We start from the raw sequence: 461373 nt of genomic DNA, 5'->3' as shown, positions 1-461373 counted from the left end.
GCTCTGGTTCCATCAACCTATGGCCAAAAGCAGGTTGCTCAGGCGTCGCACGTTTTAGTGATCTGTATCGAAACCAGAATAGATAAGGAATACATCACCCAGTATTTTGAAAGGGTCAAAACCATTCGGGGAACCAGTGAGCAGATCCTTTCTCCCTTTAAAAATGAATTGCTGGAGAATTTTGAAGAAAAACACACAGAAGAAATCCAGCAGTGGGCTACTAATCAGGCCTATCTGGCCTTAGGTAATCTGCTGACTGTCTGTGCAATGGAAAAGATCGATGCCTGCCCTATGGAAGGCTTTGTGCCTGCTGCGTACGATGAACTATTAGACCTGAAATCTCGTGACCTTTCCTCCGTCCTGGTATTGCCGGTGGGGATAAGGGCAAAAGATGATATCTTCTCCTCAATGAAAAAGGTACGCCGGGATCTTCGAGAATCTGTCATTCAAATAAAATAATAACGTTTACTATGCCGGGATTTGAAATGTTTGGTGCCCTGGAAAGGGCTGAAGTGCAGGAGGTCCTGGATACAGGGGTTCTTATGCGATACGGATTTGACGGAATGCGCAACAATATCTGGAAAGCCAGGGAACTCGAAGAGGCCCTCGCTGCCAGGATGCAGACCAGATTTGCACATACCGTCAGTAGCGGTACTGCTGCCCTGACAGTGGCCATGGCCAGTGCCGGAATCGGCGCGGGGCATGAAGTGATCATTCCTACTTTCACCTTTGTTGCCAGTTTTGAGGCAGTTCTTGCCCTAGGGGCAATCCCCATTCTGGCTGATATCGATGATACACTTTGCCTCAATCCCGAGGCAGTTGAAAAAGCGATCACAGACAAGACAAAAGCCGTTATGCCCGTGCATATGTGCGGCTCCATGGCCGATCTCAATCCCTTAAAAGCTCTTTGTGACAAACACCAACTTCTCCTTATAGAAGATGCCTGCCAGGCTATAGGAGGGAGTTACGAAGGTAAACCCCTGGGGAGTTATGGCGATATGGGCTGTTTTTCTTTTGATTATGTAAAGACCATCACATGTGGAGAAGGAGGGGGGATCATTACAAATAATGAAACCTATTATAAAAATGCTGATCACTATTCCGATCACGGCCACGATCATGTTGGCAAAGACAGGGGTGCCGAATCTCATCCCTTCCTCGGATATAATTACCGAATCTCTGAATTAAACGCGGCTGTTGGAGTCGCACAGATTAAGCGCCTGGATGACTTTTTAAATATTCAACAAAAGCACTACCGTATTCTGGAAGATTCAATAGCGCAACTGGAGGGCATTACGCTGAGGAAGGTCCCTGAAACAGGAGTTCAGAATTATTCTTTTCTCAACTTCTTTCTCCCTACGACAGAAATAGCGAGAAATGCACACAAAGCACTCCTGGCTGCAGGGGTAGATGCTTGTTTTTACTGGTTTGATAATAACTGGCATTATTACAGAGAATGGGAACACCTCACCCAACAAAAGAGTCTGGGTGCTTTGGATGAAGCAGTAACTCAGCGAATAGCTGAGTCGACTCAAAAAGGATTCCCCGATTCGGATCAATGGATGGGTAGGACGATCTCCTGCCTTGTTAAATTAAGCTGGAGCAGAGAAGAAGTAGACCGGCGGGCAGCCTTGATACAGAAAGTCCTTAAAAATGAATTAAAGGGGTCTTAGTAGGGAACATATTCCAGGATCTCCAGACCATAACCAACGATCCCGACACGCTTCGTCTTTCCGCTATTGGTAAGCACTCGCATTTTACTGATGTTCAGGTCGTGTAGAATTTGGGCCCCGATACCAAAATCTTTGGTGTCCATATCGATATCCGGTGCTTTCATTATGCCTTTTTCCTGATTCTCTTTCAGTCCTTTTAATCGATTCAGCAAATTCAGGGATTCACTGGTCTGATTGATAAACACGATGGCCCCTGTCCCTTCATTGTTAATTGCCTGAAACATATCATCGAGTTTCTTTTCGGCATTGTTAGTGAGTGTCCCAAGAATGTCATTGTTAACCAAGGTAGAATTGATTCGGGTTAAGACAGCATCGTTTCGCTTCCAGAAACCTTTGGTTAATGCTATATGTACCTGTTCATTGGTAGTTTGCTGGTAGGCATGTAGGGTAAACTGCCCAAATCGGGTTTCCACATCAAAACACTCTTTCTTTACAATCAGGCTGTCGTGCTGCATCCTGTATGCGACCAGATCCTCTATGGAGATCAATTTGAGGTCGAACTTTTTAGCAACTTCCGCCAAATGAGGCAGACGCGCCATAGTCCCATCCTCATTGAGGATTTCCACAAGTATTCCGGCAGGTTGAAATCCGGCCAGTCGGGCCAGGTCTACGGCTGCTTCGGTATGACCGGTTCTCCTGAGCACACCACCATTCTTGGCCCGTAAAGGGAAAATATGACCAGGTCTTCCCAGATGGTGGGGCTTGGTTTCGGAATCAACCAGGGCTTTTATGGTCTTGGCTCTGTCGTGTACTGAAATCCCCGTTGTGCATCCGTGACCAATCAGATCCACAGACACTGTAAACTGAGTATGATGAAGTACTGTGTTGTTCTGAACCATCATGCTCAGATCGAGTTCTTCACATCTCGACTCGGTTAATGGGGTACAGATAAGTCCGCGTCCGTGCTTAGCCATGAAGTTGATCATTTCGGGGCTCACCTTTTCCGCCGCTGCGATAAAATCGCCTTCGTTCTCCCTGTTCTCATCATCAACTACAATCACCACTTTGCCATTGCGAATATCTTCAATGGCTTCTTCTATAGTATTCAGGCGTATTTCTTTCTCTTTGCTCACCATCATGGTGTCTTCTTTTTAAACCTCTTTCGTATTCCCTCCGTAAGTACGTCCCACACATGACCAAAACTCATCAATCCACGATCTGCCGTGGCCCTTCGGGTGAGAAATATCCCCAAAGGTAACATTATTAAGGTAGAAAGCCACGCCCCCAGTACAGGGTGTATGTTCCCTTCCTTTGCATAATTCCCGGCAAATACCCCGATAAAGTAGTAGGCAAGGAATAAAACTATGGCAATAACCATTGGGAGCCCCAGACCCCCTTTTCGGATAATAGCGCCCAGAGGGGCTCCTACAAAAAACAGGATGATACAAGACAATGCCAGGGCGTATTTCTTGTGCAGGGAAAGTATATGCATATTGTAGATCTTGTATTTGTTCTGTATATCCTGTTTCTTCCCTGTTACAGAATTAAGAATATTGGAAACCGCATTCGAAGCCGCACTTATGATCTGTCCCTGCTGCCATTCCTGATAGAGACCTAGTATGTCTGAAGTATTTTGCACACTGTCACCTCCTATCTCTTCCAGAGGTCTTGTATCTGTTCTTGTAAACTGATTTTCCGGAATTTGCTCAACAGTATCTCTTTGGGAAATAGGGGTAAAAGCCCCCATCCTGGTTACGATGTTCTTGGAAAAAGCGCCAATGACCGTAAGGTTATTTTCCCGGATAGAATCAATATCCTTTTTCAGTCGGGAAATATTCTTCATCTTATCCGTTCTTACATTCCGTTCCTCCTCCAGATCCTGAGTATTCTCGGGGATTTCGATATTGATAATATAGGTCTCAAAATTTGCTTTGGCGAAGGGATGACGCTTGCGTTCATCCGCCGCTTTTGGCACTAATTCTTCATAGTAGTATCCGTCAGATAAGACCAGTTGAATTATATCCGATTCCTCGCTACTAATCAGTTCCCCGGAATTTGCTTTGATTACCGTATTGTTCTTTTGTAGATTCGATTTCTTATGGATGATGACATTTTGCAGGTATTTGTCATTATTCCCGAATTTGTTGTCAACCTTTATATTCATCCCTTCGAAGTCGCTGAACACCCCTTCCTCGATAACAGCAGCCGGTTTCACCTTGGCTATGTTCCTCCTGAGATTATAAATTTTTTGTTCTGCGGCTGGGATCACCGTATTTGCAAAGTAAAAGGTTACTCCGCCCAGGAAGACGACCAGAATGATAATGCTGAGCATTGATCGCTGCAAAGATATCCCTGAGGCTTTCATAGCGGCGAACTCGTAATTCTCCGCAAGGGCCCCGAAGGTAAGGATGGAAGAAAGTAAAACGGTAAGTGGCAATACTTTCTCTGTGAGGTTGGGCATCAGGTAGAAAAGAAACTTCCCGATGATAATGATATCAAGGCCTTTCCCTGCAATATCATCAATAAAAAGCCAGATCGTCTGAAAGATGAAAATAAACATCAAAATCACAAACGAACTCAGAAAATTGTACAGGAACCTGCTTAGGATATACTGGTCTAATATGCGCAAGTTGCTAGTTTCTTATTATATAGTAACCATCATTTTCATACCTGGCTTCATCAAATGTAAATAAGGTTTTTGACAACGGCTGATTGGTTTTAAAAGAATTAACAGTAATCGTTGTTTTAGTGCCGTTTTTGCCTGTTTCGATGAGTTTGTAGATATGTTTGGTCTGTGCATCGATTCCCAGCAGGATGGACGCGATTTCCGAATTGGTATCAATGGGCGTAAGTTTTACGTACTGTATCTTCCTGCCCTGAACATTCTGCAAAATATCCCAGGCATAATTGTGTCCCGATTTGTAAAAAGTGAGCATTTTAGATGGGGTAATGGTGTTTTCATCTTCCGTGCGATCTTCAATAGTCACTTCTTCATTTTCAGGAACGATGGTATACACTTTCTTTCCGTCATAAAGTTGTTGAGAACCCAAATAATTAAACAGGTATTTATCACCCTGCAGGGTTACATCACCCCGGGTTTCCTGATTGATATTTGCCTCCTTGTTTTCAAGGGTATATTTAAATTCTACCTCAATATTTTCATAACTCTGAACCTTGTTGTATACCTCATCGAGCAGGGCCTTGGCCTTAGCAGAATCCTGAGCAAACACAACGATACTCAAGAGGAGGGTAAGTACTAGGGGGACTATTTTTTTCATGACTTATTTGGTTTCTTCATTTAACATTTTTTCCAGGGCATAAATATCCGGCACTAATACGGCCCTCGCTTTACTTCCTTCAAAAGGACCTACGATGCCGGCAGCTTCCAGTTGATCTATAATTCTCCCGGCCCTGTTGTAGCCCAATTTCAGCTTTCGCTGGATCAGGGAAGCAGATCCCTGCTGGGCCGTAACAATGACTTCAGCAGCATCCCTGAACATGGCATCCCTGTCTGCGATATCCATAGCAATACCTGTGCCAGAATCTTCACCTGAATACTCAGGTAATAGGTGTGCACTTGCGTATCCTCTTTGTGATCCGATATATTCGGTGATTTTTGCTACTTCGGGGGTATCTACAAATGCGCACTGTATCCTTGTAATATCATTTCCCTGGGTAAACAGCATATCACCGCGGCCAATCAACTGATCGGCGCCCTGAAAGTCGAGAATTGTCCTTGAATCAATTTTGGAAGTTACTCTGAATGCCAGCCTGGCAGGAAAATTTGCCTTGATGATTCCGGTGATCACATTAACTGAAGGTCGCTGGGTCGCGATTATCAGGTGTATACCTATGGCCCTGGCCAACTGCGCGAGTCGGGCTATTGGTGTCTCCACTTCCTTCCCGGCTGTCATGATCAGATCAGCAAACTCATCGATCACCAGGACGATATAGGGCAGGAAGGTATGCCCGTCATTCGGATTTAGTTTCCTGGCCTTAAATTTCACGTTGTATTCTTTGATGTTCCGCACCATGGCCGATTTCAGGAGCTCATACCGGTTGTCCATCTCAATACAAAGGGAGTTAAGGGTGTGTATGACTTTGGTATTGTCTGTGATAATCGCCTCTTCAGAATCGGGGAGTTTTGCAAGATAATGGCGTTCAATCTTGTTGTAGAGAGTTAATTCTACTTTTTTAGGGTCGACCAGGATAAACTTAACTTCAGCCGGGTGTTTTTTGTAGAGCAGGGAGGTGAGTACGGCATTTAGTCCGACCGACTTACCCTGTCCTGTTGCGCCGGCCATCAATAAGTGGGGCATTTTGGCCAGGTCAACTACAAAAGTTTCATTGCTGATGGTCTTACCAAAGGCGATAGGCAACTGCATTTCTGCTTTCTGGAATTTGCTAGACGCGATCACCGAACGCATTGAGACCGTAGTGGCCTTTTTGTTGGGAACTTCGATTCCTATTGTGCCCTTTCCGGGGATCGGGGCGATAATCCGTATTCCCAGAGCCGCCAAGGACAGGGCGATATCATCTTCCAGGTTCTTGATTCTGGAGATCCTTACACCGGCTTCCGGTACAATTTCATAGAGAGTAACTGTCGGACCAATAGTAGCTTTGATCTGGGCAATTCCAATTTTGTAGTTTTTAAGAGTATCGACAATCTTGTTCTTGTTTTCTTCCAGCTCTTCCTGGTTGATGGTAATTCCTCCTGTGAACCCGTGCTGGTCGAGAAGGTCGAGATGCGGAAACTTATAATTACTCAGCTCCAGGGTGGGGTCAAATTCACCAAAGTCCTCTACCAGTTTGTCTGAAAGCAGGTCGCTTTCCTCTTTCTCTTCAGCAACCGTACTCACTTCCATGGCAATTTCCTCTTCCTTCTTTTCCTCTTTGGCTGTTGAATCGGCTCCACTATCTGAGGGAGAATCTTCCAGATGTGGAATGTCCTTTTTGTGTGTATAGGTATCGAGGACTACCTCGGTTTCTTTTTCTTCCGGCATGAGGGTGGGTGAGGAATCTGTTTTTTTCCTTTTAAAATCGGAAGCAAGGGAGGCCGATTTTGATTTAAAGAAGGATGCGATTCCTTCCGGGGTAATTTTAAAAAGCCGAACCAGTATGACGGTAAGCATAAAAAGAAGAATAAGAAATACTCCGATCTTCCCTGTGTAATCCTGGAGGAAATCATTCATTTCATAGCCAACTAAACCACCAAGTAATGGTTGTTTTAAGGCAAAGAATCCCAGGGCAACAGAAGTCCATATCAAGAGGAGAAGTCCCCAGACCCATTTGTTCCAAAGGGCTTTCCCGGGTATACTTAGGAAGAGGTAGAGTCCTGTAAGGCACAACAAAAAGGGAAGGATAAAAGAAGCGAGGCCAAAGCCACGGTACATTATATAATAACTTACACTGGCTCCAAATTTATTCAACAGATTTTTGGCCTGTTCATTTCTATTTGCGAATTCAGTAAGCAGACTTTGATCTTCCTGCCAGGTGAAATAAAAAGAAATAAAAGAAAAAAACAGGGCAATACTCAGTAATATCAAAAGGCTTCCGAGAATAATCTTATTCTGCCTGGAAAACCTGAAAGATGTTCTTTTTTTGGAAGCCGTAGGTCTGGACTTTTTTTTCTTGGTCGCCATTAATGCATAAAGTTCATGGTGTAAAAATACAAATTTAGCAAGGAAGCAGAAGTGGTCAGGCCTTTAAAATATTCTGGGGATATAGATGATAAGGCCAACTATAGTAGCTGCGATAGCAGCCAGCATAACAGCCCCGGCCGAGATGTCCTTAATAAAACCGATTTTGGGGTCAAGATTGGGCTGTATGTAGTCTGAGAGTTTTTCTATAGCAGTATTTACCCCTTCAACCCCCATAACCAGCCCTATGGCCAGAGTTTGAAGTATCCATTCAGTAGTCGAAATCTGGTAGTAAAACCCGGCTGCGGTAATTAAAACTGCAATAACAAACTGTATCTGAATACTGCTTTCTGTCCTCAAGAGCAGGAAGGCTCCCTTAACCGCATAAATAAAACCCTTAACCCTGTTCATTACAAAAGATTCTTTATTCATTCTCAAGGGCCTCGAGGGCTGCTTTATAATTTGGTTCATTACCAATGGAAGAAACGAGTTCGGTATAGACTACTTCCCCATCTGAATTGATTACTACCACTGCCCTCGCCAGAAGTCCTTCGAAAGGGCCATCGACAAAGGTTACCCCATAAGATTCACCAAATTCGTTGCTTTTGTAATCACTTAGCATCAGTACTTGATCAATGCCTTCGGCTCCACAGAATCGACTAAGGGCAAAGGGCAGGTCTTTGGAGATGCAGAGAACCACAGAATCTTTAATCTCTGCCGCCTCCCTATTAAAAGTTCTTACAGACTGGGCACATGTACTGGTGTCAACCGATGGGAATATGTTGAGGACAACATTCTTCCTTCTGAATTGTTCCAGACTAACCGAAGTAAGATCACGCTTTGTAAGTATAAAATCAGGTGCCGGAATTCCGGGGGCTGGAAGTTTCCCTATTGTATTTGAGGATGTACCGGTAAATTTCACTAAAGCCATTAAAATCAGATCATTGTTTGGGTCCGAAAATTAGGAAATAAATGAGGAACTCTCCAAGCGAGAATAAGCTTATTTTAAAGGGACCTTTGCGAGTTGCTTAATCTTGATCTGTAAGGCCGCAAACGTAAGGGTCATCATTGGGCTTAACCAGTTAAAGATGGCATAGACAAAATATTCTGCTACGCTTACTCCCAGAACACCGCTGTGGTAGGCACCACAAGTATTCCATGGAATCAGAACAGAGGTGACGGTACCGGAATCTTCCAGTGTTCTGCTCAGGTTTTCGGGTGCGAGGCCACGGTCTTCATACGCTTTGGCAAACATCTTCCCTGGAACAACGATAGCCAGGTATTGATCTGAAGCTGTGACGTTCAGGGCTATACAGCTTCCAACTGTACTGGCAAAGAGTCCAAAGGTGGTTTTCGCCATACCCAAAAGGGCGGTCGTAATTCTCGATAATGCTCCTATTCCGTCCATGATCCCTCCGAATACCATTGCGCAGACGATAAGCCATATGGTGCCCAGCATACCTGCCATCCCTTTGGCAGAAAACAGGTCGTTCAGGGCAGGGTTATCAGTTGCTATGGAAGTATTGATAGTAATTGCATTGAGAATGCCTTTATAACCAGTTTCAAAGGTGAGCTCTTTGGCTCCGGTAAGACCTGCTACGATTTCAGGCTGAAAGAAAAGGGCAAAGGCACCCCCCAAAAGAGTACCGATCAGCAGCGCCATCAGCGGGGGCGCTTTTTTCACGATCAGCAGGATAACTGCCAGCGGTACGATAAACAACCAGCCGTTGATATTAAAGGTGGCTTTTATTGAGGTAAGTATACTTTCCGTATCGGCAACACCTGTTGTTTCCAGATTCAAACCAATAATTATAAATACGATGAGTGTAACTGTTATAGTAGGTACGGTGGTATACGTCATATATCTGATGTGCCCGAATAATTCTCCTCCTGCCATTGCGGGGGCCAGATTCGTTGTATCTGAAAGGGGAGACATTTTATCTCCGAAATAAGCTCCCGAAAGTACGGCTCCGGCTGTCATCCCAAGGGATATACCCAGGGCGTCACCAATTCCTATTAACGCAATTCCAACGGTTGCTGCGGTTGTCCAGCTGCTACCGGTAGCGATGGAAATGATGGCACAAATAATGACACAGGCTGCAAGAAAAATTGTAGGATTCAGGATCTGAAGTCCGTAATAGATCATGGCCGGAATTATTCCGCTTACCAGCCAGGTACCGGCAAGGGCTCCTACCATTAGGAGGATGAGGAGAGCGCCTGTGGTCGATTTCACATTTTCGGCTACTTCGGCCAGCATTTGTTTGTAGGACACTTTGTTAAAAAATCCTACGATGGCGGCAACTGCCCCTCCCATAAGTAAAATAAACTGGTTTGATCCGCTGATAGCGTTGTCACCAAAAACGTAGACATTGTATGCCAGCATACCCACAAGGGCAAAAACAGGGATAAGCGCCTCCCAGATATTTAACTCCGTATTATCAACGATATGTTCGTTCTCCCTGTGCGCATTCGATTTTTTGGCCGTCATTTACCGTAGTTTAGTTTGCCGGTAATATTACAATTTTAGCCACGGTTGTGCAAACAAGACAGAAAGTGAGGGTGTCAGACCGTGACAGTATCCGAGTCGAGGATACCCAACTCAACCATAGAGGATTTCATCAGGGTATAGGTGCGGTGAATATCATTATCCAGGCCAATAGAAAATCGGATTAACCCATCAGAGAGACCCATTTCAATTTGTTCTTCCTCCGGTATTTCGGAAGAAGTAGACGTGCCAGGAGCACTAAAGAGGGTTTTATAGAATCCAAGACTTACAGCCAGATATCCGAGATTTTTCTTTTGCATGAGTTCCATAAGCTGGTTGGCTTTCTCTAAGCTTCCCACGTCAATGGTAAGAATGCCTCCGAATCCGTATTCATTGGTCATTTGTTTTTTCATCAATGTGTGTCCGGAATGAGATGAAAGGCCGGGATAAACTACACGCAGTCCATCTTTTTCAAAATGCTGTGCAAGATAGAGTGCATTTTCACTGTGTTTTTTCATTCGGATGTGCAGCGTTCTCATGTTTTTCAGGATGGAAGCTGCCCTTAGACTGTCGAGTGTACTGCCCAGTAGCATTCCTGCTCCGTTATTTACATCTTTTAAGGCAAGACAGAACTCCTTGGTGCCACAAACCACTCCCGCAACACAATCGCTGGTTCCGTTGATAAATTTGGTAAGACTATGAATAACCACATCAGCTCCAAGCTTCCCGGGAGCAATAGATAGAGGAGAAAATGTATTGTCCACTACTAATGGTATATTGTGCTTTTTAGAGAGATCTGACAGCGCTTTGATATCCGCAACCTCGAGTAGCGGATTGCTCACAGATTCACAGTAGATCATCTTTGTTTTGGGCGTAATGGCCTCTTCCACTGCCTTAAGTGAGGTAATATCGACAAAGGAGGTATTGATTCTGAACTTTTTCAGGAAATTTTTCATAAAGGCATAGGTGCCTCCGTAGATAGTTCTGCTACTTACTATGTGCTCATCCGCATCACAGAGTTGCAGGATTACGGCTGTTATCGCACCCATTCCACTGGCGGTAACATTGGCGGTTTCCGTACCCTCTAAAGCGGCAAGGGCTTCACCTAGATACAGGTTGGAAGGGGAGGAGTGCCTGCTGTACAAATAGCAGCCCTCTGTATTGCCCTCAAAAGTATCGAACATTGTCTTTGCAGAAAGAAAGGTATAGGTAGACGAGTCGGAGATTGATGGATTGACGCCACCGAATTCCCCGAAGTTATGTAATTCCTGAATTTTGTCTGATGCATCGTGAGCCATAGAAATGAATATTTTAGATACTAAAATTAGTTATTATAGGAATCAAATACAATATATTTAGTAATTTATAGAATTTAATTCTATAAATATTTATTATATTAGAATAATATATCATTTAATATGAGTATAAGCAGAATAATCAGAATTTAAATCATATGAAACTAGACCATTTGGATAAGCAGTTGTTGGGGCTTTTACAGGACGATTGTAAGAAAACGACCAAGGCCTATGCAACCGAGCTGGGGCTTTCTACCACAGCCGTTTATGAACGGATAAAAAGACTGGAACGTGATGGGGTCATTAAAAAATATGTTGCCCTTTTAGACAAGCAACTTGTGGCGATGGACTTTACCGTTCTCTGTCACGTAAAATTAAGTCGGCATATCAAGGAATACGTCCTGCAATTTGAGCGAGAAGTTTTGCAGTTGGAAGAGGTCTCAGAGTGTTTCCACGTTAGTGGGGATTATGATTATATTCTAAAGGTCCACGTATCCAATATGGCGGCATATCGCGAATTTATGGTGACAAAACTCACTGCACTCAATAATATTGGAAGCACTCAAAGTTCATTTGTAATTAGCGAGGTAAAGGCGTCCACAGCGATTTCCCTCGGATAAAATCTGTTATCTAAAAGCTAATCGTCAATCGCACATTTGAGCAATTTTTATTTTTCCAAAACAAAGCCCATAGCTTCAAAACAGTGTATTTAAGCATTTGCTTAAATAATAAATTATCCTAACTTTATATTATGGAAAATAATTCTTGTATAAGACAACAAGCCGATATTGAACAAATAAACCGTTGCAAAGACGTAGTTGCGGAATTAAACCAATCGTTCGACTATTTAGCGAATGGACTTTCATTAGTCGGAAATAGTGTACGATTGAAAATACTCCACTTACTCTTTGTGGAAAAAAAACTTTGTGTTTGTGATTTAAGTGATATTCTCGGAATGAATATTTCCGCCATCTCTCAACATTTGAGAAAAATGAAAGACCGAAACCTATTAGAGACGGAAAGAAATGCTCAAACGATTTATTATTCACTTACGACTGAATATGAAAAATTACTAAATCCATTCTTTGAGATACTTGATGAGAATAAAATTTTAGAAGCCTTATGATTTCATTTGATTTAACCAGAAACATTAAAATTTCAGTTAAAACTGCCATTGGTCAGTTAAAATATATTCTGAAACAAGTGGACAATGAACAAGAATCAGAAAACATTTTACTCCAATTTAAAGCGGTGCAGGCTATACTGAACAAAAGTACATTTGAACTTTTAGACGAAACATACCGTAAAGCTATAGCAGAAAAAATATCATCAGCTTCACAAAAGTGTCCTGGAAATTGTGGAAATGAACATAACATAGAACGGTTAAGAAGACTGTTTCCAAACTTTTCCATGGATGAAATTCCACAGAAGCTAAAAGAAGCTCAACAATTAGAAAATGAATTAATAAAATATTTGTCCATTAATAATTTGGACACCCCCCTCCCTAATGACTGATATTTGGGTTATTGTTTAACTTAAAATAGAAAATTATGAAAAACAAAATAATGATAATTGCAGCCGCTGGCATATTGACTGTTGCGGGTCTTACATATGGGTTTACGAAACCAGACAATAGTAGTTGTCCACTTGAAGGCACTTCTGATTGCCCAAAGACTAACTGTCCTTTGGCAGGAACTCCTGAATGTCCATACGATAATGCAATAACAATGGAACTTCCTTCTTGCTGCAAGAAAAAGTAACGCTAAGAGAGGATCTAATCCTCCCTTTATTAATTAGGTACATCTTATGAAGAATACATTATTGATAATAGCAACTGCCTTGTTAAGTTCATTATGCTGTATCACACCCGTTTTGGCTCTTATTGCAGGGACAAGCGGAATTGCTTCAACATTTTCCGGGATAGAACCTTTCAGACCTTATTTAATAGGACTGACAATTTTAGTTCTCGGTTTTGCCTGGTATCAAAAATTAAAACCTCAAAAAGAAATTGACTGCGAATGTGAGACGGACGAAAAAGCCAAATTCATACAATCAAAAAAGTTTCTAGGAATTGTAACTGTATTCGCAATTGTAATGTTAGCTTTCCCATACTATTCCGGAATTTTTTACTCAAACACGGAAAAGCAAATAGTCATAGTTGACAAATCGGATATTAAAACAACTGAATTTAAAATCAGCGGAATGACCTGTGTAAGTTGTGAAAAATACTTAAATCACGAAGTAAATAAACTCAACGGAATTGTAAACTCAAAAGCGTCCTACGAAAATGGAAACGCAATTATTGAATTTGATAAGACCAAAACGAATGAAACGGAAATTGAGAAAGCAATTAACTCAACAGATTATGAGGTAACTGACAAGAAAGTAAAATAATGGCGTCTATATTAAAATCTGAAATTACTTGTCCAAACTGCGGACATAAAAAAATAGAAGATATGCCAACAAACGCTTGTCAATTTTTTTACGAGTGTGAGAATTGTAAGACGGTTTTAAAACCAAACGAGGGACATTGTTGTGTTTTTTGCTCATACGGAACTGTACCTTGCCCACCTATTCAAGAAAATAAAAGTTGCTGTTAAAAACTAAACTCAAAGCCATAGACATTTGCATTTCATGCCAGCCAGAACAAAAGCCAAAAATTACAAAAGAGCATGACTTTACCAGCACTTAAAAACGAGCTGATTAAAAAATTTAGCGCTTAACAGCTCAAACAAGAAAAGTCGAGCAAATACTATAACGAAATCAATTTTGTAAACTTACAGGAGGCACCTAACCGAAAAGTTCGTGTATGAAATCCACTACTTTTCAAAAACAAGACCGATAAAAGGATGTTAAACCAGTCCTCTTTAATATTAGTTCTCCGTACCTTATCTGAAAATCGAAACGTATGGAACGCAAACATTTTATCAGGACTGCCGGGGTCATGGGACTCCTCTTTACGGCCGGGGCAGGGATGAGTTTTAAAAGGCAGGAGGAAGAACAACTGAGTAAGCAAATGGTCCAGGAGTTTGTGGGCGCCTCACACCGCGATATGGACAAGGTAAAGGATATGCTCGAAGCTTACCCCACCTTGCTGAATGCTGCTCACGATTGGAAACACGGGGATTTTGAAACGGGACTGGGTGCCGCAAGTCATGTTGGCTACAAGGAGCTTGCAAAGTATTTCCTCGATAAAGGGGCTCAGGCCAATATTTTTACCGCCTGCTTATTCGGGGAGCTCACGGTTGTTAAATCCATGCTGGAGGCTTTTCCACAGGCACTACATGCCAAAGGTCCACACGGCTTTACTTTATTGCACCATGCAGAAAAAGGAGGGGAGGATGCGACAGAGGTTAAGGAGTATCTGGTTTCTCTCGGGGCCGTGGATAAAAAAATAGCCTTGTATTAAACGAACTAAAAGCTGGTAGGTTCTTCAATTCTTCTTAGCCCATAATTTAAAAACATTCGTATTTTTGTCTGCCGGGAGGACAAGTACTCCCGCAAAAACCTTCTCTAATTTAAAATTACCTTATGACTCAGTTTGATGTGGCTGTAATTGGCTCCGGACCCGGCGGGTATGTGGCGGCCATACGTTGTGCGCAGCTTGGAATGAAAACAGCAATAATAGAAAAGTATTCAACCCTGGGAGGCACTTGCCTGAACGTAGGCTGCATCCCATCCAAAGCAATGCTCGATTCAAGTCACCACTATGAGGATGCCGTAAAACATTTTGAGGATCACGGGATTGAAATCCCTGGAGAAGTAAAGGTGAATCTGGAAAAAATGATCGGCAGGAAACAATCTGTAGTCGATCAAACCACCAAGGGGATTCAGTTCCTGATGGACAAAAATAAAATTGAGGTATTTCAGGGAGTTGGAAGTTTTAAAGATCCCACTCACATTGAAATCAAACCTTCCAAAGGTAAGTCGACTGAAATTGAGGTAAAAAATATCATCATTGCTACAGGCTCCAAACCGGCCAGCCTGCCATTTATCAAATTAGATAAGGAGCGGATTATTACATCAACGGAAGCCCTTGAACTGAAAGAGATCCCAAAGCACATGATCATCATTGGGGGTGGAGTAATAGGCCTGGAGCTGGGTCAGGTTTACAAGCGATTGGGGGCTGATGTCAGCGTTATTGAATTTATGGATCGCATTATTCCCGGGATGGATGCCTCACTTTCAAAAGAGCTTATGAAAGTTCTAAAGAAGCAAAAGGTTAAATTTTACCTGTCTCATAAAGTAAAATCCGTAAAACGCAAAGGAAAAGAGGTGACAGTTGTTGCTGACGACCCCAAGGGAGGTGAACTCACCCTGCAGGGAGACTATTGCCTGGTATCCGTAGGAAGGAGACCGTATACTGACGGACTGAATGCTGATGCGGCTGGAGTAAAAGTGGACGACAAAGGGAGAATAGAGGTCAACACAAAATTACAAACCAATGTGCCTAATATCTATGCCATAGGTGACGTGGTTCGCGGTGCGATGCTCGCTCACAAAGCAGAAGAAGAGGGAACGATGGTTGCAGAAATTATCGCCGGGCAGAAACCACATATCGATTATAATCTTATCCCAAACGTTGTTTATACCTGGCCGGAAGTAGCTTCCGTTGGAAAAACCGAAGAACAACTCAAGGAAAGCGGATCGGCCTATAAAACGGGTCAGTTCCCTATGCGCGCCCTAGGCCGGGCTCGTGCGAGTTCAGACATTGATGGTTTTGTCAAAATACTGGCAGACAAAAATACTGATGAAGTGCTGGGGGTTCATATGATCGGAGCCAGATGCGCCGATTTAATTACCGAAGCGGTAACGGCCATGGAATTCAGAGCCTCGGCAGAGGATATCTCGAGAATGAGTCATGCTCATCCTACCTATGCCGAAGCCGTAAAAGAGGCTGCACTTGCAGCTACAGATGACAGGGCGCTACATGTATAAGTCCGAAAAGGATATTTTAACCTTTAGTTATATTAAATAGCCTTAAAAGTCTGTCCTGTAATATTATAAGAATTTCAGATAGGGAGTAATAAGCACGTAAAGCAAGGGGTTTTCCACTCTTGATAGTTGAACGGATATGTCCTTTGATCATGACCTCGTGCTTGTCGTATTTAAGAGCAGCATAGGAACATACTACCATAAAGGCAAGTGCTCCTCCGATTGCGACTGTCGGACTAAGACTGTGATGGAAAAAGCGGTACAATCCCAAGCCTGTAAAACTGCCGTACAGGATAACAAAATGAATCACATAAATAGAAAGCGTATTTTGCCCAATACGTAACAAGGTAGGCTGGATCAGGTATTTACGAATCAGCATAAATAATGCAAATACAATCAGTACATCGCCCAAACGAATAAAGAGGTAATTATTGGCGACTATATCCCGGAAAAGGGTAATTCCGCTCAATTCGTATAGCGAATAGAAGAGTGGAGAAGAAAAATATACCAGGCTAAAACCGCTTATTAGTGCAAGCCAGATGGCAGATGAATACAGATTCTTATTGGAAAGATATCTTCTGAATAAAACCGCCAGGAACCCGCCAAAGGCTGTATACCCAACCCAGGGTATCACTGTAAAAACAGAACCATTACTTCTGGTAAAATAATTGGCAATTCCCTCAGGCAGGGCCGAATAGGTCCAGGAAGCATACAATGGTTCAAACAGGAAAAGCACCAGGGAAATGCCTGAAAGCGCCAGAGGAAGGGCCCATTTCCTGAGTTTTGCGGTAAGCAGGTATACTGCTATGATCGCCATTATTGAAATCCCTATACAATGAAGTACATCCACCAGGAAAAAAGCATCATATAGTTTGCCTTGCAACAGGCCGAATAAGTTTAATCTCAGGAGGTAGCCAATAAGCAGGAGTTGTAAGCCGCGTTTCAAGCCCTTTTTAATCCTGGGATTCTCAAAACCTGTTTGAGGTACCCTGATAAGAAGGTAGGTAAAAATAAATCCTGAAACAGTAAAAAACACAGGGGCGGTAATTCCCCGGAAATAAAGCCATAAGGAATAAGCTCCATTTTGCGGATCCCTGAAAGCGGGATCGAGCAAACCATCCACAAAATGCCCCTGGAGCATCATCAGGATAGCCCAGGCCCTTATGGCATCTATAAAATGAAGTCGGTTTGTCTTTTGTTCCATACTATTCAACAACCTATATACTTAATTCACAGGGTGTTTGGATGTTTTCAGGTGCAAAATTAATACAATACTTTACATTTAATTCGATTTTACGGTATTTTCGTACCTCTTTGTCATTAATCTTAGATTCAGATCATGAGTAAAATTCTGGCCTTTGCCGGAAGTAATTCTTCCACATCCATCAATTTTCAACTTGTAAAACACACCATTTCATTGATCGAAGGGCATAATATTCAGGTGATGAATATGGCATTATATGACCTACCCATGTTTAGTGAAGACCATGAAAAAGAGTTTGGCTACACCAATTCCCTGGCTGAATTGAGGGATGATATCCGCAATTGTGATGGCCTTTTACTCTCCGTAAACGAACACAACAACAATCCTTCCGCCTATTTTAAGAATCTGATCGACTGGCTGTCGCGACTGGAGCGCAATTTCCTGGAGAACACAAAGATCTTCCTTATGAGTACTTCTCCCGGTAGGAGAGGGGCAAGCAGTTCCCTTGCAAAGACAGAGGATATGCTGCCGAGATTCGGCGGAGAAATAATAGCCACTTTTTCACTTCCCTCATTTAACCATACGTTCAGTTCAGGTGATGGAATAACCGATTCCGAAAAGGCAAAGGAACATAAGCAGGCCCTGGAGAAATGGCTCAACAGCCTCGAGGAATAAAGCTTCCGAAAAAAACGTTGCCGGGATTTGAGATAAGTACCAAGCCTTTCTTTCTTACCTTTGCAGGGTGTTAGACGCATTCAGACAACATATTGCAAAAACTCATTCACAACTATCAGATCGCGCCGGTATAGTAGCCTGTAGCGCAGGAATTGACAGTGTAGTACTGGCACATTTATGTGCTGCCATAGGGTTGAACTTTTCCCTGGCACATTGTAATTTCTTACTCCGAGGTGAGGAAAGTGAAGAGGATGAGCGTTTTGTAAAGGATTTAGCGAAGGAATTGAATGTAAAGCTGTATTCAACCCGGTTCGAAACCAAGGCGTATGCAAGTGAGCACCGACTTTCCATTCAGATGGCGGCGCGGAATCTGCGGTATCAATGGTTCGACGAACTATTGAAAAAAAATGAGTTGTCCTGGGTGCTTACCGCACACCATCTTGATGATACCCTTGAAACATTCCTGATCAATCTTTCAAGAGGAACCGGCCTAGAGGGATTGAGTGGAATCCCGGAGAAGAACAATAAGGTCATTAGACCCCTACTTCCCTTTACACGCGAACAGATTGAGGAATATGCAGGGCTACACAATATTTCCTGGCGGGAAGATCTTAGTAACGAAGACACCAAATACCTGCGAAATAAAATCAGACATGAAGTAGTTCCCGCACTAAAGGAACTTCACCCGACCTTTCTCAGTAATTTTTCAAATTCTTTGCAGTACCTCTCAGGATCTGCCGATATGCTCTCTGATTATGTAAAAGGTTTAAGAGAGGATCTTTTTGTTCCCTATCACAAAGGATATAAAATTTCCCTGGAAGAGCTAAATAAACTACAGCCTGTAGAAAGTTATATGTATGAAATTTTTAAGCCCTATGGATTTACTTCATGGGCTGATGTCACAGCATTACTCTCTGCAATGAGTGGGAAAGAAGTGCATTCCAAAACCCACCGTCTAATCAAGGATAGAAAACATCTTATTTTGCAGGAATTCCCTAAACAGGGGCCTGTAGGTGAAGCTGATGAAATTCCTGAAGTTACCGGTGATCTGCCCCTTGAGATCAGGATTGAGGAGGTTGAAGAGATCAAAGAAAAAAACAATACCATACTATACATAGATAAAGAAACGTTAAACCATAAACTCACTGTCAGGAAATGGAAAAAAGGCGACTATTTTTATCCCCTGGGAATGGAAGGGAGAAAAAAAGTATCTAAATTTTTTAAAGATGAAAAAATGGATGCCGTTGCCAAACAAAATCAATGGCTCCTTTGTTGTGGGGATGACATCGTCTGGGTTATTGGCAGAAGAGCTGATGATCGGTTTAAAATCACAGAAAAAACAAGGAATATCCTCAAGGTTACCTTAGCAGAATGAAAAAACTGATTTCGAATACTGTTTTGTTTTTATTTGCCCTGATGTCTTTTGCTCAGGATGGCGAAGATCCTGTAATTTGGAGTCAGGACCTTATCCCCCTGGGGGATTCTCAATACGAATTGATCATGAAAGCCGCCATAGATGAGGGTTGGCATCTGTATTCACAATTTACGGCTGAAGGCGGCTCGCTCCCCAGTGAATTCACTTATATAAATGAAGGAGCAGAATACGAATTAATAGGCGGCACTACCGAAAGTGCGACCTTAAAAGAGTACAGTGAGATTTTTGAAGTAGAGGAAACGCTTTTTAAGAAAGAAGCTGTTTTTAAGCAGAAAATCCGGATGCTGAAACCGGATATAACTCAGGTGAAAGTAGAGCTTTTCTATCAAGTCTGTAAGGAGGTATGTATACCACAGGATAAAGTATTTTATTTTTCTCTTGACGGATCTGAAATAGCCCCGGCAGAAGAAAGCCTGGATACCAGGAGTATTGCAATGGCCAATGCCCTTAAACTCGATCTAAAAAATAAGGATGTCTTAAGAGGAATAGGTGGAAGTTCTTCAGAAGGGGAGACGGGCCTTCTTGTCATTTTTGGCCTGGGATTTCTGGGGGGATTAATAGCCTTGCTGACCCCTTGTGTTTTTCCGATGATCCCACTAACAGTGTCCTTTTTCACCAAAAAATCACAGTCCAGGTCGAAGGGAATTTTTGATGCCTCACTCTATGGTTTCTTTATCGTGATCATTTATTTTCTTCTGAGTTTGCCTTTTCATCTCTTCGATTCCGTTGACTCTCAGATATTAAATACCATTGCCACAAATATCTGGCTCAACCTCTTCTTCTTCCTGATTTTCGTCTTTTTTGCCTTTTCCTTTTTTGGATATTATGAACTCACCCTGCCCAGTAGCTGGGCAAACAAAATGGATAGTGCTTCCAATCGCGTCGGGGGAGGTATGGGAATATTTTTTATGGCGGTAACCCTGGCTATTGTCTCCTTTTCCTGTACAGGACCTATATTAGGTGGACTACTGGGCAGTACAGCGCTGGCAGAAGGCGATGTAGCGACCAATTTATCTGCGGGGATGCTTGGATTTGGTGTGGCTCTGGCCTTACCCTTTGCCCTTTTTGCCATGTTCCCGGCCTGGTTGCAAAGCCTGCCGAAATCCGGGGGTTGGATGACGACGGTAAAAGTGGTGCTGGGATTCCTGGAACTGGCCCTTGCCTTTAAGTTTTTATCCAATGCCGACCTTGTGGGTAACTGGGGGTTGTTTAAACGAGAAATATTCCTTGGAATCTGGATACTTATCTTTCTCCTTTTGAGCTTATACTTGTTTGGGATTTTCAGGTTCCCTCATGACGGTCCGAAAACAAAACTCTCTTCCCTGAGAAAGATCACAGGTTTTGTCTCAGTAGTGTTCTGTGTATACCTTCTTTCAGGTGCGCTACAAATTACCAATTTGAAGCTTCTAAGTGGCTTTCCGCCACCGGATTTTTATACGCTTGCAGAACAGGATAGTGAATGCCCTCTGGGAATCGACTGTTTTAAGGATTTTGAAACGGGTCGGGCGTATGCCGAAAAGGAAAATAAACCAATCCTCCTCGATTTTACAGGCTGGGCTTGTGTGAATTGTCGTAAAATGGAAGAACATGTCTGGAGTGACCCCGAAGTATTTCAATTGCTCAATGAGGAGTTTGTACTTATATCACTGTACGTAGATGATCGAAAATCACTTCCGGAAAATGAGCAGTTTAAATTCAGGTATGATTCAGGCAGGGTAAAATCGATCGATGAAATAGGGGAGAAGTGGGGCACCTTCCAGACGATTAATTTCAATGCTGCTTCACAGCCCTATTATGTGATGCTTTCACCGGATCTCTACATACTGAATTCCTCCATTCAGAATACAGACACAGCTACTTACGAGAAATGGCTGAAAGAAGGCTTACAAGCGTTTCAGACCTATCAACGAAATATTTTAGTAAGTAGTCGATAGGAACTTCTCAGCGCTATAAAAACACTATCTTTATAGTAAGATTTAAACCAACGTGAAAGCTGTCAGGAAAATAGGATGGGTTCTGTTAGGAATCCTGGGAGTTTTACTCCTTGCAGGTCTGATAATTGTGCAGACCCTGAAACCGGATTATTCGGGTGAGAAGCCTATGGATAATTTAAATTCAGAGGTGACCGTAACCTATGATCCGTATGGTATACCTCATATTGAAGCCACTGAGGAAACAGATGCATTCAGAGCGCTTGGTTATGTTCATGCCCAGGACAGGCTCTGGCAAATGGAACTATTGCGGAGAGTAGCTACAGGTGGACTGTCTGAAGTTTTTGGGAAAGACATGTTACCAACAGATAAGTTCTTTCTTTCCCTGGGTATTGACGATGCCTCCGCAAAGGCAGCAGCCAGGCTCGATCCGGAAAGTCAAACCGCCATACTATCACAAGCTTATCTCGACGGGATAAATCAGTTTATTGAGGAAGGACCGACTCCCGTGGAATTTCTCCTGACCGGTCTGGAGAAAAAACCTTATTCCATTGAAGATATATATAATACGGTTGGCTATATGGCCTTTAGCTTTGCCATGGCCCATAAAACCGATCCCCTCTTAACCGTCATCAAGGATTCTCTGGGTCCCGAATACCTGTCGGATTTGGAAATCAGCAGCAGCCCGAATACAGTTTGGATCCGTAATTACAAAGGTGAGGAAGTAAGTAGTGAAGCGGCTGTGATCTCTGTTACCACAGAGGCCTTGTCCAAATTGCCTGTACCGCAGTTCATCGGGAGTAATAGTTGGGTGATTGGACCTCAGAAAACAAAATCCGGAAAGGTCATTTTTGCCAATGATCCCCATATTGGCTTTGCACAACCTTCCGTATGGTACGAAGCACATGTAAAAACACCATCCTACGAGAAATACGGCTATCATCTGGCCGGGGTTCCATTTCCTTTGCTCGGACATGACCGAAAAATGGCTTATGGATTTACCATGTTTGAAAACGATGATGTGGATTTTTTCTATGAAGTACTTAATTCGGAGGACAGTACAAAGTATAAAACTCCAACCGGCTGGAAATCTCTTGAGGTGGTAACCAAGACGATCAGGGTAAAAGAAGAGGTTGATGAGAACTTCAGCTATACTAAAACTGAAAGGGGGCCTATCCTTAATGGAATTGCCAATCAGATCAATGGCAGACGTCCCATCAGCATGGACTGGATTTACACAAAGGGCGAGAATGAGGTGTTGGAATCCCTCTACGGGATCAGTCATGCCGCAAATATGGATGAATTTAAAGAGGCGCTGCCCAAAATACATGCGCCCGGACTCAACACTATGTATGGGGATGCTGAGGGAAATGTGGCCTGGTGGGCTTCGGCGAAATTATATCAGCTGGGCGACAGCACCCACACAAAGCTGGTGATGGACGGAAGTAAAGATCGGGATAAAAAAGTACGATTTTTAGATTTTACAGAGAATCCACAGTCGGTCAATCCTCCATGGCATTATGTCTATTCAGCAAACAATCAACCAGATTCTATTGCTGGTATGTTATATCCCGGCTATTACCTGCCAGAGAACAGGGCAAAAAGGATCGTCAGCCTGCTCGATGAAAAATCAGACTGGGATGCTGAATCGGTAAGAGCAATGATTACCGACAATATATCATCGGTAAACCCTTCAATCGTCACAGAACTGGCTAAGCTGATTACCGTGGGAGATTTGAACAATGAGCAAACACTCGCTTTAGACCATCTGAATAAGTGGGATGGGAATTATGACACTGAGAATGCTGAAGCTGCAATCTTCCACCGTTGGATCTACTTTTTCTTAAAGAATACGTTTGAGGATGAGTTAGGGGAGGAGCGATTTAAGCAATTTACAAGCACGCATTTTCTCAAAAGACTGATTGCACCCATGGCTGCCAGAGCAAATTCGGTATGGTGGGATAATGTCAAAACCACGGACACTGTAGAGACCAAAAAAGACATCGTACAATCTTCCTATCTCCATGCATTTCAATCCCTTGAAGATGACCTTGGGAAAGATATTACCGACTGGACATGGGGGCGGTTACACACTCTTGAACACGAACACCCTATAGGCCAGATTGCAGCCCTTCGGTTTTTCTTCAATGTTGGCCCTTTCCCGGTTTCTGGTACAAGGGAGGTTATTAATAATATGGCCTTTCAATACAACGGATCGTCTGCTTTTTCAGTTACTGCCGGACCATCCACGCGCAGAGTTATCGATTTCTCAGACGTGGAGAACAGCATGAGTATACTGCCTACTGGGCAATCGGGAAATCCATTTAGCAAGTATTATGAAGATCAGGCAAAAATGTTTGTCAATGGTGAATTTCGTAAAATGCTGATGAATCAGGAAGAAATCAGAGAAACGGCTTCCTCTGTCCTGGTATTACGTCCAAAATCCAAATAATATTTACTTCTAAGGTGAAGCTTAGTTGCAAGATCAGGATTTATCTTATCCTGCTCAATAAGATTACATGCTCACAAAAGTCTATGGCAGTGCTGTATTTGGCATAGAGGCCACTACCGTAGTGGTTGAAGTCAATATAGATAAGGGAATAGGCTATCATCTGGTAGGCCTGCCCGACAATGCAATCAAAGAAAGTAACTTCAGAATAGCAGCTGCCTTACTAAACAATGGATATAAGGTTCCGGGAAAGAAAATAACTATCAATATGGCGCCAGCCGATCTCAGGAAAGAGGGATCGGCCTACGACTTGCCAATCGCCCTGGGGATTCTTGCAGCATCGGGTCAGATAAAATCGGAATTACTATCACAATACCTGATTATGGGTGAACTTTCCCTCGATGGTGGCCTGCAAGCTGTAAAAGGGGCGCTTCCTATTGCCATTAATGCCAGGGAAGAAGGGTTTAAGGGATTGATCATGCCCAGGGAGAATGCCAGGGAAGCGGCAATAGTAAAAGATTTGGAGGTCTACGGGGTAGATGGATTGGATAAAGTGATTCAGTTCTTTAATGAAGGCCGTTCCCTGGAGCAATTTGAGGTGGATACCTGTGCAATATTCAATGAAAATCCAATCAGCAGCGATATCGATTTTTCTGATGTGAAAGGACAGGAAAGTATTAAGCGATGTATGGAGATTGCCGCTGCGGGAGGGCATAATATTATTATGATAGGTCCGCCGGGAGCAGGAAAAACAATGCTAGCCAAGCGTCTGCCTACCATCCTGCCACCCATGACATTGAATGAAGCCCTGGAAACGACCAAAATCCATTCAGTAGTAGGGAAGGTAAACAGTGCCGGTCTAATCTACCACAGGCCCTTTCGAAGCCCCCACCATACAATAAGCGATGTGGCTTTAGTAGGAGGTGGGAGCTATCCACAACCGGGGGAGATCTCCCTTTCGCATAATGGGGTGCTGTTTCTGGACGAATTACCCGAGTTTAAAAGAAGTGTTCTTGAAGTGCTGAGACAGCCATTGGAAGACCGGGAAGTGACTATCTCCAGGGCACGATTTACCATTACCTATCCCAGTAGTTTTATGTTGGTAGCCAGCATGAATCCGAGTCCGTCAGGATATTTCCACGATCCGGATAACCTGATGAATTCCTCTGCTGCGGAGATTCAGAGGTATTTAAGTAGAATTTCAGGTCCCTTGTTGGACAGGATAGACATACATATTGAAGTAACTCCGGTACCCTTTGAAAAACTCTCAGAAGAGCGAAAAGGAGAAGGAAGTGCGGCGATTCGTAGAAGAGTTGTGGCAGCAAGGGCGATCCAGACTGAGAGATTTTGTGAGGAATCCACTATCCACTACAATGCACAAATGAATACTAAGCAGATCAGGCAATACTGTGAATTGGAATCACACGCTTTGAAAATGCTCCAACAGGCTATGGAACGGTTAAAGCTGTCTGCCCGGGCTTATGATCGGATTTTGAAAGTAGGTCGTACAATTGCAGACCTCGCACATGAAGAAAATATTAGTTCTTCACATATTCTTGAAGCCATACAATACAGGAGTTTGGATAGGGAGGGATGGCTCGGGTAGCAAATTGATAACTATTACTAGTAGCCGAGGTTGGCATATCTTTCCAAGTACTTTTTTTTGATTTGTTACTTTTGATATGAAAGAAGGATAGTCTACCTCAGGTCAAATCAATCCTAACGACACTGATACCGACTTTCTCAATTTCTTCAAGTAAGGCGTTAAGAATCCCAATCAGTCTTTTATATTCAAAAATCAGTTTTTCATTATTTTTGAAATCAATTTTTAAAAGATTTCTGGATTTGGGCGATTTTAGAAGAGCCATGAATTCGTTTCTTGCGGCCAGATCGCTTTGATAACAGTCCAAATCTTGAGTATACCTAAACTCGTATGAGTTTTGTTCCTGCCAGAACTTTAACAAGATTCGTAGATCGTCATCCATATCTTTTTCAATAGATTTTATCCGAGGTATTCCGGTGCTATAAAACCAATCAATTTCTTTCATTATATCCCGGTATATTCCGTACTCGGTAATTCCAGAATTTTTAATGTTAGTGTAACTATTTGTATGATAGCGGCTCCCTATAAAGCCTCTTTCAATACTTTTTTCCAAACTGTCACGAGTAAAATTTGTGTAATCGTGGAGGTTTAAAAATGATTTTGCAAATTCATTTGTTACCAATAACTCCTCGCAAGCCCTGTTCAATTGAAAAATATCAATGTCAATATCCTCTACAATATCGTGTAGAATTTTCGTTAACTTCAAATGGTCTTTTCGTTTTTCATTCCAATTATCTACCTGCAGTGCAATCAATATTCCCAAAACCACTAGTAAAATTTCTCCAATAGCATATAAAAGGTATCTGGAGAATTTATTTTGCAAAAGGAGTTGTTTGCGGATTTTGCGGAAGAAGTTGATCATAAGACGCGATTGGTTGGCAGTTACTTGAACAAGGTACTGAATTATCCTTCATGCCTAAGATTAGGATAAATATTGTAAGATTAAACAGACCACCTCATTAGATAGAGTTACAGACGTGGCTTTAGTCGGAGGTGGGAGCTATCCACAATCCGGTGAAATCTCCCTTTCCCATAACGGTGTGTTATTTCTGGATGAATTGCCGGAATTTAAACGCAGTGTGCTCGAGGAACTGAGACAACCCCTGGAAGACAGGGAGGTGACTATCTCCAGGGCGTGATTTACCATTACGTATCCAAGTAGTTTTATGCTGGTAGCGAGCATGAATCCTAGTCCTTCGGGCTATTTCTATGATCCCGACAATACAATGAATTCCTCTCCAGCCGAAATACAAAGGTATCTAAGCAGGATTTCCGGTCCCTTGCTCGACAGAATTGACATCCATATAGAAGTGACTCCTGTGCCAATTGAAAAACTCTCTGAAGAGCGAAAAGGAGAGGGGAGTGCAGCAATTCGTAAAAGGGTAGAGGCTGCACGGGAGATTCAGACAATCAGATTTGTCAATGATACGGCCGTTCACTACAATGCTCAGATGAATTCCAAACAAATCAGGAAATATTGTGAACTGGAGGAACAGGCTATGAAAATACTGAAACAGGCCATGGAGAGATTAAAACTCTCAGCAAGGGCATATGACCGGATCCTGAAAGTATCCAGGACAATTGCAGACCTCGGAAAGGAAGAAAACATCAACTCAACACATATTCTGGAAGCCATTCAGTACAGGAGTCTGGATAGGGAGGGATGGCTGGGATAAGTTAGGTAAAGTTAGAGGTTAGAGGTTCGAGGTACGAAGTTAGAGGTTAGAAGTACTAGGTACGAAGTAGGAAGTGGAATTTTCTTGGATAATTTTTGGAAATGGGATTAAAATAAAGAAATGCAAGATCTGAAATTTAGAACTAAAAGATTTGCAATTGACTGTTGGAAGTTATGCAAAAAGATCCCTAAATCACGGGAATATGATGCATGGGCAAGACAGCTAATAAGATGTTCAAGTTCAGTAGGAGCAAATTATAGAGCCTCCCAACGGGCTAAGTCGGCAGCAGATTTTATAAACAAACTAAAAATTGTAGAAGAGGAAGCAGACGAATCAATTTATTGGTTAGAATTGTTTCAAGAGGTATTGGGCAAGAGGACTAAAGAAATCATATTGGTGAAAAAAGAGGCGAATGAACTTTTAGCGATAATAGTGGCGTCGATCAATACTGCACGTAAAAACAATAACAAATTGAGACAACGAACATAGTATCTGACTTCAAACTTCATACCTCGTCCTACGTACCTCGCATTTCAAACTTCATACCTCGTCCTTCGTACCTCGCATTTCAAACTTCGTACCTCCTCCTTCGTATTTCCTCATGTCACGAGGGTGACGATTGAATAAGCGAGAGAGTTAATTACAGGGCTTCTCAGGTCTTAATTGACAACAGCTTATATCAAGTGCTTAAAGTGTTCTTCCATATATGCTTTCACTGCTTCAATCTCTTTTCTTAATCCTTCGCATAGCCCTATATTGACAACGGCTGATAATGTTACAGCACTAACAAGTCCGGGAACGTCCATGTTAGACAAAATGCATTCGCGGAACCGTGGGGAAGAAGCTCCATAATAATCAATTCCCTTTTCAAATATAATTTGCACTCCTTCAGAATCATTACAATACGCGGTAAGCAGTCGCAGTTCTTCCCTAACTTTTTTCGGCAATTGATTAAATCTATTTATCTGAGTGTCATAATTGGCATAAAAACCATTTAGCAACTGAGTTAATGAATCTTTTATAATATAGGTTTCTATACCCTTAACTTTTAAATCATCCCAGGTATTTTTCTCGCGTACCATAGGAATAATCAACGTTAACTCCCAGCCTGCTTTATTAGTTATATCTACAGAATCCATGGCTTTGCTTTCCTTTTGTTCTAATGCCCTGAGTACTTCAATACCGTAGTTGTATTGCCTGGTTAGCATTTCACTGCTGATATTTATTCTATTAAGGTCTTTCTGCAAGTCTTTATATATAGAGCGGATATAACCTTTTTCTTTGTTTACGGTTTTTCGCCGCTCATTCCAATTATTAATTTGTAGTGCGATTAAAATTCCAATTACCACAAGTAGAATTTCCCCAATAGCGTATCTGGAATATTTGAAGAATTGGTTATCATCGGCGAGTTGTTTGCGGATTTTTCGAAAGAAGTTGATCATTTGGTGTTGTGGTTGGTGGTTGGTTCTTCAAGTTAATGAATAATCTTGTACAGCTTAAGAATATATGAATAAGGACAATTTTAATGACCACCAAGTTGTATAGAGCAACAGATGATGCCCTGATGGGCGAAGTTGATGACAAGAATCAATAAGACTCGGTATTTCTTTTTTATGGAATTATATTAGATTTATATAATATTCGGGACAAAATGCGGTTATTTAAACATTATTAACCTACTTTTTAAGTCTATAATAGCATTGCCAATAAGTAAGCCCTCTACATATCGATTCAATATCACATTAGGCACCTCTTTGGTGTTGCTGGTTCTGTTGGGTCTCATTCTGAGTTCAAAAAAACCTGTTTCCAACAAAGATTCATTCCGACAGGTTGTGATGACCGAGCCTCAGGAAAAAGGTCTTAGTCCGTTAAAAGCTTCTCAATATGCCTGGCAAAAACAGGAATTAAAGAAAGCGGTTCAGGCCTATTTTGAAAATGCGCTGGCTTCAGGAAGCATTATAGGAGCGGGAGTGAGTATTGTAAAGGGTGATTCCATTGTTTTTTCGGATGGGTTTGGTAAGAGAAATGCAAATACCTGGGATGAAGTAGACTCACATACAATCTTCAGGCTTGGGTCCCTTTCCAAGGGATTTACAGGAGTGCTCGCCGTTAAATTATCAGAAGAAGGAGAATTACATTGGAATGATAAGGTAAAAGACTATATACCCTCCTTTAATTTTGGTAATCAGAAGCATTCCGATCAACTTACTCTTGGCAATTTATTGTCCCATACCTCCGGGGCACCCTACCATAGTTTTACCAATCTGGTAGAAGCAGGTTTACCCCTTACTAAAATTGCTGAACGATTTAAAGAAGTACAACCCATAAGTGCTCCCGGAGAACTTTACAGCTACCAGAACGCCCTATTTGCCCTTTCCGGAGAAATCATACACCAGGCTACCGGTAAGGACCTCAGGGAAGCCCTGCAAGGCAAATTCTTTAATTCCTTGCAGATGTGTTCCACCAATATGGACTACAAAAGCCTGCAAGAGGTTGAAAACGTGGCACTCCCACATAACAGATGGAGAAGGAACTGGAGACCTAAAAAACTCAACGATCACTATTACAATGCAGTGGCAGCTGGTGGCATCAATGCCAGCAGTCTTGATATGGCAAAATGGATGAGATTTCTCCTCGGATACCATCCTGAGATCATGACTAAGAAGTCCATTGAGAAGGCATTTAAACCCGTAGTAGAAATAAAAGGAAGAAGTAAGTACTATCAACGCTGGCCGGGTCATATATCCTCGCATTACGGCTTTGGCTGGAGGATTCACCAATTTTCTGAAGGATTCGGAGATCGAAAAAAAACGATGTGGCACCACGGGGGCAGCGTCAACGGCTACAGGAATGAAATTGCTGTACTTCCCGAAGAAGAGCTGGGCATATGTGTATTGCTCAATAGCCATTCCAGACTGGCAAGTACGGTAGTGCCGGACCTGTATCAAATCATAGAACAAGTCTACCGGCAGACTCCGGTGGAGATGGCCTCCAATTACCTTCCTGAGTAATTTCGATACAACTAATTTAATTACATCATCTTATAAAGAGCCTTCCAGGCCTTTGATCAATTGCACTATCTCATCCCTATGCGTATAGTGCAGAAAAGAGATCCTTATCACTCCGGGAGGTCTGTTAATTTCCATATCCATTAGGGGACGAACTGCATAGAAATCACCTTTCCCCAGCATTAACTTGTGTTTGGTAAGCGAGGAATAAACTTCGTTCAGTTTTTTATTTAATGGCAGAATTGAAACTGTAGGGGCACGGTCTTTTAGCTTATCGGGTCCTATGATCTTAACATCCTTTCTAGACCTAAGAAAGTCTAAAAGAGGACTCAGGAGTTGTTCTTCATAGTTTCTGAATAGCGTATTGAGCCTTGAATTTCTTTGAAAAGGCAGGGCGTCATCCTTGAAGTGGTGCTTATAGACCGCATCAAAGTATTCAAGTATACCACTTACCGAACCAATCTGGGCGTGGTCAGGTCCAGCCGGGGTGATTGTATTACGAGTGATTCCTTCTTTGAAAAAATGCGACTGATTTTCCATATTTTCAATCAAATCCTGCTTTACGTACATCAGTCCTAAATGCGGTCCAAAGGTTTTATAAAGGGAGAACATGTAGATGTCGGCGCCAAGTTGCTTCAGATCAGGAAAACCATGAGGAGCGGCCGCAACACCATCGACTACGCATATCGCGCCTACATCCTTTACCATTTTACTGATCTCCTTCACCGGGTTGAAGTAGCCAATGACATTGGAGCAATGCGGAAAGGCCACCATCTTTGTTTTTTCTGATAATAATTTTTCCAGTTTGGTAAGGCTGAGCATACCTGTCTCCCGGTCTACATGCCATTCTTTTACGACAATTCCACTCTTTATAAGTCTTCTCCACGCCCCCGCATTTGCCTCATGATCCTGGCAGGAGACTACAATCTCGTCTCCTTCCTGCCACATGGGACGCATCGCATTAGCCAACACATAGACATTCTGTGTCGTTGATGGGCCAAAATGGATCTCGGCCGGACTTACATTCAGATAGGCAGCCATTCGTTCATAGGAGCTATCCATCATTTCTCCCGCTTTTATTGAGGCGGGATATGGATAATAGGGTTGCACCTTGTTTTTATAATAGAATTCAGTCAGTTTATCCAAAAACTGCTTGCAGGGGTAGGAGCCCCCGGCATTTTCAAAAAAAGCCCAGCCTTCTAATTCAGGTTCTGAAAATGCTGGAAACTGTTCGCGTATAAAAGAGATATCAAGTTCCATATTCTTATATGTGGTTCTTATCCCAAGGTACAGAATTCTGACATTACTTCTACCTAAACAGGATATACCTGTTACACGCAATACCAATTCTAACATGAGTCATGCGACCAAGACAAATTCTCGGGAATCGAAAGGTTGAAAACCCTATTTTTGCGCAACAAAGCAGTAATATGTAATCTCAATGGAACAGCTAACACTCACCACCCCTGCACTTTTATTTTCCGCTATTTCACTTATTATGCTGGCCTACACCAACAGGTTCCTTGCCTATGCAGCTGTTATCAGGAATTTACATGATATCTACCTGGAGAAAAAAGATGATACCTTAATCGACCAGATCCGAAATATCAAATTGAGACTAAACCTCACACGCTGGATGCAGATCTTCGGAATTACAAGCTTACTACTGTGTGTTCTTACTATGTTTCTTATCTATATCGAACAACATATTGCGGCCATTTGGATTTTCGGTATTGCGCTGATCCTTCTTATTATCTCCCTGGGATTACTCATCCGGGAGATACAGATTTCCACTCACGCTCTGGGCCTCCACCTGAAAGACATTGAGAATCATCTGAACAAATAGCTAAAAACTGGTAGCCATCATTCTTCACTACCATCAAGCTGACTTTTTTCTGTACAGGAAATAATAATACCAGGCCGCCACTGCACCTATCAATGAGAAAACAGCAAGCATCCAGAACACCTGCTGATGCCCGGTTACCCCTGGCGACTCGTCGAGCAGGTATCCTATTGCAGGCCCGGCAAAGATATCCGGAGTGTATCCTATAAGAGAAATGAGTCCGACAGCCGTTCCTGTCAATACCAGCGGGATTCTACCCCGTTCCATCACCGCAAAATACAAAGAACGGGCGGCATATACCCCTGTGGCGACGACCAGGATTGAAATAAAAAAAAGCGCCGTTTCTGAAGAATCTAAAAATCCGCTGGCAAACAACAGTGCTCCAAAGAAGGATATTAGAAAACTAATCAGCAGCCAGTAGGTTGTCTGTGAGCGATCGGCTACAAAACCAATCACGACGCCTACCACTGGCCTTATATACAAGAGAAAAGTGCCAACCTGAGCCGACTCAACCTGGTTGTAAAACATTACATCCCTGGCATAAAGTGAAAAGACGTCCGTAATTTTATATCCCACATAAGCACATAAAATGATGATCATCAAGAGCCAGACCGAGGGAAGTTTCAGTACTTCCTTTACCTGTGAATAAGAAATACGTTCCAAAATGATGGACCTTTCAATTCTTGTGTCGAGTTTCATAAAAAACCAAACCAGAAGTCCAATCAACATTACAATTCCCGAAGAGGCAAGGATTACAATCCTGAAAGAGGCCCTGCTATTTTCCAAAGAGGCCTCACCAAGTCCGGAAGTCATTGTAAGAGAAAAAATAAGTACCCCAAGCGAACTAAAAAGAGCGCCCACAAGACCTCGACCGCCATCGAGAAATCCGAATGCCTTCCCCTGAGAAGTAGAACCTCCCCAGACACGGGTCGCTTTGATCATGGGTGCCCAGAAGAGGAAAATAGTTGTAAAACCCCAGTATCCGTAGAGGACATTTAATACGGTAAATGAAGGGAATGAGGCATAGATCAATCCTCCAAGGGCAGTCATCCAGAGCGCAAGCGCAATGAGTTTTCGAGGTGGATACTTGTCTGCCAGAGGTCCGCCAAAAAGGTATGACAACAGGGCTACGATTCCGTAAACCGAAAAACACAGGCCTAATTCAACATTGGTGAGTTCAAAAGTGTCTAGAACTGTAGGCCTGAAAACCCTTGCCAGGACAAAAGGAAGAATAAAAACAGCTTCTCCTGCGAGGATAAGTAAAGCCAGGAAATACCATGAAGGCCTGTGCGCTTGCATATGGCCTGGAAGATACTATTATTCAGAGAAATGAAGGGAATGATATAAGAGTGCGAAACTATTCTCTTATAAACACATCCCGTGTTTTGTGATATTCATCATAAAGCACCATTTTCTCTGTGGTGAGTTCCATTATAGGGAAAATAAGGGGTTTACTGGATAGGGAACCATCGTTCTCAAAGTTGAGAAAATCTCCCGGGATTTGTCTTTCTTCGGGATTAATCTGATCGTCAATGAGAGTTATTCGCTTTCTGTTAGGACTAAGGAACCATTTCCCGGTTCTTTTAGCCTCCTTTAAAGAGACGTCCAGAGATACTACATCATAGGAAAAAGTACCGTTGGCATTTAGTGTGAAATAGTATTTCATAGGGTTATTAACATCAGTCTTAAGGGCATTTAAAACCTGTTTTCCATTGCGAAAACTACCCGTATTCACCCATTTTCCGTAAAGGTCACTTACAGCAATCTGCTGAACCTGAGCATGCACAAATCCTGTACTAAAGGCAATAGACATTAGTCCAAAGCATAGGGTAATTGTAATTTTTTTATATGTATGAACAAAATTCAAAAACGTATCAAGATTATAAGGTATTACTATTTTATAACGTATTCTTTAGTAGTTTTATTCCAATGAGTTGTAGTTATAAAGCAGTATGATCAAAGGCAAGTGGTGCAGGATCAGGAAGATTGAGTTCGTGAATCAACTGAAGAAAACGAGGGTCTTTTTTTAGTTCATTATTATCTGTCATGACCCTTATCCATGGATACCAGGCATGTCCTTTGGCATGCTCAATCCATTTAAAATAGCTATCAAAATCATTTAATTCTGCATATAAAATTGCCAGGCAAAGCGAACCGAAAGGCGTTATTAGCAGCGATTCTATTTCTGCAATAATCTCTTCCGCCTCCTCGATATTTCCTGTTCTGATTAATACAGGTCCATACCCTATATATTTCCAGCCCGCATTAATTTCTCCGGCCCGTCTTAGGGCATCGAGCGCCTGTTCGGTTTTACCCTGGTCAAATAGGATCCTTCCCTCAATAAATAGCGACAATGCATAATCCCTTTCAGTCTGGGCTGCCTTAGCGGTTTCTGCCAGCCCTTCTTCGTAAAGACCAACCCAGCGATACAATTCGCCCAGCCAGGCCGAATGTAATGGGGTGAAGGGATCAAGCTCCTCAGCGAGCTTGTGCTCTTCAATGGCTTCATTCATTTTACCGAAAAGGGCCAGATACCAGGCTCTGTGATAGTGGTTATAGGCCATGTTGGGATTGAGTTCATTCGCTCTCTTAAAGGCATAATCAGCCAATTGCCAGTCCCAGCCAAAATAGGTGTGATAATGTGCCAATGCGGCCCATCCTTCTGCATTTGTTGAGTCGAGTTGTATGGCGCGTTTAGCAGCAGCTTCAGCCTTTGGCAGGACATCCGGAGGTGGCATCAGGCTGTGGCCCAGCATGATATATGCTTCAGCCAAACCGGAATGGGCGTACGGGTCTGCAGGATTTCGTTCAAGAGCTTCCTGAAAGTAGACCAAACCCTTGTTCCAATCTTGAAAGGTCGACTTGCTCAAATAGTGTTTCCCTTTCAGATATAATTCATAGGTCTCCGGATTTACGGGCCTTATCCCTGCACTTACGGGAATATCTCTAATTTGAAAATTAACTCCCATTTGGGCAGAGAGGTCCGCTGCCATCTCCGCCAACAGATGTCTCACTTTGCTTACATCATCTTTGTAATGTTTTTGCCAGACAGCTTCTTCCTGAAGCTCAGTTTTCATATCTACGGTAATCCTCAATGTATTCCCTTTGCGCTCAATTGAACCATGGATAAAATAATCTATAGTGCTAAGTTCCCTTACGATCAACAAATTTGACGGGTTAAAACCAGCAGAAAGTACACTGGACGAAGCCAATTCAATGACACGAAGGGTTTCTATTTTGGACAATTCATCTATCAGGGCATCTGCGAGCCCATTGTTGAAGTAATCTTCCTCAATTGTATCGGACTGCATAGAAAAGGGGAGGACGGCAATTTTATGGACTACAGGTGCTCCACCTTGATTATTCCAGGAAGAACCAGCCCAAAAACTAATACTGATCAATAGTAGCACGGCTACTACGGTGGCCGTAACAATGACCTTATTTAGCCTTCGGTTATTGAGTTCGGCCGTCTCCAGGTCCTGAGGATTCTCATCTGTTTTTTGGATCCCGGTAGGAGTGAGGTCGTAGATCCATGAAAAGGCGATCCAGATTACCAGGCCTATTCCCAGAAGGTAAATCAGGATTTGCATGAAATAATCCGGGGCATTGAAGGCAGGAAAAACTACCGAAGCAATTTGCGCCACTACCCAGGCAACTGCGAGATAGGCCAGGGTTGCTTTAAAAACATTCCTGCGTTGAAGCTCAGAAAGGAATTTTCCAAATTTCATAGGAGTAGTTGGTTATAAGATTTTATCGGGGACAAAAGCCGATAAAATCACCTAAAAAGATAGTGAATTATTTCTCATTATAAAAATAACTCCTTCATAATTAGTGAGTTGAGTATAGAATTCGGATAGCAGGTTCTAAAGTAAATACACTACCATAAAACCCAGGTAGGTGCCCACAGCATTGCCCAGTGTACCCACAAGAATTGCTGGAAGAATAAGTTCATTTCTCCCGAAGGATTCGGCGAGGGCAATGGCAGTGGTGCCTCCTCCAATGTTAGCCTGACTTACAATAGCGATCATATCCCAATCCCGGTATATCAATCCTCCAATGAATATCAATAGTGCTCCGTGGATAAAGACTGCAAGGGCTGCAAAAAGGAGTAGGCTTACCCCTACTTCTTGTAATTCCATTACGGAACTGATCTCACAATAAGCGCCTATTACAGCCAGGAATAAAAAAACCAGGTATAGACCCAGTGTATGACTCCCGTGTAATTTGTTCACAAAGGGAAACTGTGCCAGAATAATACCGATTGTTGAGATTGTCAGGATGGAAGGAATCCCGGGGAAGATCTCAGAAACACCTTCAGAAATGAAATAAGCCGCAATTCCAAGGAAGATAAGCCACATCAGAGAATGCATGGAAAGTTTGTCTTTTTCTTCTGATTCCAGGTTTGTTTTTGAAATCTCAACTTTTTTGTCTTTCCAAAAGCCCCTGCATGCCACGGGAATGGAAAGAGTGACTACAATCCACAAAGTCGTTATCACATTGTCAACAGCAATTGTACCAGCGTAGAGGATTCCCCTCTCCTGAAAGTTGTATTCAAGGGCAATGGCATTGAAGTTTACACTACCTCCGGTATAGGTACCTGTGAGCATGCCTGCGATGGTTACCCCGTCCTCACACAGGATACTCTGTGGATCGAGCAGATACCATGCAGCCAGAACACCCATAGTGGTTGTAAGGGAGCCCAGCAAAAAAAGTATAATCATCGGCGCACCCGCTTTTTTAATGGAGGTAAGGTTTACACCTAGTAAAAGATAAAAAATAGATATAGGAGCCAGGTAGGTAAAAATCGCATCGTAAAGGGGTATAGAGTTGGAGGCACTTGGGATAACACCAAGGTTAGCCAGCACTGCGGTAAACACAATCACGATCAGAGCAGTTCCTAGTTTTTTTCCGAATCTGGTTTTTGCCACATTAGCAGAGGCGATCACCAGTAAGCACAATATTCCCAGGACGTAGACGGGATCATGAAGTATACTCATGCCCTAAAGATATCAAAAAGCTCAGGTTGAACTTAGAATTTAATGGAAAGCGTTTCGATTTAAAAAAGTTTATAAGCTGGTGGGGTTATCCCTTGCAGTCTCAAATAGATAGCGCATTGCCCCCGGTGATGGCCTACGTGTTCATTTGCCTTTTGGATCCAGCCGAGTCGGGTTACATTATAAGGTCCGCGCACTACAACTTCGTCAAATTTTGCCGGATCCATATTTTGAATCCCGTTTATGGCAAAATCAAAACTTTCTTCTACGATCCTCCTCACTTCAGATTTAGTGTGAAAGGCCTCTTGTTCTTCGATGTTGATATCGCTGTATATCCGAGCTTCCCCTGTGCCATTAGCAGCGAGACCAATGGTTCCCTGAGCACCATGAAGCATTTGTGCTGCAAATGAACGCACACTTTCTGTGGGCTTAAACCCGAATTTATCTTCGGGCATGGCGTCGATGTATTCCAGAGACATCGCCTTACTCCGTTCAAAGTCGGCCACCAAACCTTCAATAGTTGTGTTTTGGGCAGTGATGGACATTGCTGTCATGCAGGTAAACAGGAAGAGGAATTTTTTCATGATCGTTGATTTTTTTATAACGTTTTAATATACAAATTAATAGTAAGTCCTTAGCAGCTAAACTGTTAAGTTTTTTCAGAAAAGAAATTATTGATCATCTATTTCTCGATCAATATCCTGAAGGAGAGATGTAGCCAGATCCAGAGTATTTTGAGCATATCTGGATTGTACCAGGGAAGAAATCAGGATAGACTTGGTCAGGTCGAAGAGTTGAGGGTCCGATCTGATAGCAGTATAAATGAATTGCCTCGGAATCTGTTCCTGATTCCAGTCCTCAAAAAATTCGATATGTTCTTCAGAATTAAAGAGGGCATGCTGTATTTTGCGGTAAGCATAGCGCTGATCCATGGGAAATTTATTGAAGTCTGCAGCAAATTGATCGAGAATAGTATAGTATTCAAACAGTTGCTTCACCAGTCTTTTGTTCCGTATAAGGGATAGTCGGCCAGTTGATTGCAATTCTTTCCAGGTGACCTGTGGTCGAATGAGATTTTCCCCATCTGAGCAGTTCCTAAAATCATTGATGAATGAAATAGAGTCTTTAATCTTTGCCATCGGATTTTCAAAGAAATACAGGATATTTTGTGCGTAAGTTTTTTGATTGAGAAGCGAATCTTTGACGCCTGTATAAAATTTGATGTCGTCTGAAAGCTCAAATCGCAAGGCTTCCAGATAAGATTTTTCGAGTTTTAGATTATCCTGATGAACCGCCCAACTGTTAATCTGAAGAGCTATGAGGATACCGAATACTACTAGAATAATTTCGCCCACGGCATACATCAGGTATTTCCTGGCCTGACTCTGTTCCAAAAAAGATCTGCGTAGTCGCCTGAGGATTGAGATCATCAGAAGTGTTCTTTAGTTATTAAGCGGTACTATCCTGTTTTTCCATCACCGTCTATATCCCTCTGGAGATGACTCTCCAGGGCAACGAGTGTTTTCTTTAGCAGTGTCCGGGTTTTGTCAAGTTCCATTTCAAGACTGGCCACCCGGTCTTCCACGCTCTCTGCCTTTTTCTTTTGAGCATCGAGCTCATCCTGTTGCAATAAGTCCCAAAATATTCCCATAATTTGTGTATTATTTTTCTTTGTTATCCGATTCGTTATTGTCTTTTTTCATCCTGATGTAGCGGGAAACGAGACGGACGCCCAACCTCGCAAAAAGGATGATGGCAATCACCATAACAATATCGAATCCACTCACTTTATTCTACTATACGATTTGTAATCATCTTCAATGCTGTGCAAGTTCCTTGTCAATTAAATCAAGCACATTTTTTGTTCTGTCTATAGCTTTTCGCTTATGAAACGTAGAACTTTTTCGAAGGCTTCCCCTAAAACTCAACATATTTTTAAATTCATTGTCTTCCAATAGAGCGTTGTAATCATTTATATAGGCATGTTCCTGATCAGATCTTCTAAAATGTTTTTGATACATCGGAACTACTACTGCCGGCCATAACTGATCTTCCAGACGTCTGGTTTCCTGCATTAGTGTTGGATAGTCAACTTCAAAAAGATTGATAATCTGACTGCGTAAACTATCCGTTTGTATGAGTTCAAGGCCAGTTGATTTAAGGGTTTCAAAAGCGGAAGCACTCAGGACCACATCAGGAGCATAGTTTGCTTTTGCGAAATAACCAGGCAGAGAATCGTAATAAGGTCGTTTTTTCTCCAAATGTTCTAATAACTGATCTATAATAGCAGCACTTTTAATCTGACTTTCAATATCGCTCTCTAAATTCTCTATGTTGATCAGAAGGTTAGTTCTGAGCTCGCTAAGTAATTTTATTTCACGCTTATGGTTTTTCCGTTCCTCATTCCATGTATTAATCTGCAGAGCAATAAGGATACCTATAACTACAAGCAGAATTTCACCTATAGCGTATTTAAAATATTTGGCTGTTTTCCCTTGATTAAGCAAGTTCATACGTAATCTTCGAAAGAATTTAAACACTAAAAGCAGTTATTAAAGTCCTTGATAGTAACCATATACTTCAGGCTTAAATGCCTCGACAGCCCCTACGAGAACATCTGAGGCGTCACCGTAAATCTCAGGGGTAAATTCCGATAATTCCAGAAATTGTCCAAATAGCGGCCCTAAATTAGCCACATGGGCAAGGACAGCATCAGAGCTGGAATACGTTTCCCTTACCCTGAATTCGCTTCCGTCTTCACTAAAATACCAGTCGTATTGAAGCGTTCCGGTGTCTTTTTCCTTTACACAGGCCATACACGCCCGGGCAAGCTCTTTAAATGCTTCTTCCTTGCCGGGATGAACTTTAAATTTTGCGGTAACCTGGATGTTCGTCATATCTTTTTGGCTTAATAGGTTGATTAGCTCAAAAGATACGTATAATCCACGATGAAATCCGTAATGGAATTGGAAAAGATTTAAAGAAGGGAATACCTTTTAGCAGGATGAAATTTATATTAAATTAAAAGGTTAAGTAAATTAATGTAACTTATTCTTTTACATTAATTAATACTGCTTCACATCTGGAAAGATCTGAATTCAGGATAATGTTCTCCGAATCACTACCGTCGATAATTTCTATGGAGACAGTGTTGGGAGGGAATCTACCGAGGTTGTGTGCATAGAGAAATAGATCGTTAGGCTGAGAGGGGTCGAGTTTAAGTTCGAATCCTTTCTTCTGGTAGGTAAGATGGTATTCTGAAACAATGGGGTAGCCGTTGAGGTAGATTGAGACGATATCCCCATCTTTCCGCCCGTGGTCCCACAAGTTGATCTGTACAATTTTATTGTCCACCTCCAGTTCTTTTACGTAGGTGATAGACCGGCCATCAAAATCGGTCCTTTTCTCCACCTTCTTTTCTTCAACAACTTCTTCAATGACCTGAGGTACGGGATCAGCGCTTTCTTCTACTTCATTTTCCTCCTCGATAATAGCAACTTCCTCCTTTACCACTACTTCCATTTTTTGAGGTTCAGCTTCCACAGGGGGAGTAATAGCTACAACAGGCTCTTCAGACGCCACAACTTCTTCTACTATTTCCGGCGTGGAAACTTCGTCAGCTAAAACAATTTCCTCAGCTGGGGGTGGGGTATTCGGATCTCTTTTGTCAATTGTGAAAAAAGGCGTCGCGAACTTGGCCGTATGAAACTTGTCTGCCGGGAATAGTTCAATACCCATCACCCGGTAATTGTCTCCCGGGGGTAGCGTCTTATTGAGTTTGATTCCTTCTGCCAGTGAATTGTTTTTAAAAATACCCAGATCTTCAATCACTGTGTTATTCCTCAGCAAATAAAATTTTATAGTTTTTTCAGGAGGAAGGTTTTCGGTGGTCCACTGGAGATACACTTCGTCGGGTATGGTCCAGACGCTACCTTTGGCAGGATGGGTAATCTCAAGCCCTGAGTGCCAATGCTTCCTTTCTCTCAGCTGTACTTCGTTTAGCTCGGTGATTGTCTGCGTAAACCTGGTATAGGGCTCTACCAGAGCCAATCCGCTAACAACTTCCTCCAGGAGGGTATAAAAGGCCTTGACTTCGTTCAGCGCGTTGGTAAGAGGGATCTGGTCGGTATATTTTTTCCGGATACTTTTAAATCGGTCAGCAATCTTTTTACTGGTTTTCTTATCGATGACGGCCTTGTCGGCCTTATTGCTCTCATCGAGTAAATTTTGAGCCGTCTTAATCTTCAAATAGCCAAATCGGCTTTGAAGGAAGCCAACGGCCTCTCCATACGCTACCAAACTTTCTCCTTTGAGGGATTCGGCAACTTTAAAAGCCTTATCGTATTCCAACATTGCCTGCCTTAAGCTAACCTCAGCTAATTTCCTGCTGGTTTGCTGAGGAGAGGTTGTGGCCATGTTTAACAAGTCGAGTAGCTGCTCAACAGGAATACTGGTAACTCCTTCATCATAAATACCCTGTAGGTATTCTGCGCCCAGCCACGGGGATTGCAATAATAAATAGTTCTTGTCTAGTTGTTCCAGGGCCACAACAGGGCCCAGCTGGTCTAAAATTGTCTGATACTCATCGGCTGTCCAGGGGAGGGGGTCGTCAGAAATAATCTTTTTACCTACCTCAATGGGATTATCCGTCAGTATAACATCCAAAGATGCTTTCACAGACTGGGAAAAGCTTGTGAAGACTAACAACATTACCAGGAAGTAATTCTTTAGATTCATATCAGAATGACCTTATTCCTATGTTTGAAATATCCACTAGTAAAACTATTACAAGCAGAAAAAATTGTAATACCGGTAATGAATTTGTTTTCAGGAAGTTATAAAAGACAGAATATTCTTACAAATAACTGATATTTATTGAGAATATCTGACTTTTAAGTTAAAAATTGTCGGAAGAAACAGGACAAAACCAGAGTAGGATTCGTATTTCAGAACCTTGTTTCTCAGAGTTTTATCATCAGAATGTAAAACGCCCAAATAAAGCAGAAGGTAAAAAAGCCGTAGACTAAATAGGAAATAGTAGTGCGTTTATTCATGTGATCTGGTATTCCTCCCAAGTAAAGATTTTTCCTTTAAACGATAAATTCTATCCCTTAAACAGGGCAATAATCTCGTTGTAAGGACTTTATATCGACGAACAGCATTGTCGGGGCTCATTCACACAAAACAAAAATCCGGGATAAAAAAGGGTCAGGAAAGGATTAACGGTTCATTTTAAATCCGTCCAATTTGATATCATCAAGACCGTAATCGTCAAAGGGATATTCCAGTTGATCTTGAATATTATAGAGAGAAATAAGGATAAATTCAGTTAGAACCACTACGAAGTAGGTAACTGACGGAGTATTTTCTGTTGCCAGATCCCTGATAATTGTAGGCGCATAAATCAGAGGAAAGATATAGATAAAGACCAGGCAATAAGCTTTGAGGCTAATAGGTGTTCGGTGCGTATTGATGGCATGCAGGTTTTCAAGTGATTCATGAAGGTCATTCATAAATCGGAATATTCTATCCTTAAGGCGTCCGCCCATAACCTCAGATTTACTGATGACAAAAGCCTGTACCTTGTCAGTAATCATATCCAGTGTCTCAGTGGATTCTTTATTATTCTTTAAGTGTTCCATAGACATATCGCTGATCTCAACCAGTATATCGGAGATCTCCTTTTTTTCTTCTTCCGTAAGGTTGTTAGACGAATTGGCAAAGTAATACATGGTTTTAAGGGCCGCCCGGAACTGACTAAGATGTTCTAATGCCTTTTCTCTCCTTCTGAAAGAACCCCTGATGGTAAATACCAGGGGGAAAACGATCGCTATACTCAACAGGGTAAGGTCGAGGTGAAATCTTATGTTAAAAGTAAAACAAAGGAAGACTGTGAGCACCGAAATTATCAGGGCAATCAAAGTTCTTCGATTAATTGATGACAGGTATAGTTTAATTGTTGGAAATTTAGTAATTTATAATGCTAAAGCTAACCACAAAGTTGTGAAAAACCAAACAATACTTCTATTCCTTGCATTGTGCATGCTAGGACCCGTAACCTTCTATTCTCAGTCCGCTGAACCTGCGGAAGAAAAAAAGAAGACCACAAAGTTATTTCGTACACAGGAAGTGCTTCCTCTTAAACTCCGTTTCTCCAATAAACAGATGAAGAAAGAGACGAATGATAGCACCTATCTCTTTTCCAAACTTTTATTTCAGGATAATGACCAATGGGATTCCATTGATGTCAAGATCCGGGCAAGAGGGAATTACCGCAGGGCACACTGTTACTTTCCTCCCTTGAAAGTGAAGATCAAAAAGGCAATAGCCAAGGAGACTATCTTTAAAGGGAACAAAGAACTGAAACTGGTAATGCCCTGTGTACAGTCGACTAAATCACTCGACAATATTGTTAAGGAGTATATGGCCTATAAAATATATGAGGTTATTTCCCCCTTTCATTTTAAAACCAGGATGGTTTCCATTGACTATACGGAGTTAAAGGGTAAAAAGGACAAAGTTCATAAAGTAAAAGGCTTTCTTATAGAGGACATTGATAAGGTTGCCAAACGGGAAAATGCCAAAAAAATGAAACGGATTGTCCATCCTATGGAACAGGACGATATAGCCTCGGCACAGAATGATTTCTTCCAGTTTATGATAGGCAATACAGATTATTCTACGGCCTACCAGCACAATCAAAAACTAATTTTTACCGCTGATTACAAAACTATTCCTTTGCCCTACGATTTTGACATGTCAGGATTGGTGGATGCCAGCTATGCGGTGGTGTCTCAGGTGCAGGGGGAGGTGCTGAGCATAGAGAGCGTGACCGACCGCCTGTATCGGGGATTTAAACGAGATGATGCCGTATTCCAGGAAGTGAGAAAACAGTACCTCGACAAGAAGTCGGAAATATTTCAGGTCATGGACGAAGTTAAACCTCAATTTGATAACGAAAAGGAATTTATGATTGCACGTAACTTCATTGAAGACTTTTATGAAATCCTCGAAAACGACAATCAATTTGAGATGCAGATTATTAGAAAAGCCAGATTAAAATAATAGAGTAACAGTTTAATTGAGTTATCATAATACATTACTAATAAGGCTATTATCTATTTCAATATAGGCTTTAAAATTTCCCAGACATTTTCAGCAACAATTTGCTGGCCTTCTATGGTAGGATGTATCCCGTCGGCCTGGTTAAGCTCGGGGATACCAGCTACATCTTCCAACAAAAAAGGAATAAGATAGGCATCATTTTTTTCAGCGAGATCGGGAAATAGCTGCCTGAATTCTGAAGTGTACTCAGGACCCATATTCGGCGGAATTTGCATTCCGGCAAGCACTATTTTTACATTTGGATTGTTCTCTTTTACCGTATCAATTATAGACTGCAGGTTCTCCCGGGTCTCTGACAACGGTATTCCCCTCAGCCCATCATTTGCACCTAATTCAAGTAAAAAAACATCGATTTTGTCCCTCATCAACCATCCTATCCGGCTTTCTCCGCTGGCAGTTGTTTCCCCACTGATTCCCGCATTGATAACATAATACTCCAGATTCAGGGAATCTAGTTTTTTTTGGATGAGAGCGGGAAACGCCTGTTCGGGTTCAAGGCCCATCCCCGCCGTTAGGCTGTTGCCAAAGAAAACAATTGATTTCCCGGAACTGGGAACACCCTCTTCGGTTGAATTATTTGAAGACTGTTCCGTTTCTATGCCCTCTTTGTTATTTTTCCTATCGGTTTCCCCACAGCCAAGAAAAAACAGAAGGGGGAGAAGATAACAAAACTTTAACGTCGTTCGAATAACCGATTGATTCATAATAGAAATCATTTTTATAATTTCCCGCCCAGTTCCGAAAATCGAAAAATCCTGGGAAATGCCAAAGATATTAAACGTTAGTCAACTCAAAAAGTCTTATGAAAGTGGTTCGGGGGTACTTACTGTCCTTGACGACATTACATTTTCCTTGGAAAGTGGAGAAACTTTTGCGATCGTAGGGCCATCAGGAAGCGGTAAAACTACCTTGCTGGGCTTGTGCGCAGGTTTAGATCAACCCGATACAGGCAGTATTGAACTGTGCGGAGTTGAGATCAATACACTGAATGAAGATGAACGAGCGAGACTTAGGAATCAGAAAGTGGGATTTATATTTCAGGATTTTCAACTTCTTCCAACACTCACAGCCCTTGAAAATGTCGCAGTACCTTTAGAACTACAAGGAAAAAAGAATGCAGGAGCAAAAGCTCGAGTATTGTTGGAGAAAGTGGGACTTTCAGAACGCATCCATCATTTTCCATCACAGTTGTCAGGGGGAGAACAACAGCGTGTGGCTCTGGCCCGGGCCTTTTCCAATACACCTGACATTCTCTTTGCTGATGAGCCTACCGGGGAGTTAGATGAAGAAACGGGCAGGAAAATCATTCAATTGTTGTTTGAACTCAATAAAGAAGCAGGCACAACTTTAGTGATAATAACACATGATATGGACCTGGCACGAATGACACAGCGAATTCTCCGACTCAAAGGCGGAAAGATTAGTACAGACCAAAAGGTAATAGCATAGTGAACCTTCAAAAACAACCATCCGGTAATCCAGGTGTTTCATGGCTTTTTCTTATGGCCTGGCGTGATCTGCGTTCCAATGCGGGGAAGCTTTTTCTTTTTATGTCATCAATTGTGATAGGGATTGCAGCCCTTGTCGCAATTCAATCGTTCGGGAATAATCTTACGGATAGTATTAATAGTCAGTCAAAAGCCCTTATGGGTGCAGACTATGTTATCGACAGTAATCAGAAACCCAATGAGGTTGTTGTACAAATCATGGATTCATTGGGCGGTGCGGATAGTCGTGAGATCAATTTTGCCTCCATGGCCGTCTTTCCTTCAAAAAATTCAAATAAACTGGTGCAAATACTCGGTGTGGAAGGAGGATTCCCATTTTACGGAGAACTGGAAACAGATCCCCCTTCGGCAGCAACTTCTTTTCAGCAAAGAGGTGGCGCCCTGGTCGACGCCACTGTCATGCTGCAATATGGCCTGGTCCCTGGTGATAGTATTAAAGTTGGAAATATAATTTTGCCAATAGAAGGTGCACTTAATGCCGTTCCGGGCCGATCTGCTCTCAGCAGCAGTGTTGCCCCGGCCGTTTATATACCCTATGAAAAAATCATGGAAACTGGTTTGCTGCAGCGAGGAAGCAGGGTGGAGTATAAATATTATTTCATCGCTGAAAAGAATCAGGATTTGGAAGTTCTGTATGAAGCCATTGATCCCCGACTAGACGCTGAGGGGGCCGATATGGATACTCATCTGGATGAAAGCAGGAGGCTTGGAAGACGGTACAATAATTTTGGTAAATTCCTCAATATTGTTGCTTTTATCGCACTTCTTCTGGGTTGTGTTGGTATAGCAAGCGCCATCCACGTATATATCAGGGGAAAGCTCCGTTCCATTGCAGTATTGAAGTGTATGGGAGCCACCCGAAAGCAAACCTTTAAGATTTTTCTTATTCAGGTTGCAGGATTAGGGGCATTAGGGGGTATTCTGGGTACAGCAAGCGGTGTTGCTTTACAGATGTCGGCTCCCTTTCTGTTGCAGGATTACCTGCCGGTAGATGTAGAAATTACCCTTTCCTATCCTGCTGTTTTTCTCGGACTCCTTCTTGGCGTTCTGATGTCAGTAGCCTTTGCCCTTCTCCCATTGTTAAAAACATGGTATGTTTCCCCTTTATCGGTCTTGAGGATTCAGGAAGGTGAAGATATTAGGACAGGGAAGGCGCAACTCCTCGTGCTTGGAATCATATTCTTCTTTTTAGTGGTATTTGCCCTGAATATCCTAGATAATTGGCGTTATGCAATATTTTTTATTGTAGGCCTTCTGATCTCGTTCGCCCTCCTTTACGGCATGGCTCACCTACTGATCTGGGCCGTGAAACGATATTTTCCTGATCATCTTGGATTTTGTTTTCGCCAGAGTCTCCTCAATCTTTTCAGGCCGCAAAACCAAACATCCATTTTGTTATTGTCAATCGGGGTAGGGGCCTTTTTAATAAGCACCTTGTTTTTTTCAAAAGATATCCTCCTCTCCAAAGTTGCCCTGGGAGATAATGATGAAAGTCCGAATATTATCCTTCTTGATGTACAAAGCGATCAGGTTGAGGAAGTCAATAATACTATTGAAAAAAAAGGTATTCCGGTCCTTAACAATATTCCCATCATCACTATGCGTGTTGAAGGCATTAATGGTAGACCGGTCAATGAGATCAGGAATGACACCACTTCTAATATTGGAAGATGGGTCCTTAATCATGAATTCAGGGTGACATACAGGGACTCTCTGATTGCATCTGAAACCATCAGATCAGGCACCTGGATAGGAGAGGCGGGTGATTCTGAGGTGATCCCTATTTCTATAGCTGAAAATTTTGCTAATGATGCCAGGGTTGAAGTAGGAGACAGGGTAAGCTTTAATGTACAAGGGGTACTACTTGAAACGGAAATTGCCAGTATAAGGGAGGTCGACTGGGGGCGAATTCAGCTAAATTTTTCTGTGCTTTTTCCCAGCGGCGTTTTAGAAGATGCTCCAAAGTTCCATGTGGTTTCCACGCGGACCTCAGACGATTCACAATCGGCAGAGCTTCAGCGTAGCCTGGTAAATCTATATCCGAATATATCGATAATCGACCTGCGTCAGATCCTTTCGCTCCTGGAGGGTATCCTTGAAAAGATCGGTCTTGTCATTAATTTTATGGCATTCCTCAGTATCCTAACAGGAATTATTGTTCTGATCGGGGCGGTACGTACCAGCAAGTACCAGCGGATTAAGGAAAGTGTTTTGCTCAGAACACTGGGAGCTCAGAACCTGCAATTGCTTAAAATCTCCTTTTACGAATATGCTTTTTTAGGGATACTAGGAAGTTTAACAGGGATTTTATTATCCCTTGTGGGAAGCTTCTTTTTGGCCCAGCTTGTTTTTGAGGAACCCTTTATCCCTTCCGGGGAACCCTTTTACATCTTGCTACCCCTACTGACCATCCTGGTCATAGTCATAGGTTTACTTAATAGTCGTGCTGTTCTTAATACACCACCATTAGAGGTGCTTCGATCAGAAAGTAGATAGAGATACTTTGTCAGACCATCACCTTTCGCAGGGCTGTTCCAAACGCCTTTACTTCATCGATCGTTCCCGTGCTTATGCGGGCCCATTCTGTAAGCGGAGGGAATGGCCGGCCAATTTGTATATCGTGTTGGCCCATTTTTCCGATTAACTCCTGAATAGGAATTCCTGTTTTAAAAAATACAAAGTTCGTATGGGAGGGGATATAGCTAAGGCCGAGGTCGTCCAGCGTAGAATAGATATGCGCTTTTGCCTCTGTGTTCATTTTCAAACTGAATTTATAGAATTCATCATCCCGAAGGGCTTCGCGCGCTGCTTCAATGGCGAGGACATTGGTGTTGGCCATAACCGTCTTTTTTAATCTGTCGGCTATATCTGGTCGAGCAACCAGATATCCTATACGCATACCTGCGAGCCCGTAGACTTTGGAAAAGGTTTTGGATACGATCACATTCCGGTCTTGTTTTACAAGTTCAACCATCGAAGGGTAATCGGGCTCCATAATAAAGTCGTAATAAGCCTCATCACTGAAGATCACCGCCTTGTCATCATTTGAAAGACAGAAGTCGCGAAGCTTATTTTTTTCGATCAGGGTGCCTGTAGGATTGTTGGGGTTGCAGAGGAATATTAGTCGCGTCTTACTAGTTATCCGCTTCGCCATCGCTTCCAGGTCGTGTTCTAATTTGTCATTAAGTGGTACCCGGTGTACGTACGCTCCAAAATATTCAGCATACCTTAAAAGAGATTGAAAAGTAGGATCGGCTGCGATTACTTCTCCATTGTGCAAACCATATAGGAGTCCGGTTGCTTTAAGCCCCTCTGTAGAACCACCCGTAACTACAATACAGTCTTTGGATACCCCTTCTTTGTCTGCTATTTCCTGTACCAGCTTTCTGAGATATTCAAAAGGGTATCGGCAGGCAATGTCAAAGCTGTTCTTTATGACCGTCCTAACATTTTCCGAAGGCCCGTAAGGATTTTCATTCGAACTAAGTTTAATAGGAAAGGCCAGCGGTCTTGATGGAAATGTCGATTCGAAGGCCGCAACACTAAGCCCTCCCATCAACGTAAAGCCAGAGGTTAGTCCCATAGTTTTTAACCACTGTCGTCTGTCTATATTTTTCATATCCGGGAATTTGCAGAAGAAGATACAAATTTTCCCAGCAGATTGATTCGCTTACATCAAAAAATGATGTGCGACAAAACCCAGGAGAAGAAGACCAAATTGTCTTCAGTAAAAAATCTTTAGGTGGAAATTCGGGCCGTATGCCCGGAGGCATTAATAAAGTGTATTAGATATAAAGATGGCAATAATCAGCAAGACCATTGCAGTGTTGACGATAAAGGCAATGATCTTCTTTTCATCTATAGGCTCATTACGCCCTTTATAGAGGATAATAACACCAACAATTCCCAATAAGCCGGACAGTACTACTGGCAATCCAAACAGAAAACGCGAAATAACCGGATTTGTGTTAATCATAACCGCCAATGCAGCCACGGTTAATAAAACCAGGATGAGTTTACTTAGGTTATACGACTTTGAGGTGTACTTGCTTTCGTGTTGCATAGTCTTTGTTTTCAGTTTGCCCCTGAATGATTAAATGACTTTTACATTGACCTTGAGGCCTTCTATGATTCCCACAATACTCTCAACGGTTTCCTGCAAATAATGCTTGATTACCACATGGGGAATTCGAATAGTGGTAAAACCATTTTTAAAGGAGTGCATGGTTTCTTCAAGATTGTTCATAGCCTGTTCATGAGTAAGCATCTGATACTCAGTGTCAATTTGAATATTGAGTTTCACTCTGGAAATTGCGATATCGACGGACTTCTTTCCATCCCACCATTCGAGCATAGGATAGACGCCAACTTCTTTTAAAGCATAGTAAAGTTGTATGGCAGCAAGGGGGGTATTGTTCGACTTAATAAGTCTGTCTATCCTGGTTTTATGCTTTCCACATAATTCCACACCGTAAATTTCCATGGAGCTTTTATGGTCGAGATAGCTCAATTCTTTGTTACATTCTAAACAGTTCATGCAGGGTAGGTCAAAATTGATTTGGGTTTATTATAACCTGAAGAATTGAGGTTTATTTTGAGTTATCGATAAACGGCATCCGGATTTTAGACGAACTGCATTATTTTAGACGAACTACACTTTTTTTAACATTTAATTTTCTTTTTAGAGGGGTGATTCTCTTTGAAATTCGGTTAAGTTTTAACTTTGATGTACATTTCACTCTAATTACTTTTTTGTGTTTAAGAAAATTGGTCCCGGATTTCTCATTGCGGCAGCTTTTGTGGGCCCGGGAACTATAGCGGCCTGTACCCTAGCCGGGGTAGGGTTTGGTTTTACCCTTTTATGGGCTATGCTCCTTTCCATTGCCACGACTATGATGTTTCAGGAAATGGCAGCGAGGGTGGGTATCCTTACAAAAAAAGGTCTGACAGCCAGTATCAGGGAAGAATTAACACGTCCGTGGATACGTGTCTCAGTTCTTGGAATAATTTTAGCGGCCATTGTTGTAGGGAATGCGGCCTATGAAGCGGGAAATATAGGAGGCGCCGTTCTTGGGTTGGAGGCACTGCTGGGTAGCGAACCCTCGCCCTGGTATTCCTGGCTTATCGGCGGCTGTGCCTTTGTATTGCTGTTTGCCGGTTCATATAAAATGCTGGAAAAGATATTTGTAGGTCTTGTCATGATGATGAGCATTTCATTTATTCTGGCCGCCATCCTCACCAAACCTGAAGTATCCTCCATTCTGTCCGGACTCTTTTCTCCTTCCTTACCAGAAGGTAGTCTGCTGACGGTAGTGGCGTTGATTGGAACCACCGTCGTACCTTATAATTTATTTTTACACGCATCTCTGGTGAGTGAAAAGTGGAATTCAATAGATGATTTAAAAGCCATCAGGTGGGATACCATCCTTTCCATAGGTCTTGGCGGATTGATTTCAATCGCGATTGTAATCGCGGCTGCATCTAGTCAGCTCACCGAAGTAAGTAGTGGACTCGATCTGGCCAAAGGGCTGGAGCCTCTCTATGGTACATCCTCAAAATACTTTTTGGGGGTAGGTTTGTTCGCTGCAGGTATTACCTCGGCAATTACTGCCCCTCTGGCAGCGGCTTATGTTACAGCAAGTTGCTTTAACTGGGATAGCAGCTTTAAATCCTGGCGCTTTCGTGCTGTATGGGCATCTGTATTGTTGGCTGGGGTTTCTTTCCAGTCTCTCAATCTGAAGCCTATCGAGATCATTAAATTTGCCCAGGTGGCAAATGGATTATTGCTACCTGTTATATGTATCTTCCTGTTATGGATAGTCAATAAAAGATCACTTATGGGCATTTACAAGAATAAAATCTGGCAGAATATTCTTGGGCTGATCTTTCTGTTGCTAATAATTTCCTTAGGTGTAAAGAGTATCTGGTCTGTAATAAGTTCATGATGGAGAAATTGGAAATCGACATCAACTGTGATGTAGGGGAGGGGCTTGGGAACGAAGCAAAACTTTTTCCATATATATCTTCCTGCAACCTGGCCTGCGGGGCTCATGCGGGAAATGATAAGACCATGCGGGATGTAATCACACTGGCTCTGGCCCATCATGTCAGTATAGGAGCACACCCATCGTACCCTGACAGGGAAAATTTTGGCCGTAAAAGCATTGAAATGAGCCCGGAGGATTTTAGTGAAAGTATCCTTTCTCAGATCGCAAAACTGGATGCAATCCTCGCTGAACACAAGGTAGCCCTGAGTCACATCAAAGCGCATGGAGCTCTCTACAATGACCTGGCAAAAAATCGTTCTTTAGCAAAACAGTATCTCAAGATTCTCCAACCATACAAAAGTCGTACGTCCCTATTCGTGCCTTATGGTTCTGTTATTGCTGAAGAAGCTGAAAGATCAGATTTTCACTGCATCTATGAGGCTTTTGGAGATCGAAACTATAATGAGGACCTCAGCCTTGTTTCTCGAACTTCCGAAATTGCCTTGCTGACAGATCCATCAGAAGTATTAAAACACCTCTTACTAATGATTAGAAAGTCAAGCGTTAAAACTATAACAGGGCGTCTTATTCCTATTGTAGCAAATACCTATTGTATTCATGGAGACACTAGCAGTGCGTATGAAATATTAATGTATCTTTCCGAGGAATTTCCTAAGCACAATATTCATTTAAAGAAATGAATTCTTACCCCATCCATATTAAACCTTTTGGCGAACGGGCGATCCTGATTGAATGGCCAAAAGAGATCGAAAGAAGTATCCTCGATGACATTCTGACTTTTAAAGATTTTCTTCGTAGTGAAGGTTATGGTCCGGGTCAATGGGAACTCGTTGCTGCATACAATTCGCTGGCCCTAATAAATAATAAGAGTAAAATCGATTTTAAAGAATTGTCTGCTGATCTTCAAAAGTTGTACCCTTTGAGAAAAGAAGGGGTAAAGCAAGAATCAAGGCTATGGAGGTTACCTGTTTGCTATGACGAGGAATTCGGGATAGATCTTGAGGAGGTAAGTGAGCAGACGGGGAAAACAATCGAAGAAGTCATCAGTTTGCATACTTCGGCTACCTATACGGTTTATGGAATTGGTTTTTTACCAGGATTTCTTTATCTGGGGGGAGTTCCGGCAGAATTGGTATTACCCAGAAGGGCGGCACCCAGACTTCATGTAAAAAAGGGCTCGGTAGGCCTTGCCAGGAAACAGACCGGCGTGTACCCGCAGGATTGCCCGGGAGGATGGAATCTCATAGGGAATTGTCCTGTTCCAATTTTTAACGCAGAAAAGGAAAATCCTTGTCTAATCAGAGTAGGTGATAGGGTACAATTTTATTCAATACCGAGAGCTCAATTCGATTTGCATACTATTCAGGCTGAGGTAGGACTCGACTTACTAACTAAAGAATCAAATAGTGCTTAAGATTAAAAAAAGCGGATTTTTCACTACCATTCAGGACAATGGGAGGTATGGATTGCGGCATTTGGGGGTTCCCGTTTCCGGGGCCATGGATCAGGCCGCTGCTAAACTGGCTAATGCCATGCTTGAGAATAAAGAAGATGCAGCAGTGCTTGAAATTACCATGTCCGGCCCCGTATTAGAATTTACAAAAGACACATGGGCTTCCATAACCGGGGCCAATTTTTCTCCCCAGTTGAATGAAGTAGATATAGACAATCACAGCGTTTTTAAGGTAACTGCTGGAGATAAGCTCGCATTTGGAAGGCATATAAACGGACTGCGTGCCTATGTGGCTGTGAAAGGTGGATTTAGTACAGCGGAAGTACTAAACAGCAGGTCATTTTATATTCCCCTTACCGAAAAAGATCATCTCCTGGCTGGAATGGAAATCCCTTACGAGGAGACCACGAGTTTTGAACCTAAGATCACAAATGTGATCCCTGAGGAAATAGATAGGGTCCTTACCCTGGAGGTCAGTAGAGCTCCTGAATTTGATCTGTTGTCAGCTGAGCAACGAGAAATTCTTTTTAGTCGGCCCTTTACCATCGCAAAAGAGAACAACAGAATGGCGTATCAGCTCCAGGAAGCAATTGGAGAACATCAATATGCCATGCTAACTTCGGCTACCTTACCCGGCACAGTGCAGTTAACTCCCGGGGGTAAATTGATTATCCTCATGCGCGATGGCCAGACAACAGGTGGATATCCACGTATCCTGCAACTCTCAGAAAAATCGTCCAATTATCTCGCTCAAAGGACTTTTGGAGATACTGTACATTTTAAACTCACCTCCTAAACAGCCTTATAGACCTCTTCAAAGGGCACTCTGAATCTGGGGCCGTAGATTCCTTTTTCATCCCGTATCCCGCAGCCTATAGTCATAGTAATTTCAGCTCCCATCGGTAAGTTCAGGATCTTTTTAATTCTGGCCGTATCACTGCCTTCCATAGGACAGGTATCGTAGCCTATGGCAGCCATGGAAATCATAAAATTCTGAGCAGCAAGACCGGCACTCTTGTGTGCGACAATTCTTAAATCTGATCTCCTTACTTGCCGGTAAACGGGCCTGAAAAGGCCTATTACCCAAAAAAACACATATCGAATCCATCCTAATAATCCCAGAAACTCTGCATACATCGATGGAATTAGTTTTGTGTAGTAGCCCAGGGCAAACTTCTCCCTTTTGCTGTACTCTTCTCTGGGTTTGTCGCCTATATTTTTCAAAAGAAAGTCCCTGTTTGATCGAGCCCGTTTTCTCCATAAATCTCTTCTGGCTACCACTATCACCATTTGCTTGGCCGTTTTGGCTGCATTCTGTCCAAGACAAGCCTCTACCAGTTCCTTGAGGACTTCGGAATCTGTTACGTGATAGAATTCCCAGAGTTGCAAGTTGCTGCTTGTAGGGGCGAGAACAGCATTTTGGATACACTTTCTTACTTTCTCGGGGTCGATGTCTTTATCTTTGTCATACACCCTTACGGACCTTCGGTATTGAATAGCCTCGGTTACATTCTTTTCTGTATTCATTAAAATATATGTTTCATTTTTTTAATCAGATTCAGAGGTACGTTGTAAGGAGGATATTTGAAACGGAAATCGAGCCATGTAGCCCTTTTTACTACGGCTTTTTGATGCGAAAAAGTATTGAACGACCTTTTCCCGTGATAGGATCCTAATCCGCTTTTTCCGACCCCTCCAAAAGGAAGGTTTTTATTTGATATTTGCAATAAGGTGTCATTGATAGTGCCTCCACCAAAACTAAAGTCCCTCACAAACTTTTTTTGAAATGATTTACGCCTCGAGAAAAGATAGGCCGCCAATGGTTTCCCACCGTCATGAATCCATGCTTCCAATTCGTTTTCATTATTATAGGAGATTATTGGCAGTATAGGCCCAAAGATTTCCTCCTGCATGATTTTACTTTCCTTGGATGGCTCATCAACCAGGGTAGGGGAAATAAATCGGTCTGCGCTATTATGTGCTCCCCCAAAAAGGATTTTTTCATTGCTCAATAAGCCTATAAGTCGTTCGAAGTGAGCTGGTGAAATAATCCTGGCCAGGTCTTTTGATTCTTCAGGATTTTCTCCAAAGAATGCCCTGATACTTTTAATGAGTTCTTCCAGCAGTTGCTCTTTTATCTGTGTGTGAACCAGGATATAATCCGGTGCGATGCAGGTCTGGCCGGCGTTTAGAAACTTTCCCCAGACAATTCGCCTGGCTGCCTGGGCCGGAACTGCGGTCTCATCAACAACGCAGGGACTTTTTCCTCCCAACTCAAGGGTAACCGGAGTAAGTTGGCTGGCAGCACTTTCATATATTATTTTTCCCACCCTTGTACTACCGGTAAAGAAGATATAATCCCATTTTTCTTTGAGCAAACTCTTAGCCACTTCAGCATCCCCCTGACAAACCAATACGTGTTCCGGTTTAAAAACAGCACTTACGAGCTTTTGAATAACTGAACTCGTTTTAGGAGTGAGTTCGGAAGGCTTCAGGACAGCGGTATTTCCGGCTGCAACTGCCGAAATTAAGGGCAGCAAGGTTAATTGGAAAGGATAGTTCCAGGGGGAAATGATAAGGACATTCCCATAGGGTTCTTTGTATATCCAGTCGGAAGAAGGGAAGTTGAGGATGGAGGAGGGTACTCTCTCCGGTTTTGCCCATAACTCCAGATGTTTAATGATCATCTTTAGTTCGGCAAGAACAAACTGGGTCTCCGCGATTAAGGTCTCAAATTTTGGCTTTTTAAAATCTGCGTAGAGGGCTTCACAAATAGCATCCTCCTGGCGCACTATTTCGGTTTGTAATTTTTTAAGGAGCTCCTTTCGAAATCGTACATCCTTGGTCTGCCCTATATTAAAATACCTTTGCTGTGCCTCAACTTGTTGAGAAATTGAATTTTGCATGCCCAAAAATAGGTAATTTTTTAGCCTAAAGAGTATCAATTCTCACTCTTTTCCCCTTGCTGAATACATAGTGAATATGATAATTAAAACCGTATTAAAATATTGATATACAACATGTTAACGCTAATCAATGGACATTGAATTTATCGTAGCATACAATGTAAATTCAGACGTGGTTTTTAAACAAGTATCTTTGAAACCTATAGGATTTATTAAGAAAACCGGCACATTTGGGAAAGACTAGCACAGAATTAAATAAATACAGTAAGAATGTCACACAAGATCCTACTCAGCCCGGAGCGCAAGCGATGCTATATGCAATCGGACTCAGCGAGGAGGATTTAAAAAAACCCCTTATCGGGATAGGAAGTACAGGATACGAAGGAAACCCCTGTAATATGCACCTTAATGACCTGGCCCAACATGTAAAGAAAGGTCTTGACGAAAAGGGGTTGGTAGGTCTGGTGTTTAATTCCATCGGCGTCAGTGATGGGATATCCATGGGAACCTATGGGATGCGTTATTCCCTGCCATCCAGGGATATTATTGCCGATTCGATGGAGACTGTTGTGCAGGCGATGAATTACGATGGCCTGGTGACGGTTGTCGGTTGTGACAAAAACATGCCTGGAGCTCTAATGGCAATGATCAGACTAAACAGGCCATCAATCCTGGTTTATGGAGGTACCATTGCGTCAGGATGCCTGAATAATAAAAAACTAGACATTGTAAGTGCTTTTGAAGCATGGGGGGAGAAAGTGGCCGGCACCATGAAGGAAGATGAGTTCAAGCAGGTCATTCAGAATGCCTGTCCTGGAGCGGGTGCTTGTGGAGGAATGTATACGGCAAACACCATGGCATCGGCTATCGAGGCTCTGGGGATGGCTATGCCCTATAACTCTTCTAATCCGGCAATAGGTTCAGAAAAAGAAGTAGACTGCCTGAATTCGGGCCGAGCCTTGAGAAATCTTATTGAGAAGGATATAAAGCCAAGTGATATCATCAGCAGAAAATCCCTTGAAAATGCAGTCAGGCTCATCACAGTATTGGGAGGCTCTACTAATGCGGTGTTGCATTTCCTCGCAATTGCCAGAGCTGCTGAGATTGATTTTACCCTCGATGATTTTCAAAGGATAAGTGATACAACACCATTTCTCGCCGATCTAAAACCTAGTGGAAAATACCTGATGGAAGATGTCCATAGGGTAGGCGGAATTCCTGCTGTTATGAAATTCATGCTTGAAAATGGCATGTTAAACGGGGATTGCTTAACCGTAACGGGTAAGACCATAGCAGAAAACCTAAGTGAGGTCCCGGCACTAAAGGAGGGGCAAAAGGTTGTACATTCCTTACAGGATCCTATTAAAGAAACGGGACACCTGCGCATTCTATATGGAAACCTGGCAGAAGAAGGTGCTGTAGCAAAAATCACAGGGAAAGAAGGCTATCATTTTACAGGTCCGGCCAAAGTTTTCGACGATGAATTCAAGGCCAATGAAGGAATTGGTAAAGGCCAGGTAAAAAAAGGCGATGTGGTAGTGATCAGGTATGAAGGCCCGAAAGGAGGACCCGGAATGCCGGAAATGCTCAAACCTACTGCCGCCATAATGGGAGCGGGATTGGGAAAAGATGTTGCTTTGATTACAGACGGTCGGTTTTCAGGTGGAACGCATGGATTTGTTGTAGGACATGTTTCCCCTGAGGCCCAGGAAGGAGGAGCGATCGGATTATTGAAAGACGGCGACATGATTACAATTAATGCTGTGGAAAACAGTATTAGTGTGGCATTATCTGAAAAGGAGCTGGAGAAACGAAGGAGCCAATGGAAACAACCCCCATTGAAAGTGCGAAAAGGGAGTCTGTACAAATACGCAAAAATCGTATCGTCAGCCTCTAAGGGGTGTGTAACCGACCAGTTTGAGTAGAAAAAGAAATATAAATATCGGTTTGAAAGGCAGTATTTATGGATACAATAACAAAAAAGAAAGCATCAGAAAAGAATCCTAAAACGATGAGAGTGAGCGGGGCAGAAGCAATTATACACTGTCTGCTGGCAGAAGGTGTCGATTTAATCTATGGCTATCCGGGAGGGGCTATAATGCCCGTTTATGATGAACTTTATAAGTTTCAGGATAAACTAACACATATTCTTACACGTCATGAGCAGGGTGCCACACATGCTGCACAGGGATACGCCAGAGTTAGTGGTAAAGTAGGTGTTGCCATGGCAACCTCAGGACCAGGGGCAACCAATCTGGTCACCGGACTTGCAGATGCCCAGATCGATTCTACCCCCATGGTTTGCATCACCGGACAGGTACCCAGGCATCTTTTGGGCTCAGATGCGTTTCAGGAAACCGATATTATCGGGATATCCACCCCTGTAACCAAATGGAATTATCAGATCACCAGGGCTGAAGAAATTCCGGGAATCATGGCCAAGGCATTTTTTATTGCCAGATCGGGGAGACCCGGACCTGTCCTGATCGACATCACAAAAAATGCACAATTTGACGAGCTTGATTTTCACTACGAAGCCTGCACAGGGGTTCGAAGTTATAAGCCTACGCCAAAAGTAACAGAAGCCAATCTGGAGCAGGCCGCCGAGCTGATCAATACAGCTGCGAAACCTTTTATCGTTTTTGGGCAGGGAGTTATTCTAGGGCAAGCTGAAAATGAACTAAAGGAATTTGTAGAGAAGTCGGGCATACCCGCTGCCTGGACCATCCTTGGTTTATCAGCGTTAAATACAGATCACCCGCTAAACGTAGGTATGGTAGGAATGCATGGAAACTATGGCCCTAATGTACTTACCAATGAATGTGATGTCCTTATTGCCATCGGAATGCGTTTTGACGACCGGGTTACGGGAAATCTTGAAACATACGCCAAGCAGGCCAAAATTATCCATATGGAAATTGACCCTGCTGAGATCAATAAAAATGTAAAAGTAGATGTGGCATTGCTGGGTAATGCAAAAGAAACATTGGGATTATTACTTCCCAGGATCAAAAAGAACAGTCATGAATCCTGGCGTAACGAATTCAGCTTGCGGTATGAGGAAGAGTTCAAAACAGTTATAGAAAAAGATCTGCACCCCACAAAGGAAGGATTAACCATGGGGGAAGTCGTGGAGGAAATAAATAAAGCATCAAAGAATAAAGCGGTTATTGTTACGGATGTAGGACAACATCAGATGGTGGCCTGCCGATATGCCAAGTTCAACCAGTCGAAAAGCAACATAACTTCCGGAGGTTTGGGAACCATGGGGTTTGCCTTACCGGCAGCCATAGGAGCTAAGATGGGAGCTGAAGATCGCGAAGTAGTTGCAATTATAGGAGATGGAGGATACCAAATGACCATTCAGGAGCTGGCGACCATTTATCAGAATAAAACGGCAGTAAAGATTGTCGTATTGAATAATGATCACCTTGGGATGGTAAGACAATGGCAGGAACTCTTCTTTGAGCGTCGATATGCTTCAACCGTCATGACCAATCCTGATTTTGTAAAAATTGCGGAAGGGTATCACATTAAAGCTCAACGGGTGACGGAACGAAAAAATTTAAAAGCCGCCGTTCAGGAAATGATCACTTCTGCAGAACCCTATTTTTTAGAGGTGAAAGTGGAAAAGGAAGACAATGTCTTTCCAATGATCCCTTCAGGTGCTTCCGTATCAGATATAAGATTAAAGTAAAAGTGATGGAGAAAAAATGGTTTACCATCTCAGTATATTCGGAAAACAATGTCGGATTGCTGAATAGAATATCGGGGATATTTTTAAAGCGACACATTAATATAGAAGGCCTAAATGTCTCTAAATCAGAAATAGAGCATGTGTCAAAATTTACAATTGTTGTAAATACCACCGAAGATTGGACAAGAAAAATTGTGGCGCAAATAGAAAAGCAAATTGAAGTAATCAAGGCTTTCTATCATACCGATGATGAGATTATATATCAGGAATCTGCCCTGTTTAAAATCGATTCACATTTACTATTTGACGAACGACAAATACAAAATATTATCAAGGAGAGCAATTCACAGATTGTAACTGTTTCCAGGGAATTCTTTGTCCTTGCTAAAACGGGCAGAAGGCATGAAATTGACGAAATGCACGATGAACTCGAGCCGTACGGGATTATGCAGTTTGTCCGTTCCGGTCGAATTGCAGTCACCAAAGCGACTATGCCCATTTCTGCTTTACTAAATGAATACGAAAACGAAAAATAACGAGATACAAACAACAACACGCATGACAAATTATTTTAATACACTTTCTCTGAGGGACAAACTGAAACAACTTGGACAGTGTCGTTTTATGGACACAACTGAGTTTACGGATGGTGTATCGGCACTAAAAGGAAAAAAGATTGTGATTATTGGCTGCGGAGCCCAGGGCCTTAATCAAGGCTTGAATATGAGGGATTCAGGGCTTGATATCGCCTATACGCTGCGCGAAGCTGCCATTTCAGAAAAAAGGACATCCTATGTCAATGCTACGGAAAACGGTTTTACGGTGGGCACCTATCAGGAACTGGTGCCTACGGCTGATCTGCTGATTAACCTGACTCCTGACAAGCAACACACCAATGTGATCAAAAACGTTATGCCGTTGATGAAAAAGGGGGCAACTCTTTCATATTCGCACGGTTTCAATATAGTTGAAGAAGGTATGCAGATCAGAAAAGACCTTACGGTCATCATGGTGGCACCTAAAAGTCCAGGTTCTGAGGTGAGAGAAGAGTACAAAAGAGGCTTCGGAGTTCCAACCCTTATTGCTGTGCATCCCGAGAATGACCCTGAAGGGAAGGGGCTTGCGCAGGCTAAAGCTTATGCTGCCGCCACTGGTGGGCATAAGGCAGGTGTGCTGGAATCTTCCTTTGTCGCAGAGGTTAAATCCGATTTAATGGGAGAACAGACCATCCTTTGTGGCTTACTCCAGACAGGGTCCATTCTGTGTTTTGACAAAATGATCGAAAAAGGAATAGATCCCGGATATGCCTCTAAACTTATTCAGTATGGATGGGAAACCATCACGGAAGGTTTAAAATACGGAGGAATTACCAATATGATGGATCGACTATCCAATCCCGCCAAAATTAAGGCATTTGATCTTTCGGAGGAGTTGAAAAATATTATGCGACCGCTCTTTCAAAAGCATATGGATGATATTATGAGTGGTCATTTTTCCAAAACGATGATGGAGGATTGGGCAAATGATGATAAAAACTTACTTAGCTGGAGGGCAGCGACAGGAGAAACTGCTTTTGAAAAAACACCAGCCGGGGACGATAAGATATCTGAACAGGAATACTACGATAACGGTGTCCTTATGGTTGCCATGGTCAGAGCAGGTGTAGAACTGGCTTACGAAGCCATGACTGATTCGGGTATTATCGGTGAGTCGGCTTATTACGAATCTTTGCACGAAACCCCCCTGATTGCAAATACCATTGCCAGGAAGAAGCTCTTTGAAATGAATCGGGTAATATCGGATACTGCAGAGTACGGCTGTTATTTATTCGATCATGCCTGTAAGCCTCTTTTAAAGGACTTTATGGAAAAGGTCGATGTGGATGTGATTGGGAAATCTTATGGCTCATCAAGAGATAATGGTGTGCCTAATGCGAGGCTTATTGAGGTAAATAAAGCTTTGCGGGAGCATCAGGTTGAACAGGTGGGTGCCCGACTTCGAGCATCGATGACAGCGATGAAACCTATCGTTTAAGGTTTTAAGTAAGATGAATCTTTAGAGAAAAAATAGCATATGAACACAGAAGTATCATTAATTCCGGATCCCTATAAGATCGACAAACAGATTCATCAGAAAACCTATTTGGTGAATGGAGAACTCAAAGCCTGGGACGGAGCCGTAACAGAAGTATTTTCAACAATCTCATCTACAGAAAAATACGAACGTACCATTCTTGGCAGTATTCCTGATTTGGGTGAAAAAGAAGCCATAGACGCCCTGGAAGGAGCCCTCGGAGCCTATGATCAGGGAAAAGGAGTATGGCCCACAATGAAAGTAAGTGACCGGATTGAATGCATGGAAAAATTTGTGGAGCAGATGAAAACCAAGCGCGATCAGGTGGTAAAACTACTGATGTGGGAGATTGGGAAATCATTACCTGACTCAATCAAGGAATTTGATCGAACTGTAGATTACATTTACGATACCATTGAAGATTACAAAGAACTCGATAGAAACTCGGCCAAATTTCACAAACATGAAGGTGTTTATGCTCATATCAGACGAGGCCCTTTGGGAGTCGTTCTTTGTTTGGGCCCGTATAACTACCCTTTAAATGAAACATTTGCGCTCCTTATCCCGGCCCTAATCATGGGAAATACCACCATTTTTAAGCCGGCTAAGCACGGGGTATTGCTGATCACTCCTTTACTGGAAGCTTTTAAAAACAGTTTTCCCAAGGGGGTTGTAAATATTCTATTCGGAAGGGGAAGAACAGTTGCCGCCCCAATAATGAAAACAGGAAAAGTGGATGTGCTGGCCTTAATCGGAAACAGTAAATCGGCGAATGCCCTGCAGGATCAACACCCAAAAAGTAACCGACTAAGGCTGGTGTTGGGTCTGGAGGCCAAAAATCCTGCTATTATTCTTCCCGATGCCAATATGGAGCTTACCATTGAGGAATGCATCACCGGGACCCTGTCTTTTAATGGTCAGCGTTGTACTGCCCTTAAAATTGTTTATGTTCACGAAGAAGTCAGGGAAACCTTTTTAAAACAGTTTGCCGCGAGGGTGGATGAGCTTAAATTTGGCAACCCCTGGGATGAAGGGGTAAAGCTTACGCCTCTGCCAGAACCCGGTAAGCCGGAGTACATACAGGAACTAATAGATGATGCCCTTGCCAAAGGAGCGAAAATCATCAATAAAAAAGGCGGAAAGCATTTTGATAACTATATCTGGCCGGCTGTTCTGTACCCTGTGACAAAAGACATGAGGGTTTACCAGGAAGAACAATTCGGACCTGTCATCCCGGTACTTTCTTTCCAGGATATCGAAGAGCCTCTGGATGATATGGCAGCCAGTAATTACGGCCAGCAGGTGAGCTTGTTTGGGAAGGATGTCTATACCCTGGCACCCCTTATCGATACCTTAGCCAATCTGGTTTGCCGGGTGAATTTGAATAGCTCCTGCCAGCGTGGACCCGATGTCTATCCCTTTACAGGGCGTAAGGATTCCGCCCAGTCAACCCTTAGCGTTCACGATGCCCTGAGGTCTTTTTCAATACGAACCTTTCTGGCATTTAAGGATAATGAGATCAATAAGGAAACTGTAAATCAGTTGTTGGAAACCAAACTGTCTAACTTCACCAGTACGGAGTATATCCTCTAAAGCCGGGTAACTAAAAATTATATATTTTTTGCAAGCCAGTCGCCCACTTCACTGGTCTTGTGTCCCTGGCCTTTATCGGCGAGGTCTTCGGTGACAATTCCTTTTGAAAGGGATTTGTTTACCACTTCCCTTATGGCTTCCGCTTCCTTAGACAAGCCCAGGTCGTCAAACATCATGGCTGCAGACAAAACCGTTGCCAGGGGATTTGCGATGTCTTTTCCGGCTGCCTGAGGGTAGGAACCATGGATGGGCTCATAGAGGCCTATAGATTCTCCCAGCGAGGCCGAGGGCATCAGTCCCATGGATCCGGAAATAACCGAAGCCTCATCTGTAAGGATATCACCAAAAAGATTTTCTGTAATAAGCACATCGTAGGAATTAGGCCATTGTACCAGGCGCATAGCCACGGCATCCACAAACTCGTAGGACACTTCAACTTCAGGATAGTCCTTTTCCATTGCCTGCACGGTTTCCCTCCACAAACGCGAAGATTCAAGCACATTAGCTTTATCCACACAACAAAGTTTTTTGGATCGCTTCATGGCCATTTCAAATCCCTTTTTAGCCAGTCGTTCTACCTCCATTCGCGTATATGTACAAGTGTCAAATGCGGTATTTCCATTATCTTCCCTCCCTCTTTTTCCAAAGTAAATACCTCCGGTGAGTTCCCGTAGAAAAACCAGGTCGGTGCCTTCAATTCTCTCCCTTTTCAGGGGGGAACGGTCAATCAGAGAAGGAAAAGTAAACGTAGGCCTTACATTGGCAAACAGTCCAAGTTTCTGCCTCATCTTTAACAACCCCTGTTCAGGCCTTACTTTTGCCGAAGGATCATTGTCGAATCTGGGATGTCCTATAGCACCGAATAACACGGCATCCGAATTTACGCAGATGTTATGAGTGTCGTCGGGGTAGGGGTCTCCCACAGCATCTATGGCCGCCGCACCGGTCAATGCGGGTTTCCAGTGAATCTTGTGATTAAATTTACTTGCTACGGCATCGCAAACCTTTACGGCTTGTTCCACAACTTCAGGACCGATACCATCTCCGGCCAATAGGGCAATAGTTAATTCCATAAAAAAAGCTTTGTTTCTGGAGGTTAAATAATGTTGAGCATTTTTTCTGTCGCCTTGATGGCGGATACGGTCTGATCTGAATCAAGTCCTCTGGTTGTGAATTCTTTATCTTCCCATTGCCATGTGATTATTGTTTCGCATAAGGCATCCGAATTACTGCCAGGGGGTATTCTAACCGCATAATCCACAAGGTTGGGCAAACTTTTTTTCTTTGCCCTGTATACTTTCCTCAAGGCGTTCATAAAGGCATCAAATTGCCCATCTCCCTGTGCGTGTTCTTCAATGCTCTCGCCCTCAAACTCCACGCAAATAGTTGTGGAAGGCTGGAGGCCTTTGGCATGGGTAAGGACATATGATTTCACAAACACCTTCTGCTGGTAACCATCACTGTCCAGAACATCGGAAATAATATAGGGCAGATCATCTTTGGTAACCCTTTCCTTCTTGTCTCCCAATTCGATAATCCTGGCGGTAACCTTTTTAATTTCTTCATCGTTTAGTGTAAGTCCCAACTCCTGAAGATTCTTCTGGATATTGGCCTTTCCCGATGTTTTCCCCAGGGCATATTTGCGTTTTCTACCGAATCTTTCAGGCAAAAGATCATTAAAGTATAAGTTCTTTTTATTGTCTCCATCTGCATGTATACCAGCGGTTTGAGTAAATACGTTGTCTCCAACTATTGGTTTGTTGGCAGGGATGACAAAGCCAGTAAATGCCGAAACCAATTTACTCACTTTAAAGAGAGAAGATTCCTGTACATTGATCCTGTATTCAGGTAAAAAATCATTTAATACGGCCACTACACTGGCAAGTGGAGCATTCCCTGCTCGTTCTCCCATCCCGTTCACGGTAAGGTGGAGTCCCTGGCACCCCGCTTTTACCGCTTCCATTACATTGGCAACACTGAGATCGTAATCGTTGTGTCCGTGAAAATCGAAATGTATCCCGGGGTAACGTTGTACAATCTTTCCTATGAATTCACCTGTTTCCCCCGGTGTTAGAACTCCCAATGTATCCGGCAATAGGACGCGCTTTACGGGTTGGGTAGCAAGAAAATCCAGGAAACTAAAGACGTATTCAGGAGAATTACGCATTCCGTTACTCCAGTCCTCTAGATAGACGTTGGTTGAAATTCCCAGGATCTGGGCTTGTCTTATTACCTCTTCAATTTCTTTAAAATGCTCTTCGGGTTTTTTCTTTAGTTGATGGGTAAGGTGATTAAGCGATCCTTTAGTCAGCAGGTTTTGTACTTTGGCACCTGCCTCTTGCATCCATTCTAATGATAGTCCTCCGTCTACAAAGGTGAGTACTTCTACACGCTCTTCAAATCCCTGATCTATTGCCCATTCCAGGATGTTTTTTACCGACTGAAATTCTCCTTCTGACACCCTTGCTGAAGCAATTTCAATACGATCAACCTTTAATTCTTCCAGCAACAGCTTCGCCATTGTCAGTTTCTCAGAAGCCGAAAAGGATACACCGGATGTCTGCTCCCCGTCTCTCAACGTAGTATCCATAATTTCTATGGTTCGCTGTGTTACAATACCTTTTTCCGGAGTTTTTTTCCGTGGTTTTTGTGAGGGGGATAATGCGGCTTCAGGCATGACGTAACAATATTTTATAAAGGCAGACCGCCGGCAAAGTCTTCGATCTCGTCTTTCATACTTAGAAGATAATCTATGTCGTCATATCCGTTAAGCATGTTTTCTTTTTTGTAAGGGTTGATGTCGAACTCTTCCTGTTCTGAACTCCCACCAATAGTAATGGTTTGAGAAGGAAGATCAATGGTAAATTCAGCCTTGGGGTCCTTTTCAATGGCTTCAAAGATCTTTTGGAGGAAGGCCGGACTCACCTGAACGGGTAAAACACCAATGTTAAGGCAGTTATTCCTGAAAATATCAGCAAAAAAGCTGGAAACCACACAGCGAAAACCGTAATCGTAAATGGCCCATGCGGCGTGCTCCCTCGAGGATCCGGAACCAAAATTTTTACCACCAACCAGGATCTTGCCCTGGTAAATAGGATTATTCAATACAAAATGTTCTTTAGGACTATTGTCCGGGTGGTAACGCCAATCCCGGAACAGGTTGCCCCCGAATCCTTTACGCTCCGTAGCTTTTAAAAACCGGGCAGGGATAATCTGATCTGTATCCACATTCTCGATAGGAAGGGGAACAGCGCTGCTTTTAAGTACGTTAAACTTATCGTAAGCCATAATTTAATGGGGTTTTAAGCGGTTTCTAATTCCATTAATTCCCTGGGATCGGTAACCCTTCCGGTAACAGCAGCTGCTGCTGCCACCAACGGACTCGCCAGTAAGGTACGAGCTCCGGGCCCCTGCCTTCCCTCAAAATTTCGATTTGAAGTACTCACGGCGTATTTCCCTGCCGGTATTTTATCATCATTCATAGCCAGACAGGCCGAACAACCAGGCTCTCTTAACTGAAAACCGGCTTCTTCCAAAATAGCCAGGATTCCTTCTTTTTCTATAGCTTCTTCAACCCGATGCGAACCTGGAACCAACCAGGCTGTAACATGATCTGCCTTTTTCCGACCTTTAACCACCTCTGCAAAGGCTCTGAAATCCTCTATTCGGCCATTGGTACAACTTCCAAGGAAAACAAAATCAATCTTTTTACCCAGCATGGCATCTCCTTCTTTGAAATCCATGTATTCTAGTGATTTCCTGTAAGTGGATACGCCTCCATCCATAGATTCCGCCGTGGGAATCCCTGAAGAGATTCCTATGCCCATTCCCGGATTGGTCCCGTATGTAATCATAGGCTCAATTATAGATCCATCAAATACGATCTCTTTATCAAATTCCGCATCTGCATCGGAATACAAAGTTTTCCAATAGGCCATTGCCTTATCCCATTCTTCGCCTTTTGGTGTGAATTCTCTTCCTTTGATATAGGTGAAGGTCTTTTCATCCGGAGCGATCATTCCGCCCCTTGCACCCATTTCAATACTCAGATTGCAGACAGTCATCCTGCCTTCCATAGACATATTCCTGAAGACTTCCCCAGCGTATTCCACAAAATATCCGGTAGCCCCGGAGGTAGAAAGTTGGGAAATTATATAGAGGGCTACATCCTTGGGAGTTACTGCCTTGTTCAAACTTCCATCTATGGTAATCCTCATTTTCCTGGGTTTGGGCTGCATGATACACTGGGTAGACAATACCATTTCTACTTCTGACGTACCTATTCCAAAGGCTATAGCACCAAAGGCCCCGTGCGTAGAGGTATGCGAATCACCACAGACTACAGTAACCCCGGGGAGGGTAATGCCATTTTCAGGCCCAATAACATGAACGATTCCATTTTTCTGATGCCCAAGTCCCCAATAAGGTATTCCATGCTCCTTGGCATTCTCTTCCAGTGCCTTCAGCTGATTCGCTGAAAGAGGATCTTTTACCGGAAGGTGCTGATTAATTGTAGGGGTGTTGTGATCGGCAGTAGCAAATGTACGTTCAGGGTAGAGGACCTTGCTATTGCGATTTTTCAACCCCAGAAATGCAACCGGACTGGTAACTTCATGTACCAGGTGCCTGTCTATAAATAAAACGTCGGGACCTTTCTCAATTTTTCTTACTACATGAGAATCCCATACTTTGTCAAATAGTGTTCTCCGTTCACTCATTGTCAATGTTTTCTAAGCCCACAAAACTAAATCATAGGGAATTGAATTGAAATTTTACCAATTGAAAATTACGATGTTCAAACTTCGGATATTGCCACCTTACCATCCTGGTAAGCACTAGCTGATGTAATTCCAGATGTTCTTATTCTTGATTAGTTCAAGATATGTGATCCTGAGCGGGAGGTTTTTTTCGAGGATCAGATCAGGATCTTCCTGCAAGACACGCATGGCGTAGAATCGCGCCGTTTTAAGGATGTCATTGTCTTTTACAATATCGGCAATTTTGAGGTTCAGAAGTCCGCTTTGCTGCGTTCCCATCAGATCTCCCGGACCACGTAGTTTCAGATCCACTTCGGCAATTTCGAAGCCATCATTGGTCCTTGTCATTGTTTCCAGGCGGGTTTTGGCCTCTGAGGATAGTTTCTGCCCTGTCATCAGAATACAATAACTCTGTTCGCCCCCACGCCCAACTCGGCCGCGTAACTGGTGCAACTGTGAGAGGCCAAATCGTTCTGCACTTTCAATAATCATGACGGTCGCATTTGGGACGTTAACACCAACTTCGATGACCGTAGTTGCCACCATGATCTGGGTTTCCCCTTTCACAAAGCGGATCATTTCGTAATCCTTATCATCAGATTTCATTTTCCCGTGGACGATGGAAATCTGATAATCCGGAAGGGGAAAATCCCTTACCATGCTCTCATATCCATCCATAAGATCTTTATAATCCAGGGCCTGGGATTCTTTGATAAGAGGATACACTACGTAAACCTGCCTGCCTTTCTTTATTTCCTCTTTGATAAATCTGAAGACTTTTAATCTGTTTGTATCATAGCGGTGGACTGTCTTCACAGGTTTTCTCCCGGGGGGTAATTCATCTATCACCGATATGTCGAGGTCACCATACAGGCTCATGGCAAGGGTACGGGGGATGGGGGTTGCCGTCATAACCAGAATATGTGGGGGAATCTCATTTTTATGCCATAATTTTGAACGCTGTGCCACTCCAAATCGGTGTTGTTCGTCAATGATGGCTAGTCCCAGGTTATTAAATTGTACCTTGTGTTCAAGCACGGCATGTGTACCCACCAGAATATGAAGACTGCCATTTTCCAGGGCCTCATGTATCTCCTTCCGATTTGATTTCCTGACAGAACCCGTTAGAAGGGCTATGGAAACATCCATTTCCCCTAGGAGTTCTTTAAGACTGTTGAAATGCTGATTGGCGAGGATTTCAGTGGGAGCCATCAGGCAGGACTGGTAACCGTTGTCAAGTGCTAGTAACATACACATCAGCGCTACAATCGTCTTTCCTGAGCCCACATCACCCTGCAAGAGTCGGTTCATCTGGGCATTACTCCCTAAATCGGCCCTGATCTCCTTGATCACCTTTTGCTGCGCCCCGGTCAGTTGAAACGGAAGATACTCTTTGTAAAAGGTGTTGAATTTTTTCCCTACGTGCTGAAATGGAAAGCCCTTTATCTTTTTTTTTCGCAACAGATTCTTTGAGATAAGCTGTACCTGTATAAAAAAGAGCTCCTCAAATTTCAACCTGAATTGGGCCCTTGCCAATTTATATTGATCCCTGGGAAAATGTATATTCAGCAATGCCTCCCTTCGGGATATGAGCTTGAGATCCTCCAGGAGGGTTGTCGTGAGTGTCTCGGGAAAGGCGCCCCTGGTTTCAAGAAAGAGTTGTTGTACAAGTTGACTTAGCACTTTATTAGTGATCCCTTTATTGCTGAGTTTTTCGGTAGAAGGATAAATAGGTTGCATCTTGATGCGCAATCCTTTTTCATGATCAGACAACAATTCCATGTCCGGGTGCGGCATAGAAAAAACACCATTGAACCACTGCGTTCTGCCAAAAATGACATAGGGTACATTGAGCTTCAGCTGTTCTTTGAGCCATTTGTGCCCTCTGAACCACACTAATTCCATTTCGCCGGTTTCATCCACAAATCGGGCGACGAGTCGTTTCCCCTTTTTTTGTTCTACCGTTTTTATGTGAACAATCCTGCCAGTAAGTTGAAGTTCTGCAGAATTACGCTCCAGCTCATTTATTTTGTAGTATCGCGTCTTGTCAATATAGCGGTTGGGAAAGTGGTGGAGAAGGTCGCTGTAGGTTTCAATTCCCAGTTCTGATTGCAATACCTGCGCCCGGTTTGGGCCTACCCCTTTGAGATACGTAATCGGGGTTTGCAAAAGATTGGGTTTCATTTGTCTAAATTAATGGTTACAAGCTTGAACTGCAACAGATCAAAATACTAATTTTGGGAAGTATGAGTAGATTCTTAAAGCCGGGCCTGATTCTTTTCTTTTTCTTATTCCGACTTTGTCATGTTGCAGGGCAGGAAGGAAGTGCATCCGACTTTCTGCGCGGGGAGATTATGATTAAGGTCGATCCATTTAATGAGTCAGTTCAGGGGCAGGTACAGTATCATTTTAGCGTTGATAACACTGTTGATTCTGTTTATCTCGATGCCAGAGCGATGAACATTAGTAAAGTAAACCTCAATGGAAGAAAGGTTCGATACACCTATGATGGGAGATATCTGGTTCTATCCAGAAAATACCGGGAAAACAAGGAATATTCTATAGACATCCATTATTCCTGCAAGCCTGATCAGGCGATGTATTTCCTTGGCTGGAATGATACAATTCCAGGCAACGAGCAGGTGTGGACCCAGGGACAGGGCAAATACAACAGTCATTGGGTTCCAAGTTTTGACGAGATGTCAGAGAAGGTCAGCTTTAGTATCAGCATTGATTTTCCTAAAGGCTATGAAGTGATATCCAATGGCAAATTAGCAAAAACAACCGATCATAATCAAACCAGCTCCTGGCATTACGAGATGATTAAACCCATGAGTAGTTACCTCCTTGCCTTTGCCGGAGGACGATACAGTTCTGAAAAGCAAATTTCGGCTTCGGGAAAACCCCTTTATCTTCATTATTACCCACATGATTCGTTAAAGGCAGAACCTACATATCGGTACACTAAAGAAATATTCGATTTACTTGAAAAAGAAATTGGGGTGCCGTATCCCTGGCAGAACTACAAGCAGGTGCCGGTACGTGATTTCCTCTATGCCGGGATGGAGAACACTGGGGTGACGTTATTTTCAGATAGCTTTATGACAGACTCGACGGCCTTCAAGGATCGGAATTATGTTAATGTCAATGCCCACGAACTGGCACATCAATGGTTTGGCAATCTTGTTACCGAACAGGATGCCTCCAGCCATTGGCTGCATGAAGGATTTGCAACCTATTATTCATGGCTGGCCCAAAAGGAATTCCTTGGGGAAGACCATTTCTACTGGATGCTGCTTGAAAAGGCAAACGAACTGGCAAATGCCGACAGGGAAGGGGAGGGGACATCCCTTCTTGATCCCACAGCTAACAGCCTTACGTTTTACGAAAAAGGAGCCTTTGCATTGCTTATGCTTCGGGAGTATTTAGGAGATGAGAACTTCAGGCGAGGAGTACAGGAATTTCTAACGGCCTTTTCATTTAAAAATGCCACAGTGGACGATTTTCTTGCACAATTAGAATCAACATCCGCCACTTCGCTTAAAAGCTTCCGGCAGCGTTGGCTTGAAAGTAAAACATTCCATGAAAAAGAGGTTAATCAGTATTTACGTAATTCATACCCTCCAATAGATCAGTTTTTTAAGGCGCGGTTAGAACTTATCTCCAGCACAGAGGATAATGAAGTAATAATTAAAAAGTTTTGGGGAAATACAACTTCCTCCGAATTCAGAAAACGTCTGATACTTCAGTACCACAGGTCACTCTCCACTGAATTCCTGAAAAAGGCCTTTAATAGTGCCGACTTCAAGGTAAGACAGGCCCTTTCCTTTCTCCCAGGCCCTATACCCGAAGAGCTGATTGAGGATTACGAGTCTTTATTGAATGACAAGAGCTATATTACCCTTGAGAATGCATTGTTCAAACTCTGGATACTCAGACCCGGACAACGGAAGACATACCTAGACAAGTGCAGGGGAATTACCGGCTTTTCCAATAAAAACATCAGGCAATTATGGTTGCTTTTGGCTATCTTGACCAGGGATTACCTTCCCGTTGAAGAGCTGGAGGAGTATACAAAAGAGCTGTTTTCTTATACGGCGGAACCGTATCCAATGGAAGTAAGGCAGCTGGCTTTTCAACTCATTGGTGAAGTTTTTCCTTATGAAGATAAAAATCTTAAGGATCTGGTCAACGCTGCCGTTCATCCGGCATGGCAATTTCGCCAATTTGCTAGGACCATCCTTAAAGACCTGATTAGTGATGAAGTACAGGAGGAAAGATTGAGATCCCTGCTGAATGAACTTAAAGGCGAGGAATATAAATATTTGTCAAACGAATTAAACGAGGAATGAGAGCATTGGTAATATCAGGAGGTGGTAGCAAAGGCGCATTTGCCGGGGGTGTAGCTCAGTTCCTTATGGAACAGCAGAAGCACCAATACGATCTGTTTTTGGGGACGTCTACGGGCAGCCTTTTGATTTCCCATCTGGCACTGCAGAAAATTCAGAAAATCAAGGAAGTGTACACCTCAGTTACCCAAAATAGTATTTTTAGTAACTGCCCATTTACAATTCAAAAGAAACACGGGGTATCCAATATTGGGATAGCCCACTGGAATGTGCTGAAAAACTTTTATAACGGCAGTAAAACTTTCGGCGAAAGCCACAATCTACTGAAGCTTATTAAGAAAACTATTACTCCGGAAGAATTTGAAATCCTGAAACACGGACCCAAGGATATAGTGGTAACCGTATCGAATTTATCCCTGAACCAGATCGAGTACAAATCCATTAACGACTTTGAATACGATGATTTTTGTGAATGGATTTGGATTTCCTGTAATTACACCCCATTTATGAGCCTGGTCAGGAAGGAAGGCTGTGAATATGCAGATGGGGGTCTGGGCAGTATGGTGCCGATCGAGGAAGCTGTAAAACGAGGGGCTAAGATTGTAGACGCCATAATCCTGCATACAGAAACCACCCATTTTAACCGTATGCCTTCAAGAAATGCATTTTCCCTTCTTACGAATATGTTTGCTTTTATGCTCGATCGTATCGAACGGCAAAATATCCGTATCGGAAAGTTTGTAGCCAACAACAATGACGCGATTATCAACTTTTACTACACGCCTATAGTTTTAACTACCAATTCTCTCATCTTTGAGAAAGAGAAGATGACTGCCTGGTGGGAGAGTGGATTTCAATATGCCGAAGCAAAAAGCCACCAGCAAAGTCAGTTACAGATAGAACTTGAATAGAGGGGCTACCAGAGATCACTAATTTCTTTTTTGACGAATGCAAGCGCAGTAGCCGACGGAGATTGCTTGTCCATTGTTTCATTCAGGATATCTTCCCTAAGCTTGTCTGCAGAATCTGATTCGCTCATCCCTGCACGACGTATTGCTTGTATTGTAGCACTTTTAGCGGCCTTAATTACATTCCAGCATTCATCACTCATATAGATCTGCTGTGATAAATTGTGATCAAATTCATTTTCTATATTCCTGATGAGCAGGTTTTCATAGGCTGCTTTATCCGCCGAAACAGGAGCTACCCGAACTACTAAATTTGGAATGGAAATTCTTTCGAGGAAAAGTGCCAGACGCTCATAAGCCTGTAAACGTATTGGAAGCGCACTCTTCTGAGAATCTTTGTGCAGAAGATAACGCCTTCTGCCTTCTTCATTTTTGGTATGTAATCTAAAAAAATAAAAAGCAACAGCCCCTGTGACTACTGCCGGTAATAAATAGCCGAATAGTTGTAAAATTCCGTCTCCGGTCATAATTTTTTGGTGTTTGATTTGATTTCTGAAACTACAACGCAGGGATCAAATAAAAAGTATACCAGATCCGGGTTTGTCCGGAAGCCAGTTTAACTCATTTTGATCTATTTCATCATATCCTTTACGGTCCTGTAAAAGGTGTCATAAGGGGGTTGTACTTTAATCCGGGTACTGGTTTCTATCCCGCTAAAGCCGTATTCACTTTTACCTGTTGCCTCTAAGCGCAAGGGTGCAATTCCGAAATTTTCAGTTAATACTGTGACTACACCTGCAGCCTGCAATGAACTGAGGGCCCAGTTGTTTTTTAATTTCAACTCTTTAAAATCGAGAGCATTGCTGTTGGTTTCTACTGTAATCTTAAGCTCGGGATATTTTTTGAGAACCGCTGCTATTTTTTCCAATACCGGCAAGGCTTCGGCAACTACCTCAAAGTTTCGGTCTACTTCCTTAAATAGAAATACGTTATTAAGAACCAGCGTTACAGCTCCGTTGCTCAGGCCTGTTTTTACCTCTGTTCCCAGGTCATTTTTAAAATTGGTCAGCAAAGCAAGGGTGAGGGAATCAGTCTGAGTAAGCGCAGCACTTATATTCTTTAACTGATTTTCCTTTGATCTGAGTGTCTCCAGCGACTTACTGATATTTTCGGTTTTCTTGTTTGAGAGTTCAGTGAAATTGGTCAGATTCTGCAATAAGGAGGCATTAGTGGCTCTTAACTCTTCCATTTGAAAATTAACCGCCTCCATCTCAGCTTTGTATTTGGCTGATTCCCGCTTTACCGAGGATAATTCAGTCTGCAGTTGTTGAATTTCAGCTTCTTTTTCCTCCAACTGAAATTGAAGCTCTTTTTTACTCTGACTTATACCAATACTGCATATTAATATCATCAGCAATATTGTTATCCCTTTCTTTTTCATTTCTCTTTTGTGATTGTTAATTAGGACTTATTTAAATAGTCGAGGCTTAATTCAGTAAGGGCTTTAACACCTAAAATCAACCCGCTGTCATCTATAATAAAATCCGGGGTATGGTGTCCAAAGGACTCTGTATTACCCGGTGTCATCCCGCCGAGAAAGAAGAAAAAACCGGGAACTTCTCTTTGAAAATAAGAAAAGTCCTCAGCTCCAGTGATAGCCTTTTGTTCTACCACATTGCTTTCTCCTGCGACCCGTATTAAGGTGGGAAGCATGGCAGACACCAGCTTAGGCTCGTTGTAGGTAATATCCGTAGCGTCTTTTATTTCAATGGTAGCTTCACCTCCATACGCCTTGGCAATAGCGGGCACCATTTCCATCATTCTTTTGTTGAGCTTGTCTTTCATGTCGTAATCCAGTGTTCTGATAGTACCGAGCATTTCTGCACTTTCAGGGATTATATTGAACCTGACACCACTTTTGATCTTTCCAACAGTAATGACTGCTGCCTCGTTGGTCAATTCTGTTTCCCTGCTGATAATCGTTTGAAGTCCATCTATAATTTTCGCACTGATCAGAATAGGATCAACACCGGCCCAGGGTCTTGAGCCGTGAGCTTGTTTTCCTTTTACATTAATGGTAAAGCTCTGAGCAGCTGCCATGGCGCCTCCCGACTTATACCTGATCATGCCCACGGGGGTTTGAGAATTGATGTGTAAACCAAAAATGGCATCTACATCGGGGTTTTTAAGAACCCCTTCCTTCACCATAAGTTTGGCACCACCCTCTTCTCCGGGTGGAGGACCTTCTTCAGCAGGCTGAAAAATAAACTTAATCGTACCATTAATCTTATCCTTGTTGTTAGCCATTACCTCTGCAACACCCATCAGGATGGCAGTATGTGTGTCGTGACCACAAGCGTGCATCACCCCAACCTTCTCTCCCAGAAATTCGGAAGTGACAGTAGATTTAAAAGGTAATTCATTTCGCTCGTAAACAGGAAGGGCATCGATATCGGCTCTAAGGGCCACAGTTTTTCCAGGACTATCGCCTTTTAAAATACCCACAACCCCGGTATGTGCCACTCCCGTCTGTACTTCAATCCCTAGCGAGGCTAAATGAGCAGCAATTTTAGCGGCAGTTTTAAATTCTCTGTTAGACAGTTCGGGATTCTGATGTATGTCTCTTCGCCATTCGATCACTTTAGACTCAACATTCTGGTATGCCTCCCCCAAATTGTGGGATTGGGAATGCATATTAATGACAAACAGACAACAAAGGCCTGCAATGAAAGTAGTTCTCATATTTAGAAATTAAAATTTAACAAGTTGATACCCCTGATTCTGGAGTTGAATTAATGCGGTCATAGCCGATAATCCGAATTGTACGCCCTCTATAGTTTCTGATCTGGGAAAATCACGGGAGAAGGAAGACTGGCCGCAAAAAATAATTTGTACTCCCGCATCGAGCAGGGCTTTAACCATTTCTTCATTCGGATTCTCAATACCGTATTTTTTTTGATATTCCTCACTGTTCATGATGTCTTTAGAAGCCTTGTTATGTACTACAAGCGCTACGCTCAGGTTCTCCAGTGGTACTCCCGCCTGTGCGTGCATATTGAGAAACCTGGCAGCGGTTTCAATACTGGCATTGAGAGCGGACTTAGATTCCGGGCTGTTCATGATATCAAATACTACCTTAAGGGGTTCTTCCAGCGAAGTCTGATAATCAGGATTATCAACAGGCCATACTGCACCGAACTTGGCAATGACCGGCCCTTGCTGACGCGTCTGGGCAGCTAGCATATTTGGAAAAATAATGAGCCCCAAAAATGTAAGTAACAACGGTTTAGATATCATAGAGAGGAATAAAAGCTAAAGATATTCAAATTGAATAAAATTGTGATGTAATGTTTATAATAATTAAATCGGGCGTTTTAGCAACCGGGCAATAATGGCTAACTTCACGTTTTTAAATCGGGACATTTTTGAAACACTTTCTAGACGATCTCAATGAGGCCCAAAAAGCGCCTGTTCTGCACAAAGACGGACCACTGATGGTCATTGCCGGTGCGGGCTCGGGCAAAACCCGTGTTCTTACCTATCGTATCGCACATCTCATGGAACAGGATGTGGATGCCTTTAATATTCTCGCCCTGACCTTTACCAATAAAGCGGCCAGGGAGATGAAGAAGCGAATAGCTGATTTGGTGGGTACTACTGAGACAAAGAATTTATGGATGGGAACCTTCCATTCGGTTTTTGCGAGGTTGCTCAGGTATGATGGCGATAAACTGGGCTACCCCAGTAATTTTACCATTTATGATACCCAGGATTCCCAACGATTGATAGCTTCGATTATCAAAGAAATGGGGCTCGATAAGGATATTTACAAATACAAACAGATCCAGAACAGAATCTCATCGTATAAGAACAGCCTGATTACGGTCAAGGCCTATTTTCAGAACCCCGAATTGCTGGAGGCAGATGCCATGGCCAAAAGACCCAGACTGGGGGATATTTACCAGCAATATGTAGACCGATGCTTTAAGGCCGGGGCCATGGATTTTGATGATTTGCTCCTGAGAACAAATGAATTACTCACCCGTTTTCCCGAAGTGTTGCTTAAGTACCAGGACAGATTCCGTTATATTCTCGTGGATGAGTATCAGGATACCAACCATTCCCAATACCTGATCGTTAAGGCGCTCTCCGACCGCTATCAGAATATATGTGTAGTGGGAGATGATGCCCAGAGTATTTATTCCTTTAGAGGAGCTAATATCACCAACATCCTGAATTTTCAAAGGGACTATGACGATGTGGCTGTGTATCGCCTGGAACAGAATTACCGTTCGACAAAAAACATTGTCAATGCGGCCAATGCCATCATCGCAAAGAATAAGAATCAGTTAGAAAAAGTGGTATGGACCGCCAATGACGAAGGTTCAAAAATAAAACTGCACCGTTCTGTGACAGATGCAGAAGAAGGCCGGTTTGTAGCGAGTTCCATTTTTGAGAACAAAATGCAGCAGCAACTGCCGAATAGTCATTTTGCCGTTCTCTACAGGACTAACTCCCAATCGAGGGCCATTGAAGACGCCTTGCGTAAAAGGGATATCCCTTACAGGATCTACGGCGGACTTTCATTTTATCAGCGGAAGGAAATAAAGGATTTGCTTTCCTATCTCAGACTGGTGATCAATCCCAAGGACGAGGAAGCCCTGAAGCGGGTAATTAATTTTCCTGCCAGGGGAATCGGGCAAACTACCTTGGACCGCTTAACCGTTGCTGCCAATCACTACAACAAATCGATTTTCGAAATCATTGAAAATCTGGATAAAATCGATCTGAAAATAAATTCAGGAACCAGGCGAAAGCTGGAGGACTTTGTGAATATGATCAAGAGCTTCCAGATCTTGAACAAGGAGGCAGACGCTTTTACTTTGGCAGAGCATGTAGCGAAAAAATCGGGTCTTCTGCTTGAATTCAAAAAAGATGGAACACCCGAAGGAATCGCCCGGATGGAAAACATTGAAGAGTTGCTCAACGGAGTTAAAGATTTTGTAGAAGGACAGAAAGAGTTGGCCGATGCCAAGGGAGACCTCACCGAATTCCTCGAGGATGTAGCGCTGGCAACCGATATGGATAAGGACACCAGTGATGAAGACAGGGTAGCCCTGATGACTGTGCACATGGCCAAAGGCCTTGAATTTCCCTATGTCTATATTGTAGGAATGGAAGAAGATCTTTTTCCATCTGCGATGAGCATGAATACGAGAAGTGAGCTGGAGGAAGAACGACGCCTCTTTTACGTGGCCTTAACAAGGGCCGAAAACGAGGCGTATCTCACCTACACCCAGAATCGATACCGATGGGGGAAATTGATTGATGCTGAACCGAGTAGATTCCTCGAAGAAATTGACGAGAAATACATTGACAACCTTACACCCGTAGATAATTACCGATTTAAACCGCTGATCAATACCGACATTTTCGGGGATGTTGACAAGAGTAAACTCAGGCAAAACAAGCCAACAAATGGGACACCGCCCGCAGTAGGCAGACCAACGCAGGATCAGCTGAGGAAATTAAGAAAGATAAGGCCTAACCTGGGGGATCCTGCTCCCGGAAAACCTATGGCTATGCCCGACTTGTCTGTTGGGACTCTGGTGAATCACACCCGTTTTGGTAAGGGAAAGGTTATCAGGCTCGAAGGTGCCGGAAATGACAAAAAGGCCGAAATCTTGTTTGATAAGGGAGACGTAAAAAAACTCTTACTCCGATTCGCAAAACTGGAAGTTTTATCTTAGGACATATGCAGGCTGAATTCATAAAATTATACAACGACAATCCCAATCCCAATGAGATCAGGAAGATAGTGCGGGTACTTCAAAAAGGAGGTCTGATAATCTACCCCACGGATACAGTTTACGGACTTGGATGCGATATCACCAAGACAAAAGCCCTGGAAAGGATCGCGAGGATTAAGGGTGTAAAATTAGCGAAGGCTAACTGGTCTTTTGTTTGTGCTGACCTAAGTAATTTGTCGGATTATGTCAGGCAGATAGACACCCCTACCTTTAAGATACTAAAACGGGCCCTGCCAGGACCCTATACTTTTATTTTACCAGGGAACAATAGTCTACCCAAAGCCTTTAAAAACAAGAAAACTGTAGGAATCCGGGTGCCGGATAACAATATTGCCAAGGCCATTGTTGAAGCCCTGGGAAATCCAATTGTTTCAACTTCCATCAGGGATGAAGACGATGTAATAGAATACACCACGGATCCGGAATTGATCTATGAAAAGTGGCAGAATTTGGTAGACATCGTAATTGATGGGGGATATGGGGATAATGTACCTTCAACAGTGATCGACCTATCTGCTGATGAGCCCGCCGTGATCAGGGAAGGCAAAGGAAAGCTCAACATACTGTAATAAAAAACCGCGATACCATAGGTACCGCGGTTAGTATTTTTATCAAACTTCCAACTTATTTTATAGCCGGATCTTTCATTCCTTCTTCGATCATGCTGTAGAACTGATCCAATTTAGGTAATACCACAATTCTGGTTCTTCTGTTCTTTGCACGGTTTGTAGCGGTATCATTGCTCATCAATGGTACGTAATAACTTCTGGCAGCAGCCGTCATACGGGCAGGATCAACTCCGAAATCATTTTGCAGAATACGTACAATTGAGGTCGCTCTTTTTGCACTAAGATCCCAGTTGTCTAGTAAAACTCCGGAACGGTAAGGTACATTGTCTGTATGTCCTTCCACCATAAACTCAAAATCGGGTTTATTGTTAACTACTTTAGCAACTTTCCCTAAGACTTCCTTAGCAGCGGAGGTAACATTGTAACTACCTGAGCTAAACAACAATTTGTCAGAGATAGAAACGAAGACTACTCCTTTTTCAACGCTGATTTCGATGTCTTCATCATCAAGATTTCCTAGTACTCCTTTTAAACTTTGTACAAGAGAAAGGTTTACAGAATCCCTTCGCGTAATTGCATCTTGCAATTTGCGGATGGTAAGATCTTTTTCCTGCAGACTCTCCAGGGATTTTTCAAGGTTTTCCGCACCTTTGGTTGTCAGGGTGGTAAGGTTCCCCATGTTGTTAATCAATTCCTGGTTATTGGCCTTTAAAAAGGCATTCTGATCTTCAAGGGTGTTAAGACGAGCGGTGGCAGTGGCCTTTTCTTCCAGACAAGTGTTCAGCTTTACTGTAGCTGAATTCAACAGGTCCTGAGTTTCCTTTTGTTTAGCCTCCAGTTCGGCATATTTCTTTTGTGAGACACAAGAAGACAAGAGAACCATAATTCCCAAGCTACCTAAGAGTAATTTTTTCATATCATTAAATGGTTTAATTTTTATAATTGTTGTTATTGCTAAGCTATGCCGCAATTTGACCCCAAAATTATACAATAGCCCATACGCTTATTTATGAACATTGTTAATCTTTTACTAAATTGTTAAAACTGCGCACTCTATATACGTAGTGAGACCACACTATGGATTTTGTTCGGTAGTACTTTTCAACAAAATCAGCTTTTTCTCTTTTTCTGTACATTTTCCGAAACTGTCTGTAGTAACTCAGGTGAGCTCTTAAAACGGCGAGGCAGTGGTTCATTTTTCCCTGCAGGATAAAACGAAGCGCCGCTATTCCGTCCAGTAGAAGTCGCGTCACAATAATAAGTAATGCCTTTCTTCGCGGGAGATTCTTGGTAATGGAGAAAAGGGAATTCCTGAAATTCAAATAGGTCTTTTTAGGATTCATATTACTAAGGGTAGATCCTCCAAGGTGTAGTATTTGTGAAGTACCCACATAGTACACTTTATACCCTTTGTTCTGAGCCCTCCAGCAAAGATCAACTTCCTCCTGATGCGCAAAATAATCCTCGTCAAATCCTCCAAGATCATCAAAGACCTTCTTCCTGATAAACATGCAGGCTCCGGTAGCCCAGAAGATCTCGGTTGTGTCATTGTACTGACCCTTATCTTTTTCCAGGGCCTGAAAAATCCTTCCACGGCAGAAGGGATAACCAAGTGAATCAAGGAATCCCCCTGCGGCACCGGCATATTCAAAATATTCTGGTCTCAGGAGATCGAGGATTTTTGGCTGGATGATAGAAACTTCCGGCTTTAGCTGAAACAATTCCATTATCGGCAATAGCCAGTCTGGTGTAACTTCCACATCGGAATTCAACAGACAGTATACTTCGGCATCAATGTGTTTCAGGGCCTCGTTATAGCCTCCTGCAAATCCCGCATTGGTTTTATTTTGAATAACCCCTACATCTGGATAATTATTTTTTAAGAACGCCACAGATCCGTCTGTAGATGCATTATCTGCTACGTAGATCCTTGCTCCCTGGGAGTATTCAATGACCGAAGGGAGATAACGCTCAAGCAGCGCTTCACCATTCCAATTAAGTATGACAATGGCTAAATCTAACATGCTGAGAGTTCCTGTTTATCTGGCATAGTCCGAGGTGCATTTTGCAAGGCCACAAAGTAAAGAAATAAATTGCATATGTATTTATTTGGCGGAAGGGGAGGACTACTTGCTATTTGGTGTATACGAAGGAAGTTCCTCCAGAAAGATATAGGTCGATCGGGCGTAATCCATCTGGCAGAAATAATGACTGTATCCGTTGGTGACCATAAGATACCGTGCCCTAAGATCCATATTGTAACGGGCTATCTGATCGAATGTATCTTTTGATATCTTCACTTCCGGGGCTTTGCATTCAACGAGTATTTCTATTTCGCCCTGCGGTGTATACACAACGACATCAACACGTTTGGGCAAGGAATTAATCCGTATCTGCTTTTCAACATTAATGAGGCTTGCCGGATATTTTTTATCTGAAATCAGGTAATGTAATACATGTTGTCGAACCCATTCTTCAGGCTGATAAACAACGAATTTTTTACGGATGATGTCAAAGATCAGGGATTTATTTTCCCTATTTTTGAATCGAAACTGATAGCCCGGAAAATTCAGGTTTTCCATGGTGCAAATTTGATGATTTTTTTTCGATGGAAGAAGTAAAGCGGCTTATTGATGAGATTCGAAAAGGCGAGATCAAACCGATCTATTTCCTGATGGGGGAGGAGGCATACTACATTGATAGAATCGCTGAATACATCAGTAAAAATGTACTGTCTGAAGAAGAAAAAGGGTTTAACCAGATGGTGCTTTACGGGAAAGAAGTAACCGTAGACGATATAGTTTCCAATGCCAAACGCTTCCCCATGATGTCTGAACGACAGGTGATTATTGTAAAGGAAGCCCAGCATCTGTCGCGAACCATTGAACAATTGGCATCCTACGCAGAGAATCCACAACCTTCTACTGTGCTTGTCATTTGTTATAAATACAAAAAACTGGACAAGCGTAAAAAATTGCATAAGCTTCTTAAAGCTCCGAATGGACATGTTTTTGAAAGCAAGAAATTATATGAAAACCAGGTATCTGAGTGGATTCGGAAAATACTGAAGACGAAAGGGTATCCCATTTCGTATAAGGCTTCCATTCTTTTGGTGGAATTTTTAGGAACCGATCTGAGTCGAATCAATAACGAACTAGATAAATTGTCTGTTGTTCTCCCGCAAAATACAGAGATAACACCTGAAATCATTGAGAAGCATATCGGGATCAGTAAGGATTATAATAATTTCGAACTTAAAAAGGCTATTGGGGAAAAGGATATTCTCAAAGCCACAAAAATCATAACGTATTTCGCACAAAATCCAAAGGACAATCCCTTTGTGGTAACCATATCCCTGCTTCATACCTTTTTTACCCAACTGCTGCAGTATCATGGCCTGAATGACCATTCGGCCAGGAATGTAGCAAGTGCACTGAGGATCAATCCTTATTTTGTGGACGAATTCCAAACCGCAGCACGGAATTATTCCATGAAAAAATCGAGTAAAGTGGTTTCTTACCTCAGAGAACTGGATATGAAAGGCAAGGGGGTAGGCGCGTACAATATCAGTCAGGCCGACCTGCTGAAAGAACTCCTGGTAAAAATTATGTAGGCCTTATTTCTTATCGATACTGTATTTACCCGGTCCTAATAGGATAATTGTAATAAATACCGTAAGAAAAAGAAGTGCTTTTTCCTTAGTGCCAAACGGGTCCTGTGCGTGCGCAACAAATGCAGCAACCGCCATAGTAATAGCCGTTGGTAAGGCAGCCCATCGGGTCTTAAATCCGATCATCACCAGGATAGGACAAATGAATTCGCCTATTATTGCTAAAAAAAGAGTAGGAGTCGCACCCAGGCCAAGGGGATCTCCAAATTCGAAATCTCCGGAGAGTAATTTTTGAAATTTAGGGTATCCGTGGGTGAGCATCATGGCAGAAGCCGATATTCTCAAAAATGCCAGACCGATATTAACTTGCAGGTTATTTTTCATGATTCTGTTGGGGATATGTTAACTAAATGTAAAATAATTTTAGAAAAAAACAATAATCTAGGAAAGAATAGTATCAATTTGTGCGACTAGTTCATCAACATCGGACGTATTAAACGCCAGGGGAGGTTTTATTTTCATGACATTATCATAAGGGCCATCAGTACCTACTAATATGAATTGCTCCCTTAATCTGTTCTTTAAAAACCCGGCTAATTTTGTATTGGGTTGCCCTTTTTCATCAATCATTTCCATCCCCAGGAATAATCCATGACCTCTGACATCACCGATGGTCTTATGTTTTATTTGCAAGGCCTGTAATTTCTTTTTTAGGTATTCTCCGGTCTGTAGGGCGTGTTCCTGTTTCTTTTCATTCTCGATGACCTCCAGAACTGCAAGTCCGATTGCACATGAAACGGGATTCCCACCAAAAGAGCTAAAAAATTCCGGTCCCTTTTCAAAGGAAGAGGCGATCTTGCTGGTGGTTATTACAGCTCCCATAGGATGTCCATTCCCCATGGGTTTCCCAATCACAACGATATCAGGGATGACGTCGTATAGTTCAAAACCCCAGAAAACTTCTCCAAGCCTCCCAAAACCAACCTGCACTTCGTCGCTTATACAGATTCCACCCTGCTCCCTGATCGCAGGATAAATCGCATTGAGATAGCCCTTGGCTAAAGGAACCTGCCCGCCACACCCCACTATTGGTTCAGCAATGAAGGCAGCAATGCTGCCCGAATGCTTTTCTATCAGTTCCAGTGCATTTTGTGCATAGGCGGCACCGGCACTCCCATCGTTTTCCCATGAACTTCCATACACCTTGGGTATTGGGGTTTGAAGTGTGTCCTCTGGCTTCCCATTTCCGGTGTCAGCACTGTATTTATAAGAACTAATCTCCATTCCCGCCTGTGTATGTCCATGGTAGCCGTGTTCAAGGACCATAATCTTTTTCTTCAGTGTATGGGCTCTGGCCATTCTGATGGCCAGATCGGTTGCTTCACTTCCTGAATTAACGAAGTAGACTTTATTCAGGGGTTCCGGAAATCTTCTGAGCAAGGCATCGCTGTAGTTACGCAAGGCATTGTAGATATATCGGGTATTGGTATTTAATGTTGCCATAGCTTTTTGCCCGGCTTCCACTACATGTGGATGGCAATGGCCCACCAACATAATATTGTTATAGGCATCAAGAAAGGTGTTTCCTTCCGCATCATACATATACTGAAACGCCGCACCCACCATATGAATGGGATTTTTATAGCTGAGGGAAAGATTTTTACCAAAGTGTTTTTGTCGATGTTCCAGCAAGGCTGTCCCGGTAACTGGTGTGGTATTTGGAAAACCACATACTCCTCTAATTTTTCTTTTCGCATGAATTGGACTAATCCTCAACCACTGATAAAGCAATTTCCAGGCTCCCTTCTCACTGATTGTTATATATTCCGATTGGGGATTTTCCCGACTATTGAATGCCGACTGGCAAACGCTGATGCAGAGCCTTGCGGCAATGAGGTAGTAAAGACTGTCGCATTCCGATTCGGTCAGTGGGAGTTGCCGGTGATATCCTTTGAGAACCTTGAGCCCTGAAACCATAGGAAGGTCTTTTTGCATCATGGCGTAGGTCATCCCAATGGCCACCTCATTGACCAACCAGGTATGACACATATCCCCAAAATCGATAATCCCTGTTACTTTATTACGGTCTGTAAGTACATTCCAGTCGTTTCCGTCATTGTGAATAAGACTTTTGCGAAACTGATCTGCAAATGGGACAAGGTGTTCCCTAAATTGTAACATGAAATATGAAACGAGGTTTCGATCAGAGGGATTTGGGATAAATTGAAGCAAGGGCTTTGATAAATGGAGATGTCTGAGGTCCCAGGGAATTTCTCTGGCCTCAAATACTTCTTCCTGATGGGTAATTAATTTGAGGTCCATTTTACCTAAAAAACTGCCGAATGATTCCATCAGGGCAGGGGTGTGGGGTACTTCTCCTAAAAATGACCCTTCCACAAAAGTTAACAACCTGTAAATATTTCCGCTTTCTTCAACAAATACTTCTCCCGAGGTGGTTGTTATCCCTTTTGGGAAACTATTAATCTTTAAGGTATTTAATTGTAGTAGTACCCGTTCTTCGGCAAGGAGTTCCTTTTTTATACGGATGGAATTCTGGTATATTTTCAGAATAAAATTACCTTCTTTGGCCTCAACCTTATAATTCGTACTTCCATAGCCTTCCAGCCTGGAAACCGAGTTAAGTTGTAGCTTGTAATGTTCTTTCAGGATGTTATTTATCCCCATAGGAGTTTCTTAAGCTCTCTAAACATATAATATTTATCAGAGACAGAAAAAGAAACAACAACTTAACGAAGGCTTGGATAGTCTGTAGGATTTACCTCGTGCATAATTTGGTAAATTTTTTCAAAAATATCTTCGGCATTGGGTTTTGAAAAATAATCTCCATCGGATGCATAGGCGGGGCGGTGTGAATTAGCACTCAGCGTCTGCGGCGGACTGTCAAGGTATTGAAAAGCTCCCTGTTTTTCAATGATCTCCTGCATAAGATAGGCCGCACATCCTCCGGGTACATCCTCATCAACTATCAAGAGACGATTCGTTTTCTGTATGCTTCTAAGGACATCTTTTTCAAGATCAAAAGGCAGTAGGGACTGGGCATCAATAATCTCTGCATCAATACCTACCTCCTTCAGCTCACTGGCTACTTCCATTACTATTCTCAGAGTAGACCCATAAGACAATACTGTGATATCGCTACCTTCTTTAACCGTTTCAACACGGCCTATGGGAGTACATAATTCTCCCAGGTTAGAAGGTTTGGGTTCCTTAAGACGATAACCGTTGAGGCTTTCGATAACCAGGGCGGGTTCGTCACTTTTAAGAAGGGTGTTGTAAAACCCGGCAGCCTTTGTCATGTTCCGGGGCACAAGGATATACATCCCCCTGAGCAGATGTATTATTCCTCCCATCTGCGAACCAGAGTGCCATATGCCTTCCAGCCTGTGCCCACGTGTGCGCACTATTAAAGGGGCTTTTTGTTTTCCAACGGTTCTGTAGAGTAAAGTCGCCAGGTCATCACTCAGGGTTTGCAGACAATACATCAGATAATCGAGATACTGGATTTCAGCAATAGGCCTCAGCCCTCGGAGTGCCATGCCTATTCCTTGTCCGATGATGGTAGTTTCGCGTATCCCTGTATCGGAAACCCTTAATTTTCCGTATTTCTTCTGCAGACCTTCCAGTCCTTGATTCACATCTCCTATAGCCCCGCTATCTTCTCCAAAAATGAGTACCTGAGGGTATTTGGAGAACAAGGCGTCAAAATTATCCCTGAGTATAATTCGGCCATCAACCGATTCCGGATTTTCCGCGTAAGTGGCTTTAATTTCAGAAATGTTAGTAGCATTTGTAGGGAGTTCGCTGTACAAATGTGAACTGAAATGATGTTGATTTCTCCCGAGGTAATCAGAAATCCATTGTTGAAGAGACGTTTTCTGAGTTGTTTCTTCTCCGAGAACATACCTGAGTGCCTTTCGGGCATGGGAAGCCAGATCCTTTTTCAGGGGTTCTTCAATAGCGATCAGGTCATTTTTAACCTTATTTATAAAGACTTTATTGGGACTGCTTTGCTCTAACGCACCGAGGAGACTAACCAGTTGTTTCTTGTCTTCTTTGTGCGGATTGAGAAATTCATTCCAGGCGTCCTTTCTGGCCATTCTGATTTCCGTCTTTATCCTTTTCTCCAGTGCCGCTAATTCCTCTTCTGTGGCAATTTTATTGGATAGAATCCATTCTTTGAACCGTTTGTTGCAATCATTTTCCTTCTCCCAGGCCAGCCTTTCATCCGACTTGTATCTTTCATGCGATCCCGACGTACTGTGGCCCTGTGGTTGCGTAAGTTCAGTAACATGGATCAAAACGGGGACATGTTCTTCCCTGGCTATATCAGAGGCATTTTCATAAGCGTGGATAAGTGCGGTGTAATCCCAGCCTTTTACCCTGAGAATTTCATAGCCTGCTTCCTCTTCGGTTCTTTGAAACCCTTTTAGGATCTCGGAAATATTTTCTTTGGTGGTCTGATACTTTGCAGGAACAGAAATGCCATAGGCATCATCCCAGACACTTATTACCATAGGTACCTGAAGTACACCTGCAGCATTGAAGGTTTCAAAAAAATGTCCTTCACTAGTACTGGCATTCCCTATGGTTCCCCAGGCGACTTCATTCCCGTTATTTGAAAAATTATCCCCTTTGATTGATTTTTCATTTCGATAAATCTTGGAGGCAAGTGCGAGTCCGAGTAAACGGGGCATCTGGCCGGCAGTCGGGCTAATATCAGGGCTGCTATTCTTTTGAGCAGTAAGGTCTTTCCAACTTCCATCTTCCTGAAGGCTGAACGTACCAAAATGTCCCCCCATTTGCCGGCCGGCGCTCATGGGCTCTTTCTCAATATCAGTAGTGGCATAAAGGCCGTGGAAAAATTCTTTGGGAGAAAGCAGTCCAAGTGCCATCATAAAAGTCTGATCCCGGTAATAGCCACTGCGGAAATCACCATCCTTAAAAGATCGTGCCATCGCGAGTTGAGGCAATTCTTTCCCGTCTCCGAAGATTCCAAATTTAGCTTTGCCGGTAAGAACCTCCCGCCTTCCGAGAAGACTGCATTCCCGACTCATGACTGCGATTTCATAATCGTAGAAGATCTGCTTGCGAAATTCATCAAAGGAAATATCCTCGCTGGTTTGAAGATCAGGGTTCATAGTCGGAAAATTTCTACGAAAATATCAAAAACTGAGGATTTTTACAATAGAAAAGAAGGGATAATCATTAACAATTTGTCAATAAAAAGCTATGAATTGCCCAATTAATTAAAAGAAGAAAAGTTTTTGGAGAAAAAAATAAGAATAATTTAATATCTAAAACCACTTTCGAGTAAACAGTCCGATAAGTGTTCTGGGACTGAGCGTCACTACAAAACGAATCTTTTCATCATAATCAGGTTGCGCAATTTCCCAACCGTTATTCGAATAAAGCGGGAAATACAGCTCGAAATAATCTGTAACCAGATTTAATCGAACCCCGGAATCGTATACAAACCTCGGATCCATCCCCCGGTTTCTTACATACCCAAGATCTCCGTATAACTCTATCCAGCGCCAGAGGTTAAAACTGGCATTGACCGTAGTTATCCAATCATTAGCAAAGGGATTTTCGAGTTGGGATTTAAATCCGCCCTCGGCAATGATAATTTGCTGACTGGTGATACCTGATTCTTCAGATCGTCCCAGATAATTGTAATCAAACAAATAATCTGTAGGTCTGTCCAGGGCAAAACTGAAGAAATCAGAATTGGTCTCATTCCTGAGAAACTTACCGGCAAAAAATCTCAGGTTGAGTTGCCTGTTATTATCAAACAATTTCCTGTATTCAAAATTAAGCGCCAACTTGGCAAAATCGGCCGAATACTGGGCGTCCATAAACCAGGAGAAGAAGTTGATAATCCCATTGTTATAATGGTTGTATCGCATATTGAATACACTGTAATCAGGATCGGTCTCTATGGTCAGGGAGGGGTCTATATCCCGCAGAACATTCACGTATCGGAAAACGAGGGACTTTCGTTCGTTGGAAATTAAATCATCAGGACGCCAACCGAGTCCCACGGCAGGGGTGATCGTACTGTATCGCGAATTGGTCTGGAAGTGAAAACTAGAGGCGTTAAGACTAAAGTTCATTACATACAACCCGCTTTTCTTTAAATATTTGCGATAGTTCAGGCCTGCGTTCCCAACAAGGGATCTTTCCTTGAGTGCAAAAGAAGGGGCCGCAGTAAATATAAAAGGCCTTTCCAACAAGGTTTTATTTGAGAATCTCAAGCCCGGAGAAATTCCGTCATAGACATTAAAGCCGGCCACAGGCATATAAAAGATCTGATTGTAGTAGGGGTTTTCTGCATCTTTGAGGAACTGCAGCTTAAATTTTTTATTACTTGAAAAGAAGCCACTTAGGGACTTCCAGTTATCCCGTTGGTTAAATTCCGGAATTTTCTGGTCGTAATTCAACACTAATCGGTCTTCCTGTAAATTGGGGATAGAAACTGTATCCAGTTCTGTGATATCAGAAAACCAATAATTCGAAACCACAGTGTCGTTCCGTAAACCAAAGAGAGAAATAGGAACATTGGTGCCGCTTTTGTTTTTCAGGAGTACTTCAAGGGTGTCATCCGACTTATTAACTTTTTTAATTTTAAAATCGATTCGTTTATCGGTATTCACGTAGGTGTCAAAAAACCAATCCACATCCTTAGTAGCATTAGAAAGGATACTTCTTTTAAAATCTTCAGGGGTAACAGGCTGTAGTTTATGGCTATTGTAGAATTCTTTAATGCTTTTGTTTATTTCCTCCCTGCTAGTATACGCTGCGAGATATGCCAATCCCAGTCCGGCTTTGTAATTATTAGCAATTTTCTGATTGAACTTAATCAGGGAATCATTAGGTGTAGTAAGACCTTGGTCAAGGTTCTTCCTGGCTGTGAGCATGTACAGGAAGGGATACTGATCATTAAAAGACATCTTTGCAAGATTGAAGGAACTAATAGGCCAGATTGTTGACAATTTCCCAAGGAGTTTTTGATCCGGATAATAGGTGTCTACAAAATTGATCATCAGATAATTGACGATGGCATCGGAAACCCATTGCTCTTTTCGTGGATTCATAAAAAGGGTTTCACGCAGATAACTGAGAACAGCCGTCTTAAGAAATTTCATTTCAAACTGAAACTGTTCCTGGTAGGGCCTGATAAAGGAAGGGAGCTGATTGAGGCCATAAAGAGGATTTTTATTAAAGTCGATTTCACTCACCAGCAGTTGTTCGTAGGGAAACTCCCCCAGATTTTCATGAATAAACCTTGTGATCCGGTTGATGGAAATCCCCTGGGAAATTTCATCGTATTTGGGTGATCTAATATCCGTTACTACAATGAGGTAGGGGGTAACGTGCTTGATAAACTTATTGGAGAAATTCAGAATAATATCACAGCTTTTGCGATTTTCTCCCTTTAAACTGGCAACCTGTTTATTGGGGTAGGTGGTGATATTGACCTCATTAAAATTAGTCCCCAAAAAGAGTCCGGCCGGATAAGTAAAATTGATGTTCGTATTAGTGATTCCGGTATAAAGATCTTCGAGATTCTTATTGGAATACAATTGCCAGGAACCGTCGTAAACCGCGGGAGTGAGATACCAGTCTTTCAGATAAAAACCGCCCCTGGAATTATAGCCATAAGGCGTATAGCGATTGGGGGGGAGTTTTACCGTATACGTGAAATAAATTTTTAGGGATGCGTCAGGGGGAAGCGGACTGTTAAGGGAAATTTCAATCAGATCCTTTTGTTTTGTTCGCTTAAATGAAAGGTTCCTGAATTCGAAATCGGCCATTCCTAAAATTTGGGTAGAGCCCCGTTCCTCTTCCTTGGCCAGGTGCAGGCTTTTTTTAAAGTCTTCAGCAAATCTTTTTGCCAATGCCGTTTTCTTATCTGAATACGCATGTGCCCAATCATTAAAAAACAGGGTTCTAAGGGTGTCGGGAGAACTATTCAGGTAAGTGAATTCCTGCTGTATTTGTATAGTCTGGGTCTCCTGGTCTAGTTCTGCTTTGATAATATTGGTATGCTGGGCAGAAACCAGAGAGGTCCCCGAAACTATGATCAGGCAAAAAATATTGAGTAATACAACATTGAGTTTAACCTCCATAGATTGTCTAAAAATTAGGACTCAGTGTATGTCCTTTGTAGAAAGCGTCGATAATTTCGACCACTTCTTCAGGGGTATCCGCAATTTTGACCAGATCAAGATCTTCCGGACTAATATTTTTGGCTCCAAGCATGACATTTTTTATCCAGTCCATTAAGCCCGACCAGAAATCGGAACCAACAAGAATGATAGGGAATCTGCCAATTTTATTCGTTTGAATTAATGTAATGGCTTCAAATAGCTCATCCAATGTTCCAAATCCACCTGGCATCACAACAAACCCCTGGGAATATTTAACAAACATAACTTTACGGACAAAGAAATAATCAAAATCCAGGCTTTTGTCCATGTCGATGTAAGGATTATCGTGTTGTTCAAAAGGCAGATCAATATTTAATCCCACTGAGGTTCCCCCAGCCAGGTGAGCTCCTTTGTTTCCAGCTTCCATGATGCCAGGGCCTCCCCCGGTTATAATCCCGTAACCTGCTTCGGAAACACTTTTGGCGATAGAAACTGCCATTTCGTAATAAGCATCCCCTGGCTTGGTCCGCGCCGATCCAAAAATAGTGACACAGGGGCCTATAGCACTCATTTTTTCAAAACCATTGACAAACTCGCCCATGATCTTAAAGATCGCCCAGGAATCATTGGTTTTGATTTCATTCCAGCCTTTGTGATGTTGCTCTTTTCTCATAATCTATTCCTTAAAACGCATAATTACTCAGCACATTATAAATGTCGTAAAACTATTGTGAATGACTTACGGCAAGGTCCAATTCTTTTTTTAAATACTGGGCCGTAAAACTTTTATCGTGAAGTGCCACTTCCTCGGGAGTGCCTTCTGCAACAATAGATCCGCCACCTCGCCCACCTTCATGACCGATGTCGATAATATGATCTACCATTTTTATCACATCCATATTGTGTTCGATGATAAGAATAGTGTTCCCTTTATCTACGAGACGGTTGAGCACCTCCATTAAGACACGGATATCTTCAAAATGAAGTCCGGTCGTAGGTTCATCCAAAATATAAAAGGTATTACCTGTATCGCGCTTGGAAAGTTCTGTTGCCAGTTTCACCCTTTGCGCTTCACCTCCGGAGAGGGTGGTTGATTGTTGTCCGAGGGAAATATAGCCTAGTCCAACATCCTGTATCGTCTTTAACTTTCTGTGAATCTTAGGTATATTTTCAAAAAAACTGACGGCTTCGTCAATGGTCATCTCCAGTACATCAGCTATCGATTTCCCCTTGTAGCGTATTTCAAGGGTTTCTCTGTTAAATCGTTTCCCGTTGCAGGTTTCACATTCCACATATACATCAGGCAGGAAATTCATTTCGATCACCCGAAGTCCGCCTCCCTGGCAGGTTTCACATCGTCCGCCTTTTACATTGAAGCTAAATCTACCCGGTTTATAGCCCCTTATAGCGGCTTCTGGTGTTTTGGTAAACAATGCTCTGATCTCACTAAAGACACCCGTGTAGGTAGCAGGATTTGACCTTGGGGTTCTTCCAATAGGAGACTGATTAATATCGATGACCTTGTCTATATGCTCCAGTCCACTAATCTTTTTATAAGGCATCGGTTTTTTCACCCCATTGAAGTAATGCGCATTCATAATAGGGTAGAGGGTCTCATTGACAAGGGTTGATTTTCCGCTACCCGAGACGCCGGTTACGCCAATCATTTTACCCAGGGGAAAGCGAGCTGTAATGTTTTTTAGGTTATTCCCTGTACATCCTTCAAGGATAATATCATTCCCATTTCCTTTCCTGCGTTTTTGAGGAATAGGGATCTCCTTTTTCCCGGTGAGATAGTCTGCAGTCAGAGTCTGATGCTGTTTCAATTCAGTCGGTGTTCCTTCTGAGATAATTTCACCCCCGTGTTTTCCGGCCAGGGGGCCGATGTCGATGACGTGGTCTGCACTTTCAATCATATCCTTGTCATGTTCCACCACAATAATCGAATTTCCAATATCCCTCAGGGCTTCCAGGGATTTTATAAGGCGTCCGTTATCCCGCTGATGTAATCCTATACTAGGTTCATCGAGGATATACAATACCCCTACCAGCTGGGAGCCTATTTGGGTTGCCAATCTGATTCGCTGAGCCTCACCACCCGAAAGTGATTTGGAACTTCTGTTCAACGAAAGGTAGTCCAGGCCAACATCGAGCAAAAACTGAATCCGGCTGCTGATTTCTTTGATAATTTCTTCAGCAATAATCTTTTGATTTCCCTCCAGCGTATTCTCAAGACCCTTAAAAAATGTAGCCAATTCAGCTATATCGAGGGCGGCAAGTTCAGCGATGTTTTTATCTCCTATTTTGAAATTAAGGGAAGCTTTTTTTAACCGGGACCCCTTACACTCAGGACATTGAATTTTGTCCATGTACTCTTTTGCCCACCGCTTTATCGAAGTGGAATCGGAGCTGCTGAACTGACTTCGGATAAAATTGGCAATACCTTCATAGTCGATGCTGTATTCCCGTTTTACGCCAAGGGATTTCGAATCTAAGGTAAACCGTTCTTCTCCTCCGCGAAGAATAATTTCCATCGCTTCATCGGGAATATTTTCTATGGGATCGGTGAGTTCAAAGTTGAAACGCCTGGCTATTGTTTCCAGTTGTTTAAAGGCCCATGATTTCTTGTATTCACCGAGGGGAGCAATTCCCCCTCCGGAAATAGAGAGTTTTCTATTGGGGAAAATCTTATTCTCGTTGATCTCATATGTGTGTCCTAGGCCATTGCATTCATCACACATTCCTTTCGGGGAATTAAATGAAAAGGTGTTGGGCTCTGGACTGGGGTAGGAGATTCCGGTTGTGGGGCACATCAGATCTCTACTGAAATATCGTGGTTCGGTTTCCCCTTCAGCCAGAACCATCAGAGTATCATTTCCGCTGTACATGGCGGTATTTATCGATTCAGCCAATCGCTTTTCCAGATCTGCATCTGCACTTATGGCGAGTCGATCCACAACAATCTCTATATCATGGGTTTTATATCGATCGACCTTCATGCCTTTCTGCAGATCCAGGAGTTCCCCATCGACCCGCACCTTGATAAAACCCTGTTTGGCAATTTGCTCAAATAATTCCCTGTAATGTCCCTTTCTTGATTTAACCACCGGTGCCAGGATGTTGATACGCTGACCGGCAAAGGAAGAGAGGATTAGCTCCCTGATTTGCTCATCTGAATAGCTTACCATTTTCTCCCCGGTATTAAAACTATAGGCATCCGCTGCCCTGGCGTAAAGTAATCTCAGGAAGTCGTAAATCTCAGTAATAGTTCCTACGGTTGATCTTGGGGATTTGGAAGTCGTTTTTTGCTCAATGGCAATCACCGGTGATAAGCCATCAATTTTATCTACATCAGGCCGTTCGAGTCCGCCCAAAAATTGCCTGGCATAGGCAGAAAAGGTTTCAATATAACGCCTTTGTCCTTCAGCATAAATGGTGTCAAATGCCAAGGAGGATTTACCACTCCCCGACAAGCCTGTTATCACAACAAGTTTTTCCCTGGGAATACATACATCGATATCCTTGAGATTGTGAACTCGAGCCCCTTTAACTTCAATAAATTCTTCGAAATCGGTCATGCAATAAGGCAAAGTTGCAAAGGTACTCTTTTGAAGATTAAAAACGAAGCGACCTATATCTCACCTCTGTTAAAACTATTTAAAGATATTTTATAAACTTCATAAGACCCGAAGGATCTGCCACAAGCGTATAAAAAGCATATATGCTATGAGCAATCGTTAAAAATCATGCCAGTACTTCGAGGCTTCTTTTTCTTCTTTTCTTTTTATAAACAGGGGAGGAGGTAAGCGTATTATCATCAGTATTATTCCTGAGTTGTTCAGGATTGATAGATACAAAAGCGAGGCTCCCGCTTTGATGCTGCAGGCCGTAGCTTCGGTTTATATCACAGATCAGCCATTCATCATTCCTGTATCTGGTTCTAAAATACCTGGAAATCAAAGGAAGTATATTGAATTTTGGTTTTATAAATCTAACATATGTAGTTCCCGGAAAGTCCCCGGCTACGAGAAATCGTTCCACAGCTCTTTTTTCTTTTTCCACCAAACTTGCCAGTTGATATATCCTGGCAGTAGCTGTTGCGATATCCGGTATTTTTTCTTCCCCTCTCTGTTTTTGCCACGATATATAGAAATTGTACAATTGAATTTCAATCTCTTCCTCCTCACTTAAAAAAGCAAAATACAAGGTCTTTAAAGCACTGTAATTCTGGGATCTTAATCCATTCCATATTTGTTTCGCATCTTCCAGTCGGGTAGCAACATAATTAGGTTCTGGAAACAGTGCCGCCTGCTGATCTTTCAATTTAACGATGGCCGTAGGATGAACTCCTGTATATTTTACTTCATCTAATAGGGTAAGAAAGCCGTTAAAACTCCCGTCGTAATAATAAGTGCCAGTTTTCTCTTTCATTTTTGTAGCGTATTAAATTAGAACAACTCAACTGTATTTGTATATAATCCAAATATATGGATATATTCCATATTATGGAAATAATCCTAATTTTATTTTGGATATATTCCAATTTCTGTATCTTTGAGAACATCAATATATTTTTTTAGCCTGTAAAACAATTGCGAAATGGAAAATGAACTTACCATCAAAAGGTTTACTGATTTAAGACGTGAATTAGGATATACACAGGCAGAATTTGCCTCTTTACTCGGTGTGTCAAATACAACAGCCGACATTGAAAGGGGTCGCACAAAACTATCGGGAAAGGTAGTGGCAACCTTGTTGAAACAGTTTAAAATAAATCCTCTGTGGCTCTACGGAGAGAGTGATCAACAATATATTGAAGCCTCCAATACTAGTGTTATTCCCAAGGTAGTTACCGTTGACAGCGCTGATAAGGAGAATATGGTTCTGGTCAATGCCAAGGCTGCGGCCGGCTACCCACAGAATATACACGACACCAGCTGGTATCGCCAATTACCCGCTTTTGACCTGCCTATTCCCGAGTTTCGAAATGCCACATACCGTGGCTTTCAGGTAGAAGGGGATAGTATGCTCCCCAACCTTAAACCCGGGGAATGGGTACTCGCCAAAGCCGTTGAGGACCTGAGTGACGTGAGTAGCAATAAAATTTATGTTGTTGTACTTCAGGATTCTGTGATGGTAAAAAAGATTGAACGCCCGCCCAATACCAACAAGGTCATCTTAATTTCCCTTAACGAAACCTATCCGCCATACGAAATTGAACCCTATCAGATTCAGGAATTATGGCAGGTGAGTAGTAAAATCACCTTCGGTGTGGACGCCACTACAGAGAACGGCCTCCTCCGCCAGCTTCAGCAATCCATGGAAGATTTAAAGAAGCAACTAAAAGCTTAGTCTCTTCTTCCCTTTACTGTGCCCAAATCGAGTGTTAAAGGTCCCACCTTGTGATACTGGGGAAGCAAAACACCGCTTTCAGCAGTCTGCCAGCCTTCCCAAGTAGCTTCCAGCCCTTTTAGGGGTAAAATCTGAACCCACATACTAAACTTTACAGGTATGTAATCCTTGTTGAGCTCCCAGAGATAAGTGTCTCCTGGGGTATCCCCTCCGCTGGTATAGGTGACCCGTAATCCGGTTTGTCCATCTTCCATATCAACAAGGGCACGCTCGGTTCCTTTATCAAATATCTTAAATGGGGCCACAAGCCAGAAAGAATCATTGTTGAAATTGGATATCGCCTGTCTGACCAAATTTTGTTTTATATCTCCTTCCACAGGCTTCCCCTGGTCCTTGATGATGCTGTTTTGTGGATTTACCAGGTCGATTTTACCCCAGTATTCGTCCCAGGACATTTCTACTACTCCGTTTTTCTTATCCCAGAGGTATTTGTTGCTTCCTCTTCTGTATGACCATTCCAGATATCGGGTTTCGCGATAGGCTTCATTATTGAGGGCCTGGAGCATTTTCATCGCGAGTTCATCTGCTTGTTGTGCGGAATGCCCCACAGGCACGGCTTGGTTGAAGAAGGCCAGATAGATCCCCGTTAACAGGAGTACAAGCAATAATATAATTCCCAAAGTTCGTTTAATCCAGCGGGGCATAACTAAGACTTAAATTCGTTTAACTTTATTAATACCCTACGGCAGTATCATCTCCTCTGGGATCGGCACCTCCTTCCATCCTGCCATCAGGGAGTATCCTTATCGCATCTACCTTCCCTATAACCGGAGTGCGTTCTTCATTGATTTTGTAACCCTTTGTTCTAAGGAATTCCTTGGTGCTTTCAGGGAAGCCATCGGGTTCAAATATGATATAATCGGGCAGCCACTGATGATGAAATCTTGGGGCCTCAACAGCTTGCTGCATACTGAGGTTGAACTCATAAGTGTTTATAATGGTCTGTGCCACCGCAGTAATAATAGTTGATCCTCCGGGGGTTCCCACAACCAGCCAAAGTTTACCGTCCTTTTCCACAATAGTGGGGGTCATACTGCTCAGCATTCTTTTTTCTGACTTAATACTGTTGGCTTCCGCCCCGATGAGACCGAACATATTTGGCACCCCCGGTTTTGAACTGAAATCGTCCATCTCGTTATTCAGGAAAAAGCCGAGTTCGTCACAATATAATTTAGAACCATAGGCGCCATTGAGGGTTGTGGTAACGGATACTGCGTTTCCCATTTCATCGACGATTGAATAATGTGTGGTTTCATCACTCTCAAGGATCTCAACTGTTCCGTGGGAGACTGCTTCAGACTTGGTTGCTTTTTCGAAAGTAAAATCCTCCATACGCTGTTGCAGGTAATCTTCTTTCAACAAAAAATCTAATGGAATTTCAACAAAATCGGGATCCCCCAAATAGTAGTTCCGATCGGCATAGGCCCGCCTAAAAGCTTCGGTTAGCAACTGTATGGCTTCTCCTGAGTTGTGCCCTAATTCTCCGATGTCATAAGGTTCGATCATTTTAAATATCTGATTGATGGTAACACCCCCGCTGCTGGGCGGACTCATACTGATAATGCGAAGGTCTTTGTAATTAAAAATGACCGGTTGTCTCCAGACGGCCTCGTATTTTGCAAGATCCTCTTCGGTAATATATCCACCTCTCTCCTGAATAAATGCAGCTAGTTTTTTTGCAGTTTCCCCTTTGTAAAATTCATCTCTGCCATTTTTCATAATTCTCCTCAGCGTATTTGCCAGACTTGGGTATTTCAAGGTGTCTCCAACCCGGCATTTGGTGTAGAAAAATGTTTCTTCTCCACTTATTTCAATAATCTGCTCCCTGTATCTCTCCAGGCGATTTTCCTGGTTTTCGGTTACAATAACTCCCTTTTCCGCCAGAGCTATCACGGGTTGGAGTATCTTTTCTAGTGGCAGACTGCCCATTTTTTCATGAACCTCAAAGACACCCGCTATAGTACCTGGTACTCCTACCGCTGTTGCCCCTTTTGTACTCTTCCCGGGAATCACATTTCCAAGTGAATCGAGGTACATATCCGCTGTAGCAGAGAGTGGGGCCTTTTCCCTGTAATCAAGGGCCCCTACATCGCCATTCGATTTTCGATAAACCATAAATCCTCCGCCACCCAGATTGCCGGCATAGGGATAAGTGACAGCCAGGGCGAGTTCTGTGGCGACCATGGCGTCAAATGCATTGCCTCCTTCTTGTAATATAGATATTCCGATTTCAGAGGCCTCTTCTCGCGCAGAAACCACCATCGCCTTTTCTGTAACTAAGCCGGTTGGCGATGCCGGAGCTCGCCTGCATTGTACACCCGTGATTAGTAGTAAGAATAAAACAGCAATAAAAAGAGGCCTTCTCAAAAGGTTGTGGCCAGACAATGATGTATTTATCATATAGTTCAAGGATTATTGAGGGAATTAAATTTCTCCCGGGAAAAGATAATTAAATCTTCAAAGAAGAGGGAGAATTCTGCTTCAAAAAGATCATAGTGCAATTGAAGATCGAGAACAGCTTTGTTCATATTGCTCTTACTCCCCGTCCTTCTGTACAGTCCGTTCAACACCTTGTCAATTCCATCCACTGTAGCATAATTATAAAGCCAGTTATCCCGAATCATGTATGGCATCAAATGTCTTGTAGGTTCAGGTAAAATAGGATATCGACTTTTTAGAAGGCTGTAGAATTCTGCCGCAAAATGTTCTAATTCCACTTCAGAGTACCTGTTCCAGTTTTTAGCCAGAAAATGATCGTAAAACACATCGACAACCACCCTGCTGTAATGACCCTGATTTGGGTGGAGTCGTTTACTGCTCTGTTTGTGGGTGGGGTGTGCATCGGTGAAGGTATCTATGGCCCTGTGCAGAACAATGCCCTGCTGAATACGTTCAGGAAAATGCCCATAGCGATTACCCCTAATACTGTCAGCGATGAAATTCCCAATACTGATCTCTTCATCGTTAAAGGACAAAAATATATGAGCGAGAAAGTTCATCAGTCGAATTTACAAAGAAGGAGGCTGGAAACTAACCTATACCTTTATATTTGCAAAAACTTTTCAAGAATTATGACACTAATCAAATCCATTTCTGGGATTCGCGGAACCATTGGGGGAGAACCCGGCACCAACTTAACACCCATTGATGCCGTAAAGTTTGCCGCGGCCTACGGGGCTTTTTTGAAGAAGCAAAACGACAACAAGCATCTTAAAATTGTCATTGGCCGAGATGCCCGTATTTCGGGTGAAATGATCCAGTCCCTCGTGGTATATACCTTGCTCGGAATGGGGATTGACGTTATTGATCTTGGACTTTCCACCACACCCACTGTTGAGATCGCAGTGCCTCTTGAAAAAGCAGACGGAGGCATCATACTTACGGCCAGCCATAATCCCAAACAATGGAATGCCCTTAAGTTGCTCAATGCGCGTGGAGAATTCCTCAATGCCGCAGAAGGGGAGCTCATTTTAACCCTGGCCGAAGCAGAAGATTTCAATTTTGCTGAAGTAGATGAATTGGGGAAGCTAACCGCTAATGATTCCTATCTGGATATCCATATCGATGAAGTACTCAATTTATCCCTGATAGACAGGGATACCATTGCCAAAGCCGGATTTAAAGTAGTAGTAGATGGGGTGAATTCTTCAGGAGGGATAGTGATGCCCAAGTTATTAAAAGAGCTTGGGGTGGAAGTTGTAGAACTTTATTGCGATCCCACAGGCCATTTTCCTCATAATCCCGAGCCTTTGAAAGAACACCTGAAAGATATTTGTGATTTGGTTGTAAAGGAAAAAGCCGATTTCGGCCTTGTTGTCGATCCTGATGTAGACCGTCTGGCTTTTATTTCTGAGGATGGGGAAATGTTCGGAGAAGAATATACGCTGGTGGCTTGTGCAGATTACGTGCTCAGCAAAACACCAGGAAATACCGTTTCCAATCTTTCGTCCACACGTGCTCTCAGGGATATCACCGAAAAGCACGGTGGAAATTATACTGCCGCAGCAGTGGGGGAAGTAAATGTAGTTGCCCAGATGAAGTCGTCAAATGCCATTATTGGAGGAGAAGGAAACGGGGGGATTATCTACCCTGAGAGTCATTACGGTCGCGATGCCCTCGTAGGAACTGCTTTATTCTTAATGCTGATGGCTGAACGAGGGGGGAAGGTAAGTGAGTTAAAAGCGAGTTATCCCTCATATTTTATGAGTAAGAAAAAAATAGAACTCACTCCCGGGATTGATGTGGATAAGATCCTTGAGGTAATGGCAGACAAGTACAAAAAGGAAGACGTAAATACCATCGACGGAGTCAAGATCGATTTTAGTGATTCATGGGTACATCTGCGCAAATCGAATACGGAACCGATCATCAGGGTCTATACAGAGGCACCATCACAGAAAAGTGCAGATTCCCTGGCTAAACGAATCATGGACGAAATTGACTCAATTTCTCGTTAAGCTAGTCTTAAGCTTGCGGGGCTTTGTCTTTGTGCTTCCACCTCCTGTGCGTCCATAGATAATATTCGGGCTGCTCCCTTATCTGTTGTTCTGACAGGCGAAGAAATTTCTCAGTGATTTCATGTTCCCCGGCCGTACTACCCTTGTCATTGATCGGAATGAATTCTGCCTGATAATAGCCTCGTTTTACTTTGGTAACCTTGAGAAATACGGTAGCTAAATCTAATTTTTTTGCAAGGGATTCAGCTCCTACAAAAATAGGCACGGTAATCCCCATAAACGGACTCCAGTACTGAGCCCTGCTCATCATAGGCGACTGATCATTGACTATACCGTAAATACCTCGTACCCCGTTGCGCTCATTTTCATACATCCGCTTTACTGTATTTTTCTGTTCGATGGGATCGGTATTCCATTTAGCTCGGATTTTCTTGATCAGTCGGTCGAAATACTTATTCCCTATCTTCTGATAGATGGCAAATCCTCTGGAAGTGACAACATTATTTATGCTGGTATTCCATTCCCAGTTAGCATAGTGGGTACACAATACCAGAACACTCCTTTCCTTCTCGAGATTTTGAATGAGTTCGGGATTTATAATGTGGTATCTCTCAGCGACCTCTTTTTTTGAAAGATCCATAGTCTTTACCATTTCCAGGAACAAGTCGCAGAGATGACGGTAAAACTTCTTTTCAACCTGCCTTCTCTCTTCCTCTGAAAGTTCAGGCAGGGCAAGGCGTAAATTTTCCTGAACTACCTTCCTCCGGTACCTGGCAAGATAAAAGATCAAAACAAAGGCAATGTCAGAAAAGCCGTAGAAAAGGGGTTTCGGGAGAATTGATATCAGCCTTAAAACAGGGTAGGCCAGGAGAAATACAACTAATTGCATGCATATAAACTATGTGCAAATATAGCTATATTTGGACCTCTTAAAACAGTCGCTTCTATATGAATCTACATTGGGCAACTTTAGCCATAATCGCAGCAAATGTTGTGGTTTCCCTCAGAGGATTTAAGGATATTAACTTTTTTGAACGTTATAAGTTCGGGATTGGAGCCATTCAGGCCGGGCAGAAAGACAGGATGGTCACATCGGGGTTTTTACATGTTGATCTTTCCCACCTCTTTCTCAATATGTTTACACTCTACTTCTTTGCAGACGTAGTAATTCGATGGTTCGGTCCCGCAAAGTTCCTCCTCATTTATTTTGTGAGTTTACTAGCCGGGAGCCTCCTTGCCCTGTTTTTTCATAAGAAAGAACCTTACTACAGTGCCGTTGGTGCAAGTGGAGCCGTAACAGGCATTCTGTATGCTGCCATCCTCCTTCAACCCGATATGCAGCTTGCCCTTATGTTTATTCCAATTCCTTTGCCAGCTTATATTCTGGGTATACTCTATATGTTGTATTCCATTTATGGTATGAAAAAGAGGCTTGGAAATATAGGCCATACTGCCCATTTCGGAGGAGCTATTGGAGGCTATTTCACCACCCTTCTTTTTATGCCTTCGCTGTTTGCAACTGACACATTAATGGTCATTTTATTGGCTTTACCTATCCTCATGCTCTTCGCTCTTGAGAAGTTAGGAAAAATCTGACTTTAACAGCCTGCTGAAGCCCTTGTATGATTGGTCTTGCCGTTAAATGATGTAGCTTGTCTAATTTTTTAGATTTCACCATACTTTTTTCGTTATTTCGCCGTTTATGTAGTGCCCAAACTGCAAACAAAATTACCTACTTATGAGAAAAGAAATATATCTGATATTTCTATCTACCGTCTTGTTTATGGTTTCCTGTAGTGACGAAACCACTATTTTTATTGACGAACAACAATCCAGTATCTTAGAAGAAAACGACGCCGTTACACTGGCAGGCAGTGTATCATTTGAAAATGCGGGGGTTCTCGATATTACAATTGATGAGAATTACTCAGGAAAACGCACCTCAAAAGCCGCGGAAGATCCAGCCGGAAATTATCCCATGGTTTTAATTGGACAGGTGAATCCGCCGACTTACGGTTCAATTACCTCCCTCACAGCGGCACATGTATTTGTTGAGGATGATTTTGCCTATGTAGCCTATAATACGGCAGGAGAAGATTATGCCGGAGCAATCGACATCGTGGATGTTACCGATCCAAATGACCCACAGCTCACTTCAAGAGTGGTTTATACTAATGCCGATATCAATTCGCTCCAATTCAAAGATGGATTTTTATATGCAGTGGGTGGTCTGGATGCAACTGCATCATTTACAGCAGCATCTAATTCGTTCATTACAAAAATCCCGGTTTTTGGAGGTGTAATGGATGTCGATGCCGGGATTCTCTACGGATTCCAACCCGGAGACAATGCGACTGATATTGTCATAGATAAAAACGAGGCTTTTGTAACCAGTGGTCAAGATGGAAGTGTAACCGTATACGACACCAAAGATCTGGAAGTCAAAAAAGAAGAGAGTTATTTAGATCTCCGGTCACTGGCATTCTTTGACAATAGGATTGCCTTGCTTGATGCAAGCATGGGAATCCGTGTGCTGGATGATAATCTTAAATTGAAAGATGAGATAGCAATAGATTCTGATTTTGGTATAAATACAAAAAGGACGATTGATTTTGACGGTGACAAGATCATCGTTGCAGAAGGTGCCAAAGGTGCCGGAGTGTACTCCTATGACACTGGATCATTATTGCAATATATTCCTATTATCATCGATCCATTGAACCCGCCCACCGGAGATGTAGTCAATAACGCCGTGGCTTTTAATGAGGAAATGGTCCTGATGGCCAATGGTGGAGCTGGTCTGTCTGTTTCAGATGATACAGGAGATTTAACTAAACCTTATGGTGTGATACAGTTAGATGGCTCTATTAATTTCGTGCAAACACGAGGTGATTATGCTTTTGCCGCCTCCGGACAGGAGGGTCTGCAGATTATCAAACTCAACCGTTTGTCTTTAGGTCTTGCAGCTCAGTGTTCATCACTTATAGAATACGAAGGGTCTGCCAAGTTGGTTATCAATGAAGGTGATGACATAGCTTTTAGCGGGGCCAAGAGCTTTAATTCTATAAAGGTGGAAGGACAACTTCTGATGTGTGGAACGTGGACTGTAAGTAACGATGTTGATATTAAGGAAGGTGCATTGTTGGAAATGAGTGGTTCCCTCACCGTCGGGAAGAACAGAAGACGAAAGAAAATCCAGGTTGAACCCGGGGCAACGCTCAGGATTGAAGGCAACCTTACTATCTATGGAGATTTGGAGCTTAAGGAAGGAGCAACAATTGAATTCCTGGGTAATGACTCTGTTGTAAACATCTTTGGAGAAGTTGATATTGAAGATAACGTGACCATAGTTGGAGAATTTGTGGATGTACAGAGTAAATTTTAACTAGAAAACACCTCATAAAAAAACCCTGATGTTTTAAAGCATCAGGGTTTTTCTTTTGTTTAATTTCTTTACTGCAGCAATTCTCCAATTTTTTGTCCCAGGGCAGGACCTCTTAAATTTTTTGCTACAATTACACCATTCTCATCGAGGATAAAAGATGCAGGGATAGCATCAACATTATACAATTTAGCAATCTCATCAAAAAATTGCACGTTAGACACATGATGCCAGTCGAGCCCGTCAGCCTCAATAGCCTTTTTCCAGTCCTCGGCATTCCTGTCTAGTGAAACACCCAGAATACTAAGGCCTTTATCCTTATAGGTATTGTATACATTGACGATATTTGGATTTTCTGCTCTACAGGGCTTACACCAGGCCGCCCAAAAATCAACAATGGTTACTTTTCCAAGAACATCATTTAGGGCGAGCTCTTCTCCTTCCGGGGAGGGGGCTGAAAAATTAGGCGCTTTTGCTCCGATGGAGGTATTGGCCTCTTTTTCCAGGGATTCCTTGATTTTCAGTCCGGCATTGCTGGCTTTTATTTCAGGAGTAAGCGAATCGTATAGCTCCTGAACCTCGGCATTGGTTTTAGCTTTGGTAGAAAGTATCCTGTAAATGATGAGGGCTGAAACAATAGCATTTGGATTGTCCTTCACATAATCCAGTTCATATCCTTTCGCCTCGTCCATCAGTTCAAAATACTCTTCTCTCAGGGAATTCATGGTAACCGTGTCCCGGTTACCCTGAGCAACTCTCATGTCCTGGTTCATGGAAGAAGCTTTCCTGCTCAGTACTCTTGACCCCTTGAGAAAATCATAGAATAACTCATTTTGCAAAGTTCCACCGATCCTGGCATAGCTAAGACTATCCCTTTGAGCACTAACTTCAATCTCTCCATTTTCCACGATTACCGGAATGTTTTCCTGTCCACGGCCGAAGAATATATAATGGAGTTCCGGACTTTCAGCAGGCCCTCCTTTAAACATAAATGTCCCCTCCTTTACTTCAGCACTATCAACGGTGATCAATTGGTTATTTTCTCCGTACTTTCTCAGCGTAAGTTCTGTTCCTTCTGTATTTTCTCCTTCAATAGACCCCTCAATGACATAACCATCGTTCACTGAATCGCAGGCCACAACAGCCAGGGAGAGACTTAAAAGAATTAATAATTTCTTCATGTTTACTAAATTTTTGGCAAAGGTAGAGATAAGCATTCCAATAAAAAAGCCCTTAACACATGCTTGTGATTAAGGGCTTCTTCAAATATTTAATTCTGCTTAGAACTGATATCTAAGTCCAAGCGCAATATCAAAATCAAAATTATCAGAGAAATCATCGTACCCCACCAACCCAATTTCAGGTCTGAAGTCGAGTGAAATCAACAATGGGATATCGAAATTGTATTCGATACCTATATCGCCGGCTCCAAATAGGAACAGGCCTCCATCGGGAACTGAACCATTAGATCCTGCAGAAAAATCTACACTTCCCAATCCGCCACCAACACCGTAGTACCAGTTAAAATTGCCATCCAGGGGCTGCACCCATTGGTAAATACCGGTAAGTTTAAAGGCGTCAAAGTTTCTGCTATCTCGCCATCCCAGATCAATTTCGACCCGGTTTGCCCTTGCGACCGACTTCTGATATGATATCTCAGCCCCGAAACCATCGCTATCACCCAGACGTAGACCAAGCGCATGATCGGAAATAGATTGGGCACTTAAAGCCAGAGTTGCTGTAAAAAATAAGAATAGAGTTAATTTAAAAATTTTCATAGTTTGAATATTTAATTGTTAAAATTAGGGAATGCAGGATGTTCTGGTGTTAATAATAACTTAATTTTAGAGTCATTAAATATGACTTCATTGCCTGACATCCCCTTTCACGAAATAGAACACATCTTAGAAGGCTCATTCCATACAGACATACTTACGAGGAGTTTGTACGCTACGGATGCTTCGGTATATAGAAAAATTCCCTCAGCCGTAGCTTTTCCAAAAAGCAATGAAGACATCAAGAAGCTAATCAGATTTGCCTCAAAGCATCAACTGGGCATTATACCCAGGACAGCCGGCACTTCTCTGGCCGGACAATGTGTGGGAGAAGGTATTGTCATTGACGTTTCACGGCATTTTACAAAAATCCTTAACCTCGACCTTAAAAAAAAGCAGGTCACTGTTCAGCCGGGCGTCATCCGGGATGAACTCAATACATATTTGCAGCCTCACGGATTATTTTTCGGGCCTAATACTTCTACTTCCAACCGCTGTATGATAGGAGGGATGGTAGGTAATAATTCCAGTGGCACAACTTCCATACAATACGGGGTCACTCGTGATAAGGTTATTTCCCTTAAAACAATACTCTCAGACAGCAGTGAAGCAGAGTTCAGGGGCCTTACTACCGAAGAATACAGAGGTAAAACAAGGCAGAATTCACTTGAAGGAAATATTTATAAAGAATTATATAAAATACTATCAGACAAAAGAGTACAAAAAAATATAAAATCTGAATTTCCTAAAGAAAGTATCCATAGGCGCAACACGGGGTACGCGGTAGATGCCTTACTCACAAGTGGGCTATTTTCAGGGAATCAGCCTGAAATAAACCTATGTCAGTTACTCAGTGGAAGTGAGGGTACGCTCGCCTTTTCTACCGAAATCACCCTGCAATTAGATTCGTTGCCTCCTTCAAAATCCGCTATGGTGGTCACGCATTATTTAAGCCTGGAGGCTTGTCTTGCCGATGTTGCCCCTGTGATGACCCATCAGTTGCACACCTGCGAAATGATGGATAAAGTGATACTCGACTGTACGAAAAACAATAAAACGCATCAGGCAAATCGTTTTTTTGTAAATGGAGATCCTGCCGCTTTACTAATGCTTGAGGTTCGATCTGAGACTGAAGAAGAACTTGAAAATTTGCTCAAAGAATTACAGGTAACCATAAAGAAGACAGGGAACAGCTATGCAAACCCGGTCTTAATGGGGGAGCAAATTAATAGTGCGCTCGAACTACGTAAAGCTGGTTTGGGCTTACTGGGGAATATGGTTGGAGACAGGAAGGCCGTTGCCTGCATCGAAGACACAGCTGTTGCCCTCGAAGATCTAAAAGACTTTATAGGAGAATTTAGTGAGATCATGCGCCATTATGAGCAGGAGGCGGTGTATTACGCACATGCGGGGGCAGGGGAGTTGCACCTTAGGCCCATCCTCGATCTGAAAAAAAAGGAGGATGTGGAACTCTTTCGGAAAATAACCACGGAAGTAGCGCATCTTACAAAAAAATACAAAGGTTCATTTAGCGGAGAGCACGGAGATGGGATCGTAAGAGCAGAATTTATTCCTTTGATGATCGGCGAGCAGAATTACGAAGTGCTGCGAAAAGTAAAGAGCGTTTTTGACCCAGGAAATATTTTTAATCCCGGGAAGATCGTCGATCCCTATCCTATGGATGCGTCCTTGCGATATGAGATAGACAGGGAGGAACCGGAGATTAAGACCTTATTCGACTTTAGTGACAGTGAAGGGATTCTCAAGGCTGCCGAGAAGTGCAATGGCAGCGGAGACTGTCGTAAAACGGCCAGGGCCAATGGAGGAATGTGTCCGAGTTACCATGCTACCAGAAAGGAGAAAGACACCACAAGGGGCAGGGCTAATGCACTCAGGGAGTTTCTGACCCACAACGAAAAGAAGAACAAATTTGATGCTGAAGAATTAAAAGAAGTGTTCGACCTGTGTCTTAGCTGTAAAGCCTGCGGGAGTGAATGCCCCAGCAATGTGGATGTAGCCACCTTGAAATCTGAATTTCTCTACCAGTATCAGGAAACACACGGCTATTCCCTGCGGAATAAACTTTTTGCGCATAACACAAAAGCCAATAGGTTGGCCGCAAAATTTCCACGCCTCAGTTCATCGGTGTTAAACAGTGATCTCTTTGGCCGACTTATAAAGAAGGTGACAGGAGTTGCAGAAAAGCGAAGCATTCCCACAGCAAAAAGATTTAATTTCACCTCATATCTTCAGGGGAAGGCTCCATCGAACAGAGCACCTAAGGGAAAACTGGTGTTGTATATTGATGAATTCACAAGGTACCTGGATGTTGAAGTTGGGAAAGATGCCATCGACCTCTTGCAGGCCCTGGGCTATGAGATAATTTTATATTTTGGAGAAAGCGGCCGCACATTTATTTCAAAAGGGTTTTTGAGACAGGCCCGGGTTCTGGCAAAAAAGAACCTGGAAGCCTTATCCGAATACACTAAAAAAGACATTCCCATTGTGGGGCTTGAACCTTCAGCTATTCTTAGTTTTCGGGATGAATACCATCGATTCCATCTGGATGAAACTGCAGTCAGGGCTTTATCAAATAACAGTATGTTGATCGAGGAGTTTATTTCCCGGGAAATAGAAAATGGGAAAATTACCCATGAAGATTTTACTTCCGATCCTCAGACAATCAAAATTCACGGGCATTGTCATCAGAAGTCACTCTCTAATCAAAAAGTGACCTTTGATATGCTGAATCTCCCCGAGAATTACAGGGTAACCATCATCAATAGTGGCTGTTGTGGAATGGCAGGATCCTTTGGGTACGAAAAAGAGCACTATGATATCAGTATGCAAATCGGTGGCCTAAAGCTTTTTCCCGCTGTAAAGAGGGCTGATACTGACACCCTAATAGTTGCCAACGGAACCAGTTGCAGGCATCAGATTTGGGATGGCACGCAACGCAGGTCGTTTCATCCGGTAACTATTCTGAACAGAGCTCTGATAACTAAATAATCAGGAGGCAGTTCTTGGATTTTCCTTATTTCCCACCTGGTCCCAGTAATTCGGAGAAATTTGGGATTGGTTAAGTGATTTTAGGTCTTCATCCCCATAGAACGCAGTGAGCTTATCGAGTTTATAGCTGTACAACTTCCACCTTTTAAAAGAGTATTCCAGGGCCGTGAGATGCTTTACCCAATCCCCTGAATTAAGATATTTGCATTGCCCTTTCCTGTTTTCATGAATTGATTTAACTGGCTGGTGATTATGGCCGCAGATGATAGTATCAACTCCCTTTTTAATTGCTTTTTTCACGGCTTTAAACTCCATCAGATCCATATTTTCTGAGACATCCTGATTCTCTGTGGAAAGCTTATGAATTTGCGACACAACCATCCTGCTGTTGCCTTTCGCCCTTTGTTTTTCTGCAAATACTTTCGGATGCCGCAAATCAGAATTTTTATCCCTGAATGGATTCATCCATTTAGGCGGATTTAAGCTTGTTTTGAATACGTCACCATGAAGGATCCAGGTTTTCTTCCCATCGAGATCTAAAACCAATTCCCTGGCAATAGTGAAATCTCCAAAGGTCTGACTATTTGATTTCCTGAAGAGTTTATCCTTGTCCCCTTTGAGATAGAAGATCTGTGTCCCGTCTGAATACATGGACAGCAATTTTTTAATCACTTTTATATGGTTGGAAGGAAATTTTGTTGAAGCATTTCCCGAGTCGCCATAAACATCTCCATTGAGCACCAGGATTTTAGGTTTTATACTGCTGAGATATACCAGTAGCTCATCTGCCCTAGACTCTAAGGTTCCTAAATTAATATCCGAAATAACAACCACCTCAGGTTTACGTTTTTTCAAACCAATTGCTTTTACAATGCAAAATTATACCTAATGGAATAATTGAATGCAAAGAAATAGTGAAGCATTGTGCTCCAATGGGTTAAATTAGAATTAAGAATGTTTCTCGTAGGTTAAGTGAAGATTAAGGGCGACTCTGTTTTGGCTACAAAACCGAATACACCTATCTTTGAACCCCAAGGGATGGCTGTAGCCATCGAGTAGCAGGAATTAAAATGTCCTTTCATGGCCGGCAATTCATTTGGAACTCTTTTTAAGCTTACTACTTTCGGTGAATCCCATGGAGAAGCCATAGGCGGAATACTCGAAGGTTGCCCTCCCAATTTGCATCTCGAACTCAATGCGATCCAATATGAAATGGAAAGGAGAAAGCCGGGTCAGTCGGCTATCGTTACCCAGCGCAAAGAGGCCGATCAGGTAAAATTTCTTTCAGGTATTTTTGAAGGAAAAACAACGGGTACCCCCATCGGCTTTGTAATCTTTAACAGCAACCAGAAATCAGGAGATTACGATCATATCAAGGATTCTTACCGACCTTCCCATGCAGATTACGTCTATGACAAGAAATACGGCATTCGCGATTATCGCGGAGGAGGCCGAAGTTCTGCCAGGGAAACTGCCTGCAGGGTAGTGGCGGGTGCTATAGCAAAGCAATTTTTAAAAGACTTGAAATTCAACGCATTTGTTTCTCAGGTTGGAAGTATTACTTTAAATAAAACCTATCAGGAACTCGACCTGAATCAAACCGATTCTAATCCGGTTCGCTGCCCGGATACCGCAACTGCGGCCGAGATGGAAGCCCATATCAGGGAGGTCCGAAAAGAAGGGGACACCATTGGAGGAATAATCACAGGAGTCATACAAAATGTACCTCTCGGTCTTGGCGAACCCGTCTTCGATAAATTACACGCCCAGCTTGGCAAGGCCATGCTTTCTATTAATGCGGTTAAGGGATTTGAATACGGAAGCGGATTTGAAGGTGTAAAAATGAAAGGGAGCGAACACAATGATGCGTATAAAACCGACGGTAGTACTAAGACAAATTACAGCGGGGGAGTACAGGGTGGAATAAGTAACGGGATGGACATCTATTTTAATGTGGCCTTTAAACCTGTGGCCACCTTAATCCAGCCCTATGAGACCATCGATAAAAAAGGTGAACTGGTCCAAACCAAAGGCAAAGGCAGGCATGACCCCTGTGTTGTGCCTAGGGCGGTTCCCATTGTTGAGGCCATGGCTGCCCTCGTAATGGCAGATTTTGTTTTGCTCAATCGCACGATTAAAAGTTAGCGGACGAATTGGAGACGTTTACACTTCAATACCGTATATTACCCTTCTAAACAATGACTATGAGAAAACTGGAATTGCACTGGCAGATCTTAATCGGGATGGTCCTGGGGATTATCTTCGGATTTGTGATGACATATCCTGATTGGGGTAGCAAATTTGTTCAGGACTGGATAAACCCTTTCGGAACCATTTTCGTAAAGTTGTTAAAGCTGATTGCCATTCCTCTTATCCTGGCGTCTTTAATCAAAGGGATATCAGACCTCAAGGACATTTCTCAGTTTAAAAATATTGGTGTAAGGACTATTATAATTTACATGTGTACTACGGTAGTCGCTATAACCATTGGTTTGGCATTGGTAAACGTATTACAACCAGGGGACGGTATTTCGGATGATACTATTGCCAAACTCACGGAAACCTATGCATCAAATACGGAAGTGACTTCAAAAATAGAAGAAGCAACCAGGCAGAAAGAAGGGGGACCACTTCAATTTCTTGAAGATATGGTGCCCGACAATGCCTTTGGTGCTCTGAGTGATAACAGCCTGATGTTGCAGGTGATTTTCTTTACCATCTTCTTAGGTATCTGTATGTTGCTGGTGGGCGAGGAAAAATCAAAACCTCTGAAGGACTTTTTCGATACGCTGAATGAAGTAGTTCTGAAAATGGTAGACCTTATCATGCTTACGGCCCCTGTCGCCGTTTTTGCTCTTCTGGCAAACGTTGTGGTTACTTCCGGAGACCCCGATCTGCTAATAGCCTTATTAAAATACGCCGGGGTAGTGGTTCTCGGACTTGTATTGATGATAGTATTTTACAGTTTGATAGTTAGTATCTTTACTAAATACAACCCACTGACTTTTCTGAGCAAGATAAGTCCGGCTCAGCTCCTGGCATTCTCCACCAGTTCCAGTGCTGCTACTCTGCCGGTTACCATGGAGAGGGTAGAGGAACACATTGGCGTGAATAAAGATATTTCCAGTTTTGTACTTCCCGTAGGGGCCACTATCAACATGGATGGTACCAGTTTATATCAGGGGGTGGCAGCTGTTTTTATCTCTCAGGCCCTTGGGTTCGACTTAAGCCTGACAGCTCAGTTAATGATCGTACTAACGGCGCTACTGGCTTCTATTGGCTCTGCTGCCGTTCCAGGAGCTGGAATGGTAATGCTTGTGATTGTCCTTGAGGCGATTGAATTTCCTGCCGATAAACTGGCTATTGGCCTTGCTCTGATTTTCGCAGTCGACCGGCCCCTGGATATGCTCAGGACGGTAGTTAATGTCACAGGCGACGCCACAGTTTCTATGATGGTGTCCAAATCTCTGGGACGTAAATTAGTGCCCAAGGTTAAAGAATGGGATGACCATTTGGATGAAGTTCTTCCGAAAAAGAAAAAATAACAGAACAGGCTTACGTATTGCTATCTGCGGAAAAGGCAAGGAATTTATCCTTTAATTCCGGGCTTGGGATCATACATTCTTCCCGCCTTCCAAACCATCGGTATCTGTTCTTTGCCACCCAATCATATATCCAGTCGCGAAGCCCGGAAGGCAGTCCCAGAAAAACAGACATCACAGGCCATAATCCGGAAAGCGATTTAGATATCCGTAGGGCGGCCTCTGATCTGGTGTAATACGCAATCTGTGGCTCTATAAGTATAATGGAGTCGATCCTGGCCGTATCTATCCTTCTTTCCACCACCAGCTTTTTACCTACCTCACTCTGCAGGGGGGCAAAGCGGAAAATGTCTTTTTTATCTCGTTTTATTATAAATTGAACTGAGTTGTTACACAGGTTGCAAACCCCGTCAAAAAGAATAATCTTTTTCTCCTTTTCCATATCGATTTATTTCCTTGCTTCCACCAGTTCAAGCTGCTCCACACTTACGTTGGTAGTAAACATCCCATAATTGACCACAGCTTTGTCCTTTTCCAGGCTATCAATGCTTCCAACGGCTTTTCCATCAAACAACCGCACCCTGTCACCAATTCTAAACACGGGTCTGGGTTTGGATTTTTGAATGTCTTTCTCTTTCTTTTCCTTTTGCTTTTTCTTGTTTCTGATGGTTTTAACTTCCTGCTGCACTTCCTGCTTCACGGCCTTCTTTTTAACTTCCTGTTGCTGTATCTCCCTGGCCGATTTCTTTTTGCGTTTACTGTTCTCGGTCTCTACGAGGCGAAGCAGCTCGGAGATTAAAGGGCGTTTCTTTTTATCCTGGAAATACTTTTCGGCTACCTTGTTTACTTTTTCTCCGAGATAAATCATCTTTTGATTAAAATCGTATAACTCCTGATAGTTCTCTAGTTTGGTCTTTACTTTGGCATTGAGTTTTTCAAGTTTTTCGGCTTCTTCACGGGCTTTGATTTCCTCTTCCTGCAGTTTATTCCCGGTTTTAGCCATCTTGTGTCGCTCTTTCTGCAATTTGGCGATGGTGGCATCAAACCGAATTTTACCCCGTTCTACTTTCTTTTTTGCCTTGTTGATCAGGTTAAATGGGATCCCATTCTTCTGGGCCACTTCAAACGTAAAGGAACTTCCGGGTTGCCCCAATTCTAACTGGAAGGTAGGTTGAAGGGTGGTACCGTCAAAAAGCATATTTGCATTTGTGGCAAAGGGCAGCTCATTAGCCAGCGCCTTCAGGTTGGCGTAGTGGGTGGTGATCACTCCAAAAGAGCCCCTCTCGTAAAAGACCTCCAGGAAAGCTTCGGCCAAAGCTCCTCCTAATTCCGGATCGCTTCCAGTCCCGAATTCGTCAATTAGAAAAAGGGTGTCCTTGTCACACTTTTTCAGGAATTTCTTCATATTCTTCAGACGATAACTATAGGTGCTAAGGTGATTCTCAATAGACTGGTTGTCGCCAATATCGGTAAGAATGGTTTTAAACAAACACACTGAGCTGCCCTCGTGAACAGGGATGAGCATCCCGCTTTGTAACATTAGCTGCAGCAGTCCTATTGTTTTCAGGGTAATACTCTTTCCTCCGGCATTTGGACCTGAAATAACTATAATCCGGTTTTCCGGATGAAGTTCAATAGTCTGTGGAAAAGTGGGAAGTTTATCTCTTTTATTGGAGAGATAGAGCAACGGATGATAGGCATCGCGTAAAAATAATTTCTTCTCCTGATTGATTTCCGGTTTAATGGCATTGATCTCTGATGCGTATTTCGCTTTGGCTGCAGTGACATCCATATGTGCCAGAAAGTCCTGGAATTGTCTTAATTCAGGCCTGAAAGGGCGTATTTCCCTGGTAAGCGTATTGAGAATCTTCTGAATTTCTTCTTTTTCATCGAATTCCAGGTTGGTGAATTCCCTGCTATATCTCGAAACAGCATCCGGCTCAATGTAAACAATGCTGCCAGTTTTGGAGGTTCCCATCACCGTTCCCTTTACTTTCTTGCGATACATCGACTTTACGGCCAGGACTCTTCTGTTATCGACAATCGACTCTCTGATCTCATCTAAGAACTCTGAGGCCTGATAGGTGTTTAATGCGCTGCCGAAACTCTGATTGATCTTTCCCTTAACCACTGTCATCTCCTGTCTGATTCTCCTTAAGTCTGTAGAAGCAGAATCTTTTATGTGGCCGAACTTATCAATAACACCGTCAATTAAGTCAGGTATTTCACTGATTAGCGGTACGGTATCGGAAAGTTCTTTTAACAGGGGATAGTATTCGACAAACTTTTTAAAAAATTTCTTGTGTTCTGATACGGTAACACACAGGTGTTTGATCCTTCTGAATCCCGACAATTCCAGGGTGGTATTTTCAATTTCCAACAATTCGAGCTCTGCGCCGATTGCGTCAAAGCCATGATTGGGAATGCGGTTGTTATTGGTATAGGATGATAAATACTCGGAAGACTCACCAAGTAATCTGAGTATTTCCTTTTCCTCGGTAAGAGGCTCTAGGGACAAGGCAAGCTTCTTCCCGATCTCGGTATGACATCGGGCGTTTAGTTGTTTTCTTACCGTGGCAAATTCCAGGTCCTGTACACTTTTTTTCAGATAGGTGTCCATATTCAAGCTCAAGCTACAAAGGTAGCCAATAAGCCGCATTTTAGTAAAGAATTGAAATGACCACTTTATATCACAGATTTCATCGGAAATTGAATTCACATCATGAAATAGTGTTTTCACCACTAGAAGCGATGTCGAAGGCAATAAATATGGGAATTAAGGTGTTCTTGTAAGGAGAATTATTCAAATGAAAGTATCATTCCATAAATATATGCGTTGCATCCTTCCAATTGCGGTGGTCTTTTTACTGTTATCTGCCTGTAAAACAACCCATGCGGTGACGGTATACAACCTGGAACCAGCTCCTGTGACACTTGCAAAAGACATCAAACGCATCGGAATTATTAATGAGGTTGGCTTATCGGATACAAAAGATCAGGTTTCTTCCCTGGAGGCTTTGGTTAAGGCCACAGATCAGAAACTGGCTAATGAAGGGACAGAGGCCGCCATTGAAGGCCTGTTGGCTGAACTTCAGGCTGACAAAAGGTTTGATACCGTTATGATCCTAAAAAGCTCCAATTCAATTTGGGATTCCAAAAGAAGTGAACAGCAGGCGATTCCATGGCCTGAACTCGAAAAACTTTGCCTTGAAAACGAGCTTGATGCCGTTTTTTCTCTGGCTTCCTATCAAACAGATACTCGAATTACAGAAAGGAAAACCTCCATGGAAGAATTAGACCTGATGCGGATGGCGGTAGTGGTCCCGGCCCGGGAACTCACCCTGGAAACCTTGATTGAGAATGGTTGGCGTATATATGACCCGTTTGAGAAAAAAGTCCTGGATGAAATTGAAGTCAACGAAGAGATCGTTCTGCAGGCAAAGGCAGAAAGCGCGGTGAGTGCACTGAGATCTATGACTAATAGGGCCGACTCGCTAGTTTCCATCAGTCGGGGCAGTGGAAGTTCCTATGGTATGAGGCTGAAGCCGGTTAATAAGGCAATTGAAAGGCAGGTCTATATAAAAGGATCTGATCGAATCGAAAATGCTAAAGAGGCGGTTATAAAAGAAGACTGGTTAGAAGCTGCCCGTCTCTGGCAACTTGAACTCAATCATCAAAAACCGGCTGTCAGGGCCATGGCATGTCATAATATGGCTGTGCTTTACGAAATAAAAAATGACCTGGAGAAGGCTATTGAATGGGCTGTTTTAGCGCAAAATCACGAAGAAAATAAAGCGCATATCGGTTATTTGGAAACACTTAAAGAGTGTGCCAAACAAAAGCATTTGGCAGAACAACAACTCAAAGCCCTGGCTGTTTTGAGCCTTAAAAATTAATTTTCTGTTGTTTACTGTCTTGAGGAAGAGACAACTGTTCGTATTTTTATTCGAAAGTAACTACAGTTCGAATGAAGGTAAAAATCCACAGCAGCTGGGAACCACATTTAGAAACAGAATTAAATAAACCCTATTTTTCAGAGCTGGTTAGCTTTGTCAAAACAGAATATAGCACATACACCTGTTATCCTCCGGGAAACAGAATTTTCGCCGCATTTGACCACAGTACTTTTGACGCTACCAAAGTCGTAATCATAGGACAAGACCCCTACCATGGAGCAGGGCAGGCAAACGGACTCTGTTTTTCGGTTAAGGATGATGTGCGGCATCCTCCATCCCTGATCAATATTTTAAAAGAAGTAGAGAAAGACAGAGGTATTCCATATCCCAAGAGCGGAAATCTGGAACGTTGGGCCGATCAGGGCATACTACTACTCAATGCGATTTTAACCGTAAGGGCAGGGGAGGCCGGCAGCCATCAGAAAAAGGGGTGGGAACAATTCACCGATGCGGTGATACGAGTCTTATCAGAAAAAAAATCGGGCCTGATCTTTTTGTTATGGGGTGGCTATGCTAAAAAGAAAATCCCGCTTATCGACAGTCAAAAGCACAATATTCTTACTTCAGGACATCCGTCACCCCTTAGCGCCAACCGCGGATTATGGTTTGGTAACGGGCATTTTGGGAAAGTGAATGAAATATTACAAACTCAGGGCGTTTCGCCTATAAAGTGGTAAGGATTCGACCGGGCTCTATACTCTTATATATTAGATTTAAATAAAGTAGTGTATTCTGCACATTTTCAATTACTTGAATACTAATTTGTTTCTGAGACCACCTTGTCATACCCAGCCACTTTTGTACGTCTCCCAGTTCCAGTTGATACCTGTTAGCAAGGGTACGATCAATACTGGGAATTCTCTTAAACTCCTCTGTATACATATTAATGACCTCTAGAATATGCCGAATGAGGCCACTGTTCTTATCAATCATTTCCTGATGTGCCGTAATCGCAAAACAAGGCCAGGGCGTAGGGCAGTCGGCAAGTCGGCGAAACACCCCCTGTGTCACCAGAGGTTTGGTTGTAAAATGTTCCCACATAAAATAATCAGCTTTACCATTCTTTAAAGCTTCTACTGCGCCTTCCAGGGTGTTGACCACCTCAAATGAAAGCTTCTCGGTATCCCAGCCTTCGTTTTTAGCCAGGACATATGCCATTAGGTGGCTGCCGCTGCCAAACCGACTAATAGCGGCTCGGGTGTTCTCCAGATCGGATAGTTTTTGAAATTTGCTTTCTGCGGCCACGTGAATTCCCCACTGCAACGGAGAATCTACATATCCCTGTACTATCCTGAGGGGATTGCCATCAGAAATACTTTTTACAAGGCCATCAGTAAGGACAACTGCCAGGTCGACTTCCCTTGCCTGCATCATTTTGCACATTCTTCCGCTGCCTTCAGGTACATCGATCCATTCCACTTCAATTCCGCGATTAGCGAAAGCGCCCTCCTCTATAGCCATATGCCATGGAAGATTAAAGTGTTCCGGAACACCGGCTATTTTTATTCGTTTCAATATTCAATCAGTTTATTCAGTGTCCATTTGATAAGGCGATCGATCGTTCTACGGGGATCTTCGGAAAATGTCAGATTAGCCCGGTTCGCAATGATAGCATTCAGAGAGATTGCCTGATGCCCCATTAATGCAGACAAGCCATAAAGGGCTGAAGTTTCCATTTCGAAATTGGTTATCCTATGTCCGTCAAATGAAAATGAATTCAACTTCTCTTGCAGCTCTGGATACCTGGCCGGAAGTCGCAGGTGACGACCCTGAGGTCCGTAAAAACCAACATTACTGCCAGTAAACCCAAAGATTATCTCCTGTGTGGAAAAGTGCTCGAGTAGCTCCTTATTACATTTTACAACATAGGGAGCAGACATATAGGATTCCCAATTACTTTGTGCCAGAAAGGCTTTTTCTATATCATGGGATCTCACAGCTTCAGACTGGTAGTATTGCAATACATTATCGAAGCCAATGACATACTCGCTAAGCAGAAAGGAGTCGACAGGAATTTCTGGCTGTAAGGCTCCGGAGGTACCTATCCTTATTAACTTTAGGGTAGTTTTATCTTTTCTTATTTCCCGTTTATTCAGATCGATGTTTACCAGGGCATCGAGTTCGTTAAGGACAATATCAATATTATCAGTACCGATACCCGTTGATAGTACACTGATTCGTTTCCCTTTGTACACCCCCGTATGAGTGATAAATTCTCTCTTTTCTTTTTTTAGTTCGATAGAATCGAAATAAGAAGAGACCCGGGCTACCCTTTGAGGATCCCCCACCAAAATGACGGTATCGGCAATGTCCTCAGCTAACAGGTTTAAATGATAGATGCTTCCATCCTCGTTGAGGATGAGTTCTGAGGGGCCTAATTGCATATTGTAATTATAATTTTAGAATACGACCTGATTCGTCGTTAAAGAGGAAGTTGTACTTTAAAGCTCCTCCCAAATAGGATTCACTGTCACGGATTTGGGAATAAAAACTGGTTTTTCCTTCGTAGATCGCTTTGCCTTTTTTCGATAGTCGTACCGGATTAAAGGAGGTAAACAAAGGTTTTATGTTGGTGATGATCCTATCGAACTGAGTGTCGCCGTAACCGTAAAAACCCTGATTGTCCAATATCGTTTTCATAAAGGCTTTTTTGGTCCTGGGTTTGTGTTCCAAGCCAAGAGCAAGGATGCGGTTTTCCAATTCGTTGAGGCCGTTTTTTACTGAAGGAAAACGTTTGAGGTGAACTTTGATGGCATCAGAAAGGTAGTCAAAATGATAGTGTTCAAAATCCGACATATTTTCCAGTCTGATCGGGTTGTCACTACAGTACAATTGCCAGATATAATCGGCAAATTCAATATCATCCTGCGTAAGGTGGATACGTTTGTTGTACAATGTCTGGAGTTTAGTATCATCCACATCGCACAAGCCGTACATTTTTTTGGTCCCATCTTCATCTCCGCTACAGACCAGGGAAATATCGGCATCCCGTCTGTGGGTCTTTAACCAGCTTAGCACGGCAATCATGTTGATCTGACAAAACAAATCGTATTCAAACCACAGAATAATTTCATCCTGTTGCTTGTGATTACAAAGTGAACGGTATTCTTTAAGTGTTTTTTCTACAAACCAGGATTTACTTACGTTGTAGTTTTTATGAAGATATTCAAACCGTGTTTTCCAAAAGGACTCGCTACCCACATTGGTCTCGGTCTTGCCTTCACATAACATTTCCCTCCAGGTAATAATGGCACCTTTGAATGGGAGAGATTTCAGGCGTTGAGTAAAACTATCTCCATTGGTAATATGTAGTTGAGTACTCATACTGAAGATGTTGTTGATTAGGTTTCGACTATTAAAAGTAACATTTAATCGATAAAGTTGGTAATAATTAACAAATTACTTAATAACAAAATCTCAATAAAAGGTCTTAATAACTGTAAAATTCGGAGTTTAATTATCCTCCGACTCGTTTTGTCTTAAATCCGTTTTCTTTGAGAAAGTCCATTATTTTATCCCGATAATCCCCCTGAATAATAATAAGGTCGTTTTTAGTTGTTCCTCCCACACCCAATAGAGTCTTAATTTCCTTTGCCATGGCCTTCAGGTCGCTATCAGCTCCCTGATATCCCTCAAGTATGGTTATGGGTTTCCCTTTTCGTTTTTCATATTTGCAAAGGATAGGTTCGTCCTGCAGCCAGAATTTGGGTTTCTCTTCAGGGATGTTTTCATCTTTTTCCGGTTGATGCTCCGGAAATAAATTTCGCAATTGATCTTGAAGGTCCATCTGCTATCGGTATTCTTCTCTAATTAAAGTCTGATTATTTTTTGATTAGCCCCAGGTCGACCAGTCTTTCGTGCAGGAATTCGCCTGCAGTGATATCTTCATATAATTTCGGATGATCCTCGTCTGTACAATTCTCCAGGCAGTTCAGCGGCATTTCACTAATGGGGTGCATAAAAAACGGGATGGAGTACCTTGAACTTCCCCATAATTCCCTGGGTGGATTTACTACTTGGTGAATAGTCGATTTTAATTTGTTATTGGAAAGGCGAGACAACATATCCCCAACGTTGATCATTAATTGATCGGTTCGCGCAATGGCATCAATCCATTCTCCCTGATGGTTTTTTACCTGCAGCCCTTTGCCGTGTGCCCCCATCAGCAAGGTAATAAGATTGATGTCTCCATGAGCAGCGGCCCTGATTGCATTTTTAGGTTCTTCGGTGATAGGAGGGTAATGGATAGGTCGTAAGATAGAATTCCCATTTTTTATGTATTCATCAAAATAGTTTTCCTCCAGCTTTAAATGTAAAGCGAGGGCCCGCAGTACATACTGGGCAGTCTTCTCAAGCATTTTATATGTTTCTTTCCCTACTGTATTAAATTCGGGTAGTTCCGTTACTATTACATTGGAAGGGTATTCCTTTAAAAGTTTTGGATCATCTTCAACGTATTGCCCGAAATGCCAGAACTCCTTCAGGTCTCCTTCTTTCCTGCCCTTGGCGTGCTCTTTCCCAAAAGAGGTATAACCACGCTGTCCGCCAATCCCTTCTATTTCGTACTTGTCTTTAACCTCCTGGGGTAAGGCAAAAAACTTTTTAATTTCAGAGTAAAGCGATTCTATAAGGGGCTCTGAGAGAAAATGCCCGCTTAAGGCCACAAAACCAATTTCTTCAAATGCTCCACCCAGATCATTTACAAATTGTTCTTTTTTAACCGGGTCGGATGATAAGTAATCTCTTAGGTCTACACTTGGAATAGTATTCATATTTCTCATGTTTATCAACTACCCAAAGGTACTAAATTCTGACTCGAAATATGAGCTTCATTAGCAGGAGATCTTCAGATCAATTTTGTTACATTTACGCCAGTTAATTTACTTTTAGTAATATTTAGATTCTATGCAGTTCCAGCATCATGGCCTTTCACACGAAGAACTACTCGATCTCTACAAGGCCATGCTCAAGCCCCGGATGATCGAGGAAAAAATGCTTATTCTGCTCCGGCAGGGAAAGATCTCCAAATGGTTTAGTGGTATTGGTCAGGAAGCTATTGCGGCTGGAGTAACCCTTGCCCTGCACCCTGAAGAATATATTTTACCCATGCATAGAAACCTGGGCGTTTTCACCAACAGAAATGTGCCCTTAAACCGATTGTTTTCTCAGTGGCAGGGGAAGAAAAGTGGTTTTACAAAAGGGAGGGACCGCAGTTTTCACTTTGGTACTCAGGAATACCGGATTGTTGGGATGATTTCACATCTGGGGCCACAATTAGGTGTGGCTGATGGTATTGCACTTGCCGATCGACTCAGGGGAAACAAAAGGGTTACCGCCGTTTTTACAGGAGAGGGCGCCACAAGTGAAGGAGATTTTCACGAAGCCCTGAATATTGCTGCTGTATGGGATTTGCCGGTACTTTTCTGTGTGGAGAATAACGGTTACGGACTTTCCACACCAACCAGTGAGCAATTTCGCTGTAAACATATTGCGGATAAAGGCAAGGGCTATGGGATGGAATCCTACATCATCGACGGAAACAATATCCTTGAAGTCTACTCCCGTTTAAAGGCATTGACCAAAAGTGTAAGACAGAGGCCCAGACCTTTACTCCTCGAGTTTAAGACTTTTAGAATGCGCGGGCATGAAGAGGCAAGTGGAACAAAATATGTCCCACAGCACCTTCTCGATGAGTGGGCTGCCAGGGATCCTATCGAAAACTATGTTGCTTATCTTAAGGAGGAAAAAGTACTTTCAGAAGAAGCAGAAGTTGCGATTAAAAAGGAGTTTATTCACGAAATTGATGAAAACCTGCAGCTTGCGTTTGCCGAAGAGCCTATTCAATCTAATGAAAGTATTGAATTAAATGATGTTTACAAAGAATTTGTATATCAATACATTAAAGAAAAAGAAGGGAAATCCAATATACGATTAGTAGATGCTATTTCAGCCGGCCTGAGGCAGTCCATGGAAAAACACGATAACCTGGTAATTCTTGGGCAGGATATCGCTGATTACGGGGGCGTTTTTAAGGTAACAGAAGGATTTACTGAAGCCTTTGGGAAAGATAGGGTGCGTAATACACCAATTTGCGAATCGGCTGTTGTATCAGCAGCTATGGGCTTGTCTATTAATGGGATGAAGACTGTTATGGAGATGCAGTTTGCCGACTTTGTCAGTAGTGGTTTTAATCCCATAGTAAATTACCTGGCGAAGGTTCACTATCGCTGGAATGAACCTGCGGATGTAGTCATCAGAATGCCCTGTGGGGCCGGAGTAGGGGCAGGCCCCTTTCATTCCCAGACCAATGAAGCCTGGTTTACTAAAACGCCCGGACTCAAAGTGGTTTATCCGGCCTTTCCCTATGATGCAAAAGGATTGCTTGCCACGGCTATCAATGATCCGAACCCCGTGCTTTTCTTTGAACACAAGGCCCTTTATCGAAGTATTTACCAGGATGTCCCCGATTCCTATTATACGTTGCCTTTAGGACAAGCCAGCCTTCTCAAAGAAGGAGGTGATATCACCGTAGTGACTTACGGCGCAGGAGTGCATTGGATGCTTGAAATTCTTGATAACAATACTCATTTTAAGGTTGACCTTATAGACTTAAGGTCCCTTCAACCCCTGGATTGGGAGACGATATACTCCTCCGTCAGAAAAACAGGGAAATGCCTGATTGTCCAGGAAGACACTTTGTTTGGAGGTATAGCCAGTGATATATCCGCTACCCTGATGGAAAAATGTTTCGAATTTCTGGATGCTCCGGTAAAACGAATTGGAAGCATGGAGACACCCGTTCCTTTCGCCAGAACCCTGGAAGATATCTACCTCCCAAAAGGACGAATAGTCGAAGTCCTGAATGAACTAGTCAATTACTAGTCATCTTTTTGAGGTATTTAATTTATCGAATTACCTATTCTTCATAAAAAGAAACCTGCTTTACAACCAAGACGTCGATTTGCGCGTATATACTATCGAAATTTAAATCTTATAAATATGTTTAAAAGGAGTTTAATACTATTTGCTACAGCAATCTTCCTGATTTCCTGTGGTGTTTCTAAGGAAATTCGCGATCAGAGGAACCTCCTCAGTGGAACCTGGAATCTGGATGACGTTCGTTACGAAAACAATGAAGGGATGTTCAAAGCGGTTGTTTTTAACGATGCAGACGCAATATGTTTTGAGGGGAGTAATTGGTTTTTCAGAGACAATAACAGCACGGGGCGTTATACCATTAAAGAAGGGAGCCTTTGCCAGGGCGGAGATCGATTTATTCGCTGGTCAGTGATTAAAAATCCTGCCGATTACAACTCCCAATTACAATTTAAATTTATCGATGAGAAACGCAAGGATGTTTCAGGTGGTCTTGGGTACCGACTTACAATCGCCGAACTTACCGATACAGAAATGACATTAAAATCCAATGTTACTGTAGATGCCAAGCCGATTACAGTTGTATATGAATTTTCAAAACAATAAAATATGAGAACGATGATAAAAAAGATAAGTGCACTAATATTGATTCTCAGCCTGGGGCTGGGTTGCAATGCCGTTAAGAATGCGAATAACACCCAAAAAGGCGCCGTTATTGGGGCTTCAGGTGGAGCTGTTATTGGCGGGGTAATTGGAAATAATGTAGGTAAAGGCAACACCGTGCTGGGAGCGATCATCGGTGGTGTTGTTGGTGGAGCTGCCGGAGGTTATATCGGCAACCGAATGGACAGACAGGCAGAGCGTATTGAAGAGGAGATTCCCGGAGCTGAAGTGACACGGGTAGGAGAAGGGATCAATGTAACTTTTAACGAAGGAGCCGGAGTCTATTTCGATACAAACAAGTCGAATATCAAAGGAACTTCTGTCGAAACACTAAATAAACTGGCAGGGATCTTAAAGGAATACCCCAAGACTGTGATTCTTGTAGAAGGGCATACCGATAGTGCCGGATCTGAGGAATACAATATGGGCCTTTCCAAGTTAAGGGCTGAATCCGTAACTAACTACCTGATCGGACAAGGCATTGCTACAAACAGATTCACTACAAAATGGTATGGCGAACTACAACCGGTTGCAGACAACTCAACAGCCGAGGGTAAATCGAAAAACAGAAGAGTGGAACTCGGTATTGTAGCCAGTGAAGAGCTGAAACAAGAGGCTATGGAAAAAACCAAAGGATAAGCTCAAAACACCTTATTTGTTAAACCCGACTCGATAGTCGGGTTTTTTATTGGCGGTTTCTGTATCTTTCCCTCGTTGCTATGTACGATGTTATCTGTATCGGGGGAGGATTAGCCGGCCTCACGGCTGCCATTCATTTAAAAAAGGAAGGGCATAATGTATTGGTACTCGAAAAAGAACAGTACCCTCATCATAAGGTTTGCGGGGAATACCTGTCAAAAGAAGTACTGCCTTATCTTTCATTTCTCGGGGTACAACTTCAAACAGACATCGAGATTGATACCCTGAGATTCAGCACCCGAAAAGGACGGTCCTTACAAACAGATCTTCCCCTGGGGGCTATAGGAATAAGTCGGTATGCTCTCGACTTCACCCTGTATCAACACGCCGTTAAGCTCGGCGTAGAATTTCATTTCTGCACGGTTTCTTCTGTAATTTTCAGAGAGGATCAATTTACTGTTTACTCAAACCCGGGCGGCGATTTTCAGGCAACGTATGTCATTGGTTCTTATGGGAAAAGATCCATTATAGACAAAGACCTGAATCGGGAGTTTATCAAAAGAAAATCGCCATGGCTGGGCATAAAAGCTCATTATCACTGGCCTGATTTCCCTGCTGAACAGGTGGGATTACACAGTTTTAGTGGCGGTTATGCCGGACTTTCAAAAACAGAGACAGGGGCTGTCAATTTCTGCTACCTGGTGAGCTATAAAAGTTTTCAGAAATATCAGGACATTGAACTTTTCAATAAAGAGGTTGTTGCTCAAAATCCTGTCCTGGCAAAGTTTTTTGAAAGATCAACTCCCATTTTTGACAAACCGATGAGCATAGCCCAGATCTCTTTTGAACCAAAGCCCTCAGTGGATAATCATCTGCTGATGTGCGGGGATACGGCCGGACTTATACACCCCTTGTGTGGGAACGGAATGGCAATGGCCATCCACAGTGCCAAGCTCGCCTCAGAACTAATTCACAAGGCATTTATTAAGGGCTCTTCAGAAAGAACACAGCTCGAGAAAGAATACAGCGATGTCTGGAAGAAAACCTTTGGAAAAAGAATTCGGATGGGGAGATTGCTGCAGCGATTGTTGTTGTCTGAAGGTGTTACAAATTTGCTCTTCTCCCTTGTTTCCCGCTCTCCACTTCTAGTGAAACGCATGGTCAGGCTAACCCATGGCAAACCCATCGCACTATGATTAGGTTTAAAGAACGTAGTGACGAAGTAGAGCTTATGGATGATCTCACCCTGGATCAAAGTCGAATAAAACCTGTGCTAGCTGATATCAACAAGGCCAACAAGCTGCTGGGAGGAAACCGGATCACCTTAATGGCCGTCGAACGCTTAACGCAAAAATTTCCACGTAAACTATACCGGATTGTGGATATGGGGTGCGGTGACGGGTCAATGCTAAGGGAAGTGGCTGCGTTCTGCGACGGTTTGGGAATTAAGGTTGAATTGACTGGTATCGACCTGAATGAGAAATCCCTTCAAATTGCAAGGCATAAAAGCAAATCCTATAGTAACATTTCTTATTTGCAAGGTGATATACTCGACTTGAATGCGCAAGACCTGCATTGTGATATCCTTTTATGTACCCTTACCCTTCACCATTTCCACGAGAAAGAAATAGAAATATTTATCACCAAGTTTGCTGAATTGGCTCGAATTGGAGTTGTTGTCAATGATTTGGAACGAAACAAAATTGCATATCAATTGTTCAAAATATTTGCGGCAGTATTTATGAAAACCGAAATTGCCAGAAAGGACGGACTCACTTCTATTCGAAGTGGGTTTTTAAAAAAAGATCTGATAGCTTATTCTGAATTATTACCCGATATGAAACATCATATTAGCAGCCGGTGGGCCTTCCGATACGAATGGTCTTTCTGGCATCCCCAAAATATAGAAAATGAAAGATGTTAAGATAGTAACTGTCACCAAGGAATTACCGCCGTATCGCAGGGCCACAAAAGAAATATTGCCTTTTGTAGAACTCTGGCTATCCGGCCAGGAAGACCGGTTCAGAAGGAAAGTATTAAAGATTTTTGAGGCTGCCGGGGTAGATTACCGCTATGGAATCATGAATGTTGAAGAAGTATTTACAGCCACCTCTTTTGAACAGAAAAATAAAATTTACTGTCGCGAAGCAAAAAAACTGGGGGTAGCTGTCCTTGATAAGGCCCTGAAAAAAAGTGGCTGGGATCCGGAAAGCCTGGATTATATCATTACCGTGAGTTGCACCGGAATCATGATTCCTTCCCTGGATGCCTATATCATTAATGCTCTTGGCCTTAAGACTGATGTTATGCGACTGCCGGTTACGGAAATGGGATGTGCTGCAGGTGTTTCGGGCATGATCTACGCTTCCAATTTCCTTAAGGCTGCACCGGGGAAAAGAGCCGCTGTGGTGGCAGTTGAGAGTCCGACAGCCACTTTCCAGCTCAATGACTTTAGCATGGCTAATATGGTGAGTGCTGCCATTTTTGGGGATGGAGCTGCCTGCGTCCTGCTTTCTTCCGAGGAGGAAGCCTCTGGTCCACAAGTTGTAGGTGAGGAGATGTACCATTTTAAAGATGCAACCCATCTTATGGGATTTGATGTAGTGAATACGGGATTGAAAATGATTCTGGATCCCGATGTACCATCGACTATCTCTGAACACTTTCCTGAGATCATACACCCCTTCCTGAAGAAGCACAATAGTAACATTGAAAAGGTCGACCATCTTATTTTTCACCCCGGAGGCCGCAAAATTGTAGAAACGGTTGAATCTCTTTTTGGAAAGCTTGGAAAAAATATAGATGATACCCGTGAGACGCTTAAACTGTACGGGAATATGAGTAGTGCAACAGTCCTCTATGTCCTGGAACGATTTATGGAAAAAGATATTACCGAAGGGGAGCAGGGATTAATATTGAGTTTTGGCCCTGGTTTTTCTGCTCAGAGAGTTTTACTGGAATGGTAGCGTCATGGGATCAGAACAATTTGATGTACTTTTAATCTAAATCCCTTTTAAATCGCATACTATGAGTGATTCTTCCGGAAAAAAATGGGCCATTATCCTCGGTGGAAGCAGGGGGCTCGGACTTGCCACGGCAAAAAAACTGGCAAAGCACGGCTATGCTATTTGTGTAATACACCGTGACCGGAGAAGCGAAATGGAAGCCATTGAAGAACAGTTTTCGGAAATTAAAAAAGATGCGGTAGACTTTTTCTCTTTTAATGCGGATGCTGTCAACCAGGAAAAACGGGCTGAGATTGTCTCCCAACTGCGAAATTCCTTCAGGGAAAATGATACCGTCAAATTATTAATTCACAGCATCGCCAAAGGGAGTTTAAAACCTATGGGGGCAGCCAGGGGCGAGTCGCTCAGCACAGAGGATTTTGAAATTACCTTCCGGGCGATGGCCCTGAGTTTATACGATTGGGTTCAAAGCCTGATTTCGGCAGAGTTCACCGATCCCGACATGCGTGTTATCTCCTTTACCAGTGAAGGGAATACCAGGGCCATGCCGGGTTACGCCGCAGTATCTGTCGCCAAGGTAGCCCTGGAGGCAATTACGAGAAGTATGGCCGTAGAATTTGCTCCTTTAGGAATTAAGGCCAATTGTATTCAGGCCGGTGTAACCCAAACCAGTTCTTTTGCAATGATACCTAACAGTGATAAGATCAGGGAGAATGCTATAAAACGCAATCCTTCAGGCCGAATCACCAGTCCGGAAGATGTGGCAAATACAGTTTTTATGCTGTCGCTGGATGAGGCAAAATGGATCACTGGTAGTATAATTAAAGCTGATGGAGGTGAAAGTTTAAGATGATTACAACTAAAGAAATCCTCGACCTGCTCCCTTATTCTGATCCATTTCTATTTGTGGATGAGATAAAGGAAGTCAATGAGCAGGGGTGTGAAGGCGTTTACCGTTTTCGGGAAAACCTTCCTTTTTACAGGGGACATTTTAAAGAGGAAGCTGTTACTCCTGGAGTTATTCTCACCGAGTGCTGTGCGCAGATAGGCCTTGTTTGCCTGGGAGTCTACCTTCTTTTTAGTGAAGAACAGACATTTTCCGGCAAATTACAGATAGCGATGAGTAGTGCAGAAATGGAATTTCTAAAAGCGATCTATCCCAATGAAGAAGTAAGGGTAGTATCTGAAAAAGAGTATTTCAGGTTCTCCAAATTAAAGTGCAAAGTAAAAATGTATAATTCCCATAACGAAATGGTATGTAAAGGAACCATTGCCGGTATGATAAAACCAGGGCATCATGCGTAAGCGGGTAGTCATTACAGGAATGGGGGTTTGTGCGCCCAATGGAATCGACCTCCAAGCCTTCGCCGGTGCCTTAGAGACAGGAAGAAGTGGAATTCAGTTTTATCCGGAACTGGAAAAATTAAATTTTAGATGTCAGGTTGCTGGAAAACCAAATATTAACAAGAATTATATAAACAAATACTTTACCTCCCTTGAACAACGCGGATTAATGGCAAGCGGCTTGATTTACGGAGTGATAGCCGGGGTAGATGCCTGGAGGGATGCCGGACTGACGCCTACAGAGGATGAGACAACCGACTGGGAAAGTGGGGTTGTTTTTGGCACCGGAATTCTTGGGATAGACAAGTTGCGTGAGGCGATACACCTGATTGATGAGCGTAAAGTCAAAAGGCTGGGGAGTACTTCGGTAACCCAAACCATGGCCAGCGGAATAAGTGCCTACTTAGGGGGAATTATCGGAGCGGGAAACCAGGTGACTACAAATTCATCAGCCTGTACGACCGGAACAGAAGGATTAATCATGGCCTATGAACGCATTTCTTCGGGAAAGGCAACACGAATGCTGGCAGGAAGTTGTAGCGATAGTGGCCCATACGTATGGGGAGGATTTGATGCTATGCGTATCCTCCCAAGGAATTTCAATGACAAACCCGAACAGGCTAGTCGACCCATGAGTGCTTCCGCATCCGGATTTGTGCCGGGAAGTGGGGCAGGGGCATTGGTCCTTGAATCCCTGGAGAGTGCGATTGAAAGAAATGCAAAAATATACGCAGAAGTTCTGGGAGGCGCAGTCAATTGTGGAGGACAGCGCAGCGGTGGGAGCATGACGGCACCAAATAAAACAGCCGTACAGAAGTGTATCAGGGAGGCACTCCTGGATAGTGAAATAGGTGCTGATGAGATTGATAGTATCAATGGCCATCTCACTGCCACAGCAAAGGATACTGTTGAGATTGAAAACTGGTGTAAAGCCCTGGGCAGGGAAAGGGAAGATTTTCCCCTGATCAATTCCTTTAAGAGCATGGTGGGCCATTGTCTTGCTGCAGCAGGTTCTATTGAATCGGTTGGGGCGGTTCTACAGCTCAGCAACGGCCTTGTATACGGGAATGTAAATTGTGAAGATCCACATCCTGAGATCCTCAAATGGATACACCCTTCCAGAATTCCACAAGTCAGTGTGCGAAAAGCTCCGAAAATTGTCGCTAAAGCGAGTTTTGGTTTTGGGGATGTAAATGCATGTGTTATTTTTAAACAATATAATTCCTGATCCATGTCAAAAGAAGATCGATATCAAACGCTAATAGGTATCATCAAACCGTATTTACCAGATGATATTTCAGCGGATTCCATCAACAGGGATAGTCATCTTATCAATGAGTTGAATATTAATTCGGCTAATCTGGTAGATATCGTCCTCGATGTGGAAGATGCTTTCGACATTACTCTGGAGAATGAAGAAATGGATGATATGCAGACAGTGGGGGATGCCCTGAATATTATCGACTCAAAGGTAAACTGAAACAGGGTTTATAAGTTCAATAAAAAATTACAGATCCATTCGATCTTATTTAACAGAAAAATCACACAGGCTTAATAAGTGGTATAGACAAAATTTTGTAAATTAAGGGTGGAATTGACTCCTCCATTAGGATAAATTTTTCACCATGAATACCCTGGATCCTCAAAACAAAGCGAGAAGCAAGCAAACCGCTGCCAAGCCCATCCATTTCCCGGAGCGGCAGCAGACATACCTTGTGAATCTTTCCAGGCAATTAAACTCCTACCATTGTGTACCCAAGACGGTTCAACTTCACGAACAAATGGACCAGTTAAAAAGGAGTTTGAAGAAGCTCATGAATGAAAATGAAGACCTGATCTTAGCTATAAGAAAATCAGGGAAGAGTGAATTACACTACTTTGATGAATGTGAAGCACAATTCGCAAAAATGATGCAGCTAGAGCGGGATATCCTTGCTTATATTGGAAAAGCAAAAATTCAGGGTTAATCCGGTAAAGGCGTTTCCGCTTCTTCTTTTTCAGGTATTAACAGGGAAGTAATGATCCCTGAGGCCAGAGATACTGTGATTAGTGTCAGGGAAACCCATTCAGGAACATGGATAAATTCTGCGGTAAGCATTTTCAATCCCACAAACCCAAGTATCACCACTAGGCTGTAATTGATAAACCTGAATTTAGCAAGCATCCTCGAAATAAGAAAATACATAGATCTCAGGCCTAATATTGCCATGATATTAGAACTGAATACTATAAATGGATCTGCGGTGATGGCCAGAATGGCCGGGATGCTGTCCAGGGCAAAAAGGATGTCCGTTAATTCGATTACAATTAAGGCAACAAAAAGTGGAGTCGCTGCTTTTATTCCCATTCTCCTGAGAAAAAAATGCCTCCCGTTCATATGTTTTGTAAGCGGATAGATCTTTCTGAGGTATTTAAACACCAGAGAGCGTTTAGGATCGAACTTAATAGAATCTGATTTCAGCATTTTAAATGCCGTATAAAGAAGAAATACCCCAAAAACATAGATCGCCCATTCGAACCTGGTGATCAGGGCTACACCGAAAATAATCATAAGAGCGCGGAAAACAATAGCGCCAAGAATCCCCCAGAACAAAACCCTGTGCTGATATTTTGGAGGTATGGCAAAGGCCGAGAAGATTACTGCGATAACAAATACGTTATCAATACTGAGGGAAAGTTCTATAAGATAACCAGTAATATAATTTAATACGGCCGTATCGGGAGTCATCCCGGTAGGATTTTCTACCAGACCCTTGGAAAAAAGCCAGTAGATGACTGCACTAAAACTAAAGGCAACAGTTACCCAGAGCGCTGTCCAGAGACTGGCTTCCTTACTTTTAATAACATGATCCCTTTTATTGAATAAGCCGAGATCAAGGGCGAGGAATACAACGATAAGAGAGATGAAAGAAACCCAGATCAGCATGGGAGAAAAAATTTAAAGCTAAATATACACATCCTGCTGTACAATTTCATCAAATGGATTATTCGATTTGTCAGATTTCACCTTCTTATTGAGCAAACCGTCTGGATAAATAAAAATAGGCAAGTAAAAAGTAAGCGATAAGTCCGCAAGTTAAAAACCCGAGAAAGATGGGGAAAATAGAATCGCGAACAAAACTGCCGATATAGGCACTGATGGGAACGGCCATTAGTGTAGCCAGACAACCCGTGATTGCCGAGCCTATCCCGGCGATATGACCAACGGGTTCCATGGCCAGTGCCCGCAAGTTACCGAAGACAAAACCTACAGCGAAGAACTGCATCCCAAAGAAGCCAAGGGCGACCCAATAGGGAGGATTTACCTGCCCGTAAAACAAGATCACATACACCAGTGGAACCAGGATATAAAAAGCCAGGGCAACAGTTACCAGGCGGAGCATCCCAAACCGCAGCACCAGGGTCCCGTTCAGTAAGGTAGCAGTACCAATGGTGATGGCCAGGCAGGCGAAGATATATGGAAAAGATTCCTTCATCAGGTACTGGTCTTCAAAAACCTGCTGTGCTGTGCTGAGGTAAACCAGAAAAGAACCGGTGATAAATCCCCAGATAAAGGTAAAGACCATCGTTTGTTTGTAATTCAACAGTTCTTTGTAGCCATTGATAAATACATTAAGCCTGAAGGAGTTTCGTTTTTCAGGCACCAGGGTTTCGGGTTGTCTTTTCCAAAACCAAATGGCAACCAGGATTGCAAAAACGACTTGAAAATGAAAGATAGCTTCCCACCCCATAGCGTCGAGAATCCATTTCCCGAGGGTAGGGGCTACAATGGGTACAAGGATAAATACAACTACAACAAATGACAGAATCCTGGCCATCTGATCCCCGCTATACCGATCCCTGATCATAGCCACACTGATGGTTCTGGGGGCTGAAAGGGCTATACCCTGTAAAATCCTCCCGGCAATCATCGTTTCAAATTGAGGGGCGTACACGCAGAGCAAACTGGCCCCGATGAACAAGGCAAATCCAACGTAGACCACAGGCTTCCTTCCAACGCTGTCCGAAACAGGACCAAACAATAAGGGTCCAACCCCTAGGCCCAGGAAGAAAAGGGTAATCAGGAGTTGATTCTCAGCCAGACTGGTGGTCCCTACATCCCTTCCAATCAGGTCAAGGGCCGGCAAAAGCGCATCGAGAGCGAGGGCAGCTATCGACATCAGAGCTGCCATAAGGCCCACAAATTCGAGTTGAGAACGCCGCTGAATTTTCATCCGGCAAAAGTAGGGTATTCTGCAGGATTAACCCTAGAAGACTTTAAAGACGTATCCCAAAAGCCAGTACAGAACCAGAAAAACGAAAACCGTGCCTATACATCCACATCGGCCACCACCAATTTTTTTGGCTCCATATCCCGCAATAATAGCCCTGATCAAATTTTTCATTTACTCACTTATGGTTTTGGATTATTTTTTATCAGATTAAAACGATATACCATCTCTAATTTAAACTGAAAGCTATCATTGAGGTCCCGATTCAGGATTTCCCGGTCGTTCCCAAAAAAGATACCTACGAGTGACAGATCGATTTTATCCTCATTGTCATACACTTTGAAATTACGAAAAAATGAATAACCAAACTTACCACGGACTAAAAGGGAAGGCGTTATTTTATATTGTCCGTAGAGATAAAGCTCATTAGAAGCCCTGGTGACATAATGGTTATTAAATCCGGCCGTTTGTATAGAAAAAGAAGATCCCAGACCATCAAAACGAAGCCCTGCAGATACTGTATTACCTAGGCTGTAATTGAGATCTACCCTCACCGGCAAAAAGACATCGGCCTCAAATAAATTATCTGCACTCTTGTAGTAAACCCCCAATATTGGCACGAGCAATAGTCCAAATTCTTCTTTATTTCCATAAATCCCATAAAGGTATTTTAGACGCTCTGTTCTGGTCTGAGTAAACAAGACCACAGCCCCGATCTGTTTCCCCCTTCTAAAACCACTACTGAAATCAGAAGCCACTTTTGGCATTACTAAGAAGGTTCCCGACCAGCGTTCATTGAAAGTGGTATTCCATCCAAGCCTCAGGATAGTAGCGTATAAATCCGTTTCCGGATTGGGCGAAGGACTTAAATCTACATTTATGGTATTGGCGCTTAGTCCAAAAATCAGAGCATTCTCATTATTAAGGACCAGGGGAAGATCCATGTTAAAGTTCCATTCCTGGATTGCCGCTTCAATGTTGGTGTTTTCCAGCGTTCGTTCAAAGGAGGAAGTATAGGAAAAAGAGGCCAGATCGATATGATCCTGTGCAAGAATGAGACTAATGCTGCATAGGTAGATACAGCTAAAAACTGCAAATCGGGGAAAGTGCAATGATCTCATTGCCCCGAAAGATACTTCTTTTAGGAAAGTCTTTACCAAATATTGAAAAAATCCTGTGATCAAATAGATGGAAAATCAAATGAAATAATGAATTAATTGTAACTTTAGGAAAGAAAGAAATATTGTTATGAAGATCAGAATAAAGGGCAATTCAGTGCGTTTCCGCCTCACCAGATCGGAGGTAGAAGAATTGTGCTCAGTGGGTTATATTAAGGAGACAACACATTTCCCGGGAAGTACTTTTAGCTATGCAGTAAAAAAAAGCACCGGTAAAAAAATCCACGCCTCTTTTGAAGAAGAAATAATAACCCTGCACATAAATGCTGATCAGCTAAAGGGTTGGGATAGCAATGAAGAAGTGGGCTTTGAAGCCCTGCAACAAATCGATCCGGAAACCAGTTTACACCTGTTGCTTGAGAAGGACTTTGTATGTCTCGATGAGCGACTGGAAGACCAAAGCGATAATTATCCGAATCCCAAAATGGATACCGAAAATCAGCTTTAATAATTATCAATCGAGCATGAAAGAAGAACCTAATGCCTTTACCCGAAATGTCTCCCACAGGGGTCCTGATGAATTTTCAAAACTCAGAATCAAGGAACCAATGCGGATTGCCGCAGGCACCGAAGGTATTTATTATGCCTTAAAGCACAGCTTTAAAGAAATGGGCGTAACCCGTTCTATTCCTGCTCTTTTTAAAATGAATCAAAAAGATGGATTCGACTGTCCCTCCTGTGCCTGGCCCGATCCTGAACACCCTTCCCCAATTGCCGAATACTGTGAAAATGGAGCAAAGGCACTGGCAGATGAGGCCACTACCTCCCATATCGGGAAGGAGTTTTTTGCAAAATATTCTGTAGAAGAACTATCGCGTTTGTCTGATTTTCAGATCAATGCTTTTGGCCGACTCACCGAACCCCTCATCCTCAGAGCGGATAGTCTTCACTACGAACCCATTAGCTGGGAAGAGTCATATCAACTTATAGCAGAGCATCTTCATAAGTTAGATAATCCCGACGAGGCCATTTTTTACACCTCAGGACGATCAAGTAATGAAGCCGCCTTTCTATACGGTATGTTTGCAAGGGCAATGGGCACCAATAATCTGCCTGATTGTTCCAATATGTGCCACGAATCGAGTGGGGTAGCCCTCTCTGAAACCCTGGGGATAGGGAAAGGCTCTGTAAAACTGGAAGATTTTTATGAGGCCGAAGTAATTCTGATCGCAGGGCAAAACCCCGGGACCAATCACCCCAGGATGCTCAGTGCCCTGGAAAAATGCAAGAAAAACGGGGGCAGGATCGTCAGCATCAACCCTTTGTTAGAAAGTGGCCTGGTGAATTTTAAAAACCCCCAATCGGTAAAGGGAATGCTTGGTGGGGGCACTCAGTTGGCAGACATCCATCTACCGGTAAAAATCAACCAGGATATCGCCCTTGTAAAAGCCATCCTTGTAAAACTGAAGGAACTCGACAGGGAAAAAGGGGATGTTTTCGACCACAGTTTTATAAGGGAATTTACCGAGGGATACGATGCATTGATGGCCGATCTGGATACGTATGAACTGAATAGTCTTATTGAACAATCCGGAGTAGGGGAGGCCGCCATCGACCAGGTGGTGGATTACCTGGCAAATTCTGAAAAAATTATCATTTGCTGGGCCATGGGCCTCACACAGCATAAAAACTCCGTGGCCACCATCAAAGAATATGTCAACCTCCTCTTCCTTAAAGGCGCTATCGGCAAACCCAACAGCGGAACCTGCCCGGTAAGGGGGCATAGTAATGTGCAGGGCGACCGTTCTGTGGGGATTATGCATTATGTAAACCCGGCACTCAATCAACGCATAGAAAAACACCTTGGCTTTAAAGCCCCGGAGCACGAAGGAGTGGATGTCGTAGGTGCCATGAAAGCTATGCATGAAGGGAAAGCAAAGGTCTTTATGTGCCTGGGCGGGAATTTCCTGATGGCTGCTTCAGACACGGATTATACAGCCAAAGCGATTCAGAAATGTGATCTGACCGTACAGGTGAGCACCAAATTAAACCGCACCCACCTGGTGACTGGGAAAACAGCCCTTATTTTGCCTACCCTGGGCAGGTCAGAAAAAGACATACAACACGGAAAAGAACGAGAAGTAACCACCGAAAACAGTATGGGGCGGGTGAGGGCTTCCAAAGGCGTCCTAAAACCGGCATCAGAAGACCTTAAGAGTGAGATTGAGATTGTAACCGGTATCGCCGATGCCTATTTTAAAGGAGATCACCCGGTTAACTGGAAGGAGATGGGGGAGGACTACGACCTGATACGGGAAAAGATCGACCTGGTGGCCAAAGGTTTTAAAAAGACTGCTGAACGAGCTAAAGGAGTGGGGTATTACCTCCCGAACAATTCGCGGGAACGGGACTTCAGTAAATTACCCAACGGCCGGGCAAAGATTACCCTAAACCCCCTGCCAGACCACCAGTTGGCAGAAGACGAGTTTATTCTGATGACCATCCGGTCTCATGACCAGTTTAACACCACTATCTATGGGATGGATGACAGGTACAGGGGTATTTATAACGAACGAAGGGTACTCTTTATGAACATAAAGGACATGAAGGCTTTGCATTTAAACAAAGAAGATATCGTTAACCTAAATAGCACTTACGACGGTATCAAAAGAGAAGCATTTAACTTTAAGGTCGTACCCTACGACATTCCACAGGGTAACCTGGCGGCTTATTTTCCCGAGACTAACCCCTTGGTGCCTTTTAACCATTTTGCAGATCATAGCAGGACCCCCATCAGTAAATCGGTAAGGGTACGGATTTCGCAAGCAGAAGGTCGGGCCTGAAAGTGTAACATTCGGGTTGACACGTAGTCTTATTAATATCATTCAACTCAAAACGATCGTTATGACCTCTATCCAATCGCTTGTAAGAAATTCATTAACCACTGTATTCCTTTTCTTTTTAAGTTTTGGCATCTATGCCCAGGACAGCTTTAGTGCGGAGCAATACCGGGAAGACCTCAGATTCTTACAGGATAAAGTCCACACAGATTTCCCTTTCCTCTTTAAAAAAACCACGGCAGCGGAATTTGACGCCGAAGTAGAGGAGTTCTATACTGCTATCCCGGAAATGGAACCGCATGAAGTGTTGGTAGGCTTTACTAAATTAGTTGCCGGCTTTGAATACGGGCATACTATTTTTGGATGGTGGGATGGGATAATCCCATTTCATCAGATTCCTGTATTTCTATATCAGTTTGATGACGGCATCTACCTGCACGGGGTTCACAAGGACTATCCGGACGTTTTGGGAGCCAAACTCCTGGCCATTGGAAATACACCCATCGAAGAGGCCCTGAAAAAAATGAGACCAGTAGTCTCAGCTGAAAATGAGCAGTTTGTAAAGGCATACGGTCTGCACTTTCTCACCTTCCCCGAATTTTTGCACGCCCAAGGGGTGATAGATAACCTCAGTGGGGAACTCGAATTAACCCTGGAGAAAGATGGTAGAACTTTTAAGAAAAATATTAAAGCCCTGCCGAACCAGCGGTTTCCCTCCCGCTATGGAATGGTAGAACCGGGGACCGACTGGCTGGATGCGCGCGACCTGAGGGAAACGCCCCTCTATTTAAAAAACCTCGAAAAGATCTATTTTTACGAATACCTCCCTGAACATAAAACGGTTTATATACGCCATAGCCAGATTCAGGACGATTCTATACAGCCCATCCCGGAATTCTACAAAGAGGTTTTTAATTTTATCGAGGAGAATGATGTAGAAAAACTGATCCTTGACGTCCGCCTGAATGGGGGAGGAAATAATTACAAAAACAAACCCATAGTCACAGGAGTTATCGCCAATAAGAAGATCAACCAAAGCGGAAAATTCTTTGTGATCATTGGGAGACGTACGTTTTCAGCCTGCCAGAACCTGGTGAACGAGCTTCATACCTATACCAATGCTATTTTTGTTGGGGAGCCCACCTCTGAGAATATCAATTTCTATGGGGATAATCACGCCGTAGTTCTTCCCAATACCAAGATGAAGGCCTTGCTGTCCTTTGCCTGGTGGCAAGACAAGCCACAATGGGAAAACAAACCTGCTTTGTATCCCCAATTGGCAACCGGACTCACCTTTGAGCAGTATATCACTAATCAGGACCCCGCCTTGGAAACCGCTCTGGAATACTCAGAAACAGGTTTTATTTCAGATCCCATGCGATATTTTACTGAATTATTTACCAGTGGACAGGCCGATAAAATCCAGCCCGAGGCAGAACGTATGCTGGAGGATCCGCATTACGCTTTCTTCGAGTTTGAAGAGGAATTCAATAAGGCAGGGTATAATTTGTTGGGACAACAGTCCTTTGAAGAGGCTATTTATGTTTTTCAGCTGAATACCTCTCTTTTTCCCGAATCGGCCAATGCCTGGGACAGCCTGGCCGAGGCCTATTGGAAAGCAGGTGACATTACTAAGGCTAAAGAACTCTATAATAAGGCCATCGAACTGGATCCAAAGGGAGACATCGGAAAACACGCCAGGGAAATGCTCCTTGAAATGGAAAAAGGTGCCTACAGGGACTAATCGAGCTTTGTAAATTCATAGGTAAATTCGCTTAGATTGAGTACAATATGGTAATTACCTTCTTCTTCTATGACGATGTTATTTCCATCGGGAACTGCCGGGCCTGAGAGATAAATATCCCGTCCAAAATCCAATCCCCAATTGCGAAGCCAGCTGTCATTACACCTGAATTTTACCGAACCTTCTTTTAAATAGAGTTCGGTCTCCCATATTCCTTCTTCTGCATCAGTACGCAGCATAGGGGTAGATTTCCCCCCAACATCATCGTAACCGTCTAGTGACGTCCCAATAATGCCTACGTTTTCATAGATCACCCTTACATCAGGGTTATAGGCCTTTATAAGGTTGAGGACGGATGTACCGTGATTGAATTTGGCCTGTGCTCCTCTTCTGTAGGCGATTTTCTGACTCCTATACGTCTTGAGGGTAGCCTGATATTTCTCCGTTCTGAGGTCGTTTTGCAATTTTATTAGTCGGCCCCGACTATAATACAGGGAATCCCCAGTATTCCATCCCTCATTCAAATCTTCGCGATTAAGCTCAGGATAGGCCAGATGCTCAGACAAAAGGAAGTCGGTTAGAATATCCCTGTTGATTTCAAATGGATTTGCTTCTGCCGTTCGGATCAGATTTAAATAGCCGGTGATCTGTTTTATCAATTCATTCCGGGATGTGTTGTCGTAATCGGAGCGCAGGTCATTGGCATAGAAATGAGCATCCGACTGGTACGATTTAAAGTTATCAAAAGCGGCATTGTAAAGATTGTATGGCAGGTACTGCATCGGAATAGAATCAGGATGGTTGAGAATTTGATCCAGGAGGCTTATTTGGAAAGTCATATACTCCAGCTGGTTATTGAATTTATCCACATCATAGATGATGGCGTTGTACAATTGCTCTAAAATGACATTAAATTCGTTCTCTTCCTTCCGTTGTTCATTCCAGTTCTGGAGTTGGAGGGCCATAAAAATACCGATCATAATCAGGGCTACTTCTCCGAAAGCATAGCGGAAATACCTTTTAAACTGGTTGTCTTCGGCGAGTCGTTTGCGTATTCTCCTGAAAAAGTTAAGCATAACAACAAGGGTTTGGTTGGTTCCCTTAAAGCTAGGATATTTTTGGTGATTTATCACAATACATGACTCCCGGGAATCAGATTGGGATGGAGAGAACTTGGAAATGTTGTAAATTCACATTTATATATAAAGGCTATGAAAATGAATGAATTTAGATTTATAGGAATGCTGCTGATGGTGCTGATCACAAGCTGCCAGACAGCTAAAAAAGAAAAAAATGAGGACAAGGCCCTTGCTATGGACGTACCCAAGGTAGTCACTGCCGATATTGAAGAAGGCATCAAGGCGAATATAGCCAAAAGGGTAGAAGAGGGGGGAGGCTACTTTAATATGGAGACAGATGAAGGAGAGCTAAAACTGCAATTGGTGAGGGTACATACTGAGTATCTGTCAAATCTCGGACCCCGACGGCATTTTGCCTGTGTAGACCTGGCGGATGTAAGCGGGGATGTCTACGATGTGGACTTTTTCCTTGAAGGAGATCCCGGCAGCATGACGGTGACAGAAACCACGCTCCACAAACTCAATGGCAAGCCCTTTTACACCTGGAAACAACGGGAAGACAAGACCTGGTACAGAAGGCCTATTGAGAATGCCTCAAACGACTTATTGGGGATTAAAGAAGGGGAGGACCGCTTTACCTTTCGTTATGAGGTTACCCTGCCCGAGATAACAAAACCCGCTAAAATCTGGATCCCGCTAGCCCAGAGTGACCGGTTTCAGAAGATTGACGTAAAGGAAATGAATACACCTGTGGATCATAAGATTTTAAAAGAAACAAAGTATGGAAATTCCATCCTCTATATGGAACTCGCCCCGGAAGAAAGTGGGGAGAAGATAGCACTGGTCTACGATGTGATAAGGCAGGAAAAAGATCCCTATGAAGATGATTCTTTTATAGCCGATTATCTCAATCCCAGCCTGCTGATGCCGGTAGGGGATCGGTTTAAGGTGCTGGCCGACTCCATAATTGGGGTGAAAGGGGGAGATGGGGACCTTATGAAGGCCCGGGCCCTGTACGACTATATTATTGACAATATGAAATACATCAAGGCGGGAACCTATGGCACAGGAGATGCTGTTTATGCCTGTGATGCCCTTACGGGAAACTGCACGGAATTTCATTCCCTCTTTATATCCCTGGCCAGATCGGCCGACATTCCTGCTCGTTTTGCGGTAGGGGCTGGGATACCTTCAGACCGGGACGATGGGGGTGTAGACGGATACCACTGCTGGGCTGAGTTTTATGCCGAAGGGAAGTGGTGGCCTGTGGATATCAGTGAAGCCAATAAATATACAGCCCTGGCCACTTATTATTTTGGGCGCCACCCGGCAAACCGGATTGAATTTACCAGGGGCAGGGATCTGGTTTTAGACCCCGGACCTCAGGGCGGACCCATAAACTTCCTGGCCTATCCGGTGATGGAAATAGGAAATACGCCTGCTTTTCCGAAAACCTTCTTTTCATTTCAAAGGCAATCGGAGCAGGGGAGTTAAGGAAAGAGAAAATTACTCTCCGCTTACAGAATCTTTTTTGGTAGGATGCTCCTCACCGGCGGGATGTTCGTCACCTTCCTTGCTGGGGTGTTCTTCCCCTTCAGGATGCTCTTCACCTTCTTTGGAAGGGTGTTCTTCTCCTTCAGGGTGTTCGCCTGCCTCAGCAGCTGCTTCGGTTTTTTCAGCCTCTTCTTTTTTCTTGGTATCCCGGCAGGAAGTCAGTGCACCGGCAGTTAAGAAGGCAAACAATAGTGCCACCAGGCTCAGGGATTTAAATAGCTTTACTCGTTTCATAGTACTATGGGTTTAAGATCAGTAAGTATAGATCGAATTCGATACCTATAAAGATACCAAATTTTAAAGGAAACATTTAGAGGTGGTAGAAATATCATTGGAAGAAACATCACGGAGGTTGCAAAATGAATTTTTCTCTAGCCTGTTTAAAATATGTCCATTAAAAAAGGGGCCGAAGCCCCTTTTAGTAAGCAATATCGATAAAAACTTAATTCACTCCGATGGGATCTGCATTCCCGTCAGGATCTCCGGAAACTGAACCACTCGTGGCAATATTTCCGAGGAGTAGTATTCCACAGGCATGTGGCGATGCCATGGAAGTTCCGCTGATGGTGTTGTATCCTCCGCCTTTCCATGTCGATTTAATAGCAACGCCCGGCTCGCAGTAGTCTACCGGAGGGTTGCCAAAATTGGAGAAAGAGGCCCAGTTGTCTCCCTGAGACATGGCTGAAATGGTATAGATATTTTGTCCGTTTGCAGAAGCAGGAGATTTGGTAGCAGCATTTGTGCTTTCATTTCCGGCTGCCAGGGCAAATTTCACCCCTGTCCCTGCAGCTGCTTCCACAGCATCATTGATGGCTTGCGAAAAGCCGCCTCCCAGACTCATATTGGCCACATCGTTGTTAGAACCATTGGCTGCCACGTGATCTATCCCTGCAATTACACCGGAGTAGGATCCGCTTCCCCGTCTGTCTAATACTTTAACAGGTATTACGGTAGCTCCTGCGGCAACGCCAATAACACCAATACTGTTATCGATAGCAGCCACAGTACCGGCTACGTGGGTTCCATGCCCGTTTCCGTCAGAAGATAGGTCGGAATCGGGACCTTTGGTAAAGGCATTAAAGCCCCTGCTAACATCTACGTTCAGGTCATCATGGCCGGCGTCTATCCCACTATCGATAATCCAGGCCACACCGGGACCGGTGTAGGTTACCCCGCCATTAACGCGACTAATACCCCAGGGTACATCCTGTGGGTCGGTGCCGCCTCCGCCACCACCGCCACCGGGACCTTTTCCGGGAGGAGGGGCCAGGGTAAACATCTGGTCTTTTTCCACATAGGCCACACGGGCATCTGTGGTAAGCTCAGAAGCCTGTTCGGCAGTTAAGCTGGCAGAAACTCCTGTAAGGATTTTGCTATATACATGGGTAATAAAATCACCTTTCATTTGATGACTACCAAGAACTTCAGTAGCCAACTCCCGAACGGCATTTTTGGCAGCCCTGTAATCCTTGCCGAATTTAGCCCCCACATCTCCGGTAACTTTTCGATTAAAGACTACAATGTAGGACCCTTCAATCTCGTAGCTTCCCTGGTTAAAAGTAACCACTTCTGCATCCAGGGGATTGGAATTCTGGAGTTCAAAATTGTTTTCGAAAGTTTGGGTGTCATCGGTACATGCAACCATAGCAACACCAGCGCCGGCAAGAATCGCCATGCGCTTAAAAAAAGAGTTTCTCATAATGTTTAGGATTTTTATTTGTGGGAAGATAGGCATACAATGTTAAAAATATTAACATATAAACCATAAAATTTATAAGTTTTTATGACTTTTTCGATGAACGGTATGGCTCAGGTAGTTAAGGTTTGTGAAATTATGGATCAGCAGGTATAGGTCAGATTTAATACCTTTAACAAGCTACAATCTCAATACAAACAAAATGAATCGCAGATCTATACTTGGTTTACTGGGCCTTGCGCCCCTGGCGTTAATATCTTCAAAAGTACCGACCGACAACCCCTTAACTGCCAACCTTATCAGAAGGTGGAAGCGGTCGAAGGAATACACCCTGGCTGTACTGGAGGCAATGCCTGCAGAAGCCCTGGAATATTCGCCGACGGAGCAGCAAATGAGCTTTGCCCAGCATTTTTTACATCTGGGATTTACCAACAATATGTTTTTGGGGATATTGTTAGATAAAAATACCTATCCGGATTTTGAAGCCATGATGGAAGCGGATTTTTTTCTGGATCGACCGGATCCTGTTAACCTAATGCAACCCGACCGTCTGGAGAAAAGGGAGGCCACTGTCAACAAAGCCCTGGTGGCAAAGTATGTGGCGGATACTTTTGATTATGTGATCTCGGGCATAGGTGCCTTAACCGATGAAATGCTGGCTGGAGGAGGGGAGCGGGAAAAACCCTGGTTTTTAGAAGGGCACAGTCGTTTAGACCTGATTTTAAGAGGGGAAGGGCATACTACCCATCACAGGGCCCAGGCCATTGTCTATTTACGGTTAAAGGGGATTCAACCTCCCGGTTATTCGAAGTATAACACCCTGTAATTATCAACAAAGCGTCTCTATCTTCCTGTTTCTAAGTTGTAGGTAGCTTCGGTTTTATTCCCTGCGCTGTCCCAATATTCCCAGGTGATTTGTGAAAAGCTAAAGGTCATTTCATCGACCGGCTTGGCTTGCGCATCATCACCGGAAGTGGTGCGTACACTTTTTACACGTACATTTCTTAAGGTTATTTTGTAATACAAGCGGCCATTGGCCGTGACCATATCCATTTCCAGATCGGGAAACACCTGGCCTTTTGCACAGGCTTCCATCAGCTTGGGCGTAGCTTTGTCTATTTTTTTGGTGACCATCAGATCTTCAAATAGGGCGGCACTTCGCTGTCTGGTAGCACCTGTACTTGTTGGGGCCGTGGCAATACCCTGACTAAAACTTTCAATAATTATCCAGTCTTTATGAGCTCTTTCAGTGGATTCCCCTTTAATATCCCCAATTTTTAAATAGCCGCTTTGTGCAAAAGAAAGACTAACACAAAACAAGAGGGCTAAGCCGGTCAATACAATAGAATTTGTTTTCATGGTATCGATGTTTAAAATTAGTTGGTGACAATAAGATACAAAAAATGGTAAAGCAGGAAGTAACTATTGAGAAGTAAGGTTTGGGTGTATAAAACTTTTGAACACCAGAACACTATAAGAGGGCAGGTCCTGAAATAATCTATTTGACATAATATAAATTATAGAACAAATGTTCATTTTGTTGATTAAGCCTTTGTTTCCATTTGATAGCTATAATGTAGTATTATGTAAAATATCCCAGAAGCATTCGTTTACAGAAGAATAATTGGAACTTGGGTCATTAAACTAATAAGCGGTTTGCATTGCAGAGTTTTTTAAAACATTATGTATCTATAATTAGCCGTTATGTAAAATAGCCGCTACCAAGCGCTCGATTGTTTTATAAAATCAAATTGCTCTGGCAATTTATTTTACACACAATTATCCAACGCTTGCCAACGCCAAAATAAAAGCTAACCTTTTTGCTCTTATTAAAAATCGCGTATTCGATAAAAAATGTACGTAATAAAAAATTCTAGACGATTCTCGTAAGCTTGCCACAAGAGCATAAATTTTAAGAAAAATAAAATTCTATGCACTTGTTATATTTAGAACTTCAATTAATCCTTTTTTTAATGATTCATTATCTTTTGTCTTGAAACAAAAGAAACAAAAATTCAAGGCTGCATATAATTTTGGAAACAATTAACGGCTCATTCGCTATATTTTAGGAAACATTGTAACTAATCAAGATTCCTTTGAAATCCATAGTGTAATTGAAACTCTTAATAAACTGTATTACTAGACCCCTAAAATATGGACGCTCATTTCTCCTATTGTTTTGACCAATATTTTATGAGGCCAAGGTTAACAACGAGATTCTATTTTTCATAATATATTGATATTAACTAACCAAAACATTTTGATTCGAATCTTCAGTTTTACTTTGTTTCAAAGAGATTACTTCTATATCAATATCTTGTTTTTTAGTTGTCTTCTTTATTCTTCGGTTGACTAATTTATTCCTAATTTCTTCAAGCTTAATTGCATCTAGATGTGGAATTAAAATAGAATTTGTGAACGATAATATATCTTTAATTTCTATATTATCTCGTAACATTTTATCCAAAATATTGAATTGTTTATCTGTAATATTTGCACAGTAAGGAATAGATAATCCCTTAAACTCATTTGGAGTTAATTCTAGAACTCCACCACCATAAAATCTTCCTTCTAATTCTGCCAAGACAAATGTCAACGAATTATAGAACGAAAAGACAAGTTTTTTAATACAGTATTGCTCTTTAGTATTAATTCTATAGAACGAATCTGTTGCTAAAACATCGGCATGATTAACAAAAATTCTCGGATATAAATGGCTTCTTTTAACAAACATACCTTCTGATGACCAAACTGATGGAACGTGATACCAATTCTTTCTCTTTAACATTTTATATCTTTTATGAAGCTCTCCTTTTTTATCCTCTTTCCATTCCTCTCCTATTTCAAAGTATTTATTAGCAATTTTGCCAAATTGGTCTTTTGGTTTGTCTGGGAACAACAAAAAATTTACATTTTTATTGTTATTTTTTAAAATCTCATAATCATCTTCATTAAAAAAAGCAACATTTGGAGTTACATCACCTTTTGGTAAAATTGGATGGATTATGTTTTTCAACCTATTTAGTCGATTATCTTTTAAATCATTATCGTTAAGTATAAAATAATCGTTTGCGGCAGATACAATTCCTACTTGGGCATTTTCACAATAATTTTGTATACTTTGGTATTCATCACGATGTGTATCAATAAAATCTAATTCTTCGTCTGTAAGTATATAGTTTGTCCATTTATCTAATGTAGTTCTATGTATATTACTATGTTTTTCAATAAATTTTGGTTCTTTTAAATCTTTTAATTCATCGACTTGATAAAAAGAAAAACCATGTTCATTAATATCATCAATCCCTTTAACACCGATTAATACCACAACATCTTGCTGGATTCCTTCAAAGATTAATTCATTAAATGCAAAAACTTCTACTCTATCAAATTCATTAATAATTAAAGCTCTTAATTCTTTCGCATATTTAACCTGTAAAATTTCAGAAGGGATAACAAAACAGAGAATACCATTATGTTTTAAACTCATTATTGCAGCTTCTACAAATGCAATCCAAATGTTGTTAATTTTTCCCTTCGAAGTTATTAGCTCATCGTAATTTCTAAATTTTTCATGGACTTCATCACAACTTTTAACTTGCGCTTTTTGAAGATTCTTTCTTTTTATATAAGGTGGATTTCCTATAATTAGTGAATATTCATTTTGGTTCTCCAAATAATGCTTTAAATAATCCTGATGATATATACCTTTTTTAATTTTATTCGATGAGGGTATTATAGCTACAGCCTTATCTAATTCTTTTTTATTAATATCAAATAAATTAATAGAAATGTTTTCTACACTATTTAAATCTAAACAATCAAAAAATGATGATATAAATTCACCGTCCCCACAACTTGGCTCTAAAATAGAAATGTAAGATTCTTTCAAATATTTTTGAATAATATATTTAGTCAAAAAATCCGAAAGAGTTTTAGGAGTATAATATGAACCGGTATTTTTTTGATTAGTCATTAATGCTTAAATAATTGTTGGATGTAGTCATCATACGTATTGTATAGTTTGATTAATCTTTTCATTAAATCAATATCGTCATCTGGACTTTTAGCCACTAACTCTCTAATTTCTACTATTAGTATATAAAGTTGCTCAATGTTCCAAAGAATTTCATGCTGTGGTTTATACAGTTTCATAGCTTTATACATCCAATCTCCTAAATCAGTATTTGGTGTAATCCTACCAGAATTCAATCTGTTAAACTGATTGTTATATTCATCCTTACATGGGTCGATAAAACCTTCATTATTAACATTAGGTACATTTTCATCGTTTGATGGCCATTTATTTCTTTTTGCATTATTACATGACCGACATGAGTAAACTAAATTACTGTAATCAGTTTCCGTTTTAATTGTTAAAAACGGTTTTTTATTCCTCGTTTTTGGAATAAAGTGGTCAATCTCAAACCAAATAAATCTCCAATTATCGATATCATTACAATATCCACATCTATCTTTAAAATCTAGTTTTAAATCTTCACGATGGTCACCATATGATTTAACTTCTCCATTAATATTTCGCCGTTTTGGAGTGTGATTTCTAAAAATACTCATTACTTTTTACTACGTTTTCTTAATTCTTCAAGTATCTCTTTGGTTTCATGTACAAAATCATTCAATTTTGTAATTGACTCTGATTTAATAAGATTAGCCCTAATCTCTTTTCCATCAGGTTCTAATTCATCCATTAAGATAAATAGCTTAGTTAAATCTTCCTCTTCCTGCGGCTCTAATTCAGATTCATTTTTCTTTTTAACCAAATCTTCAATTTGACTCTGAGTATTTGAAAGTTTTCTATAAAAATTATCTATATCATGTTTTATCTTTGATTTTAGAATTTGTAAAGCTTCTTCACTTTCTCCATCTAAATCACTTTTACCATTTATTATATGTACTTCATCCATATGATTAATAGCTTGTGGCTCATATGACGTTAACATAGTTATTGGCAAATGAGGCTTAACTTTCCTAATAGCATCAACAATTTGGTTTCCATTAAAGTCAACTTGTCCTTCTTCATCAAGTAAATAATCGGTAACAACACCATCAGGTTCATTTTTAAATATTTCTTCAATAAGTGAATCAATGGTAGATTCTTCATTTACTTTAATTCTAATTATTTCAAAATCAGCTTTAAACGTTTGATAAAAGGTATTAAGCCATGCATCACTTTCATCTATATATACTATTCTATATTTCATTATCTTGTTTTGAACGTTATTTTGTGCTTCAAGCCTTCCTTTACTCCTATAATTGCAATAGAAGAATTATTATACTCCTCAATAATTGATTTAACTATATAAAGACCTAAACCTGTTCCAATCGTATCTCCTTTTTTATCTTTCTTAGATGACTCTAATAGTTTAAAAATTTCCTCTGGATTATCTAAATATTGCTCATCTAACCCTTTACCATTATCAGAAAATTTAATTTCAATATTATCACCAATTTTTTTCCATTCTATTTCAATCAATTTCTGTTTTCCTTTAACACCTTTTAAGTAGTTCATGGAATTGGATAGTAGATTATTAAAAATTGAATCCATATCAACCTCAAATGCTCTTATAATATTTGAAGCATCATTATTTCCTTTTAGATTTATTTTAATATTCCGCTGTTCTAAAGCTTTACTCCATGTCGATTTAAACTTATCGAAATAATCACCAAAATTAAGATTGCTTCGTTCTCTTTTGTCGCGTTTTAAGGTGTTTAAAGAATATTCTAACCAATGCTTCAATTTGGTATCTTCGTCTTGAATTAGTTTAATCATATAGAAAGGATTATCATCCTTATCCAATGTTTTGCTTAGTTCTTTCTCGTTTAAGTGATTTTTCAATTCTTTTAAAAGAAATGATGTTCGTGGTATGAGTCTTGACCTGAGACTTTTAACTTCGTGAGCAAAAGAAGAAATAATCAATCCAACACTTGCTAGATTCCTTAAAAGTCTAATTTCTTCATCCTTTTCATCAAGTTCTCTGGTAAGTATTTGGACACCTTCTGCTAATGTTTCCTCAGTATTTGTGGAACCAGTATCATCTTTTGGTTCATCTCCCTCTTGATTATTATCTTTCTCTTCCTTTTCTTTTTTTATTCTATCAGCTTCTTCTTGAGCCTTTCTCTTTGCTTCTGCTTCCTTATTTTTCTTTTTGTTTAATTCTGAAAAGTGAAACATTATTGTATTTCTATCCTTTTCAAAAAATGAAATTATTTCTTTTATAATATTTTCAAAGAGCAGAAAAACGTCATTTTCTATTATACCTTCTCGACCAGATTTATCTTGAAAGCTCAGGTTGTCAATTCGTGAAATTTTGATAGTTCCGGCAATTTGATTAGGTCGTATTCGATATCCTCCTAACCTTTGTCCTGCACCTCCAGGACTTTGAGACTGGCGTTCACCTAATTTTAACCAATCTTGTCCATTCTCTCCATATGGCCTTATTCTGAAATCATCCCTAAAAATTTTTACTCCTCCAAATCTTTTTAACCATGCTTTTCTACTTGCACTACTAAAATTTTTATAAGGATATTTTTTAAGGTCACCATCTTGTTTGTCATCAGAAATAGTGTTTTTAAGAAAGTAAAAACTAAAATCAAATTTTCCAACTTTCGAAATCAAATCAGAATCAACATCATCTGACAAAATTGAACTTAACGATTTAATAAACGTAATTGACTTTTTTTGAAAATCTTCCAGTCGATATGGATGTTTTTTCATTGCATCAAAATCAAAAACTTCAGCATATCTATTTTCAATAGAATCAATATCTAATTCATTTCTTGTAATTATAATTTCAACATCACCATTCTCATTACCTTTGTATTTAGCTTCTAATTTATAATCGTAATCATCATAATATGCAGTTTTTACTCTTCCAAAATTTTCATTATCCGAATTAGAAAATAAAAGAATTTCAAAATCGGACTGCTCTTTCGGAGGAAGGAGCATTTCTAAATTACTAAACAGGTTATTCAATTGACCGGGTTCCCAATTATCATTCAAATTAGAAATCTCAATTATTGTTCCTGTATCAAAAGCCATTTCATTTAGAAGTTTTTTAAGCCTCTCATTATCAGTAAATTTATTAAGTATTTCCGTTTTAAGATTTAGATTACTTCTATCTTCTAAATCAGCTTTGATTTGTGAAACCGTTGTTCCAGTTTGGTCAAAATCAGTCCATTTAACTTTCCAAAAAAGACCTTCATTAGTTTTTTTAGAAATCGTAAGTAATTCAGTAACTGACCCAAGTCTATTTAAAGCAAATCTTCCTATTCCTTTTGCTCCAGTTTTTACTCTTCCATTTTCGGATAAATGTTGATAAAGTTTATCATCAGTTCCAATCGTCATCCATTGATTAGAAATGATATCTTTTGTCATTCCTATTCCATTATCTATTATATATATTTTGCTGTTTTGTTTATCTGTTTGATAAAGTATTCCACCTTCTTTATCCTCAGTTTCTGTATAAACTAAATCAAATAATAAAATACAATTAGCGCTATCTGCGTCATAAGTATTTTTAACTAATTCAATTATTGCTCCTTCTTCATTAGAAAAATTCTCTAAACCAATAAGTTTAGCTGTTCTTGCTGATACTTTGAAAGATATTTTGGACATACTATATCTTGCTTTTATTTGATACAACTAAATCCTTCACATCTACATCTAAAATTTCAGCAATTTCATTCAATATCTCAAGGCTAGGTTGTGACCTATTTTGAACATAGGAATTAACCATATTATAGCTTTTACCTAGCTTTTCAGATAGCCAAACTTGTTTAATTCCTTTAGCATCTAATATTTCTTTAATGCAATTCATTTAATTAATTTTATGATTTTAAATATATAATATTATCTTGAAATATGAGATATTATTGTATGCTTATATTGTTTAATTATCAACAGTCAGAAAATAAGCCATTCCACACACATTATGCTTCCCTCCTACGTCGTCGCATAAAAAGTGTTCCATTAACATTGTAGAAGAAGCTTTTAAGAATAAATTTTTTAAAGAAATTGTAGTAACAACTTTCGCTTTTAGCCAAAGCTCAAGTTACATAACGCAAAACATTATAGTACAAATATGCTAATTGTGTAAAACGGCGCATCCCGTGTATTTGATATAATATCAGATATAACTTCGTGAATGCGAATTATATCGCTGCAGCCGCATCAGCTCGCCGTCAAAATCAATTAGCCACTGGCTAATTTCTTTTGCCACGTGTCAAAGCCGTTTTACTGAAAGGCTTTTTTATATTAGTAATCTATATTACTTAAAGGTGATTTACCACTTCCCCAATCACCATAAACACCTATGGTTGAAGGTACCAAATTATCATTATTGATAATGAGATTGACAGAGTCGGTTAAATATTTAAAGTCAATTAAATCTTGTTGAGTTTCGTTATCGTTCCACATTTAATGTTTTTTTATAATAGAAATATTGCCGCACGTTAATGCTACTGATTAATATTTAATAGTCGAGTATTAATTAAAGCGGAGAGTTTAAACATAATGTTTTTTGTAGGAATCGTTTTGTGGGAAAACCGTATAGTAAAATAAAGTTTTTAACATATATTTCCATTCCACACACATTACCCTCCCCTCCTATCCACCTTCGCAGAACAAGCTTCGGCGGACGCGACGTCGGCTTGCCTATTAAGTGATTATTCAAAGGTTTTTATAAGGATTAATGAGCCTCACTACATAGCTTGGGTTCATTAACTTATAATCCATTTTAATTCTCTGAACTTTTATCATCAAGTTTAATGCTAAAACCTCCTACAAATCTTATTGAGAATAAGAATTGTGTATCAGTTAGCCCTTCGATATCATTTCTTCCCGCCCCTCCAATCATAGGCATTGAAAACTCTGCAATAATATTGTTTAGTCTAAAACCAAAAGAAGGTTCAATTCCACTAAAACTGGTATCGGTTGTTCCTATAAATTGATTTCTAATTAGGTCATTTGTTTGAGATGAAATATCACCGGTTAATTCTCTGAATGTATAGTTTAGACCCAGTCTTACACTATATTTTCTTCGATTGTTACTATCACGAATCTTATCATTAGGCAAAAATTCATGAAACAAACCAAATCTTAAATTTAATGCCCCTGCGTATCTACTTTTATTCTCTCCTTCATCAACAAGGTTCCAAAGTACATTTGATGCATTAATTCTGAAATTGACACCGCTTATCCATTTTGTAATCCAATTACCACGAACCCATAAAAGTTCAGGATTAAAATAGACATCGGAGTTTATGAATACTGATTGTTTAGAACTTATGGGATTCAAAACATAATTGCCGAATAATCGGGAATTTGTGACAGCGCTACCTTCTAATTCAGCTTCAAGCGAATCAACACTCGATGCAACATTTATATAAGCTTCCATATCTAAGCTCTCAAAGAATCTTTTAAATCTTCTATCAATCTTGATATTTGTAGTTTCCTCACTTAATTTAATTTTCTTTTCACTTTTTTCTGAATTTGTTTTTAAAAGTTCATCTCTTTCTTTATTAAGTATCTTTAGTTCATTAGTCAAATCTGTAGAGTTATTCGATTCTTCTATTTTAATTTTTATAGATTCAATTTTTGAATTTACTCCATCTATTTTTCTATCTAAACGCCTTATTACACGCGCAAGACGATTTTCTTCTTTTAGCATTGATAGATTCTTCATGTTTTCTTCAAACAATTTTGTCTGATTATCATCTTTATGCAGAAAGTATCTTTCAAAAATTACACCCAGGCCTGCAGCACCTTGAACTTCGTCGCTAGCTTCACTTAGATTGGCTTGCAAATTTGCAGTACCAACGAAGTCTATATAGAATTGATTTGGTCCAGTTGTTGGAGGACTCATTTCTTTACTTTCCTTAATTGAAGCTTCTTTATATGGTTTTAGAAGAATTTCCAATTTTTGATTTACTGCTTCATCTGACTTAGTCAATAATGCATCATTTTTGAGCACTTCGATTTCTAGAATAAGTTTTCTAACCCTATCTGGTAAAGTATCCTTAGATACCTCTATAAAGAAGCTTTCCTCCTTTTCTAACTGAGGAAACATCAAAGGTTTAGAGTAAATTTTATAGTATTGATTTGTAATATCCGTTTCTTTTTGGTTCACCTTCAGTTTTAGCTCGTATAGATTCAAACTGTCCTTAGGAATATTCTTTGAGTTAAACGATAAATTAATTGGCAAAAAGATTTTCTTCTTTCCTCTTTGAATCTCAATCTTTGAGCTGTCAAAACTTATCTCAGGTTTTAAATCTTGCCCTTTCAGATTAGTAGTAAAAAAAACAAAATGAATTAATGCAACAGTTAGTAAACGTTTTTTCATAATCAGGTTTTTTGGTTAGAGTAACTTAGAATTAGATTGAAATATGTCAATACCCTGCTAAAGGGTATTTTTAAATTGAATTGGGAAAAACAAAAGGAAGTAAGCAAATGCTTTGGAGTTCTTAAATATAAAAACCAAATGTTAAAACCCACTATAGGAAAACCGTAGAATTTGTATGGTTTTGCGGATGTTGAGGCGTTGTATAGGTGATTGTTCTCGTTCTCGACACCGCTCGAACTGACAGTGGTTAGAGACAGGCAAGTATTAGTTCTCGACTCCCGTGCCTGGGGCAGGCAGGCGCTCGAACTGACAGTGGTGAGAGGCAGGCGTTCGTTCTCGACTCCCGTGCCAGAGGCAGGCGGTCGTTCTCGACTCCGCTCGAACTGACAAGTGTGAGTGGCAGAAGCTCGAACTGACAAGGGTGAGAGGCAGGAAGGGTATTAGTTCTCGACTCCCGTGCCAAAGGCAGGCGCGCGCTCGAACTGACAGTGGTTAGAGGCAGGCGGGCATTCGTTCTCGACTCCCGTGCCCAAGGCAGGTTTACGTACCGAAGGAATGCAGGCGCTCGAGTTCTCGACTCCCATGCCAAAGGCAGGCAGGCGCTCGAACTGACAAGAGTTAGTGGATGCCCCGGCAATTCCTGGCCAGGTTTACCTGGATTCTGTCGATTTGCTGTGCGCCTGATGGTAGTTCTTCAGGCTGTAAACCTACATAATCGTCCTCAGCCTTCCAGCGGGCGATGGTCTCGCTAAAAAACTGTGATGCTGTAGCATCGGTTTCGTATACATACAAATCATAGGCTTCGCCCTGGTCCCCGCCAAAACGGGTCACCACCTGCCATTTGCCGTTTTCCTTATATGAAGTGTTGGTGTAATCAGACTGGGGGTAGAATTTGTTGTCTGATGGCTTTAACAAGACCCAGATATCCTTATTATGTTCTTCTGGATAGACCCCCATAGTCAGTATCCTGCAGCTCACTGAATCGCCCTCTACAGGAGAAATTACCTGCACCCTGGTTACCGGGTATTCCACCTTTACTTTATTTCCGGTGTCGTACGTTTCAATCACTGCCAACGGATTCATGGAACCATAGCCGTAACCTCCGTAAAACAGCAATACGATCCCAATGATCCCAAGAGTGATCCTTAGGCTTGAATTTTTTGAATACAGGACCGCTACTAACAAACAAAGGGCCCCGGCAATTACCGATATGATGACACTTGTGAACATAACTGACCAATATTAAATTCCAGTGACCTTAAGTTAAAAAATTCTTAGCTCAAATAAAAAACCCCCACAGGAAAAACAGCAGGAACATCTTCCTTACTTAATTGATTTTACATGTGCATAAATAGCGACTCCATTGATAATGGTTTCTACAGGGTTGTCGAGCATTTTTATGCCCTTTACGTGGTTGAATTCCCCATCAGGAGACATGGCTATGATATTATAAAATGTCTGGTCCTCGTCAATAGCCCTTATATGTACCACATTCCCCGTCTTACTCACCCCTTTAACCGGCAATATCTTGCCTTGGGGCGTAATGGCCTTGATATCAATGAGATTTCCGTTTTCGTCTATGGCCTTTACCGGGTAATAGCGTTCGTTATTTTTTATGATCATCTTTATGGGTAGTCTCTGGTCTCCAACAAAGGCCTTTACATCCAGAATACTGACATCTTCTGAGTTCTGTATTGCCTTTACCTCATGCATCTTTCCGTCTTTGTCAATTGCCTTAATCTCCAGTAGTTTATTAAAGATTTTATAGGCCTTGACCTCCCAGTAGATATCAAATGGTAATTCCGAAGCTTTCTGGTTTAATTCGGCACTCTGTTTTTCTGAATCCTGGGCAAATCCAGGTGCTATACTCAATAAAATAATAAAGAATCCAATAATGGAATTGCATGGGCGAAGCAGGATGGACGTTCTCATATGACCGTATTTTAAACTTTAAAAATACGATGCAGCATCAGGGCCAACTATGATAAAAATCAGGAGGATAAAAAATAAATCCTAGTATGTCGCCGATCTAACTAATTCCCCCTCTTTACTGTAGTATTTCCAAAGCCCCACTTTTTTACGCCAGTGGGCGTAGGTGCCTTCGGCTTTTAACTTCCCGTTTTCGTAGTATTGCTTTACAGGCCCTTCTACCCGGTTATCGCGGTAGGTACCCACTTCTTTGAGGTTGCCATTGCTGTAGTAATTTACCCAGGTTCCATTTCCCACCCCATCCTTGTATTCCTGGATGGAAAGGTATTTACCATTTTCATATTTCCCGTAAAGCACCCCTGTATAAGGGGTGGTATCATTCTTTTTATAATAGACCCCTCCTACTTTATACGGTTTTTGGTAGGTATCGCTCATGGAAACCATTTTCTGCCCTACCGTATCTATTTGTGCTGCCAAGCCTCGGGGGAAAAGAAAGAGGACCACGAGAAAAATACATATATTAATTAGCTTCATAGTCTTTAATTACAATGATCATCCTTATTCTATAAGTGTACCCATCCCATCATAGGTAACCCTATAAATAGCATCCCCGTAATCATCAGAGATCAGCAGGGAACCGTCTTCCAGAAATAAAAGATCGACCGGCCGGCCAAATTGCTCCTGAGTTTCCTCATCGAGCCAGCCTTCAATAAACGATTTATAGCTCACCGCCTCATTGTCTTTTAATTCCACCATGGAGATGCGGTATCCCGATTTTTTTGAACGGTTCCAGGAGCCGTGTTCTGCGATCAGGGCTACGTTATTGTAATTTTCGGGAAACATAGAGCCCGATTTAAATTTTACGGCCAGGGGTGCTACATGGGCATTCAGGGGCTGAACAGGTGCTACAAAGTCGGAACAAGGCCTCAGATCCCCGAATTCCGGATCCTTTACTGTACCTCCGTGACAAAAAGGATAGCCAAAGTGCTGTCCGGCCTCTGATACCCTGTTGAGCTCGCAGGGAGGAATGTCATCCCCCATCATATCCCGGCCATTATCGGTAAACCAGAGCTCCCCGGTCTCCGGGTGCCAGGTAAAGCCTACCGTATTTCTCACACCGTGGGCATAGATCTCACGATTACTCCCATCGGGATCCATCCTGGTGATGCTGGCAAAACGTTGATCCGCACTCGTAGAATCACAAATATTACAAGGTGCGCCTACCGGGACGTATAATTTATCATCCGGACCAAAAGCGATGTATTTCCAGCCGTGGTGAAACTCCTTGGGATAGTCGTCATAGACAATCACAGGGGTGGGCGGATTGCTCAACCGGGATTCTATACTGTCATAGCGTAAGAGTCGGCCTACTTCAGCCACATACAAGGACCCTTTTCTAAAGGCAATCCCATTGGGTACGGACATGGTGGAATCGAGAATGGTCACATGGTCGGCCCGGTAGTCCTTATCGAGATCCTGAATGGCATAGACCGTCTTATCATTCCGGGTGCCTACAAAGAGGGTTCCCTCCTCTCCCATCGCCATGGAACGTGCCCCGTCAATGCTGTCGGCATACACTTCAATCTTAAACCCTTCTGGTAATTTTAAGCGCTCGAGAGGTAAGTTACTCGGGGCTTCATCGTATTGTGTCAGGGGTTCAGGGCTTGTTTCCTTCGATTTCTCTTCCTTGCAGGAAGAAAGGAATACAAGGGAAAATATCAGCAAAAGACAGGAGGTTATCGCTTTCATGGGTTGTATAATTAGGATTCTTATTTCTACTTCAAACATAACAAAGAATCCCTGAGTTGCCGCCCTCGTTTTCATTTATTTAACCCTCCGCAGGGTATGCAAAATAAAAAATGGGATACCGCCTTCTGTAGGCAATATCCCATTTAAGTTACTTTTTGAAGCTCTACTACCTCGAATCCGAGGCCGAATTCATCGCGGCTTCCTCGTTGTAGTCATTGATCATTTTCAGGAAAGAGGCTTCGTATTCCTTATTTACATATCTCCCCATTTTCTGCCTTTCCGTGAACTGGTCTCGCAGGCCGTAATGGTTATTGGTATAGTTATCTTTTACCCTGGCATTATCCCCTATGTAATTCAGCAGATTGATATGCATCACATTAGTAGGGTTCTTTTTGTCTTTGAGGATAAGTAACTGGAAGTTATTCTGTATATATTCCACCAGATTCTCCCGGTTTTCAAAGATCTGATCGGCCAGTTCCTGGTTGATCTTTCCCGTGGTACGGCTGTACAGCTTGTACATTTTGATGCTGCCATCGGCCACCTGTTCCAGGGTCATTCGCTTTGGAATCATCTTGATGGCTTTGCCGGTAAGGTCTGAATACCAGACCGTCCTGAATTCCCGCCCATCGTCAAGAGAAAAGCCCTTAAAGTGTTTGGGTTCCATCTTCTGTTTCATCTTACCCTTCATTTTTCCCGTGCTCTTGTACTTTTCAAAATCTTTGGGCTCCATATAGGTGATTCCTTGCTGGAAACGCTGCGGGAATTCAAAATCTATTTCGATATAGACTTCCTGGGATTTACCTTTTTTAAGGTGAAGTACGCCTTTGTGGTAGTTTCCCTGTGCCTGTATGCTGATGACAAATAAAAATGCAAAAAGGCCAATTAAATAACGGTATTTTTTCATGATGAGGGTTTTTGAACTAAATAACAATTAAGACAAGAACGAAGGCCGTCCTAATTTATTGTTATTCAGGAGCTTAGCTAAGCCCTCTCAAGTTCACCTCAGGACTTCGCCAGTTTGCGAAGCGCCACCCATTGTTTCAGCATGTCCCTGGAATCGCAGGCCGGATACCCCACAACCGTTTTCCCTGCTTCCACATCATTCATTACCCCTGATCCTGCGCCTACCGTAGCTCCCGAATGTATGGTTGTATGATCCTTGATGGATGCACTCCCTCCTATCACTACCCCATCGCCTAAGGTTACAGAACCGGCCAGGCCGCTGTTTCCAGCCATGATACAAAATCTTCCGAGGACCGAATTATGACCAATCTGTACCAGATTATCGATTTTACAGCCGTCACCGAGGACGGTAGCGCTGAACTTACCGCGATCTACACAGGAATTCGCCCCGATTTCAACATGGTTCCCGATCACCACATGACCAATGTGCGGAATCTTGGTCAACCCCCGTTCGCTGGGACGATAGCCAAAGCCATCAGCACCAATACTTACGTTGGGATGGAAGATACAGTGCGATCCTATGATGCTCCGTTCCCGGATCACCGTCCCTGACCAGACGGTAGTGTGGTCTCCTATAGTAGTCTGGTCAAAAACCGATACGTTGGGATACAGGGTGACATCCTCCCCCAGCGTCACTTCTTTCCCTACATAGGTATTTGCGCCTATACGGCATCCTTTTCCTATGATGGCCGACTCGTCAATGACAGCTGTTGGATGTATTTCAGTTTCAAAATGAGGCGTATCGGGCAGATAGACCTCCAACACCTGAGCCATGGCCAGATCGGGATTTTTTACCTTGATAAACGCCTTTCCGGCCCCCGGATCGATTTTTATACCCTCATATACAATAGCGACACTTGCGTCTGAAGTATCCCATTTCCTACTGAATTTCAGATTCCCAATAAAGGTCAACTCCCCTACTCCGGCTTTATCTATGCGTTCAAGTCCGGTTATAGCTCCGCTGTAGTCCCCTACCAATTCTCCGTTGACAAGCGTATTGATTTCTATCGCTGTTAGTTCTTTCATGGAATTCCGTTTTGCTAAATGTACCACTATTTTGAATAGCTGATGCTTGAAAATCTACGGCTACTTTGTGAAGAATGATGAATTATTTTCGAAACCGACTGAGCAGAAGTAGTTTTTTCTTGGTGTTGATAAAATAAACGCCTGTTAAGAGGATGAGGGCTGCTATTACCGACTGTTTAGTGATGGGTTCCTGTAGAAAATAAGCTCCCAGGATCATAGCCACAATTGGGTTGACATAGGTATTGGTAGCCACCTTTTCAGGGGATACATTTTTTAGTAAAAAATTAAAGGAAGTGAAAGCGACAATACTCCCGAAAATCACCAGCAATACCATGGCCCAATGGGTTGAAGGCTGCCAGCTTAAAGGGTTGCTCCACCTTTCCCCAAAAGCCAGGCTCATCAAGCCAAGCATGATCCCTCCTGTGAACATCTGGTACCCGGTATTGACAAAGTAGTTTTTTGGGAAATCAGCCCCTTGTACAAATAGACTGCCGTAGCCCCAGGCCAGCATTGCCAGGAATATAAGGCCTATCCCAAGCCAGGCATTTTCCTGTTCGATCACGATATCCTGGTTGATCAGTAAATAGATCCCTATAATTCCCAGGACTACCCCCACCAATGACATGGGCTGAATTTTCTTTCCCTGCAATAGCCACATCATCAAAAGAACGAGAAGGGGTTGTGCCGATATCTCCAGGGCTGCGAAGTTACTATCCACGTATTTCAAGGCCCAGACCACTACCCCATTTCCAAAACTGAGGAAAAGAAAGCCGGCCAGGATGGTATTCTTCAATTGCTTTGTGGTAATCCTAAGTGACTTCCCCATCAAGGCTGCCAGGAGAAAGATGATGAGTCCGGCCGTTAAAAACCGAATCCCGGCCAGTAAAAATGGAGGGAGTTCTGAAACTGCTATTTTGTTGAGAAGATAGGTTGAGCCCCATATCACGTAGATAGCAAAGAAAGCTGCAATTATTAAAGGGAACTGCTTTTTAGATTCCATAACAAGCGCTTTTTGCGCTTACAATAGTACTATTTTTTTGCTTGTCGGAAATATCATCACGACTTATTCTTCAGCTAGTGGTTTTGCCGTCCCGCTATAGCGAATAGAGGACCTGTGGGTGCTGTTTACGTTGATATCGGCCTTGCCGGAGGGAAAGAGCGTAAGGAAGAATTGGAGGGATTCTATTTCATCCTTTATCCTGAACTCAATTCGATATGAATCCTTTTTCTCGTCCTTTTCAATCTGATATTCTTGGGGAATCCCCTCTACTTTTATCCCTACATCGCTGTCTCCATACCTCCCCCCAATCTGCCGTTCGCCAAAATAAGGCAAAGAAACAAAGACACTGTCGCCCTTTACCCTGAGATAATTGGAGTTGCCAATCAGATCGATCCTGTTGGCATTGCTGCCCGGCATTAACAAACCGGAATTCGCCACACTGGTAATACCCCTTGTCATAAGGGGAAAGGCCCAGGTAGACACTATTTCAAAAGACCTTCCGGCAACCAGTTCATCAAGAGCTAATACTGATGCTTCTGAAGCCTTCTTATCAGGGAGTGACCCGCAGCCAGATATTAAGGCTATCATTAATATAGTAGCGTATATGTATTTCAAAACCTGCATCTTATGCAATTTACAAAGAAATCTTTTTAGTAATGGAAACCAGGATGCCTACCAGCACCCCTATCCCAAAACTGCCCAGGATGATGAGTACCCTTGACATGGACAATTTCCAGAAAAGAAAATTAACGTTAGTCACTTCCGAATTCTGAACAGAGAAAATCACAATCAGGGTGACGAATACAATGGCAATTAAAGTCTTAAATCTCATGGTATATTCCTTTCAAAAATCTTTTACCTTTTTATAATCTTCGATTTATCCGTAAACCCTTTGACTTCCACATTTGGATTTCCATAAACATAAACATTACTGCTCCCCTGGGCATACACCTCGATGTTTTTGCTGGCATTTACATAAACATCCGCGGAATTTGAAGTATAGAGGTCTGCTGAGCTTACCTTCATTTTTCGGGCGTCGAGTTTTGACGATTTTTTTAAGTTAAATGCAGCATAATCCGCCTCCCCATCGAGCGTCAGATCTGCAGAGTTGTTTACGGTTACCCGCACATTTTCTGTTTGTACGTCGGCCTTCATATCTGTGCGATCATTCATTATAATGGTGGTATTCTCTGAAATTATACTGAGTTCCCCTCCCGCATTTCTGTGTAAAGTGACTGTAACATCATCCGCCTCTATGCCCAATTCAAATTTACTCGAATTATAACCCACCAGGTAAAATCGTTCTGCCCTGATAGGATCTTTTGAAATCACCTTTGCGTCATTCTTAAGCATAAGGTGTTCGAGGTAACTGACACTAAGATAGATATCTAATTTCTTTTTGCTCGTGATATTATGGGTGGTATAAACCCTTAATACACTGTCTACCACATAAAACTGGACAATATCAACCAGGTTGGCGTCAAGGTCCATGATAAAGGAATTTTTTGCCCCCGGAATGAGGTTAACTTCCAGTCCGTCATCAATTTCCAGCGCATTAAAAGTGCCCTGTATCTCCCGATTTACCTGGATGACTTCCTTATTTCCCTGAATCTTTGGTTTCTTCTGAGCTATCAGGGCTGTACTCATAAGGAGTAATAAAATTGCTATAGAATTTTTCACGATTATTTAATAATATTTAGTTTATAAGATAGTTCTTTCTATGGGCTTTCTATTCGAAAACACTTTTAATTTAGTTGTCCGTCTGCATAAGCTACCGACTCAAATTCCTGTGCGCCTTTTAAGTCCTCAACCCAGTTCCATGAAGTGTAGAGGGTAATAGTTACAGCGTTTGTACCCGAGTCGAATGTAGAAGCCTCCATTTGCCAGATGATATGCTCTGCTTCAGGGAAGGAATTCCCTTCCAGGTTCTCATCGAATAGTCGGTTCATAATGGTAAATTCATCCATTCCATCCTTTAAAATCCTGCAAAGAAAGGAGGGACTTGGGGTATTCAGATTGATCTTAGAATCGGGATGAGAAGAAGAGATTTTCAGGACCACTTTTGCAATATCGGGAGAAGGAAAGTTTCTGGGAAAGGTCCAGTATAACATACAACCCACGTGAAACAACTCCTCATGCAACGACAGGTCTGAGTACTCCACCCACAGGGGGTCTTCCTGCATCTCGTTGGCCAGGTTTTTGCGCTGGCCTTTGTTGAGTTTATCACCCAACCAGAATTCCAGTACTTTTTCCACAGCTTCTTCCTTTTCAAAATCTGAAAGTGCCATAGAGGCCATGTCTTTTAAATCATCTTCCGGAATTTCCTCAACTCCATCGTATTCCAGATGATGCAGAAGTCCTCGAAATTGTTCTCCCTTCCAGGCCCCGGGTATTTCCTGAACAGTTTTTAACTGGAGTATCTCTACAGTATATTTGTTATTTGGCATAACCCTATTTTGGTGTTGTTGCGGCCTTCATATGTTTTGAGATTTACCGTTTTAAAATGCAGACAAATGTAATTTGTTTTCCATGTATTTGTGTTAAAATAAATTGATATAAAATTCGGTTTTTTGTTACAAAAATCATTGTGTCCTTCCCTTTGATAGAGGATTATGCCTATATTTCACTTGTTAAGCTGATCGAGACCAACCACGCATGGAAACCAACGCTACCCGACTAAAGAAATTTGGCACTTTCGGAGGTGTATTCACCCCTACCCTGCTCACCATTCTCGGGGTGATCATGTACTTGAGGTTGGGATGGGTAATTGGTAATGCCGGCCTCCTTGGCGCATGGCTTATTATAATAATTTCTTTTGCCATCACCCTTTGCACGGCTCTTTCCATGTCTGCAATCACCACGAATATCCGCATCGGGGCCGGAGGGGCTTACGCTATCGTTTCACAGGCGCTCGGCCTGGAAGTTGGGGGTAGCCTGGGGATCCCCCGCTATGTTTCCCAGGGCCTTGCGGTCACCATGTACATTTTTGGTTTTCGAGAAGGTTGGCTGGGAATTTTCCCTGACCATAACCCCTTTCTTGTTGACGTACTTGTCTTTGGAATACTATTTGGAATCGCTTATGTAAGTGCGAACCTGGCGATAAAAACCCAGTACATTATTATGTGCGTCATCGTACTTTCCTTTGTTTCCATTATCTGGGCAGCCTATGAGGGATCCATGTTCCAGGCTAACGAAGATGTGCTTCGTTTTGGATCATTTAAAGGCTCGGTGGAGAATAATTTCAGCGGGAGTAATTTTTGGATTGTCTTTGCGGTCTTTTTCCCTGCAGCCACAGGAATCATGGCGGGAGCCAATATGTCCGGAGAACTAAAAGACCCAAAAAAAAGTATCCCTGTGGGTACCCTGTGGGCCATTGGGGTGAGCTTTGTGATCTATATGGCATTGGCCTACTGGCTGTCACGAAGTGCCACCGAAGCTGAGCTGATTTCAGATTACTATGTAATTGTTGAAAAAGCGGCCTTTGGTCCTTTGATTATCGCGGGAATTCTGGGTGCCACATTTTCTTCTGCCCTTGCCTCCATTGTAGGATCTTCCCGTATATTATTTGCCATGGGCGAACACAAGGTACTGCCCTATTCCAAATTTATTTCCGGACAAAGTGCCAATGGCCAACCCAGGAATGCCATGATCATTACCGGCATCCTGATTTTTGCCACTATGTTGCTGCGAAATATCAATGCCATCGCCCCCCTTGTCACCCTTTTCTTTTTGATCACCTATGCCATGATCAATATTGTAGTAATCATCGAACAAAATCTGGGGCTGATCAGTTATCGTCCTGTATTTAAAATACACCGCTGGGTTCCGTGGATCGGACTCATCTCTTCGGTTTTTGCCATGTTTATCATCAACCCTACGGTAAGCCTGCTGTCGGTACTGATCGTATTTGTTGTGTACTGGTATCTATCCCGGCAAAACCTGGAAACACCGTTTGAGGATGTGAGATCAGGCCTGTTTGTATCCTTCGCCGAATGGGCTGCCAAACACACCTGGGGAATGAAAAAAATGCAGCAGCGGGCCTGGAAACCGAATTTAATGGTCCCAGTAAGGGATATAAATGGCGCCAAAGGAATCTTCGAGTTTCTCAGGAATATTGCAAAACCCAAAGGCTCCATTAAACTGCTGGGAATTGAACCTTATTCGGAGAAAAGTACCCTGGCCAGGCAATTAGGCAATCTTTCTGAATCGTTCCGCACCAAGGGCGTTTTCTCCTCCTGGACGGTCATCCATACAGAAGAGTTTACCAAAGGGATCAACTACGCGAGTCAGGCCCTGCAAGGAGCCTTTTTTAAACCCAACGTGGTCTTTCTCAACCTTCAAGAACACGACGATTACGAAAAGGAAGTGCGGCCCATTATCAAAGAATCCATCCGGCTCGAGACCGGGGTCCTGCTCTATGTGAGTCATCCTACGGCCCTGCTGGGAGAGCGGAATATGATCAACGTCTGGATAAGCGACCGCCAGGACAACTGGAACCTGGGCTGGGATATCGGGAATCTGGATCTTTCCCTTTTGATTGCTTATAAATTAAAAACCAATTGGAAGGCCCAGATCAGATTGATCACCGTCATCAACAACCCAAAGGAGGAGGAGAACGCAAAGAACTTCCTCAACTCCCTGATCAACCTTGCCCGTCTCCCTATGACCAAAACTGAAGTTTTTGTCGGGGAGTTTAAAACGATTGTTGAGAATGCCCCTTCAGCCGACCTGAACATCTTTGGAATGGAGGAAAACCTGAGCTTTCGGTTTGTAAAGGAAATGGTGTACAAAACCAATAGTTCCTGCCTGTTTGTGAAAGACTCAGGTCATGAAAGTATCCTGGCTTAGGATTATTTTAGCAAAACACTTTAATAATTATAAAAACTCAGGCTGTAGCTGTATCAGGTGCAATATTCTGATTTACCCTGAACAGGTTTCCCGCATCGTATTTTGATTTAATTTTTTGCAAACGGGCATAATTGTGCCTGTAACTGGCCTTTACCCTTTCCTGCCCTTCGTCATTCATCATAAAATTGGAATAGGCGCCTCCCGAAGAATAGGGATGCAATGCTTCCCAATAGTCTTTACACCATTGTGTGATTTTCCCTGCGTTGGCAGGATCCGGGTCTACGCCGACAATCACGCCTGAGTACTTCGCATTCCGATAAGCCCAGGGGGTGTCTTCAGCACCTACCCTGGCTGCAGCCCCTGTAATGGGGTACAAGTGCATCTGGGAAAGAGGTGTTGGAATTTCGGAACCAAATTTCAAGTGCTGGGCACTGACGTCTTCATTCAGGTCGTTAAAGAAATCGCCTCGCCAATACCATTGAAAACCGGAAGGCAGTAACCCATCGAACATGGTCTGAATTGATGGATAAGGCATTTCCCCCACATGCTGAAACAACGGATTCATGGCCATTATGGGTTTAAACACTTCTTCTGCTTTTGCCAAATCACCCGTATAGCACCAGACAATTCCACAAAACTTTTTGAGGTGTAGCGATTCCGGAAAAGGAGGACCGGGAATCACCATGGTGGCAAAAAACCCATTGAGGTCTTCAGGAGCCGCTTCGATAAAGGAATGGTACCAGGCCATAATTTCCTGAGTTTTTTCGACCGGCCATAAGGTGGGACCCCCGAAAACCGTTTTAACAGGATGAGCCTGAAATTTAAAAGAGGTTACTACTCCGAAATTTCCTCCTCCGCCTCGAATTGCCCAGAACAGATCCTGGTTCTGGTCCGCATTTACAGTGACGAATGAACCGTTAGCCAGTACCATATCTGCTTCAAGAAGGTTATCTATGGTAAGGCCGTATTTGCGGGATAAATGGCCAACACCTCCCCCGAGGGTGAGTCCGCCTACCCCGGTAGATGAAATGATCCCGGCAGGAATAGCCAGGCCAAAAGGGTGTGTTGCATGATCTACTTCCCCCCAGAGGTTGCCTCCACCTACGCGGACAGTATTATCTGATGTATCCACTCTGACATATTTAATCCCCGATAGGTCGATCACCATTCCTTCATCACACAAGCCAAGGCCACCTCCATTGTGGCCCCCACCTCGTATGGCGAGTAATATATTATTTTCCCTGGCAAAATTTACGGATGCAATGACGTCTGCAACATCAACGCACATAACAAACATACCGGGCGACTTTTTGATCATCCCGTTGTATACCTTACATGTTTCTGTATACTCAGAATCTGAAGGGAATACCGTCCTTCCCTTTAGTTTAGCCTGGAAATCAGTAAGAGTTTCCTTGCTGAGGTCTTTAATTGTTTTGGTCATAACTTTGTTGGATTAGTTTTATCCAAAGCTACTATAACCTAAAATCCAAGGCCTCTAAAATTCATTCAAAGAATGGCACAAATCAATCGTCAGGAAAAATTTGTTTTAAATTCAGACTAATCTGGCATATTTAGAAGGGAGAATACCATATTTATCATGGAAACACTTGGTAAAATACCCGGCACTGTTAAATCCGGTTTCAAAGGCGATCTCAGCGATATTACCCTTTTGTTGATGTATTAGTTCCAAGGCTTTGTGGAGTCGGTATTCCCGCATAAAAACACTGGGGGCTTTTCCGGTTAGCTTTTTGAGTTTACGATATATCTGGGAAGTACTGTTGCCCAGGCTTTTACTCATTTGGGTAAGATTAAAATCAGAGGAGTTCCAGGTAGATTCGCAGAATTCCACTAATCGAAGTAAGAATTTTTCTTCCCTTGGAGTGAGGATCCTGATCACTTCATTGTCAATTATAGCATTTCTGTTCTCATTCTCATACAATGCTTTAATAGAGGCGGTTACGATGATTTCGTCTTTCATCAACTCACACATTTGCGTCGCCAGATAAACGGCTTCCGAGAAAATGCCCTCCTTATCTGTGACGGGCAAGCCGGGACAGAGTCCGATCTTTAATCTTTTGTGTTCGGAATCAATTTTGGGATAGCTGTATTTAAATTTCGACTGGATCTTTAGTGCACAAATGACCGCATTGGAAACTGAATTAAAAGAAACCAGATAGGATTTGTCATTTTCCCTTACAATATTCCCTTCGTACTTTTCGAATGCCTTGGAAGCGCTTTGATGGAATTTCTGAGTAAAAATTGAAAGCTGTTTCCCTTCGAGCCTGTTGAGGAAATTAGACGCTTCTATCACCATGATGACTCGAAATGCAGGATCATCAATAATATTGAGCTCCTGATCTTCCGCTTTTTCGGGATCCTCTATTCTGCCCAGGAAGGATTCGACGAGATGCGCATCCACCTCAATGATTTGATGTGGAAATTCGCCATGAGCATGGTTATGCATTTTTTGAATGGCCTCCTTGTTCGGAGCTTCAATTAAACAGAAGGCAGTATGTCTCTCACTGTCACACCAATAGGTCATCCCTTTACAGCCATAGAGGTGCTGTACTTTGAGGTCTTCCTGGTGCATTTTTGCCACGTGTTCCGGTTTTATCTCATCGGGAATATCGTGGCGATCCATATAAATGGGCATGCTGAACTAATTTTTAATAAGATAGGAAATTCTTATGATCTAAACTTTTAAATCTTCTTATTTTAATCACTATTAGGATCACTTTCAGAACCACTTAAAACTGCCGACTTTGACTTCTTCTGCTTCCCCTTCACGAAGTACATTTTCATCCTTCCTTTGTTCCTTACTTCAAATTCTCCTCTTAACTCACATTCAAATTCGTCTTTGATCAATTCGTAAGTAGATTCACTGATATTGATCTTTCCCTTTTCAGACATTTGTTCCATTCTTGCAGCTACGTTTACGGTATCGCCCCAGATATCATAGGAAAATTTATCATGGCCCACTACACCGGCTACAACAGGACCTGTATTAATCCCCACCCTCATCTCAAAACTAGGCTCACCATCTTTTCGCTTTGATTTCATTTCCTTAACAAAAGCAAGGAACTCTAAAGCAGCTTTTACCATCTTTACAGCGTGGTCTTCAAGAGGTTCCGGCAGGCCTCCAGCACACATGTAGGAGTCCCCTATGGTCTTGATCTTTTCGAGACCGTATTTTTCGATAATATCATCAAAGGCACCGAAATAAACACTGATGGAATTGACAAGCAGCTCAGGATCTGTACGTTCTGAATGGGCTGTAAAAGAGATAAAATCGGTAAAGAGTACGGAAACGGACTCAAATTTATTTGCTTTTACTTTCCCGAACTCCTTAAGTTCATTGGCGGTTTTCTCCGGCAGTATATTCAGCAATAACTTTTCTGATCGTTCTTTTTCTTTTTCGATGACCGCATTCGTTTTTTTGATGTAGATATTTCGCCTGTACAAAGCAATGGCCAGCAGTAAAATAAAAAAGAGGGCAATGGCCGTTGCAATCACGATCACTCTTTGGGTTTTACGTCTCTGGTTGAGGAGGTCTACTTCAATCTGCTTTCTTGCCAGTTCGTTATTGGCCATTTCCTGTACTTCACTTATATTTTGTACACTATCCCTGTAAGCGATATGATTTCGGTAGTATTTAAGGGAGGCTGAATAATATCCGGTTTGTTCAAATAATTCTGAAAGCTTTAGGTAGATCAGACTTATTTCTGCTTTAAGGCCATAATTCTGCGCCATCTTCAAAGCCCTCAGTGAAGAATTGAAAGCCGAATCCCAATCATTATTTGCGGCGTATATATCAGACATACCGGTAAGGTATACCGATACAGCCCGGTAATCACCAATCTCTTCTAATTTGGTAATCGCCTCTGCGATATAGGCTTCTGCATTCTCATATTGCCCTTTTTGAGCGTAGGCGAGTCCTTTATTTCCTTTATTGTAGGCTATATAATTCTGCTCACCCAATTTTTCAAATATAAGTCCTGAACGAGCGAAAAGCAGGAGTGCAGAATCCGGTTGTTGCCATTTTAGATACTCATCCCCCAGGTTTTCCATAGAGATCGCATAATTGGTCTGGTCCAGATCCTTCAGGATTTCCAGAGCATTAGAATAGTACTCAATAAGATTCTGTTTATTATCCATGCCCGCATAGACCCCCGCAATGGCTATATAGGCTTTCGCAAGTTCCTTCTTATTTCCTATAGTGGTGATCTGGTCTACAGCCTTAAAATAACTGTTGAGTGATAGACTGAGATCGCCTTTTGTTTCAAAGGCATTCCCCTGCTGGAGATATGCCCTGAAGATCCCCATAGTAGAATTTAATTCCACAGCTTTTTCCAACAGAATTTCACAATATTTTAGGGACTCGTCAGGATCCGGACTATTTGCGGCAATATCACTTAGTATATTAATAAGCTGATCATCTTCGTAGTTACCCGACTCATAAATCAATACTAAACTATCAGCAATTTTCTGGTTTTGTGCATAACCGACCTGACAGAGAAATATAACCAGCCAGAGGAAACGGAATATCCGGGCCCTTGAGCAAAAGGAAGGTAATTGTTCTTGCCTCATGATTGATTGGTTTTATTCTTTAATCCCCTATTCTGATCCTGGAAGTGATCTGGTGTACCTTGTTGAGGTTTCCTATTCGGAAATTAAGTTCATAGACATAGTACTCCTTTCCTCCCCTGATGACCGTAGCCTGAGTGTCTTCTGTTCCCTGTATCAGGTTTTTACTGAATATCCTGGGACCCCTGATGTATTCCAAACTTGTAATACTTATCGGGACATCCGGTTCCGTAAGGGACATAATATCCCATTGGATATGATCACCAACCTGGGCGAAGAAGGTAAAGGGACCGAACTCTCCAGAGTCCAATACTCTTGTATTCTCGCTTGTGGACCAGTGTATTGCATTTTCCGGAGAGGCATTTTTAGTATCAATTTGTATTTTAATCTTGTGTACTTCCTGGGCTATGGTCATGCTCACACAGAAAAACATAAGAAATCCAATATGAGCGTTGAAAGATCTCATAAGTTTCGATTCTATAAGGATTCATTACTCCAAATTAACTTCTATAAGTATACTTTAATTCACGCAATGCCTGATATCTATTTGACCCTGATTTTTGGATCGAGGTAGTATTTGCCCTTTTTCTTTACCTTAAATTTAATGCCGTAAATGTAGTCCGGTTTATCAATGGTAGTTTGTCTTACCCTATTTCTAACTTTTCTTCCGAACAAACACCTGCGCAAATTGGATTTGTTAAAAATGTTAGTCCCTGACAGGTAGTGGATTTTTAGGATTTTTACAACATCTCCATCGGTAGTTCGTCCTTTCCATTTTAGTTTTTTTCCATTTTCCACTCCAATAGTAAAATCCTTAGCAGTTAAGTTTTCCAGGACTACAGCGTTGGGTTCGGCCATAAAGGCACAGCCTCCGGGTGCATTGGGATTATCGCCGAGTTGAGAAACATCGACGGTAAGGATAATATCCACAACATCGTCTTTTTGGCTGAATAGAGAAATGCTGATAAAAAGGAAAACAAAACAGAGTAAAGAGGGAAGTCGATTTTGAGTCTTCATGATTATTGGTTTTAGGTTGGCGCGTTTCCCCAGCGAATCGATGCCGGGGGCTATACAAGATAAGGAATTCTCATGATAAACTTATGCAATAAATCACTAATGACATTGTTAATCAACACCTTACAGACTAAGTAGTAGTAGCCTGAAATCAAAAACAGGAAGATATCCCTGCCCCAGCATTGCCTAATTAGACTAATTGAAATAGGGTATAAACCTTGCCATTTAGGCAAAAGATGGTGCTAGGAGATGATAAATGAAATAAGCTAGACTTGCTTTACACGCACTGCATTCATGCCCTTCATTCCCTTTTCAAGTTCAAAGGAGACCGTGTCGTTTTCCGCGATCTCATCGATGAGTCCGCTCACATGTGTAAAGTACTTTTCCTGAGTTTCCGAATCGATAATAAATCCAAAGCCTTTGGAGTTGTCGTAGAAAGAGACTTTCCCCTTGCGTACAGGATCGAATGGTTCTTCATCACCTTCTTCCTTTTTGGGGATACCCAGAACAATATCTTCGGCTTCAATCTCCACTTTCTGTGAAGGATCCGGTGGGGTGTCCACGAGATTACCATTATGGTCTACATAGGCTAAAGGAATTCCCTGAGGATTTTCTTTAGCGGCCAGTTTTCTGGCTTCTTTTTTCTTTCTTTTCTCCTCTTGCTTTTTAAGGCGTTTTTTTTCTCTTTCCCCCTTACTATAGGTCTGCTGCGATCTTGCCATTCTTGATTTTAAGTGTTTAAAGGTAATAAGTCTCCTTTCAACATACAAGGAATTGTCCTGCTTTCCAAATTCACAGATAAAAAAAGAGCGCTCTTAGCGCCCTTTTTAATTGGTTTGGTTGGTTATGATCTTCAGTTAGTCCAAAACTCCGATGCTGGCTTTTAACTAAAAATCTAACTTCTTTTGAGAAAGCTTGGTATAAAATACAGGACTTTCCGGCTAAAATTCGAAAGCAAAAAAAGGGAATAAGAATATTTCAGATCAGGTCAAACGGACGAGTGAGGGCATTTTTTGTCCGAATGCACGAGATTAATTACCGATTGAATTATATTGAATTTAAGAAAGAATAGAGTTATAATTCAGGAAAACTTAATTTAATGGATATAACTCCCGGCATTTATATCGATGGTGGTGCCTGTGGCGTGATCCATAGCGCCCGAACACATAAATCCCACCAGGGGGGCAATATCGGTGACCTCCGTCAGTTGATTTAAAGCAATTTCACCCAGCACCTTTTCCTCCCCGTATTCGCGGATAAACTGCTCTGCCATTGCCGTTCTGGTAAAGCCGGGGGCGATGACAAAGGATTTTATATTCAACTTTCCAAAGGATCTGGCAACACTACGAGCCAGGGAGGTCAAGCCTCCTTTTGAAGCCGCATATGCCAGATATTCTTCTGTTTCGCCCCTAAAGGCAGCTCTGCTACCTATATAGATCAATCTGCCTGCTTTTTGTTCTTTGAAATGATCAAGGGCCAGTTTTGTCAGCAATCCTGCCGAATCGAGATTTACCGCAAGGGTCTGCTTCCAGATGTTAAACCAATCATCTACTGCCATGTTGGTTGAATGAGGTGTAAAAACCCCTGCATTTAATACAATGGAATCCAGGCTCCCAAGAAAGTCCAAAGCCATTTTGAACAACTGAGGTACGGTATCGCTGTCGGAAAGATCAGCCTGCAGGGCTCTTGCCCGGTCTGCACCGTATTTAGCCACCAGGGCATTGGCCTTTTCTTTTCCAGAATAATAATGCACTCCTACCCTCGCCCCCTGTTTGAGCAGTTCTTCAGCAATGGCAAATCCGATTCCTTTAGATGCCCCTGTTACCAGAATGTTTTGTCCTTTTAAGCTCATATCTGAAATTTTAACTCCGTCAATTCAAGGTATCAAAATACCCAATAAAAATGAATCCCATAGATTTTCTTCTCCCGACATACTAGCCAAGGCATTGATCAGAAGTCTGAATGAGTTCTTTGAACGCAGTCTTTAATGAAACTGTTAGGACAACTAATCCGAATTGCAATTAAGTCTAAGAAATATTTAATAAAAAAAGCGGGGTTGACGCCCCGCTCTATTTCTAATTTATTGTCTCTCTATTCCGTTGGTTCCAATTCAAAATCAACCCTTGTCGAATTTCCGGAAACTACAGATACCATCTCTACAAACTGACTTATATACCCTTCCAACTCGGCCATGACTTCATAGTCACCAGCATCAAGTCCAAGAATCATATAGCCTCCCGTCTCATCAGTAAAGGAACTGGTCACTACTTCACCTTCCCTCAGAATTGAAATCTGAACACCTTCCAGAGGCACAGATTCCGCTTCTATAAGGCTTGTCACCATGCCCTGTATGGTACCGGCAGTAGTTAGGTTACTCACCTTGATCACTGGCTTAAAGATAAACCCGTTAAAGGATTCGGGTCTTTTGATATTCCCCCGGGCTACAAATGACCTGGAGACATCAAAATCAAATAACAGATCAGCCGACAGCCCTCCCGCAACAACCAGAGGAGGATCGACAAATAATTTGATACCCGACTGCTCACCACTAGGTACTTTCAGATCGTATGCGGTCATTTCCTCGTCATTCAGAACTACATTGATTCCTTTCACATAAACCTTAAAAAGATCGTATTCGCCGGCGGGAATCTCTGTATCGACTAGGTTTTCAGTAACTCCGTTCGTTAGATCCAGAAGATTAACTGTGATTTCCTCCTCCATAAGTACGATATATCCGTTTCCGGAATCATCGTCCATCATACTATCTTCACCGGTGTCTTCTTCATCTTCATTTTCACCCTTCTCTCTTGCCTCAATTTTAAATACCGTCACATTGGCTTCCGCAATCATATCATGGGGAAAAGGGGCATCCGTTAACTGAATGGTAAGTCGGCCCGTTTCTTCTGTCATGGATTCTGATTCAGAGCAACCTAATAAAACGAATAAGCTGCATACCCAAACCCAAAGATGTCGTGTTTTCATATCTACAATTATTTTTAATTCAATTCAATTGAATGCTAAAATTACCCTAAACTCCAGTTCGAACATAGATTCTGACGGCTTTTTCGATGAATTACAGCGGTTGTTTTGAGGTTTTTTTACAAACAAGAGAAAAAAAATGGGCATAAAAGCCCATTCCTTTCTTAGAGGTCAATTTGCTAAATCAGATTAGCATTTAAAGTGATCTCAGCATTTAATAGTTTTGAAATCGGGCAAATCTCTTTTGCTTTTTTTGCCACTTCAGCAAACTTGTCCTTATCAATACCGGGCACTTTTCCCTCAAGGTCCAAGGTCACACCGGTAACACTACCGTCCTCGAAATGGACGTGGGCGTTTACAGACAATTCATCGGGTGTAAATCCGGCCTCCCCGATCAAAAAACTGAGTTGCATAGCAAAACAGCCAGCATGGGCAGCACCTATGAGTTCTTCAGGATTGGTTCCTTCACCGTCCTCAAATCGGGTGTGAAAAGAATATTGGGTATTGTCTAAAACTTTGCTGTCTGTGGATAAGTGTCCTTTTCCGTCTTTTCCGCTACCCAACCATTGGGCTTTTGCATTTCTTGTAAATTTCATGGTATCTGATTTTTAATTCTCACTAAATTACGAATAAGTCTACTATTGTGTCCCGCTCATTTCGGCAGTATTTTTCTCATAATCGAGATATCCCTCCTTGCCGGGGGTATAAAAAGTACTTTGGTCCCATTCTGCCAGGGGAACATTTTGTTCGAAGCGTTCTACCAGGTCCGGATTAGAAATATAAGGCTTTCCAAAAGCTACGAGATCTGCATGCCCTGCTTCAAGTATCTCGTTCCCGGATTCCTGATCAAAGCCATTGTTGATCATTAGGACGCCTTTGTAGATGGGTCTGTAATGTTGGGCTATATTCGTAACGGCATATGGCAAATCAGAAACATCTGTAAAAGGTTCAGACAGATGCAAATAAGCCAGGTCGTACCTATTTAGCTTTTCTACAATATAATCAAATGTAGGAATGGTTTCTTTATCCATGGTCATGCCAAAAGAACCGTGCAATGAAGGGTTAAGCCTCACTCCTATTCTGTTTTCCGGTAATTTTTCCCTAACAGCATCTAGTACATCAAAAAGGAATCTTGCCCTTTTTTCAATACTTCCTCCATAATCGTCTGTTCGCTTATTACTCGATTTATTAAAAAACTGATGGAAAAGATACCCATTAGACGCGTGGATTTCTATACCGTCAAAACCGGCCTCTACCGCATTTTCAGCTGCCTGGGCGAAGTCCCGGATAGTCTGATGAATTTCATCGATCGTCATAGACTTTGGTTCAACTGTATCCTTAAACCCATCGGGAGTGTAGGATTGTTCCTCCGGGTTGATTGCAGAAGGAGCCAGAGGAAGTTTACCATTGTGAAAATCAGGATGTGACATTCGGCCCACATGCCATAACTGAATGAAAATACGACCTCCTTTTTTGTGTACTTTTTCTACAACTTCCTTCCACCCTTTTATTTGTTCTTCAGAATGTATTCCCGGAGTATTTACATATCCGACGGCCTGCTCTGAAACCTGGGACCCTTCCGTAATTATGAGTCCGGCCGATGCCCTTTGAGCATAATATTCTCCCTGTAATTCTGCAGTAGGCTTGTTCTCTTCATTGTTTGCCCTGCTTCTGGTCATCGGGGCCATAACTACACGATTTAGCATGGAAAGAGGTCCGAGATTAACAGGTTTTAATAATTCTTGTTCTTTTTTCATATGAGCTATTTCATTAGTTTTTAAAGTTCTACTGACTTCAAGAAATCTAAATTTATGAGAAAACGGCAAGAAACAACCTACTTTATGTTATGTTTAACTTTTTAATATATATTTTAAACAATATTTAATACTTCTCCTTGTTTGTTCTACTTATCTTCGGCCTATAACTAAAATGAATAATAAATTATGAGAATTTTAAGTACCATTATGCTAGCAGGGTTAATGATGATATCCTGTGGCGAATCAAAAAAAGAAAAAGACAATGCAGAAGAGGCTGTCGAAATGGCCTCTACCGAAATGGAAACACCTGTTGAAGAGCCTATGGTTACGGAAACAATTGTTGGTGTAGCCAGTGGAAATGAAAATTTTAGTACGCTTGTCGCTGCTGTCCAGGCGGCCGACCTGGTTGGAACACTGAGTAGTGACGGACCTTTCACGGTCTTTGCCCCTACCAATGACAGTTTTTCAAAATTACCAGAAGGAACCGTAGAAAGTTTGCTACAACCTGAAAACAAAGCCGCTTTAATCAATTTGCTTACCTACCATGTAGTTGCAGGAGAATTTTCAGCAGCTGCGGTTGTGGAAGCGATAAATAGTAATGACGGATCATTTGTAGCTGAAACCGTGCAGGGAGATAAGTTAACACTGACTCTCGATGGCGAAAACGTTAAACTGATCGATGCGCAGGGTAATGCCAGTATGGTTATCATGGCAGATGTTCCTGCTTCCAATGGGGTAATCCACGCCATCGATGCAGTGGTTATGCCAGCAGAGTAGTACTTTTTCAGATAAAAACAAACCGCCTTTTGGCGGTTTTTTTATGCCTGAACTTCTAGGTTGTCGATCATCGCCCGGGCAGCTCTTTCTCCACTGATTATGGCTGCATTGGTTGAACCATAAAGTAAATGATCTCCTGCTATATAAATGTTTGCCCCCGATCTTCCTTTTTTCTCGGTCCATTCTGTCGATAGTGAATCCAGGGCGGGCAATGCTTTTGCAATGTTGTATCGTTTAATAAAGCGGGGATTCTCAATTCCGCAAATCCTATTTAATTCATCTGTTACCCTGCTGATCAATTCTGTTTCTTTGAGCTTGTGTCTTTTTACTACAGTTACAGAGAGCAATTCACTGGCACCTTTCTGAATATTTGAAATACTTGTGGGATAGAAGATATTGTTGATCAGGGAATCGGACTCCGTAATTAGTCCTATAATGGGCTTTTTAATGGTTCTGACTTCAGTTTCAAAGTACAAGGTATCGCAACTCAGCCATAACACAGCTCCTGAATCACCCGGCAGGAGATCACTTGATGACGCAGCGACCAAAATACCATCCGCAGGAACAGAACTGCCGTCTGCTAAGGTCAGTTTTCCTTCTTCTAATACGGCTACGGGAGTATTGTAGTGTATAGTTGTGCGCTGAAGTCGCTCAATTAATTGCCCTGCCAAAGCACCCATACCGCCTTCGGGAATTGTAGCATATCCCCTACCAAACATTTTAAACACAAACTGAAACATTCGACAGCTGGTTTCTAATTCAGTTTCAAGAAATATTCCCGTAAAAAAGGGTTTAAAAAATTTATGGATAATCCGATTAGAAAACCCCATACGACTAAGAAATTCTATCGTTGGCATTTCTTCTGAACAAAAGATCTCCTTATCCGTCTGTTGCTGTACACTCCTGTGTAGTGACCACAATAAGTAAATATCCCGCAAATTTGCAACACCCGAAACCAATGTGGGCCACAAAAAGGGAAGGTGCCGACTGGGATCACCAAGGGTAGTTGTCTTTCCCTCGTTAAACAGAATGGCTCCTGGTAAGATTTTCCGTAATTTTAATTTGTCGTAATCAAAGTATTCCATGGCTTTCGGATAAGCATCCAAAAGAACCTGGAATCCGTGATCGAGCTGATATCCTTCAATAATATCCGTCTTTATCCTTCCCCCTGGTGAGTCGCTTGCTTCATAAATCACCGGATTAAACCCTGCTTTTTCAAGATTTAATGCAGCAATGAGTCCGCTTATTCCGGCTCCGACGATATAAATTTTCTCCTTCATATTTTTAGAGGCTAAATTTACATTTTTCCTTAATCATCACCTCGATCTTAGCGTCCAAACCCCAGGTAAAGCTTCTCTTCAAATTGGGTATCTTTGCCGCCTAATCAAATGGCAAGATATTCTTCCCTATGAAAATTGATGAATTTCTGGGTTTATTCCTGGCTTTCTCTTTCCTGTTTTTTGGTTTTAGTTGTTTTTTCGCTCCGCGGATGAAAAAGGAGTTTGAAAGATATGGCCTACCGAAACAGAGGAAATTAACAGGTATTTTACAATTACTTGGGAGCGCAGGGATATTTTTTGGAATGTTCACCGGTCCTGCCCTGAGTCTAATGGCTTTAGCAGGGCTTACAATACTGATGTCACTTGGAGTTATCGTCCGGATAAAAATCAAAGATCCCTGGCTAGCGGTCCTGCCAGCTCTCACCTATGCTGTTTTGTGTGGGTATTTATTTTATGCTATACTGCCTCAAATGTGACCCTCCCACTTCTTATCATCCATAAAAAATGATGATCAGGCACAAGGCCAGAAAGAGAGAAGCAGGAAACGACTTGATGATGGGGTCATTTATTCTGAAATGCATCGAAATTGATCCGGCCAGAAGGAGTGCGAGCCCCGATGCTGCCGCCAGTTTCAATTCGGGAAACCATATGGCCGCTAAAAGCATTATTGCCAGAATTACTTTGAGGGTTCCTACAACGTAACAAAACCATGCGGGAAGTCCGTAAACCTTAAATTCCTCCAGGATGGTTTTTGCATCCCCCCCACGCCAGCGTGTTGGTTTATTGTATTGAATCAACCATACATTGAGAATGCTCAGACCTACAATTCCTTGCAGTACTTTAATTAAAATTTCCATAGCTCATTTGATTTTTGAGTAAGTTAAATAAAATCATCAACTCTGCCTGATCCTTTTCCTTACTTTATTTCTATAGTATCTCTTCGGGCTAATTAAAATTCCGACTGAGAAATCGATCGCCGTTTTCACTAAAGATCCTTTGTATAATCTCATCGGCACCAATTCTGTTCTCAGGAAGCTTCAAAGAAACGTTTTCCATATAATTATAGGCATGCCTTTCCAGGAAATCCGCCAGAAAGGGCAATTCTTCGGCAGTCCAGAAGCCATTCAGGGAATCTATGATTCCGTCAAAATCGGAACCTATAGCCATACAGTCCCAGGCAAACATCTCCCTCGAATCGAGGACCATTAGTATATGCCTGATCTGATTCCAGAGCAGTTCAGACCTGTAGTGCATGATTTTATGGCGCTTTACAGATTTCTTGGTGTCTTTTAATGTCTGTTTGTTGGCAATTCTCCTCTCATCAAGCTGCAGGCCTATTATTCCGCCAGACTGAGCTATTCTGACCAATTCCTCATCAAAAAAATTGATAGCGACAGGATTGAGAACGGCTGCTGTTTCCAGATGAACTGGTGTTGGATCTTCGAAAGACCGAAGACCATTACAGGCGCCATGGCTCACAATAACGGGAATATCTTTGAAATCATCTCCCCCATTATCCAGCATGTCATAATACTCCTTCCTGGCGTTGATACTCATATGTTTAATATCGGGCAGTATCCTTTGGCCATCAGTATTATCAAGCATTTGCAGCAGGACCTTCTTTCCAAGGGAAGTGAATCCTTCCCCAAGGCCCTCCTCCTGATCCGTATATTTTAAAATGACACCGGTAAGACTCGGAGCATGCCCACAGATGTGATTCCAGAAGTGGTGAGCCACGGTAATAAAAAAGGGCTTAAATTCCCAGTGCCTTACAGTGTTTAGGTTCTGTAAAACTTCATCTTCTGTCGGCGTATTCCCCAGGCCTGTATTGAGTACATGCAACCCTTCAATTGAAATAATTACGGCGATTGTTCTGATCTTAGTGGCAGTTTCTTCTTCCCGATACCTTTTGATGTCCTCGTAATTCCTGACAAGTTTATAACGAATTTTATTCCCCGAGATCCTGAAAACTTTTCCGTCTAATTGCCTGTAATACTCGTATTGCAGAACAATATCCTCAAAATAATCCTGAATACCCTGAATATGGTCTACCCGTTTAGCTCCAATGCCGAGGGCAAAATTTGAGGCAAGGTCGAGAATCAATTCATTTTTCATCCTGTTTCGGATGAACCATTTCTCAAGGGGGTAAAGCGAAACACAGACTGTGGTAACCCCTCCCAGTGTCAGCGCAGTGAAATTCGACTGGGAGAATTTGGTCAGGCCACTGATATAATTGAGTATTTTATCAAAAACAGAGGGAGGATCGTAGTACCAGATACTCTTTTTCCTCCTCCTGTCTGCTGTATTCTCACCCACCGGCAGAGCATTAAAACTCTTTCCAAAAGGTTTTAATGAAGGGTGGCAATGAAAGTCTATATAGTTGTTATCGTTTCTCAAATCCTGACATGCCGAATCCTATTCCACTTGGTTTTCATTCGGAATTAATGAGCGTAAAGCTCCCGTTCTTTTATTTCTTATTTATCATGTGATCCGACCAGGTCTTGCTGGATATGCTTAGGTACTGCTTTAAAAGAGGAAAAGACGGTACTGAAAGTGGCCTTCCCCTGTGTAAGGGACCTTAGGTCTGTTGAATACCTGAAGAGTTCAGCTTCGGGTACCGCACATTTCAGAATCTGAAAATGATCAATACTATCAATTCCCTGGATAATCGAACGCCTTGATTGCAGATCGGTCATCACACTCCCCACCGTTTCCTCCGGCACCCTAACGGTAACCTCCTGTACTGGTTCAAGCAATTTAGGGTTTGCATTTAAAAATGCTTCCTTGAACGCATGGGCTCCGGCGATTTTAAAGGCTATGTCATTAGAGTCTACCGGGTGCATTTTCCCATCATAAACCATAACCCTGACATCCCTTATAAAAGATCCCGTAAGCGGTCCTGATTCCATAACCTCAAGAATACCCTTTCGAATAGAAGGCAGGAATCTGATGTCGATCACTCCGCCAACGATACAATTGTAAAACACAAGTTTTCCACCCCATGGCAGGTCGATTTCGTCCTTTCCCCTGATATTAAACCCCTGTGGTTCAGGCATACCTTCCGTCCACGGTTCGATCTTTAAATGCACCTCTGCAAACTGCCCTGCACCGCCGGATTGCTTCTTGTGGCGATAGCTGGCAGCTGAGGATCGCTGGATAGTCTCCCTGTAAGCAATCTTCGGAGCTTCAAATTCTACTTCAATACCGTAATTATTTTTCAGGCTCCAGTCGATGGTTGCAAGATGAAGTTCTCCCTGGCACCCCAGAATGAGTTGCCTTAATTCTCTGGAGTATTCAATAACTGCGGTTGGGTCCTGACTGTGAATCTTTTTAAGGGCTTCGCTTAGTTTCTCTTCTTCCTGTTTATTTTTTGCATTTACCGCCATTCGGGTTCTGGAGTCGGGATATTGAATAGGCTTAATGGTTACAGGGGCACCCTGCACATGGAGGGTGTCATTTGTTTCGGTGTGTTTCAATTTCAGACTCGCTCCGATGTCACCTACGGTTAGTTTGTTGACTGGCTCCCTGTTTTTGCCGTCCATTATGAATAGCTGGTTGAGAACTTCCGTTTCCCCGTTTCGGGAATTTACCAACTTGTCATTGACATTTACCTCTCCTGATTTTACCTTAAAAAAGGTGATTTGTCCCAGGCTGGGCTGAAAGACCGTCTTAAAGACAAACAAGGCAGTAGGTGCTTCCTTTTTTCGTTCGATGGTCTTTCCTTCTACGGATTGCTCCTGTTTGAGATCGGCTGCTGCAGGGGCCACATTATCAATAAAACCCATGAGTCGGCCACTGCCCATATCCTTCAGGGCTGAAACACAAAACACAGGGAAAAGTTCGTGGTTGAGCATACCGGCCTTTATCCCCATCCGCATTTCATCTTCATTAAGTGTCCCTTTCTCAAAAAACAACTCCATCAAGGCTTCATCATTTTCGGCTGCTTTTTCCACCAGTTCGTTATGCAACATATCTGCACGTTCCTTCTGATCTTCGGGGATAGGTAGTTTTTCTGGTTTTCCTCCTTCCGGACCAAACTTATAACACTTCATTTTCAGGACGTCGATGATACAATGTGCGCCATCCATTTGAATTGGATATTGAATTAGAACCGCATTATTACCCACCAGGTTTTTAATACTTCTAAAACTCATGTCGAAGTTGGCATTGAGGTGATCCATCTGATTGACCACAAAGACGGTAGGTTTCTGATACTTATCGATATAGTTCCAGATGATCTCCGTGCCTACTTCTACTCCATTTTGCGCATTGATCACTGTTAGTATCGTATCAGCAACCCTTATGGAAGAAATAATCTCCCCGACAAAATCATCCAGCCCCGGAGTATCTATAATATTGATCTTGTAATTTCGCCATTCAGTATGCAGTGGAGTTGCAAAAACAGAAGTGCCTCGTTCATGTTCTATTTCATGATAGTCAGAGATCGTATTCTTATTCTCAACGGTTCCCCTTCTGTTGATCAATCCGGCCTCGAAAAGCATCGTTTCAGACAAGGTTGTTTTTCCACTTTGATGTGCTCCTACAAAGACCACATTTTTGATGTGCTTATCGTCGTATATTTTCATAATGCTGGAATTTTAAGTCGTTTCATTAAATCGGAATATGACAGATGAAACAGGAGTTTATAACCTCTGTCAGACGCAATTGAAAATGGAAGAAGAACGGTTCTGTAAGCATTCTTCAAAACCGGAATCAATGCTTACTAATTTACTCTTTTTCCCCTTAAAAACCTCACATTTGATCCATTTTTCCCAATTTAATTTTCAATAAATGGAAGCGGACTTTACCCGGGCTGGATGGTTAAAATGTATAGAACAAATTATTCCCTCAACGGTTCCTTACAAAAGGAACAAAACGGACATCCATCAGGGATTTTGTTTTTATTTTTCCCTTCTTTTTAGTTAGTTGGATGAGTTGCCTGACACCCCTGTGGGGGCCAACCGGAATGATCATTATTCCATCCTCAGATAACTGGTCGATTAATACAGGTGGGATTGTTTCTGCCCCTGCCGTAACTATAATGGCATCAAAAGGTGATTTCTCCTCCCATCCAAAATAGCCATCCCCGGCTTGGATTTGCACATTGTGAATATTGAGGTTTTTTAAATGGCGAGAGGCCCTTTCGGCAAGGGAAGGAATGATCTCAACAGTAAAGACCGTATCTACTATCTGCGAAAGCACGGCTGCCTGGTAGCCTGAGCCTGTACCTATCTCTAATACCCTGTCAGATCTTTTTAAACGCAGGGCCTGGGTCATAAAGGCAACCATAAAAGGCTGGGAAATAGTTTGTCCGTCGCCAATAGGCAAAGGCCGGTCGTCATAAGCATAGGGTTTTTGTGAAACAGGAACAAAAGCTTCCCGGGGAATACGGGCCATAGCTTTTAAAGTTTCTCTGTCTGATATCCCCCTGGGGATAAGCTGTTCACTTATCATCTGCTGTCTCTTCTCCGCAGGGCTTTCCTGTCCGTAGAACGGAGCAAGTAAGAGAAGGTAGAAAAGTAATGTCAGCGAAATTCTCAGTACAGGTTTCATTTCTAAATGCTTTTCATTTAGGTCTGACCTGTATATTTCTATTTAAACTTAATCAGAGATCACAGGCAAACTAATTTGAGAGGGGTATTCCCGCGAATGATGAATGGTATTGGTCGCAACCACCCCTTCTTTTTCATCAAAGTTATTTCCTCCCGTATTTAAATTTCTGGCAAATCGGGGGAAATTGCTACTCGACACTTCAATTCTGATTCTATGTCCTTTTTCAAAATAATTACTGGTCGACATAGGTGTTAGATCAACCCGATACACATTTCCACTTTCCATAAAAACCTCTTTGTCATAACCTTCCCGATATCGAACTCTCTGAATGGTTTCGTCAAGGTTATAGGCCCTTCCATCGGGGTAAACATCAATGAGTTTTATGGTGAGATCTGTATCCTTAACATCACTCGATAAATAAAGGGTCGATTCAATAAAACCACTAACTTCTATCCCTTTATCCAGGATATCGGAGGTGTAGACAAGGATATCGTTCCTTGTCTCCATCCCTTGTTGATCAAAAGCACCCCCTCTAACGGCATTGCCGGTACAACAAACATTCCCCCCATATGATGGAACAGGGTTCATGGGGTCATACATAAAAGTATCCGATGCTTGGTCAGCTGGCTTTTCGAGGCTAAGTTGTCCATCTCCGTAAAGGCTGTTGGCCTTCCCTCCACTGTGGAGGTAATAGGTAGTCATTTGGGCCTTTTCAGGAGGCCAGGTATCTGAGGAGTTCCATTTGTTGATCCCCATGGTATAGTACTGAACCTTCGGAATATCTTTCTTAAAGCTATTGGTTTCACCCTTCAGCCAAAGGTCGAACCAGGCATAGATCTGTTCTTCATAATTCAATCGGGCATCTCCTACCGACCGTTCTCCCACAATAGTATTCTCCGTAGCCCTGGTATAAGCGCAATGCAGGGTAGGTGCAATCACCAGGTACTGGTTGTCTCTCACTGAGGCATCCTTGGCTGTTTTTCTAACATGGTTGTAGAGAGCCAGATTAGGACTTATAGATACGTCGTACCAGCTCGCAAACCAGAATCCGGGAATATTGATCTCCATATCATCATGGTAAAGACCACCCTCAAACCAGGCCTTATCATTGGGTTTTCTCCTCACCATTTTGTCGAATATTTCCTTTTTCCCTGAAATATTTTTGGTAAAATCCTGGATAGGTAAATGCCTTAATGCCTCCGACATATCTACGGCTGGGTTTTCAGGAGCCAGATCGTAAAACCTTGAAATTCTGATCAGGTCTTCCTGTGTTGCTCCGGCGGGGATTCGCGGTTTAAACTTATCGTGTTCCACTCCGTAGAGCCAGGCAAAAAAGAGCATTTGCTCTGCTCCTCCCCTATACCAGTTCCCTTGTTCGTAAAAGTCCCCGACACGACCAACGCCAGCTCCAAATGCCTGTGGTACCATGGCGCCCAGAGAGGGATGGTCAAGGGCTGCAACGGCCATCTGCCATTCCGCAGTAGATGAACAACCCAGAAGACCGATCTTTCCGTTAGACCAGTTCTGGTCGGTCATCCAGGAAAAAGCATCATACCCATCTGTAAGAGGAACTCCAAGGATGTCCCACTCTCCTTCCGAGAAATACCTTCCCCTTTCATTCTGAACTACATAGGCATAGCCCCTCTTTACCGCCTCCAGCGCCCTGGCTGCCGTTCTGGTTCTCTGTTCCCCATCACCCCAGGAGTTAAAATTATATGGGGTCCTTGAAAATATGATCGGGACTTTCTGATTTCCTTTTGGCCTGTAAATATCTGTGGCCAGACGAATCCCATCTCGCATGGGCATCATTATTTTCTGATCAATAATTGCTATTTCACTTAGTTCTTCCAGGACTGAATCCTGACTATAAACCGTTGTCAGACCTAAAAAGAGAAATAAACAGATGGAAATACGGAAAAATTTATTCATAATGTGGTTTTGTTTTGCAGTATTTATAAATATAGAAATAATTTGATTCAGGGATTAAACCAATAAGTAAGTTTAAGGGTAAGGCTCCAGGTGCTTCCCGAAAATGGCTCTAATCGTTCATTTTGAGTAAAGACCAGAAAAAGATCCGAAGCCGGTTGATAGCGCCATTGAAAACGGGAATTGAGATTAAAATTCCGCGTTTGTTCATTGTACTGAAACAGAGTAGCCCAGAAAAGCGTATTGCTGAAAGTGATATCTGCCTTTGATCCTATCAACCAGAATTGGGTAGTATTCCATGGGGCCGGCAAGGTGATATGATTATAGCTTAAAGCCGAGCTCAGACTTACATAGGGCTGGAATCTGTACCCCATTTCATTACTGAAGTTGATACGCGTGCCTTGTTCATAATAACCGCCAAAACTGCTGTCAAAAGAGTACGTAAAAAGAGCTTGTGGTTTAGAATTATATAGCAGTCGAAAGGTGTTCCAGTGGTTTTTCTCACCTGCTGCCAGGTCTGGCTTCCCGGTTCGTGTAGGATCGAACGGCGCTAGTAATTCCACATATTCATTTATCCACTGAAAACGCAACTCACTTCTGTTACGATAATTTAGACTGTAGCCAAAGGTGTTCTGATAGTCTGTATTCTTAAAATTGTTATTAAAAAAATGACTCAGGTCCAGGCGGGGTCCATGACTTACCAGGGGACCTTTATCCGGAAAAAAGAGGTAGCCGGCATAGCCGCTTAGTCGAATATAGTCCTCACGAGGCACGAATCCCACTTCTGCCGAATACCCGGTTGATATCACCTCTTCCTGTAGCCCCCAGGACCACTGTCGGTTGTTGTACGACAGGTTTGCCGCCTGTGCAATGCCCTTATTTTCTTCATCCGGCGCAAATGACTTGAGCAAAAAGGCCTTGCCACTCCAAAGGTTATCTGAAGAAGCCAGGTTGTATTCCACCCCCAGGTTCCTATTGTATTCGGGAAATAAAGTCTTTAGAGAATCCTGCTCCGTTGGATAATTAAAAGACTGCTTGTTTACAAAGATGAGACCGATATTTGATCTGCTAAAAACCTTCCTTTGCAGGGAGAGTACGCCAAAATTCTGCGCAGGCCTTCCTTCGTCTTCAAGAGAAGAAGTCTGTATATCCATGAGTCCCAGTCGCCAATCCTCATTGATGTTTCCACTCACCCGCGCCCCTGCATCAATTGGGACTCCAAGTCCAATACGCCGTGAAAAAAATGGTCTGATGGTTGAATATCCAAAGTTCGCAAACAGGTCGGCATTTTCCAGGAAAAACTGTCTGCGTTCGGGGAAAAAGAGCTCAAAACGATCCAGGTTCGTAACCTGCCTGTCGACCTCCACCTGAGAAAAGTCTGGATTAACCGTCAGATCAAGATTTAGGGATGAGGTCAGACTCAGCTTGATATCTCCTCCAATTTTTCCATCAGTGGTTTGGGAACCATCTGGCTGAGAACGTATCTCACCAAGGACATAGGGAATGATGGACATATTAAATTCAGGAGCTGGTGGAGGAGAATCCCATACCAGTGTTCCGGCCAGGGCGAGGGAAGAGGTAGGGAACTGCCTCCCAATGGGGGTCCAGCTCGATTTCTCGCTGGTTTTCAGATCCAGTCGGCTAAAATTGATCCCCCATTCCTTAACTCCTTTTTCATATCGGATCGATTTAAAGGGCAGGGCCATTTCGAATACCCATTTTTCCTCATCTCGTTTTACTACAGATACCCACTTACTATCCCAGCTGAGATCTACCGCACTACCACTGTACATGGTCCCGTCCCACTGAGCTCCGGCAGCATTGGCTCCAAAGGTGAATCCTGTGGTTTGATTGTTAAACGGATCGAGGAATAATAAAAAATTATCATTCTTCCCAAAACTGAAATCCCTCCTTAGCGACTCTACATAATTTGGTCCCAGGGAATCGTTGTAAAATGTGGCAAGGAGATAAATATTCTCATCGTCATAGGTCATTCGAATTTCTGACCGTTGGGTAGCCTTTCCTTTGTCCATAGGCAAGACCATAAAAAAATCTTTTGCGACATCAGTTTCAGTCCAGGCAAGGTCGTCCCCTTCTCCATCAACCTCAATAGCATACCGGGTCTTTTTTATTTTTATGGTGAAATCGGCATTCTGTTTTTGGCCTGAACAAATTAATGTAAACAGGAGTACAAAGACGAGATGATACCCTGATTTTATCATAGATGGCGGTTGGTTGATCGACCTTACAATACGTATTTCAATGGGCGATAGGCACCTATAAATATACTTGAAATACCCCAGAGCATATATTAATAAACAAAAAAAACCTCCCGGATTGGGAGGTGCTGGTTATGTGGTTAATCGACTATTCTATTTCTTTAAGAATATTTTCTGCTGAGTTTGTGATACTCTTGTAGCATCCATATCCCCAGCGGGCAAAAACTATCAGGAATATTGCCATGATTGGGATATAGATGTACCATAAGCCGGCCTCCTGAAATAGATCCTTATTCTTTCCCAAAATCTTTGCTGCAACAGGCAAGATGGTGATCATTAGTAGAAAGCTAAGGTATATTCCTGCTCTCTGTAGAAATAGTACTCGTTTTTTAGCCCTTTCAAAACTTACAAGTGTTTGTTTCATATCGCTTCCGGCAATATTGATATTTTGTATCTTTTGAAGCGACTGCAATGTCAATACAGGTAAAACGATAAGGAAAAGGACGGTAAATGCACCACATAATTGCAAATACCAGGTATCGAGGAGCCTGAACTGGGCAATGATGTAAATGGCTGCTCCAAAGCAGATTACAGCGCCTATGGTCTCATAGGTAGAGATTTTCCTGAATTTGTTTACGTATTTTGTCTGTGTCATATCCATGATTAAGTTTTTATTTAGTTTTTTTTGCGATTCGAGTTCCTCACTAATCTGAGTCCAAAGCTTTTCCAGTTCTTCCATTTCCATAAGTTTAACCTTTAGTTAATTCTGATTTTAATTTTGTTTTTATCCTCGAGATGCGGGTGCCTACATTAGTGACAGAGAGCCCGGTAATCTCCGCAATATCTTCGTGTTTCTTCCCTTCCAGAGCTAAGAGTATGATTCCTTTTTCGAGAATATTCAATTTCCCAATTTCCTTGTGCAGGCGTTTCATTCGCTCTTCCATGATGCCGTCAGTAAGATCCATACCCGGCAAATCGATGGTTTCGATTGATGAAGTCCTGGGTTGACGTTTATTTGAATTCAACTGCTTTATCGCCGTATTTAAGGCCACCCTGTACATCCAGGTGCTAATCTTCGACTTTTTGGCAAATGTGTCGAACGATTTCCAGAGCTGATATACAATTTCCTGATACAGGTCTTTCTGATCCTGTTTTTGGTCGGCGTACATGGCTGATACCTTAAAGATCAGCGCCTGGTGTTCTCTTATAAGTTCAATGAAATGATCTTCTTTGGGCATTTGCACGACATCCTTTGGGTTATTAGTACATCAAGGGATTAAAAAATCACAGAAATGCCTAAATATTTTTTAGCATCCCCTAATTCTGTCGAAATTAGGGATTTAGTAATCCCCCATAGATATTGGATAGTCTGATAAATCAACCTTTAGGTCAGTCCTCGGGAAACAGATCGGGATCGAGAGATGGAATCACCTTAATGGCATTCTTGTAATACACTTTTCTAAGTACATCATCGGGCAGGTCTAAGCCGTACATGGCCCAGAATGCATGATATTTTTTGTAGTAAGGAAAATACTCATCATCACTTTCAAGAACCCTGAAATAGGTTGGGAACTCTGCGGGTTGCCAACTGTCCTTGCCAAAAAGTATTCTGTCCTGATATTTAATAAAAAAGGCCCTGGCATTCCGGGGTTGTCTTCCCAGTTCAGCTATGATGGCACCAATGCCCACATACATATTGGGTATATCTTCCATCAATTCGCCTAATTTTCCCAGGTTATTGGCAAACCAGCCCATATGGGCATTGATAAAAGTAGTATTCGGATGTTTTTTGAAAACATTGTGTTGTTCTGCGATTATCTGATCCCATGGGGCAGGGTCGGTTGCACCTCTTTTTCTTCCCGGCCGGGTTTTTAGTTCCAGCCATCGTTCATTATTGGCGTCCATGGGATCCCAAAACGACTTAGGGTCTGCAGAGTGGATCAAAACAGGAATATTCAATTCCCCGCATTTTGCCCAGATGGGATCCAATCTAGGATCATTCACGGCAATTCGGTTTCCATTTACATCCTTGTTTCTCAAGCCCAGGCTCTTGTATATCTTAAGTCCTTTGGCCCCATTGGCTACATCTGCTTCAAGTTGTTTTGCAGCGTTTTCGCCCCATCCCGGGCGTCCTACTTCATCAAAATTGACATTGGCAAAGACTACGAACCGGTTGGGATAATTTTCCCTGATGTTCTCTGATATCTTTATGATATTTTCGCCAGAACGCCCGCTGAGATTGACCATCACCGCCATATTCATCTGGTCCATATGCCCTATCAATTCCGAGAGGTCTTGTGTTGCCATCCTGAATTGATGGCTGTGAATATCTACAAAGGGGTATTTTGCTTTGGTAATCTCTTCGCCCGGGACAACCAGCGTTGAAGTAGGATTGTATTCTTCAAATCCCATCTCCGGGGATCCGGTATCTTGAGCACATAAAGAAATTGAAACCAGGGAAAACAAACAGAAAAGGATATTTTTCATAAATCAGATTGAGTATTTATTGTTTTTAAAGATATGTAGTCTTCATGAGTATCAAGGTCTATCGTTATTTTTCCTGCCTCCAGACCATAGGAATCATCTCTGTGGATCTCTATAATACCCCCGGCCCCACTGTCTCCACTAAGTCCTTGCAATTTTTTAAAGTACTTATTGCTAAATATTGCAGGAACCCCCAGCTTTTTACCGTAATCAGAGCATATAATACCCTCATTGCCTTTCTTAAAGTGATGAATGAGTTTCTTCAGGTAATCTGCATTTATAAAAGGCTGATCTGCGAGCATAATCAGAATACCATCAGGCAATGATGCAGAAGTAAGTATATGAGAAACCCCTGTGCGAATAGAGGAGCCCAATCCCTCTTCCCACTCAGAATTAACAACAATCTGACAAGGCATAGAATCAAGGCTAGCTTTGATCGTCTTGGCTTTGGCACCCAGGATCACCAGAATTTCTTCCAGGCCGGATTCATGGACAGTTGATACGGCGTTTCCTAGGAGGGTAGAATTACCCCAGGGTAGTAATTGTTTGGTTCTTCCCATCCGGGATGAAGACCCTGCTGCCAATATGAGGGCGGCTATTTTCATGTTGACGGACTGTGGATGGCCCCTTTCTTGTCCTTTAGTTTCACGGGAGTACGTTCCCGATGTACCATCAAAACTTCAGAGAGAATAGAAATGGCAATTTCCTGAGGTGTTACGGCCCCGATGTCGATTCCCGCAGGACCATGGATAGATTCCATAAAATCATCCTCCACATCCGGAGCGTGTTCCAGCAAGGCGTTCAAAAGGTCTTCCCGCCTCTTGTAGGGGCCCAGAATTCCGATATAAAATGGGGTGGTTTTTTGTAATCTGATCAAATACTGCAGATCTTTAGAATAGCTGTGGTTCATCAGTATTACCGCTGAATTACTGTCTACCCTTTCGGATGGGAAAACTTCAGGGAGTACGGGAAGGAATTCTGCTGCTCCCGGGAAATTCGCCAGTATTTTCTCCTCACTCGGATTCGCTACCACAACTACCTCCATCCCTAATTGGGAAGCAGAGGCCGATAAGGTCACTGCATCGTGTTCAGATCCAACAATAAACAATTGTATGGAAGGATGTAAGGCCTGGGAGAATCTGGTGAGTGACGAATCTGGTTGCTGGCTGCTATTTAAAGGATATGGCTGCCCGTTGAGCTCGATCACACTTCCAAAATTCCTGTTCACTTCTTCATTTTGAACAAAAAACGAATCCATAGAGAATATCGCCCTATTTTTCACCACATTCCCGAACGCTTTCAGTACTTCCTCGGTAGGACTAAAAGGTTCGAGCAGGATATACAGTATTCCCTCACAACCAAGGCGAAATCTTCCGTCATAGGTCATTATCCTTGCTTCTCCTGAGGAAAACACCTCGGTGGCCTGGCGGATTATTTCTTTTTCAACACAGCCACCACTTACCGCTCCTTCAGTAATGCCGTTATCCAGAATGAGCATCCTTACCCCCGGTTTCCGATAGGATGATCCTTCCAGGGCAACAACAGTGGCCAAAACTGCTTTAATATCAGCTTTTTTAGTGACCTGGTATACTTCAAAGATTTTTTTTAGTTCATGCGTCATATTCCTAAAATATGTTTTGTCGCGAGAAAGGGAACCAAACTTCCCTTCCTGAAGGATTCCACTTCGGGATCCAGAATTACAAATCCTGAAATTCTAGTCAGATAAACAAGATCCCCTGAGCCGGTATTCTCAATTGCATAGGCATATAGACATCCATCCTCCATGGATAACTCCACGCCTTTAAAAATAGTAAGATTAGTACGATTTTCGTGATTTTCAGCCAATTTTACCATCCGAGTCACCTGCTTAATTCCTGCTGAAACATAGAACCAGGGTAAGAAATACAGATGAAAATTAACAAAGGTGGAAACCGGATTTCCCGGAAAAGAGAAAACGATACAGGATTTCTCCTTCTTTAGCCCGAACCAGAACGGTTTTCCCGGTCTCTGTGCTACCCTATGAAAAATTGGATTAACACCTAATTCCTTAAATACCTGCGGAAGAAAATCGAATTTGCCTTTGGATACACCCCCACTCAGAATGAGAATGTCCATTTCATCTATAAGATAATCGAGTTTTTGACGCAGCAGATCCATATCATCGGGGATATGCAATCGCAATGGCTTAATCTTTAACTGCTGTAACAATCCGACCAGACTGTGCGAATTTGAGCTCCTGATCTGATGTAGCAAGGGCAAATTCTCAACTTCTACCAGTTCATTCCCGGTGGAAATGATTGCCACCTTTGGAAGTTTTCTGACACAAACCTCACTCTTTCCTACCGTTGCCAGGACACCTATTTCTGCCGCTGTAATCACACAGTTTTTGAATAGTACGATTTCACCCTTTTTATGATCACTCCCTTTTCTATGGATATTTTGTCCCTGATGTGGAATTTTAGTAATTGTTGCGATGTCATCTTTGATTTCGACCTCCTCGTACATCACTACCGTATCTGTTTCATAAGGGACGACCGCTCCTGTCATAATTTCAATACAGGATTCGGATTCCACAAAGGGTATAGGAGGTTCTCCTGCTGGCAATGTCCCTGCGATTTCAAAGGAGAGTCGGCCATTTTCTACCGCCTTGAAGTCAATTGCAATGCCGTCTTTTGTAGATCGGTTAAAAGGAGGAAAATCGCGGTCGGCAAATACATCTTCTGCCAGGATTCTGTGAAGGGAAGCTGATAGAGGTACCGTTTCAGTCCCAAAGTTCCTTTGCTGATCTAAAACGAGTTGACGGGCATCTTTAAATGAGATCATATAAAAATAGGCAATTGCATATGCATTAAATGAGCACGAACCATGTAAAAAGACAATTTTTTAGGGAAGGTCTGATTCATCTCTCTTGGTGATATTCTCCAGTCCGTTCTTCATGGCTTCTATTCCGCCTTTTACCGAGTACAGGTTTCGATCAGGTAGCAGGGGTAATAATTTTCGTACCGCATCCTTACTCCTTTTCCCCGATTGACAGATAAAAAATATTGTTTGATGGTCAGTAAATTCATCAACAGAATCTGCCAGTAATTGCATAGGAATGTGCTTTGCTTTCTCTATGGGATTCATTCGAAGTTCCTCCGTGGAACGAACATCGATAAGTGAAATCTTAGGGGAGTCTCTCGAAATCTCCTGAAGCATTCTTTTAAAACTCACTTCAGGGATGGAATCACATACAGGCTGATTATAATTGCTTTCCAGCTGGGTCCGATCCTTATTTTTTACTACCGCAGGAAACTTAACCTTCCGAATAGATTGGTCAAACCCATTATATAACATCAATATTCCGCTTAAAACACCTGGCATATCCGTGATCACTTTTACCGCTTCCAGCGCCTGAAAACTTCCAATGATTCCCGGAATCACTCCGAGCACCCCGTTCGTATTGCAATCGGGTATATTATCTTTTTCGGGCAGGGATGGAAAAAGGCAGCGATAGGTAGGCCCTTCCTTGTAATTAAATACACTGACCTGCCCTTCGAAACCATAGATGGCGCCGGAAACAAAGGGTTTATTTAAAATTACACAGGCATCGTTAATGAGGTATCTGGTGGGAAAATTATCAGAGGCATCAACAACAAGATCATAGTCTGAAATAATTTCAAGGGCATTGGTTCGGGTTAAAAAGGTATCGTGACAGATCAATTCAGTTTCCGAGTTCATTTCGCGTAACTTTTCTTCTGCAACCTGAATCTTTGACTTGCCAAGATCCGATTCGGTGTAGAGCACCTGTCTTTGCAAATTGGACCATTCCACCACATCCTGTTCTACCATTCCCAGGCAGCCCACTCCCATTGCATTGAGATACTGCAGCACAGGTATTCCGAGTCCGCCTACCCCAACAACCAGCACTCTGGCCTGCCTGAGTGCCTGCTGTTTATCCGGGCCAAAATCTTTAAGGCTGGTTTGTCTGATGTAGCGATTTTGTTTCATTTTGAATCGAGAACTTCTTTGATCCTTTTATAATCTTCCATAGAATTGGCATTGGCAAGTACCTGATCGTTCTCAGCGAATACCAAATTAATATCTGAATTTAGAAGGAATTTACGCGGGCAGCTTGAGTTGGCGGTATTTAAATATTCTCTCGCCTTTGCGAGTCCTGCAGGTTCCCAGATAGCTGCCAGGGGTTCGGGAAGTCCACTGACCTTTGTGGCCAGTGCAGTTGCATCCTTTGAAGGGTCTCTTGAATCAAGCAGCTTTTTGAGGGTATCCAGATCCATCAGGGGAAGATCACATGCCAAGACGAGCCAGGCAATTCTGGGATGGGTGGCATGAGCACTTAAGATCCCGTTAAACGGTCCTGCAAATTCATTTCTGTCTAGAATTGTTTCCATTTCCGAAGGGAGGTCTTTTTGTTGATCGGAGCGTAAACTGATAAACGCCCGGGGGCAGATTTTCCGGGCTAAATCATACATTACTTTCTGCTGAGATTCCCCGTGATATGATAACAGGGCTTTGTCTGTACCCATTCTGCTGCTTTTCCCTCCGGTTAATACCAAGCCGTAAACCGCTGTATTTTGAGCTAGATGATATGAAGATAAATTTGTCAATGTAAGTGGGTTTTAATGGGCTAGCCTCCAATGGAAGTCATAGAATTCTCAAATACACCCTGGTGTTCTCTTTGAGCATCAAAGCCTGTTTTCGCACGTTGACCTATTACTTTTTCAATTGAGGTACGCAGGTGCATTTCGGGATTTTCGCCCCGAAGGATATCCCTGACATTCATTTTTGGTTTTCCGTATAGGCAGGTGATAACATCTCCGGTTGCCGTTATTCGCAAGCGATTACAGCTCCCGCAGAAGGTTCTGCTAAAAGATGGGATGATCCCAAAAGTACCTGTATGCCCGGGTATTTTATAATTAATGGAGGTAGAAGTTTTTGGCGATTCCAGTTTTTCCAGGTCGGGATAATGCGATTTTATATAGTCGAGTATCTTTTTATAATTCCATGTTATTGTTTCGAAATTCTTACTTCCCCCATTAAAAGGCATTTCTTCCAAAAAACGCACAGAGACCGGATAATGTTCCTGTAGTTTCAGGATAGGAATCACATCCTGGACATTCTGATTATCAAGAACGATGAAATTGATCCTAAGGTTAAACCCCTCTTCTATCATGGTCATCAGATTTCCAAAAACGGTGTCGTATTGATCCCTTCTGGTGATCTTTTCAAAGGTATCTCTGTTAATTGCATCCAGACTCAGATTGATATTGGTTATCCCCAAGGCCTTCAATTCATGAATATGAGGCCCAATCAGCGTGGCATTGGTCGTCATAGACAATTCTTTGATTCCTTTCAGCGAAGAAAGATATCTCAGTAATTCCATTAGGTCCTTCCGAACGAAAGGTTCTCCCCCCGTAATCCTGATTTTATCAATCCCCTGATCTACCATTGTATTCGCCAGCAGTTTAAGCTCATCAATGCTGAGAAGATTTTTATTCTTCGCGAACTTGATCCCTTCAGAGGGCATGCAGTAATGGCACCTCAGGTTACACCGGTCTGTGACGGCTAATCTCAGGTAGTTGATTTTTCTGTTATGATTGTCTATCAGCATATTTTTCTCAGGTCTTTTCCATCATCCGCCACTAACAGGTGGGATCAGGGCGATCTCATCCGATTCTCCGATTGGCGTACCGTCCGTGGCGTATTCATTATTGACTGCAACCGCAATTGAAGTGATATTTTTTAATTCCGGAAATTGCCCGAAAACAAATTGTTTGAGCTTATCAACAGATGAAATTGAAGTCGCTTTTTCCCTGGGCACTTCTATGGAAGAAGCTCCAACAATATCCCGCGTCAGCCCGAATAATAGAATCGTCATTTTACACTATGGTTTCTTTAAACAAGGTATCAAAAAATATAGATTCAAGTAAATTCTTTAACACTAATGTTCTACATTCTTTTTACATAAACATCAGCCCTGAAAATTTAAAGATTTGTGAAAATAAAAAAAGCTGAACTTAAAATATACTGAAATGGATAATACTGCGTTCTGGAGGTTGAACCTAAAATTTGGAAAATGAAAACCTGTATAAAATTCCTCTCACTAGCAATATTAATCTTCTCAGCAGCCTCCTGTGGCAATGCAGATGACGATGTTGCTTTTGACATAAATACCAATGGAGATCTGGGAATAGGAAAACCCGTAGATAACTGTCTTGATCTTGGTGAAAATGATCTGATCCTGTCTATACAGGACAAATTCACCACCCTCCCCGGGAAGGTATCCGTTTTTTTTAAGGTATCCGATTCTTCGGGGAATCCCGTCTCAGGCTTAACAGCAGATCAATTTACAATTTACGAACAGGGTAGAAATGATGATTGTTTTAATACGATCTCGACGTCAGAATCCTTTGCCCGGATATCTCCCAACTCCCAGATTTTTAACAATAATACGCTCTTAGTACTCGATTTGAGTAACAGTGTATTGAGCAACAGCCTGAACGAATTAAAATCGGCTTCGGTGAGTTTTGTCAACAATGTAATGCCTGCAACAACTGAAGACAGTTTTAAGATGGCTATTTACTGGTTCGACGGGGAAGACGAACTGCATTTGCTTCAACCACTTACTTCCATAAAAGATGAGTTGACCCTGGCCATTGAAGGGATTACAGCGGATATCAGTAACGACCCCTCTACTGATCTCTATGGTGCTGTTATAAAATCTACTGACATTGCTGAAGGACTTCTGGCTGACGCCAGGGCTAATTCAACCATCAGTGCTGCCTCCGTGGTGATATTTACCGATGGTACAGACCAGGCTTCGAGGTATTCAGAATCGGATGCTCTTTCAAAAGTCAGGGATGCCGATCTCAATATTTCATTTTTCACCATTGGCTTAGGGGGCGAAATTGATGCCGAGGTACTGGACGAGATCGGACGAACATTTAGTGTGTTTGCGGGAAATAAAGAAGAACTCGAAACTACTTTTAATGACATTTCCTTCAGGGTATCTGAAAGGGCCAATAGTTTTTACCTCTTTGAATACTGTACGCCCAAACGGGATGGCAGCGGCACCAATAACCTCGCCATACAGGTTACGGACGGATCGAGACAGGGGGCAGTGCAAACCGACTTTAGTGCGAATGGATTTACTGGTGGATGCCAGTAAACTAAAGCTTTGATACATATTTAAAGGAGGGTCATTTCGACCCTCCTTTTTCTTTTACCCTGCTATAAAGTAGGGTTTTTGGCATCATCCTTGTTATATACATAGCAACCCAAGTATAAATCGCGATTAACATACATCCTAAAAACTGAATCAAATTGTTTAATGTAAAAAAGAGAAATCATGGATGTTATCAACGAAATTATCAGTCAGAGTGCCTTAGGCAACCTTTCAAAAGGATATAAAAGCCTGGTATTGTCAGTTTTCACTTCAATAGTGGTGACCCTTTTCGTGATGTTAATTGCTATAATCGTTAACAGCAGTCAGTTACACTTCAGCTTCGGATATTAATATCCGCCCTGGTAATTGAGTTTAACGGTAAATCATCGCGTTTTTGCGTCCCCATTGTTCTGAAAACTCCGGTGCCCCCTCAGTGAGGTTTATTAAAAACCCATTGACGACGGCAAACTTATAATCCCCATCCTTCTGCAAGAGAAAGGTGGGGTTTTTTCCTGCTTCCAGAGCAAATTCAGGAAGTTCGAAATTCTCACTTAAAATATGGATGGGAGAAGGGGAAAACAAAGCATCCTCCGGAATATTCTTTACCCGAATATAAGTGTAGCCCTCTTTTAATAATTCTTTCATGCCCACGGCATATTCTTCTATATCCGACATCTCATTAAAGACTTCAGGATATACCTTACCGGGAACCAGTTTATATCCATCGGCTTCAAAGGTCGTATACCCATAATAGGTAGAAAGATCACCCTGATCGATAACCCGACTACTAAACCAGTAATCCTTGTTCCCTTCGAGGTCGACTTCCAGCTGGTTGATTCCAATGTCGAGGATATAAGGCTTCCCTAACAATTCATAAGTAACCTCCACAATCTTTAAGTCGAATAACTTCCGGTCATTTTGAGGTATTTTCTCATACTCTTCCAGACGGATGTCCTTATAATTTCCTTTCGCAATGGTGTAAATAGCTGATAAAATAGAAACGTAATTTAGCTTCCTGATCTCTTGTTTTTCCCTGTCACTTGCATATCCCCCGGATTCTATAAGGATGGTGTTGGTTCCCCACTTTTGTATGTTGTCACCAAAGGCTCTGGGTTCAAAGTCGTCATTATACCTGCCCACCTGTCCCGGGGCATAGGTCTGGATGATGTTGTTCATAAACACGATGATCTTCATTGCATTTCCACGTCCTTCATTTATGTCCTTTTCATAGTTAAAGGCCGGGGCCAGGTAGGAGATAGTGGCTGGTTTATCAGTGCGCTCTGCATTGTAATAAGTACTCTGATCGTGCAGATTAAAGCCAAAATCGGCATCGAGACTATCCCGAACCCGTTTTAAGGTCTGCCCTTCAGGCGACTGTAATCTCAGGGCATCCCGATTGATATCAATCCCCAGTTTGTTCTCCCTTTTAAATACTTCTGCCCCATCCGGATTGAGCATCGGCAGGAAATGGAGAGTAAGGCTGTTGAGGATTTCCGACTTTTCCTCTGTAAAATCATCACTTTTAAAAAAATTGAGAATATCAAAAATGGCCTGAGTAGCCGTGGGCTCATTCCCGTGCATCTGAGACCAGAGGAAAACATTCGTTGGCCCCTGCCCTATGCTGATGAGATTCAGGTCCCTGCCTTCTATGGATTCTCCTACCTTGTTGATAGTGACACCGCTATCGTTCCGGTGTTCAGAGATCAGGGCCTGGACATCCTCGTGCTTTATCCTTCTCTTATCCAGTTGTAATTCCTTGTAATTCTCATAGGAATCATAAAGGGAGGAAGTAATATTTGAAGTAGTTACTGCTTTTTCTTCTTTGCACCCGCAGATTATTAATAGGAGAAGAAGTAATTTTAAATATTTCATACTATTGCTTTTGTGGCAGGGGTTTAAAATTCAGTTTTTGTGTCGCATCTCTCACCGCCTTCATAAATTCTTCGCCCGGATCATCTTTTTCTGTTCTGTACCCGTCGTCTTTCTCCAGCCAGAGTTCATGGCCTTCAAATTTAGTATATTCATAGTGCCCGATGAGATAATCGATCTCGTATTTATCATAGAGATAATTCACAAGCCAGATGTTCGACATGAGTTGGGCTTCTGTTAAAGGGGTTTCTCGAGTTCCGCCTACGTTTTCAATTCCGATGGCACAGTGGTTCAGGCCAATTACATGACGTCCCATGACTGTTTCGGGCATTAACCTGTAAATCGTACCATCCCTGGCAACCAGAAAATGAGATGATACATTTAAGGTACTCGCGTTTTCCACTATACTCCTCCACCCGGGAATTATGGGATCATTAAAGGCATCAAAGGATCCTTCAAGGGTGGGGATGGCCGTCCAGTGAAGGACAATCATATTTGGGTTGATGTTGATTGAATCGGATTCAATGCCGTATCGCTTCTCTAGGTATTCTTTGGTGAGTTCTATACGTTGGGAGTCAAAGATGATAGGCCTGTCAATGATGCGTGAACTGGCACATGAATACAGCATAATCATACTCCAGACCCCGATGAAGACGCTATAAATATTTCTCCAGTTCTTTGTGATCATAGGCGCTAATTATTTCTGATCCTCCTTTAGGATTCCATATTGGATAGTAAGCTTTTTACGTCCCCATTCCCGTGCTTTTTCAACATCGAGTCCCATGTAAATATCGATGCAGTTCTCCCACCTTTTATGCATTTTATCCTTGACCAGATAAATCCCCTCAAACCCTTCTATTTTCACCGGCGTATTATATGTCAGCCCCTTTTTTATAAGATCACGTGATACGGCAATGCATTTCATTCCCGGTCTCAGGGTGTCTCCCCATGCTGCAACATTGGCTAAGGCATTGGTTTGTGATGCCAGTGAATTATAGGCAGTCGCCGTAACTTCCATGCTGTTCCAGCTCCATTTTTCCTTTTCCTCAACACAGGCCGATAACGATAAAGAAAGGAGCATAACCACCATACCGATCTGCAATGCACGAATCATGTCACTTTTATTTCAATTTGTTTTCAAGGATCATCAGGTCTATTGCCTCATTTTTCCATAAATCGGCTAATTGCTGAGGTGCCGGAATAAAAGGGAGTGAAAAACTACTCAGGATGATATCAGTATCCCCATCGGCGTCGACATCCCCTTTATCCATAAGGAACCACTTGGCCTTTAATGAGTCCTCCACGGTATAGGAATCGAATTGAAATGCTTCACTGTCCGTATTATCCAAAAATACAAAAGTTCGTTTAGCTGCATTCTCATAATCGGGAAAGGTTGAAAGCAGACCAAAGTCCATATCCCCATCCTGGTCAAAATCTGAAGCTACCACCCTGGTTGCCCCATTCATGGGATAAAAAAAGACTTCAGTAAAGTTATTCCGGCCATCATTAAGGTGGAGACGCATGCCGTGATAGGGCTTATGTACGTAGGATTTATCGGCGTTATCCCCATGAACGGTCACCAAATCGAGGTCGCCATCCCCCTCATAATCCATTAGTTCAAACCAGCTACTCCCGTAGACCGGATTAAAGCGCAATACTTTTTGAGCTTCAAAGGAAAGATCTTTTTTCTGAAAGAGGATAGTGATCGTTTCATCCCCCTGTGAGGTAAGAGCGATCAGATCCATCAGGCCGTCACCGTCCATATCTTCACTTACTACCCTGATGGTGCCCGGTTGATTTAACAGTGTTTTTTTGTCGTAATAGCCTGCATCATTTTGTATAAATAGGGATAGTTCACCGGTGAGATCACCGAATTCGCTTATCACCATTTCTTCTTGCCCGTCTTTATCGAGATCCTCAACCAGGGTATGTACAGGTCGGTGTAAGGCCTGCTCCAGAATAAGAGTGTCACTTGCCCCTATCCTATACGCCTTTCCTTTTGATAAAGCACTGGGATGAATATTTCCAATGGTCGTAATAAAGGTATTCTCAACGGTCTTCTCATGGGCCACAACCAGACTTTCGAAATTACCTATTGACATTAGTCCGTCTTCAAAACCGTATGACATCAATTCCCCTCCCATATCTCCCATAAGAAGTTTCCCCGACTCCTGCTGAAATTCAAGAAAAGCATAAGAACGCCTGCGAGGGCCTTCAAAAGAAATCAATTCAGGCGTAAACTTACTTAGTTCCCGGTCTTTATGCTGGCTAATTACAGGAGTCAGGGAATCAGGTGCATGTTCGAGGATATAGGCCTTTAAAAGCTGCCAATCTTCCATACTCAGGGTTGGCGTAAGAGGATATATACCAGTTTTAATTACGGCTTCCATCTCTTCATAGGCTAAGCCTTTAAGAGGATCGTATCCGTCTTCACGAATTCCCATCCTGGCTGCCATATCGGGAAGAATAGCTTCTTCCCAAATCCCCTTGGGCAGATCATCCATCTCCGGAGCGATATGACACCTCGCACAGTGCGATTGGTATAGAGCAAGCTGCCGTTCCTGTTTATTGGTATCACAGGAAACAATTGCCATAAAAAAGCCGGGAACTAGAAAAGCAAATTTCTTAAAGAATGGAGTCATAGATTATTATCAATCTGATTATATATACAGGCTAATCATAGCGCTTAATTCCATAATTTAGCTGCCATAATATCGAATCCCGATAAACCTGATGATTTCAAAAATTGATCTGGTTTTGGGCTGATTCGAATATCGGAAAGTTTCAAATAACATGATGTGAAATGAAGAAAAATATTAAATGGCTTGTTATCATTTTATTACTCCTTACAGGAATTGTCGTGTTCTGGCAATATCCAAAATTAAACCTGATCTCGGGATTTGCTGCAAAAAATACGGCCTCAACCCTTTATATTAGTGGGAGAAGCCTAAATTCACTCGAGGCATATGATCATAACGTACCCTTGGTAAAATTAGCCAGCTCCTCGTATGATCAAAAAGAAAAGTCGGCTCTAGCCAATGTATTTGGACTCATGGAACGGGAAGCAATATGCCGTGATGGCCTGGGTTGTGTCCTTACCAACGGCAAAATTGATCCAAGGGTTTACTCACAAATTCCTGCCAGAGATCAAAAGGAAATTACGCTCCCCTACCCTTTTGGCCATCTGCCGCCACAGGATACTCTTTATGAAAATGTGGACTACCCGGCCCTGGAGACAGCACTAGATCATGTGTTTGCAGATACGGTAAAGACCAGAACAGCATTGGTGCTTTATAAGGGGAATCTGATTGCAGAACGCTATGCAGAGGGATTTAATAAAGATACCCCCATCCTGGGCTGGTCGATGACTAAAAGTGTTTTGGCGACGCTATTTGGAATTCTGGAATTCCAGGGAAAAATAAATGTGGAAGATAAGGTTGATCTTCCTTCCTGGAAAAATGATGAAAGGAAGGCGATCAACTTAAATCACCTGCTTCGAATGCAAAGTGGTTTGGCCTGGGATGAGGATTATTCCGGTATATCCGATGTAACCAGGATGTTATTTATGGAATCGAATATGGCAGCTTCACAGGCTGCAAAAGAGAAGATTGCCAATCCCACGGAAATCTGGAATTATTCCTCAGGCACCAGCAACTTACTTTCGGGCCTATTGCGGAATACTTTTACAAACTATCAGAATTACCTCAATTTCCCTTATAAGGCCCTGATTGACAAAATTGGAATGCATTCCATGCTGATAGAGACCGATCTGGCAGGAAATTTTGTAGGTTCTTCCTATGGTTGGGCCAATACACGCGACTGGGCAAAATTTGGCCAACTATATCTTCAAATGGGCGAGTGGAATGGTGAGCAGTTATTTCATCCTGAATGGGTCGCGTATATCACTACACCAACAGTTGAGTCTGACGGGGTTTACGGGGCGCACTTCTGGCTTAATGCGGGGGGTAAATTCCCGGATGTCCCCAGGGATATGTTCTCGGCAAACGGGTACCAGGGGCAACACGTCTTTATAATCCCTTCCAGAGACCTGGTAGTTGTAAGAACAGGCCTTGCCGAGGCTCCGCATTTTGACACCAATACTTTTCTAAGTGAAATTCTGGCGGCAATTCCATAGCGCTGTCTACTCTGATAACAACAATCTGGACCTTCACCACAAATGAAAGCCAGTTGACAACAATATTTGTGGGAGGGAAGAATTCTCCTGTATGTTTACTGTGTAATTAAAAAGGAGTTAATTTTTTCATTTTCATATAGTGTTCTCGTAAAAAGGCCCCGATCAGAAATGACGGGGCCTTTTTTATTTTAGGTATGCTACTGCACTTAAGGAATCCAGTTGTTTTTGCCAAAGTCTGGTTTTCGCTTTTCTAAAAAGGCATTCCTGCCTTCTTTAGCTTCCTCAGTCATATAGGCCAGGCGCGTTGCCTCTCCTGCAAAGACCTGTTGCCCTACCATTCCGTCGTCTGTAAGATTCATGGCAAATTTGAGCATTTTGATAGAGGTGGGTGACTTCGCAAGGATTTCCATTGCCCATTCATATGCGGTTTCTTCCAGATCGGCATGGGTTACAATGGCATTTACCATCCCCATTTCATAGGCCTGTTCTGCGGAGTACGTTCTGCCAAGGAAAAAGATCTCTCGTGCCTTTTTCTGACCTACCATCTTTGCCAGGTAAGCCGAGCCGTATCCCCCATCAAAACTGGTAACATCAGCATCTGTCTGTTTAAATTTTGCATGCTCTTTACTGGCTAGAGTGATGTCGCACACCACGTGCAGGCTGTGACCTCCACCAACAGCCCATCCGGGAACCACTGCTATGACCACTTTAGGCATAAACCGGATAAGACGCTGTACTTCAAGAATGTTCAGCCTGTGATATCCATCTTCCCCCACATACCCTTTATGCCCTCTTGCTTTCTGATCTCCGCCGCTGCAAAAAGAATACACCCCATCTTTGGAAGAAGGTCCTTCGGCAGATAATAAGACTACTCCTATGGATGTATCTTCCTGGGCGTCGTAAAAAGCTTCGTATAGTTCTTTGGTGGTTTTAGGTCGGAAAGCATTCCTTACGTCTGGCCTGTTAAAGGCAATTCGCGCCACCCCATTCGATTTTTTATAGGTGATATCCTCAAATTCTCCGGCGGTTTCCCATTTAATTGCTGAACTCATTCGCTATTGATTTATTAAGTTAAAGATACGCCATCTCATCGCCCTTTACAATCTTATCCCGTGATGGACTCATCGAGATCTTTTTTATTCATTTGCTGCTTTAAACTTATCCATTTAGAAAGGTATCTGCTACTCCCTAATGTATGGTGTAACAGCATCCTGCCCGTTAGGTTTTTACGTCTGTGGCTCTCCAGATTCTGATGGAGATCCACCAATGTTTTGTGTAATGCAGTGTGGAATTCCTCTTTCCCAAACTCTTCTTCGAGTAAATTTAGTCCCTTTTGTCTTGCCTCCTCCCATTGCCCTTTCTCATTATACAGTCTTATAGCTTTTTCTGCAAAATCCTCCGGATTTGTCCCTAGTTGGTTATTTAACTCCGCAAATGGGGTTCCTTCCGAACCCACTGCAGTCATTACCGAAGGGGTGCCCAGGGAGGCTGCCTGAAACAATTTACCTTTGAGTCCGGCCCCAAACCTAAGGGGCAGGAGATTTACTCTTATATTCTGAAGTACCTCCCCAATATTTTTTATCCAACCTTTGATATAAAAACCTTCTTCCGGTTGATGGAGGTCGATAACTTTTTTAGGGAAATACGCCCCATAGATGTGGAGATTTGCCTCTGGCAGCACATTTCTAATCCTGGGCCAGATATCCTCTTTTAGAAAATTGATAGCATCAATATTTGGAGTATGCTTCCCATTCCCTACAAAACAAAAGTCCTTGCGTGATTCGAAGTCCGGGATATTATTTTTCTGGGCCGGATCAGCTGGATCAAAAACAAAAGGAAGGTAATTAAGCAGGGAAGGGTCAATAGAACTATAAGTCTTCAACAATTCCATTTCAAATTTGGATATTACCAGAGAGAGGTCACAGCGGTATATACTTGCAAGCTCCCTTAAGGTAATCTCCTGCATTTGCCAGAATTCGGGAGAAAATTTAGTTCCTTTTTTCAGCGCCAATTCCCGACTTTGGCGAAGGGAATGCAGGTCCTGGGTGTCGAGTATTCTTATCGCCGATGGGATTCGCTCTGCCACGCGCCAGCCAAAATATTCTTCGGTCAGGAAGCGATCGAAAACCACGATGGCAGGGTTGATTTTCGTGATTAACTCATCAAAGCTGTCGTGGTTGAGTTTGATGGCAATACAATCGATGTCGTATTCCTCAAGTGGTGAAGAATGCGGAGTTTTAGCTGCTGCCGAACACAGGGTAATTTTGTAATTGAGTGACTTAAAGAAACTGAGGATCTGCAGGGTTCGCACTCCGGCAGCAGTGGCTTCAGGTTCTGGCCAGGTATAACCAATGTATAGAACCTCAGGCACTTTGTTTTTCATAATCACATTTTGGCCGCAAACATCTGAGAGATTTTTAGGCGTAATTTACGCTCGTAATCTTCCTCCAACCACTCCTTATAGTTCTTGGTATTGTTCATAATGCAATAGGAATATTGCCTTACGCGATACTCGATCTCCTCCTTGAGCTGTTTGGCCAGGATTCGTGCATCAAACACATCTTCGCTGTTTTCAACACAGATCTTTGCGTGCTGTTCAATACTTCGTTCGAGCACAATTTTCGACCTTAATCCCTGGGCAAAAATTTCCTTGTAGACTGCCTTTACATCGAAATCGATATCTTTAGATTTTGAAAACTTTTCCCTTAGCTCAGGAGGCATTTCATAAACGAATTCCCGCTCGATATCCTCATCGTTTTTAATGTTTTCGAGGTAGAAATCAGGAAAATGAAAAATCTCCTGCCAGTCCATCGGAGCATCCCACATCCCAAATCTTGCGATATTATTCCCGAGATCAACTACGGTAAATTCATCTTTATTGGGTAAAATCCTGGATCCCCTCCCTATCATTTGGAAATACAGTGTTAAGGATCTTGTTGCCCTGTTGAGAATAATCGTTTCTACTGTAGGTTCATCAAATCCGGTGGTAAGAATACTCACCGACGTCAGAATCGCATCAGGGGTATTTGAAAACCATTCAAGTATCTCCTTACGTTCTGTTGCTGTATTCTTGTTGTCAAGATGCCTGATGGGATATCCAGCCTTTTTAAAGGTTTCATAGACGTATCGGGAAGTGTTTATTCCATTATTAAAAATCAGGGTTTTTGTCCCTTTCCCGATTTCCTCATACGCTCCCAGCAATTTGGAAAGCATATTGTAATTTCCGTAAAGCTCATCAGAAGACTTTACGGTGTAGTCTCCGCTTATTCCCAATTTCAGGGATCTCAGGCTTACGTCGTAGCTGTACATATTGGCACGGGCCAGGTAGCGGTTTTTAATAAGGGATTCGATGGACTGCCCCACTATAAGTTTCTTATAGTGGTCTTTCATCGGTAATTTTATATTGGAGCTAAGTGGGGTGGCCGTAACGCCAAGGATGATAGAGGTATCAAAATACTTAAAGAGCTTCCTGAAAGAATTGTAATGGGCTTCATCAATGATTACCAGGCCAATATCCTTTAGTGAAATTGTTCCTTCCTGCAGCCGATTGTTTAGCGTCTCTACCATGGCCACGTAGCACATATGCGGATCGTCGCTTTGTAATTCTTTTACTTCGCTGTTGATGATCTTGTTTTTGACTCCAAATCCCTTGAGCATTTTTGAGGTCTGCTGACTGAGTTCTATACGGTGGGTTAGCACCACGACCTTCTTCTTGCGATGTTCTATAAACCTGCGTGTAATTTCAGAAAATACAACTGTTTTTCCACCTCCTGTTGGGAGCTGGTATAATAGATTGGAATTATCCGAGTCATTATCGAGGTGCTCAAATATGGAGTGGAGATCCTCTAATTGGTAATCGTATAGAGTCTTCTCAATATTTTCAGTGGAAATCGACAAAAAGTATTCAGATTTAGGTTAAAAATTCTATTTCAGGGCTCTTAAATCGCCAATTTGCAAAACTAGAGGATTTTTTTTCTTAAATGAAATTTATGATCTGAAATCTGATTTTAATATCCCAGTTCGGGATCAATTTGATTGAGGAGAGCTTGCCCTTTCTCCAGTCTCCGGTAGTTTTCAACCAATTGTGGGACAACTGATTGGGGATCAGAAACACTGGCGACATGTGGAGTAATTTTAATCCTGGGGTGTGCCCAGAAAGGATGATCTGAAGGAAGGGGTTCCTGGTTAAAGACGTCGAGACATGCACCTGAGAGTTGACCGGTATCTAAAAGTGGAATGAGCTCATCCTCAGCGAGATGCCCTCCCCTGGCTACATTAATCAGATAAGCTCCCGGGCGAAGTTGAATCAGTGTTGATGTATTGAGAATTCCCTTTGTCTCCGCAGTAAGGGGTAAAAGACAAATTAATATAGAGGTCCGATTAAGAAATTCTTTTTCTCCTGACTTCCCGTGATACACAACAATTCCGGGCTGTGATTTGGGATGTCTTGACCATCCTATGACCCGAAAACCGAGTTGAGACAAGGCCCTGCCCACATGAGAACCCAAAGTACCAAAGCCCATAATTCCGACCGTATGATCTGCAATCCTGCCGTAAGGCCTGGGTTTCCATTGTGCAGCGAACTGATCCTGGGCATATTGATCCATATTTTTTAAATGCCCAAAGACGGCAGTCAGTACGTATTCAGCCATGTCATCAGCAAGGGCGTCGTCAATAACTCTGGTGATAGGAATCCCGGCAGGTCTTGATTCATCTTTAAGAATAAAATCCACGCCCGCTCCAAAAGAAGTAATACATTTTAGATTGGGATACCCTTCAAGACTTCCCTTGGGATGTTTCCAGACGATCGCCATGGAAATAGATTCCCTGGGATGAGGTTCATTAAAAGAATATACCGGCAAATCCGGGTATTGATCAAGGAAGGTCTTTTTCCAAAGATCTAGTTTTCCGTCCTGCCGTATCAGTACAATGGCCATATCTGGGTATTAGGGTAGATCGTTCATATAGGCCAGGTCGAGAATCTGATCGAAATCCTCCTGAAATTCCCATTCCTGTTCCTGTAATACCTGCCTGATCTTTTGTAATCTTTCTTTAAACTCTGGCAAAATTGCATTCAGAGAGAGATGTTGAACAGCTTCTCTGTAGGAGCGCAGCATACTTTTATAAAAGGCTTCATTAACCCTGTTACTGGCTGAGTAGCGCTGAGCGGTTTCTATATTAAAAAGCATCAGATCGGCAAGCAGGTGGGGATCCATTCCCAATATACTGTATTGCTTAATAAATTTCTGAGCGACAGAACGTCTGGCCCGGGCTCGCTTCCTTTTTAAGGGAAAATATTCGTTAGATATTTTTGCTTTTGCCTCACCTATCAATTTATCTTCTTTAGGGTTAAAGGCGAAATTATAATAGGTCTTTACCTGCGGAAAGCGCTCGTATAAATCTAAAATCTGCAATTCCAGATCCTTTTTTTTAAGCTCCCTCAGATATTTCTTTAATGCCGACTTGCTCATTTCTTGCTGTAAACCGCTCGTAAAGGTACTTATTACACCTCGGAATGCAAGCAGGAGAGTCGTCAAAACGCCATATTTTACTATAGTTTGAAGAAAATACTAAAGTTCTCATAAAATATGTATAAGATTGGGGGTGTGCCTTTGGAAAAGACAGAATAAAAGTGTATAATGAGAGAATGTAATCATTAAACTTTTCAAGATATATGAGGCAACTTAAGATAATCAAGCAGGTCACCAACAGAGAATCAAAATCCTTGGATAAGTACCTGCAGGATATCAGTAAAATAGATTTGATCACTGCCAATGAGGAAGTAGAGTTGGCCCAGAGAATCAGGGCAGGCGATCAGCTGGCACTTGAGAAACTCACAAACGCTAATTTAAGGTTTGTGGTCTCAGTTGCAAAACAATACCAAAATCAGGGCCTTACACTCCCGGATCTTATTAATGAAGGCAATGTTGGTCTTGTTAAGGCCGCAAAGCGATTTGATGAAACCCGCGGATTTAAGTTTATTTCTTATGCCGTTTGGTGGATTCGCCAATCCATTTTACAAGCACTGGCCGAGCAATCAAGGGTGGTAAGGCTACCTCTGAATAAAATCGGATCGATCAACAAGATCAAAAAAGCATTTTCTTACCTCGAACAGGCACACGAAAGGCCTCCATCGGCAGAAGAAATCGCACAGGAGCTTGAAATGACCGTAAGTGAGGTAAAACAATCTATAAAAAACTCTGGAAGACATGTATCCATGGATGCCCCTCTAAAAGAAGGAGAAGATTCTAACCTTTACGATGTAATGCGTTCTGGGGAATCACCTAAACCAGACAAAGGCTTGATGCAGCAGTCGCTGAATACAGAAATCAACCGGGCTTTGGATACTTTATCCCCCAGAGAGGCAGATGTAGTTAAGTTGTATTACGGAATCGGAGATCAACAATCGATGACACTGGCTGAGATAGGTCAGACCTTTGATCTAACCCGTGAGCGAGTGAGGCAAATCAGAGAAAAAGCCATTCGTAAACTTCGGCATAACACCCGCAGTAAGCTGCTTAAGGCTTACTTAGGATAACAGCCCTGAATAAAAATAAAAAGGAAGCCTCAGGGCTTCCTTTTTTCTTTTAAACAATCTATACACTAAAACAATTAAGAACAGCTCAATCTGCTGATCTCAAAGTCTTTCAGAATCTCATTGAGATCCTCAATAAAGTTTAAATAAGCTGCGTTGTCATAATTTGGATTTGCCATAAGCTTTGGGGTTTAAGGTTCACCGATTATCTAGAGATAATCTAGTTCTGCTAATTCATTTACGCTCAGTATTTCATTCAAATCTTTGAGGAAGTTTAAGTATTCCTCACCGTAGGTATCATATAACATTTTTGTTTGGTTTTTAGTGAGATCTGGGGCTCATTGATTATATAGTAAACATATTTTTTCTTCACAAAAACAACAACACTTTGTGGTGTATCATTATATAATTGTTGTATATAACGTGTTTTATGAGGTACTTATTGCGATATCAGAAGCGAACCTGATATCTCAGACCGGCAGAAATTGCCCAAAAATAGTTTCCTGCAGCAAATACGAATTCTTGCCTGGTTAAGCCCAGATGCGCCCTGTACAGCGAAGGGTTACTTCCGAATGAAAATTGATATTCAGCCATAAGCTGTTGTGATTCAACAAACAGCATGGTTTCCGCAACCAATGTGGTGTTCGCAAGAAATTGCCTAAATTCAGGCATAAAGCCCATTCCGGCAGTCATTCCTATATAATTATTGGCGTCTTTTAAATATTTCCTGGCAGTGAGTACCCCAGAGATCCCCATTGTACTATTCTTTCTGGGGGTAATATAAGGACGGAGGGAAAAGTAATAATTTCCTTTGTAGAATCCAGCTGAACCGGTAAAAATTGAGACATCACTATCGCTAAAGGACAAAAATCGGGCACCCAGGGAGGCTTCTATCCCTTTAGGCAGATTGACATACACATCACCCCCTACCCTGTGCTCCGGATATATTTCCGAATCGCTGTATCCATAATTTAGATAAGCGTAAACCGACTTTGAAAATTGAGGATAAAGATCTAATTCATACTGTATCCCATCAATTTTAAATCGATTACTATAGTTGATTCTCGGGATGATCTTCCCATAGGCAGTACCAAATTGGAGCTCCAGACCCGAGTAATACATGGGGTCAAAGACTACATCAAAAATATCTGCTGAACTGAAGACGGTTACCGAGTTGGTAAATTTCTTACCCTCTTCCTCCCCGATCGCAACTGCATCAGAGGAGGTAGAAGGTTCGTCCCAGGCGTCCATTATCCTAGTCCTTAAAGAATCAATTTCCTTATCTTCAGGAAGGTAAAGAAGAGCCTTATTGGCCAGGCCAATTGCTGTATTCCTGTTCAAGGCGTATATTTCATTTCGGATCGCTGCCACCCAGACTTCTTTGTTCTGCCGTTCTTTTGACGTTATCCGGTTAAAATGTTTCCGGGCCTCTTCATAGTCTCCATCCCAACTGTAGGTTTTTGCTATCAGACTTTTGACGTCCGTATAATTGGGATACTGATTCAGGATGGTATTCAATGTATCCCTGGCCTGATCCCTCCGGCCATCGCTGGCAAGGGCCATTGCCCGGCGTAGGGAAATATCCGGATCCCCGTTATACGCCAGTTCCTGGGCCATAGCCTCTTTCGGAATCAACCCAAAGAAAACAATTCCTAGACATCCAACTATCGTATGTATGATTCCCCTATTCATATCCGTCTTCTTCAAAGTTCAGGTATCCCAGATTCTCACTGCTAAACAGGGTTTGATCCTGCTTCATCTTATCTTCAGCCCTCTTAATTTTATCACTTAGCTCCTCATTGCCAATTCTGTGTTTCCTGATTAATTTCTTCAGCTCGGCTACTTTATAGTTAGTATCTGACCAGAAATACACATCCAGCAATGCCGAATACGCATCTGCATACACCGGGTATTTTTTGATCGTTTTTTCAAGTATGATGGCTGCCCGGGAATACTCTTTGTTCCAGGCGTAAATACGACCTTTAAGGACTTCGGTATCGGCATGTCCCGGGACCTCTTTCAGGATATGGTCACAAAGGAGGAGGGCACGTTCCCTCTCCCCAGCAATGGCCAGATCTCTGGCCGTTTTATAAGCATTATCGTAGTCATCACTATTAAACACACTATTAATCCATACCAGGTCTGATTTACTGTCTTTTGAGGTCGTTTTTCCTTCTAACTCGTTGCCGGGCATCAATTTATTTTTCTGAGTCACATAGGTGTTGATAGCCTTGAATTCCCGGAAGGAATTTTTGATTTCCTCTTTTTTCTCTGACGACTTCGGATCGAACAAGCTAAGATTTGCTCCAATCTCATACAATGAGTTTCCGGATATAAACAGATTGCCTTTTATAAATTCCTGTATATTTTTCCGATGCCTGTAAAGCGGAATGGCCTTTTCTTCCTTTATAAATCCCTTGTGAACCAGGCCTTCTCCCAGCCAGGCGACCTCCTCAGGTATTTTAAAATTGTGCGTAGCATTTAAGAGTCCGGCCAACTCTGGTAAAACATCGGCATGTGAGACCAACGACCCTATTCTTTTTGGTGATTTTAACATCGGACTATACATTAGCAATGGAACTCTGTAACGGTCCAGATAATCCGACTGTGGCAGGTCCCTCAAATTGTGACTGCCGGTAATAATAAATACAGTGTTGTAAAATTCTGATTTCCGTTTATAACCCTCAATAAAATCACCGATTGCTTTATCTGCAAACAACAGACTGGCAAAGATCTCTCTGTTCTTTTCTATGAGTCGTCTGTCACGACCCTCAATTTGCTCAGAGGCCAGAATTTCCTCTACCCTTTCTTTGTATTTGTCTTCATTCGGTATATGAAATGGATTTCTGGTACTTTGAGTAAGGAAAATATCTATTCTGGGGCCATCTGTGCTTTGGAAGTCATCAAGCCATTTGCCATATAAATCCGAATCGTGATACCCCAGGGAGATTCCCGCTGCATCCGATTCCTGCTGTTTGTACTGAGGACCAAATGCTTTTCGATCCGACAGGTAATCTATCTCTTCTTCGTAGAGAAATTTTCCCAGATTGTTTAAAGAAGCATTTCCCCCGAAGTGGAAAGAAGTATGGAATTCGTTGTCATTGAGCAGGTCGATCAACGTATACTGGTTTGTCTTTTCGTCTATATTGGTGAATCCTTCCTCTCCGAAGGGAAGTGATCCGATAATTGATGGAATACTCGCAGTTGATTCTCCCGTATTACTCAGATTATGAGGCCAGTACAATGATTTATTGATTAATCCATTTAAATAAGGCATAAAGGCTTTATACGTCGCTTTTTCCCCCACAAAATCCGATCCGACCCCGTCCATAACTATAAAGACCAGATTAGGCGGCTGTTCTTTATACTGGAAATAATCGGCCAGCTCAGATGTTGGCTTAAAGGGTTTTAACAAGGGGTATTCTTCCTGTCCTTCGTATTTATTGAAATCGAATGACTCCTCCGCAGTGTGGTATATCAGGTGTTGAGTTTTGTTTTCGTTCACCGGATTTTTCCTTGTGATGAGAGTTGCCAGGAAAAGACTGAAGAGAATAATTGTAAATGGATACATCCTGCTGATCAGGTCATAAATATTAGTAGTTGCCCGGTAAAACAAATACATAGAAACCACTGCGGTAAAAAGAAATACAGGGGAATAGTAGAATAAGGAAAGTCCATTGTTTCTCCTTAGTTGTTCTGTAAAGCCGGCACCTAAAATTTCATAGTTATCCACATAGTATTTTGTAAGCAACCCCTCTACACCCAGCCCCAGTACTAATAGCACAACCACTGTCTTAAATCCCAGATTGGATTTAAAATGTTCGAGAAATTTATAAAGGAAGACCAGGAACAGAGCTGCAAGGGAGGTAAAACCCAGGTGATGTACCACCAGAAGCAGAAAGCTTTTGTTGATGACCCCATCAAGCACTCCTGCCCAGTATAATCGCGTATTCTGATAAAGAGACAAGAGACATAAGCACAGGAAAAATGCCAGGATGAGCCTGATAAAATCACGCAAATCCCGCTTTCTTGTCCCTATGTTAATGTCTGTCTGCATCCTTATGCTTTTGCAAATCCTTTTCTAACCTGTGAGCCCCAACCAGATCGTATTTTAAATAATTTCTTGTAATTCCCCCGAACCGAAGACCATACTACCAATGGATGGAAAAACAGTGGCTCCAGAATGGCAACAAGCATCAGGGTAAGTATGTCACGGGTTTTAGAGTACTGATTATACGAATAGACTTCCCAGAGAATCGCATAGAAAGAGAACATAATTGAGAAGCTATAAATGGTAATAGTAATGGCAATGAAGAACTCCCAGTTGATAATCCCCAGGTAGATAAACAATACAATGGCCAGAAGACCGACAAACTCGAGAAGGGGCGCCAGCCATTCATAAAAAAACCAATAGGGATAACTCAACATACCCAGTCGGCCATATTTTGGGTTAAAAAACATGTCCTTATGCGTATTCAGGGTCTCCAAATTCCCTCGTGACCATCGATCGCGCTGATTTACAAATATTTTAAGATCCTCAGGTACTTCTGTCCAGCAAAGTGGATCAGGAATATAGGCTACGTGATAAGGTTCGTCAATATCGTGCATATATCTTCTCATCCTGAAGATAATCTCCATATCCTCCCCTACAGTATTTGTGTCATATCCACCTACTGCCAGGGCAATCTCCCGGTCGAAAAACCCGAAGGCTCCTGAAATAATTAAAAGGCTGTCTATCCTGCCCCACGCCATTCTCCCCAGTAAAAATGAACGCGTATATTCCAGAAGCTGGAATTTGGCCAACCAATTCTTGGGTAATCTGATCTCTTCCAGTGTCCCCCCCGATATTTTACAAGAGTTCGCCACGCGAATTACCCCTCCAACTGCGATCACACGTTTTTCGGAATGCTGGTAGAACGACTTAACAACGTGCAGAAGAGCCTCAGGTACTATCAAGCAGTCTACATCGATACAGCCTACATACTTATTTTCCGAGAGATAAATACCGGCATTTAAGGCATCCGACTTCCCTCCGTTTGCCTTGTCAACAACCGTTAATTTGGCAAAGGAACGCTGTTCTGATTTATAGATTCCCCTGATGGTTTTCGACTTTATATCGGGGTCGATATCCCTATCAATTTTTTTAAGATCATACGCTTCTATAAGTTTCTCCAGGGTATCATCCTTGCTCCCGTCATTTACAACCATGACTTCGTAGTTCACATACTGCAAAGAGAGCAGGGACCTCACATTTTCAACGATCGTCAACCCTTCATTATAGGCAGGAGCAATTATGGTTATTCCCGGCGCGAGTGGAGACCCAAGGGTCTTTGAAATATTCCCAAAACTATTTTTGTGCTTGTAGTGGATCGAATTACGCGTGGCCAGATAGGCCATAAAAAGGTACAGCGTAAACAAGACCACTGAAAACACCAGAAAAACGATGTTCAGGTACTCCAAAACCACATTAAAAACGCCGTTATCCATGTTTATTGTTTTGTATTTTCAGATTGCACTCCTCTAATATCCAGGTCAAATTCTAACAAACCCTTTGACTTATCAATATTCACCCATTTCACCAGGTTCTCCTCTTCCTTTGTATCTGATCTTTCCTTTGAAAGCCTTTTATTGAGCAATGCAGCCGTTTTACCAGCTGCTTCACGTACCTTCCTGTTTGGATCTTTATCAAGTGTTTTTAAGAACATCAGTTCCTTCTGGTCTCCGATATCCAGAATTTCATTCATCAGGATAAGTTTGGAGTCGACATCGCAGGTTCTGAAGAGCTCCTCAAAAATGCTGAATCCATATGTGGATGTTGCCGTGGCCAATTGTTCCTGAACTGAATTAGTTTCGACAACTTTTTCTTTAGTATTTTCTGTTGCCTCAGATTGTTCTCCTGCATACGAAACATCCTCCCAGTTGACCATGGCACAGGCATCAAAGTCTACCTGCACAGATCCCTGTTCTTCATGGTTAGCTAAATCTCCCTTCTGCTGTTTTTCCTTCCTGGAAGGGATAACGATCTCCACCCCGTCGACTTCCATTTCATTGATTTGACGTATGATCGCAGGCAGGTTTTGTTTTTCGGAGTCCTCGTCTATTACAAAGGGGAGAAAGTTAAAATTCAAATATTCGGTCTCTATGTTGCCGTCTACATCCGGAACCTCTACCCTGCTAAGGATCTCCTCTAGTTCTTTCCTGAAGTTTTCATCCGGATGAACTTCCTCATAGGAAACTTTAAGCTTCCTGAGCTTTCTTTTTGATTTCTTTTCAGGTCGTTTCTTTTCCATGGGGGTTGGTTTTTCTACTACTACAGGTAAAAAATCGAGCGGAAGGTATTGTACTTCCACTGTATCATCGATCTTCTGATTGTCTAGTATTTCGTTAAGCTCTTCCATAAAACAGTAATCGAAAACATCTAAATCCTCATAAAAGAAATCACTGTTCTCTTCAGTGATCACCACATCATCTTCAATCGTCTCAGAGGGTATTTCATTTATCTGTAGGGATTCGGAGTCTTCTGTAGTTTCTTTTTCTTCATTCTCCAGTTCTACAGGACGTTTTGTAACTATGATCTCGGGATCAAGATTTTCAAGTGGGAGGACTGTTTCCGGGGAAATGGAGTTTATAGCACTCAGTGCCTTACTCTTTACATTGAAATTGGAGATTTTTCTGTGAACTTCAAGTAAAAAAGGAATGTGTTCTTCCTTTCCAATAGTTCCTATTGCGTCAAGAATAAATATGCGTGTATCTCTTTTCGACTTTTTAAAAGCAGCCATTAAGGTAGGAATCGCTTCCACGATCCCGAATTCCTTAATACATTCAATGGCTGCCTGCTTTACCTCCTCATTCCTGTGTTTTAATAATTCAGTTACGGAGGCATTGGCGTCGGTCTGATTGTAATGTCTGATGAGCCTGAGCGCAAATAAAACAACATCTTTGTTTTTAGAAGTTAACCAAACCCCGAAGCTAGGTGGGATATAGTCCTTCTTGTTTCGCAGTATTTCAAGAATTTTTATTTGTTGCCATTCTGATATCGGATATCTGGTTGTATCGAGAAATTGCCCTATACCTTCGCTGTTCAAAGAAACCGTAGCAATCTGGGCATGTCTGCGGATGACACTTTTTTTGTGATTTATGAATTTTTTTATCTGTAAGTAGGCCTCCTCTACCTGCATTTGTGTAAGTTCAACTATTCCCTTAGTCACAACCTCCCACCGCCAACTGTAGAGCTTGGCGAAGGCATCAAGATGGAGGTCAAAATCCTTGTAGAGTGAAAACAACCTACGTCGGGCATCCCCGGTAAGGTCGCGCTGCAGATCTAAAAGAATTTCTTTGAGGATACTTCGATTGATAGGGTCTTTGATAAACTCCCTGATTTCAACTTTGAGTTCAACATATTCGTATTTCTCCTCCTTGGAGGCATCTTCTCCGTGAAACAAAAAATTACTAATAATGGGAGTGAGTTGTTTCCTCCGCTCACTGATGTTTTGCGACTTAGCAGAAAGGCGATTCCGGAAGAAAAATATAAAACCAAAATAGAGTATACACAGACTTCCGAACAATACACTTAGATCCCACAAAAGATCCGTATGGATCTTTGGAATACTTAAGAGGGAGAATATGTTATATGTCAGTTCTGTTCTAAACAAAAATCAGGGTTTACTCAGTTCTCTCGTCACCCGCACCAATAGTTCTGAGGGGCTTACGGGTTTTGCTATAAAATCATTGGCTCCCAATTCAAATGCCGAGAGTACATTCTCCTCGTTTCCCGCACTCGAGATTATAATGATCGGCACTTTAGATTCAAGGGTATTTCTAACGTAGTCTACTAATTCGAGGCCGGAGAAATAAGGCATCATGATATCGCTCACAATAATATCGGGGATTTCCCTTTCGAGTTGCTCTTTTACTTCCCTACCGTCACAGGACCAATGCACCTTGTACCCGGCTTTATCCAGCCTATAGTTGAGGAGGGATGCCAGTAATTCATCATCGTCTGCGAGTAAAATCTTTTTCATATGAGACTTATTTGTTTTCCTTGCGTAATCGGGTCATTTCCTTGTCTAAGGCAAATTCTACCATCGGATATTCCTTGATAAATTGTTCGTACAGATACTGCATCTGATCGTGGTTCCTGTCGGTTTTACAATGTTCCTGGATTTGTTGGATCAGAATAAGCAGATTTGCCGCCTGTACCATGGCGAGTCCAGATTTAAGTTTATGGGCCGCAAATTGCAATTGATCATAATCCTGATTTTTTAAATGCAATTTTGCCTTGCCAATAAATTCCAGAGCATTCCCTTTGAACAGCTTCAGCAATTCTTCAAGCATATCAACCTCTCCCATACAATCCTCCAACATCCCTGTGAGGTCTATAGACATACTCAGCTCTTCCCTTTTTGGAACTAACCCCGCATCCGAACTTATTTCAGTTATTTTTTTATCATCTGAATCCGGCAAACCGTATTGGATGAGTTTATTTAACAATTCCTCAGGGGTATAAGGTTTTAATATAAAATCATCGATCCCGTCCTCAGTCGCTTTTTCCTTGTCATTTACAGAGAAATCTGCAGTCAAAGCAACGACGGGCACACTGGAAATGTCAGGATCTTCTGAAGCTCTTATTCTCCTCGTGATCTCATAGCCATCAACTACGGGCATATGCAAATCCATAAAGACCAGGTCGATTTTCTCTTTTTGTAGAATTTTTAATCCAGTTTCGCAGTGTTCTGTAACGAAGAAGGTACAGCCCCAGCCTTTTAAGCGTTTTTTTATCAGCCACTGATTTAACGGATTGTCTTCGAACACAAGAACATTTAAGGATTCAATCCCTGTAGCTTGCGAATTGGTTTTTTCAGGCAATGGAGCCTTTCCTTCTTTCCCGATTTCATATTCAAGGTTCATGGTAAAGACGGTGCCTTTATCAGGTTCGCTCTGAACATCTATTGAACCCCTCAGCCTGTCAACAATCTGCTTTACAATACTCAGGCCCAGTCCTGCACCCCCATACTTTGAGAAGGTATGCTGTTTTGCCTGCTTAAAGGCATCGAAGATGTGAAGTAGGTCTTCTCCGGGTATTCCAATGCCCGTATCCGAAATCTGAAAATCTATACTTACTATACCACTGTTTATGCTCTTTAATTTTGTCTTTAAAACAATTTTACCGTCTTCTGTAAATTTTATTGCATTCCCCAGTAAATTCAACAAAACCTGACTCAGTTTTGAAGGGTCCCCCAACAGGAGCTTCGGAATTTTAGGGTCGGTTTCGACCATGAAGGCGATTTTCTTATCCACAATGAGCGTATCACAGAGGTAAGAAACTTCCCTGATAAGGTTATGAAAATTAAAGGAGACAATATTAAACTCTTCTGCTCCAGATTGGAGCTTTGAATATTCTAGCAATTCGTTGATGATATCCATCAGGGTATTAGAGGCAGACAGAATAGCATTCACCTGTTCTTCCTGCCGCTCATTGAGTTCTCCCTCTTTCATCAGATCTGCAAAGCCCATGATCCCATTCAGAGGAGTTCTGATTTCATGGCTTACTTTGGCAATAAGGTGTGATTCATTTCCTTCAGACTCTCCGGGTAAATTTTCCTTTTTATTCTTGTTTTCTGAGTGATCTTCAATCTCAGGATCGTGACCCCAAATTCTGGCTTCAAGTTCATTTTTAAACAGGTCGAAAGATTGCTTTAACCGGGCTGCTTCTGATGTACTGAGTTCTTCAAATGAAAAATTATTGAGCGCCGATTCAAGATCGGAGATTTGGGTAAGTAGGTTTTTAGATTTCAAGATCGGAGCTTTGATGGGTAAATACTTGACTAAAATCCCCATAAATGCAGGGGGAGCCAATTAAATGTTACCTAGGCTATGGAATGTGTTGTCAAATTGCTTTATTTGTAGGTCTAATCTGAGTAATATGAAGTATTTCATCCCTTTAATTTGTCTTTTGGCGATACTATCCTGTACAGAATCCAAAAAACAGGATATCGAAGCATTGATGGCCCAAGCACAAAAAATCCATGAAAGTGTAATCACCATTGATACTCATGATGATATCAATGTGAACAATTTCACAGACAGTGTTAACTACACTCAAAGGCTGCAAACCCAGTTAAATCTGCCTAAAATGGAAGAAGGCGGATTAAATGTCGCCTGGCTCATAGTTTACACAGGACAGGATTCGCTGACGCCCACTGCCTATGCACGGGCGGAAGAAAATGCCATGGCAAAATTTGATGCCATCCATCGATTATGCGAGGAAATAGCTCCTGAAAAAATCGGTTTGGCACTCAGCTCAGATGATGTGCGAAAACTACACGCTGAAGGTAAAAAAGTAGCTATGATTGGCGTGGAGAACGCCTATCCCATGGGAGAAGATCTGGCAAATTTTGAAAAATACCACGAAATGGGCGCACGATACGTATCCCTCTCGCATAACGGTCACAGTCAGTTCGCCGATTCAAACACGGGAGAAGCAGATAGTGTATGGTTACATAATGGTTTAAGTGAATTAGGCAAAAAGGCTGTATATGAGATGAATAGGCTTGGTATTATGATCGATATATCTCATCCTGCCAAGTCATCCATAAAACAAATGTTTGAACTGAGTAAAGCTCCGCTGATTGCCTCTCACTCTTCGGCCCGGGCCTTATGCGACCATAGTCGGAACCTCGATGATGAACAACTGCTCTGGTTAAAAGAAAACGGAGGTGTAGTACAGACAGTTGCCTTTAGTTCCTATCTGAATACAGAAAAAGACAAAAAATATAAGGCGTATATGAAGGGAGTATATCAGCAAGTGGCTGATTCTCTTGGTATTAACTGGTATGAAAGATCCCAATTCAGATCTCTGAGCCCTGAGCAGCGAGCTGAGTTTATCGAAAATTACCCGAGGGTAATGGCAATTGGTAAAGAATTAGCAGCTACAAAAGCTGACGCGCCCCCGGCTGTTGATGTATCTGATTTTGTGGATCACATCGATTATATGGTTAATCTGATAGGAATTGACCATGTTGGGATAAGCTCCGATTTCGACGGAGGTGGAGGAATTGAAGGCTGGTCTGACGCCTCTGAAACCTTCAATGTTACCCTGGAGCTGGTAAAAAGGGGATATACTGAAGAACAGATCGCAAAATTATGGGGTGAAAATTTACTTCGCGTCCTCGATGAAGTCCAGGCCGTAGCTCAGGAGATGCAATAAGTTAGTCGTCCTCCTCATCTGCCAGGCGGTCTTTTACGTATTCAATTTTTGTTTTTCCGTGTGGAAGAGGTTTCCCTTCTGAATCGAGGTTGACCATTATGATATTGTCTACTGTGAGAATGGTTTCCCTGTTCATTTTATTTCGCGCCTCACATTTTAGTACGAGTGATGATTTCCCAAATTTAATGACCTCTATCCCTATCTCTACGATATCGCCCTGATGGGCTGTACTCATAAAATTGATTTCGGACATATATTTGGTAACTACCTTTTTGTTTTCCAACTGGATGATGCTATACAATGCGGCCTCTTCGTCAATCCAGCTTAATAATCTACCTCCAAAGAGGGTTTGATTGGCGTTGAGGTCTTCGGGTTTTACCCATTTTCTGGTGTGAAATCTCATAGTTAATAATTTGACACAAAATTACCAATTATAGCATGGTCCTGGGAAAGTAAAGGCAATGGATTTAACCGAATTGTCAATTTGACAAATCAAGAGTACTATTATTATCAACTCCCATTTTTTGCCACTTAAAATCGACGACTTTTGTTAAAGTAATCCAAAGCCTCTGTACTTTTATTGGGATTTTTAAGAATTTTACTGAAAAGCGTAGCATATGATCCTTTTTGTCGACATGGATGAAGTGATGGCAGACACTTACAATGCACATATTGAATATTACAACAAGGAATTTGATGAAAGCCTAACCAAAGAAGAATGTATGGGCCATGAGGTATGGCAAAAGGTGCCAGAGTCGAGGAAGGAAAGTATTTGGCAACATTATTATGCCAAAGGCTTTTTTAGAGGCCTGAAGCCTATGCCTGGCAGCATTGAAGTTCTTGAGGAATTAAATGAAAAATACGCCTTATACGTGGCTTCTGCGGCTATGCAATTTCCCAACTCCTTGCTCGAAAAGCATCAATGGCTCGATGAATACTTTCCTTTTATTCATTGGACGAATCGAATTCTGTGTGGGGACAAAAAGATTTTAAGGGGCGATATCCTCATTGACGATCGCAGTCATAATCTGGAAAATTTTATAGGACGACCCCTACTCTACACTTCTCCGCATAATATTCACACCAATCACTTCGAAAGGGTCAATAGCTGGGAAGAAATCGCTAAAGAATTACTGTAAGCTCAATGTCTATTGTTCATAAAGCCGTTAACAAGTAATTAATTTTTGCGAAATGCCCCCTCGAGGATTTTCTAATTTTATTAAAACTTCAAAGATGAACGATAGATCTACCGAGCTTCTGAGGTTTCGTCCTTTATTGCCAAATGCTCGGGTCACCGATGAAATGAGTCGGGATGAACAATTTCAAAACGCCACTTTACGACCTATTATCAAATTTCAGAATACACTTCTGATTGCGGCTTTCCGGAATTATGTGCAAAAGCATAAGAATTACTTTCATGGGCTCACCTTGCCTAAAAAGCTCGAATATATTGAGCATGCCATCCAGAAAGACATGAAATTCAGAAATTCGCTTAAGGGAATGGTCATAGGGCAATTCACCGTAGAAGAGTATGAAAACTATATTCTGAATTCCTCAGCACTCAATAAACGAATGATGAATATGGTGATTGAACGACTGAAAGATCAGGTTCAGTTGTTTGAACTCGCCCCTCTATCACAATAAGGATTCGCCGTTGAGATTTGTAGTGAGAATTTCACTCATAAGATCAAAATAAGGTCGGATAGCCCTGAAAGAATCGTCAACCGTGGAGATGAATTCGGGAGACAATACCTCTTTATCGGCGAAGTTTCGGACGAAAATGAATTGTTTTTTTCGAATGAGGTCAATATCCGGATGTTCCTTGTCGAATCCCTTAGGTGCAGTTTTAAGCTCCTCCCCTTCCAGTTTCCCCCAAACATCTTTAAACTTTTTGTTCTGTATGACATTCCGGAATTCACTGGCATTCCCTTCCAACTCTTTGCGTATTCGAAGCAGGTCTTCCTTGTTAGGTTCCCAAAATCCCGCGGCGATAAAAGTCTCGCCAGGTTTAATCCTTAAATAATAACCGCCCCTCAGGGCACTTCCGGTTCTGCTAAAGGAACCTGCGAAATGGGATTTATAGGGTGTTTTGTCTTTGGAAAAACGCACATCCCTGTAAATACGAAACATCTTAAATTTATCAATATCGTCATGTTGCTTCATCCGTTCCATGAGCGACATGTAAAACTCTTTTACTTTCTTCTCGTGTTCCTTGAATTCTTTTTTGTTTTCCTGAAACCAGTCGCGGTTGTTATTTACAGACAATTTTTTAAGGAATTCAAGGGATTCTTTGTCGATTCTGTCAGTCTCCATAAAGCTTAGGTCTTTTGAAGTTTTGTAATAAAGTTAACCTTTTTAAAGAAGGGACTTTTTAATTATTGGTTAATTTTAGTTTTAAATAAATACCATGGACAGAAAGGCGATCATCAATAAAATAAAGCAGAATAAGATTCAGCCTAACCTCAAATTCAGGCTCAAAAGGGAAACGGAGGCCTTTACCGATCTGTTATTCCTCTCCCTTTTCGATATAGAAACGCCTTTTGAAGAAAATCTGCCGGAACTGGAAAAACGGTTCGACATGTTGGTAAAGCTGGCCTGCTGGGATCCTGACAAATTGTGTTCCTCTATATGGGAGGAGTATTTTCAGTCCCTGCCCAAAATACTCCAGAAACTCAATTTAGACGCTGAGGCCATAGCAGCATGTGACCCGGCCTCCCTTTCCATTGAAGAGGTGTATCTGGCGTACCCGGGGTTTTATGCCATTGCCATCTACCGCCTGGCGCATGAATTGTACAAGAAAAAATTTCCCCTTGTCCCCAGATTGATGACCGAATATGCCCACAGGCAAACTGGAGTTGATATCAATCCAGGAGCTCGTATTGGGAAATCTTTCTTTATCGATCATGCCACGGGAGTCGTTATCGGAGAAACTGCCGTCATCCATGATCATGTAAAAATATATCAGGGCGTTACCCTGGGGGCTCTGTACGTCACCAAAAGCCTTAGCGACACAAAAAGACACCCCACTATAGAGGACAATGTCACTATTTATGCCAATGCCACTATCCTGGGTGGAGAAACAGTTATTGGGGCAAATTCCATAATAGGCGGTAATGCCTGGCTCACCGGCTCTGTCCCTCCCAATTCAAAAGTTTATCACACTCCAGAAATTGAAATCAGAACACAGGACAATGTCATTTAATCTTACGGATCTTATAGGAAATACACCGCTGGTTAAGTCTAAAGCTTTAAATGACAACCCAGCGGTGGAATTATATTTTAAGCTGGAAGGGCAGAACCCGGGTGGCAGCGTAAAAGACAGGGCTGCTTTGAATATGATAGCAGCCGGACTGGAAAGAGGTGATTATACGAATCACACAAAACTCATTGAAGCCACCAGCGGTAATACAGGGATAGCGTTAGCCATGATTGCAAGTCTTTTTAAGCTTAAAATAGAGCTTGTGATGCCGGAAAATGCTACAAAGGAACGAGTACAGACCATGCGTGCCTATGGAGCAAAAGTTATCCTAACACCGGCGGACAAGGGTATTGAAGGCGCCAGAGACTATGCCGAGTCCAGGGTAAAAGAGGAAGGGTATGTGATGGTTAACCAATTTGCAAATGACGATAACTGGCAAGCACATTACAAAAGTACTGGACCTGAAATATGGCGCGATACCATGGGGAAAGTTACCCATTTTGTTTCCTCTATGGGCACCACGGGAACGATCATGGGAACGTCAACATTTTTAAAGGAACAAAATAATAACATACAAATTGTGGGGGTACAACCCACAGATGAATCGAGTATTCCGGGAATCAGAAAATGGCCGAAGGAATACCTCCCTAAGATTTTTACCCCAAAAAAGGTAGATCGGATTTTGGAAGTAAGTGAAAAGGAGGCTATAGCCATGACCAAACGCCTGGCAAAGGAAGAGGGTATTTTCGCAGGAATGAGCAGTGGTGGAGCAACTGCAGCTGCATTAAAGCTTGCTAAAGAACTCGAGGAAGGTGTTATCGTTTCCATTATTTGCGACCGGGGAGATCGTTATTTATCGTCAGAACTTTTTAATTAAAATAAAAAAAGTGCACCCCTTCGGGTACACTTTTTTCTATCTTCAGGTGACAGATCAGATGGAATCATCTGTTGCGTCTTCTACTTCCTCTGCTCCATCTTCAACTGCATCGCCCACTTCTTCGGCTCCATCTTCGATAGCGTCTTCTACTTCTTCAGCCCCTTCTTCCATGCTATCGCCAACTTCCTCAATGGTATCTTCTACTTTTTCTTCTGTAGATTTTGTTTCCCTGCAACTCAGGGTAAGTAAGCTGAAACTAATCAGCATGGTTAAGGCAATTAATATTCTTCTGAACTTCATAATATTCTGTTTTTGTTATTAATAAATGCTGATGAACTGGTATTACATTATCTGATATTCCTCAACTTTGAATGAAATTCTGTTTCCTTCATTATCGGTAAAGACAAATACTTCTTTTCCTTTATTTACAGCATCCCTGGTGAGATCTGTATTTTCTGTGATCATCAGATTGTCACCTTCTCCTACGGCTACATACAATTCATTTTCATTCAGGAGGAGGACAAAATCTGATTTTACATCAGCATTATAGCTAAAGCGGATCATCTCATCGTATTCCTCATCCTGGTCCAGATCAATTTTCACAGTCTTATAAATGGTTTTCTTTGGAATTACCCTATCCTGATTGACCTGTCCATTGTCTTCCCCATCCAATTGTATTTTCTGTGTCTGGGTTGATGTGACCTTTACTGAATTTTTAATCAATTCTCCCTTTTCATAGAGTTTATAAGTCTTTTCCAGGGTCTCCGTGGCTACAGTATCGGTTCTGAAGGTTCGCGCTTCATTTTCTGACATTGACTCCTGGGAAAACCCCAAAGAGAAGGTCAGGATACTTAATGCGGTCAAGGTAAATTTTTTATATATATGTTTCATTATTTTAAATTTTAGGATTAATAATTAATTCGATTTTACTTGTATCTAGTTTGTGGAAAATGCCTCAGCTACTTGCTTTGTATTTACGTTTAAGCCTGTTTTGAATTCAAGGGTCCTGATGGGGAAAGGAATGTTAATGCCTTCTTTATCGAATGCTTTTTTCAACGCCTTAATGACTGTATTCTTAGCCCTTAATTTCTCAATTGCACTTTCGCTGGTAATATAGAATCTGATAATAAAGTTTATAGAACTTCCTCCAAATTCCTCGAAATAAAATTCCACGTCATCCACTGATTCTACCTGATCAATTGCTTCCTTCACAGTATTTTTGGTCAGGTTTTCTACAAAATCCAGATCAGATTCGTAACCTACTCCACATCCGAGAACCACACGCATTCTGTTGGTCAGGGTGAAATTTTTAAGTGGATTTTCAAGAATGGTCTTATTCGGGATAATGACCTTGTTATTATCTGCTTCTTTAATGATAAAGTTGTTTAGATTAATCTTTACTACTTCACCGGCAAAGCCATTGGTTTCAATCCAATCTCCAATGCGGATATTCTTTCTAAAGGAGAGAACTACCCCGGAAATGGTGTTCGACAATGCACCTTGCAACGCCAGACCCACAACAAGTCCTGCTACTCCAGCCCCTGTCAATAATGACATTAAAGCGTCATTGAGATCCAGGATACTTAGGGCCAGAAATAAGCCAAAGAGTACTACTACTACTGTAGTAAGGTTAGAGATCAGGTTGGTAATCGACTTCTGAGGTACTCTTTTTGATACGAGTTTAGATACTCCTTTACTTGTATACCGGGCTACGAAATACGCTGCCAGTAGTACCGTAATCGCCAATACTATATTGGGCAGGTTTTCTACGAATGCAGATCCCCAGTCGGAAAGTTTATTTAGTAATATATCGAAGGATGATTGTAGTTCTTCTTTCATTAAAAAGGTAATTTAAAGGTTAATAATTCTTTTAGCATTCGTATCTACTTAGATCATAGAAGCCGTATTTAGTTCGCCTTTTTTATCCTTGTTCCATGCATTTAGCATCCAACTGGTCTTTTCCAGTTCCCGGACATAGGCACCAATTAAGTCGATCGTTCCCTCATCATTGATGGTATTTGCTTTTTCAATTACCTTTCCCATTTGTTTCAAGAGTATGCTATGGGCTTTTAAGGTATCGGCAATCATTTCACGATCTTCCATTTTCCCGGTACTTTCCTCAATCGTAGCCGTCTTTAAATAGGCACTGAGGTTACTCATGGGATGGTAACGCAATGTCAGTATCCTCTCAGCGATCTCATCGATCTTTACCCTGGCATCGGTATACATGGTTTCAAACTGCGCATGCAGGTCGAAAAAATTTTGTCCCAGTACGTTCCAGTGAAAATTTCTCAGTTTCTGATAGTACAGGTGATATTCTGCAAGTAGTGTATTGAGTTCAATTACTACAGGCAATAGTTTTTCTTCTTTGATATTCAAATAATTCATAGCGTTAAGGTTTTCGTTAAAAAAATGTTTTTTGTTGGAAGTGAAGTCTTAAAAAATGCCAAAAGAATTTTGGCTATTGTCAGGCGGATGCCTTAAAAAAAGAATAATTAAACATCCCAACACACTCAATATAAGTGATATATGAGTTTTGTCAAGTGGTTTAACACTGTTTAACGGCTATTAGGATTATTTAACAAAAGGATGTGTTAATTCCATATTAGGTTCCCAAAATATTTAACAAGCATAAAATTGCAATAGGAGTTGAATACTAATCAGTATGGGGGATCAGCAGTTTATCCAGCACCAGGTGGTAGTCGTCAAATGTTTTTAAATTATTGTGACTGCCCCCTTCAATTTTAACGAAGGTCGGTTGCTTCCCCTCCAGGCTCCGAAAGAGTTTTAAAGCCGATGAAATGGGCACTACCCTATCCTGGTCACCCTGTAGGATAACGATAGGGCAATTTGTATCCTGCAGGTAAAGATGCGTCCTAAAGGGATACTTCATCAACATATCTACAGGTAAAATTGGAAACCTTTCTTTTGCCACGTCAAGCAAACTGTAAAACGGGGTCTCAAGGATCAGCATAGAAGCCTGATTCCTTGAAGAGAGATATGAGGCCATGGCCGTGCCCAATGATCTGCCATAAAGGACAATCTTTTTATCGTCATTAATAGCAGCGACGTAGTCATAAAAAGCCTGAGCATCTTCTAATAAAGCAGTCTCACTAAGTTTCCCGCTACTTTTACCATAGGTACGATAATCCATTACAACCAGGTCGTAATTACGCCTAACAAGTCCCAAAACCTCTTCTCCCCATCGATCCAAATTCCCTGCGTTGCCATGAAAATAGAGAATAACTCCCCGGGGATTATCCCTTTTAAAATGAAGTGCATTGAGTCGGGCTCCATCCGGCCTTGTAATAAAAAACTCCTCAAAGGGCTCTTCAAAACTATACTGATACTGATTATCCAATTTTGTGGGTAGAAAAATAAGTTTCTCCTGAAGGTAGTACAGCATACTTAAGACGATTAAGATTCCGGCGATCAAACCTAAGATGACCTTTACAAATTTACGCATAAGGTCGGGTAGTGCTTTGATTTGCCTTATTCCCACTAGGTTCAGTCTCGATCTTTTTTGGTTCTTTAGAAATGATGTCGTAAATCATTCTGTGATACGACTCAAAACTGTTTAAATCCTTGTGACCGCCACCAATGACAGTGTACAAAGTGGTTCGTTCCGGGTTTATTTTAGATAGTTTAATGCTCGACTTATACGGTATTAACTGATCATCCGTACCGTGAATGATATGAATAGGGCATTGAACATACTTCAGCCATTTATAGGTGGGCATCGGAAATTTAAGTAATAGAGATAAAGGCATAAAAGGGATATACTTTTTAGCCACATGCCGTAGGCTGTAATAAGGGGCATCGAGTATTAGCATTCTGGGATTGTTCATGGAGGCCAGTTTTGCTGCAAAACCGGAGCCCAGTGATCTGCCGTAAAGAATAATATACCGTTCCTCTACTTTCTCCTTTATTTTATTGTAGATGACCTGCATATCCCGTTTGATGGCTTTTTGAGTTCTCCGGCCCGTACTTTTCCCAAAACCCCTGTAATCAACCATTAGCACATCGTAGCCATGACGGGTAAAATCTACGGCAAATTTGCCCCAGCCTTTTATGCTTTTAGAGTTTCCCTTCAGGTAAAAGACAATTCCTTTTGGGTTTTTTGCCTTAAATCGTAACCCGTTAATGATGGCCCCGTCTCTTGTCTCAACATGATATTCTTCCGTAACCTGATTTTCGTAATAAAACTGAAAATCTGTTGGGAGTTTTTCCGGTTTGAACATAAGATAATCCTGAAGAAAGTATAGCAAAACACTGACTAACAGGTATAAAATCACAAGGAATATCAGTACATAGACCCAATTTGGCATACCATGAATTTGGGTTTAAAATACAAAATAATTGAGAAGGGTGGTCCTGACATATAGGAAGAGTATAATCCTGTCAGATCCAGCGTTTTTTCTTAAAGTAGATGAGCATCAGAATAAGGAGGACAATCATAAGTCCCCACACCATATAGTAACCATTTTCCCAATGCAACTCCGGCATATTGTCAAAGTTCATCCCATAGATACCCACGATAAAAGTTAGAGGAATAAAGATAGAGGCCATAACGGTTAGTACTTTCATGACCTCATTCATTCTATTGCTCATGTTGCTCATGTACATTTCCATGAGGCTCATCACCATTTCGCGATAAATTTGAAGGCTCTCATTGATCTCCAGGCAATGATCGAGAGCATCCCTGAGAAATAGTTTTGTATCCTTGGTGATCAGTGGATTTTCTGAATCGATTAACCGACTTACCAATTCTTTAACCGGTGCGACATACCTGCGTATCTTCAGGACTTCTTTTTTCAACATCTGTATCTTCTGTGCTGTTTGAGGCCTGGGATTTTGATAGACTTCCTCTTCCAGAGTTTCTATCCGGTCGCTGATGTGTTCAAGGACGACAAAATAATTGTCAATAATGGCATCCAGAAGGGCAAAAAAGAGATAATCAGCTCCCCTGCTCCGAATTCTGCCGTACTTCCCTATGATTCGTTGCCTGACCGAACTAAAGACATCCTCATTTAACTCCTGAAATACCAGCACATGGTTTTTAAACATAGTCAGGGCCACATGTTCAATGATAATATTCTGCTGATCATCGAGATAGATCATTTTAAAAACCCCGAAAATATAATCTTCATACTCATCAATTTTTGGGCGTTGTTCCGTGTGGACAGCATCTTCGAGGACCAGAGCATTTAATTGAAAAGATTTTCCAAGACTACCTATAAATTCCTCATCACTGAGGCCTACAAGGTTGATCCATTTTACTTCTTTCTCTTTATGATCTAAAAGGGAATCAATTTGTAAAGGACTGTACTCTTCGACATATTCATCGCTATAAGCTATCACATCCAGAGAACTAATGGAATTTTCCCGACTCCCCATGTAGGTAATCGTCCCTGGAGCCTTCCCGATTTTCTTGTGAATTTTAAATTTCTTCTTGTGAATTTTATTCCCCGGTAAATGAATTTTGGCCATGTACTGCTAGTTTCCTTTAAAGATATAAAACAATTCGTCACTCCTTCAGTTCCAGATCCTTCAGGTACAATCCGGATGCGGGGGCTATATATAGTATATTTAACTTTTGGTCCTGTTGAAGGGCTTTTGTAAGAAATTCGGGCTGCAGCTCTCCTTTCCCGACTAACACCAGGGCTCCCATGATCATCCTGATCTGATACCGCATAAATCCATCTCCTTTTACTGTCAGCATATAACTCTTCTCCGGGAAAAAACTGGCCTGGATTTCTTTGTTTTCTGAGATTCGGCAATGGGATATCCTCCTGACTGTGGTGGACCCGGGTTGCAAGCGTGCGGTGAAGTTGTGAAAGTGGTGTTCCCCCTCAAACAGGGTCGCACATTGTATCATAAGCGATACATCGAGTTCTTCCAGAAAATTAGCCATAAAGGGAGCACAATACGGGTGATTCTTTGCCCCGAACGAGAATAAATAATGGTATTCCTTGTCGGAGGCATTCTTTATGATATTTATTCCCTCCCCAGCCTCTTCCATCCCAAGAATCCTAATATCAGACGGTAAATTTTGGTTCAGATCGTTTATGAATCTCTCTTCATCTTCTATCGGTCGGTGCTGAGAGATTAGCTGCAGGGCTGTCTTAAGGGCAGAGACCTTGGCATCCGTTCTGCTCGATCCCAGGATTTTATACTGTTCTTCCGGGCGTATAAATTTCAAGGTCTTCCTGATCATGCCTTCCACGGTTTTCTGACCCGGTTGTCTTTGCCAGCCACTATATCTGAAACCCAAATATTGCAACCAGATGATATAAACATGTTTTCCTTTCATTTTTGTAAATACGGATTAAAGATATTACAAATAAGGCAGGTCAATTTTTCCAATTCAATTTAAACCCGGTATTACAGCCTATATAAAAAATTTGTACTTTGTAGGAACAACTTCCAAAACAAACTAAGATGAACAAACATTTAACAACAAAACCTCCTGTCTGGTACTGGGTGGTTAGCGTACTTGCCCTTTTGTGGAATCTTATGGGCGTAATGAATTATTTGGGAACGGCTTTTATGAAAGAGGCCATTAAAGCTGAAATGACAGCTGCTCAGGTGGAACTTATGGAAAGTACCCCCGCATGGGTGACAGCTGCATTCGCCATTGCCGTGTGGTTTGGAGCAGCAGGTTGTATTGGGCTATTATTACGCAAGAAATGGGCTAAATCGGCTTTGGGACTTTCCTTACTAGGGGTTTTGGTTCAAACGGGATATGGCTTCTTTATGACAAACGCTAGCGAAGTATATGGTAAAACAGAGGCAATAATTATTCCATCTATGGTCATAATCATCGCAATTCTCCTTGTCTTTTTTGCACGTTTAAGTGAAAGAAAAACATGGATCGCATAGTATGATGCGATTCGCTTTTGTTTTAAGTGAATAGTAAACTGCAGGTAAATACCATTGCTTAAATGGTGATCCTTTTTGAAAATAAGTAATGGCAGAGCCTCAGAAGAAACCACGTATTGAGATCATTGATGCTCTAAGGGGCTTCTCCCTGGCCGGGATAGTGATCGTTCATATGGTGGAAAACTATATCGCAGCACCAGTCCCTGAAGGGGCTATGGACGCTGCACATCAGGGAACAGCAGACTATGTAATTGACGGGTTTATTCTCCTTTTTTTAAGAGGTAAATTCTTTGCCCTCTTCTCCTTTCTCTTTGGCCTGAGTTTCTTTATTCAAATGAAAAATGCCGATCTGAAAGGACAGAATTACCAATTCCGTTTTCTTTGGCGGTTGACGCTTCTCCTGATTATCGGTTATCTACACAGCCTTTTTTATCGCGGTGATATCCTCACCATATACGCCCTCCTGGGTATATTTCTGGTTCCATTTTACAGACTTAAAAAACAATGGATAGTAGTCTCCTCAATAGTTCTTTTCCTGGGCTTAGGAAGGTATTTGGTCTTTTTATTTACTCAGGGTGATTCATTGTTCACTGCAGGGAATTATGGTCCGGATAGCCCGGAGATTATTCAGTATTTTAATGTCTTGTCTGAAGGATCCATCTGGGAAGTTTTTAAAACCAATGCCTGGGAAGGCCATATAATGAAAATGGATTTTCAATTGGGGATTTTCTCCCGGGGCTATCTCACATTTGGCTTTTTTCTCCTCGGACTCTATACCGGAAAAATTGATTTTTTCAGAAACTACCTGGAAAAGAGGCAACTGGTGAAGGACCTGTTGTGGGGGTCGGTAATTTTGCTTTGTATTGCAGTGGTAATTACCGCAGGCTCATTTATGCAATTGGGGCCAGAACCCGAATTTAATAATTGGATTGCCATGCTGGGGCTAACAGGTTTTGATCTAGTCAATGTGGCCCTCACATTTATCATCCTGTGTCTTTTTGTGATGATTTACCGTTCAGAAAAATGGAAAAGACGACTCGATAGCTTCACGCCCTATGGCAGGACGGCCCTTACCAACTACGTTTTGCAAAGTATTGTCGGTACATTCGTATTTTATGGCTGGGGGCTGGGTTATATCGGAAAACTAAGCAATACTGTTTCCTTTGCTTTGGCCATACTCCTTATTATTGCCCAGATTTTAATCAGCAAATGGTGGATGAAACGCTTTTATTACGGTCCTTTCGAGTGGTTGTGGCGCAGTCTTACCTTTATTACGATTTATCCCTTCCGGAGATCAAAGAGCAACTAGGTGTTTTTTACTGTAAGGGTATTTTTGCAGTCTTTCACCACAGCTTTTCTGGCATACTCAACATTCCATGCAGTTCAACGATTTTTTTCAAATAAAGCAAACACCCCCCTCGTTCTAAATAGGAAAAATCAAAAAGCAAGTCGAACTTCCCATGAAGAATGTATTGAGAATTATACCCTGGAATAAATGCTTTTTGCTTTCCTTCAGCCTTCTGCCACTTATTGTGATTACCGGTTTTTACGGTCTGTATACCAACAAGTTTTACTTTCTTAAAATCGACAATTACATTTTCGCTTTTCTGGTTTTGATACATCTGTATTTCCTGAATTCCCTTCTAAAGGCCGACAGGGACAGTAGTATGCCTTTAAACTCATTACGTACCATTGAATTTGCTATGTATGCCATCCTCCCAGTGTACCTCTTTAAAATGGCAGAGACCCTCTACGTACTTATGACATATTTTGATTATTCAGAACATGTGTTCCCGCCAACATTTCTTCCTGTTGGCATCCTGATACTGCTTCTTCAGGCCCTTTTAATCCTTCTAACCTTAACCACTTTTCAACACAGAAGAGATCGGCTGGGGCCTTACAGATATGACCGGATCAATGAACTTTAGTCCCTTATGCAATTAGACATAGGGCCCGTGCTATGGCAGCACAAAAAACCCCGCTTGAGCGGGGTTTTTTTATAGCTTACTGATAAAACCTCCGTAGAGATCCTTGAGTTTGTATCCTTTTTTAAAACGTTGTTTACTGAGCTTCTTGTGAACCACCAGTCCCCAAAGGAGAAATTCCCTGAGAAAATAGGAATCCTTTTCTGTTACCTTGGGCTGATGTTTGCGAATGAGGTCCTGCAGGGGAGGAATATTATCCAATAGTTTTCTGTATTCATCTTCACTCAGGTCATCTGCTAACTCAATTCCATCCCGGTCAAAAAACCATAAGATCAGATCGTCATAAGGTCCATCTGCATTTTTTTGCTCCAGCTTCAGGATGGCCGGAAAATAATTTGGGAACAGACTTTTTACAGCATCATCAATAAGCATCATGGCCACCGTATCTGCGCCTTCCTGTTCTCCTTCATAAACAAGTTCTATTTTTCCGGTAATGGCAGGGATTACTCCAATAAAATCGGATAAGCGGACGGTTGTTTCCGAAGATCCCTGTAAAAGAGCTCTGCGTTCAGCTGTACTAAGGAGGTTTTCAAATGCGGTGATACTTGTACGGGCACTCACACCACTTTTTGCATCTACATATTCGCTGGATCTGGCTTCAAAACTTATCTGTTCCAGGAGATCTTTGGCCAGTTCAGGAACATGAATCATCCCTGCTTGCTCCTGGTCTAAATTTGCTTCCTGCTCCGTAATTTTTCTGGCAGTCTGTACTTCCTTGGGATAGTGCGTGAGGATCTGTGACCCTATTCTGTCTTTCAGTGGGGTTACAATGCTACCCCGGTTGGTATAATCCTCCGGATTGGCTGTAAAAACAAACTGTATGTCGAGCGGCAAACGCAATTTAAAGCCCCTGATCTGGATGTCTCCTTCCTGCAAAATATTAAAAAGAGATACCTGAATTCTGGCTTGTAGATCGGGTAACTCATTAATGACAAAAATACAGCGGTTTGCCCGGGGAATCATTCCAAAATGAATCACGCGGTCATCGGCATAAGAGAGCTTCAGGTTGGCTGCCTTTATCGGATCGACATCCCCTATAAGGTCGGCCACCGTAACATCGGGTGTGGCGAGCTTTTCGTAAAATCTTTCTTCTCGGGGAAGCCATGAGATTGGTGTTTTGTCTCCCTTTTCCTCTATAAGTTGTTTACTGTATCTGGAAATAGGAGCAAGTGGGTCATCATTGATTTCCGATCCCTCCACAACGGGGATATATTCATCCAGAAGATTTACCATGAGTCGGGCCAGCCTGGTTTTAGCCTGCCCCCTGAGTCCCAGCAGATTGATATTGTGTCTCGATAGGATGGCTCTCTCCAGTTCAGGAATAACTGAGTCTTCATAACCCCAAACACCAGCAAAAGTCTCTTTCCCTACTTTTATGCGCTGAATAAGGTTTTTTCTCAATTCATCCTTTATCCCCTGGGATTTATAGCCCGACTTCCGAAGGTCTCCAAGGGTTCTAATATTCTTATAATCTAATTTCATATCAACTTCTCCTTTTCTTATTCCTTTTATTTCAATCTTTTTTTTCTGTTCTTTTCGTAATCCTCAAATATCATTTCTCCCAATCCCTGCAAACCAGTGAACAGGGCTTTCCCTTTATTTGCTTCCGTGAAGTGCCTTACAAATTGCCTTAAATACGGATCCTGTGCAATCATAAAAGTAGTGATAGGAATGTGTAATTTTCGAGCCTGCCTGGCCATGTTGTAACATTTCTCCACTATAAAATCATCAAGGCCTACACTGTTTTTATAATAATTCCCGTCTGGCAGCCGCAGGCAACTGGGCTTCCCGTCTGTGATCATAAAGATCTGTTTATTAGTGTTCTTCTTCCTTCGAAGCATATCCATCGCCAACTGGAGCCCGGCCACCGTATTTGTATGATAAGGTCCTACCTTGAGGTAGGGCAGGTCTTTAATCGGGATTGGCCATGCGTCATTGCCAAAGACCAGTATGTCGAGTGTGTCTTTGGGATAGCGGGTAGTTATAAGTTCGGCCAGGGCCATGGCAACTTTTTTTGCCGGAGTGATCCTGTCTTCCCCGTAGAGAATCATGCTATGACTTATGTCGATCATCAGCACCGTGCTCATCTGAGCCTTGTGGTGGGTATCCTCTACCACAAGATCATCCTCTGTTAGTGAAAATCCATCCAGCCCGTGGTTCACCTGTGCATTTTTAAGGCTTTCGGTCATAGAAATCCTGTCCAAAGAATCCCCATAACGGTATTCCCTGAAGTCCCCTGTATGTTCATCTCCCAGGCCGGATTTCCCAGTACGGTGGTTCCCTGAACCACTTCGCTTTATCTTTCCAAAAATCTGTTCAAGTGCCCGTTGCCTGATAATCCGCTCCATCTTTGCTGTAATCGACAGCGACCCTTCGCTAGGAGTCCCTTCACCTTCTCCACCTTCCCCCTGCTCCAACTCTTCTCTCAGGAATCCTTTGGCCTTCAGGTCTTCAATAAAATCATCAATGGTATAATCCTCATCGGTAAGGTCGTATTCCTTATCTAGTTCCCTAAGCCAATCCAAGGCTTCATCTACATCGCCTGAGGTATGGGTAATTAATTCCTGAAATATTTCAAAGAGTTTTTCAAAAGGAGTTTGCTCCGGAGCATTGTAGGTAGTAAAACGAAAACCAGTTCTTGATTTCATAGCCATATCATAAAAATACTATATTTCACAAAATGCTTTGGGCTTTTATACAAACCTTAACGGTTTCGTTTAACTTCGTTATCGATGTCTTCCTTTTCCCGACAAATTACCGCCGCTTTCTTAAACACATCTCCATTATGGACCCGTCAGCAATTCGGCATTGAACAATTCATATTTCCTGAAATAGACCTAAAAGAAGTACAAGAATTTCCCATCCCTTCGAGGATGCGACTGGGTCATAAAATGGAACTTGTCTTTAATGCTGCAATGGAAAAACAGAACAGGTATAAGCTCATCGATCGAAATATCGTAATTCAAAGAGGAAACAGAACACTGGGTGAACTCGATTTTCTTTTGCGTGATACTTCAGATGATAGCGTGATCCATCTGGAACTCACTTATAAATTTTATCTTATCGATAATGAGATCAGCGAACCGATCTACAGATTAGTTGGGCCTAACCGAAGGGATATGTTTTATACCAAACTTGATAAGCTAAAAGAAAAACAGTTTACATTGCCCTACACAAAAGAAGGAAGGGAAGCACTCCAAGAAATATGGTTGGAAGCTGATCAGCTAAAACAACAAACCTGTTTTAAAGCACAACTTTTTACTCCATTTACACTCGATCAGATAGGGATAAGACCCTTGAATCAGAGCTGTATTTCCGGATTCTGGCTTCGCTTTGAACAGTTCAATTCCCTGGAATTTAAGGATTATCTGTACTACTTACCTTCCAAGGATGATTGGGTGTTAAATCCTTATGAAGAAGTAAGTTGGATCAATCAATTTAATCTATTGCTTGAAATTAACCTAAGAATGCTTAAGCAAAGCTCGCCCATGGTCTGGATGAGAAAAGATAAGGGCGATTACAAGAAATTCTTTGTAGTCTGGTGGTGACTTCAGGCTTTAGTGACAAAACTGCCTGCGTACTTAATGTCTGTCCTGCAAAACACGAACTATCGAGTCCAGATCATATCCCTTGGCACGCAGAAGTATAAGGAAATGGAATAACAGATCAGCACTTTCGCTAAGGAATAGACTATCGTTATTGTCCTTGGCTTCAATCACAACTTCCACAGCCTCTTCCCCTACTTTCTGTGCGATTTTATTTATGCCCTTATCAAATAATGAAGCTACATAACTCCTATCTCCGGTTGAATTATTCTGCCTGTCTGCGATAATCTTTTCGAGATCTGATAAAAATCCATAGGACATTTTGTTTTCAGTTCCCCAGCAGGTATCCGTGCCTTTATGACAGGTGGGCCCCTTCGGAACTACTTTTATCAGTAAAGTATCAAGGTCACAATCGGGTTGGATATTTACAACTTCCAAATAATTACCACTCTCCTCCCCCTTTGTCCAGAGACGCTTTTTAGACCTACTATAAAAAGTCACCCTCCCATCTTTCATTGTTTTATCCAGAGCATCCTGATTCATATACCCTAACATCAGAACCTTTTCAGTGTTCACATCCTGAATGATAGCGGGAACCAACCCGTCATTGTTTTTCGCAAAGTCTATTTTCATATTTACCCTATTTTAAGGTTGCACCTGAACTCTTTTACGTACCGGGATATTGTTCTTTGAAAGGTATTCCTTTAAGTCCCATATCCCAATTTCTTTAAAATGAAATACGCTGGCAGCCAGTGCCGCATCGGCCTTTCCCTCAACAAAGGTGTCGAGAAAATGTTGTGGCTTCCCTGCTCCTCCTGAGGCAATAATGGGGATATTTACACATTGTGACAATTCGGCAAGGGCTTTATTGGCAAATCCATTTTTAGTGCCGTCGTGATTCATGGAGGTAAATAGGATTTCCCCTGCCCCCCGTTTTTCAACTTCCCTCGCCCAATCAAATAAATCTAAATCCGTAGGTACCTTCCCTCCTACCAAATGTACCTTCCATTCTCCTTTTAACAATTTGGCATCTATGGCCACTACGATACATTGTGAGCCAAACTTTGCAACCAACTCGTCGATCAAGGACGGATTTTTTACAGCTGAAGAATTGACAGAAATTTTGTCCGCTCCGTTTTTAAGGAGGATACTTACATCTGAGGCTGAAGAAATCCCCCCTCCTACAGTGAAAGGGATATTCACTCTTTCTGCAACACTTTTCACCAGCCTGGCCAGGGTTTTGCGCTCTTCTTCTGTTGCAGAAATATCGAGAAACACAAGCTCGTCTGCCCCTTCTTCTGCATATCGTTCTGCCAGTTCAACCGGATCTCCGGCGTCCCTAAGATCCACAAAATTTACCCCTTTTACGGTACGGCCGTTTTTTATATCAAGACAGGGGATAATTCGTTTTGTCAACATCTAATTCTCATTCTTTGTGTTCAGGTCGATTCCTGAGTAAAACTCAAGGTCCTTCGCTTTTAAGCATTTAACCCAATAGGCAATCTGACCTGTATGATAGGAAAAATGTTCTACTACGTGCATCAGAATTCCAACACCGCTTAAATTAAAACCCTGAACTTTATAATATTTTATCAACTGTTCGTCCGTCAGGCTTTCCACCAACTCCTTTACCTGTTCAATCAGACTCTTTAGATCTGCCATCAGCTGCTCTTTGCTGATTCCTCCACTGATATTGAATTCCGCATCGCGTTGGCGCATATCTTTCTTACCTCCTATTCCGGCTAGTACATACTGGGTGATATTTCCACACAAATGCACCATGATATTACCTATACTATTGGAAGCCTCATTTGGCCTGCGCCATATTTCTTCTTCCTTTAGCTCTCCAAGGCTCTTTTCTACCATTCGCAGGCTCTCATCCATCCTGTAAATGGTATTTTTCTTTATTTCTTCACTCAGTTGTGACTCAGTGGTACTCATGCGTTCAGGATATAGGTTTCCAATTCTCTAAGGGCTATCCGGTTCTCGTAAATGGCCTTGCCCAGGATGGCCCCTTCGCAACCTAGGGAGTTCAAAGTATGAATATCGTCCATAGTAGTAATACCTCCACTTGCTATTAACTTAAGCGTTCTATTTTCTTCCCTTGAGTTTTTGACCACTTCCACTCCTGTATTTTTACCACCGGCCTCTTCCAGTATTTTCTTATAGAGTTCTGTGGAGGAGCCCTGTAGCATCCCATCCTTACTGATATCTGTACATATCACGTAGGTTACCCCTTGCTGCAGATATTCCCTGATAAACGGAATTAATTCGAGGTCAGAGCCTTCCTGCCAACCCGATACCGCAATTTTCTCATTCATAGCATCGGCCCCTAAAATAATTTTATCCGGCCCGTATTGTTCCAGCCATGTGAGGAAAGTAGAACGGTTCTTTACAGCAATACTTCCTCCGGTTATTTGTTGGGCGCCCGACTCAAAGGCTATTTTCAGGTCTTCATCCGATTTGAGTCCGCCCCCAAAATCGATCTGCAGAGAGGTTTTGGAAGCCAGTTCTTCAAGGATCTTGTAATTCACAATGTGATTCGACTTTGCCCCATCGAGGTCAACCAGGTGCAGATATCTGATCCCGTGCGCCTCAAACGACTTCGCTACCTCGAGCGGATTCTCGTTATAGACCTTTTGTGTGCTGTAATCTCCCTTTGAGAGACGGACACATTTTCCTTCGATGATATCAATTGCCGGGATGATCCTCATTTATAGGTTGATAAAATTGTTTAAAATCCGCTCCCCGATATCACTGCTTTTCTCAGGATGAAATTGTACTCCCCAGAAATTATTTTTTCCCATAGCGCTACTGTAGGGAAGTTCATAATCAGTTACTGCTATGGTATCCTTGCTTAAGGGAGCGTAATAGCTGTGCACCAGGTAAATGTATTCATTCTCAGGTATTCCCTTGAATAAGGGCGATTTTAATTCCCTGATCTGATTCCAGCCGATCTGCGGTACTTTTACCTTCCTGCTAAACCTCACCACATCCACATCATATATGCCAAGACCTGTAGTATTACCTTCTTCAGAAGATGCACACATAAGCTGCATCCCGAGACAAATCCCCAGAACGGGCTGTGTTAATTCAGGAATAACCTTGTCGAGACCACTTTCCACTAATTTTTTCATTGCACTGCTGGCTTCCCCCACACCGGGAAAGATCACCTTATCGGCATTCCTGATTTCATTGGGATCATCAGAGAGTACGGCCGAATACCCCAGACGTTCCAGGGCAAACTGAATACTCTGAATATTACCAGCTCCATAGTCGATAATAACGATTTTCATAACATACTCCTTATAAGGTACCTTTTGTTGAAGGCAATATCATTTTGTCCGTATCGCGTTTTACCGCCATTTTGATCGCCTTGGCAAAGGCCTTAAAAATCGCCTCAATTTTGTGATGTTCGTTTGTTCCCTCAGCCTTGATGTTAAGATTTGCCTTAGCACCATCTGTAAAGGATTTAAAAAAGTGAACAAACATTTCAGTGGGCATATCTCCTATCATTTCCCTCCTGAATTCAGCATCCCAAACCAGCCAGTTGCGGCCACCAAAATCGATGGCAACCTGAGCCAGGCAGTCATCCATAGGTAGGCAGAACCCATACCGTTCAATTCCGAGTTTTGACCCTAATGCTTTGTGAAATACTTCTCCCAGGGCAATGGCCGTGTCTTCAATTGTATGGTGTTCATCAATTTCCAGATCGCCCTTAACCGCAATCTCAAGATCTAATTGCCCGTGTCTTGCAATCTGGTCTAACATATGATCAAAAAAAGGAAGGCCTGTTGAGATATTACTCTCTCCTTTCCCATCAAGGTTGAGACGGATCGAAATCTGGGTTTCCTTTGTCTTCCTTTTATGATGTGCTACCCGGTCTTCAACCTTTAAAAAATTGTAAATCTCTTTCCATGAATTGGTCTCCAGGGCTATACAGGCAGTAATTTCTTCCATTCCTGAGCTCAGTTCATCATTCCCCAGATCCGTATTATTATTGATGAAAATCCCTTTCGCTCCCAGGTTTTTTGCAAGTTCAATATCGGTAAGCCTGTCGCCAATGACATAGGAATTTTCTAAGTCGTAGTCTTCAGCAAAGTATTTTGTCAGCAGTCCGGTTGCCGGTTTTCGGGTATCTGCATTTTGTTCAGGAAAGGTTTTGTCGATACAGACCTCCTGAAAAACAATTCCTTCTTTTTCCAGGGTTTTCATGATAAACTCCTGAAGGGGCCAGAACGTATCTTCGGGAAAGGCCTCAGTGCCCAATCCGTCCTGATTGGTTACCATGACCAGTTCATAGGATAATTCCCTTGCAATCCGCCCCAGGTAGGTAAATACTTCAGGATAGAAATCTAACTTTTCAAACGCATCGATCTGCTCGTCAGCCGGTTCCCTGATAAGGGTGCCATCCCTGTCAATAAACAACACTTTTGTCTTGGAGCTGTTTTTCATTTCATTTTATTTAATGCCGTGATTAAACGGTCGTTTTCTGATGGGGTGCCTATAGTAAAGCGAAGGCCATTTGAACAAAGGGCTTGATTAGTGCGGTTCCTTACAATGAATCCCTGATTTAATAATTCCTCGTAGCGCTTGTCGGCGTTATCGACTTTCACAAGGATAAAGTTGGCATCACTGTGATACACTTGTTTCACAAAAGGAAGAGATGCCATTGCCTTTTTTAACTTTTCTCTTTCAGATCGAAGAATGTCGATTTCTTCCTGAATAAGATCCCAGTTCTGCAGGCGATCCATCGCCTTGCGCTGCGTAAGTTCATTCACATTATAGGGTGGTTTTATTCTGTTGAGTATAGTGATCACCTCTTCGGAGGCAAAACACAACCCCAATCTTATTCCTGCCATCCCATATGCCTTGGAAAAGGTCTGAGTAACCACGAGGTTGGGATACTCCTTCAGAGACTCTATCCAGCTCCTCTGTTCGGAGAAGTCGATATAAGCCTCATCAATCACCACCAGCCCATTAAAAAAGCCTAACAGCGCCTCAATTTGCTCTACAGGAATACTATTCCCGGACGGATTGTTCGGGGAGCAGACAAATATGAGTTTGGTATTTACATCCACTGCCTCGTTTATCTTCCTGAGGTTCAGGGTGAAATCAGGATTCATCTCAACCTTTGTATTTTCCACGTCATTCAGGGAAGCCAGAACTCCATACATCCCGTAAGTGGGAGGTACTGTAATCACCTTATCTTTTGCAGGTTCACAAAAGGCACGGAAGAGCAGGTCTAAAACTTCGTCGCTACCATTGCCCAGTAAGATCTTATTTTCATTGATCCCTTTTCTGCTTGCTATTTCAGATTTCAGATTTCGCTGCCTGGGGTCAGGATATCGGTTTAAGCCATTTTCAAAGGGATTTTCATTGGCGTCCAGGAATATTTTTTCTGAACCATCAGATACGTACTCATCCCTGGCCGAAGAATAGGGCGTCATTTTCCTGACGTTTTCTCTTATGAGCCGTTGAAGGTTAAATGGGGATGATTTTTTCTCTGTACTCATCCTAGGCATCTGCTTTAATCGAATTTTTAATACTTTCCAGTCTGAGGGTTACTGCATTTTTATGGGCTTGTAGCCCCTCAGCCTCGGCCATAATTTCAATGGTCTCCCCGAGATCTAATATTCCTTCTTTTGTGATTTTCTGAAAGGTGATGCTCTTCATAAAACTGTCAAGGTTTACGCCGCTATACTGCCTGGCGTATCCATTCGTAGGCAGGGTATGATTGGTCCCTGAAGCATAGTCTCCTGCACTTTCAGGGGTATAGTTCCCTATAAAAACAGATCCCGCATTAATGGTATTTTCAAGATAGTATTCTTCATCTGCAACACACAGTATATAGTGTTCAGGTCCGTATTCATTGATCAGGTCTACGGCTGCAGCCGCATCGGAGATATAGATGAGTTTGCTATTGGATATAGCCCTATTGGCGATTTCCTTTCGAGGGAGATTCCGAAGCTGCAATCTGACTTCCTCCTCAACTTTCTCTAAAAGACCCTTGGAAGTAGTAATCAGCATTACCTGACTGTCAACTCCGTGTTCAGCCTGACTCAGCAAGTCGGAGGCGATAAACTCTGGAACAGCAGTATCATCGGCCATTACAAGCAATTCACTGGGTCCTGCCGGCATATCTATGGAAACGCCATAGCGGGTAGCCAGCTGTTTGGCAACTGTGACATACTGGTTCCCCGGGCCGAATATCTTAAATACTTTGGGGATAGTCTCCGTTCCAAAAGTGAGAGCAGCTATTGCCTGTATCCCTCCTACTTTATACACCTTTGAAACTCCACAGAGAGCTGCTGTATACAAAACCACAGCAGGTAGATTTCCATTTTTGTCGGGCGGACTACACATGACAATCTCGTTGCATCCGGCAAGTTTAGCAGGAATCGCCAACATAAGGATAGTTGAGAATAAGGGAGCTGTTCCACCGGGAATATACAAACCCACTTTCTGAATTGGTTTTTTCTTTTGCCAGCAGCTAACCCCGGGTGAAGTTTCAACCTTGAGCTCTGTTGTTTTCTGAGCTTCGTGAAATTTCCAGATATTGGCATATGCCCTTTGTATGGCTTTCTTTAAAGGCTCTTCCAGGGATTCGGCAGCTGATTGAAGTTCCTGAGGCGTAACTGATGAAGACTCCATGGAGACCCCGTCATAATTCGCTGTATATTCGTTTACCGCCGCATCGCCTCTTTCTTTGACAGCTGAAAAAATGGAACGCACCGTGTTCTCGATGTCATCAACCGTTTGGGTAGGGCGGGCAAGTAAGGATTCCCATTCTTCGCGTGCCGGATTGAAATACTTTTCCATTGGAACTATATTACCATTTTTTCTATTGGACAAACCAGAATACCTTCTGCTCCTGCTTGTCTTAATTCGTCTATTACTTCCCAGAATTTATCTCTGTTGATAACCGTGTGTACTGAGCTCCATCCTTCTTCCGCCAAAGGCAGCACTGTCGGACTACGCATCCCTGGTAGCAAACTGATGATAGTGTCAATTTTATCATTGGGCACATTCATCAGTACGTATTTTGACAATCGGGCCGTGAGTACAGAGCGTATCCGGAACAGTAATTTTGATAATACTTCCTCCTGTTCAGCTCCAATGTTGGGTGACACAGCAAGCACTGCCTCGCTGGTGAGTATTTTTTCTACTTCCTTAAGGTTGTTTTTAAAAAGGGTACTCCCGCTGGAAACTATATCACAGACGGCATCGGCAAGACCGATATTAGGTGCGATCTCTACAGATCCGCTAATAATATGCAATTCGGCTTCAACCCCTTTCTTCTTTAAATACGAGGCTACGGTATTGGGATAAGAGGTCGCTATTCGTTTTCCCTCCAGGTCCCTGACAGATTCATATTTGTTCGACTTGGGAACCGCGAGGGATACACGGCATTTAGAAAAGCCAAGTTTTTCGGCAACTCTCAGGTCTTCTCCTTTCTCAACCAGTACATTTTCCCCTATGATGGCCACATCCACCACCCCGTCTCGCAAATACTGAGGGATATCCCCATTACGGAGATAAAACACTTCCATGGGAAAATTTCTGGCAGATGCCTTTAGCTGATCCTTCCCATTGTCTATGGAGATACCACAGTCCTTTAGGATTTTCAGGGAATCTTCGTTGAGACGACCTGATTTCTGGATAGCGATTTTTAATTTCATGCCTTTTCTTTTATTTAATCTTGAAAAACAAAACCCGTTTGATTGCTCAAACGGGTCCGGATATCGTGTAAATACAACAAATCAATCCTAGCCTGCTTGAGGGCAAGTGAGGAAATGATGATGTGTATTGTTATTTCTCATACTGAGGCAAATGTAGAATTTATTTTAAACCTACAAAAATTTGATTTTACTAATTATTTCCTAAAATCAAAGGCAATCCAGAATCTCCTGAGCCCACTACCACTATTTTGGCATTGGGTGATTCAGAAAGTTTCAGGGTAGCTTCGATTCCCTTGTCCTGTAAAATTTTGTCTGTAAGGGAAGCGCTGAGAATTCGGTTGGCATCAGCCTTACCCTGAGCCTCAATGATCTGCCTTTGGGCCTCTTTATCTGCGGTGATCAGACGAAATTCATATTCCAGGGATTCCTGTTCCTGTTTTAGCTTTCTTTCAATAGCCTCTTTAATAGTTGGGGGCAGTGTAACATCCCTTACGAGAACTTCATTTAGTTGAATATACTGACCATCAACGATCTTTTTAGTTTCCTCAAAAATCTCAGCCTGAATAGCATCCCTTTTACTGGAATACAATTGTTCCGGAGTATAACGTCCTACAACACTACGGGCAGCTGAACGAATTGTGGGTAAAAGTATGCGTTGCACATAGGCCTCGCCTTTCTCCTGATGCAATTTTCCAAGGTCCTCGAACTTAGGCTCAAACCAGGCAGAAGCATCCAGTTTGATCTCCAGTCCATTAGACGAAAGTACCTGCATTTTTTCAAATACTTCCTGTTGTCTTACTTCGTAAACAAAAACCTTGTTCCAGGGAGCTACAAGGTGAAATCCTTCTCCCAGGGGTGGTTCATCGGTAACAACACCATCTCCAAAGGTTCGGTAAAGAACTCCGGCCTCTCCGGAGCCAATAGTGATAGCTGATTTTGAAATCAGAATCACCAATACAATGATGATAAATACTGCGGGTAAAGCAATTTTTGGAAGTTTGTCCATTTTTTAATTTTTATATTAATCCGTTATATTTTCTGATCAACCATTCGGTAGTAAAAGCGAGAATGATTATCGCGAACATTATTTTAAAATCGATCAAAGATACGACATTTTCAATGCTTTTCTGTGTTGGGGCCAGGCCTGGATTTTCTTTGAGTTCATTTAACATATTCTCTATTTCATCAGGGTGATAAAGTTGGCCCCCACTTCCTTCGGAAAGGTCCCTGAGCTGATCAGCATCACTGGAAACGAATAACTGTTCCAGGTTAAACTCCTCGATCGTAAAACGACCTCCTTTTTGCAGGTTTTCGCCTTCTACGGAGACTGAAAAAGTATAATCTCCTTCTTTCAGGTTACCCAGTCCTGCCTCATAATGGTCGCCACTAAACAGCATGGTCTGCTCGCTTTTAAATTCATCAGCTGTACTGTTGATCCTCAATGTTAAAGTGGCATCCTTCTTGAAGACGTAGGTTTCATCCGTAAAAGTTGCCTTTATTTTTTTCTCTGTAACCGCACTGTACAGCTGTTCGTATTCTATCGAAAGTCGATCTCGTTTCCCGTCGGAAGTGAGATATAAAATGATCTTATTTATGAAATTGTCGAAATTGTTGAAATTCTCATCATTGCGGTAACTCTGTACCCTCCACTTCCATATATTCTCTCCAAAGAGATAGGCATGCCTTTCTTTTCCATCAGAAATAATCGGTAATAACGGCTCCTGCAGATTTACACCTCTTATTTGCTGGTCGATTAAACTCTCGTAAGGCTGAGTGATCAGAATTTCACCCAGGCTACCTATGAGAGGGGGGAAATCCTCTACTGAAAAATCCCCTAAATCAAATAGGTCGAACGTCTGATTGAGAATCGGTAGGATTTCTTCGGTCTGATTTGAATTACTGATCTCCAGCCCTTTCTGCATCCTGTTGAGGTACCGCCAATTGGTTCCGGGACCTGTTAGTGTAAAGGTATTCAGACCAGACTCCTTTAAAAAGTCGTACACCGATTGAAATGCTGGGGTGGGTTGATATAAAATAAATATATCAAACGAACTTAATTCCTCAACCGATGCCCGCGGTGAAAGCAAGGAAACACTTCTTTGGTCATTGCTTTCTATGGCCTTGATCAAAGCTCCAAGATCGGGGTGTAGAACATCAGAGATAAGACCTACCATTGTTTTTTCATCAATTACTTCAATTGGAATACGCCTTTTATTATTCATTGTATTCCGTTCTCCCGGTATAGAATCCACGGAAATGTCAATCATTCGCAGTCCAACTTCAGCGGCCTCCAGGGTAGTACTGAATTTTTTAGAGTTCTCCTCAGGTGTAAGTTGGAACTCATTAGAGTAAACTATCTTACCGTCCATACGGATCCTGAGACGGCTAGCAACGGCTTCATTGCCTTGTAGGGTTACAAAAAGTTCAACGGGAAACCGATTTTTAAGAAATGTATATTTGTTGATATTAACCTGATTAATTCTCAAATCTGCATAACGGGTGGTATCACCTACTACCACTGAATACACAGGATAACTGAGATCATTTCCCATATATTCATAGGCCTTTCCGACGGTCTGATTTCCATCGGAAATTAAAATGGCGAGGGTTTTGTCACGCCCAAAAATATTGTCGACAGATGACAGGGCTCCGGAAATATCAGACACTTCTGCAGAAAAGCTAAGGCTATCTGAACTTAGTAGCTCAGAGCCAAAGGCAAATTTCCTGAGTGTAAATCTTTCGGCAAGAGCCTTATCTTCCAGAATTCGTTCATTCAGAGTCATGATCTGTTCTGAGGCGCCTCCCGATTTTATCGATTGGGAGTCATCGAGGAGTAGAAGGAGGTTATGTTTTTCTAACTGGTAGCCAACATTTGAAATCTTTGGATTAAGCAAGATTAGCAATACTCCAAAAATTGAGATAAAGCGAAGAAAGGCCAGAATCCAGTTGAGCCTGCCTCTTTTTTTTGCCTTATAAAAATATTGCCAGAGAACAATCAGGAGGGAAAAAAGCGCTGCCAGCAGCACGCCAAGTAAGGTTGCCGTTTGCATTAATCATTTCTTTTAGTCGCTTTCTTCAATGGGATACTGCTAAGTGAGCATTCCCCCGTCTACATGGAGAACCTGACCCGTAACATAGGCAGACAAGTCGGAAGCAAGAAACAGACATGCATTCGCAACATCTTCGGGAGATCCTCCCCTTTTCAAAGGAATAGCATCCCTCCAGCTCTGCACTGTCTTTTCATCGAGTTTGCCCGTCATTTCCGTTTCAATAAATCCCGGGGCGATGGCATTACATCTGATATTCCTGGAACCAAGTTCGAGGGCAACAGATTTTGTAAAACCAATGATCCCAGCCTTTGAGGCGGCATAATTGGCCTGCCCTGCATTTCCTTTTACCCCAACAACACTACTCATATTGATGATGGATCCGTGGCGCTGTTTTAAAAAGGTCCTCTGAACAGCCTTTGTCATATTAAATACAGACTTCAGGTTGATTTCTATCACGACATCAAAATCCTCCTCGCTCATTCGCATCAGGAGGTTGTCTTTGGTAATTCCCGCATTATTGATCAGCACATCAATGCCACCAAAATCTTCCAGAACAGCAGAAATAAGGGATTCACACTCTTTGAAAATTGCTGCATTACTCTTGTAGGCTTTGGCTTTTACGCCCATCCCACTAAGCTCTTTTTCCAACTCGGCCGCCGGACCTTCACTGGAACTATACGTAAAGGCTACGTTTGCGCCATGGGAGGCAAATATTCTGGCAATACCTGTACCAATTCCCCGACTAGCGCCGGTAATGATGACATTTTTTCCTTCTAACAGTTTCATAGGATCGTCAATATTCGTTTGATTTCACTCAAAGATACATTTTGTGTCGCGCAAGGCGAAAAAAAAATCCCGAAGTAATCGGGATTTTTATGCAAATACGTTTTTTTATCCAAGTACTTCCTTTACCCTTATTCCGATCTCAGCGGGTGAATCCACAACGTGGATACCGCATTCTCTCATAATCCTTTTCTTTGCTTGGGCGGTATCGTCGCTACCCCCAACAATAGCTCCGGCATGACCCATAGTTCTCCCGGCAGGAGCAGTTTCCCCGGCGATAAAACCAACAATAGGTTTTTTACTTCCACTTTCTTTATACCAGTTAGCAGCATCTGCTTCAAGCTGACCGCCTATCTCACCTATCATTACCACGCAGCTTGTTTCGGGATCATTGATCAATAACTCCACAGCTTCCCTCGTAGTAGTTCCTATAATGGGGTCTCCTCCAATACCTATAGCCGTTGTAATTCCAAGGCCCTGTCTAACCACCTGGTCTGCAGCCTCATAGGTAAGTGTTCCCGATTTTGAAACGATTCCGACTTTTCCTTTTTTAAATACAAAACCGGGCATGATTCCCACTTTTGCTTCTCCCGGGGTAATTACTCCGGGACAATTTGGGCCTATCAGAGTACAATCTTTGTCTTTTATATAATCGTATGTCTTCACCATGTCTTCAACCGGGATCCCTTCAGTAATTGTGATAATTACTTTAATTCCGGCACTGGCTGCTTCCATAATAGCATCAGCTGCAAAAGCAGGGGGGACAAAAATAATGGTCGTATCTGCACCAGCCTTTTCCACGGCTTCTTCCACTGTATTAAAAACAGGTCGATCCAGATGGGTCTGACCACCCTTCCCCGGAGTTACACCTCCTACTACATTAGTGCCGTATTCAATCATTTGTTCTGCATGGAAGGTACCTTCACTCCCGGTAAAGCCCTGCACAATGATTTTGGAATCCTTATTGACTAGTACGCTCATATTGTATTTTTAAATTCGATAAACAAAAATATAGGATTGAAGAGGATCTGAAAAGCAATCCTTTCTTTATTGTTGATTTATTTGTTTGAAAATTTCAGGTATTCTTTTGACATTGGCAAGTTGTTTGAGTTTGTCGCGGGCTTCTTCTGCCGGACTGCCAAAATATGTTTTTCCACCAGCGAGGGATTTGGATACTCCGGACTGAGCGAGAATTACCGCCTTTTTCCCAATCGTTGCTGCACTTGTAACGCCTACCTGCCCCCAGAGGGTAACTTCATCTTCAATGACCACACAGCCTGCAATACCTGTCTGCGAAGCAATAAGACATTTTTTTCCAATCACAGTATCATGGCCAACATGAACCTGATTGTCGAGTTTACTTCCTTGCTTTACGGTAGTATCCCCGGTTACACCTTTGTCTAAAGTACATAAGGCACCGATTTCGACATCATCTTCAATGACTACCCTTCCTCCGGAAAGTAATTTGTCAAATCCTTCGGGGCGGTTTTTATAATAAAATGCATCAGAACCCAGAACTGTACCTGCATGGATCTGTACATTATCCCCGATTACACAGTGATCATAAATGGTGACATTTGGATGGATAAGGCAATTTTCTCCGATGGTAACGTGGTTGCCAATAAAGACATGGGGCTGAATTACTGTGCTCTTGCCAATCTTAGCAGAGGGTGATATACTTGCCGAAGCACTCGCAAAAGGTCGAAAATGTCTGGTTAGTTTGTTGAAGTCGTTAAAGGGTTCATCAGAGAGCAATAATGCTTTCCCTTCAGGACAATCTACTTTTTTATTTATCAGGATGATGGTCGCTTTGGAATTTAAGGCCTTGTCGTAGTATTTCGGATGGTCTACAAATACAATATCTCCGGGTTCCACGACATGTATTTCATTCATTCCCAGCACCTGGAAATCGTCTGCTCCTACAAATTCTATCCCCAGGAGAGATGCGATTTGTTTTAGTGTCTGAGGTTGAGAAAATTTCATATAGTGGTATTATTCCTTGGCGCGTTCCATATAGTTTCCCTTCTCAGTATCAATCTTGATCTTATCTCCTTCATTGATAAAAAGAGGAACATTTACTGAAGCTCCGGTCTCGACAGTTGCCGGTTTAGTAGCATTCGTCGCAGTATTTCCTTTTACACCGGGTTCTGTATGGGTAACTTCCAGTACAACACTTGCAGGCATATCTACAGAGAGAGGCATACTGTCTTCTGTATTGAACATGATGGTCACTACTTCTCCTTCTTTTAATAACTGGGGCGCGTCGAGGGCGCTTTCCTGCAAGGCGATCTGGTTGTAATCGTCCGTATTCATGAAATGGTAAGTAGATCCATCCGCATAAAGAAATTGGTAACTCCGGGTCTCCACCCTTACATCTTCAATTTTATGCCCCGAAGAAAAGGTATTGTCTAACACCTTGCCCGTAGTGACACTCTTTAATTTCGTTCTGACGAATGCCGGTCCTTTCCCCGGCTTTACATGGAGGAATTCAATGATTTTGTATATGTCATTGTTGTACCTGATGCACAATCCCTTTCTGATATCTGATGTATTTGCCATAAATTTTAATTGGTACTGAAATATCCTTTCATAATTCCCCTTTGAGAATCCCTGATAAATTGTAAAATTTCATCACGTTCAGGGGTTGCTTCCATTTCGGCTTCAATGATCTGTACGGCCTGGGAGTTATTGTAATTCTTCTGGTATAATATCCGGTAAATATTCTGGATCTCACGGATTTTATCTGCCTTAAACCCTCTGCGGCGGAGTCCAACAGAATTAATCCCAACATAGGACATAGGCTCTCTGGCCCCTTTTACAAAAGGAGGAACATCTTTTCGAACCAATGATCCCCCGGTGACGAAAGCGTGTTGACCAATGGATACAAATTGGTGTACCGCTACAAGGCCGGCAAGGACCACATTGTCCCCTATGGTAACATGTCCTGCCAGGGTAGAGTTATTGGAAAAAATGCAATTATTCCCTACAAAGCAATCGTGGGCAATATGACAGTAGGCCATTATAAGGCAATTCTTCCCGATGACCGTTTTCATTCGGTCTGAGGTACCTTTATTTATAGTGGCACATTCCCTGATCGTGGTATTATTTCCAATTTCAACCGTTGTTTCCTCTCCTTTGTACTTCAGATCCTGAGGGGGAGCGGAAATCACAGCCCCGGGGAAAATATTACAATTTTTCCCGATCCTTGCCCCTTCCATAATAGTGACATTAGATCCTATCCAGGTGCCCTCGCCAATGGTGACATTGTTGTGGATGGTTGTAAATGGTTCTACCACCACGTTCTTTGCAATTTTTGCACCGGGATGGATATAAGCAAGCGGTTGATTCATTTTATTTCTTTTTCGCTATTTGCGCCATCATTTCTGCCTCACAAACCAGTTTATTATTGGCGTAGGCATAAGCCTGCATGTGACAAATTCCTCTTCTGATGGGCGTGATAAGGCTGCAGTGGAAGATCAAGGTATCTCCCGGAAGTACTTTTTGTTTAAATTTTACATTGTCGATCTTCATAAAGAAGGTCAGGTAATTCTCAGGGTCAGGAACTGTACTCAATACGAGGATTCCCCCGGTTTGCGCCATGGCTTCAACTTGTAATACGCCCGGCATTACTGGTGCTCCGGGAAAATGTCCTACGAAAAACGGTTCGTTCATAGAAACATTTTTCATCCCTACAACATGGGTTTCCGACAATTCAAGAATGCGGTCGATCAACAAAAAAGGTGGACGGTGCGGTAGCATCGCCATGATCTGATGAATGTCCATCAAGGGTGGTTCATTCAGATCGTATTTGGGAACGCTGTTCCGCTTTTCCATTTTTATGATCTTACTGAGTTTTTTTGCAAACTGTGTATTGACGTAATGGCCCGGTTTATTTGCGATGACCTTCCCCCTTATTCTTGTTCCGGTAAGCGCGAGATCACCTATCACGTCTAGCAGTTTGTGGCGGGCAGCTTCATTGGGTTGATGAAGGGTAAGGTTATCGAGGATTCCGTTCGGCTTTACGGAGAGCTTTTTCTTCTTAAAAGCCTTTTCCAGCTTTTTCATGGTAGATTCGGATATCTCCTTGTCTACATAAACGATGGCGTTGTTAAGATCTCCCCCTTTGATGAGTCCGTTTTCAAGAAGCATTTCAAGTTCATGAAGGAAGCTGAAGGTTCGGGCGTCTGCGATTTCTTTTTTAAAATCCGTTAGGCGTTCCAGGGTTGCATTCTGGGTCCCCAGTACCTTGGTACCAAAATCCACCATCGTAGTGACCTGGTATTCCTCTGAAGGGATTACTGTTATTTCGCTTCCTGTGGCTTCGTCCTTATAACTGATCACCTCTTTTACAACGTATTCTTCCCTCTCTGCATCCTGTTCAACAATACCTGCTTTTTCAAGAGCTTCAACAAAAAATTTGGAAGATCCATCCATGATAGGAGGCTCCGGTGAATCGAGCTCAATAATGACATTGTCTATCTCAAGGCCTACAAGAGCAGCCAGAACATGCTCCGAAGTCTGAATTTTCACCCCTCGTTTTTCTAGGTTCGTTCCCCTCTGGGTATTGATAACATAATTGGCATCGGCCTCTATGATTGGTTCCCCTTCCAGGTCGACGCGTTTAAAAGCATAGCCGTGATTGACCGGTGCCGGCAGGAATTTCATTGTGACGTTCTCGCCTGTGTGCAGTCCTACCCCGGTTAATTCTACCTCTTTAGCAATGGTTCGTTGTTTCACCATAGACGTTAATCTCCGTTATTTTTTTCCAGTTCAACAATTCTACCCACCAACTTGGTAAGGTTTTTAAAATGTACATATGATTTATTAAAATCTCCGTAATTCAAGGCAGGGGATCCCTGCAATACTTCATCGTCTTTTACATTACGAATAATCCCGGACTGTGCCTGAATCTTTACCCGGTCACCTATTGTGATATGCCCCACAATCCCCACCTGTCCGCCAATCAAACAGTTTTTTCCAATTTTAGTAGAGCCCGCAACTCCCGTCTGAGCAGCGATTACAGTATGCTCGCCAATTTCTACATTATGAGCAATCTGAATTTGATTATCTAATTTAACACCTTTTCTCAAAATAGTCGATCCCAAAGTGGCCCTGTCTATGGTAGTGCCTGCCCCAATCTCAACATTGTCTTCAAGAATGACATTTCCGGTCTGAGGAACCTTGGAATATTCCCCATTGTTGTTAGGGGTAAACCCAAATCCATCTGCTCCTAGAATTACAGCACTGTGAATCACACAACCATTACCCACCACGGATTCTGAGTAGATTTTAGCTCCGGAATAAATCATGACATTGTCTCCTATCGTGACATTATCCCCTACGTACACATTGGGGAAAATCTTTACATTCATCCCAATCTTTACATTATTCCCGAGATAAGAAAAAGCCCCCAGGTAAAAGTCCTCTCCGTAAGATGCTGATTCGGAAAGAAATACAGGTTCTTCAATTCCTACTTTGTTATGCTTAACATTATTGTAAAATTCGAGAAGCTTTGAGAATGACTTATAGGCATCATCTACTTTAATAAGCGTAGTATTCAGTTCCTGTTCGGGCTGAAAATCTTTATTTACGATGGTGATCGATGCCTCCGTACTGTATATATAGTGTGTATACTTGGGATTGGCCAGAAAAGTAAGTGATCCTTCAACCCCTTCCTCTATTTTCGCAAGCTTGTGGACAGATATTTCAGGGTTACCGTGAACCTCACCTTCTAGGATCCCTGCAATCTGACTGGCTGTGAATTTCAAAAGCTAACTTTTTGGTCTAAGGATTTGATCGCACAAAAGTAAGAAAAATTACGTAACGCTTTTCTTTGGATAGCACATATAATACTTGGTTACGGTTTTGGACAGGGCGTCCAGATTGAGATGGTCCGAAGCCTTTGCCACATCTATAGTTCTGGAATTCGCCATTAGTATGTTGATGTTCTCTTTCTCCCTGTTATAGGCCCTGTTTTCAATAGCCCCTTTAAAGACAAAGTATGTAACCTTTTTGTCGCTGAGTTGATAGGCCGATTTGCAGTCGGATTTTATTTTATCGAACTTCTTTTCCGATACCTCCCTGTTCTTCACCTTTATCTTAAGCAATTCACGGTTGAGGATCATCTTGCTTAATTCGGAGAGAACAAAATCTGGATGGTGTTGCCATGCTTTCAGGGCAGATAGTATATCTACATCATCGAGAGAAGAAAATTTCAATAAGATTTCAGGTGTAAAATTCCCTCGATCTACCTCATTCGCCAGGAAATACCGCAGAGGTTCACTTGCCGGAAGGCTACCGTCATTGGCGTGGACTTCCCTCGCTCTCCGCAATACCCTTATCAGGAGTTGTTCTGCCACAATACCGGTCTTATGGAGATAGACCTGCCAGTACATAAACCTCCTGGCCATCAGAAATTTTTCAACGGAATAGATACCCTTCTCTTCCACCACAAGCGATCCGTCTACCACATTCAACATGGTAATCAGCCGCTCTGCATTAATGTTCCCTTCTGCCACCCCGGTGTAAAAACTATCCCTTTTCAGATAATCGAGCCTGTCCATATCGAGCTGACTCGAAACCAGCTGATTCAGGAATTTTTTGGGATGGGTACCCTTAAAAATCTCTATCGCAACAGTTAATTCCCCATCTAATTCTTTATTTAGTTGCTCCATAAATAATAAGGAGAGCTCTTCATGTGATATGCCGTTAACCAGGCTATGTTCCATAGCATGGGAAAAGGGGCCGTGCCCTATATCGTGCAGGAGGATGGCATAGAGAAGTCCGCTAGCTTCATCATCCGTAATATCAACTTCTTTGTAGCGCAATACCTGTATGGCCTGCTGCATTAGGTGCATGCTCCCCAACGCGTGGTGAAACCTGGTGTGATGTGCCCCCGGAAATACCAGGTAGGACATCCCCATCTGGGAGATTCTCCTGAGGCGTTGAAAGTAAGGATGAGAAATAAGTTTGAACAGCTGGGGGTTAGGAATTCTAATAAATCCGTAAATTGGATCATTAAATAACTTCAGCTTCCTGGTGGTGGCCAATTTTCTGCGCTTTAAGGGGTAAATATAAGGACTAAATGAACACAATTACAATACTGTGGGTAGATGACGAGATTGACATGTTAAAACCCCATATCCTGTTTCTTGAGGAAAAAAATTATAAAGTTGTCACCTGCAAGAGCGGGCAGGATGCCCTGGAGGAACTCGAAAAAAACCAGTTCGATATTGTCTTTTTGGACGAGAATATGCCGGGCCTGTCGGGTCTTGACACCCTCAATGAAATAAAAAACATAGAACCCACCCTCCCCGTGGTCATGATCACCCGGAGTGAGGAAGAGTTTATCATGGAAGAGGCAATAGGCTCAAAGATTGCCGACTATCTGATTAAACCTGTAAATCCAAACCAGATCCTGCTTTCGCTCAAAAAAACCCTGGATCACTCCCGCCTGATTTCAGAAAAAACAACCTCCAACTACCAGCAGGAATTTCGCAAGATCTCCATGGACCTCTCCATGGTAAATACCTATGAGGAATGGGCAGATCTGTACCGGAAATTAATTTCCTGGGAACTGCGCCTTGAGGAAATAGAAGATTCCGGGATGTTTGAGATTCTGGAGTCCCAAAAAATAGAGGCAAACAACCAGTTTGGGAAATTTATAGACAAGAATTACGCCGACTGGTTTAGTGAGGGGGGCGGACCCGTAATGTCTCACACTTTATTTAAGGAATGGATAAAACCGGAATTAGAGGGGCAGTCGACATTATTAGTGGTCATCGACAATTTGAGATACGACCAGTGGATAGCTTTTGAGGATGTGCTTTCCCCTTTTTATAAAAAGATACGGGAACAGCCTTATTACAGTATCCTTCCTACGGCCACGCAATATGCCAGAAATGCCCTTTTTTCGGGCCTGACCCCCCTGGATATGGAAAAGAAATATCCGAAATGGTGGAAAAATGATGTGGATGAAGGAGGCAAAAACCTGTTTGAAGACAAATTCCTGGAATCCCAGTTAAACCGTTTGGGGCTCGATCTGGAATGGGAGTATTTTAAGATCAGCAGCCTAAAACAGGGCAAGCAGCTGGTACAGAATTTTAATAGCCAGAAAAAAAATGACCTCACGGTGATCGTCTACAATTTTGTGGACATGCTCTCCCATGCAAAGACGGAGATGGATGTGATAAAAGAACTGGCCTCCAATGACAAGGCGTATCGTTCCTTAACCCAGAGCTGGTTTAAAAATTCGCCCTTACTTGAGATCATACAAAAGGCCAGGAGCCTGGGAATGAAGCTGATCATTACCACGGATCATGGCACTATCAACGTAAAACAACCTTCCAAGGTGATTGGCGACAGGGAAACCAGCCTTAACCTGAGGTATAAGACCGGGCGAAGCCTATCTTATGACGCCAGGGATGTACTGGAAGCCAAGGATCCCTCCAGGATTAATTTACCCAGTATAACCATGAGCAGTTCCTTTATTTTTGCGAAGAACGACCTTTTCTTTGCCTATCCTAACAATTATAACCACTACGTAAGTTATTTCAGGAATACCTACCAGCACGGAGGCGTTTCCCTGGAGGAAATGATCATCCCCTTTGTGGTGTTGCAGCCGAGATAAAGGCAGGTATTAAATTAAATTACCCTTCCAGGTAGGATCCTCCCAGAACTTCGGTGACAGCATCATCGGTGCCTATGGAAAGGGAAATATGGAGATTGAGGCTAAAATTGTTCTGGTAATAGTAAGTCTTACGTCCCCGGTCATAAGCAATCATAGCTTCAAAGTCGCGCAAATACTCTATCAGATTATAAATGGAGCGTTCACTAATATTCATTTTACTGGCTAATTCGTACGGAGAACCCGTACATTCATTTTCGATAAGCGAATGAATTCGTTGCAAACGCTCCAGTGTTTTGATGGTGTTCATAGGTTTAAGTTTTGAACCGAAGAACTGCTGAAAGTTATAATGAATTAAATATATAGATTATTTTCTATATTATCAATATCTTTGTAATAACTTTTATTCCTCTAATACATTCGAAAGACACTATTTGTAGTATACTCATGAATTTGCTATATTTGACAACATAAATAATAAAATATAGACTATTTACTCCTTATGCTTAAAACGATTGACCGCCTGATACAATTCATCAACCAAGCCGGTCTTAGCGCGCGGCAGTTCGATCTTTCGATCGGGGCCAGCAATGGATATACCCTACGGATGAAAAAGAACAGGGCTTCTATAGGTAGTGATGTAATCGAGAATATTTTAAGGATCTATCCTCAACTTAATGTAGTCTGGCTCCTTACGGGAGAAGGGACTATGCTCAAAGAAAAATTAGAGCCTTTACCTCTTGATTTCGACCAGCTTCCAAGTGACAAGCAGGAAGAAATAGAAACTATTATTGAGAATAAAATCAAGGAGCGGCAACAGGATGAATTGCAACGGTTGATGCAGGAGATTAGATCTGAATTAAAAAAGACTTAAAGCAAAGAGCCTTTCTTAAATTCGAGACGCGCTGAAAGTTCTTGTTCCAGGGCTTTTAGTTGTTCGCGATATGCTGCTTTAGAATGATCACTTTTTTTACTTTTTAATTCCGAAATTGTCTTGGCCAATTCTTTTGGATAATCACTTTTCAACTCCTCCAGAATTGTCTCGATTTCCTCATGTATATCTTCGTACATGGTAAGTATATTTGTCCTATTCTTTACCAGTTTTGAAATCATTAGTACAATAACAATATTTAGAAGGACTAAGGGTAAGACACGAAGGTTACTAAAAGAATCCAATATACTTGTTTCCTGAAAGGTTTCCCAGAATTGATAGGAAAAAAGAAATAAGGGAGAAAGTATTGCATAACGCCACCAATAGGGACTGTCAATAAACCAAATGGATAAAAACAGTACGACAATTAGTTTGCGGCTAGCAAACCAAACTAAGGTCATGACATCATTAAATCCGTGACTATGGATTTCAAAGCTAAAGATTTCTATAGTTGTAACGCCAGAAGGCAATAGATAAGGCATAAACCATAGAAATATCATCAAAATGAACAAACAGACAAAAACAGAATTTAAGTTGTTTTTTCTTCGATTTTTTTCATGCTCATACTTTTTATCAATAAGTTGATTGGCCTGCTCTTCTAGGAACGAAAACAAGTAAAATACCTTCTTTAAATAAACATCGAGAGAATCACTTGATCTACTACGCTTGGTCGTAACAATCTTTCTTTTTAAAACCCGATAATTGGCACTTTTAATATTCTTGCAAGCATCCAAAAATCCAAATTCTAAATATTTTCCATTTACAATATCTGGTGTTTTTAAATCAATAAACAATTGTAATAAAACAAATATTATAATACATACCAGAGCCTTAAATGAGAAAACAGATTCAGCAAATGTTTGAAAAACATCCAAAGTATAAAGGATTGACATGAAGTAAGCTGTAGTTAAAACTAGTAGTAAGTACCTCCATTTATTTAATGTTGTAAAGAAAAACGCTAACAGTAATACTAATGGCACTATATCATTTAAAAGCATCCAGAAAAATATTTCATTGTTATTCAACCAGTTGTGAATTTTTATACCAAGTATTTCAAAATTTTCAGTTTTACCGTTAAATAAAAGGTGTAAATAAACCAGCATAGGTGATAAAATAATCAGTAAGGCAATTAAATTTCCTTTGACATATTTTCTCTCCCAAATTTTCATACCTATTTCAAATCAAAGATATTTACACCTTCATTCTTCTATTGAATGATAAAACCGTTGGTATAGACGGTAGAGAACAAAAGCGAATAGACCATTAAACTATTTAAATATAGTGTTTTTTATGATATGGAGAAAATAATCTATACTAAAAAAGAAATAAGTACTGCCGCTGCAAGAGTCATTTCCACAATCCCTGAGCACAGTATTATATGCTTAAGTGGGAGTATGGGAGCGGGAAAAACCACCTTTATCAATGCTCTGGTAAAACAACTGGGGGGCGAAGAACAGGCCTACAGCCCAACTTTCGGATTAGTCAATGAGTATCATTACCAAAATGGCGACCTGCTGGGTTATCATTTTGATTTTTACCGTTTGATCGATCCGGAAGAAGCGTTGGACCTGGGCCTGGAGGATTATCTTGCCAAAAACGTTTGGGTCTTTATCGAATGGCCTGAAAAAGTGAGTGATTTGCTGCCTGATGAATGTATTCATCTGTCTTTAAAGATTCTCGATCCTTACACCCGTGAGCTTACTCTGCCAACACCCTAAGCTGAAATTGGACTTTTTCATCCCCCTGCAAACGGCAATCAGAATCGATTAAGTGCAGTTTTCTTCGTTAAAAGGTAAAATTTTATCGATAATCTGTATTTTAATTCATTTCCTTTCCCTATATTTGAATTGAGAATGAAAATGAATCCTGAATTTTAACACTATTTACGATGAACACTAAAAAATTACTTTTTGCTTTTGCTGCCATGTTAGTTTTAATTGCTGCTGCCTGTACGCCCAATACAGCTGAGGATGATCAATTGTATGAAAATGCAGTTGACAAAACTAAACTCACAAAAAAGATATAATTGTAAAAATCCCATTATCTTTTAAAATATTAATTTCATAATTTAAAGGGGCGACCAAATAAGTCGCCCCTTTTTTCGTTACTGAAAATAGAAGAATATTAATATTCGTCTATTATGAGGATAAAATCAAGTAAAAAATCGAAAACGCGTAGAAGATTTATTATAGAATCTATCGCGATTTTTTTGATTATAGCATCCCCTTTCATTTATAAGATTCACGTTTATTTTTCAGAAGATCCAGAAGCTACATTCTCACTTTTTGGATATATAGTAGACAATAATGGGTTTCCTGACTTAAGTACTTATGTATGGTTTTTAATGAGTAAAATTGTTCCTATATACCTTTTGGCCATATGGTTTTTTACCTGTAAGCACTGGTGGTATCATATCATTTTGATCCCACTTTGTATGTATACATTTCAACTGTTCGAAGTAATCTATTCAGAAGATAAATTCATAGACACTGATAATGTAATGTGGTTGTTACCAATATGTATGGTTGTTATTCCTTTTGTATACTTTATCAGGATCAAATTATATGACAAGTACGTCCATGGGATCGACCTGGAAGCCATGGATGCAGAATTACAGTCCTTTAAAGAGGGAGAAAGTGCTGACCAAAAATCGCAAACTTTAGATTCTGAAAGTCCATCCGATAAGATCGATCTATCAGAAAAAGTATCTAAAAGAACCTTATCCAAGATGTTTAGGCAGTTTCAGCATTCCCTGAAAAATCTCTTTAATATTTCGCTCTGATCCCTACTTGCTTTTTGTAAAGACTTCAATAACTATTCCCAGCAAACCCTTAGATAGCCTTATGGAGTATCAAGGTTTTTTGAATTTTTGCAACTTATTCTTTCGCGAATTTTGTTGTAATTTTGAGTAAAATGGGTTTTGTCTTATCTTGCCCAAAAGCATTATGAACCAACCGTCCTCCCCTTTCAGCAAACAGGAACTCATCCCCCAGGAAGAAACCCTGGAAATTTTAAAACAAAAAGGGGAACTCTTTATCGGTATTCCCAAAGAAAATCAGTTTCAGGAAAAACGGATCTGCCTTACCCCAGATGCGGTCAATGCCCTTACGGCCAACGGACACCGAGTGCTCATTGAATCCGGGGCCGGCGATGCCGCTAATTTTACCGACCTGGATTATACACAGGCCGGGGCCACCATCACCAAAGACACTAAAAAAGTATTTTCCTGCCCCCTGCTTTTAAAAGTAGAACCCCCTACCCTCTCCGAGATACAATTTATCAGTCCGCAGACAACCATCATTTCTGCCCTGCAGATCAAAACCCAGTCGAAAGCCTATTTTGAAGAATTGGCAAAAAAACGAATTACCGCCATCGCCTTTGAATTTATCAGGGATGAAGATGGGAACTACCCGGCTGTAAGATCGCTGAGCGAGATTGCAGGAATTTCAAGCGTACTTATTGCCGCTGAGATCATGGCCGCCACAAACAAAGGCAGTGGCCTGATGTTTGGTAACATCACAGGTGTACCTCCCCTTGAAGTCGTGATCCTTGGAGCAGGAACCGTGGGGGAATTTGCCGCCAGATCCGCTATAGGGCTGGGAGCTAACGTAAAGATCTTTGACAACTCCATTACCAAACTGCGCAATGTTCAAAGCAATCTCCAGCAGATCGTCTACACCTCTACCCTGCAACCTAAAAATCTGCTTAAATCATTAAAACGATGCGACGTGGCCATCGGCGCCATGCGTGGCAGAGACCGCTCCCCTGTGGTAGTGTCTCAGACGATGGTGGAACATATGAAAAAAGGCTCGGTGATCATTGATGTGAGCATCGATATGGGCGGTTGTTTTGAAACAAGTGAGCTCACCACACACGACAAGCCCATCATTAAAAAATTCGGGGTGCTGCATTACGGAGTGCCCAATATCCCTGCCCGATATCCCAAGACATCATCGGTGTCTATCAGCAACATCTTTACACCCTATCTCCTTAAAATAGGGGAAGATGGCGGCCTGGAGAATTCCCTGCGTTTTGACAAGGGGTTAAGGAACGGACTATATCTTTACCACGGTATTCTGACCAACAAAACCGTCGGGGATTGGTTCGACCTGAAATACAGTGATATCAACTTCCTAATCTTTTAACATGGCCTTTCTGAAACGCCTGGGATTCTATTTGATAGGCCTTACCATCGGAATTATTTTTCTTACATTTTTCCTTAAAAAGAAGACCTCAGAAACCGGAACCGAATTCTGTTATTTTCCCAATTGCCGGGTGCTGAAGGAATTGAGATCAAAACCTCTCACCTACTCAGCCAACACGGAGGAGATGATGGACGACATGAAGATTGATACCCTCACTATTCAATACCTGCTTCGTGAAGGGGATGTAAATTTCTCAGAGAGCGATACCAAAGCTCAACCCTGTAAAGTGTTTCTTGTGGAGGGGCAAATTCAGGAAAGAGAGGCTTCCCTCCTATTTAAAAACTGCGATAGTACTACCATACTGGAGTCGATAGAATTCAATCCCTAACCAGCGTAACCTTATTTCCTTTATTCTTCCGGTGATACTTTTTATAAGTTCCCATAAGTTGATCCCAAAAAGTAAAATACAGCCCATAGTTAACCCTTGCATTTTGGTGGTGATAATTGTGATCTGAGGCTGTGTTCTGCCAGGATCCCAACCTCAATAAAACAGGATCGAATCCCAGATGGATATACACATCGTAAAGGGTCATAAAACTGATAAAAGCAATAAGGGTATACTGATGCCAGGGCAACAAGAACACAATGATGGGAATCACACCCATACTTAAAACGGCTTCAAAAGGATGAAATGAAAAAGCAGACCAGGGCGTAGGATTCGTAAACTGGTGATGCACCTTGTGTATAATGCGAAACAGGGATTTGTGATGTATGAGTCGGTGTGTCCAGTAAAAATAAGTGTCGTGCAGAAAAACCATCAGCAAGAAGCTCAGAAAGGCATAAGCAAGTCCGTAATCTGAAATATTTTTGTAGTGCATGGTACTGCCCTCCTGAATCCAATCGAGAAAGATCCATATTCCCAACCCATAGATAAGCAGGGTAAGCAGGGAATACAAGATTTCCCTGCGGATTTGAGATCCCAAAGGTCGTTTCTCCTGAATTTTGGTTCTCTTTAGCCTCCTCCCCGGAGCCACATAAAAAACAAGAAATGGAATCCCGGCCATTATAAGGTATCGCAACACAAAAAGAAGAGATACCAGTAACCAGAGCTCTATGGATGATAATTTCGCTTCCATATTCAAAATTCCGGACAACCTGATGTTGTCATTTGTTCTAACTTTTCTTCTATGTCGGGGTCGAGGATATTTCCCGACTTCCGATGACAAAATGTACATGGATTAATGTCGCCATCCGTATCTACATACAAACCTTTTTTTCCCGAACTATAACAGCCGTGTTTTCGTTGATAATATCCGTGGTAAGTAATTAGCGGATAATCAAGATATCCATTGGAGAAGTTCATTTTTAAAAATGTGTTTTCCAGTAATTTTATCTGGCCATCATTTAAGGAAACCTCCTTGCCCTTATAATGTCCTACATTTTTGGGTTCCAGGAATTGTACAAAATGCACTCCTGTATCTTTAGCCAGATCCATATATTTTCTGATGTTCTCCTCATTGACGAATTCTTTTGTCATACAAATGGAAAAGGCAACTACAAGGCCATTGTTTCTTGCATTTTTAGCCCCTTCGGTCGCCCAATAAAATGCGTCTTTATAATTTCTGAAGCTGTTATGAGCCTCTGCTTGGTAATGATCGAGGCTAATAAAAACTCCTGTAAGTCCGGCCTCTTTTAACCTCCTTGCATTTATACTGGTCAATTTCAGGCCTGAGGTATTCATCCAGAAGTTGGTTTCTTCTGTTGCCTTTTGCATCAGAGAAATCAGCGTATCTATTTTAAGCATGGGCTCCCCTCCTGTAAAATGGAGCTGAGCAGTGCCAAAGTCTTGTAACCTCTGTACCGTGGCCTGAATTTCTGCTGTAGTCCTTGTTTCCTTTTTATTAAGAGACTCCCATTCATAACAGTGTTCACATCTTAAAGCACACTTCTTTGTTATGGCAAGAAAAACATGATTAAATCGAAAGGCAGCCGTATTATTCTCTTTAAAATTTTTTAATTCGGAGGCGATAAAGCGTTCATAAACCTGGTCATTCCAACCCGGGGTGAACAAGCCCATATAGTATTTTCCGTCTACAAAAGCCATTTTATTCAAAACATGATCTCCCAGAAATCGTCTTCTCAACTTGATTAGAAAACGCAGCCCCTTTATCCAATCTAAAGGATTACGATACTGTCTGATGAGAATTTTCAGCAGGCTTAACTTAAGTTTCAGATGTATCAGGGCCTTCTCCTTCCCGGAAATGATAGAACTCCGTCTCAAATTGAGAGGGCTTTCCTCCTTAGTAAGAATATCCTCTTCAACAGACCAATTTCCGGTGCTTGTTAAAGGCAGGGTATTTGCGTTTCTTTTATCGAATAACATAGCCTTCTTTTTTAGATTGGAACGTGTTAAGGATACGGTGGTATTCGTTTTCAGAGAATCTAGTAAAGGCATTGGGATTCTTAAATTTCCGGAGTTCACTGAAGTCGGGCACCCCCTGGTAATCCCTGACATAGGTATAGTAGCCCCGGTTCTTCAGGAAATAGGAGTAAGAATACTCACTATCTGTTGATGGGGATAAAAAACGTATTTCGACCCGGTCACCCACATTTTCCTGAGTGAGATATTGTTCATCCTCGGCTTTCAATAGGTGCGTGACCTCTTCCCCCTTATCAGTAACTGCCTGATAAGGATCAAGGAGAACCGACTCATAAGGGAGGTCAACCTCATAGCCAATCCCGATATAGTCTACTTCCCAGAACATATAGCCTGTTTCGAGTTTCACCTCTACCTCCTCCTGCTCTATTCCTGCAAGATCAAGTGTAAGTCCCAGGTCTCTAAAAGCCAGGGGCCCCACAGAAGAGATTTGGTCTACAATCTCCCATTGACCGTTCTTTTTAACCGAGACTGTAAGAGGAATGTTTTGTTCCTGGCTCCAGGTCCGGGCTTCTTCCTCTGTTGTATTAAGCTGGGATTCCTGAAATGTGTTGTAATAAACCCCAAATTTTTCATTGAATCTGCCGAAAACATAATCGAGCCACAGGGAATTTTTTGCGGTTAAATAAAGCTTGGCTTCCCTGCTATCCTGCGGCTTTGTAAAGGTAAAAACCACATTTCGTTTGCTGTTCTTTGTGGGTATGGGCGTATCAAATTGATAGGAATGACCATCCGCCTCCAATGCCGGTTCACGATCCTGAATCCTTCCATCAACAAACACCTGGTCCGGACTTTGCACCTCGTCATAAAGAATTACTTCTCCCTGTTTATCGAGCAAGGCTTTTGTGTTTTCAGGGTGTTTAACCATCACGAGCTGCGCAAGATCTGTGTGTTGTATTTCGAGGAGTTCATTTGTGATCTGTATACGGAACTCTCCGTCAGATTCGCGCAACGATGGTAATGGAAGGTAATCGGTCTGCTGAGCATTTTTTATAATATTGCCCGGATAAAGCTCCCCGGAAAAAACCAATCCGTCTCCACTATCAGAATAGACAAAGGGACAGGAGCTTTTTGTAAGCGCTACCACAACCAGCAATAATGCAAATACTCCTATAGTCCCCAGGGCCGCATTCAGAACGGTTTTGCCACCATTTTTATTGGTAATGGCGATCGTCTCAATGTCTTCTATCGGCATGGTAGTAGCCCCTAAAGCCATTGGTTCCCCATCCTTTAGGTAGATGTGGACCTCATTGAGGGGACTTGACTTTTTATTTTTGTAGCGGTATGATTTACCCGGCTTTATTAAATCTCCCTTCATATGCTCTTGTGAGAGGAGCGCAGTTGTGCCGGTAAATTCCATTGTATCCTCATTTACCTCCGGATTTGCCAAATGTAGCAAAGCCTGATTCTTGTGGAGAATGATGTATTTGTCGGCTTCATTAAAGGCCTTGATTTGACTTGCCATCTCCTCATTGTTTTGAGAGGGAACAGATTTTACCCTGTAATACGAGCATCCGGTACTGAGGTTTAGAAAAGCCAGGGTGAGCAATACAGAAAAGGCCGACCTAATCTTGCTGTCATTTTTAAAAAAATGTAGGGGTCTGAAATTTAGTTTGGATGTAGCTTTCATAGTATAGCGTTTTAAGGGTCTTAACCCCAATTCGGTTGGGAAAAGAGAAATAAGACTACTCCAAACTAAGGAAGCTTTACAAAAGGGAAGTCCGAAATTATGTTTCCAGCATAATTCAGGATAAGTCCATATGCTGTGCCCGGAAATCACTGGGAGTTTGCCCTGTGAATTTTTTAAAAGCCAAGTAGAAGGTCGACTTAGAATTAAAGCCACATTCTAAGCCTATGGCGACGATGGTATAGGGCTTGAATGTGGGATCTGACAAAAGTTTTTTTGCCTGTTCTATTCGATACTCATTGATATAATCTGAAAAATTTTGCCCGCTGTATGCATTGATCAGTTTTGATAAATGTCCGGGGCTTATCGAAAGTTCGGCTGCAAGTTTTTCCATACTCAACAGCTGATCGAGGTATTTCTGATGTTCTAAAATGTGTTTTTCTAACACCCTGAAGCTCTTATCGTGTTTCTCATTGATAAAATCCGACTTCTGAATACTCCTCCTGTCTGATGGGTCTTTTTCCAATAGCTGATTAGCAAAGGACTTACGCAACAGTATCCGGTCCTGGATAATGGTATACCTGAATAATCCCTGATACCCAATCCAATACAGTAAAACAGAAGTGGCAAGGCGCAAGGGATAGTAGGCAGATTCACTTCCTGTGGTATTGAAAACCGCAATCGCAATTATCCACAGAAGAAAAACAGCGCTCCCCAGAATCAGAAACAATTTTATCCATTTAATATCATCAAAACCTAAAATTTCGGAATAAAGGGATGATTTTTTAAAAACAAGAATGATTGCTTTTAAAAATATAAAGAGGGAAAAAACAGCATTTATTATTTCCTCTACAGCGGTATATGTTGCGATGATCTCCACATCCCCTGAGGTACTGCCATAATAAACATAGGCGATCAATACAGACCTGATAAGCAATTCAAAAAGCAATATGGCCAAAGCCAGTTTGATATAGGTCCTCAGGTGTTCTTCTACATTGAGGTAATGCACAAGAAAGGAATAAAAGCTAGGCAAAATAAGGAGGTACCAGGGAACCAACATATGCTTTATATAAAACAATCCGGAAGAATAACCAGAATCAATTAGCCAGGCCTGGAGGTTATTCAAAGAAATAAAGAGTACAGTAAGTGTTAGGAAGAGAATAACCGGACCTATTTTCTTTTTCAGTAAAAAGGTAACAGCAAAAAAAATGAAACCCTGAATAGCCCCTGCGATAAGTAAAAAGTTGATAATCGCTATCCAGTTCATTGGTCATGTGGTTGATCGCGTATAAATATATAAAAGAATACCTCTTCTTATATTCATACCCACGGAAGTCGATCTATCTCAACCGCCGGACAGAATACAGGATTGAGTTAGGCATAGGACTCAACGAAGCTGAGACGGGCCTATATTTTTCTCCTTTTCCTTTCTTTTTTCAGCAATTCCAATTCCCGGTTGGTTTGTCCTGCGACCGAGGTATTTTCCTCTGCTCTTCGGATAAGATAGGGCATCACATCCCGTACAGGGCCGAAAGGCAGGTACTTGGCTACATTATAGCCTTCTGCAGCAAGGTTGAAGCTGATATGGTCACTCATCCCAAATAACTGTCCAAACCACACTCTATGATCATCTTTGGCGATCTTGTTCTCTTCCATCAGTTGCATGAGGAGATAGGAACTCGCTTCATTGTGTGTCCCTGCAAAAAGGGAAATAGAATCCAGGTGCTGGACAATAAATGAAATGGTCTTGTTGAAATTTTCGTCTGTTTCCTTTTTGGATGCACATATCGGAGATTTGTAGCCCATTTCTTCGGCCCTTTCATTCTCTTTTTCCAGATAGGCGCCCCTTACAGCTTTAATTCCCACTTTAAAGCCATCTCTTTCAGCTCTTTCCATCAACCCTTTCAAATAGTCGAGCCGGTCCCAGCGATATAACTGAATCGTATTGATGACAACCGCTTTTTTCTTATTGTATTTTCGCATCATTTCCTCAACCAGTTCGTCGGCTGCGTCCTGCATCCAGCTTTCTTCTGAGTCGATAAGCAGGCATACGTCAAGATCAAATGCTTTTTTACATGTAATGTCGAAGCGGTTGACCACCCTTCCCCACTCTTCCTCTTCTGCTTTAGTGAGTTTCTTGCCTGAACTTAATTTCTCATAAAGATGAAACCGGCCAAAGCCGGTAGGTTTAAAAACCGCAAAGGGGATGGCTTCCCTTTCCTTTACGAAGTCGAGTATCTTCAGGGTCACCTCCAGGGCGTTGTCAAGAGGATCTTCAGTGTCTTTGCCTTCCACTGAGTAATCGAGAACAGAACACACCCCCGCCTCCCATAATTTATCAACGGTGGGCATACAATCCTTCTCATTGACTCCCCCACAGAAATGATCAAAGACGGTAGCGCGAATTAGTCCTTCCACGGGCAGATGGGTCTTTATGGCAAAATTGGTAACGGCTGTCCCTATTCGTACCAGCGGCTGATTAGCGATAAGTTTAAACAGGAAATATGCTCTTTCTAATTCGGCGTCGGATTTCAGCGCAAAGGCAGTCTTTGTATTTTCAAATAATTCAGGCATTTTATTACATTTAACACAGTTCCAAATATAATCACTCAAATAATATCCATATGCTAAAAAATTGCCTTTAATTTGTCTCACTGTTCACCTCAATAATCCAATATTATAATGGAATCGATACTGACCGAAACCTATTCCATCTATTTCAACGAATCGGCCTATGAGGCTCTCAACCAACACCTTAAAAGGGAGCGATATTCTAAAATATTTATCCTTGTAGACGAAAACACTCACAGGGATTGTCTTCCTGTATTCCTTTCTGCCCTGGAAACAAAGCTGGATGTGGAAATTATTGAAATGGAGGCGGGCGAAATGAATAAAACCATAGAGACCTGTGTACAAATCTGGCATACCCTGTCAGAGCTTGGGGGTGACAGGCGAAGTCTGATGATTAATTTAGGCGGAGGTGTGGTAACGGATCTTGGAGGATTTGTGGCTTCTACCTTTAAGCGGGGGGTAGATTTTATCAATGTTCCTACCAGTCTGCTGGCCATGGTTGACGCGTCTATTGGTGGAAAGACCGGTGTTGATCTGGGTGTTTTAAAAAACCAGGTGGGGGTCATCAACCAGCCTCGAATGGTTCTTGTGATGGTCGATTTTTTAAATACCCTTGACAAGCGCCAGCTAAGAAGTGGTTTTGCCGAAATGCTAAAACACGGGCTGATCACCAGCGAGCCTTATTGGAGCAAGCTTAAGGAAATACGGCTGCAGGATTCTCTGGATGAGTTTATTTACCAGTCTATTGAAATTAAAAATGAAATTGTATTACAGGATCCAAGGGAAAATAACCTGAGAAAAATTCTCAATTTCGGTCATACCCTCGGTCATGCCATTGAATCCCATTTCCTGAAAAAGGACGAAAAGACAGCTCTACTTCATGGGGAAGCCATTGCAGTAGGTATGATCCTGGAAGCCTATCTTTCGAGCAAGCTAAGCGGATTGGGACCACATCAGCTGGAAGATATAAAACACACCCTTCTGGAGCGTTACAAAAAAGTGAAATTCACCGAAGAGGATAAAGAGGCGGTACTATCCCTTTTAATATTCGACAAGAAAAATTCACATGGCCTTGTCAATTTTGTACTTCTGAAATGTATAGGTGATACGGTGATCGATCAGCGGGTTCCCCACAAACTTTTTATGGAAGCATTTGCATACTACGAGGAATAAGCTTTTCATATACTAAAAATCGGCTTTTACAACTCTTTCCCCTTCCCGGGAGAAAAATATTCTAGATTAGAATTGATTATCAGGCCTATACGTAAAGCCTAAATAACCAACCTAATGAAACGAATATTAATCGACCACAAGAAATTAGATCAGGCCCTGGCTGTCCGACTCGTAGAAACGTATCCGGATGGTTATGGGGATGATGACATCATTGCCTTTAAAAGTCCCAAAGGGGAATTCGTAGAAGCGGTGGAACTCAGAACTGAAGATGCACTTTACCTGGTTAAGATCAGCCAGAGCCTAAGTCACTTTATTGCCAATTTTGAAGAAAATGGTGAACTGGATATTGAGGAAAGCTATAAGCCGGCCACTGAAAAATCGGAGTTGGAGCTGAATATGGAAACCGAGATTGAGGAGGAAGAACTCGACTAATCCTTTAGATAACGTTCTCTGAGGATATTACGGTGATGTCGCTGATGTCCGCAAATGATAAATCCAAGTGCCGCCACACTCATATTTGAATTACTGGCAACTCCTTTTCGTTTCAGGATATCTTCTTCAAAAGACTCATACAAGGTGATGGTCGATTGCCTGATTGCCTTATACTCTTCAATAATCGAATCGAGGCTCCTGTTTCCTGCCCCTGATTGTGGGACATACAGATCCTGATCAAATCCGGGAAGAGGCGTCTGATCCTTCCTGGCAAAACGCAATGCCCTGTACTGGAAAACCCTTTCCGAATCGAGAACATGTAAAAGTACTTCCGCCACGGTCCATTTGCCTTCGGCATACTGGTAATTGAGTTTGTCTTCAGGAATGCTTGCCAGAAATTGCGGGTAGTTCTTTATCTGCTTATGAAGGGTTTTCATCAAATCCACTTCCCCCAGTGCCTCAATATATGCCCTGTAGTAAGGATTGTATTCGTGCTCCTTAAGTTCGGATGTTTTCATAAAATGGATCAGCTGGTAGCTAAAAAAGTGTTCCTTAACAGGGTTTAAAGCTCATTAAAGATAGTATGCATGAGCCTCTTTTTATCATTGATACTCTCTTCAAGAGAAATCATAGTTTCCGTTCTGCTTATACCGTCAATGTCGTCAATCTTAAAGATGATATTCTTGGCATGGTTGGTATCTTTCGCGCGGATCTTGCAAAAGATATTGAATTTACCGGTGGTGATATGGGCAACAGTAACATTTGGAATCTGATTTAAGCGCTCCATCACAAACTTGGTTTGATGTGTTTTTTCAAGAAATATTCCAACATAGGCGATAAAAGCGTAGCCTAGTTTTACGTAATCCAGGGTTAATGATGAGCCCTGAATTATACCCGCTTCTTCCATTTTTTTCACCCTAACATGCACAGTGCCTGCGGAGATCAATAATTTCTTGGCTATATCAGTAAAGGGAGTCCTGGTATTATCAATCAGCATATCCAGGATCTGGTGATCAATTTCATCTAATTTTACTTTTCCCATAATAAGAATATTTTCGGCTAAAATAATCAATTATCAAAATATACGTAACGAATGAGCATGTTTTTTGAAAGATGTGTAATTTCGGCTCATTTTTTAACGCTTATCTCTTCAGAAAAAGTCTTGTGATCTCTTCTTTTTGCCTGAGCTTTTCCAGATCCCCTTTATTTATACAATCAAAGGTCTGGTGACCATAATACTCCGGGAGCGTTCCCTCCTTCTCGATATACGGTCTGAAACGAATTCCGTCAGAATTAAGTTCCTCCCTAAATAGAATTCCTGCAGAATAAGGAGGCAGCTCCTTCTTTTCAAGAATCTGGGTGTTTCGAATAAGAAAATCAAAAAACAACTTTTTGTTCTCGGGTATATCGAAATAATTTGATTCCCTCTCCACCTGATATGTATCAAATGCAATAGCCTCCAGTGCAGTCCAAAGGGCTTTATAGACGAACATCCGTGTTTTTTCCCTATTGTAATCCTCCGGATAGTGCCCCGCCTCTACTAGTATAGTAGGAGTTCCAGACATTTGGAAGGCATCCCCTACGCAGTTAGGGTTAAAGGCATCGTCATATCGTCCAACCTGACCAGGAATCAAATCCTGCAATTCCCTGTTCATACACGTAATTACTTTCATTGCGCTTAGTCGACTCCCAGTCACCTTACGACCAGGATCTGCTGCCGGAGACAGAAATGAAAGCGTAGCCGGCTTGGGAAAAGGACCCGCGCTGAAGATCGTCCGCTGGTCGTGCAGGTTAAAACAAAAATCCGGAGCAAATGCTTCGAATTCTCGTCTTAAAACAACACTTTCAGGCTGCGACAGATCCTGGGCATCCCGGTTCAGATCCACTTTGTTTGCATTTTCGCGGGTATAGGCATGGGCACCGTCAGGATTCAACATTGGGAGGATTGTCAGGGTAATTCGTTTGAGCAATTCATCCGATTTATCAGAACCATTATAAAACGTATTGAGCAAATCGAGTACTGCTTTAGTGGTCGTAGATTCATTTCCATGCATCTGTGACCACATCAATATTTTAACCGGCCCTTCACCTAAAGTTATTTTATCTATGGAAATACTCTGAATGGATATGCCTGCCTGAGCAACTTTAAACCGGGTTTTAATTTTATCCAAAAAGGGACGAATGTGATCATGATGCACATAGCGCCCACTTACAGAGTCTACCTTCATTGCCTCGTATGTCTTTTTGAAATCCACTATTTGCTCTCAAGGAATAGTCACAAAAGTAAGTCCAATTTTATTTACAAATGTCATAAGAATAGTTACATTTGTAAACACTTATTAGGCCCATGATTAGATGTTTTATATACATTTGTAAACAAATCTTAACAAAAAGATAATATATATCCTCATATTATTCTATATCAGTATATTGATTGTTATTATTTAATGTAAATATTTATATTTTTCAACCAATTTTATCTTTATTATTATTAATATTTAACAAGAACTGGAAACGCAGAGTATACAATGGTAAACAGTGAGGAATTTATAGTGCGACTTGAAAAAGTGCTCGACTTTTACAACCTTTCTGCAGCGGCATTTGCAGATAAGATCGGGGTACAGCGCTCTAGTATTTCTCATCTCCTGACAGGGAGAAACAAACCAAGTCTGGAGTTTGTAATGAAGGTGGTTCGGTCCTACCCCGAAGTAAATTTATACTGGTTACTGAACGGTAAAGGAAATTTTCCTGCCCAGGTTAAAAGCGAAAAATCTGCTCGTTCTGATAAACAAACCCACACAACAGATCAATCTGTAAAAAAGCAGATAAAAAAAATTCTCGTGCTCTATGAGGATGGCAGCTTTGAGGCTTTTGATCAATTGCCGGACAGCTAATGGTATCTGTCGCTTTTCAACTTGGTCATAATGCTTATAATTCGTTATTTTGCAGGCATGCTTAATACCAGGTATTTATTGCTCCTGCTCCTAATTATGGGCACAAGTTGTTACAATCCCCCGAGAGATTGCAAAGCATTTAAAGAGGGTACATTTCGTTTTACTGCAATTATCGATGGGAAAGAACAAACTACTACATTTGAAAGGTATAATAATCAGGAAATTGATTACTTTGAGGGAAAAGCAGATACTTCTTCCGTCCGATGGATCAATGACTGCGAGTATATTGTAAAGAAATTAAGGCCACGGGATGCCGCTGAGGAAAAATCAATCCACATGAAAATCCTGACGACAACTGACAGTTCCTATACCTTCGAATACGGGCTGGTGGGCAGTTCTAACAAATCGAAGGGGACAGCTATCAAAGTAAACTGATTATGTTTGATATTCTCACGAGTCCGGATGCATGGGTTGCCCTGCTAACCCTTACGTTCCTTGAAATCATCCTCGGTATTGACAATATTGTCTTTATTTCTATCGCAGCCAACAAACTTCCCGAACAAGAACAGAAAAAAGCTACTTTCTGGGGTTTAGTCCTGGCCATGGTACAACGAATTGTCCTGCTTTTTGCTGTTTCCCTGCTGATAGGCCTTAAGAATCCCTTTTACTATATCGAAAGTTCATGGTTTACCGCAGGCATTAGTGGTCAGGCCCTTATATTGCTGTTAGGCGGACTTTTCCTGCTCTATAAAAGCACTTCAGAAATTCACGAAAAGGTAGAGTTGCCTGAACACGATGAGGAGGAACTTAAATCGAAAAATATCACTACACTGCCCAAGGCATTATTTCAGATCCTGATCATTGATTTCATCTTCTCCATAGATTCTATACTAACAGCAGTTGGAATGACAAGCGGGATTGGTGATCACCCCAACGACGCCTTAATTCTCATGATTATTGCGGTGGTCATCTCTATTATCATTATGATCGTGTTTGCCAATGCTATCCGGGTTTTTATCAACAAACACCCCTCTATGCAGCTCCTTGCCTTATCATTCCTCATTCTGATAGGTTTTATGCTGATTGCAGAAGCTGCTCACCTGAGTCACGCCAGTTTCTTTGGCTCAGAGATCGGGTCGATTCCGAAAGGGTATCTGTATTTTGCTATATCCTTTTCCCTTCTTGTAGAATTTCTGAATATGAAATACAGAAAGAAAGAAGAGATCATTGAAGATAGGGAAGACGAAGAGGAAGTAATGTAGGCCGGAAGCACCTGTATTCAGGCAATCTCCTCAATCGGGCTGTGGTATCAGAAGAGCTTTGTTTGCCCCTCCTCATCCTTGGTGCCTTTTTTACCCTCCGATTTCTTTTTAGGGGATTTGTCCGGGTCCGGAACGACTTCTACATTTTCCTCATCTACTACCTCAATATCCACAGGATCGTGTTTCTCGGGTTCTTCATAAGGCAAAGGATCTTTAGCATTGATTTCCAGGACTTTTTCTTTGGTAAGCTGATTTCCCATAGCAGTGATGCCTTTGATATCAATGAAGTCCTCTAAATCAACCTGCATATTGTCTTTACGCTCCTGTCCTCTCTTTTTTGCGAATACCACTTCAGCCACAGGACGGTAATCTGTAAATACTTTTTCGAGATAAGATTTTGGATGGCTGCTAATGATTACCTCCTCTTTATCAGGGTTATCGATCAGAAAACGCTTAACATAAAACAATTCCTTCTCCCCTTCCCAATAAATAGCAGACAAGGGTTTCTGGGGGATCCATTTCTCCAACACAATCATATCGTCATCAAACCTCATAATCAGGTCGGGGATTGCAGTTTTTACTACCCCTTTCTGACTGATCATCAGCAATCTGTCTTCACTTGTAAATTCGCCCAGCAATTCTCCACGGCCATCGACGTTGAGGCGCTGAATTGTGTCGTCAAACCAGATTTTTCTCGGCTTGAGTGTTGAAAGACCTTTTTCTTTCAGCTCTATCCTTTTGATAGAATATTTGGTTACTATATTTCCTTTAGAGCCTCTCCCTTTGATCAACACATCGGCAAAATCAAGATCCCATTTTAGCTTTTTGATACTCCCGGCCTGGCGTAAGTTCACAGTGACTACTTCTGCTTCGCCATTGGGGTTTGCCGTAAAGTAAAGTACCTCAGATTGCGCCTTCCCTGCAGTTAGATCATACATCTTATCCCGGGTTACAGAGGTCACATTAAACCGCTTCACATAGCTGGCTCCGCCTCTGCCGTCCTTATAGATCATATTATACGTTGTGCGCTTGTCCTTTTTCTTAAAGACCGCTACGTGGATAATGTTCTTTTCCACAAAGGTCTTACTGTCGACTTTAGTGACCATCATACTGCCACTTTTTGTAAAGACGATAATGTCGTCTATGTCGCTACAGTCTGTGACGTATTCATCTCTTTTTAGGGAGGTGCCGATAAAACCTTCTTCCCTGTTTACATAGAGTTTAGTATTCCGAATAACCACCTTGGTAGCCTCAATTTCGTCGAAGATTCTGATCTCAGACTTGCGCTCCCGTCCTTTGCCGTATTTGCTCTTCAGCTCTTTAAAATAATCTATGGCATATTCAACCAGGTTGGCCAGATGATTCTTTGTCTGAGCAATCTTTTCTTCTAGGCTTTCAATCAGTTGCTGGGCCTTATCGATGTCAAATTTGGAGATCCTCTTAATCCTGATTTCCGTAAGCCTTACAATATCCTCTTCGGTAACTGCTCTTTTTAAATTCGCTATATGAGGTTTTAGTCCTTTATCGATCGCTTTGATTACACCTTCCCAGGTTTCTTCCTCTTCAATATCGCGATAGATACGATTTTCAATAAAAATTCTTTCCAGAGAAGCGAAATGCCATTGTTCCTCGAGTTCTCCCAGTTGGATTTCCAACTCGGCCTTGAGCAATTCAACTGTGTGCTCAGTAGAACGCTCCAACATCTCCTGCACCCCAATAAACAAAGGCTTATTATCTTCAATGATACATCCTAATGGCGAGATGGAACTCTCGCAGGCCGTAAAGGCGTACAAGGCATCTATAGTCTTGTCAGGGGAAATCCCTCCGGGCAGATGAATTAGTATTTCAACATCTGCAGCGGTATTGTCTTCAATCTTTTTAATCTTGATCTTCCCCTTATCATTCGCTTTTAGAATAGAATCAATCAGGGAGGAAGTATTGGTTCCATAAGGGATCTCATTGATAACAAGGGTGTTTTTATCGAGCTGGGAAATCCTTGCCCTCATGCGAATCTTCCCCCCTCTCAATCCGTCATTGTAATTGGTAATATCAATGATCCCCGCCGTTGGAAAGTCGGGATAAAGTTTAAATCGCTGTCCTTTCAGATGTTTGATGGAAGCGTCGATAAGCTCGTTAAAGTTATGGGGCAATATCTTGGTGGAAAGACCCACAGCAATCCCCTCGGCGCCCTGTGCAAGCAGCAACGGGAATTTTACTGGCAGATTTACAGGCTCCTTTTTTCTTCCGTCATAGGACAACTGCCATTCGGTAATTTTCGGACTAAAAACTACATCAAGGGCAAATTTGGAAAGACGGGCTTCAATATAGCGCGAAGCCGCAGCCCCGTCTCCGGTAAGTATATTCCCCCAGTTTCCCTGGGTGTCTATCAGCAGGTCCTTTTGGCCGATTTGCACCATGGCATCGGCAATACTCGCATCCCCGTGAGGATGATATTGCATAGTATGACCTACAACATTGGCTACTTTATTATAACGCCCGTCATCCAACTCCTTCAATGCATGCATAATTCTGCGCTGCACGGGCTTAAATCCGTCTTCGATGGCGGGAACTGCTCTTTCCAGTATGACGTAAGAAGCGTAGTCGAGAAACCAATCCTTGTACATGCCAGTGACCCTGGTAAGCGCCTCTTGTTGTCCTTCCTGGCTCTCCTCTTTCCCTAATTGCCCATCTTCATGTTCCTCCATATAGAAAGACTCCTATTTACTTGATAATTAATTAATCCTGATCTACCAGATCAACTTCTACTTTAAGATTATTTATGATGAATTTCTGTCGATTGGGAGTGTTTTTTCCCATATAAAACTGCAATAACTCCTCTATGGAAAGGGCCTTGTCTAGCATGACCGGTTCCAGGCGAATATCATCTCCGATAAAATGTTTGAATTCATCCGGTGATATCTCCCCCAGTCCTTTGAAACGAGTTATTTCAGGCTTACCACTCAGCTTTTCAATAGCTTCCCTTTTCTCCTCCTGGCTATAACAGTAAATGGTCTCCTTTTTGTTTCGCACCCTAAACAAGGGAGTTTGTAATATATAGAGATGGTTTTCCTTGATAAGTTCCGGGAAGAATTGCAGAAAAAAGGTAATCAGTAACAGTCTGATGTGCATGCCGTCTACATCAGCATCCGTTGCTATCACAATATTGTTATACCGAAGATCCTCCATGGATTCTTCGATGTTGAGTGCCGCTTGAAGCAGATTGAATTCCTCATTTTCATACACTATCTTCTTAGACATCCCATAGGAATTCAGGGGCTTCCCCCTCAGACTGAAAACGGCCTGTGTGTTTACATCCCTGGATTTAGTGATAGATCCTGATGCCGAATCCCCCTCCGTAATAAACAAGGTGCTCTCAAGGCGCCTTTCACTTTTCATGTCCCCCAGATGTATACGGCAGTCGCGCAGTTTCTTATTGTGGAGACTGGCCTTTTTGGCCCTCTCCCTGGCAAGTTTTCGGATCCCAGATAGCTCTTTTCGTTCCTTTTCGGCCATCATGATCTTACGCTGGATCTTTTCTGCCGTCTCGGGGTTTTTGTGGAGGTAATTGTCTAATTGCTTGCCAATAAAGTCATTGATATAGGTACGCACGGTAGGAAGTTCACCTCCCATATCTGTAGACCCGAGTTTGGTTTTAGTCTGACTCTCAAATACCGGCTCCATTACTTTTATCGATATGGCAGAAATGATACTCTTTCTTATATCAGATGCGTCATAATTCTTTCCGTAAAAGTCACGAATCGTTTTTACAAGGGCTTCCCGAAAAGCGTTTTGGTGTGTTCCTCCCTGAGTGGTGTGCTGTCCGTTGACAAAAGAATGGTATTCTTCACTGTACTGTGTCTTGCTATGGGTAATAGCTACCTCGATATCCTCGCCTTTGAGGTGAATGATGGGATACAGAAGATCTTCCGCACTATTGTTGTCCTCCAGCAGGTCTTTCAGTCCGTTTTCCGAGAAGAATTTTTCCCCGTTAAAGACAATGGTAAGGCCCGGATTGAGGTAAACGTAATTTTTGAGCATGCGTTCCACATACTCATTCCGGTATTTATATTTTTTGAAAATACTCTCGTCGGGTGTAAAGACTACTTTGGTTCCCCTCCTTCGCGAAGTTTCTTCGAGAAAGTCTTCTGTGACAAGATTCCCATATTCAAAGTCGGCAGATTTCGATTTCCCATCTCTGGTCGATTCTACACGGAAAAAAGAGGAGAGTGCATTCACTGCCTTGGTCCCCACCCCGTTGAGTCCGACAGATTTCTTAAAGGCACGGGTGTCATACTTTCCTCCGGTATTCATTTTGGAGACAACGTCTACCACTTTCCCAAGAGGGATACCCCTTCCGAAATCGCGGACAATCACTTTGTCTCCAGGAATGGAAATCTCAATGGTCTTTCCGGCCCCCATGACAAATTCGTCAATACAGTTGTCTATGACTTCTTTAAGGAGAATGTAGATACCGTCATCCGCAGAAGATCCGTCACCTAATTTCCCGATATACATCCCGGGACGCAGGCGGATGTGCTCCTTCCAGTCCAGAGACCTGATGTTCTCTTCAGTATATTGGGTCTGTGCCATCAATTTGGGGTATATGCCTGCTAATATAAAATTTCAGAGCAGAAATCAAAATGCACCAAAAAGAAAGTAATTAACAATGCAGAAGGCTTTTTGTTAATAGCCCGCCCTTGGCTGCATTCGGTACTTTTATGTTGCCAGGGAGGCGCTATACATTAAATCGGAAATGCATCACATCTCCGTCCTTAACTATGTATTCCTTCCCTTCTACACGCATCTTTCCGGCTTCTTTCACTTTTATTTCACTTCCAAAGGTAATATAATCGTCATAGGAAATGACCTCAGCCCTGATAAATCCTTTCTCGAAATCGGTATGAATTACCCCGGCAGCCTGAGGGGCCGTGGCCCCAACGGGAATTGTCCAGGCCCTGACTTCCTTTTCCCCTGCCGTGAAATAAGTGTGCAGGTTAAGGAGATTATAGGCGGCTCTTATAAGTTTTGAAGATCCCGGCTCATCGAGACCCAGATCTTCCAGGAAGAGTTGACGCTCTTCATAGGTCTCCAACTCTGAAATATCAGCCTCTGTTCCCACAGCAAGCACAATAATCTCAGCATTCTCGTCGGCCGTAGCTTTTTTCACCTCATCTACATATTTATTCCCTGAAACTGCAGACGACTCATCCACATTGCATACATAGAGCACCTGTTTGTCTGTAATGAGCTGGAGAGGACTTATAAATTCCTTTCGATCTTCAGCACTGAATTGAATGGCCCTGACTGAAATACCCGCTTCCAGATTTTCCTTGACTTTTAACAGAACAGCCTCTTCTTTCAGGGCATCCTTGTTTCCGGTCTTTGCAGCGCGCTTTACCTTATCCAGTTTCTTTTCGATGCTTTCGAGATCCTTCAGCTGTAGTTCCATATCAATGGTTTCTTTATCGCGAATGGGATCAACCGAACCATCAACATGCACCACATTATCATCATCAAAGCATCGCAAAACGTGAAGAATGGCGTCTGTTTCACGGATATTACCGAGGAATTGATTCCCCAATCCTTCACCCTTACTCGCTCCTTTTACAAGTCCGGCAATATCAACAATATCCACGGTAGCGGGAATTACCCTTTCCGGATTAACGAGTGACTCGAGTTTTTCCAGACGCTGATCAGGGACGTTAACCACTCCAATATTGGGCTCTATCGTACAAAACGGAAAATTGGCGCTCTGAGCTTTTGCATTGGACAAACAATTGAATAAGGTCGATTTTCCTACGTTCGGAAGTCCTACTATACCTGCTTTCATTCTGTTGTATCTGTTTTACGGGCTGCAAATATACTTTTTACTAGTATATTTAGAACACAAAACTTCAAGGATCTAAAGATGCCCAGCACAATCACCCTTCAGGGGTTTTTATTCGATGAAAAATCTTCCTTCCTGAGAGGAGCTGCCAAAGCCCCGCCTGAGATCAGAGCCGCCTATCACAGTTCATCTGCCAATTATTTTTCAGAAAACGGACTGGATGTGCACCCGGGAATTTTTGAAGACAAAGGCGATTTTAAAATAAATCAATACTTTGATATAGAAGATATTACAGCTTCTAACTTAAATGGGAAAAATAAGATTATAAGTTTAGGGGGAGATCATTCAATTAGCTATCCAGTAATCAAGGCCGTGCATCAGCGATCAGGGCCAATAGAGATTCTTCACATCGATGCCCATGGCGATCTTTATGACAGTTTCGATGGGGATCCTTATTCTCATGCCTGCCCTTTTGCACGTGTAATGGAAGACAATCTTGCCAGCAGGCTGGTTCAGATCGGTGTTCGGACCTTAAATACACATCAGCGGGAACAGGCGGATAAATTCGGAGTAGAAATTATTGAAATGAAGGATTTTAAACCGGAATCCATTCCTTCCTTTACAAAGCCTCTTTACCTTTCCGTAGATATCGATAGTTTGGATCCGGCATTCGCCCCGGGAGTATCACACCAGGAGCCCGGAGGATTTACGACCAGAGAGCTGCTTCATATCATCCAGTCGATTCAGGGTCCAATTATCGGAGCTGATATAGTAGAATACAATCCTGACCGGGACCTGAATAAAATGACGGCAATGGTCTGTGCGAAGATATTTCGAGAGATTCTTTCTAAAATGGCAACCCCTGATTGATCAATCTTTGGCTGAACTGAGTAACAATTTTATAAATAATTCGTCTTAACTCACAAATTACATCTACTTGACACGAATGCGTATACTTTTTAACTCAGTGATACTTTGCCTGGGCTTTATTGCCAACGCACAGAGTTTGAGGGGAATAATTATGGATAGCAACACTAAAGAAGCTGTTCCCTTTGCTACCATCCAACTTGGGCCAGACCATGGCACAATTGCCAATGAAGAAGGTGGATTTGCCATAAGGCCCATTAATACGGAAACAGACAGCTTGCTAATCTCTTCAATGGGCTATAAACAAAGGCGTTTAGCGGTAAACTCCTTTATTCAGGATCAGATCATCTACCTGGAGCCTTCAACCATTGAACTAAGTGAAGTGCTTTTGAGGAACCGCATGCCTACAGCAGAGGAAATTATTAGGGAGGTCAGAAAAGCTTACCCTGAAAACTATGTGAATGAGCTACAAAAATATCAGATGTTCTTTCGGGGCACAACTTACATGAATTTTGACCGGCTGAATGTTGACATCAAAAAAGCCACAGCGATTCCCAGGGAACAGGTAGCCCTGGCGAGTGAACAGCTCGATTCCCTTGCAAGGGCTATAAAGGATAGCCGGTTAATTGAGTTTCAGGACTACAGCGGAGCTATTTTTTTAAAGGATAAGGATTCGAGTAAAATTGTGATCGACAAAGCCACAAAGCTAATCGACAGCAGAAAAGACTTCTCCCTTGATGATGTCCAGAAAAAGGCTCAGAATATCATTCTACAGTATTTGGATACTACACTGACCTATAAATTAAAAACGGGTTTATTTAAGATTGAAGATTCTCTGGCCTTTGATCAGGACGACTTTCGCAATGAGAAAAAAACAACATTTACCAACAGGGAGGTGAAGTCGTCGGTAGTGAGAACTCTTCGTACAGCCCAGTGGTTTGAACTTTCTTTTTTGGACAAAATTCTCAATACTGATTCCTATCGTTTTACCCTGGAAGGAGCCTCCTACTTCCAGGGCAACCCCATTTACGTCGTTTCGTATCGGCCACGAAAGTCGAAATCAAAGTTTAGTGGTAAATTATATATCTCTTCCTATGATTTTGCTGTTCTCAAAGCTGATTATTCCTTCAGTGAAGGGAAAGAAGGGAAGAAATTCAATATGAAGCTCCTGCTGGGGGTCAAATACGTGGAGAACAAGAATGAAGGTATCATCCTATACAAACAGCAAAAGACGGGAAAATATCAGCCCTATTACATCAAAAGGGATCATGGTAATTACGTGTATCTCAGCAGACCCCTCAAGTTTATTGAGAACAGCAAGGATCGTGAGAAAGTTATTTTCGATTTTGTTTTTGAGGGAGAAGGCAGGGAGAAAAAAGAACTACTCATACTTACGGGCAACCCTCTGGAGCCACAAGAATTCGAAGGCCTCAGTGAGGCTGAGGAAATTCCATTTACCCTTTTAAAGCAGTATAAAGCATCTATTTGGGAGGATAATCAGATCATTGAACCTCTGGAAGAGATGAAAAACTTTAAAGTGAATAATTAGCTGGCTTATCCTTCTGGGTGCATAAAACTTTGCTTGGAAAGCAGCGTTTCTTCACTCTCCACATGGTCTTCATCAGGTACACAACAATCAACAGGACAGACAGCTGCACATTGAGGTTCTTCGTGAAACCCCATACATTCGGTACACTTATCAGGTGAAATATAGTATATCTCATCACTAATGGGTTCCTGAACTTCGTCAGCATTTACCTTCTTCCCGTCTGGTAAAATCACATCACCTTTTAGAGAGGTACCGTCACTATATCGCCATTCTTCTGCCCCTTCATAAATAGCAGTATTGGGGCATTCGGGTTCACAGGCACCACAATTGATACACTCATCGGTTATAATAATGGCCATAATTCTCTTTTTCTTTTAGCAAGCACTCGAAATTATAAGATAAAACAGACTTCATCAATACTTCTCCTGCAGTTTTATACTTTTGCGGCAAAGGTACACTTGAAACCTGTTTTGTACAAATATATGGCGACCCTGGAAGAAAGATTAAAAGCATTTGTTAAACTTGGGGATTTTCTCAGGAGTTATAAGCCTGGGAAAAAGAACCTCGGGAGGGAATATGAGGAACTTAAGGCTGTACTCCTACAGGCAAGGCTGAAAAATGCCTGGTTTACCGACGATAACCTCCTCTATGCCTTGTCGGCGTGGGGTGAACTGCTAAGCCCGGATAATCTCCAGGCCTGGACGTCTTCCTACTCCATACCGGAGAATGGCGGAAGGAAGATTGCGATAATCATGGCAGGGAACATTCCCTTGGTTGGCTTCCACGATCTTCTCTCGGTTCTCGTTAGCGGACACAGCGCTGTGGTAAAAATGTCATCAAACGATAAAGTACTCCTTCCCTTCTTTATGCGGAAATTGATCGAATATGAACCGCAACTAGAAGGAAAAGTGGAATTTTCAGAAGGGATCCTGAAAGAATATGACGCCGTTATCGCCACTGGCAGTGACAATACATCCCGCTATTTTGAATACTATTTCGGGCACAAACCCCATATAATTCGAAAAAATCGAAATAGTGTTGCCGTATTGCAGGGGGATGAGACAAAGGAACAACTCCAGGCCCTGGGAGAGGACATCTTCAGGTATTTTGGCCTGGGATGCAGGAGTGTAAGCAAATTATTTGTACCTGAAGAGTATGATTTTAAAGCCTTTTTTGAAGCGATTGATTCTTATTTATATCTGAAGGACCACCACAAGTATCACAACAACTACGATTATAATAAGGCTGTTTATCTGATGAGCGAATTTAAATTTCTCGACAATGACTTTCTCTTGTTGAAACAAGATGAAGCGTATGCTTCTCCTATAGGAACAGTGTTCTACGAAACCTACTCATCAAAAAGTGCTTTGAGTGAAAAGCTGACAGCTCAGGCCGAGAAGATTCAATGCGTGGTTGCCGAGGGAATCACTGCTGAAGAAGTAGCTTATGGTCACACTCAGAAACCGTCGTTGACCGACTATGCCGATGGGGTGGATACTGTTGAATTCCTGTTAAAAACCTGATGTAATTATTCGGGAAATACACCCCCTATCTCGTCTTATTTTTCGACCTTTACAGCTGCAAAAAATGCAACACATCTTATGAAAAAACACAATTTTAGCGCCGGACCTTGTATTCTTCCTGCTGAGGTAATGCAAAAGGCCGCCGAAGCTGTTCTTGAACTCGATGGAATAGGCCTTTCCCTGATTGAGATTTCTCACCGTAGTAAGGAATTTGTTGCCGTTATGGAAAAGGCAAGAACGCTGGCACTTGAACTCCTTGGCCTGGAAGGAAAGGGATATCAGGCACTTTACCTGCAAGGCGGGGCCAGTATGCAATTTACCATGGTAGCTTATAATCTGCTGGAAAACAAAGCGGGATATCTCAATACCGGAACCTGGAGTGCTAAAGCCCTGAAAGAAGCCAATATAATCGGCAGTGCAGTTGAAGTTGCCTCCTCAAAGGACAAGAATTACAACTATATCCCAAAAGGATACAATATTCCTGATGGGCTCGACTACCTGCATCTCACATCAAACAATACCATCTTTGGCACTCAGATCAAGGATTTTCCTAAATCAAAGGCACCGCTTGTCTGCGACATGAGCTCGGATATCTTTTCAAGGCAGCTCGATTTTTCAAAATTTGATCTGATCTATGCAGGAGCACAAAAAAATATGGGTCCGGCCGGAACCACCCTTATCATCGTCAAAGAAGATCTCTTGGGCAAGGTGAGTCGGAAAATCCCTTCCATGCTCAATTATAAAATACATATTGAAAAAGATAGTATGTTTAATACCCCGGCTGTTTTTCCGGTATATGTCAGTATGTTAACGCTCCAATGGCTTAAAGACCTGGGTGGGATAACTGCCATTGAAGAGATCAACGAGAAAAAAGCAAATCTCATTTATTCAGAGATCGACCTGAATCCTTTGTTTAAAGGTTTCGCTGAAAAAGAGGATCGTTCAAATATGAACGCCACCTTCACCCTTACCGATGAAAAACTCAAGGATACTTTCGATGCTATGTGGAAGGAGGCGGGAATCAACGGCCTTAACGGACATCGTTCTGTGGGTGGTTATCGGGCCTCCATGTACAACGCGCTTTCCCTGGAAAGTGTTGGTGTCCTGGTTGACGTGATGAGTGATCTGGAAAGAAAAGCATAAGGCGCTCCTTAAAAAACTAAAGAGAATATCCGGAATATGAGTAAAAAAATACTAGCCAACGACGGCATATCAAATAGTGGGATACTAGCCCTTGAGGCGGCAGGTTACGAAGTATTGACAACCAATGTAGCCCAGGAACAACTGGTAAATTTTATTAATGAAGAGCAGATAACAGGCTTGCTGGTTAGAAGTGCAACTCAGGTTAGAAAGGACTTGATCGATGCCTGTCCCAGTCTAAAACTAATTGGACGTGGTGGTGTAGGTATGGACAACATTGACGTAGACTATGCCAAAGAAAAGGGCCTTCATGTAATCAACACCCCGGCTTCTTCTTCGGCCTCCGTTGCCGAACTGGTTTTCGCCCATTTATTTGGGGGTGTCAGGTTTTTATACGACGCCAACAGGAATATGCCTCTTGAAGGAGACAAGAACTTTAAAGCCCTGAAAAAGAATTACGGAAAAGGCACGGAATTACGAGGTAAGACACTAGGGGTTCTTGGGTTTGGAAGAATAGGTCAGGCTACCGCCAAAATAGCCCTGGGAATAGGAATGAAGGTCATCTATCATGATCCTTTTCTCGAAGAGGCTCAGATCAACCTGCCTTTTTATGATGGACAATCAGTTTCTTTCGACTTGAAAAGCCGCTCCAAAGAAGAACTGCTGAAGTCCAGCGATTTCATTACCTTACACGTCCCGGCTCAGAAAGAATACGTGATTGGCAAAGCCGATTTTGAAATAATGAAAGATGGTGTTGGTCTGGTCAATGCAGCGAGAGGTGGCGTGATTGATGAAGTAGCCCTGGTTGCGGCCATCGACAGCGGTAAAGTGTCTTTTGCCGGACTCGATGTGTTTGAATCCGAGCCCGTTCCTGAAGTCAGGATCCTAATGCATCCGAAGATTTCACTATCGCCCCATATAGGAGCAGCCACTGGTGAAGCACAGGACAGAATTGGAACCGAACTTGCCGAACAGATCATTCAGTTGCTAGATTAAAATGTAAGCAAGAATATACCATATTTTTCAATTTATAAAACAAGTATTATGTCAGGACTTTTGGATTTATTAAGTGGCCCGATGGGCAAAGAACTCATTAGCGGTGTCTCTCAGCAAACAGGACAACCGACGGAAAAAACAGCCGATGTGCTGAGTATGGCCATGCCCCTTTTATTGGGTGCCATGAAGAAAAACGCTTCAAATCCCCAAAATGCTGACGGTCTCATGAATGCGCTTTCTTCTAAACATACCGGTGGTATTCTGGATAATCTTGGAGGCTTATTCCAGGGAGGCGTAAATGATTCTGTAATCAAGGACGGTGCGGGAATATTAGGTCATGTGCTGGGAAATAAACAACCCGCAGTGGAGAATGCCTTAAGTCAGAAATCTGGTGTAGATGCCGGAAGTGTGGCACAGATTTTAAAAATTGCGGCTCCCATTGTAATGGGGTACCTCGGGAGGCAAAAAGCTCAGAGTAATGTGAGTGATGCTAACGGACTAAGTTCACTTTTAGGTTCAATGCTTGGGGGGCAACCAAAACAAAATCAGAGCCTTATCACCAGCCTTATCGATGCTGATGGTGATGGAAGCGTACTAGACGATGTGGCAGACATGGTTTTGGGAAGCAAACAAAAGAAAGGTGGCCTTGGTGGAATGCTGGGCGGATTATTCGGAAAATAGACAAAGAACACTTAACGATTTTTAACAAAACCATCAGGCCTTGCCCGATGGTTTTTTTGTATCTTAAGGTAGTATGAAAAGAAAATCGAATAGTAAAATTTTTCCTTTCGGGCTGCTTCTGGTTAGTGGCTTTCTTGTTTTTGGATTGAGTTGCAACAGTACGAAAGTCGCGTCCGGGATTTCTGCCCAGGAAAAGACAGCTTTTAGCTCCTCGCAGCCTGATACAGTGGAAATATCAGATCCTGAATCGAATTACGAAATCATTATCATTGAACCGGGTTTTAACGTATGGCTGCAATCCGTGGCCCGGCCGCCTGGATACTATTCGCAATCCTTTCTGGAGACTAGAAACCGTCTTTATGTAATTGAATGGAATAACCGCGTGATTAATAACCTTCAGTATGATCCTAATTTGTACGAACTCCAGATCAACTACGACCCCCTCATAGACTATGGTTATGAGGTGAATTATAAACTTTACAATTACTTTGTTTATTTCCAGCGCAAATACAATCAAAGATTAGGTCCTTTTGCTCCGCGTATCTAATTAACTACCTTTGCAGCCTTAAAAAAGGGCAATGACAAATCGTTTGAAAAAACATTGGGGCATACAGTCTACCTGGCAATTGATTGTAATTTTCTGGGTCTTTGCCATCACAGGGTCTTCATCTGTCTATGTGGCAAAACCTTTTCTGGCCTGGATTGGTCTTTCAAGAGACGTATTTCCTGATATCTGGTGGAGTGGCTGGGTTTACTGGACCTTACGCTTGTTGCTGATTTTCCCTTTTTACCAGGTATTACTGGTTATTTATGGATGGCTTTTTGGACAATTTACCTTTTTCTGGAATTTTGAGAAAAAAATGCTTAGTCGGATGGGCTTTAAACGACTTTTCCAGTAATTCAGATTATCAGTAGGAATTTTAAAAGGATAATAATTTTGCGATCCTGCTATCAGGGCTTCAGGACCTTTTTTGAAGCTGTTTTCGCCATGATAAACGAATAAATCCACATAAGGGTAAAACTGGGGATTAAATCGAACCCAGGTAACAACTCTTCAATAAATGTAACTACCCCGGCAATTTGTCCGATTTTACCTTTATACATCCGGGTCATTATCCATGCGGCGATGGGAGCCCAGATCACATCGGAGAACTCACCGATCCCGGGAATAAAAAACGACAGCATACCAATGCCGTCAAAGAGCAAACCCAGGAAAAGGTATTTAAGGCTTGGAGTACTTTTCATCTCGCCATAAAAATAAAGAAATCCTATGGCTTGTTCCACATGATTCAATGCAGAATAACAAATCTTTAAAAAAATGCCCTATGAAAGTCGGGAACTAATGAGTTTCAGAAATTCATTCCGTGTCTCAATTTTCTCAAACTGCCCCCGGAAACCTGAAGTTGTGGTCACAGAATTTTGCTTTTGCACCCCTCTCATCATCATACACATATGTGAAGCCTCAATAACAACTGCAACCCCCTTAGGCTTTAAAGTCTTATTGATGCATTCGAGGATATCGTGAGTTAATCGCTCCTGTACCTGTAACCTGCGTGCAAATACATCCACTACCCTAGGAATTTTACTCAATCCTACAATCTGACCGTCAGGAATATAGGCGATATGGGCCTTGCCATAAAAAGGTAACATATGGTGCTCGCAAAGAGAATAAACTTCAATATCTTTAATAATGACCATTTCGTCATAATCCTCTGCAAACATGGCACTTTTAAGGATTTTAACGGCATCCTGCTTGTAACCCTGCGTAAGGAACAACATGGCTTTGGCTGCCCTTTCCGGGGTCTTGGCAAGCCCTTCCCGTTTGACGTCCTCCCCTATTTCATCTATTATTTTTTCGTAACGTTCCTTAACCTCATTGGTAATGTTCAGGTTGTATTCTTCAAGATTCTGATATGGTGCCATATTGATTAAAATATAAGGTGCTGTTGACTAAACTTGTATTTTGTTTATTTTTTACTGATTAAACTTAAACAAAATTAATGAATTCTCAGACCTCTTCTAAACTTTAACGTATAATTAGCATAGAAAGGCCATGTGAAGGTAATGTGATAAAGGGAAACAACCTTAAAAAATGTAATTCTATTACGGTATTCCTGTATTTTGTAGTGAACTGGCTAATGTGTACTTTCGAACTTCAAAATAAACGGGATGATCTCCGCAAAAAATCTTCAGAAATTCTACGGTAAATTACAGGTCTTAAAGGGAGTAGACCTACACATTAAAAAAGGTGAGGTCGTCTCAATAGTTGGAGCATCCGGAGCCGGAAAAACTACCCTGCTGCAGATTCTAGGAACCCTTGATCAACAAACAAATAAAGCAGATAGCAAGCTTGAGATCAATGGAACAGCTGTAACCCAGCTCAACGATAAGGAACTGGCGGTTTTCAGAAACCAGCACATTGGATTTATCTTTCAATTCCATCAATTACTCCCTGAATTTACTGCCCTGGAAAATGTCTGTATCCCTGCGTTTATAAAACGAACGGATTCCCGGCTGGCCGAAGAAAAAGGTAAAGAACTTCTCGATTTTCTGGGCCTTAAAGAACGATATCATCACAAACCAAGTGAGCTATCCGGGGGAGAGCAGCAACGTGTTGCGGTAGCCCGGGCGTTGATCAATAACCCCTCGGTAATTCTGGCAGATGAGCCAAGTGGTAATCTCGATTCGGAAAGTGCAGACATTCTCCACAAACTATTCTTCCAGCTTCGAAAGGAATTTGGCCAGACCTTTGTCATTGTTACGCATAATGAAGAACTGGCGGATATGGCAGATAGGAAACTAACAATGATTGACGGACTTATAGTTAATCCATGATACTAAGACATCTCTGGAACTTTTCCCTTAAACCTACTTACGCTCCGTTAAGAAAAGTGCCTTCCTCTTTGCGATTAAAAATGGTGGTTTCTCTAATTTTCTGGAACCTGATTATTGGGGTCGGTATCGTAATGATCGCAGAAGGGATATTTCAATGGCTTGAAATTGATATGGGGAAGCACAAGACAGAGGACTTATTTCTCAAGTACTCATATTTTCAGGTGCTTGCTTTGATGGTCTTCGTGGCTCCAATTCTCGAGGAATTAATTTTCCGAGGCCCCCTGGTTTTATTTAAACGATCTTCATTCTTCCCCCTCGCCTTTTACGTTTCTTGTTTGATCTTTGGTCTGGTTCATCTGGGAAATTTTGAAGAAGGGGCTTCCTTGTTATTGTGGGCGCCACTTCTTATTGCCCCCCAGACACTGATGGGTTTTTTTCTTGGATATCTCAGGGTGAAACTGGGTTTGCGCTATGCTATATTAATGCATATGAGTCATAATGGCATTTTATTCTGTCTTATAAGTCTGATCGATCAGGTGTGAAAAATGATCAGCTAAATATGGAAAACCTGCGTGAATTCCTGGATGAGAAAGTCCTGGAATACCAAAGGCCTGAATTTCTCTCTTCCGACCCCATACAGATTCCTCACAGCTTTATCAAAAAGGAGGATATTGAAATAAGTGGATTTCTAACAGCCACAATTGCCTGGGGAAACAGAAAAAGTATAATCAATAATGCCCGGTTGATGATGGAGTTGCTCGACCAGGCTCCCTTCCAATTTGTGAAAGATCATACAAAGAACGACTTGAAATCCCTCCAGAATTTTGTTCACAGGACTTTTAATGGCACAGACTTCACTTATTTCATAACTGCCCTCCAGCATATCTATACCCATCACGGTGGCTTAGAATCTGTCTTTAAGGCGCATGCAGAAGCTGCCTCGCTCCAGAATTCCATTTCAGAATATAAGCGATTGTTTTTTAGCCTGGATCATCCCAAAAGAACCCAAAAACATATATCGGATCCCTCCAGGGGATCGGCAGCAAAAAGGATTAATATGTTCCTGAGGTGGATGGTCAGGGATTCAGCTGCCGGAGTCGATTTTGGCCTATGGAAATCTCTGCATCCTTCTCAATTGTCTTGTCCACTCGATGTTCACTCGGGAAATGTGGCCCGAAAACTGGGCTTGCTCAGCAGAAAACAAAATGATGCCAGGGCTGTACAGGAACTCGATGTCAGCTTGCGATACCTCGATTCTGAAGACCCGGTTAAATATGATTTTGCCTTGTTTGGCCTTGGAGTATTTGAAAAATTCTAAATCACCTCTTTCAACTTCTTCTTATTGTTCCTTTTAAATTCCTGCTGAAATTTCAAATTCTTGAGGTTTATCATATCGTTAAGTCGGGGTAAATAAAACCCTCATATTTAAACAAATTGTTAAGGATTCTCCTTTAATGCTGATTATTTCTCTGTATAAATTAATTTTCTATGAAATATATACAGTATTTCGGATCATTTGTTAAATATTATCTAATGAATGATCTGTAATCCACGAATTGACGCATATATTTTCTATCTTTAGATAGCAACCTAACTAGTTACTATCACCCAATGAAAATACACAAGGGGAATGGTAAGTAGTTTTTCAGTAGAACACAAAAAGGATTACCTGGCGATGATCGTAGAGGGAACTTACGACTACTGGGAATTTATGCAATACCCCCAAGAAATTTTAAAAGCCTGCAAAGAGCACCACTGCAATAAGATGCTGGTAGATCTCACCCCCCTCAAAGCTCAGGATATCGCCCTTATTGAACTTTTTTTTCTGGGAGAAAAAATCGCCAAGGTGTTGGGCACCAAGGTGATGCTGGCTTTAATCTGGAAAAGTGAATCTTTATCAGACTTCCTGGTTGATGTAGCGACCAACCGCTCTGCACGGCTAAAAGTTTTTGACAATAAGAAAAGAGCAGAGTATTGGTTACTTCACAAATATTAACCCGCTGCATATCTACACCAATCCCATCTTTCCGAGGTCCAGGCTAATTTTCCTGTTTCCTTCAGCGATCGACTTATAAATGGCCTCTACAATGATCATATCCCGCTTGCCCATTTCCCCGGGCGCCCGGTTTATAGTTCCATGGAGAATATGACTTGCAAAGTCGTCCATCTGTAACTTTTGCTGAGATTCGTTGGGGAATTGAATAGGCCCTCGTGATGTCTCGCCTGCCAGTGGGATGTAGGTGCTGGCCGGTTGCAAAGAGAACCATCCATTGGTACAGGAAGCGTATAGCCTGTTGGCGCTGGCATTATGAGAAGTGAAAATATTGCCCATAGAACCTCCGGGAAATTCAAATTGTGCAGTTATGGTTTCATCCGTATCCTTAAAATATTCAGGGCGGGTGCTAAACTCCTGAGCAGTAACACTTATGGGATTTTCGCCAGTGCCATAGATTGCACTTTGAATACTGTAAACACCCATATTCACAAGGGCTCCACCCCCGGACAGTGCCTTGTTGAGGCGCCATTGACCCGGATTGCCCCTTGAGCGATAAGCCGCTTCTGCCATAACGTAGTTTACCTCCCCAAAGGTTTTCTCCTTTACATATTTTTTTATCTCCTGGGTATAAGGCTCTGAATGCAAGCGATAACCAATTCCAAGTTTTACTCCTGCTCTTTTACACGCATCAATTATCTCATCACATTCACCCACTGAAATTGCCATGGGCTTTTCACAGATTACATGTTTGCCTGCCTTCGCTGCCCTTATAGAAAATTCAGCATGCATACTATTGGGAAGAACCACATAGACAATGTCAATATCTTCGTTTTCGGCAATCGAATCAAAATTTTCATAATTGTATATGTTTTTCTCCTCGATATTGTATTTGGAAGCCCAGATGCCTTCTTTTGCTTTGGTACCCGTTACAATTCCCGCTAAGTGACAGAATTTTGTATCCTGCAAGGCCGGAGCTAGCTGGTATGTGCTGTAACCCCCTAGTCCAACCAGCGCAATTCCCAGGGAACGATCTTCCCTCTCCTTTGCTCCCATCGCACATGCCAGAGGTGAGTGTGCCAGGATTGCAGTCCCCAATAAACCTTCCGAAAGCCTGCGATTAAAATGTCTTCTCGTTATATGTGTCATTAATTCAATGCTTTAATTAGCTTTATTAAACATAGCTTTAAGTTACAAAAAACTCCAATTTCCTATTTGATATAATTGCGTTTAATTGGGTCGACATTATTTCCTATTTTTAGCTCATAAAATTCCTTCTGATGAAAAATTCTATTTTCCTGACCCTGCTTGTTCTTTTTGTAATTCCATGTGTTTTCTCGCAAAACAGATCAATTCCCTTGGATACGACCGTAATTACGCAACATAGTGTTACAGTCAATGGTACAAGCTTTAATTATACTGCTGAAACAGGCACGCAGCCTGTGTGGGATGAATCGGGTGAACCTATAGCCGCCCTGCATTACACCTACTATACCCGCAATGGCGTAAGGGACAGGAAGGCAAGGCCCTTACTCATCTCTTTTAACGGAGGTCCGGGATCAGGTTCCGTTTGGATGCACCTCGCCTATACCGGACCACGCATTCTCAATATTGACGACGAAGGATTTCCCGTTCAACCTTATGGGGTTAGTCAGAATCCCTATTCTGTGCTCGACGTGACTGACATCGTTTATGTAAATCCTGCCAATACCGGATATTCGAGAACCATCCCGGAAACCGGTAAGGAAGTCGACCGTAGCAAATTCTTTGGCATCAATGCAGATATCAAATACCTGGCAGAGTGGCTCAACACCTTTGTCACCAGGCATAATCGATGGAGATCCCCTAAATATATTGTCGGGGAAAGTTACGGAGGCACAAGAGTAATGGGCTTGTCCCTGGCCCTCCAGAATCAACAGTGGATGTACCTAAATGGGGTAATAATGGTGAGTCCGGCCGACTATAAGGTGATCAGGGTTGGCGGACCGGTAAGTGAAGCACTGAACCTACCTTATTACACAGCTGCCGCCTGGCATCACAAGGCATTACCTTCAGCTCTTCAAAGTAAAGATCTTCTGGAAATCTTACCCGAATCAGAAGAATATACAATCAATACGCTGATACCTGCCTTAGCCAAAGGAGGATTCATCAGCGAGGCCGAACGAAATCAGGTAGCAGAACGGGTTGCTTATTATTCGGGGCTTAGTAAAGACGAAATCCTGTCTCGCAACCTATCTATTCCTACTTCTTACTTCTGGAAAGCCCTATTAAGAGACCGTGGATATACTGTAGGCCGCTTAGATAGCCGGTATTTAGGTATTGACCGGCAAATTGCAGGTGAAAGACCGGATTATAATTCGGAAATCACTTCCTGGCTGCACAGCTTTACCCCTGCCATTAATTACTATTTGCAGGAAGAACTCAACTTTAAAACTGATATGAAATACAATATGTTCGGACCGGTAAGGCCATGGGATAACGATGATGATAACACCCGTGAAAACCTCAGACAGGCAATGGCTCAGAATCCGTATTTAAATGTCCTCATCCAAAGTGGTTATTACGATGGTGCTACCACCTATTTCAATGCAAAATACACCATGTGGCAGGTAGATCCGAGCGGTAGAATGAAGGATCGCTTTCAGTTTAAGGGATACCGCAGTGGCCATATGATGTATCTGAGAAGAGAAGATCTCAGGCAGGCGAACGAGGACATCAGAGCATTTATCCTGCAAACCCAGGCCAATGGGAAAAGTGCCAAATATTGATCCGTTTTAGATCATTTTAACTCATGGCATGATTCATTCTTGTAATAATTTCAAGGGTTGCAGTGTATTCAAATAGGTTTCTTGTATATTATAAATACAGCGGAAAACCCTTCCTGGCGTATACTTTTATCAAAATATGAGCGTTATAGCGTACGTATAATCTGGATAAAAAGTACCCCATGAAAAAATTGAAATTTACAGGATTGATCCTTAGTATGATCGCCCTTATTGCAGTGTCTTGTGAAAAATCAACTGACACTCCCGAGCAGTCACTGTCCCCTGAACTTCCGCCTTCCGAGTCGATGGCCTTTGATTTTGAGGCGTTTGAAGAAGACGGAAACTCTGGCAAATCAGCCAATCTGGTCTACGATAACAAGGCTCCAAATGGCAACTGGGTTTTCTCCCGGGTAGTAGTGGGAGTATGGAGCTCTGCCTTGTATTCTACTCTAGCAGTTCCAGTAGCCTCATTTCAGGCTGCTTTTACACAAACTCCCGAAAAAATATCGGAGGATACCTGGCAATGGACTTATAGCGTTGACGGATTCACCAGTGAATATTCTGCACGTCTCACCGGGCAACTTACTGAAGATGCCGTGTTATGGGAGATGTATATCACCAAAGAAGGAATAGAAGGGTTCGAAGAATTCCTATGGTTCTCCGGTAGCTCAGCTATCGATGGAAACAGCGGATTCTGGATCCTCAATCAGGGACCAGAACGACCTGATGCCATGTTGCGTATCGACTGGGAAAAGTCGGGCGAAGAAATCGGAAGTATTCGCTACACCTGGGTAAGGGAGTTAGACGACCAGGAAAATGATGATCTGTTTAGAAACAGTTATCTGGAATACGGATTACAGGACGCCTATTACGACGCATACTTTAACGCAAATGTATACGATGCAAATCTGCAGGCATTTGTTGACGTTGATATAGAATGGAGCAGAAGCACTTATGAAGGCCGCGTACGGGCTCTGGCATATTTTGAAGATGAAATGTGGCATTGCTGGGATGCAAATGGTGACGACGTTGCCTGTGAATAAGAGTCCAATCTTAAAGAAAACTGAACCCTGCCGAATAAAGGCAGGGTTTTTTTATGGAGATCGGCTACCTATTTATTATCTTTTGGCTATCAACCAGACTTCCATATCAAATGAACAAAATAGCTTTTACCCTATTTTTATTGGTACTCATACCTGTTAGTTCAATGGCTCAGGACTGGGCTCAGCTGAATGAATTTCGGGAAGCCAACAAAAGACTAGAACAGGAAATGAATGTGGAAAACCGTATTGTATTCTTTGGAAATTCGATTACGATTGGATGGTTACATACACAACCTTCATTCTTCAGGGACAAACCCTATATCAACAGAGGAATAGGCGGGCAAACCACCCCTCAGATGCTTGTTCGGTTCAGACAGGATGTAATCGATCTTAATCCAAGTGTTGTACTTATTCTGGCAGGAACCAACGATATTGCAGGAAATACAGGTCCCATGACACTTGAAGAGACGCTCGCAAATCTGAAATCCATGACCGAGCTCGCACAATCGAACAATATTGCTGTTATTCTCTGTTCAGTCCTTCCGGCCTCCGACTATCCCTGGAAGCCTGGGTTACGTCCTGATATCAAAATACCAAAGCTCAATGCTATGATCAAAGAATACGCAGATAAGCAGGGGGCTATTTATCTCGATTACTACAGTGCTATGGTAAATGGGAAACAGGGATTGGATCCCGACCTCGCAGAAGACGGGGTACATCCAACAAAAAAAGGATATGAAATTATGGCTCCCCTTGCAGAAAAAGCCATTGAGAAAGCTTTGGACAAATCGCCCTGAAAAAATTACCCATCAAATCAATAAATCTCATAATCAGAACAGTTAACCTTTGGTGTAGATGCTACTGCCTGTAAAAGATAGTTCCCATGACTAATGAGAAAGTAAGTATCCTGATGCCTTTCAGGAATACCGAAGCCTATTTACGGGAGTGTCTTGATTCCATACTCCAGCAGGATTATCCTTTTTGGGAACTCATTGCAGTTGATGATCATTCTAAGGACTCTAGTTACGTTTTGATCTCAGAATATCAAAAGTCGGATCCCAGAATCAAACTATTAAAAAATAACGGCAGAGGCATTATTATGGCCCTGAGAACGGCTTTTCAAGCTTCATCAGGCTCGTTGGTGACCAGAATGGATTCGGATGATATTATGGTACCCGGGAAACTATCGGTCATGCTTGGAGCATTGCAGAAATCCGGCAGGGGTCATGTTTCCCTCGGCCTGGTCAGATATTTTTCGGCAAAGGGAATCAGTGAGGGGTATAAGATGTATGAAAACTGGTTGAATCGACTTACTCGTGAAGGCTCGAACTTCAAAGAACGATACAAGGAATGTGTAATCCCCTCCCCCTGCTGGATGGTCTATAAAGATGACCTCCTGAAATGTGGTGCGTTTGATACGAACAGATATCCGGAAGACTACGACCTTGCTTTTCGAATGTATGAAGCGGGATTAAAATGCCTTCCCTCGGAAAATGTATTACATCTTTGGAGGGATTATTCTACCCGCACTTCACGTACCAGCCCTGATTATGCCAACAATACCTTTCTGGAACTCAAAATTCACTATTTCCTGAGACATGATCTGGATAATATGCGGCCCTTACTTCTATGGGGGGCGGGTAACAAGGGTAAAACCGTAGCTAAATTGCTGCTGGAAAACGATACTAAATTTCACTGGGTTTGCGATAACCCCAAAAAGACCGGGAAGAAAATATATGGCCAGCCACTGAGACCTTATAAAGATAAGATGAACTGGAGCGATACACCACAGAGTATTATTACGGTCGCCAATTCAACAGCACAAAAACAAATAAGAAGCTATCTTGATGCCAGATCATTGACAGAGATGACAGACTATTTCTTTTTCTGTTAAGCTATTTTCATCTAAAATTCTTATACTATCCTGGATACACACTAAAATTGCTGAAAATCTTTGATTATATTTGCTAAATGATTTCAGGACATGCTGTTTAAATACCCGCAACTCCTCTGGTCGCTCTGGCTTCTCCTCATCCCTATTCTCATTCATCTTTTACAGCTTCGAAGGTTTAAGCCTACCCCCTTTACCAACGTGAGGTTGTTGCAGCGGGTCCAGGCAAAGTCTCAGAAGAGTCAGACCCTCAAAAGATGGCTCCTCTTGCTTACCCGTATGGCCATTTTCACGGCTTTGATCATTGCATTTGCTCAGCCTTTTATCGCAAATCCGACAGCCTTCAAAGAACAGGAAATAACGATTTACCTCGACAATTCTTTCAGCATGCAGGCCAAACAGGACAACAATTCACTTCTGGAAAATGCTGTGCAGGAACTTATCACTGCTATCCCCGAGGATGTCTCCTTCTCTTTGTTTACCAACGATTCCGAATTCAGGGAAGTTACGCTTGGAGAAATACGAAACTCCATGCTACAATTACCTTATGCTTCCAATCAGCTAACGCTCAGGGAAATCATTTTAAAAGGGCAGACGTTTTTCAAGCAGCGCGAAGACGTGCTAAAAAAACTTATTCTTATTTCAGATTTTCAGAGATCCATGGAAAGTGATTCCGTGACGGTTTCGGGGGACACGGAAATGATTTACGTACCTATCCGTTCTGAAGAACTCCGGAATATTGCAATTGATTCGGCCTATATTAAAACTACCTCTGCTTCAGATAACGAGCTGGTGATAAAAATTTCCGCAAATACCGATTACGGTTCTACCCCGGTATCACTTTATAATCGAGACGATCTGATAGCCAAATCGGCCGTCACCTACAGTCCTTCTGAAAGTTCAGAACTGGTGTTCTCTTTGCCGGACAGACAATTCATTGAGGGGGTGGTAAGTCTATCAGATACCGGACTGGAATATGACAATGAATTGTATTTTACCATCAATACACGGGAAAAGATCAAAGTGCTGGCCGTAGGAGAGTCAGAAGGTGTATTTCTCAACAGATTATTCGGTGACGATCTTACCGAATTCAGAAATATACGATCTCTGGATCAGGGTATAGCTTCTCTTAATGAACAGGATCTTGTCATTCTCAATCAAGTTCCCAGACTACCTCCTGCCATGAGAGAATCGTTAAGGGAATTTATTATACAAGGGGGGAGCTTAGTACTAATCCCCTCCGTAAACATGAACATTTCAGAATTCAATCTTCTGTTAAATTCGTATGGAATTTCCTTTGGGAGTAAAAACGAAACCCCCGTCGAAATAACTGGAATCAATTACACACATCCCTTGTACTCTGATGTTTTTGAAGAACGGGTAGATAATTTTGATTACCCCAAGGTTCAGGAGCATTATAGGCTCAACGGGAGATGGAGTGGCATTTTGAGGTATGCCAATGAGCAACCATTTTTAGCGGGCAGGGATAATGTATACGTTTTTACTGCCTCGCTTGATCCGGGCAACTCCAATTTTACCAGTTCCCCCCTAATTGTACCCACTTTGTACGCCATGGCAGTCCGCAGCAGAAACCTGCCCGAACTTTATTATCCTCTGGGAGCAAACAGTTCTGTTGATATTTCTGAAGTCCTTGAAGAAGATCGTATTCTGAGTTTAGAAAAAGAGGGGCTGGAGTTTATTCCCCGACAGCAATTGATTGGAGAAAAAACTCGCTTATGGTTCGATGAAATTCCAACCGAACCAGGTATCTATGCGTTGGAAAACGCCCAGATAGAAAGGTCTTTCAGCTTTAATCACAAAAGGACCGAGAGCCAGTTAGACTACCTGAACAATGAATCTTTTGGCGCAGCAGCTAAAATAAATAGTTCAATCTCAGGGATTTTTCAGGAGATTGAAAATATGAGGGCAGTTACAAGCCTTTGGAAATGGTTTGTTATTTTAGCACTGCTTTTCATTCTCCTTGAGGTAATCATTCAAAAAGCACTTAAATGAACATACTCCTTAAATCGGCCAAGATCCTCGATGAAAATAACAAAGGATTGCACGGGAAAGTAAGAGATATCTGGATTAAAAATGGCAGTATTGAAAAAATAGGGGTCTCTGTAAAAACAGATTCGAAAACCAAGATAGTTTCTCTGCCAAACCTCCATGTGTCCAGAGGCTGGCTCGATAGCAGCGTTAGTTTTGGCGAACCGGGATATGAAGAGCGTGAAACCCTTTCTAATGGGGTTAAGGTAGCTGCATTCAGCGGCTTTACTGATATCCTTTTAAACCCTAATACACATCCCGTTCCTGATACCAGTGGGGATATCATCTTTCTGAAAAAGACTGCGGCGGAAAAGGGAGCCAGGGTTTATCCCATTGGCTCTTTAACGCGTGGGGCTGAAGGTGTCGATCTCGCCGAATTATACGATATGAGTAAATCGGGTGCCGTGGCTTTTTACGATTTTAAAAGTCCGGTAACCAATTCCAATCTCCTTAAAATTGCGCTGCAATACGCACAGGGTTTCAACGGGCTTGTCTTTTCCTTTCCGCTCGATGTTTCAATCGCCGGGAATGGCAGTGTACATGAGGGGAATACCTCCACCAAACTAGGTCTGGGTGGAATCCCTGCACTGGCGGAGGAAATTCAGATTTCGAGAGACCTGTTTATTCTCGAATATACAGGCGGGAAATTGCATATTCCCACTATTTCCACGGCTGGGGCTGTGAACCTTATTGCCAATGCAAAGAAGAAAGGTCTTAATGTGAGCTGCAGTGTGGCGCTTCACAACCTCATTTTTACGGATGAAGTCCTGGATGAATTTGATACCAATTTCAAAGTTATGCCCCCATTGAGGACATCAAAGGACCGGGAAGCACTCAGGAAAGGTCTGCGCACGGGAGTAATCGACATGATCACCACAGACCACCTGCCCATTGATATTGAAGAAAAACGCATAGAATTCGACCGGGCGGCATACGGCTCCCTTGGCCTTGAATCTGCTTTTGGGGTTCTTAATTCCATATTTGGCACGGAGCAGACCATACATTTGCTGACTAAAGGGCGGGATCGTTTTAACATCCCAGCGGCTGACATCAAAGAAGGTGAAGTTGCCTGTCTGAGTCTTTTTAATCCCGTAGGGGATCAACAAACCGAAAAGAAGGAATTGAAATCAACTTCCAAAAACAGCATGTACATAGGCAAGCAAGGCAAAGGTTGTGTGTATGGGACAGTAATTGACGATCAGTTCTTTGTTAATCCTGACTAAGAACATGCTATGACTTCAACAGAAATCAAAGAAGGAAAAACGAGTGCCATTGTAGGGTATCTAACAATGGTTGGAGCACTTATAGCTATCACCATGAATTTGGAACCCAGGAACAGCTTTGCCAGATTCCACATCAGACAGGCATTTGGCTTACATCTCATTTTTCTTGGATGTGCGATATTCCTGAGCGTCTGGTTTTCTAAATATGCCTGGATGGCACTATACCTTTTTTATTTTGTGATGTGGATCTACGGCTTTATCGGCGCCTTGACCGGCAAACTCAACCCTGTGCCCATTCTAGGGTCTTATTTTCAGAAATGGTTTACTTTTATTCAATAATATGACGCCTCATCACTTGAGTCTTGAACACCTGGTTAGGCCACCGAAAAACACTACCGATAAAGCTCCGGCATTGTTTCTGTTTCACGGTTACGGAAGTAACGAGGAAGACCTCTTTTCATTTGCCCCTGAACTCCCTGAATCCTTATGTGTAGTTTCGGTAAGAGCACCCCACACACTACCTCCTTATGGTTATGCCTGGTATTCTATAGATTTTGATGCAGATTTTGGAAAATGGAGCAATACAGAAGAAGCAAAAGAGTCGGTTCTGAAAATGAAGACCTTTATAGAAGAGGCTATTGTCGCATATCATCTGGATCCCGAAAAAATTTCCCTGCTGGGCTTTAGTCAGGGAACGGTGCTTAGTTTTGCCCTGGCCCTCTCCTACCCCGAAATGGTTCAAAACATCCTGGGATTAAGCGGACATATAGATGAGAAAACGCTCCGGCCCGGTTATGAAACAAAAGACCATAGTCACCTGAAGGCATATGTTTCTCATGGGGAATACGACCAGGTAATCCCTTTTTCCTGGGCGGAAAAGACACCGGCTTTTTTAGACCGCCTGGGCATTGAATATATTTTTGAACACTTTCCCACCGGACATGGGGTATCAAGAGAGAATTTTTACGGAATGCGTAACTGGCTAGAAAAACACCTCTAATTACTCCGGGTATAGAGCAGATGTTCTACCATAGTAAAATCAACCGAAAGATCATCTTTCAATTCATACCCAATAAATAATTCGCCCCAGTATTTCCCGTCTGAGAAGTCGGCTATAATCCATCGATGGTTTAATACCTTGATTTTGTTGATCTTAAAATCACTTTCCATTCCCTCATAGGGAATCAAGGGGTTGTCACCTTTTCGCTCATTTGTTTCCAGCAGTTTGTCTGCGATATATCGGGTTGGGTCGTCCAATGACAGGTGATCGTAGTATGCGAGTGCATCATCGTTATTTTCAAGGGCAAAATACTGCAGGTCGAATAACTTTAATTCTGTCCTTCTGAGAGAGTCCTGCACACTTTCTAATTCCATTTCCAGTGCTTCTGCCTTTTCATTACTCACAGTGAGTTGTTTTGATCCACTTACGTATAAGTACAGGGCGATCATTGCAGTGAAGATAAACAGGTATAAAAAAATTCGCGTTCGCATCAATTAATATTTACAATTAAATTATCATAAGCCAGGTGGACGTTTTCGGGCAGGGTCTTTTCCACTTCATCATGGAAGCCCATATGATGGCTGATGTGTGTCAGGTAGGCAACATCGGGCTGCACTTTCTCTACAAAGGCCAGGGCTTCTTCAAGGTTAAAATGAGAGTGGTGTGCTTCTATTCTCAAAGCATTGATACATAGTGTTTTAATTCCTTTTATCTTCTCTAACTCTTTAGCATCAATAGATTTTACATCGGTCAAGTATGCGACCTCCCCTATGCGATATCCAAAAACCTGAAGGCGATTGTGAAAGGCTTCAATAGGATGTGCCTGTAAATTCCCGAGTTGAAAAGGTTGATCATTTTTTACGATGTTGACTTTTACTGCCGGAGCACCCGGATACCGATTTTCATCAGAAAAAATATAATCAAACCTTTTGTTTAGATTCTCGATGACTCGCTGATGGCCATAAATTGGAATATCCCCCTGACGAAAGAAAAATGGGCGTATATCATCTATCCCTGCCGTGTGATCGGCGTGTTCGTGTGTGAAGAGGATCCCATCTAATTTCTTGACTTCGTGTTTCAACATTTGTTGCCTGAAGTCGGGCCCGCAATCAATCACATAATTAAAATTATCCCAGGAAATCAAAACTGAAACCCTCAGCCTTTTATCTTTTGAATTTTCACTCAGGCAGACTGGATGAGTACTCCCAATTACAGGGATTCCCTGTGAGGTTCCGGTTCCCAAAAAAGTTAATTTCAACAGCTCATCTATTTTATTCAAATTTATGACTTATTTATTTAAAAGATGTCCCATTCTTATTAACTTTGGAGCGTAAACCCCTGAGGAATGTCATCCGTATTAAATCAAGATCCTGCTTTCGAAAATATCCCTTCGATAAAGGCGAAAACTCTTCGTATTAATCTGAATCCTGTTATCTATGGAACTTTTGCAGAAATCGGTGCGGGACAAGAAACGGCAAGACATTTTTTCAGATCGGGAGGTGCTTCGGGAACCATAGCCAAGGCTATGAGTGCCTACGACAAAAATTTCAGCGATGCCATTTACGGTATTGAGAAAGACGGCAGGTATGTTACCCAGAGCAGGTTAAAGAAAATGCTCAACCATGAAATGCAATTGATGGAAGAGCGTATCAGCAGGGAAGACCATCCTGACAGGTTGTTTTTCACTTATGCCAACACAGTAGCCACCATCGATTTCTCCAAACGATATAAAGGTCATGGATGGGTTGGAATTATGTTTCAGCTCGATCCCAACCAGAAAGAATACGATGAGATCATCCTTCACCTCCGTTTTAAACAAAACGAAGCCCGATTACAACAGGAAACACTCGGAATTGTAGGGGTTAACCTGATTTACGGTGCTTTCTACAAATACAATAAGCCCAGAAAATTACTCAAATACCTCTACGACCATATTGATAAAGACACCGTGGAAATTGACATGGTCAATTTTTCAGGACCCAATTTCAAGAATGTAGACAACAGGTTAATTAGTCTGCAATTGATTAAAAACGACATGACCGATGCGGTGATGTTCGGGCCGGATGGAAACAACCTGCTTCCGGCAGCCGTTCTCTACAAGAAAAATATCCTGGCCCTAAGGGGTAGTTTCCGGCCTGTGACTATGGTGAATATGGATATGTTCCAGAAATCGTACGATATATTTGTACGCGAACAGACGGTAGAAGAAGAAAATACAGTGGTCATGTTCGAAATTACCCTTGCCAATTTAAAAGCGTCTGGAGAAATCGACGAACAGGATTTTATGGATCGCGCTGAATTGCTTTGTTCCCTGGGACATACTGTACTGATCTCGAAATTTCAGGAATATTATAAGCTGGTTGAATATCTCGGTAATTATACCAAGGCGAGGATCGGACTTACCATGGGGGTCAACAATCTCATTGAAATCTTTGACGAAAAGTATTACCGGCACTTGAGTGGTGGTATTCTGGAGGCCTTTGGAAAACTTTTCTTTAAGGACCTTAAGGTTTACCTCTACCCCATGAAGAATCCGGAGACCGGACAGATCATGACCAGCAATAATATCAAGGTTCATCCGAGGATGAAAGAACTCTACAAGTTCTTCAAATACAACGGAAAGGTCATGGATATTATCGATTACGACCCCGAGATCATGCATATCTTCTCCAGGGATGTACTGAAAAAGATTATGAACGGTGAAGAGGGCTGGGAGGAAATGCTTCCTGAAGGAATTGCCGATGTCATAAAGAAGAAAAAGCTCTTTACCCGTAATGTTGCAGCCTTAAAGGAAAAAGTATAAAAAAAAACCCTGACTTCGGTCAGGGTTTTTAATTTTTGAATATCCATCAGAGAATTTGAGCTGCGTGGTCCTTGGTTTTTACCTTATCTATTACCTTTTCCACAATCCCGTCTCCATTGACAATAAAGGTCATACGGTGAATTCCGTCGTATTCCCTCCCCATGAACTTCTTAGGCCCCCAGACTCCAAAGGCATTGATAACGGTATGGTCCTCATCGGCCAGTAAAGGAAAGGGGAATTCGTATTTGTCCCTGAAGTTGGCCTGTTTCTTTTGTGAATCTTCACTTACTCCCAAAAGAGAATATCCCTGAGCCTGCAACTCGGCATAATTATCCCTTAAATTACAGGCTTCTGCCGTACATCCGGGAGTATTAGCTCTCGGATAAAAGAAGACAACCAGTTTTTTCCCCTTATAATCGGATAGCTTAATTTCGTTTCCGTCTTGGTCTTTTGAAGTAAATTGGGGTACTTTGTCCCCCTCTTTTAGTGTTTTCATAGGTATTTTTTTCACCGGTAAAAGTAATGATATATGACCAAATCTGAAAAGGTAGAATTTGTCATCTCCCAACTAAATAAAATTTATCCTGAAATACCCGTTCCTCTGGAACACAAAGACCCATATACCTTGTTGATAGCCGTATTACTGTCTGCGCAAAGTACGGATGTGCGGGTGAATAAGATTACTCCTCTACTTTTTGCCAGGGCGGATAATCCCTATGACATGGTACAACTCACGGTTGAAGAAATCAGGGAAATCATTAAACCTGTAGGGCTGTCCCCCATGAAATCAAAAGGGATTCACGGGCTGTCTGAAATCCTTATTAAGAAATATTCCGGGCAAGTGCCGAAGGAGATAGAACTTTTGGAAGAACTACCAGGTGTAGGGCATAAAACTGCCAGTGTAGTTGTGTCACAGGCCTTTGGAATCCCTGCTTTCCCTGTGGATACCCACATCCACCGCTTAATGTATCGCTGGGGGTTTTCATCGGGTAAAAATGTTGTACAGACCGAAAGAGATGCCAAACGCTTGTTTCCCAGAGAATTCTGGAATGATCTTCATCTGCAGATCATTTGGTACGGCAGGGAATACTCCCCTGCTCGTGGATGGAATCTCGAAAAAGATATAATAACAAAGACTATTGGAAGGAAAAAAGTGATAAACGAATATCTTAAAACTAAAAAAGCCCGTTAAAACGGGCTCAGTATTTTAGTTCAGAATCGTATCGAAACTGAATTGTCGATGTTTTGTTACCCTGAAGGCTTTAGAATATGACAGTAGAAATCGGATGGTTTCCGGTCCTACTTTCGGGGCTTCATAGGCATTTTTCTTTGTTGAGTAAATTTTTTCCATATGATTGCGATGTCGTTATGTTAAGATAACGCAACCTATATGGAAATATTGTAAATAAAGTTGTGAACTAAGAATTAGTCAGAACGATATTATGACGATCTATTATCTTTCTCAGATTAATAAGAGCATAACGCATTCTGCCTAAAGCCGTATTTATACTTACGCCTGTATTTTCGGAAATCTCCTTAAAGCTCATGTCTTTGTAGATACGCATTAGGAGAACTTCTTTCTGATCGTCTGGTAATTCTTCAATAAGAAGACTGAGATCACTATCTATCTGGTCTTTTATAAGCTGTTTTTCCGCGTTGAGTTTATCATCTCCGATGACAGAAAAGATATTGAAGTCGTCACTTCCTTCAAACTTCGGCATTCTCTTGTTCTTTCTGAAATGATCGATAATCAGGTTGTGTGCAATACGCATTACCCAGGGAAGGAATTTACCTTCTTCGCTGTAGTTTCCTTTCTTCAGGGTCTTGATTACCTTGATAAAAGTATCTTGAAAAATGTCTTCAGTAACATCCCTATCCAGAACTTTGGAGTAGATAAAGCTACTTATTCGTTGATTGTGTCGGTTGATTAAAACTTCCAAAGCCTTTTCATCCCCGCTGATGTAATCGGTAACTAGTAGTGAGTCGTCCCTTTTTGGTTCCATAGTTAGATAATCTTTTGGTTACTTGTTAGTTCATCAGCCTGGCTAAGGAACTAAGGTTATTAGATTTATTTGAGTTACTTGTTTTTCAATGACATTCTAAAAGTACCCAAACACCTATCCTCAATAAAAACTATGTTGTAAAATGCCCGATTCTTGATGTGAATGAACAATTTCCCAGTTCTAACCGTTTTTATGTCTTCGGCAGAAGCATCTTATAATCGATCAAACAGGGTGGTTTAAATAGAAAAAGACACTTTCGCCAGAAAGTGTCTTTTGGATATTGTCTATTTGTTTTAAGGGAATCCCAAAGAAGGGATGTCGATTCCTTAATTCAGGTTATTTTCTATCGTCATCCCCTGTACCTTATGTATTTCGAGGGATTTAGAATAATTGAGCAGGAAGTTTACAGCTTCCTTTCGAGTTGAAATAAGTTTGCAATGTGTTGCAGGGCTTGAGTAAATCTGTTCCATAATATATCTTGTTACCTCTAAATAACGCCAGATATGAAGGATCGATAGAATATATCGACCTAAAACAGATTAATTCGTTAAAACAATTTGATTCTTCTCGATAATCTTCCTCAGGTTAATCAGGGCATAGCGCATCCTCCCCAGGGCCGTATTTATACTGACCTCAGTATTTTCAGCTATTTCATTAAAGCTCATGTCCTGGTAAATTCTCATAATGAGTACATCACGCTGGTCCTTGGGAAGTTGTTCTATTAATACTTCAAGATCCTGATCGATTTGATCCTTGATGAGTTGCTTCTCTGCATTTAACTTGTCATCGGTAAGGACAGAAAATATATTAAATTCCTTATTGCCTTTATATTTAGGCATACGCTTATTCCTCCGGAAATGATCGATGATCAAATTATGTGCAATACGCATCACCCAGGGAAGAAATTTTCCCTCTTCGTTATAAGCTCCCCTTTTTAAAGTACTGATTACCTTAATAAAGGTATCCTGAAATATATCCTCGGTAACAGACATGTCCTGTACCTTGGAATAAATATAACTACTGAGACGTTGATTGTGTTTGTTGATAAGTTCCTCAATGGCCCGCTCATCTCCGCTGATGTAATTACGAATGAGGGTGGCGTCGTTAATCGTAGAATGCATACAATTACTTTTTTGGTTCAATTTAGGGGTCGCAAGTGTGTTGCAGGTTGCGACTTTTAATACTCTAATTCAAAAAAGTAATGTTGCGGTATAGGCAGTATTTTATTCGATTAACACTTCAAATATAGAAAAAATATAGGTCATCCAAGCTGAGGTTTAATATTTAACATAATTTGAAATGCCCTTTAGAGGGGCTGGTTATTGACTCTTACATATCGTATCTTTGCAACTTTCCAAACCGATATGGCGACCATTACAGAAGTAGATCCAATGGAAAATATAATCATCAGAGGGGCTAAACTGCACAATTTAAAGAACATTGATGTAGTCATTCCCAGGAATCAACTTGTGGTCATAACAGGATTATCTGGTTCAGGTAAATCGAGTCTGGCCTTTGACACCCTTTACGCAGAAGGACAACGACGATATGTGGAGAGCCTGTCCTCCTATGCCAGGCAGTTCCTTGGCAAATTAGATAAGCCCAAGGTAGATTCCATCAAAGGGATCGCACCTGCCATTGCCATTGAGCAGAAAGTGAACTCAACCAACCCAAGGTCGACCGTAGGCACAAGTACAGAAATTTACGACTATTTAAAACTTCTCTTTGCCAGGATTGGCCGTACCTACTCCCCTGTTTCAGGGAAGGAAGTTAAAAAGCACACTGTAACAGATGTGGTATCCTTTGTAAAAGGATTTGAAGAAAATACTAAACTCCTTCTGCTGGCTCCTATTACCATCCCCGAGAACAGAGATAAGAAAAAAACACTGCAATTGCTTTCACTTCAGGGTTATGCCCGGATCAAATACGGAGGAGAAGTGCACCGCATAGATGAGGATCTGCATCAATCTGTTGGCGATCAATTATACCTTGTTGTTGACAGGATTATCAAGAAAGACGATGAGGATTTTTATAATCGCCTGGCCAATGCCGTCGATTCTGCTTTTTTTGAAGGGAAAGGAAATTGTATCATCGAAGACTTATCCAGCGGCAAGCAAACCGCCTTCAGCAATGCCTTCGAATTAGATGAAATTACGTTCCTGGAACCTAATGTCCATCTATTCAGTTTCAACAATCCTTACGGTGCTTGCCCCAAATGTGAGGGTTATGGCGATATTATTGGCATTGACGAAGACCTTGTCATCCCCAACACCTCCCTTTCTGTTTATGAGAATGCTGTTTTCCCCTGGAGGGGCGAAAGCATGGGTTGGTACCGCGACCAGCTTGTTAATTCAGCTTATAAATTTGATTTCCCTATTCACAAGCCCTGGTTTGAACTTACCGAGGAACAGAAAAACCTGGTATGGGAGGGAAATAAGCACTTTATCGGAATTCATAAGTTTTTCCAGCAGCTTGAAGAGAAGAGCTATAAAATTCAAAATCGCGTAATGCTCTCCAGATACAGGGGGAAAACACGATGCCCCGAATGTAAAGGGAAACGCCTGCGGAAGGAAGCCAGCTATGTGAGAATCAGCGGTAAATCTATTTCCGACCTGGTGGAACAGCCTATTACCTCTTTAACGGAATTCTTTGATGAGATAACGCTCTCCGATCACGACCGCCAGATTGCACAGCGGCTGCTGAAAGAAATAAAAAACCGACTAGGTTTTTTGGTAAAAGTAGGACTGGGCTACCTCACCCTTAACCGCAAATCGAACACCCTCTCGGGAGGGGAAAGTCAGCGCATCAACCTTGCCACTTCCCTCGGGAGTAGTCTGGTAGGGTCTATGTACATACTGGACGAACCTAGTATCGGTTTGCATCCCAGGGATACCGAAAATTTAATTGATGTGCTTTGTTCCCTGCGCGATTTGGGTAATACCGTGATAGTGGTTGAGCACGATGAGGATATCATGCGGGCGGCCGATCGCATTATTGATATCGGACCGGAAGCAGGAACTTTTGGGGGAGAGGTCGTGGCAAGTGGCACTTACAGGGAAATCCTCAAATCGGATTCTTTAACAGCCGCCTACCTCAATGGTACTCAAGAAATCACAGTTCCGAAAGAACGCAGGAATAGCCCCAATTATGTTAAAATAACCGGAGCCAGAGAGCACAACTTGAAAAATCTGGAGGTTACTTTCCCCTTAAATATGCTTACAGTAGTGACCGGGGTCTCAGGAAGTGGTAAAAGCACCCTTGTAAAAAAAATCCTGTATCCTGCCCTTTTAAAAGAGCTGGGAGGATACGGGGAAAAAGCCGGGCAGCATACGGCTATTGAAGGTAAATACAATGACATTAAAAGGATTGAATTTGTAGATCAGAATCCCATCGGACGATCTTCCCGATCAAACCCTGTTACCTACATCAAGGCTTACGATGATATACGAAGTCTTTTTGCAGGACAGAAATTAAGTAAATTAAGAGGCTATCAGGCAAAGCATTTTTCCTTTAATGTAGACGGCGGTCGCTGTGAAAAGTGCAAAGGTGAAGGCGAAATTACTGTAGAAATGCAGTTTATGGCCGATGTGCATCTGGAATGCGATACGTGTCGGGGCAAACGTTTTAAAAAAGAAGTGCTGGAAGTTCAATTTGAAGGAGTCAATATTGATGACGTCCTCAATATGACCATTGATAACGCACTGGATTTCTTTAAAAAACACAGTCAGAATAAGATTATAGCTAAGCTCAAGCCACTTCAGGATGTAGGACTGGGCTATGTAACGCTGGGGCAGTCTTCCTCTACCCTTTCGGGCGGAGAAGCACAGCGAATTAAATTAGCAACTTTTCTGGTAAAAGGGGCCTCTAAGGAAAAAGCCCTGTTTATTTTCGACGAACCTACTACAGGCCTCCACTTTCACGATATACAAAAACTCCTTACTTCTTTCGATGCGCTTTTAAAGACAGGTCATTCCGTGCTGGTGATCGAACACAATCTTGAAATGATTAAGTCGGCTGACTATCTTATCGATCTCGGCCCGGAAGGTGGGGATGCAGGAGGCTATCTGGTGGCGGAAGGTACCCCTGAAGAAGTTGTCCAGATAGGGAAAGGATATACAGCCCGGTACCTGAAGTCAAAGTTACACTAATAACAATACTCTCCTTAATAAAGAAGTATCCGATAAGGCAATTATCGATTGTGCAATTCTTCTCCTAAAGCTATGGAATTCTAATCTTTATATTTATATACTACTGTATATCAGGCTCTTACAAGATATTCCAATTTTTGGCACGCTGTTTGGTTATAACTAGCTGAATGTAAATAGTTGCATTCAGAATTAAAATTTTACAGTCATGAAAAATCTACTACTCATTATCGGAGCCTTTGCACTGAGCAGCTCAGTTGGGGCGACTACATTGGAATCGGATGTTGCGATCAGCAATATGGTTCGATATAATAATTCAGTGATTTTTGTTGAAAACGGAATCACGTTCTCTATCTATCCTGATGGTGAGTTTGATTTTTATATTGACAACCGCGTAAATGTTGGAGCGAATATCAATTTCCGACGTAGCAATATCACCTTTAATTCCGGGTTTGATTACAGCCCATTTGTTCAGTACGATGATTACGGTGCAGTAATCCAGGTGGAGAATGTACCTGTATACTACGACTATTACGGACGGGTATCACAAATAGGTGGTATAAACATATGGTATAACAACGGAAGGTTGAGACGTGTAGGTGGACTATCTGTTTACTACAACAACAGAGGCTTCTTTAACCGCTTCAATGGATATGTCAACATCTATAACAGACATTATGTGTACAGGCCGTTTCACAGCTTTTTTGCCCGACCTGCCCTTGGTTTCTGTCTGGTGTACAACAGACCTTACAGAAGGTTTTACAACCCGATACGATATACCTATTACAGGCCTTATAGAAATAACTCAAGGAGGTTCTATGCCAACGTAGGGAAATCATATCGCTATAATCAAAGAGCAGACAGAGACCGTGTATACCGTAACGACAGACGGGTGGTTGCCAGAAACAATAATGGTCGTAGAGATAACGGATATAATAGAAATGACGGCAATTTCAGGAATTCCAACAAAGGAGTTCGTTCTAACAGAAGTACGGTCAATGGCCGAACCGCCTCGCGTACCGAAAGAGCAAGGACCGCCAGGACCATGGACAAAGCAAGAACTCCGGAGAGAAGAAATAACAGGTCTTCTGATATAAACCGGAAATCTACCTCCTCTGTTAACAAGAGGACTGCATCCAGGTCGGTTGCAAACCGAAATGAAGGAAGGAACGTGTCCAGATCTGTTGGCAAGAGAAATGAAGGAAGAAGTGTTAGCAGGTCAGTAAGTAAGCGAAATGATGTAAGGACTGCTTCCCGCTCTGTGGGAAAGCGAAATGAAACGAGATCAACACCGCGTACAATAACTTTGAAGCGCAGTACTTCGGTGACAAAGCGTCCCAAGGCCACAAGCCGGACAACGGTTAGCAGAACGAAAGTAAGTACGCCTCGTGCGAACAAAAGCGTAAAAAGCAGGTCCACCAAAAGGACAACTAATACCCGAAGCAGAAGGGTACAGTAAAAATAGTTTTTAGGTTGGTTAGTTGGTTAACCCCGTAGCGGATTCGTCCCTGCGGGGTTTTTCCATGTCCAAAAACGACTTTTAAATCTCCCTGATCATGGGGCCTATTTCTTAGGATTCAGATACTTGGACAATACTCCAAATATATCGTCAGAAATTCGGAATCGATACAGTATCCCAACATACATAATAGTAATTAACAGGCTCTTAAGAACAATATTCAGAACTGGGTGAAAAGGAAATTGAAGTGCAAAAAAAACCGCACTTACTATTAGAAGAAGGAATACAACCTTAAACGTTTCTGCTGTAAAGGGCTGTAAACCTAATTTTGCTTTTACATAGAGAAGCTTAATGAGATTGTAGAAGAATATTGCGATAAAGGTAGCAAGTGCAGCCCCTGTGATTCCAATTTTGGGAATCAGATATAAATTGAGGAGAATCGTGCCGACTGCCAGGAGCACGCCCATAAATAGGATGGCCTTATAGTAATCTGAATTATACAGGATGGCATTATTATTCCCAAGCAGGGCATCGAATAATTTGGCCAGGCCAATCAGCAAAACAACATAGAACCCTCCGCGATAGCTTTCAGGGAGAAGAAGATATAAATCATTGAGATTGAGTATAATCAGAACAAATATTAAGCCCGAGGTAATAAAAAGAGTGAGAGAGCTTTTCTGATAAAGAACGGCCAGTCCGCTTTTATCCCTGGCATTAAGAAGGGCCGCGGTCATGGGATATGTAATCTGATGCATGGCCCTGGAAGGTACCGCTATCACTGTTGCAATGAAGACGGCCACAGAATAATAAGCCACTTTTTCTATCTCAATGAACTGGTTGATCATGAACTTATCCACTTCCAGCAATATCACGGCTGTTGAACCACCGAGAATAATCAGGATACTGTAGGTTAATATATCCCTGGTATTGGAGGGGAAACTCACCCCGAACCCGGGCATTCGCAATCGGTAGGCATATAGCTTCATGATGATTGTGCGCAACAGGTAGACACCAACCAGTGCCTGCAAGAAAGTTTCAACCGACATATAATCGAAATAAACCGCAAAGAGCAGGATCATAACGGCAAGTCGGGCAAAGATTTCCTTCATAAAATTACCAAAAACAGAACGCATGTGGACTCGCGACCAGGAATAGAACACCTCAAAATACGCCATAGCCAGGGCGATAAGAAAAATATGCCACACATAATTTTCTGCAATCTCATTACGATGGCCGATAAATGCAGCTATGGCATCATTAGCCAAATAACTGAATACTCCAAAGGGCACAATTAGTGCAAGGGGCAGCAATAGCATCATCGTCAGAAATCCGTCCTGGGTTTTTTTATCGCTATAGCTGCTAAAGAATTTGATCATGGTATTCGGAACACCAAAGGCCAGGAGGGGCATCAGAATTGCTGAAGTTGCAAGAATCACACCCACCAACCCAAAATAGGTGTCGGTAAGAAAACGGGCATAAAGAAAAAGGGTGTTGATCGCCCCGATGGCAAAACCCAGATAGGTGATCACCAGATTGCTAAACGACTGTTTAAATACGATTCCCATCAGATTTGTGCTGCTAGTTTTTCTGTCAGTGCTTTTCTGCTATACTGTTCAATATCCTGGGAAGTCATTGCTAAAGAATTGCTTTTATAGGCCCGATACCATCGCAACAGCGTTTCCTTTAAATCCGTTTTCATGTTATAAGTAAACACTTCGCCCGACCGCGATTCTCTGACTAGCTTCCCGGCCTCCCAGTTCTCCGGCCCGATGGCCAGAATAGGTCGCTTTGCCGCCATATATTCAAAAAGTTTTCCCGGGATAATCCCACGTGTTTGTTCGGTATCGATCTCAACCAGCAACAACAGCTGGGACCTCCTCTGAGCCAGGATAGCCTCTCTATGAGGAAGATAGTCTCTTACCTTTAAATAATCCCTTAAGCCGCATTTATTAATTTCTTCAACGATTTCATCACTAACCACTCCTGTGAGCTGTATACTTAGCGTCTCACTAAATCCTGATACCTCCTCAACCAGCTCTGCCAATACTTTCCATAGGACTGTGGGATTTCTTTCAGACAAGAGGGATCCGATGTGCGAAATAGTAAATTTTTTATCAAGTTCTGATGTTGTCGGGGTAGTTTGATCGTATCCATTTGTGATGGTGGTAATGGGTCTGCTGGTAATTTCTTTGAATTCTCTTTTTGTAGTATCACTGGTTACCAGAATTTCATCGGCGGAATTCAGCACTTCCTTTTCCAGAGCTTGGTGTTTCTTTTGGGATTTTTTTGTTAGTCGGAGTGCTTTATGGTACCCTATACCTGTCCATGGATCCCTGAAATCGGCTATCCACCTCACTCCTGCTTTCTCTTTCAGCGATTTCCCTATAAGATGTAGACTATGAGGAGGTCCTGTCGTAATCACTGCCTCTATTTTTTCATTCTTAATAATTTCTGTCAGAAACTTTACAGAGGGTTTTACCCAATATTTTCTGGCATCGGGGATAAAAAAATTTCCCCGTATCCATAAAAATAAACGATCCAGAAGGGAGGGATTGTTTGCCGGGACGATTCCCGAGCTGATTTTCCTGGTTGTTCTTTTTGAGAACAATGAAGCCAGTTGATATGGCTCCCAGATGGGCTGCCTGTAAATGATAAGCTGCTCGGAGACCTCATCGTTCAGACTTGGATCAGTAATTGGATAGTGAGGATTTTCCGGAACGTATAACACGGGTTGGATATCATTGTCCGGGAGGTACTTTACAAAATTAAGCCATCGCTGTACTCCGGGTCCACCTGCCGGGGGCCAATAGTAAGTTACGATGAGCACTTTTTTCATTCCTTAAGCTGCTTTTTCCTCGACCTGAAATAGGCGAAAAATCCGCCTCCAACTAAAATGATCCCAAACAAGATTGAACTAATCAAGGTAATCATACTCCCCCTGGCAATGACTTCCGGTTCAAATTTAAACTCGACTTTGTGCTCCCCGCTGGGAACCTCCATGGCTCGCAGGCCGTAATTCACCCTGAAATGAGGTACTTTTTTTCCGTCCAGATAGGCATTCCAGCCCTGAGGGTAATAAAGTTCTGAAAATACGGCAATCCCATTGTGATCATTCACCGTAAGATATTCCAGCTTATTGGGTTTATAGTTTAACAAGCTAATGCTTGCTGTAGAATCTACCTCATAACGAAATTGATTGATCAGGGGAAAATCTGATCGGTTAAAAGCGGCTTCTGATGCGAGTTTCATACTGTCGAGTGCCATGATCTCTTCATCGGCTGTCTGTACCGGTAGCAATAGTTCAACAAACCAGGCATTGCCTTGCGCCTCAGGATTGATCGAAGCCACACGTTGTCCTTCGTCATTCTGCTGAATGATATATTTTACATTGAGCATATTGAGAACCTGGCGATTATTGCGATAGATGTGGTATTCAAAAAGATCCTGAATGACAGCCGGTTTGGCAGCATGGTACCCCCCTATTGATTTGTGGAAATATGAGGTTCTTGCACCATTTAATCCTTCCGAGGTATCATATACCCTGTATACTGTGGTATCTGCCAGTATTTGTTTGTCTGTGTTAGAAATTTGAAATGGCTGGTTCATTCTCCTTTTCGATACAAAATCGTCCTGATCCACGTATCGTAAGGCCACTCCAACAAGGTCGAAACAGATAAGAACAGCAAGGAAAACCAACATGATGCGCTCTTTGATCTTGTCTTTAATAAAAAACCAGAGTAGTGCCGCTGTGAGAAGTACAAAAATGAGCGATCTCAGTGTGTCGTTGATGTACACCGCCTCCCGGTCTCTTTTAATCATGGTCAGAACCTCGTCGCCAAAATATCTTTGATACACTTCGTCGTTCAAACCGTCAAAATCGAACATCCCTTTAACAAGTAAGAGAGCAATGCCAATACCCGCACATATAAAAAATGACAGTTTAAGTGCATTTATCTTCTCTTCCCTCTTTCGCCTGGTCCCAAGCAATTCTGAAACAGCAAGCACACCGAGGACAGGGACACAAAGTTCTAGAACTACCTGTATGGAAGAGACCGCCCTGAACTTATCGTAGAGCGGAAAGTAATCGATCATAAGATCGGTGAGCCATCCAAAATTCTTTCCCCAGGAGAGGACAAGTGATAGTAAGACGCCTCCGAGTAACCACCATTTCGTCCTTCCTTTAACGAGAAATAATCCCATTATAAACAAAAAGACCAGAATAGCCCCTACGTAAGCAGGACCAGCCACAATGGGCTGTGAACCCCAGTAAAGAGGAAGGCCGCTGGCAAATTCCAGGGCCTGGCTCCTGGGTACGCCCTGTTCTGTCAGGTAAGCATAGGCCTTTGATTTTGTTCCCAGATCTTCGTTATTGGAGCCACCAAATAGCCTGGGAACAAATAGGTTTAAAGATTCTGAGAGGCCATAACTGTATTCAGTTATATAATCCCTGCTCAAGCCCTGTGTAACTTCTTTTGGAGAGCCATCGGGATTGACAGTGAGCTCGGAGCTTCCCCTTGTACTCCAATCTGCGTATTCCTTGGTGGCCATCAATGCCGTAGCATTAACCGCTATTCCCAGCAACACAGCTAATAAAAGGGTCCCAACGGATTTCAGGTAGGAAAGCAGTTGCTTATTTCTTATATAATCGATCAGCAGAACCAGGCCAATTACCAGTACCAGCAGCATAAAGTAATAGGTCATCTGATAGTGGTTGGCATTGATCTCCAGGGCCATCCCCAAAGCAGTAAGTACAAAACCCCAGAAATACTTTTTTCTAAAACTGAGCATGATTCCTCCCAGAATCATCGGTAAATATGCTATGGCATGTGCCTTGGCATTATGCCCTACTCCAAGTATAATGATGAGATAGGTTGAAAATCCAAATGCCAGCGCCCCAATGACTGCCAGCTTATAATCAATCTTTAAACAGCAAAGAAGAATGTAGAAGCCCAGAAAATACAGAAACAGATAGTCGGCTGGTCTGGGAAGAAACCTCAGGGCCCGATCGAGCTTTTTAACGTAATTATGCGGATAGTTAGCTCCTAGCTGATAGGTGGGCATCCCACCAAATGCACCGTTAGTCCAGTACGGTTCTTTATCGTAATTCTTTCTGAAATCGTTTTGTTCCTTGGCCATACCAGTATACTGCATAATATCAGACTGGAAAATGACTTTTCCCTGTAATACCGGGTGGAAATAAGCCAGGGCGACCACCACGAAAAAGGTAAGGGTGAAAAAATGAGTGAAAAATGATCTGGAGACTCCCTTCATAGAGAATGTAGTACTTTTTTATTCGATTTCCTCAAAATCAATGTACTCCCCTACTTGCTCTTTGGGCTTTTTGTATTGATTTTGGGCTGTTTTACTATCGATGTCTTTAGCTCGGGTATTGGTTGATTGTTGATTCGTATTTGCTCTCTCAAAGGCCTCTTTAAATCGGTCTTCTGTTTTCTTCACCGCATATTGAAATAGTCTTGGGGCCAGTAACCTCCATATGATTCGCAATAGGAAGTACACCAGCAAAATAATCAGCAGTGTCTTTAAAAATCCCATAATTTATTTCCTAAATATATCAAAAGTACAATTCCAGCGTTGTAATAGCAGTACAATTGTCATAAAACTTTAATAAAACAGCGCTTGATGGATGCATGTCTAAAATCCTACCGAACACTCTATTTGTTCATTTTCTCCTGCATTTCCGTACCCCTTTTAAGTTCGGGGCAGTACACAGAAGTAATTAATTCGAACAGGCCCGGCCTGTCGGTTAGTGCTTATGCGGTGGGTAAAGGAGTTGTACAGATGGAAGCAGGATTCCTTTATGAACAAAGGGAACATACTCCGCTCAATCAGGAATCTACTATCATGGGGGGTGATCTGGTTCTTCGCTACGGCTTTTTAAAAGAAATGCTGGAAGTCATCTATGAAGGCACATATGTGTCACAGGATATTACATTTAATTCATTTAATCTCAATGAGACGAGAACCGACTTTTCGAGAAACAGACTGGGCTTTAAATACCTCTTGTACGATCCCTTTAAAAACCCTGAAAGAACTAAACCCAACTTGTACAGCTGGAGGGCCAATAATAAATTTCAACTCCGTGATCTGGTACCCGCTGTTTCTGTTTATGCCGGAGCAACATTTGTTCTCGGCGACAACCCCTTCTATCCGAAAGATCCGATTGTAGCCCCCAGAGCTATGATCGCCACCCAGAGTCATCTGGGTCCCCGACTTGTACTTATATCGAATCTGATCTATGACAGAATCGGCACAGATTTCCCCGAAATGCAATACCTGATCTCGGTATCCCATGCTTTTAAAAACCCCAAATGGAGTGTTTTTGTTGAAAACCAGGGCATTAAAAGTGACAGATATGCTGATATCCTTTTAAGGACGGGGATAGCTCACTTATTTAGCAAGTCGTTTCAGGCCGACATTAATGTAGGGGCAAGTTTTAAAGATTCCCCAAGGAGGTTATTTGGTGCGCTGGGCTTTTCTTATCGCCTCGATTTCCATCAGGATGAAGTGATATCCATAGATGACCAAAAAGCTGGTCAAAACGGAGATTTTATCAAGAAAAATGCTTTTAAAGACGATTCTGAAAACACCCTTCCGGGAATTTCAAAAAAGAAAATGCGCAAACTTCAGCGCAAAGCGAAGCGAAAGAAGAACTAATCACTTACCTTCTATATCCTGATTCCTTTTTAAAAGAATACCTCCTTTGTTTAAAACTACTGTGAAGTTTTAAACTATGCCCATTTATTCCTAATATTGGTTCCATAAAGCAGGTATTATGGTAAGTGTACAACAGGCGGTTAGTAAATCTGATCTGAAAAAATTCGTCACCTTTCCTTTTTCGTTATACAAAGACTCCCCTTACTGGGTTCCACCCTTGATAAAGGATGAAATGGAAACTTTTAATTCTGAAAAGAATCCGGTTTTTGAGAATGCAGATGCCTGGTTTTTCCTGGCCTTTAAGGATGGTAAAATTGTGGGACGTGTGGTTGCCATGATCAACTGGATTGAAGTCAATCAGCAAAAATTGCGAAAAATGCGGTTTGGCTGGTTTGATTTTATTGACGACAAGGAAGTTTCGCGTGCATTAATTGCCAAAGTTGAAGAACTCGCAAGTCAACATCAGATGGAGTTTATGGAAGGTCCTGTCGGATTCTCAAACCTCGACAAGGTAGGCGTCCTGGTGGAAGGATTTGATCATATAGGCACCATGATTACCTGGTACAACTATCCCTATTACCAGTCGCATTACGAAAATTTAGGCTTTGTAAAGGAAAAGGGGTATGAAGAGAATACGTTCCCCAATAGTAATGTGGATCCGGCCCTTTTCAAGCGGGTTCATGTACTTATAAAAAAGCGGTATGGATTAAAGGAAATGAATTTTAGTAAGACTAGTGAAATCATGCCCTGGGTTGATCAGATGTTTGATTTGTTCAATGATTCTTACGCCAAACTGTCTTCTTTCGTCCCCATTACCCCGGTACAAAGGGAATATTTTAAAAAGAAATACATCAGTTTCATCAATCCGGAATACATAAAATTCATAGTGGATTCCTCAGATAAGGTGATTGCATTTGCCATCGTGATGCCTTCTTTCTCTGAAGCTATGCAGAAAGCGAGGGGTAAATTGTTCCCCTTTGGCTGGTATCACCTGTTAAAGGCAAAAAAGCACAATAAAGACGTGATCTTTTACCTTATCGGGATACATCCCGAATACCAGAATAAAGGAGTTACTTCCATTATCTTTAATGAGTACTACGAGACCTTTAAGGAAAAACAGGTGCAAACCTGTTACAGAACGCCGGAACTTGAAGAGAATCTTGCCATAAAGCAACTCTGGAAGCATTTTGATCCGAAAGTGTACAAAAGGCGTCGTACCTACAAGAAAGTATTGTAATCTCTATAATTCGCAGATTCCCCGGAAGTCGTTTATTCCCCCATGGCAGCAGCAACAGCAGCTGACAACCTTTTGTAGGTTCCATTTTCCAACCTGTCGCGAATAGCCGAAAAGGCGTCGAGTGTAATGGAGATGTCTTCCATGGTATGGGTAGCTGTCGGTATCATCCGAAGTAATATGAGCCCTTTGGGTATTACCGGATATACTACAATGGAACAGAAAATACCATAGTTTTCCCGCAAATCCTTTACAAGGGCCATTGCCTCAGGGATACTACCATTGAGATACACAGGGGTTACACAGCTAGAGGTGGTACCAATATCAAAACCTCTTTCTTTGAGACCTTCCTGCAGTGCATCTACGTTTTCCCATAATTTGGCTTTCAGTTCCGGCATGCTTCTCAGCATGTCGAGACGTTTTAAGGCACCTTTTACATAAATCATGGGCAGGGATTTCGCGAACATCTGAGACCTGAGGTTATACTTCAGGTAGTCAATAATTTCCTGATCAGCCGCCAGGAAAGCTCCTATTCCGGCCAGAGATTTGGCGAAAGTGGCAAAGTAAACATCAATATCGTCCTGTACCCCTTGTTCTTCTCCGGCTCCGGCTCCCGTTTTACCCAAAGTACCAAAACCGTGGGCATCATCCACCAGAAGTCGGAAATTAAATTTCTTTTTCAGGGCAACAATTTCCTTTAGTTTCCCTTGCTCTCCACGCATACCAAAAACCCCTTCTGAGATAACAAGAATCCCACCACCTGTTTGCTCTGCCATCTTTGCGGCTCGTTCCAGGTTTTTCTCCAGGCTTTCAATATCGTTGTGTTTAAAAGTAAATCGTTTTCCCATATGCAATCGCACACCGTCTATAATACAGGCGTGAGAATCCACATCGTAAACTATGATATCGTCTTTTGAAACAAGGGCGTCAATCGCAGACATAATCCCCTGATATCCAAAATTGAGCAGATAAGAAGCTTCTTTACTTACAAAAGCTGCGAGTTCCTTTTCGAGTTGCTCGTGGTAACCAGTTTGACCGCTCATCATCCTGGCTCCCATCGGATAAGCCGCACCGTATTCATGAGCTGCTTCCCCATCTACTTTTTTGATCTCCGGCAGGTTTGCCAATCCGAGATAATCATTTATACTCCAGGTAATTACTTCCTTCCCCTGAAATTTCATCCTGTTAGAAATAGGACCTTCCAATTTTGGAAAAACGAAGTAACCTTCAGCCTGTGAAGCCCATCGTCCTAAAGGGCCTTTATTCTCGATAATCCTGTCAAATAAATCTCTCATTTACCCCGGTTTGGTTTCTGCAAAACTATGGATTTTTACCCACGAATCATAAAATTATTTCTAACCATAAAAAAAGGCAGCGAGTTTACACCCACTGCCACTTATCTTGTGAATACAGTTCTTTATTTTACAATCTCAGCCTTTTTCTCCTGGCTCGTTTGAACCTCTGAAAGGAATCCCTGGGCTTCCATCCACTTATCACTGTACACTTTACTCATATATCTGGAGCCGTGATCAGGGAAAATAACAACCACTTTACTGTCTTTGCTAAATTCTCCAAGTTCATTCAATTGCTTCACTGCCTGGATTACAGCACCTGAGGTATAGCCTGCGAAAATCCCTTCGGTCCTGGCAATCTCCCTCGCAGTATGTGCACTTTCTTTATCTGTTACCTTTATAAAGCTGTCTATGATGTTAAAATCTGTGGCATCCGGAATCAGGTTTTTACCCAATCCTTCAATCCGGTACGGATAAATCTCATTCTTATCCATTTTTCCGGTTTCGTGATACTTCTTCAGAACCGAGCCGTAAGCATCTACACCTATCACCTTTATTTCGGGATTCATCTCCTTTAAAAATCGCGCTGTACCAGAAATCGTACCCCCGGTCCCACTGCAGGCAATAAAGTGTGTGATCTGTCCCTTTGTCTGCTCCCAGATCTCCGGGCCAGTAGTCCTGTAATGAGCTTCAATATTTAATTCATTAAAATATTGATTGATATAAATAGAATTTTCGGTCTCCTGATGAAGTCGTTTGGCCACCTCGTAGTAAGAACGCGGATCGTCGGCGCTTACATGTGCCGGACATACGTAAACTTCTGCCCCCATAGTACGGAGCATATCTATTTTGTCCTGAGACGATTTAGAACTGACCGCTAGTATACACTTGTATCCTTTTACGATACTCACCATGGCCAGGCTAAAGCCTGTATTACCAGATGTAGTTTCGATTATGGTACTTCCTTTCTTCAGTATCCCCTTGCGTTCTGCCTCTTCGATTATAAAAGCAGCAATTCTGTCTTTTGCGGAATGTCCTGGATTAAAAGCTTCCATCTTGGCATAGAACTCCCCATCCATAGCACTGGTGATCTGATTTAGTTTAATCAGAGGAGTATTACCAATAAGATCGAGGATTGAATTATGGGCGTTAATCGTTTGTTCCATAAAGTTGTTTTGTTGAAACACCCTTTGTTAACGGTATTTCAGGGCCAAAATTACTACTTTTTTTTAATTATTGGTCTTTTCCCTCCAAATCGAGCAGAAATGCAAACTCCTTGGCCGTTTCCTTCAGGGCTTCAAAACGGCCTGAAGCTCCCCCATGTCCCGCATCCATATTTGTATCGAGATAGAGTTTGTTCTGATCTGTTTTGTACTCCCTTAGTTTGGCAACCCATTTAGCCGGCTCCCAATACTGCACCTGAGAATCATGGAGTCCGGTAGTAACGTATAAATTAGGATAAGCCTGTTTCTGCACATTGTCATAAGGTGAATATGACAACATATAGTTGTAATACTTTTTTTCGTTGGGGTTTCCCCATTCGTCGTATTCCCCTGTGGTCAAAGGGATCGAATCATCCAGCATGGTAGTAACCACATCCACAAAAGGAACTGCCGCAATTACACCCTGATACAGTTCCGGGGCCATATTTACCACCGCACCCATCAGCAAGCCTCCCGCTGAACCTCCCAGGGCATAGAGATGCTCAGGACTGGTAAATTTTTCCTCGATGAGAAATTTAGAGCAGTCGACAAAATCGGTAAACGTATTTTTTTTCCTAAGTAGTTTTCCATCTTCGTACCAGGGTCTTCCCAGGTACTCTCCTCCTCTTACATGCGAAATGGCGTAAATAAACCCCCGGTCTAAAAGACTGAGACGGGTAGTTGAAAAGGATGGATCTATTGTAGCACCGTATGACCCGTAGGCGTACTGCAGTAGTGGAGAAGTACCGTCTAAAGGGGTGTCTTTATGATACACCAATGAAATGGGTACCCTGACACCGTCCCGAGCCGTGGCCCAGATTCGTTGTGAATGGTAATTCTCAGCCTGGAACTTCCCTCCAAGGACTTCCTGTTGCTTCAGTATGACTTCCTCCCTGGACTCCATATTAAAATCAATGATGGCGTAAGGAGAGGTCATCGAATTGTAGATATACCTCAGGTATTTTGTATCATAATCAAGGTTGACATAAGGATAGGCCACGTAGGTCTCATTGTTAAAAGGGAGATAATACGTATCACTTCCGTCCCATCGGCTGACTTTAATTTTGTTCAGGCCATTATCCCTTTCTGATACCACGAGATAATCCTTAAAAATTTCAATATCCTCCAACAATACTTCCTCCCGGTGAGGTAAATATTCCTCCCAGTTTTCTGAAGAAGTAGCCTTTTCGGAGGTCTTCATCAATTTAAAATTTGTAGCCCCGTCCTTGTTAGTGAGAATGTAGAAATCCGACCCAAAATGATAGATCGCATATTCCAGCCCCCTTGTCCTGGGGGAGAAAACCTTAAAAGTTCCATTAGGATCGTCTGCCGCCAGGATTCGGTATTCTGAGGTGAGCGTACTGTTAGATCCAATGATAATATAATCCTGTGATTTGGATTTATAGACATAGGTGTTATAAGTCTCATCCGTTTCGTGATAAACCAGTTCGTCTTCTTCCGAGGAAGTTCCCAGAACATGTTTGTAAATCTTGTCTGAACGCAGGGTTACAGGATCTTTTTTAGTGTAAAATAAGGTTTTGTTGTCTTTGGCCCAGACCGAACCCCCGGTAGTGTTTTCAATTTTATCGGGATATATTTCCCCTGTGACGAGGTTTTTAATCTTTATGTAGTATTGTCGCCTCGAAACCGTATCCCTGCCAAATGCTGCCATGGTGTTATCCGGACTCACCGAGATGCCGGTTAAACGAAAAAATTCGTGCCCTTCAGCCAGTTCATTTCCGTCAAACATCACTTCTTCGTCAGCTTCCAGCTTCTCTTTCTTTCGGGAATAAATCGGGTATTCCTTCCCGGTTTCAAAACGAGTAATATACCAATAGCCATTACGCTTATACGGGACCGAGCTGTCATCTTCCTTAATTCTCGATCTCATTTCGTGGAAAAGACTATCCTGCAAGGGTTGGGTATGGGCTGTTTTCGCCTTGTAATACTCGTTCTCCTTCTCGAGGAATGCAATGACTTCCGGATCTTCCCGATCATTCATCCAATAGTAGTTGTCCACCCTGACATCTCCGTGGATTTCGAGATTCTTAGGGTCTTTTTTAGCGACTGGAGGGCTTACATCTACCATCTCGTTGTTTTGGTTTTGGCAAGAAACTGCAAAAATAATACTTAATGGGAGAATGAAGTGTTTTTTCGATAGAAGCATCTGGTATGGTTTAAAATCCGGGCAAATTAGTAAATTTGAGAATCTAATACTAAATTAAAATTATATGTTCGGAGATATGATGGGCATGATGGGAAAACTCAAAGAGACCCGTGCCAAAGTGGAAGCAACTAAAAAACGACTGGATACTGTTTCTCTTGATGAGAAATCGGCCGATGGCTCAGTTTCTGTAACTATTACGGCTAACCGCGAAATCAAGAGTATCGAAATAGAAGATGCATTGCTTAAAGACAAAGAACAACTGGAAGACTATCTTGTCATTACGTTAAATAAAGCCATTTCCAGGGCCACCGAAGTGCAGGAAGCAGAATTGGCTGCTGTGGCAAAGGAGGGCATGCCTAATATTCCGGGGATGGATTCCCTCTTTAAATAACAAAAGCGATTACGGCTTTATTGCAATTAGCAATATTCAAGATGATAGAAGTAAAAAAGGACAAAAATGATCTATATAGCTTTGTAGTCACTGCAAAGGGAGGCAATTCTATATTGCAGAGCGTTCCTTTCCCTACAAAAAAGGAACTCTCCGCCACTCTGAAACAACTCCCTCCCCTGGTTTCCAAACCTTCTGTCTTTGAAAGAAAGACCAGTCACAATGGGAAATTTCATTTTACACTAAAAGATCAACGTGGAAGTATTATTGGAACCAGCAAGGACTACTCCTCGGAGGCCGGTATGGAAAACGGCATTACGAATTTCCGAAACAGGATCTCCGGGTTAGATCAATCACAACTCCCCTAAGGAGGCCAGGATCTGCAGGGTGTGATCGTGCATTTCTGCTGTGTAATCCATATGAGTAACCATCCGCAATTTACCCTGTCCCATACCAATAATCTGAATACCCTTTTTTTCTAATTCTTCCAGGAATCTTTCTGTAGAGCACTTGGCTTCATCAAGTTCAAAGATGATGATGTTGGTCTCAATGGGTTCTACCTGCTTTACAATGGGTGATTTCTGTAGTTGGGTTCCAAGTTCCTGAGCCCTTAAATGGTCTTCTTTTAGTCGGTCAACATGATGGTCTAGGGCATAGATACCGGCAGCCGCAAGATATCCCGCCTGACGCATCCCGCCACCCAATACTTTCCGGATTCTCAAGGCTTTGTCCATATATTCTTTTTTCCCTACCAGCACAGAACCAACCGGACAACCAAGACCTTTGCTCAGGCATATACTGATGGTGTCGAACAGCCTGCCATAAGCCCTTGGGTCCTCATTTTTCGCCACCAGTGCATTCCAGAGTCGGGCACCATCAAGGTGATAACCCAGCTCGTGCTTGTCACAAACTTTCCGTATCGCTTTTAATTCTTCGAAATCCCAGCAAGCACCCCCACCTTTGTTGGTTGTGTTTTCAATACAGACCAGGGAGGTGAGCGGACTGTGATAGAAATCGGGAGGATTGATGGCAGCCTGCACCTGTTCTGCCTTCATCATACCCCGGTGTCCGTCTACAAGTTTACAGGACACCCCGCTGTTAAAGCTCACCCCGCCGCCTTCGTAGTTATAGACATGGGCATATTTATCGCAGATAAGCTGATCTCCGGGATTGGTATGAATTTTTATTGCCGTTTGATTGGCCATAGTGCCGCTGGGAAAAAACAGGGCGGAATCCATGCCGAATAATTTCGCTACTTTCTCTTCCAATGCGTTAACCGACGGATCGGCCTTAAAAACATCATCCCCTACCTCTGCCGACATCATGGCATCTAGCATCGCAGCAGTCGGTTTTGTTACGGTATCACTTATTAGATTGATCTGCATATAAACTCAGAATAATTATTGTGAACAGGCCATGCCTATAGGTGAACCATCCGGGATTTCAGGAGAAGAAATTACCTTAAAATCGTCTCTGTTCTCATTAAAAAATGTTATTCGTCTCACCATTTCCCTGGCGTCGGGATCAGAAGAGCTTCTCAGACGCATTTGTAGCTCAGTCAAACTGGCATTAGCCAGCGCATTAACCTGGGGATGAACATCTTCATGTGCCGCCAGATTCATTAAATGCATTAAGACGCGATAATTTATCGATTTTTGTACGGTATTTAGATAGCCATCTTTATGTGTTTTATTAATCGTTTCATCAATTACTGACTGAAATAATTCATCCAGTCCCAATTGTGAGGATTCAAGACCTTTTTGCTGAATAAGGCGTGAAGCCCTTTCAGGGTGAAAGAGAAGGCTGAGGCTCATGTCTGCAGCAGTTTCAGCAGCAGACAAAGCATCAAAGGAAACTCCGGTTTTACCGTTAATAGATTCTCTGGTTCTCGCATGTCCTATTGCTCTGGGGGGAAATAAAGTCAGTTTTTCCTCAGGGATGGCAATCACAGATGCATCCAATGTCTTTAAGGCGCTTTTTAAGGCTTCCTTTTGCTCTTTGGATGACAGGGATTCGACGACTACCTGCCCATCTCCTTTTACCGCGTAATTGTAATTTAATCCGCCTATACTTTTTACCGCGGCTTCAATTTGATACCTGTGCAGGAAATACAGCGGAACAAATACGTCCTCCAGAACAGAATTTGGCTCTCCCGAACGTATATTGTCAATTGAGAAATTATCAATGGCGACTTCGCGCAGTTCAAGCAACCTGTTTAATTCCTCACTGGCACTCCCTCCGTTATCCCAGAGATGACCCAGGATATGTGCACTTCCCAATGGTCGGGCGTCACGATCAGATATATACCTTAGACCCTGCTGATGTGATTCCTGAAGAATTGCAGCCAGGGCTTCCCTTTCATTGGTATTCTCCGGGAAGTCTGAATAAGAGTAAGCAACCGTTACTTTATCCCACTCCCCTATTCCTGTGTCATAGGCTTCAGAGAAATCTATCATCCCATTTTTCAGGCTGATATACGGATGTGGATAATCCATTACAGATGCGCGGTTGTTGGTACTGGCAGCAAAATTATGTGCAAAGCCCAGGGTGTGCCCAATTTCATGAGCCGATAACTGCCTGATTCTGGCCAAAGCCATATTTAGCATGGCCTCATCGTTATCATCCCTCTCTGCAAAAGGTTTGTCCATAAGGGCCTGAGCGATCAGGAAATCCTGTCTGATCCGAAGGCTACCGAGACTAACATGGCCTTTGATGATTTCTCCCGTTCTGGGGTCTGTAATACTACTGCCATAGCTCCAACCTCTGGTAGAGCGATGTACCCATTGGATTACATTGTAACGCACATCCAGCGGATCGGCATCATCGGGCAACATTTTGAGTTGAAAAGCATCCTTGTAACCGATAGCTTCAAAAGCCTGGTTCCACCAGCGTCCTCCCTCCAGCAGGGCAGAGCGAACGGGTTCGGGAGTACCATTGTCAAGATAATAAACAATTGGTTCCACAGCCTCGCTCAACGCTGCACTGGGATCTTTCTTCTCCAGGCGATGGCGTGTGACATATCTTTTGATCAGGGATTCCTCTACAGGAGTAGCATAATCATAGTATGAAAAGGGATAGGAACCAGACCGTGGGTCAAATTCCCGCATGTCAAATCCCGTATCGGGAAGGGCGATGAAAGAATGATGTTGGGATACGGTTACCAATTCGGGATTTGGAGTCACCGAACGTATATAATTTCCGGCAGGCGTACCTTTAAAGGTAAGCATCAGATCGAATTCTACATTATTGGGAAAAGCCCTGGTTCTTTCCAGGTCAAAGGCACTTTTCGACTTGTCGAGGCTGTAATTACCCTGCTTGGATCGTTTTAAACGCTCACTAACCCCATGAGCATCCTGCATAAGGAAATCTGTCAGGTCGATAAAATAAGTGCCGTCTTTTTCTTCTTCAATTTTAAAGCCGAATAAGATGGATTTCGCAAAGGCCTGTTCAACAGATTTCTTTTCCAACTCATTCTCTGTCAAGGCTCTGAATCTGAGATTGGGTTGTATTAACAATAACTTATTGCCTGCTTTTTTAAAATATACAACTTGCTCATTTCCAAGCTGTCCACGATCCAAACCTATGTCATTACTTCCAATTCCACTACTTAGTGAGTACACATAAAGAAACTCTTTCTCAAGATCCTTTACTTCCATGTATACCTTATCGCTTGAGGGATCATGGTAGAAGGGAAAAAAGCCTTCGTATTTCTTAAAATCCTTTAGTTTTTCCGTGATCTGCCCAAGGGTAGTGAACATACTTAAAAAGACAAATAGGTAGAGTGTTTTTTTCATCTCGCTGGTTTAGAGCCTAAATTTATACAAATTCGGAAGATTCTAGGGAGCACTGTAATAAAATGATAGAAAATACCCATAAGGCTGCTATTTCCAATTGATAATTTGCTAAATAAATGCATGGATAATTACGGAATTAGAGTTTCTATTTCATTGAATTTAGGCTATCTTCCATAACTAACCAAAGTAATTGATATGGCGATCCTGGAAAGCACTATTTTCTCTTCTTACGAGCGAGATCACGCCCTGTTTGATGAACTCTATGACAGCAATGGCAAGGTCAAAGATATTTACCAGAAGCTTTTCGCCCTCTATGGAGCGCATAGTATTGATGATTATATGCGGTTAAATGAAAAGGCAAAGTCGTCCTTTTTTAATCAGGGTATAACCTTCCAGGTATATGACGACAAAGAGATGCAGGAAAAGATTTTTCCATTTGATCTGTTTCCAAGAATCATAGATGCTAAAGAATGGGAGCTTATTGAAAAAGGTGCTATTCAGCGCAGCAGGGCCCTGAATTTATTTCTGCACGACATCTATCACGACAAGAAAATTCTCAAACAGGGAATTGTTCCGCTTGAGCTAGTCAGTTCGTCTGAAAACTACTTACATCAGATGATGGGTGTGGATCCTCCCGGAGGTATTTACAACCACATTTCCGGTACCGATATTATTAAGCACAATGATGGGAAGTACTATGTCCTTGAAGACAATATAAGGTGTCCCTCTGGTGTCAGTTATGTGATTTGCAACCGTACCGCACTAAAACGGGCGCTATTCGGGGTTTTTAATCACTACGAAACCCATACCGTAACCAATTATGCGGAAAACCTTTTGGATCTGCTCGAAACAGTGAAGCCGAAAGGTGTGGATAGTCCCAACACCGTCGTGATCACCCCGGGTATGTACAATTCGGCATTCTACGAACACTCCTACCTGGCTAAGACCATGGGCGTTGAACTGGTTGAAGGACGCGACCTGTTCGTGGAGAACGACTTTGTCTATATGCGAACCATCAAAGGACCCGTAAAAGTTGATATTATCTACCGGCGAATAGATGATCAGTTTCTTGATCCCCTGGAATTCAGGGCTGATTCTTCTCTGGGTGTTCCCGGACTCTTCTCAGCTTATAAAAAGGGGAATGTTACCCTGGCAAACGCACCGGGCACCGGAGTAGCCGACGACAAAGCCGTGTATACCTATATGCCGGATATCATAAAATACTATCTCGATGAGACCCCTATTCTGAATAATGTTCATACCTACCACTGCAGTCGGCCAGATGAACTAAAATACGTACTGGAACACATTCATGAACTGGTCATTAAACCTGTAGATGAAGCAGGAGGTTACGGTATCTCCATTGGAAACCGCCTTAGCAAGGATGAGATTGAGAAGGTCAAGAAACAGATCCAGGAAAGTCCGCGCAAATACGTAGCCCAACCCATTATGTCGCTTTCCGTTCATCCTACCTATATAGACGAAACAAATTCCTTTGAACAGCGGCACGTAGACCTGAGAACCTTTACCATATTGGGAAAAGACAAGGACTTTGTCCTAAAAGGTGGCTTAACACGGGTGGCATTAAAAAGGGGCAATCTGGTCGTAAATTCGTCTCAGGGCGGTGGTTCTAAAGACACCTGGGTATTAAAACCATAACTGTATGTTAGCAAGAGTAGCCAATAATCTTTTTTGGATGGGACGTTATATAGAGCGATCTGAGCATATCGCTCGGTATATGCACGTCAATTACTTCTCTTCCCTGGATGCTCCCAATGAGCTCTCCAGATCGAGGCAGTTTGTACTGAATTCGATGCTGAGAATGATAGGGGATCCCGAAGCTCCGAAAGGGACGGACCTCATTGAGGAAGATGTGCTTTTCAAGCTCGCCCTGGATCCAGACCATCCCTACTCTATTATCAGCAATGTGAAGTATACAAGGGAAAATGCGAATAGTGCCAGGGACCTGATTTCAACTGACCTCTATGAATCCATCAATAAGTTTTATCACTTTGTCTTAAAATATCCCGTAGATCACTTCCTTAAAAAAGGGATGTACGACTTCTGCATTAATATCATTGAAATGTCGTCTATCCTGAGAGGGAAAATCCGGAGCACACTTCTCCACGATGAAGTATATGCCATTATCCTGATGGGTGTTAATCTGGAGCGGGCCAACCAACTGATCCGAATTATCAATTCAAAATATAGGGACGCATCCATTTCAAAAGGAGGCTATGGTGACACTTTCAAAAACAGTTTTGAATGGATCACGCTTTTGAAAAGCGCGGAATCCTATGATATGATGCGCAGGTTTTATAAAAAGACACCTACCAGCGCAACAACCCTCGAGTTTCTGATCCTGAATCCCAATTGCCCCAGATCCCTGATGAACAGCCTAAATCAGATTTACAGGCATATCAGGGTACTCGATAATTCATTTCGTTATAACAAAAATTCGACGGCCTTTCTGGTAGGAAGAGTGAGATCGGAATATCAGTACAAGTATATTGAAGAAATTGAAGGAAATATCGAACAATTTATTGACGGAATGTTAAAGAATTTAGCCGATATTGGCACCAAAATGGAGAGTGAGTTTTTTCACTATTGATCCCTGCTTACCTTATAATCTATAAGCAATAATGTCTCTCGAATACAAGATTGTCTATTGCGCTGAAAACCAGTATGAATTTCCTGTGAAAGAAGCGAGGTGGCAGTTCCTTATTTGTCCGCACCAGGACGAATACCAGGAATTGCACTCATTTTCATTCGCCAATTCTATGAATTTTCCATATGAAATTTCTACAAATGCCTATGGCTTTAAAACCCTTCGGATCCTTGCGAGGACAAAATTTGATAGCATAGAATTTAAGGCGCACTTTACCCTCAACAAAAAAACATTAAATCCATTTAATTTTGAATTAGCGACCGATCCTTTTGAAGAACTCAATCGTTACCACGATCTTTATTTCAGGGTAGACCACGAGCCCTTTCTACGTAAAACGCCACTGACCACCCTTTTGGACCAGCACAGCAATTTTTTTGAATACAATAAGAAAGAAAACGTCTTTGAGAATTTACAGCAGCTGAACCGATGGGTGTACGAAAAAATATTCTATACGCCCGGGGTTACGCAAGTAAATACTACATTGGATTACATTGTAGAGAATCGTCACGGGGTGTGTCAGGATTTTGCACATTTGTTCTCTGCTATTGCCAGGCAGTATGGTATTCCCTGCCGATATGTATCGGGATATCTCCACCAGGGGAATGGATATTTCGGAGACTCCCAGATGCATGCATGGACTGAGGCCTATCTTATAGACGTGGGTTGGGTTGGATTTGATCCCACAAACAATATCCTGGCGAGTGACAATCACATTAAGGTTGCCCATGGAAAGGACTATGCTGATTGTGCCCCAATCAAAGGTATTATTCTTTCAAAAGGTGAAAATACCACTTCACATAGTGTTCAGGTACACGGGCAGCAACAACAACAATAATTTTAATTTTAAATATTCCCTACTCTTTAAAAACGTGGTACTTTTACACGAAATTTATTCAGAATGGTAACTACGGATCATCAGAAAGATCTTATTGAGCGCCTTGGTGCGTTAAGGAGGTATCTTTGACATCGATGCCAAATTGATCGAAATTGAGAATGAAGAGGAGAAAACCTTAGCACCAGATTTTTGGGATAACCCACAGGAAGCACAGGTAAAAATGCGCCAGCTTCAGGCTAAGAAAAAATGGGTGGAAGAATACAACACGGCACTGGCGCTTGCCAATGACCTTGAAGTACTACTCGAATTCCAGAAAGAAGGGGAAGTTGCCCCTGCTGAAGTTGAAACCCAACATTCAAAGGCTCTTGATGCCGTAGAAAAGCTCGAATTTAAGAACATGCTCTCCGAAGAAGGGGATGAAATGACCGCCGTACTTCAGATCACTGCCGGAGCAGGTGGCACTGAGAGCTGTGACTGGGCCTCCATGCTTATGCGAATGTACCTGATGTGGAGTGAGAAAAACGGTTATAAAGTTAAAGAACTCAATTACCAGGAAGGTGATGTAGCGGGCATCAAAACCGTAACACTCGAAATTGAAGGGGATTACGCCTTTGGATGGTTGAAGGGAGAAAACGGCGTTCACCGTTTAGTTAGAATTTCACCCTTCGACAGCAATGCCAAAAGGCATACTTCTTTTGCTTCGGTTTACGTCTACCCGCTGGTTGACGATAGTATTGAGATCGAAGTGAATCCTGCAGACATAGAGATCACTACAGCCCGATCAAGCGGAGCGGGTGGACAAAATGTCAATAAGGTTGAAACCAAGGTGCAATTGGTGCACAAACCGACAGGAATACAAATTTCCTGTTCAGATTCAAGATCGCAGCACGATAATCGGGCGACAGCCCTAAAGATGTTAAAGTCGCAGCTCTATGAAATTGAATTGAGGAAAAAGCAGGAAGCCCGGGATGAAATCGAATCGTCCAAAATGAAGATCGAATGGGGTTCTCAGATCAGAAATTATGTTATGCACCCGTACAAATTAGTTAAAGATGTTCGTACAGGCGAAGAAACAGGAAATGTAGACGCCGTTATGGATGGGGATCTCGACATGTTCCTCAAAGCCTATCTTATGATGATGGGGCAGAATCACGAAAGTTAGTAATATGATTAAAATTTACCACAATCCCAGATGCCGTAAATCGCGTGAAGGCCTTGCCATCGTTGAAAAAAGTGGGAAACCTTTTGAAATTATTAAATACCTGGAAGCTAATCTCACCAGATCCGAACTAGAGCAAATTCTGAAAACCCTGGATATCAATGCTTCAGACTTGGTAAGAAAACAGGAAGCGATCTGGAAATCCGATTTTAAAGGAAAAGATCTCAGCGAGGAAATGATCGTAGATGCTTTGCTGGCACACCCCAAACTTATAGAACGACCTGTAGTTATTTACAAGGGAAAAGGTGTGATTGGAAGACCTGCTGAGAATATATCAGAATTACTGGCTGAATAATCCGTTTTCCCAATTTTCCTAAAACTTCTCTTAAATTTTTCTCAATTGTTAAAGTCTACTTTGCCTTTTAACAAACATTTAACCGCGCACTCATTTACTTCCGTATACATTTGAATGTGAATACTGAAATGAGAGCGAACCAACACCATATTCTTCTAATTCTATTTTTCTTTGCAGCTACGTTTTATGCTGAAGCGCAGTATGGAGCCATGGGCCGCAGGCGAATAGCCCCTCAAACCCAGGATAAGCCCGAACCTGCTGAACCCATGACCGCCGAAGGGCTTGTAGAAGCTGAGATGCCCAAACTCCTGGAAGTGATTGATTTCTCAGAATTTGAACAGGCCATCTTAAAATCGATCCTTACAAAATACGTTCAACAACGAATAGAAATTCAAATCCTTAAGCTGGAGCCCGAAAAAACGCGGGAAGCGTATGAACAGATCAATTTAAAACAGGATGAGGAACTCAAGGCAAGTTTACCTGCTGACAAATTTGAAGCGCTGAAGGAATACCGTGAAAACGGAGGCAAAAAATCCAAATCGAAAAAAAGAAAAAAGAAAAAAAGTAAGTCTTAATGAAAAAATTCATCCTTCTGCCATTGTTCCTAATGGCTTTTTTAATGTCCTTCTCCCAAAGACCTTCCGGTCAGCGCCCGTCTCCAATAACCATTTCGGGTACTGTTTATGACAAGGATACAAATCAGCCCCTCGAATACGCCACCCTGGTTTTACAAAGTGTCAGGAGGCCCGATATGGTGACGGGGGGAATCTCTGATCTTGACGGTAAATTTTCTGTACAGACTATGCCGGGTCAGTACAACGTAAGAGTGGAGTATCTTTCTTATAAGACTTTCGAGTTAAAGGCTCAAACCTTCAGGAGTTCAACTGACCTGGGGGCTATTCAGCTTGAAGTAGATGCTGAGATGCTGGAAGATGTAGTAGTTGTTGGCGAACGAACTACGGTAGAATTACGCTTAGATAAAAAAGTCTACAATGTAGGTCAGGATCTTACCGTACGAGGTGGGTCTGTCACCGATGTTCTGGATAATGTCCCTTCTGTGACTGTTGATGTTGAAGGAAATATTAGCCTTAGAGGAAATGAAAGTGTACGTATCCTAATCAATGGGAAACCCTCTGCCCTGTCTGGATTGAGTCCGCAAGCTCTTCAGCAGCTCCCTGCAGAGTCTATTGAAAGGGTTGAAGTAATTACTAATCCCTCTGCTCGCTATGATGCAGAAGGAACAGCGGGAATACTCAATATCATCTTAAGACAAAGTAAAACAGCCGGGGTAAACGGATCAGTAAATGTGTTTGCAGGTTATCCGGATAACTACGGAACAGCCGTGAGTCTGAACCTGAGACGGGAAAAATTCAACATTTTTACCACCACCACATACCGTTATCGGGATGCACCCGGGAATGCGCTATTCGAACAGGAAAATTTCGATGAAAATGGGAATACGGTCAGTTTTCAGGATGAAATCAGGCAATATCAACGCCAGGATAACAGTTTTAACACCAATATCGGTTTTGAGTACTTTTTCAGTGAAACCAGCAGTATTACCAATTCCCTGGTCATCCGGAAATCTGATGGGGAGAATACCGTGGATATCAACTTTTTTAATTTTGATGAAGTAAGAAATCCTACAATACGAAGAAATCGGTCTACTGTAGAAGCGGAAGAGGATGACAATGTTCAGTATTCAGTTAACTACAAGAAGACTTTTGACAAGGAAGGCCATGAATTTACCATGGATTATCAGTATTCGAGAGGAGATGAAATAGAGAATTCCATCATAGATGAAATAGTTCTCGGAGAATCTGTTGCCTTGCCCACGGAACAAACCATCAATGATGAATCACAAATAAATCAATTGGTGCAATTCGACTATGTACTTCCGTTTGGAAAGGATAACATGTCTCAATTTGAGATGGGGTACCGTGGTACCTTTAACAACTTTAATACCGATTTCGACTTTGGAATACTGGAAGACGGGGTGCTCGACAGGGATCCCGATTTCAGTAACGAACTAAATTACAAGGAATACGTCAATGCAGCGTATATGCAGCTGGGTACCAAGGTTAAGAAATTCAGTGTTTTGGGCGGACTGAGAATGGAAGCATCCGATATTGGTATTGAGCTGGTCGATACCCAGGAAGTTACCGATAAGGATTATGTGAACTGGTTTCCTTCCCTGTTTCTGGGATATGAGTTTTCAGAGACCGAGCAACTAACTATTAGCTATAGCCGCAGATTGCGCCGGCCCCGTTCAAGATTTATCAATCCATTTCCCTCCAGATCGAGTAACACCAACTTGTTTCAGGGAAATCCGGATCTGGATCCCACTTTCACAAATGCCTTCGATCTCGGGTATTTAAAACGATGGGATAAGATTACGTTTACCACATCGGGGTATTTCAACCGATCTACAGGAGTTTTCCAGTTTATCACTCAGGAAACAGGAGATTTTGTGGAAATTGAAAATCCTGACGACCCCAACAACCCGGTACTGGTACCTGTTCAGGCTCGAACACCTATCAACCTTGCGACGGATAGCCGATACGGTATGGAGTTCACCACCACCTATACTCCTAAACGCGATTGGAGGCTTACCTGGAACCTCAATCTATTCCAGCAGCAACTAAGAGGGGATTATACGTATACGAATTTCCTGAATGAGGAAATTACCCAAAACTTTGACGCTGATAATTTTACCTGGTTTACCCGTTTTAGTGCTAAAATCCCTCTGCCGGGCGACATTGATTTTCAATCAAATATTTTCTATCGCGGACCGCGAAAGGATGCGCAGAATGAAAATAAGGGAATACTGAGTACCAACCTGGCCTTTAGTAAGGACGTAATTAAGGATAAAGCCACCTTGTCACTCAATGTAAGTGACGTGTTTAATTCCAGAAAAAGGAGAACGGAAACAATCACAAATACGGTAGCTACTTACAGCGAATTCCAGTGGAGAGAAAGACAGATTACACTTTCCTTCCTCTACCGCTTTAATCAACCACAGAATCAAAGAAACCGTAACGGAAGAGGCGGACAGGATGATGATTTTGAATTTGAAGGAACCTGATCAGGTCTAGAATAGAAGATAAAACAAAAAAGAAGCCAAATGGCTTCTTTTTTTATGAGTTGCGCTTGGCTCTCCTCGCCTCGCGTTTTTCTTTAAATATTTCCATCAGATTTCCTCCTAACCAATAAGGTACTACAAAAAGCAAGAGGAACATCATCAGCCAGAAGCCAATTGTCACAATGGTTAAAAATGCCAGAAATCCAAGGTATTGATCAAATTCGAACATAAAAGTTACTTTATAAAGCAAAGATACTTGGAAATTCCTAAAAATTGCAAATCCGAAAGCAGAAAATTATCAGCATGTAAAATGGATTTTCTGCTCCAAGCCTTACCTTTGTTGATATAAAAATTTGATACGATGAAATTCAGGATTGAAAAAGATACCATGGGGGAAGTGAAAGTCCCGGCCGATAAATATTGGGGGGCCCAAACCGAAAGGTCCCGGAACAATTTTAAAATAGGACCGCCAGCCTCTATGCCCTTGGATATCGTATACGGCTTTGCCTACCTGAAGAAAGCAGCAGCCTATGCCAATTGTGAATTAGGTGTCCTGGAAGCTGAAAAACGCGACCTGATCGCCAGAGTATGCGATGAAATCCTTGAAGGAAAACTCGACGATCAGTTTCCCCTGGTCATCTGGCAAACCGGTTCGGGTACCCAGAGCAATATGAATGTCAATGAAGTAATTGCCAACAGGGCACATGAATTAGCCGGTCAGAAAATCGGGGAAGGTAAAAAAACCATACAACCCAACGATGATGTAAATAAGTCGCAATCTTCAAATGATACATTCCCAACCGGGATGCACATTGCCGCCTATGATAAAATTTACAAAGTTACCATCCCAGGGGTCACCCAGTTGCGAGATACGCTTCAAAAAAAGGTGGAAGAGTTTGAAGACATCGTAAAAATCGGGAGAACCCACCTAATGGATGCTACTCCCCTGACCTTAGGGCAGGAATTTTCAGGATACGTATCCCAACTAGACCATGGCTTAAAGGCTTTACATAATACCCTTGATCATTTAAGTGAACTCGCTCTTGGGGGAACTGCCGTGGGTACCGGACTGAATACCCCCGAGGGGTATGACGTCCTGGTTGCTAAATACATTGCTGAGTTTACAGGACTTCCTTTTAAAACGGCTGTGAATAAATTTGAGGCTCTGGCGGCCCATGATGCTCTTGTTGAGACACACGGGGCGTTAAAACAACTGGCCGTTTCCCTTAACAAGATCGCCAATGACATTCGTATGATGGCATCAGGTCCCAGATCGGGAATCGGAGAGATCATTATTCCGGCCAATGAACCGGGAAGCTCTATCATGCCCGGGAAAGTAAATCCTACTCAGTGTGAAGCCCTCACCATGGTATGTGCACAGGTCATGGGTAACGATGTGGCGGTTTCGGTCGGAGGCGCTCAGGGGCATTACGAATTAAATGTATTCAAACCCGTTATGGCCGCCAATGTGCTACAATCTGCTGAATTACTGGGCGATGCCTGTGTCAGTTTCGATATTCACTGTGCTGCCGGTATTGAGCCCAATCATAAAGTCATTAAAGAATTGCTAAATAACTCTTTGATGCTGGTTACTGCCCTCAATACAAAAATCGGCTATTACAAAGCTGCTGAAATAGCGAATACCGCTCATGCGAATGGCACTACACTCAGGGAAGAGGCCATCAATCTTGGATATGTTACCGCTGAAGAATACGATCAATGGGTAAAACCGGAGGACATGACCGGCTCATTAAAAAAGAAGTAAGTCAATAAAAAAGGGCCTTCAAATGAAGGCCCTTAATTTTATTAGAAGGATAATCTCTTACTTCAGAGTGAACTTAGAAGTTCCAAGAAGCTTCAGGTTATCGTCATAAACATTTACCATGTAGTTTCCTGATTGGAAATCACCACCTGGCTTGTTGATAAAGTCACAAACATCCAGATCCTGGTTTTCGTAGTAAAAATCAGTGGCTTTTGTATAAGTAACAGAAGCGCCTTCATCAGTAGACTTTGTGCTTCCACCTCCAAGTACATTTCCTTGTGGATCAAGTACTTCGATAAGGAACTGTCTGTCTCCGGCTTGCGCAATAACATTATCGGCAATTGTGAAACAAACTTTAAGCTTATCGGTACGGCTGGCCCTAGGTGTAGAAACCAATCTCCCGCTGCTTCTTTCCTTAACAGCATCAACATTGAACTGAGAAAGATTTAAAGCTGATCCCCTTTCAACAGCCTCAGCCAACTGAGTGTTCTGAACAACTAAAGAATCGTTGAATACAGCTTGTTTTTCCAATTCCACGAAAGTGCTGTCGCGTTGCATCGCTAAAAGCGAGTTAGAACGGGTAAGAGAATCAACCTGTATCAACAGTTCCTCTCTTTCTTTTCTAAGAACGGCAACCTGATTTCTGTACCTTCTCAATGAAGAAATATCAGCCTTCATTGTTTGAACAGAGTCGATGTACTTTGCAATCCTGTCTCTTGCTGCAACCAATTCTTCGTTAGTGGCATTGCTTTCAAGGATAGCCTTGTCATACTCAGATTGCAGGCTTCTTAGGTCTTCAACAACCAGTTCCTTTTCCTGAGAAAGTTCGGTTTCTCTTTTCTTTTTGTCCTGGTAAAGACTCACAGTGTAAATGATGGTACCTAAAAGTACAACACCTAATAAACCGGCAATTACCTTTAATCCATTATTGCTTTTTGTTTCAGTCATAGTGTAAAAAGTTTAATACGCTTTTCTTTTGTAACGTGTTTACATGCTATATACGGGGAAAGTCGGTTTTTAGATTTTTTACTTTAAAATATATTGTAATTTCTACCCACCAATAAAGGTGTAGATCAATCTTTACAAGAATTAAGACCTTGTCTGTGACTCTTCAAATTATTCCTTATCGACCTGAACTTGCAGCTGAATTCAGAGATATGAATCTCGCGTGGCTTAACCACTACTTCTATGAAGAACCCAAGGACAGGGAATTGTTAAATAATGCCGAAGAAGAAATCATTGATCGGGGCGGTGCGATCTTCTTTGCTCAATACGGCAATAGCATTGCAGGATGCTTTTCACTTATCCCATATAATAATGAAAGCTTTGAACTCGGTAAAATGGCCGTAAAAGAGAAATTTCAGGGAAAGAAAATAGGTCATGATCTTCTGGCCTTTTCTATACAATATACCAGGGAGCAGGGTAAAGAAAACCTGGTTCTATATTCAAACACTAAATTAACACCTGCCATCCATTTATATAAGAAATTCGGGTTTAAAACAATCGAAATGGAAAATCCACCCCCATATGCCCGTAGCAATATTAAAATGTTATTAAAGGTATAAGGTATCTCCCTGAAGCTGATTATCTTTAATTTTATCGATGAACTTTATTAAAAAAAAGAAATGAAAACATCTTTTAAGTTATTTGCCGGGTTGTTGCTGATTTTTGTTTCCTGTAAAGAAGTCAAAAAAACCGATGGTTTGGAGGCAGGACAAACCGCCTCCCAACAAAGCGCGCAAAATCCCACTGAGGGAGATAAGCTAGTAATCACCCCGGTGGAACACGCCACTGCGGTTATTCAGTGGGGAGACGTCACCATGTACATTGATCCTGTTGGAGGCTCCGAAGCTTTTGCAAAGCACCCCAAACCAAACCTCATCCTGATCACAGACATCCACGGGGACCATTTTAATGCGGAAACCCTGGAAGGCTTAGACACATCCGAGGCAAAAATAATAGTGCCGCAGGCCGTTGCAGACAAGATGCCCGCTCAATTTGCCCCACAACTGGATATATTGAACAACGGGGATACCAAAGAACGATTTAACATATTAGTTGAAGCCATTCCCATGTACAACCTTAGAGAAGAGGCAAAGAATTTCCACGTAAAGGGAAGAGGCAATGGCTATGTACTTAATATGGGCGGGCAACGACTTTACTTCTCGGGCGATACAGAAGATATTCCGGAAATGCGCGCCTTAGAAAATATAGATAAGGCTTTTATCTGTATGAATCTCCCCTATACGATGACGGTAGATCGTGCTGCGGATGCCGTTCTGGAATTTAAACCCAGGCAGGTGTATCCCTATCATTATCGCGGCCGACCTGATGTAAGTGACGTCAATCAGTTTGCGAGTCTGGTTAATAGTGGGGACTCTAATATAGAAGTGGTACAGTTAGATTGGTACCCCACTGAGCCTTACTAAGCTATTCGCTTAACGTATTAATTTTTTATACTTGAGGCGCTTGGGGGTAAGATCAGCTCCCAGGCGTTTTTTCTTGTTTTCTTCATATTCAGAAAAGGATCCCTCAAAGAAATAAACCTGAGAATCCCCTTCAAATGCCAGTATATGCGTACAAACCCTGTCGAGGAACCAACGGTCGTGGGAAATTATAACTGCACAACCTGCAAAGTTCTCAAGACCTTCTTCAAGAGCCCTCAGAGTGTTCACATCGAGGTCGTTGGTAGGTTCATCCAGTAAAAGAACATTCCCTTCTTCCTTCAGGGTCATGGCGAGGTGTAATCTGTTGCGCTCCCCTCCGGAAAGCATATTCACTTTTTTGTTTTGCTCGCTTCCTGAGAAGTTAAACCGACTCAGGTAAGCCCTGGAATTTACCTGTCGGCCTCCCATTAGAATGAGTTCCTGTCCGTCGCTGAAATTTTCCCAGATCGTCTTATTGGAATCTATATTGGAATGACTTTGGTCTACATAGGCCAGTTTGGCCGTCTCCCCCACTATAAATTCTCCTTTATCGGGCGCAATCTCTCCCATGATCATTTTAAAAATGGTGGTCTTTCCTGCTCCGTTGGGCCCTATAATACCTACAATCCCCGCCTGTGGAAGTTTAAAATTAAGATCGTCGTAAAGTAACTTATCGTCATAGGCCTTACTAACGCCAATGGCCTCTATGACGTTGGTACCCAATCTGGGACCGTTGGGGATGTAGATTTCTAGCTTCTCATCAAGTTGTTTTTGATCCTGACTCAATAATTTATCGTAATTCTTTAAACGGGCCTTTTGTTTGGTCTGGCGGCCTTTCGCCCCCTGCCTTACCCATTCCAGCTCACGCTCCAGAGTCTTTTGCCGTTTGGAAGCCTGCTTGGATTCCTGAGCCAGACGCTTCGATTTCTGATCGAGCCAGCTGCTGTAATTTCCTTTCCACGGAATCCCTTCTCCCCTATCCAGTTCGAGAATCCAGCCGGCTACGTTATCAAGAAAGTACCGGTCGTGGGTAACAGCAATGACAGTACCCTTATAGGTGGCAAGGTGATGCTCTAACCAGTGGACCGATTCAGCATCGAGGTGGTTGGTAGGTTCATCCAATAGGAGTACGTCTGGTTCTTGCAGCAGGAGTCGGCATAAGGCAACGCGTCTCCTTTCACCCCCGGACAATACTTCTATTTTCTTCTCCGGATCAGGTGTCCTGAGGGCGTCCATGGCAATCTCGAGTTTGGTGTCGAGCTCCCAGGCGTTTGCCGCATCGATCTGGTCTTGCAGGGCGGCCTGTTTATCCATGAGCTTTTGCATTTTATCAGCGTCCTCATACACTTCAGGCAAACCAAACATATCGTTGATCTTATTGTATTCATCGAGGATGGCTACCGTCTCTGCCACTCCTTCCTTCACCACATCAAGGACCGTTTTGGAATCGTCTAAAACAGGTTCCTGTTCCAGATAACCCACTTTGTAACCCGGGGAAAAGACAACATCACCCTGGTAATTCTTATCCTCTCCTGCTATGATCTTCAGCAAAGTAGATTTTCCGGAACCGTTTAAACCCAGGATTCCTATTTTGGCCCCGTAGAAAAAACTGAGGTATATATTTTTAAGTACAGGGGTATTCGCATTCTTGTAGGTTTTAGAAACCCCCGACATGGAGAAAATGACCTTTTTATCGTCTGACATTTATAGTAAAGTTACTTTAAGAAAATCGAGTGAAAAGCAGCCTTGAGTTTCTAAACCCTTCCTTTTAGGGCGTTAAAAACCCATGCTATAGCAAAAAAACCGATCCCAACGGAAGCGAAACCCCAGCCGGCAACGTCGTCGTAGCGAAAGGCTCCCAAACCTATTAGCCCTAAGCCCACTAAGATCATAATAAAGGTAGCCCAGGCGAGGACAGTATTCTTGTTCATTCCCATATAAGTTAGTTTAGTAAAATCAAATATCGTAAAATCATGTGAAATTAACCCCTGGTGAAAGATTTTATCCTTCAAAAGGAAAACGGATCCCAGCGATTTCTCTGATTTTATCCAGAAGGGTAATCAAATCCATGCTATGAGAATGTGACCAGAACGGACTTTCTATTTTGTTTTCTGCAAGGCAGCGTTGGACTTCTTCTATTTCATAAGTGTACCCTTTGCCGACAGTTGGGTAATGAAATTCCTCCCTTTGTCCTTCCACATCCAAAGTAAACCGTTCTGCTTCATGCCATCTCGAATGAATGATCAGGGTGCCGTCATTTCCTGATATGGTGGCGGTCATGGGACTGGTAGCAGTTAAGCCACTGAATAAATGAGCATGGGCCGACTTGTACGTAAATGTAATAGCAATCTGAACCTCAGTTCCGCTATCAAGGAATTTCGCATCGGCCTGAATATCATCGGGTATTCCAAGAATAAGGTAGGCTAGAAATACGGGATATATCCCGATATCTAAGAGGGAACCTCCTGCTAGCTTAGGGTTTAAAAGCCTTCCCTCACTGTCCCTGTCCAGAGCAAAAAAAGCAAAATCGGCATGGAGATACCCCACGGCTCCGATCTCCCCTGCTTCCACACTCTCCTTGATTTTTCGGATGCATGGGATAAAGCGGCTCCATAACGCTTCCATAAAAAAGACGTTATTCTTTTTGGAGGCTGCGATCATTGCCTCCACCTGTTTGCGATCAATTCCTGCCGGTTTCTCACACAATACGTGCTTGCCCTTCTCCATCGCCTTTAAACTCCATTCTAAATGTTCGGTATGTGGCAAGGCAATATAGACAACTTCCACTTCCTCGCAATTGAGCAATGCCATGTAGTTATCGAATGCATAGGGCACTTTAAACTCCTCTTTGAACTTCTTGGCCTTCACCATTGATCTTGAGGCAACTCCCATTAGAGCTGCATCGGGTACAAGGGCCAGGTCTTTGGCAAATTTCTGAGCGATATTCCCTAATCCTATAATTCCCCAACCCACACTATTTGGCATATTCCATGATATTTTTGTCAAAGTTAATGAATATTACTCCTTATCTTTAGGCGTTTAAAAGAAACACTTCGGCCCATATGGATATCAACTTCAATATCAACGAAGATCACAACAAATTAAAGAGTTCAGAACTTAAAAAACAGCTTGCTAAAACTGCGCTGGGCGGTGGGAAAACACGCATTGAAAAACATCATTCTCAGGGAAAGATGACTGCACGTGAACGCATCGACTATCTTTTAGACAAAGATTCAAAACGGATAGAAATAGGTGCCCTGGCAGGGAAGGACATGTATGAAGAACACGGAGGATGTCCGTCTGGCGGTGTAGTAGTAGTCATAGGATATGTACAGGGCAGGCAATGTATTGTGGTAGCCAATGATGCCACAGTAAAAGCCGGAGCCTGGTTCCCAATCACCGGAAAAAAAAATCTGAGGGCACAGGAAATAGCTATTGAAAACAAACTACCAATTATTTATCTGGTAGACAGTGCCGGGGTATACCTGCCAATGCAGGAACAAATATTTCCCGACAAGGAACATTTTGGGAGAATATTCAGGAATAATGCAGTAATGAGCAGTATGGGTATCCCCCAGATCGCAGCGGTAATGGGCAGTTGTGTTGCAGGAGGGGCTTATCTGCCAATTATGAGTGATGAAGCCCTGATTGTTGAAAAAACCGGAAGTATTTTCCTGGCAGGAAGCTATCTTGTCAAGGCCGCTATTGGAGAACAGGTAGACAACGAAACACTAGGTGGTGCCACTACCCATTGTGAGATCAGTGGGGTAACCGACTACAAGGCTAAAGATGACAAGGATGCACTTGATACGATCAAAAAGCTTCTTGATAAATTCGGCGCCTCTGATTCTGCTGGTTTTAACCGCAGTAAACCTGCTACTCCGAAAGAGAAAGAAAATGAAATATTTGGAATCCTGCCAAAGAAGAGGTCAGACCAGTACGATATGCTGGAGATCATCAAACGCCTGGTGGACAATTCCGAATTTGAACAATACAAAGAAGGTTTCGGGAAGACACTTCTTACGGGTTATGCCAGGATAGATGGCTGGGCTGTAGGCATTGTCGCAAACCAGCGAAAGGTGGTAAAGACTAAAAAAGGTGAAATGCGATTTGGGGGAGTAATCTATTCCGATTCGGCTGATAAAGCCACTCGATTTATCGCCAATTGCAATCAGAAAAAGATACCCCTGGTGTTTTTACAGGATGTCACCGGCTTTATGGTGGGGAGTAAAAGCGAACACGGAGGAATCATAAAAGACGGGGCTAAAATGGTAAATGCCGTAAGTAATTCAGTGGTACCCAAGTTTACCGTGGTTATTGGTAATAGTTATGGGGCCGGAAATTATGCCATGTGTGGCAAGGCCTATGATCCCCGCCTGATAGTTGCCTGGCCGAGTGCAGAGCTGGCAGTTATGAGCGGGAATTCAGCCGCCAAGGTTTTACTGCAAATAGAAACGGCTTCCCTGAAGAAGAAAGGGGAAAAAATCACAGCAGAAAAAGAGAAGGAGCTATACGATAAAATAAAGGAACGCTATGACAATCAGATTTCTCCCTATTACGCCGCAGCACGATTATGGACGGATGCCATCATAGATCCTCTGGAAACCCGCAAATGGATATCCATGGGGATTGAGGCAGCTAACCATGCCCCCATCGAAAAACCCTTTAATATGGGCGTTTTACAGGTGTAAGCAAGGCTTGTTTCAGGATCTTTCAAGTCTGATATTGATAAACTTCTTTTCAAGGATCTTTACGGTTAAAGTTTCCATCCCCTTTGCATTGAATTGAAGTAAGTCTCCTTTTTTAGCTTCTATCTGATAATTCCCATTTTCATTTGTGTTAACGGAGACGCCATTGCTAAAATTAGTAACCTTTACATTGGGTAAAGCTATATTTCCATGAAATACATAGCCCGTAATAATTGATTTAACTGCCTTCTTTTTATTTCTGGATCTGTCTTTTACTGCCTTTTTGGAAAACAAGGTGGATTCAAGCTCGTAAGCCATGGCAGCATCTATCAAGATCTTCCAATCGTCCTGACTGGCATATTTCTTATAGGAATCGGTAAAGCGATTATTGGCAGCAGCCAGAACAAGCCCAATTTTGGATGGCCCGTAAACTTTTAATAATTCAAGGCTCACGATAAAATCATCACGGACAAAAAGGTCAAATTGACGCAGGTCTACTGTAGCTACTTCAGGTGTAGATGGGATGGTATACAAAATATTCCTACCGCTTGAATTCAGGTTTGTTCCTGGGAAGCCGTTGGCACCATCAGTATCGTAAAAGTTAATCCTAACTAAAACACTGTCTGAGGTATTTCCCCAGACTTCAAAGTTGAATTCGTTTAATCTGCGAAGGCCCTTTTTTACCTTAATCCTTGTGGCCAATTCTCCACCAAGTGCGATATTATCCTTCCAGTATCCATAAAACTGGTGGCCTCCGTTTTTATACCCTATACGATCCCCGGATTCGAATAAGCCAGCGTCCGTAACAACAACCGGATTTAATTGTTCGGCTTTGGGCTCCAAATAGATTATCGGATACTCGTTGTAGCTAAACTCGAGTTCAGAAGCTTTTCTATTAATAGTACTATAACCCAGGGAGGAGAATTGCAGAATTTCCGAAGTCCCTAAAAGTTTAGTATCAATTTCCAAATGAAACAGGCCCTCTTCATCGCTTACGGTTCCAATGCCCTTTTTAGGAAAACCGATGTTCACATACGGGATTGGTTCATTCGTGTTTTTATCCAGAATAACCCCCTTATAATCTCGTTGTCCGTATCCTAATTGATATACGGCAAGAACAAATAAGAGAGTAGCAACTGACCTAGTTGGAAACAAGCGATAAAGAATTTTGAACTTTAAATAACTCCTGATTCACATTCTTTAATTGCAACTTGAATACTTTTACTTCCTTGCGTTGAGATTTTGAGCCAAAATTATGATAAATCGTCGCTTTGAGATAGGCGGGTGTCAGGCTCTTATTCCCCAGGTATTTCAGATTCACCTTCCATTGGCCAGTAATCGATCCATCAATTAAATATTCCTTACACGAGTATCCTTTAAGTTTTTCAACACGGATAAGTTCAGGGTCTGCCAGCATGCTGTGTTCCCAATTGTAATACTTGTCATTGGGATTGACAAACTGTAACTGAAACTCTGCCTCGCTATCATTCCATTCGAACACCAGTCGTGTGCCCTCAAAGCCACTATTTAGTGAAGGCCCTTTCTTTGTTTCCGTCGAGGTAAGTTCTTTTCTATGGAGTTCTAGAAGGTTACTGAATTCGCGTTCCATAAGAGGGGTGAATTCTTTGTCTTCAGCCCTAATAAACCCTTCCGCTACCAGATAATCATATCGGGCATAGATGGATGCCGATTTCTTGTAATCGCCTATGTCGGCATAACTCAGGGCTAAATCCCTGTAGGATTGCGCGTAATTAGGTCTTAAAATAAAGATTTCTTTATAGAGCTCATGTGCCTTTTCATTATTCCCCATGGTTTGGTAGAGGTATGCCAGTGCCTTCATCCCAACGGGATTGTCTTTAAATAAATACCAGTGATCCGCAATAATTTGATCAGCTAAACTGGTATTCTTCCATTTGGCCGCAAAATATCCAAAGACATCCAGGAAATAATACATTGAACTAGTGTACCTGGCTGATTGTTCCTTATAAAGATCTACTGCCTCCCGTTCGGAAGTAGTTGCGTATAATTCCTTCAGGTAAGTAGGCACATTTTTACTGGCCTGCTCTTTTGAAAGTGCGTTACCTTCGTATATATTATTTCTCAGTAATGCCTGATCATAAGGGCCCCCTGTCCTTGGATCGCGATACGTATTCCCCCCTTTTGTATTGATCACAATAATTCCTCCATTTCCTTGCCCTCCGTATTTAATTCCCAGTCCAAGGCCGCTGAGAATGGCAATGCGCTCAACGTTCTCAATGTTCACGAAGTCGGGGAATTCTGTGAGAATTAAACCGTCTACATCATAAATAGCGGGAAACATACCTAGCGCAGACCCCCTTAAGTAAATTGTTGGTTTATAGAAATCCACAGAGCGATCAACCCGAATACCAGCAGCACGGTATTGGATGGCAGAAGCAAGATCAATACCTCCAAATAAAAATTCCGACTTATCAATGATCCTCACAGAAAAGTTTGTGATTTCCTTATCTAGAATTCCAAAAGCAGTATTGATCAGGTTCTTGTTACTGTTGTATTCTTTTCGTAATTGAGCCTGACTCTTGATCTTCGTCTTTTCCACGACTACCTCATCCAGCACATTTACTGCTGTATTTAAACTGATATTTAGGACAGAGCTCACATCCTCCACCACGATCTCCATATCGGAAAGGCCCGGGTAGGTAAAGGTTACAAGGTCGCCTGCAGATGTATTTAATTCGTACTTGCCGTTAATGTCCGTTTTTACTGTTTCCCCGCTCTTTTCTGAGCTCACCTCTGCATTCACCAAAGGCGTGTCCATATTAGATACCTTGCCCCGGATAGTAAGTTGCTTATCCTGCGCCTGCAGGATAAACATACAGCAAAGCAATACTGAAGTAATTAGATTTCTTTTCATAGCTATAGTGTTTTTAATCAAGCAATTAAACTGTATAATATTATAACAACCTCCTTAAAGTTAAGAAATTTTGGCCTTTAATTTACCTGCACCGTTTTTAACAGTTTGGTTTCTCCGGGTGTGTTAAAGCTTACGACAATTACTTCTGAAGTCTGATCGGGGTATCCAAAGTTCTGGTAAAGGGTACATTTTAATACCAGGGGAACCTGATTCGTGAGATCGATATGATTGAGGTAGGTAGCGTTGAGGATCCATTCTCCCTGAACTCCGTCCCCGTAGAATTCGAATTCTTCAGAAGAATAACGATTTAAAATCTCGTCCTTCATCCGATCAGAAGCGGAGGTGCTGTTGTGCTCCCAGTTAAAATAGCGTTTCTGGGGATTGACAAACTGCAGATTAAATTCGGCTTCAGGGTCATTCCACTCGAAAACCAGACGAACATTGTATTTTATGTTATTCAGGTAGTTTGAAGGAACCCCGGTGGTATTTAAATCTTCCTTGTGCCTGAAAATGAGATTTTTCAATTCCCTGTTCACCGTTTTGCCCACGCTTTTTATACTAAGATCAGGGGTTGTTGAATTTCCCTGTAAGGCCAGTAGTTGCTGTAACGACTTTTGATATTCCCCAAGATTCCTTTGGGCTACAGCCAGATCGAGCCATGCCTGAACATTCTTCTCATCAATTTCTATAATCTCTTCATTGATCGCCGCTACTTGCTCATTATTCCCTACTTCCGATAAGACCATAGAAACTGCCCTGAGCGTTTTAATATCCTTTGGGAAAAGTTCAAGTATGCTGGAAGTAATCACAGCCGCCAGCTCGCTGTCTCTGGATTTAAAATAATCGGCGGCATCGAAGAAAAACTGCATGTTATCCTCTGCGGAGGGACGCATCTCCAGATACGTACGATAAGCTTCCTCTGCAGATTTCGATTTCTCAAGAGATTTCCTGATGGTGGATCGTCTCATTTCTGTCGACTTCTCCTCGTCATAGATATTATCCGTTAACCTTGCCAGGTCTGTTGGTTCTCCTGTTTTTTTAGAAGCCATAGCCGTCTTGGTTGTTATAAGAATAACACCATTTGCTCCTAAACTACCGTACTTATTGGTGGCAGCATATCCTTTCAGTACAGTAATCGACGCAATGTTGTCTGGATTTACGTAGTCGAAGCTCGTTTGACTATTTTGTCGCTCTGCAAATTGCTGCACTCCATCGCGGGAAGAATCCGATTGTCTTTGCGGCACCCCATCTATCACAACCAATCCATAATTATTGCCTAAAATGGAAGTATTTGATCGCATAGTTGCCCTACTCAAATCTTCGTCATTCCTCAGGGTTACATTAGAAAATTTATTTAATACTGCCTGAGAAACATCTGTCTGTATCGGTGTTATCGATTCATCGCCTATCGATTGTGCCGCATATCCAATTTTCTCTTTATTTTCTTTCCCATAAGCCGTAACCACTTCAGCTTCTACCTCTTCCTGTCTTCTTTCCACCAGTGTTACCTCGTCGAGGGTGAAGACATTGCCTTCCAGAAACACATTCATCTGATCTGTATCTTCCACGGCCACCACTTTATAGGTATTTCTGCTCCTGCTGCTGAGTAGCAGACTATCTCCGGGTTGAGCTTCAATGGAAAAACTACCGTCAACCACCGATCTTGTACCTCCGGGCATGCCCTTCACCGCAACCACTACATCTGGTACAGGAACGTTATCAATATAAACCTTCCCTTTTACCAGCTTTTTATTACTACCCACTGGCGTTTTCAAACTTGCGATATTCTCTGGTAAAATCGCGGCAAAATCCATTAAGCGATACCTGTTGATCAGGGCTGTCCTTTTGAGAAATTCCTCATCCCGGTTAGGAGAACTATTGATCAGGTAGGTTTTAGCAGGCAAATCGGGAGTGTCCTTATCAAGCCCCCGGTTTCCATCGGTAAATAAGTAGATATTGGGGTGTTTGGCCGGGCCACTGAGTATGGCATAGTATGTCGCTCCATCGTATTGAACAGCCTCCAGGTCGCTGCGTAAACTTTCCCAGTTACCTCCTTTAATCTGATACGTTCGTTCTTCAATCCCGATATTAAACAGCAACAGTTGAACCTCCTGATCGGGGCTGCGCTGGAATACCTTATCGAGTACTTCCAGGTCTTTTTCCAGATTCCTGTCTTTCATTGAAACAGAAGTGTCCCAGAATATGGTAGTATTGGGGTTTGGGGCTTCTTGTGACCATAGTATAGGGCCACTGAGGAGAAGCGCGAATATCAAAAAAAATAATTTCCGCATATTACTCACCTTGGTGAGGCACAGGCCTCGGGATTAAAAGCAATTCGGTTTGTCTTCCATTGACATATCTGAAGCCTTCAGGGCCAAAAAAACCAGCTTCCTCCAGCATAATACGTATATCACGATCCCATTGCGGCAAATGAACCGTAGAATTCAGTTCTATTGCGTATACCGTATTGGGATTAAGTGGATAGTTTTCTCCATCATCCTTCATTACTCCTCCCTGGGAATCCCACATCCCAATAGTGGTTCCCGCAGAGTGGCCATAGGCTCCCAATGGATGCGTATAAATTGCAGGCCGCAGACCTTCATTTCTCCCCTTATCGAGGGCAGTCCTAAGAATTTCATTGCCCGTGAGCCCTTCCTTCATACTTTCGGTTAAATGGTCCTGAACCCTATTCCCTTTTTTAAGCGCTTCAACAAGGAATGACGGAGCCGACCTTTCGCCCGGTTTTAAGACATATGCCAATTCCTGGCAATCGGTGTTCAGCCTGAGATAGGTGATACCGAAATCACAATGCAACAGGTCGCCGGGCAAAATCACCATATCTTCAGGTCGACCTGAAAAAGAATACAGGTGACTTACCAGTCCTTCATTAGATCGCTGGATGTCCACAGTGGGATGAAACCAGGTTTCCAGTCCCATTTCGGTGACCTTCTGTCGCATCCACCATTCTACATCTGAAGTAGTAGTGACCCCTGTGGTGATCACCTTTTCTGAAAAGGCTTCAGCAATAATTTCGTGGGTGATGCTCACCAACTGATTGAAAAGAACCATCTCCCTCCCCGTTCGGATTTCTATCCATCGTACCGCCAGCTGCTCCGCTGAAGTTACCCTTTTCTTAAAGCGGGATGGCAGGTACTGCATAAATTCATCGTAGTCTGTTTTATCGAGTCCATCGGCGATGTTATGATCCCTGGAGTAGTTTAGTCCTATTTTCGCAGGATTCTTTTCTTCGATGATCTCCATCAGACGTTTCCATTGATCTGGTTCTTTTTCCTTATCCCAGGCAGATTCAATATTCTCACCTACATTATATCGGGCAACGGCTAGTTTATCAATAGTGTTACTTTTTTTATCCCTGTAAAAAACGAGAATTGTCCTGCGTCTCGCATTAAGCCATGTGGCAGGAAGCATAGTGCGCAGCACGGGATCCTCATTGTATTCGCGGGAAATAAGAATCCACATATCAATCTCTGTTTTATCCATAAGTTCCGGCAAAAGCGAATTAAATCGTTCAGCCAGAATTTCATCTATTACCCTTGCACGGTCTTTTTCCGGAAGGATATGCTGGGCAAAAGCCGGAGTAGCTACCCACAGCAAACAAATGATCAAACATTGGGTAGAAGATAAAAAAGGAAATCGCTTAAAAGATAGAATCATAGTGTGATTTGAACTTTGTAATTAGTGGTTTAAAATACGGCTTTTTAAGGAAACTAAAATACCTTATCTTTAAGTATGAAATGGTATTCATTCCTCTTCCTTTTCTTTTTTGTATTGTCTCTGGGATGTTCACAGTCTTCTGAAGTCAGCAAGCTTCCGAATCCTGGTGCTGAGACCGAATTTCAGGCAAAATATGTCCTTTTTATAGGTAATAGTCATACCAATTACAATCTCGGCATTGATCATTATTTGAAAGGATTCACCTCTCAGGCCGGATTAGATTTTAGTCCGACAATTGAAAAAATTACTATGGATGGGGCTTCCATACAGGATCACCTTGAAAATGCAAATACCCTTGCCAAGCTAAACGAAAAGAATTGGGATGTCGTCATATTTCAGGAAAACTCAACCGTGGCTTCAGAACAGACCACCGAAACAATTACAAGTTTACAGGAAATGAAATTTGCCTTGCCCGATAACAAGACGAAAATTTACCTGTTTATGACCTGGGCCTATGAGGCCGAACCGGCCATGCTGACAAATATCAGGGCGACCTATGAGCAGGCTGCCCCACTGGTCTCTGGCATTGTAGTGCCTATTGGCCTGGCATTTAAAGAAATTGCTGATGATTCAACTTTTGAGGTGACACTATACAATGCCGATGGTATTCATCCCAGTATAGAAGGATCTTATCTGTCTGCCGCTATGTTTTACGCTGCCATCTATAACAAAGATCCCGTTTTGAATTCCTATTCAGCCGGATTAGAAACGTCAATAACCAGTTACCTCAAGGGAAAGGCAAATGAAGTCTGGATGGTATATCAGAATTAAGTTTGCAGTTGTTCTGCGAGGAATCTGCGATCCAATTTTCCACTCTCTGAGATTTTAAATCGGGAAATAAAATGTATTTCTTTGGGTATTTCGAATTTATCGAGGGTATTCACATCTGAAATATGCTTGAGGATTTGCGCCGGATTTCCTTCGCCTTCAATAGCCAGGATCAGCTTTTCACCCAGTGCCTTATCGGGTTTACCCAAAACAACAAATTTATTTTCAAGGTGGGGTTTAAGTTTGGCCTCTATCACTTCAGGAATTAATTTTACCCCTCCTGAGTTTATGATATTATCCCATCGGCCCAACCAGTTAAATTCCTTTTCTGAAATAAGCTTGACAAGATCGTTAGTGACCAGTGATTCAACCCCTAAATCCGGAGCATTGATCACCAGGCAATTGCGGTTATCGGTCGAAACCGTTAGTCCGGGTAAGGTCTCAAATGGTATCGCCATCTGATCACTTTGCCCTTCTTCCTTTCCGTTGACAGGCCTGACCGCAATATGTGAACAAGTCTCGGTCATTCCGTAGGTTTCAAATATTCTTGAGGGGCTTTTTTGCAACTTTAGTCTTAATTCGGAGGAGAGTGGCGCCCCTCCCACAAGGAGTGTATCTATGGAAGAAAGATGCTTAATTGATTTTTCCAGCTGCAATGGAACCATGGAACACAGGTCATACCTCCTGTTCAGGCCGTTTAAGGGTGAAGAGGAAGGATCTACAGTATCTAATGAAAGTCCGATCACCATTGCGCGGACCAACATCATTTTTGCTGCGATATGGCTGGCCGAAAGACATAATAATGCTGTCTGCCCGGCTTTGAGTCCAAAATAGTCAGCTGAACGCAAAGCAGAGTTAATCATGGCCTGTTTGGTAACGCGAATGGATTTGGCTTTCCCGGTAGAACCTGAAGTTCTCAGGGTGAGTGAATCATGTGGTGAAACCCAGTCCATCAGAAAATCCCCAATCAAGCGCTCTTCTTTATCCCCTTCTTTGATCAGACTGTAAGCCACATCGTTCAGCTCGTGAATAGAGAAATGTGTACCCTGAAATTTAAATAAGGGATGCGTTTCTTTATATTGATTTTGCATGGGAGTAGTTTTCTTCAAATTCTTCTTTGGTGTATACTTTTCCTGTGAGTCTTTCCTTCCAGTTCTTCCATCCGTATTTCTTTGAAAAGAAATAAAGCAGCAAGGGGAAGATCACAAATACAGGAACAAGAATATCCCACCCCAAAACAGGTTCAGAAATATCCCTGTAAATAGAATTCGTTTGAAAAGCCGTCCAGTCTGCCGTAACCAGCAGCGCCCCAAAAAGGTTGTTGGCGGCGTGGAACCCCAGTGCCAGTTCAAGACCTTCATCCATCAGAGTTATGACACCCAGGAAGAGTCCGGTGCCAATATAGAAAATCATTACCCCCGGGCCTAAGGTATCCACTTCGGGATTCCCCAGGTGCATCAGCCCGAAGAGCAGGGAAGTAAATAATAATGGAAACCAACGATTTCGTACCAACAGTCCCAAACCTTGCATCATATGTCCCCGAAACATATACTCCTCAAAACTGGTTTGCAGAGGGATGAGTAAAATGGCAATCAGGGCCAGTTTTAAAAATGGGATAAGTTCAAAATTTAATTTAAATTTTTCAGGAGAAAGAACCACATCAATTAGCGTCAGGCCTACAGTGATCCCTCCCCAGAGAAAGAAGGCAAACCATATTCTTTTCCAATCCACTTTTTTTCTTGAGGTGGTTAGGGCTCTTATCGATTGGGATTGTACAAGCTTTACCCATCCAAGGACAAAGAACAGCCCAAGTGCCAGGGGAAACAGAAGTAAAATCAGGACCACATTAGATCCCAGTTTTTCTATCATTTCAGCCATCATTACATCCACACTTACCGGGGAATACAGCATCGAAATATAATTGAAGACCATAAGGACAATAAAGCCCAGGGGAAGGATCCAAAACTTCCAGTGTTTAAATTCTCCTTCATAACCTTGTTCTATGTACATGCTTCCTGAATTAAATTAGTTGACCAGATTTTTTCTTTGCGATAACAGAGTTGCCCCTGATATACTTCCAGCGGACTTTCAATATTATTGGAAAACAAACTACCTGTGCCCAGTCCCTGGGGGAGTGGGTTTTGCAGTGTAGCGGTCCATTGGGCGATGGCATTGAGACCTATATTACTTTCCAGGGCACTGGTCACCCACCAGCCTATCCCCATTTCCTCAGCGAAGGTAATCCATTCCCGGCTACCATGAAATCCTCCAACCAGGCTTGGCTTTAAGATAATATAATCAGGCTTTATTATTTGTAGTAATTCTTTCTTCTTTGTTTCACTCAAGACACCAATCAGTTCTTCATCCAGGGCAATATCCATAATTCCTTCAGCACATAACTCCTTCATCAGTCCCGTCTGTCCGGCCTTTACGGGTTGTTCTATGGAATGGATGTCGAGGGTAGCGAGTTGTTCGAGTTTTTTATAGGCATCTTTTTTTTCAAAAGCGCCGTTGGCATCCACTCTGATTTCTATTTCTTTGGCAGTATAAAGATCTCGTATCCCTTTGAGAATATCAATTTCGGCTTCGAAATCAATCGCCCCTATTTTAAGTTTCAGACATGTAAATCCGGCTTTTAACCGTTCGCTAAGCTGTTCCTCCATAAACTTTCTGTCCCCCATCCAGATTAGTCCATTGATCGCAATAGATTCTTTTCCCTCTGTAAAATCTGATGGGAATAGAGAAAATGGATCTGTAGCCTGTAGTGATCTGAATGCCTGTTCCAGTCCAAATTGTATACTGGGAAACTCTGTCAAAGCCTTGCTTAACTCATCCTGGCCTATATTGATATTTGAACAGACCCATTGTAGTTTTTCTTCATACCCGGGAACATCGTCATAACTCAGTCCCCTGAACATGGCGCATTCCCCAATCCCAGTTCTCTCACCCTCTTGCAATATGAGGTACCAGGTCTCTTTTTCGTTTAATACCCCACGGGATGTTCCGCCGGGTCTTATAAAATTGAGTATATGTTTTCTGAAGGAGGCTTTCATAGGAAGTTACTGCAAATTTAGCCATAAATTGTCTTCCAGACCCAATTCAATATACAGCTGAGAGAAATCCCGGGATAAAAACTTTTTATCAGCAAAACTTATGCAAGTATCAAATAGTCATCGATTCCCCTATCCCCAACAAGTGCAATTCCTTCCCTGCCTTTTTAAATGTTTCTTTGGCAAGTTTATGGTCTATTTCAATATATCCGAAAGTGTCATAGTGGTAGCCCAGTACTTTACTACATTCGACAAAATCTGATGCATGAACCGCATCTTCAATACCCATGGTGAAATTATCTCCTATCGGAAGAATGGCGAGGTCTAATACAAACTGTTTTGGAATGAGTTTCATATCCATGGTCAGTGCGGTGTCACCAGCGATATAGATGTTCTTGCCTGCAGCACTTAAAACAAATCCCCCGGGTTGCCCGCCATAGGTGCCGTCTGCGAAGGAAGAGGTATGTACTGCCTGCACATATTTCAGCTTCCCGAATGGAAATGACCAACTGCCCCCGTGGTTCATAGGGTGGACCTCAAATCCCTTCTCCTGGAAGTACATGGCAATTTCATAATTGCTGATGATCTTGCAATTGGTGCCACTTGCAATTTCCTCCACGTCGAGTACATGGTCCTGATGGGCGTGCGTTAAGAGTATAAAATCAGGTTTGAGGTCTTTTAATTTTATAGCGTCTTTTACCATAGGATTCCCGGTGATAAAAGGGTCAACTAAAAGAGTATGCGAATCAAATTTCACGGAGAGGGAGGCATGTCCCAGGAAGGTAATTTCCATAAAGATTAAATTTTGACTCTAATTTATTTAAAATTGAACCAAAATCGAACTCCTTCTGTAGTTTTATCAATATTTAATGTAGACTGTAACTGATTCACGAGTCGGTTCATGAGGCGTATCCCCATAGAGGAATTGGTACGCTCGTCAGAATCATCGGGAAGGCCAATCCCATTATCGGTATATTCAAAAAAGCCCTGTTCCCCGTTTTTACGTAAATGGATGTAGATCTTCCCGTTGTTTTTATCTTCAGGAAAGGCGTATTTAAATGAGTTGGAAACCAATTCGTTCAGGATCAGACCAAAAGGGATTGCTCTGTCGATGTCGAGCTCAACACCCTCGGCATCTATAGTGATATTGATGTTGTGTCCTCCTTTTTTAAAGACCGATTGAACACTGTTCACCAGGCTTTCGATGTATCCCTGCATTTCTATCACGGACAGATCGTCGTTCTGATAGAGTTTTTGATGTATCAGGGCCATTGCCTTCACCCTACTCTTCCCTTCTTCAAGAGCCTCAATGGCGGCCTTGCTGCGGGTATTTTTTGTCTGAAGACTCAGGAGGGAGGAAACCATCTGCAGGTTATTTTTTACCCTGTGGTGGATTTCTTTCAGCAGGGAATCTTTTTCAACAAGCGCATTCTCTATGATATGCTTTTGCTCGGCTATTAGGCGTTGGTTCTTAATACTCTTCAGGTAGGCAAACACCAGTCCGGCAAAACCCAATAGCGTAAAAATAAGGGAAATAAAGACCAGGTTAGTCCTCTCATCCATTGCGGCCATGTCGCTTCTTGTTTGTTCCATCTCGAGCTTCTGAAGGTTGATCATCCTTCTTGAGTCCTCAAGGTTTTCCTCTGCGATGATGGCAGCTATCTGTTGTCTTTTAATAGCAGATTCATTTACTTCGAGGGAATCCCTGATCCGAACATTTTTTTTCAGGTATAATGCCTGATTTTCAAAATCACCCGTGCGGTCATAGTAAGCTGCAAATAAGCGATTCTTCCTGATGATCTGACTGGTTTTTGTCAATTCCAGGTCGATATCAAGATAATCTTTAGCGATCTTCAACCGATCCATTCTCAGGTGACATTCTGCGAGGGCAAGTACGTTTTCATTTACTTCTGATGAGGTACGTCCTATATTATTCTCTTCAATAGTGGTTATACTGGTTTCCAGATAAGGGATAGCTTTATCAAATTGCCCCATCTGTACATAACATTTTCCAATGTTCCCGTCGATTATACCCTTTAGCAGATTTCCATTGATAATTTCGCTCTCGGTCTTTACGGAACTCATGTCGTTGAGATACACTTCAATATATCCCTTTGCCTTGGAGAAATTCGTTAGGGCCGTGGAAGTTGTTTTATCAAGCAGCAGGAAATTCCCAATTGAGTTATGATAATTGGCCAGGCCATAATAATCGTTTTCCTCAATCGTATTCTTGTTTTCCATGATATAGTCTTTCATGGCCTGTCTGTGAAGACCCAGATTGGAATATATATCGTAGAAGGAAATATTGTTCTTTAAACCCAATTCCCGTTTTTGCTTCCTGATCTCTACCTGCTTGTCATATAGTTCCAGGCGGGAGTAGTTAGCATCCAAAAGGTTGAGCAGTAACTCTTTGGTAGGCTGGTCTAATTTGTGTTTTTCGCTGTAGATTCTTGTTGCTACCGAAACACTTCTATCGTAGTCCCCAATATCAAAATAGATCTGGGATTGGATGAGTTTATATTTTTTTATTGCGAGAGAATCCCCCCCACTTTCGGCGTTCTTAATATAGCGTTCTACGGCGTCGAGCCAGTCATATGCGGAGTGGGTGCTATACCTGTTTACGGTATCAAAGAAATAGGAGAAGCGATCGGAAACAGACTCTGCATTTTGAAATTTTAGCAATGCATCATTCTCTAATGGGTCTAAGTCCTGGGAAAAACCAGAAAAAGACGCAATAGCGAAGTAAAAAGATAAAATGATGCCAAGCTTTTTTGCCATAACACGCTTAGTGCATTGAAGTGATATTGTTCATAAATGTCTGAGGTATCACCTCTTGAATTTCGTCCCTCAAACTTACCATAATTAAACGGGCAGGATTAATTTTTGTTGTAAACTGAGGCCTTTGTGTTGTTATTTCTCTTTCCCGATAAAACTGTAGATTTTTAATCCTTTCAATCGCGATAGAAAATCAGATGGAAGAGTTCTCCTTGGCGCTCAAATTTCTTCAACATAAAAAAGACCATACATCTTTGCATAGCCCTGGTACAAATTGAGTAAAAAAAAGGTAAGATTTGGGATGTTCAGAGAACACTTTAAAAATAGGCTGATACTGTCTGAGATTTCACTAATTGTTGTGAACCTCCCTCAATATGTTGTGAAATACAGATTTTTGTATGTTAACTTCGGTTTCTAACCTTTTTTCTCTTCTCAATTCCGGTAACTGCAGATAGGCTTACAGAATCAAAAAAGGGTAGGCCATAAATGGCACAACCCTTTTTAACGAGAACACTATATGAAAATGAAAAAAGGTAATATCTAATTCGAAAACTAATATATCCTGTCTCCAGCGAGAATAAAAAGTAATGTTGTCAAAACACGGAAAGTTGTGGTGAATACTCAAATTCACCTAAAAGCCGGTAATTCGGGATTAAACATAGGAGAATACTCCTTAGGAATTCATGGCGGAAATGATGAATTCCTTAAAATCCTTCGATATGGGTATCAGGGTATTGTTGATCATGATGTCCTTTGAATTGATGGCATCGATATGATCTACATTTACGATGTAGGATTTGTGGGCTCTGTAAAACTTATTTTTGGGTAATTTCTCCAGATAATCCTTGAGAGGTGACCTAACCAAAAACTTTTTATCTACAGTATTCACTTCCAGGTAGACATTGTCAGCTTTGATAAAACGAATATCTTCAAATTGGATACGATAATACAGGTGTTGTTTTTTTACGAAGATGGAATCTTTTAGAACCGAATTGGAAACTACTTTTTCACTGGTATCCTGCGTTGAAGCATCTTCCTTAGATTTCTCTGAATAGTCGAAGTTAGACAGTGCAATTTCAATGGAAGTATACAAATCTTGTTGCTCAAAAGGCTTCACCAGGTAGCCGTTTGGCTTGACAGTTTTTGCATTTTCAACCGTAGCCCTGTCAGAATTGGAGGTTACAAAAATGAACGGGATATTGTATTTTTCGCGGATGTGTTTTCCAAGATCAATACCTGTCTTATCGGAAGCGAGGATAATATCGATAAGTACAAGGTCTACATGATTATTTTTCAGGACTTCTTCTGCCTGCTCATAAACAATTACGTTATCGACGATCTCGTAGCCTATCTCTTCCAGCATAGACTGCATATCGTCTGCAATGATCACGTTATCTTCTACAATAAGGATCTTTATCGGTTGTTCCAAAATGTATGGGGTTTATGAAGGTTATGGTATTCAAATTTACAAAAAAATATTAAACCCAAGATAAAACATCAAGGCCATGAAAAAGGTGCTTAAAGCTACTTTCTTAAGCTCAGGATCGAAATCTGCAGCTGAATTGATCCTCTTCACTTTTATAGCATGAAGGCCCAGGGGTATGAATACGATCAGACAAAAATACTGGTAGGCTACTGCTCCTGAAGCTCGCAGATACAATAACATACACAGTAGAGAAATAAATAATAAAAAGAAGTGGTATAGTTTGGCCCTGCTAACTCCCAGTTTTACTACCAGGGTGTTTTTTCCAACCCTGGAATCGGAGGAAAAGTCTCTTAAATTATTCAAATTGAGAACAGCTGTACTCAATGTCCCTATTGAAACGGCGGGGAGTAGATCTATCCATCCCAATTCTTTGGTAAATAGAAAGAGAGACCCGAGCACACTTAGCAATCCAAAAAAACAAAATACAAAGAGATCCCCGAGACCCTTGTATCCATATGCCGAGTCACCAACGGTATAACGAATAGCAGCCCATACGGCAAGTGCCGCAAGTAGGGAGAACAACAGCAAATATTCCGGATAACCATCAAATGCCTCATAAATAAGCAGACCGATAAATACAAAGGTGATGACTACAGAAATAAAAATTCCTGTTTTGAGTTCTGCGGCTGACAATGAGCCACTTTGCATGGCACGTTTTGGTCCGATCCTTTCATCATTGTCTGTCCCTTTAATACCGTCACCATAGTCATTTGCAAGATTGGAGATAATCTGCAGACCCAGGGTAGAGAGAATGGCCAGAATAAAGATATAGTTGTCTAACTGACCATAAATCGAAGCCATTCCGGATCCAACAAGAATGCCGGATACAGATAAAGGCAGCGTCCGAAGGCGAATCGCGCTTAACCAGACTTTCGCTTTCAAATACGTTAATTGGCGGGTTCTATCTTAAGTCGCTTACCGTCTTTATACGAAGCGACAAAAGCATCTTCAAAGCCCAGATTTACCAGTTGCTTCCTGAATTTCTGAGCTTCGTCAAGTGTCTCAAAATTTCCCAGAGAATAGGAATAAAACGGGTTGGTCTTTACAAACAAAGTATTGTTCAGAGATTTCGAAGATAAAGTAAGGTTATTATCGATAAAAGATTTAATCTGCACTGAATAGATAGTCTCCTTTTCCAGAAAATTTTTGGCCAGGTAGAATTCCTTTACCAGACTTAATTCTTCATTTTCCCTCCTAAGATTATCGATCCTGGCTTTAAAACTGTCGAGGCTGTCAAGCGGTACGGAAAAGCTAGTCTCGGCGACTTTAGAATTTGAAGTGCTCAAACCGGCAGTAAAAGAAGTAATGGCAAGAGAAGCGATTAGGAATAAAACGGTTACACCGGCAAAGATATTCCGCTGTATCTTACTGCGCTTCAACTCCTTATTCTTGAATTTGATCTGATCTAAAAGTCGCTCATTAATAATCTGAGCTTTGTCGATATCTTTGTGCAGTTCAAGTAGGTCGCTTTCCTCAATAAATGGCATATGTACTTAGATTTTAAAAAGTGGGGCTTAAATATAACCAAAAAGCTCAGAATCAAAAAAATAATGGGCATTATTTAGAGAATTGAATGTAGTGATTCTGAAGTGAATCGCAGGAAGGAATCAATCTACCACCTTAAGGCGATTTCGTCACCAAATAGATACCATCCTCCTCCAAAGAGATTTTTTTGTCCTTGTATAAGGTACCAATTGCCTTTTTAAATGTTTTTTTACTCATCGACAATACAGACCTGATCTCTTCCGGACTAGAAGAATCGTTTAGTTTAAGAAATCCACCCTGCTCCTGTAATACCTGGAAAATTTGATCGGCTGCCGGTTCTAATGCTTTTAGTCCCATTGGCTGCAAGACGATGTCGAGTTTTTTATCGGGGCGTATTTGTTTTACAAAACCTTGCAGGGCATCGCCAACCTGAATCTTTTGAAATACATCGCTGTGGAAGATGAGTCCCCTGTGCATGTTGTTGACAACAACGTCCCATCCTAATTCAGACTGGCGGTAAACCAGCAGGGAAACTTCTTCATTTACTCTGAGGTTGACCGTTTCATTGTTCAGAAATTTTGATAGTCGGCTAGAGCCTACTAAACGAAAGGATTTTTCATCCAGATAACAATACACCACTTCCCAGGTCCCGGCGACCATCTTATTTCTTTGTTCCCGATACGGAACCAGCAGATGCTTTTCGAGGCCCCAGTCCATAAAAGCACCAATCTCGTTTACTTCTGCCACCCGGAGGTAGGCAAAACTATTTCTTTTGACAAAGGGTTTTAGAGTGGTGGCAATAGGTCTTTCTTCATGATCTAAATAACAGAACACTTCAATTTTATCCCCGATCTCAAAATCCTCAGGTTCATATTTTGCCGGTAAAAGCAGGTCATCCACATCATCATCCCCCAGAAAGAGTCCGACACTGGTACTCCTCAGGATGGTCAATTCATTGTAATTTCCCAATTCAATCATAATTCCTTCATTTGCAACCTGATTATTCTCTGATTTACTGCCCTATTTCCAAGGTAGATACCTTTAGTCGTAGACATTTTCCTTTCCGAACTTTTTTGTGAGCAGGTAATATATGACAGCGCGGTATTTAGTACGCTCAGAAACGCCGTATTCTTCAATCACCTCTGCTATCGCCCTGTCTAGAACCTCGTTGTCTTCCAGATCTAGTTTCCTGATTAAAAAATTATGTTTAACCCTGGCGAGTTCTTTTTCATCTGAACCAGACACATTGGCTGCATCCCGTTTATAAATAGAAGGTCCCAACCCAATGGTTACCTGCCTGAGCAAGGTCATATCCGGTTGATGATTAAACTTTGTCCTTAGCGTATCCGCATATTTCTCAATCAATTCTTCCCTTTGGTTAGCCATATATTTATTTTTTATTCTGTAATCCTGAAGCCTGTTAAGATATAAAATCGAAATACTCGAGCAAAATCCGGTCGTTGAGATTAGCGGGCGTTCTAACCTCCAGCAGTTTTGGTCTTTCTGAAAGAGTGTAAAAATCCTTCAACGCTTCTTTTAAGCTACTTTTGTCATCTGCCTCAAGATATTCGAAGTGGAATAACTCACAAAGAGGTGCGGCCTTTAACTGATGGGTGGTCTCAAAAAAGGTCTTGAAATTCTCAGAGTCTTCCTTCCCTGGTAAAATCCTGAAGATACCCCCTCCTCCATTATTAATAACGATTATCCTGAAATCGGGACGTATATAGGTGTTCCACAGCCCATTACTGTCATAGAAAAAACTGAGATCCCCCGTTATAAGTACGGTCGGACCTTTATAATGAAGGGCTGCTCCTACTGCAGTAGAAGTACTTCCGTCAATTCCACTTGTACCCCGGTTGCAGAACACTGGCTGATCTTCACCCATATCAAATAGCTGGGCATAACGAACCGTAGAACTGTTGGCCAGCTGCACCATCAGACCCTTAGGCAGACTTTGAATGATCTTTTCAAATGCCCACATATCCGAAAAGAGAATATCCCTGAGGTATTCAGTCCTTTTTATTTTGTAATGATCCCGAACAGCCAGCCATTTCGACTGATAGTTACTTTGGCCCTTTTTAATCCCGGGGATAAATTGTGCCAGGAAATTATCTGCGGGTACTTTAAAGTGATGGTTTAAGGCATAGTAGGTATCAAAAGCCTTATTTTCATTGACATGCCAGTGTTCGACGGGTTTGTACTTCCTCAGAAAGGCCTTAATTTTTTTGGAAACCACCAATCCCCCGAACGTAAGAAGTATTTCGGGTTGCAATTCCCTGAATTTTTTGTCCCCGTCTTCTGCTTTTTCAATCGGCGCGACGATACTATCGATACTGGGAATAATATTTGGGTGATGAAGATTGGAAGTGGTTTCGGTAAAAATCAGGACGGAGGGATCGTTTGCGAGTGTATTGAGCCATTCCGACCCGATTTCCCCGGGAGACATTACCCCTACTAAAATCATTTTCCGGTTCGCTAGGTTCCACCGACTTTGAAAATCTGAAAGATCTTCAGTTTCTGCCATTGCCCTCTCCGGCTCCGGACCCAAATTCAAAGAGAGATAAGGAGAGGATGTTGTTTCATACAAGGGTTCCTCAAACGGTACATTTATATGCACGGGGAGCGAACTTTTAAACAGAATATCCATCGCCTTGCGAATTTCATCACTGTTGAATTCCCAAATCTCTTTCTGCAGGCTTTCCAGGGAGCGCCCTTCACCCAGCATTTTCGGATCGAAATGTGAAATAGTAGCAGTGGCATGACTCACGTCGAGCTTTAAATTTGCACTGTAGCCTATATGCCGGTCAAAGACATCATCCTGTCTTATGGTTTGCCCATCGCCAATATCGATTTTATAAGGGGGCCGGTCTGCAGAGATCACCAGCAAAGGATGATCACTGTAATAGGCTTCTGCCACTGCAGGATAGTAATTTAGTAAAGCACTTCCCGAGGTACAGAGCACTGCAACAGGCCTTTTTAACTGCTGACTCATCCCTATGGCAAAAAAGGCGGCTGCCCGTTCATCAACAATGCTGTAGCAATTAAAAAAAGCATCTTCGGTAAAGCCTATGATAAGAGGTGCATTTCTGGAACCAGGAGAGATCACAATCCGAGAAATATCCATGGCCTTACAATATTGAACCAGAAGTTGAGCAGATGGGATACTCGGGTGTCGCATAGGCTGGCAAAAATACAATCCTATCGGAAGCATTCCCAATGATATTCTATAATTCTACAGCACCTTCAGGATAGTCCTACTTTTTGCGATCGTTTCCTGCCATTCCTTTAAGGGATCCGAATCCTGAGTAATCCCACCTCCTACATAGATAATGGCTTTGGCTTCGCGTAATTCCATACACCTCAGGTTGACAAACAATCTGGTTGCCTGTTGCGGTTCCACTTCTATTTCACCCAGGTAACCGGTATAAAACTTGCGCTTATAAGCTTCATGTTTTCTAATATACGACATGGCTTCCTTTAATGGGATACCACAAACCGCTGGCGTTGGGTGCAGGGTTCGTATCATCCTTGCAGTTTGATCGACTTTTACCACCCCTGTGATGGTCGTTTTTAAATGCCAAAGCGTACCGGCATCTGTGGTCTGGACTTCTGAACTCTTTACTTCAATCCCCAAACCTGCCATTGCTTCTTCAATGTATAGGGTTACAAGCTGCTGTTCCTCCTTTTCCTTTTCTGTCCAGTTGGGTTTTTTGTCGCCCGATTTCTCTATGGTTCCTGCAAGGGCCACGGTAGTAAACCGATTCCCCTTTACTTGAAGCAAAATTTCAGGTGTTGCGCCTATCCAGCACCCTACCCGGGGATGGTACCAGCAATAACAGAATGCGGAGGGATATTCAAGTATCAATTCATTAAAAATTTCAATAGCTGATTTTTCTGTGGCCACCTCCATGGACCTTGACAGCACCACCTTGTTCAGATCCGTATTCTGAATTTCTTTCACGGCTTCACCTACCATTTTTTTGTACCGAACTGCCTCTTTACCATCCACAGGGTAATCCGGAACATTATTATCTTTTCGAAAAATCCCTGTGTCGAGTTTAGCCGTGATGTACTTATCAGGAGACATGAGTATAGTTTCCTGTGTATCGTCAAAAGGACTAAAAACAAAACCCGGATGCTTAAAATCGGTAGTGTAATTGAGTTTAGTGTCCGATTGTAATATGGCCTTAAGCTCCCTTTTGTGGGGGTACTTAAAAACAACAAAGGGCAAGCTACTTTGATGGTGAGCTTTTACCTCAGACATCAACTCTTTATGTGACTTATTTTCTCGGGAGGGCAATGGTAGTGAGTTTACATTGGGAAATTAAACGATCCTCTTCATCAGTCACTCTGATCTCCCACAGTTGGGTAGTTCGGCCTTTATGGATAATACTCGCCTTGGCGTAGACCCAACCATCTTTAATACTGCGAACGTGGTTGGCTGCAATCTCTATCCCCCTCACATAAAAGGACTGTCCATCCAGGAAGACGTAAGAGGCCGCAGAACCGACGCTTTCTGCCAAAGCAACCGTGGCTCCTCCGTGAAGTACTCCATCAGGCTGGTGAACCTTAGAACTAACCGGCATTCGGGCAATAAGAAAATTTTCCCCCACATCAATGTATTCAATCTCCAGGGTTTCCATCAGGGTGTTTTTCCTGATTTCATTACAGACCTGCAGGATTTTTGCTTTATGATCGCTCATTTCAAATTTTTGCTAAAATTAAGCATATTTAGATCAATCGGTCTACTGATAAGAATTCTTACAAGCTTCATGAAGATTTACTTCCAATCGGTGTAACATAATTACTTTTTTGTCGTCTTTTAAGCAATTACCTAACTGATTATCCGAATAATGTGCACCTCCGTTATTGGATTGGCAAGCCGTTGATTCAATAGCTGAACATAGCCTACAAAGATTAATTCATATTCGATGGTAATCACAATGAAATTATTGTGAATGTTGAATTAGAACGGTACAGGTATTATTTTGAAACTTTCTTGAATAACCCTTTATTTAAAGGTGTATCCGCTGATTCAATTAATGAACTTTTGCATTTAACTAAAAGTCGGGTTTGTACAAACAGAACCTGCGTTATCGACACCAGCGACACTTCTCATCATTTCTTTTTTGTTATTACCGGAAAACTAAAGGTCTATGTCTACGACACAAAGAATGATCGACAACTCACTCTTACCCTTTTAGTCCCTCAGGATGTTTTTAGTGTGATGTCCCTTTTCGGAGGTTTAAAACGAAAAGTCTATTACGAAACCCTGGAGAGAACCGAATTATTATACGTTCCGCTTCCGGAGATGAAAAACTGGTTGAAGAAGAATCACGATTTCAGTTTATCCCTGATGAAATATATGGCCCTGAAAATCCAGACACTGGAAAATTCGGTCACCAATATTGTAATGGAGGACATCCCTACCAGGCTGGCAAAATTGCTGTATCAGAATATGGATAAAAATACAGGGGTCATCCAGCACATCAACGATCTTTCTCACGATGAAATCGGTGCATTAATAGGAACTACGAGATCCGTGGTAAACAGGCACATCAATTTTTTTAAAGATCAGGGCATACTGGAGGTGAAAAGAAAATATATGAGGATTACTTCAATCGATGCCCTTAAACGGGAATTTGATCACAGTCGCGTCTAATTTCACACCCCTTTTCCTAAAATAGTCTTAAAGTGTTACCTAGGGCACACCCGGCTAGGGCAAAGGCTTAGTACCTTAACACTAATCAAAGGTTATTATATTCATCATCATGTCAATCAAAAAACTAATCCACCATGAAAACACTATGTATCAGCATTGTTGCTGCATTTTTGTGCTCCAACGCATTTTCCCAGGAACTGTATAGAGCTCCAAGTACAGTAGATCTAAAATTAATCACGGTAAGACCTTTAAATATTTCATATGTCAATTCCGTAGTTGACGAAAGAATGCCGGAAGCTGTCACCAAACTGGAGAATAAAGCTGCCAGGTATAATATTTTAGAAAACCCCGTTTATGACGGGAATTTTGAAGCCTACGAGGTCATCTTCTCACAAAACAACGGTACCATCATTGCCACTTATGATCAGCACGGAAAGATCATACAAACTTCCGAACGCTTTAAGGATATCACCCTGCCTGAATTCATCAGGAACAAGATTCATTCTGAGAATCCGGGGTGGACCATACATTCAGATCTGTATATGGTCTCCTACTACGGTAATAAGGAAGTAAAAAAGGTATGCAAAATTCAACTCAGAAAGGACGGGGAGCGTAAAAACCTAAGAATTGAGATCTAGAGTAAGAGGGTACTAATTCAGAACCTCTTTAACTCCCATCCATGCAGCACATCAGCATAAGTTCATGGATTAAAATACATCATCATGTCAATCTCCGTTGATTGACTTCACTGCTTAATATTAATCATATAAAATCATTCATCATGAAAAAAACAGTTTTAAGTTTAATGTTATTGAGCATTGTTAGTGCAGGCTTCGCTCAGGAAGAAAAAGAAGCCATTGAATTGAAAGGAGTAACGGTTAGTCCGTTAAACCTGGAATATGAAAACACTGTAGTGGATAAAAATATGCCACCATCAGTTCAGAATCTGGAACGAAAAGCGGCCCGATTCGATATAACAGAATTGGATATTTACAACGGGCAGTTTGAAGCTTACGAAGTATTTTTTGAGCAAAACAACGGCTCAATTATCGCTACCTATGATTCGGAAGGCAAAATTCTGCAATCATATGAACGCTTCAAGGATATCACATTGCCCGTTGCGGTGAGGGAGCATATCTACAAAAGCCATCCGGGATGGAAAATCCATAAGGACATCTACATAGTCTCCTATTATGACGACAGAGATGTTTCGAAAGTAGCTAAGGTCCAGTTAGTTAAAGACGGGCTGAAGAAAAATCTAAAACTGGATGTCAATGAAGTGTATCAGTTGGCACAGAATTAAAAGTCAATCCAAGCAGTGAGGTGATGAACTGTTAGCAGTTGAAAAGCGCAAGATGTAAATCCTGCGCTTTTTTATTAACTATTATGATATAGATTATAGGCCGAAGGAAGTGTAGATTTTGTAATTTTAGATATGGATCTGAGTCAGAAAGAAATCAAATTTATTTCCCGTAAAACGTATGCTACCTTAAATCACCTTCATCCTGAAACTGCCTATGTGTGGGTTGTATTTCACGGGATGGGGTACCTCAGCAGGTTCTTCCTTAAGTATTTTAAGGATCTCGATCCTGGTAAGCACTACCTCATTGCCCCGCAGGCACCCTCTAAATATTATATGAATGGTCAATTTAAACACGTAGGAGCAAGCTGGCTTACCAAAGAAGATACCGAAATGGAAATTGACAATCTCATGGCTTATATCGATTCGGTAATACAGCATGAATCGCTGCCTGAGAATGTCAGGCTGGTGATATTCGGGTATTCCCAGGGTGTCTCTATTGCTATGAGGTGGGTTGCGAAAAGAAAGATAAAATGCGACCATTTGATTCTCTATTCGGGGGGAATACCTAACGAGTTGGAAGCTGACGATATAACCCATCTTTCGGAAGGGACAAAAATAAAATTTATAGTTGGCAGGGAAGATGAGTACATTACCCCTGAACGTTGGGCAATAGAAAAAAAGAAAATTGAAAATCTCTTTAGTGGAAAGGCCGTTATCGACATCTTTGACGGCGGGCATGTAGTTAAAAAAGAAATCATCAACCGTTTGCCGTGAAACTCAAAAACATCAGCCTCGAAGATAGTCGGGTAAAACTTATCCCTTTATCCCTCAGCCATTGTGAACAGTTGCTGCATATTGCCATGGAACCCGGCCTGACCAGGTATTCCCCTTCAGAGATCGACTCAGAGACGGCCTTAAGGGCCTATATAACTGATGCTTTGGACCAAAGGGACAAAAATCTTGCCATCCCCTTCCTGGTCTACGACAAAAATACAGGCACCCCTGCCGGTTGTACGCGGTATATGCACATCGACTGGAAAAATAAAGTCCTTCATATCGGGGCAACCTGGTTGGGGCGAGAATATCAAGGGAGCGGACTTAACACCCATATGAAACAACTAATGATCGATTATGCATTTCAGACTTTGCAATTTGAAAAGGTCGAATTCCGGATTGATGAAAGAAATGTCCGCTCGAGAAAGGCTGTGGAAAAGCTGGGAGCCGTACTCGAAGGAATACTGCGTAAAAATGTATATCTCACCGATGGATTTAAAAGAAATACCTGCTGTTATGGCTTGTTTCCTGAGTCCTGGAAAAATACAAAAACAGATTTGTTGAGCTCAGCCGGAGAATGATCCTCAAGACTTGTTTTTCTCTGTTAGAATTTAACCCCTGTTAGAGACAATAAAGCCCCCTAGAGGGCGTTCTATCAATCCAGTTGTTGAATACCCCAATTATATCCTTAACTGCAGAAAACTATCTATGAAATTCATCCTCGCCTTTGTGCTGACCTTTTTTGCAATTGCAAGTGGTTCAGCTAACTGCAACAATGCCTATGCTTCAGCGGGCTATAGCCTTTCTCATGCAAAAAATTCGATGGAAGCCAATAACTTTGAACATCAGCAATATTACGCGGAAAGGGCCTTGTCTGCCTTTGAAAAGGCGAAAACGCAAAATGAAAATTGTGGTTGTCAGAAGGCAATTAATCCTATTCTTGACGGGATTGAAAATTTAGAGTCGGCATTAAATCAGGAAAAATGGGATATGGGTCGGTTTTACACCAAAAAAGCCCTTGAAAACGCTGAACAGCTACTCAACAATTTGGATGTTTGTACCATGGGCGATATCTATCAGGAGACCCCCGAAGAAACCTCTGCCGAAAATCCCCTTAAGGAGATCATTGCTACTGATTCTAAAGCAGATGAATTAGCCGACTGGGAAATCAAAATGAATTACAAGCAGCAGGCTGAAGCCGAACTGGCCGAACTCGAAAGAACGATTCGCGAACTTGGCAAGCTCTTCCATTGTGAAAAGGCAATGCAAATTTTAGTCTCAAGAAAGTTAAAAACAGAGAACGAACTTCGGGCGGAAAGTCTGGAGTCGATAAGGGCATTTTATATGTCCCAGGCAGTTGCCATGCACAACAAGGCACTTTTTGCAATGATCGAGTGTTCCAAAAAGCTGGAATAATCCGCAGCTTGTTTAATTTTCCTCTTCCGCAGTTTTAGAAGTATCCTCCTCGTAATAGGTGATCCTGCGCGTTGTATAACGATTATCAGGGGTGATGATCATCTTGATCCAGTTTGGTGGATTATGGCCATCGAACTGATAGATGAATTCCTGCCTGCTTTCCTGTTTGTCTGACTTCTGGATTTTTGCTTTTAGGAATCCCTGTTCGCCGTATTCGTAGTTGATCTCCTCCGTCTTTACAAAACTCGACTTCCCATTATCATAGTCGAATTTAAATTCCCTGATCTTTCTCCCAAGGGTGTCTGTAAACGATTCAGTAGCCTTGTAGGGCTCTCCTTTCAGAAAGATTTTTTCGAGTTCTACACTAAGTAATTGTCCTTTTTCATTCTTTTCCCCTGTACGAACAGATCTTTCAGTTATGCCATTTACGTTGAAGGTTTTAGTGACTTCACCTCTGAGGGTGTCATAACTGATCTGGGTGTCATCAATCCCTTCATTGGTAGTTCTGATAATAGCCATAAGATTGCCGCTTCCATCATATTTATACTGAAACTGATCGAGGAATTCCCTTTGGTAGGAATATACGCTTTCCTTAACCACCTTATTGAGCAAAGTGTCGATACTATAAATATGTGCGAGGGAGGTTTGCCTGTCCAGACTGTCTTCCCTGTAATTTTCTAAACGTTTTTCCGTGAGTAAGCCTCCGGAATACCTGTAATAAGTGATATCGTAATCAGTATCACTGTACAGAGTAGTGACTTTGGTCAATACCCCTTCAGGATCAAATTCAAAAGATTCTTTTCCGTAATCGGTAATCACGAGACACCTCTTTACCTTACCTACTAACTGGAAATCTGAAGTGTTAAATACGCGAGGTTCCTGCCCGTTTAAAGACATGACCAGCAAGATCATGACGACCAGCTGTATTTTTAAGAAACAATGCCTGAAGTAGTTTTTTACCATCGATTCAAAATTACGGCTTCTTTCTTCAATGGAAAACAAATTATATGCCGAAAAAAAAGAGGTAGCGCAAACTACCTCTTTTATCAACTTAGAACAGTGTTCTATTTTACTTCCTCAAAATCAACGTCTTCCACGTTATCCCCTTCCTTGGCATTGTCTGCTGCTGCAGGTTCGCCATCAGCTGAAGGCGCGCCTTCCTGTGCTGCCTGTGCTTTGTACATTTCCTCTGAAGCTACTTTCCAGGCTTCATTGATCTTCTCAAGCGCAGGAGTTACCTGGGCAACGTCCTTGGTTTCATAGGCTTTTTTAAGCTCTTCAAGAGCAGCTTCTATCGGTTTTTTCTTGTCATCAGACAATTTATCCCCGAATTCACCCAATTGTTTTTCCGTCTGGAAGATCATCGCATCCGCTTCGTTCAGCTTTTCAGCTGTTTCTTTCGCTTTTTTGTCAGCTTCAGCATTGGCTTCAGCTTCAGATTTCATCTTTTCGATTTCCTCTTCAGTAAGACCTGAAGATGCTTCAATGCGGATATCCTGAGTCTTGTTCGTGGCCTTATCTGTGGCAGACACCTTGATAATACCATTCGCATCTATATCAAAGGTAACTTCAATCTGAGGTGTACCTCTGGGTGCAGGAGGAATTCCATCCAAATGGAACCTTCCGATAGTTTTGTTATCCGCAGCCATAGGCCTTTCTCCCTGAAGTACGTGGATTTCAACCGAAGGCTGATTATCCGCCGCTGTTGAAAATACCTGCGACTTCTTTGTAGGAATAGTGGTATTAGCTTCAATTAGTTTTGTCATCACCCCTCCCATGGTCTCAATTCCAAGGGATAGTGGAGTTACATCGAGGAGAAGAACGTCCTTCACATCACCGGTCAATACTCCCCCCTGAATAGCAGCACCTACTGCTACCACCTCATCGGGATTCACTCCTTTTGAAGGTTTCTTGCCAAAGAATTTCTCTACGGCTTCCTGTACAGCTGGAATCCTTGTAGATCCACCTACCAGAATAATCTCATCGATATCGCTTTTTGACAAACCGGCAGATTTCAATGCGGTTTCACAGGGCTCAATAGTCCTTTTAACCAGATCAGCAATTAATTGCTCAAATTTTGCCCTTGCAAGCGTACGCACCAGGTGTTTAGGTCCTGAAGCGGTAGCAGTGACGTAAGGCAGGTTAATTTCAGTCTGAGTAGAACTCGATAATTCGATCTTTGCCTTTTCCGCAGCTTCCCTCAGTCTCTGAAGGGCCATAGGATCTTTCCTCAGATCTATTCCTTCTTCTTTATTAAACTCATCCGCCAGCCAGTCGATCACTTTCTGATCCACATCGTCACCCCCTAAATGGGTGTCTCCATCGGTTGATAACACTTCGAATACTCCATCCCCTAATTCGAGAATAGATACATCATGTGTTCCTCCACCAAAGTCGAATACCACAATTTTCTGATCTTTATGTTTCTTATCTAAACCATAGGCCAGTGAAGCAGCGGTAGGTTCGTTGATAATCCTCTCTACCTTTAAACCTGCAATCTCTCCGGCTTCCTTGGTAGCTTGTCGCTGGGCATCGTTAAAATAGGCAGGCACAGTAATCACCGCCCTGCTTACTGATTGCCCCAGATAGTCCTCAGCAGTCTTTTTCATTTTCTGAAGAATCATGGCAGACAATTCCTGAGGAGTGTATAAACGCCCATCGATATCCACACGTGGGGTATCGTTATCTCCTTTTAATACTTTATACGGAACTCTTTCAGCTTCTTTTTTTGATTCGGAGTATTTATTTCCCATAAACCTCTTGATGGAGTAAATGGTTTTGTGGGGATTGGTCACTGCCTGTCTTTTGGCAGGATCACCCACTTTGATCTCTCCTCCTTCTACAAAGGCAATTACAGATGGTGTGGTCCGCTTCCCTTCGGCATTCGGAATCACAACTGGCTCATTTCCCTCCATTACGGAAACACAGGAGTTGGTTGTACCCAAATCTATCCCAATAATTTTGCTCATCTTATCTCTTTTAATATTAATAGTTTCAATTCAATTTGCTATGTCAAATGTCAAACATAGTGCCAACCCCTTGAAACTGACAGGTTGTCACATACTTCAAAAGAATAATAACTAAATACGGGAGGGAAATTAGATACTAAAGACTTGTAACCAAAGTAAATCTTTAAGGCTCTAAAGGCTCAACATACTTATTCGATGCAACCTTCCTTTCTACGGGTATCGATAATGTAAAGTACTTTCCATCCCTCCTTTTCTTTGATAAGCTGAAAAGAATTGACACCACAATGGCTTAAGTTGCCATTGATCCAGAATTCATAAGGCGTCCAGGCTTGTGCCAGGCTGCCGTCTACTTTTACAGAAATGGATAACAAACGTTCATGAAATTGTACTGAATCCGGGATACTGACGATAGATTTTACAAATCTTTCATAAGGCACGTTCACCACACTGTCATGTCCCTCAGACGATTTCCCTATGGTTTGCATTCTGATGTCGGATGAAGCCTTCTCCCTTAGCCTGGCAGCATCCTGGTCGTGAAATGCCTGGAAAAAATCTTTAATGGCTGTTTCAACATTTTTTTCGGGATTATCCTGTGCCAATCCACAAGTTGCGGTAAAAAGGACCAATAGAGCTGTATACACTTTCATTTAGATTCTGTGTTTCGGATCATTTTCAACTAATGTACACAATAATAGGAAACCCATTGACGGGCTGATTACTAATTGCTCATTTCTCCTTACATTTAACGCCCAAACGAACTACTATGTCAGTCGCTAAGAAAGAGTATAAAAGAGTTACTGTAAAGTCCCTGGTGGATATGAAAAAGCAGGGGGAGAAAATTTCCATGCTTACCGCTTATGATTATTCCATGGCCAAAATTGTCGATGCTGCCAAGGTAGATGTCATTCTCGTTGGGGATTCGGCCAGCAATGTGATGGCAGGGCACGAGACGACCCTCCCTATAACTTTAGACCAGATGATCTACCATGCTTCCTCAGTAATCCGGGCGGTTCACCGAGCTCTGGTTGTAGTAGACCTGCCCTTCGGAAGTTATCAGAGTGATCCTAAGGAGGCCCTGAGATCGGCCATTAGAATCATGAAGGAAAGCGGGGCACATGCAGTTAAATTAGAGGGGGGTATTGAAATCAAGGAATCAGTAAAACGAATCCTCAACGCCGGGATTCCCGTGATGGGCCATCTCGGTTTAACACCACAGTCGATTTATAAATTTGGAACCTATACCGTTCGGGCTAAAGAAAAAGATGAGGCCGCCAAGTTAATGGAAGATGCTAAACTCCTAGAAAAAATGGGATGTTTTTCCATTGTCCTTGAAAAGATCCCGGCAGCCCTTACTAAGAAAGTATCTGAGAGTATTTCCATTCCCACAATAGGGATTGGCGGGGGGAGACACGCAGACGGACAGGTGCTGGTCATTCATGATCTGTTAGGGATGACACACGAATTCAATCCCAGATTTTTAAGGAGGTATATGAATCTTTACGATGAAATGAGCGAGGCCATTTCCAATTATGTGAAAGATGTTAAAACCCTCGATTTTCCCAGTGAGGAAGAGCAATATTAAATTCCCTTTCGAAAGCAGCCGTTTTACTACCAGAAACCTCCAAAAGTCTATCCAATTTGTCTGCAGATAAAATCACCTCCAATGCTGCCAACCTCCAGGTTATCTACGAGGACAATCACCTCATTGCAGTGAATAAGCGGGTTGGAGATATTGTACAGGGAGACAAAACCGGAGATCTTCCTCTCAGTGAACACGTAAAAGATTATATCAAAAAAGAATACAATAAGCCGGGAGACGTCTTTCTGGGAGTGATCCACAGGCTAGACAGGCCTACAAGCGGGGTTGTGGTGTTCGCAAGGACCTCCAAAGCCCTTTCGAGAATGAACAGGCTTTTTGCAGAAAAGGAAACCGAGAAGATATATTGGGCCATAGTTAAAAACCAACCAAAGAACAAGATAGACACTCTCGTAAACTGGTTAAAGAGGAACCATAAACAAAATAAATCCTATGCTTACCCTTCTGAAATCCCGGATAGTAAAAGGGCTGAACTCGATTATTCTGTCTTAAAAGAATTAGACAGGTATACCTTACTCGAAATAAATCTGAAAACCGGTCGGCACCACCAGATTAGGGCACAACTTGCGGCTATTGGATGTCCTATAAAGGGAGATCTGAAGTACGGGTTTGACCGCAGCAATCCCGATGGTGGCATACACCTTCATGCCCGAAAACTGAGTTTTAATCATCCTGTAAAAAAAGAACCGTTGAACTTGATAGCAGCACCTCCTGCTGACCCGCTTTGGAATGCCTGCCTTTAAAAGAATTATTTTTATCGAAGTGCTTTAAGAGCCTTTTCACGGATGACCTCGGCCACCGGCTTATTCTGCAAATGACTCTCGAGCCAGGAGAGGATATCCAGATAAAGAAAGGCCCGTTTTTCGTAAGGGTGATTTTCAAGGGGTTTAAGTCGGTCGTATAACTTCTGAAACTCGGCCCTGAGTTCGTTGGGGTAGATCGATCCCAGACTACGTAAAAATTTGATGATCTCTTTTTGTACTTCGTGCAAGTCGTTCATTTTCAGAAGAAACTTATAGGTGCTTTTTAACTGTATCTCGAGATGGTAATCCATTCCTGCTTCATAATGCGCAACCAGACTCAGCATACGCGCAAAACACATGAGGTCTTCCCTCATCTTCAGGTTCTTGTTATTGATTATTTTCTTTAAGTAGACGATACAGTTTTTGTTATCCCCCACCCCGAAATACAGGCAGGCGATTTTGTAATAAAAAACCATAATATGGTGTTCGTCAATCCGATCCTTATGCTTATTGATTCCGTACTCAATGATCCTTACCAGGTAAAGCCCTTTCTCAAAGGTTCCTTTTAAAAAATGAAGGTTTAGTTTATTGGCATTGATATACAGAAAGCTCAGGGAAGTAATATTATCATTTGCCGGAAAGTCCTTCTGGGCTACCGTTTTTTCCAAATTTGCCAGAACTTGCTCAAATTGGGAGGCATATTTCACATAAAAAAGCGATTCTAACAAATAGTGATTCCCTTTGAGAAAAAATACGGGGTTTAAGGCAATCATTTCCTTGTGGTCATAAAAGAGGTCTACCCATTTACTGGCGTACTTATAACAGGATAAAAAATCCTGAATCAGGAAACTGTACCAAAGATGTGCCTTGTACAACCAAAGTTTCTCACGAAATCCCAGGTCGTTGAGATTGTATTCGGGCAGGTGCGCATCGAAGTACTCCTTTACCCTCCTGAGATCTTCTTCATTTCTTACATAACCTACCTTCAGCATCATCCCATAAAGTTGCAGGGAAAGATTAGACAACTTGCTGGTCATCACATTCTGCTCAGAAAGCATTTTTGCCTGAATAGCCAGCTCATCGGCCCTGTCTGGGATACTCCTGGTAATGTATTGGGTCTCAATAATCTTCTCCAGTTCTACAATTTCATAGGCAATATTCTTTTCTTCATTATCGATGGCAGTCGATTTAACCTTGTCTAATATCTTAAGGCTTTGCTTGTAAAGGCCCTTCTGATACAAGATGGTTGCAAAATCGAGCTGCTCCCTGATTTGTACTCTTATATTCTGGTTAACCGGGTTAAGTCGAAGACTTACAAGTATTTGTCTGTAAAGGTGTGCCTTGAGATTGGATAACTGTGCTTTTTTAACGATACCATTTTCCAGGATCACACTTTCATCATAGTTTTTCATCTTATCCATCAAATTGAACAAGGCCAGGAATTTGGCATCCGTATTGACCCCGAGTCGCCCCACATACAATTTAAATTGCCGCTTCTCTGATTTGGAAAGTGATTTAACTAGAACAAATAAGGCGTCCTTATTGACATTTGTCATCGTAAAATGATATGCTTATCTACTTGATTATCAATTTGTTAAATACTTTAAAAAGTATATTAACGTTGTAAATGCCTCACAACCACGCAATTGGTCTGAATCGGTTGTAATACATTCGTTATGGTGAGTAAAATTAAGTAATTATAATGAGCAAAGATAAAGTATACATTTTTGACACTACACTTCGTGATGGAGAGCAGGTTCCCGGTTGTAAACTGGATACAAAACAAAAACTGGTCATCGCCGAAAGGCTCGACACTCTGGGGGTGGATGTGATTGAAGCCGGCTTCCCCATTTCCAGTCCGGGCGACTTCAATTCGGTCAATGAGATTGCCAAACTTGTCAGGAATGCAACGGTATGCGGACTAACCCGTTCCGTAAAGAAAGATATAGAAGTAGCTGCTGAAGCTTTAAAACATGCCAAAAAACCCAGAATCCATACGGGAATTGGCACTTCAGATTCGCATATCAAATACAAATTCAACTCCACCAGGGAAAAAATACTTGAAAGGGCTGTTGATGCAGTAAAATACGCTAAGAGTTTTGTTGAAGATGTTGAGTTTTATGCCGAGGATGCGGGAAGGACCGACAATGAATTTCTGGCCAGGGTTTGCGAAGAAGTGATCAAAGCCGGAGCAACAGTGCTAAATATCCCGGATACAACCGGGTACTGTCTTCCTGAGGAATACGGCGCCAAAATGAAATATCTCCGCGAAAATGTCGAAGGGATTGAAAAGGCTATACTTTCCTGTCATTGTCACAATGACCTGGGTCTGGCTACGGCCAATTCTATTTCCGGTGTGATCAACGGAGCCCGACAGATTGAGTGTACTATCAATGGAATTGGGGAACGAGCCGGAAACACTTCCCTTGAAGAGGTGGTCATGATTCTGAGACAACATCCCTATCTCAATCTGGATACGGGTATAAACAGCAAGCTCCTTTATGACACTAGCCTTATGGTCTCCGAAAAAATGGGTATGCCTGTTCAACCTAACAAAGCCATTGTAGGTTCAAATGCCTTTGCTCATAGCTCTGGTATTCACCAGGATGGGGTAATCAAAAAGAGGGAAACATATGAAATCATGGATCCTACGGATGTAGGTGTAGATCATTCGTCTATTGTTTTAACTGCCAGAAGTGGTAGAGCAGCACTTGCCTACAGGGCTAAGAATATAGGATATGAACTTACCAAAGTCCAACTCGATGTCATTTACGAATACTTCCTCAGATTTGCGGACAGGAAAAAGGAAATTCTCGATGAAGATATCCACCAGATCATCGAAAAGGCCAATATCAACATTGAAAGTATCGCCTGAGTATGAAACTTAAAATCGCCCTGCTTCCGGGGGACGGCATCGGCCCCGAGGTAACTGCCCAGGCCCTAAAATGCCTGCAGGCCGTTGAGGAGACCTTCGGTCATGAATTTGAGTATACGGAAGCGCTTGTTGGTGCAGCCGCGATGGACAAATCAGGTGATCCACTGCCTGAGAAAACACTTGCCCTCTGTAAAAAATCAGATGCCGTACTCTTCGGGGCTATCGGTGATCCCAAATATGACAATGACCCCGACGCGAAAGTCAGACCCGAACAGGGACTACTGAGGCTACGAAAAGAACTGGGCCTATTTTGCAATATCAGGCCTATTAAGGTTTTTCCAACCCTCACGGACAAATCTCCCCTGAAGAAAAAAGTGATAACCGGAACAGATTTTGTGATTTACCGGGAACTTACCAGTGGAATCTACTTCGGGGATAAATCGCTTAGTGAAGATGGCACCGTCGCTACAGACAGTTGTACTTATACGGAAAGCGAAGTGAGCCGTATTGCCCACCTGGCATTTAAGGCTGCCAAAAGCAGAAGAAAAAAAATAACGCTCATTGACAAGGCAAACGTTTTGGAGTCTAGTCGACTTTGGAGGCGAGTGGTTACAAAAATCGGGGAGAGCTATCCTGAGGTGAAACTCGATTGTATGTTTATAGACAATGCAGCGATGCAACTGGTCTTAAAACCGTCGCAATTTGATGTAATCTTAACGGAAAATATGTTTGGCGACATACTTTCTGATGAGGGAAGCGCTGTGGGAGGCTCCATTGGCCTATTGCCTTCTGCCTCCATCGGGGAGGGCACAGCCCTTTTTGAGCCCGTACACGGATCGTATCCACAGGCTACAGGGAAAGATATTGCCAATCCCGTGGCCTCAATCCTGTCGGCCGCGATGTTACTTGACCATTTTAAACTGGATGAAGAATCAAGAGCTATAGTTATAGCAGTTCTTACATCAATTAAGAAAGGAATCGTCTCCCCAGACCTTAATACCTCGAGTAAATATGGAACAAATCACATAGGAGATTTTATTTCGGAAAATATCAGAGATTCCGAAGATTATCTTATCCTGAATAAAGAAAATATCTGGTTGGGAAAATCAACCATTATTTAATTACTTTTTTTTACAGCCATCAGGGGTCCTTCCTAACCGAAGGGCCCTTTTTTTATTCGGCCTGTAACTGCCGTACGAATTCGTCAAACTCTTTCTTAAAAGCGACATACTTCTCTCCTGTTGCCGGTCCGTTAAACCCAGTATGTATCTTTCTTACCTTTCCTTTTTTATCTATAAAAACAGTGGTTGGGTATGACAGCACATGATTTAACATAGGTAATTTTTCATTTGCCGTTGATTTGTCTGAACTACCGTATTGCGCCAGCACAACAGGGTAGGGAATATTAAGGCGTTCTTTTAATCGCTCAATGCCCCGGAAGGCCCTTTCCTCCGTTTTTGCATATTCAAAGGCGAGGGCAATTACCTCAAGGTTTTCGGAAGGGTTATTTTCCAAATATTCAATTAGAAACTTGGTTTCATCGAGGCAATTCGGGCACCAGGTGCCCATGATCTGAAGTATGACCACTTTCCCCTGAAACTCAGGATCTTCAGAAGAAATAAAGTTACCTTCCATATCGGGAAAAGAAAAAGTGACTTTTTCATACCCTTCCTTTAAATAGGTAAGCGTATCCTCATCCGGCAATTCAAAGGATTCGTTTCGGAAGGCTTCAAAAGGTTCCTGAAAATGGTTGCCGGAATAAAACACGCCATTCATTGAACTGTCTGTGACTTTTGCGAGGAAGAGAAATACATGTGCCCCGTCAAAAGTGGACAATTTGAGAGAATCTCCCTGAATAGTACCTTCCAGATATCTGTAATCGCCGGTAGTAGTTCTGAAGGTACCCTTGACTTCGCCATTCTCCTGACTGAAAATACCTTTGGCCATATAGGCATCCTCGGATTCTTTGCTGAATTCTGCCTCCCATATGCCTTCTATATTGGCTGATGGAGACCGCTTACCCTTAAAACGCATGCTGTCACCGTAGACTGCTGTGAATGGTACCCTGCGATCGAGGTCTTCCTTGACAAATTCACCGACCATCTCATCAGCCGTATAGGTTGCCGTAAAAAATCCGTCGAATACGGATATATTTATCCTGATGGAATCTCCTTTTAGTTGGATGTCATCGATCAATAAAACTTCCTCAGCATTGTAAACCTCCATTAAATAGCCTCCTTCCTCCCTGCTCAGGGAAAAGTTAAAGGGAAGTTGATGTTGATCCATTACCTCCATCTCCCCTCTCCAGATACCTTCACTTAATTCGACCTCTTTTTTCTCTTTACATCCTAAGACGATAAGAACACAGAGAAATATCAGAATCTTCTTTTGCATGATTTTCAGTTAAGTTGCAAATATCGAAATAAAGGAGAAAACAAAATTTGCAAAATTCGTGATGAAAGATTCGTTCTGCTTTGAATGTGAACACCCATTGTTTTATCTTTGAACGCTTAAGGAACGTCCATGCAAATTTCTTATAACTGGTTACGACAATTCCTTCAGCTCGATTGGGAGCCGACCAGGGTTGCAGAACTTCTTACAGATTTGGGATTAGAAGTAGAAGGTATAGCCGATTTTGAATCGATTCCCGGCGGCCTTCAAGGTGTAGTTGTAGGTCATGTAACCAGCTGTATTAAGCATCCTAACGCCGATAAGCTAAAACTTACTGTGGTTGACATCGGCAGTGATACCCCTTTTCAAATCGTATGCGGAGCACCCAATGTGGCAAAAGGACAAAAGGTTCCGGTTGCAACTATAGGGACTACCCTGCATATGAACAACGGGGAACCCTTAAAGATTAAAAAAGGGAAAATCCGCGGGGAAGTTAGTGAAGGAATGATTTGTGCAGAAGATGAACTGGGTCTTGGACAGGATCACGAAGGAATTATGATCCTGGATGATTCTATAGAGCCGGGGACAGCCTTATCAGAATTATTTGAAATTGAAAACGACCATGTCTTTGAAATTGGTCTGACACCCAACAGGGCCGATGCTATGAGTCATTACGGCGTTGCCAGGGATCTGAAAGCCGGCTTGCAGCAACAGGGTATTAAAAAAGAAATGCTGACGCCCTCCCTGAGTAATTTCAATGTGGCCAACAGGTCTTTGAAAATTGCTGTATCCGTGAAGGACCCCAGTCTGGCTCCCCGATATGCCGGAGTCACAATCAGTAATCTCATTGTTCAGCCTTCCCCCAACTGGCTTAAAAATCGCCTCAGGGCGATCGGACTCAAGCCGATAAACAATGTGGTGGACGCAACTAACTATGTCTTGCATGAGCTGGGGCAGCCACTCCATGCCTTTGATGCCAACCGTATTTTTGGGAAAGAGATCATCGTACAGACCGTCAAAGCGGGCACAAGTTTTATGACTCTCGACGGGGAGGAGCGAATTTTGCACGAAGATGACCTGATGATTTGCGATGGGGAAAAGCCGATGTGTATTGCAGGTATCTTTGGAGGCATCAATACAGGAGTAACCGAGAGCACCAAAGCCATTTTCCTTGAAAGTGCCTATTTCGATCCGGTATCCATCCGGAAAACTGCTAAACGTCACGGATTAAATACGGATGCATCTTTCAGGTTTGAAAGGGGCATTGATATCAATAATGTTGAATACGCCCTGCAAAGGGCTGCCTTATTGATCTGCGAACTCACCGGAGGAGAGATCACTTCAGATGTGGTCGACCTGTATCCCAAAAAGAAAGAAGACAATCAGGTTTTCCTCACTTTTGAAAAAATAAATAAACTGATCGGCCAGGAAATTCCGAAGGATGTGATCAAATCAATCCTGACATCCCTCGATATCAAAATCAAAAATGTAACCGAAACGGGATTGGGACTGGTTATTCCATTTTATAGAATAGATGTTACCCGTGAAGTGGATGTCATTGAAGAAATTCTCAGAGTTTTTGGTTATAACAATATCAACTTTGACCCCAAGCTCCATGCCTCTGTGGCTACCTCCTCAAGATTTGAAGACTATATCCTCCAAAATCACGCAGGAGATCTGCTTGCTGCACAAGGGTTTTATGAAATCCTCTCTAATAGCTTAACTAACCCCGATTACTCAGCATCCCTGGATGACGATAATTCGTCCGGAGTTAAAATATTAAACCCGTTAAGCTCAGAGTTATCTGTTATGAGAACATCCATGTTATTTTCAGCTTTGGAAGCTGCTTCTTATAACATCAACCGGAAGCGGCAGCATCTGAAGCTTTTTGAATTCGGAAAAACATACCATACAGGAACTGATGGATACGAGGAAAACCGTCACCTTTCGCTATTGATAACCGGAGACCGGATGGCAGAAAGCTGGACAGGACCTTCGAAGCCTACCGACTTCTATTATCTTAAATCCATAGTAGAACTCATCCTTAGAAAAATGGGTATCGAAAAGTACCGATCTACCTCAACGTCTAATCCTGTATTTGGTGAGGGGTTAGAGTTGACAAAGGACAAAACCTCTTTAGTACATCTCGGACTTGTCAGTGAAAAATTATTGAAGCGGTTTGACATCAGTCAACAAACATTTTTTGCCGATTTCAACTGGGAAGCTATTTGTACCCTGGCAGCTGAACAAAAGATTGTTTACAGTCCCATTCCTAAATACCCTTCTGTAAGACGAGATTTTGCGCTTTTACTCGATGAAGCCATCCCCTTTAGTCAGCTTGAAGAAATTGCCTTTAAGACTGAAAAAAAGTTGTTAAAAGACCTCTCACTTTTCGACGTATACACTGGGGATAAACTCCCTCAAGGTAAAAAGTCATATGCCGTTAGTTTTACACTTCAGGACAATACAAAGACGCTGACAGACAAACAGATAGACAAGATCATGAGCAAGATGAAGTCGGCCTATGAACAAGAATTGGGGGCCGAATTACGATAAGTAAATCACAGAGCCTTAGGTAGGATTACACTATCAATGGTATGAATAATACCATTACACTGATCGGAGTCGGCTATGGTAATCCTGGCTTTATTACCCAATCCGTCTGAGAGGACAATATCTACTCCCTCAATCGAAGCTTTTATCTTTTTCCCATGAACGGTAGTAAAAGTGGCATTTCCATCGCCCTTCACCAGGGCATTCAGGATTTTGGAGGCAGAAAGCGACCCTGCAACCATAAAATAAGTAAGCATTTCCTTGAGTTGCTTGTTGTTCTCAGGGCGCATAAGATGCGCAATTTTTTCGGATGAGAGTTTCTTAAAAGCCCGGTCGGAAGGTGCAAAAATGGTAAACGGTGCATCACCATCAAGAAGGACGTCCAAATCCGTAGCTTTCAAGGCTGAAGTTAGGGTAGTATAATTCCCCGATTCCACGGTAGATGTGTAAATCGTTTTCTTAAAATCGGAATAACCGTCTGTGGCCTGAGCAAATCCCAATGCTGGAAGCAAAAAAATTACCCAAAGCCCCATTGTTAATAAAGGCTTTATTCTCATAGTTAAATCTTTCCGTCGATTCGACGAACGGTATCAAAAGATCGACAATATACATTTTTAGTTTAGTAATTGAATGGCCGGAAATCGACCTTAATCGAAATTAACATAATATTAACATTGGTTGTTCACGGAAAGAGGGTTGCCTGAAGTAGTCTTAATATGTACTTTTGTGAAAATTGCTAAAAGGAAAAGAATGTTATTATCAAGAACGAATATCGAGGAAAAACTATCCCTCGAGATGCGCAGGGATGGAGTTCAGGAGGATCTCATCGAAGCCGTCTACCAATTTCTAAAAGAAGACAACGCCAAAGAAGAGCAAATTCAAAAGCGTCTGGAAGGACAAAGGAAAGGTGTGGAAAATCGCTTTTGCTTCGACCTTCTCGAAACGGACAAAATCTATCATCTGGATCAGATAAAGAAGATCTGCATAGATTACCGCCTGCGTTTTCTCGATTCAAAGTACTTTAAAGGTGAAATTCCTCAGGAAGGGATATCAAAAATAAAGGCACTTGAAAAAGATCATGGGTTTTCCATTGAGGGCTTTAAAATAGTTGCCCCGTCAAAACTATTCCGCTTAGAGGACAAAGACGACCCCTTGTTATTTGCTCCTATAGGAAATGGGTATTACTATTTAATTCATCGTTGGGGAAATGACCTGCATCCACTGAGAAAACTGATGGCCTGGCCGTTTAAAAATATAGTCAACCTCACCATGCTGGTTTTGCTGATTTCTTTTTTTGCCACTCAGTTGGTGCCTGAAGGGCTCTTTTCAAAAAGCAGTTCTCAGGCTGAATTCTGGATCATCTATTTCTTTATGTTCAAGTCCATCGCCTCCGTAGTGATATTTTACGGCTTTGCCTTGGGGAAAAACTTTAATCCAGCGATCTGGAACAGCAAGTATTTTAATGCTTAAATTGTTAATGGATATAAAAAAAAGCATTCCTTCGAATGCTTTTTTTATGCTCAGGAATCATCTAAGCCGGGACGCTGTACATTTTTTCCCTCAACTCCTTGATGCTCTTATCCGACATATAATCATCGAAGCTCAGATAACGATCAATAGTTTGCTTGGGGGTCAGTTCAACTATCCTGTTCGCTACTGTTTGAGCAAATTGGTGATCGTGGGTAGTAAAAAGTACCGTCCCTTTAAAATTCTTAAGCGAATTGTTAAATGCAGTAATACTCTCCAGGTCCAGATGGTTGGTGGGTTCGTCCAGCATCAATACATTGGCTCTGAGTAACATCATCCTGCTCAGCATGCACCTTACCTTCTCTCCCCCTGATAATACGGTGCATTTTTTTAGGGCCTCTTCTCCACTGAACAACATTTTACCGAGAAACCCCCGGAGGTATACTTCTTCCTTTTCCTCTTCGGTTTTAGCCCATTGTCTCAGCCAATCCACCAGGTTAATATTATCTTCAAAAAATGATGAGTTATCGGCAGGCAGGTATGATTGTGTGGTCGTTACCCCCCATTGATATTTTCCCGATTCTGGTTTTTTATTCCCATTGATGATTTCATAAAATGCCGTGGTTGCCCTTGAATCTCTTGAGATGACGGCAACTTTGTCTCCTTTTGCAAGGTTTAAATTGAGTTTGTCAAATAGCAATGCTCCATCCTCGCTCCTGGCCGACATCCCTTCTATGTTAAGGATTTGATCCCCGGCTTCCCGTTCGCGATCAAAGATAATGGCAGGGTATCTTCTTGAAGAAGGCTTGATGTCTTCAATTTTAAGTTTTTCGAGCATCTTTTTCCGGGAGGTTGCCTGCTTGCTCTTGGCTACATTGGCACTAAAGCGCATAATGAACTCCTGTAATTCCTTGGCTTTCTCCTCGGCCTTCTTATTTTGCTGTGCTCTTTGGCGTGCGGCAAGCTGACTACTTTCATACCAGAATGTATAGTTCCCGGAGTAGAGATTGAGTTTTCCAAAATCGATATCCACAATATGCGTACAAACCGCATCCAGGAAGTGACGGTCATGCGATACTACAATGACTGTATTCTCATAATTGGCCAGGAAGTTTTCGAGCCACTCAATGGTTTCATAATCGAGATCATTGGTAGGTTCATCCATTACCAGTACATCAGGAGAACCAAAAAGTGCCTGCGCGAGTAAAACCCTCACCTTCAATTTGGCATCGAGATCAGACATTTCCGTGTAGTGAAATTCCTCGCGTATCCCCAGATTCGATAAAAGGGCCGCGGCGTCACTATCTGCATTCCAGCCGTTCATTTCCTCAAAAGTCACCTGCAACTCCCCTATCCGCTCGGCATTCTCATCGGAATAATCAGCATACAAAGCATCTATTTCCTTTTTTATCTTAAATAATGGTTTATTTCCCATGACTACTGTCTCCAGAACCGTATTCCTGTCATAGGCATTGTGATCCTGTTCCAGGACAGACATGCGCTTTCCGTGTTCCAGGTGTACATGTCCCGAAGTAGGATCGACGCCACCAGACAGGATTTTCAGGAAAGTAGACTTCCCGGCACCGTTAGCGCCGATAACCCCGTAACAGTTTCCCTGAGTAAAGCTTACATTGACTTCATCAAATAAAATTCGTTTGCCGAATTGTACAGACAAGTTAGAAACAGATAACATAGCGATTCTTTAAAATTTTTGCAAAAGTAGTTAAAATATGACCGATGAAACAACAGATATACTTTATCTGCAGCAGATAAAATAGAGTTAAGAATTTTTAACTCCCCCTTAACAAGGCTCACGTTCGGCATTTCTTAGCTTTGCTATGGTTATCAGTAGCCATATATGAAGAGACTTTTACTTCTTTCGACCCTGATTTTTATAACATGGAGTTGCCAGCACAACAAAGGCGACGCCAACCGGGTCATTTTTGCCGGAGAGATTGTTAATCCAACCAGTGATCAGGTGGTCCTCTTTAAGGGAGAACAACCTCTTGATACCGCTTTGCTGGATGAAGATAACCGATTCTCATTTTCCCTCGACTCTGTAGCTGAAGGACTTCATCACTTTGTTCATCGCCCCGAATCACAATATATCTATCTTGAGAATGGCGATAGCCTCCAAATAAGGTTAAATACTTCAGATTTTGACGAATCGCTAGTTTTCTCGGGGAAGGGGGAAGAAATCAACAATTTCATTCTGGAAATGTTCCTGAGCAGGGAAGAAGAGGAAGACCTGGTTCAATCCTTCTACGAACTTGAACCCAAGGATTTCCAGGTGAAGATCGATTCATTGCGCGATTCCAAGCTTGATTTATTTGATCAGATTCAGACAGAATTCAATATATCCCCAAAGGCTTCAGATCTGGCCAAAGCATTTATCGTGTACAGTTCGAATATCTCCATGGAAGCCTATCCATTTTATCACAGAAGAAGAAGTGGAGAAGGTATTATGCACGAACTGCCAGAAACTTTTTATGACTATCGGAAAAATGTCAATTACAATAATGGCGACTACATCTATCTGAGGCCCTATTACAATTTTATGAAGTATCATATGGGGAATCTGGCATTCAATCATTGTAAGAAGCACTGCCCTGAGGATATAGACAAGGCGAGCAGGCAATTGCATTTCAATCAGCATAAATTACACCTCATCGACAGCCTGATCACTCAGAAGGAACTACGCGATAATCTCTTCAGAAGCGTGGCAATTGATTATCTGTTGAAGCATGAGAACGAAGAGAATACTGTAAAATTTATCGAGAGCTTCAAGAAGTTCTCTGAAAACAACGCGCATAACGAAGAAATATACACTTTGTACCAGGGAATTCTCAAGATGCAGCCTTCAAAGGCCTTGCCTTCATTTACGGTTTACTCTTTTGAGGACAAAGAGCTCGACATTTCAGAAATCAAGTCAAAGCAACCAGTAGTTTTTTATTTCTGGTCAGGTTCAGAACCCGGACATTTCCGAAATATCATAAAACGCGTATCAGAGCTAAAAACAGAGTACCCCAATCACCGCTTTGTAGGTCTCAACATGAAAACGGATAAGGCCAACTGGAAAAACATGGTTAAAACGAGTGGTTTGGATCCCTCAGAGCAATTCTGGACAGAAGATTATGACGAAACGGTCCACACCCTCATTGTTTACAATCCCAATAAAGCGATTATTGCTAAAGATGGCAAGATTGTGGATGCTTTCGCCCATATCTTCCGATCTTTCTGATCTGGTACTGCAGAATATCTCCCTACGTTTTAATTCCCTTTTTTATAGTCGGCAAGAAACTTCTCCAACCCAATATCCGTCAAAGGATGCTTTAAAAGCCCTTCTATAGAAGACAAAGGACCGGTCATGACGTCTGCCCCAATTTTTGCACAATCAATTACATGCATAGTATGCCTTATTGATGCTGCCAGTATCTGTGTTGGGAAGGCGTAATTGTCATATATGAGTCTGATTTCCGCAATCAGGTTGAGCCCGTCTGTGGAAATATCATCTAATCGTCCTAAAAAAGGCGATACGTAGGTTGCACCTGCCTTTGCGGCCAATAAAGCTTGTCCCGGAGAAAAAACCAGGGTACAATTGGTTCTGATACCTTTGTCTGCAAAATACTTGAGGGCTTTAACACCATCTCTGATCATTGGTACCTTCACCACGATCTGTTCGTGCAAATCAGCCAGCTCCTCCCCTTCTTTTATCATTCCTTTAAAATCCGTTGCGATCACCTCAGCAGAAACATCCCCACTCACAATATTGCAAATATCGACATAGTGCTTCAGGATGTTGTTTCTCCCGGTTATCCCTTCTTTGGCCATGAGTGAAGGATTGGTGGTAACCCCATCTAAAACGCCCAATTCCTGAGCATCTCTGATCTGGTCTAAATTTGCTGTATCGATAAAGAATTTCATAAGTTCTGATTTTGATTAATTGTGTGAATAGCTGCATTCAAAGGATGCCCTGCAAAACTACAATTTATAATGATTTCGCAGCAGCTTCTCATAAACTTTCCCCGGAAGTATCCTTTTTAAGAATACAGAAAACCGCTGCATGGGGCTCCCTACTTTATAATGAATCTTTGGAGAGGTTTTCCTGATGATCTTATATACTTTTTCCGCAACCTCTATCGGATTCCCTGCCTGATCTACATCTTCATTGATCATATGCAAAGTAGCACCGTATGCATCGTAATAGGGAGATTGTTTTTGAAGGGGGGCGTGATACCTGCCTGCGGCGATATTTGTTTTAAAATCTCCCGGAGCGAGAGTACAAAATCGAATTCCAAATTCTCTGGTCTCCAGCCGAAGTGCTTCTGTGGCGATATCCAGTGCGCCCTTACTGGCAGAATAAATTCCCCGGTAAGGAAGTCCCATTTTTCCCGCTATGGAGGTAATATTAATTACTGTACCTCCCCTTTGTTTCCTCATAACAGGCAGCACTGCCCTGGTCATATTCAAGGGACCAATAAAGTTGGTTTCAAAGGCATGGAGAATAGCCTCATTGGGAGTTTCTTCAATAGGTCCAGTGATTCCTACGCCGGCATTGTTGATAAGAATATCCAGAACACCTTCTTTTTGCAACAGCGTGTCGATAGCATTTTGAATGGTTTCGGGCTTTGTGACATCGAGTTCCAGCAATTCAAAATCCTCAAAATTCTGCTGCTTGCTTAAATTGCGGGTAGTACCATATACGCTGAATCCTTTTTCTTTCAGGTAATTTCCTATGGCCCTCCCTATGCCGGAAGAACCACCAGTTACCAAAACCACTTTGTTATTCATAGGTGTTGCAAAGAAACAAATAATAAGCAGCCAGCCCAAAAACTGTCAGATGTAAGTTGGTCCGACATTGTTCACTACAGGGTACAAAAAAAGGCAAGCTACCTACATCGCACCGCTACGACCGTATACCCTTGCTGCGTTCCCACCCTGGGGGATTCTACAGGAGCTGGTCGTGTAGGACTTGCCTCATGCAAATATACAACCTTTTAATTTTGAGACAATCGTTTTAGAATCTTAAATTAATGGGGTAACTTGCTTTAAAATCTACTCTTGGCTATGAATTTCATTAAGTTCTTCATCCTTAATGGGTTGTTGTTATTTTTTATGAGTTGCGGAGGTGAAAAAGATCCGGCTAAAATGTTTTCCCTCCAGCTAGAAAAGAACGGGAAATCGTATATCGCAACAGACACTATCAGACCTCTTCTTAAAAACAAAAAAGAGCTAGCTGTAGAGGGTCTTACATTTACCCTGGCTGGAAAAGAATTGGAGTCGGTTGACGAAGGTTGGATCCTGAATGCCGAGAAATTAGGAGTACAGAAACTCACCGCGCATTTTCTTTCTGACGGCAAGCCTCTGGAAGTTACCAGAGATATAAAAATCCTGGCTCCTGCAAACCCTCAGCTTTATACTTATACTATTGTAAATGAATTTCCGCACGATATTACCTCCTTTACCCAGGGACTTGAGTTCTATCGTGATACCTTATACGAAAGTACAGGATCAGGAGGTGGGGCAAAATCATATGTTCGCAAGATCAATTATAGGACCGGGGAGGTTCTTCAACAGGTAAACCTTGAACCTCAATACTTCGGAGAAGGAATTACACTTATAAAAGATAGGCTATATCAACTCACGTGGCAGCATAATGTTGGCTTTATTTACGATGCATCGTCTCTGGAACGCCTTGATAAATTTCAATACGGCAAAAGCAGGGAAGGATGGGGATTGTGTAACGATGGGAAGCATCTCTATAAAAGTGATGGCACGGAACGGATCTGGCTGCTTAACCCTGAAACCTTGACAGAGGAAGACCATATTCAGATCGTGACGAATAAATCTATTTTTAACAAGGCCAACGAACTCGAATACGTCAATGGTAAGATCTACGCCAACGTATGGCAGAAAGAGAGTATGATGATCATTGATGCCAACAGCGGAGCAATTGAAGGGGTGGTGAATTTAGGCGGACTCCGGGAAAAGGTGGCTCAGCATCCCAAACTGGATGTGCTGAACGGAATTGCCTATCACCCTGAGCGAAAGACTTTCTTTATCACCGGAAAGAATTGGGATAAACTTTTTGAGATCACCCTCCAAAAAAAAGAATAAGATGATCTTTGAGATGAGCAGAAAAGTTGGGGAGGATGATCTGGACGAACTAGACCACGTTAATAATGTGCGTTATGTACAGTGGATCCAGGATATATCAAAGGCTCATTGGGAATCCAGGGCTCCCGAATCCATGAGGAATAATGTAATCTGGGTGGTGAAGCAGCACACAATTCAGTACAAGAATTCGGCAAAATTGGGAGATACCGTACTTATGCAAACCTATATAGATCATTCGGCCGGGCCTATTTCTATTAGGGTGGTCGAGATGTTTGATAAAGCGACCAATCTTCCCTTGTTGAAGTCTGAGACTCAATGGTGCTTGATAAATAGTAAGACACTAAAACCTATGCGAATTCCTGATGAGATCAGTTCCGTATTTATTCAAAAAGCTAATTCCTGAATCGTGTCGATGCGTTTTTTACTTGTTTCCCTGGTCCTGGTTTGTAGTCTGACCTGGTTTAGCTCCTGCAGGAAGGACTTCGATTATACTCCTAGTAATGGACAATTACAGTTTTCCAAAGACACTGTATTCCTCGATACCGTCTTCAGCAATATAGGAAGCAGTACTTACAGCCTGAAGGTTTACAACCGCTCTAAAGAAGACATTGAAATTCCCAGTATTCGCCTGGCGGAGGGTACTAGTAGCCAGTATCGCCTCAATGTAGACGGGCAGGCAGGCCAGAGTTTTCAGAACATACCTCTTTTTGCCCGAGACAGCCTGTATATCTTTATAGAAACCACCTATGATTTACCCCCTTCCGCCCCCGAAGAATTCCTCTATATAGACCATCTTCTTTTTGATGTGGGCGTAAATGAACAAAGTATTCCTTTGGTGACCCTAATTAAGGAGGCTATTTTTCTCTATCCCTCTACCCTCTCGGATGGAAGCGAAGAGACCTTGTTGCTGGGACTTGATGAGGAGGGCAATGAACTGAGGATTGAAGGTTTTGTCCTGGAGGATGATGAACTCGATTTTACTGCAGACCTACCCTATGTGATCTATGGGTATGCCGCCGTTGGTGCTGATAAAGTACTCACAATGGCCGCAGGAACAAGGGTATTTTTTCATGAAAATTCCGGGATTCTCGTGGGAACCGGAGGCAGTATCCGAATTAATGGAGCGCTAAGTGAAGATCCTGAGCTTCTCGAAAATGAAGTGATCTTTGAGGGAGACCGACTGGAACCTGAGTTTGCGGAAGTGCCGGGGCAATGGGGCACGTTGTGGCTGGCACCAGGGAGCATCGATAATCAAATAGCCAATCTTACTGTGAGAAATGCGACCGTTGGAATTCTTGTAGAAGGAAATCCTCAGGCCTCCCCATTCACCCTGGACATCAGCAATTCTCAGGTCTATAATTCCTCAGTCGTAAACCTTTGGGGAAGGAATACATCTATCAACGGGGAAAACCTTGTCTTGGGCAATGCCGGGACACATAGCCTGCTCTGCCAGAAGGGCGGGACCTACAATTTCCTACACTCCACCATTGCCAATTACTGGAGCAATGGTTTCCGGACAGGAACGGCCCTGAGAATAACGTCCTTTGAAACCGATGAGGCCGGCAATCAGACCGGATCAGATCTGAATCAGGCTAATTTTCTAAATTGTATTGTAGATGGTAATACTGCCAGGGAACTCAGCTTAGATATATTGGCGGGGTTCGATTTTAATTTCTTTTTCTCTCATACCCTATTGAAATTTACAGACAGCGGAGGGCAGTTTACAAATGACCCGCTTTATGATTTTTCCAATACAACCCTGTACAACAGTCTGTTTCTAAATACCGACCCTGAATTTACCGATGCCTTCAGGAATAACTTCACCCTTGAACCGACCTCCGAGGCTCTTGGAAAAGGGGATCTGAATACTGCCCTTTTAGTACCCCGGGATCTACTCGGAAAGGACAGGACAGAAGACCCTGCGCTCGGGGCTTATCAAAAGTGAAATGATATGAATTTCAGCTATTTATTCTAGTTTGTAGGAATATTCTTTCTTTTTAATTGATTTTCAGTATATTAGCTACTAAAACCATAATTATTCTACGGGAAAACTATAGACCTTTCTCAAGAAGGTTTGCTAATTTTCCCACAATCAAATGTCTATGGAGTATCGATACACCATAATTGATGCAGACGCCACTTCCAATTTGCAATTACAGCATTATCTGGAAGACCATGGTGACTTTATCTGTGTGGATCGATCTAGGGACAGCAGGGAAGGTATCAATTCCATCTTAAAGAATCTTCCGGATCTTGTATTTATCAATCTGAATGACCTGGCCATGGACTACTTCCTCATGGTCTCTGAATTACACCAGTATATGAATGAGCTACCCCTGATTATTGGGATAGCAAAGAGTAAGGAATATGCTTACCATGCCATTAAAAATGGTTTTTTCGATTACTGGCTGATGCCCTATAATGAACTAGATATAAGAAAGACGCTCCTCAGGCTAAAAAAACAGCATCCTAAAGAAGTGAGTTCTCACACTATTTGCCTGAAGTCGTATAAGGATTTCCATTATCTCGACACAGACGAGATCCTCTATTTGCAGGCCGATAATAATGCAACCGACTTTATTATGAAGGACGGGAGTGTAATCAGTGCATTTAAAACACTCAAAACTTTTGAGCGTTCCTTACCCAAAAACTTTATCCGTATTCATCAGAGTTATATCCTTAACATGGACTACGTTTCCAGGATCAATTACGGCAAAAGCATCTGTTCTCTAAAGTCAGGAAAAAAGCAGTTGCCTTTCTCCAAGACGTATAAGGAGAATATCGACGGCCTGAAAAAGGTATTGTCTAAAAACGCCATCTCCACCCTCAAATAATAAAATTCTTACAAAAACCCCTCATACCCTCACAGACACCGGGGGAATACTAAAACTTTTGTTTTAGGGCAATAAACTATTGCACTGGCGAATAGTTTAGTTGAAAATTAAACCTCTAAAACAAAACTCCGATGAAAAAATTAGCATGTATTTTTGCAATAGCCCTTTTTAGCGTATCTATGATTTCCTGTACTAACGACACTGCTGAAGATCAAAGTCTTTATGAAACTCAGGCAACGGATGGGAATACTGATACCGATACCGGTAGAGACGGATAGAACTCTAACACTTACAATTTATGGAGTCTTACAATTTGTAAGACTCCTTTTTTTTATCTTGCCATGAAATTGTTCCTGCTTCAATATGCGACTTTTCTTAAAAGCAATAGTTATTCTCCTGTCATTTGGTCTTTTTTCCTGCAATCAGGAGAAGACCAAGTCGGGAAAGTTTGATAATACTGTTGCTGAAGATCGGATAACTGTTTTGATCGAAAAAGCGAAGTCGTCAAACACATCAACAAGCATTCGTGACTCAATATTAAAGGCAGTTTATGATGAAGTTCAGAATATGCCTGAAGATACCGTAAAAGGGAAATATCTTTCACAACTTTCATTAGCCTATTACAAGTTAAAAGATTCTATCAATTTTAAAAAGATGAACTCTATTGCGATTCGTTATGCAACAGAGACAAAGGATTCCCTGCGTTTAGCTGAAGGCTATTGGGACAGGGGAGCTTACTATAACTGGCCTTCAGTAGCCAAACGCGATAGCGCTTTTTACTATTTTAATGCTACTTTGAAAATTTATAGAGATCTAGAGGAAGATGTAAATGCCGCCCAGATATTAAGATCTATTGCTTCTGTTCAAACAGCCATACATGACAACACAGGGGCTATAGCCACACTTGTTGAATCAATAGAATTACTAAAGCCAACAAATAATAATGAAAGGCTATATGCAGCCTATAATACTTTAGGGATCGCTGAAGGAGCTCTCAATAAATACGATGATGCTATTAAACACTATACCTTAGCGGCCGAATACCTCTCAAAAACAGATTTAGATCCAATAAACAAATCTTCCCTAAATAATAATCTAGGTTTAGTTTATTTCGACTCAGGTGATTTTGAAAAAGCCAAAAGTGCCTTTCAGAATGCCCTGAACACAGATAGCCTTCTATTAAAAAGTCCCAATTCATATGCCCGTGTCTTGGGCAATATTGCCATAACAAACTTGGAATTGGGTGAAACCGCCACTGTGGAAAACGACCTGTACAGGGCTCTGCATATACGCGATAGTATAGGGGACATGGAAGGGCTATCCCTAAACTATTATCATTTAGCCCAATACTTTCAGAAAATGGGAAACCTCCCTGATGCCTTTACCTATGCCACCAACGCCAGGGACCTCGCTAGGGAAATTGATAACAACCTCAGGTACCTTGAGACGCTGCTGCTGCTAGCTGAGCTCGATCCCGAAAATGCTGTAGCATACCAAAAGGAATACATTGCCTTACATGACAGCATGCAAGACGAGGAACGCAATATACGTGACAAATTTGGGCTTATCAGATATGAAACCGCTGAAACTGAAGCAGAAAACATACAACTCTCCAGACAACGTCTGATATGGATTGGTATTTCAGTAGGAGTTGGACTGCTGGCCATCGCCCTTTTTATCATTGTGGATCAGCGCGTTAAAAACCAGCGCCTCAGGTTCCAGCAACAACAACAGGAGGCGAACCAGGAGATCTTTAACCTTATGCTGGCACAAAAACAAAAGCTGGAAGAAGGAAAGCAAACAGAACAAAAACGTATCTCAGAAGAGTTACACGACGGTATTCTGGGGGAAATGAACGGAGTGCGAATGATCCTCCTTGGGCTTAACAAAAAGATAGATGACTCAGCCGTTGCCCTCAGGGAACAGGCCATCGAAAAACTTAAGGAAGTACAGGAAGAGATCAGGGCTATCTCCCACGAACTTAACGATGCCTCCTATCAGAAATTCAACAATTTTATCAGCTCCATCGAAGACCTTCTTAAGAGCAGCTGTGAAACGGCAGGGATTGATTATCATTTTACTTATGATCAGGATCTCGACTGGGATAATTTGGAGGGGATCACAAAAATTAATGTTTATCGGATATTACAGGAAAGCCTTCAAAATTGTATAAAGCACGCCGATGCCTCTACAGTATATGTATCTTTCGAGATCAATGATTCTGATATGGTAATTACCATCCAGGATAACGGGCGTGGTTTTGATGCCGCAAAAGGCAAAAAAGGGATTGGACACAAAAATATTAAATCGCGTGTAAACAAGATTAAAGGCAAATGGTATCTGAAAAGTGCATTGGGCATCGGAACTACTGTTTTGGTGGAAATCCCACTGGAGCACATTTCGCCGGAAGCAAAAAAAGAAATATCTTTACCTAAGGACCTGCAGGAAGCATAAAATGAAGCGGTTATGAAAAAGGTTAGAATCTTAGCAGTTGACGATCATGAAATGACCACTCTGGGATATAAATTTATTCTGGAAGACACTGACTTTGATGGATTCAAAGTCCAGATGGATACAGCTAAATCCTTCGAAGAAGCCACAAAGCGAATTGAAGAAGCTGCCAGTGGGATTCCTTATGACATACTCCTATTAGATATTCAGCTCTCCAACCCTACAGACGGTCCGGCCAAGACAGGTGAAGACCTGGGTGTATTTGCCCGCAAGGTTTCTCCTAACTCGAAGATTGTTTTTATGTCTTCATTCAGTGACAATTATCGCATCAACAGTATCATGCAGGCCGTTGATCCCGAAGGGTATATGGTAAAAACAGAAATAGACCAAAAATCCCTTCAGGCCATGGTGAACACAGTTCTGAATTCACCTCCCTACTACACCCAAAAAGCGCTGGTAGCCATTCGTAAAAAAATGGCTCAGGATATATCCCTGGATGAAAACGATAAAAAAATCCTCTACCATTTGTCCATAGGAACCAAAACCAAGGATATGGTAAAATTTATTTCACTCTCATTACCCGGCATAGAAAACCGAAAAAGACAACTCAAGTCGCTTTTCGGTGTTGAAAAACAGAATGATCAGGCTCTTATTACCGCTTCCAGAAACAGAGGATTCATCTAAAAACTCTTGATCTTCAATATTTTATCTAAAGCAATTCGTATAGAAACTTCACTTTTATATAAAAACCATATAAATTCTATGGTTTTTATATAGTGTACTACTAGCATTTAACATTAATTTTACATTAGGGTTTAAAAAAAGTAGTTGCTATGCCCCACAGACAAAGGAATACAAAGTTGTATTTCTCTTCATGTAATGAAGGGAAGAAGGAGGTTCTTGGCCTGACTTCCCTTAAAAATCGACTCGAAAAGGACTATTTTTCCAATATTGAAATCAGTAACTCTACTGTTTGTTGCGAAGAAAATAACCTGGTCATAGAATTGTTCTGTCCTTTAAATCTGCATGAAGTTTTATTTCATATCCAGCAAGGTACCTGGGGTTCCCACGGACCTAATTGGGTAAATAACGGGCTCACCCTGTTGAATCTTCATATGAAGGAAATAAGGGCACTAAACGGAACCTTTATCGATGTAGAAGAGCTATCCTTCCAATTAAATGATTGTTCTATAGTAATTAAAAAAATCGCCCCTGAAAGCGTTGAACACCAATTAGATACTATCCTTAGTGTATTGGCTGAGAACTATGTCTACCTTACACGACATATGTCTATGACCCCAATGGAAATCTTTATCCCGGTTTACGAGGAAGTTGAATCGGACAATGCTATGCTCCGTTTTGTAGGGCCTAATCAGATCGACGAAAAGGGCTATTACAATTACTGGGGTCTCTACTTTGAATCGGATGAAGAAGCCCTTATCTACGATCTGAAAAGTAAAAATATTATTCGGGGCGACCTAAACCTGCTCAATCAGTAAAGAACTGAACAAGGGCCTTTTCCTCATCATCGCATTTACATTTTCCTTCACTCTGGAGATAACATCGTCATTTTCCGGATTGCTGAGAACTTCGTCGATAAAGGAAACAATAATACCCATATCGTCTTCCTTCAGTCCCCTCGTAGTAATCGCTGCGGTACCAAACCTGATCCCGGAAGTGACAAAAGGCGATTTGTCATCGAATGGGACCATATTTTTATTTGCCGTGATATCGGCCTGCACCAATACTTTTTCCGCGTCTTTTCCGGTAATCACCTTATTTCGTAAATCGATGAGCATTACGTGATTGTCTGTACCTCCGGAAATGATCTTGTAATCTCTTGCGACAAAAGCAGCTGCCATAGCGGCTGCATTTTTTTTCACCTGAATCATATAATGGAGGAATTCTTCTGTCAGGGCTTCCCCAAAGGCGATGGCTTTTGCGGCTATAATGTGCTCTAATGGTCCTCCCTGGTTACCGGGAAATACCGCCAGGTCTATGAGGGAAGACATTTTTCTCAGATTTCCGTTTTTTAACCTGATGCCAAAAGGATTATCAAAATCCTGCCCCATCAGGATGAGTCCGCCTCTCGGACCCCTTAAGGTTTTATGAGTAGTAGTGGTCACAAAATGACAATGAGGAATCGGGTCGTTGAGGATTCCTTTGGCAATTAAACCAGCAGGATGAGCAATATCAGCCAATAAAAGGGCATCTACGCTATCTGCTATTTCCCTGAATCTTTTAAAATCCATGTCCCTGGAATAAGCCGAAGCTCCGGCTATTATAAGCTTTGGCTTTTCTTGGTATGCGATTTCCTGAATTTTATCGTAATTGAGCATCCCGGTTTCTTCCTCCACTCCATAAAAAGTTGCCCTGTATAATTTTCCTGAAAAATTAACCGGTGAACCATGGGTAAGGTGGCCTCCGTGAGAGAGATCAAAACCAAGGATGGTATCTCCGGGCTGAAGACATGCCTGGAATACCGCGGCATTGGCCTGTGATCCCGAATGTGGTTGAACGTTGGCATAAACCGCACCAAAAAGCTCCTTGGCCCTTTCTATGGCAATAGTCTCTACCTGGTCAACAATCTCACAGCCTCCGTAATATCGCTTTCCCGGGTAACCCTCGGCATATTTATTGGTCAAGACCGAACCGGCTGCCTCCATTACCTGCGGACTTGTAAAATTCTCTGATGCTATGAGCTCAATTCCATTGATCTGCCGCTCTTTTTCTGCAGCAATCAGTTCAAAAATTTGTGTATCCCTTTTCATTCCGGCTATTTTCATTCTATTGAGGCGTAAAAGTACAAATTGCAGGGCTTTAATGTCTAGAAAATAATATATTTGATCAGGATTTTATCAAACAGCAATTAACAATTTCTACATGCCTCTAAAAGCTAATAACCCATCCCTTTCGTCCTGGTTGCCGGTACCCGCCAATTCAGACTTCCCGATTCAGAATATTCCTTTTGGCGTATTCCTTACCAGGGATGATGTCATTACTATAGGTACGCGTATCGGAGACCACGCCATCGACCTGGGAGCCCTGCATCAACTGGGCTATTTTAAAGATATTCCCTTAACCGATGATATCTTTCTACAGGACACCCTGAATGATTTTATATCAGATGGGAAAAAAACTTGGCGTTTGGTGCGAAACAGGATAAGTGAAATCTTTGAAAGTGCGAATCAAGAGCTGCAGAAGAATAAAGATCATCAGAAGATCGTCCTTTTTACCATGGATGAAATCGAGATGCAATTACCCGTTCATATCGGGGATTACACTGATTTCTATTCCAGCAAGGAACACGCTACCAATGTAGGGAAGATGTTCAGGGATCCGGAGAATGCATTATTGCCCAATTGGTTGCATCTCCCTGTAGGCTATCACGGGAGAAGCTCAACTATTATCCCAAGCGGAACACCTATCCGCAGGCCCAATGGACAAACACTGCCCAAAGGCGCTGAAAAACCTGTATTTGGTCCCTCGCGATTGCTCGACTTTGAATTGGAGATGGCGTTTATCACTACTGATGCCAATGCTATGGGTGAGCCCATTTCAGTTGAGGAAGCTGAAGAATATATCTTTGGCCTGGTCTTATTTAACGATTGGAGCGCACGAGATCTGCAAAAATGGGAGTATGTACCCCTCGGACCTTTCCTTGGAAAGAATTTTGCCTCTTCCATTTCCCCCTGGATTGTAACCCTCGACGCATTGGAACCCTTCAGGGTAGCAAGTCCTGAGCAGGATCCAAAACCCCTTCCCTACCTTCGCCAAAAAGGCGACAAAAGTTTTGATATCAAACTGGAAGTGGGACTCAAAACCGAGGACGGATCGGTCACTAACCTGTGTAAGACAAATTTCAAGTATATGTACTGGAGCATGGCCCAGCAGCTTGCACATCATACAGTTAATGGCTGTAAGGTCAATAGTGGGGATATGATGGGAAGTGGGACAATTTCTGGGCCTACCCCTGATTCTTTTGGATCTATGCTGGAACTTTCCTGGCAGGGAACCAGGGAAATTAAACTTACCGACGGCAGCACCCGAAAATTCCTGAAAGACCACGACAGCGTTATTATGAAAGGGTATTGTTCCAAAGAGGGAGTGCGAATTGGATTTGGAGAAGTTTCCACAAAAATAGTTCCTGCTCTCGACCTCTAAGTCGCAGTATTTATTAATTCCATTTAGGTATTTCATCGAAACTATACGATAAATCGACCTTTTTCGTTATGATTTTGGAATATTTTGGCATGGCTCTTGGATATGCCAGTAAAACCAGAAAACGTAACGTCATGAAAAAAGCACTACTTTTTATTTCAACATTCATGTTTTTATTAGCCTGTGGAGGTGTAAAAAAAACACAGGAAGCCATCAATACGGGGAATTATCAGCAAGCCATAAACAGGGCTTTGAGAAATCTGGCTGATAACAAGGATAAAAAAGGGAATCAGCCTTATATTATAATCCTTGAAGAAGCTTTCGCGAAGAACATGGAGAGAGAACTTCAGAATATTGCTTTCCTGGAAAAGGATGGAAATCCGGCAAATCTCGAAGCAATTTACAAAGGCTATTCCCAGTTAAGGGAAATTCAAAATCGAATTACCCCCCTGCTCCCGCTCTATGTGCGTGATGAGAACAGAAATGCGCAATTCGATTTTCAAAATTTCGATGAGGATATCATTGATTCCAAAGACAGGCTTTCAGAATATTTATATGAGAATGCCCTCTCCCTCTTCAAAAATGCCACTAACAAAACTGATTACAGGCGAGCTTATGAGGATTTCAGGTATTTGGATGAGATCAATCCCGGATTTGCCGATACAAAAGATCAGATGGAAATGGCCTATCAAAAAGGGCTCGATTACGTAAAAGTAAAAATGATCAACGATACCCAGGTAGTTATTCCAGGACGATTGGAGGAAGAATTATTGAATTTCAATACTTATGGTCTGGATAATCTATGGACGCAATATCACAATAATCCGTTGGAAAACATTAAGTATGATTATGAAATGCAGGTTGCCTTCAGGGAAATCAATATTTCCCCTGAACAGGTAAATGAAAAGCAATTCATAAAGGAAAAACAAGTTGTTGACGGATATAAGTATCTGGAGGATGAAAACGGAAACCTCGTAAAGGATAGTCTTGGGAATGAGATAAAGGTAGATAACTACCGAACCGTTAGCTGTAATTATTATCAATTTACTCAGCAAAAAATGGCTCAGGTTACAGGCCTTGTAAGTTTTGTGGACCTTCATACCAAGCAACAGCTCAATACCTATCCATTGTCTAGTGAGTTCCTGTTCCAGCATGTGTATGCAAATTACAATGGAGACAAAAGAGCTCTCGACAACGAATTAGTTGCGCTCTTAAATCTGGGGGCGGTTCCCTTCCCCTCTAATGAACAGATGGTCTACGATGCAGGTGAAGACCTCAAAGCACGACTCAAAGAGATTGTCGTGAGACATCGCTTCAACTAAATAATAACCCGGAGATCACACTCCGGGTTTTTTTATACATAATCCGAAACTGAAATTCCGTTAATACTCCCATGGGAAGCGTGCCTGATCACATCGCCGTTTTTGATGATCAACAACTGGGGAGATTCGTGTCTTACGCCAAATTGCTGAGCAATTACCGAAGATAGTTCCCTGTTGTACTGGACATGTAAAAGATGAAGTTCGGCCTGTGAGATTTCCAGGGGATAGTTTGCCTCAAACGAGCGCTTTACCATCCCACTGATTCCACAACTCGTGGAATTCTTAAAAATGATCTGTAACCGCTCCTCAGATTGGGCAATGAGCTCCTCCAGCTGAGACTCCGTTTCAAGGAGATTCCATTTGGGATTATTTAACTGCCCTGCTTCACTCTCATCTCCTCCTTTGAACCAATTAAATACACCCATACACTTATAATTTTTACGCCCCGACTTCTTTTTTATCTGACTTATTGTCTTGAAAACGTGGGGTTTGTAAGACATTTTGTCTGGTCTTATACAATGGTAAGATTGTTGACCTATAGCTGGCAAAAGTAGACATTAGAACTAAAAACACATAACGAGAATGAATATTAACAATTTCACTATAAAGTCGCAGGAAGTCATTCAACTGGCCCAGCAAATGGCCCAGGAGATGCAGCATCCTCAGATTCAGAACGAACACCTGTTTAAGGCATTGTCTGAGACAGATGAGAACGTCTTACCTTTTATTTTAAAGAAACTCAATGTAAACCTGCCACTGGTGCAACAGGTTGTAACTAAAGAGCTGGAGAGTATTCCCAATGTAACAGGAGGAGAATTACAATTTTCAAAGGAAGCAGGTAAAACCCTGACCGAGGCCAATATCGTCGCCAAAAACATGAAAGATGATTTCGTGTCGCTGGAGCATATCCTGCTAGCCATATTTAAATCGAAAAGTAAAATTGCCCGCATCCTCAAAGATCAGGGGGTTGCAGAAAAAGACCTGCTCGCGGCCATCAATGAATTGCGAAAAGGAGCAAAAGTGACTTCTCAAAGTGCAGAGGACACCTATAATGCCCTAAATAAATATTCTAGAAACCTCAATGAACTAGCAGACAGCGGTAAGCTCGATCCGGTTATTGGAAGGGATGAAGAAATAAGGAGGGTGCTACAGATCCTCTCCAGGCGTACCAAGAACAATCCTATGTTGGTTGGAGAACCCGGAACGGGAAAAACGGCCATTGCCGAAGGTCTTGCCCATAGGATTATCCAGGGCGATGTACCCGAGAATCTGAGGGAAAAAGTGATTTTTTCTCTGGATATGGGAGCACTTATTGCGGGAGCAAAATACAAAGGGGAATTTGAGGAACGCCTTAAATCGGTGATTAAAGAAGTAACTCAGAGCGATGGCGATATTGTTTTATTTATCGATGAGATTCATACCCTTGTGGGTGCCGGTGGCGGTCAGGGCGCGATGGATGCGGCCAACATTCTGAAACCTGCCCTGGCCAGAGGAGAATTAAGAGCCATTGGAGCCACTACCCTTGATGAATATCAAAAATATTTTGAAAAGGATAAAGCCCTGGAGCGAAGGTTCCAGAAAGTAGTGGTTGACGAACCTGATACAGAGAGCGCTATCTCAATTCTCCGGGGAATAAAGGAGAAATACGAAGCACATCATAAGGTGAGAATCAAAGATGAGGCAGTGATCGCTGCAGTGGAGCTTTCTCAGCGCTATATCACAGATCGATTTCTTCCTGATAAGGCCATCGACCTGATGGATGAGGCGGCTTCCAAACTGAGAATGGAAATCAACAGTAAACCCGAGGATCTCGACGTACTCGACAGGAAGATCATGCAACTGGAGATCGAGATTGAAGCGATCAAGCGGGAAGAAGATCATGCAAAACTTAAAGCCCTCAACGTAGATCTCGCCAATTTAAAAGAAGAACGCAATGAGATCTTTGCGAAATGGGAAAGTGAAAAATCGGTTATCGATGCCATACAGAAAACCAAAGTGGCTATTGAGGAATACAAATTGGAAGCCGAACGCGCCGAACGAAACGGAGATTACGGTCTTGTCGCCGAGTTGCGTTATGGTAAAATAAAAGAAGCCCAGGAAAAACTCGAGAAACTACAGCAGGAACTGGAACAGGCCCAGAAAGGTGGCACATTGATAAAAGAAGAGGTGACCAATGAAGATATTGCGGAAGTAGTTGCCAAATGGACAGGCATACCTGTAACTAAAATGCTACAGAGCGAGCGGGAGAAACTCTTAAATCTTGAAAAAGTCCTGCACAAGCGAGTTGTGGGGCAGGAAGAGGCCATTGAAGCAGTTTCAGATGCTATCCGAAGGAGTCGGGCCGGTTTGCAGGACGCCAAAAAGCCAATCGGATCCTTCCTCTTCCTTGGAACAACCGGAGTGGGAAAAACTGAACTCGCGAAGACACTTGCAGATTACCTGTTTGACGATGAGAATGCAATGACACGGATCGATATGAGTGAATATCAGGAGAGGCATTCGGTGAGCAGATTGGTAGGTGCTCCTCCGGGATATGTTGGATACGACGAAGGAGGTCAGCTCACGGAAGCCGTAAGAAGGCGCCCGTATTCGGTTGTTTTGCTTGATGAAATTGAAAAAGCGCACCCCGACACCTTTAATATCCTTCTCCAGGTATTGGATGAAGGCCGACTCACAGATAACAAAGGAAGGGTAGCCGATTTCAAAAATACCATCATCATCATGACAAGTAACATGGGCGGGCATATCATTCAGGACACCTTTGAGAATCTCAAGGACCTGCAGAGCGCAACAGAAGCTGCCAAAATTGAAGTCATGGCCCTTTTAAAGCAGAATATCAGACCTGAATTCCTGAATCGGATCGATGACATCATCATGTTTACTCCACTCAGCAAAGAGAATATTGTAGATATTGTGCGCCTACAACTGGAGCATCTCAGAAAAATGGTTGCTAAGCAACACATTACCATAGATGCCACAGAAGAAGCCATCGCATACCTTGCAGAAAAGGGATATAATCCACAGTACGGGGCGCGACCTATAAAACGAACTATTCAAAAGGAAGTACTTAATAATTTATCCAAAGAATTGTTGAGCGGTGCTATCACTGCAGAAAGTATTATCCTGATAGATTCATTCGACGATGGACTGGTTTTCAGAAACCAATCTGAATTGGTGGAATAACTTTAAATAGGTAGAAATTAAATATAGCCGGGGACTCTGATTCTCCGGCTATTTTTTTCACAGGATTGTACACTCCACAGGACTTAGTTTTTTATATTCGTAAAAAATTGATCCTTAATGACCTCCAAAGCCGAACGCACCACCGCCTTTATCATAGAAAAAGTGGCCCCCGTTTTTAACAAACAGGGATATATCGGCACCAGTATGAGTGATCTTACTGAGGTTACCGGACTAACCAAAGGCGCTATATACGGGAATTTTGAGAACAAGGAGTCGCTTGCTCTTGCCGCATTTGAGCACCTTAGTTCAAAATTGCTTGCAGCCATCGATGATCGATTAACGGGAGGAGGGCATACACTTGATATCCTTTTCCGGCTTACCGATTTTTACAGGCATTACGATGAGTTTACTGCGCCAATGGGAGGCTGTCCAATACTCAATGTCGGGGTTGATGCACAGTACAACAATCGTCATCTACTAGGCGCAGCACGTGAAACCTTAAGGACCATTGAAGGGAAAATTGCCCTGGTACTGGAAAATGGGGTGAATAAAGGAGAGATTAAACTCCCTGTTCCTCCTTTGCAGTTTGCCAAACAGATGTTTACAATGATTCAGGGAGCGATTTCCATGGCAACCATTTCAGGAGACCGAAAATACCTTCTCAATACAATAGCATACCTGGAAGTCCTGATGAAAAGAGAAATGAACATCTGATACTACTTTCCTTTCACTCTGAAAATCCAGATAGTATCTGTATATTTTCCATCAAACTTACTATCTCTGGCTTTTCTTGCCTCACCCATCGTATTGTAACGCTCGAGATAGACATAGTTTAGTTTCCTCTGTGTCCTGTAAAAAGATTTAGGTTCTAATCCCATTTTCTTCAAGGTCTCCATAAATCTGTTGTAATAACGCTGGGTCCCAAAAACATTGACGATCAAATAATATCCGGGCCGGATATCCTCGGTAAGCACCGCCTCTTCAAATCGCTCTCCCTTAGCAGGTTCAGCTTCTTTCTTTTGCTGAACAGCATCCCTTTCAGCAACTGCCGCAAGGGAATCTTTCTTCTTTTGAATCTCTGCCTGGATCCTCAATCGCTCTTTTTCTTCAGCCATACGCCTCGCCACAACGAGCGAATCTTGCTTGCGGGCCACCTCTGCAAGGGAGTCCTGCGCTTGTTTTTTTGCAGCCACTACAAGGGAGTCCTGTTCTTGTTTTTCCGCAGCCGCCGCCAGGGAATCCTGTTCTTGTTTTTCCGCAGCCACCGCCAGGGAATCCTGTTCTCGTTTTTTCGCAGCCGCTGCCAGGGCCTTGCGTTCCTTTCGGCTGAGTTTCTTTTCCTTTGGTGCCTCCGGCATCTCTTCTACTAGATCCTCCTCTTCTACTTCAAATCCCACAATCTTCCTTCTGGGGTCGGGAAGGGCAAACTGATATGAGCTTACAATTTCGAATGTAGGGTCTTTTCCATCGAGCTCAGCGCTGTTACCAATTTCCACCAATGCTCCTATGGAGAACTTTTTAAAGAAAGTACCCCCGATCCCGCCAGAGAATCCATAAAAATTATGATATCCCCCCTGTACCCAAATTCGGTCAGTCGCAAATAAAGTATTTAAACCGTATTGGGTATCCATTGAAGGTAAAGACTTGACAAAGAACATAGGTCGGATAAACGCATTTTCAAGCATCCCACTGCCGTCAACAGGGAAAGAGTAACTGGCTGAACCAAGAAATATGTTGTCAGCATTACCTTTGTTATTCTCACCTTCCGATATATTATATTCAAACACGTTTTCAGCCATAAACCCCAGAATGAGATTTTTGTAGGCCAGGCGTATTCCCGGAGCGGCCTGGAGAACAAAGCTTGGGTCATTATTCAGAAAAGGAAGACCTATACCCGGATTCTGTTGAAAACGGTCGTCTGCCAGTTCCTGCTGATAGCCAAAAAGGTTTATACCCATAGCCAGAAAAATCTCGGGTGCAATTTCAAAGTCGTATGCGTAGTTCAAAACAGCTCCTGTCTGAAGGAAAACTCCTGTGTTCTGCTGAATAAACCCTATTCCACCTGAAGAACTTGGATTTAATTTATGGGTGTAATTAGCAAAAAGCGTTGTCGGATCAGCATCAGGTTGCTGCCACTGCCATCGGCTCCAAATAGAGAATGACTGTGGATTATTGCGTTCCAGAGAAAATACGGGATTAAAAAGACTGCTATTGTATTGGTTTAAATTGTGTTGCCTGAAATCGTCAGGAAGATCAATTATCTGTGCCTTTACCTGGGTAGCAAGCAACAAACAAAAGAAAATATAAAGTGGTTTTGGCATAGAAAGGTCGATTCAAGGAATTTTCATACTATTTTTACAAAAGTAAAGTTACATAATAGTAGCCAACCCAAAAGATAAAATTCTATCGCATATGAAAACCAGAATCATCACCCTCTGTTTGATAATCCTTGGAACCCTTTTTGGCTGTAAAGAGGAATCCCAGCCTATTAATACTGAAATTGGACCCGAAGTAACAACCTACTATTTTATCAGACACGCAGAAAAGGACAGAACTGATCCCGAAAACAGGGATCCTGAACTCAATCAGAAAGGCCTCGGAAGGGCCATGCATTGGGCGGAGATCCTTAATGATGCCAATATCAATGCGATCTATACCACCGATTATCGCAGAACCACCATGACGGCTGCCCCTGCAGAAGTGAAATACGACCTGGTCCGTCAGTATTATGACTCATCAATGATAGATATCGCGGCCTTTAAGGCAGATAACCTCGGAAATAACGTGTTAGTCGTCGGCCATAGCAATACCACCCCGGATTTTGTCAATAAAATGATTGGGGAGGAAAAATACCCACCTATGGATGACTCAGACAACGGCAGCCTCTTTATTGTTCAACAAATAGGAGACATGACCACCGATGTCCGACTTAACTTTAATTGTAATTGTCCCGACTAACCCGAACGTCTTGGAGTTTGATATCTGAAAGCAGCTCAAGCCGATCTTCTAGAAAGAGATCATCCAATTCCATGATATCTGCGTCCTCTTTGGGTTTGTAGTTACGATAATCCACAAAGCGAATGCCATTCACATAGCGTTGGTTATAAGCTTCCCGGAAGCGAAGTCCGCCCCCATCCACATGGAACTCATAGGCGAGATAATCAGGAGTAAAAGTTTCTTTGTCAATCCAGTATAAATAAACGTCTTCAAAATCTTCCCCACCCCCTTGTTGATCGAAGGTTACCTTAATTTTGTGATACACCTTATCTCCAATTTTTTTTTCACCTATCCATTCCTTATTCACTGCAGCATCATTCAAACCGTAAGGCAAATAGGCAAAATAATGAACTGAATTTATGGAATTACTATACACATTGGCCATGCTATCAGAAACGCGGATGGTATTTCCTTCTAATGTCCTGCTGAAATCATTCCCTGTTCTTATGTCTGAAAGCAAGCCTGAATCGGTTTGTTTGATGCGCTTCATTACCTTCTTTCCCGCTTTTCTCTCAAGCACATACTCCACGTCACGAAAACTGAATGAGAATTCGCTTTGCTCGTAAAGATCCCCTCCGGCAACCTGAATGGCCTTGTCTACAATTTCCTGAGTAGTGACTGACTTATCAGTATTCCTGCAACTGCTAAAGAGCATTACGACAAACATTCCCAGAAGAGCTGATCTGATCAAAATAAATCTTTCCATTATACAAAGAAACAGGGATTATTCCATTAAACGAACCCTGCACTGAAGGAATTGTTCTTATTTTTGTCCTGCCATGCAGAAGAAAATCAATATTAAGAATAAAAAGGCGCGTTTCGAGTATGAATTACTCGAGACACATATCGCCGGTATCGTCCTGGCCGGTACTGAAATCAAATCCCTTCGGCTGGGCAAAGCCTCCATTACAGAGAGCTTCTGTGAATTCAATGAAGCTGGAGAATTATTCGTGATCAATATGCAAATTGATGAATATTCACATGCCACTCATTTCAACCATCAGCCCAAGGCTTCCCGAAAACTTTTGCTCAATAAAAATGAATTAAAGAAATTACACAAAGAGGTGAAAGCAACCGGCCTTACTATAATTCCTCTTTCCCTTTTTATCAACGACAGAGGCCTGGCAAAAATGAAGATCGCCCTGGCTAGAGGAAAAAAACTGTACGACAAACGGGAGTCTATAAAAGACAGGGAATCTAAAGTACGTCTGGACAGAATTAAAAAGAGTTTTAATAATTAAGCAAAAGAAGATTTTTAGTTTTTATCCTCCAGTAAAGGGACAAACCGGAAGTTTCCAAACGCTTCACGCTCAAATTCCGTCTCTGATTTGCGGGTGATCCGCATCATTACCTGGTCGTCCTCCCCAACGGGAATTACCATTTTACCCCCGATTTTGAGTTGTGACAACAATTTCCTGGGCACTTCAGGAGCCCCGGCTGTAACGATAATCCTGTCGAAAGGAGCGTGTTCGGGCAGCCCCTTGTAACCGTCTCCAAACACAACTTTTTTAGGGCGATACCCCATTTTTTTAAAGAAAATATTGGTCTTTTTAAAAAGTTCAAGCTGTCTTTCAATAGTGTACACCTTAGTTTTCAGATGCAACAATACAGCCGTCTGATACCCGCTTCCTGTGCCAATCTCCAGCATTTTTTGACCAGGTAACACCTCCAATAGTTCGGTTTGAAAAGCCACTGTGTAAGGCTGGGAAATGGTCTGGTCTGCTGCGATGGGAAAGGGCTTATCCTGATAGGCATGGTCTTCAAAACTACTGTCCATAAACAGATGTCTTGGAATACTGCGAATAGCATCAATGACTTTTTTATCCTTAATGCCCTTGGCTGCGACTGAATCTGCCAATTTATTCCGCATGCCCTGATGTTTAAAGGTATCTTTCAAGAAGCTAAGATTTAATGGATGTTCTTCTGCTCTGTGTAAAGTTACCACATTTCAGATTTTTAGTCTGAGTTGGATTAAGATTAATCTCCGTATTTTTGACAAAATTTTGAACTATGCTGAAAGTAGGTGTGTTAGGTGCCGGACATCTGGGCAAGATCCATCTTAGATTGTTAAATGAATCTTCAGAATACGAGTTAATAGGATTTTACGATGCAGATCCTATAAATGGTAAAAATGTTGAAAAAGAATTCGGATATCCATATTTCGACAATATCAACACCCTGATAGAGGCTGTAGAAGTAGTTGATATTGTAACTCCCACCCTTTCCCATTATGATTGTGCTAAAAAAGCCATGGAAAAAGGGAAACACGTTTTCCTGGAAAAGCCCATAACCAAGACGCTTGAAGAGGCTGAGAAACTTATCGAGCTGGAAAAGCAGTACGGAGTAAAAGGACAGGTTGGACACGTAGAGCGCTTTAATCCTGCTTTTACAGCGGTAAAAGACCTCATTCACAACCCAATGTTTATTGAAACCCACCGACTTGCCGAATTCAATCCAAGAGGAACAGATGTTCCCGTGGTCCTCGATTTAATGATTCATGACATCGATGCAATATTAAGTGTGGTCCCGTCTGAAGTAAAAGATATACACGCCAGTGGGGTATCCGTCATCAGCAACTCTCCTGATATTGCCAATGCCCGTATCGAATTCGAAAACGGATGTGTTGCCAACCTGACAGCCAGCCGGATTTCCCTGAAGAATATGAGGAAATCCCGATTTTTTCAGCGCGATGCCTATATCTCTGTCGACTTTCTGGAGAAAAAAGTAGAAGTTGTTAAGATGAAAGACGCCCCCGAAAGTCCGGGAGAATTTGATATGATCCTGCAAAATGCTGAAGGAGTAAAGAAGCAAATCTATTTTGAGAATCCGGAGATCAGGACTAATAATGCGATTCTTGATGAGCTGGAAACCTTCGCTAATGCCATCAATCAGGATACAAGGCCGGAAGTAACCTTAAGCGACGGGACCAAGGCCCTGAAGGTAGCCTTGCAGGTGATAGCATCATTCTGATTTTTCGAACATATTATAATTAAACACTAATGAAGAACATTACTGTAATCGGAGCAGGAACAATGGGAAACGGAATTGCCCATGTTTTTGCTCAAAAGAATTTTAAGGTCACCCTTGTCGATATTGCGGAAAAAGCCATCGAGCAAGGGATGAATACAATACGTAAAAACCTGGATCGCATGGTCCAAAAGGAAATCCTAAATGAGGAACAGCTTAACTCAGCCCTTCAAAATATAAATACATCCACAGATCTGGCCAAAGCCGTTGCCGATGCCGACCTGGTTGTGGAAGCTGCCAGTGAAAATCTGGATATAAAACTCAGGATCTTTAAGGATCTCGACTCTTTATGTCCTCCCGATACGATACTGGCTTCTAATACCTCTTCGATTTCTATCACTCAGATAGGAGCTGCGACCCAAAGACCCGACAAGGTCATAGGGATGCATTTTATGAACCCGGTTCCCATCATGAAACTTGTGGAAATCATCAGGGGTTATTCCACGTCTGATAACACAGCTAAAACGATCATGGCGTTATCTCAAAAGCTGGACAAGACCCCTACAGAGGTAAATGACTACCCCGGATTTGTGTCTAACAGGATTTTAATGCCAATGATTAACGAAGCTATAGAAACTCTTTATAACGGAGTGGCCGGGGTGGAAGAAATCGATACCGTAATGAAACTGGGAATGGCGCATCCCATGGGACCCCTGCAACTAGCTGATTTTATCGGCCTGGATGTCTGTCTTTCTATTCTCCAGGTGCTTTACGACGGTTTTAAAAACCCAAAATACGCACCCTGCCCTCTGCTTACCAATATGGTCATGGCAGGAAAACTAGGCGTTAAATCAGGGGAAGGATTTTACGATTATGCCGAATCGAGAAAAGCAGAGAAAGTTGCTGCACAATTCAAAAAGGCATAATGGCAATTGTTAAACCCTTCAAAGCCATTCGGCCGGCGGCAGACAAAGTTGCACACGTAACTTCCCGCTCTTACGAGGCCTATTCCAAAGAGGAGTTAAAGGCTATTTTAAAGTTCAATCCTTTTTCATTTCTACATATTATCAATCCGGGCTTTAAATTTCATAAAAAAGTATCGGGAGCAGAACGCTTCAAGCTTGTCCATAACCGATATATGGAGTTTCTCGAGGAAAAGGTATATGTGAAGGACAATGAGGCTAGTTTTTATCTCTACCAGATAAAAAAGAACAGTTTTAGCTGTTGCGGGATTTTTTGTGCTACCAGTGTGGCAGATTACAGAAAGAACATCATTAAAAAACACGAAAATACCATCGAAAGCAGGGAACGACTTTTTGCACAGTACCTTGATACCGTAAAATTCAATGCAGAACCAGTATTGATGACCTATCCTGATCATCCTACACTGGCCGGAATTATTAATAACACTAAAAAGGAAACTCCGGTATACCATTTTACAACACCTGATAGAACCACGCATTTTCTTTGGAAAATATCATCCCCTGAGGCTGTAAATGCCATTGTAAAGGCATTTTCCCAGATAGACAGCCTTTATATCGCCGACGGGCATCACCGAAGTGCATCCTCTGAATTACTGGCCCAATGGCATGAGGCTAAAAATCCCAAACACAACGGGAAAGAAGCCTATAACTATTTTATGAGCTACCTCATCCCTGAAAGCGAAATCAGGATATTTGAATTTAACAGGCTGGTAAAAGATCTGAACGGCCATTCCAAAGAATCCTTTCTGGTAAAACTCGATGAATTGTACCGCATCAAAAAAACAGATCTGGAATTGTACAAACCGACTAAAAAACATCATTTCAGCATGTATTTAGACGGGGATTTCTATTCCCTGTATCTGCGGAAAAATGTCCTTCCACTGGATGATCCACTGAGTAAACTCGATACTCATATTCTTTACAAAACCATACTCGAGCCTATTCTTGGAATTAAAGACCTGCGCAACGATAAACGTATTCGGTATGGGTATGGAAAACACAATGTCCTGCGGATGAAAACAGAAATCGACAAAGGAAATTTTGAAGTTGGCTTCAACCTGGTTCCTATCACCATGACCGAAATAAAGGCCATTGCAGATGCACAATTGGTGATGCCACCCAAGAGCACTTATATAGAACCAAAATTGAAAAGCGGACTTACCATCTACGAATTATAACTCAAACAATGTCCATTGCAGAGAATTTAAAAAAGATTAAAAATGAGCTCCCTGAGAAGGTAACGCTGGTTGCTGTATCCAAGACCAAGTCGGAGAAAGAAATCCTTCAGGCCTATAAAACAGGGCATCGAGTCTTTGGCGAGAACAAAGTTCAGGAGATGACTGAAAAATGGGAGTCTTTACCCAAGGATATTGAATGGCATATGATAGGCCATGTCCAGCGAAACAAAGTAAAATACATGGCACCCTTTGTCTCCCTGATACATGGCGTAGATAGTTTAAAGCTCCTCAGGGAAGTAAATAAACAAGGGAGAAAGCACAATCGGGTGATCCCCTGTCTGCTGCAAATCTTTATCGCTGAGGAGGAAACAAAATTCGGCCTTGACGAACAGGAACTGCAAGAACTTCTGGGGAGTAATGAGTTAAAAGACCTTTCCCATGTAAAAATAAAAGGATTGATGGGGATGGCGACTTTTACGGATAATAAAGAACAAATCCGGAAAGAATTCCATTCCCTGAAAACAATGTTTGAGGCTCTGAAAACTGTACTCCCAGATATCTCAATTCTTTCTATGGGAATGAGCGGGGATTACAAAATTGCCATAGAAGAAGGCAGTACCATGGTAAGGATAGGAAGTAGTATCTTTGGAGCAAGATCTTAAATCGCAGAAAGAAGGAGCAAATTCAGCCCAACCTATGTACTCAATTTTAGACATAGAAACTACAGGAGGAAAGTACAACGAAGAAGGAATTACGGAAATCGCCATCCATAAATTTGATGGCCATAAAGTAATTGATCAGTTTATCTCCCTGGTTAACCCTGAACGTGAGATACAGCCCTTTGTAGTGAATCTGACAGGCATCAACAGTAAAATGCTCCAAACAGCTCCGAAGTTCCATGAAGTAGCCAAACGCATAGTTGAAATAACCCAGGATACCACCATTGTTGCCCATAATGCCCAATTTGATTACCGGATACTCCGAACAGAGTTCAGGCGACTTGGATATAATTTTGAACGTAAAACCCTGTGCACAGTAGATCTTGCAAAAAAGCTAATTCCGGAAGCAGAATCGCATAGTCTTGGAAAGTTGGTGAGATCCTTGGGCATTCCAGTTAGTGACCGCCACCGGGCAAATGGCGATGCCCTGGCCACTCTTAAACTATTCAAAATATTACTTACAAAAGATCTCAACAAAGAGATCATCAGCGAAGTCACACGAGAAGAAACCCATGGAGAATTAACGCACAGGCAATTAAAAATTGTAGATCAGATGCCATCGGAAACCGGGGTGTATTACATGTACAATAAGGATAGAAAGATAATATACAGCGGAAAGAGTACGAATATCAAGAAAAGGGTAAATGAACATTTTACTTCAGACACCTCCCTTTGCAGAACCATACAAAAAGAAACTCGTAAAGTAACCTTTGAACTTACCGGAAATGAGCTTGTTGCCTACCTTAAGCTTACTGAAGTGATCAAGAGAAATCCCCCAAAATATCCTTTAAGAGGGGAAGATATCAGAATAGATCTAAATCTCAACAGCCAGGAAATTGACGATACTGACGTATATTCTATTGCAGGGAAAGACTTAATGGTCGTAGATAAAGGCAGAGAGACAGGGGAACGCAGTGCAATCCTGATTAAAAATGGACATTTAAAAGGTATAGGCTTCTATGAATTAAATCACCAAATCAATAATATTCATATCTTGGAATCTTTATTGACACCTATGCAGGGAAGCAGGGATATATCAAGGCAAATTTCCTTCTATTTAACCCATAGACAAGTCCTGAACATTATAGATCTGAATTCTAAAAATTAATGCAGAACCGACCCCACAAAGACTGGAAGGCTAAACTACACGAGATTATCTACGGCACACATACCCCGGCCGGAAAGTTGTTCGATATTGTTCTTCTGATAGTGATCCTTTACAGTGTGATCATAGTAATGTTGGAGAGCGATTCGCGATTTGACGTGAAATATCACGGATTTTTAAATATCTCGGAATGGATCGTCACTATTCTGTTTACCATAGAATACATTCTGAGGATTATTTGTATTAAAACGCCACGGAAGTATATTTTCAGTTTTTTTGGAATCATCGATTTACTATCTACCATTCCTAAATATTTATCCTTTTTCATTATCGGATCCCAATACGTTGCAGCTTTCAGGGCTTTGCGACTCTTACGGATTTTCAGGATTTTGAAATTGGTGAGGTTTGTTGGAGAATCTAATAATCTGATCAGGGCTCTGAAAGCCAGCAGAGCTAAAATCTTTGTCTTTGTATTTTTTATCCTTGTTTTATCGGTTTTACTAGGCACCATCATGTACCTTGTAGAAGGTCCTGAGCACGGTTTTAACAGCATCCCTCATAGTGTTTACTGGACTATTGTTACGCTTACCACTGTGGGATACGGCGATATCTCCCCACAAACCGGATTGGGACAGATGATTGCAACCATAATCATGATTGTTGGTTATGGGGTCATTGCTGTACCCACGGGGATTGTTAGTGCAGAATACGCTTCTTCCAATCGGAAAGAAAAAGGAAAAAAGAAAGAAAAAGCCTGTGACGAATGCGGGACGGTCATCCTGAAGAAAGATGCTCACTACTGTAGGGTTTGCGGATTCAGGTTAATTGAAGACTAATGGCGCAAAAAACCCTTTTGGTGATTGTCGGGCCAACTGGGATCGGTAAAACTTCTCTGGCAATACAACTTGCCTCTCACTTTAAATCCGAAATTCTTTCAGCTGATTCCAGGCAGTTTTTTAAGGAAATGAGCATCGGTACTGCCGTACCCTCCCAAAATGAACTCGAAAGTGTACCCCATCATTTTATCCATCAAATCAGTATTCAAAAAGACTATTCAGTAGGAGATTTTGAAAGGGATGCCATTGAAAAACTGAATGAACTTTTTAAGATTCATGATATAGTATTGCTGGTTGGTGGGAGTGGACTTTACGTCGACGCCGTTGTTTATGGAATTGATTCTTTTCCGAAGATAAAGCCCGGGCTGCGAACGAAACTTCAGAGTGAAATGGAAGCCCATGGATTGGAACCTCTGCAAAATGAATTGAAACTTACAGACCCTGTGTACTACGAAAAGGTGGATCTGAAGAATCCACATCGAGTTCTCAGGGCCCTTGAAGTGATCAGGACAACGGGGAAGCCGTTTTCGGGCTTTCTGGGAAAGGGCAAGGCTAAAAGACCTTTTCATTCTCTCATTCTGGGGCTGGAAGCCCCAAGAGAAGTCGTCTATAACAGAATAAATGCCCGTGTGGATAAAATGATGGCTGCTGGCTTATTGGATGAAGTAAAGACCCTGAAGGAGTTTGAACACCTCAATGCCATGCAAACCGTTGGATACAAAGAACTTTTTAGTTATCTAAAGGGGGAAACAGGTTTGGATGAAGCAATCAGTGAAATAAAAAAGAACACACGCCGATTTGCGAAACGGCAGGGAACCTGGTTCAGGAAGAACAAGGACATGAAGTGGATTCCCCATGATATGGCCCTTACCGAAGTTATAAATTTGATAACAGAAACTTTAAAAGATGAGGAAAGAGGTGAATACTCATAGGATCTTTTATATAATGGGAGTTTCCGGATGTGGAAAATCGACCATAGGCCGGAAACTGGCCAGCACAATTTCACTCCCTTTTTTTGACGGAGATGACTATCACCCTGAAGAAAATATCGCCAAAATGTCTGAAGGCCTGCCCCTGAATGACCAGGATAGGAAAGCCTGGCTCGAAGCATTGAATTCCCTGGCACATGAGCATCAGCAAAAAGGAGCCGTAATCGCATGTTCAGCGCTTAAAAAAAGGTACAGAGATTTGTTGAATGACGACATCCTCCCGCCCCCGGTATGGGTGTACCTGGAAGGAAGCTACGAAACGATTTTAAACCGGCTGCAGCAAAGAAAAGGTCATTTTATGCCCACTGCCCTTCTAAAATCACAATTTGAAACCCTGGAGGCTCCGGAAGAAGCCATAAAGGTTGCTGTTACGCTATCACCTGAGGAAATCGTTGCGGAGATACTGAAACAACTGAAATAAAAAAAGGCAGCTAATCGCTGCCTTTTCATGTTTTGTGAAGATTAATCCTCCTTCTTATCATTCTTAACTACCAGTCTGAACCCTTCTCCATGTATGTTCAGGATTTCAACAACATCGTCCCTTTTGAGATATTTCCTCAATTTCGCAATATACACATCCATACTGCGAGAGGTAAAATAGTTGTCGTCTCTCCAGATTTTGGTAAGTGCCAGTTCTCGTGGCATTAAATCGTTCTCATGCAGTGCAAGAAGACGCAGAAGTTCATTTTCTTTTGGCGAGAGTTTAATGGGTTCTTCATCCTTGTATTTGAGGAATCTCAACTTGGAATTAAGGTGGAAATTTCCAATTTTAAACTCAAATTGCTTGCTGTCTGCCAAGGTGCTGGAGGCTTTTCTCTGAAGGATAGCTTTAAGTTTCATAAGGAGTACCTCAGAATCGAATGGCTTATTCAGATAGTCATCCGCCCCTGCCTTATAGCCCTTTAGAACGTCTTCTTTCATGGTTTTAGCCGTTAAGAATACGATAGGCACATTTTCGTTTTTATCCCTGATTTCCTTGGCGAGGGTAAACCCATCTTTATAGGGCATCATCACATCCAGGATACAGATGTCAAAATTATCTTTTTTAAATTTTTCAAAGCCTTCCATCCCGTTTTTAGCAAGGGTGACATCGAAATCATTCATAGAAAGATAATCCTTTAGTACAATTCCGAAATTCGGATCGTCCTCAACCAACAATATTTTCTTATTTACTGTTTCCATAGTATTTTATATTAAAGGCATTTTAATGTAGAAAGTGCTTCCTTTTCCTTTTTCACTTTCTGCATAAACCTCGCCCTGATGGTCTTCCACTATTTTTTTTACATAAGCTAATCCCAGCCCGTGTCCTTTAACGTTGTGTATATCCCCGGTATGTTCCCGGTAAAATTTTTCAAATACCTTTTTAAGTACGGCCTTACTCATTCCCGCACCCTGGTCCTGAATTTTTATGATCATATAATTATTTGCAAGCTCGGTATAGATATCAATTTTAGGTGCTTCCGGAGAATATTTGATGGCATTGTCCAGAATATTGACCAGAACATTCCCAAAATGCATGTCGTTAGCCAGTATCTCATCTCTTTCGGCATCCAGGTGCGTATTGATATACCCTCCCCTGTCGAGTACGATGAGCTCCACATGAGAAATGGCCTTGTGGATGAGTTCGTGCACCTTCACCCGGTCTTTGGAAATATCCAATTGATTTCTCTCGAGCTTTGATATTCTCAACACATTTTCAACCTGAGCGTGCATTCTTTTGTTTTCATCGCGTATCATCTGCAGATACCTCATCACCTTTTCCTGGTCTCCTATGATCTTTGGATTTCTGATCGCTTCTACTGCCAGATTTATGGTCGCGATTGGCGTCTTAAATTCATGGGTCATATTATTGATAAAATCCGATTTGATCTCAGAAATCTGTTTTTGCCGGATCAGCTGATAAATTGCGCTGGCATATGCAATCACGATTACCAGAGTGAACAATAAGGACAGAAAAGCCATTCCCATCACCGATTGCAAGAGAAATTTCTTCTTTTTAGGAAAAGTGAGCAGCAAAGCAAAATTACTACTGCCCTCGCTATTCTTAAAAATAGGTGCCTTATACACCGTCGATTCCCCAAATCTGAATCGCCTGGATTTTACCTTGGTAGGTAGTCCCTTACTGTAAATACCATACTGAAAATCAGTGTCGATGGTCATATTGATCAACTCCTGATTTAATAGAAGTTCAATCTCTTGTTTCGATACTCTTTTATGGATTGGTACATTTTCGGCATATTCCCTGTAAACATCATTAAATACTGCCTTGTCAACACTTGACAAGCCACCAATTTTTTCAAGTTTCTGAATTGGATTTAGCTTATACGCTTTTCCATCCAGGCCATATTCTTCCTTAAATATGGTTTTGGTACGCTTACTGGTAACATTTTTCAGCTGGGTGCTATCGCCCGAAGCATTGTCAAAGAACGTTGAAGCTATATTATAGTCCTCTTCTAAGATACCGTGTGAGTAGAATAGGATTTCATTCGAATTAATATCCCTATCAATAAAAAAGATATTGCTGAGATGCGAACTCTTGACCTCCCCCAAACTATCCTTCAGGCTGAGGAACCTGTCGGAGTAATCCCTCATCTCTCTCTCTTCAATCTTGTCAGTAACCCGATTGAGAACCTCTGCTATCGCATTTGAGAACTGTTCTTCTTTGTCATCTACCGACCGCTTTATCCAGTACAACTGCACTGAGATAATCCCTATAAGAGACAAGCTCATCAGGATAACAAGAAAAACAAATAATCGCTTATTCATTTTGCCGTAAAATTAAAAATTTAACATTTAGGGGATTGGCTGTTTAACCTAACCTTAACAAAAATGTTAAAATTATTGCTTAACCCTGGTCTTAATTAATTCCTCGTGGATTTTCCTGACCTTCTTATTAGTCCCCAAAAGGTCCGAATTGTGGATCACGTAGTCGGCCAGCGTTTTTTTCCTTTTTTCCGACCATTGGTGTTTCATGCGCTCCAGAATGTCTTTTTCAGAAAGCTGATCCCTTTGCTTAATGCGAATTATCCTGGTTTTTTTTGGAGCCGTTACCAGGATCATATGATCAAAATATTCATGCCCTCCGCTTTCAAAAAGGATGGCGGCCTCCTGAATCACATAAGGAGCCGATTGACGGTCTGCCCAATCTCTGAAGTCCTTTCTTACTGCCGGATGCACAACCTTATTTAATTCCTCTAGTAAAGCAGTATTTCCAAAAACCTTTTTAGCAATAAATGCCCGGTTGATTTGATCATTCTCATAGGCAGTAGCTCCGAAAAGAGCCTCTACGGCCTTCCTGACTTCAGTATTTTCATTCATGATTCTGCGAGCCTCTAAATCCGAATTGTACACCGGTATACCCAGCTCTTTGAACATTTTAGCAACCGTAGTTTTGCCACTTCCCATTCCCCCTGTGAGACCAACTTTCTTCATTCTCGCTTTAAGATAAATTCTACGCGGTCCTGCAATAGTTGTGAACTTGGAATCCCCTCCGGTTGCTGCGCCAGACGTACAGGAAGAAAAGCTGAATTTTCCTGTACTTCCTCCAGGTCTGCAATCACCTTAAAATCAGCTGGTGTTAAGTCCTTTAAAACTTCCAGTCTTGCTTTGCACAATACCTCCACACTATTTGGAAAGGTCCTTATCTGGGTACCCTCCGGCAGGTTAATTACTTCTACAGCCACTTCAAATATCTTTTCAGAAAATCTGAATACTTCAGCAGACAGCTGAATTTCCTGAACATCAAACCGTGTATTTGTAAGAGATTCGGGTTGTACCAATTTCAGGATTCTTGTAAAACTACCGTCAATTTCTGTCAGCTCTGTTTGTTCCGTATATATCCTTGCCAGGGTATCCAGTTCTTGTTCGGGTCCGGTCAATACTACAGAATCGGGTACTAGTTTTAAAGGGCCGTCCAGGAGGTAATTTTGTGCCAGTTGAATCCCCACATTCGGATACACCGGAATTTTTTTACTCACAAGACGGGAGAAATTGAGAAAAAGGGTATCGTCCCCCATTTGGACAACTGTCATATTCTCAGGTAAGACAGCCGCTATCTGATCCCTATAGTTCTGATTAGGAAGAAAGTACTGCTGGTTGCTATAAGCTACCTTGCTGAGATCAATCGGCAATTCTCCTGAGGTAAAACGCGAACTGAGGAATTGCCAGCCACTGCCACGTACGCTCAGGGTAATTTCCTTTTCAGAGGCGTTCATCAACATCAGTGAATCCGGTGTATTTACAAAGCTTAGTTCAAATGTGATCCTTTCGGTATAGGTTTCTGATAGCTGACTGATAAGCCAGGCGCCAAAAGAACAGATTAACAGGATTACAAAAACCTTTACTTTGCGTTTAGTAGCTCCTTTCAAGGTTTTTTTTGCGGTCATGATTATTCTTTAAAAAATAAGGCGGGAAATAGTTCCTGAGGTTTCTTTCTACTAAAAGTAAGTAAGAATGTCGATTTAAAAAAACCTACTCCATAAGCAATAAACTGAATACATACTGCAAATATGGAAAGTATTGCGATAGAAACAGATCTGTTTCTATACCAGGAATCTATCAGAATCACTGCAAAGTAAAACAGGTACAAATAGAGGAACCAGTAATATCCAAGTACAGCGAGTCCCAGAGCAAGCAGCATACCAAGAGAGAAAAATGTTGGCAGCCAATAGGTGAATCGGGCCGTGCCCCTGTGCCATGAATTGAGAATTGGTCTTACCATTCCAAATTTCCTTACCTGTAGGTAGAATTTATTAAAATCGATCCTTCTTTTATGATAGACCCTGGCCTCCGGAATGAGTTTTGATTGAAATCCGAGTTTCCAGAGCCGGATGGTGAGATCAGGATCTTCTCCTGGATGTATTTGGCCAAAGCCGCCCGACTTTTCAAAAGCTTCTCTTGAAATACCCATATTAAAACTCCTCGGCTGGAATTTGCCGGCCGCTTTTTTATTGCCCCTAATCCCACCGGTTGTCAATATGGAAGTCATGGCATAGTTAATGGCTTTCTGGGTAGGTGTAAAATCAGGGTGCGCTGTATCCGGTCCTCCGAAGAAATCCACGTAATCCTGTTTAAGAGAAGAGTTTATAACACTAAGATATTCGGGCGGAAGCAGACAGTCTGAGTCGAGAATGATAAAATAATTCCCTTTCGCCTTCTTCATCCCGTAATTCCTGGAATCCCCCGGTCCGCTGTTCTCCTTGTAGTAATATTGAATATTTAATTTCCCAAGAAAAGAATGTACGATTTCTTCCGAGCGATCCTGAGAACCGTCTTCCACAATCACAATTTCATACTTCTGGTCGTAGGTCTGCTTATCGAGACTCTGCAGAAGTTCTTTTATTTCTTCGGGTCTGTTATAAACCGGAATGATCAGCGAGAAAAAGGGTTCCATCGGAAATTTTTAAAAGAAAGGCCATCCTGTTCCGGGATGGCCATGTTTTGCTGTAGTCTGTATCATCAATCCTGATCAGTGAATTTTTCAATTACCTCCTGACTCACTCCTGTCATCGAAAATCCGCCGTCATGGAAGAGATTTTGCATGGTTACCTTCCTGGTTAGATCGGAAAACAGGGAAATAGTATAATTGGCACATTCAAGGGCCGAAGCATTCCCCAGGGGAGACATTTTCTCGGCATAGGCGATAAATCCGTCAAATCCTTTTACCCCCTGCCCTGCTGTGGTTGGGGTCGGAGATTGAGAAATGGTATTTACCCTTACCTTCTTTTCCTTCCCGAAGAAATAGCCAAAACTACGTGCCACAGATTCCAAATAGGCTTTATTATCTGCCATATCATTGTAATCCGGGAAGGTACGTTGTGCCGCCATATATGTAAGAGCCACAATACTGCCCCATTCATTCATAGCATCAGCCTTGTATAAACTTTGCATCACCTTGTGAAAAGATAAAGCGGATACGTCCCAGCCCTTTGTTGTAAAGTCATATTTTTCATCCGTGTATTGTCGGCCTTTTCGAACATTGACTGACATACCGATTGAATGGAGGACAAAATCGAGTTTCCCCCCTAAAATCTCTGTTGATTTTGCTACCAGATTAGCCAGATCCTCTTCATTAGTCGCATCGGCAGGTATGATCTCAGAATTGGTCTTTTTTGCCAGTTCATTGATTTGGCCCATTCTCATGGCAATCGGGGCATTGGTCAGTACAAAACTGCCGCCTTCCTCATGCACTCGTTCCGCTGTTTTCCAGGCGATGGAATTCTCATCCAGTGCACCAAAAATGATCCCTTTTTTTCCCTTGAGTAAGTTGTATCCCATAGTAGTTATCTTAGGTTTATTCTTCTAAATATATTTAATTTATTCTTAATTAAGAAGTTGTTTAGCGTGGGCCATGGCCGAGTCTGACAATGCCTTGCCCCCCAGCATTTCAGCCAGCTCTACAACCCGATCCTCGGCATCCAGTTTAACCATCCTCGTGCTTGTCTTTCTCCCGTCATCTTCTTTAAATACCTTGTAATGGTGATCCCCCTTGGAAGCTACCTGAGGTAAATGCGTGATGGAAAAAACCTGCATTTTTGCAGACATATTTTGCATGATTGCACCCATTTTGTTGGATATCTCACCCGATACGCCGGTATCTATCTCATCAAACATTATTGTTGGTAACTGTTCGTATTGCGCGAGAATGGATTTAATGATCAGCATAATCCTCGAAAGTTCCCCTCCCGAAGCATTCTTTTTTAGGGAACCATAATCCCCTCCCCTGTTGGCAGAGAATTCAAAAATAAGCTTGTCTCTCCCCTTATTTGTAAATTCGCTACCCTCCTCCAGTTCTATTTTGAAACTGGCATTGGGCATGCCCAATTCTTTCAGGGCGGTTTCCAGTTTTTCCTTTAATTGAGGGATAATCGAATTCCGTCTTTTGTTGAGTTGCTTCGAAAGGCCTTCCAATTCCCTTTCTGTCTGCTCCAATAGATTCTGCTGACCTGCTATATCCGCTTCCAGGTTTTCCGTCTGCATAATCCTGGCTTCCAGTTCTTCTTTGATTTTCAAAAGTTCTTCAACAGTAGATACACTGTGTTTCTTTTGTAATGAATACAGCAACTGAAGTTTTTCATTCACCTCCTCAAGTAAACCGGGATTGGGGACTACTTTATCCTGAAGGGATTCTATTTCTGCAACTATATCGTCTATTTCCAGAAATACGGACTGTATTCTTTTTGATAGCTCGGTGTATGCTGCGCCATAGCTTTCCAATTTCGCTATACTACCCCTGAGGCTGGTTAAGGATGTCTGAATACCTATTTCCTCGTGGGTGAGTATCTGATGGCTGCCCGACAATTGCTCAAGGATACTTTCAACATTGCTAAGTTCTTCATAGGTCGACTCCAATTCTTCAAGAATTCCGCTTTGCAATGGAGCACTGGCCAACTCATTAAACAGGAAATTGTTGTAATCCTGCTCCTTTTCCGCCTCAGCCTGCATTTTTATCAAGTCCTCCAGCTTTCTCTTTGTTGAATGATATATTGATAAACCGGCCCTGTACTCTGCTAGCATCTCTTTATTGCCCGCTAAGGCATCGACCACCTTTAACTGAAATTCATTTTCTGTCAATTCGAGAGTCTGGTGCTGTGAATGAATGTCGATAAGGCGCTGCCCTAGGGCTGAAAGGATGTCGAGAGTAACCGGTGAATCATTGATAAAAGCCCTTGATTTGCCGCTTGGCTGTATCTCCCGTCTTAGAATAGTTAATGGGTCGTATTCGAGGTCGTGTTGTTGAAAAAGGGATTTTAAATTGTATTGTTCGATTTGAAACTCAGCTTCGATAGTACACTTTTTCTCTTTGTTCCTCAGTGTACTGAGGTCGGCCCTTTTCCCCAGTACCAATGATAATCCTCCTAAAAAAATAGATTTTCCTGCCCCTGTTTCGCCCGTAATCGTACTAAAACCGCGATCAAAGTCAACCGACAGATCATCGATAAGAGCGTAATTTTTTATAGTGAGATGGGTCAGCAATGTCTTCGGGATTAAATCTACGGTAAAGATAACCGAATATGTGCTATGAAAAAATGAGGGTTCTCAATATTTTATTTGATTCCAGGTAGAGGAATAGAAGGGTGCCACTTTATTAAGGCTGGTTTTGAGGGCCACAATATCTACTTTGGGTCCATCGGAAAAAACATTGAGGATCTCTTCCGATTTTGCATCGAAAAAAGTCTGAATCAGAAAAGCATTAGGCCTTCGCTGAATCAGTGTTTCAAACAATCGCATTGAACCGGAGATGACCTGCTTCCCCGTACTATTGTTATCCCCAAGAATATCGAGCCCCTTGCGATGATAATTATACATGGCGATGCGATATTCCCTGAACGTATTTGACAGGAGATTGTCGACAAGAACAAAACGGGTGCGGTTATCGGTGGCCGACTGGTTCCAACCGGCAAAATTACTCCCCTGAGCCTGTGTTACAATTTTTTGTGCTTCCTTAAAATATTCTGTGCCTCCTTCCAGGGCATATGTATCCGCATCTAGCCCCAGGACGATATAAACGTAATAAGCAATTACACCTACAAGGTTAGAATTGAAGACATTGGGGTTGTAGATAAGGGGCTGAAATTCGATATACTCAAAATTGAATTGATTGTCTTTGTAGTTAAACACCGGGCTCTCGTAAGTAGTGTTAAACACTGGTCGAGAAGACTGAATCTGAATGTTCGCTTCAAACCTGTTCGATTCAAATTTGGTTACGGTGATAAACATCCTGGCATTGACCCTCTCATTTTCCTTGTAAACCCTGTTGGTCCATTTATTCCTGTTGACAAAATCATTCAGGGAACGTTCAAGGGTCCGAAAAATCTGCTGGTTGGTCTGACCTACCTGATCCGAATTTACCGTAACTACACAATTGAGTTCCTGAGCTCCTATGTTCAGGGAGCTTAAAAATAGTACAACAAGAAAAATAATACTACGCATGAAGGCGATCAATAATTTCTTTCCAGATATCTGCAGCCACTTCGGCTTTGGTCTTTACATCAAACGATTTTATTGTGGAATTCTTGTCTATAAAGGTGACTTTGTTAGTCACTCCTCCGAAACCAGCTCCTTTATCCTTTAAAGAGTTTAGTACAATAGCATCCAAATTCTTTTTCTTAAGCTTAGTAAGAGCATTTGACAATTCATTTTCTGTTTCCAGGGCAAAGCCCACCAGATACTGACTTTTCTTAGACTTTCCAAGGGTTTGAAGGATATCCTGATTCTTTACCAGTTCAAGGGAAAGCACATCAGATTTTTTCTTGATCTTCTCCCGGGCAGTTGTTTTTGGCTTGTAGTCGGCAACTGCGGCAGCTGCAATGACAACATCAGAGGTTTCGTAAACTCCGATTGCTGCCTGGTACATCTCGTCGGCGCTGGTTACTCTATGCAGCCTGATGAATGATTCATTTATCTCCAGAGCGGAAGGACCCAGAACGAGGTTCACCTCAGCTCCCAGAGCAGCAGCCTTCCTTGCGAGTTCCACCCCCATCAGTCCCGTAGAATGGTTGCCTATGTAACGAACGGGATCAATGGCTTCATAAGTGGGCCCTGCTGTGATCAGGACCTTTTTGCCTTCCAGAGGCAGGCCTTTACGCATATGTTTTTGAACAAGCTCGATAATTTTTTCGGGTTCTTCCATTCGGCCTTCGCCTGCCAGACCACTGGCCAATTCCCCACTTGCCACTGGGATCATAATATTTCCGAAAGATTCCAATTTTTCAGTACTCGCTTTGGTGGAAGGATGGCGGTACATATCCAGATCCATGGCCGGTGCAAAGTAGACAGGGCATTTTGCCGAGAGGTAGGTCGCCATTAAGAGGTTGTCACAAACTCCGTTGGCCATTTTAGAAAGCGTGTTTGCCGTAGCGGGAGCAATAAGCATCAGGTCGGCCCATAATCCCAATTCTACATGGTTGTCCCAGTTAACCGTTCCTTCATCTTCTTTAATAAAATCGAGATGAACCGGATTTTTAGACAATGTGGCCAGAGTGAGGGGAGTAACAAAAGAAGCGGCGCTTTCAGTTAAAATGACTTTAACTTCAGCGCCGGCTTTAATAAGTAATCTGACAAGAAATGCAGTTTTGTAGGCGGCAATACCTCCGGTAATTCCCAAAAGGACCTTTTTGCCTTCTAACATCTACTGATCGTCTTTCTCCGTATTTCTGTGGTAAATTTTGTCTTCCAACCATTCTGTGATGGCCATGGCATGTGGTTTAGGTAATTTTTCATAGAACTTGGATACTTCTATTTGCTCCTTGTTTTCGAAAACCTCCTCTAAACTATCACTGTAAGTAGCGAATTCCTCTAATTTTTCGAGTAACTCTTTTTTGATCTCAGAATTAATCTGAATAGCTCGTTTTGCTGTGATGGAAATGGCTTCGTAGATGTTATCGGTTTTTTCATCAAATTCATTTCTGTTGATGGTAACCGTAGAAACCGGAGCCTTGGTGTTTTTTAAGTCATTCATATTCATTTCGATGTAATTTCTTGAGCTTTAAATTCTGCTAGTTGTTCGTTAATTTCTTCATACAAATCATCCGCCTTTTTGAGAAAACTGGTTTGTGGATAATACTTCAATAAATTTTTGTAGGCGGTTTCGGCTGTTTCCAGTCGTTCCTGTTTTCTATTCTCGGTACTGTTCAAAGCAAGATTTGCTGTGGCCACTAATTTAAGGTAAAATGCCTCTTCTCTGAAAATTGTACCAGGGTAATCTGAAACAAAATTATCGAGAGCAGCAACCGCTGAGATACTGTAATCAAGTATATATGAGTTTCCAAGTTTTGTGAATTGCTTGGCTATCTCAAATGCTTTCTTTTCCTTTTTGGTCGTAAGTTCCCGGGCCATGGTATTCGCCTCAGGCATAAACTCTGACTCAGGGTAAGAATTGATAAAATTCTGAAGTTTCACCAGGGCTTTGTCTGTATCTGTCTGGTCCAGGGAATATCGGGGAGACAACATATAGTAACTTTTCGCCCCCAGAAATGAGGCTTCGGCAGCCTTGTCACTTTTGGGATACGACTTTAAAAATCGTTCGAACTGATAGCCGGCAAAATTGTAATTCTTAATCTGAAAGTAGGTATCAGCAAGAAAGAACAATACCCTTTCCCCCTGTGGTTTTCCAACGTATTTAGGGGCTATCTGTTCAAACAGACGATTCGCCCGCTTGTAATCCTTCTCTTCGTAATATTTTTCGGCAAGGTCATACTTTGCCTTAACATCTTCATTCTTGAGTACTTTCTGATACTCATTACAGGAGATGGCTAGCATAGCTATCATGGCAAGGGGTAAAATACTTCGGAGCTTAAAAAACATTTTGCAAAATTACGGATTCCAGTTGGAATATAAAACTAATTCTTCATCACAAACATAAACCGAATCCCGGTCTAAACAGCAGGTTTTGAGGAACTTTTAACGAATGTAATTCAGATTGGAATAGCAAATGATTGAACGAAGGCAGCTATTTTGGATTTAAGCTCGGGTGAAGCTTCAACCAGAGGAAGTCGCACTGCGGCTGTCGAAATCCCAAGACTTTCAAAGATCGCTTTAATACCTGCCGGGTTCCCTTCTTCAAAAATAAGACCCATCCCCGGTGTCAGGGCATTATGCAATTGATGTCCCTTGTCATACTCCCCGTTTAAGCCGTACCTGATCATTCTCGACATCTCTGAAGGCATTCCCTGTCCGAGCACGGAGATCACCCCTATTCCACCTTCAATTACAGTGGGAAGCGCTGTTATATCGTCTCCGGAGATTACGTAAAAACCGTCGGGTACCTCCCTGATCAATTTTTTAATCTGCTCAATATCCCCACAGGCCTCTTTTATCCCGATAACATTGGGACAGGATTCGGCAATCTTCACAACGGTTGAAGGCAATATATTACTCCCTGTCCTCCCGGGAACATTATACAGGATTATGGGTTTAGAAGAAGCCGAAGACAGAACTTTGTAATGTTGAAAAATCCCTTCCTGGGTAGGTTTGTTATAATAAGGTGATACAGACAATACGGCGTCAAAGGGTGTGAGATCCGTAGCCTTCAGTTCTTCTGCAACCGCGCTTGTATTATTTCCTCCGATTCCGATCACCAAGGGCAGTTGGCCATTGTTCTCAAGGATCACAGTTTCAACAACTCTCTTTTTCTCTTCCTTAGTTAGGGTGACAGATTCCGCGGTAGTACCCAGCACCACCAAATAATCAACTCCTCCTTCAATAGAATGTCGCACCACCTTTTTCAGAGCATCCAGATCCAGAGATCCATCCTTCTTAAAAGGAGTAACCAGGGCTACACCAGTTCCGTATAGTTGTTCCATTTTCACAATTCGCGCATTACCTTTAAATATTTCTTTAATTCTGTTTTATAAGTGTCAAAATCCTTCATGGGTGAATGGATAATCAAATCATTGAGATTGGAATCCAGCTCAGCAAAACCCACCTTGATCCTCGCCCTTGTTTTAACCGTCATCAATTTTAAAATCAATGTGTCCTGAATATAATAATTCAACAGCAGGTCGTACTCTTTACTCAGGAATTCCAAAGCGTAACTATTTTCAACAGCCCCGCCCCAGCCCAGATCTTTATCTGAAAATACCGGAGTGGAATAAGGAGAGTTTTTATCATAAAATGATCTGTAACCCATTATTTTAACTGCGTTAGGCCTTAATTGTAAATGATCTATTAATTGATAGAAAAGATCTGAATCAGGAAAATTATCAAGATCTACAATGACCCCTACCCTATGAAGACCTTTATTTGTTTTTGTCGATTCAGGAACTGACAGAAGTTCGTTTTTCAGGTATTTTTCCCCGGATTTGTGTTTGAATTTCTCCTTAAGTCCCTGTAAAAACATCTATCTTTGCCTTTTCACAAAGATAATTATTCTCCCTGCAATATCCGGGGTAAAGTTAGTAGCTTTCGCTTGTTTAAATATGAAACATTTTGTTTTATTTATAACAATTTCCTTTTTATTATCCTGTGTCGACAAGCCTTCTCATCTTCAATCGATTTCCGGAAAACAACTTCATATAGACGGCAACTTAGTGGCTGACGATTCTGTTGAGGCTTTTATAAAACCTTATCGGCAACGCATCAATACGGTACTCGACAGTGTATTGGCTTTCGCGCCTGAAGATATTGACAAAAGCGATGGTGAATTGAATTCATCACTAGGTAATCTCATGGCCGACATCATCCTTAAACAGGCCGCGCCCATCTTTAAAATGCGCACAGGGAAAGAGGTGGATATGGCTCTGATGAATTACGGTGGGATTCGAAATGTGATTTCCGCCGGAGATGTCACCGCAAGAAACGCATTCGAGGTGATGCCCTTTGAGAATCATATTGTCGTTGTTAAAATTTCCGGCAGTGTAGTCAGGGAAATGGTAAATTATTTGGTGGAATCAGACAGGCCACAACCCATTAGTGGCATCAAGATCGTGCTTAACAAGGAAGGCCGACTACAAAATGTAACTGTGCGGGGGACACCATTAGATGAAGAAAAGACCTATTACCTGGCCACCATCAATTATCTCCTTGAAGGAGGAGGGAATGCCGAATTCCTGAAGAAGAATAGTGAGGTAACCGACATGAATTATTTGCTTAGAAATGCCATGATCGACTACTTTAAGTCGGTTGACACCTTAAGTGCAGGGGTAGATGATCGTTTCATTCAATTAAAGAACCTATGAAACGCAGATCATTTCTTCTCAATTCCATAGCCGGTGCCGGATATTTGAGCGTGGGTGGATCTGTTTTAAACAGTTGTTCGCTTTCAACAGAAAAAACGATCACCATTCTGCACACCAATGATGTGCACAGCCATCTGGATCCCTTCCCTGCCGATCATGCGACCTTTCCCGATATGGGTGGGATTGCCCGTAGAGCGTCTCTGATATCATCTATCAGGAAGGAAAATCCAAATACATTACTGCTCGATGCAGGCGATATCTTCCAGGGGACCCCTTATTTTAATTTTTATGGAGGAGAACTGGAATTCAGGTTGATGAGTCGGTTAAAATACGATGCCGCCACCTTGGGGAATCATGATTTTGACAATGGGATAGACGGACTATTAGCACAGCTTCCTTATGCTAAATTCGATTTTCTATGTGCCAATTACGACTTTACCAATACCGTATTAAATGGAATGACCTATCCCTATAAAGTTTTTGAAGTGGATGGGATCAAAGTAGGGGTTTTCGGCCTGGGGATCAATCTGGATGGTCTAGTAACAAGGAAACTCTACAAGGAAACCAAATACCTGGATCCGGTTGAGATTAGCCTTGATACGGCCAGGATTCTTAAAGAGGAGAAAAATTGTGATTTGGTCATTTGCCTGTCTCACCTGGGTTATGAATACAGAAATCCGGATTTGGCGAGTGATGTTATTCTGGCTTCAAAAACTCAGGATATCGACCTGATCATCGGCGGTCATACACATACCTTTCTCGATAAACCGGTGGTTCGTAAAAATCGCAAAGACCTCCCAGTCCTTATAAATCAAGTAGGATGTTACGGAATTAACCTGGGAAGAATCGATTTCCTTTTTGACGGTTCTGAGCTAAAAACAGGGGAAGGGATTTCTATCTCAGTCTAGACCCTTCGCGAGAAGTGTCCGACTCAAATTTCGCCTGATCAATATTAATTCCCCAAAAGAATATGATCTAAAATTTCCGCAAACTCTTCCTTCAGGGATTTTGAAGACTTGGGTCTTCCTGCACGGTTATACCAATAACCGGCATTCCAAAGATCCCCTTCTTTCCGGTGCAAATAAGCGTGGATCCATGTGGCTTCAGGTGTGTTTAGCTGGTCTACAATGTCGTGAGCTTTATCCCAGTCCCCTTTTGCATCCCACCAGAGGGATTGCAAGGTCTTAGGCCAGTTTAAAGGAGGTTGATCGGCATCCAGACTAAATTCAAACTCTTTTGTGTCTCTAAGGTGTTTCAAGATATAGGATAGATAATTTTTTTATGAGCTTCGGACATAAAATTAATGGTTTCGTCCCAAAATGGGCAAGGACACCAAAAGAATGTGCTTTCTTTTCTACTATAATCAAACCAATAAATAACTAAAAGATGAAAAGAACCATTATTACCTCACTACTCGCACTCTGCTTTGTCCTTGGGAGTTTTACCATGTTACAGGCACAAGAAAGCACAAAGGAGCCTATTTGGGAATCCATAATGCTTGTTCCCGATAATACCAAACTGAAAACGCTTGGCGAGAACATGCGCAAACACAATATGAAATACCACACTGAAGGCGCGTTTAAGTCCTTTGTCTACAACATCGCAACAGGACCCAATACTGGAAAGATCGTCTGGATGATGGGACCCTTACAATATCCTGATCTCGATACCCGCCCCGCCGAGGGAGGCCATGATGAAGACTGGAGAGATAATATCATGCCTTATGTGAAAAGCTTGGAGCAGGGAGAATACTGGAAAGAAATAACAAAATGGTCTAATACAGGCATGCTCGCAGGGGACAATTTTGTTTATTCGATTCTGTACACCCGTTACTGGGTGGTTGAGCCTGGGCATGGATTTGGGGTTGATGCCCACCTGTCAATGGCCAGTGAAACAATCAAAGCCATGCCCGGAGTTCATCCATGGGGTGTCTATGACAATGAATTCAGGCAAGGTAATATTGGCAGACATCTCGCTACCGTCTCATTTCACAAGAATTGGCAAGATTTCGATACTGGCTGGCCCTTTAGAGAGACCTTTGATAAAGTTCATGGTGAAAACGCATGGAATAACTTTGTCAGGAACCGGGATGCCACTTTTTCAGATTGGTGGGACGAAATCTGGGTATATGACAAGAACTTAAGCGGAGATTAGCATCACTTTCATAATCTCCTTTAAGCATGCAACCCCCTTTAAACCGAAGGGGGTTTATTTTATTAAACCGAGAAAATCTGATTCCGATATTATTGGGACTCCCAGGGCTTCAGCCTTGCTTCTTTTACTAGGCCCCATATTATTTCCAGCAACCAGATAGGAAGTTTTAGAGGAAATGGAAGAACTCACCTTCCCCCCATTGTCCTCTATCAGTTTTTTTAACTCGGTTCGTTCCAGGTTTTCGAAAACACCGGAAACTACCAGGGTCTTCCCTTTCAGCAAGTCGGTTTGATTCTCAAGCTGAGCTTCTGAAAGCGAGAAATTTAACCCGTGTTTCCTGAGTTCTTCCACAATCTCCCTATTTTTTTCTTCCCTGAAAAATGATACCACACTTTCCGCTATACGCTCCCCAATTTCATTCACCTGTGTGAGGGATTCGGGAGTGGCATTCATCAGTGCATCAATATTCTTAAATGCCCTGGCAAGGACTTTGGCAACCGTTTCTCCCACATAGCGAATCCCAAGGGCAAAAAGGACGCGCTCAAAGGGTATGTTTACCGAATCTGCTATTCCCTGAATAAGGTTTTCGGCCGACTTGTCGGCCATTCGCTCCAGGGGGATTACCTGCTCCTTGGTTAGCGTATACAGATCAGCGTAGTTCTCAATGAGCCCTTCTTTGAAGAGCAACTCAACTGTTTCAGCCCCCAGTCCCTCTATGTCCATAGCCTTTCTTGAGATAAAATGCTGAATCCTGCCGGTAATTTGAGGCGGACAACCTATGGAATTAGGACAGAAATGCTGCGCTTCCCCTTCTTGCCGCCTGAGGAGCGTATGGCATTCCGGGCAGTGGGTGATGTATGTGGTAGGTTTTGAATTCTCAGGACGTTTAGTCAGATCAACCCCAATTATCTTTGGGATGATCTCGCCTCCCTTTTCCACAAATACGGTGTCACCCTCCCGTATGTCGAGTTTAGCGATCTGGTCTGCATTGTGTAGCGAAGCTCGTTTTACAGTGGTGCCTGCCAAAAGCACAGGTTCCAGATTGGCTACCGGGGTAATAGCCCCTGTCCTTCCCACCTGGTATGTAATTTTCTCAAGAACAGTAATGGCCTGCTCGGTTTGAAATTTATAAGCTATAGCCCATCGGGGGGATTTTGCCGTATATCCCAGTTCCTCCTGTTGTTGCAGATTATTTACCTTAATCACAACACCATCGGTTTCATAGGGCAACTCATGCCGGTGGGAATCCCAATAGTCGAGATAAGCCAAAACTTCTTCCATTGTCCTACAGAGTTTTGCCTCCTTTGGGATTTTAAAACCCCATTCCCTCGCTTTTTCGAGGAGTTTGAAATGTGTGTCAGCCGGAAGATTCCTCCCCGCCAGGGCATACAAAAGGCAGTCGAGTGGCCTTTCTGCTACCGCAGCACTGTCCTGAAGTTTCAGACTGCCCGAAGCTGTATTCCTTGGATTCATATAGGGATCCTCCCCATTCTTAATACGCTCTTCATTCATTTTCTTAAATCCCTCAAGGGGCAGGATGATCTCACCGCGGATATCAAATTTTGTTGGGTAATCCCCTCTCAATTTCAGGGGAACCGATTTTATAGTTTTTACATTAGACGTTACATCGTCTCCCTGAAAACCATCTCCTCTTGTTAACGCCTGGGTCAAGTGGCCATTTTCATAAGTTAAACTGATAGATGCCCCGTCGTATTTTAATTCACAGGTAAATTCTACCTCCGTGCCGCCCAGTATCCTTTGAACACGTTTTTCCCAATCCAATAATTCCTCTCTGGAATAGGAGTTATCCAAAGAATACATCCTTTGTTCATGGGTAACCGTATTGAAGTTTTTGGTAATGGCACCCCCTACCCTCATGGTAGGAGAGCTGGGATCTTTAAACTGGGGATGTGCATCCTCAAGGGCTTGTAATTCCTTGAGTTTGAAATCAAATTCGTAATCGGATATCACAGGCGCATCGAGTATATAATATCGATAATTATGGTCGTGAAGTTCTTTTCTCAGCGCGTTAATTCGCTCTTCCGGGGTCATATAGTATTGATTTATTTATCAGTTTTAATAGCTTTTAGAAATCTGTCTTTCCCGTGCAGATCCTTACTGAGCTCAATCTGTTTAAAAGAGTGGTCCTTAAGCAATTTACTGGTTTCAGCTCCAAAGCGCTGATTAATTTCCAGATAGAGTGCACCGCCTTCAACCAAAGCGTTCGAGGCTTCAGGAATTATAAATTCGTAAAATAGAAGCGGTTTTTCATCGGGAACAAATAATGCCATAGAAGGTTCAGCCTCCTTCACGTGTTCTTCCATCGCCAATTTCTCCTTCTCCAGTACATAAGGAGGATTAGAAACAATAATGTCATAATGATCATTTTTCAAATCCATAGACATGATATCTGATTCCAAAAACACCACATCAACTTCATTGATCCGTGCATTCTCTCCGGCTATTTTCAAGGCCTCAGTAGATAGGTCTGTTCCTGTTACCTTTACATTTGGAAGGTGTTTTGCCAGGGATATGGCAATACAACCACTCCCTGTTCCAATGTCCAAAATATTCAGAGGCTTGGAAGAAGTTTTATAATCCTCGATGATTCTACGGACCAGTTCTTCGGTTTCAGGTCGGGGTATCAACACCTTATTATTTACCTTAATCGGAAGATCGGTAAAGGTCGTAACCCCTAGAATGTATTGTAGGGGTTGTCCGAGCTTAAGGGCTGATAGGCCTCTGAAGAAAACACCTTCTTCTTCTTTTGAAATAATCCAGTCAGGATGAAGTGCCAAATGAAATTTGGGTTGACCCAGATAGTGTTCGACGAAGTGATAGAAAAAATGATTCACCTCATCTTTCCCGTATCGTTGATCCAACTCTTTATGGAAGATATGTTTTATCTCTTTTAGTAACACATCACAAGTATCTGAAGATCAAACTAATATATACTTTAAATTAGTTTATAATCCAAGGCGTAATATTCTGTAAATACGTCACAAGGACCCAGCGCCATTTAATCCTTTTTAATATCCTATTTTTGCGAAGTGAAGATACACGAAAAATATATTCTGAGGTGTATAGAACTGGGTAAAAACGGACTTGGGACAACAGCTCCCAACCCCATGGTGGGTTGTGTTATTTTGCATGAAGGCAAGATCATAGGAGAAGGATTTACAAGCCCCTTTGGAGGGCCTCATGCAGAAGTTAACGCTATTAACTCGGTCAAAAACAAGGATTTATTGAAAAAGGCCACTTTGTATGTGAGCCTGGAACCGTGTTCGCATCATGGTAAAACACCTCCTTGCACAGATCTCATATTGAAATGTGGCATTCCCAGAATTGTCATTGGTATTCAGGATCCTCATAGCAAAGTGGCTGGAAAAGGCATAAACATGCTAAAGGAAGAGGGACGGGAAGTGATCGTCCCGGTTCTGGAAGAGCAATGCAGGGAACATCATAAAAGATTTCTCACCTTTCACGAAAAGAAAAGGCCCTATATTATCCTGAAATGGGCAGAAAGTTCGGATGGTTATATGGCTCCAAAAAAATCAGAGCGTGCAATAAACCCTGAGCCCTACTGGATCTCAAATCGTTACTCAAGACAATTAGTACACCAATGGAGGACAGAGGAGCAGGCTATTTTAGTAGGAACTAACACGGTACTGGAAGACAACCCAAAATTAAACCCCAGGACATGGCAGGGCAAAAGCCCTTTGAGGGTAGTAATCGACAGGCATTTAAAAATTCCTCAGAACTATAATATCTATGACCAAACTGCAGATACCCTAGTTTTCACCCAGGCCAAAGCTGATCTCCCAAAACGAAAGGATATTGAGTTTCAGGAAATTGATTTTTCAGAGAATGTCCCATCTCAGATATGTGATCATTTGCATCAACGAAATGTACAAAGTATTATCATTGAAGGTGGAGCGGAAACGCTCAAATCTTTTATTGAGGATAATGTCTGGGATGAAGTGCGCATCTTTACTGGGACTTCCAAACTGGGTGATGGAATAAAAGCCCCGGAGGTTGGCGGAATAGAAGTACAGAGAACTAACCCTGGGAATGATCTATTGAGAATCCTGAAAAATGATTAAGAATATACTTTTCGATTTTGGAGATGTATTTATAAATCTGGACAAAGATGCCACCGTCCGAGAACTGGCAAATGCTGGTTATCATGAGATTGATGAAGAATTGTATCCCATGATTTTCAGCTTTGAGAAAGGCTTGCTGACAAGCTTGGAATTCGTAAAAATGGCGCAGAATTACTTCCAGGGAATTGAAGAGAAGGATTTAATTGCCGCCTGGAATGCTATAATTCTCGATTTCCCTGAACCCCGCCTCAACTTTATAGAAGACCTGGCCGCCTCAGGAAAATACAGGCTGTTTTTATTAAGCAATAACAATGTACTTCATATAGAAAGGGCAAAGGAAGAAATGGGAGAAGAGACCTATAAGAGATTCAGAGATTGCTTTGAAGGATTTTATCTCTCACATGAAATGAAAATGCGCAAACCAGACGCCGAGGCTTTCAGGACCATACTTAAGTCTCATTCCATACAGCCACAGGAAACCCTCTTTGTTGACGATACACTGCAACACATCCAAAGTGCCCGCACATTAGGCCTGAAGACCTGGCACCTGCAGGTTGGCAAGGAAGAAGTTTCAGAAATCACAAAGTATTTATGATATGCTGTACCTAGCCCTGAGTATTCTTTGTTCCAGTCTGATCTTTGTGATCTTTAAGCTTTACGCCCGATTTAAAGTGCAAACCCTGTACGCCATTATTATAAACTACTTTACTGCTTGTTTAGTGGGTTTCACCATGATGGACAATAAGGTTAGTCCATTGGAAATTCCCGGTAAAAGCTGGTTTATAGGAACGCTTGCCCTGGGAGTCCTCTTTATCATCATTTTCAATCTTATGGCAAAAACATCTCAGGTTTTAGGAGTATCGGTTGCCTCAGTGGCTACGAAGATGTCCTTGAGCATCCCTGTTGTACTTGGGGTATTTTTATATGGAGAGGAATTGGGAATCCTAAAAGCACTTGGTGTTCTCCTTGCTTTATGTGCGGTCTATTTCAGTTCGATGCGAAAGGCGCACCTTCCTTTTGACAAACGAACATTATTTCTGCCGCTGCTGGTTTTCCTGGGCTCAGGGGTAATCGATGCCAGTATCCAGTATGCTGAACAGTTTTTAGTACCAACTGAAGAATTTCCCGTTTTTTCTTCAACCGTTTTTGCAAGCGCCGGCTGTTGTGGTTTAGTGTTTATCCTTTTCAAGTCCTTTTCAGCTAAGGTCCGGATAGCTCCCCAAAGTATTTTGGGCGGTATTGCTCTAGGGGTACCCAATTTCTTTTCGATTTATTTTCTCCTCCGTGCGCTGCAAAACGAAGTATTGAACAGCGCATCTGTATTTACCATTAACAATGTGGCCATTGTAATGTTTTCGACCTTATTGGGAATTCTGCTTTTCAGGGAGGTACTCAGTTTCAGGAACTGGATAGGAATTGGCCTGGCCATTCTGAGTATCCTGCTGGTTGCAGCCTTTTAAATGAAGTAATATGTCTACTGATCAGTATAAAACAATTGCCACTCCTGCTGAAGGCATTCTATACAAGGATCGTAACAGTAAATTCATTGGTTTCGCATATCCTGTCAAAAATGAAGAAGAAATCAAGACAATACTGGAAAATATCAGGCAGCAACACAAGGGCGCCAACCATGTCTGCTACGCATGGCAACTGGGAATGGATACTGTGAGCTGGCGGGCGAATGATGACGGGGAACCTAATAATTCTGCAGGATTACCGATTTATGGCCAGATACAGGCCTTTGAGCTTACGCAGGTTCTGGTGGCGGTAGTCAGGTATTTCGGAGGGACCAAACTTGGTGTTGGCGGACTGATTTCTGCCTATAAAAAAACAGCACAACTCACTCTTGAAGAGGTAAAGACCATTAAAAAAACCATCTTTAGTACCCTTGCAGTAGAACTTGATTACAGCTCGATCAATCCGGTTATGCGCCTTATTAAAAAATATCAACTTCAGTTACTCGATCAATCGTCGGGGGCCAGGGTAAGGTATAGGCTGAATGTACCGAGAAATAAGGCACAAGAAGTAATTAAAAAATTCGAAGCCATGAAAGGTGTTGATGTGAATTTAAATAAGTGATACTGCTACTAGTCCAATTTGAGACGATGTAATATGGAATCGGGGCATTTTATGGGGCGCCCGGTTTTCATATCCATAAAAGCTAATACCGTTCTGGCAGTAACCAGCAATTCGTCTTTTTCATTGCGAATTTCATATTCAAATTCAATTTTAACAAGGGGCGGTTTTGAAAGTCGGGTAATGACCGTGATCAGGTCGTCGTAGGTTGCCGATTTTTTGAAATCCATCTGTAAGGAAATTACCGGCAACATGATTCCGTCTTTTTCCATCTGCTTGTAAGAAAATCCCAGGGACCTCAACCACTCTACCCTGCCCATCTCCAGGTATTGGGCATAATTACCGTGGTAGACCACTCCCATCTGGTCTGTTTCCCCATATCGAACTCGAAAAGAAAATTTATTTTGATACCCCATTTTTCAGTTAAAAACTATATATTTAGAAAGGAGGAATTATGAGCCGGAACATGCGAAAAAAAAAGGATAAATTCAACCTCAAATGATTTTTTTTTTAGCTTTTTTGTTCACATATTTGTCTCACTCTAAAAGAAAGTTACACGACACTTTCTCGAACCAACTGGCTTAAATCACTAACCAACAAAAATAGAGCGTTTTTAAAATGAGTGTTACTGCTAATTCCGTATGGAACAATTGTTTGGCATTTATCAAAGATAACATCCAACCGCAGGCATTCAAAACGTGGTTTGAACCTATCAAACCCGTAAAACTTTCCGAAAAAGCGCTTAGTATTCAGGTTCCCAGTAAATTTTTCTACGAATGGCTGGAAGAACACTACGTGAAATTACTAAAAGTTGCCCTCACAAAAGAACTCGGAGAGCAGGCCAAATTGGTTTACATTATTAAAATGGAGAACACTTACGGGAACAAAGAACCTTTTACAGAACGTATACCCAGTACCAACCGTGGTAATGTTAGTACACAGGAGATGGATGTGCCTGTAAAATCAAAAAATCCGGAACTCAAGAACCCTTTTGTAATTCCCGGGATTCGAAATATCAAAATAGAATCACAACTCAATCCCAATTATAACTTCGAAAACTTCCTGGAAGGAGATTCCAACCGACTGGCCAGATCGGCAGGAATGGCCGTGGCAAACAAACCCGGAGGCACTTCTTTTAATCCATTATTAATTTTCGGAGGGGTAGGATTGGGAAAAACACATCTCGCCCACGCCATAGGAGTTGATATCAAAGACAAATATCCGGAACGAACGGTACTTTATATATCAGCAGAGAAATTTACCCAGCAATATATCGAGTCGGTTAAAAAGAATACCAGAAACGATTTCATTCATTTCTATCAGCTGATCGATGTCCTTATCATTGATGATGTACAATTCCTATCCGGAAAATCAGGAACTCAGGATGTATTTTTCCATATTTTTAACCACTTGCATCAAAATGGCAAACAGGTAATCCTCACTTCAGACAAAGCGCCTGTAGATATGCAGGATATAGAACAGCGATTATTGTCGAGATTTAAATGGGGCTTATCTGCTGAGCTACAAAACCCGGATTACGAAACAAGGATTTCAATTCTCAAAAATAAATTGTACAGAGACGGGGTGGAAATGCCCGATGATATCATTGAATACGTTGCCAAACACATAAAGACGAACATTCGGGAGCTGGAAGGAGCGATAATTTCATTGATTGCCCAATCTTCCTTTAACAAACGTGAAGTAACCCTCGAATTAGCGCAACAGGTCGTTGAAAAATTTGTAAAAAATACTAAGCGGGAAGTTTCAATTGACTACATCCAGAAAGTAGTTTCAGATTACTTTGAAATGGACGTGGCAACCCTTCAATCCAAGACCAGAAAACGTCACATTGTTCAGGCCAGACAATTGGCTATGTTTTTTGCCAAGAAATTTACAAAAGCCTCACTAGCCAGCATTGGATCCCAGATTGGAAAGAGAGACCACGCTACCGTCCTGCACGCTTGTAAGACCGTGGATAACCTCGCGGAAACCGATAAACAATTCAGAAAGTACATAGAAGATCTGACCAAGAAGTTTTCCTAAACTGGTATGAAAAAGAAAGTGCTCATGGTGTGTCTGGGTAATATTTGCAGATCCCCATTAGCCGAAGGTATACTCAGATCAAAAGTCGATCCCAATAAAGTTGAGGTTGATTCTGCCGGTACGGCGGGCTATCATGTGGGGAATCCCCCAGATTCCAGATCGATTGATACGGCAAAAAAATACAACATCGATATCAGTCAGCAACGCTGTCGTAAATTTATTAGGGAGGACTACTTTCAGTTCGATCACATATTTGTAATGGACAAGGCTAATTACACCGATGTCTTAGCCCTTGCTCCAGATGAAACTTATCGGGCTAAAGTTAGGCTACTTCTGGAGGGAGTTGAATCTTCACCTGCCGAAGTACCCGACCCATATTATGGGGGTCACGATGGGTTTGAACTGGTCTTTCAACTACTCGATCAGGCATGTGAAAAACTGGTAAACGAACTTTAGTTTAAGTTGATGAGCAAATCGGATAAAACTCCTGGAAAATTATACCTGATCCCCACTACCCTTGGGGGTACGGCACCCCTGGAAGTCCTTCCGATCTCCATCAAACAGGCTATTGAGGCTATCGATTACTATATCGTGGAAAATGAAAAAACCGCCCGACGGTTTATAAAAACTATTGCCCCCAGAAAATCACAACCCTCCCTGCATATAGAACAATTAAACAAATTCACTGAACCCGATACCATACCCGCCTTTCTAGATCCTTGTTTAAAAGGAAATCACGTTGGAGTTCTGTCGGAAGCGGGAAGTCCCGCAGTTGCGGATCCCGGAGCGGAAGTCGTTAGGATTGCCCATGAAAAGAATATTCAGGTGGTGCCCCTGGTAGGCCCTTCATCACTTATCCTGGCCTTGATGGCCAGTGGCTTAAACGGGCAGAATTTTTGTTTCCATGGCTATCTTCCAATAGATGCAACGGATCGAAAAAAGAGCCTGAAAGCTTTAGAACGTAGTTCTAGGGAAATAAACCAAACCCAGTTATTTATTGAAACCCCTTACAGGAATGACAAATTATTTCAAGATCTTGTCAAGGTCCTCTCCCCTTCTACCCTGCTCTGCATTGCAGCAGACATAACTCTTCCCGGGGAATATATTCGCACTAAGTCGATTGAAGAATGGAGGCATGAGACTCCCGATCTGCACAAAAGGCCTGCGATCTTTTTACTTCTTGCCTGAAGACTTTATTTGCGATTTCTAATTAGACCTCTTAAGTTCTAAATCTGTGGATTCCTTTGTGGAATAATTACGGAAACATCGTATCCTGAGAATTGTTTAAGGTAATTAGATATACTAGTACCATAAGCGTCCTCTACATCCCATTGCCCATATGACCTGAGAAACTTCTTAACGTTGCCGGGCCCTGCCAGGTGAGCGGCAGCCAGGATACCGGATTCTGAGATCTCAATTCCCTTTACCTTTTTCCCTACAAACCTGTGGATATCTCTTCGGAGTATCCATTTATTTCGGGCCAGGTTAGTCCTGAACACGCGTTCCTGTAAAGTGGGATCGTTAAGGAATTGAGTGGCATTGTAAACACCCATAAGCTGGAGGGTACCAATACCGAATTGATATTTGCCCAGATAACCTAAAGTGTTAATTATAAAATAGTCTCCCTGTGATTCTTTAAAAGCCAAGGCCTCTTTAAATCCCACAAAAGAACTACCCACAAAGGGCGGTATCACCATTGAGGAAGGCATATTGGTTTTGTCTTTGGGAAACAAAACCGGAGTAGGTTCTCTAACGATCAGCGCCTCAGGTACTGTTACTGTATTCTTTGGGGAAGTACCAAAGCTCGCTAACATTAAAATCATGATAAGAGGACAGAGTAAACTTATCCACTTTCTCATATATGTGTTTTCTTAAGACTTATGATCCAAAAAGGACTTGCTTAAATTTCACAATACAAAGATAATGCAGCTTTTTTCTTACATCCACATGGAAGAAGGAGTTTTATGATACTTTTAGGACAAATGGATAATTTTAACCGATAAAATTCCTACCTGTTAATATTTTGGCTATTTATCCACCGGACGTATTGCTGTTTATTTCGGTTGTGCTGTACCAGGTCTTCAGCAAATTTGTGATATCCGAAATTCTCAACGTCTGCAACAAAGTAATAGTAATCATGCTCTTCAGCGTTTAAAACGGCATCAATCGCTGAAATATCAGGCATGGCAATAGGACCCGGGGGTAAGCCCGCATAGCGATACGTATTATAAGGAGAATCGATGGTGAGATCCCTGTAGAGTACCCGGCGAATAATTGTGTCCCAGTTATTGAGTTTTCGCTTAAGGGCAAAAATGACAGTGGGATCAGCCTGGAGGGCCATACCCCGTCTCAGACGATTCAGATATACACCAGCCACCCTGGGCCTTTCGTCTACTTTTGCACTTTCCTTCTGAACTATTGAAGCCAACGTAATAACTTCTTCCCGGTCCATTCCTAAATCTTTGGCTCTCGCCATCCTATCCTTATTCCAGAACCTGTCATATTCCTTTTCCATTCTGTTTCTGAAATCGAGTGCCGATGTATTCCAGAAGAATTCATAAGTATTAGGAATATAAAGACCCAAACTGGTCTCAGGAGTGAGATTTCGTTCCTTGAGAAACTGGCTATCTCGAAAAACCTCCAGCAGAGAAGTACTATCCGCTTCAATTTGAGTAGAAATTCTACCTGCCAGAGCCTGTAGGGATTCCTGATTATTAAATGAGACCATTACCGGAGTATTAGCGCTGCGAAGGGTATTTACGATATCATTATTGCTCATATCCTTCCTGAGAATATACTTCCCCCCTTTAATGCGATATTGCTTTCTTTCCGCCACGGACTGAAAGGCACTAAAATCTTTTAATAAAGGCTCTAATTGCTCTTTGAGATCTGCCATATCTGCCCCTGAAGGAATGTAGACAAAAGCTTCCTTATTTTCAAATGCCGTATTTGGAGAGAAAAATGCGGAATACACATAATAAACAAAAATTCCTCCTCCCAGAACTCCCAGGAGTAATACGGTAATCACGATTCTTTTTAAGTACATAACGGGTTAAATTTTTGAAAGAGATACTGATCTTTATAAGATCCCTGCCATCTGATCCATTCCTTTTTAACAGCTGTCCTTGTAAAGCCAAGTTTTTCAAATAACTTGATACTCGGATGGTTATCTTCCATCACATTGGCATATACCTGCCTGACATTCAGGGATGTAAAAGCAAATTTTGTTACCAGATCTACTGCTTCCATACCCATCCCTTTTTTGCGATCCTCATACTTGAGGATGACCAGTCCCAGGCCTACACGTTCATGTTTAGGATTAAATTCAAATAGATCAATCAAACCTATCAGGGAACCATCAATATCACAAATTGCCAGGCGCAACTGCTTTACTTCATAAATATCCCTGTGGGCATTGTTTAAATACTCTTTTAAGACATGCCGGGAATAAGGCTGCTGTGTGCCGCTTATTTCCCATAATCGGGTGTCATTTTCCAGGAGGTATAAAAAATCAAGGTCCTCTGGTTCCAGAGCTCTGAGAATCACTTTCTTACCTTTTAGTTCTACCACTTTATCAGACCTTTAAATACAAAAGTTGCGGGTCCTACAAGTGCTACATCCTCATACCCCTTTTTTACTGCTTTGAAAGTGACACTAAGGTCACCACCTTTTGTTTTGATATGTATCTTATCTGCCTCCGTCTTGGAAATAAAATGCATCGCAAGAGCCACGGCCGTTACCCCGGTTCCACAGGAATAGGTCTCATCCTCTACTCCGCGTTCATAGGTCCGCACCCAAAAGGAATCTGGTGCAAGTTGTTCTACAAAATTGACATTACTTCCTTTTTCTCCATAAATACCATATCGTATCCTCCTGCCTTCCCTGACAACATCCAGGGAGTTTAAGTCTTTTACAATCTGAACATGGTGAGGTGAGCCGGTATCCAGAAAATACGCGTTGCGTTTTTTACTAATCCTTCCCACGTCAGACATCTTTAATGCCACCATTTCCTCTATAATTGAAGCCTGGTGAAGCCCGTCGCTGGCCTGGAAAGTGGTTTCTTTCTCGATCACGCCCAGATCCCGCGCAAAGGCAACCAAACACCGACCGCCATTACCACACATCGATCCAATATTTCCATCGGCATTGAAGTAAATCATTTTAAAATCTGCCGACTTGTCATTTTCAAGTAACAAAAGACCATCAGCTCCAATGCCAAAACGTCTGTCACATAATTGTTCCACAAGATTGGTATTGTTTTTGGGGAATTCTTCCTGTCGATTATCAAAGATGATAAAGTCGTTACCCGTGCCCTGATATTTGTAAAATTCGAACTCCATAGCAAAGATCAAGGTACAAAGATAGGACATTATTTAAGGTATTTTTAGCAGTTAAAAAGGCGTTAAAGAACAATGTGATCATTATAAAACCTTTAATTTTAAGTTGAATAAAATCAAAAGACGTATGAAACGATTTACAAGTTTACTAATGGTGGCCATCTTCGGTGGTGCAATCACCCTGGGAGGCTATAAATTATTTATTGAAAAGGAAAAATCAACTTTTGCGTTCACCGAAAGTGAAATGCCTGTATTTAAAACAAGTAGTACCCCTGTTTCTTCAGCTGGAGCCGGCATTGACGCCGTCGATTTTACCACGGCTGCCGAAAATACGGTAAATGCAGTAGTGCATGTTAAAAACCTGACCCTCAACAAAGCACCTAGTTTTTTAGATTTCTTTTACGGCTCCGAGCCACGTCAGGTTCCGCAAATAGGAACGGGATCCGGAGTAATTATTTCACCTGACGGATATATTGTAACCAATAACCATGTGATTGCCAAGTCGACCGAGCTAAAGGTTACCCTAAACAACAACAAGTCGTACGACGCAGAACTAATAGGCACAGATCCCAACACGGATATTGCACTTATTAAAATCGATGCTGACCGCTCCCTCCCCTACCTGGCATTTGGTGATTCTGATAATACCAAAGTGGGCGAATGGGTACTTGCGGTAGGAAACCCTTTTAATCTAACTTCAACAGTCACTGCAGGGATTGTCAGTGCCAAAGCACGAGCCCTGGGAAATTCAGAACAGTCATTTATACAGACAGATGCGGCCGTAAATCCCGGAAATAGCGGCGGTGCCCTGGTGAATACAAATGGTGATCTGATCGGAATTAATACAGCAATTACTTCTCAGACAGGCTCTTATGTGGGTTATTCCTTTGCCGTGCCCAGCAATATTGCAAAAAAGGTGGTTGAAGATATTCTCGAGTATGGGAATGTTCAAAAAGGTATGCTTGGTATTTCTGCTCCGAGGATAAATACTCCCTATGCCATTGAAAATGGAATTAATGAAATTGAAGGGGTATACGTCGGAACAGTAGAAGAAGAATCGGGAGCTGATGACGCCGGACTAAAAACGGGAGATATCATCAAACAGATCGATGACATTAAAATTCAGAGATTTGCAGACCTTACCGGATATATAAGTACAAAAAGGCCAGGGGATGAGGTACAGGTAACTGTGGAGAGAGATGATGAAACGATGATTTTCCCCGTTACCTTAAAAGAAAGGCAGTCGCTCATAGTACCGGTAATGGGCCTCGTAGTAAAGAATCTCACCGAAAAGGACAAAAAACTCTTTAAGATTAACAAGGGGGTTAAAATTACCGGTATCCCAGAAACGTATAGAAGGGATGGACTCGAACTCGAAGGAAGTATCATTCTGGAAATTGACGGAGAAGCCATCAATAATATTCAGGACGCGAGGATTGAGTTTGGAAAGATAACCCGATACGGAAAAACCGTAATCACTTTACTGAATAAAGACGGTGAAAGAGAAAGAGTTATTTTCCAGTAATTGCAATTATTAAAGAAGCTGGAAAGCGCATCGGAAACGATGCGCTTTTTTTAATTACTTATCCTTGGGCGAAAACGTTTGAAATCTATAATTTTGCAAAAAAATAAACAACTGCCTCAATGAACAATTTTTCATCCTATGAAAAGGAGTTGGCCTTTCAGGCCGATCGAAGAAAAGCGACTACAGAATTTATTAAGATCATTAGTGACCTCTGGTATGACAGGGCGATAGAAGTGGTCCTTTTCAAAAATCAGATCATCGACAAACCCGTAAGTGATATCATTAACCTTCACGAATATGCCGGGCAATTTGTGCAAAAACCTATCTCTATATTCGATTCGGTAGAGATTCTAAGAGCGATAGATGATTTGAAATTACCCCCTTCTAAGCTCGATATTGGAAAACTCACCTATGAGTACCATTCTGAAGATGAAGGCCGGTACAGTAATGTAAAGGCCTTTGTTGTTGACAAACTCAAGGACGCAAAAAAAAGTAAGGAAATTGAACCAAAAGATGTGGTTCTATACGGATTTGGACGTATTGGCAGATTGCTGGCAAGAGAACTAATGGCCAAAACGGGAAAAGGAAATCAGCTTAGACTCAGGGCTGTTGTGACCCGGGGAGAGCTTAGTCAGGAGATTCTGGAAAAAAGAGCAACACTTTTGAGGACCGACTCGGTACACGGGCAATTTAGTGGCACCGTCGAGGCCGATATCGAGAATAAGGCACTGGTTATTAATGGCACAACAGTTCATATGATCTCTGCCAGTGTTCCGGAGGAAGTGGATTATAAGAGTTATGGCATTCAAAACGCGCTTGTTATTGATAATTCAGGAGCCTACAGGGATGAAAAATCCCTTTCACGGCATTTAAAGGCAGCGGGTGTAGAAAAAGTCCTGTTAACTGCGCCGGGCAAGGACATTCCCAATATCGTTCACGGGGTGAATCAACGTGAATTTAACCCCGATACCACAAAAATTTACTCAGCCGCATCCTGTACCACAAACGCAATTACCCCTGTATTAAAAGTGGTAGAGGATTCCCTGGGGATCGTTAAAGGACATTTGGAAACTATACATGCCTATACAAACGACCAGAACCTTGTAGACAATATGCACGGGAAATACAGACGTGGCAGGGCAGCTGCACTGAACATGGTCATTACAGAAACCGGAGCAGGTAAGGCGGTAGCCAAGGCACTTCCATCCCTGGATGGAAAACTTACTTCCAACGCTATCAGGGTCCCTGTGCCTAATGGATCCCTGGCCATACTTAACCTGGAAGTAAAAAACAAAACCTCGAAGGACGGAATTAATACAATTATTAAGAAGTATGCACTGGAAGGAGATCTGGTAGAACAGATCAAATTTTCCCTCAGCAATGAGCTGGTATCCTCTGATATAATAGGAACGTCTGCCCCTGCTATATATGATAGTAAAGCAACTATTGTAGATTCAAAAGGGAAGAATGTAGTCCTGTATGTTTGGTACGACAATGAATATGGGTATGCACATCAGGTAATCCGATTGGCAAAGTACATTGCCAAGGTCAGAAGGTTTACATATTATTAACAGGCAATTGTAGTCGATTTTAACCAACCTTCTTTTTCCTCATATCAAAAGATCTTAATTCACTTTTTTTTCGTAAATACTAATATTAAAAGTACTTTAGCCTTACCTAAATCGAAGTATAACAAGAGAACCATCTAAAATGAGATATTTTAGTAAGCTATTTATTGCTTTCACACTGCTCGCAGGAATCCAAGTATTTTCCCAAACCGGCGAAGGTGCCCCGGAACCTTCACTCGATGGAGGAACTATCAATTCGCAATTCGAATATATTTATCAGAAATCCGGTAATTACCGTGCTGATGGCAAGCGTTATGAGGTTGTTCGAACCCTCAACTTGGACAAGCTGAGGCAAAACGTCAATGATACGATCAATGCGGCTAATCAAAAGGCAAGTCAGTTACAGCAAGTGATAACTTCTCAGGAGAATACCATTGCTTCCTTAAATTCCAAACTGGAAGAGACCACAAAAAATCTCACCGCAGTTACAGAAGAAAAAGACAGCATGTCTTTGCTGGGGGCTCAGGTATCAAAAGCAACTTATAATGTAACACTCTGGACTTTAATTCTGGGACTATTTCTCCTGTTATTGCTCTTTATTTTTAAATTCAGGCAGAGTAACGTCCTTACCCAGGAAGCGAAAAGCAATCTCTCGGATCTGGAGACAGAATACGAAGACCATCGAAGAAGGGCCCTTGAAAGAGAGCAGCGTATAAGCAGGCAACTTCAGGATGAGATTAACAAATACCGTAAATCAAAATAATTGAAAGCTCCGAAAGGAGCTTTTTTTATCGCTTTATGTCTTTTTCAATAATCAAAGCCACCCAAGAGCACATCCCAGTAATTATTCCCTTACTCGATGCTTACAGAGTATTTTACGAACAAGCCTCTGATGAATTTGCTGCAGAGCAATTTCTTAAAACCAGGTTTGAGCAAAACGATTCTGATATATTTCTGGCAATGACCGATGGTATAACAGCAGGATTTGTACAACTTTACAGTAGTTTTTCAACGGTCTCCCTCCAGCCTGTATATATTCTAAATGACCTCTACGTCTCAACCGATTTTCGAAATAAAGGAGTTGGGGCTGCTTTATTAAAACACGCACAGCAATTCTGTGAGATACAGGGGTATAAAGGCCTGGCCCTTGAAACAGCGGTTGATAATCCGGCTCAGGCTCTTTATGAGCGACTGGGGTGGGAAAAGGATGTTCATTGTTTTCATTACTTTTGGACAGCCCGTTAAAGAAGGTCATAACCCATACACAAAGCACAATGCGCATTGATATCATCACTGTTGTTCCCGATATCCTCCGGAGTCCGTTTGAGGCTTCTATTCTGAAAAGGGCTATTGACAAAGGTCTGGTAGAGGTTCATATTCACAATCTCAGGGATTATTCCATCGGCAATTATAAACAGGTAGATGATTATCAGTTCGGAGGTGGTGCAGGGATGGTATTAATGATAGAGCCCATTGATAAATGTATTCGGAAGTTAAAATCGGAGAGAGAATACGATGAAGTAATCTACCTCACCCCAGACGGAGAGACATTAAATCAGAAAATTTCGAATTCCCTGTCACTTTTAGGGAACATCATCATCCTTTGTGGTCATTATAAGGGGGTTGATCAGAGGGTAAGGGACACCCTGATCACCAGAGAAATATCCATCGGAGATTATGTGTTATCAGGAGGGGAACTAGGAGCAGCGGTACTATGTGATGCGGTAATAAGGCTCCTTCCCGGGGTACTCAATGATGAAACTTCGGCCCTGACCGATACTTTTCAAGACAATTTGCTGGCTCCCCCGGTTTATACAAGACCCAGGGAATACAAAGGTCTGGAGGTACCTGAAGTATTACTGGGAGGTAATTTTAAAGCCATAGAAGAATGGCGGGAGGAACAGGCATATCTCAGAACAAAGGAACTTCGGCCGGATCTGCTGGAGTAATCCTTCGTCGAAATCAGGATAAAATTTCGATTAAAATCCTTGTATGTAATGATTTATCGACTATTTTTGCAGTCGTTAAAATCAACCTCTGACGATCTCCGTGAACGTTGCTTTTAAAAAATAAAAAATAAAGATTTAAATGGAACCGTTAATAAAATTTGTTCAGGACGAATTTATTCCAAAAAAAGACTTTCCCGCATTTTCTGCTGGTGACACAATTACCGTCTACTATGAGATCAAGGAAGGGGAAAAAACCAGAACCCAGTTTTTCCGGGGAGTAGTTATCCAGAGAAGAGGTTCAGGGGCTTCAGAAACGTTCACCATCAGAAAAATGTCTGGAACAGTAGGTGTGGAAAGAATTTTCCCAATCAATATGCCTGCCCTGCAAAAAATTGAAATCAATAAAAAAGGAAAAGTACGAAGAGCGAGAATCTTCTACTTCAGAGGACTGACCGGGAAGAAAGCCCGAATTAAGGAAGTCAGGTCATAAGGCCTTTATACAGATAACAAAAAGACCCTATCTTTTCGATAGGGTCTTTTTATTTCCGGCATATACAAAGTACCTATAAAACTAATCCATCTTCGCTTCAAATTCGAGAATGGTTTTTCTGATGATCTGAACACAATCCATCAATTGTTCCTCCGTCATCACCAGAGGTGGGGCAAAACGAATAATATTTCCATGCGTTGGTTTTGCCAGCAAACCGTTATTTTTTAAAGCGATACAAATTTCCCAGGCAGTGGAGCTGTCTTCAGAATCATTGATGACGATGGCATTCAGCAATCCCTTTCCCCTTACGAGTCGAACCAAAGGAGAATCTTTTACTAACTGCTCCATTTCTTTCCTGAAGATATTTCCTAGTTTATCTGCATTTTCAGCTAAATCCTCATCCCTCACCACTTTCAGGGCTGCCATGGCTACTGCACATGCAAGTGGATTACCTCCAAATGTAGACCCGTGATTTCCAGGGCGGATCACTTCCATGATGTGATCATCTGCGAGAACTGCTGAAACAGGAAATACACCTCCGGAAATAGCCTTACCCAGTATTAGTATGTCTGGTTTAACCTCAGGGCTGCCACTACAATTCTTGTCGGGACAGGAGCAATTTCCACAACTCGCTAATAACCGGCCTGTTCTGGCTATCCCCGTTTGAACTTCATCAGCAACAAGCAGGACGTTTTTCGACTTACAGAGCTCATATGCAGTTTTGAGATAAGTCTCATCCGGAACATATACCCCGGCTTCCCCTTGTATGGGTTCCACAAGGAAAGCTGCGACATTGGGGTCTTCAAGAGCTTCTCTCAACGCCTCAATGTCATTGTATCTGATTGAAGTAATTCCGGGTGTAAAGGGCCCGAAATTCTCTGTAGCAACCGGATCATTTGAGGCAGAAATAATCGAAATGGTACGTCCGTGGAAGTTGTTCTGACAAACAATGATACGTGCCTTATTATCAGGAATACCTTTTTTCTCATATCCCCATTTCCTGGCTAGTTTAATAGCGGTTTCAACGGCTTCGGCTCCCGTATTCATTGGAAGGACTTTCTCAAATCCAAAATAAGAAGTAATATACTGCTCATAAACGCCCAGCATATCGTTGTAAAAAGCACGGGATGTAAGAGTGAGCTTTTCGGCCTGTGATTTTAATGCCCCGATGATATCAGGATGGCAATGCCCCTGATTCACTGCTGAATAAGCTGATAAGAAATCATAATATTTATTCCCTTCAACATCCCAGACGAAAACTCCTTCTCCCCTGCTGAGGACAACAGGTAGTGGATGGTAATTCTGGGCACCGAATTTTTCTTCCAGAGCAATGGCATCTTTAGAGCTCAATTTTTCTAAGACAGACATAATGTAATGAATTAAGTAAAACTAAAACCATTCCTTCTTTGGGAGAGAAATCATCCTACGTAAGACCTCAAAATTACAAAATATAAAAGGGTTCAAAAAACATTCGTATATGATTAAGACACCTTTGATTACAGGGATTTAATCTACTCCTTGATTTTTTCATTGTTTCCCTATCGTCCGATCCCTAAAAAGATTTTACCTTTGGTCATGCGCAAAAAAAACACGAGGCAAATCTTCGAAAATATTGAGGTTATTGATGCAGGTTCAAAGGGAAAAGCTATAGCCAAAGCACCCGATGGCAGGGTAATCTTTTTGCCAAATGCAGTCCCCGGAGATGTTGTTACCGTTCAAACCACAAAAAAAAGAAAGGCGTATTTTGAAGGGGTGGCAACGGATTTTCACCTTTTATCCGATCGTCGCACAACTCCTAAATGCAAACACTTTGAAAGTTGTGGGGGTTGTAAATGGCAACATATGAAATATGAGAGTCAGTTGTATTTCAAGCAGCGTGAAGTAGAAAATAATCTGAAACGTATAGGTCATCTTACTCTTCCGGAAATTCAACCTATTCTCGGTGCTCCATCCGAATACTATTACCGCAACAAAATGGAGTTTTCATTTTCCGATTCCCGGTGGTTATATCCCGAAGAGTTAAAACAGGAAGGTCGTATTGAGGATAGAAATGCCCTTGGCCTTCACATGCCCGGAATGTGGGATAAGGTACTCAACCTGGATGAGTGTCACCTGCAACCCCATCCTTCTGATGCCATCAGATTGGAGATAAAACATTTTGCAACAAAGAACAAGCTAGCTTTTTTTAATCCGAGGAGTCAGACGGGACTTCTAAGAACCCTGATGATAAGGACCAGTTCCACGGGTGAATTAATGGTTTTGATTCAATTTGCAAAAGATGAACCCGATCAAAGAAAACTACTACTTGATCATGTTATAAATAAGTTTCCGGAGGTCACTTCTCTGTTGTATGTCATCAATGAGAAGAAAAACGATACGATATATGATCAGGAAGTGCATTGTTATCACGGCAGGGAGTTTATCCTGGAATCCATGGAGGGGCTTAGCTTCAGGATCAATGCTAAATCGTTTTACCAGACAAACTCTGAGCAGGCCTATGCCTTATATGAGGTGGTAAGGGAGTTTGCCGGACTGACCGGAAAGGAACTGGTATATGACCTGTACACCGGGACAGGGACCATTGCCTTATTTCTTGCTAAAAATACACGAACAATGGTGGGAATTGAAATCGTGCCTGACGCCATCTCCGCGGCAATAGTCAATGCCAGCGAGAATAAGATCTCCAATACTGAATTTATTGTGGGGGATATGAGATCGGCATTGAGCGACGAAATAGTGCAGGAACACGGAATTCCGGATGTCCTGATAACAGATCCGCCCAGAGAGGGTATGCACAAAGATGTTGTTGCTCAAATTCTTAAAATGTCCCCGCACAGGATCGTTTATGTGAGTTGCAACAGTGCAACCCAGGCACGTGATCTGGAGATGATGAAGGAGGATTATGAGATACTCAGGGTGCAGCCGGTTGATATGTTTCCCCAGACGCATCACGTAGAAAATGTTGTACTTTTGGAAAAACGCAAAGAATAGAATGAGCTTCACTCCCCGAATTTTCAGATGCTTTATTCGCATTGTAAAACCCATTCATCTCGGGCTATTCACCTTCATTTTCTTCATAGGTGCCGTTTCTTGTGAAAAGGATGATATCTGTGTGGATGGTGATACTCCCCTTCTGATCCTTAGGTTTTATGACGCCACAGATACCAGTAATGTAAAATCCGTTACAAATCTCAGGATCATAGGAATTGGAAACGGGGACCCTGTAGACACCTTCACGGATCGCTCAACAACTGATTCAGTTGCCATTCCATTGCGAGTAAATTATGGCGATACACAATTCCAGTTAATACTCAATTCAGCGGATGATGAGGAGGAAAATGAAACCGGGAATATCGATACCCTGCAATTCAATTATATAACTCGGGAAGTATTTATCTCCCGTGCCTGTGGCTTTGTTGCCAATTTCAGTGAGATGGAAGACAATCTTACCACCGATTCGGAGAATTGGATACAAAATATTGAAATAGCAGACACCTTAGTAACCTCACAACTCAATGCGCATGTTAAAATATTTCATTAGTGGGGTGTTATGCTGTTGCTGGTTTTTTGTCCATGCACAGTCTGAGCCACTTAACCTGCAGCAAAAAGATACTACCTCAAACAAACAACCTTATGGTTTGAGGGCAGGGGTTGATTTGAGTCGACTAGCATTATCTTTCTTAAACGATGATTATACAGGATTAGAGCTGGTTGCCGATTACCGCCTCACACAACGCCTGTACCTTGCCGGGGAACTGGGAAATGAAAAAAGAACGAGTCAGGAAGAACTGACCAATATTGATATTGCGAGTTCTACAGCCTTGTATAATTTTACAACCTCGGGCAGTTACCTGAAACTTGGGGTTGATCTCAATACCTATGAAAATTGGTATGGTATGAACAATCTGATTTATATCGGTGGACGTTATGCTTTCAGTACTTTTAGTCAGACCGTCAATTCTTCATTTATCTACGACAGTAATAGGTACTGGGAACCTAATGCATTTGCTGAGGGAATAGAGCACAACGGGGAATATGGCGGACTCAACGCGAGCTGGCTGGAAGTACTTATGGGAATTAAGGCCGAGCTTTTTGCCAATTTTTACCTTGGGGCCAGTGTACGGCTGGGTTTTCTGATCAGTAATAAGGAGGCTGAAAATTTTCCGAACCTTTGGATCCCCGGATTTAACAAGGTAACGGATGGGAGTAATTTTGGGGTGGGCTACAATTACAGCATTACTTATTTTCTCCCACTATACCGAAAGAGTAAAAAACCAAGTAGAACGCCGGCCAGTGGAAACTAAAATTTTTGCTGAAAATTTCGGGAGGCCTCAGGAATTCTGAGTCCGATGGTTTTCATTATACTTTGCCTTTTTACTCCCTTCATAAATCGCGTATTTCACTAATTTCGATTCGAGATGACTATTGTATAGTTTGATTTTTCTCGATGGCCTGAGTCCGACATGTTTCAGAGCCTCCAGATTTGAGGTAATGAACCAGGCATCTGTTCCTGGATATTGACGTTTGAGCGTATTGCCAATATTGGCATAAAAATCTTCCATTTCAATATTGAGTCGTTCCCCATAGGGAGGATTAAAAACCATATGCAGATGCTTTTCTGTATACTTTTCACTGAGGAAGAAATTTTGCCTTTCAATTTTAATATACTCTGATAAATTTGCGTTGGCCACATTGTCCTCGGCCTTCTGAACAGCTGAAGGAGCTTTGTCATAGCCCTTAATTTTAAAGTGAAATTCCCTTGTTTTATTCAGACTGCTACTGATTATTTTTTCGAAAAGCGACTGGTCAAAATCGGACCATTTTTCAAAGGCAAAACCTTTTCGATTGATATTAGCAGGGATATTGCAGGCGATCATGGCCGCTTCAATTAGGATGGTACCGCTACCACACATTGGATCGAGAAAATCGCATTGTCCGTCCCATCCACTGAGCAGCAGCAAGCCGGCAGCCAGCACCTCGTTGATCGGGGCAATATTTGTGGCTGTTTTATAGCCTCTGTGGTGAAGTGAAGCTCCGGAACTATCGAGTGATACATTGCATTGATCTTTCTGAATATGGATATTGATACGTAGATCAGGAGACTTAAGGTCTACATCGGGTCTTTCCCCTGATTCATCACGGATTTTGTCTACTATGGCATCCTTGGTTTTTTGAGCAACATATAAGGCATGGGTAAACTTTTCCGAATGTACCGTGGCATCCACGGCAAGAGTGGTATCAGCAGAGAGATAGGCCTTCCAGTCCATGGCATATATCTCTTTATAGAGTTCATTTTCATCTCTTATTCTAAAGCTGGCAATGGGCTTGATGATCTTTATTGCAGTCCTCAGGCAAAGATTTGCCTTGTACATAAACCCAGTGTCACCTTCAAAAGAAACGCTCCTTACCCCGGGAACTACGTTCATCGCACCTAAATTCCTCAACTCCTTAGCCAGTATCTCCTCAAATCCGTAGAGAGTTTTGGCGACCATTTTAAAATTATTACTCATTTCCATCCATATCTAGCCGTAAAAATACGCTAAATTTGGGCCTTGTGGACAAATGGTTCCCGTCAATTGGATTCCGTAATATGAGTTATCTTCTTTTAATCCTGACAGTAGTCCTGAGTTTTGGTTTTGTGGCCATTACTAAACCTAAAAAAATGCTCGGGCTCCGACTGCTACTGGCTTTTTCGGGGGCGTTCCTGCTTGCCCTTACCATTTTTGACCTTTTACCTGAGGTTTACGACTCATCAGATCCCAGGGCGATGGGTGTTTTTATTATGGCCGGTATCCTGATTCAGATCTTTCTTGAATTCTTTTCGAAAGGTGCCGAACACGGGCATATGCACTGGGATGAGCAAAAAGAAGTTTTCCCATGGGTCCTCTTTATCAGTTTAAGTATACATGCTTTTATGGAGGGATTACCCCTTACCGATGCGAATCCCATTTTATTCGGAATATTGGTTCATAAAATCCCTATTGCCTTGATTTTAAGTACGTTTTTGCTCAACTCCCAAAGGAATAAACTAACCGCTTTTGTCTTTATCCTGTTATTTTCCCTTATGACACCTTTCGGCAGCCTGCTGGCCACACATCTGGAGTTTCTGATTCTTTACAAAGCCCAGATCACAGCTGTAGTCATTGGAATATTACTCCACATTTCTACGGTCATCCTCTTTGAAAGTTCTCAGGGGCATACATTTAATCTGAGAAAATTGATTGTGATCTTTCTGGGAATTGTGATGGCTTATTTTATTTAGAATGTTTTCCAAAAAAGAATCAAAACTGCTCCGAGAACAATTCTGGATCTCATTTGGTAAGTCTTTTCCTAGAAAATGGAGGCTTTATCAAACCGGGATCAAAGGGTTTGTTCTCAAATTCCATTTTGATCTACACAAAGCGATGGTCTCATTAGACATTGAGGACCTCGCAGAGGAAAAGCGAGAGGCCTTGTGGGATAAGCTTGTTTCCCTGAAATCAATACTCATTAACGATTATCTGCCTGGAGCAACATACGATTCGGCCTATGCCCTCGAGAACAATAAAAGGATTGCCAGGATCCATGTACAGAAAGAAGGTGTATGTATTCACGACAAAGATACATGGGAAGAGGCAATGGTATTTCTCAGGGAAAAAATGGAATTGATGGAATCATTTTTTGATGATTATAGGGAATACCTGCTGCCTTAGAGGACATCTTTGTAGATGAGAAACCAATGACTTAGTGCTCCGCCCAGGACAAACAAGTGCCAGATAAAATGATTATACGGAATCTGGCGAATGGCATAGAATACAGTTCCGAGGGTATAAAAAGCACCGCCGAGGAATAACAATAAAACCCCGTCTGAGCTGAGTTGTGACCATAGGAAGCTGAAATCAAAGACGATAAGCCAACCCATGACCAGATAGAGCATTAGTGAGAGCCATTCTAACTTACCGGTATAGAATATTTTAAACAGCGTTCCGGCGATGGCCACTCCCCATACTACAAAAAATAATGGGATGCCCTGGGAATCCCTTAAAGTTATAAGGGCTACAGGGGTATAGGTTCCAGCAATGAGAAAGTAAATGCTTATATGATCAAGTACCCTCAGCCGTTGTTTTTTTTTAGGGTCATCTACACTATGATATAATGTGGAGGCAGTAAAAAGAAGAATCACAGAAAAGCTGTAAACCAAAATACTGAGGGTAGACCAGTTTACCGTAGGGTCGTGTTTATTCCAAAGCAAGAACAGGCCTATAATGCCCAAAACAATACCTAAAGCGTGTGAGAGGGTATTTAATTTCTCTTCTTTATGATAGTTTGAGGGTTGACTCATACAGTTGTAAACTCAATCAAGTGATCACTTGTTTTTGAAGTGCCAGAAGGGAATTTGTATAATGGTGCGGGTGTAGACGCTATCCTTTCGATGGTCTTTCCGTTGTACTTTTAGTACGTGTTTGCCATTTGGAACTGCCTGCAGATCGAGAAATGTTTCAAAGCCCAATTGTCTCTGCAGATTTTGGGAGAATACAAATTCAGGTTTAAAGGTCAAAGAATCAATTGAAAGTGTATACATATCTTCAATAGTTGTGATGTAATCCTTTAAATTACGTCGTTCAGACCAAGATAATACCCCGTCGGAAAACGCTGAATGAATTCCGCGTCGATCTTCATCAGGTTTCAGCTCTTGGTTAAAGAAAAAAACATCGTCCTCTACTGAGCTGCCATAAACGACAAAAACATTCAAAAAAGGGTCGTTTATGACTTTGGAAGGTATAGCGGCTCTGTCCGCAAATGAATTATTGAACTCAATCAGGTCGGTATAATTATCGCTGTTGGCAATATAATAATTCGAACTCATTTCTTCCTCAAGGTAATTAGATGTACTGAATCCTGTGGCCGCAACCAAGGTAATTCCTATGTACAAGGGAACAATTATCATACTCAGACGCTTTCCAAACCTGGTATCAAGAAAATTGTAGACCATTGGTCTGTAGAGGAAACTAAGAGTGATGTACTTGAATATCCAATAAACAGGATAGTAGAACCAGGTGGTCCATTTTTTCTTTTTCAACCATCCCTGAGTGATAAAATCTATACAGGTGAGAAATACGCCAATTACTAAAAATAACAGTGCTGGTACTGCCACACCGTAGCGCACCCAGTCTGGTGTATCCTCTTTATCGATCCACAAGCCAATTAGGGTAAACAAAAAAGCAATTGCGAGGAGACCTAATAGGTAAAAGACCAGCAGGAAGGTTACAGCAAAAATTATACTGCAATATTTTTCCAAGGTAGCGACATAATTATCAAAAGATCCTACCCGCTTCATAAGATGCCTTGTGAATTTTGGACTATAGGCTAACTTATCATAGTCAATTTCACCAGATACATATCGCAGGCCTATTGCTCCAATCCACAAACCTCTCAAGATGACGTGACCTATTAAATTAATTGTAAGAATATACCAGGAGACCAACAGGCCTTGCATAAGAAATATTTTATAGGTATTACCGTCATTTTGAGCCTGCAGGTTACCTAATTCAATTGGATCTATAATCATAAATAATCCATAGATCGCGAATCCTGAGATGATGAGTTCTAGTTGCCAACTTTCTTGCTGGAGAATATCCAACCATTTTTTAAACCGTTCATCTTGAGGGTTATTGCTCATAAAGACTGTAGTTGATGGTTATAAATATAGAAGAAAATGAAAACTTTTGTGTTTGTTGAAAACGAATAGTTGGCAAAATTCAATTTTATGGTCTTCTGATATGAAGTTGCGTGGTCATCCTATATTTTGTTAAGTAAGGGGGAAGAGGGACTTATGTCCCCGGGGTAAGATGTAGTTTTAAGAGATTTTTAGCGATGGAGTAATTGGGTTAAGGATGGGGTAAGTTGTTGGGGCTGATGCATAAAAAAACCCTGAAGTAAAATGAATTACTTCAGGGTTAAAAAGGCGGTGACCTATTGCTGACTGCCCGCCCGTGCAAACAAAGTGCTGCATGGGTGGATACAGGAAGTAATCACGCCAATGGCGTGGTTCGCTTGCTTGAATG

At 42.2% G+C, this 461373-nt stretch carries 440 protein-coding genes, 1 other RNA gene and 1 pseudogene (1 of these 442 only partly in view); 184 read left to right on the top strand and 258 right to left on the bottom strand.

All coding sequences use genetic code 11. The features are described 5' to 3' along the window. Nucleotides 1-459, top strand: partial view of a nitroreductase family protein gene (locus ACA086_RS05715; RefSeq protein ID WP_371002382.1) — the 3' portion only. 177 nt of this gene lie to the left of the window's left edge; 459 of the gene's 636 nt are visible here — the last part of the coding sequence; its start codon lies off the left edge, out of view; the stop codon is at nt 457-459. 11 nt (nt 460-470) lie between these two features. After that, on the top strand, nt 471-1673 hold the full coding sequence (locus ACA086_RS05710; protein WP_371002381.1) for a DegT/DnrJ/EryC1/StrS family aminotransferase: 1203 nt from the start codon (nt 471-473) through the stop codon (nt 1671-1673). Here ACA086_RS05710 and ribB read toward each other — a convergent pair. From ribB to ACA086_RS05670, 8 genes are all read right to left on the bottom strand, one after another. Continuing rightward, nucleotides 1670-2812: a 3,4-dihydroxy-2-butanone-4-phosphate synthase gene (gene ribB, locus ACA086_RS05705; protein ID WP_371002380.1), complete on the bottom strand. Its 1143-nt coding sequence runs from the start codon at nt 2810-2812 to the stop codon at nt 1670-1672. The genes ACA086_RS05710 and ribB overlap by 4 nt on opposite strands. Then, nucleotides 2809-4233, bottom strand: a complete 1425-nt coding sequence (locus ACA086_RS05700) for an LptF/LptG family permease (protein ID WP_371002477.1) — start codon at nt 4231-4233, stop codon at nt 2809-2811. The genes ribB and ACA086_RS05700 overlap by 4 nt, the downstream gene beginning before the upstream one ends. 73 nt (nt 4234-4306) lie before the next feature. Further along, nucleotides 4307-4951 (bottom strand): outer membrane lipoprotein carrier protein LolA, encoded by a 645-nt coding sequence (locus tag ACA086_RS05695; RefSeq protein WP_371002379.1) that lies wholly within the window; start codon nt 4949-4951, stop codon nt 4307-4309. A gap of 3 nt (nt 4952-4954) precedes the next feature. After that, entirely contained in the window at nt 4955-7315 is a 2361-nt protein-coding gene (locus tag ACA086_RS05690) for a DNA translocase FtsK 4TM domain-containing protein (RefSeq protein ID WP_371002378.1), read from the bottom strand. Between the two features lie 63 nt (nt 7316-7378). Then, nucleotides 7379-7744 (bottom strand): diacylglycerol kinase family protein, encoded by a 366-nt coding sequence (locus ACA086_RS05685; protein WP_369749219.1) that lies wholly within the window; start codon nt 7742-7744, stop codon nt 7379-7381. After that, nucleotides 7737-8243, bottom strand: a complete 507-nt coding sequence (gene tpx, locus ACA086_RS05680) for a thiol peroxidase (protein WP_371002377.1) — start codon at nt 8241-8243, stop codon at nt 7737-7739. Before tpx ends, ACA086_RS05685 begins: the two co-directional genes overlap by 8 nt. A 69-nt stretch (nt 8244-8312) precedes the next feature. Then, nucleotides 8313-9800: a Na+/H+ antiporter NhaC gene (nhaC, locus tag ACA086_RS05675; protein ID WP_371002376.1), complete on the bottom strand. Its 1488-nt coding sequence runs from the start codon at nt 9798-9800 to the stop codon at nt 8313-8315. Between the two features lie 74 nt (nt 9801-9874). Next, entirely contained in the window at nt 9875-11095 is a 1221-nt protein-coding gene (locus tag ACA086_RS05670; RefSeq protein WP_371002375.1) for an aminotransferase class I/II-fold pyridoxal phosphate-dependent enzyme, read from the bottom strand. A 155-nt stretch (nt 11096-11250) separates the two neighbouring features. Here ACA086_RS05670 and ACA086_RS05665 point away from each other — a divergent pair, with 155 nt between their 5' ends. From ACA086_RS05665 to lpdA, 8 genes are all read left to right on the top strand, one after another. Then, nucleotides 11251-11712: an Lrp/AsnC family transcriptional regulator gene (locus ACA086_RS05665; RefSeq protein WP_371002374.1), complete on the top strand. Its 462-nt coding sequence runs from the start codon at nt 11251-11253 to the stop codon at nt 11710-11712. A gap of 131 nt (nt 11713-11843) precedes the next feature. Further along, nucleotides 11844-12218, top strand: coding sequence for an ArsR/SmtB family transcription factor (locus tag ACA086_RS05660; RefSeq protein WP_371002373.1), 375 nt, complete (start codon nt 11844-11846; stop codon nt 12216-12218). Continuing rightward, nucleotides 12215-12607: a metal-sensing transcriptional repressor gene (locus ACA086_RS05655; protein ID WP_371002372.1), complete on the top strand. Its 393-nt coding sequence runs from the start codon at nt 12215-12217 to the stop codon at nt 12605-12607. Before ACA086_RS05660 ends, ACA086_RS05655 begins: the two co-directional genes overlap by 4 nt. Before the next feature lie 35 nt (nt 12608-12642). Then, nucleotides 12643-12852, top strand: a complete 210-nt coding sequence (locus tag ACA086_RS05650; RefSeq protein WP_371002371.1) for a hypothetical protein — start codon at nt 12643-12645, stop codon at nt 12850-12852. Between the two features lie 46 nt (nt 12853-12898). Further along, entirely contained in the window at nt 12899-13486 is a 588-nt protein-coding gene (merTP, locus tag ACA086_RS05645) for a mercuric transport protein MerTP (RefSeq protein ID WP_371002370.1), read from the top strand. Then, the gene (locus ACA086_RS05640; RefSeq protein ID WP_371002369.1) at nt 13486-13692 is read left to right on the top strand and encodes a GDCCVxC domain-containing (seleno)protein; all 207 of its coding nucleotides are present in this window, start codon (nt 13486-13488) and stop codon (nt 13690-13692) included. Before merTP ends, ACA086_RS05640 begins: the two co-directional genes overlap by 1 nt. Nucleotides 13693-14000: 308 nt before the next feature. Next, complete coding sequence (locus tag ACA086_RS05635; RefSeq protein ID WP_371002368.1) at nt 14001-14501, top strand: hypothetical protein; 501 nt, start codon at nt 14001-14003, stop codon at nt 14499-14501. Nucleotides 14502-14623: 122 nt separating this feature from the next. Then, nucleotides 14624-16030 carry a dihydrolipoyl dehydrogenase gene (gene lpdA / locus ACA086_RS05630; RefSeq protein WP_371002367.1) on the top strand — a complete coding sequence of 469 codons (1407 nt, stop codon included), beginning with the start codon at nt 14624-14626 and terminating at the stop codon, nt 16028-16030. A 16-nt stretch (nt 16031-16046) separates the two neighbouring features. Here lpdA and ACA086_RS05625 read toward each other — a convergent pair whose 3' ends face one another. Continuing rightward, on the bottom strand, nt 16047-17231 hold the full coding sequence (locus tag ACA086_RS05625; RefSeq protein WP_371002366.1) for an acyltransferase family protein: 1185 nt from the start codon (nt 17229-17231) through the stop codon (nt 16047-16049). 135 nt (nt 17232-17366) lie between these two features. Here ACA086_RS05625 and ACA086_RS05620 point away from each other — a divergent pair, with 135 nt between their 5' ends. The 5 genes from ACA086_RS05620 (at nt 17367) to ACA086_RS05600 (ending at nt 25327) form a co-directional block, all read left to right on the top strand. After that, nucleotides 17367-17906 (top strand): NADPH-dependent FMN reductase, encoded by a 540-nt coding sequence (locus ACA086_RS05620; RefSeq protein WP_371002365.1) that lies wholly within the window; start codon nt 17367-17369, stop codon nt 17904-17906. Between the two features lie 67 nt (nt 17907-17973). Further along, on the top strand, nt 17974-19281 hold the full coding sequence (gene tilS / locus ACA086_RS05615; protein ID WP_371002364.1) for a tRNA lysidine(34) synthetase TilS: 1308 nt from the start codon (nt 17974-17976) through the stop codon (nt 19279-19281). Then, entirely contained in the window at nt 19278-21275 is a 1998-nt protein-coding gene (locus ACA086_RS05610) for a cytochrome c biogenesis protein CcdA (RefSeq protein ID WP_371002363.1), read from the top strand. Before tilS ends, ACA086_RS05610 begins: the two co-directional genes overlap by 4 nt. Before the next feature lie 52 nt (nt 21276-21327). Further along, a complete protein-coding gene (locus ACA086_RS05605; protein ID WP_371002362.1) occupies nt 21328-23724 on the top strand; it encodes a penicillin acylase family protein in 2397 nt (798 codons plus the stop codon). Between the two features lie 67 nt (nt 23725-23791). After that, nucleotides 23792-25327, top strand: coding sequence for a YifB family Mg chelatase-like AAA ATPase (locus ACA086_RS05600; RefSeq protein ID WP_371002361.1), 1536 nt, complete (start codon nt 23792-23794; stop codon nt 25325-25327). A gap of 97 nt (nt 25328-25424) precedes the next feature. Here ACA086_RS05600 and ACA086_RS05595 read toward each other — a convergent pair whose 3' ends face one another. After that, the gene (locus ACA086_RS05595; RefSeq protein WP_371002360.1) at nt 25425-26186 is read right to left on the bottom strand and encodes a DUF6090 family protein; all 762 of its coding nucleotides are present in this window, start codon (nt 26184-26186) and stop codon (nt 25425-25427) included. Nucleotides 26187-26292: 106 nt separating this feature from the next. Here ACA086_RS05595 and ACA086_RS05590 point away from each other — a divergent pair. Together ACA086_RS05590 and ACA086_RS05585 are read left to right on the top strand one after the other, a co-directional pair. Further along, nucleotides 26293-27000: pseudogene (locus tag ACA086_RS05590) on the top strand (YifB family Mg chelatase-like AAA ATPase); the annotation flags it as partial. 120 nt (nt 27001-27120) lie between these two features. Further along, nucleotides 27121-27489 (top strand): four helix bundle protein, encoded by a 369-nt coding sequence (locus tag ACA086_RS05585; RefSeq protein ID WP_371002359.1) that lies wholly within the window; start codon nt 27121-27123, stop codon nt 27487-27489. Between the two features lie 185 nt (nt 27490-27674). On the opposite strand, the gene ACA086_RS05580 is transcribed toward ACA086_RS05585, so the two are convergent. Continuing rightward, nucleotides 27675-28442, bottom strand: a complete 768-nt coding sequence (locus ACA086_RS05580; RefSeq protein WP_371002358.1) for a DUF6090 family protein — start codon at nt 28440-28442, stop codon at nt 27675-27677. Between the two features lie 258 nt (nt 28443-28700). Here ACA086_RS05580 and ACA086_RS05575 point away from each other — a divergent pair, with 258 nt between their 5' ends. Beyond that, nucleotides 28701-30011 (top strand): serine hydrolase domain-containing protein, encoded by a 1311-nt coding sequence (locus ACA086_RS05575; RefSeq protein ID WP_371002357.1) that lies wholly within the window; start codon nt 28701-28703, stop codon nt 30009-30011. Between the two features lie 30 nt (nt 30012-30041). Here the strand turns inward: ACA086_RS05575 and ACA086_RS05570 are convergent, their stop codons facing one another. Beyond that, a complete protein-coding gene (locus ACA086_RS05570) occupies nt 30042-31268 on the bottom strand; it encodes an aminotransferase class V-fold PLP-dependent enzyme (RefSeq protein WP_371002356.1) in 1227 nt (408 codons plus the stop codon). Nucleotides 31269-31449: 181 nt separating this feature from the next. Here ACA086_RS05570 and ACA086_RS05565 point away from each other — a divergent pair, with 181 nt between their 5' ends. Further along, on the top strand, nt 31450-31854 hold the full coding sequence (locus tag ACA086_RS05565) for a DUF2721 domain-containing protein (protein ID WP_371002355.1): 405 nt from the start codon (nt 31450-31452) through the stop codon (nt 31852-31854). A gap of 33 nt (nt 31855-31887) precedes the next feature. Here the strand turns inward: ACA086_RS05565 and ACA086_RS05560 are convergent, their stop codons facing one another. From ACA086_RS05560 to ACA086_RS05505, 12 genes are all read right to left on the bottom strand, one after another. Further along, on the bottom strand, nt 31888-33150 hold the full coding sequence (locus tag ACA086_RS05560; RefSeq protein ID WP_371002354.1) for a nitrate/nitrite transporter: 1263 nt from the start codon (nt 33148-33150) through the stop codon (nt 31888-31890). Nucleotides 33151-33208: 58 nt separating this feature from the next. Then, nucleotides 33209-33664, bottom strand: a complete 456-nt coding sequence (locus ACA086_RS05555; RefSeq protein ID WP_371002353.1) for a hypothetical protein — start codon at nt 33662-33664, stop codon at nt 33209-33211. 127 nt (nt 33665-33791) lie between these two features. Continuing rightward, nucleotides 33792-35579 (bottom strand): hypothetical protein, encoded by a 1788-nt coding sequence (locus ACA086_RS05550; RefSeq protein WP_371002352.1) that lies wholly within the window; start codon nt 35577-35579, stop codon nt 33792-33794. A 135-nt stretch (nt 35580-35714) separates the two neighbouring features. Continuing rightward, on the bottom strand, nt 35715-36848 hold the full coding sequence (locus ACA086_RS05545) for a DUF819 domain-containing protein (RefSeq protein WP_371002351.1): 1134 nt from the start codon (nt 36846-36848) through the stop codon (nt 35715-35717). Nucleotides 36849-36907: 59 nt separating this feature from the next. Continuing rightward, nucleotides 36908-37429 (bottom strand): DinB family protein, encoded by a 522-nt coding sequence (locus ACA086_RS05540; protein WP_371002350.1) that lies wholly within the window; start codon nt 37427-37429, stop codon nt 36908-36910. Nucleotides 37430-37516: 87 nt separating this feature from the next. Continuing rightward, nucleotides 37517-38275: a hypothetical protein gene (locus tag ACA086_RS05535; protein WP_371002349.1), complete on the bottom strand. Its 759-nt coding sequence runs from the start codon at nt 38273-38275 to the stop codon at nt 37517-37519. A gap of 29 nt (nt 38276-38304) precedes the next feature. Beyond that, nucleotides 38305-38496, bottom strand: coding sequence for a hypothetical protein (locus ACA086_RS05530; protein ID WP_369749241.1), 192 nt, complete (start codon nt 38494-38496; stop codon nt 38305-38307). A gap of 10 nt (nt 38497-38506) precedes the next feature. Further along, on the bottom strand, nt 38507-38632 hold the full coding sequence (locus tag ACA086_RS05525) for a hypothetical protein (RefSeq protein ID WP_371002348.1): 126 nt from the start codon (nt 38630-38632) through the stop codon (nt 38507-38509). Between the two features lie 30 nt (nt 38633-38662). Continuing rightward, nucleotides 38663-39358 (bottom strand): DUF6090 family protein, encoded by a 696-nt coding sequence (locus ACA086_RS05520; RefSeq protein WP_371002347.1) that lies wholly within the window; start codon nt 39356-39358, stop codon nt 38663-38665. A gap of 39 nt (nt 39359-39397) precedes the next feature. Next, nucleotides 39398-39742 (bottom strand): putative quinol monooxygenase, encoded by a 345-nt coding sequence (locus ACA086_RS05515; RefSeq protein ID WP_371002346.1) that lies wholly within the window; start codon nt 39740-39742, stop codon nt 39398-39400. Nucleotides 39743-39893: 151 nt separating this feature from the next. Beyond that, nucleotides 39894-41582, bottom strand: coding sequence for a hypothetical protein (locus ACA086_RS05510; protein ID WP_371002345.1), 1689 nt, complete (start codon nt 41580-41582; stop codon nt 39894-39896). Between the two features lie 482 nt (nt 41583-42064). Further along, nucleotides 42065-42766, bottom strand: a complete 702-nt coding sequence (locus ACA086_RS05505) for a hypothetical protein (RefSeq protein ID WP_371002344.1) — start codon at nt 42764-42766, stop codon at nt 42065-42067. A gap of 82 nt (nt 42767-42848) precedes the next feature. Here ACA086_RS05505 and ACA086_RS05500 point away from each other — a divergent pair, with 82 nt between their 5' ends. Then, nucleotides 42849-43910 (top strand): hypothetical protein, encoded by a 1062-nt coding sequence (locus ACA086_RS05500; RefSeq protein WP_371002343.1) that lies wholly within the window; start codon nt 42849-42851, stop codon nt 43908-43910. Between the two features lie 53 nt (nt 43911-43963). Here ACA086_RS05500 and ACA086_RS05495 read toward each other — a convergent pair whose 3' ends face one another. After that, nucleotides 43964-44674 carry an arylesterase gene (locus ACA086_RS05495; protein ID WP_371002342.1) on the bottom strand — a complete coding sequence of 237 codons (711 nt, stop codon included), beginning with the start codon at nt 44672-44674 and terminating at the stop codon, nt 43964-43966. 58 nt (nt 44675-44732) lie between these two features. Between ACA086_RS05495 and ACA086_RS05490 the strand changes: the two genes are divergently transcribed. Together ACA086_RS05490 and ACA086_RS05485 are read left to right on the top strand one after the other, a co-directional pair. Further along, a complete protein-coding gene (locus ACA086_RS05490; protein ID WP_371002341.1) occupies nt 44733-45419 on the top strand; it encodes an ABC transporter ATP-binding protein in 687 nt (228 codons plus the stop codon). After that, nucleotides 45419-47974: an ABC transporter permease gene (locus ACA086_RS05485; protein WP_371002340.1), complete on the top strand. Its 2556-nt coding sequence runs from the start codon at nt 45419-45421 to the stop codon at nt 47972-47974. The genes ACA086_RS05490 and ACA086_RS05485 overlap by 1 nt, the downstream gene beginning before the upstream one ends. A gap of 10 nt (nt 47975-47984) precedes the next feature. On the opposite strand, the gene ACA086_RS05480 is transcribed toward ACA086_RS05485, so the two are convergent. The 3 genes from ACA086_RS05480 to ACA086_RS05470 all read right to left on the bottom strand — a co-directional run bounded on the left by ACA086_RS05480 (nt 47985) and on the right by ACA086_RS05470 (nt 50015). After that, nucleotides 47985-49097 carry a histidinol-phosphate transaminase gene (locus ACA086_RS05480; RefSeq protein WP_371002339.1) on the bottom strand — a complete coding sequence of 371 codons (1113 nt, stop codon included), beginning with the start codon at nt 49095-49097 and terminating at the stop codon, nt 47985-47987. A gap of 153 nt (nt 49098-49250) precedes the next feature. Next, nucleotides 49251-49541 carry a hypothetical protein gene (locus tag ACA086_RS05475; protein WP_371002338.1) on the bottom strand — a complete coding sequence of 97 codons (291 nt, stop codon included), beginning with the start codon at nt 49539-49541 and terminating at the stop codon, nt 49251-49253. Nucleotides 49542-49571: 30 nt separating this feature from the next. After that, nucleotides 49572-50015 carry a hypothetical protein gene (locus ACA086_RS05470; RefSeq protein WP_371002337.1) on the bottom strand — a complete coding sequence of 148 codons (444 nt, stop codon included), beginning with the start codon at nt 50013-50015 and terminating at the stop codon, nt 49572-49574. A 217-nt stretch (nt 50016-50232) separates the two neighbouring features. On the opposite strand from ACA086_RS05470, the gene ACA086_RS05465 reads away from it, so the two are divergent. Genes ACA086_RS05465 through ACA086_RS05450 form a run of 4 tightly spaced genes read left to right on the top strand, consistent with a single transcriptional unit; the run spans nt 50233 to nt 53735 of the window. Next, a complete protein-coding gene (locus ACA086_RS05465) occupies nt 50233-51423 on the top strand; it encodes an Nramp family divalent metal transporter (protein ID WP_371002336.1) in 1191 nt (396 codons plus the stop codon). Continuing rightward, the gene (gene pxpA / locus ACA086_RS05460; RefSeq protein ID WP_371002335.1) at nt 51420-52166 is read left to right on the top strand and encodes a 5-oxoprolinase subunit PxpA; all 747 of its coding nucleotides are present in this window, start codon (nt 51420-51422) and stop codon (nt 52164-52166) included. Before ACA086_RS05465 ends, pxpA begins: the two co-directional genes overlap by 4 nt. Further along, nucleotides 52163-52900, top strand: coding sequence for a 5-oxoprolinase subunit PxpB (pxpB, locus tag ACA086_RS05455; protein WP_371002334.1), 738 nt, complete (start codon nt 52163-52165; stop codon nt 52898-52900). The genes pxpA and pxpB overlap by 4 nt, the downstream gene beginning before the upstream one ends. Beyond that, nucleotides 52893-53735, top strand: coding sequence for a biotin-dependent carboxyltransferase family protein (locus tag ACA086_RS05450; protein ID WP_371002333.1), 843 nt, complete (start codon nt 52893-52895; stop codon nt 53733-53735). Before pxpB ends, ACA086_RS05450 begins: the two co-directional genes overlap by 8 nt. Here the strand turns inward: ACA086_RS05450 and ACA086_RS05445 are convergent. Both ACA086_RS05445 and ACA086_RS05440 read right to left on the bottom strand, forming a co-directional pair. Beyond that, a complete protein-coding gene (locus tag ACA086_RS05445) occupies nt 53732-54466 on the bottom strand; it encodes a nitroreductase family protein (RefSeq protein WP_371002332.1) in 735 nt (244 codons plus the stop codon). The two genes, ACA086_RS05450 and ACA086_RS05445, sit on opposite strands and share 4 nt — an antisense overlap. Next, the gene (locus tag ACA086_RS05440; RefSeq protein ID WP_371002331.1) at nt 54466-55845 is read right to left on the bottom strand and encodes an aldehyde dehydrogenase; all 1380 of its coding nucleotides are present in this window, start codon (nt 55843-55845) and stop codon (nt 54466-54468) included. The genes ACA086_RS05445 and ACA086_RS05440 overlap by 1 nt, the downstream gene beginning before the upstream one ends. Nucleotides 55846-56075: 230 nt before the next feature. On the opposite strand from ACA086_RS05440, the gene ilvD reads away from it, so the two are divergent. Genes ilvD through ACA086_RS05415 form a run of 5 tightly spaced genes read left to right on the top strand, consistent with a single transcriptional unit; the run spans nt 56076 to nt 63208 of the window. Continuing rightward, nucleotides 56076-57770: a dihydroxy-acid dehydratase gene (ilvD, locus tag ACA086_RS05435; protein ID WP_371002330.1), complete on the top strand. Its 1695-nt coding sequence runs from the start codon at nt 56076-56078 to the stop codon at nt 57768-57770. A 38-nt stretch (nt 57771-57808) separates the two neighbouring features. Continuing rightward, nucleotides 57809-59542 carry a biosynthetic-type acetolactate synthase large subunit gene (ilvB, locus tag ACA086_RS05430; RefSeq protein WP_371002329.1) on the top strand — a complete coding sequence of 578 codons (1734 nt, stop codon included), beginning with the start codon at nt 57809-57811 and terminating at the stop codon, nt 59540-59542. 5 nt (nt 59543-59547) lie between these two features. Then, nucleotides 59548-60078 (top strand): acetolactate synthase small subunit, encoded by a 531-nt coding sequence (gene ilvN, locus ACA086_RS05425; protein ID WP_371002328.1) that lies wholly within the window; start codon nt 59548-59550, stop codon nt 60076-60078. A gap of 22 nt (nt 60079-60100) precedes the next feature. Then, entirely contained in the window at nt 60101-61576 is a 1476-nt protein-coding gene (gene ilvC, locus ACA086_RS05420; protein WP_371002327.1) for a ketol-acid reductoisomerase, read from the top strand. A 39-nt stretch (nt 61577-61615) separates the two neighbouring features. Then, complete coding sequence (locus tag ACA086_RS05415) at nt 61616-63208, top strand: NADP-dependent glyceraldehyde-3-phosphate dehydrogenase (RefSeq protein WP_371002326.1); 1593 nt, start codon at nt 61616-61618, stop codon at nt 63206-63208. A gap of 17 nt (nt 63209-63225) precedes the next feature. Here the strand turns inward: ACA086_RS05415 and leuB (ACA086_RS05410) are convergent, their stop codons facing one another. The 5 genes from leuB (ACA086_RS05410) to recG form a co-directional block, all read right to left on the bottom strand. Continuing rightward, nucleotides 63226-64281 (bottom strand): 3-isopropylmalate dehydrogenase, encoded by a 1056-nt coding sequence (gene leuB / locus ACA086_RS05410; RefSeq protein WP_371002325.1) that lies wholly within the window; start codon nt 64279-64281, stop codon nt 63226-63228. A gap of 23 nt (nt 64282-64304) precedes the next feature. Continuing rightward, a complete protein-coding gene (locus ACA086_RS05405; RefSeq protein WP_371002476.1) occupies nt 64305-65798 on the bottom strand; it encodes an alpha-isopropylmalate synthase regulatory domain-containing protein in 1494 nt (497 codons plus the stop codon). A gap of 101 nt (nt 65799-65899) precedes the next feature. Further along, nucleotides 65900-66496 (bottom strand): 3-isopropylmalate dehydratase small subunit, encoded by a 597-nt coding sequence (gene leuD, locus ACA086_RS05400; RefSeq protein WP_371002324.1) that lies wholly within the window; start codon nt 66494-66496, stop codon nt 65900-65902. A gap of 14 nt (nt 66497-66510) precedes the next feature. Further along, the gene (gene leuC / locus ACA086_RS05395) at nt 66511-67926 is read right to left on the bottom strand and encodes a 3-isopropylmalate dehydratase large subunit (protein ID WP_371002323.1); all 1416 of its coding nucleotides are present in this window, start codon (nt 67924-67926) and stop codon (nt 66511-66513) included. A 117-nt stretch (nt 67927-68043) separates the two neighbouring features. Further along, entirely contained in the window at nt 68044-70149 is a 2106-nt protein-coding gene (gene recG, locus ACA086_RS05390) for an ATP-dependent DNA helicase RecG (RefSeq protein WP_371002322.1), read from the bottom strand. 62 nt (nt 70150-70211) lie between these two features. Here recG and ACA086_RS05385 point away from each other — a divergent pair, with 62 nt between their 5' ends. Then, on the top strand, nt 70212-72317 hold the full coding sequence (locus tag ACA086_RS05385) for a M1 family metallopeptidase (RefSeq protein ID WP_371002321.1): 2106 nt from the start codon (nt 70212-70214) through the stop codon (nt 72315-72317). Further along, nucleotides 72314-73225, top strand: a complete 912-nt coding sequence (locus tag ACA086_RS05380) for a patatin family protein (RefSeq protein WP_371002320.1) — start codon at nt 72314-72316, stop codon at nt 73223-73225. The genes ACA086_RS05385 and ACA086_RS05380 overlap by 4 nt, the downstream gene beginning before the upstream one ends. A gap of 5 nt (nt 73226-73230) precedes the next feature. On the opposite strand, the gene ACA086_RS05375 is transcribed toward ACA086_RS05380, so the two are convergent. The 4 genes from ACA086_RS05375 to ACA086_RS05360 form a co-directional block, all read right to left on the bottom strand. After that, nucleotides 73231-73749: a hypothetical protein gene (locus ACA086_RS05375; protein ID WP_369749271.1), complete on the bottom strand. Its 519-nt coding sequence runs from the start codon at nt 73747-73749 to the stop codon at nt 73231-73233. Between the two features lie 104 nt (nt 73750-73853). Next, the gene (locus ACA086_RS05370) at nt 73854-74663 is read right to left on the bottom strand and encodes a hypothetical protein (protein WP_371002319.1); all 810 of its coding nucleotides are present in this window, start codon (nt 74661-74663) and stop codon (nt 73854-73856) included. A 20-nt stretch (nt 74664-74683) separates the two neighbouring features. Beyond that, nucleotides 74684-75916, bottom strand: coding sequence for an amidohydrolase (locus tag ACA086_RS05365; RefSeq protein ID WP_371002475.1), 1233 nt, complete (start codon nt 75914-75916; stop codon nt 74684-74686). A gap of 57 nt (nt 75917-75973) precedes the next feature. Next, complete coding sequence (locus tag ACA086_RS05360) at nt 75974-76465, bottom strand: DsrE family protein (RefSeq protein ID WP_371002318.1); 492 nt, start codon at nt 76463-76465, stop codon at nt 75974-75976. Nucleotides 76466-76647: 182 nt separating this feature from the next. Here ACA086_RS05360 and ACA086_RS05355 point away from each other — a divergent pair, with 182 nt between their 5' ends. Together ACA086_RS05355 and ACA086_RS05350 are read left to right on the top strand one after the other, a co-directional pair. Beyond that, on the top strand, nt 76648-78972 hold the full coding sequence (locus tag ACA086_RS05355; RefSeq protein ID WP_371002317.1) for an ATP-dependent helicase: 2325 nt from the start codon (nt 76648-76650) through the stop codon (nt 78970-78972). A gap of 5 nt (nt 78973-78977) precedes the next feature. Next, nucleotides 78978-79601, top strand: a complete 624-nt coding sequence (locus ACA086_RS05350; RefSeq protein WP_371002316.1) for an L-threonylcarbamoyladenylate synthase — start codon at nt 78978-78980, stop codon at nt 79599-79601. A gap of 55 nt (nt 79602-79656) precedes the next feature. Here the strand turns inward: ACA086_RS05350 and ACA086_RS05345 are convergent, their stop codons facing one another. The 3 genes from ACA086_RS05345 to ACA086_RS05335 form a co-directional block, all read right to left on the bottom strand. Continuing rightward, nucleotides 79657-80517 carry a flagellar motor protein MotB gene (locus ACA086_RS05345; protein WP_371002315.1) on the bottom strand — a complete coding sequence of 287 codons (861 nt, stop codon included), beginning with the start codon at nt 80515-80517 and terminating at the stop codon, nt 79657-79659. A 103-nt stretch (nt 80518-80620) separates the two neighbouring features. Continuing rightward, nucleotides 80621-81625: a glycosyltransferase family 2 protein gene (locus tag ACA086_RS05340; protein ID WP_371002314.1), complete on the bottom strand. Its 1005-nt coding sequence runs from the start codon at nt 81623-81625 to the stop codon at nt 80621-80623. Nucleotides 81626-81727: 102 nt separating this feature from the next. Next, on the bottom strand, nt 81728-82183 hold the full coding sequence (locus ACA086_RS05335) for a type I restriction enzyme HsdR N-terminal domain-containing protein (RefSeq protein ID WP_371002313.1): 456 nt from the start codon (nt 82181-82183) through the stop codon (nt 81728-81730). Nucleotides 82184-82209: 26 nt separating this feature from the next. Here ACA086_RS05335 and holA point away from each other — a divergent pair, with 26 nt between their 5' ends. Next, nucleotides 82210-83214: a DNA polymerase III subunit delta gene (holA, locus tag ACA086_RS05330; protein WP_371002312.1), complete on the top strand. Its 1005-nt coding sequence runs from the start codon at nt 82210-82212 to the stop codon at nt 83212-83214. 3 nt (nt 83215-83217) lie between these two features. Here holA and ACA086_RS05325 read toward each other — a convergent pair whose 3' ends face one another. From ACA086_RS05325 to ACA086_RS05295, 7 genes are all read right to left on the bottom strand, one after another. Continuing rightward, entirely contained in the window at nt 83218-83595 is a 378-nt protein-coding gene (locus ACA086_RS05325; RefSeq protein WP_371002311.1) for a DoxX family protein, read from the bottom strand. Between the two features lie 57 nt (nt 83596-83652). Further along, nucleotides 83653-85896, bottom strand: a complete 2244-nt coding sequence (locus ACA086_RS05320) for an aminotransferase class III-fold pyridoxal phosphate-dependent enzyme (protein ID WP_371002310.1) — start codon at nt 85894-85896, stop codon at nt 83653-83655. 62 nt (nt 85897-85958) lie between these two features. Next, on the bottom strand, nt 85959-88370 hold the full coding sequence (locus tag ACA086_RS05315; protein ID WP_371002309.1) for a thiamine pyrophosphate-dependent enzyme: 2412 nt from the start codon (nt 88368-88370) through the stop codon (nt 85959-85961). Between the two features lie 156 nt (nt 88371-88526). Beyond that, nucleotides 88527-91361 carry a metalloprotease gene (locus ACA086_RS05310; protein WP_371002308.1) on the bottom strand — a complete coding sequence of 945 codons (2835 nt, stop codon included), beginning with the start codon at nt 91359-91361 and terminating at the stop codon, nt 88527-88529. Between the two features lie 7 nt (nt 91362-91368). Beyond that, the gene (locus ACA086_RS05305; RefSeq protein WP_371002307.1) at nt 91369-92055 is read right to left on the bottom strand and encodes a TIGR00730 family Rossman fold protein; all 687 of its coding nucleotides are present in this window, start codon (nt 92053-92055) and stop codon (nt 91369-91371) included. Between the two features lie 52 nt (nt 92056-92107). Beyond that, a complete protein-coding gene (gene uvrA, locus ACA086_RS05300) occupies nt 92108-94960 on the bottom strand; it encodes an excinuclease ABC subunit UvrA (RefSeq protein ID WP_371002306.1) in 2853 nt (950 codons plus the stop codon). A 166-nt stretch (nt 94961-95126) separates the two neighbouring features. Beyond that, nucleotides 95127-95813, bottom strand: coding sequence for a DUF4130 domain-containing protein (locus ACA086_RS05295; protein WP_371002305.1), 687 nt, complete (start codon nt 95811-95813; stop codon nt 95127-95129). 168 nt (nt 95814-95981) lie between these two features. Between ACA086_RS05295 and ACA086_RS05290 the strand changes: the two genes are divergently transcribed. Continuing rightward, nucleotides 95982-96734, top strand: a complete 753-nt coding sequence (locus ACA086_RS05290; RefSeq protein ID WP_371002304.1) for an XRE family transcriptional regulator — start codon at nt 95982-95984, stop codon at nt 96732-96734. Here the strand turns inward: ACA086_RS05290 and ACA086_RS05285 are convergent. From ACA086_RS05285 to ACA086_RS05275, 3 genes are read right to left on the bottom strand one after another with little or no spacing between them, the layout of a single operon-like run. Then, nucleotides 96731-97438 carry a hypothetical protein gene (locus tag ACA086_RS05285; RefSeq protein ID WP_371002303.1) on the bottom strand — a complete coding sequence of 236 codons (708 nt, stop codon included), beginning with the start codon at nt 97436-97438 and terminating at the stop codon, nt 96731-96733. The genes ACA086_RS05290 and ACA086_RS05285 overlap by 4 nt on opposite strands. 28 nt (nt 97439-97466) lie before the next feature. After that, the gene (ggt, locus tag ACA086_RS05280) at nt 97467-99194 is read right to left on the bottom strand and encodes a gamma-glutamyltransferase (protein WP_371002302.1); all 1728 of its coding nucleotides are present in this window, start codon (nt 99192-99194) and stop codon (nt 97467-97469) included. A 5-nt stretch (nt 99195-99199) separates the two neighbouring features. After that, a complete protein-coding gene (locus ACA086_RS05275) occupies nt 99200-99793 on the bottom strand; it encodes an ACP phosphodiesterase (protein ID WP_371002301.1) in 594 nt (197 codons plus the stop codon). 72 nt (nt 99794-99865) lie between these two features. Between ACA086_RS05275 and glmM the strand changes: the two genes are divergently transcribed. Beyond that, a complete protein-coding gene (glmM, locus tag ACA086_RS05270) occupies nt 99866-101251 on the top strand; it encodes a phosphoglucosamine mutase (RefSeq protein WP_371002300.1) in 1386 nt (461 codons plus the stop codon). A 7-nt stretch (nt 101252-101258) separates the two neighbouring features. Here the strand turns inward: glmM and ACA086_RS05265 are convergent, their stop codons facing one another. Next, nucleotides 101259-102140, bottom strand: coding sequence for a lysophospholipid acyltransferase family protein (locus ACA086_RS05265; protein ID WP_371002299.1), 882 nt, complete (start codon nt 102138-102140; stop codon nt 101259-101261). Nucleotides 102141-102199: 59 nt separating this feature from the next. Between ACA086_RS05265 and ACA086_RS05260 the strand changes: the two genes are divergently transcribed. Together ACA086_RS05260 and ACA086_RS05255 are read left to right on the top strand one after the other, a co-directional pair. Further along, nucleotides 102200-102847, top strand: a complete 648-nt coding sequence (locus ACA086_RS05260; RefSeq protein ID WP_371002298.1) for a rhomboid family intramembrane serine protease — start codon at nt 102200-102202, stop codon at nt 102845-102847. 142 nt (nt 102848-102989) lie between these two features. Next, complete coding sequence (locus ACA086_RS05255; RefSeq protein WP_371002297.1) at nt 102990-104636, top strand: hypothetical protein; 1647 nt, start codon at nt 102990-102992, stop codon at nt 104634-104636. Between the two features lie 68 nt (nt 104637-104704). Here the strand turns inward: ACA086_RS05255 and ACA086_RS05250 are convergent, their stop codons facing one another. Together ACA086_RS05250 and ACA086_RS05245 are read right to left on the bottom strand one after the other, a co-directional pair. Further along, the gene (locus ACA086_RS05250; protein ID WP_371002296.1) at nt 104705-105814 is read right to left on the bottom strand and encodes a redoxin domain-containing protein; all 1110 of its coding nucleotides are present in this window, start codon (nt 105812-105814) and stop codon (nt 104705-104707) included. Between the two features lie 99 nt (nt 105815-105913). Beyond that, complete coding sequence (locus ACA086_RS05245) at nt 105914-106411, bottom strand: hypothetical protein (protein WP_369749297.1); 498 nt, start codon at nt 106409-106411, stop codon at nt 105914-105916. Between the two features lie 81 nt (nt 106412-106492). On the opposite strand from ACA086_RS05245, the gene ACA086_RS05240 reads away from it, so the two are divergent. Beyond that, nucleotides 106493-109417: an FAD-binding and (Fe-S)-binding domain-containing protein gene (locus ACA086_RS05240; RefSeq protein WP_371002295.1), complete on the top strand. Its 2925-nt coding sequence runs from the start codon at nt 106493-106495 to the stop codon at nt 109415-109417. Here ACA086_RS05240 and ACA086_RS05235 read toward each other — a convergent pair whose 3' ends face one another. Then, the gene (locus ACA086_RS05235; protein ID WP_371002294.1) at nt 109418-110272 is read right to left on the bottom strand and encodes a UDP-2,3-diacylglucosamine diphosphatase; all 855 of its coding nucleotides are present in this window, start codon (nt 110270-110272) and stop codon (nt 109418-109420) included. Nucleotides 110273-110497: 225 nt separating this feature from the next. Between ACA086_RS05235 and aroC the strand changes: the two genes are divergently transcribed. Both aroC and ACA086_RS05225 read left to right on the top strand, forming a co-directional pair. Continuing rightward, nucleotides 110498-111562 carry a chorismate synthase gene (gene aroC, locus ACA086_RS05230; RefSeq protein ID WP_371002293.1) on the top strand — a complete coding sequence of 355 codons (1065 nt, stop codon included), beginning with the start codon at nt 110498-110500 and terminating at the stop codon, nt 111560-111562. A gap of 59 nt (nt 111563-111621) precedes the next feature. Continuing rightward, nucleotides 111622-112962, top strand: coding sequence for a dicarboxylate/amino acid:cation symporter (locus ACA086_RS05225; RefSeq protein WP_371002292.1), 1341 nt, complete (start codon nt 111622-111624; stop codon nt 112960-112962). A gap of 10 nt (nt 112963-112972) precedes the next feature. Here ACA086_RS05225 and ACA086_RS05220 read toward each other — a convergent pair whose 3' ends face one another. Then, the gene (locus ACA086_RS05220; protein WP_371002291.1) at nt 112973-113401 is read right to left on the bottom strand and encodes a thiol-disulfide oxidoreductase DCC family protein; all 429 of its coding nucleotides are present in this window, start codon (nt 113399-113401) and stop codon (nt 112973-112975) included. A 6-nt stretch (nt 113402-113407) separates the two neighbouring features. Beyond that, a complete protein-coding gene (locus ACA086_RS05215; protein WP_371002290.1) occupies nt 113408-115579 on the bottom strand; it encodes a DNA mismatch repair protein MutS in 2172 nt (723 codons plus the stop codon). 187 nt (nt 115580-115766) lie between these two features. On the opposite strand from ACA086_RS05215, the gene ACA086_RS05210 reads away from it, so the two are divergent. Together ACA086_RS05210 and ACA086_RS05205 are read left to right on the top strand one after the other, a co-directional pair. Further along, nucleotides 115767-116855: a DUF6340 family protein gene (locus tag ACA086_RS05210; RefSeq protein WP_371002289.1), complete on the top strand. Its 1089-nt coding sequence runs from the start codon at nt 115767-115769 to the stop codon at nt 116853-116855. A 71-nt stretch (nt 116856-116926) separates the two neighbouring features. Beyond that, nucleotides 116927-117592 carry a uracil-DNA glycosylase gene (locus ACA086_RS05205; RefSeq protein ID WP_371002288.1) on the top strand — a complete coding sequence of 222 codons (666 nt, stop codon included), beginning with the start codon at nt 116927-116929 and terminating at the stop codon, nt 117590-117592. Here ACA086_RS05205 and ACA086_RS05200 read toward each other — a convergent pair. The 5 genes from ACA086_RS05200 to ACA086_RS05180 all read right to left on the bottom strand — a co-directional run bounded on the left by ACA086_RS05200 (nt 117579) and on the right by ACA086_RS05180 (nt 121687). Further along, a complete protein-coding gene (locus tag ACA086_RS05200; protein ID WP_371002287.1) occupies nt 117579-118430 on the bottom strand; it encodes a substrate-binding domain-containing protein in 852 nt (283 codons plus the stop codon). The genes ACA086_RS05205 and ACA086_RS05200 overlap by 14 nt on opposite strands. Further along, nucleotides 118427-119299: a nucleoside phosphorylase gene (locus tag ACA086_RS05195; RefSeq protein ID WP_371002286.1), complete on the bottom strand. Its 873-nt coding sequence runs from the start codon at nt 119297-119299 to the stop codon at nt 118427-118429. Before ACA086_RS05195 ends, ACA086_RS05200 begins: the two co-directional genes overlap by 4 nt. 7 nt (nt 119300-119306) lie before the next feature. After that, a complete protein-coding gene (locus ACA086_RS05190; protein WP_371002285.1) occupies nt 119307-120239 on the bottom strand; it encodes a DUF1835 domain-containing protein in 933 nt (310 codons plus the stop codon). Between the two features lie 133 nt (nt 120240-120372). After that, nucleotides 120373-120702: a translation initiation factor gene (locus ACA086_RS05185; protein ID WP_371002284.1), complete on the bottom strand. Its 330-nt coding sequence runs from the start codon at nt 120700-120702 to the stop codon at nt 120373-120375. 34 nt (nt 120703-120736) lie between these two features. Beyond that, on the bottom strand, nt 120737-121687 hold the full coding sequence (locus ACA086_RS05180; RefSeq protein ID WP_371002283.1) for an isopenicillin N synthase family dioxygenase: 951 nt from the start codon (nt 121685-121687) through the stop codon (nt 120737-120739). 133 nt (nt 121688-121820) lie between these two features. On the opposite strand from ACA086_RS05180, the gene ACA086_RS05175 reads away from it, so the two are divergent. The 11 genes from ACA086_RS05175 (at nt 121821) to ACA086_RS05125 (ending at nt 131370) form a co-directional block, all read left to right on the top strand. After that, on the top strand, nt 121821-123797 hold the full coding sequence (locus tag ACA086_RS05175; protein WP_371002282.1) for a thiamine pyrophosphate-dependent enzyme: 1977 nt from the start codon (nt 121821-121823) through the stop codon (nt 123795-123797). 117 nt (nt 123798-123914) lie between these two features. Beyond that, nucleotides 123915-124397, top strand: coding sequence for a lipocalin family protein (locus ACA086_RS05170; protein ID WP_371002281.1), 483 nt, complete (start codon nt 123915-123917; stop codon nt 124395-124397). A 3-nt stretch (nt 124398-124400) separates the two neighbouring features. Beyond that, complete coding sequence (locus tag ACA086_RS05165) at nt 124401-125093, top strand: OmpA family protein (protein ID WP_371002280.1); 693 nt, start codon at nt 124401-124403, stop codon at nt 125091-125093. An 80-nt stretch (nt 125094-125173) separates the two neighbouring features. Then, entirely contained in the window at nt 125174-126289 is a 1116-nt protein-coding gene (locus ACA086_RS05160; protein WP_371002279.1) for an NAD(P)/FAD-dependent oxidoreductase, read from the top strand. Then, nucleotides 126286-127017, top strand: coding sequence for a methyltransferase domain-containing protein (locus tag ACA086_RS05155; RefSeq protein ID WP_371002278.1), 732 nt, complete (start codon nt 126286-126288; stop codon nt 127015-127017). The genes ACA086_RS05160 and ACA086_RS05155 overlap by 4 nt, the downstream gene beginning before the upstream one ends. Next, nucleotides 127004-128059, top strand: coding sequence for a type III polyketide synthase (locus tag ACA086_RS05150; RefSeq protein ID WP_371002277.1), 1056 nt, complete (start codon nt 127004-127006; stop codon nt 128057-128059). The genes ACA086_RS05155 and ACA086_RS05150 overlap by 14 nt, the downstream gene beginning before the upstream one ends. A gap of 61 nt (nt 128060-128120) precedes the next feature. Beyond that, complete coding sequence (locus ACA086_RS05145) at nt 128121-128912, top strand: SDR family oxidoreductase (RefSeq protein WP_371002276.1); 792 nt, start codon at nt 128121-128123, stop codon at nt 128910-128912. Continuing rightward, complete coding sequence (locus ACA086_RS05140; RefSeq protein WP_371002275.1) at nt 128909-129364, top strand: 3-hydroxyacyl-ACP dehydratase FabZ family protein; 456 nt, start codon at nt 128909-128911, stop codon at nt 129362-129364. Before ACA086_RS05145 ends, ACA086_RS05140 begins: the two co-directional genes overlap by 4 nt. Continuing rightward, nucleotides 129357-130631 (top strand): beta-ketoacyl synthase, encoded by a 1275-nt coding sequence (locus ACA086_RS05135; RefSeq protein WP_371002274.1) that lies wholly within the window; start codon nt 129357-129359, stop codon nt 130629-130631. Before ACA086_RS05140 ends, ACA086_RS05135 begins: the two co-directional genes overlap by 8 nt. Before the next feature lie 3 nt (nt 130632-130634). Further along, the gene (locus ACA086_RS05130; protein WP_371002273.1) at nt 130635-130883 is read left to right on the top strand and encodes an acyl carrier protein; all 249 of its coding nucleotides are present in this window, start codon (nt 130635-130637) and stop codon (nt 130881-130883) included. A 145-nt stretch (nt 130884-131028) separates the two neighbouring features. Beyond that, the gene (locus tag ACA086_RS05125; protein WP_371002272.1) at nt 131029-131370 is read left to right on the top strand and encodes a hypothetical protein; all 342 of its coding nucleotides are present in this window, start codon (nt 131029-131031) and stop codon (nt 131368-131370) included. Here ACA086_RS05125 and ACA086_RS05120 read toward each other — a convergent pair. The 4 genes from ACA086_RS05120 to ACA086_RS05105 form a co-directional block, all read right to left on the bottom strand. Then, a complete protein-coding gene (locus tag ACA086_RS05120; protein ID WP_371002271.1) occupies nt 131367-132329 on the bottom strand; it encodes a TerC family protein in 963 nt (320 codons plus the stop codon). The genes ACA086_RS05125 and ACA086_RS05120 overlap by 4 nt on opposite strands. Before the next feature lie 85 nt (nt 132330-132414). Next, the gene (locus ACA086_RS05115; protein WP_371002270.1) at nt 132415-133617 is read right to left on the bottom strand and encodes a multidrug effflux MFS transporter; all 1203 of its coding nucleotides are present in this window, start codon (nt 133615-133617) and stop codon (nt 132415-132417) included. Between the two features lie 33 nt (nt 133618-133650). After that, entirely contained in the window at nt 133651-133788 is a 138-nt protein-coding gene (locus tag ACA086_RS05110; RefSeq protein WP_371002269.1) for a hypothetical protein, read from the bottom strand. Between the two features lie 8 nt (nt 133789-133796). Then, nucleotides 133797-134735: a DUF6268 family outer membrane beta-barrel protein gene (locus ACA086_RS05105; RefSeq protein ID WP_371002268.1), complete on the bottom strand. Its 939-nt coding sequence runs from the start codon at nt 134733-134735 to the stop codon at nt 133797-133799. A 127-nt stretch (nt 134736-134862) separates the two neighbouring features. Between ACA086_RS05105 and ACA086_RS05100 the strand changes: the two genes are divergently transcribed. The 3 genes from ACA086_RS05100 to ACA086_RS05090 all read left to right on the top strand — a co-directional run bounded on the left by ACA086_RS05100 (nt 134863) and on the right by ACA086_RS05090 (nt 139316). Beyond that, nucleotides 134863-135240 (top strand): hypothetical protein, encoded by a 378-nt coding sequence (locus ACA086_RS05100; RefSeq protein ID WP_371002267.1) that lies wholly within the window; start codon nt 134863-134865, stop codon nt 135238-135240. 16 nt (nt 135241-135256) lie between these two features. Continuing rightward, nucleotides 135257-137575, top strand: coding sequence for an FdhF/YdeP family oxidoreductase (locus tag ACA086_RS05095; RefSeq protein WP_371002266.1), 2319 nt, complete (start codon nt 135257-135259; stop codon nt 137573-137575). A 61-nt stretch (nt 137576-137636) separates the two neighbouring features. Continuing rightward, complete coding sequence (locus ACA086_RS05090) at nt 137637-139316, top strand: tetratricopeptide repeat protein (protein ID WP_371002265.1); 1680 nt, start codon at nt 137637-137639, stop codon at nt 139314-139316. On the opposite strand, the gene ACA086_RS05085 is transcribed toward ACA086_RS05090, so the two are convergent. Further along, a complete protein-coding gene (locus tag ACA086_RS05085; protein ID WP_371002264.1) occupies nt 139313-140392 on the bottom strand; it encodes a DUF6090 family protein in 1080 nt (359 codons plus the stop codon). The genes ACA086_RS05090 and ACA086_RS05085 overlap by 4 nt on opposite strands. A 141-nt stretch (nt 140393-140533) precedes the next feature. On the opposite strand from ACA086_RS05085, the gene ACA086_RS05080 reads away from it, so the two are divergent. Continuing rightward, nucleotides 140534-141889, top strand: coding sequence for a transglutaminase family protein (locus ACA086_RS05080; protein WP_371002263.1), 1356 nt, complete (start codon nt 140534-140536; stop codon nt 141887-141889). Nucleotides 141890-141901: 12 nt separating this feature from the next. Here ACA086_RS05080 and ACA086_RS05075 read toward each other — a convergent pair whose 3' ends face one another. Together ACA086_RS05075 and ACA086_RS05070 are read right to left on the bottom strand one after the other, a co-directional pair. Next, nucleotides 141902-142183 (bottom strand): hypothetical protein, encoded by a 282-nt coding sequence (locus tag ACA086_RS05075; RefSeq protein ID WP_371002262.1) that lies wholly within the window; start codon nt 142181-142183, stop codon nt 141902-141904. Nucleotides 142184-142391: 208 nt separating this feature from the next. Then, complete coding sequence (locus ACA086_RS05070) at nt 142392-143648, bottom strand: S8 family serine peptidase (RefSeq protein WP_371002261.1); 1257 nt, start codon at nt 143646-143648, stop codon at nt 142392-142394. A gap of 199 nt (nt 143649-143847) precedes the next feature. Between ACA086_RS05070 and ACA086_RS05065 the strand changes: the two genes are divergently transcribed. Continuing rightward, a complete protein-coding gene (locus ACA086_RS05065) occupies nt 143848-144471 on the top strand; it encodes a DinB family protein (protein ID WP_371002260.1) in 624 nt (207 codons plus the stop codon). A gap of 17 nt (nt 144472-144488) precedes the next feature. Here the strand turns inward: ACA086_RS05065 and ACA086_RS05060 are convergent, their stop codons facing one another. The 19 genes from ACA086_RS05060 to ACA086_RS04970 form a co-directional block, all read right to left on the bottom strand. Further along, entirely contained in the window at nt 144489-145004 is a 516-nt protein-coding gene (locus tag ACA086_RS05060) for an Hcp family type VI secretion system effector (protein ID WP_371002259.1), read from the bottom strand. Between the two features lie 883 nt (nt 145005-145887). Then, nucleotides 145888-147621, bottom strand: coding sequence for an Eco57I restriction-modification methylase domain-containing protein (locus ACA086_RS05055; protein ID WP_371002258.1), 1734 nt, complete (start codon nt 147619-147621; stop codon nt 145888-145890). After that, complete coding sequence (locus ACA086_RS05050; RefSeq protein WP_371002257.1) at nt 147621-148220, bottom strand: HNH endonuclease; 600 nt, start codon at nt 148218-148220, stop codon at nt 147621-147623. The genes ACA086_RS05055 and ACA086_RS05050 overlap by 1 nt, the downstream gene beginning before the upstream one ends. Beyond that, entirely contained in the window at nt 148220-148867 is a 648-nt protein-coding gene (locus tag ACA086_RS05045; protein ID WP_371002256.1) for a hypothetical protein, read from the bottom strand. Before ACA086_RS05045 ends, ACA086_RS05050 begins: the two co-directional genes overlap by 1 nt. Continuing rightward, nucleotides 148867-151281, bottom strand: coding sequence for an ATP-binding protein (locus tag ACA086_RS05040; RefSeq protein ID WP_371002255.1), 2415 nt, complete (start codon nt 151279-151281; stop codon nt 148867-148869). The genes ACA086_RS05045 and ACA086_RS05040 overlap by 1 nt, the downstream gene beginning before the upstream one ends. 1 nt (nt 151282) lies before the next feature. Further along, nucleotides 151283-151483, bottom strand: coding sequence for a helix-turn-helix transcriptional regulator (locus ACA086_RS05035; protein WP_308992742.1), 201 nt, complete (start codon nt 151481-151483; stop codon nt 151283-151285). Between the two features lie 437 nt (nt 151484-151920). Continuing rightward, nucleotides 151921-152082 (bottom strand): P-loop NTPase fold protein, encoded by a 162-nt coding sequence (locus tag ACA086_RS05030; protein ID WP_371002254.1) that lies wholly within the window; start codon nt 152080-152082, stop codon nt 151921-151923. Nucleotides 152083-152401: 319 nt separating this feature from the next. Continuing rightward, complete coding sequence (locus ACA086_RS05025) at nt 152402-154006, bottom strand: hypothetical protein (RefSeq protein WP_371002253.1); 1605 nt, start codon at nt 154004-154006, stop codon at nt 152402-152404. A gap of 618 nt (nt 154007-154624) precedes the next feature. After that, complete coding sequence (locus ACA086_RS05020) at nt 154625-155236, bottom strand: hypothetical protein (protein WP_371002252.1); 612 nt, start codon at nt 155234-155236, stop codon at nt 154625-154627. A gap of 93 nt (nt 155237-155329) precedes the next feature. Beyond that, nucleotides 155330-155938: a hypothetical protein gene (locus tag ACA086_RS05015; protein ID WP_371002251.1), complete on the bottom strand. Its 609-nt coding sequence runs from the start codon at nt 155936-155938 to the stop codon at nt 155330-155332. Nucleotides 155939-156019: 81 nt separating this feature from the next. Next, nucleotides 156020-156469, bottom strand: a complete 450-nt coding sequence (locus ACA086_RS05010) for a toxin-antitoxin system YwqK family antitoxin (RefSeq protein WP_371002250.1) — start codon at nt 156467-156469, stop codon at nt 156020-156022. Between the two features lie 24 nt (nt 156470-156493). Then, a complete protein-coding gene (locus ACA086_RS05005; RefSeq protein ID WP_371002249.1) occupies nt 156494-157759 on the bottom strand; it encodes a sorbosone dehydrogenase family protein in 1266 nt (421 codons plus the stop codon). Between the two features lie 91 nt (nt 157760-157850). Continuing rightward, entirely contained in the window at nt 157851-158588 is a 738-nt protein-coding gene (locus tag ACA086_RS05000; RefSeq protein WP_371002248.1) for a hypothetical protein, read from the bottom strand. 98 nt (nt 158589-158686) lie between these two features. Beyond that, nucleotides 158687-159673, bottom strand: coding sequence for a UDP-3-O-(3-hydroxymyristoyl)glucosamine N-acyltransferase (gene lpxD, locus ACA086_RS04995; RefSeq protein WP_371002247.1), 987 nt, complete (start codon nt 159671-159673; stop codon nt 158687-158689). An 82-nt stretch (nt 159674-159755) separates the two neighbouring features. Then, a complete protein-coding gene (locus tag ACA086_RS04990; RefSeq protein WP_371002246.1) occupies nt 159756-160673 on the bottom strand; it encodes an EamA family transporter in 918 nt (305 codons plus the stop codon). Between the two features lie 63 nt (nt 160674-160736). Further along, nucleotides 160737-161288, bottom strand: coding sequence for a DUF4251 domain-containing protein (locus ACA086_RS04985; protein WP_371002245.1), 552 nt, complete (start codon nt 161286-161288; stop codon nt 160737-160739). A gap of 19 nt (nt 161289-161307) precedes the next feature. Continuing rightward, nucleotides 161308-161505 carry a lipopolysaccharide assembly protein LapA domain-containing protein gene (locus ACA086_RS04980; protein ID WP_371002244.1) on the bottom strand — a complete coding sequence of 66 codons (198 nt, stop codon included), beginning with the start codon at nt 161503-161505 and terminating at the stop codon, nt 161308-161310. A 23-nt stretch (nt 161506-161528) separates the two neighbouring features. Continuing rightward, entirely contained in the window at nt 161529-162353 is an 825-nt protein-coding gene (locus ACA086_RS04975; protein WP_371002243.1) for a head GIN domain-containing protein, read from the bottom strand. A 65-nt stretch (nt 162354-162418) separates the two neighbouring features. Further along, a complete protein-coding gene (locus ACA086_RS04970; protein WP_371002242.1) occupies nt 162419-163120 on the bottom strand; it encodes a hypothetical protein in 702 nt (233 codons plus the stop codon). Nucleotides 163121-163328: 208 nt separating this feature from the next. Here ACA086_RS04970 and ACA086_RS04965 point away from each other — a divergent pair, with 208 nt between their 5' ends. Further along, complete coding sequence (locus ACA086_RS04965; protein ID WP_371002241.1) at nt 163329-165521, top strand: amino acid permease; 2193 nt, start codon at nt 163329-163331, stop codon at nt 165519-165521. A gap of 37 nt (nt 165522-165558) precedes the next feature. Here ACA086_RS04965 and ACA086_RS04960 read toward each other — a convergent pair whose 3' ends face one another. The 10 genes from ACA086_RS04960 to ACA086_RS04915 all read right to left on the bottom strand — a co-directional run bounded on the left by ACA086_RS04960 (nt 165559) and on the right by ACA086_RS04915 (nt 175855). Beyond that, entirely contained in the window at nt 165559-166962 is a 1404-nt protein-coding gene (locus tag ACA086_RS04960; RefSeq protein WP_371002240.1) for an FAD-binding oxidoreductase, read from the bottom strand. Between the two features lie 111 nt (nt 166963-167073). Further along, nucleotides 167074-168174 carry a nickel-binding protein gene (locus ACA086_RS04955; protein ID WP_371002239.1) on the bottom strand — a complete coding sequence of 367 codons (1101 nt, stop codon included), beginning with the start codon at nt 168172-168174 and terminating at the stop codon, nt 167074-167076. A gap of 62 nt (nt 168175-168236) precedes the next feature. Next, a complete protein-coding gene (locus tag ACA086_RS04950) occupies nt 168237-170108 on the bottom strand; it encodes an adenylate/guanylate cyclase domain-containing protein (RefSeq protein ID WP_371002238.1) in 1872 nt (623 codons plus the stop codon). Nucleotides 170109-170127: 19 nt separating this feature from the next. Next, the gene (locus tag ACA086_RS04945) at nt 170128-170571 is read right to left on the bottom strand and encodes a hypothetical protein (protein ID WP_371002237.1); all 444 of its coding nucleotides are present in this window, start codon (nt 170569-170571) and stop codon (nt 170128-170130) included. Between the two features lie 77 nt (nt 170572-170648). Beyond that, a complete protein-coding gene (locus ACA086_RS04940; RefSeq protein WP_371002236.1) occupies nt 170649-171122 on the bottom strand; it encodes a hypothetical protein in 474 nt (157 codons plus the stop codon). 263 nt (nt 171123-171385) lie between these two features. After that, nucleotides 171386-171841 carry a cold-shock protein gene (locus ACA086_RS04935; RefSeq protein ID WP_369749351.1) on the bottom strand — a complete coding sequence of 152 codons (456 nt, stop codon included), beginning with the start codon at nt 171839-171841 and terminating at the stop codon, nt 171386-171388. Between the two features lie 374 nt (nt 171842-172215). Next, entirely contained in the window at nt 172216-172971 is a 756-nt protein-coding gene (locus ACA086_RS04930; protein ID WP_371002235.1) for an SDR family NAD(P)-dependent oxidoreductase, read from the bottom strand. Between the two features lie 239 nt (nt 172972-173210). Further along, nucleotides 173211-174029, bottom strand: a complete 819-nt coding sequence (locus ACA086_RS04925; protein ID WP_371002234.1) for a DUF4382 domain-containing protein — start codon at nt 174027-174029, stop codon at nt 173211-173213. 248 nt (nt 174030-174277) lie between these two features. Next, nucleotides 174278-174694 carry an OsmC family protein gene (locus ACA086_RS04920; protein WP_371002233.1) on the bottom strand — a complete coding sequence of 139 codons (417 nt, stop codon included), beginning with the start codon at nt 174692-174694 and terminating at the stop codon, nt 174278-174280. A gap of 42 nt (nt 174695-174736) precedes the next feature. Further along, nucleotides 174737-175855 (bottom strand): alkene reductase, encoded by a 1119-nt coding sequence (locus ACA086_RS04915; RefSeq protein WP_371002232.1) that lies wholly within the window; start codon nt 175853-175855, stop codon nt 174737-174739. A 186-nt stretch (nt 175856-176041) separates the two neighbouring features. On the opposite strand from ACA086_RS04915, the gene ACA086_RS04910 reads away from it, so the two are divergent. After that, nucleotides 176042-176632 (top strand): fasciclin domain-containing protein, encoded by a 591-nt coding sequence (locus ACA086_RS04910; RefSeq protein ID WP_371002231.1) that lies wholly within the window; start codon nt 176042-176044, stop codon nt 176630-176632. 41 nt (nt 176633-176673) lie between these two features. Here ACA086_RS04910 and ACA086_RS04905 read toward each other — a convergent pair whose 3' ends face one another. Further along, nucleotides 176674-177912, bottom strand: coding sequence for an NAD(P)/FAD-dependent oxidoreductase (locus ACA086_RS04905; RefSeq protein ID WP_371002230.1), 1239 nt, complete (start codon nt 177910-177912; stop codon nt 176674-176676). Nucleotides 177913-178040: 128 nt separating this feature from the next. On the opposite strand from ACA086_RS04905, the gene ACA086_RS04900 reads away from it, so the two are divergent. Next, complete coding sequence (locus ACA086_RS04900) at nt 178041-178388, top strand: DoxX family protein (RefSeq protein ID WP_371002229.1); 348 nt, start codon at nt 178041-178043, stop codon at nt 178386-178388. A 15-nt stretch (nt 178389-178403) separates the two neighbouring features. On the opposite strand, the gene ACA086_RS04895 is transcribed toward ACA086_RS04900, so the two are convergent. The 16 genes from ACA086_RS04895 to ACA086_RS04820 all read right to left on the bottom strand — a co-directional run bounded on the left by ACA086_RS04895 (nt 178404) and on the right by ACA086_RS04820 (nt 195972). Next, nucleotides 178404-178769, bottom strand: coding sequence for a DoxX family protein (locus ACA086_RS04895; RefSeq protein ID WP_371002228.1), 366 nt, complete (start codon nt 178767-178769; stop codon nt 178404-178406). Nucleotides 178770-178857: 88 nt separating this feature from the next. Next, the gene (locus ACA086_RS04890) at nt 178858-180228 is read right to left on the bottom strand and encodes a membrane dipeptidase (RefSeq protein ID WP_371002227.1); all 1371 of its coding nucleotides are present in this window, start codon (nt 180226-180228) and stop codon (nt 178858-178860) included. Between the two features lie 158 nt (nt 180229-180386). Next, nucleotides 180387-182498: an elongation factor G gene (locus ACA086_RS04885; RefSeq protein ID WP_371002226.1), complete on the bottom strand. Its 2112-nt coding sequence runs from the start codon at nt 182496-182498 to the stop codon at nt 180387-180389. 262 nt (nt 182499-182760) lie between these two features. Then, nucleotides 182761-183465 carry a protein-L-isoaspartate(D-aspartate) O-methyltransferase gene (locus ACA086_RS04880; protein WP_371002225.1) on the bottom strand — a complete coding sequence of 235 codons (705 nt, stop codon included), beginning with the start codon at nt 183463-183465 and terminating at the stop codon, nt 182761-182763. Between the two features lie 48 nt (nt 183466-183513). Beyond that, on the bottom strand, nt 183514-185394 hold the full coding sequence (locus ACA086_RS04875; RefSeq protein WP_371002224.1) for a CocE/NonD family hydrolase: 1881 nt from the start codon (nt 185392-185394) through the stop codon (nt 183514-183516). A 47-nt stretch (nt 185395-185441) separates the two neighbouring features. Beyond that, a complete protein-coding gene (locus tag ACA086_RS04870; RefSeq protein ID WP_371002223.1) occupies nt 185442-187613 on the bottom strand; it encodes a DUF5916 domain-containing protein in 2172 nt (723 codons plus the stop codon). Between the two features lie 145 nt (nt 187614-187758). Then, nucleotides 187759-188349, bottom strand: a complete 591-nt coding sequence (locus tag ACA086_RS04865) for a hypothetical protein (RefSeq protein ID WP_371002222.1) — start codon at nt 188347-188349, stop codon at nt 187759-187761. Nucleotides 188350-188359: 10 nt separating this feature from the next. Continuing rightward, the gene (locus ACA086_RS04860; protein WP_371002221.1) at nt 188360-188848 is read right to left on the bottom strand and encodes an RNA polymerase sigma factor; all 489 of its coding nucleotides are present in this window, start codon (nt 188846-188848) and stop codon (nt 188360-188362) included. A gap of 151 nt (nt 188849-188999) precedes the next feature. Then, nucleotides 189000-190097, bottom strand: a complete 1098-nt coding sequence (locus ACA086_RS04855) for an amidohydrolase family protein (RefSeq protein WP_371002220.1) — start codon at nt 190095-190097, stop codon at nt 189000-189002. Beyond that, nucleotides 190094-190699, bottom strand: a complete 606-nt coding sequence (locus ACA086_RS04850) for an NTP transferase domain-containing protein (protein ID WP_371002219.1) — start codon at nt 190697-190699, stop codon at nt 190094-190096. The genes ACA086_RS04855 and ACA086_RS04850 overlap by 4 nt, the downstream gene beginning before the upstream one ends. Beyond that, nucleotides 190696-191715: an XdhC family protein gene (locus ACA086_RS04845; RefSeq protein ID WP_371002218.1), complete on the bottom strand. Its 1020-nt coding sequence runs from the start codon at nt 191713-191715 to the stop codon at nt 190696-190698. The genes ACA086_RS04850 and ACA086_RS04845 overlap by 4 nt, the downstream gene beginning before the upstream one ends. Then, nucleotides 191712-192917, bottom strand: a complete 1206-nt coding sequence (locus tag ACA086_RS04840) for a molybdopterin molybdotransferase MoeA (protein ID WP_371002217.1) — start codon at nt 192915-192917, stop codon at nt 191712-191714. The genes ACA086_RS04845 and ACA086_RS04840 overlap by 4 nt, the downstream gene beginning before the upstream one ends. Before the next feature lie 60 nt (nt 192918-192977). Then, on the bottom strand, nt 192978-194084 hold the full coding sequence (locus ACA086_RS04835) for a ThiF family adenylyltransferase (protein ID WP_371002216.1): 1107 nt from the start codon (nt 194082-194084) through the stop codon (nt 192978-192980). After that, complete coding sequence (locus tag ACA086_RS04830) at nt 194081-194701, bottom strand: NTP transferase domain-containing protein (RefSeq protein WP_371002215.1); 621 nt, start codon at nt 194699-194701, stop codon at nt 194081-194083. Before ACA086_RS04830 ends, ACA086_RS04835 begins: the two co-directional genes overlap by 4 nt. A gap of 20 nt (nt 194702-194721) precedes the next feature. Beyond that, nucleotides 194722-195705 carry a GTP 3',8-cyclase MoaA gene (gene moaA / locus ACA086_RS04825; RefSeq protein ID WP_371002214.1) on the bottom strand — a complete coding sequence of 328 codons (984 nt, stop codon included), beginning with the start codon at nt 195703-195705 and terminating at the stop codon, nt 194722-194724. A gap of 21 nt (nt 195706-195726) precedes the next feature. Next, nucleotides 195727-195972, bottom strand: a complete 246-nt coding sequence (locus tag ACA086_RS04820) for a MoaD/ThiS family protein (protein ID WP_371002213.1) — start codon at nt 195970-195972, stop codon at nt 195727-195729. A gap of 198 nt (nt 195973-196170) precedes the next feature. On the opposite strand from ACA086_RS04820, the gene ACA086_RS04815 reads away from it, so the two are divergent. Beyond that, nucleotides 196171-197262 (top strand): VWA domain-containing protein, encoded by a 1092-nt coding sequence (locus ACA086_RS04815; protein ID WP_371002212.1) that lies wholly within the window; start codon nt 196171-196173, stop codon nt 197260-197262. Between the two features lie 369 nt (nt 197263-197631). Here the strand turns inward: ACA086_RS04815 and ACA086_RS04810 are convergent, their stop codons facing one another. From ACA086_RS04810 to ACA086_RS04795, 4 genes are all read right to left on the bottom strand, one after another. Next, nucleotides 197632-199131, bottom strand: a complete 1500-nt coding sequence (locus tag ACA086_RS04810; RefSeq protein ID WP_371002211.1) for a M14 family zinc carboxypeptidase — start codon at nt 199129-199131, stop codon at nt 197632-197634. 1 nt (nt 199132) lies between these two features. Then, nucleotides 199133-199762 carry a peptidoglycan recognition family protein gene (locus ACA086_RS04805; RefSeq protein WP_371002474.1) on the bottom strand — a complete coding sequence of 210 codons (630 nt, stop codon included), beginning with the start codon at nt 199760-199762 and terminating at the stop codon, nt 199133-199135. Between the two features lie 63 nt (nt 199763-199825). Further along, entirely contained in the window at nt 199826-200242 is a 417-nt protein-coding gene (locus tag ACA086_RS04800) for a 3D domain-containing protein (protein WP_371002210.1), read from the bottom strand. Between the two features lie 7 nt (nt 200243-200249). Further along, on the bottom strand, nt 200250-201770 hold the full coding sequence (locus ACA086_RS04795; protein ID WP_371002209.1) for an FG-GAP-like repeat-containing protein: 1521 nt from the start codon (nt 201768-201770) through the stop codon (nt 200250-200252). Nucleotides 201771-201931: 161 nt separating this feature from the next. On the opposite strand from ACA086_RS04795, the gene ACA086_RS04790 reads away from it, so the two are divergent. Next, nucleotides 201932-203263 (top strand): serine hydrolase domain-containing protein, encoded by a 1332-nt coding sequence (locus tag ACA086_RS04790; RefSeq protein WP_371002208.1) that lies wholly within the window; start codon nt 201932-201934, stop codon nt 203261-203263. A gap of 206 nt (nt 203264-203469) precedes the next feature. On the opposite strand, the gene ACA086_RS04785 is transcribed toward ACA086_RS04790, so the two are convergent. The 5 genes from ACA086_RS04785 to ACA086_RS04765 all read right to left on the bottom strand — a co-directional run bounded on the left by ACA086_RS04785 (nt 203470) and on the right by ACA086_RS04765 (nt 208800). Continuing rightward, nucleotides 203470-204315 (bottom strand): 1,4-dihydroxy-2-naphthoyl-CoA synthase, encoded by an 846-nt coding sequence (locus ACA086_RS04785; protein ID WP_371002207.1) that lies wholly within the window; start codon nt 204313-204315, stop codon nt 203470-203472. A 53-nt stretch (nt 204316-204368) separates the two neighbouring features. Beyond that, entirely contained in the window at nt 204369-205646 is a 1278-nt protein-coding gene (locus ACA086_RS04780; protein WP_371002206.1) for a glycosyltransferase, read from the bottom strand. A gap of 2 nt (nt 205647-205648) precedes the next feature. Further along, nucleotides 205649-207160, bottom strand: a complete 1512-nt coding sequence (locus tag ACA086_RS04775; RefSeq protein WP_371002205.1) for a DEAD/DEAH box helicase — start codon at nt 207158-207160, stop codon at nt 205649-205651. A gap of 110 nt (nt 207161-207270) precedes the next feature. Continuing rightward, a complete protein-coding gene (locus tag ACA086_RS04770; protein WP_371002204.1) occupies nt 207271-208200 on the bottom strand; it encodes a 2-hydroxyacid dehydrogenase in 930 nt (309 codons plus the stop codon). Between the two features lie 9 nt (nt 208201-208209). After that, nucleotides 208210-208800 (bottom strand): DUF6155 family protein, encoded by a 591-nt coding sequence (locus ACA086_RS04765; protein WP_371002203.1) that lies wholly within the window; start codon nt 208798-208800, stop codon nt 208210-208212. A 137-nt stretch (nt 208801-208937) separates the two neighbouring features. On the opposite strand from ACA086_RS04765, the gene ACA086_RS04760 reads away from it, so the two are divergent. After that, a complete protein-coding gene (locus tag ACA086_RS04760) occupies nt 208938-209801 on the top strand; it encodes an RNA polymerase sigma factor RpoD/SigA (protein ID WP_129603926.1) in 864 nt (287 codons plus the stop codon). Nucleotides 209802-210248: 447 nt separating this feature from the next. Here the strand turns inward: ACA086_RS04760 and ACA086_RS04755 are convergent, their stop codons facing one another. Genes ACA086_RS04755 through ACA086_RS04730 form a run of 6 tightly spaced genes read right to left on the bottom strand, consistent with a single transcriptional unit; the run spans nt 210249 to nt 219593 of the window. After that, entirely contained in the window at nt 210249-211490 is a 1242-nt protein-coding gene (locus tag ACA086_RS04755; protein ID WP_371002202.1) for a YaiO family outer membrane beta-barrel protein, read from the bottom strand. Next, nucleotides 211483-213855 (bottom strand): sulfatase-like hydrolase/transferase, encoded by a 2373-nt coding sequence (locus ACA086_RS04750; RefSeq protein WP_371002201.1) that lies wholly within the window; start codon nt 213853-213855, stop codon nt 211483-211485. The genes ACA086_RS04755 and ACA086_RS04750 overlap by 8 nt, the downstream gene beginning before the upstream one ends. A 2-nt stretch (nt 213856-213857) precedes the next feature. Then, nucleotides 213858-215285, bottom strand: coding sequence for a glycosyltransferase (locus tag ACA086_RS04745; protein WP_371002200.1), 1428 nt, complete (start codon nt 215283-215285; stop codon nt 213858-213860). A 2-nt stretch (nt 215286-215287) separates the two neighbouring features. Beyond that, nucleotides 215288-217450, bottom strand: coding sequence for a HEAT repeat domain-containing protein (locus ACA086_RS04740; protein WP_371002199.1), 2163 nt, complete (start codon nt 217448-217450; stop codon nt 215288-215290). 3 nt (nt 217451-217453) lie between these two features. Further along, nucleotides 217454-217819: a response regulator transcription factor gene (locus tag ACA086_RS04735; RefSeq protein ID WP_371002198.1), complete on the bottom strand. Its 366-nt coding sequence runs from the start codon at nt 217817-217819 to the stop codon at nt 217454-217456. A gap of 7 nt (nt 217820-217826) precedes the next feature. Next, nucleotides 217827-219593, bottom strand: a complete 1767-nt coding sequence (locus ACA086_RS04730) for an ATP-binding protein (RefSeq protein ID WP_371002197.1) — start codon at nt 219591-219593, stop codon at nt 217827-217829. A 127-nt stretch (nt 219594-219720) separates the two neighbouring features. Between ACA086_RS04730 and ACA086_RS04725 the strand changes: the two genes are divergently transcribed. Further along, nucleotides 219721-221004 carry a dipeptidase gene (locus ACA086_RS04725; RefSeq protein WP_371002196.1) on the top strand — a complete coding sequence of 428 codons (1284 nt, stop codon included), beginning with the start codon at nt 219721-219723 and terminating at the stop codon, nt 221002-221004. Nucleotide 221005: 1 nt separating this feature from the next. On the opposite strand, the gene ACA086_RS04720 is transcribed toward ACA086_RS04725, so the two are convergent. Further along, nucleotides 221006-221407 (bottom strand): acyl-CoA thioesterase, encoded by a 402-nt coding sequence (locus tag ACA086_RS04720; RefSeq protein ID WP_371002195.1) that lies wholly within the window; start codon nt 221405-221407, stop codon nt 221006-221008. Between the two features lie 214 nt (nt 221408-221621). On the opposite strand from ACA086_RS04720, the gene ACA086_RS04715 reads away from it, so the two are divergent. Beyond that, nucleotides 221622-222143 carry an HAD hydrolase-like protein gene (locus tag ACA086_RS04715; protein WP_371002194.1) on the top strand — a complete coding sequence of 174 codons (522 nt, stop codon included), beginning with the start codon at nt 221622-221624 and terminating at the stop codon, nt 222141-222143. A gap of 94 nt (nt 222144-222237) precedes the next feature. After that, nucleotides 222238-222648 (top strand): glyoxalase, encoded by a 411-nt coding sequence (locus tag ACA086_RS04710; RefSeq protein WP_371002193.1) that lies wholly within the window; start codon nt 222238-222240, stop codon nt 222646-222648. Here ACA086_RS04710 and ACA086_RS04705 read toward each other — a convergent pair. Then, nucleotides 222640-223317 carry a DUF2461 domain-containing protein gene (locus ACA086_RS04705; RefSeq protein WP_371002192.1) on the bottom strand — a complete coding sequence of 226 codons (678 nt, stop codon included), beginning with the start codon at nt 223315-223317 and terminating at the stop codon, nt 222640-222642. The two genes, ACA086_RS04710 and ACA086_RS04705, sit on opposite strands and share 9 nt — an antisense overlap. 94 nt (nt 223318-223411) lie before the next feature. On the opposite strand from ACA086_RS04705, the gene epsC reads away from it, so the two are divergent. Both epsC and cysM read left to right on the top strand, forming a co-directional pair. Continuing rightward, nucleotides 223412-224206 (top strand): serine O-acetyltransferase EpsC, encoded by a 795-nt coding sequence (gene epsC / locus ACA086_RS04700; RefSeq protein WP_371002191.1) that lies wholly within the window; start codon nt 223412-223414, stop codon nt 224204-224206. Beyond that, complete coding sequence (gene cysM, locus ACA086_RS04695) at nt 224196-225080, top strand: cysteine synthase CysM (protein ID WP_371002190.1); 885 nt, start codon at nt 224196-224198, stop codon at nt 225078-225080. The genes epsC and cysM overlap by 11 nt, the downstream gene beginning before the upstream one ends. 54 nt (nt 225081-225134) lie before the next feature. Here the strand turns inward: cysM and ACA086_RS04690 are convergent, their stop codons facing one another. From ACA086_RS04690 to truA, 8 genes are all read right to left on the bottom strand, one after another. Then, nucleotides 225135-225380: a hypothetical protein gene (locus tag ACA086_RS04690; protein ID WP_371002189.1), complete on the bottom strand. Its 246-nt coding sequence runs from the start codon at nt 225378-225380 to the stop codon at nt 225135-225137. Nucleotides 225381-225422: 42 nt separating this feature from the next. Next, nucleotides 225423-225971: a hypothetical protein gene (locus ACA086_RS04685; protein ID WP_371002188.1), complete on the bottom strand. Its 549-nt coding sequence runs from the start codon at nt 225969-225971 to the stop codon at nt 225423-225425. A 45-nt stretch (nt 225972-226016) separates the two neighbouring features. Then, the gene (locus tag ACA086_RS04680) at nt 226017-226919 is read right to left on the bottom strand and encodes a mechanosensitive ion channel family protein (RefSeq protein ID WP_371002187.1); all 903 of its coding nucleotides are present in this window, start codon (nt 226917-226919) and stop codon (nt 226017-226019) included. A 48-nt stretch (nt 226920-226967) separates the two neighbouring features. After that, nucleotides 226968-227468, bottom strand: a complete 501-nt coding sequence (locus tag ACA086_RS04675; protein WP_371002186.1) for a Dps family protein — start codon at nt 227466-227468, stop codon at nt 226968-226970. 268 nt (nt 227469-227736) lie between these two features. After that, nucleotides 227737-228546, bottom strand: coding sequence for an alpha/beta hydrolase (locus ACA086_RS04670; RefSeq protein WP_371002185.1), 810 nt, complete (start codon nt 228544-228546; stop codon nt 227737-227739). After that, a complete protein-coding gene (locus ACA086_RS04665) occupies nt 228539-229408 on the bottom strand; it encodes an alpha/beta hydrolase (RefSeq protein WP_371002184.1) in 870 nt (289 codons plus the stop codon). Before ACA086_RS04665 ends, ACA086_RS04670 begins: the two co-directional genes overlap by 8 nt. A gap of 73 nt (nt 229409-229481) precedes the next feature. Further along, nucleotides 229482-230570 (bottom strand): magnesium/cobalt transporter CorA, encoded by a 1089-nt coding sequence (corA, locus tag ACA086_RS04660; RefSeq protein ID WP_371002183.1) that lies wholly within the window; start codon nt 230568-230570, stop codon nt 229482-229484. 37 nt (nt 230571-230607) lie between these two features. Beyond that, nucleotides 230608-231393 carry a tRNA pseudouridine(38-40) synthase TruA gene (gene truA, locus ACA086_RS04655; RefSeq protein WP_371002182.1) on the bottom strand — a complete coding sequence of 262 codons (786 nt, stop codon included), beginning with the start codon at nt 231391-231393 and terminating at the stop codon, nt 230608-230610. Between the two features lie 128 nt (nt 231394-231521). Between truA and ACA086_RS04650 the strand changes: the two genes are divergently transcribed. From ACA086_RS04650 to ACA086_RS04640, 3 genes are all read left to right on the top strand, one after another. Next, complete coding sequence (locus ACA086_RS04650; RefSeq protein WP_371002181.1) at nt 231522-231962, top strand: hypothetical protein; 441 nt, start codon at nt 231522-231524, stop codon at nt 231960-231962. Between the two features lie 88 nt (nt 231963-232050). Continuing rightward, the gene (locus tag ACA086_RS04645) at nt 232051-233271 is read left to right on the top strand and encodes a DUF418 domain-containing protein (RefSeq protein WP_371002180.1); all 1221 of its coding nucleotides are present in this window, start codon (nt 232051-232053) and stop codon (nt 233269-233271) included. A gap of 151 nt (nt 233272-233422) precedes the next feature. Continuing rightward, nucleotides 233423-233890 (top strand): hypothetical protein, encoded by a 468-nt coding sequence (locus ACA086_RS04640; RefSeq protein WP_371002179.1) that lies wholly within the window; start codon nt 233423-233425, stop codon nt 233888-233890. Nucleotides 233891-233959: 69 nt separating this feature from the next. Here the strand turns inward: ACA086_RS04640 and ACA086_RS04635 are convergent, their stop codons facing one another. Both ACA086_RS04635 and ACA086_RS04630 read right to left on the bottom strand, forming a co-directional pair. Beyond that, the gene (locus ACA086_RS04635; RefSeq protein ID WP_371002178.1) at nt 233960-235429 is read right to left on the bottom strand and encodes a magnesium chelatase; all 1470 of its coding nucleotides are present in this window, start codon (nt 235427-235429) and stop codon (nt 233960-233962) included. Between the two features lie 26 nt (nt 235430-235455). Beyond that, nucleotides 235456-236601 carry a VWA domain-containing protein gene (locus ACA086_RS04630; RefSeq protein ID WP_371002177.1) on the bottom strand — a complete coding sequence of 382 codons (1146 nt, stop codon included), beginning with the start codon at nt 236599-236601 and terminating at the stop codon, nt 235456-235458. Nucleotides 236602-236679: 78 nt separating this feature from the next. On the opposite strand from ACA086_RS04630, the gene ACA086_RS04625 reads away from it, so the two are divergent. Continuing rightward, complete coding sequence (locus tag ACA086_RS04625; protein WP_371002176.1) at nt 236680-237495, top strand: DUF1853 family protein; 816 nt, start codon at nt 236680-236682, stop codon at nt 237493-237495. Between the two features lie 33 nt (nt 237496-237528). Here ACA086_RS04625 and hisIE read toward each other — a convergent pair whose 3' ends face one another. The 19 genes from hisIE to ACA086_RS04530 all read right to left on the bottom strand — a co-directional run bounded on the left by hisIE (nt 237529) and on the right by ACA086_RS04530 (nt 256056). Further along, nucleotides 237529-238125 carry a bifunctional phosphoribosyl-AMP cyclohydrolase/phosphoribosyl-ATP diphosphatase HisIE gene (gene hisIE / locus ACA086_RS04620; protein ID WP_371002175.1) on the bottom strand — a complete coding sequence of 199 codons (597 nt, stop codon included), beginning with the start codon at nt 238123-238125 and terminating at the stop codon, nt 237529-237531. Between the two features lie 12 nt (nt 238126-238137). Further along, entirely contained in the window at nt 238138-238911 is a 774-nt protein-coding gene (gene hisF / locus ACA086_RS04615) for an imidazole glycerol phosphate synthase subunit HisF (RefSeq protein WP_371002174.1), read from the bottom strand. Then, nucleotides 238912-239433: a DinB family protein gene (locus ACA086_RS04610; protein ID WP_371002173.1), complete on the bottom strand. Its 522-nt coding sequence runs from the start codon at nt 239431-239433 to the stop codon at nt 238912-238914. After that, nucleotides 239430-240206, bottom strand: a complete 777-nt coding sequence (locus ACA086_RS04605) for a HisA/HisF-related TIM barrel protein (RefSeq protein ID WP_371002172.1) — start codon at nt 240204-240206, stop codon at nt 239430-239432. The genes ACA086_RS04610 and ACA086_RS04605 overlap by 4 nt, the downstream gene beginning before the upstream one ends. Continuing rightward, nucleotides 240207-240788 carry an imidazole glycerol phosphate synthase subunit HisH gene (gene hisH / locus ACA086_RS04600; protein WP_371002171.1) on the bottom strand — a complete coding sequence of 194 codons (582 nt, stop codon included), beginning with the start codon at nt 240786-240788 and terminating at the stop codon, nt 240207-240209. A 10-nt stretch (nt 240789-240798) separates the two neighbouring features. Further along, the gene (gene hisB, locus ACA086_RS04595) at nt 240799-241947 is read right to left on the bottom strand and encodes a bifunctional histidinol-phosphatase/imidazoleglycerol-phosphate dehydratase HisB (RefSeq protein ID WP_371002170.1); all 1149 of its coding nucleotides are present in this window, start codon (nt 241945-241947) and stop codon (nt 240799-240801) included. Beyond that, nucleotides 241944-243008 carry a histidinol-phosphate transaminase gene (hisC, locus tag ACA086_RS04590; RefSeq protein ID WP_371002169.1) on the bottom strand — a complete coding sequence of 355 codons (1065 nt, stop codon included), beginning with the start codon at nt 243006-243008 and terminating at the stop codon, nt 241944-241946. The genes hisB and hisC overlap by 4 nt, the downstream gene beginning before the upstream one ends. Nucleotide 243009: 1 nt before the next feature. After that, nucleotides 243010-244314, bottom strand: coding sequence for a histidinol dehydrogenase (gene hisD, locus ACA086_RS04585; RefSeq protein ID WP_371002168.1), 1305 nt, complete (start codon nt 244312-244314; stop codon nt 243010-243012). 5 nt (nt 244315-244319) lie between these two features. Continuing rightward, nucleotides 244320-245174, bottom strand: coding sequence for an ATP phosphoribosyltransferase (gene hisG, locus ACA086_RS04580; protein ID WP_371002167.1), 855 nt, complete (start codon nt 245172-245174; stop codon nt 244320-244322). A gap of 190 nt (nt 245175-245364) precedes the next feature. Continuing rightward, nucleotides 245365-246180 (bottom strand): prohibitin family protein, encoded by an 816-nt coding sequence (locus ACA086_RS04575; RefSeq protein WP_371002166.1) that lies wholly within the window; start codon nt 246178-246180, stop codon nt 245365-245367. 10 nt (nt 246181-246190) lie between these two features. Next, nucleotides 246191-248224: a VWA domain-containing protein gene (locus ACA086_RS04570; RefSeq protein WP_371002165.1), complete on the bottom strand. Its 2034-nt coding sequence runs from the start codon at nt 248222-248224 to the stop codon at nt 246191-246193. 39 nt (nt 248225-248263) lie between these two features. Then, entirely contained in the window at nt 248264-249010 is a 747-nt protein-coding gene (gene fabG / locus ACA086_RS04565) for a 3-oxoacyl-[acyl-carrier-protein] reductase (RefSeq protein WP_371002164.1), read from the bottom strand. A gap of 105 nt (nt 249011-249115) precedes the next feature. After that, on the bottom strand, nt 249116-249988 hold the full coding sequence (sucD, locus tag ACA086_RS04560) for a succinate--CoA ligase subunit alpha (protein ID WP_371002163.1): 873 nt from the start codon (nt 249986-249988) through the stop codon (nt 249116-249118). Nucleotides 249989-250054: 66 nt separating this feature from the next. Further along, on the bottom strand, nt 250055-250990 hold the full coding sequence (locus ACA086_RS04555) for a UDP-3-O-(3-hydroxymyristoyl)glucosamine N-acyltransferase (RefSeq protein ID WP_371002162.1): 936 nt from the start codon (nt 250988-250990) through the stop codon (nt 250055-250057). A 9-nt stretch (nt 250991-250999) separates the two neighbouring features. Continuing rightward, nucleotides 251000-251566, bottom strand: a complete 567-nt coding sequence (gene efp / locus ACA086_RS04550; protein ID WP_371002161.1) for an elongation factor P — start codon at nt 251564-251566, stop codon at nt 251000-251002. Between the two features lie 5 nt (nt 251567-251571). Continuing rightward, nucleotides 251572-252357 carry an acyl-ACP--UDP-N-acetylglucosamine O-acyltransferase gene (gene lpxA, locus ACA086_RS04545; protein ID WP_371002160.1) on the bottom strand — a complete coding sequence of 262 codons (786 nt, stop codon included), beginning with the start codon at nt 252355-252357 and terminating at the stop codon, nt 251572-251574. A gap of 1 nt (nt 252358) precedes the next feature. Further along, entirely contained in the window at nt 252359-253747 is a 1389-nt protein-coding gene (locus tag ACA086_RS04540) for a bifunctional UDP-3-O-[3-hydroxymyristoyl] N-acetylglucosamine deacetylase/3-hydroxyacyl-ACP dehydratase (RefSeq protein ID WP_371002159.1), read from the bottom strand. A gap of 5 nt (nt 253748-253752) precedes the next feature. Next, nucleotides 253753-254775, bottom strand: coding sequence for a UDP-3-O-(3-hydroxymyristoyl)glucosamine N-acyltransferase (gene lpxD, locus ACA086_RS04535; RefSeq protein WP_371002158.1), 1023 nt, complete (start codon nt 254773-254775; stop codon nt 253753-253755). A 48-nt stretch (nt 254776-254823) separates the two neighbouring features. After that, nucleotides 254824-256056: an HD domain-containing protein gene (locus ACA086_RS04530; RefSeq protein WP_371002157.1), complete on the bottom strand. Its 1233-nt coding sequence runs from the start codon at nt 256054-256056 to the stop codon at nt 254824-254826. A 35-nt stretch (nt 256057-256091) separates the two neighbouring features. Between ACA086_RS04530 and ACA086_RS04525 the strand changes: the two genes are divergently transcribed. After that, a complete protein-coding gene (locus ACA086_RS04525; protein WP_371002156.1) occupies nt 256092-257636 on the top strand; it encodes a response regulator in 1545 nt (514 codons plus the stop codon). A 19-nt stretch (nt 257637-257655) separates the two neighbouring features. Here ACA086_RS04525 and ACA086_RS04520 read toward each other — a convergent pair whose 3' ends face one another. Then, nucleotides 257656-257943, bottom strand: coding sequence for a DNA-binding protein (locus ACA086_RS04520; RefSeq protein WP_371002155.1), 288 nt, complete (start codon nt 257941-257943; stop codon nt 257656-257658). A 192-nt stretch (nt 257944-258135) separates the two neighbouring features. Between ACA086_RS04520 and ACA086_RS04515 the strand changes: the two genes are divergently transcribed. Then, the gene (locus ACA086_RS04515) at nt 258136-258507 is read left to right on the top strand and encodes a hypothetical protein (protein ID WP_371002154.1); all 372 of its coding nucleotides are present in this window, start codon (nt 258136-258138) and stop codon (nt 258505-258507) included. On the opposite strand, the gene ACA086_RS04510 is transcribed toward ACA086_RS04515, so the two are convergent. Then, nucleotides 258504-259733, bottom strand: a complete 1230-nt coding sequence (locus ACA086_RS04510) for a hypothetical protein (RefSeq protein ID WP_371002153.1) — start codon at nt 259731-259733, stop codon at nt 258504-258506. The genes ACA086_RS04515 and ACA086_RS04510 overlap by 4 nt on opposite strands. 126 nt (nt 259734-259859) lie before the next feature. Here ACA086_RS04510 and tsaE point away from each other — a divergent pair, with 126 nt between their 5' ends. The 5 genes from tsaE to ACA086_RS04485 all read left to right on the top strand — a co-directional run bounded on the left by tsaE (nt 259860) and on the right by ACA086_RS04485 (nt 263097). Beyond that, nucleotides 259860-260282 (top strand): tRNA (adenosine(37)-N6)-threonylcarbamoyltransferase complex ATPase subunit type 1 TsaE, encoded by a 423-nt coding sequence (gene tsaE, locus ACA086_RS04505; RefSeq protein ID WP_371002152.1) that lies wholly within the window; start codon nt 259860-259862, stop codon nt 260280-260282. 170 nt (nt 260283-260452) lie between these two features. Continuing rightward, the gene (locus ACA086_RS04500; RefSeq protein ID WP_371002151.1) at nt 260453-260590 is read left to right on the top strand and encodes a hypothetical protein; all 138 of its coding nucleotides are present in this window, start codon (nt 260453-260455) and stop codon (nt 260588-260590) included. Between the two features lie 408 nt (nt 260591-260998). Beyond that, on the top strand, nt 260999-261346 hold the full coding sequence (locus ACA086_RS04495) for a hypothetical protein (protein WP_371002150.1): 348 nt from the start codon (nt 260999-261001) through the stop codon (nt 261344-261346). Nucleotides 261347-261509: 163 nt separating this feature from the next. Next, nucleotides 261510-262709: an alanine dehydrogenase gene (locus ACA086_RS04490; RefSeq protein ID WP_371002149.1), complete on the top strand. Its 1200-nt coding sequence runs from the start codon at nt 261510-261512 to the stop codon at nt 262707-262709. A 1-nt stretch (nt 262710) separates the two neighbouring features. After that, entirely contained in the window at nt 262711-263097 is a 387-nt protein-coding gene (locus ACA086_RS04485) for a DUF4258 domain-containing protein (RefSeq protein ID WP_371002148.1), read from the top strand. Here ACA086_RS04485 and ACA086_RS04480 read toward each other — a convergent pair. From ACA086_RS04480 to ACA086_RS04460, 5 genes are all read right to left on the bottom strand, one after another. After that, complete coding sequence (locus tag ACA086_RS04480) at nt 263087-263845, bottom strand: sterol desaturase family protein (protein WP_371002147.1); 759 nt, start codon at nt 263843-263845, stop codon at nt 263087-263089. The two genes, ACA086_RS04485 and ACA086_RS04480, sit on opposite strands and share 11 nt — an antisense overlap. A 2-nt stretch (nt 263846-263847) precedes the next feature. Further along, entirely contained in the window at nt 263848-265092 is a 1245-nt protein-coding gene (locus tag ACA086_RS04475) for a radical SAM/SPASM domain-containing protein (protein ID WP_371002146.1), read from the bottom strand. Then, on the bottom strand, nt 265079-266776 hold the full coding sequence (locus ACA086_RS04470) for a hypothetical protein (protein ID WP_371002145.1): 1698 nt from the start codon (nt 266774-266776) through the stop codon (nt 265079-265081). The genes ACA086_RS04475 and ACA086_RS04470 overlap by 14 nt, the downstream gene beginning before the upstream one ends. A gap of 115 nt (nt 266777-266891) precedes the next feature. After that, nucleotides 266892-268040 (bottom strand): helix-turn-helix domain-containing protein, encoded by a 1149-nt coding sequence (locus ACA086_RS04465; RefSeq protein ID WP_371002144.1) that lies wholly within the window; start codon nt 268038-268040, stop codon nt 266892-266894. 140 nt (nt 268041-268180) lie between these two features. Beyond that, entirely contained in the window at nt 268181-269347 is a 1167-nt protein-coding gene (locus tag ACA086_RS04460) for a proline dehydrogenase family protein (RefSeq protein ID WP_371002143.1), read from the bottom strand. A 108-nt stretch (nt 269348-269455) separates the two neighbouring features. On the opposite strand from ACA086_RS04460, the gene aroB reads away from it, so the two are divergent. Beyond that, on the top strand, nt 269456-270517 hold the full coding sequence (gene aroB, locus ACA086_RS04455) for a 3-dehydroquinate synthase (RefSeq protein ID WP_371002142.1): 1062 nt from the start codon (nt 269456-269458) through the stop codon (nt 270515-270517). Between the two features lie 114 nt (nt 270518-270631). After that, complete coding sequence (locus tag ACA086_RS04450; RefSeq protein ID WP_371002141.1) at nt 270632-270949, top strand: hypothetical protein; 318 nt, start codon at nt 270632-270634, stop codon at nt 270947-270949. Here ACA086_RS04450 and ACA086_RS04445 read toward each other — a convergent pair. The 3 genes from ACA086_RS04445 to ACA086_RS04435 all read right to left on the bottom strand — a co-directional run bounded on the left by ACA086_RS04445 (nt 270946) and on the right by ACA086_RS04435 (nt 273177). Further along, a complete protein-coding gene (locus ACA086_RS04445; protein WP_371002140.1) occupies nt 270946-271467 on the bottom strand; it encodes a DinB family protein in 522 nt (173 codons plus the stop codon). The genes ACA086_RS04450 and ACA086_RS04445 overlap by 4 nt on opposite strands. 44 nt (nt 271468-271511) lie before the next feature. Continuing rightward, a complete protein-coding gene (locus ACA086_RS04440; RefSeq protein WP_369749450.1) occupies nt 271512-271991 on the bottom strand; it encodes an Lrp/AsnC family transcriptional regulator in 480 nt (159 codons plus the stop codon). Between the two features lie 100 nt (nt 271992-272091). Beyond that, complete coding sequence (locus ACA086_RS04435) at nt 272092-273177, bottom strand: M14 metallopeptidase family protein (protein WP_371002139.1); 1086 nt, start codon at nt 273175-273177, stop codon at nt 272092-272094. 300 nt (nt 273178-273477) lie between these two features. Between ACA086_RS04435 and ACA086_RS04430 the strand changes: the two genes are divergently transcribed. The 3 genes from ACA086_RS04430 to ACA086_RS04420 are packed head-to-tail and all read left to right on the top strand — an operon-like array spanning nt 273478 to nt 275105. Beyond that, nucleotides 273478-273843, top strand: coding sequence for a helix-turn-helix domain-containing protein (locus ACA086_RS04430; protein WP_371002138.1), 366 nt, complete (start codon nt 273478-273480; stop codon nt 273841-273843). A 57-nt stretch (nt 273844-273900) separates the two neighbouring features. Further along, on the top strand, nt 273901-274278 hold the full coding sequence (locus ACA086_RS04425; protein ID WP_371002137.1) for a DNA topoisomerase IV: 378 nt from the start codon (nt 273901-273903) through the stop codon (nt 274276-274278). Nucleotides 274279-274280: 2 nt separating this feature from the next. Further along, the gene (locus tag ACA086_RS04420) at nt 274281-275105 is read left to right on the top strand and encodes a TerC family protein (protein ID WP_371002136.1); all 825 of its coding nucleotides are present in this window, start codon (nt 274281-274283) and stop codon (nt 275103-275105) included. Nucleotides 275106-275152: 47 nt separating this feature from the next. Here the strand turns inward: ACA086_RS04420 and ACA086_RS04415 are convergent, their stop codons facing one another. From ACA086_RS04415 to ychF, 3 genes are all read right to left on the bottom strand, one after another. Beyond that, on the bottom strand, nt 275153-277810 hold the full coding sequence (locus tag ACA086_RS04415; RefSeq protein WP_371002135.1) for a DNA gyrase/topoisomerase IV subunit A: 2658 nt from the start codon (nt 277808-277810) through the stop codon (nt 275153-275155). Nucleotides 277811-277841: 31 nt separating this feature from the next. Next, complete coding sequence (locus tag ACA086_RS04410; RefSeq protein WP_371002134.1) at nt 277842-279695, bottom strand: DNA topoisomerase IV subunit B; 1854 nt, start codon at nt 279693-279695, stop codon at nt 277842-277844. Nucleotides 279696-279840: 145 nt separating this feature from the next. Further along, nucleotides 279841-280935 carry a redox-regulated ATPase YchF gene (gene ychF / locus ACA086_RS04405; RefSeq protein ID WP_371002133.1) on the bottom strand — a complete coding sequence of 365 codons (1095 nt, stop codon included), beginning with the start codon at nt 280933-280935 and terminating at the stop codon, nt 279841-279843. A 78-nt stretch (nt 280936-281013) separates the two neighbouring features. Between ychF and speB the strand changes: the two genes are divergently transcribed. After that, the gene (speB, locus tag ACA086_RS04400; RefSeq protein WP_371002132.1) at nt 281014-281802 is read left to right on the top strand and encodes an agmatinase; all 789 of its coding nucleotides are present in this window, start codon (nt 281014-281016) and stop codon (nt 281800-281802) included. Nucleotides 281803-281878: 76 nt separating this feature from the next. Then, a complete protein-coding gene (locus tag ACA086_RS04395) occupies nt 281879-283348 on the top strand; it encodes a carboxypeptidase-like regulatory domain-containing protein (RefSeq protein ID WP_371002131.1) in 1470 nt (489 codons plus the stop codon). Between the two features lie 5 nt (nt 283349-283353). Here the strand turns inward: ACA086_RS04395 and ACA086_RS04390 are convergent, their stop codons facing one another. Next, entirely contained in the window at nt 283354-283707 is a 354-nt protein-coding gene (locus tag ACA086_RS04390; RefSeq protein ID WP_369749460.1) for a 4Fe-4S dicluster domain-containing protein, read from the bottom strand. Between the two features lie 123 nt (nt 283708-283830). Here ACA086_RS04390 and ACA086_RS04385 point away from each other — a divergent pair, with 123 nt between their 5' ends. The 6 genes from ACA086_RS04385 (at nt 283831) to ACA086_RS04360 (ending at nt 288587) form a co-directional block, all read left to right on the top strand. Then, nucleotides 283831-284871, top strand: a complete 1041-nt coding sequence (locus ACA086_RS04385) for an acyl-CoA reductase (RefSeq protein ID WP_371002130.1) — start codon at nt 283831-283833, stop codon at nt 284869-284871. Between the two features lie 78 nt (nt 284872-284949). Continuing rightward, nucleotides 284950-286014, top strand: a complete 1065-nt coding sequence (serC, locus tag ACA086_RS04380; protein ID WP_371002129.1) for a 3-phosphoserine/phosphohydroxythreonine transaminase — start codon at nt 284950-284952, stop codon at nt 286012-286014. A 36-nt stretch (nt 286015-286050) separates the two neighbouring features. Continuing rightward, a complete protein-coding gene (locus ACA086_RS04375) occupies nt 286051-287007 on the top strand; it encodes a D-2-hydroxyacid dehydrogenase (protein WP_371002128.1) in 957 nt (318 codons plus the stop codon). Between the two features lie 48 nt (nt 287008-287055). Continuing rightward, nucleotides 287056-287688 (top strand): DUF937 domain-containing protein, encoded by a 633-nt coding sequence (locus tag ACA086_RS04370; protein ID WP_371002127.1) that lies wholly within the window; start codon nt 287056-287058, stop codon nt 287686-287688. A 73-nt stretch (nt 287689-287761) separates the two neighbouring features. Then, entirely contained in the window at nt 287762-288235 is a 474-nt protein-coding gene (locus ACA086_RS04365; RefSeq protein ID WP_371002126.1) for a DUF6146 family protein, read from the top strand. A gap of 31 nt (nt 288236-288266) precedes the next feature. Continuing rightward, nucleotides 288267-288587: a DUF6787 family protein gene (locus tag ACA086_RS04360; RefSeq protein ID WP_371002125.1), complete on the top strand. Its 321-nt coding sequence runs from the start codon at nt 288267-288269 to the stop codon at nt 288585-288587. 52 nt (nt 288588-288639) lie between these two features. Here the strand turns inward: ACA086_RS04360 and ACA086_RS04355 are convergent, their stop codons facing one another. Then, on the bottom strand, nt 288640-288933 hold the full coding sequence (locus ACA086_RS04355; protein WP_371002473.1) for a hypothetical protein: 294 nt from the start codon (nt 288931-288933) through the stop codon (nt 288640-288642). A 78-nt stretch (nt 288934-289011) separates the two neighbouring features. Next, nucleotides 289012-289611 carry a GTP cyclohydrolase I FolE gene (gene folE, locus ACA086_RS04350; RefSeq protein ID WP_371002124.1) on the bottom strand — a complete coding sequence of 200 codons (600 nt, stop codon included), beginning with the start codon at nt 289609-289611 and terminating at the stop codon, nt 289012-289014. 246 nt (nt 289612-289857) lie between these two features. On the opposite strand from folE, the gene ACA086_RS04345 reads away from it, so the two are divergent. From ACA086_RS04345 to ACA086_RS04330, 4 genes are all read left to right on the top strand, one after another. Then, nucleotides 289858-290523, top strand: coding sequence for an ABC transporter ATP-binding protein (locus ACA086_RS04345; protein WP_371002123.1), 666 nt, complete (start codon nt 289858-289860; stop codon nt 290521-290523). After that, nucleotides 290520-291065 carry a lysostaphin resistance A-like protein gene (locus tag ACA086_RS04340; RefSeq protein ID WP_371002122.1) on the top strand — a complete coding sequence of 182 codons (546 nt, stop codon included), beginning with the start codon at nt 290520-290522 and terminating at the stop codon, nt 291063-291065. The genes ACA086_RS04345 and ACA086_RS04340 overlap by 4 nt, the downstream gene beginning before the upstream one ends. Nucleotides 291066-291082: 17 nt before the next feature. Beyond that, on the top strand, nt 291083-291841 hold the full coding sequence (locus tag ACA086_RS04335) for a TIGR02757 family protein (RefSeq protein WP_371002121.1): 759 nt from the start codon (nt 291083-291085) through the stop codon (nt 291839-291841). A 312-nt stretch (nt 291842-292153) separates the two neighbouring features. Then, nucleotides 292154-292519 (top strand): hypothetical protein, encoded by a 366-nt coding sequence (locus ACA086_RS04330; RefSeq protein WP_371002120.1) that lies wholly within the window; start codon nt 292154-292156, stop codon nt 292517-292519. A gap of 12 nt (nt 292520-292531) precedes the next feature. Here the strand turns inward: ACA086_RS04330 and ACA086_RS04325 are convergent, their stop codons facing one another. Continuing rightward, nucleotides 292532-293665 (bottom strand): Gfo/Idh/MocA family protein, encoded by a 1134-nt coding sequence (locus ACA086_RS04325; protein WP_371002119.1) that lies wholly within the window; start codon nt 293663-293665, stop codon nt 292532-292534. A 131-nt stretch (nt 293666-293796) separates the two neighbouring features. On the opposite strand from ACA086_RS04325, the gene ACA086_RS04320 reads away from it, so the two are divergent. The 8 genes from ACA086_RS04320 to ACA086_RS04285 all read left to right on the top strand — a co-directional run bounded on the left by ACA086_RS04320 (nt 293797) and on the right by ACA086_RS04285 (nt 302487). Next, nucleotides 293797-295284, top strand: coding sequence for a S10 family peptidase (locus tag ACA086_RS04320; protein WP_371002118.1), 1488 nt, complete (start codon nt 293797-293799; stop codon nt 295282-295284). A gap of 179 nt (nt 295285-295463) precedes the next feature. After that, complete coding sequence (locus ACA086_RS04315) at nt 295464-296324, top strand: hypothetical protein (RefSeq protein ID WP_371002117.1); 861 nt, start codon at nt 295464-295466, stop codon at nt 296322-296324. A gap of 110 nt (nt 296325-296434) precedes the next feature. Further along, a complete protein-coding gene (locus ACA086_RS04310; RefSeq protein WP_371002116.1) occupies nt 296435-297121 on the top strand; it encodes an SGNH/GDSL hydrolase family protein in 687 nt (228 codons plus the stop codon). An 86-nt stretch (nt 297122-297207) separates the two neighbouring features. Further along, on the top strand, nt 297208-298218 hold the full coding sequence (locus ACA086_RS04305) for a glycosyltransferase family 2 protein (protein WP_371002115.1): 1011 nt from the start codon (nt 297208-297210) through the stop codon (nt 298216-298218). A 90-nt stretch (nt 298219-298308) separates the two neighbouring features. Further along, nucleotides 298309-300228: a BatA domain-containing protein gene (locus ACA086_RS04300; protein ID WP_371002114.1), complete on the top strand. Its 1920-nt coding sequence runs from the start codon at nt 298309-298311 to the stop codon at nt 300226-300228. Further along, nucleotides 300225-301487: a dihydroorotase family protein gene (locus tag ACA086_RS04295; protein ID WP_371002113.1), complete on the top strand. Its 1263-nt coding sequence runs from the start codon at nt 300225-300227 to the stop codon at nt 301485-301487. The genes ACA086_RS04300 and ACA086_RS04295 overlap by 4 nt, the downstream gene beginning before the upstream one ends. Nucleotides 301488-301496: 9 nt before the next feature. Next, complete coding sequence (locus tag ACA086_RS04290; protein WP_371002112.1) at nt 301497-301826, top strand: hypothetical protein; 330 nt, start codon at nt 301497-301499, stop codon at nt 301824-301826. Nucleotide 301827: 1 nt separating this feature from the next. Then, on the top strand, nt 301828-302487 hold the full coding sequence (locus ACA086_RS04285) for an alpha/beta hydrolase (protein ID WP_371002111.1): 660 nt from the start codon (nt 301828-301830) through the stop codon (nt 302485-302487). Here ACA086_RS04285 and ACA086_RS04280 read toward each other — a convergent pair. Together ACA086_RS04280 and ACA086_RS04275 are read right to left on the bottom strand one after the other, a co-directional pair. Further along, nucleotides 302484-302978: a hydrolase gene (locus ACA086_RS04280; protein ID WP_371002110.1), complete on the bottom strand. Its 495-nt coding sequence runs from the start codon at nt 302976-302978 to the stop codon at nt 302484-302486. The two genes, ACA086_RS04285 and ACA086_RS04280, sit on opposite strands and share 4 nt — an antisense overlap. Further along, nucleotides 302978-303745, bottom strand: a complete 768-nt coding sequence (locus ACA086_RS04275) for an MBL fold metallo-hydrolase (RefSeq protein ID WP_371002109.1) — start codon at nt 303743-303745, stop codon at nt 302978-302980. Before ACA086_RS04275 ends, ACA086_RS04280 begins: the two co-directional genes overlap by 1 nt. 87 nt (nt 303746-303832) lie before the next feature. Here ACA086_RS04275 and ACA086_RS04270 point away from each other — a divergent pair, with 87 nt between their 5' ends. Further along, nucleotides 303833-305290 (top strand): TonB-dependent receptor, encoded by a 1458-nt coding sequence (locus ACA086_RS04270; RefSeq protein ID WP_371002108.1) that lies wholly within the window; start codon nt 303833-303835, stop codon nt 305288-305290. Nucleotides 305291-305336: 46 nt separating this feature from the next. Here the strand turns inward: ACA086_RS04270 and bcp are convergent, their stop codons facing one another. Next, nucleotides 305337-305786 (bottom strand): thioredoxin-dependent thiol peroxidase, encoded by a 450-nt coding sequence (bcp, locus tag ACA086_RS04265; protein ID WP_371002107.1) that lies wholly within the window; start codon nt 305784-305786, stop codon nt 305337-305339. Between the two features lie 33 nt (nt 305787-305819). On the opposite strand from bcp, the gene nth reads away from it, so the two are divergent. Then, complete coding sequence (gene nth, locus ACA086_RS04260; protein ID WP_371002106.1) at nt 305820-306482, top strand: endonuclease III; 663 nt, start codon at nt 305820-305822, stop codon at nt 306480-306482. A 15-nt stretch (nt 306483-306497) separates the two neighbouring features. On the opposite strand, the gene ACA086_RS04255 is transcribed toward nth, so the two are convergent. The 4 genes from ACA086_RS04255 to ACA086_RS04240 form a co-directional block, all read right to left on the bottom strand. Continuing rightward, nucleotides 306498-306641 (bottom strand): hypothetical protein, encoded by a 144-nt coding sequence (locus tag ACA086_RS04255; RefSeq protein WP_369749488.1) that lies wholly within the window; start codon nt 306639-306641, stop codon nt 306498-306500. A gap of 67 nt (nt 306642-306708) precedes the next feature. Next, nucleotides 306709-307293, bottom strand: a complete 585-nt coding sequence (locus ACA086_RS04250) for an RNA polymerase sigma factor (RefSeq protein WP_369749489.1) — start codon at nt 307291-307293, stop codon at nt 306709-306711. A gap of 326 nt (nt 307294-307619) precedes the next feature. Beyond that, nucleotides 307620-307763, bottom strand: coding sequence for a hypothetical protein (locus tag ACA086_RS04245; protein ID WP_371002105.1), 144 nt, complete (start codon nt 307761-307763; stop codon nt 307620-307622). Nucleotides 307764-307832: 69 nt separating this feature from the next. Further along, entirely contained in the window at nt 307833-308414 is a 582-nt protein-coding gene (locus ACA086_RS04240; RefSeq protein ID WP_371002104.1) for an RNA polymerase sigma factor, read from the bottom strand. A gap of 243 nt (nt 308415-308657) precedes the next feature. Here ACA086_RS04240 and uvrA (ACA086_RS04235) point away from each other — a divergent pair, with 243 nt between their 5' ends. Continuing rightward, nucleotides 308658-311441 carry an excinuclease ABC subunit UvrA gene (gene uvrA / locus ACA086_RS04235; RefSeq protein ID WP_371002103.1) on the top strand — a complete coding sequence of 928 codons (2784 nt, stop codon included), beginning with the start codon at nt 308658-308660 and terminating at the stop codon, nt 311439-311441. Between the two features lie 205 nt (nt 311442-311646). Beyond that, nucleotides 311647-312897, top strand: coding sequence for a hypothetical protein (locus ACA086_RS04230; RefSeq protein WP_371002102.1), 1251 nt, complete (start codon nt 311647-311649; stop codon nt 312895-312897). 104 nt (nt 312898-313001) lie between these two features. On the opposite strand, the gene ACA086_RS04225 is transcribed toward ACA086_RS04230, so the two are convergent. The 4 genes from ACA086_RS04225 to ACA086_RS04210 are packed head-to-tail and all read right to left on the bottom strand — an operon-like array spanning nt 313002 to nt 318450. Beyond that, nucleotides 313002-314462, bottom strand: a complete 1461-nt coding sequence (locus tag ACA086_RS04225) for an oligosaccharide flippase family protein (protein WP_371002101.1) — start codon at nt 314460-314462, stop codon at nt 313002-313004. After that, nucleotides 314462-315733: a glycosyltransferase family 4 protein gene (locus ACA086_RS04220; RefSeq protein WP_371002100.1), complete on the bottom strand. Its 1272-nt coding sequence runs from the start codon at nt 315731-315733 to the stop codon at nt 314462-314464. The genes ACA086_RS04225 and ACA086_RS04220 overlap by 1 nt, the downstream gene beginning before the upstream one ends. Continuing rightward, nucleotides 315730-318168 carry a YfhO family protein gene (locus tag ACA086_RS04215; RefSeq protein WP_371002099.1) on the bottom strand — a complete coding sequence of 813 codons (2439 nt, stop codon included), beginning with the start codon at nt 318166-318168 and terminating at the stop codon, nt 315730-315732. The genes ACA086_RS04220 and ACA086_RS04215 overlap by 4 nt, the downstream gene beginning before the upstream one ends. Before the next feature lie 18 nt (nt 318169-318186). Further along, entirely contained in the window at nt 318187-318450 is a 264-nt protein-coding gene (locus tag ACA086_RS04210) for a DUF4834 family protein (RefSeq protein ID WP_371002098.1), read from the bottom strand. Between the two features lie 87 nt (nt 318451-318537). On the opposite strand from ACA086_RS04210, the gene ACA086_RS04205 reads away from it, so the two are divergent. Together ACA086_RS04205 and ACA086_RS04200 are read left to right on the top strand one after the other, a co-directional pair. Continuing rightward, nucleotides 318538-319572, top strand: coding sequence for a transporter (locus ACA086_RS04205; RefSeq protein ID WP_371002097.1), 1035 nt, complete (start codon nt 318538-318540; stop codon nt 319570-319572). 118 nt (nt 319573-319690) lie between these two features. Then, nucleotides 319691-320809: a GTP cyclohydrolase gene (locus tag ACA086_RS04200; RefSeq protein WP_371002096.1), complete on the top strand. Its 1119-nt coding sequence runs from the start codon at nt 319691-319693 to the stop codon at nt 320807-320809. A gap of 32 nt (nt 320810-320841) precedes the next feature. Here ACA086_RS04200 and ACA086_RS04195 read toward each other — a convergent pair whose 3' ends face one another. The 3 genes from ACA086_RS04195 to ACA086_RS04185 all read right to left on the bottom strand — a co-directional run bounded on the left by ACA086_RS04195 (nt 320842) and on the right by ACA086_RS04185 (nt 325467). After that, nucleotides 320842-322101, bottom strand: coding sequence for an aminotransferase class I/II-fold pyridoxal phosphate-dependent enzyme (locus ACA086_RS04195; protein ID WP_371002095.1), 1260 nt, complete (start codon nt 322099-322101; stop codon nt 320842-320844). 122 nt (nt 322102-322223) lie between these two features. Further along, nucleotides 322224-323264: a PLP-dependent cysteine synthase family protein gene (locus tag ACA086_RS04190; RefSeq protein ID WP_371002094.1), complete on the bottom strand. Its 1041-nt coding sequence runs from the start codon at nt 323262-323264 to the stop codon at nt 322224-322226. 67 nt (nt 323265-323331) lie between these two features. Continuing rightward, nucleotides 323332-325467 carry a S9 family peptidase gene (locus tag ACA086_RS04185; RefSeq protein ID WP_371002093.1) on the bottom strand — a complete coding sequence of 712 codons (2136 nt, stop codon included), beginning with the start codon at nt 325465-325467 and terminating at the stop codon, nt 323332-323334. 64 nt (nt 325468-325531) lie between these two features. Here ACA086_RS04185 and ACA086_RS04180 point away from each other — a divergent pair, with 64 nt between their 5' ends. Beyond that, nucleotides 325532-325858 carry a YbaB/EbfC family nucleoid-associated protein gene (locus ACA086_RS04180; protein ID WP_371002092.1) on the top strand — a complete coding sequence of 109 codons (327 nt, stop codon included), beginning with the start codon at nt 325532-325534 and terminating at the stop codon, nt 325856-325858. A gap of 41 nt (nt 325859-325899) precedes the next feature. Then, nucleotides 325900-326223, top strand: a complete 324-nt coding sequence (locus ACA086_RS04175; protein ID WP_371002091.1) for a YegP family protein — start codon at nt 325900-325902, stop codon at nt 326221-326223. On the opposite strand, the gene ACA086_RS04170 is transcribed toward ACA086_RS04175, so the two are convergent. Both ACA086_RS04170 and ACA086_RS04165 read right to left on the bottom strand, forming a co-directional pair. Next, on the bottom strand, nt 326209-327240 hold the full coding sequence (locus ACA086_RS04170; protein WP_371002090.1) for a low specificity L-threonine aldolase: 1032 nt from the start codon (nt 327238-327240) through the stop codon (nt 326209-326211). The two genes, ACA086_RS04175 and ACA086_RS04170, sit on opposite strands and share 15 nt — an antisense overlap. A 15-nt stretch (nt 327241-327255) precedes the next feature. After that, nucleotides 327256-329649, bottom strand: a complete 2394-nt coding sequence (locus tag ACA086_RS04165) for a zinc-dependent metalloprotease (protein ID WP_371002089.1) — start codon at nt 329647-329649, stop codon at nt 327256-327258. Between the two features lie 195 nt (nt 329650-329844). Between ACA086_RS04165 and ACA086_RS04160 the strand changes: the two genes are divergently transcribed. The 7 genes from ACA086_RS04160 to ACA086_RS04130 all read left to right on the top strand — a co-directional run bounded on the left by ACA086_RS04160 (nt 329845) and on the right by ACA086_RS04130 (nt 337751). Next, the gene (locus tag ACA086_RS04160) at nt 329845-331308 is read left to right on the top strand and encodes a circularly permuted type 2 ATP-grasp protein (RefSeq protein WP_371002088.1); all 1464 of its coding nucleotides are present in this window, start codon (nt 329845-329847) and stop codon (nt 331306-331308) included. A 4-nt stretch (nt 331309-331312) separates the two neighbouring features. Further along, nucleotides 331313-332260: an alpha-E domain-containing protein gene (locus ACA086_RS04155; protein ID WP_371002087.1), complete on the top strand. Its 948-nt coding sequence runs from the start codon at nt 331313-331315 to the stop codon at nt 332258-332260. A gap of 31 nt (nt 332261-332291) precedes the next feature. Continuing rightward, entirely contained in the window at nt 332292-333152 is an 861-nt protein-coding gene (locus ACA086_RS04150; protein ID WP_371002086.1) for a transglutaminase family protein, read from the top strand. Nucleotides 333153-333215: 63 nt separating this feature from the next. Then, nucleotides 333216-334314 (top strand): peptide chain release factor 2 gene (gene prfB, locus ACA086_RS04145; protein ID WP_371002085.1). Its coding sequence is split into 2 segments (ribosomal slippage): nt 333216-333278 and nt 333280-334314, totalling 1098 coding nucleotides; the frame shifts between segments, so codons are not numbered across the junction. A gap of 4 nt (nt 334315-334318) precedes the next feature. Then, nucleotides 334319-334666: an arsenate reductase (glutaredoxin) gene (gene arsC / locus ACA086_RS04140; RefSeq protein WP_371002084.1), complete on the top strand. Its 348-nt coding sequence runs from the start codon at nt 334319-334321 to the stop codon at nt 334664-334666. A 128-nt stretch (nt 334667-334794) separates the two neighbouring features. Continuing rightward, nucleotides 334795-335241 carry a hypothetical protein gene (locus tag ACA086_RS04135; protein ID WP_371002083.1) on the top strand — a complete coding sequence of 149 codons (447 nt, stop codon included), beginning with the start codon at nt 334795-334797 and terminating at the stop codon, nt 335239-335241. Beyond that, nucleotides 335241-337751 (top strand): TonB-dependent receptor domain-containing protein, encoded by a 2511-nt coding sequence (locus ACA086_RS04130; protein ID WP_371002082.1) that lies wholly within the window; start codon nt 335241-335243, stop codon nt 337749-337751. Before ACA086_RS04135 ends, ACA086_RS04130 begins: the two co-directional genes overlap by 1 nt. 52 nt (nt 337752-337803) lie before the next feature. On the opposite strand, the gene ACA086_RS04125 is transcribed toward ACA086_RS04130, so the two are convergent. After that, nucleotides 337804-337977, bottom strand: a complete 174-nt coding sequence (locus ACA086_RS04125; protein ID WP_165200566.1) for a hypothetical protein — start codon at nt 337975-337977, stop codon at nt 337804-337806. Nucleotides 337978-338109: 132 nt separating this feature from the next. On the opposite strand from ACA086_RS04125, the gene fumC reads away from it, so the two are divergent. Continuing rightward, on the top strand, nt 338110-339513 hold the full coding sequence (gene fumC, locus ACA086_RS04120; protein WP_371002081.1) for a class II fumarate hydratase: 1404 nt from the start codon (nt 338110-338112) through the stop codon (nt 339511-339513). A 57-nt stretch (nt 339514-339570) separates the two neighbouring features. Here fumC and ACA086_RS04115 read toward each other — a convergent pair whose 3' ends face one another. Further along, complete coding sequence (locus tag ACA086_RS04115; protein WP_371002080.1) at nt 339571-340458, bottom strand: hypothetical protein; 888 nt, start codon at nt 340456-340458, stop codon at nt 339571-339573. Between the two features lie 155 nt (nt 340459-340613). On the opposite strand from ACA086_RS04115, the gene ACA086_RS04110 reads away from it, so the two are divergent. Together ACA086_RS04110 and ACA086_RS04105 are read left to right on the top strand one after the other, a co-directional pair. Beyond that, entirely contained in the window at nt 340614-341075 is a 462-nt protein-coding gene (locus ACA086_RS04110) for a GNAT family N-acetyltransferase (RefSeq protein WP_371002079.1), read from the top strand. A gap of 60 nt (nt 341076-341135) precedes the next feature. After that, nucleotides 341136-341939, top strand: a complete 804-nt coding sequence (locus ACA086_RS04105; protein WP_371002078.1) for an MBL fold metallo-hydrolase — start codon at nt 341136-341138, stop codon at nt 341937-341939. Between the two features lie 9 nt (nt 341940-341948). On the opposite strand, the gene ettA is transcribed toward ACA086_RS04105, so the two are convergent. From ettA to ACA086_RS04090, 3 genes are all read right to left on the bottom strand, one after another. Beyond that, the gene (ettA, locus tag ACA086_RS04100; protein ID WP_371002077.1) at nt 341949-343640 is read right to left on the bottom strand and encodes an energy-dependent translational throttle protein EttA; all 1692 of its coding nucleotides are present in this window, start codon (nt 343638-343640) and stop codon (nt 341949-341951) included. 50 nt (nt 343641-343690) lie between these two features. Then, entirely contained in the window at nt 343691-343873 is a 183-nt protein-coding gene (locus ACA086_RS04095) for a CAL67264 family membrane protein (protein WP_369749520.1), read from the bottom strand. 64 nt (nt 343874-343937) lie between these two features. Then, nucleotides 343938-344942 (bottom strand): Gfo/Idh/MocA family protein, encoded by a 1005-nt coding sequence (locus ACA086_RS04090; protein ID WP_371002076.1) that lies wholly within the window; start codon nt 344940-344942, stop codon nt 343938-343940. 56 nt (nt 344943-344998) lie between these two features. On the opposite strand from ACA086_RS04090, the gene ACA086_RS04085 reads away from it, so the two are divergent. Next, nucleotides 344999-346627 (top strand): acyl-CoA carboxylase subunit beta, encoded by a 1629-nt coding sequence (locus ACA086_RS04085; RefSeq protein WP_371002075.1) that lies wholly within the window; start codon nt 344999-345001, stop codon nt 346625-346627. Between the two features lie 12 nt (nt 346628-346639). On the opposite strand, the gene ACA086_RS04080 is transcribed toward ACA086_RS04085, so the two are convergent. The 4 genes from ACA086_RS04080 to ACA086_RS04065 all read right to left on the bottom strand — a co-directional run bounded on the left by ACA086_RS04080 (nt 346640) and on the right by ACA086_RS04065 (nt 353192). Further along, the gene (locus ACA086_RS04080; protein WP_371002074.1) at nt 346640-347779 is read right to left on the bottom strand and encodes a carboxypeptidase-like regulatory domain-containing protein; all 1140 of its coding nucleotides are present in this window, start codon (nt 347777-347779) and stop codon (nt 346640-346642) included. Continuing rightward, nucleotides 347766-349517: a hypothetical protein gene (locus ACA086_RS04075; RefSeq protein ID WP_371002073.1), complete on the bottom strand. Its 1752-nt coding sequence runs from the start codon at nt 349515-349517 to the stop codon at nt 347766-347768. The genes ACA086_RS04080 and ACA086_RS04075 overlap by 14 nt, the downstream gene beginning before the upstream one ends. A gap of 77 nt (nt 349518-349594) precedes the next feature. Next, complete coding sequence (locus ACA086_RS04070; protein WP_371002072.1) at nt 349595-351808, bottom strand: TonB-dependent receptor plug domain-containing protein; 2214 nt, start codon at nt 351806-351808, stop codon at nt 349595-349597. Between the two features lies 1 nt (nt 351809). Further along, on the bottom strand, nt 351810-353192 hold the full coding sequence (locus tag ACA086_RS04065) for a M24 family metallopeptidase (RefSeq protein WP_371002071.1): 1383 nt from the start codon (nt 353190-353192) through the stop codon (nt 351810-351812). A gap of 75 nt (nt 353193-353267) precedes the next feature. Between ACA086_RS04065 and ACA086_RS04060 the strand changes: the two genes are divergently transcribed. Further along, entirely contained in the window at nt 353268-354023 is a 756-nt protein-coding gene (locus tag ACA086_RS04060) for a DUF4886 domain-containing protein (RefSeq protein ID WP_371002070.1), read from the top strand. Here the strand turns inward: ACA086_RS04060 and ACA086_RS04055 are convergent. The 13 genes from ACA086_RS04055 to ACA086_RS03995 all read right to left on the bottom strand — a co-directional run bounded on the left by ACA086_RS04055 (nt 354020) and on the right by ACA086_RS03995 (nt 367519). After that, nucleotides 354020-355111, bottom strand: a complete 1092-nt coding sequence (locus ACA086_RS04055) for an AMP-binding protein (RefSeq protein WP_371002069.1) — start codon at nt 355109-355111, stop codon at nt 354020-354022. The two genes, ACA086_RS04060 and ACA086_RS04055, sit on opposite strands and share 4 nt — an antisense overlap. Next, nucleotides 355095-356030, bottom strand: coding sequence for a lysostaphin resistance A-like protein (locus tag ACA086_RS04050; protein WP_371002068.1), 936 nt, complete (start codon nt 356028-356030; stop codon nt 355095-355097). The genes ACA086_RS04055 and ACA086_RS04050 overlap by 17 nt, the downstream gene beginning before the upstream one ends. Beyond that, nucleotides 356021-357073, bottom strand: coding sequence for an o-succinylbenzoate synthase (locus tag ACA086_RS04045; protein ID WP_371002067.1), 1053 nt, complete (start codon nt 357071-357073; stop codon nt 356021-356023). Before ACA086_RS04045 ends, ACA086_RS04050 begins: the two co-directional genes overlap by 10 nt. A 109-nt stretch (nt 357074-357182) precedes the next feature. Continuing rightward, entirely contained in the window at nt 357183-357863 is a 681-nt protein-coding gene (locus ACA086_RS04040; protein ID WP_371002066.1) for a metal-dependent hydrolase, read from the bottom strand. Between the two features lie 23 nt (nt 357864-357886). Continuing rightward, nucleotides 357887-359848, bottom strand: coding sequence for a sensor histidine kinase (locus ACA086_RS04035; RefSeq protein ID WP_371002065.1), 1962 nt, complete (start codon nt 359846-359848; stop codon nt 357887-357889). A gap of 670 nt (nt 359849-360518) precedes the next feature. After that, nucleotides 360519-361274 (bottom strand): LytR/AlgR family response regulator transcription factor, encoded by a 756-nt coding sequence (locus ACA086_RS04030; protein WP_371002064.1) that lies wholly within the window; start codon nt 361272-361274, stop codon nt 360519-360521. Between the two features lie 36 nt (nt 361275-361310). Beyond that, nucleotides 361311-362213: a 1,4-dihydroxy-2-naphthoate octaprenyltransferase gene (gene menA / locus ACA086_RS04025; RefSeq protein ID WP_371002063.1), complete on the bottom strand. Its 903-nt coding sequence runs from the start codon at nt 362211-362213 to the stop codon at nt 361311-361313. Between the two features lie 5 nt (nt 362214-362218). Next, complete coding sequence (locus ACA086_RS04020) at nt 362219-362818, bottom strand: SPOR domain-containing protein (RefSeq protein WP_371002062.1); 600 nt, start codon at nt 362816-362818, stop codon at nt 362219-362221. Nucleotides 362819-362951: 133 nt separating this feature from the next. After that, on the bottom strand, nt 362952-363794 hold the full coding sequence (locus ACA086_RS04015; protein ID WP_371002061.1) for a S1 RNA-binding domain-containing protein: 843 nt from the start codon (nt 363792-363794) through the stop codon (nt 362952-362954). 63 nt (nt 363795-363857) lie between these two features. Beyond that, a complete protein-coding gene (locus ACA086_RS04010) occupies nt 363858-364202 on the bottom strand; it encodes a DUF2853 family protein (protein WP_371002060.1) in 345 nt (114 codons plus the stop codon). Nucleotides 364203-364236: 34 nt separating this feature from the next. Then, entirely contained in the window at nt 364237-365994 is a 1758-nt protein-coding gene (gene menD / locus ACA086_RS04005) for a 2-succinyl-5-enolpyruvyl-6-hydroxy-3-cyclohexene-1-carboxylate synthase (protein WP_371002472.1), read from the bottom strand. Between the two features lie 54 nt (nt 365995-366048). Then, nucleotides 366049-367116 (bottom strand): chorismate-binding protein, encoded by a 1068-nt coding sequence (locus ACA086_RS04000; protein ID WP_371002059.1) that lies wholly within the window; start codon nt 367114-367116, stop codon nt 366049-366051. Beyond that, complete coding sequence (locus ACA086_RS03995) at nt 367097-367519, bottom strand: PaaI family thioesterase (RefSeq protein ID WP_371002058.1); 423 nt, start codon at nt 367517-367519, stop codon at nt 367097-367099. The genes ACA086_RS04000 and ACA086_RS03995 overlap by 20 nt, the downstream gene beginning before the upstream one ends. A gap of 347 nt (nt 367520-367866) precedes the next feature. Here ACA086_RS03995 and ACA086_RS03990 point away from each other — a divergent pair, with 347 nt between their 5' ends. The 6 genes from ACA086_RS03990 to ACA086_RS03965 all read left to right on the top strand — a co-directional run bounded on the left by ACA086_RS03990 (nt 367867) and on the right by ACA086_RS03965 (nt 371971). Next, nucleotides 367867-368478 carry a Crp/Fnr family transcriptional regulator gene (locus ACA086_RS03990; RefSeq protein ID WP_369749545.1) on the top strand — a complete coding sequence of 204 codons (612 nt, stop codon included), beginning with the start codon at nt 367867-367869 and terminating at the stop codon, nt 368476-368478. Between the two features lie 134 nt (nt 368479-368612). Next, nucleotides 368613-369116 (top strand): hypothetical protein, encoded by a 504-nt coding sequence (locus ACA086_RS03985; protein WP_371002057.1) that lies wholly within the window; start codon nt 368613-368615, stop codon nt 369114-369116. A gap of 143 nt (nt 369117-369259) precedes the next feature. After that, nucleotides 369260-369781, top strand: coding sequence for a hypothetical protein (locus ACA086_RS03980; protein ID WP_371002056.1), 522 nt, complete (start codon nt 369260-369262; stop codon nt 369779-369781). A 132-nt stretch (nt 369782-369913) separates the two neighbouring features. Then, entirely contained in the window at nt 369914-370555 is a 642-nt protein-coding gene (locus tag ACA086_RS03975; RefSeq protein ID WP_371002055.1) for an alpha/beta hydrolase, read from the top strand. Next, nucleotides 370552-371136: a GNAT family N-acetyltransferase gene (locus tag ACA086_RS03970; RefSeq protein ID WP_371002054.1), complete on the top strand. Its 585-nt coding sequence runs from the start codon at nt 370552-370554 to the stop codon at nt 371134-371136. Before ACA086_RS03975 ends, ACA086_RS03970 begins: the two co-directional genes overlap by 4 nt. A gap of 127 nt (nt 371137-371263) precedes the next feature. Continuing rightward, nucleotides 371264-371971: a hypothetical protein gene (locus ACA086_RS03965; RefSeq protein ID WP_371002053.1), complete on the top strand. Its 708-nt coding sequence runs from the start codon at nt 371264-371266 to the stop codon at nt 371969-371971. A gap of 12 nt (nt 371972-371983) precedes the next feature. On the opposite strand, the gene ACA086_RS03960 is transcribed toward ACA086_RS03965, so the two are convergent. From ACA086_RS03960 to ACA086_RS03950, 3 genes are all read right to left on the bottom strand, one after another. Then, nucleotides 371984-372934, bottom strand: a complete 951-nt coding sequence (locus tag ACA086_RS03960) for a hypothetical protein (protein WP_371002052.1) — start codon at nt 372932-372934, stop codon at nt 371984-371986. A gap of 101 nt (nt 372935-373035) precedes the next feature. Beyond that, complete coding sequence (gene dnaK / locus ACA086_RS03955) at nt 373036-374940, bottom strand: molecular chaperone DnaK (RefSeq protein WP_371002051.1); 1905 nt, start codon at nt 374938-374940, stop codon at nt 373036-373038. 188 nt (nt 374941-375128) lie between these two features. Then, entirely contained in the window at nt 375129-375587 is a 459-nt protein-coding gene (locus tag ACA086_RS03950) for a nuclear transport factor 2 family protein (protein ID WP_371002050.1), read from the bottom strand. 116 nt (nt 375588-375703) lie between these two features. Between ACA086_RS03950 and panB the strand changes: the two genes are divergently transcribed. Both panB and ACA086_RS03940 read left to right on the top strand, forming a co-directional pair. Then, entirely contained in the window at nt 375704-376522 is an 819-nt protein-coding gene (panB, locus tag ACA086_RS03945) for a 3-methyl-2-oxobutanoate hydroxymethyltransferase (RefSeq protein ID WP_371002049.1), read from the top strand. Between the two features lie 56 nt (nt 376523-376578). Continuing rightward, complete coding sequence (locus tag ACA086_RS03940; protein WP_371002048.1) at nt 376579-377280, top strand: RluA family pseudouridine synthase; 702 nt, start codon at nt 376579-376581, stop codon at nt 377278-377280. Between the two features lie 11 nt (nt 377281-377291). Here the strand turns inward: ACA086_RS03940 and ACA086_RS03935 are convergent, their stop codons facing one another. Continuing rightward, a complete protein-coding gene (locus ACA086_RS03935; RefSeq protein WP_371002047.1) occupies nt 377292-378836 on the bottom strand; it encodes a hypothetical protein in 1545 nt (514 codons plus the stop codon). A 146-nt stretch (nt 378837-378982) separates the two neighbouring features. Here ACA086_RS03935 and ACA086_RS03930 point away from each other — a divergent pair, with 146 nt between their 5' ends. Together ACA086_RS03930 and leuB (ACA086_RS03925) are read left to right on the top strand one after the other, a co-directional pair. Further along, nucleotides 378983-380155, top strand: coding sequence for a 2-isopropylmalate synthase (locus ACA086_RS03930; RefSeq protein WP_371002046.1), 1173 nt, complete (start codon nt 378983-378985; stop codon nt 380153-380155). Nucleotides 380156-380157: 2 nt separating this feature from the next. After that, nucleotides 380158-381276, top strand: a complete 1119-nt coding sequence (gene leuB / locus ACA086_RS03925) for a 3-isopropylmalate dehydrogenase (RefSeq protein WP_371002045.1) — start codon at nt 380158-380160, stop codon at nt 381274-381276. A gap of 52 nt (nt 381277-381328) precedes the next feature. Here the strand turns inward: leuB (ACA086_RS03925) and ACA086_RS03920 are convergent, their stop codons facing one another. After that, a complete protein-coding gene (locus ACA086_RS03920; protein WP_371002044.1) occupies nt 381329-382549 on the bottom strand; it encodes a peroxiredoxin family protein in 1221 nt (406 codons plus the stop codon). Nucleotides 382550-382678: 129 nt separating this feature from the next. Between ACA086_RS03920 and pheT the strand changes: the two genes are divergently transcribed. Continuing rightward, the gene (gene pheT, locus ACA086_RS03915; RefSeq protein WP_371002043.1) at nt 382679-385102 is read left to right on the top strand and encodes a phenylalanine--tRNA ligase subunit beta; all 2424 of its coding nucleotides are present in this window, start codon (nt 382679-382681) and stop codon (nt 385100-385102) included. Between the two features lie 5 nt (nt 385103-385107). Here pheT and ACA086_RS03910 read toward each other — a convergent pair whose 3' ends face one another. Then, nucleotides 385108-385656, bottom strand: coding sequence for a fasciclin domain-containing protein (locus tag ACA086_RS03910; RefSeq protein ID WP_371002042.1), 549 nt, complete (start codon nt 385654-385656; stop codon nt 385108-385110). 193 nt (nt 385657-385849) lie between these two features. Between ACA086_RS03910 and ACA086_RS03905 the strand changes: the two genes are divergently transcribed. After that, on the top strand, nt 385850-386569 hold the full coding sequence (locus ACA086_RS03905) for a hypothetical protein (RefSeq protein WP_371002041.1): 720 nt from the start codon (nt 385850-385852) through the stop codon (nt 386567-386569). Nucleotides 386570-386630: 61 nt separating this feature from the next. Here ACA086_RS03905 and ACA086_RS03900 read toward each other — a convergent pair whose 3' ends face one another. Then, complete coding sequence (locus ACA086_RS03900; protein ID WP_371002040.1) at nt 386631-388259, bottom strand: ABC-F family ATP-binding cassette domain-containing protein; 1629 nt, start codon at nt 388257-388259, stop codon at nt 386631-386633. A gap of 165 nt (nt 388260-388424) precedes the next feature. On the opposite strand from ACA086_RS03900, the gene ACA086_RS03895 reads away from it, so the two are divergent. Further along, nucleotides 388425-389807 (top strand): TlpA family protein disulfide reductase, encoded by a 1383-nt coding sequence (locus ACA086_RS03895; RefSeq protein WP_371002039.1) that lies wholly within the window; start codon nt 388425-388427, stop codon nt 389805-389807. A 29-nt stretch (nt 389808-389836) separates the two neighbouring features. On the opposite strand, the gene fsa is transcribed toward ACA086_RS03895, so the two are convergent. From fsa to ffs, 3 genes are all read right to left on the bottom strand, one after another. After that, the gene (gene fsa, locus ACA086_RS03890; RefSeq protein WP_371002038.1) at nt 389837-390490 is read right to left on the bottom strand and encodes a fructose-6-phosphate aldolase; all 654 of its coding nucleotides are present in this window, start codon (nt 390488-390490) and stop codon (nt 389837-389839) included. Nucleotides 390491-390547: 57 nt separating this feature from the next. Further along, the gene (locus ACA086_RS03885; protein WP_371002037.1) at nt 390548-391357 is read right to left on the bottom strand and encodes an SDR family oxidoreductase; all 810 of its coding nucleotides are present in this window, start codon (nt 391355-391357) and stop codon (nt 390548-390550) included. Nucleotides 391358-391445: 88 nt separating this feature from the next. Then, nucleotides 391446-391544: signal recognition particle sRNA small type (ffs, locus tag ACA086_RS03880), an RNA gene on the bottom strand. Nucleotides 391545-391633: 89 nt separating this feature from the next. Between ffs and ACA086_RS03875 the strand changes: the two genes are divergently transcribed. The 8 genes from ACA086_RS03875 to ACA086_RS03840 all read left to right on the top strand — a co-directional run bounded on the left by ACA086_RS03875 (nt 391634) and on the right by ACA086_RS03840 (nt 399467). Beyond that, entirely contained in the window at nt 391634-392683 is a 1050-nt protein-coding gene (locus tag ACA086_RS03875) for a glutaminyl-peptide cyclotransferase (RefSeq protein WP_371002036.1), read from the top strand. Between the two features lie 13 nt (nt 392684-392696). Then, on the top strand, nt 392697-393086 hold the full coding sequence (locus ACA086_RS03870; protein ID WP_371002035.1) for an acyl-CoA thioesterase: 390 nt from the start codon (nt 392697-392699) through the stop codon (nt 393084-393086). 9 nt (nt 393087-393095) lie between these two features. Next, the gene (locus ACA086_RS03865; RefSeq protein WP_371002034.1) at nt 393096-394628 is read left to right on the top strand and encodes a hypothetical protein; all 1533 of its coding nucleotides are present in this window, start codon (nt 393096-393098) and stop codon (nt 394626-394628) included. Nucleotides 394629-394785: 157 nt separating this feature from the next. Then, nucleotides 394786-395517 carry a LytR/AlgR family response regulator transcription factor gene (locus ACA086_RS03860; protein WP_371002033.1) on the top strand — a complete coding sequence of 244 codons (732 nt, stop codon included), beginning with the start codon at nt 394786-394788 and terminating at the stop codon, nt 395515-395517. A gap of 131 nt (nt 395518-395648) precedes the next feature. Continuing rightward, nucleotides 395649-395795, top strand: coding sequence for a hypothetical protein (locus ACA086_RS03855; RefSeq protein WP_371002032.1), 147 nt, complete (start codon nt 395649-395651; stop codon nt 395793-395795). Between the two features lie 85 nt (nt 395796-395880). Continuing rightward, on the top strand, nt 395881-397971 hold the full coding sequence (locus ACA086_RS03850) for a tetratricopeptide repeat protein (protein ID WP_371002031.1): 2091 nt from the start codon (nt 395881-395883) through the stop codon (nt 397969-397971). A gap of 12 nt (nt 397972-397983) precedes the next feature. Next, complete coding sequence (locus ACA086_RS03845; RefSeq protein ID WP_371002030.1) at nt 397984-398652, top strand: histidine kinase; 669 nt, start codon at nt 397984-397986, stop codon at nt 398650-398652. A 149-nt stretch (nt 398653-398801) separates the two neighbouring features. Continuing rightward, entirely contained in the window at nt 398802-399467 is a 666-nt protein-coding gene (locus ACA086_RS03840) for a hypothetical protein (protein ID WP_371002029.1), read from the top strand. On the opposite strand, the gene glyA is transcribed toward ACA086_RS03840, so the two are convergent. Beyond that, entirely contained in the window at nt 399447-400739 is a 1293-nt protein-coding gene (gene glyA / locus ACA086_RS03835) for a serine hydroxymethyltransferase (protein ID WP_371002028.1), read from the bottom strand. The two genes, ACA086_RS03840 and glyA, sit on opposite strands and share 21 nt — an antisense overlap. 112 nt (nt 400740-400851) lie before the next feature. On the opposite strand from glyA, the gene fahA reads away from it, so the two are divergent. Next, nucleotides 400852-402132, top strand: coding sequence for a fumarylacetoacetase (fahA, locus tag ACA086_RS03830; RefSeq protein WP_371002027.1), 1281 nt, complete (start codon nt 400852-400854; stop codon nt 402130-402132). Nucleotides 402133-402263: 131 nt separating this feature from the next. Next, complete coding sequence (locus ACA086_RS03825) at nt 402264-403451, top strand: hypothetical protein (RefSeq protein ID WP_371002026.1); 1188 nt, start codon at nt 402264-402266, stop codon at nt 403449-403451. A 32-nt stretch (nt 403452-403483) separates the two neighbouring features. Here ACA086_RS03825 and ytxJ read toward each other — a convergent pair whose 3' ends face one another. Next, the gene (gene ytxJ, locus ACA086_RS03820; protein WP_371002025.1) at nt 403484-403876 is read right to left on the bottom strand and encodes a bacillithiol system redox-active protein YtxJ; all 393 of its coding nucleotides are present in this window, start codon (nt 403874-403876) and stop codon (nt 403484-403486) included. 157 nt (nt 403877-404033) lie between these two features. Between ytxJ and clpB the strand changes: the two genes are divergently transcribed. Both clpB and ACA086_RS03810 read left to right on the top strand, forming a co-directional pair. After that, nucleotides 404034-406634, top strand: a complete 2601-nt coding sequence (gene clpB / locus ACA086_RS03815) for an ATP-dependent chaperone ClpB (RefSeq protein ID WP_371002024.1) — start codon at nt 404034-404036, stop codon at nt 406632-406634. A 117-nt stretch (nt 406635-406751) separates the two neighbouring features. Continuing rightward, a complete protein-coding gene (locus ACA086_RS03810) occupies nt 406752-407348 on the top strand; it encodes a TetR family transcriptional regulator C-terminal domain-containing protein (protein ID WP_371002023.1) in 597 nt (198 codons plus the stop codon). Nucleotides 407349-407350: 2 nt separating this feature from the next. Here the strand turns inward: ACA086_RS03810 and ACA086_RS03805 are convergent, their stop codons facing one another. After that, nucleotides 407351-408955 (bottom strand): PorP/SprF family type IX secretion system membrane protein, encoded by a 1605-nt coding sequence (locus ACA086_RS03805; protein ID WP_371002022.1) that lies wholly within the window; start codon nt 408953-408955, stop codon nt 407351-407353. 91 nt (nt 408956-409046) lie between these two features. Between ACA086_RS03805 and ACA086_RS03800 the strand changes: the two genes are divergently transcribed. Continuing rightward, nucleotides 409047-409592, top strand: coding sequence for a histidine phosphatase family protein (locus tag ACA086_RS03800; RefSeq protein ID WP_371002021.1), 546 nt, complete (start codon nt 409047-409049; stop codon nt 409590-409592). Here ACA086_RS03800 and ACA086_RS03795 read toward each other — a convergent pair. After that, nucleotides 409570-410337, bottom strand: coding sequence for a DUF6503 family protein (locus ACA086_RS03795; RefSeq protein ID WP_371002020.1), 768 nt, complete (start codon nt 410335-410337; stop codon nt 409570-409572). The two genes, ACA086_RS03800 and ACA086_RS03795, sit on opposite strands and share 23 nt — an antisense overlap. A gap of 73 nt (nt 410338-410410) precedes the next feature. Between ACA086_RS03795 and smpB the strand changes: the two genes are divergently transcribed. Continuing rightward, a complete protein-coding gene (gene smpB, locus ACA086_RS03790; RefSeq protein WP_371002019.1) occupies nt 410411-410872 on the top strand; it encodes an SsrA-binding protein SmpB in 462 nt (153 codons plus the stop codon). 14 nt (nt 410873-410886) lie between these two features. Here smpB and ACA086_RS03785 read toward each other — a convergent pair whose 3' ends face one another. Then, nucleotides 410887-411528: a protein-L-isoaspartate(D-aspartate) O-methyltransferase gene (locus tag ACA086_RS03785; protein ID WP_371002018.1), complete on the bottom strand. Its 642-nt coding sequence runs from the start codon at nt 411526-411528 to the stop codon at nt 410887-410889. Between the two features lie 113 nt (nt 411529-411641). Between ACA086_RS03785 and ACA086_RS03780 the strand changes: the two genes are divergently transcribed. The 8 genes from ACA086_RS03780 to ACA086_RS03745 are packed head-to-tail and all read left to right on the top strand — an operon-like array spanning nt 411642 to nt 418829. Next, nucleotides 411642-412601: a Gfo/Idh/MocA family protein gene (locus ACA086_RS03780; RefSeq protein ID WP_371002017.1), complete on the top strand. Its 960-nt coding sequence runs from the start codon at nt 411642-411644 to the stop codon at nt 412599-412601. 29 nt (nt 412602-412630) lie between these two features. Further along, a complete protein-coding gene (locus ACA086_RS03775; RefSeq protein ID WP_371002016.1) occupies nt 412631-413524 on the top strand; it encodes a 3-hydroxyacyl-CoA dehydrogenase family protein in 894 nt (297 codons plus the stop codon). Next, nucleotides 413524-414759 (top strand): DUF1015 domain-containing protein, encoded by a 1236-nt coding sequence (locus ACA086_RS03770; RefSeq protein ID WP_371002015.1) that lies wholly within the window; start codon nt 413524-413526, stop codon nt 414757-414759. The genes ACA086_RS03775 and ACA086_RS03770 overlap by 1 nt, the downstream gene beginning before the upstream one ends. Before the next feature lie 8 nt (nt 414760-414767). Beyond that, entirely contained in the window at nt 414768-415421 is a 654-nt protein-coding gene (locus ACA086_RS03765) for a YggS family pyridoxal phosphate-dependent enzyme (RefSeq protein ID WP_371002014.1), read from the top strand. 34 nt (nt 415422-415455) lie between these two features. After that, nucleotides 415456-416586, top strand: a complete 1131-nt coding sequence (locus ACA086_RS03760) for an exonuclease domain-containing protein (RefSeq protein WP_369749592.1) — start codon at nt 415456-415458, stop codon at nt 416584-416586. Next, on the top strand, nt 416586-417419 hold the full coding sequence (locus ACA086_RS03755; protein ID WP_371002013.1) for an ion transporter: 834 nt from the start codon (nt 416586-416588) through the stop codon (nt 417417-417419). Before ACA086_RS03760 ends, ACA086_RS03755 begins: the two co-directional genes overlap by 1 nt. Further along, nucleotides 417419-418351, top strand: a complete 933-nt coding sequence (miaA, locus tag ACA086_RS03750; RefSeq protein WP_371002012.1) for a tRNA (adenosine(37)-N6)-dimethylallyltransferase MiaA — start codon at nt 417419-417421, stop codon at nt 418349-418351. Before ACA086_RS03755 ends, miaA begins: the two co-directional genes overlap by 1 nt. Next, on the top strand, nt 418326-418829 hold the full coding sequence (locus ACA086_RS03745; protein WP_371002011.1) for a gluconokinase: 504 nt from the start codon (nt 418326-418328) through the stop codon (nt 418827-418829). Before miaA ends, ACA086_RS03745 begins: the two co-directional genes overlap by 26 nt. 41 nt (nt 418830-418870) lie before the next feature. Here ACA086_RS03745 and ACA086_RS03740 read toward each other — a convergent pair whose 3' ends face one another. From ACA086_RS03740 to ACA086_RS03680, 13 genes are all read right to left on the bottom strand, one after another. Continuing rightward, nucleotides 418871-419590 carry a response regulator transcription factor gene (locus ACA086_RS03740; protein ID WP_369749596.1) on the bottom strand — a complete coding sequence of 240 codons (720 nt, stop codon included), beginning with the start codon at nt 419588-419590 and terminating at the stop codon, nt 418871-418873. Between the two features lie 6 nt (nt 419591-419596). After that, a complete protein-coding gene (locus tag ACA086_RS03735; protein ID WP_371002010.1) occupies nt 419597-421174 on the bottom strand; it encodes a sensor histidine kinase in 1578 nt (525 codons plus the stop codon). A gap of 72 nt (nt 421175-421246) precedes the next feature. Beyond that, complete coding sequence (gene coaE, locus ACA086_RS03730) at nt 421247-421840, bottom strand: dephospho-CoA kinase (RefSeq protein ID WP_371002009.1); 594 nt, start codon at nt 421838-421840, stop codon at nt 421247-421249. Further along, a complete protein-coding gene (locus tag ACA086_RS03725; RefSeq protein ID WP_371002008.1) occupies nt 421837-422793 on the bottom strand; it encodes a YbbR-like domain-containing protein in 957 nt (318 codons plus the stop codon). The genes coaE and ACA086_RS03725 overlap by 4 nt, the downstream gene beginning before the upstream one ends. A gap of 2 nt (nt 422794-422795) precedes the next feature. Further along, complete coding sequence (locus tag ACA086_RS03720; protein WP_371002007.1) at nt 422796-423800, bottom strand: glycosyltransferase family 2 protein; 1005 nt, start codon at nt 423798-423800, stop codon at nt 422796-422798. 65 nt (nt 423801-423865) lie between these two features. After that, nucleotides 423866-424684 (bottom strand): enoyl-ACP reductase, encoded by an 819-nt coding sequence (locus ACA086_RS03715; RefSeq protein ID WP_371002006.1) that lies wholly within the window; start codon nt 424682-424684, stop codon nt 423866-423868. A gap of 45 nt (nt 424685-424729) precedes the next feature. Continuing rightward, nucleotides 424730-426382, bottom strand: a complete 1653-nt coding sequence (recN, locus tag ACA086_RS03710; protein ID WP_371002005.1) for a DNA repair protein RecN — start codon at nt 426380-426382, stop codon at nt 424730-424732. 63 nt (nt 426383-426445) lie between these two features. Then, nucleotides 426446-427339, bottom strand: coding sequence for a DUF4835 family protein (locus ACA086_RS03705; RefSeq protein ID WP_371002004.1), 894 nt, complete (start codon nt 427337-427339; stop codon nt 426446-426448). After that, nucleotides 427332-428537 carry a bifunctional phosphopantothenoylcysteine decarboxylase/phosphopantothenate--cysteine ligase CoaBC gene (gene coaBC, locus ACA086_RS03700; protein ID WP_371002003.1) on the bottom strand — a complete coding sequence of 402 codons (1206 nt, stop codon included), beginning with the start codon at nt 428535-428537 and terminating at the stop codon, nt 427332-427334. The genes ACA086_RS03705 and coaBC overlap by 8 nt, the downstream gene beginning before the upstream one ends. Further along, a complete protein-coding gene (locus ACA086_RS03695; RefSeq protein WP_369749605.1) occupies nt 428538-428873 on the bottom strand; it encodes a DNA-directed RNA polymerase subunit omega in 336 nt (111 codons plus the stop codon). Then, entirely contained in the window at nt 428870-429712 is an 843-nt protein-coding gene (locus ACA086_RS03690) for an outer membrane protein assembly factor BamD (RefSeq protein WP_371002002.1), read from the bottom strand. Before ACA086_RS03690 ends, ACA086_RS03695 begins: the two co-directional genes overlap by 4 nt. Before the next feature lie 110 nt (nt 429713-429822). After that, nucleotides 429823-430710: a 4-hydroxy-tetrahydrodipicolinate synthase gene (dapA, locus tag ACA086_RS03685; protein WP_371002001.1), complete on the bottom strand. Its 888-nt coding sequence runs from the start codon at nt 430708-430710 to the stop codon at nt 429823-429825. 2 nt (nt 430711-430712) lie between these two features. Beyond that, the gene (locus tag ACA086_RS03680; RefSeq protein WP_371002000.1) at nt 430713-431246 is read right to left on the bottom strand and encodes a hypothetical protein; all 534 of its coding nucleotides are present in this window, start codon (nt 431244-431246) and stop codon (nt 430713-430715) included. 79 nt (nt 431247-431325) lie between these two features. Between ACA086_RS03680 and ACA086_RS03675 the strand changes: the two genes are divergently transcribed. Both ACA086_RS03675 and ACA086_RS03670 read left to right on the top strand, forming a co-directional pair. After that, nucleotides 431326-432084: a 5'-nucleotidase C-terminal domain-containing protein gene (locus ACA086_RS03675; RefSeq protein WP_371001999.1), complete on the top strand. Its 759-nt coding sequence runs from the start codon at nt 431326-431328 to the stop codon at nt 432082-432084. Then, entirely contained in the window at nt 432081-432992 is a 912-nt protein-coding gene (locus ACA086_RS03670; protein WP_371001998.1) for a bifunctional UDP-sugar hydrolase/5'-nucleotidase, read from the top strand. The genes ACA086_RS03675 and ACA086_RS03670 overlap by 4 nt, the downstream gene beginning before the upstream one ends. 44 nt (nt 432993-433036) lie before the next feature. On the opposite strand, the gene ACA086_RS03665 is transcribed toward ACA086_RS03670, so the two are convergent. Then, entirely contained in the window at nt 433037-433342 is a 306-nt protein-coding gene (locus ACA086_RS03665) for a hypothetical protein (protein WP_371001997.1), read from the bottom strand. A gap of 128 nt (nt 433343-433470) precedes the next feature. Between ACA086_RS03665 and ACA086_RS03660 the strand changes: the two genes are divergently transcribed. Then, nucleotides 433471-434238, top strand: a complete 768-nt coding sequence (locus tag ACA086_RS03660; RefSeq protein ID WP_371001996.1) for a hypothetical protein — start codon at nt 433471-433473, stop codon at nt 434236-434238. A 54-nt stretch (nt 434239-434292) separates the two neighbouring features. On the opposite strand, the gene ligA is transcribed toward ACA086_RS03660, so the two are convergent. Next, nucleotides 434293-436290: an NAD-dependent DNA ligase LigA gene (ligA, locus tag ACA086_RS03655; RefSeq protein WP_371001995.1), complete on the bottom strand. Its 1998-nt coding sequence runs from the start codon at nt 436288-436290 to the stop codon at nt 434293-434295. Nucleotides 436291-436301: 11 nt separating this feature from the next. Further along, entirely contained in the window at nt 436302-437159 is an 858-nt protein-coding gene (gene prmC, locus ACA086_RS03650) for a peptide chain release factor N(5)-glutamine methyltransferase (RefSeq protein WP_371001994.1), read from the bottom strand. Nucleotides 437160-437288: 129 nt separating this feature from the next. Between prmC and ribD the strand changes: the two genes are divergently transcribed. From ribD to ACA086_RS03630, 4 genes are read left to right on the top strand one after another with little or no spacing between them, the layout of a single operon-like run. Continuing rightward, entirely contained in the window at nt 437289-438341 is a 1053-nt protein-coding gene (ribD, locus tag ACA086_RS03645; RefSeq protein WP_371001993.1) for a bifunctional diaminohydroxyphosphoribosylaminopyrimidine deaminase/5-amino-6-(5-phosphoribosylamino)uracil reductase RibD, read from the top strand. Continuing rightward, entirely contained in the window at nt 438334-438936 is a 603-nt protein-coding gene (locus tag ACA086_RS03640; RefSeq protein ID WP_371001992.1) for an HAD family hydrolase, read from the top strand. The genes ribD and ACA086_RS03640 overlap by 8 nt, the downstream gene beginning before the upstream one ends. A gap of 1 nt (nt 438937) precedes the next feature. Continuing rightward, nucleotides 438938-439801, top strand: a complete 864-nt coding sequence (locus ACA086_RS03635; protein WP_371001991.1) for an EamA family transporter — start codon at nt 438938-438940, stop codon at nt 439799-439801. 10 nt (nt 439802-439811) lie between these two features. After that, nucleotides 439812-440420, top strand: a complete 609-nt coding sequence (locus ACA086_RS03630; protein ID WP_371001990.1) for a YigZ family protein — start codon at nt 439812-439814, stop codon at nt 440418-440420. An 8-nt stretch (nt 440421-440428) separates the two neighbouring features. Here the strand turns inward: ACA086_RS03630 and ACA086_RS03625 are convergent, their stop codons facing one another. Beyond that, nucleotides 440429-440833 (bottom strand): acyl-CoA thioesterase, encoded by a 405-nt coding sequence (locus ACA086_RS03625; protein WP_371001989.1) that lies wholly within the window; start codon nt 440831-440833, stop codon nt 440429-440431. A 202-nt stretch (nt 440834-441035) separates the two neighbouring features. On the opposite strand from ACA086_RS03625, the gene dnaA reads away from it, so the two are divergent. From dnaA to ACA086_RS03610, 3 genes are read left to right on the top strand one after another with little or no spacing between them, the layout of a single operon-like run. Next, on the top strand, nt 441036-442460 hold the full coding sequence (dnaA, locus tag ACA086_RS03620) for a chromosomal replication initiator protein DnaA (RefSeq protein WP_369749620.1): 1425 nt from the start codon (nt 441036-441038) through the stop codon (nt 442458-442460). A 6-nt stretch (nt 442461-442466) separates the two neighbouring features. Further along, nucleotides 442467-442916 carry a low molecular weight protein-tyrosine-phosphatase gene (locus ACA086_RS03615; RefSeq protein ID WP_371001988.1) on the top strand — a complete coding sequence of 150 codons (450 nt, stop codon included), beginning with the start codon at nt 442467-442469 and terminating at the stop codon, nt 442914-442916. 9 nt (nt 442917-442925) lie between these two features. Next, nucleotides 442926-443648, top strand: coding sequence for an SAM-dependent methyltransferase (locus tag ACA086_RS03610; protein WP_371001987.1), 723 nt, complete (start codon nt 442926-442928; stop codon nt 443646-443648). Between the two features lie 38 nt (nt 443649-443686). On the opposite strand, the gene ACA086_RS03605 is transcribed toward ACA086_RS03610, so the two are convergent. The 4 genes from ACA086_RS03605 to dapF all read right to left on the bottom strand — a co-directional run bounded on the left by ACA086_RS03605 (nt 443687) and on the right by dapF (nt 446800). After that, nucleotides 443687-444319 (bottom strand): hypothetical protein, encoded by a 633-nt coding sequence (locus ACA086_RS03605; protein WP_371001986.1) that lies wholly within the window; start codon nt 444317-444319, stop codon nt 443687-443689. Between the two features lie 149 nt (nt 444320-444468). Then, a complete protein-coding gene (mltG, locus tag ACA086_RS03600) occupies nt 444469-445506 on the bottom strand; it encodes an endolytic transglycosylase MltG (protein WP_371001985.1) in 1038 nt (345 codons plus the stop codon). Continuing rightward, on the bottom strand, nt 445497-446030 hold the full coding sequence (locus tag ACA086_RS03595; RefSeq protein WP_371001984.1) for a GNAT family N-acetyltransferase: 534 nt from the start codon (nt 446028-446030) through the stop codon (nt 445497-445499). The genes mltG and ACA086_RS03595 overlap by 10 nt, the downstream gene beginning before the upstream one ends. Further along, on the bottom strand, nt 446024-446800 hold the full coding sequence (gene dapF / locus ACA086_RS03590) for a diaminopimelate epimerase (RefSeq protein ID WP_371001983.1): 777 nt from the start codon (nt 446798-446800) through the stop codon (nt 446024-446026). The genes ACA086_RS03595 and dapF overlap by 7 nt, the downstream gene beginning before the upstream one ends. A 124-nt stretch (nt 446801-446924) precedes the next feature. On the opposite strand from dapF, the gene ACA086_RS03585 reads away from it, so the two are divergent. The 6 genes from ACA086_RS03585 to rplS all read left to right on the top strand — a co-directional run bounded on the left by ACA086_RS03585 (nt 446925) and on the right by rplS (nt 452329). Beyond that, complete coding sequence (locus tag ACA086_RS03585; protein WP_371001982.1) at nt 446925-448322, top strand: trypsin-like peptidase domain-containing protein; 1398 nt, start codon at nt 446925-446927, stop codon at nt 448320-448322. Between the two features lie 119 nt (nt 448323-448441). Further along, on the top strand, nt 448442-449893 hold the full coding sequence (locus ACA086_RS03580) for a glyceraldehyde-3-phosphate dehydrogenase (protein WP_371001981.1): 1452 nt from the start codon (nt 448442-448444) through the stop codon (nt 449891-449893). Nucleotides 449894-450032: 139 nt separating this feature from the next. Beyond that, the gene (locus ACA086_RS03575; RefSeq protein ID WP_371001980.1) at nt 450033-450653 is read left to right on the top strand and encodes a tRNA (guanine-N1)-methyltransferase; all 621 of its coding nucleotides are present in this window, start codon (nt 450033-450035) and stop codon (nt 450651-450653) included. A gap of 35 nt (nt 450654-450688) precedes the next feature. Continuing rightward, the gene (locus tag ACA086_RS03570) at nt 450689-451135 is read left to right on the top strand and encodes an N-acetyltransferase family protein (protein WP_371001979.1); all 447 of its coding nucleotides are present in this window, start codon (nt 450689-450691) and stop codon (nt 451133-451135) included. 29 nt (nt 451136-451164) lie between these two features. Next, on the top strand, nt 451165-451839 hold the full coding sequence (gene trmD / locus ACA086_RS03565; protein WP_371001978.1) for a tRNA (guanosine(37)-N1)-methyltransferase TrmD: 675 nt from the start codon (nt 451165-451167) through the stop codon (nt 451837-451839). Between the two features lie 139 nt (nt 451840-451978). Next, nucleotides 451979-452329 (top strand): 50S ribosomal protein L19, encoded by a 351-nt coding sequence (gene rplS, locus ACA086_RS03560; RefSeq protein ID WP_371001977.1) that lies wholly within the window; start codon nt 451979-451981, stop codon nt 452327-452329. An 81-nt stretch (nt 452330-452410) separates the two neighbouring features. On the opposite strand, the gene rocD is transcribed toward rplS, so the two are convergent. Then, the gene (gene rocD / locus ACA086_RS03555) at nt 452411-453697 is read right to left on the bottom strand and encodes an ornithine--oxo-acid transaminase (RefSeq protein WP_371001976.1); all 1287 of its coding nucleotides are present in this window, start codon (nt 453695-453697) and stop codon (nt 452411-452413) included. A 207-nt stretch (nt 453698-453904) separates the two neighbouring features. Here rocD and rlmD point away from each other — a divergent pair, with 207 nt between their 5' ends. From rlmD to ACA086_RS03540, 3 genes are read left to right on the top strand one after another with little or no spacing between them, the layout of a single operon-like run. After that, entirely contained in the window at nt 453905-455320 is a 1416-nt protein-coding gene (gene rlmD / locus ACA086_RS03550; RefSeq protein WP_371001975.1) for a 23S rRNA (uracil(1939)-C(5))-methyltransferase RlmD, read from the top strand. Between the two features lies 1 nt (nt 455321). Beyond that, on the top strand, nt 455322-455870 hold the full coding sequence (locus ACA086_RS03545) for a DUF6452 family protein (RefSeq protein WP_371001974.1): 549 nt from the start codon (nt 455322-455324) through the stop codon (nt 455868-455870). Further along, nucleotides 455851-456633, top strand: coding sequence for a DUF6048 family protein (locus ACA086_RS03540; protein WP_371001973.1), 783 nt, complete (start codon nt 455851-455853; stop codon nt 456631-456633). The genes ACA086_RS03545 and ACA086_RS03540 overlap by 20 nt, the downstream gene beginning before the upstream one ends. Before the next feature lie 27 nt (nt 456634-456660). Here ACA086_RS03540 and ACA086_RS03535 read toward each other — a convergent pair whose 3' ends face one another. Beyond that, nucleotides 456661-457839 (bottom strand): class I SAM-dependent RNA methyltransferase, encoded by a 1179-nt coding sequence (locus tag ACA086_RS03535; RefSeq protein WP_371001972.1) that lies wholly within the window; start codon nt 457837-457839, stop codon nt 456661-456663. Between the two features lie 80 nt (nt 457840-457919). Between ACA086_RS03535 and ACA086_RS03530 the strand changes: the two genes are divergently transcribed. Both ACA086_RS03530 and ACA086_RS03525 read left to right on the top strand, forming a co-directional pair. After that, nucleotides 457920-458591: a ZIP family metal transporter gene (locus tag ACA086_RS03530; RefSeq protein WP_371002471.1), complete on the top strand. Its 672-nt coding sequence runs from the start codon at nt 457920-457922 to the stop codon at nt 458589-458591. A 1-nt stretch (nt 458592) separates the two neighbouring features. Further along, nucleotides 458593-459021 (top strand): DUF4268 domain-containing protein, encoded by a 429-nt coding sequence (locus ACA086_RS03525; protein WP_371001971.1) that lies wholly within the window; start codon nt 458593-458595, stop codon nt 459019-459021. On the opposite strand, the gene ACA086_RS03520 is transcribed toward ACA086_RS03525, so the two are convergent. The 3 genes from ACA086_RS03520 to ACA086_RS03510 form a co-directional block, all read right to left on the bottom strand. Then, nucleotides 459018-459650 (bottom strand): hemolysin III family protein, encoded by a 633-nt coding sequence (locus tag ACA086_RS03520; RefSeq protein WP_371001970.1) that lies wholly within the window; start codon nt 459648-459650, stop codon nt 459018-459020. The genes ACA086_RS03525 and ACA086_RS03520 overlap by 4 nt on opposite strands. Before the next feature lie 24 nt (nt 459651-459674). Beyond that, nucleotides 459675-460988: a hypothetical protein gene (locus ACA086_RS03515; RefSeq protein WP_371001969.1), complete on the bottom strand. Its 1314-nt coding sequence runs from the start codon at nt 460986-460988 to the stop codon at nt 459675-459677. Between the two features lie 177 nt (nt 460989-461165). Next, nucleotides 461166-461373 (bottom strand): hypothetical protein (locus tag ACA086_RS03510; protein WP_371001968.1); only part of this gene is annotated, 208 nt, incomplete at its 5' end.

It is taken from the genome of Muriicola sp. E247 (genome assembly GCF_041358175.1).
GTDB lineage: Bacteria > Bacteroidota > Bacteroidia > Flavobacteriales > Flavobacteriaceae > Muriicola.
This window is presented reverse-complemented; position numbering and strand designations above follow the sequence as displayed.

Coding starts and splice junctions, on each gene's coding strand:
- ACA086_RS03680 (WP_371002000.1), bottom strand. CDS start 431,246: ATGTTTTTACAGGGACTTAAGGAGAAATTCAAACACAAATCCGGGGAA.
- ACA086_RS05440 (WP_371002331.1), bottom strand. CDS start 55,845: ATGCAAAATTCAATTTCTCAACAAGTTGAGGCACAGCAAAGGTATTTT.
- ACA086_RS03705 (WP_371002004.1), bottom strand. CDS start 427,339: ATGCGTAGTATTATTTTTCTTGTTGTACTATTTTTAAGCTCCCTGAAC.
- ACA086_RS05555 (WP_371002353.1), bottom strand. CDS start 33,664: ATGTCTATTGCCTTTAGTACAGGATTTGTGCATGCTCAGGTTCAGCAG.
- ACA086_RS05340 (WP_371002314.1), bottom strand. CDS start 81,625: ATGTTAGATTTAGCCATTGTCATACTTAATTGGAATGGTGAAGCGCTG.
- ACA086_RS04280 (WP_371002110.1), bottom strand. CDS start 302,978: ATGCGAACGCGAATTTTTTTATACCTGTTTATCTTCACTGCAATGATC.
- ACA086_RS04210 (WP_371002098.1), bottom strand. CDS start 318,450: ATGGGATTTTTAAAGACACTGCTGATTATTTTGCTGGTGTACTTCCTA.
- ACA086_RS05170 (WP_371002281.1), top strand. CDS start 123,915: ATGTTTAAAAGGAGTTTAATACTATTTGCTACAGCAATCTTCCTGATT.
- ACA086_RS04850 (WP_371002219.1), bottom strand. CDS start 190,699: ATGAAAATAGCCGCCCTCATATTGGCAGCAGGGTCTTCATCCCGGATG.
- ACA086_RS04770 (WP_371002204.1), bottom strand. CDS start 208,200: ATGGCCATTGTACTGATACGGCAGGACGGAAAACTAGATCTTTGGAAA.
- ACA086_RS04800 (WP_371002210.1), bottom strand. CDS start 200,242: ATGATTCGTGCATTGCAGATCGGTATGGTGGTTATGCTCCTTTCTTTA.
- ACA086_RS05625 (WP_371002366.1), bottom strand. CDS start 17,231: ATGGAACAAAAGACAAACCGACTTCATTTTATAGATGCCATAAGGGCC.
- ACA086_RS05175 (WP_371002282.1), top strand. CDS start 121,821: ATGCAGTTCCAGCATCATGGCCTTTCACACGAAGAACTACTCGATCTC.
- ACA086_RS03930 (WP_371002046.1), top strand. CDS start 378,983: ATGAGCAAAGATAAAGTATACATTTTTGACACTACACTTCGTGATGGA.
- ACA086_RS04795 (WP_371002209.1), bottom strand. CDS start 201,770: ATGACTCCATTCTTTAAGAAATTTGCTTTTCTAGTTCCCGGCTTTTTT.
- ACA086_RS05005 (WP_371002249.1), bottom strand. CDS start 157,759: ATGAAAACGAGGGCGGCAACTCAGGGATTCTTTGTTATGTTTGAAGTA.
- ACA086_RS03885 (WP_371002037.1), bottom strand. CDS start 391,357: ATGAATAACAAAGTGGTTTTGGTAACTGGTGGTTCTTCCGGCATAGGG.
- leuB (WP_371002045.1), top strand. CDS start 380,158: ATGAAACTTAAAATCGCCCTGCTTCCGGGGGACGGCATCGGCCCCGAG.
- corA (WP_371002183.1), bottom strand. CDS start 230,570: ATGGCCAAAATTCATTTACCGGGGAATAAAATTCACAAGAAGAAATTT.
- ACA086_RS04305 (WP_371002115.1), top strand. CDS start 297,208: ATGACTAATGAGAAAGTAAGTATCCTGATGCCTTTCAGGAATACCGAA.
- efp (WP_371002161.1), bottom strand. CDS start 251,566: ATGGCAAATACATCAGATATCAGAAAGGGATTGTGCATCAGGTACAAC.
- ACA086_RS03625 (WP_371001989.1), bottom strand. CDS start 440,833: ATGGGGTATCAAAATAAATTTTCTTTTCGAGTTCGATATGGGGAAACA.
- ACA086_RS04525 (WP_371002156.1), top strand. CDS start 256,092: ATGAACACAATTACAATACTGTGGGTAGATGACGAGATTGACATGTTA.
- ACA086_RS04935 (WP_369749351.1), bottom strand. CDS start 171,841: ATGGCAAGATCGCAGCAGACCTATAGTAAGGGGGAAAGAGAAAAAAAA.
- ACA086_RS03980 (WP_371002056.1), top strand. CDS start 369,260: ATGAAAAAAACAGTTTTAAGTTTAATGTTATTGAGCATTGTTAGTGCA.
- ACA086_RS05415 (WP_371002326.1), top strand. CDS start 61,616: ATGAACACAGAAGTATCATTAATTCCGGATCCCTATAAGATCGACAAA.
- ACA086_RS04610 (WP_371002173.1), bottom strand. CDS start 239,433: ATGAGTACCACTGAGTCACAACTGAGTGAAGAAATAAAGAAAAATACC.
- ACA086_RS03520 (WP_371001970.1), bottom strand. CDS start 459,650: ATGAGTCAACCCTCAAACTATCATAAAGAAGAGAAATTAAATACCCTC.
- ACA086_RS03810 (WP_371002023.1), top strand. CDS start 406,752: ATGACCTCCAAAGCCGAACGCACCACCGCCTTTATCATAGAAAAAGTG.
- ACA086_RS04095 (WP_369749520.1), bottom strand. CDS start 343,873: ATGGGAATGAACAAGAATACTGTCCTCGCCTGGGCTACCTTTATTATG.
- ACA086_RS05055 (WP_371002258.1), bottom strand. CDS start 147,621: ATGACTAATCAAAAAAATACCGGTTCATATTATACTCCTAAAACTCTT.
- ACA086_RS05470 (WP_371002337.1), bottom strand. CDS start 50,015: ATGAACTGTTTAGAATGTAACAAAGAATTGAGCTATCTCGACCATAAA.
- ACA086_RS04720 (WP_371002195.1), bottom strand. CDS start 221,407: ATGAGATTTCACACCAGAAAATGGGTAAAACCCGAAGACCTCAACGCC.
- nth (WP_371002106.1), top strand. CDS start 305,820: ATGACCAAATCTGAAAAGGTAGAATTTGTCATCTCCCAACTAAATAAA.
- ACA086_RS05385 (WP_371002321.1), top strand. CDS start 70,212: ATGAGTAGATTCTTAAAGCCGGGCCTGATTCTTTTCTTTTTCTTATTC.
- ACA086_RS04180 (WP_371002092.1), top strand. CDS start 325,532: ATGTTCGGAGATATGATGGGCATGATGGGAAAACTCAAAGAGACCCGT.
- folE (WP_371002124.1), bottom strand. CDS start 289,611: ATGGCACCATATCAGAATCTTGAAGAATACAACCTGAACATTACCAAT.
- ACA086_RS05620 (WP_371002365.1), top strand. CDS start 17,367: ATGAGTAAAATTCTGGCCTTTGCCGGAAGTAATTCTTCCACATCCATC.
- ACA086_RS04415 (WP_371002135.1), bottom strand. CDS start 277,810: ATGGAGGAACATGAAGATGGGCAATTAGGGAAAGAGGAGAGCCAGGAA.
- ACA086_RS03575 (WP_371001980.1), top strand. CDS start 450,033: ATGAGATATTTTAGTAAGCTATTTATTGCTTTCACACTGCTCGCAGGA.
- ACA086_RS03805 (WP_371002022.1), bottom strand. CDS start 408,955: ATGCCAAAACCACTTTATATTTTCTTTTGTTTGTTGCTTGCTACCCAG.
- uvrA (WP_371002306.1), bottom strand. CDS start 94,960: ATGACCGATTTCGAAGAATTTATTGAAGTTAAAGGGGCTCGAGTTCAC.
- ACA086_RS04555 (WP_371002162.1), bottom strand. CDS start 250,990: ATGAAATTTTCTCAACCTCAGACACTAAAACAAATCGCATCTCTCCTG.
- ACA086_RS04295 (WP_371002113.1), top strand. CDS start 300,225: ATGAACATACTCCTTAAATCGGCCAAGATCCTCGATGAAAATAACAAA.
- ACA086_RS04290 (WP_371002112.1), top strand. CDS start 301,497: ATGACTTCAACAGAAATCAAAGAAGGAAAAACGAGTGCCATTGTAGGG.
- ACA086_RS04875 (WP_371002224.1), bottom strand. CDS start 185,394: ATGAATAAATTTTTCCGTATTTCCATCTGTTTATTTCTCTTTTTAGGT.
- ACA086_RS04050 (WP_371002068.1), bottom strand. CDS start 356,030: ATGTACATAGAACAAGGTTATGAAGGAGAATTTAAACACTGGAAGTTT.
- ACA086_RS04745 (WP_371002200.1), bottom strand. CDS start 215,285: ATGGATAACGGCGTTTTTAATGTGGTTTTGGAGTACCTGAACATCGTT.
- ACA086_RS05185 (WP_371002284.1), bottom strand. CDS start 120,702: ATGGACCTTCAAGATCAATTGCGAAATTTATTTCCGGAGCATCAACCG.
- ACA086_RS04175 (WP_371002091.1), top strand. CDS start 325,900: ATGATAGAAGTAAAAAAGGACAAAAATGATCTATATAGCTTTGTAGTC.
- ACA086_RS05660 (WP_371002373.1), top strand. CDS start 11,844: ATGGAAAATAATTCTTGTATAAGACAACAAGCCGATATTGAACAAATA.
- ACA086_RS04965 (WP_371002241.1), top strand. CDS start 163,329: ATGGAAACCAACGCTACCCGACTAAAGAAATTTGGCACTTTCGGAGGT.
- ACA086_RS03900 (WP_371002040.1), bottom strand. CDS start 388,259: ATGTTATCTGTTTCTAACTTGTCTGTACAATTCGGCAAACGAATTTTA.
- ACA086_RS05130 (WP_371002273.1), top strand. CDS start 130,635: ATGTCAAAAGAAGATCGATATCAAACGCTAATAGGTATCATCAAACCG.
- ACA086_RS04200 (WP_371002096.1), top strand. CDS start 319,691: ATGGTAAGTGTACAACAGGCGGTTAGTAAATCTGATCTGAAAAAATTC.
- ACA086_RS03960 (WP_371002052.1), bottom strand. CDS start 372,934: ATGGTAAAAAACTACTTCAGGCATTGTTTCTTAAAAATACAGCTGGTC.
- ACA086_RS04880 (WP_371002225.1), bottom strand. CDS start 183,465: ATGAAACCTGTACTGAGAATTTCGCTGACATTACTTTTCTACCTTCTC.
- ACA086_RS05140 (WP_371002275.1), top strand. CDS start 128,909: ATGATTACAACTAAAGAAATCCTCGACCTGCTCCCTTATTCTGATCCA.
- ACA086_RS03610 (WP_371001987.1), top strand. CDS start 442,926: ATGAGCAAATCGGATAAAACTCCTGGAAAATTATACCTGATCCCCACT.
- ACA086_RS05035 (WP_308992742.1), bottom strand. CDS start 151,483: ATGAATTGCATTAAAGAAATATTAGATGCTAAAGGAATTAAACAAGTT.
- ACA086_RS03865 (WP_371002034.1), top strand. CDS start 393,096: ATGCGTTTTTTACTTGTTTCCCTGGTCCTGGTTTGTAGTCTGACCTGG.
- ACA086_RS03795 (WP_371002020.1), bottom strand. CDS start 410,337: ATGGAAAGATTTATTTTGATCAGATCAGCTCTTCTGGGAATGTTTGTC.
- ACA086_RS05285 (WP_371002303.1), bottom strand. CDS start 97,438: ATGCCCCGCTGGATTAAACGAACTTTGGGAATTATATTATTGCTTGTA.
- ACA086_RS03855 (WP_371002032.1), top strand. CDS start 395,649: ATGAAAAAATTAGCATGTATTTTTGCAATAGCCCTTTTTAGCGTATCT.
- ACA086_RS04485 (WP_371002148.1), top strand. CDS start 262,711: ATGGCCTTTCTGAAACGCCTGGGATTCTATTTGATAGGCCTTACCATC.
- ACA086_RS04230 (WP_371002102.1), top strand. CDS start 311,647: ATGAAAAATCTACTACTCATTATCGGAGCCTTTGCACTGAGCAGCTCA.
- ACA086_RS04905 (WP_371002230.1), bottom strand. CDS start 177,912: ATGAAGGAGAAAATTTATATCGTCGGAGCCGGAATAAGCGGACTCATT.
- menD (WP_371002472.1), bottom strand. CDS start 365,994: ATGCGACACCCGAGTATCCCATCTGCTCAACTTCTGGTTCAATATTGT.
- arsC (WP_371002084.1), top strand. CDS start 334,319: ATGATTAAAATTTACCACAATCCCAGATGCCGTAAATCGCGTGAAGGC.
- fumC (WP_371002081.1), top strand. CDS start 338,110: ATGAAATTCAGGATTGAAAAAGATACCATGGGGGAAGTGAAAGTCCCG.
- ACA086_RS03775 (WP_371002016.1), top strand. CDS start 412,631: ATGAAGAACATTACTGTAATCGGAGCAGGAACAATGGGAAACGGAATT.
- ligA (WP_371001995.1), bottom strand. CDS start 436,290: ATGACCCCGGAAGAGCGAATTAACGCGCTGAGAAAAGAACTTCACGAC.
- ACA086_RS04895 (WP_371002228.1), bottom strand. CDS start 178,769: ATGGAAATTTTAATTAAAGTACTGCAAGGAATTGTAGGTCTGAGCATT.
- ACA086_RS04950 (WP_371002238.1), bottom strand. CDS start 170,108: ATGAGGCAAGAACAATTACCTTCCTTTTGCTCAAGGGCCCGGATATTC.
- ACA086_RS04300 (WP_371002114.1), top strand. CDS start 298,309: ATGCTGTTTAAATACCCGCAACTCCTCTGGTCGCTCTGGCTTCTCCTC.
- epsC (WP_371002191.1), top strand. CDS start 223,412: ATGGACAGAAAGGCGATCATCAATAAAATAAAGCAGAATAAGATTCAG.
- ACA086_RS05345 (WP_371002315.1), bottom strand. CDS start 80,517: ATGAAAAAATTACTCTTAGGTAGCTTGGGAATTATGGTTCTCTTGTCT.
- ACA086_RS04665 (WP_371002184.1), bottom strand. CDS start 229,408: ATGCCAAATTGGGTCTATGTACTGATATTCCTTGTGATTTTATACCTG.
- ACA086_RS03840 (WP_371002029.1), top strand. CDS start 398,802: ATGCCCCACAGACAAAGGAATACAAAGTTGTATTTCTCTTCATGTAAT.
- ACA086_RS04970 (WP_371002242.1), bottom strand. CDS start 163,120: ATGCCAAATAACAAATATACTGTAGAGATACTCCAGTTAAAAACTGTT.
- ACA086_RS05290 (WP_371002304.1), top strand. CDS start 95,982: ATGGAAAATGAACTTACCATCAAAAGGTTTACTGATTTAAGACGTGAA.
- ACA086_RS04980 (WP_371002244.1), bottom strand. CDS start 161,505: ATGAGATTTAAGACTTTAATTGCCATTGTATTCGTCACCCTGATTGTG.
- ACA086_RS05370 (WP_371002319.1), bottom strand. CDS start 74,663: ATGAAAAAGAAAGGGATAACAATATTGCTGATGATATTAATATGCAGT.
- ACA086_RS04910 (WP_371002231.1), top strand. CDS start 176,042: ATGAGAATTTTAAGTACCATTATGCTAGCAGGGTTAATGATGATATCC.
- ACA086_RS04900 (WP_371002229.1), top strand. CDS start 178,041: ATGAAAATTGATGAATTTCTGGGTTTATTCCTGGCTTTCTCTTTCCTG.
- panB (WP_371002049.1), top strand. CDS start 375,704: ATGTCAGTCGCTAAGAAAGAGTATAAAAGAGTTACTGTAAAGTCCCTG.
- ACA086_RS04035 (WP_371002065.1), bottom strand. CDS start 359,848: ATGGCAAAAAAGCTTGGCATCATTTTATCTTTTTACTTCGCTATTGCG.
- ACA086_RS05160 (WP_371002279.1), top strand. CDS start 125,174: ATGTACGATGTTATCTGTATCGGGGGAGGATTAGCCGGCCTCACGGCT.
- ACA086_RS05565 (WP_371002355.1), top strand. CDS start 31,450: ATGGAACAGCTAACACTCACCACCCCTGCACTTTTATTTTCCGCTATT.
- ACA086_RS05405 (WP_371002476.1), bottom strand. CDS start 65,798: ATGGATACTACGTTGAGAGACGGGGAGCAGACATCCGGTGTATCCTTT.
- ACA086_RS05020 (WP_371002252.1), bottom strand. CDS start 155,236: ATGTTCACAAGTGTCATCATATCGGTAATTGCCGGGGCCCTTTGTTTG.
- ACA086_RS05050 (WP_371002257.1), bottom strand. CDS start 148,220: ATGAGTATTTTTAGAAATCACACTCCAAAACGGCGAAATATTAATGGA.
- ACA086_RS04020 (WP_371002062.1), bottom strand. CDS start 362,818: ATGCCATTTATTGAGGAAAGCGACCTACTTGAACTGCACAAAGATATC.
- ACA086_RS04755 (WP_371002202.1), bottom strand. CDS start 211,490: ATGAATAGGGGAATCATACATACGATAGTTGGATGTCTAGGAATTGTT.
- ACA086_RS04760 (WP_129603926.1), top strand. CDS start 208,938: ATGAGGCAACTTAAGATAATCAAGCAGGTCACCAACAGAGAATCAAAA.
- ACA086_RS05580 (WP_371002358.1), bottom strand. CDS start 28,442: ATGATCAACTTCTTTCGAAAAATCCGCAAACAACTCGCCGATGATAAC.
- ACA086_RS05490 (WP_371002341.1), top strand. CDS start 44,733: ATGCCAAAGATATTAAACGTTAGTCAACTCAAAAAGTCTTATGAAAGT.
- ACA086_RS03975 (WP_371002055.1), top strand. CDS start 369,914: ATGGATCTGAGTCAGAAAGAAATCAAATTTATTTCCCGTAAAACGTAT.
- ACA086_RS04340 (WP_371002122.1), top strand. CDS start 290,520: ATGATACTAAGACATCTCTGGAACTTTTCCCTTAAACCTACTTACGCT.
- ACA086_RS05480 (WP_371002339.1), bottom strand. CDS start 49,097: ATGAAAAATATAGACAGACGACAGTGGTTAAAAACTATGGGACTAACC.
- ACA086_RS05220 (WP_371002291.1), bottom strand. CDS start 113,401: ATGGAAAAGGAGAAAAAGATTATTCTTTTTGACGGGGTTTGCAACCTG.
- ACA086_RS05640 (WP_371002369.1), top strand. CDS start 13,486: ATGGCGTCTATATTAAAATCTGAAATTACTTGTCCAAACTGCGGACAT.
- ACA086_RS04705 (WP_371002192.1), bottom strand. CDS start 223,317: ATGGAGACTGACAGAATCGACAAAGAATCCCTTGAATTCCTTAAAAAA.
- ACA086_RS04735 (WP_371002198.1), bottom strand. CDS start 217,819: ATGAAAAAGATTTTACTCGCAGACGATGATGAATTACTGGCATCCCTC.
- ACA086_RS04425 (WP_371002137.1), top strand. CDS start 273,901: ATGCTTAATACCAGGTATTTATTGCTCCTGCTCCTAATTATGGGCACA.
- ACA086_RS04780 (WP_371002206.1), bottom strand. CDS start 205,646: ATGAAAAACAAAGTGCCTGAGGTTCTATACATTGGTTATACCTGGCCA.
- leuC (WP_371002323.1), bottom strand. CDS start 67,926: ATGAGTGAACGGAGAACACTATTTGACAAAGTATGGGATTCTCATGTA.
- ACA086_RS04870 (WP_371002223.1), bottom strand. CDS start 187,613: ATGATAAAATCAGGGTATCATCTCGTCTTTGTACTCCTGTTTACATTA.
- ACA086_RS04990 (WP_371002246.1), bottom strand. CDS start 160,673: ATGGAATCTAAAAAGCAGTTCCCTTTAATAATTGCAGCTTTCTTTGCT.
- ACA086_RS05095 (WP_371002266.1), top strand. CDS start 135,257: ATGAAAGAAGAACCTAATGCCTTTACCCGAAATGTCTCCCACAGGGGT.
- ACA086_RS04710 (WP_371002193.1), top strand. CDS start 222,238: ATGAACGATAGATCTACCGAGCTTCTGAGGTTTCGTCCTTTATTGCCA.
- ACA086_RS03580 (WP_371001981.1), top strand. CDS start 448,442: ATGAACAATTTTTCATCCTATGAAAAGGAGTTGGCCTTTCAGGCCGAT.
- ACA086_RS03615 (WP_371001988.1), top strand. CDS start 442,467: ATGAAAAAGAAAGTGCTCATGGTGTGTCTGGGTAATATTTGCAGATCC.
- ACA086_RS04365 (WP_371002126.1), top strand. CDS start 287,762: ATGAAAAGAAAATCGAATAGTAAAATTTTTCCTTTCGGGCTGCTTCTG.
- recG (WP_371002322.1), bottom strand. CDS start 70,149: ATGAAACCCAATCTTTTGCAAACCCCGATTACGTATCTCAAAGGGGTA.
- ACA086_RS05475 (WP_371002338.1), bottom strand. CDS start 49,541: ATGCAACACGAAAGCAAGTACACCTCAAAGTCGTATAACCTAAGTAAA.
- serC (WP_371002129.1), top strand. CDS start 284,950: ATGAAAAAACACAATTTTAGCGCCGGACCTTGTATTCTTCCTGCTGAG.
- ACA086_RS04105 (WP_371002078.1), top strand. CDS start 341,136: ATGAAAACATCTTTTAAGTTATTTGCCGGGTTGTTGCTGATTTTTGTT.
- pxpA (WP_371002335.1), top strand. CDS start 51,420: ATGATGGAGAAATTGGAAATCGACATCAACTGTGATGTAGGGGAGGGG.
- ACA086_RS05710 (WP_371002381.1), top strand. CDS start 471: ATGCCGGGATTTGAAATGTTTGGTGCCCTGGAAAGGGCTGAAGTGCAG.
- ACA086_RS05145 (WP_371002276.1), top strand. CDS start 128,121: ATGAGTGATTCTTCCGGAAAAAAATGGGCCATTATCCTCGGTGGAAGC.
- ACA086_RS04165 (WP_371002089.1), bottom strand. CDS start 329,649: ATGAAAAAAACACTCTACCTATTTGTCTTTTTAAGTATGTTCACTACC.
- ACA086_RS05595 (WP_371002360.1), bottom strand. CDS start 26,186: ATGATCAACTTCTTCCGCAAAATCCGCAAACAACTCCTTTTGCAAAAT.
- ACA086_RS05610 (WP_371002363.1), top strand. CDS start 19,278: ATGAAAAAACTGATTTCGAATACTGTTTTGTTTTTATTTGCCCTGATG.
- ACA086_RS04395 (WP_371002131.1), top strand. CDS start 281,879: ATGCGTATACTTTTTAACTCAGTGATACTTTGCCTGGGCTTTATTGCC.
- ACA086_RS05350 (WP_371002316.1), top strand. CDS start 78,978: ATGCAGGCTGAATTCATAAAATTATACAACGACAATCCCAATCCCAAT.
- hisG (WP_371002167.1), bottom strand. CDS start 245,174: ATGAAATTAAAAATCGCTATCCAGAAATCAGGTCGTCTCAACGAAGAT.
- hisIE (WP_371002175.1), bottom strand. CDS start 238,125: ATGAAAATAGACTTTGCGAAAAACAATGACGGGTTGGTTCCCGCTATC.
- ACA086_RS04360 (WP_371002125.1), top strand. CDS start 288,267: ATGACAAATCGTTTGAAAAAACATTGGGGCATACAGTCTACCTGGCAA.
- ACA086_RS05550 (WP_371002352.1), bottom strand. CDS start 35,579: ATGAAATTTGGAAAATTCCTTTCTGAGCTTCAACGCAGGAATGTTTTT.
- ACA086_RS05165 (WP_371002280.1), top strand. CDS start 124,401: ATGAGAACGATGATAAAAAAGATAAGTGCACTAATATTGATTCTCAGC.
- ACA086_RS04570 (WP_371002165.1), bottom strand. CDS start 248,224: ATGCAAACGGCAACCTTACTTGGCGTGCTGCTGGCAGCGCTTTTTTCC.
- ACA086_RS04085 (WP_371002075.1), top strand. CDS start 344,999: ATGGATATCAACTTCAATATCAACGAAGATCACAACAAATTAAAGAGT.
- lpdA (WP_371002367.1), top strand. CDS start 14,624: ATGACTCAGTTTGATGTGGCTGTAATTGGCTCCGGACCCGGCGGGTAT.
- ACA086_RS03515 (WP_371001969.1), bottom strand. CDS start 460,988: ATGAGCAATAACCCTCAAGATGAACGGTTTAAAAAATGGTTGGATATT.
- ACA086_RS05375 (WP_369749271.1), bottom strand. CDS start 73,749: ATGACCGGAGACGGAATTTTACAACTATTCGGCTATTTATTACCGGCA.
- ACA086_RS05150 (WP_371002277.1), top strand. CDS start 127,004: ATGAAAGATGTTAAGATAGTAACTGTCACCAAGGAATTACCGCCGTAT.
- ACA086_RS04010 (WP_371002060.1), bottom strand. CDS start 364,202: ATGGCTAACCAAAGGGAAGAATTGATTGAGAAATATGCGGATACGCTA.
- ACA086_RS05445 (WP_371002332.1), bottom strand. CDS start 54,466: ATGAATACAGAAAAGAATGTAACCGAGGCTATTCAATACCGAAGGTCC.
- ACA086_RS03695 (WP_369749605.1), bottom strand. CDS start 428,873: ATGAATATGAATGACTTAAAAAACACCAAGGCTCCGGTTTCTACGGTT.
- ACA086_RS05040 (WP_371002255.1), bottom strand. CDS start 151,281: ATGTCCAAAATATCTTTCAAAGTATCAGCAAGAACAGCTAAACTTATT.
- ACA086_RS04810 (WP_371002211.1), bottom strand. CDS start 199,131: ATGAAATATTTAAAATTACTTCTTCTCCTATTAATAATCTGCGGGTGC.
- rlmD (WP_371001975.1), top strand. CDS start 453,905: ATGCGCAAAAAAAACACGAGGCAAATCTTCGAAAATATTGAGGTTATT.
- ACA086_RS04490 (WP_371002149.1), top strand. CDS start 261,510: ATGAACCAACCGTCCTCCCCTTTCAGCAAACAGGAACTCATCCCCCAG.
- ACA086_RS05665 (WP_371002374.1), top strand. CDS start 11,251: ATGAAACTAGACCATTTGGATAAGCAGTTGTTGGGGCTTTTACAGGAC.
- ACA086_RS04920 (WP_371002233.1), bottom strand. CDS start 174,694: ATGAAATTTACAAGAAATGCAAAAGCCCAATGGTTGGGTAGCGGAAAA.
- ACA086_RS04635 (WP_371002178.1), bottom strand. CDS start 235,429: ATGAAATTAGATTATAAGAATATTAGAACCCTTGGAGACCTTCGGAAG.
- lpxD (WP_371002247.1), bottom strand. CDS start 159,673: ATGAAAGAACTAACAGCGATAGAAATCAATACGCTTGTCAACGGAGAA.
- tpx (WP_371002377.1), bottom strand. CDS start 8,243: ATGGCTTTAGTGAAATTTACCGGTACATCCTCAAATACAATAGGGAAA.
- hisD (WP_371002168.1), bottom strand. CDS start 244,314: ATGGAAAAGTATTTCAATCCGGCACGCGAAGAATGGGAATCCTTACTT.
- ACA086_RS05650 (WP_371002371.1), top strand. CDS start 12,643: ATGAAAAACAAAATAATGATAATTGCAGCCGCTGGCATATTGACTGTT.
- ACA086_RS04070 (WP_371002072.1), bottom strand. CDS start 351,808: ATGCGGAAATTATTTTTTTTGATATTCGCGCTTCTCCTCAGTGGCCCT.
- ACA086_RS04500 (WP_371002151.1), top strand. CDS start 260,453: ATGAACACTAAAAAATTACTTTTTGCTTTTGCTGCCATGTTAGTTTTA.
- ACA086_RS05045 (WP_371002256.1), bottom strand. CDS start 148,867: ATGAAATATAGAATAGTATATATAGATGAAAGTGATGCATGGCTTAAT.
- ACA086_RS04055 (WP_371002069.1), bottom strand. CDS start 355,111: ATGCAAAATCAATATAAAGAAACGCATCCCTTATTTAAATTTCAGGGT.
- ACA086_RS03690 (WP_371002002.1), bottom strand. CDS start 429,712: ATGTTTTTTAAGCTCCGAAGTATTTTACCCCTTGCCATGATAGCTATG.
- ACA086_RS04855 (WP_371002220.1), bottom strand. CDS start 190,097: ATGAAAAATATCCTTTTCTGTTTGTTTTCCCTGGTTTCAATTTCTTTA.
- coaBC (WP_371002003.1), bottom strand. CDS start 428,537: ATGTTAGAAGGCAAAAAGGTCCTTTTGGGAATTACCGGAGGTATTGCC.
- ACA086_RS05115 (WP_371002270.1), bottom strand. CDS start 133,617: ATGAAAATTCAGCGGCGTTCTCAACTCGAATTTGTGGGCCTTATGGCA.
- bcp (WP_371002107.1), bottom strand. CDS start 305,786: ATGAAAACACTAAAAGAGGGGGACAAAGTACCCCAATTTACTTCAAAA.
- ACA086_RS04815 (WP_371002212.1), top strand. CDS start 196,171: ATGAAAACCTGTATAAAATTCCTCTCACTAGCAATATTAATCTTCTCA.
- ACA086_RS05515 (WP_371002346.1), bottom strand. CDS start 39,742: ATGACGAACATCCAGGTTACCGCAAAATTTAAAGTTCATCCCGGCAAG.
- ACA086_RS05600 (WP_371002361.1), top strand. CDS start 23,792: ATGCTCACAAAAGTCTATGGCAGTGCTGTATTTGGCATAGAGGCCACT.
- ACA086_RS04355 (WP_371002473.1), bottom strand. CDS start 288,933: ATGAAAAGTACTCCAAGCCTTAAATACCTTTTCCTGGGTTTGCTCTTT.
- ACA086_RS05365 (WP_371002475.1), bottom strand. CDS start 75,916: ATGCATTCCCAATCCCACAATTTGGGGGAGGCATACCAGAATGTTGAG.
- smpB (WP_371002019.1), top strand. CDS start 410,411: ATGCAGAAGAAAATCAATATTAAGAATAAAAAGGCGCGTTTCGAGTAT.
- ACA086_RS04195 (WP_371002095.1), bottom strand. CDS start 322,101: ATGAGAGATTTATTTGACAGGATTATCGAGAATAAAGGCCCTTTAGGA.
- ACA086_RS04915 (WP_371002232.1), bottom strand. CDS start 175,855: ATGAAAAAAGAACAAGAATTATTAAAACCTGTTAATCTCGGACCTCTT.
- ACA086_RS05260 (WP_371002298.1), top strand. CDS start 102,200: ATGAATCTACATTGGGCAACTTTAGCCATAATCGCAGCAAATGTTGTG.
- ACA086_RS04220 (WP_371002100.1), bottom strand. CDS start 315,733: ATGAAAAAAGTGCTCATCGTAACTTACTATTGGCCCCCGGCAGGTGGA.
- ACA086_RS04420 (WP_371002136.1), top strand. CDS start 274,281: ATGTTTGATATTCTCACGAGTCCGGATGCATGGGTTGCCCTGCTAACC.
- ACA086_RS04315 (WP_371002117.1), top strand. CDS start 295,464: ATGAAAAAATTGAAATTTACAGGATTGATCCTTAGTATGATCGCCCTT.
- ACA086_RS04625 (WP_371002176.1), top strand. CDS start 236,680: ATGTCTTCCTTTTCCCGACAAATTACCGCCGCTTTCTTAAACACATCT.
- ACA086_RS05085 (WP_371002264.1), bottom strand. CDS start 140,392: ATGCTTAACTTTTTCAGGAGAATACGCAAACGACTCGCCGAAGACAAC.
- ACA086_RS03935 (WP_371002047.1), bottom strand. CDS start 378,836: ATGACAAATGTCAATAAGGACGCCTTATTTGTTCTAGTTAAATCACTT.
- ACA086_RS03825 (WP_371002026.1), top strand. CDS start 402,264: ATGAAAAAAGCACTACTTTTTATTTCAACATTCATGTTTTTATTAGCC.
- ACA086_RS05015 (WP_371002251.1), bottom strand. CDS start 155,938: ATGAGAACGTCCATCCTGCTTCGCCCATGCAATTCCATTATTGGATTC.
- ACA086_RS05320 (WP_371002310.1), bottom strand. CDS start 85,896: ATGGGGATAAATAACATCCTGAAAGAACATTACAAGCTACAACTTAAC.
- fahA (WP_371002027.1), top strand. CDS start 400,852: ATGCCTCTAAAAGCTAATAACCCATCCCTTTCGTCCTGGTTGCCGGTA.
- ACA086_RS04630 (WP_371002177.1), bottom strand. CDS start 236,601: ATGGCTATGAAATCAAGAACTGGTTTTCGTTTTACTACCTACAATGCT.
- ACA086_RS05635 (WP_371002368.1), top strand. CDS start 14,001: ATGGAACGCAAACATTTTATCAGGACTGCCGGGGTCATGGGACTCCTC.
- ACA086_RS05315 (WP_371002309.1), bottom strand. CDS start 88,370: ATGAACCCTGATCTTCAAACCAGCGAGGATATTTCCTTTGATGAATTT.
- ACA086_RS04450 (WP_371002141.1), top strand. CDS start 270,632: ATGAAACGAATATTAATCGACCACAAGAAATTAGATCAGGCCCTGGCT.
- ACA086_RS03545 (WP_371001974.1), top strand. CDS start 455,322: ATGAGCTTCACTCCCCGAATTTTCAGATGCTTTATTCGCATTGTAAAA.
- ACA086_RS05295 (WP_371002305.1), bottom strand. CDS start 95,813: ATGAAAGAGAAAACTGGCACTTATTATTACGACGGGAGTTTTAACGGC.
- ACA086_RS03530 (WP_371002471.1), top strand. CDS start 457,920: ATGAGTTATCTTCTTTTAATCCTGACAGTAGTCCTGAGTTTTGGTTTT.
- ACA086_RS05065 (WP_371002260.1), top strand. CDS start 143,848: ATGAATCGCAGATCTATACTTGGTTTACTGGGCCTTGCGCCCCTGGCG.
- ACA086_RS04435 (WP_371002139.1), bottom strand. CDS start 273,177: ATGAAGGTAGACTCTGTAAGTGGGCGCTATGTGCATCATGATCACATT.
- hisB (WP_371002170.1), bottom strand. CDS start 241,947: ATGAAAAACAGCTCCAAGACAAAAGTGTTGTTTATTGACAGGGATGGC.
- ACA086_RS03640 (WP_371001992.1), top strand. CDS start 438,334: ATGATTAAGAATATACTTTTCGATTTTGGAGATGTATTTATAAATCTG.
- ACA086_RS04225 (WP_371002101.1), bottom strand. CDS start 314,462: ATGGGAATCGTATTTAAACAGTCGTTTAGCAATCTGGTGATCACCTAT.
- ACA086_RS04515 (WP_371002154.1), top strand. CDS start 258,136: ATGCTTAAAACGATTGACCGCCTGATACAATTCATCAACCAAGCCGGT.
- ACA086_RS04185 (WP_371002093.1), bottom strand. CDS start 325,467: ATGCTTCTATCGAAAAAACACTTCATTCTCCCATTAAGTATTATTTTT.
- ACA086_RS05155 (WP_371002278.1), top strand. CDS start 126,286: ATGATTAGGTTTAAAGAACGTAGTGACGAAGTAGAGCTTATGGATGAT.
- ACA086_RS03910 (WP_371002042.1), bottom strand. CDS start 385,656: ATGAGAATAAAGCCTTTATTAACAATGGGGCTTTGGGTAATTTTTTTG.
- leuD (WP_371002324.1), bottom strand. CDS start 66,496: ATGGCTTACGATAAGTTTAACGTACTTAAAAGCAGCGCTGTTCCCCTT.
- ACA086_RS03740 (WP_369749596.1), bottom strand. CDS start 419,590: ATGGAAACAGTAAATAAGAAAATATTGTTGGTTGAGGACGATCCGAAT.
- ACA086_RS04135 (WP_371002083.1), top strand. CDS start 334,795: ATGAGAGCGAACCAACACCATATTCTTCTAATTCTATTTTTCTTTGCA.
- merTP (WP_371002370.1), top strand. CDS start 12,899: ATGAAGAATACATTATTGATAATAGCAACTGCCTTGTTAAGTTCATTA.
- ACA086_RS05540 (WP_371002350.1), bottom strand. CDS start 37,429: ATGAAAAAATTCCTCTTCCTGTTTACCTGCATGACAGCAATGTCCATC.
- ACA086_RS03755 (WP_371002013.1), top strand. CDS start 416,586: ATGCAGAACCGACCCCACAAAGACTGGAAGGCTAAACTACACGAGATT.
- ilvC (WP_371002327.1), top strand. CDS start 60,101: ATGACAAATTATTTTAATACACTTTCTCTGAGGGACAAACTGAAACAA.
- aroC (WP_371002293.1), top strand. CDS start 110,498: ATGGCCGGCAATTCATTTGGAACTCTTTTTAAGCTTACTACTTTCGGT.
- ACA086_RS05545 (WP_371002351.1), bottom strand. CDS start 36,848: ATGAGTATACTTCATGATCCCGTCTACGTCCTGGGAATATTGTGCTTA.
- hisF (WP_371002174.1), bottom strand. CDS start 238,911: ATGTTGACAAAACGAATTATCCCCTGTCTTGATATAAAAAACGGCCGT.
- ACA086_RS04045 (WP_371002067.1), bottom strand. CDS start 357,073: ATGAAAGCCTCCTTCAGAAAACATATACTCAATTTTATAAGACCCGGC.
- ACA086_RS03605 (WP_371001986.1), bottom strand. CDS start 444,319: ATGAGAAAGTGGATAAGTTTACTCTGTCCTCTTATCATGATTTTAATG.
- hisH (WP_371002171.1), bottom strand. CDS start 240,788: ATGAAAATCGTTATTATCGACTATGGAGCTGGTAATATTCAGAGTATT.
- ACA086_RS03860 (WP_371002033.1), top strand. CDS start 394,786: ATGGAGTATCGATACACCATAATTGATGCAGACGCCACTTCCAATTTG.
- ACA086_RS03725 (WP_371002008.1), bottom strand. CDS start 422,793: ATGACCGCAAAAAAAACCTTGAAAGGAGCTACTAAACGCAAAGTAAAG.
- lpxA (WP_371002160.1), bottom strand. CDS start 252,357: ATGAATCAACCGCTTGCTTATATCCATCCCGGTGCAAAAATTGCAAAG.
- ACA086_RS05255 (WP_371002297.1), top strand. CDS start 102,990: ATGAGAAAAGAAATATATCTGATATTTCTATCTACCGTCTTGTTTATG.
- ACA086_RS04805 (WP_371002474.1), bottom strand. CDS start 199,762: ATGATTATGCTGTATTCATGTGCCAGTTCACGCATCATTGACAGGCCT.
- ACA086_RS03525 (WP_371001971.1), top strand. CDS start 458,593: ATGTTTTCCAAAAAAGAATCAAAACTGCTCCGAGAACAATTCTGGATC.
- ACA086_RS04945 (WP_371002237.1), bottom strand. CDS start 170,571: ATGAGATCTTTCAACGCTCATATTGGATTTCTTATGTTTTTCTGTGTG.
- ilvN (WP_371002328.1), top strand. CDS start 59,548: ATGGAGAAAAAATGGTTTACCATCTCAGTATATTCGGAAAACAATGTC.
- ACA086_RS04335 (WP_371002121.1), top strand. CDS start 291,083: ATGGAAAACCTGCGTGAATTCCTGGATGAGAAAGTCCTGGAATACCAA.
- ACA086_RS05070 (WP_371002261.1), bottom strand. CDS start 143,648: ATGAGAAACTCTTTTTTTAAGCGCATGGCGATTCTTGCCGGCGCTGGT.
- ACA086_RS05225 (WP_371002292.1), top strand. CDS start 111,622: ATGAGAAAACTGGAATTGCACTGGCAGATCTTAATCGGGATGGTCCTG.
- ACA086_RS05325 (WP_371002311.1), bottom strand. CDS start 83,595: ATGAAAAATAACCTGCAAGTTAATATCGGTCTGGCATTTTTGAGAATA.
- ACA086_RS03895 (WP_371002039.1), top strand. CDS start 388,425: ATGAAGAGACTTTTACTTCTTTCGACCCTGATTTTTATAACATGGAGT.
- ACA086_RS04860 (WP_371002221.1), bottom strand. CDS start 188,848: ATGCCCAAAGAAGATCATTTCATTGAACTTATAAGAGAACACCAGGCG.
- ACA086_RS05025 (WP_371002253.1), bottom strand. CDS start 154,006: ATGAAAAAACGTTTACTAACTGTTGCATTAATTCATTTTGTTTTTTTT.
- ACA086_RS04675 (WP_371002186.1), bottom strand. CDS start 227,468: ATGAATTATTTGAATATCAAAGAAGAAAAACTATTGCCTGTAGTAATT.
- ychF (WP_371002133.1), bottom strand. CDS start 280,935: ATGAAAGCAGGTATAGTAGGACTTCCGAACGTAGGAAAATCGACCTTA.
- ACA086_RS03715 (WP_371002006.1), bottom strand. CDS start 424,684: ATGGGATACAACTTACTCAAGGGAAAAAAAGGGATCATTTTTGGTGCA.
- ggt (WP_371002302.1), bottom strand. CDS start 99,194: ATGATAAATACATCATTGTCTGGCCACAACCTTTTGAGAAGGCCTCTT.
- ACA086_RS04325 (WP_371002119.1), bottom strand. CDS start 293,665: ATGACACATATAACGAGAAGACATTTTAATCGCAGGCTTTCGGAAGGT.
- ACA086_RS05685 (WP_369749219.1), bottom strand. CDS start 7,744: ATGAATAAAGAATCTTTTGTAATGAACAGGGTTAAGGGTTTTATTTAT.
- ACA086_RS05305 (WP_371002307.1), bottom strand. CDS start 92,055: ATGAGAAAAGAGCAACATCACAAAGGCTGGAATGAAATCAAAACCAAT.
- ACA086_RS03535 (WP_371001972.1), bottom strand. CDS start 457,839: ATGAGTAATAATTTTAAAATGGTCGCCAAAACTCTCTACGGATTTGAG.
- ACA086_RS04925 (WP_371002234.1), bottom strand. CDS start 174,029: ATGACAGAAGAAACGGGCCGACTTACCATTCAGTTAACGGATGCCCCT.
- ACA086_RS04465 (WP_371002144.1), bottom strand. CDS start 268,040: ATGAACTGGATAGCGATTATCAACTTTTTACTTATCGCAGGGGCTATT.
- ACA086_RS04170 (WP_371002090.1), bottom strand. CDS start 327,240: ATGCAGATCAATCTAATAAGTGATACCGTAACAAAACCGACTGCTGCG.
- tsaE (WP_371002152.1), top strand. CDS start 259,860: ATGGAGAAAATAATCTATACTAAAAAAGAAATAAGTACTGCCGCTGCA.
- ACA086_RS05215 (WP_371002290.1), bottom strand. CDS start 115,579: ATGGACACCTATCTGAAAAAAAGTGTACAGGACCTGGAATTTGCCACG.
- ACA086_RS04495 (WP_371002150.1), top strand. CDS start 260,999: ATGTATACATTTCAACTGTTCGAAGTAATCTATTCAGAAGATAAATTC.
- ACA086_RS05080 (WP_371002263.1), top strand. CDS start 140,534: ATGAATGAATTTAGATTTATAGGAATGCTGCTGATGGTGCTGATCACA.
- ACA086_RS04460 (WP_371002143.1), bottom strand. CDS start 269,347: ATGCCTGAATTATTTGAAAATACAAAGACTGCCTTTGCGCTGAAATCC.
- ACA086_RS05110 (WP_371002269.1), bottom strand. CDS start 133,788: ATGAAAAATTTGATCAGGGCTATTATTGCGGGATATGGAGCCAAAAAA.
- ACA086_RS04430 (WP_371002138.1), top strand. CDS start 273,478: ATGGTAAACAGTGAGGAATTTATAGTGCGACTTGAAAAAGTGCTCGAC.
- ACA086_RS03570 (WP_371001979.1), top strand. CDS start 450,689: ATGTCTTTTTCAATAATCAAAGCCACCCAAGAGCACATCCCAGTAATT.
- ACA086_RS04190 (WP_371002094.1), bottom strand. CDS start 323,264: ATGGAACAAACGATTAACGCCCATAATTCAATCCTCGATCTTATTGGT.
- ACA086_RS05100 (WP_371002267.1), top strand. CDS start 134,863: ATGAAGATCAGAATAAAGGGCAATTCAGTGCGTTTCCGCCTCACCAGA.
- ACA086_RS04410 (WP_371002134.1), bottom strand. CDS start 279,695: ATGGCACAGACCCAATATACTGAAGAGAACATCAGGTCTCTGGACTGG.
- ACA086_RS05090 (WP_371002265.1), top strand. CDS start 137,637: ATGACCTCTATCCAATCGCTTGTAAGAAATTCATTAACCACTGTATTC.
- ACA086_RS04475 (WP_371002146.1), bottom strand. CDS start 265,092: ATGTTATTCGATAAAAGAAACGCAAATACCCTGCCTTTAACAAGCACC.
- ACA086_RS04785 (WP_371002207.1), bottom strand. CDS start 204,315: ATGAGTTCAGCAATTAAATGGGAAACCGCCGGAGAATTTGAGGATATC.
- ACA086_RS04155 (WP_371002087.1), top strand. CDS start 331,313: ATGTTAGCAAGAGTAGCCAATAATCTTTTTTGGATGGGACGTTATATA.
- ACA086_RS03670 (WP_371001998.1), top strand. CDS start 432,081: ATGAAACGCAGATCATTTCTTCTCAATTCCATAGCCGGTGCCGGATAT.
- ilvB (WP_371002329.1), top strand. CDS start 57,809: ATGGATACAATAACAAAAAAGAAAGCATCAGAAAAGAATCCTAAAACG.
- ACA086_RS04865 (WP_371002222.1), bottom strand. CDS start 188,349: ATGGAAGAACTGGAAAAGCTTTGGACTCAGATTAGTGAGGAACTCGAA.
- ACA086_RS03870 (WP_371002035.1), top strand. CDS start 392,697: ATGAGCAGAAAAGTTGGGGAGGATGATCTGGACGAACTAGACCACGTT.
- ACA086_RS04240 (WP_371002104.1), bottom strand. CDS start 308,414: ATGCATTCTACGATTAACGACGCCACCCTCATTCGTAATTACATCAGC.
- ACA086_RS05210 (WP_371002289.1), top strand. CDS start 115,767: ATGAAAGTATCATTCCATAAATATATGCGTTGCATCCTTCCAATTGCG.
- ribB (WP_371002380.1), bottom strand. CDS start 2,812: ATGATGGTGAGCAAAGAGAAAGAAATACGCCTGAATACTATAGAAGAA.
- ACA086_RS03850 (WP_371002031.1), top strand. CDS start 395,881: ATGCGACTTTTCTTAAAAGCAATAGTTATTCTCCTGTCATTTGGTCTT.
- ACA086_RS05265 (WP_371002299.1), bottom strand. CDS start 102,140: ATGCAATTAGTTGTATTTCTCCTGGCCTACCCTGTTTTAAGGCTGATA.
- dapF (WP_371001983.1), bottom strand. CDS start 446,800: ATGGAGTTCGAATTTTACAAATATCAGGGCACGGGTAACGACTTTATC.
- ACA086_RS05010 (WP_371002250.1), bottom strand. CDS start 156,469: ATGAAGCTAATTAATATATGTATTTTTCTCGTGGTCCTCTTTCTTTTC.
- ACA086_RS04510 (WP_371002153.1), bottom strand. CDS start 259,733: ATGAAAATTTGGGAGAGAAAATATGTCAAAGGAAATTTAATTGCCTTA.
- ACA086_RS03770 (WP_371002015.1), top strand. CDS start 413,524: ATGGCAATTGTTAAACCCTTCAAAGCCATTCGGCCGGCGGCAGACAAA.
- ACA086_RS04940 (WP_371002236.1), bottom strand. CDS start 171,122: ATGAAGACTCAAAATCGACTTCCCTCTTTACTCTGTTTTGTTTTCCTT.
- ACA086_RS04130 (WP_371002082.1), top strand. CDS start 335,241: ATGAAAAAATTCATCCTTCTGCCATTGTTCCTAATGGCTTTTTTAATG.
- ACA086_RS04520 (WP_371002155.1), bottom strand. CDS start 257,943: ATGAACACCATCAAAACACTGGAGCGTTTGCAACGAATTCATTCGCTT.
- ACA086_RS05135 (WP_371002274.1), top strand. CDS start 129,357: ATGCGTAAGCGGGTAGTCATTACAGGAATGGGGGTTTGTGCGCCCAAT.
- ACA086_RS03920 (WP_371002044.1), bottom strand. CDS start 382,549: ATGCAAAAGAAGATTCTGATATTTCTCTGTGTTCTTATCGTCTTAGGA.
- ACA086_RS04750 (WP_371002201.1), bottom strand. CDS start 213,855: ATGCAGACAGACATTAACATAGGGACAAGAAAGCGGGATTTGCGTGAT.
- ACA086_RS05690 (WP_371002378.1), bottom strand. CDS start 7,315: ATGGCGACCAAGAAAAAAAAGTCCAGACCTACGGCTTCCAAAAAAAGA.
- ACA086_RS03995 (WP_371002058.1), bottom strand. CDS start 367,519: ATGAGCGATCATAAAGCAAAAATCCTGCAGGTCTGTAATGAAATCAGG.
- ACA086_RS04385 (WP_371002130.1), top strand. CDS start 283,831: ATGGCGACCCTGGAAGAAAGATTAAAAGCATTTGTTAAACTTGGGGAT.
- ACA086_RS03745 (WP_371002011.1), top strand. CDS start 418,326: ATGAGGAAAGAGGTGAATACTCATAGGATCTTTTATATAATGGGAGTT.
- ACA086_RS05520 (WP_371002347.1), bottom strand. CDS start 39,358: ATGAACTTGCTTAATCAAGGGAAAACAGCCAAATATTTTAAATACGCT.
- ACA086_RS05190 (WP_371002285.1), bottom strand. CDS start 120,239: ATGAGTACTCAACTACATATTACCAATGGAGATAGTTTTACTCAACGC.
- ACA086_RS04845 (WP_371002218.1), bottom strand. CDS start 191,715: ATGACGCATGAACTAAAAAAAATCTTTGAAGTATACCAGGTCACTAAA.
- ACA086_RS04390 (WP_369749460.1), bottom strand. CDS start 283,707: ATGGCCATTATTATAACCGATGAGTGTATCAATTGTGGTGCCTGTGAA.
- truA (WP_371002182.1), bottom strand. CDS start 231,393: ATGAAAGGAAAACATGTTTATATCATCTGGTTGCAATATTTGGGTTTC.
- ACA086_RS04650 (WP_371002181.1), top strand. CDS start 231,522: ATGAACAAACATTTAACAACAAAACCTCCTGTCTGGTACTGGGTGGTT.
- ACA086_RS04540 (WP_371002159.1), bottom strand. CDS start 253,747: ATGGTGAAACAACGAACCATTGCTAAAGAGGTAGAATTAACCGGGGTA.
- ACA086_RS04715 (WP_371002194.1), top strand. CDS start 221,622: ATGATCCTTTTTGTCGACATGGATGAAGTGATGGCAGACACTTACAAT.
- dapA (WP_371002001.1), bottom strand. CDS start 430,710: ATGGAACAACTATACGGAACTGGTGTAGCCCTGGTTACTCCTTTTAAG.
- ACA086_RS05310 (WP_371002308.1), bottom strand. CDS start 91,361: ATGGAGGTTAAACTCAATGTTGTATTACTCAATATTTTTTGCCTGATC.
- ACA086_RS05655 (WP_371002372.1), top strand. CDS start 12,215: ATGATTTCATTTGATTTAACCAGAAACATTAAAATTTCAGTTAAAACT.
- ACA086_RS05510 (WP_371002345.1), bottom strand. CDS start 41,582: ATGAATCTAAAGAATTACTTCCTGGTAATGTTGTTAGTCTTCACAAGC.
- ACA086_RS04690 (WP_371002189.1), bottom strand. CDS start 225,380: ATGAAGTTCAGAAGAATATTAATTGCCTTAACCATGCTGATTAGTTTC.
- ACA086_RS04960 (WP_371002240.1), bottom strand. CDS start 166,962: ATGACCAAAACAATTAAAGACCTCAGCAAGGAAACTCTTACTGATTTC.
- ACA086_RS05335 (WP_371002313.1), bottom strand. CDS start 82,183: ATGGAAAACCTGAATTTTCCGGGCTATCAGTTTCGATTCAAAAATAGG.
- ACA086_RS05240 (WP_371002295.1), top strand. CDS start 106,493: ATGACTTCATTGCCTGACATCCCCTTTCACGAAATAGAACACATCTTA.
- ACA086_RS04285 (WP_371002111.1), top strand. CDS start 301,828: ATGACGCCTCATCACTTGAGTCTTGAACACCTGGTTAGGCCACCGAAA.
- ACA086_RS03780 (WP_371002017.1), top strand. CDS start 411,642: ATGCTGAAAGTAGGTGTGTTAGGTGCCGGACATCTGGGCAAGATCCAT.
- ACA086_RS04645 (WP_371002180.1), top strand. CDS start 232,051: ATGGCAGAGCCTCAGAAGAAACCACGTATTGAGATCATTGATGCTCTA.
- ACA086_RS03965 (WP_371002053.1), top strand. CDS start 371,264: ATGAAATTCATCCTCGCCTTTGTGCTGACCTTTTTTGCAATTGCAAGT.
- trmD (WP_371001978.1), top strand. CDS start 451,165: ATGCGCATTGATATCATCACTGTTGTTCCCGATATCCTCCGGAGTCCG.
- uvrA (WP_371002103.1), top strand. CDS start 308,658: ATGGCGACCATTACAGAAGTAGATCCAATGGAAAATATAATCATCAGA.
- ACA086_RS05000 (WP_371002248.1), bottom strand. CDS start 158,588: ATGAAAAAATACCGTTATTTAATTGGCCTTTTTGCATTTTTATTTGTC.
- ACA086_RS05495 (WP_371002342.1), bottom strand. CDS start 44,674: ATGAATCAATCGGTTATTCGAACGACGTTAAAGTTTTGTTATCTTCTC.
- glmM (WP_371002300.1), top strand. CDS start 99,866: ATGACACTAATCAAATCCATTTCTGGGATTCGCGGAACCATTGGGGGA.
- ACA086_RS03675 (WP_371001999.1), top strand. CDS start 431,326: ATGAAACATTTTGTTTTATTTATAACAATTTCCTTTTTATTATCCTGT.
- ytxJ (WP_371002025.1), bottom strand. CDS start 403,876: ATGGGTGTATTTAATTGGTTCAAAGGAGGAGATGAGAGTGAAGCAGGG.
- ACA086_RS04125 (WP_165200566.1), bottom strand. CDS start 337,977: ATGTTCGAATTTGATCAATACCTTGGATTTCTGGCATTTTTAACCATT.
- rplS (WP_371001977.1), top strand. CDS start 451,979: ATGGAACCGTTAATAAAATTTGTTCAGGACGAATTTATTCCAAAAAAA.
- ACA086_RS04115 (WP_371002080.1), bottom strand. CDS start 340,458: ATGACTGAAACAAAAAGCAATAATGGATTAAAGGTAATTGCCGGTTTA.
- ACA086_RS03585 (WP_371001982.1), top strand. CDS start 446,925: ATGAAACGATTTACAAGTTTACTAATGGTGGCCATCTTCGGTGGTGCA.
- ACA086_RS04680 (WP_371002187.1), bottom strand. CDS start 226,919: ATGAAAGAAGAACTACAATCATCCTTCGATATATTACTAAATAAACTT.
- ACA086_RS05585 (WP_371002359.1), top strand. CDS start 27,121: ATGCAAGATCTGAAATTTAGAACTAAAAGATTTGCAATTGACTGTTGG.
- ACA086_RS04345 (WP_371002123.1), top strand. CDS start 289,858: ATGATCTCCGCAAAAAATCTTCAGAAATTCTACGGTAAATTACAGGTC.
- miaA (WP_371002012.1), top strand. CDS start 417,419: ATGGCGCAAAAAACCCTTTTGGTGATTGTCGGGCCAACTGGGATCGGT.
- ACA086_RS03720 (WP_371002007.1), bottom strand. CDS start 423,800: ATGGAACCCTTTTTCTCGCTGATCATTCCGGTTTATAACAGACCCGAA.
- clpB (WP_371002024.1), top strand. CDS start 404,034: ATGAATATTAACAATTTCACTATAAAGTCGCAGGAAGTCATTCAACTG.
- ACA086_RS05180 (WP_371002283.1), bottom strand. CDS start 121,687: ATGAATACTATTCCAAGTGTAGACCTAAGAGATTACTTATCATCCGAC.
- ACA086_RS05120 (WP_371002271.1), bottom strand. CDS start 132,329: ATGCTGATCTGGGTTTCTTTCATCTCTCTTATCGTTGTATTCCTCGCC.
- ACA086_RS03735 (WP_371002010.1), bottom strand. CDS start 421,174: ATGAATAAGCGATTATTTGTTTTTCTTGTTATCCTGATGAGCTTGTCT.
- ACA086_RS04575 (WP_371002166.1), bottom strand. CDS start 246,180: ATGGACAAACTTCCAAAAATTGCTTTACCCGCAGTATTTATCATCATT.
- ACA086_RS04015 (WP_371002061.1), bottom strand. CDS start 363,794: ATGATTGAATTGGGAAATTACAATGAATTGACCATCCTGAGGAGTACC.
- ACA086_RS05125 (WP_371002272.1), top strand. CDS start 131,029: ATGAATACCCTGGATCCTCAAAACAAAGCGAGAAGCAAGCAAACCGCT.
- ACA086_RS05195 (WP_371002286.1), bottom strand. CDS start 119,299: ATGCAATTAGGCCCCTCAGAACTCATCCTCAACGAGGATGGAAGCATC.
- ACA086_RS05105 (WP_371002268.1), bottom strand. CDS start 134,735: ATGAGATCATTGCACTTTCCCCGATTTGCAGTTTTTAGCTGTATCTAC.
- dnaK (WP_371002051.1), bottom strand. CDS start 374,940: ATGAGCAAAATTATTGGGATAGATTTGGGTACAACCAACTCCTGTGTT.
- ACA086_RS05535 (WP_371002349.1), bottom strand. CDS start 38,275: ATGATCTCAATCCTCAGGCGACTACGCAGATCTTTTTTGGAACAGAGT.
- ACA086_RS04670 (WP_371002185.1), bottom strand. CDS start 228,546: ATGCGTAAATTTGTAAAGGTCATCTTAGGTTTGATCGCCGGAATCTTA.
- ACA086_RS05695 (WP_371002379.1), bottom strand. CDS start 4,951: ATGAAAAAAATAGTCCCCCTAGTACTTACCCTCCTCTTGAGTATCGTT.
- ACA086_RS04440 (WP_369749450.1), bottom strand. CDS start 271,991: ATGGGAAAAGTAAAATTAGATGAAATTGATCACCAGATCCTGGATATG.
- ACA086_RS04310 (WP_371002116.1), top strand. CDS start 296,435: ATGAACAAAATAGCTTTTACCCTATTTTTATTGGTACTCATACCTGTT.
- ACA086_RS05560 (WP_371002354.1), bottom strand. CDS start 33,150: ATGCAAGCGCACAGGCCTTCATGGTATTTCCTGGCTTTACTTATCCTC.
- mltG (WP_371001985.1), bottom strand. CDS start 445,506: ATGTACTTAAAAAGAATCGTGATTACCGTATTACTCCTGGGAGTTCTG.
- ACA086_RS03765 (WP_371002014.1), top strand. CDS start 414,768: ATGTCCATTGCAGAGAATTTAAAAAAGATTAAAAATGAGCTCCCTGAG.
- leuB (WP_371002325.1), bottom strand. CDS start 64,281: ATGGAATTAACTATTGCCCTATTGGCCGGAGATGGTATCGGTCCTGAA.
- ACA086_RS03800 (WP_371002021.1), top strand. CDS start 409,047: ATGAAAACCAGAATCATCACCCTCTGTTTGATAATCCTTGGAACCCTT.
- ACA086_RS05570 (WP_371002356.1), bottom strand. CDS start 31,268: ATGGAACTTGATATCTCTTTTATACGCGAACAGTTTCCAGCATTTTCA.
- ACA086_RS04160 (WP_371002088.1), top strand. CDS start 329,845: ATGGCGATCCTGGAAAGCACTATTTTCTCTTCTTACGAGCGAGATCAC.
- ACA086_RS05360 (WP_371002318.1), bottom strand. CDS start 76,465: ATGCTAGCTGCCCAGACGCGTCAGCAAGGGCCGGTCATTGCCAAGTTC.
- glyA (WP_371002028.1), bottom strand. CDS start 400,739: ATGAAAAGGGATACACAAATTTTTGAACTGATTGCTGCAGAAAAAGAG.
- ACA086_RS04790 (WP_371002208.1), top strand. CDS start 201,932: ATGAAGAAAAATATTAAATGGCTTGTTATCATTTTATTACTCCTTACA.
- ACA086_RS04320 (WP_371002118.1), top strand. CDS start 293,797: ATGAAAAATTCTATTTTCCTGACCCTGCTTGTTCTTTTTGTAATTCCA.
- ACA086_RS04040 (WP_371002066.1), bottom strand. CDS start 357,863: ATGGAAATTACCTTCCTGGGACATGCCTCCCTCTCCGTGAAATTTGAT.
- ACA086_RS04330 (WP_371002120.1), top strand. CDS start 292,154: ATGGTAAGTAGTTTTTCAGTAGAACACAAAAAGGATTACCTGGCGATG.
- ACA086_RS04245 (WP_371002105.1), bottom strand. CDS start 307,763: ATGGAACAGATTTACTCAAGCCCTGCAACACATTGCAAACTTATTTCA.
- ACA086_RS03845 (WP_371002030.1), top strand. CDS start 397,984: ATGAAAAAGGTTAGAATCTTAGCAGTTGACGATCATGAAATGACCACT.
- ACA086_RS04480 (WP_371002147.1), bottom strand. CDS start 263,845: ATGGAAGCGAAATTATCATCCATAGAGCTCTGGTTACTGGTATCTCTT.
- ACA086_RS04885 (WP_371002226.1), bottom strand. CDS start 182,498: ATGAAAATATACGACGATAAGCACATCAAAAATGTGGTCTTTGTAGGA.
- rocD (WP_371001976.1), bottom strand. CDS start 453,697: ATGTCTGTCTTAGAAAAATTGAGCTCTAAAGATGCCATTGCTCTGGAA.
- ACA086_RS04375 (WP_371002128.1), top strand. CDS start 286,051: ATGAGTAAAAAAATACTAGCCAACGACGGCATATCAAATAGTGGGATA.
- ACA086_RS04955 (WP_371002239.1), bottom strand. CDS start 168,174: ATGCCCATTTATATGGATCGCCACGATATTCCCGATGAGATAAAACCG.
- ACA086_RS05380 (WP_371002320.1), top strand. CDS start 72,314: ATGAGAGCATTGGTAATATCAGGAGGTGGTAGCAAAGGCGCATTTGCC.
- ACA086_RS04255 (WP_369749488.1), bottom strand. CDS start 306,641: ATGGAAAAAATTTACTCAACAAAGAAAAATGCCTATGAAGCCCCGAAA.
- ACA086_RS04640 (WP_371002179.1), top strand. CDS start 233,423: ATGAAGAATGTATTGAGAATTATACCCTGGAATAAATGCTTTTTGCTT.
- ACA086_RS04065 (WP_371002071.1), bottom strand. CDS start 353,192: ATGATTCTATCTTTTAAGCGATTTCCTTTTTTATCTTCTACCCAATGT.
- ACA086_RS05670 (WP_371002375.1), bottom strand. CDS start 11,095: ATGGCTCACGATGCATCAGACAAAATTCAGGAATTACATAACTTCGGG.
- ACA086_RS04250 (WP_369749489.1), bottom strand. CDS start 307,293: ATGGAACCAAAAAGGGACGACTCACTACTAGTTACCGATTACATCAGC.
- dnaA (WP_369749620.1), top strand. CDS start 441,036: ATGAGTGTTACTGCTAATTCCGTATGGAACAATTGTTTGGCATTTATC.
- ACA086_RS04685 (WP_371002188.1), bottom strand. CDS start 225,971: ATGAAACATATATATAAAAAATTTACCTTGACCGCATTAAGTATCCTG.
- ACA086_RS05075 (WP_371002262.1), bottom strand. CDS start 142,183: ATGAAACGAGTAAAGCTATTTAAATCCCTGAGCCTGGTGGCACTATTG.
- ACA086_RS05275 (WP_371002301.1), bottom strand. CDS start 99,793: ATGAACTTTCTCGCTCATATATTTTTGTCCTTTAACGATGAAGAGATC.
- ACA086_RS05245 (WP_369749297.1), bottom strand. CDS start 106,411: ATGAAAATTTTTAAATTAACTCTATTCTTATTTTTTACAGCAACTCTG.
- ACA086_RS05530 (WP_369749241.1), bottom strand. CDS start 38,496: ATGGGAATATTTTGGGACTTATTGCAACAGGATGAGCTCGATGCTCAA.
- ACA086_RS04060 (WP_371002070.1), top strand. CDS start 353,268: ATGAAATGGTATTCATTCCTCTTCCTTTTCTTTTTTGTATTGTCTCTG.
- ACA086_RS05700 (WP_371002477.1), bottom strand. CDS start 4,233: ATGTTTATTTTCATCTTTCAGACGATCTGGCTTTTTATTGATGATATT.
- nhaC (WP_371002376.1), bottom strand. CDS start 9,800: ATGACGGCCAAAAAATCGAATGCGCACAGGGAGAACGAACATATCGTT.
- ACA086_RS04205 (WP_371002097.1), top strand. CDS start 318,538: ATGGATGCATGTCTAAAATCCTACCGAACACTCTATTTGTTCATTTTC.
- ACA086_RS03635 (WP_371001991.1), top strand. CDS start 438,938: ATGCTGTACCTAGCCCTGAGTATTCTTTGTTCCAGTCTGATCTTTGTG.
- aroB (WP_371002142.1), top strand. CDS start 269,456: ATGGAATCGATACTGACCGAAACCTATTCCATCTATTTCAACGAATCG.
- ACA086_RS05250 (WP_371002296.1), bottom strand. CDS start 105,814: ATGAAGAAATTATTAATTCTTTTAAGTCTCTCCCTGGCTGTTGTGGCC.
- ACA086_RS05205 (WP_371002288.1), top strand. CDS start 116,927: ATGAAGGTAAAAATCCACAGCAGCTGGGAACCACATTTAGAAACAGAA.
- ACA086_RS04835 (WP_371002216.1), bottom strand. CDS start 194,084: ATGAAACAAAATCGCTACATCAGACAAACCAGCCTTAAAGATTTTGGC.
- pxpB (WP_371002334.1), top strand. CDS start 52,163: ATGAATTCTTACCCCATCCATATTAAACCTTTTGGCGAACGGGCGATC.
- ACA086_RS03905 (WP_371002041.1), top strand. CDS start 385,850: ATGTTATTATCAAGAACGAATATCGAGGAAAAACTATCCCTCGAGATG.
- ACA086_RS04075 (WP_371002073.1), bottom strand. CDS start 349,517: ATGAAAAGAAATCTAATTACTTCAGTATTGCTTTGCTGTATGTTTATC.
- moaA (WP_371002214.1), bottom strand. CDS start 195,705: ATGCTGATAGACAATCATAACAGAAAAATCAACTACCTGAGATTAGCC.
- ACA086_RS04270 (WP_371002108.1), top strand. CDS start 303,833: ATGTCATCCGTATTAAATCAAGATCCTGCTTTCGAAAATATCCCTTCG.
- ACA086_RS05060 (WP_371002259.1), bottom strand. CDS start 145,004: ATGAAAACAAATTCTATTGTATTGACCGGCTTAGCCCTCTTGTTTTGT.
- ettA (WP_371002077.1), bottom strand. CDS start 343,640: ATGTCAGACGATAAAAAGGTCATTTTCTCCATGTCGGGGGTTTCTAAA.
- sucD (WP_371002163.1), bottom strand. CDS start 249,988: ATGAGCGTACTAGTCAATAAGGATTCCAAAATCATTGTGCAGGGCTTT.
- ACA086_RS04820 (WP_371002213.1), bottom strand. CDS start 195,972: ATGACGATTCTATTATTCGGGCTGACGCGGGATATTGTTGGAGCTTCT.
- ACA086_RS03540 (WP_371001973.1), top strand. CDS start 455,851: ATGTTAAAATATTTCATTAGTGGGGTGTTATGCTGTTGCTGGTTTTTT.
- ACA086_RS03950 (WP_371002050.1), bottom strand. CDS start 375,587: ATGAAAGTGTATACAGCTCTATTGGTCCTTTTTACCGCAACTTGTGGA.
- ACA086_RS04150 (WP_371002086.1), top strand. CDS start 332,292: ATGTCTCTCGAATACAAGATTGTCTATTGCGCTGAAAACCAGTATGAA.
- ACA086_RS03760 (WP_369749592.1), top strand. CDS start 415,456: ATGTACTCAATTTTAGACATAGAAACTACAGGAGGAAAGTACAACGAA.
- pheT (WP_371002043.1), top strand. CDS start 382,679: ATGCAAATTTCTTATAACTGGTTACGACAATTCCTTCAGCTCGATTGG.
- ACA086_RS03875 (WP_371002036.1), top strand. CDS start 391,634: ATGAATTTCATTAAGTTCTTCATCCTTAATGGGTTGTTGTTATTTTTT.
- ACA086_RS03985 (WP_371002057.1), top strand. CDS start 368,613: ATGAAAACACTATGTATCAGCATTGTTGCTGCATTTTTGTGCTCCAAC.
- cysM (WP_371002190.1), top strand. CDS start 224,196: ATGTCATTTAATCTTACGGATCTTATAGGAAATACACCGCTGGTTAAG.
- ACA086_RS05030 (WP_371002254.1), bottom strand. CDS start 152,082: ATGTGGAACGATAACGAAACTCAACAAGATTTAATTGACTTTAAATAT.
- ACA086_RS04725 (WP_371002196.1), top strand. CDS start 219,721: ATGAAGTATTTCATCCCTTTAATTTGTCTTTTGGCGATACTATCCTGT.
- ACA086_RS04840 (WP_371002217.1), bottom strand. CDS start 192,917: ATGATCTCATTTAAAGATGCCCGTCAACTCGTTTTAGATCAGCAAAGG.
- ACA086_RS04930 (WP_371002235.1), bottom strand. CDS start 172,971: ATGAGCTTAAAAGGACAAAACATTCTGGTAACAGGGGCATCTAAAGGA.
- fabG (WP_371002164.1), bottom strand. CDS start 249,010: ATGAAACTGTTAGAAGGAAAAAATGTCATCATTACCGGCGCTAGTCGG.
- speB (WP_371002132.1), top strand. CDS start 281,014: ATGCCCAGCACAATCACCCTTCAGGGGTTTTTATTCGATGAAAAATCT.
- ACA086_RS04470 (WP_371002145.1), bottom strand. CDS start 266,776: ATGAAAGCTACATCCAAACTAAATTTCAGACCCCTACATTTTTTTAAA.
- ACA086_RS04215 (WP_371002099.1), bottom strand. CDS start 318,168: ATGAAGGGAGTCTCCAGATCATTTTTCACTCATTTTTTCACCCTTACC.
- holA (WP_371002312.1), top strand. CDS start 82,210: ATGGAAGAAGTAAAGCGGCTTATTGATGAGATTCGAAAAGGCGAGATC.
- ACA086_RS04445 (WP_371002140.1), bottom strand. CDS start 271,467: ATGAAAACATCCGAACTTAAGGAGCACGAATACAATCCTTACTACAGG.
- ACA086_RS04370 (WP_371002127.1), top strand. CDS start 287,056: ATGTCAGGACTTTTGGATTTATTAAGTGGCCCGATGGGCAAAGAACTC.
- hisC (WP_371002169.1), bottom strand. CDS start 243,008: ATGAGTACAGAGAAAAAATCATCCCCATTTAACCTTCAACGGCTCATA.
- fsa (WP_371002038.1), bottom strand. CDS start 390,490: ATGAAATTCTTTATCGATACAGCAAATTTAGACCAGATCAGAGATGCT.
- ACA086_RS03630 (WP_371001990.1), top strand. CDS start 439,812: ATGTCTACTGATCAGTATAAAACAATTGCCACTCCTGCTGAAGGCATT.
- ACA086_RS03660 (WP_371001996.1), top strand. CDS start 433,471: ATGAAAAGAACCATTATTACCTCACTACTCGCACTCTGCTTTGTCCTT.
- coaE (WP_371002009.1), bottom strand. CDS start 421,840: ATGAAGAAAGTTGGTCTCACAGGGGGAATGGGAAGTGGCAAAACTACG.
- ACA086_RS04605 (WP_371002172.1), bottom strand. CDS start 240,206: ATGAGGATCATCCCGGCAATTGATATCATCGAAGGAAAATGTGTCCGT.